The sequence below is a fragment of the Haloplanus sp. HW8-1 genome, assembly GCF_023703795.1.
Lineage (GTDB): Archaea > Halobacteriota > Halobacteria > Halobacteriales > Haloferacaceae > Haloplanus > Haloplanus pelagicus.
Window position 1 is genome coordinate 282,767 of record NZ_CP098518.1, and the last position, 443,321, is coordinate 726,087.

Below are 443,321 nucleotides of genomic sequence, written 5' to 3' on the forward strand. Positions count from 1 at the left end.
GCGTGTGAGGGGTTGATATCGGGTTCGCTGGAGGTCGACGACGAGATGGAATTGACCTACGACTCCACGAACAAGGTCGTGTCCTGTCCGTGGCACGGATGGGAGTTCGAGATCGAATCCGGGGAGCACCTCGCGCCCACCGACTACCGGTTACCGACCTACCGGGTCGTCGTTCAGGACGGAGCCGTCTACCTGGATAGCTACTGACCGTACGACCGCGTTGACACGGACGTACGCCGGGATCGGTCGCCGTTCCTCCTCCCCGAAATATAAATCGCTGGAAGGCCCGGGGAGTATCATGGGTCTCATCCACACGGCGATCCAGGTTTCGGATCTCGACGCGACACGAGCGTTCTACGAAGACGCACTGGATTTCGAACATCGGCTGGACTTCGAGTGGCCCGCCGACGACGAGGACGCCGTCTACAACTACTACGTCGGCCGTGGCGACGGTGCCGAAATCCAGTTCCGGTACGATCCGGGGCGGACGGATCCGGTCGAGCCGACGGGGATCGACCACCTCGCGCTGGACGTCGACGACGTCGACGCCGAGTTCGACCGACTCGTCGAGGCGACTGACTGTCCCGTGGTGAGCGAACCAACCACCGTAGACCCGGCGGGCACGCGCGTGGCGTTCGTCGAGGATCCCGATGGATACGTGGTGGAACTGGTCGAGCAACTCGAGTGAGAACCGGAGCGGCCACCGTGCCCGCGCTCGCAACCTCGTCGGAGGAGCTATCCGGTACTCGCCTCGGCCGACGCGGGTGACTCACGCTCCTCCACCGGGACCGCCGACGGAGTGTATGGGCCGGGACTGCATCCCATGCCGTCGACCCCCGTAATATGTCAATAAAAAAACTATTTCTGGATATCATAATGGACAAAACTTTTGTATCATCATTGTTATTCGGTGTCATATGCGGTCCGATAACATACGGACGGCTGACGGTATCGATCGGCGGAAAATGATGAAGGCCCTCGTCGCGGGGGGGTTCCTCACGATCGCCGGCTGTGGCGGTGGTGGCGGGGATGGCGGCGACGGCGGTGGCGGGGACGGCGGGGACGGCGGTGGCGGGGACGGCGGTGACGGCGGTGACGGCGGCGACGGCGGGGACGGCGGTGGCGGTGACGGCGGTGACGGCGGCCCCGAGGGTTACCTCGAGGAGGCCCAGTCGCTTCCCTGGACCGAAAACTGGCAGGAACGCCTCGGGTACGCGAACCCGATGGAGTCCTGGCCGCCGGAGGACCGTCAGGACGTCCCGCCGGGTGACCAGCCGACCGACTGGGCCGGCCGCGGAGCGGTCGAGACCGCGGTGTATTCGCTGCCGGAAGGCTGGGAAGACACCAGCGCTGCGGACGTCGACAACATCCAGATCGCCAACTTCGGATCCTTGGAGTTCGACCCGGCGACGGTCGCTCGTCACGAGGTGTTCACCCGGGAGACGGGAATCTCCCGTGACTACATCACGTCCGAGGTCAACACCGCGATTCCCCAGCAGCAGTCCTTCCTGAGTTCACAGCAGGGCTCGCCGGTGGCGTTCAACGTCGAGTTGCAGACGTTCACCTCCTTCGTCCAGAACGGCTGGATCGAGACCCAGCAGCCGCTCTGGGGCGACGGTGGGCCGTTCGAGGCGTTCCCCGACGTCGTCTCGGAAGTTCTCTCCTCGGATCGGGATCCCGACTCCGACGAGGAGCAGGTGTACTACGCACCGCAGATCATGAACATGCCGGTCTACCACGTCAACCGGGCGCTCCTTGAGGAGCAGGGCGTGGACCCCGAGATCGCCAACGGCGAGTGGACTTGGGACGACCTGGACACGGTCATCGACGCCTTCCAGGACGTCGAGGCGATGGGCTTCGCGTTCCACGGGGCCAACGACGTGTACACCCTGTTCGACTTCATGCTGACGGTGTACCAGCAGGGCGGGCAGTTCGTCGCCGACGACGGGACGGTCCAGTTCAACACGGACGCCCACTACCGGGCGATGAACCGGCTGGTCGACATGGTCGACCGTCTCCCGCAGTCCATCCTCAACTTCGGCCAGGGCGACCTGACCGACGTGTTCCTCTCCGAGAACGCGGCGATCACCTGGCGGTGGAGTTCGTTCGTTCCGGAGGCGCTGAGCAACTTCGGCGACGACTACTACATGGCGAAGCCGCCGGCGGCCACGGAAGGACCGGACCCCGCCCAGCGGTCGATGTTCAACCCGAACCTGCTGGCCATCAACCCGTTCGCGTCCGACGCGAAGAAACTGGCCGCGCTGACCCTCGCCGACGTGAACCGCTCCTACGCCGCCTCGTGGTGGGAGTACACGTACGAGGGGAACCTCTCGTACGCGACCCAGGTCTACGAGGACGCGCTGCAGATGCAGGAGATGCTGCCCGAGTGGCAACAGCTCTTCAGTGAGCAGATCGCCGAAACGCAGGAGCTGTCGAACGTCGAGGTGTGGCCGTCGATGAACGCGACCCAGCAGCGGACCGCGGAGGAGATCTCCCTCGCCCTCGCCGGCGAGAAGTCACCGGACCAGGCGGTCGAGGACCTCCAGTCGTACATCGACGAGGTCCTCCAGCAGTAACCCCTCTCGACCGGTATCTTCGTCACCTCCTCTTCCGTTCGACGGAATCGATCACGAACACGATATTCACACTACACTCAAACAATGGGTACCCAAACGAAGTCCGTCGGTGATAGACTCCCGATATCCGACGCGTTCCGCGAGAGAGCCTCGGATATCGTGAACGATCACATAAGAAAGATCCTCCTGGGGCCGGGACTGCTCACGCTGTTTCTGGTGTTCATATACCCGGTCGTGTATATGTTCTACCAGTCCTTTTTCACGAACATCACGAGCGGCTTCGACGGCGAGTTCGTCGGGCTCCAGAACTATGCGACGCTGTTCCAGTCGGGGCGGTTCATCGGGAACTTCATCACCACGCTCCAGTACTCGTTCGGCTCGGTGATCTTCGCCACCCTCGCCGGACTGGGCATCGCGCTCGCCATCCAGCAAGTCGAGAGCGACCGCCTTCAGGACATCTACGTCTCGCTCGTCATGGCCGCGTGGTCGATCCCGCTGGCGACGGCGGGGCTGATGTGGCGCTGGATCCTCCAGGGACAGACGGGCGTGCTGAACACGATCCTTCAGGAACTCGGACTGATCACCACGAACATCCCGTGGTTGGCGGACTCGACGCTGGCCCTGGTGGCTGTCACCTTCGTCGACGGGTGGGTCCGGATGCCGTTCGCGATGATCATCATCTACGCCGGACTGCAGTCGATTCCACAGCACATGTACGACGCCGTGAAGGTCGACGGCGCGACGACGCTCGAGGCGTTCCGACACGTGACGCTGCCGTACCTGCGCCCGTCGTTGTTCGTCGCGATCCTGATCAACTGGATGTTCGCGTGGCGGGCCTTCGACATCGTGTTCGGGATGACCAACGGGGGCCCGGGAACGGCGACCGAAGTGCTGTCCATCACCCTCTACCGGCAGGGGATGGAACTGTTCAAATTCGGGTACACGAACGCGATCGCGGTGGTACTCGTCTTGGTGACGATGGTCGTCGGTGCGTTCTACGTCAAAGTGATCCTACAACGGGTCGACGAAGTATGATCGGACACCACATCCCGTCTCCGGAGCACAGACGCGATACGGTCAGCAAACGGAGTGACTAACGATGGCAACAGAGACTCAACGAGATCAGTGGATCGGCTACGAGACGAAAAAGCAGTTCTGGGAGGCGGTGAAGAGCCGATACGTCGCCCACGCGTTCATGTTCCTGACGCTCTTTGTCGTCCTCGCACCGCTTACCTGGATGTTCCTCACGTCGCTGAAGCCCAACGACGCGGTGTTCGCACAGACCTATCTCCCCACGACGCCGTTCCAGGGCGCCGTCGAGGCGTACGGCTCGGCTCTCGTCACGAAGGGCCACTGGAAGGCCGCGATGAACTCGTTGATCATCGCCATCACTTCGACGACCATCGTGATGGCGCTCGGCACGCCGGCCGGCTACGTCTTCAGCCGGTACCGCTTCCGGTTCGACGACGCGATGTTCCTGTTGGTCATCGTCACGCGACTCTTCCCCCCGATCGGCCTGATCATCCCGTACTACCAGATCATGGCCTACCTCAACCTACTCAACACGCGGACCGGAATCATCATCGCGCAGATCTACCTCTGGCTACCGCTGGTCATCTACACGATGCGGAACTTCTACATCACCATCCCGACGTCCCTGGACGAGTCGGCCAAGGTCGACGGCTGTACCGACTTCCAGGCGTTCAGACACGTCATCCTTCCCTTGGTGATGCCAGGGGTCGCCGCGAGTGCGATCCTGACGTTCCTGTTCTCGTGGCGCGAGTTCCTCTTCGCGTTCATCGTGAGCACTGACCTGCAGTCAACGACGCTCCCCGTCGCCGTCTACCAGTACATCGGCGACATCCAGATCCAGTGGGCCTCCCTCTCCGCCGCCGGGACCATGTCTATCATCCCGGCCGTGCTCGTCGTCTTCGTCTTCCAGAAGTACATCGTGAGCGGTCTCACCGGCGGGGCGGTGAAGGAATAGTCCCGCTCCCCTCGTTCCGTTCGTCTTCACGGTATCCACGGGACTCGGTTCGAACGACCGACTGCAGACTGGCGTCTTCTCCGGAACCGGGTGCTTCGTCCCCGAGTACGTGCGCCGCTCGTTGAGTCCGCACCGCATGGCGTCGATCCGTCGGCTCGCGAGAACTTGGACCGGGGAAGTGGTGTCATCGGATCCGTCGACGGGGTATGCAACAGGTATAGTTGAATATGATCTGTTTCGCCACCGTATGTCGGACCAGACCATTGTCTACGTAACTCGGAGTATTCCGAACGTCGAAACCGAGGCGCTGGCTGAGGGATGTGACATCGAGGTGTGGGACGGAAAACTCCCACCGGAGAAAGATCACATCGTCGAGAAATTGTCCGAACTCGAGGCGGACGGGTTCCTGTGTCTCCCGACGACATCGACGCCGAGGTGATGGACGCATCACCGAACCTCGAGGTCGTCAGTACGTACTCGGTCGGATTCGATCACATCGACCTCGGCGCCGCTGAGGAGCGGCACATCGCTGTCGATCACCCCCCGGTGTCCTCACCGAGACGACCTTTCAGATCCGTCTCCGCGCACCTCGTCGGTGACTGTGACGGCGGGACGAAGCCACGACGCAAATACGGACAACGGACGATCGGAAGACCGTCGAGATCTCACCGACGATCGGCCCAGTTTGCACGACAGTTGCTACCGGCCCTTGCTGCCCCATCCGAAGGCGAGCCACCCACCGTCGGCCGTGATGACCTGCCCACTGATGTAATGACCGCCTGCCGCCAGGAACGTCGTACAGTTTGCCATCTCCTCGATCGTTCCAAACCGGCCCAGTGGAACCCTGTTGTGGATGTGGTCGTCGGTGTACCCGTAGTACGGCCAGGTCGTTTCGTCGTATACCGAGTCGTCGTCGCCCCGTGTCTGCTCGTCGAGAGGTGTCTTGATGAATCCGGGAGCCAACGCATTGACCCCGATTTCGTGTTCGCCCAACTCGACGGCGAAGCTTCGGGTGAGGTTGTTTACACCGGCTTTCGCCGCATTGTAGTTTCCTCGCCCCTGCACGCCGAAGTGGCCAAACAAACTCGAGATGTTGATGATCTGTCCCCCGTCGTCTCTGTCGACCATTCGCTGACCGGCCGCCTTACAGCCGAAGAACACGCCCGTAAGATCCACTTCGATAACCGTTCGCCATTCGTCCTCGCCCAATTCGAGTAACGGATGATTAGCTTGCACTCCAGCGTTGTTGACCATGATGTCGAGAGAACCGAACTTCCGAACCGCTGTATCCACGAGTTCTTCAACGTCCGCGTAGGTCGTCATGTCCGCTTCCACGCCGATGGCCTCACCACCGGCCTCGCGGATATCCCCCGCGACTCGGTCCGCGCGTTCTTGCTTTCGTGAATTCGTCACCACGTTCGCACCCTCTTCGGCGAATCGGACCGCGATGCCTTCCCCGATGCCACTACTGGATCCAGTTACGATTGCCGTCTTCCCCTCTAATCGCCCGGACATGACAGCGATTAAGATGTCTTGTACAATATAATCTATCCTCGCTTACGGGGACGTGTCATACTGAAGACGTATGGGGTAGGCGTCCCTTCGGTCACGCTGAACCGGAGCCAAGGAACGAACGAGACTCCGTCGTTTCGGCGCCCGTCCCGAACGCCCGGTGACGTCACCTGCGTCGTGGATCCAATGAAGACACCGAATCAACGACTCCGCCTCCGTCGCAAAACCGTGGACTTCCGGATTCTCCAAAGTGGTGGTGTGCCCTGCACGACTGTCATAGCCTCTGTACGTCAGTGCACATCCCACCGCCAGTGCGTTCGGTCACGTCCGTGAACAGTTACCACCGTAGTATCTTCCGGTCGGGAAATCGACGGGAGTGGTGAGCCGCGCGAAACTGCTACTCGATCGATACTGGAGTGCCGTTGGCTGCTGATCTCTGGACGGGCACGCCTCTTGGCCGTTTCTCCAGTCTCGTGGGCTCTACCCACCGTTACACACCATGAAAAACACTATATTCCACGGAAGTCATGGTGAACGATGGCGCACATGAAGAACGTGATATTCACCCCGGACGCACCGAGTCCCGAGAACGTCCCGTACTCCCAGGGCGTCGAGGCCAACGGCTTCATCTTCTCGGGACAGGGCCCACACGTTCCCGGGAAGGGGCGTGAGACCGTCGACGGTGGTATCGAAGCACAAACAAGAAGATGTATCGACAACCTTCAGGCCGTACTCGAGGAGAGGGATGCGACACTGGAGGATGTGGTCAAAGTGACGGTGTACCTCACTGACATCGACAACTACGAAGCGATGAACGAGGTGTACTCCGAGTACTTCCCCGAGGACTTCCCGGCCCGAGCAACGCTGGAAGTGAGCGACATTCCGTTCGGCGGAATCGCAGTCGACACGATCGCAGTCACCGAGTGACGGTACACTCCAGGCGAACGTAGATCGGGTATCCGAACCACCGCCTGCGAGCGACGACGTTCCGAACGATTGTGTCAGTCGTTTACCGTGCTGGTGGATCCCGATTCGAGGGATGACCGAAGCGGCGAACGGCGGGTGTTCACACTCCTCGATTTTGGGACTCGTTTCGACGTCCCGTTCGAACGCCGATGAGAGGGTGACGTGAAGACCGACCGAGTCCGTTACGGAGTCGCGTTTGTAACTGTACACTCACCTGATCGAATGCAGTCCGGCGATCCGGTGTGCAACGACCGACACAGGCTACGATGAGACGAAACGACGAGAGGGTGTTCTACCAGGACTTGATTCGAATGTCCTGAAGCGGGCGAGAGAGGGAAATCGAGGCGGCCGCCCGAGTGGTGGGTGACGTACAAGGCGATGATAATTTCGAGTGACTTGAGCGCTTCCCGACCGGACGATAGGTTCTCGGCGCTTCCCTCGACCAGTTCGACGACGTGTTCTGCGGCGTTCCCGAAGGCGTTGCGGTAGTCCTCGTCCCAGGTCCATGCGCCGTCGATTCCAGGGAGTGACTCTTCGATGTGCTCACCGTCTTCGAGTCGCCAGTACCGCCACTCCCCGTCGTCGTTGTTGAGGTAGAGCTTCCCCTTGGATCCCATGAATATGTAACACATCGACGACGACTCCCTCGGGACGGTACAATCGAGCGTCGCGAACGTATTCTCTTTCGTAACGAGGAACCCACCACCACCGGCGTCGTCGACCGGATCGTCGACGTCTAGAGTATCGACGGCCTCGTTTTCACCATTGACGTATCCCGTGATCATGTCCGCTCGCGAATTCAGGAGATATACGAGTGTGTCGAGCAGATGGGTCGAGTTCCGCATCAACTCCATCCGAAACTGTGCGTGGACGGAGTGGACGTCCCCCAGTAGATCCCGTTCGTTCATGAGGTCGTGAAGTGTCTGAAGCTTCTCTGTGAAACGATGAGAGTGATTGATCACCAGTTCCGTGTCCGTTTCATCACAGGTATCGATCATCTGCTTGGCTTCAGTGACGCTCGACGCGATCGGCTTTTCGCACCAGATCACGTCTGGATCCCCCTTGGTCGCGGCATCCACCACGTGTTCATGGTGGAGTATGGTCGGCGTACAGACGGACACGATATCGAACTCGTTGGTCTCCAGCATCTCGCAGTGGTCTCGATACCGGCTTGACGGCGGAACGTTCCACGCGTTCCCGAACCGTTCGAGTTTCTCCTCGTCGATGTCCGCGATAGCCGTGATTTCCACGTCGTCGACGGTTGCGTACCCGCCGGCATGACTCGCCGGGACCGATTTCTCGCCCAATTCGTCGTCATCGTGGACTCCGAAGAGACCCATACCCGCAACGCCACCAGTGCCAATGATGGCTGCTTGATAGACCAGTCGTACCGCGATTTCCATGTCGACGCATTACTCCTTCGATTCATGCGTTATACTGCCCTTCGTACAAGTTCGAGAGTTTCAGTAGGAATCTCCAGAACCGAGGGAGGGGAAACCATTTTTAAGTATCTCAGTCAAGAATTCGGGCATGTGTGAGGAGGTAACACATCACCCGCCGGCTGAACTTTCCACCCGAGCCACGAACGCGCAGCCGTCACAGATCAGAGCCATGTTCAACCGAGCCGAACGGCATGGGGGAGACCTCGTCCGCTTGGAAATCGGTGACCCCGACTTTTCGACACCGAAGCACATCATCGAGTCTGCCTTCGATGCGACGCTCGAGGGGGAGACCCACTACACGCCGAACGCCGGAACGCTGGAACTTCGGCGGGCAATTGCCGAGAAAATGGACGCGGAGAACAACGTCTCGTACGATCCGGAGAGCGAGATACTCGTCGGGAACGGCGCTATGGAAGCGCTGTATCTCGCGCTACTAACGGTCATCGATCCGGGCGACGAAGTCGTCGTTCCGATACCCGGATGGCCCAACTACCTATCGTAGATTTCCTTGGTCGGTGGTGAGTGCGTACCCGTTACACTCCCGAAGGAACAGGGATTTTCTTTCGACGCAACTCGCGTGATGGAGGCGATCTCGGAAGATACCGCCGCAGTAATCATCAACTCGCCCTGTAATCCGACCGGGGGGGTGTACGATTCGAGTGAGGTGTGCGCCATGATCGAGGAGGCCGCCGCACACGACGCGTACGTAATCGTCGACGAAATTTACGAGGGATTACTCTACGAGGGCGATCCGACATCTGTCGCGGCCCAGACGGAGTATTCTGACCACGTCCTCACGGTCAACGGGTGTTCCAAAAAGTACGCCATGACCGGCTGGCGTGTCGGGTGGTTGGCTGGCTCGGAAGGAGTCATCGGTCCGGCAACCAAACTCCACGAGAGTACGACGTCCTGTGCGTCAACGATGTCCCAAAACGCGGCGGTCGCCGCCCTAACCGGGGATCAATCGCCAATCCGGACGATAAAATCCGCCTTCAGGGAGCGGCGGGACTACGTCGTTGAGCGGATTGAGGACCTCCCTGTAGTCACGAGTCCGACGCCCGAGGGTGCGTTCTACGCGTTCCTCGACGTCAGCGGACTCGATGGATCGAGCATGGAGATTGTGAAGCGTCTCCTGTACGATTACGGCGTCGTGACAGCACTGGGGATCGGCTTTTCGGAGTACACTGACGACTTCGTCCGGATTTCGTTTGCCAACAACGTCGACCGACTGGAAGTAGGGTTCGACCGTATCGACGAGATGGTGCGTGATTCGGGAGGACACTGAACGGAGGGTTTCATCGAACTCTCCACACGCCGTGACGACGGTGTTTCCCGATTCGTCTCCGTGTACGTCGTCGGTGATTGGGACGAGGGGACGAAGACACGACGCAAGGGGAGTCCGGAGTCGGCCGGGCGACGTTTCGTCCGTATCGTGCTGTTCGGGTCCTGTGGCGACACCTACGGCCCCGTCTCCGTAGTAGTCGAAACGTCCGGTGGTGTCGCCCTGATCCACCACCGTACCGGTCTGGAGGCGGACAACGCGAGATCCACCGACGGAGCCGGGCGTGACGTCCCCCGGCGACGGAAGCCGGTGTCGAACGGTCGGCGCCGCTACACTCTGAACTCTTCGAGCGCGTCCTCGTCGAGTTCGACGCCGTGGCCCGGCGTATCCGGCAACTCGATCATCCCCTCGTCGTTCGGTCCGAGCGGATCCGCGACCACCTCGTCGAACACCTTCACGTCCATGTCGCGGTAGAAGTACTCGACGATCATCCCGTTCTCGACGGATCCAACCAGCGACGCGTGGAGGTTCCAGTTGTAGTGTGGGGCGATCGGTACGTCGTAGGCCGACGCGTACTTCGCGATCCGCAGCCACTCGGTGATCCCGCCACAGACCGTCGCGTCGGGCTGGAGGATGCCCGCCGCCCCCTGGTCGTACAGGTTGGCGAAGTCGTGTCGCGTCCCCTCCAGTTCGCCCGTGGCGACTGGGTAGTCGATGGCGTCGTTGACTTGTGCCATCGTTTCGACCCGATCGATCATGACCGGCTCTTCCATGAAGTAGGGGTCGTACGGTTCGAACGCCTTGCAGGCACGGATCCCCTCGGGTGCCGACGACCACACGCCGTTGGCGTCCAAAAACAGCGTCCGATCGGGGCCGATCTCCTCGCGGACGGCCTCGACACGCTCGACCTCCTCCGGGATGGACCGACGGCCGACCTTCATCTTCACGGCGTCGTGCCCCTCGTCCAGGTAGCGGTTGATCTCCTCGCGCAGCCCTTCGTGGCCCTTGTCGTCGCGGTAGTAGCCGCCGCTCGCGTAGGTCGGCACCGCGTCCGCGTGGGCGCCCAATAGTTTGTAGAGTGGCTGTTCGGCGGCCTTCGCCTTCAGATCCCACAGTGCGATGTCCACGGACGAGATGGCCCGCAGGAACAGTCCAGTCCGGCCGATCTGGATGTTCCCTTCGTACATCTCCTCCCACAGCCGCTCGGTATCGCGCGGGTCCTCCCCTTCGAGCGCCGGGGCGAGCCGGGATTCGACGGCGTCTGCCACCAGCTCCGCTGCCTCGTAGCCCAGCGAATAGCCGACTCCTTCGAGGCCGCTTGCGGTTCGAACGTGCGTGATCGCGTGGTCCCGGAAGTGGATCGTCCGGTTGGAAAACGATACGGGCGTCTTTAGGGGGATTTTGATCGGATACGACTCGATGGACTCGATCTCCATACCGAAAACGTCGGCAACCCGGATGATATAATTTTCCCATGGCGACCAGCCCAACGGCGGGGTTTCGTCGTCCTGACGGGAGGGCCCTGCCGTCTATCGGGTCACGGGTGCCTCGACCGAGCCGATCGATTCGACCGTCGCACGGACCTCGTCCCCGGGATCGATGGGCGCTGCACCGGGCGTTCCCGTGCTGAACAGGTCACCCGGTTCGAGGCTCATGACCTCCGAGTGGAACGAGACGATCTCTGCGGGCGGGAACAGCATGTTCCTGATCTCGTTTTCGGCCTCGACCTGCCCGTTCACCTCGGTCGCGACGCGGAGGTCCGCGAGGTCGAGCGGTTCGTCGGGGATCGCGAGAGCGTCGCCGGGGACGAGGAAACTGTCGAAGCTCTTGGCGCGCGTGAGAAAGCGCGGGTTCCGCTGGAGGATGTCCTCGGCGGTCATGTCGATGACCGGGAGGTAGCCGGCGACGACCTCCTCGACACGCTCCTCGGCGACGCCGTGACACGCCCGGCCCATGACGACCGCCAGTTCGGCCTCGGCGGTCACCCGCTCGCTTTGGGCTTTCGGGGGGAGCCGGATCGGTCCGCCCGGCCCGGTGAGCACCGTGTTCGGCTTCATGAAACTGGCCGGCTCGTCTGGGCGCTGTTCGTCGAGATCCCCCGCGTGTTCCTCGTAGTTGAGGCCGATGCCCCAGAGCTTCCCGAACCGTTCGAGCGGTGCGGCCAGTCGGAGGTCGTCCGCGGGGACCGGATCGGCCGGCGCGTCGGCCGGGGTGCCGAGCGTCCCTGCCGCCGCGCGCGGGAGCGCCTCGCGGACGCTCCCCAGATCCGGGTGGGCGGCACCCAGCGGGACGAACCCTTCCTCGTCCCCCAACAGCGGGCGCCCGTCGGTCGTGCGTGCCAGGTACTTCATCTCCGTTCACCCCGACCGCCGCAGGTGGTCATAGGTTCGCTCCCGTCGAACCGCCGTCGATGGTGATCGCCGTCCCGTTGATGTATCCCGACTTCGGCGACGAGAGGAAGGACACGGTGTTGCCCAGTTCCATCGGATCGCCGATCCGTTCGAGCGGGTTCGACGCCCAGTCGGCCAGTCCCTCCTCGTAGGAGTCGTAGTCGCCACGGTCGACCGCGGCCTCTACCAGATCCTGAATGCGGGCCGTCTCGTGAGGCCCGGGCAGCACCGCGTTGGCGCGCACTTCGGGGGCGAACTCCTTCGAGAGGGTCTTCTCTAGCCCGATCACGCCCATCCGCACCGAGTTCGACAGCACGAGGCTGTCGATCGCCTCCTTGACGCTCCGGGAGGTGATGGTGACGATGGTCCCGCCGTCGCCCGCCGCGAGGTGTGGCTGGGCCGCCCGCGCGAGGCGGACGACGCTCATCACGAGGAGGTCGTAGGCCTCGTACCAGTCCTCGTCGTCGATGTCGACGAACTGGCCGGACGGCGGCCCCCCGGCGCTGGTAACCAGGTGATCGAGTCGGCCGAACTCCTCGACCGCCGTCTCGACGAGTTGCTGGATGTCGTCCTCGTCAGTCAGATCGCCGGGCTGTGCCACGACGTCGACGCCGTCGGCGGCGACGGATTCGACGTCCTCCTGTGCCGCCGCGAGTCGCTCTTCGTCACGACCGTTGATCACGACGTCGACGCCTTCGCGTGCCAGTGCCTTCGCGGATGCCTTGCCGAGCCCGCTGGACGACGCCGTTACGAGTGCCGCGTTGCCGTCTATTTCCAGATCCATGTCGAATGCCTCCACACAGGGAGACCAAAAGGTTTCCCACGACGACACCTGATGCCGGTATCCGTCTCGGGCACCCCCCGTCCGACGGTCCCCCCCTCGACCGCCGGCGGGTCACACTCGCCGACAGCCACGTCGACGACTCTCCGATCGCGGGCACGAAGGCTCTAGGCGGCCGATGTGGTGCCCTCCGTCCCGGGCATCCGAAGCGAGAGGAGCGTGGCGACGGCACCGATGCCGGCAAGCAGGAAGAACGCCTCGTCGAAAAAGCCGGCGTCGGCGATCACCCCGACGACGGTCGGGAACCCGGCGCCGACGAGCATGTATCCGGACCGTATCGACCCGATTCCGATCCCCTGGATGTCGTCGTCGAGTGCTTCAGTGAGATACGTGAGCGTAACCGTCGCGTAGCCGAGAATGCTGCTCGCCATGACGGTGACGACGACCAGCGCGGGCAGTCCGTCGACGAAGGGGAGAAGCCCCATCGTCACGGTGATGACGGCGAACACGATCGGGAGGGCGCGCCCCGGTCCCAGCGTATCGTAGGCCGTCCCCGAGATCGGTCGCACCACGATACCGAGCGCGAAGAGCCCCCCGAACAGCACAGCCGCGGTGGTCGGCGTGATGCTCTTCATCTCGGCGAGATACGTCGGATAGAACGCGGTGAACGACTGCCAGATACAGTATCCGAGCGTCTGGACGGCTATCACGGTCGCGATCGCGGGGTCGCGCACCGCCTCGGTCACCCGCCGGAGCGTGGTCGCGAGCGTGGCCGTCTCCGCGGTGCCGCTCCCGTCGCCGGGCACGGCGACGTGAAGGCCGACGCCGGCGAGCAGGAACAGCGGCACCGCGAAGCCGAGCCCGACCTCCCAGGCGAACGTCGCGGCCAGGAGACTCCCCAGGGGCGGGAGCACGGAACTCCCGAAGTCGCCGGCGCTCTGGACCACCCCGACCGCCGTCCCGCCGCGATCCGGGTAGGTCGTCACGAGGAGCGTGAGGCGGGAGACGCCGTACAGTGCCGTCGCGAAGCCGAAGAGGGCGGTCCCGACGAACAGCGCGCCGACGGACCCCACCGTCACCACGAGCGCCAGCGTCACCGCGGAGACGGCGGTACTCGCGACGAGCAGGCGGCCGGAGCCGGCGCGGTCGTCGAGGAGTCCACCGGGGAGTTGGCCGAGCGCGTACGCCACCCACAGCGTCGTTATCAGGAGTCCGGCGGTCGTCAGATCGAGGCCAAAATCGGTCCGCAGGTACGGCAGGACGGCGGGGTAGACAAGCCGCACGCCGATCGAGAGAAACCACCCGCCACCGACGGCGACGAGCGTCGGTCCTCGACCCCCTCGCCACAGTTCCGCGGCGACGCGACGGATCTCTCCGGCCCGCCCACTGGCGCCCATTGGTGGCGCTGTTTCCGGCCGCATCATTATAGGCTTCGGTCACCCGACCCGGTGGACTCGTGGTCACGCCGCGGCCGGACGGCTGTCGGGAGCGCCGGCGTCCACGACGGCCGTGACCTCCGTCCGGAGCGATCCCCTCGGACACCGGCCGTCGGTAGACGCCGACGTGCCGAGCGTTCGCCCCGACCGGGGCGTCACAGGTCGAAGACCGAACGCGCCGTCCCCCCGTAGATGGCCGCCACCTCGTCGTCGTCGAACTCCGTCCCGAGCGACTGGTACAGCTGTTTCGTGGTGTCGAAATCCATGTGGGGCCAGTCGGACGCAAAGAGGAGGTTGTCGCTCCCGTTGAAGAGTCGGGCGACCCGTGCGATGTACTCGGGTTCGGCCGCGCCCTCGATGGGCTGGCTCGTGAAGTAGAACTGGTCGTCGATGTACTCCTGGGGGGATTTCTCGAGCATCGGCGCGTCCTCCCGCAACATCAGGTAGTGCTGTTCGTACCGTCGGATGAAGAACGGAATCCACCCCAGCCCCGCCTCCATGATGACGAACTCGAGGTCGGGATATTTGACCGGGATCCCCTTCGTGAGCATCGTCGAGAGGTGGAACATCTGTTCCGACGGGTGACAGCAGACCTTCGCGTCGAGGTAACGGTCGGTGCCACGCCAGTGTTGCGGGAAACTCCCGATGAGTCCGTTGATGCCGGGGTGCATCATCACCGGTAGTCCCGCGTCTTCGGCGGCCTCGTATATCGGATCGTACTTCTCCATTCCGAGCGGTGGCGACACGCCGGCACAGGGGAGCATGACGCTCGCGATCTTCGGCTCCGATGCGCGCCGGCGGATCTCGGCCGCGGCCAACTCGGGTTTCTGGGGGGCCACGACCGCCGCTCCGTGGAGCGTCGGGAGTTCGTCGAGGAACTGGTCGAGGATCCAGTCGTTGTAGGCGCTCGCGAGGGCCGCCGCGAGTTCGCCGTGGTGGACGAATCCCAGTTTCAGGTTACAGCCACCGGGCGTCAGGATCGCTCGATCCCGGTTCAACATCTCGTCGGCGGCGGCGATGTCCGCCACCGTGTTTGAAAACTCCAGTTGCGTCGTCGACCGTCCCGACTCGATGGCCGGGTTGAGAAACGCCGGCCCCGGGTAGTGGCCGCTGTACTTCCGGATGGTGTCCGCGTCGATACCCATCGACGCGAACGGGTCATCGATATACCCGACGAAGTCCTCTTCCTCTTCGAGCAGGTGGGCGTCACAGTCGACGACGGTCCCGTCTACCTCGTTGAGTTCGCTGAAGCGATCGGTGGAATGCATGGGCGTGTCTCGCTGTCTTCGTGATTTCGTTCGCTGGTTACACCGTGAGGACGACGTCGCCGTCCTCGGTCCGGACCGCGTACGATGGCAGGCGAGCCTCGTCGACGCGACACTCGCCCGACGTGACGTCGAACTCCCAGCCGTGCCAGGGACAGGTCAACACCGTCCCCTCTGCGACCCAGTCGCGGTCGACGGTGAGCGTCTCGGGGTCGAAGGTCGCTTCGAGCGTCCCGCTGAGTTCGCCCTCACAGATCGGCCCACCCTGGTGTGGACACCAGTTCGCGTACGCGTAGTACGCGCCGTCCCGGTTGAATACGGCGACTTCCCGGCCGTCGACCTCGACGAGGAGACGACTCCCCTCCGGAAAGTCCTCCTCGGCGGCGACGACGTGGTCGGTCATCGCGGAACCCCGAACACCTCCCGCGCGTTGCCGGCGAGGATCCGATCCTGTTCTGCCCGCGAGAACGGCGCGAGGTACCGATCGACCAGCGCCGATGGGCTGTCGAAGTCGTAGTGGGGATGGTCCGTCGAGAACATGAGCATCTCCGGGCCGACCATCTGCAGGAGTTGGTGCATGTGGCGCCGGTCGTTCGGTTCGCCGATCGGTTGGGTCCCGATGTAGAACGACTCCCGGAGGTACTCCTCGGGCGTTCGTTCGAGAAGTGGCGCCCAGTCACGCCGCTGCTTGTAGCCGCGGTTCAGACGGCCGATCATGTACGGTATCCAGCCGATCCCCGCCTCCAGAAACACGAAATTGAGGTCGGGGAACTTCTCCGGGACGCCCTGATAGATCATGCTCGTGAGATGCAACATCTGGGAGAACGGATGTGACAGCGTCCGAACGGCCAGCCAGTTCTCGAGGTCCCGAACCAGCGTCGGGAAGTCCCACTGCACGGCCGCGCCGGAGAACCCGTGGGTGACGATCGGTAGATCGTTGTCCTGGGCCGCCTGGTACAGGACGTCGTACCGCGGGTTGCCGAGCGGTTTGTCGGGGCCGCCGCTCTCGATGAACGCCCCGACGATCTGCCGTTCGGAGCCCATTCGGTCCAGTTCTTCGGCCGCTTTGTCGGGCTCCGTCGTCGCGACCGTACAGAGCCCGTAGAAGTGGTCGTACTCGTCCAGAAACCGGTCGAGGAGGACGTCGTTTGCCGCCTTCATCTCCGCTCGTGCCCGCTCCCTCGGGAGGTGGTCCACGAACGAAGGCGCCGTGTTGAGGATCGGGTAATCGACGCCCAGTTCCTCGCAGACCGGCTGCTGGACGTGTGCGTCCGGTTCCGTCACGGGCATCGTATGCGCACTGTCCTTGCCGGGTGTCTCGCCGACCCAGTGGTGGCCCGGGTAGGCGAACCTGAACCCCTGTGCCGTGTCCGGATCCAACCGCGTCCGATACGGTTCGGGCAGCCGCTGTGCGACCGCCCGTTGCATGTCCGGGTGAACGTAGTTGACGTGAACGTCCGTGTCGACGATGGTGAGTTCGCTCTCGTCGCCGTCGGGATCGGAACTGTGCATGTTATTCACTACCAGTACTCGTACTGGTCCCCCACGTGATATTAATATTATCCCGGCGAGCGTGCGACGGACTCGATCGGCGACACGGTTATGCCGGCGGGCACGAGCATAGGCGACATGGTCGACGACGCCTCTTGGGAGCGGGCGCTCCACGGACTGGCCGGCGAACTCGGGATGCCAGTCGACGGCGGGGTCGAATCGGGGGCACTCGCGTACGCCCGGGAACTGCACGCCGCAATCGACGACCTTCCGGACGAGGCAGGTGATGCCCCCGATCCGGCGGGGGCACGGTCCGACGACGAGTACAACGCGTTCCTTGCCGTGTACGACGAACCCCGCACGACGGAGTCGAGCGGCACCCTCGACGGGGTGTCGATCGCTATCAAGGACAACATCGCCGTCCGGGGGCTCACGATGACGTGTGGATCGACCGACCTCTCGTATGTCCCGTCGTTCGACGCGACGGTGGTCGAACGGCTGCTCGACGAGGGCGCACGCGTCGTGGGGAAGGCGAACATGGACGCGTTCGCCTTCGGCCCGGCCGGCGAGTGGAGCGAGTTCGGTCGCGTTCACAATCCGGTGGCGCCGGGGCGGGTTCCCGGCGGCACCTCGAGCGGGAGCGGTGTCGCCGCCGCCGCCGGCCTCGTCGACGCGGCGCTCGGGACGGATACGGGCGGGAGCGTCCGCGTCCCCGCGGCGTGCTGTGGCCTCGTCGGCGTAAAGCCCTCACACCACCTGGTCTCCCGGTACGGGGTCGTGGGGAACATGCCGTCGACGGACACGGTCGGGCCGCTGGCGCCCGACGTCGAGACGGCCACCCGGGTGCTGGACGCCATCGCCGGCCCCGACCCGCGCGATCCGGCCTCGGTGCGTCCCGACGCCGGCCCGATCGCCCACTCCCTCGGTGCCTTCGACTCGATACGGGTCGGCGTCGTCGAGTCCACGTTCGACCTCGTGGACGATCCGGTCGCGGACGCGATGGCCGGGGTCGCCGACGCACTCCGTGGCACCGAGGGGATCACCGTGACGCCCGTCCCGGTCGAAATCCCCGAGACGGTCGAATACGCCTACTCGCTCATGTACGGGGCCGAGTACGCGTGGCTCGTCGAGCAGTCCTTCGCCACGCGCGGTGACGGGCCAAGGGCCGATCCGGAATGGCTGCGGGCGTTCGCGTCGCCCCCGTTCAACACTCACGTCGCCGAGCGCGTTCTGCCCGGGGCGCTCGTGGATCGGCTGACGGACGGCCGCTCGTACGCCGCTGCCCGCCGCGAGGCCGCCGACTTCACCGACCACCTGACCGAGCAGTTCGAGCACGTCGACGTCCTCCTCACCTCCACGCTTCGGACGCTCCCTCCCGAGTACGGCGCGATCCAGTCCGCCGAAGACGGGCTGAAGTACTCGCTGTGCAAACCGTTCAGCCTCACCGGCCTCCCCGCCGTCTCGGTCCCTGCGGCGACGGTCGAGGGGCTGCCGGTCGGTGCGCAGGTGATCGCCCCGATGTTCGAGGACGGACGCGCGCTGCAGTGTGCGCGGGCGATCGAACGCGTCACTGAGGGTGGCGACGCGTAACCGACCGGCGGCGGCCGCGCATTACGGGGGCGAAAAGAACGTGAACTCGCCGTCCTCGAGGACGACCTCGTCGTCGAGTCGTAACGTCGGGTCCGACATCATCGCGTCGAAGTGTACGGGCGCTTGGGTCGTCCCCCCGAGCGTGCTGCTCGTCCCGATGCCCACGTGGACGCTGCCGAAGACGCCGTGCTCGTTCGAGAACCAGCCGTTGAACGACGTACACTCGGGGTTCATTCCCACGGCGAGTTGTGCGATGTTGTAGACGGCCGGATCGTCGTGTGCCGCCCAGACCTCGGCGATCCGCTCGGCCTCGTCGCCGCCCTCGACGGTCGTGACCGCCCCGTCTTCGACCTGCATGCTGACCGGCTCCGACAGGACGCCGATGTCGAGGTTCGGGATCGACCCGTCGAAGACCAGCCGTCCCTCGGCCTGTCCCTCGACGGGTGAGACGTTCGCCTCGATGTTCACCGCGGCGGTGAACTCGCCGGGCGAATCCGCGATCCCGGGGTGGGCGTTGCCCGGCCGACCGCTGAGGTCGAAGGTGGCGTCGGTTCCGGACGGGCTCGTGAGGTGGGCCTCGTCGGCCTCCCCGAGTTTGGCCGCCATCTCCTCGCAGTGGGGTTGCATCGCCTCGTAATCGGCGTAGAGTCCGCCCGTCACGAGCTGTTCCGGGGTGTGTTTGACCAGGCTGATGACCCGCACGCCGTTGGCCAGTGCCTCCTGTGTCGGTTCAGAATGGGTGATCGAGCGATGGACGGGGGTGATGACGACGTCGGGCTCCTGCATCGCCGCGGCGACGGTCTCGGGCGGTGCGTTTCCGTCGTACTCGCGGGGGTCCATGAGCGTCATCGATACCTCGGCGTCCAAGTTTCGCGCTGCGGCGGCGACACGTTCGGCCACGGTGGCGGTCCGCCAGTCGCCGACCACCAGGACGCGTTCTCCGGGCTCGATCGCGGCACACGTCTCCGCGACGACGTTCGCTCCGTTCATCTCCTCGATGGATCGCATGGGTGCAATTGCATCAAACTATATTTAACAGTTTCACCGCTGCTGGGCGGAGCGAACCAGTATCACGAGCGTCCCGACGGTGAGGACTCCGGCGACAAGACCGTACGCGACCCCCCACCCGGCCGCGTCGACGACCGTGCCGACGATCAACGGACTCAGCGAACCGAGCGTCATGAAGGTGGACCGAAACAGTCCGAACCCGACGCCTCGTTCCTCGGAGTCGAGTCGATCCAGCGCCCGGGAGTGGATAGACGGTCCACCGCTCATGGCCGCGCCGATGAGGACCGTCGCGGCGACGACGACGGGGAACGAGTCGGTGACGACGATGAGTCCGAAGTTGCTCACTCCGACGAGAAAGACGGCGGCGATCGCCGGATCGCGCCCGATCCGGTCGGATATCGCGCCAGTCACCGGCTGTGCCACGGCGACGGTCACGAAATAGGCCGAAAAGAGAATCCCCGCCGTACCGACGGTGAGACCGTGATAGGCGACGAGGAACGTCGGAAGGAACGACAGCGTGGCCTGGACGGAGAACTCGTGGGCGACGGCGACGGCAGTCGTCGTCAGCAACCCGGGTCGAGTCCCGAAGTCGGCGAACGTCCGCAGGTCCACCAGTTCTCGAAGCGAAGCGCCAGCGTTGACCGGTGGGGTGGAGCCGAGGAGGGTCGACACGAGCGCCGCCGCCGTCGCCACGAGCCCCGCGGCAAAGAGGAACGCACTCCGCCAGCCGGCGACGGAGAGGAGAACGGCGACGACCATCGGTGCGAGAAAGCCGCCGAGATTCGACCCCGCTTCGTGGAGGCCGATCGTTCGGCCGATGTCGTCGAACCGGCGCGATAGCAGGGCGGCCGAGACCGGGTAGTACACGCCCGCTCCGATACCCAAGAATCCGATACAGACGGCGACGACGATAAACGACGGCGAGACCGCGATCAAGAGACTCGCGAGTAGCGTGGCGCCGAGCGTGCCGACGATGACCCGGCGCTCGCCGAACCGATCGCCGAACACGCCGCCGGGGAGCTGAACGAGCGAATAGGTGAGCCACATGCCGCTTATCGCTGCGCCGACGAGGCTCGTGGAGACGGCGAATACGTCGATGAACTCGGGGACGAGTGGACTGACGGCGATCTGGGTAAACCGCACCGAAAAGAACGCGGCCATCAGGACGCCGAGCGTCGTATGTCGAGTCCGCCACCGATTTCGCATCCTACGCAGTCCGGACATCTATCGAATCGATGTAGCCGTGACCGAGCGATCGAAGTGGTCGAACATCGCTATCGTTACCCCTCTATTCCGTGGGACCGGGTCGGTTGCCGAACTTCGGCCCGACTGCCACTTAACGCTGCTGTCCGCCTCCACCGTCGGGTCCAGGGACGGCCCCCGAGGTATATAACTCCGCGCGCCCACCCCCACGTACCGATGCTCTCGTATACGGACGAGCAGCGAATGCTGTTCGACACGGCGCGCGGGATGGCCGAAGACGAGTTCGCCGCCGACGCGTTCACGTGGCAGGGGGAACGCCCCGTCGAGAACGTGGAACTGCTGATGGATCGGGGCTTTTTCGGGATCAACTTCGATCCGGAGTACGGCGGCGGCGGAATGACCGAGTTGGAGGCGCTCCTGTTGATCGAAGCGATCGGTCGCGTTTGTCCCGACACCGCCCGCACGATTCACACCCAGCATTTCGTGGCGCCCCACAGCATCCACCGACTCGGCACCCACGAAGCGAAAGAGAAGTACCTCCGGCCGCTTCTGGAGGACGGCGAGTTCGTCTGCTTTGCCGTCTCCGAACCGCAGGCTGGCTCCGATGTGAACGCGATGGACACCTCGGTCTCCGAGGAGGACGGTGGGCTCGTACTGAACGGCGAAAAGATGTGGGTGAGCGGCGGTGGCGAGGCCGAGGCGGCGGTCGTCTGGGCGCGGTTCCCGGAGGGGTTGGGGTCGGTCGTCGTCGACATGGACGCGCCGGGCGTCGACGTCTTCCGGGAGGACGTCAACATGAGCGACCACAGGCAGGCACAGATCCGGTTCGACGACGTCGAGATTCCGGAGATCGACGTCCTCTCCCGCGGCAAACGGGAGTTCGTCGAACAGGTCAAGGCGCTCAACTGGGAGCGGATCAGCGCCGGAGCGATGTCGAACGCCAAGGCCCTGTGCGCGCTCGATCGGTCGCTCGAGTACGCCCAGCACCGCGTCCAGTTCGACCAGCCCATCGCCGACTTCCAGGGGATCGAATGGAAGTTGGCCGACATGGCGACGAAGATCGAAACCTCGCGGGCGCTGACGCATGTCACCACCGCCCGAGGGCTCGAACGCGAGGACGGCGTTCCGGACAGACTCCACTCGTCGATGGTCAAACTGCAGGCCGCACGGATGGTCGACGACGTCGTCGACCAGGCATTACAGATCCACGGGGCCAACGGCTACGAACGGGGCCATCCGATCGAACAGCTCTACCGGATCGGACGGCGCTGGCGGATCGCCGGTGGGACCGACGAGATACAGAAAAACGGCATCGCCTCCGTCCTCAAGGACGACGGACTGGACGCGCTGTACTGAACGTCCGGTTCGCCGGCGGACGCTCCGGATGGTCGACCGGTTCGGGAAACGAGTCGACGCTGTCTGCGGTGTGGACGTCGAGACATACTCCTCTCACCGGCGTGACTGCCATCGACAGTCTCTTACCCGCGAGCGACGATGCAACGTGCAACGTTGACAACCGACATGAGCTCCGAAGAGATCGAGGAGACGGTCGAGCGTGTGCGGGAAGCGAGCAAACGAGGCGATTTGGACGGGAAGGTCGCGATCGTCACCGGGGCCGGCACCCGTGGCGGCGAGGGCGTCGGGAACGGTGCGGCGACGGCGATCCTCCTCGCCAGACAGGGGGCGACGGTGACGCTGGTCGACAAGGAACCCGAGTACATGGAGATCACCGAACGCGTCATCGAGGAGGAGGGTGGCGACTACCTCTCCCTGGAGGGTGACGTCACCGATCCGGACGACTGTCGACGGATCGTCGAGGAGACGGTGTCCCGGTTCGGTTCGCTCCACGTCCTCCACAACAACGTCGGCGGTGGCGCGCCCCGGGAGAGCGTCGAGAAGGCGAGTTCCGACACGTGGGAGGCGTCGCTCTCGATAAACCTGATGAGCGCCGTCTCGATGTCGAAATACGCCGTTCCTCACATCAGGGACAGTGGCGGTGGATCGATCATCAACGTCTCCTCGACGACTGCCTTGCGCCCGAAACGTGACGGCTCCTCGGCCCCGTACACGACGACGAAATCGGCCATGATGGGGCTCACCCGGGCGATGGCCCGGGACCACGGTGACGATCGGATCCGGGTGAACTGTCTCCTTCCGGGACTGATCTGGACGCCCGGCATCGCGCGCCACCTCGCCGACGAGCGGGAGAAACGCAAGGAGGCCACCCCCTACGCTCTCGAGGGTAGTCCGTGGGACGTCGGCTGGACGGCGGTCTTTCTCGCCAGCGATCGGTCGCGGTTCATCACGGGGGCGGCGATCCCCGTGGACGGGGGGCTCCTCCTCACGGCGGCCGACCACTGATCCGGGTGCGAGCGCCGCTCGTTTTCCGCCGGACCGTCTCGCCGCCCCCCGGAGTCCCTCCGTGGGGCCACCTCCACTTTTTTCAACGATCGCTCCGACCGGGGACCATGGTCAGACATTACCACTCGGAGCGAGTCCCTGCCGTCTACAACGAAGAGGACATCCCGAAACACGACCGCAGTGGTGGCGCGACGCAGTGGTATTTCAGGGGGTTCGAGACGCTGATGGGGATCACGAACATCCCCCCGGGATCGGCGGAGGAGATTCACTCCCACCCCTGGGAACAGATCGTGTTCATGCTCGACGGGTCGTGCCGGTTTCACGTCGACGGGGAGACGAAACACCTCGAAGCGGGAGACGTACTGGTGGTCCCTCCCGAGGTCGAACACGGCATCGAGGAACAAGACGAGTCCGGCAAACTGCTGTTCACCGGTCCGCTCCGAGAGGACATGGCACGGCTCACGGAGTATCAAGAGGAGTTCGTGAGCTACGACTGACCGCCCCCTGCCGGCGTGGGGACGACGGGGTCGTTCCCGGGGACACGCACTAAGGATTATTACGGGTCCATCCGTCTTCGGTCCCATGCAGGGCGAGACCGACAGACTGCCGTTTATCACGGAGCGGGATCAGCTACCCGCGGACCAGCACGAACACTACGACCGCATCGCGGACACGCGCGGGCACGTCATCGGGCCGTTCGGCGTGCTGTTGAACAGCCCGCCCGTCGCCGGACTGATCGGGGATGTGGGGACGTACGTTCGCTTCGAGAGCGTGCTGTCCGGTGACGAACGGGAACTCATCATCCTCACCGTCGCCCGCGAGTTCGGCTGTCGGTTCGAGTGGGTGGCCCACGAACCGCTGGCCCGCGAGGCGGGCGTCGACGACGCGGTCATCGAGGCGGTGCTCGACGACGACCCGGTCGACGGGCTGTCGGATCCGGCGGCGCTCATCGTCGAATACGTCCGGAGCCTCCTCCGTGACAACGCCGTCCCGACGCCGCTGTTCGAACGGGCCAAGGACCACTTCGGAACGAGAGGGATCACCGACGCGACCGCCACCATCGGGTACTACAGCATGCTCGCGTATATCCTCAACGCGTTCGAGGTGGTGCCGGAGGACGGGTCGTCCCCGTGGTGAGTGACTCGATATAAGGGGCGACGCGTCGCCGTCAGTCGGGGTAGAGCGCCGCATGAATGATGTCCGGATCGAACGCGTCGCCGGCCAACTGACGCTGGATGGCGGTGTCGGCTTCGGAGACAGGGAACGTGTGTGTGTTGATTCGCGCCACGTCTTCGGCGTGGGCTTCGACCAGTTCCATCGCGGGTTCGACGTCGAGTGCCTGTCCCCGCCCGCCGATGATGCTGATCTCGTCGCGCACGATCCGGTCCGTTTCGATCTCGGTGGCTTCGCCGACGATCCCGGGTAAGACGAGGCGCCCGAGCGGAGCGACGAGGTCGAGTCCGAGTTCGACGGCCCGCGAGTCCGGGGCCGCGACGACGACCACCTCCGGCCCCTCACCGTCGGTTGCCTCGTCGACGACGGCCTCCGGGTCCTGCTCGTCGATGGTGACCGTGTGGGTCGCGCCGAGGTCCTCGCCGAGCGCCAGTCGGTCGCCGTCGGACGCGAGTCCCAGCAGGACGACCGGATCCGCACCCGCTTCGGCCGCGACGAGCACCGTCGAGAGCCCCTGGGCTCCCGGACCGATGACGACGACGTCGTCGGTCGGGCCGACCTCCCCTTTGGTGTGGGCCCACCGGACGCCGTTCCCGATGACGGTCCCGAGACACGCCGCTTCCGGGGGAACCTCCTCGGCGACGGGGTGGAGCTTCGAGTTCCGATGGAGATACATGTACTCGCCGTACCCGCCCCAGAGGTGCGGTGGCTGGTCGGCGGTCATCGTCACGCCGTAACAGCGACCCTCGTCGCACATGTGGTAGTTACCACGCTGGCAGTTCCGGCACGCGTAACAGGGAATGTACGGCTCCGGAACGACCCGGTCACCGAGCGACACGCCGAAGCGATCGAGCGCGTCGTCGCTCGCCTCGACCACCCGCCCGACCACCTCGTGGCCGAAGACGACCGGATAGTACGTGCTGTACCCCTTTCCCTGATAGCGGCCGATGTCGGACCCACAGACGGACGTCATCTCCACTTCGAGCAGTCCGCCGCCCGTCTCGGACACGTCGGGCACGTCGAAGGACTGCATCTCGAGTGCTTCGGGCGCCGTCAGGACCATCGACTCCGTTCGGTTCGGTAGCTCCATGGCGTGAGGGTGGATTCTACACCCTGTTCAATTTTCCGTAACGAATCTGTCAGGTCGTGTGGTGTTGCGGTCGGGGTCTCGGGACACACCACGGTAGCCTTACGACAGCGTACAGACGAGGTGACGGGTAGCGAACGCACGGAACGGGTCTCGCTGTCGAACGCCTCTTCGCGGAACGCGAGTCGCCCCCGACGTCGTCCGCTCCCCCCGTCCGCCGGGTCACCGTCGGTCGGGGATCCCGATACCCAAGAGGAGATAGGAGAGCGACTTCCCGTGTGCGTCCTGACACAGCGTGGTCGTCACGTCGCCGGCCGCCCTGTCCGAGACGACGAAGTTGAACGCGCGCAACTGCGGCAGGTCGTACCGCGTCACGTCCCCCTTGATCAGCGGACCGAACGCGTCGGCGACTCGCTCCTCGGTGAGCACGGCCGCGAGGACGTCGAACGCCTCGTCGTCGTCGGCGACGACCGCGACGTTCACGTCCCGTCCCTTGTCGCCGGCGCGGGCCGCTGCGATGTCCCGAACGGTGCGCGTGCCGTCGTGGTCGGCGTCACTCATCGACGCTCACCGCCGGTTCGACCGCGCTCCGGGCCAGCAGCGTCGAGACGATCCCGACGTTCCGGCGGACGTCCATACTGGCGCCGCCGCCGCCCGCGGGGCCGTTCGTATAGAGGCGTTCGACCTCGCGTGCGACGGCGCGCGCGTCGCTCTCGGCGTCACACTTCCCGGCCACGCGAAGGCGGACCTCGTACGGATCGTCCGCCCGTTCGCGTCCGGTCGTGCCGTGAAGCGCGTCCACGCCGACGTAGTCGACCCGAAGCTCCCGGGGATCGACGCCGACCGTGTCGAGGCGGGTCCGGACGACGTCCGCCGCGAGTTCGGCCCGCTCGAGCGCGTTCTGGCCCGCGTACGACAGTTCACCGACGCCGATCCATCCGTCGTCGTAGCTCACGTTGACTTTCAGCGTCTCGGTGCGAGGGGCGGCGGTCGCCCCGGAGACGGCGATCCCGGCGACCGGTTCGCCGTCCACCGCCCGGTCGACCGGTTCGAGCGTCACGCCACCGAAATCCGCGACGGCGTCGGGCGTGACATACCGCGCCGGATCGGCCGTCTCGTACAGCAGTTGCTCCGTGCAAGTGGCCTCGGTGACGCGCCCGCCGGTCTCCGGCAAACTGTGCACGCTGGCGCTCCCCTCGCGGGCCACCGTCGCGTACGGGAATCCGAGACGACCCAAGTCGGGCACCTCCTTGCGGCCCGGGTCGGCGAAGTACCCGCCGGTGAGTTGTCCGGCACACTCCAGCAGGTGGCCGATGGCGATGCCCTGTCCGACGGCGACGGGAGACTCGAGCGCGGAGGGTGACCACCCGAACTCGTGAACCATCGCCGAAAGGAACAGCGAGGGGTCCGCGATCCGTCCGCCGATGACGATATCCGCCCCCCGCTCTAGGGCCTCGACGACGCCGTCGACACCGAGGTACGCGTGCGCGCCGACGGCTCTGTCGCGATAGTCGGCCACGGCCTCGTCGCCGAAGGTTTCGTCGTCGAAGGCGTCGAACCCGTCCGTGACGTCGGACCCCGTGACGCTCGCGACGGTCAGCGACGCGTCGCAGTCGTCGACGACTGCCCGCGCCGCGGCCGTCGCCCCCGCCGGATCGGCGGCCCCCATGTTGGTGATCACCGTGACGTCGTGTTCGATGCAGTGTGGGATCACTCGCTCGATCCGCTCTTCGAGGAGTTCGTTGTAGCCGACGCCACCCCCGCGCTGCCGGTACTCGGCGAGCGCGATGGTCCGTTCGGCGAGACACTCGAAGACGAGATAGTCGAGGTCGGCATCCCGGGCCAGTTCGACCGCGGGTTCGATCCGGTCACCCGCGTACGCCGCTCCCGCTCCGATTCGGACGCTCTCCATGGCTCGTCACGTCGCCATCCACTCCTATAGCTGTTCCCACGGACACCGGCACGGGGACCCCTACGGGCGCCGGCGGGACGGCGCCCGCCTCGCGCTCAGAAGAGCGCCGACGTCCCCTCGTCGGCGAGGACGTCGGCGATGTTGTTTCGCTGGATCTCGTCGGTTCCGCCGGCGAGACGCCAGCGCCGGGCCACCCGATAGAGATACTCGATCGGATTCCCGCGCTGGTAGCCCTGGGCGCCGTGAACCTGGAGCGCTTCGCTGGCGACAGTTTCGACCATGTTCGCGGAGAACAGCGCGAGCATGGCGGCGTGCATCCGCTCGGGTGAGCCGCCCCGTTCCACGGCGTTGCGCGTGACGGTGTACGTGAGCGCTCGCGAGGCCTCGAGTTGGGTCACGGCATCGGCGAACTTCCACTCGATCCCCTGGAACTCGCCGATCTTCTGCCCGAACTGCTCCCGTTCCTGTGCGTAGTCGAGGGCCAGGTCGATCGCACAGGCTGCCTGTGCGTTCGCGATCGCCGCACACCCGACGCGGTCCCAGTTGATCGCGTCGATCTGTTCGAGGAATCCATCTCTCCCCCGTGCGAGAACGTCTTCCTCCGGAACGAACGCGTCGTGGATCTCGAACCGAGTCTGCTCCTGACCGGCCATGTTCTCGTATCGGTTGACGATCTCGATGTCCGCGGTCTCGAAGTCGACGACGACCGAGCCGAGACCGTCGTCGAACTTCGTCCACACGACGGCCGCTGCCGCCTTGGATGCGTTGCCGACCCACGTCTTCTCGCCGTCGACGACGACCCCGCCGTCGACGTCCTCGGCGGTGGTCTCTATGGCGGATACGTCCGATCCCGCACCCGGTTCGGAGATGGCAAACGCAATGAACTCGTTGTCCTCCGTCACCAGTGGCAGATACTTCTCCTTGGCTGCGTCCGTCCCCAGATGGTTGATCGATCGCGGCGCAGTGAAGTGTTGATTGTGCGTGAGGTAGCCGGTGTCTGGACACACGCGGCCGACCGTCTCCACCAACAACATCGCCTCGAAGTCGGAGAGTCCCCGTCCGCCGTACTCCTCCGGGAGGTTCACGCCGTAGAGCCCGGCCTCCCGCAAGGTTTCGATGTTATTCCACGGGACATCACCCTCCCACGTGTACGCCTCGTCCGCGAACTCCCGTTCGGCCAGAGTCCGAACCTCGTCTACGAACTCCCGCTGGTCGGTGGTGAGCAGTTGCATTCGCCTCTCCGGTTCGGGCTCCTCGGTATAAAATCACGCGGCGCTCGGGGTGACGACGGCTCCCGCTCCCCTCGCGTGCGTTCCCGGACAACGGTGGCGACCAGCGACGTCGACACGGTTTCCACCGCCCGGCTCGCCGGCTCTCGTCGACCCGCTTGCTCGGCTCCTCGAAGGCCGAACTGTATCGAAAAATTATATGTAGAATATAATTTATATTTGAGACTGAGCGAGAGATAGACGAAGAGACGATTCAGACCGATATAACGTCGCATGTTTCATCTTTTTCCGGACACGAGTCGACAAAATATGAACGTAATTGGGAAGAGCTATTCGATGTATGTATCGAATTTCCTGTGCATAGCGTGATCGCCCGAATTCGTCGAGTGTATCGAAACAGCCGTTATCGGACGACTAAACCGCTGTAACTCGAGATCGTTACAGGGCGGTAGATCCTGGCGTCTCCGATGTCTTATTACAATATATATTATTTTTCTCGAAAATAATAATGATTCTGTCACACATGTATTCTCAGCTAGCGGTCGTGGTGGTCGCCGAACCTTGAGGCGGCACCCCCACAGGGAACGCGTACGACCGGAGCGGAACATGGGGGTGATTGCTCCCGTCGTGGGGCCGTCTTCGGCCGCGAACCCCCTTGGCCCGGCGGGACTTCTGTAACAAATGTAATGGTGTTATTTCGTGTCTGTCTCTGACACACGAACGGCCGTACTTTTTTATATGCCTGGACCCTGATCACCTGCATGACGAAGTCAAAAGGACTCGAGCAGACCGCCAAATTTCGAGTGGCGAAGGTCGGGGGTATCGACGAGACGACGGTCGACGTCGGCCCGGGTGTGACGGTGTTGACGGGTCGCAACGCGACGAACCGCACGTCGTTTCTCCGATCGATAATGGGCGTCATGGGGAGCGACGACGTCTCCTTGAAAGGCGACGCCACGGAAGGGCAGGTAGAACTCACACTCGACGGCGACCGATACACGCGGACCCTGTCACGGACGAACGGAACCGTGACGACCGGCGGCGATCCGTATCTCGACGACCCCGAACTCGCCGACCTCTTTGCGTTCCTTCTCGAATCGAACGAGGCACGCCGGGCGGTCGCGAGGGGCGCCGATCTGCGAGAACTCATCATGCGGCCGGTCGATACGGAGGCGATCCAAGCGGAGATCCGCGAATGTGAGCGGGAGAAAGAGCGGATCGACGAGGAACTCGCGGACCTGGAGGATCTGAAAGGGGAACTTCCCGAACTGGAGAAACGACGGAGCCAACTCGACGCGAAAATCGAGGACAAACGCGAGGAACTGGCGGCCAAGGAGGCCGACATCGAGTCGCTCGACGCCGACGTCGACGAGACGCGGGAGGAAAAGCGGGAACTGGAGACGCGACTCGACGACCTCCGGGACAAACGCGCCGAACTCGAACGCGTCCGGTCGGATATCGACCTACAGCAGGAGAGCATCGAGTCGCTGACGAGCGAGCGTCGCGAACTCGAGGACGAACTGGCGGACCTCCCCGAGACGCCGATGGGTGACCACGACGAACTCGAAGACGAGATCGCGCGCCTCCGGGATCGAAAGGACCGACTGGAGAGCGAGGTGAGCGACCTTCAGGACGTGATCCAGTTCAACGAGGACTTGCTCGACGGCGGCGATCGTTCGATCGCCGACGTGCTCGAAGACGGAAAGGGATCGGTGACGGACGACCTCGTCGACGACACGGTCGTCTGTTGGACCTGTGGCTCCGAGGTGTCGACGGAACGGGTTTCGGACACGCTCGACCAGTTACGCGAGGTCCGTCAGGAGAAACTGGACACGATCCGGACGCTGGAGTCGGAGTTAGAGGAGCTGAAAGAAAAACAGCGCCACCACCGGAAGCGGCAGCAACGCCGCGAGACGGCGGAGCGAAAGCTCGACGACCTCGAGAACGAACTGGATCGGCGCGAGGAGACGCTCGCCGACCTGCGCGAGGAGCGAACCCGCCTCAGCGACGACATCGACGATCTCGAATCCGAGGTCGAGGCGCTAGAGGCCGAAGAGTTCGGCGAGGTGCTCGACCTGCACAAGGAGGCGAACCAACTTGAGTTCGAACTGGGACGTCTCGAGTCCGACCTCGACGACGTGGCCGATCGGATCGGGACGATCGAGGACCGACTCGCCGAGGAGGACGCGTTACGGGTCGAACGCGAGGAACTCAGCGAGGAGTTGACGAACCTCCGGACGCGGATCGATCGGATCGAAGAGCAGTCCGTCGAGCAGTTCAACGAACACATGGACGCGGTGCTCGATCGTCTCGGGTACGCGAACCTCGAACGGATCTGGATCGAACGGGTCGAACGCGAGGTTCGGGAGGGGCGACGGAAGGTCGAACGGACGGCGTTCGAACTCCACGTGGTCCGCAGTACCGACTCCGGTGCGACCTACGAGGACACCGTCGACCACCTCAGCGAGAGCGAACGCGAAGTGACCGGCCTCGTGTTCGGCCTCGCGGGGTATCTCGTCCACGAGGTGTACGAGACCGTCCCGTTCATGCTGCTCGACTCGCTGGAGGCCATCGATCCGCCGCGACTCGCCGATCTGGTCGACTACATCGCCGACTATCCCCGGTTCCTCGTCGTGGCCCTTCTCCCCGAGGACGCACAAGCGCTCGACGACGACTACACACGGATCACCGATATCTGAGCCCCGCCGGTCGCCGCCACGCACGACGGCGTTTCTTACTTCGTCGGCCCCTCGCCGCAGTCACAGCCGCCCCGCTCCAATAGTTCGACGACGCCGTACTGTGCGCCACACTCCTCACAGAGGACGTCCACGTCGATGAACAGTCGAAACTCCCCCAGCGTCAACTGATCCGTCGATCGGAGTCGGTCGAGACTTCCATCGACGACGGAGCCGAGCCGTGACCGGAGGCGCTGAATCGTATCGAGTACGCTCTCGACGCGATTCCCGTCGCTCGGCCGCTCGTACTCGGCGTCTCGGTACGACGTGAGGTAGGACCTGATCGCCTGATAGGTGACGAAGTCGGATTCTAGCTCGTCGACGTCGATGCCGTTGCGTTCCAGGCGCGTCCGGGCTTCCATACGCATACCACTGCTCACGTCGTCGCCCGTCAGCAGACGATAGAGATTGGCGACCTCCCCGTCGACCGTAGACATCCCCGCATCGTCCAGCGCCGCCTCGAGGAGTTGCCGGTTGAACATGTCTGCCAGGTCCCTGAGGCTCTTGCGCCGCGATCCCTCGGCCGTCCAGAGCGCCTCCAACTCGTCGCCGAACGTCTCGTCGAAGCCGTAAGTGTCGATGAGCCTCGCGACCTTGCTCGACGGCCTCCCGTCTGCGTCGTTTACCATGGATTCCAACACCACTACGACGACCGGCCTCATATATTTGGTGACCCGTTCGGATCGGAGATAAAAGTATATCTAATAAGTAATATCCAAAGAAAGATACGAAATATTATGAATAAGAGATTTTTCTAACAAACGACGTCTTTATTATGATTTTTGAATTAAAATTTTATTTTGTGACGTTATTATTTAATTTTTTAATAAAAATGAGGATTTAGTGTATATAATGTAGTGAACTTTGTGTTCTATGATCAAGCGACGATACGAACGACGTTCGCGGAAAATTCGGTGTATTAGCGGTCGAGATCGATACTGACGAACCGAATGAACCCAAAACGACAAAATATTATCGAAAACAAATATATAACATATTTCTTATACTACTGCCGATCGAGTGCGCCACGGGGTCGGCTCCCGCGTCGGTAGGGTTTTGATTCGGGCGGACGATCGGTCGGCGATGGAACGGGCCGTCCGCGAAGTCGTCGCCAGTGGCGCGTTCGCGTTGCTATCGGGAACCGTGCTCTGGCCACCCGGAACAGTGTACTGGACGGCTATCGCAGCGGTCGTCGGGAAGAGCGTGACGCTCGGTGTCGTTCTCCTCGTTGCGGTCGGCTTCGGTGTGGGGTTCGGCCGACTGACGCGTGTCCGCGCCCGACGCTTCCTCGTGGGTGGTGTCGCCGCCTACGTCGTCGGGATGGTCGCCATCGAGGTCGTTTCGTCACCCACCAGTCCCGTCCACCTCGTCTGGTATGCAGCGGTGCTGGCCTGCCTCGTCGGTGGGACGGTCCTCGGCCGATGACCCGGGAGTGACGGGTCGCCGTCCCCCCGTCGGACGCGTGATCGGACGGCGCCCGCGGTGTCGTGCGTGGGTGTCCATGCCACGACTCACATCGTGCGCTCGACGTACCGGTTGACGGCGCGGACTCGTTCGGACCGAAACGTCCACACGGCGTCCCACTCGTTGTCGCCGACCTGTTCGGCGACCAGTGCCGCGTCACGGTTCTCCGGGTCCTCGCTGTGGTGGATGACGAACCACGAAGTGCGAAACTCGCCGGTATAGCCGGCGTGGACCACCCCCGAGAACTCCTTGGGCGGGAGCCAGTCCGGCACGCCGTAGACGTGAACGTCGACGTCAGTCGAGGCTATCTGCCGGTACGCGTCCCGTGTGCCGCGTTCGTCGTCGATCCTGGAGAGCCGCTGGAAGGACGACCGGAGCACTCCAGTGGCGTGGTTCCAGGCCAACTTCTCGATGTAGCGCGAGAGCATGATGAGCGGCAGTTTCTCCAAGTGAGAGGCCGGATACCCGCGGAGTCGGAACGGTGTCTCCGACAGCCCTTCGAGGACCGCCGGCAGCGTCACGTCTTCGAGGGATTTCGTTCCCGTTACGTAGAGATCGGAGTTGACCAGCAGGATCTCGTCTTCGAGCACCCGGAGCGGCGACGACGCGATCACGTCGCCGTCGTCGAGGACTACCACCACGTCCTCCTCGGTGTCCGGGATCTCGAGTTCCTCGACGTCGATGGACTGCTCGGCGAACAGTTCCTCCAGCATGTCCTGAACCGGCCGGGGACGCGTCCGGTTCACGATGGCCAGCGAGAGCTCAGCCACCTCCTCGCGCTCGATGAACGCCGCGAGCGAGTCCGGGGGGTCGATCATCCACTACCCGCTACGGTCAACGGATAAATAAAAAGCACCCTCGCGACGCGCCGTCGCGTCGCGGGTTGTGAATCGCCGCCGATCCGCCGGCGTAGTGGAGAACACCTGCTCCGGTGTACGCTGGCTGAACCATATCCTTCGTGACTCGCTACGACGTCGTGCAACGATGTCAGCGAACGACGTTCGACGCTCGATCGCCGTGACGGATCGCCCGACGACCCACTCCGACGCCGCCGGAGGTGACTGGTGATGGTGTTTTCCACCGGTCCGTCGGGAGCGGCGTTTCTGTTGGGACGGATGCTCTTCGCGCTCGTCGTGGGGTATCTCGCGTTCGGGAACCTGCTCGACCTCGAATCGTCGGTGGGATACGCCCGGAGCAAGGGGACGCCTTTCGCGTCGGTTACGGTGCCTCTGGGGAGCCTCGGGTTGATCGCGGGGGCGCTCGGCCCTCCTCGGTGTCTTCCCCACGCTCGGTGCGCTCGCCGTCGCCGGCTTTCTGGCGCCTATCACCGTCCTCATGCACGACTTCTGGACGATTGAGGGCCAGGACCGACGGAACGAGGGGATCCACTTCCTGAAGAACGCGGGACTGCTCGGCGTCGCGTTCGTCTTCCTGGCGCTCTCGGGGACGGTGTGGCCGCTACGCTGGGCGGGGGGCTCTGAGCCACGGTCGCCGGTCACCGGTGCAGCCGCCGGTCGCCGCCAGTGACCCCGCCGGCGCGGCCGCGCCGTGATGTCGCGGCCGCCCCCGTGTCTCGCCCGGACACACTGGCGCTTCTCAAACGAGTTTCACCTCGTCCCGGTGGCTCGCCGACCGCGGCCGCCAGCGACCCCTGAACACTGCCGTTTCACTCCGTCGCACACAGGTACCATCGTCGCTGGGTGAAGTTCGTTTCACAGAGCGGCTAAGAGGCTCGCTCGCGTCCATACGAGTGATTCGAGATGACCCGAAATACCCGACCCACTCAGGTCGTAGCGGTCTGTGGTAGCCTGGCGACCGACAGCGTGACTCGCGTCGCGTTGCAGGAGGCTCTGTCCGCCGCGGAGGCCGCAGACGCACGGACCAGCCTCGTCGACCTCCGGGAGTACCACCTCCCCACGTTCGACCCCGACGAACAGGACGCGGGCGACGCGCCCGAACTTCGCCGCCGACTGCGCGAGGCGGACGCCGTCCTGCTCGGGACGCCGATGTACCACGGCTCGTTCAGTTCGCCGTTGAAGACGGCGCTGGATTACAGCGGCTTCGACGAGTTCGAAGACACGACCGTCGGGCTGCTGGCCGTCTCCGGCGGTGGCTTCCCGCGCCCGGCCCTCGAACAGCTTCGATCGGTGTCGCGGGCGCTCGACGCGTGGACGCTCCCTCTCGACGTTGCTGTTCCGAACTCCTACGAACAGGTCGACGACGACGAACTCGCCGACGACGCGATCCGTGACCGCGTCCGTGACCTCGGCGCCGAACTCGTTCGGCACGCGGGCATCGCACGGTACCCGAACATCGCGGAGACGACGCCCCAACACGCCGATTGATCCATGTCAAGTCCGATGCCCTCCGCGGGACGGAGCTTCGATTCAACGAACTCAAGCGCGCCACGGCCGGTCGCTCGAAGACGCTCTCGGACGTGCTGGAGGTGCTTGGGGAGAAAGACCTCATCACCCGCCGCACCGAAGAAGCGGCGCCGATCGCCGCCTACTGCCGACTCTCCGAGAAAGGAGAGACGCTTCTCGACCACCTCGAGGAGGTGAGTGCGTGGGCCGTGGAGTGGATGGACGGAGTCGACGATCCGGACGACCGCTTCCCACGATTCGAGTAATCCGCCCGGACGACACCCTCCGAGGAGCGAACGTTATGGGCCCCAGCGTCGAAACGTCCCGGTATGACGGGGACGGCCGACGAGGTTCCGGCAGACATCGATCCGCAGGACGCCTTTCAGCTGTTTAGCCACGAGTTGCGACTCGAGATACTGTTTGCCCTCTGGGACGCGCCGGACTACTCCTTGCCGTTCTCGGAGATGCAGACGGCGGTCGGCGAACGCGACTCGGGGAAGTTCACCTACCACCTGGAGAAGCTCACCGGTCACTTCGTCGCGGAGATCGACGGCCAGTACGTCCTCCAGTATGCGGGCCACCGCGTCGTCGACGCCATCCAGAGTGGGGTCTTTCACACCTCCCCGACCGTCGAGGCGGTCGCGGCCCCCGGTGTCTGTCCCACGTGTGGAGCCTCCCCGACTTTCGACTACGACGATCACCTCGCGACGGTCACCTGCTCCTCGTGTGGGACGAAACTGATCGAGTATCCCTTCGATCCGGGCGGGTTCCAGGGCCGGTCTCTGGACGCGGCCATCGACGCCTTCGACGACCGGACGAAGTACAAGTGGCGCCTGGCCTCCGGCGGCGTCTGTTTCGTCTGTGCCGGTCGTGTCGCCGTATCGTACGCCGAGTCACCTCACGAACTGGCGCGACACGACCGATACAACTCGTTTTTCGCCGAGGACCATCCCGCAGTCCTCCACTTGACCTGTCGGAACTGCAGTTTCTTCAGTTACGTCCCGGTCGGCGTCAGGCTGCTCGACAGTCCGCGCGTCGTCGGCGAACTCGCCATGCGCGGCGTCGACACCACGGACCGATTCCTGTGGGAACTCCCGTTCGTCACGGATCCCGACCGCCTGACGGTTCGGAGCCGCGATCCGTGGGAGGTCCTCGTCGAGGCCACGACGCCAAGCGGGACGCTCGCCGTTACGCTCGACGACGACGCCGCAGTCCGAGCCATCACCACTCGCCCGTCGGAGGGGTAGAGAGGAGCGTCCGCTCCTGGGTCGGCGACGCGGTGGCGTGGGGCTTCCATCGACCATCGCCACCCGAGCGGTTAACTGGCCTCCCGGGACAGGGATACGACATGAGCGAGTACGACCGAGTCGACTCTCCCGACGCGACCACCGTGTTCTCGTATCACGACCTCACGCCGCCACGGACGGCCGACGTGTACCGGGCGCGGTCGGTCGTCGACCGACATCTCCTGCGAACGCCGCTGGTTCGAAGCGAACCCCTGTCCGCCGAGTTCGACGCCGACGTCTACCTGAAACGGGAGGACACGCTCCCGACGGGGGCGTTCAAGGTTCGCGGTGGCCTCACCCTGGTTTCACGGCTCGACGCCGAGTTTCACGACCCCGGGCTGATCGCCGCCAGCACCGGGAACCACGGCCAGTCGGTCGCCTACGCCGGCCGCACCTTCGACGTGCCGGTGACCGTCGTCGTCCCGGAGGACGCCAACCCCTCGAAGGTGGCGGCCATGGAGCGACTCGGCGCCACGGTCCGCTTTCACGGCGACACCTTCGACGAGGCTCGTGAACACGCCGAGACGCTGGCCGCAGAGGAGGGGTACCGGTACGTCCACTCGGCGAACGAACCGTCGCTCGTCGCCGGCGTCGGAACTGCCGGCCTCGAAGTCGTGGAGGACCTCCCCGACGTCGACTACCTGTTCTGTCCGGTCGGGGGCGGATCGAGCGCCGCCGGCTACTGTCTCACGGTCGGCGCCCTCACGGAGGCGACGGTGATCGGCGCCCAGTCGGAGGCCGCTCCGGCGATGCACCGGGCGTGGGCGGAGGGGATCCTCGAACCGCACGATCGGATGGAGACGTTCGCCGAGGGCGTGGCCACGCGGGTCCCGTTCGCGCTGACGACGAGGTTACTCCGCGAACGACTCGATGACTTTCGACTCGTGAGCGAGGCGAGCATCGAACGTGGCGTCCGGGACCTGTACGCGGACGAGCGGATCCCGATGGAAGGTGCCTGTGCGACGAGTCTGGCGGCGATGCGTCAACTGTCGGACGATCTCCGTGGATCGACGGTCGTGTTCCCCATCTCCGGCCGGAACGTCGACCCGGACACACTCGAATCGATCCTCGACGGTGCGGCGTAGGCACGCGGCTCGTATGGCCGTGTCAGGACCGCCGCGGATCGTCCCGTGGGGCGTCCTGACACTCCTCTAGGTGTTCGGGGAGGGACTCGACTCGGTTTCCACAGAAGGGGCACTCGGAGCGCATGTGTTGAGTCGGTGATCGTTCACGCCCTCCTGATTTGTACCTTCCGCCCGAATTATCTATTTTGGTAACAGTATCGCCGCTCCCACCGGGAACGTGCGACCCTCCCGGCCGTCGGCGCTCGGTCAACCGGCAAACGCACAGCCCTTCACGTCCCTCTTAACCCTCTATACAGTGCGGAACACTGTGTCCCGTCTTCGTCGAGCGTTCCTCGGGCCGGTCGAGACCCTTCGCGGTGACGGTCGCGGGTGGATCCTCCTGACCGTCGCCGTCGGCTGGTTGTTCACGCTCGGCCTGCGATTTCTCATTCCCACGCTGCTCCCACAGGTTAAGGCCACCTTCGACCTCGACAACGCGGCTGCCGGTCTGGCCGTGACGGTCATCTGGGGCGGTTACGGGCTGATGCAGTTCCCCGCGGGGCTACTCGCCGACCGTCTCGGTGAGCGGGCCGTTCTCGCGACGAGCCTCGCGCTCAGTGCGGGCAGCCTCGCTCTCCTCGCGGCCGCACCGCTGTTCGTCGTCTTCCTCGCGGGGACGGCGGCGTTCGGCGTCGGTTCCGGGCTCTACGGCCCGGCCCGGGGCACCTCGCTCTCGAAGGCGTTCCCCCGGAACGACGGCACCGTGTTCGGCATCACGCTCGCGGCCGGGAGTCTCGGCTCCGCGGTCATCCCCCTCGCCGCGGGCACGGCCGTCGCCGCCGTCGGGTGGCGATTCCTCGTCGGGGGCACGGCGCCCGCCTTCCTGGTCGTCGCCGCCCTCGCTTGGACGACCCTCCCCGAACCCATCGAGTCGGGGACTCGCCCCGACGGTGGCGAGTCGGTCGTGGACGCTCGCACCCTCCGGGACGTGGTTCGGGACCTCCTCCGGGCACTCCGGAACCGGAACGTCCTCCTCGCCGGCGTGGCCGTCACGTTCTACCTGTTCGCCTTCCAGGGACTGACCGCGTTCCTGCCCACCTACCTCGTGACACACGAAGGCATCGATCAGGGCGTGGCCGGCGTGATCTTCGCACTGCTGTTCGTCGGCGGGGCGGTCAGTCAACTCGGGGTCGGCTCGGCGGCCGACCGGTACGGCCCGCGGCCCACCCTCGTCGCCGTCACGGCCGCCGCCGTCGTCACGCTCCTCGCCGTCCCCTTCGTCGACGGCCGTCTCGCCTGGAGTGTGCTGGTCTTACTCCTCGGCACGCGCATGGCCCTCGCCCCGGTGACGAACTCCTACATCGTCGCGCGGCTTCCGGCCGACGTGCAAGGGGCCGCGTGGGGCTTCCTTCGCACCTGTCTGTTCATCGTCGGCTCCACCGGCTCCCTGTTCGTCGGCGCGATGGGCGACGCCGGCCGCTTCGACGCCGCCTTCCTCGCGCTCGGCGGCGTCACGGCAGTGGCAGTCGTCTGCTACGCCGGGCTCTCGCCACGGGCGTGACTGGGCGACGTCGTGCTGTGGCCACCCGAAGAATCGGTGCGGGTCGTGGACGGGGCGTCGGGCCGACGGCTGCTACTCGTCGCCGCCGTCGGTCAACAGGTCGACCTCGACATCGCCTTCCGCCTCGAACTCGTCCGGCGTCCAGTCGTCGTCCTCGGCCTCGATATCTTCGGCACGCTCGTCCCACCGGATCGTACGCTCGGAGTGATGGCACATGGAAACATCACCTATGGTGCCGTGAGGGCTCGACGCTCATAACCGTTCCGTGGGGGTCTCGCTTGCTGTCCAACCCCCGACCTTATTCGGCTCGCGCCCCCACCGTTGCCCATGAGCGACGATCTAACGGCCGCGTTCGACGCGACGATCGACGAACTGCCGGCGTCGGTCGACCGGGCCGCAGTCCGACGGATGCACCTCGTGGCCCGCGTCCTCGACGACAGCCTTCGGATCCCGGGCACGGAGTTCCGGATCGGACTCGACCCGGTCCTCGGCGTCGTCCCGGGTGCGGGCGACGCGGTGAGCGGCTGTCTCTCCCTGTATCTCGTTCTCGAATCGGCCCGTCTCGGCGTCTCCTACGGCACGCTGATCCGGATGCTCGCGAACATCGGGGTGGACGTCGCCGGCGGGTCGCTCCCCGTCGTCGGCGACCTCTTCGACGCCGTGTGGAAGGCCAACAGACGCAACTTCGATCTCGCCCTGGCCGATCTCGCGGCCGAGGGCCGTCGCGACCCCGCGAGCGATGCCGTCGAGATCGAGATCGAGTGACACTCGGTCGTTCGTCCGGCCGGGTCAAGTGGTCGCCCGCTCCTCCGTCGTCTCGAACGACGACCGGTCCAGCGGCGGTTCGTACACGCCCGTCTCGGTGACGAGGTAGTCGACGAGTTCCATCGGTGTCGGATCGAACGCCGGGTTGTACACCGGTGTCCCCGACGGCGCGTTGGGGGTGCCGTAGATCTCGCGCAGTTCCACCGGATCGCGCTCCTCGATCTCCACCTCGTCGGCGCTTCGCTCCGTGTCGACCGTCGAGTGAGGCGCCGCGACGACGAACGGGACGTCGTGACGGTCGGCGACGACCGCCTGCTTGTACGTTCCGATCTTGTTGAAGACGACCCCCTGATCGCCGAACTGCTCGCCGCCGTCGAGCACGACCCGATCCGCGCCGACGACGACGGCGTCGACCATCCCCTCCTGCATACACAGGCCGCTCGCGTTGTCGGGGATGAGCGTCACGTCGACGTCCCGCTCCCGGAGTTCGACGGTCGTGATGCGCGATCCCTGGTTGAGTGGGCGCGTCTCGTTGGCGATCACGGAGACCGTCTTTCCCGCCTCGTGTGCGGAGTAGACCACGCCGAGAGCGGTCCCCCAGTCGACGGTCGCGAGGGCGCCAGCGTTGCAGTGGGTCATCACTGTCTCGCCGTCCGAAAGCAGCGTCGCACCGTGTGCCCCGAGCCGTCTGTTCCGCTCGACGTCGGCGTCGGCGATCCCCTTCGCGGCCGTCAGGGCCCGCTCCCGTGCCTCGGTGACCGACGAACACGCCCGGAGTTCGGCGAGGACGGTCTCGACTTCGCGGGCCAGATTTACCGCCGTCGGCCGTGCGGTCGCGACGGCCTCGGCGTCCGCGGCGACGGCGTCGAGGTAGGCCGCGAATCCGTCCTCGTCGGCCCGCCGTGCGGCGAGTGCCACCCCGAAGGCCCCCGCCGCACCGAGTGCGGGCGCGCCCCGGACCCGCAACCGCTCGATGCTCTCGACCAACTGTGGAACCGTCTCCGCGTGGTACGCCGTGTACTCCTCGGGGAGTTTCGTCTGATCGACCATCACGATGCAGTCGCGGTCGTCGTCCCACGCGATCGTTCGCATGGGCGACGATAGCACGCCACCGGGCTTAACGTCTCCCTTCGTCCCCTGGCCCGCCGCTCGCGGCTCAGTCCGGCGGTCGCGTCGCCCCGTTCTCGACGTCGATGACCTCGATGCGTGTCCCACCGTCGGCGCCCTCGTCGACGGAGACCTCCCAGCCATGGGCGCCCGCGATGCGCTCGACGATTCGGAGGCCCAGCCCCGTCCCGTCCGATGCGGTCGAGTACCCCGTATCGAACACCGCCTCCCGGTCCGCCAGCGGGATTCCGGAGCCGTCGTCGGCCACGTAGAACCCCTCCGCCATGTCGCCGACGGTGATCGTCAGGCCGTCCGACGGTCGGCCCCCGGGGCTCCCGTGTTCCACGGCGTTCCGGAGCAGGTTCTCGATCACCTGTCGGAGCCGACTCCGGTCGGCCACGAGCGTCCGCTCGGTCCGCACGTCGAGGGTCGCTCCCCCCGTCTCGACGGTTCGCCAGCAGGTTCGAACCAGGGCCGCCAGATCGACCGACTCCACCTCCCCAAGGGTGTCGCCCTCGCGGGCGAGCGTCAGGAGGTCCTCGATCAGCGTCTCCATCCGCTCGAGCGACCGCTGGACGGTGGGAAGATGTTCGTTGTCGCACTCCGCCATCGTCAGTTCGAGCTGCCCCATGGCCACGTTCAACGGCCCACGGAGGTCGTGCGAGAGGATGTTCGCGAAAGACTCCAAGTGTTCGTTCCGCCGGGCTAGTTCCCGTTCCCGGGCACGGAGTCGCTGGGTCCGCGAGACCTGTTCGAGCGCCGTGGCGAGGTTGCCGGCCAGGATCTTTCCCAGGACGAGATCCTGCTCGTCGAAGGCCGACGGCCTCGTCGATCCCGCGATCAGGAGGCCGTCCTGTCCGAGGGGTAAGTAGAGTTCGCTCCGCATCGCCGAGTCCGGGTCGTAGACGTCGGGGTCGTCACGGACGTCGTCGACGGCGAACGCCTCGCCGCGCTCGAAGCTCCGCCACGCGATGCTCCCCTCGCCGGTGAACGTCGGTGGTTCGCCGATGAGGTCGGCGAGGTCCTCGGTGTACGCCACGGGGACGAGCCCCGAGTCATCCTCGTCGCGGAGGTGGACGGAGTTCATCTCGAGACCCAGGATCTCGCGTGCCGCTTCGACGCCGATCTCGGCGACCCGCTCGCACCGATCGGCGGCCATCAACTCTTGTGTCGTCTCGTGCAACGCTTCGAGACGGCGCTCGCGCCGCACCCGCTCGGTGACGTCCCGCGAGATGCCCACCGCCCGTCGGCCCGGCGCCCCGTCCACGTCGACCGTGGCGCTGATCCAGCGGTACTCGCCCGTCTCGGGGTCCGGCACGGTGCGGTACTCGATCTCCCCCCGATCCCGGTCGCCCTCGATCAGTTCCCGGTGGAACCGTCGGAACGCCGCCCTGTCGTCCGGATGGACCGCCTTCTCGCAGTGTTCCTGCCACGTCGGTATCTCCTCGGGTCGGTGGTCGAAGAACCGCCCGTAGGTGCCGTGACGGACGACCGCTCCGGTGTCGAAGTCGATCTCGAAGACGATCGACTGCGTCTGGTCGAGTGCGAGTTGCATCCGCTCGCGCGCCCGGTCGAGTTTCCGCTCCCGTTCGTTGCGCTCGGTGACGTCGATGGCGATGCCGAGCACCGCATTCCCGTCTCCCTCGGTGACGTCGTACGGCAACAGCCGGGGTTCGAAGACGCGCGTCTCGCCCGTCGCGCCGGTCAGTTCGATCTCGGAGATGCGCTTTGATTCCCCCGTTTCGCGGATCTCCTCGGCGTCCCGCCGGAACCGTTCCGCCGACGCCTCGTCGAGGACGTCCGTAACGGAGGCGCCTTCGAGGGCCTCGACGGTCGTGCCGTGAAACGCCGCCAGGGGCTCGTTCGCGAGCAGATACGTGCCGTCGTCGACGACGAACAGGAAGTGTGACAGTGAGTCGACGATCTTCCGCAGGCGACGCTCGCTGCGTTCGACCAGCCGTCGCGAGCGGTCGTGTTCGACCGCGTTGAGGATCCGGTTTGCCAGCACGGCGTACTGGTCGGTGCCGGCCTCCTTCTGGAGGTAGTCGGTCACGCCCGCCGAGATGGCGTCGCTGGCGACCTCTTCGCTCCCCTTCCCGGTGAAGAGGATGAAAGGAAGTGAGGGATCCGTCTCGCGGACCGCCTCCAGGAACTCGATCCCGCTCCTCCCGGGCATGTCGTAATCCGAGACGACACAGTCGTACGCGTCCGTCGCGAGTCGATCCAGGGCCTCGGTTGCGTCGGTCGCCGTGTCGACGGCCAGTCGGACGTCTTCGCGTTCGAGGAAGGTGGCGGCCAGTTCGGCGAAGTCCGGGTCGTCGTCGACGTGCAGGACGCGAACGGGTTCCGAGGGGTCCCTGCTCATCGGTTCGGCTACTGGTGACGGTGGAATAACGGTTCGCATGCGAGTATCAGCGCTGAAAACCAGGTGCCGGCCGACGGATGTTCTGCCGTCCCACCAATCTATTTCCCGGTGCCCCGCACACGACTCGATAGATGGCTCCCTACGAGGCCTTCGACGACGGCGTGGAAGTCCACGGCCGGACGATCCTCAGCGTCGTCGACGACGCGCTCGCCCGGTTTGCCGACTCCTATCGGGAGACGGCGTACGACACCCTCGCGGCCAACGGCATCGACGATCCGTCACCCGACGAGTGGTATCCCCAGCAGGCGTGGCTGGACACGTTCGCGGTCATCGCGGCGGAACTCGAACCCCACATTCTGGATCGTCTCGGCGAACAGATCCCCGACGTGGCCGACTGGCCGGACGAGCCCTCGTCCGTGGGCGACGGCCTGCGCGCCATCGACGAGGCCTACCGACGGAACCACCGCGGCGGCGACATCGGCCACTACCGCTACGAGTCGACCGGCGAGCGGACGGGCGAGGTGACCTGTAAGAACCCCTATCCCTGCGAGTTCGACCGGGGACTGATCCGCGCGACTGCGCGGGAGTACGCCCCCGTCGAGTCGTTCGTCTTCGTCGAGGAGCGGGGCGATCGGTGTCGGCGCGACGGCGACGACGCCTGTGTCTTCACCGTGTCGTGGTAGCGTCATACGGGTCACTGTAAGTCATCACCGGTGGTTCGCCGAGACAGTCCGGCGAACCATCGGTAAACAGTTACAGTAATCCGTCTCAGTCGGCGTCGTAGGCCTCGATCGCTTCGATCAGTTCCTCGACCGAGTGGTCCATCGCGAGTTCGAGGAGCGTCTCGAACTCCTCGTAGGTGGTCGCCAACGTCTCGATCCGGTCGCTGGCCCCCGACTCCGCGTCACCCTCGTCGAGTCGAGTCAGCGCCCGATCGAGCGTCCGCCGGGTCGTCCCCATCTCCCGGGCAACGTACTGTTGAAACACGTCCTGCAGGACGAACCAGAGATCCGTTTCGGGGTCGAACCGGACGCGGCGTCCGCCACCACCCGAGGATCGACGGCGGATCAGGCCGATTCTGGTGAGCTTCCGGGTTACGTTGCTGATCGTCGACTTCGCGTATCCCGTCTCCTCCACCAGTTCGGGGATCGAGAGCGGTTCCGTCGCGAAATAGAGGACCCCGTACACCCGCCCGGCACTCCGGCTCAGTCCGTACACCTCCGCGGAGCGTTCCATCGACTCGATTACCTCCTCCCGGACGACGTCCGGTTCGTCCCCGCTCATCGTCGTCTCCCCGCGTCGCCCGGGCAGTCGGTCCGCCGTTGGTTCACGTCCGGACGTGACGAATCGTAAGTATTAAACTGTTTGGTCTGGATGTTCGGAACGAGCCGAACGAACAAAACAAGCGGCTCATCCCCCACCGACGCCGGATAGCTCCCCCCGCCACGATTCGGACGACCCCCCGTCCGCTTCGGCCCTCACACGCTCCGGCGCGGAGGTTCCCCACCCATGCATTCCCGTCAGACCCCCCGTACCCGTCCCCGATGTGCCCGACTCGCCCAGTGTACGGCGAGCAGTCCCCTCCCGGTCGCCCTCTCGGCCGTGTTGCTGCTCGCACTCGTCCATCCCGCGGCCCCTGTTCTGGGGCTGTTCCTCCTCTGTGGGTGGCGACTCGGTCGTCGTCCCGCCGATCGACCCCCCCACCGCCGCGGCCGTGACGGCGATCCCTCGGCCGCGACCCGGCGGGCCTGATCGCCGCGCCGGGCAATCCCCTCCGTCTCCCTGCCGTCCCCGCGACCGACGGGGAACTATTTATTGACCGCGGGATACTTTGCTCAGGTAACATGTCTCTCGGTGACCGCGTGGACCGCCTCCGTCAGCCCGAATACACCGGAACAAACCGGTGTCTTCCGTGTACGGTCGTCAACCTCGCCCTCGCCGTCGTCGTCGCCGGCGCCGTCGCGGCCGTCTCACCGGTGGCGGCGGCGGCGGTTCTCGCGGTGTCGGTCGCCGCCGTCTATCTCCGTGGGTACTTGGTACCCGGGACGCCGACGTTGACCAAGCGCTACCTCCCAGACGCCGTGTTGCGACTGTTCGACAAGCACGGGGCGGCCCCGCTGACCGTCGACGACGACGCGGCTCTCGAATCCTTCTTGCTCTCGGTCGACGCCGTTGAGCAGTGCCGGGAGGGGACCGATCTCTGTCTGACTGGGGGGTTCCGGGCGGCGTGGAACGACCGCATCGCCCGGTTCCGCGACCGTGGCGTCGAGACGGGCGACGTCGCCGCCCTGTTCGACGGCCTCGACGTCGATCCCGCACGGGTTCGGACCGAGTCACGTGGGGATGCCTACGAGGCCTACGACGACGACGCTCGGGTGGGTCAGTGGGAGTCACGGGCGGCCTATCTGGCCGACCTCGCGGCCGAGGCGGAACTCCGCGAACGCCACTCGGGGTGGCACCGGCTGGACGTCGAGGCCCGGATGGAGGTTCTGGGATCCCTGCGTTTGTGGCTGGAGCGTTGTCCGTCCTGTGACGGACCGGTGACACTCGGCGAGGACACCGTCGAATCGTGCTGTCGCTCCATCGACGTGATCGCGGCCACCTGCGAGTCCTGTGGTGCCCGCCTGTTCGAGGCGGAGTTCTCGCCGGAGGCGATGGCGACCGGCTGACCCGAGTCTTTCGGTCACCGTCGCGTGGCCGCGACGGCCTCGGCTCGCTCGATCCGACTGACGCTGTCGTAACGCCTAATAGTCGAACACTCTTTTTTTCGACAATGAGAGATACACGAACGCAACGGAGGTGGAATCGTGGGGGTTGAAATCAAGGAGTCCGACGTCTCGGACGAGGAGTTCGAGGAGATGAAGCGGTTCGTCTCCGACTACCTCTCGGCGAGCGTCGAGAGCGAGAGCGACGGCGGACGCATGCGGTGGTACCCCTGGCACAGCGCCGAGTACCGCTTCAATCACACGCTGAACGTGGTGGAACTGGCGACCGAGATCGCCAGCCGCGAGGGCGCCGATCCCGACGTCGTCCGCGTGGCCGCGCTCTTTCACGACATCGCGAAACTCGAAGCGGAACAGGATCGCCACGCCGACGAGGGCGCCCGCGTCGCCCGCGAGTATCTCACCGCACACGGCGAGTATCCACAGTCTTTCGTCGATCAGGTGACACAGTCGGTCCGCGAACACTCCTATCAGGGTCCGCTGTCGGACGTCTCGCTCGAGACGCAGTGTCTCATCGAGGCCGATATCCTCGACAAGATCGGCGCCAACGGTGCGGTGTTGATGCTTCTCCGGATGGGGTACGAGTCGCGGACGCACATGGACGCCGGCGAGATGATCGACCGCGTCCTCGACCGCGGTCACGACGCGTCGAGACGCGTCGAGAGCGACGCCGCCGAGGGGATCGCCCACCAGCGACTCAAACGCGTGAAGTGGTTCCGTGAGTGGCTCGAAGGGGAAGTGCCGGGTCTCGAGTCGCGGGACGACGATCCGGTCTGACGGCGCCGTTCAGTCGTCGCCGGTCTGTACCGTTCCCGCGCCGATCTCGCCGCCGCCGGCCGCCGATGCCGGCTCCGGAAGTTCGTTGCGCACGTCCTCGCGGCTCTCCTCGGCGATGACCTCCGCGTAGGCGTCCGGCATCACTTTCGTGAAGTTTCGGGCCTCGCTTCCCCAGTCGTCGAGCAGCGCCGCCGCGCGGTCGCTGTCGGTGTACTCCGCATGGTTCTCGACCAACCGCCGGAGCATCGCCTCGTCGGCGTCCTCTAGGTCGTGGTGGAGCGTCACCATGCCCGTGTTGGCCCGCTCCTCGAAGTCACCCTCGGGATCGTAGACGTAAGCGACGCCCCCGGACATGCCGGCCGCGAAGTTCCGTCCCGTCTCGCCGAGGACGGCCACGACGCCTCCGGTCATGTACTCACAGCCGTGGTCGCCGACGCCCTCGACGACGGCTTTCACGCCGCTGTTGCGGACGGCGAACCGTTCACCGGCCAACCCGTCGACGTAGAGTTCGCCCTGCGTGGCGCCGTAGAGCGCGACGTTGCCGACGAGGATGTTGTCTTCGGGTTCGTAGGCCGCCGTCTCGGGCGTCCGGACGATCACTTTCCCGCCGGAGAGACCCTTGCCCACGTAGTCGTTGGCGGCGCCGACCAGTTCCATGGTCACGCCGTTCGCGAGGAAGGCGCCGAAGCTCTGGCCGGCGACGCCGTCGAACGTACAGGAGATGGTGTCCTCCGGGAGACCGCTCTCGCCGTAGCGCCGCGAGATGCGGTTCGAGAGCATCGCACCCACCGCCCGGTCGCCGTTCGAGATGTCCCGGCGGAGGTGTACCGGTTCGCCCTCCTCGATGGCGTCGGTGGCCGCCCCGATCAGATCGCGATCGAGGTGGTTCTCGACGTCCGCGTGCTTTTGCTCGCGAACCTTGTGGCGCTCGCCGGCCTCGGGTTCCGCGATGACCGCCGAGAGATCGAGATGTCGGGCCTTGGGGTGGTCGGTCTCCACCTGTTCGAGGAGTTCCGGTCGGCCGACCATCTCCTCGATCGTCCTGAAACCGAGGTCGGCCATGATCTCCCGCAGTTCCTGTGCGAGAAAGACCATGTAGTTGATGACGTGGTCCGGCTGTCCGGAGAAGCGTTCACGGAGGTCCTCGTCCTGCGTGGCGACGCCGGTCGGACAGTTGTTGGTGTGACAGATGCGTGCCATCACACAGCCGGAGGTGATGAGGCTGGCCGTCCCGAAGACGTACTCCTCGGCCCCGAGGAGCGCGGCGACGGCGACGTCCCGGCCAGTCATCATGCCGCCGTCGGTGGAGACGCGGATGCGGTCACGGAGCCCCGTCGCGCGGAGCATTTGATTGGCCTCGGCGACGCCGAGTTCCCACGGGAGACCGGCGTTCTTGATCGACGTCTTCGGGGACGCGCCGGTGCCGCCGGAGTGTCCCGAGATGTGCACCACGTCGGCGTTAGCCTTCGCGACGCCCGCGGCGATGGTGCCGATCCCCGCCTCGGCGACGAGTTTCACGTTGATGTCCGCCTCGGGGTTGGCGGTCTTCAGGTCGTGGATGAGTTGTTTGAGGTCCTCGATCGAGTAGATGTCGTGCAGCGGCGGCGGCGAGATGAGGCCGACACCCGGCGTCGAGTACCGGACGTGCGCGATCATCTCGTTGACCTTCTTGCCGGGGAGGTGGCCGCCCTCGCCGGGCTTGGAGCCTTGGGCCATCTTGATCTGCAGTTCGTCGGCCGAGGAGAGATAGTTGGAGGTGACACCGAAGCGGCCGGAGGCGACCTGCTTGATGTTGCACTCCTTTTCGGTACCGAACCGCTCGGGCGGTTCGCCGCCCTCGCCCGTGTTCGACTTCCCGCCGATGCGGTTCATGGCGATGGAGTTGGTCTCGTGGGCCTCCGGTGAGAGCGAGCCGAGCGACATGGCCGCCGTCGAGAAGCGCTCGACGATTTCGTGGACCGGCTGGACCTCCTCCAGCGGGATCGACTCGCGGTCGCTGTCGAACTCCAGGAGCCCCCGCAACGTCTGGAGGTTCTCCCGCTGATCGTTGATCAGGTCCGCGAACTCCTGGTACTTCTCGTAGCTCCCCGACCGGACCGCCTGCTGGAGCGTGCCCACGGTCTTCGGGTTCCACTGGTGGTGGATCCCGTTCGATCGGTGTTCGTACTCGCCCTGTCGTTCGAGGTCCGGATCGTCCTCGAAGGCGACCGCGTGGCGGGTCTCCAGGTCGTCTTCGAGCTGGTCGATGCCGATGCCCTCGGTGCGGATCTCCGTCCCCTCGAAGTACTCGCGGACGAAGTCCGACGAGAGGCCGACGGCCTCGAAGATCTGGGCGCCCTGGTAGCTCTCGACGGTCGAGATTCCCATCTTCGCCATCGTCTTCAGGAGGCCGTCCTCGAGGGCCTTCGTGTAGTGAGCGATGGCCTCCGACTCGTCGGCACCGTCGGGTCCTGCGACGATGTCGGTGATGCTCTGGTAGGCGAGGTAGGGGTTGACGGCGTCGGCCCCGTATCCCACGAGCGTGGCGAGGTGGTGGACCTCGCGTGGATCGCCGGATTCGATGGCGAGCCCGGCGTGATTGCGGAGGCCGTTGCGGACCAGCGCGTGGTGGACGCCACCGGTCGCGAGCAGGCTGGGGATGGGGACCCGATCCGGCCCGGTCGCCCGGTCGGAGAGGACGACGACGTCGGCGCCGTCCTCGATGGCCTCCCGCGCGTCGCGGCGCAGACGCTCCATCGCGCTCTGCAGGTTCCCGCCTTTCTCGTAGGTCATGTCCACGACGGTCGAACTGAACTCCCCGTCGAGATCCTTGATCGCCGCGGTCTGGGCGTCGGTCAGGACCGGCGAGTCGACGACGAGTTGGCGGGCGTGTTCCGGCGTCTCGTCGAGCAGGTTGCGCTGCGGACCGAGCCGCGACTCGAGACTCGTCACCAGCTCCTCGCGGATGTAGTCGATCGGTGGGTTCGACACCTGCGCGAACAGCTGCTTGAAGTAGGTGAACAGCGGGCGGTTGAAGTCCGACAGCACCGACAGCGGCGTGTCGTCGCCCATCGACCCGACGGGGTCCTTGCCGTCCTCGGCCATCGGTTCGACCAGGTGATCGAGCTGGTCGTGGGTGTAGCCGAAGGCCGATTGGTGGGTACGCAGCGACTCGACGCGGGCGCGGGGTTCGTAGTCCTCGGCCGCCCGCTCGTCGAGGTGGCGCTGTTCGCGGTCGACCCACTCGCCGTACTTCTCGTCGGTGAGGTCGTCGAACACCTCGTCGTCGGGCACGACGCGTCCTTCCTCGGGGTCCGCGACGAGCAACTGACCGGGCTGGAGGCGGTGTCGCTCCTCGATCTCCGAGGGGTCGATATCGAGCGCACCGGCCTCGCTCGCCATGATGAGGCGGCCGTCCTTGGTCACGTCGTACCGGCAGGGCCGGAGCCCGTTGCGGTCGAGCGCCGCGGCGATCCGGTCACCGTCGGTGCCGACGACCAGCGCCGGGCCGTCCCAGGGCTCGACGAGGCTCGCGTGGTAGTCGTAGAAGTCCTTGCGCTCTTGGCTCATCGCGTCGTCCTTGCGGAACGCTTCGGGGATGAGCATCCGGAGCGCATGGGGGAGGTCACGCCCGCCCTGAACGAGCAGTTCGAGGGCGTTGTCGACGGAGGCCGTGTCGCTCTGGTTGGGGTCGTTGATGATCGGCTTGAGCGTGTCGATGTCGTCGCCGAAGGCCGGATGTTCGAGGTCCGTCTCCCGGGCCCGCATCCAGTTGATGTTCCCACGGATCGTGTTGAACTCGCCGTTGTGGATGATGTTGCGGTACGGGTGAGCGAGATGCCACGCGCCGAGCGTGTTCGTCGAGAAGCGCGCGTGAACGAGCACGAGCGTCGACTTCACGCGTTCGTCGACGAGGTCCGGGTAGTACGTCGGCAACTGCGTGGCCTTGAGCAACCCCTTGTAGACGAGGGTGTCACGGTCGAGCGAACAGATGTAGAACCGTCCGGCCCCCGCCGAGTCGAGTTCCTCGATGGCGTTCTCGACGGCACGGCGAGCGACGTAGAGCGCGCGGTCGAACGCGTCGTCGTCCATCTCCTCGCTCGGTCGGACGAACGGCTGCTGAACGTACGGCTCGGAGTCGAGGGCCGTCTGCCCGAGTTCGTGGTTGTCCGTCGGGACGTCCCGCCAGTGGAACACTTCGAGGCCGTGTTCGGCGAGCGTCCGTTCGAAGATGGTCATGAGTCCCTGTCGAGCCGCCCCATCTCGAGGCATGAACACCGACCCGACCGCGTAGGTGCCGGACAGGTCTGCGTCGACGACTGCCTCGAAGAACTCGTCGGGACGCTGGATCATAATGCCAGCGCCGTCGCCGGTGGCTTCCTCGGCCCCCGTGGTACCTCGATGTTCGAGGTTGATGAGCAGGTCGATGCCGTCGGCGACCGTCTCGTGGGAGTCGCCGCCGTCCAGATCGAGGACGACGCCGACGCCACAGTTCGATCGCTCGTCCGTGGGGTCCGCCAGCCCCCGCTGATCGGCGTGGGCGTCTCTCCGCGGCTTGGTCATACGCCACATACCACGTTCCGACTTATTAGCCTGTTCCTGTTAGTGTAAGGCTTCATTAGTCACATACAAGGTAATATATATTATATTAATTCCACCGTATACCTTGGCGGATAAAAATAACGAACGATCGTGGTCGATGCTCCCTGGCCGAGACTCACCGTGGACGTCACACTCTCGGGCGGACGTCGATCAGAATGGTCGCCGCCCCGGCCTCGAAACGGTTACGACCAGCGGTATCAGTACGATCGGGCGAAGTAGGCGGTTTCGACGGCGTCGTCGTCACAGAGCGCACAGGTCTCGCCGTCGTGGATGGGCTCGGTGTCGCTCTCGCTGCCCTCGAAGGGCACGAGGACGATCTCGGCGGCCACCTGCTCTTTGATCTTCGCCTCGCAATCTTCGTCGCCACACCACGGCGCCTTGACGTAACCGCTGTGCTGGCCGATCGTGCCGAGGATCTCGGCCCGGTCGGACGCCTCGCGGACGTTCTCGGTCAGGTTCTCCTCGGCGGCGGCGTAGAGCTTGGCGTGGACGGTGTCGAGGTGGTCCCGAATGGTCGCCACGATGCCCTCCCGGTCGGCCTCCGCGGACTCGCCGTCCGGTCGGTGGACGAGCGTCGTGGTCCCCTCCTCGACCTCGTTGGGACCGACCTCGATCCGGACCGGGACTCCCTTCAGCTCCCACTCGTTGAACTTGAACCCGGGGTTGTGCTCGTCGCGGTCGTCGAGTTCGACGCGGACGCCCGCCGCCCGGAGGTCGTCGGCGATGCCCTCGGCGTACGCCAGCACGTCATCTTTCGTCTCCTCCTGCCAGATGGGGACGATCACGACCTGTTCCGGCGCCATCGCCGGCGGCAGGACGAGCCCTTGGTCGTCGCTGTGGGTCATGACGAGCGCCCCGAGCGCCCGCCAGGACAGCCCCCACGAGGTGGTGTGGGCCACGCGTTCGTCCTCGTTCTCGTCGGTGAACGTGATGTCGAACGCCTCCGCGAAGCTCTGGCCGAGGTAGTGGCTGGTCGCGCCCTGGACCGACTTGCCGTCGGGCATCAAGGCCTCGACGGTCGTCGTCGTGTCCGCGCCGGGGAACTTGTCGTGTTCGGGCTTTTTCCCGCGGAGGACCGGCATCGCGAGGACGTCCTCATACACCTCCTCGTACTGGTCGAGGCGGGTGATCGTCTCGGACCAGGCGCTCTCCTCGCTCGCGTGTGCGGTGTGGCCCTCCTGCCAGAGGAACTCCTTGGTCCGGAAGAAGGGCTTGGTTTCGGTGGCCTCCCACCGGATCACGCTACACCACTGGTTGACACGCATCGGGAGGTCGCGGTAGCTCCGGATCCACTGGCTCAGGTACGGTGCGATGATGCTCTCGCTGGTCGGACGGACTGCGAGGCGCTCTTCCAGTTCGTCGTAGCCGCCCTGCGTGACCCACGCCACCTCGGGGTCGAACCCCTCGACGACATCCTTCTCGCGTTCCAGATACGACTCGGGGATCAACATCGGGAAGTAGGCGTTCTGCACGCCGGTCGCCTTGAACCGCGCGTCGAGTTCGTTCCGAATCGTCTCCCAGAGCGCGTAGCCGCGAGGGCGCGTGACGATGAACCCACTCATGCCCTCGGGACCGTAGTTCGCCAGCCCGGCCTTGCGGACGACTTCGGCGTACCACTCGCCGGTGCTGTATTCTTTCGACTCGGTGATGCCGAGTTCCTGATCGTCGCTCATTAGCGGGAAGTGACGGAGATACGGCTTAAAACGTGCGGAGCGCCGCTGGCTACCCGAGCCCAGCCTTGCAATCGTCGGCGTACGCGTCGGCCAGTCGTGTTGGCTCCGGAAGCTTGTAGCCCCCGCCGAGTCGTTCGACGACCTCGACGGCCGTCTCGGCGCTCACCCGGTGGCCCGGACTCACGTACAGCGGGTTGATCACGGGGTTCGAGTCGTACTGGCGCGACTGGTAGGTGTAGCCGAGGACGGTCCCCTCGGGGGCGTCGACGCCGTCGTCCGCGAGCACTGGCGCGCGCCAGCCCGCCGGCCGGCCGTCGACGTCCGCCTCGATCCGACCACAGAGCAGACTCTTCGCCACCCCGACGCTCGGCACGTCGAGGACGACGCCGAGGTGGGTGGCGAGGCCGGCCTGCCGGAAGTGGATGCGCCCGCTCCCGTCGAAGACGACGAGGTCCGGGTCCGCGTCGAGCGCCTCGAACGCCGCGAGGATCGGCCCGCCCTCACGGAAGGAGAGCAGCCCCGGGACGTACGGCACCGCCAGATCCGTCACCGCGTGTGCGCGTTCGATCACCTCGCCACCCCGGAGACAGACGACGGCGCTCACCGCACGGCCGTCGAGGAAGGCCTGATCCACGCCGGCGACGAGGGGGCGGTCCCCCCCGAGAGTGGCGTCCTCGGCCAGCGAGATCGATGCCGGATCGACGCCGAGGTCGTCCGCGAACCGCGCCGCGTCCGCGACCCGTCGCTGGAGCGACTCCATCTCCGCGCGGGACTGCGAGGGATCGGGGACGAACTCGGGGCGGGCGGGCGTCACGCTCTCACCGCCGACCGGGGCCGCCCGGCCCACCGGGGCCGCCCGGTCCGCCCGGACCCCGCCCGCCGCCGAAGGTCAACTGGTCGGGGACGCGACTGGGACGTTTGATCCGCTTGCCGTACGCCAGGCCGATCACGAGGCCGATCAGGTGGGCGAGGTGGGCGACGTTGCCCTGGCCCACCGAGGAGGCGGACTGCGGGGAGAGGAAAAAGAGCACGGAGATGACCGCGAAGCCGGCGGTGAACAGCCACAGCGGGATGGGAATGATGAAATAGAGGTAGATCCGGAGGCCGGGGTTGAGGACGGTGAGGACGCCGAGGATGGCGAAGATGGCGCCGCTGGCGCCGACGACGCTCACGACCCCCGTCGGACCGAGCGAACCGAGGACGATGCTGACTCCGACGAATCCCAGGCCGGCCAGGGCACCCGTGGCGAGAAAGAGGGCGGCGAAGCGCTTCGACCCGGTGTAGCGCTCGACCAGCGGGCCGAAGAAGTACAGCACGATGCTGTTGCCGGCGATGTGGTAGAGACCGCCGTGGGCGAAGACGGAGGTGATCCAGGTCCAGACGTACAGAAGGTGGTCGGACCGGAGGACGAACAGCGTCGCCATCGCCTCCCGTCCCGCCAGGCCGCGGACGAGCAACTGCAGGGCGAACGTGATCCACATGAGCGCGAGAAAGAGGTACGCGACGTTGCCCCTGAAGTACGCGAGGACGCCGCCGGTGCCGGTCAGCGATCCGTCGAGGCTGGGCAGACGCCCGAGGAGGCCACCGTCGCTTCCCCCCTCGTCACGAACGCCGTCGTCGAAGCCGCTATCGAACACGCCGGACGGGTCGTCCCACTCGTTCAACCCCGGACAGTCGTGGTTCTCCGGAAGCCGGTGTTCCGCACAGAACGTCCCACCGCAGCGCCGACACTGGTACGGCAGGTTCTCGTGGCTGCCGCACTCGTCGCACTGAGCCATTGCCATTGCGTAGTGGCGGGGTCGATAAAAAGGGGGGCGGTCGATCATCCGTCTCCGTGTCGGCGCGCGTGGCCGCCGTAACTCGGTGACGCCCGACCGCCGGATCCCGTGCGATCAGGTGTGAGAACGGCTCCAACCGGGACCGGACCGATCAGCGGCCTCCGACTGGGCCGAGCCGTCGTCCCCGTCGTAGTTCGACGGCACGACGGTCACGTGGTCGAGGCCCGGGTGGGTGCTGGTGTCGTCCATACGGGTCGCTACGGGGCTCGCCGCCAAAAGATTACCCATGCGCATAATTCATGCACCGGGTAGGTCACATAACTGGGGGGAATGATACCCAGTCGTAGGGACCGGTGGAACCCCGAACGTATCGACGACGATCCGTATCAGGCGAACGTCTCGTCGTAGAGGTCGATGGCGTGTTCGATGGCCTCCTTCGCGGCGGCCTTGTCCTCCCAGCCAAGCGTCTCGACTTCCTTGCCCTCCTCGAGGTTCTTGTACGTCGCGAAGAACTCGTCGATCTCGTCGAGGGTCTGCTGGGGGATGTCGTCGAGGTCCCGGTAGTGGTCGAACCGCGGGTCCTCGGTCGGGACGGCGATGACCTTGTCGTCCTGTTCGCCGTCGTCGTCCATCTTCATCAGGGCGATCGGCCGGGCCTCGACGATACAGCCGGGGAACGTGGCATCCTCGACGAGGACGAGCACGTCGAAGGGGTCCTCGTCGTCGTAGTACGACTGGGGGATGAACCCGTAGTCGCTCGGGTAGTGGACGTTGCTGTGGAGTACCCGGTCTAGGACGACGCCGGGAACGTCCTTGTCGTACTCGTACTTGTTGCGCTCGCCTTTGAGACACTCGACGACGGCGGTGATCGTCTCGGGCGGGTTCGGGCCGGGTTCGAGGTCTTCCCAGAGGTTTACCATACCCATACGACGGCCGAACCGCCAAATAGGCCTTTCGGGACCGCTCACGGGAACACGAATGAAAAAGTACATGAATGCCCGTCCCCGAGTTGACCTGACACGAACTGGTGGCAGGTGGTACCGGGCCGCCGACCGCCTGTGTCTTTCCGGGCCAGAGCGCACGGCCGACGACGACCGGGCAGTCGTCGTCACGGACGGCGTGTACCAACCGGTCCAACCACCGATATGTCCACAATAGTTAACGACGGATTCCGCCGTGCCGTGCTCTAATTCTCACGCTTAAGAACGAGTTGAGAAAGGTTAAATATCCCCGTGACATGTTTTTCAGTATGTCAGAGGCACAAGCAGTAAGCAGCAGTCCCGGCATCGTTCGCGATCTGACCGCGTTCCAGCACAACATCCTCGTCATCCTCTCGGAGGAACCGATGTACGGGCTGGCGATCAAACGCCAGCTCGAGGAGTACTACGGAACCGAAGTGAACCACGGTCGCCTGTACCCCAACCTCGACAACCTCGTCGAGATGGACCTCGTCGAGAAGAGCGAACTCGACAAGCGGACGAACCAGTACGAACTGACCGAGGAAGGTCACGAGGCCGTCCTCAACCGACTCGACTGGGAGCTCTCGAAGTTCGTCACGGACGACGACCGCGCCGACTCGGTTCGGGACCTCATCGACGCGCAGAACTGAACTCGGGCATCTCCGTTTCCGTCGCCGCGTACACGTGTTCGAGCGACCGCTCGACTGCGTCGCGTTGCTCGTCGCTCGGCCACGCGTTCCGCGGGAAATACTCCGTCAGGAACTCCCGTAGCTCCGCCGCCGTCGCCGTCTCGACGCGGCGGGCGTAGTGGTTCCCCATGAAGTCCGCGAAGGCGCGTGCGTTGGCGGCGTGGGGCTCCCCCGCCCGCTCGCGCACGCGCTCGACGACGTCCGCGTTGTGCGCCTCGACCGCGTCCCACTCCTCCGCGTCGCCACCTCCGGAGAGCGGAATCTCGACCGCGCGATCGGTGTCCTCGATGCGCTCGATCCGTGCCGTGTCGCCCTCTAGCCACTCGGCCGGGTGGAGGACGAGCGTCTCGTCGGCCTCGCGGACGCGCGCGGTGTAGCCGTGCGCGGCGAGACGCTCGTCGCGGTCGCGCTCGTAGGCCGCCGCCTCCTCGTCGTCGACCGCCCGTCGGGCCAGTCGGGTCAGCCGTTCGGCCTCCTGCTGGAGGTCCCGTGGCAGATCAGTCATCGTCGAGTGCCTCGTTCGCCAGTCGGTCGGCCCGGTCGTTTATCTCCCGCGGAACGTGCTCCAGCGACCAGCGGTCGAACCCGGCGAGCAACTCTCGAACCGTCACCCGCCGTTCCCGCAACCCCGGGTCGTTCGCGTTCCACTCCCCGCGGACCTGCTTGACGATCAGCTCCGAGTCACCGCGGACGTCCACCTCGTCGAAGCCGTGATCCCGGGCGACCTCCAGTGCGCGGATCAGCGCCTCGTACTCCGCCCGGTTGTTCGTCGTCTCGCCGATGGTCCCGCTTCCCTCGTCGACGATCCCGTCGCCGGAGACGATGACCCACCCTACCGCGGCCGGTCCAGGATTGCCGCGACTCGCTCCGTCGAAGTAGACGTGCGCCCGCCCGCCAGCCTCCGAGAGGAGGGCGGTCAGATCCGTCGGCCGGGCGCCTTGGACGACCACGCTGTCGTCGTAGGCGACGGCTACCGCGTCGCCGCGTTCCGCCCGCCAGCGTTCGTGGTCCGTGTTCCCCGTCACCACCTCGACGTCGGCCGCCTCCAGCCGTCGCCGTGCGTCGTCGGGGTCACAGTCGATGGTCGGCATCGACCCCACTTCGGGCGACCCACTCAAAGGCGGTTCGTTCCGTCACGGTCACCCCCTTTCCCGGCTCGCCGTTTCGTCACCTACTTTCGAGTCCCGTGCCGACCACCAGCCATGGTTCCCGACGCCGACGGCGCCCTCCGAACCGTCTCGACGGCCGCCGACCGACGCGTCTCCTACGCCGAGTACGGCGACCCGGACGGCACTCCGGTCCTGTTCCTCCACGGGACGCCGGGATCACACGTCCTCGGTGGACTCTTCGACCCCGAGGCTACCCGTGCAGGGGTTCGTCTGCTCGCCCCCGACCGTCCGGGCTACGGCCGTTCGACACCGTGGCCGACACGGACTCTCGCCGACACCGCCGCGTTCGTCACCCCCGTCCTCGACGACGCCGGCGTCGACGTGGCGGGGGTCGTCGGCTTCTCCGGCGGCGGCCCCCACGCCCTCGCGCTCGCGGCGACGCGTCCGGCCCGGATCGAACGCGTCGACGTCGTCGCCGGTGCCCCGCCGCCGTCGCTCGACCACCGCCCCCCGACCGCCCAGCGGCTCCTCGCGACCCTCGCCACCGTCGCACCGCCGCTCCTCCGCGGGCTCTTCGGCGTGCAGGCGTGGGTCGCCGATCGGCTCCCGCCCCGGACCGTCGTCGCCCAGTACACCACGACGACGGACCCGGCCGACCTCCCCGACGACGTCGTCGAACGCGTCCGCCGGGACTTCGTCGCCGCGTTCGCCCACCACCGACACGGCGCGGTCACGGAGTTCGACCTCCTCGATCGGGCGTGGGACGTCTCGCCGTCGCGGATCGACGTCCCGGTTCACCTCTGGCACGGCGACCGGGACGCGAACGCACCCCTCGCCGGCGCACGGCATCTGCGCGAGCGGGTGCCGACCGCCGACCTCACCGTCCTCGACGGGGCGGATCACCTGTCGACGCTCCTGCGGAGTCGGACGCCCGTCCTCGACGGGCAGCGTGCCGCCCCGACGGGCGGCGAGTGATCGCCGTCGCCCCGGCGACCCGCCGAGACGCCGTGAATGCGCCCAGTGAGCGTCCCACGGATTCGCCCGTCTCCGGCCAAGGATTTAAGTAACCGCCAACTACGACTATAAAAACGCGATGACACGGCCCACCCGCCAGCGGGAAGACCGAACGCGATGGCAGGGCGAGGAGGAGGGGGAAACCGAGGACGCCGACGTCGACCTCGACGATCTCGATCCGGAGGACCTCGTCAGGACGGCCGACGGCGAACTGATCCACGAGGAGACCGGCCTCATCATCGAGGAGGAGCAGATCGACCCCGGTCCGGAGTGGCGGGCGTTCAACCACCAGGAACGACAGGAGAAATCGCGGGTGGGCGCACCGACCACCCAGACGATGCACGACAAGGGGTTGACGACGACGATCGACTGGAAGGACAAGGACGCCTACGGTCGCTCGATCTCCTCACGGAAGCGCTCGCAGATGCACCGGTTGCGGAAGTGGCAAGAGCGGATCCGAACGAAAGACGCGGGCGAGCGCAACCTCCAGTTCGCGCTGAGCGAGATCGACCGGATGGCCTCGGCGCTCGGCGTCCCTCGCTCTGTCAGGGAGGTGGCGTCGGTGATCTATCGGCGCGCTCTCAACGAGGACCTCATCCGCGGGCGCTCGATCGAGGGGGTCGCCACCGCCGCCCTCTACGCCGCCTGTCGTAAGGAGGGTATCCCCCGGTCGCTGGAGGAGATCTCCGAGGTCTCGCGGGTCGAACGCAAGGAGATCGGGCGCACCTACCGCTACATCTCGCAGGAACTCGGTCTGGAGATGAAACCCGTCGATCCCAAGAAGTACGTGCCGCGTTTCTGTTCGGAACTCGAACTCAGCGAGGAGGTACAGTCGAAGGCCAACGAGATCATCGAGACGACCGCCGAGAAGGGGCTGCTGTCCGGCAAGTCGCCGACCGGCTACGCCGCCGCGGCCATCTACGCCGCTTCGCTGCTCTGCAACGAGAAAAAGACCCAGCGCGAGGTTGCCGACGTGGCCCAGGTGACCGAGGTCACCATCCGCAACCGGTATCAGGAACAGATCGAGGCGATGGGCATCCACAGCTAGCGCGATAGGTTCAAACCCTCTCCACCGCTATCGCCGCTATGCGCCTCGACGACTTCGTCGACATCGAGGCCAACGAACGCGCCGAGCGACGGCGCCTCGCGAAGGAGAAGTCCTACGAGATCCTCGATCACGTCGAGTCGGTCGCCGACCGGGTGGAGCGGACCGTCTCGGGCGACGCGGTCGTGGGCAGCGTCTCGCCCTCCATCTTCGTCGGCCGGTCGAACTACCCGGAGGTGTCGACCGGCATCCTCTCGCCGGTCGGCAACGAGAGCGAGGCCGACAGCTACGTCACCAGCGGCGTGTGGTACGACGAGGGCGTCGACCTGACGGAGGTGTTTCGCCGACGGACCAGCCTGCTCAACTCCCGGCGGTCCGCGTCGGTCGACGTCTCGGAGACGTGGGACGGCTTCGTCGGCGTCGGCCGCGAGGTGGCCATCGCCGACCGTCCGGTCGACGTGGAGATCGGTCTCGACGGCGACCCCCGGATCGACTTCGACGCCGACGGCGCCGCGCCGCCGACCGGGCCGAGCGCCCCCGCCCGCTCCGCGACCCTCGGCGAGAACCCGCACGTTCCCAGAGCGGTCGAAAAGACTCTGGAGGACGACGACTGGCGCGCCGAAGGCGCCATCAACTACCTCTACCGCCGCGGGTTCGACGTCTACGAGGTGAACACCATCCTCTCGGCGGGGGCGCTGGGGCGGGGGGACCACCGGCGACTCGTCCCGACGCGGTGGTCGATCACTGCCGTCGACGACACCGTCGGACAGTTCCTCCGTGGCTCGCTCCGGGATGCACCGAGCGTGAACGGGGTGGAGATCCACCGCAACGAGTTCCTCGGCAACGCCTACTGGGTGGTGTTGGCCCCGGGCCAGTGGGAGTACGAACTCGTCGAACTGAAGGCGCCGGGGAGCGTCTGGAACCCCGATCCGGAGGCGGGGATGTGGCTGGCAGCGGACCGCGAGGGCTACGAGGGGCGGACGGGATACGTCGAGGAGACGGCCGGCGCATACCACGCCGCCCGACTGGCGGTCCTCGAACACCTCGACGACCGGGGGCGGCAAGCGAAATGTCTCGTCCTCCGGCACGTCTCCGACGATTACTGGGGGCCGGCGGGCGTCTGGCAGGTCCGCGAAGGCGTCCGACACGCCTTCGAGGGTGAACACGCGACCGCCGAGACGCTCGCCGACGCGGTACGGGGCGTCGTCGACTACCTACCTGCCTCGCTCGCAGCCCTCAGGCGCAAGTCGACGATGGTCGCCGGCCTCCAAACGACGCTCGATCGATTCTGAGCCGCCGACTCACCACCGATAGAACGACGGCGTGAAGATGACGAGCACCGAGAGCACTTCCAGGCGCCCGATCCACATCAGAAAGACCATGTAGAGCTTGGCGGCGTTCGAGAACGGCAGGAAGCTGTCCATCGGCCCGACGACGCCGAACCCCGGGCCGACGTTCCCGAGGGTTGCGATGGCGACGCTCATCGCGTCGAGCCCCGACAGCGACACTGTGGGCGTCCGGAAACTGTCGAGATAGAGTGCGACGGTCGAGAGGGCAAACAGCAACAGGAAGAGCAACACGAACACGAAAACGTCCCGGATCGCCCCCTCGTCGACGGGCTCTCCCTCTAGCCTGAGTGGCCTGACGGCTTCGGGGTGGACGGACGTAAACAGCGCCCGGCCGATCGACCGCTTGACGAGCACCCACCGAACGATCTTGATCGATCCAGCGGCCGATCCCGCCGACCCGCCGAGGAAGTACGCGAACAGCAGGATCGTCCGTGCGGACGCGTCCCAACTGTTGACGTCCATGCTCGCGTACCCGGTGGTCGTCACGATGGCGATCACCTGAAAGAGCCCCTGGCGGAGCGCCTTCTCGACGTTGCCGGGGATCACGCCGACGGCCGGCGTCGTTCCGGTGAGCCCGACACCGACATAGAGGAGCGCCGAGAGGACGGCCCCGAAGCCGGCCATGGCGAGCAGGTACGACCGGAACTCCGTGTTGTCGAACAGCCGCCGGGGTTTTCCGTCGAGGACGTACCAGAACAGGGCGAAGTTGGTCCCCGCGACGATCATGAACGGCATCATCATCCACTGGACGGCGGGGGCGAACGCCTCGGCGCTCCGAGCCTCGGGCGAGAAGCCGCCGGTCGGCAGCGTCGTCAGCGCGTGGGCGACCGCGTTGTAGAGGTGCATGTTCGGCGCGACGCCGAGCAGATGCAGGCCGTAGTAGGCCACCGCCGCGAGGACGGTGACTCCGGCGTAGATGCTCCACAGTGCGCGTGCAGTCTCCCGAATCCGCGGTGTCAGTTTCTCCAGTGCGAGCCCCGGCGCCTCCCGGTCGATGACCTGGGCCCCCCCGACCGACAGCTCGGGCAGGATGGCGATCATCAACACGAGGAGGCCCATCCCGCCGAGCCACTGGGTGAGCTGGCGCCACAGCAACATCGCGTGCCCGTGGCGCTCGACCGAGAGTGTACCGAGGACCGTCGCACCGGTCGTGGTGAACCCGCTCATACTCTCGAACATCGCGTTGACGGGGGTCGCGATCGTCCCCGTCCCGGCGACGAGGTAGGGGATGGTCCCCAGCAGGGGGACGACCAGCCACGCCAGGCTCACGAGCAGGAACGCCTCCCGGTTGCCCAACTCGCCGTCGCCCCGCAGCCGTTCGAGAAACACACCACAGCTGACCATGGCGGCGCTCGTCGCGACGAACGGGAGCGGGTCCTCGCCGTAGTATATCGCCAGGACGAACGGAGCCACCGGGGTGACACCGATGTACTTGAGCACCGTTCCGACGTAGGCCACCGTCACCCGGTAGTCGATGTACGCGCGGTGCCTGCGGGCCATTCGTCCCTACCTCTCACGAGAAACGGATGATCGTTTCGCCGTGTGCGGTTGGGCGTAGCACGCCTCGGCGACCGCAACTGATCACGGCTACAGCGCGGCGAAGGCCGCGTCGACCATCTCGCCCGTGTCCGCGACGATGGCCGCCATCTCATCGTCGTCGGGCGAGAGGCCGACAAGCCGGCCGATGCGCATGATACTGACGTGATAGACGGTCTGCACGCCCGGCGACTCCTCCCAGACGACCACGTTACACGGGAAGAGTGCGCCCATTCGGCCGTCGCTGACGTCGAGGACGCGGTCGGCCATCGTGGGGTTGCACGCCCCGAGTACGTAGTAGGGGTCGCGATCCGCGTCGACCTTCTCGTTGAGGAGGTCCGAAGGCGAGAACTCCACCGGGACGCCGAAGCCCGCCGCCTCGAACGTCTCCCGGACGTGTTCGATCGCCGCCTCGTGGTCCATCTCAAGGGTTGCGCGCTGTTCGCCGACGTCCGCCGGGTCCACGGCGGTCGGGTCGATCGGGAGCGTCATGTGTACCTTCGACAACGACGCCACGACACAAAAGTTGGTCGTCAGGGCTATCGTAGCGATTGAAACTGGTTGCTCAGCCGATCGGACGCAGTACTGCGATCGGCTGCGTAATGACTTTCAATCGCTACTATACATCGGCCGTCCCCTACAGCGGCACGGGGAGCCACGACAGCGCCCGCACGGCCGTCGTCGTCGGGACGAGCGGCGGATGAAGCACCAGCCAGTCGAGGAGCGCCAGCCCGAAGCCGTGGGCGACGACCGAGGGGACGATCGACTCGCTCCGGTAGTCGACGGCGCCGAAGAGCACGTCGGTCGGTGCCGACAGCGCGAGTTCGATCGGCGGCTTGTGGACGTGGTGAAAGGCGTAGACCACGGGACTGATGAAGATGCTCTTGGCGCCGAGTTCGCGCACCCCGACACAGAGCAACCCGCGGTAGTACGTCTCGGCGGCCGCGGCGACGACGAACTGGGCGGCGGCGTGTGGCAGGAACTGGACGAGTGCGGTGTCGGTCGCCCACATCGGGTAGTAGGTCCGGATCGTCGGCAGCGACGCTCCGACGACGTAGAAGGGCGTGACGAACAGGGCGAGGGCGACGGTGTTGCGGAGCGCGCGCCGGTCGAGGCGCCAGCCGAGGTCGCGCCCCCGAGCGAGCGCCAGCGCGCCCGGCAGGCAGACGAACAGCGTCACGTCGCGAACCACGCGCGCCGGGAGGCTGGTGGACGGCACGCTCCAGAGCGACCAGAGAACGGAGAGACCGAGACCGGCGAGCAGCGAGAGCCGCACCCAGGAGAACCGGGAGTCGGTCACCTCACTCCTCGGCCGTGGCGACCGGGCCGGTTCCGATCACCGTACGGACCGCCGATAGGAACGTCTGCCGCGTATCGAAGTAGGTCTCGTCGACATCGTCGAGGACTGCGTCGATCGTGCGTGGCCCGTCGGGGGTTCGGATCGTCGCGTCGCCCTCCTTTCGCCGCACGTTGCTCGCTTCCTGTGGCCAGGTGAGCCGCGAGGCGACCCGTGCGAGCGGTGCGCCATCGACCGGTTCGCCCTCGCCGAGTTCGACGTCGGGTTCCGCGTCCTCGTCCGCTTTGTCACTCATGGCCGGATTTACTGCAGCGCGTGAGTTAATGGCTTCGAACTGCGAGACGCCAGTCACGACTCGGTGTCGGCCGCCGGGTCCGCGGTGGATCCGGACTCCGCGACGGCCCGCACGACGCGGAAATCATGTCACACGCCCGTCTGACGTAGCGTTTTGTGGGTGGGCAGTAAAACCACGTGTATGACCAGTCTCGGGGAGGTCTACCACGGGGACGACCGGAACGGTCCGAGTCTCCGGCAGATCTACGCGGGGGCGAGCCTGTTCGTCGTCGGCATCGTCCTCGTGGTCGCGGGGATCGTCGTCGCCACGACCGACGTGTTACTGGGCGGTGGAACGACCCTCCTCGACGTGCGCGAGTACGGCGGCATCCTCGCCGGCCTCGGCGTGCCGGCCGTCTTCCTCGGTATCTCGGCGGTCCTGCCGGCCGAGCGCTCGACGCGTGCCGCCGCGGGGATCGGCGCCAGCGTCGCCGTCCTCGGCGTCGCCCTGTTTGCACACGCCTACCCCTGCCGGTGGTCCGGCGCCAACTGTGCGCCCGGCATGGTCGATCTGACGCTGCCGACGGCGAGCGTTTACTTCCTCGGTGCGCTCACCACGTTCTGGTGTCTGTTCGTCGGTATCGCCAACTTCAAAACACGAAACGATCCCGGCGGCACCGTCACCATGGAGGTGACCCGGCAGGGCGAAACGAAGGTAATCGAGGTGGATCGCTCGACTGCCGGCAGCGGCGTCGGCCTCGGCGGCAGCGCCGACGGTCCCACCTCCACCGTCGGGGCGGGTGTGAGCGACGGGGGCGACGACGACACCGACATCCGCGAGGTCGCCACCGTCGCCTCGGAGACGGGGGGCGGTGGCGCCACCACGTCGACGGCGGGTCCGCAGACGTCCCCCGCGCCGTCGGCCGGCGACGCCGCCGAGACCTGGAAATCGACGGCGGCGACCGACGCGACCACCGACGCCGCCGACCGCTACTGTGGCAACTGCGAGCACTTCGAGTACGTCCGAACCGAACGCGGCATCCAGCCCTACTGTGGCTTCCACGACGGCGTCATGGCCGACATGGACGCCTGTGAGGACTGGAGCGGCCGGTAACCTACGGCAACCGTTCTCTCACGTCGTCCCAGTGGCTCCCCTTCCAGAAGTGGCCACCACACCGCTCGCACCGCCAAACGTCCGTCGTCGCGGGATCTGGGGTGTCCTCGGGTGTCTCCGCGTCCGCCGAAACGGGGCCGAGCGGTCCGTTACACCGCCCGCAGCGCCGCGGCGTCGCAGGGAGTGTCAGCCTCACCCCAGCCGCCCGGAGTTCGCGCAACTGCCCGTCGACGTCCCGTGCCGCGAGTCGGATCGCCCCCTCGGTGCGGGCCGCGAGATCGGCGTCGCGGGTGACGAGCCGTCGCCCCTCGCGTTCGGCCAGGTCTTGGACGGCGTCGTCGGCCTCGACGCCTCGGTCGAGAGCGTACGCGGTGTCGTAGCCACACATCCGGAGGTACGTCGCCAGTTTCCCGAGCATCGCGTCACAGAGGAACCGATCCATCAGGAGAGAACCGCACGCAGGTCGTCTACCGGCCGGGCGTTGAGCACGTCCGCCCGCTCGGCCCACCCGCGCCGCGCCGTGTGGACGCCGTACCGCCGGAAGTCGAGTTCGCCGACTCCGTGGGCGTCGGTGTCGATCGCGACCGTCGCTCCCGCCTCGACGGCGACCCTGATCGCTTCGTCGTTCAGGTCGAGGCGGTGGGGATTGGCGTTCACTTCGAGGGCCACCTCTGCGTCGGCGGCCGCCGCGGCCACCCGGTCGAGGTCCGGATCGAGGCCGGGGCGGTCGTTGATGAGGCGGCCGGTCGGGTGTCCGAGCACGTCCGTCTCGGGGTGTTCGATCGCGGTTACGAGCCGGTCGGTCGCCGTCTCGCGACCCGCCCCGAGGCCGCTGTGGGGCGAGGCGATCACGAGATCCAGGTCCGCGAGGAGATCCTCCCCGACCGAGAGCCCGCCGTCGGCGTCGACGTTGGCCTCGACGCCGTGGAGCACCTCGACGTCCGCGTCGGTGGCCGCTGCCTCGACGGCGCTCATCTGTTCCCGGAGTTCGTCGTCGTCGAGGCCGACGCCGCCAACCATTCCCGGACCGGTGGCGTGATCCGTGACCGCGAGGTAGTCGTCGCCGCGTTCGGCCGCCGCCGCGACCATCGTCTCGACCGACGCCGTGCCGTCGGACCAGTCGGTGTGGGTGTGGAGGTCGCCACGGACGTCGTCGGTCGTCGGGAGGTCCGGGAGGGTCCCCTCCCGGGCGGCTTCGATTTCGCCCCGGTCCTCCCGGAGTTCCGGAGGGATCGGCGGCAGGTCGAGGGCCTCGTACATCTCCGCCTCCGTCTCGCCGCCGATCCGGCGGCCGGCGCGCTGATCGGCGGCCGCGTCCGTGATGTCGCTGACGTCGAACAGCCCGTACTCGTTCATCTTCAGATCCCGCTCGATGGCGAGGTTGCGCAGGTGGACGTTGTGATCCTTGCTCCCGGTGAAATACTGGAGCGCCGCCCCGAACTCGTCGGGGACGACGACCCGGCAGTCGATCCGAAGCCCGCGGGCGCGGACGCTCGCCTTCGTTTCCCCCGCCTCGATCACGTCGCCGACGGCGTCCCAGTCGAGGAACGCGTCGACGGCCGCCGTGCCGTCCTCGCTCGCCACCAGTACGTCGACGTCGCCGATGGTTTCCCGCCACCGACGGAGCGAGCCCGCGACCGTCGCGCGGTCGACGGGGGCGGCCCCCAGAAGGTGGTCGCGGATCGCCTCCGCGACGGGGCGGGCATCCCCCAGCAGTTCCCGGTTCTGGGCCTGCCGGGCGAAGGGAATGTTTTCCAGGATGTTCGCCTCCGTCTTGGCGCCGAACCCCGACACCTCTCGGATCTCTCCCGCCTCGGCGGCCGCCTCCAGTTCGTCGAGGGTGGTGATCCCGAGTGCTTCGTACAGCGTGCCGACCGTCTTCGGACCGACGCCCTCGACGCTCGTCAGCGCCGCCATGTCGACTGGAAGCTCCTCGCGGAGGGCTTCGAGTTCCGCGATCCCACCGGTTTCGACGTATTCGACGATCTTTCCGGCCAGTGCCTCGCCGACGCCGTCGATCCTCTCGACTGCGTTCCGTCCCTCCACGACGAGTTCCTCGATCGCTCCCGGATGCTCGCGGAGGTTCTCCGCGGCGCGGCGGTAGCTCCGTGGCTTGTACTCGACGCCCTCGGCTTCGAGCAGGTCGGCCATCTCCTCGAACCGATCCGCCACCTCGGCGTTTCGGCTCACGGACGCCCCCGGGTGTTGTGGCTGGTGTCCTCGTGGCCCAGCGCCTTCCGCAGGAACTTCATCCAACGCTTGCGGTCGGCGGCCTCCTGGGCTTCGGCCTCGCGTTCGAGGTCGGCCGAGCCGAGGGCTTCGAGGGCGTCGAGCGCCCGGTCGATGCCGATGATGTTCTCGACCAGTCGCTCGCCCTCGGCGTAGCTCACCTCGCCGTCCTCGATCCGCTGGAGCCGCTGGAGTCGCTCGCGACGGAGGTTCTTTTTCGCCCGCTCGACCCGCTCTCGCTCGCCTTTGGGTACCGTCTCCCGGCGCTTGATCTCGAAGACGAACGACTGGAGGTCCACCTCCTCGCCCTGCACGTCGATGGTCTCGGGGATGGTCGCACCAACCGTCGCTCCCTCGCGGTTGACGCGTTCGAGGAGCTGCTTGCGCTCGAACTCTTTCACGTTCCTCCGTTGGCGGGCATCTCACTTCGCTCCTTCGCCGCCCGCCGCGGTGCCGGTGTACGGCTCCTCGATGTCGGGATCGCCACCGAGGGCGGCCCCCGCCCGCCGCGTGACGATATCGAAGACGACGACGACCGGGAGCAGAACGCGCTCGACGATCCGGATCGGCCGGGCCATCCGGAGCGCCCACGTCTTCGCGTTGCCCAGTCCGTAGGACTTCGGCAGTATCTCACCGAACACGAGGACGACGCTGCTGGCGACGACCGTCGTCAGGACGACGGCGACGCCCTCCGGGAAGTGGCTCGCGAGCAACACCGCGAGGACGCTGGAGATGGCGACGTTGACGACGTTGTTGCCCACGAGCAGGGTCACCAGGAGTCGGTGGGGATCCTCGCGGAGGTCGGCCAGGATGGCCGCTCGGTCGTCGCCGGCGGTCACGCGGTCCGCGAGCCACTCTTCGGGGAGCGAGAAGACGGCGATTTCGGTACTCGAAAAGAAGGCGCTCGCGGCGAGTAGCCCCAACAGGACGACCGAACTCGACAGCATTCCGTTCGGGACGTTCATGCGATTCGTCGCGTCTCCGGGCGCAAAAAACCGTGGCCGCCGAGACAGAAAGTTCTTGACTACGGCCCGACCATCCCCGGCAAATGGATCGTTCCGGCGACCGCGCCGGCATCGAGGTCAGCGTCGTCCTCCCCGCCTACAACGAAGCACGGACCATCGAGGGGACCGTCGAGACGACGCTCTCGACGCTCGGTGACTTCCTCCCGCCGGGTACCTTCGAGGTCCTCGTCGCCGAGGACGGCTGTGACGACCGGACGCCGGAGATCGCCGGTCGACTCGCCGCCGAAGACCCCCGCGTGTGTCACGTCCACAGCGAGGAGCGATTGGGTCGGGGCGGTGCGCTCGAACGCGCGTTCTCGGCCGCCCGCGGCGACACTCTCGTCTACTTCGATACCGACCTCGCAACGGACATGCGACACTTGGAGGAACTGGTCGAGCGCGTTCGCTCCGGCGACGCCGACGTGGCGACCGGTTCGCGGTGGATGCCCGGCCGCGTCGCCGACCGTCCGGCGAAACGGGGGATCCCGTCCCGGGTTTACAACGGCCTCGTTCGGCTCGTCTTGCGGTCACCGCTTCGTGACCACCAGTGTGGGTTCAAGGCGCTGAGTCGCGACGCCTTCGAGCAGCTCCACCACCGGGTCGACGACGAGCACTGGTTCTGGGACACGGAGCTTCTCGTCCGTGCCCAGCGCGCCGGCCTGGAGGTGGCGGAGTTCCCCGTCGAGTGGGAACCCAAAGGCGACACGAAAGTCGATCTGGTGCGTGACGTGTTCGGAATGGGGAGTCAGATCCTCCGACTCTGGTGGCAGGTCTCGGTGAGTCCACGGATCACCCGTCGGGTGAGCGTCGGCGCCGGGGCGCTCCTGACGGTCCTCGCGCTCGCTCTGATGACGCTGTATCTCGACCCCCGGGCCGTGCTGGCGGAACTTGAGGGGGCGAACCGCCGACTGGTCGGTCTCGCGGCCGCCGTCTACCTCCTCTCGTGGCCGCTCCGTGGCGCCCGGTACCGGGACATCCTCGTCGAACTCGGCTACCGCGAACGACTCGGGTTCCTGACCGGCGCCGTCTTCGTCAGCCAGACCGGCAATCTCGTCTTCCCGGCTCGCGCGGGCGACGGGGTGCGCGCATACGTAATGAAAGCACGACGGGGGCTTCCGTATCCGACCGGGTTCGCCTCGCTGGCCGTCGAGCGGGTGTTCGACCTGCTGACCATCACGGTCCTCGGCGGAACGGTCCTCGTCGGGTACGTCCTCACGGGATCGGCGGACGCGATCATCGCGACCCTCTCCGGCAGCGTCCCCGGCGTCGACCCCCGGAGCGCACGCGTCGCGCTGACGGTGGCCGCCGCCGTCGCCGCCGCGGCCATCCTCGCCGTCGCGGCCATCGTCGTCTCCGCCCGGCGGGAGGCGAACCTGATCCGCCGACTCGTTACCCGCGTCAGCTCCGACTCCTACGCCGACTACGTGGCGGGCGTCCTCGAGTCGTTCGTCGGCGACGTCCAGACCGTCGCCGCCGATCCCGCTGCCTTCGCCCGGATCGGGGCGAGCAGCCTCGCCATCTGGGCGCTCGACGTGGTGACGGCGATCATCGTCCTTGCGGCCTTCGACGTCGGGCTAGCGACGCCGACGCTCGTCGCCGTCGGCTTCTTCGCGGTCAGCGTCGGCAACCTCGCGAAGGTACTCCCGCTCTCCCCGGGCGGCATCGGTCTCTACGAGGCGGCGTTTACCCTCCTCGTCGCGGGACTCACGCCCGTCACCGGTGCCACTGCCTTCGGCGCCGCCGTCCTCGATCACGCCGTGAAGAACCTCGTCACCGTCGCCGGGGGCGTCGTCTCGATGCTCGCGCTCAACGTCTCCCTGACGAGGGCGGTCGACGAGACGGGTGGCGCCGATGCCGACCCCGAGACGATCGAGTAGGTGGACTCAGCGATCCCCGTGGAACAGGTCGGCCAGCCGTTCGGCGCCGTCCAGCAGGTTCGGACTCGGCTGGTTCAACAGGGAATCGTCGACGACGTGGATCGCCGGATCGATCGCCCACCCTCGGTCGGTCACCGTCGCGGGGTCGACGTCGTCCCCGTGCCCGCAGAGGTGGAGGACGACGTGGTCCGGATCGGCCGCCTCGACGTCCTCGCGGGTGACCCGTCTGGAGCGGTCGCCGGGGTCGACGAAGGGGTAGTGACCGCCGGCGGCGGCGACCACCTCGGGGACCCAGTTGCCGGCGGCCATCGGCGGGTCGGCCCACTCCTCGCAGTAGACGGTCGGTCGCTCCGGGGGCCGTCGGTCACGGAGGCGGTCCAGCCGCTCGCGGCTGCGGGCGGCCAGTTCCCTGCCCGCAGCCGGACGGCCGACGGCCCGTCCCAGGGCGGCGAAGCCCTCGATGGCGTCGTCGAGCGTCGTGGCGTCGGTGTGATGGACGTCGAGGCCACGGTCACGGATGGCGTCCCGCACCTCGGCCTGGAGGGCGTCGCCGGTACAGACGAGGTCGGGATCGAGCGATTCCAGGCGGTCGAGGTCCGGCGTCAGCCACTCGCCGAGGACCACCGGGGTGGCCGACTCGTCCAGTTCCGCCCGGCAGTGGCTCGTGACGCCGACGAGTCGGTCGGTGGCGTCGAGTTCGCGGAGCGTGGCGGTGGCGGCCGGGGCCAGCGAGACGATGCGACGTGGGGGCACGGTCGTAGCCAAGCCGTCGGGGCGTATGAACGTCTCGCCCGGCAACCGACACCGATACCTGCGGCGGGCCGGGACGTGGTAGCGATGCGGACCACACACGCGCTTCACGTCGGCGACGCGGCCTCGATGGACGGCCTCGCCGACGGCTCGGTCCCCCTCGTCGTCACGTCGCCCCCGTATCCGATGATCGAACTCTGGGACGACCTCTTCGCGGCGCGGGACCCCGACGTGCGTGCGGCGCTTTCGGCGGGTGACGGCGACGCCGCGTTCGAACTGATGCACGCCCAGCTCGATGCGGTCTGGGACGAAATCGAGCGCGTGCTGGCACCCGGGGGGATCGCCTGTGTCAACGTCGGCGACGCCACCCGCTCCGTCGGCGACGAGTTCCAGCAGTTCCCCAACCACGCCCGGGTCGTCGACGCCTTCCGCGACCGCGGGCTGACCCCGCTTCCCGACGTGCTCTGGCGCAAACCCACGAACAGCCTCGCGAAGTTCATGGGCTCCGGGACGCTCCCGCCGAACGCTTACGTCACCCTCGAACACGAGTATATCCTCCTCTTCCGGAAGGGTGGGACGCGCTCGTTCCCGCCGGGCGACGACCGCCGGTACGAGAGTGCCTTCTTCTGGGAGGAACGCAACGAGTGGTTCTCGGACCTGTGGGAGGTACGGGGGGAGGGACAGGAACTGAGCGGCGGCGAGGAGCGTCGCGACCGCTCCGCGGCCTTTCCGGTCGAGATTCCGTTGCGCCTGATCCGGATGTTCTCGGTCCGCGGTGATCGGGTGCTCGATCCCTTCGCCGGGACGGGGACGACGATGCTCGCGGCCATGCTCGCCGCCCGCGACTCGGTCGGGTACGACCTCGACGGCGACCTCTTCACCGCGCTCGACGACCGAGTCGCGGACCTGCCGGCGGCGTCTCGCCGTCGCATCGCCGAGCGGCTGGCGAGCCACCGGTCCGCCATGGCCGACCGGGACGGCGGCTACGAGGCCGACCGGTACGACTTTCGCGTCGTGACGAAGGCCGAGCGCCGGATCCGGCTGTACGTCGTCGCCGACGTGAGGGAGCGGTCGACCGACGAGGGCCGGGGGTACGTCGTCGACCACGAGCCGGTGGACGGGAACGACTTTACCGCGGCCCCCGAAGGGTGAGCCATGGAGTTCGACTCGCTGATCCTCGCGGCGGCGACGGCCGACCTCTCGGACGAACCGGCGGCCCGTCCCCACGCCGACGCCGTGGAGTTTCGAATGGATCTCGCGGACGCGCCGCTGGCTGCCCTCGACGACTACGACGGCGACCTCCCGATTCTCGCGACGAACCGCGATCCGGCCGAGGGTGGGGAGGCCGACGGATCGGAGCGGGAGCGTCTCGACGTTCTGGAGACGGCGAGCGCACACGACGCGGTGGCGGCCGTCGACGTCGAACTGGCGAGTCTGCGGGAGTCGGCCGGGGCGGCGGTGGCGGCGACGGCGCGAGAACGCGGCGTCGGCGTCGTGGCCTCGGTCCACGACTTCGAGGGGACGCCCCCGGCCTCGCGGCTGAACGACCTGCTCGCGTCGGCGGCGGATCTCGGCGACGTCGGCAAGGCGGCGGTGACGGCACGCGATCCGGGCGACGCGCTGGCGGTGCTGTCGGCGACGCATACGGCGACGGTCCGCGGCGACCGGGTGGCGACGATGGCGATGGGCGAGGCCGGTCGGCACACGCGGGCGGTCGCACCCCTCTACGGGTCGAAGATCGGATACGCCCCGGTCGATCCAGCCGAGGCGACGGCGCCGGGACAGTACGACCTGGCGTCCCTCGCAATGTTGATCGAACGACTCGGCGGGCGATGAACGCACACGAACCGAGAGTATAAGCGCGTGGCTGCCTCAGTTCGGGAGACGATGGTCGACACGAACCGACGAGCGGTCGTCGCGGCGGCCGTCAGCGTCGCCGGCGCCGTGATCGGGATCGGAGGTGCGGGCCACGCCTACCTCCGGGAGTGGGGACGCGCGTTCGCGTGGTTCTCGCTCGTTCTCGGGGCGGGACTGGTTCTGATCGCCTCGTTCACCGACCCCGAGACGGCGACGCTGTCGACGCTCCCGCTCCGCGTGACCGGGCCACTCCTCGGGTTGCTCGCGCTGAACACGGTCGACGCGTACGTCGTCGCCCGGCGTGGGACCGGCGGCGGAACCGTTCGGTCGGCAGGCGAGTCCGACGGATCGACCGTTCCGTGTCCGTCCTGTGGCCGGGATCTCGATCCGGAGCTAGCGTTCTGTCCGTGGTGTGCCGGCCCGCGAGACGGGGAGGAGTAGTTACGTCCGGAGGGAGTAGACCTGTTTGCGGGCGTCCTTGAAACTGTAGCGGGAGTCGACGATCCCCGACTCCTCTAGGCGGTTCAGTGCGTATCGAACCGTCCGGTCGGGGAGGAGCGACTCCTCGGCGAGTTGCCCCTGCGAGAGCGGCGATTTCCCCTCTAGCACCTTGGCGACCAACTTCGCACTCGGTGGGAGTTCGCGAAGTCGTTCGCGGTATTCGGCTGTCGTCAGTCGATCGTCGTCGACGGCGTCGGCCGCTCTGGTGCTCATACCCGTCACTCCGGGCCGGTGGTGGTAAAGGTTGTCTCCATATGCGTGCATACACCGGGGATACCTTATATGTCCTTTATTACGAGAGGTGGACGAGTCGCAGCCACGGCCGGCATCCAGTACGGTTTTAATCTTCGGCCGAGAGACGCGAGACGTGAAAGGAGAGGAGTGGTATCAGACGGACGAAGTCGCCCAAGAGTACGACGCCAAGCGGTTTTCACGTGGCGGGCGACTGATCGACCGCCGCGAAAAACGGGCCGTCCTGGAGGCACTGAACCCCATCGAGGATCGGACGGTCCTCGAAATCGCCTGCGGGACGGGCCGTTTCACCGTCATGTTGGCCGAACGCGGGGCGGACATCGTCGGTCTGGACATCTCCTCTGCGATGATGTCACAGGGCCGGGAGAAAGCACGGGCCGCCGGCGTCGCCGACCGGATCGAGTTCCTCCGCGGTGACGCCGCGCGGCTCCCCTTTCCCGACGATCACTTCGACACCGTCTTCGCGATGCGGTTTTTCCACCTCGCGGACACCCCGGCGAAGTTCCTCGCGGAGATGTGCCGCGTCTCGAAAGAACAGGTGTTCTTCGATACGTTCAACGACCGCAGCACGCGGGTACTCTACAACTGGTTGCTACCCATGGGCTCGCGGCTTTACGGCCGCGAGGAGGTCGAACGACTCATCGAGGGCGCCGGCCTGCGCCTCGTCGACGCCAGTCACGATTTCGTCCTCCCGTACGGCTTCTACCGAAAGATCCCCAATCGACTCGCCGGCGCGTTCAGAAGCGTCGATACCGGCATCGGCGACACGTCCCTCGGCACTCGTCTCGCGTCAGTTTCGTACTGGAACGCACACGTCTGAGCGGGGAGTGGGAACCGTTATAACGACGGAGGCGGTGTGCTCGGATATGGAGCTCTCGGTAGTGATACCTACCCTCAACGGCCGGGACCACCTCGTGGCGGGCTTGGACACCCTCGCCACCCACGTTCCGGACGCCGAGGTCGTCGTCGTCAACGGCCCGTCGACGGACGGCACTACCGGGATGATTCGCGACCGGGACGATGTGGACGTGTTGGTCGAGGTATCGACCCGCACCGAGGCCATCGCCCGCAACGCGGGGCTGGCGGCCGCCAGCGGCAACGTGGTGGCGTACCTCCGCCATGACCTCGTGGTCGAACCGTCGTGGCTCGACGGGGTGATCGACGGACTGGCCGACGCGTCGGTCGTCACGGGACCGACCCACCGCACGCTCGGCGGCGGCATGACCACCGAGGAGTCGGAGCACGGCACGGTCGGCTCCCGTGAAGTGGCCTACTTCGACGGTGGCAACGTGGCGTTTCGGCGGGCGGTCCTCGACGACCTCGACGGCTTCGACGAATACCTCGAATCCGGCGGGGATCGCGACGCCGCCCACCGACTGGCCGCCCTCGGCTACGAAGTCGCCTGGCGGCCGGAGATGGGAGTCCGTCGGGAGTACTCCGCCGACGGCGGCGTCGCCACCGGGGATCCGGGCGCGGAGTATCGGGCGCTCGCCTACCGCCTCGTGAAAAACTACGGACTCCGCCCGGCCACGGCAGCCGACACGACCCGCCCCGCCCTCCGCGATGCCCTCGTTGCCGGGCGTGACGTCCTCCGGGGCGACCTCGATCCGACCGAGTGGTTCGCCACCGGCCGGGCGGTCGTCAGCGGGGTCGTCCGTGGCGCCGCCGACGGCCTGATCGCCCGCGTCAAGGATCGCTCGTCCGCACGCAATCCTCACGGCATCTCGGACCGATCGGATCGCGCCGTCGCCCGCTACGACTGGCGCTAATCACCCCGAACGGCCGTGGCGTTACACCGCCTCGTCGAGCGACGGGTGGAAGCCGCCGCCCCGTCAGGTCCAGGCGATCCGAACCGCGTCGCCGACCGAGAGTCCGAACCACACCGCTCCGCTGCCGCGGTTCACGTCACACTCGACGTAGCCGTGGCTCCCGACGGTGGCCAGCGGATCGCCTGCATCGACCGACGCGAACGTTTCGGCCACGGGCACCCGGTCGCCGTTCACCGTCACCGCCTCCCGACCGTCCAGGAACTTTCCGGCCACGTTCGTGACGACGTTCCCGAAATCGTCGATCGCGAGCACCTCGCCGGACGCGGCGTCGGCCTCGACGGTCGCCTCGGGGAGACGGAGTCCCGACGGGTCGGTCGGCGACAGGCGTCCCAAGTCGCCGAGCGCGTCGATCCCCCGGGATCGGACGGTTTCGTGAACCGTCGCCGCGAGGGGGGCGAACACGTCCCGTCCGTGGAACGTACTGGAGGCTGGATCGCCGGGATCGGCCGCGAACCAGTCGACGGCCTCGTCGCCGGCGATCCGCCGTGCCGCGGGGACGAGAAGGCCGTTGTCCGGGCCGACGAACGTATGACCCTTCGCGCGACCAACCAGGACGCCGCGGTCGGTGCCGACGCCCGGATCGACCACCGCGAGGTGGGTCGCCGGTGGGAACGTCGGGAGCGTCTCGCGGAGCCAGAACGCAGACTCGCGGATCGCGCCGCGCGGGAGGTCGTGGGTCACGTCGACCAAGCGGGCGTCGCTCTCTCGGAGGAGTACGCCCTTCATCGCGGCCGGATACGGGGTGCCGAAGTCGGAGGCGAGGGTGATCGTCACGTGTCTGTCTCGCTCACGCGCTGGATGCGTTCGATACCGCCGATCTCCCGGATCACGTCGACCACTGGGTCGGGGACGAGGTGGCGCCACTCGCCGCCCTCGACCATGCGCTCACGGAGCTCCGTCCCTTCGAGGACGTCCCGGTTGAACATGGGCGATTGCCGCACCTCGACGCCGGCCTCCTCGAACAGTTGGATGACGAGTGGGTTGTTGGAGTAAGCGACGTCGAAGGAGGGCGCCATGCTCTGGACGTGACTCACCCAGACGGAGTTTCGATCGAGGTCCTCGATGGGGACGACGTAGCTCGTGCGGTCGAACTCGGCGACTGACTTCGTGACCATCATCACACGTTCGCCGGCCGTGAAGGGATCGCGGCGCGTGTGGGAGTGTCCGGCGGAGCCGATCCCGAGGACGAGTTCGTCCACCTCCGAGACGATCTCCTCGACCATTCGATGGTGGCCGTCGTGATACGGCTGGAACCGGCCGATGTAGAACCCCCGCATGGTTGACGACCTATGTGCGCGTGTTTATAAATTCGGCGAGTTGCCGTACGGCGTCTATTCAGACGGTAGAGTGGCTCAAACGCGAGTTCTTCGCGCTTCGGAGCTGATCTTGGGGGGAGAAAGTATATCAGTTGCAAACCCTTCAGTTCGACCAACGACACCGTTCTATGAACGACGACACGAACACGGACGAGCGCCCCGCCGATGGCGAGGACGGACGGTCCTCGAACGGCCGGACCGAGTCCGGCGACGCCACGGAGCGGGTCGACGACCCGCCCCGCGACGACGGTGGGGCCGACGAATGGGAAGATGACGTCCCTGTCCCGTCCGGAAACGGGGAGGCCGTCGATGACTCGGACGACCGGTCCATCGACGATCTCGGGAGCGACGTCCGTATCGACGCCGAAATCGACGAGGACGCGGAGGACGGCCTCCTCGGCGGGCTCAAGATCGACTCGACCGCCGAGATCCGGGTCCCGGACCGACTCGTCGATCAGGTGATCGGACAGGAACACGCCCGCGACGTCGTGATGAAGGCGGCCAAACAGCGCCGGCACGTCATGATGATCGGCTCGCCCGGCACGGGCAAGTCGATGCTCGCGAAGGCGATGAGTGAACTCCTCCCCCAGGAGGAGCTACAGGACGTTCTCGTCTACCACAACCCCGACGACGGCAACGAGCCGAAGGTGCGAACCGTCCCGTCGGGAAAGGGCGACCAGATCGTCGAGGCCCACAAGGAGGAGGCCCGCAAGCGCAACCAGATGCGCTCGTTCCTGATGTGGATTATCATCGCCATCGTCCTCGGCTACTCGCTGATCATCGCCGGCAACATCCTGCTCGGTATCCTCGCGGCCGGGATCATCTACCTCGCGTTCCGCTACGGCTCCCGTGGCTCGGACGCGATGATCCCGAACCTGATCGTGAACACGGCCGATCAGCAGACCGCGCCGTTCGAGGACGCCACGGGTGCTCACGCCGGTGCGCTGCTGGGCGACGTCCGCCACGACCCCTTCCAGTCCGGTGGGATGGAGACGCCGTCTCACGACCGGGTCGAACCCGGCGCCATCCACAAGGCCAACAAGGGCGTGTTGTTCGTCGACGAGATCAACACGCTCGACGTCCGCTCCCAGCAGCATCTCATGACCGCGATCCAGGAGGGCGAGTTCGGGATCACGGGCCAGTCCGAGCGCTCCTCGGGTGCGATGGTCCAGACCGAACCCGTCCCCTGTGACTTCGTCATGATCGCCGCGGGGAACCTCGACGCGATGGAGAACATGCACCCCGCGCTCCGCTCGCGCATCAAGGGGTACGGCTACGAGGTGTACATGGACGACACCATCGAGGACACTCCGGAGATGCGCCGGAAGTACGCCCGGTTCATCGCCCAGGAGGTCGAAAAGGACGGCCGCCTTCCCCACTTCACCGACGACGCCATCGGTGAGGTTATCCTCGAGGCGCGCCGCCGCGCCGGCCGGAAGGGCCACCTGACGCTCAAGCTACGGAACCTCGGCGGCCTGGTCCGCGTCGCTGGCGACATCGCCCGAGCGGACGACGCCGACTACACCACCCGGGACCACATCCTGCAGGCGAAAGGGCGGTCCCGGAGCATCGAACAGCAGCTCGCGGACGACTACATCCAGCGGCGCAAGGATTACGAACTCCAGGTCAGCGAGGGGTTCGTCGTCGGCCGCGTCAACGGACTGGCCGTCATGGGCGAGGACTCCGGTATCGTCCTTCCGGTCATGGCGGAGGTGACGCCCTCGCAGGGGCCGGGTGAGGTCATCGCCACCGGCCAACTGAAGGAGATGGCCCAGGAGGCGGTCTCCAACGTCTCGGCCATCATCAAGAAGTTCTCCGACGAGGACATCACCCAGAAGGACATCCACATCCAGTTCGTCCAGGCGGGTGAGGGCGGCGTCGACGGCGACTCCGCTTCCATCACCGTCGCGACGGCGGTCATCAGCGCCCTCGAAGGCGTCGGCGTCGACCAGTCGCTGGCGATGACCGGGTCGCTCTCGGTTCGTGGTGACGTCCTACCGGTCGGGGGCGTCACGCACAAGATCGAGGCCGCCGCCAAGACCGGCATGGATCGGGTCATCATCCCCGAGGCTAACCTGCAGGACGTGATGATCGAAGACGAGTACGAGGAGATGGTCGAGATCATCCCCGTCAGCCACATCAGCGAGGTCCTCGACGTGGCGCTCGAAGGCGAACCCGAGAAGGACTCGCTGGTCGATCGACTCAAGGACATCACCGGATCGGCGCTCGACCAGCAGAGCGTCAGTCAGGGCCCGAGCAGCCCCAGTCCCCAGTAGTCGTGCCGCAGTGGGGGGCGTTCGCCGGCTTCGTCGGCGTCGTCCTCGGCGGTCTACTTCTCCTCGCGCGCGCATCGACCGGCGTCGTCGCTTCGTCGAACGACGACGACTTTCCGGCGACCCTCTCGGACCGCGTCGTCGACGCGCCCGCCGACGCCCAGACGCGGTCTCACACGACCCTCCCGACGCCGGCGCTGCTCGCGAACGTGGTCGTCTCCCAGAGTGTTTTCGCCTCTCTCCTGCTGGTCGGGGCGTGGCTGGCCGGGATCCCGGCGGTAGCGTTCGGACTCTCGGGAGCGGCGTTCGGGCTCCCGAATCTCGGCTCCGGCGTCGTCCTCGGTGTCACCCTCCACGGCGTCAACGCCGTCGGCTCGCGGCTCGGCGACCGCTTCGGACTCGGCGATTCGACGGCCCTCCGGCGAGCGATGGCCCCGGACTCGGCCGCCGGCTGGGCGGTGCTCCTCCTGATCGTCCTCCCGCTCGTCGCCGGCTTCGAGGAACTCCTCTTCCGGGGCGTCCTCGTCGGCGCGTTCGCGGCGGGCTTTGGCCTCTCACCGTGGCTCTTGGCCGCCTGCTCGTCGGTCGCTTTCGCCTTCGGCCACGGCGCGCAGGGACGTGCGGGCATCGTCGTCACCGGGGCTCTCGGATTCGTCCTCGCCGCCGCCTTCGTCGTCACGGGGAGCCTGGTCACCGTCGTGGTCGCTCACTATCTGGTGAACGCACTGGAGTTCGTCGTCAACGAGGGTTATAGTAGCGATTGAAACTGGTTGCCCAGCCGGTCGTATACGGTACTGCGATCAGCGGTGCAACGACCTTCAATCGCTACTATCGGCCTCTAGGTCGCGGAGTCGGTCGGCCACGTCGGCGGGCGTCGCTCCAGGGCCGGCGATCCGGTGGTCGGGGATGAACAACGGCACCGGGTTCTCCCGGAGGGCCGTCCGTACAGTGTCGAGGTCGTCCTCGTCGTCGTCGTCGAGACCGGCCAGACGCGCCAGGCGCGCCACGTCCACCGTCTCGCCGTACGGGACGTTCCGCGCCGCTTCGAGGACCGCCCGCTGTTCGGTCGGGACGGTGAGCGCCACCGCGACGTCGTCGAAGTGATCCGTGGCCCCATCGAGGTAGTCGAACACCCGATCGAGCAGGGGGTGCTCGGGGTCGGCGTCTGCGGGTACCGTCTCGGGAAAGGAGACGCCCATGACCCGGTCGCCAGCGATACCCACCTGGACCGCTCGCCCCAGCGTCGGGGCCTCGCGCGCGCAAAGTCCTTCCATGATCGCGTGGACGGCCGGGACACCCATATGGGTTGCCGTCGGTCGTCCACGCCATCTGGGACGCAAGGCTTATGTGCAAATCAGTCCGTTAGTGTACAATGATGGACGCTAATGGTGGAGAACTGGCGCCTGCGGTGCGCTCGATTCTGGACGCCGCCCGGGAGCGGTCGGGCGGCGGGGAGCGCGTGTCGGTCGACGCCCGTCCCTTCGGGGAAGCTCTTCGTACCGCGGAGGCCGACGGCCGGGTGCCGGTGATCGCGGAGGTGAAACCGACCAGTCCGACGACCGGGGTGCGGCGGGACGACGACCCCGTGGCCCTCGCCGAGGCGATGGTCGACGGCGGGGCGGCGGCGCTGTCGGTACTGACCGAACCCGAGCATTTCGGCGGGTCGCCAGCGTCGCTGGAACGCGTTCGGGCGGCGGTCGACGTGCCAGTGCTTCGCAAGGACTTTATCCTCACCGAGACCCAACTCGACCTCGTGGCGTCGGACCTGGTCCTGTTGATCGCTCGATTCGTGGACGACCTGTCCGGTCTCCTGACGGCCGCCGAGGACCGGGGGTTCCAGCCGCTGGTCGAGGTACACACGCGGGCGGAACTCGACAGGGCCGTCGCGGCGGGTGCGGGGCTGATCGGCGTCAACAACCGCGATTTGGGCCAACTTGAGGTCGATCTCGACACCTTCGAGTCGCTCGCGCCCGCGGTGCCCGACGACGTGACGCTGATCGCGGAGAGTGGGATCGGCTCGGTCGCGGACGTGCGGCGGATGCGCGCGGCGGGTGCCGACGCCCTGCTGATCGGGAGTGCGATCATGGACGGCGACGTGACGGCGAACGTGCGGCGATTCACCACAGCATGAGTTCTCACACAGGCAAGTTCGGCGAGTACGGCGGACAGTACGTTCCCGAGGCATTGATGCCCGCCATCGAGGAACTGGAAGACGCATACGAGCGGTACGTCCTCGACAACGAGGACGGGTTCATGGACGAGTTCAGGGAGCGACTGGCCGACTTCGGTGGTCGGCCGACGCCCCTTCAGCGTGCGGATCGACTCTCGGAACGGTACGACGTGGAGGTGTATCTCAAACGCGAGGACCTGCTCCACGGCGGCGCGCACAAACTCAACAACGCGCTCGGTCAGGTACTCTTGGCGAAGTACATGGGCAAAGAGCGGATCATCGCCGAGACGGGGGCCGGGCAACACGGCACGGCGACGGCGATGGCGTGTGCCCACCTCGGGATGCCCTGTGAGGTGTATATGGGCCGGCGGGACATCAACCGTCAGCGCCCCAACGTCTTCCGGATGCGTCTCAACGGGGCCGAGGTCACCCCCGTGACGGTCGGGCGCGGAACCCTGAAGGAGGCGATCAGCGAGACGATGCGGGACTGGGCGACGAACGTCGAGGACACCCACTACGTCATCGGCTCGGTCGTCGGCCCCCACCCGTTCCCGGCGATGGTGCGTGACTTCCAGCGGGTCATCTCCGAGGAGGCACGCGAGCAGATTCGCGAGAGGGCCGGCCGACTCCCCGATTCGGTGCTCACCTGTGCGGGCGGCGGGTCGAACACGATGGGTCTGTTCGCGGAGTTCGTCGACGACGAGGATGTGGACCTGTACGCCGTCGAGGCCGGCGGCAGTAGCCTCGACGTGGACGAGGAGGCGGGCGTCGCCCCCAACTCGGCGACGCTCTCGACGGGGACGGAGGGTATCCTCCACGGCTCGCGCACCCGGATCCTGCAGGATCGCGACGGACAGATCATGGAGTCCCACAGTGTCTCCGCCGGCCTCGACTACGCCGGCGTCGGTCCGGAACTCGCTGACCTGGTCGACCGGGGCCGGGTCCACGCGGTCAACGTCGCCGACGACCCCGCGCTCGAGGGCTTCCACCGCCTCTCGCAACTGGAGGGGATCATCCCCGCGCTCGAATCCGCCCACGCCGTCGGCTACGTCGAGGAGCACCACGACGAACTGGGCGAGGTGATCCTGCTCAACGTCTCCGGCCGAGGCGACAAGGACCTCGAAACCGTCCTCGAAGAGACCCACGGTCGCGACATCGAGGGGGCGCCCGACATCAACACGTTCGAGACGACGGGGGGGTTCCAGTGAGCCGCATCGCCGACGCGTTCGCGGACGGCCCGGGGTTCGTCCCCTACCTCGCGGCCGGTGATCCCGACTACGAGTCCTCGCTCGCCTACGTCGAAGCGCTGGAACGGGGTGGCGCCGACGTGATCGAACTCGGATTGCCCTTCTCCGAACCCATCGCCGAGGGACCGACCATCCAGAGCGCCATCGTCCGCGCGCTCGAGGCGGGAATGACGCCCACACGCTACTTCGAGTTCGTCGAGGACCTCGACGTGGACGTCCCGCTGGTCTGTATGACCTACTACAACCTGATCTACCAGTTCGGCGAGGGCGGCGGCCCCGCCGACTTCGTCCGCCGGGCCGCCGAGGCGGGAATCGAGGGGTTCGTCGTCCCCGACCTGCCCGCCGAGGAGGCCGGACCGCTCCGCGAGGCGTGTGACGCCCACGACTGCGAACTGATATTCATCGTCGCGCCGACGACCCGCGGCGAGCGCCTGGAGCGGATCATGTCGCAGGTGTCCGGCTACGTCTACGTCCAGGCACGTCTCGGGACGACCGGGGCGCGTACTGACGTCTCCGACCGGACCGCGGAGAGCCTCGAACGGATCGCGGACTGGGACGTTCCGAAAGCCGTCGGTTTCGGTATCTCGACGGGCGAGCACGCCCAGCGAGTGATCGAGGCGGGCGCCGACGGCGTCATCGTCGGCTCCGCGCTCGTCGACATCGTCGCCACGGGCGCCGAGCGCGGCGACCCGGCCGTGACGGTGGCGAGCAAACTGGAGGGCAAGGCCCGCGAACTGAAGGAGGGTGCGCTCCGGGGGGCGACGGGGAACGAACGTCCGCATCCGGAACGTACATAAGCACCACTGGTACAGGGTAACATACTGATGAACACGGGAACACGCGCGCGCCTCCGACGCATCTCGACGGACGACCGGTACCTGATCGTCCCGATGGATCACGGCCTCACGATGGGGCCGGTCAAGGGGCTGGCCGACATCGAGTCGACCATCGACGCCGTCACCGACGGGGGGGCCGACGCCGTCCTCACGCAGAAGGGCATCGCCCCCCGCGTCCACGACTCCAAGAACGGGGCGGGCTACGTCGTCCACCTCAACGGGTCGACGAACATCGGCCCAGACGAGGACGACAAGCGCCGGACGGGGACCGTCGAGGCGGCGCTCCGGGCCGGTGCCGACGCCGTCTCCTTCCACATCAACGTCGGCTCCCAGTACGAACCGGAGCAGTTGACGGATCTCGCACAGCTGACCCAACGCGCCGAGGAACTTGGGGTGCCGACGCTCGCGATGGCCTACGCCCGCGGGCCGGATATCGACGAGGACGACCCCGAGGCGCTCGCCCACGCCGTCCGCCTCGCCGAGGAACTCGGCGCGGACGTGGTGAAGACGGGGTACAGCGGCGACGGCGACAGTTTCGCCCCCGTCTGTGCGGGGACGCGCCTGCCGGTCGTCATCGCCGGCGGGAGTCGCGGCACGGACCGCCAGACCGTCGAGATGGTCCGCGGGGCGATGGACGGCGGCGCCGCCGGCGTCTCCATGGGCCGGTCCATCTTCCAGCACGACGACCCCGGCGCCATCACCCGCGCCATCTCCGCGGTCGTCCACGAGAACGCGGGCGTCGACGAGGCGATGCGACGCGGCGGGCTGCTCGAAGCGTAGCATCCGCCACGTTGAAGCCCGGGCCGGTTGTGGTGGGGGTAATGACACGGAGCGTGTGGCTGAAAGCCGACGGCGACGTCGGCGACTGGGAGGAACGAACGGAGCGCATCACCGCCGGCCTCGAAGCCGGCGTCGACTGGGTGCTCGTCGACGAGACGGACGTGGCCCGGGTGCGCGAACTCGGCGACGTGAACGTCGCGGCCTTCCGCTCCGACGCCGATCTCGTCGAGGACGCCGAGAGCGAGAGCGCCGTCGCCGACGCCTACATCGTCGGCAAGAACGGCGAGGGCGACGGCACGGTCGACCTCCCGCCCGACTTCTCCGGGTCGGCCGACCTCACGACGCTCCGGCGGGACGACGACCGGGCGCAGGGCGCCTACGTCCGCATCCTCGACGAGGAGTACGAGGCCTTCGCCGAGGCCGCAGCCGAGGACGCCGACTACACCATCGTCGTCGGCGAGGACTGGACGATCATCCCCCTGGAGAACCTGATCGCCCGCATCGGCTCGGAGACTGACCTCATCGCGGGCGTCACCACCGCCGAGGAGGCCCGGACGGCCTTCGAGACGCTGGAACTCGGCGCCGACGGCGTCCTGCTGGACTCGAGCGATCCCGACGAGATCCGCTCGACCTGCGAGGTGCGCGACGCCGCCGACCGCGAACACCTCGACCTGCAGTACGCCGAGGTGACGGCCGTCGAGCGAACCGGAATGGCCGACCGGGTCTGTGTCGATACGGGGTCGCTCATGGAGGGCTCGGAGGGGATGCTCGTGGGGTCGATGTCCCGTGGCCTCTTTTTCGTCCACGCGGAGACTGCCGACTCCCCCTACGTCGCCTCCCGACCCTTCCGGGTGAACGCGGGCGCCGTCCACGCCTACGTCCGCTCGCCCGGCGGCGGCACGCAGTACCTCTCGGAACTGGCGAGCGGCGACGAGGTGCAGGTCGTCGACACCGACGGCGACACCCGCAAGGCGGTCGTCGGGCGCGTCAAGATCGAGAAGCGTCCGATGTTCCGCGTCCAGGCCGAAGTCGAGGCGGGGGACGGCGTCGACCGCATCGAGACGCTCCTCCAGAACGCCGAGACGATCAAGGTCCACACCCGCGAGGGTCGGACGGCCGTCACGGATCTGGAGGCCGGCGACGAAATCCTCGTCTACTACGAAGACGTGGCCCGGCACTTCGGCGAGGCGGTCGAGGAGAGCATCATCGAGAAGTGACGGCGACGATCAGGCGCGTCCCGGTCCCGACCGAGACGACGGCCGGCGGCGAGACGAACGCCTACCTCGCGGGATCGGTACTCGTCGACCCCGCCGCCCGTACCCACGCCCTCGACGCCGCCGTCGCGGAGCGTCGCGTCGACCACGTCGCGATCACCCACGCCCACCCCGACCACGTCGGTGCCGTCGCGGGCTACGCCGCCGAGACGGGAGCGACGGTGTGGGCGCGCCGCGGCCGCGAGGCACGGTTCGAAGCCGCGACCGGCCGTCCCCCCGACCGGACGTTCGCCGAGGGGGACCGCGTGGGCGATCTGACCGTCCTCGATACGCCCGGACACGCGCCCGACCACGTCGCCTTCGAGACCGACGCCGGCGTCCTCTCGGGCGACCTCGCGGTCGCGACGGGCAGCGTCGCCGTCGCCGCCCCCGAGGGCGACGTCCGGGCGTATCTCGTCGCCCTCCGCCGACTCATCGCTCGCGATCCGCCTCGCCTGTATCCGGGACACGGCCCCGTGATCGACGAGCCACGGGCAGTCATCCACCGCCTCTATGCCCACCGGCTGGATCGCGAGCGACTGGTCGAACGGGCTGTCGACGACGGCGCGGCGTCGGTCGACGCCGTCGTCGACGCGGCCTACGACCGCGACCTGGGCGACCTCCGGGATCTGGCGGCCGCGACGGTTCGCGCCCACCTCAACAAACTCGCCGTCGAGGGGCGGGTGCGGTTCGACCCCGAGACGGGGCGGATCGGGCTGGCGTAGCCGACGACGTTTTTCCCCTCGATCACCCACCGGACGTATGGACCCGCTCGAAACCGAACTCGACGGGGCGCGGGCCCTCGACGTCGACGCACTGGCCGACGCCATCGAGTCGATCGGCTTCGAGTGTACGCGCTGTGGGGCCTGCTGTAAGGCGGAGGCGGACGACCCCCACACCGCCACCGTCTTTCCCGACGAGGTGCGGGACCTGCAGGCGGCCACCGACTACGACTGGCGGGACGTGGCGCGGCCGATGCCGTACGGGCTGACAGAGGGAGAGGACGGTTCCGAGGGCGAGACGTTCGAGTGGGCGCTGCAGACGGGCGCCTGCGGCGACTGCACGTTCTACGAGGAGAGCGAGGGCGAGGGACGGTGTACCGTCCACGAGGATCGCCCGCTGATCTGTGAGACGTATCCGTTCAGCGTCGCCCTCGGCGGGACGAGCCAGCCCATGGGCGAGGCCGTCGACGAGGCGGGGATGGTCCGCGCCCACGAGTGTGAGGGCCTCGGCCGCGACATTTCCCGTGCCGACGCCGAGGAACTGGCGGCGGCGCTCAAAGCGCGGGCGATCCGGGAACTGGAGGAGGCCATCGGCGTCCGTGAGGCGTACGCGCCGGTCGACGCCGGGCCGGGCGAGGTGGTCGTCCACGACTCGGAGGGGCCGAAAACGCCGGACGGACGGCCACGATGACGGCGATACACCTTTAACGATCCCGACACAGGTTGGCATGGAGGTTTACACTGTGGAGATCTCAGATGAACTGCTGTGTCTGTTCAGCGAGCGTGTTCGGGAGGAAGATGGAACGTACGTGATCGAGGTACCGCAACGCGAGATCGAAACGGGATCGGTCGACCCCGACGAGATCTACCGCGTCGCACTCATCTCTCGGGATCGGTCGGAGTCGACGGAGTCGACGGAGTCGGGGACGGACGCTCCGTCGTCGGAGCCCCAGCCACCCGTCGAGGCCGGCGAGATCCGGTACGTCGAGATCGAAGATATCGGCAAACAGGGCGACGGCATCGCGCGGGTCGAGCGCGGCTACGTCATCATCGTCCCCGGGGCGGAGATCGGCGAACGCGTCAAAATCGAGATCACCGAAGTCAAGTCCAACTTCGCGGTCGGTGAGATCATCGACGAAGACTTCTGACACCCACAAGAGTCATCGGAGCGGGCGTGTGACACCGGTTGCATGGACCGCCGTGCTCTCCTCTCTGCCTGTGCGACCGGACTGACTCTGACCACCGGCTGTCTCGGTTTCAGCGTCGGAAGCGACTGTCCTCGCGGTACTGATCTCCGTCTGGACCCCGTCACCGACGCGGACGCCGCCGATCGCTCCAGCGATCCGCTCGCGACGCTCTCGCCGCCGGAACGCGACGTGGTCGCCGCCGCCCGGAACGGAGAGGAGGCGACGCTGTGGGCGATCTCCAGCCCCTTCTCCGGCGTCGACTACGTCGCCGCCGACGGGGCTTACTTCGCCGTCACGACGGCCGTCGTCTCGTCGGTCGACCGCCCCGGCTACGCCCTCTCGCTCGACACCGAGGATGTCCCGACCGACCGCCGGGTCGCGTTCGAAGACCTGCCCGCTGTCGACCGGACGGCGCTGTACGCGGCGCTCGGCTTCCCGAGCGATAGGGAGATCGAGCGGTTCGACCGCGCCCGTTCGATCAGCATCGGCGGGACGCTCGTCTACCCGGACGATGACGCCGAGTCCCGATCCGAACTCGTCCCCGATCCGTCCTACGACGTCCTCCGGATCGGCGGGCGCGACTTCCGCCTCGACCTCGGCGAGTCCCGAACCAAGACGGTCGAGACCCACCGGATCGAGGTGGAATCCGTCGCCGAGTCGACCGCCGAGTTCGCGGCCGTCGTCCGCGAGCGATACGGGGTCGACCTCGACGACCGCGACCTCTCGGCCGAGCAACGCGACATCGTCGAGGCGGCCGTCGACGGCGGGTACGACGAGTGTGCGCCCTACTCCGACGCCTACGCCGACCTGCAGGCGACGCTCGGGAACGACAGCGATGGATCGGGCTCCGGCCGGACCGAACGGGTCGACTACGCGAGATACGACGGCGAGTGGTACGCCGTCTCGATGTCTGAGTACGTCGTCTAGTCGGCCGTACCGACGGAGCCGAGCGTCGCGAACTTCGAGAGGTCGGCGTCGAGATCGACCTCGCCGAGCGACCCGTACGGCCGGTCGACGACGATGTCGCCCGCGGTCGACCGCCCGACGCCCGGCAGCATGGTCAGTTCGTCCATCGACGCCGCGTTCAGGTCCAGTGGGTAGGGGACGCCCGTCACCGACCGGTAGCCGTGATCCACCACCGCCACGTCGATCGTCGTGCCCAGTTCCCGTTCGTCGGGGACGGCGACGAGGAGGGGATAGGTGCCCAACTGCCGGCCAAACGTCTTGTCGCCCTCGTGGTACTCCAGATGGACGTCCGGCAACACGGTCCCCGGCGGGACGACCCGGCGGAGCATCGGCCGGTCGATCTCCTCGCGCACCTCGCGTTTGTACTCCTTGAACAGTTCTTTGTGATCGCGGGCGATGTCGGCCCCGGTGTCGCTCATCTCGGTCCCCGCGAACGCCATCACCTGCCGGATGTTGATACGCCGGAGCATCAACCCCTCGTCGTAGACGTCCTGCAGGAAGCGTTTGTTGTGTTTGAACGTCTCCCGGCGCTCCCCCTGGAGGCCGTGGACGAGATTGATGCCGGGCAAGAGTTTCGGCAGGCGGTCAGCCGCCGACTCGCCGACCGTGGGCGCCGCGTCGCGGTCGTCGCCCGGTCGCCAGCCGGCTTCCTCGTTGACGACGCGGACGGCCTCCAGGCACTCGTCGGCCGTGACGAGCAGGTTGTTCTCCTCCTGTACGACCGGGTCGGCGGATTCGAGGCCGAACGCCGCCGTGTCGCCCGCGGTGTTGTGTTCGGCGATGATCCGGATGGCCTCCCTCGATCTCTCGGGGTAGTCGACGATCGTGACCGGGTTCATGTTGTCGAGGTGGAACGTCTCCAGTTCCGGCGCCACCTCGCGGATGCCCGCGTACAGTCGTCGGAGCGCGTCGGGGTTCGGCGCCTCGCCGTCGCCGCCGAAGGCGAGGATGTCGGCCTGTCGACCCAGTCGGAAGTGACGGACGCCGCGGTCGTACAGCGCCTCGACCTCGCGGACGACCGACTCGGCGGACCGAAAGCCCGGGTCGCCGTACAGCGGTTCGGTGCAAAACGAACACCGGTACGCACAGCCACGGGAGGTTTCCAGTTCCGCGATCAGGTAGTCGGGGTGGTTGGGGTGGTCCGCGACGACGAACGCGCCCTTCGCGGCCCAGCGGTCGAGTTCGTCGTTGTCGCGCATCCGGTTGCCGAACCCTTCCAACCCGCTCGCCACGAGGTCGTGGGCCGCCGCCTCCACGTCGCCTTTGGCGACGAAGTCGTAGTCGAGGTCCTTGCGCTCCATCTCCTGGGCACCGGCGTTCTCCTCGCCCACCCCGAAGCGGACTGGGCCCCCCATCAGCGTCGTCCCGTCGGCGGTCCAGGCGAGTTCCCGCACTTCGTCGGGTTCGGCGGGCGTCCCACCCACGTACTTTCCGGGAACGGTCATGCCGCCCAGATAGATCACGAGGTCGGCGTCGGCCACGTCGCCCCACTTCATGCGGTCATCGCGGAGTTCGTCGATGGTGTGATACGTGATGGCGTCGGCGGGTACGCCGGCGTCGACCAGCGCCCCCGCGGTGAAACGGGGGTACGTCGAGATGTAGGGTGGGACCCCGAAGTGTGCCGGTTCGTCGACGTAGCCGTCGACGATGGTCACCGAGAGGTCGGCGGGGTCGGTCATGGGGGTCGGTTGGCGGCCGACGCGTAAAACCGTGTTCGTGTCGGGCGCCGGATTTAAGCCGTCACTCGCGGGAGCTATCCGCAATGCGACTCGTGTCGGATCGGGTGCAGTTCGTCGTCGTGTCGCTCGTGGCGGTGGGTGCGTGGGTGGCGGTGACGTTCACGACACACACCCCGTCTTTGAATAGTGATCCCGACCTGTTGGCCGAACTTCGCGGGCCACTGCTGGCGATGATCGCCGCCTGTGTCTCCTATCCCTTGTCGTGGCTGATCTTCGACTGGAGTCGACCCCCGCGTCGCGGCGTCACGCTCTCCTGTGGCGTGCTCGGCCTCCTCGTGGCGTTGTCGCCGTTTCTGAACTCGTACTCGCGATACGGACTGCTGGTCGGTAGTGTCGTCGCCTTCCTCGCCGTGGCGACGACGGCGGCCTCCGTCCTCGTCGTCTCCGCCACCGCGTCCGGTGACCACGCCGCGACGCCCCGTCCATATCTGCAGCCGGCCGCCGTCTTCGGCTTCGGTCTCTTTCTGACCGCCGTGCTGGTGTTCCTGCACGACGCGCCCGACGAGTTCGCGCTGATCGTCATGTCACGGGCCTACGGCTCGGTGGGGTTCTTCCTCTTTCTCCTCGGTCCCCTCTCGGCGCTCGCGCTCTTTCCCCTCTCGTGGCGACACTTCCCGTGGACCGGAACCGGAACCCGGACCGTCGTCGGCATCTCGGTCGCGCTCGGCGCGCCCATTGCCGTCCTCTGGTCTCTCCTCGTGTCGAAACGGAGTCCCATCCTGCTCACCTGGATCCCGCTCGGCTTCCTCGCGTTTACGGGGGCGGCCGTCGCCGTCGGCTATCCGGAGTGGATTCGCCGCCCGGACGTCGTTACGGAACCGGCGGAGATGTCCGAGGGCAGTCCCGAACCGGCCCCGGACCCCGACGACACGACGGCCCGGTCGCCGGATCGGTCCGACGATCCGGCGCCGGCGACCGGCGGACCGTCCGGAGCCTCGGACGACCCGTTCGCCGCCGCGGCGTCGGCAGCCGACGGGAGCGCCGTGCGAGAGCCCTCACCCGACACAGCGGAGCGATCGACCGCCCCCGCCAATACTCGCTCGCTCGGTCCGCCCGACCGGGTCCCTCGAACGTCCGACCTCACGATCGACTACGACGCCCTGACCGACAAGGAACCGATCGGTCGCGGCGGCAACGCCGACGTGTACCGCGCGACGGTCCGCGTCGACGGAGCGGACCGCGCCGTCGGGCTCAAGGAACCCCGAATGTCGGGGACCTTGCATACGGACGCGGTGGAGCGACTGCTGGCGGAGGCGGAAACGTGGGACAAACTCGACGACCACGACCACGTGGTGGGCGTCGTCGACTACGATGCCCACCCGCTCCCCTGGATCGCCATGGAGTATATGGACGCCGGCGACCTCTCCGCACGGGCCGGCGACCTCGACCGCGACCAGGCGCTCTGGACGGCCGAAGCCATCACGGAGGGCGTGCGTCACGCCCACCGCCGCGGGGTCGCCCATCTCGATCTCAAGCCCGCGAACGTCCTCTTCCGGTCGGTCGAGGACGCCTGGGACGTGCCGAAGGTCGCCGACTGGGGGCTCTCGAAGCATCTGCTGGAGCACTCCCAGAGCGTCGAGGGGCTCTCCCCGCAGTACGCCGCCCCCGAGCAGTTCGACACTGATCGTGGCCCCGCGGACGACTTGACCGACGTCTACCAGTTGGGCGCCGTCCTCTACGAACTGTTCACCGGCCGGCCGCCCTTCGAGGGCGATCCGACGACGGTGATGCACCGGGTGCTGACCGAGGAGCCGACGCCGCCGAGCGCGGTGGCCGACGTGCCCGAGGCGTTGGACGACGTGCTCCTGACTGCGCTGGCAACGGCGAAGGCCGACCGCTACGACTCCGTTCTCTATCTGCGCGACGCGTTCCGGGATCTCGCGGAGCGGTGATCACCGACTCCGGCTTCCGTCGTGGCTACGGGCTCCACGCCACTTATGCCGGTCGCGGCACTACCGCCACTTATGCCCGCCACGAAGGAACTCAAATGTACCAGTCCCGACTGTGAACTCGACATGTTCGAGAACCACTACACCTACGACATCGCCGACGACCACACGGTTGGCGACCTCTCCTGTCCGCTGTGTGGCGGCACCGATTGCCTCGAAGAGATCGAACTATGACCGGGTTCAAGGAGTTCGGCAAGTCCGCGGCGTCGGCCGTCCTCGAACGCGTCGGGCGCGGCGTCGGGAAGGTTCAGGAACGCAAGCCCCTCTCGTACGACGTTCTGGAATCGGACGACGCCTACCTCGTCGTCTTCGACGCACCTGGGGTCACGCGAAGCGACGTACAGGTTCGGTACGTCGAAGGCGAGGTACAGGTTCGCCTCGACCGCTTCCGTGACTTCCACGAGGGCTTCGAGATGCGCTTCCCCGGGCGTGGCCTCTCGCTCGACGGCCGTGCGCGCCTGCCGCCGGACGCCGACGTGGACGCCGGTGAGGCCTCGGCCACGCTGAGCGACAACGGCACCCTTCGAGTCGAGGTGCCAAAGCGGGGGAACGGCACCGACGTGACGGTGCGCGAGGAGACCGAGGTCGACGAGACGCCCGACGACGACGCGGCCTGACGGCGACCGTCCAGCATCCCGATCAGACCGGAAAGTCGGCGTCGGGATCGACGACCCGATCGACCTCCGGCGGCATCTCCCAGTCGGTCGCGAGTTCGAGCAACTGGACGAGCATTCTCCCGGTCGCCCCCCAGACGGTGTAGCCGTCGACGCGGAAGAAGTGGAGTCGGATCTCGCCGTAGTGGGGGTGGTCGCGACGCTCGGACTCGTAGTTGTCGAGGTCGACGAGGTCCGCGACCGGCAGGACGGCGATCTCGGCGACCTCCCGTTCGTCGGGGACGTACGTCCGGTCGGGGATCCGCGAGACGAACGGGCGGACCGCGTACTCGCTGACCGTCGGGATGTCGTCGAGTCGTCCGACGACATCGATCTCGTCGGGTTCGAGGCCGATCTCCTCGTTGGCCTCGCGGCGCGCGGTCGCTTCGAGGTCGGCGTCGCTCGGTTCGCGCCCCCCACCCGGGAAGCTCATCTGTCCCGCGTGTTCGCCGAGGTGGTCGGCGCGCTTGGTAAAGAGGAGCCCGTCGCCGGCCGCCCGGGCGACGACCGGTGCGACGACGGACGCTTCGCGCTCTGCGTCCTCGATGGTCCGCGGGGCGTGGTCGGCGACGGCGGACAGGTCCATGCGCATGGTGTGTCGGGTAGTGTGGTGTCGGTTTCGGTCCCGCAGCGTCTTCCCCGGGTCTACGTCCCAGGGGGTGGTTTCAGTTGTGGTTTTCGGTCGCGTCGTCGAGGCGGCTCCGAACGTCGCTGACGTCGACGCCACCCCACGTTTCGAGATCGTAGCTCACGTCCAGCAACCGTTCGATCCGGTCGCCGTCGCCCTCGTCGACCGCGCGGGCGGCGTCGGCACGGAGGCGACGCTCGGCGGCCTCGACCAGCGCCGTCCGGTCGGGATCGCGGTCGGGAACGTCGAGGATGTGTGGCAGGTCCTCCGCCCCCGTCGGCAGCGACGGGAACGCCGCCGGTCCCGGCGCGAGCAGCGTCCGCTCCCCGCGGTCGACGGCGACGAGGTAGTAGTCCTCGACGGCCGCATCGACGGCAGCCGCCGCCGCGTCGGCCTCGACTTCCGCCCCGCGTTTGAACGCGAGTTCGCCGAGCGCCGATTCGAGTTCCTCGCGGGTCAGCCCCCCGAAGAGGTCGACCACGCCGGCGAGTTCGTCGCCGGTCGCGTCCGCGATCATCGCACTGCCTCCAGATCCGCTTCGACGGCTTCCGCGACCCGCGCCGGCGACAGCGGCGCGTCGGTCCACGCCGGCAGCCGTCGATCCGGTCCCGGCGGTTCGATGGCCGTCGCGTACGTCTCCACCTGTTCGAGTTCGTCCGTCCGGTCGTACTCCAGGCCGTTGAACTCCGCGTCGAGTTCGTACCCCCGGACGAGCGAGCCTGCGGCCTCGCGGTAGCGCCGCGGGAGCGCGTCGTAGTCCGGATCGACGCCGTGGTCGGTGACGGCCCGAAAGAGCGCCGCGGCGACGTGGCGACTCATATCCGAGAGCCCGGTCGGCCCGCTCACTGCCCGGTGGTCGTGTTCGTACGTCCCCAGGTCGACCTGTGTGCTTCCCTCGAAGCCAGCGTACTCGAAGGCGTCGCCCAGGGTGCCGACTTCGAGCCCCCACGACCGCTGCGTGCGCAGGCGTTCCGCGAGTCCCGTCGTCGCCGCGAACTCCCCCGCCAGCGCGTAGCGAAACGCCCCCAGGTACCGCAACACCGGCGCGTCGCGTTCCGATTCGAGCGCCCGGACCAGCGGGACGAAAAACAAGCGAAACAGCCGGCCGTAGAGGCGGTCGTTCTCGACACGTGCGTAATACCCCTTCGAGAAGTCGTACCCCTGAGAGAGCGGATAGAGGAGGCGCGCCACGTCCGCCCGGGAGTAGCTCTTGGTGTCCGCGTCGTGGACGACGACGTACTCCCGGTCGAGGGCCTGCCCGATTCCGAGCCACACGTCGCGTCCCTTCCCGAACTCGCCGTCGAGGCCGTGTTCGTCGAGCAACTCCTCCAGTCGCGGCCCGTTACACCAGACGACCGACAGCGGGAGGTCGTAGTCGGCGAGCCAGTCGTAGAAGGGACCGACCCGGTCGGTCGAGGCCCGGAGCGGCACGACCACCTGTCCCGGATCGACTCGTTCCAGCTCCGAGAGGACGCGATCCGGCGCCAGCCCGGCGTACTCGCGTTCGGTCATCGGGACGACTATCGACGCGCGGTCCGTCGGTGCCGACGGCACCGGATCGGTCAGATCGTGGAGCGTCGTCACGCGTTCCTGGACGTACTCCATCACCCGAGTCTGAGGACGGCGCGGACAAAAGCCCGCGGGTGTCCGTCGGCCGACCTCGTCACGCGCCGCCACTCATCTCGGACGAGCGGCCGGACTGTTTTTTAAACCGGGGCGCACAAGGTGAAGACATGAAATCGACGCGGAAAGGACTCCGTGACGGTGAACTCGTCAAGGACACCTACGAGCGACTCACGTGTGCGGAGTGCGAGAAGGTGTTGAAAAAGCAGGACGACCCGGACGAAGTGTTCGCCGTTCGGATCTGTCCCGAGTGCGGACGGGAGTGGAAGGACCTCCGATAGGGTCTGCCGTCGTCACTCGAAGACTGCGTCGAATGCCCGCGCTCCCAGCGGATCGAACGTTCCCGCGGCGACGTTCTCGGCGACGTGCTCCGAATCGCTCGTCCCTACGAGCGCACAGGTCACGCCCGGCGCGCTCCGTGCGAAGTTGATCGCCCGCTGGGCCGCCGTGTCGCCGGTCAGTTCGGCGTCGACGGCCGCCGGCAGTCCCGCCACGAGGTCCCCCCCAGCGAGACTCGTACTGGTGAAGACGTCGAGGTCGAGGGCGTGTGCCACCTCCAGCGTCGAGCGTCTCGATCCATCGAACTCGTGGGCCGGCGTCGTGAACGCGTCCGCCATGACGACGTTGAAGGGGAGCTGAACGGCGAAAAAGCCGGTCTCCTCGCGGCCCACCGTCTCGGCGGCACGCCGCGCGCGCTCGACCACCGTCGGAAGCGACAGATACTCCTCGTGATCGGGCGGGTGGCGGAACGCCTCCCAGGTCGCGACGCCGTATCCGCCGACGTCGCCGGCGATGATCCGTCGTTCTAGCCGTTCGAAGGTGGCTTCGAGCTGGTCGTAGACCGCCTCCCGGGAGCGGACGCGAAGTTGCGTCTCGGGGTTGTGGACGTAGTAGCAGTCGACGGTATCGACGCCCAGTCGATCGAGGGAGCGATCGACCATGGCGTCGATGAGAGCGGGGGCGATGCAGTGCTGGCCCGCCGCGAGGTCCGCGGGGTCGACCGGACCGTTCTCGACGAACCGGTCCCGGAGATATCCGGCGGGGTCGTCGGGTCGGTCGCCGTCGAACGGCAGGAACCCCCCCTTCGTGGCCACGACGACCGCCGACCGATCGACGTCGGCGCGATCGAGGGCCCGGCCCACCACACGCTCGCTCCGGCCACAGCGGTAGTTGGCCGCGGTGTCGACGACGTTGCATCCCCCCTCGAGACCGGCGATCAGCGCCCGCTCGTACCCCTCGTCGACGGCGTCCGTCGGCTCGCCGAGATACGTACCGAGGCCGACACTCGAGACGACGCCCGGACCGAACCGGCGAAAGTAGGTTCGTCCGAACCCGTCGCCGAAGCGGTCGCGATACTCCCAGGTGGCGCGTGCGGTCGCCATGCGCCCGCTACGTTCGACGGCGTGAAAAGGGCTACACGTCGCCTTCGAGCGCCCGACGGAGCCGATCGGTGAGGGCGGCGCGCCGACCCGGCCACACGAAGTCGCCCTCCTCGATGGGGATCTGTCCCCCACCCATGCGGGCGTGCCCGCCGCCGCTGCCGCCGGGCACCGCCTCCAGTGCGGCCTCGATCGCCCGACCCATGTGGACGCGGTCGTCCCGGGAGCGTCCGGAGAGATAGAGGGTCCCGTTGCGGGTCCCACAGACGACGGCTGCCGTGATGCCTTCGAGGCGGATGAGTTCGTCGGCGGCCTGCGGAATCGCGTCGACGTTCGAGATGTCGCCCACGTCGCTGATCGCGAAGGCCCCCTCGACGTCGCGTTCGCGGATCGCGGTCGCCTTGATCTCCAGTACCTCCGAACTCACCTGCGGGTTGGCGATGCGGTCGAGCAGACTCTCGTCGACGCCGGGCGAGAGGTAGCCGCTCGCGGCGAAGTCGGCGGGATCGATCCCACCGGTCAGCCGGTCGGTGTCGGTGAGGATGCCGAAAAAGAGGCCGGTCGCTACCCGGGATGGGACTACGTAGTTCGCGTCGACTTCGGTCTCGTGGTTCTCCGGTGGAACCGGCTCGGCGTCGAGATCCTGGAAATACTCCGCGATCACGCTCGAACACGCGCCGTACTCGGTGCGCACGTCGGTGAACGACTCGCCGCGTCCGTCGCCAGGGTGGTGATCGACGACCGCAAGCGGCCGGACGTCCTCCGACCCGGTGAATCCCCGCGGCCGGTTGTGATCGACGAGGATCACCGCCTCCGAGGCGAGGTCATCCGCCCGCTCGATGACATCGAGTTCTACCTCCAGGACGTTCCGGAACGCGCGGTTCTCCTGGTGGCGGATCTGCCCCGAAAACTGGATCGTTGACGCCGTATCCACCTGCTCGGCCAGCGAAGCGACGCCCATCGCCGCGGCCATCGCGTCCGGGTCCGGATTCGGGTGAGTGAGCACCGCCACGTCGTCGTACTCGGCCAGTAGCGACGCGAACCGTACGCCGGACGGTCGGGTGAACTGGTGGAGGATGTACCCGCCACCGATCAGCACGGCGACGCTAACGAGCAGTGCGGCCAGCAACTCCGGATGGGACTGGACGAACGCCACCGCTCGCTCGGCGTACTCCTCGGCGGCGACCGACATACCCACCCCGACAGAGTCGAACGCCAAGAGTATTCTCCTATTGCGTCGACCCGATCACGACGGAATCGATCCCGTCAGTTCGTGCGATACGTTTCGATCGCTGGCCGGAATCCGTCCCGAACGGTCGGATAGCGAAGCTCGTACCCGAGTTCGTGTAGCCGGTCGTTGGCACACCGCTTGTTCGCCCGGACGCGGCGACTCACCTCACCCTCGGCCGCCGCCTCTCGCTCCGCGACCGTCCACTTCTTCGGTGGTGAAACGCCGCACTGCTCGGCCAACCAGTCGGCGAATCTCCACTTCGAGACGGGTTCGTCGTCGACCGCCAGCACCACCTCGTCGCGAGCTACGTCCGTCGCCAGCAGGTGGGCGACGGCGCCGGCAGCGTCGTCGCGGTGGATCGAGTTGAGGTATCCCTCCGTCACCGGCCCCTCGAGATACCGATCCAGCCGGTACCGGTCCGGTCCGTAGAGCCCGCCGAACCTGACGACGGTGCCGTCGATCCCCCACGCCGCCGTCTCCTCCAGCGCGATCCGCTCGGCCTCCAGTAGGATGCGCTGTCGGTCCGTCGCGGGATCCGGCGACGTCTCCTCGTCGACCCAGTCGCCATCCTGGTCACCGTACACCCCGGTACTCGACGTGTACACGAGTCGATCCGGCGGCGAGGTCCGCTCACCGAGCGTCTCGGCGACCGTTCGCAGTCCGTCGACGTACGCGGTGCGCGCGGCGTCGACGCCCCGGCCGCCCGCGCTCGCCGCGTACACCACCCAGTCGGCGTCGGGGAGCGCCGCGAGCGACGACGCGTCGGTCAGATCGGCACGGGTTGGATCGAAGCCCGCGGCCTCGATGGCGGCCAGCCCCGCGTCGGATCGGCGGACACCAACGACGTCGTGGCCGGCGTCGATCAACTGGCGGCCGAGTTCGAGACCGACGTATCCACAGCCGAGAATGGCGACGTGCATGGGTCTCAGCGGGCGTTTCGGCCCGCAACGTAGCTCTGGATCGCGGCGAGTTCGTCGAGAGTCATGCGTGCCCGCCCCTCGATCGCCTGCTGGATCTCCTGTCCCGACAGGCCGATGTCGACGTTCGAGGCGATCGTATCCACGTCGAGGACTCCCGTCGTCATTCCCATCAGCAGGTAGTCTCGGACCTCCTGAACGATCCCATCGGCGTCCCGACCGTCGAAGTCGACTGCCAGGATGGCCGCCGCCTCCGAGAGCGTCACAGAGGGTGACTCGCCGCCGGCGAGGGCCGCGACGGTTTCGGTCGGAAGGTTGGCCGTCGTGGCAACCGTCTCGATCCCTCGGGCGTCGATCACGGCACGGAGTTCGGCCTCGTAGGCGTCGCGAAGCTGTTGGGGGGACAGCGCTTCCGGTTCGTCGACCGCTTCGTGGAGCATACGTCGGATGGGGGTCCCGTCGACAAAAGACTTCAGTCCGCGGCGGGACAGGCCCGGGCCGCCCAAGATGTACAGCCCGGTTCCGGCCACGTGCCCGCACGCTCGTCGGCGTCGCCGTCGACGTCGCCGACGCCGTTTCGATACGGCGGCACCGCCACGGCGACGACCGTCCGGGTCCGGAAGTCGATTCGCTCGTCTCGGCCGAGTCGCTCCGCCTCCCCGTCGCCGTCGACGTCGAATCGAACGATCGAGCCGTCGCGAACGTACCGGGTCGCACCTCCCGGCGTCGGTGCACCGCGTCCGGTCCGAACCGTGAACCTGGCGTAGGCGCCTTTCACCTCTACGTTCCAGACGTTCACTGTCGCGTACCAGTATCCCGGGACAGGTGCGACCGGCAACCCAGCGGGGACCGCACCGAGCGTGCGGTTCAGGCGGCTGCGCTGGAGTCGCTTCGTGACGGCCGCGTCCGCCCGCTCCAGTGCCCGCGCTCGCACCCGACTCATGGTTTCGTTCACGAGTGACTGGGAGACGACGGTCTCCGGCGTTCGTAGGGCGTCGGCGATGGCGACGTCGAGACGCACCTCCAGACGACTGACTCGTCGTGGGGTCGGATCGCCAGTTCGTCGCGCGGCCGCGAGAGCGATCGCCTCGGCGAGCGAGCCGTTGGCGGCGGCGAGCGCCCGCGGTCCGGGACCGTCCCACCGGGCGGTCCCCGCCGCGACGGCCGCCTCGGCCTCCAGACGCGAGAGCCGCGTCTCGTTCGACACCGCACGATGCGCCCGTTCCCCGACGTCGTCGATGGACCCAGCGACCGCGTCGCGGAGTTCGCGGCGGGGCTCCCGAACGGATCCGTTCGCAACCGGGCGGGACGCGAGCAGTACCCGGGCGGCGGTCCGGAGCCGAACCGCCGACGGCCGATCGACGTCGGGCGCCGCGGCCGTCACGGCGTCCGCGGCGTCGCCGTACGGAGCCGCGAACAGGTTGACGTTCGCGGTTGAGAGCGGGTGATACGGTCGTGACGGGGGGACGCCACGCGCTCGGTCGTGCCCCACCGAAGCCACCGTGAGGTACGCCGGCGAGCCGTCAGGAACGGGACGTACCGGCCCCCCGGGCGGCGTCCCAGCGAGTCGCTCGCGCCGGGTGGGGATCGGAGCTCTCCGCGCCGTCAGGATCCGGTGGAGCGATCGCGGTGAATCGACACCGGCGCGGCCGAGCGCCTCGTCGAACGCCTCGCGGGTTCGCTCGTGGGTGGCCGCCCGGCGATTCAGCCGACGGAGCGTCGCGTCGACGAGCGCCGCTCGCGCAGCGACGCGGGCCCGGTCCGCGGCACCCCGGTATCCCTCCGGCGGGTCGATCAGCGCGCCGCGTCGCTCGCGCAGACTGGCTGCCAGTCGCGCCGGTGGGTTGGCCGTGTACGTCGCGATCCGTCCCGCCCGAACGCCGACAGACCGATTCGACAGACTGGACCGGAGCTTCGACAGGTCGCGGTACGTCCACGATCGGAGATCCGCGGGTCGATCGCCGTAAACCGCCAGTTCACGGGTGCCGAGACTCCCGTTGGCGACGGCCACTGCCACCCCTTCACGGCCCCCTTGACGATCGAGGAGTTTCGACCTCGCCTTGCCGGGCACGTCGGCGAGGTTCGGACCGTCGATCGGGCCTCCCCGTTCGAACAGGGGGCTCGCCGGTCGGTCGGGCGCCGTTCCGTTCGGGGCGTACGTCCCGACCAGCGTCACGCCGACGCGATACCGATCGGTCCACTCGGCGGTCGTGGTTCGCGTGTCGTTCCCACGTTCCCAGGTCCACTTGACGCGGTGTTCGAGGACGACGTTCCTCGAGAAGGCCGCGAATCGGCGTTCGCTCGCCGCAGCCGTGGGCGGCGAAGCGACGCCCGCCGACGCCTCGCCGTCGGTCTCGACGCGGGTCTCGGCGAGGTCCCACTCCGGCCCCGGCGGGTCGGGATCGGGTCGCGGTTCGTGGTACGTCCGGCGGCTCCGCGTCCGGAGCTTCGATTCCACCCGATAGGCGGCCCGAAGCACGTCCGCGAGCGATCGGTTCGTCCGGGTCGCCCCCGTTCGAAGGCCGGTCAGGGACCGGCCGGCGAGCGGTCCTACGTCGACGTCGAGCCGACGGGTCGGCGAGGGACCGGATGTCCCCCGTCGAGTCGGCAACGGGTGTTTGTCGCCGGTAGATACCCGGGGGTTTGGCCGCGGAAGAACGCGATCAGCCCACGCCGAATCGACGGACGTCGCCGCCGTCAACTCTCGGACTCCGAGTTCGCGGGTCGCGCGTCGCATCGCCGTCCGCCCGGCCGGGTCGCTCCGTCCGAACACCGCTCGCTGCGTCTCGAGGAGGGCTCCGTTGGTCGCCGTCTCGACGTGGCGAGTCGCGACGACGTTGGTGACGGGGACACCGCCGTACTGTGCGTAACCACGCGCCCACGCGATGGGGTAGAGCCGGGCGGTCAACCGTCGACCCAGTCCCGACCCCTCCAGCGGTCCTCGGTTCAGCCGCGTCTCGAATGTCATCGCCCGGTCGTGGAGGGAGAGGACGGGTGTCGCCACGGTCACCGTCCGGATTCGGTGCTTGCGATCGACGACGCGCTCCCCGTTGCGGACGGTGATCGTGCGCTTTCGTACCGTCACTCGGAGTGCCGTCCCGTTCTCGACGCCAGCTACCCGAATCCGGTCCATCGCCCGTCGGAGTTCGGCCGGCGTCGTCGCCGCGGGGAGGGACGCGACGGCGCTCACGTCCCCGCGCCGGTGTCGTGTCGCCCGCAGTCGCTCGCGGAGCGTCCGGTAGATCCGAAGGCGAAGGGCGTCTCGAAACGGCTGCTCCTCGCTCAACAGTCGACCGTACGCCGTCCCGGCCGGCGCCGTCACCGGTTCGGCCGCGGCCGCGCGTGCCGCCTCGCCGACGGCGGACCGCAGGACGGCCGTCGTCTCGGCCGACGTCCGCTCCATCGCCACCTCGGCTCCCGTCTCGAGTCGACTCGGTCCTTGGGTGGTCACCGTCGCGGCGTACGTCGAGGCACCGACCAGCAGGAGGACGCCGATCAGGGCGAAGGGGACGCGTCCGCGCCGGTCGTCGGCGAGTCGGATTCGGGTCACGGCCACGTCCTCACGACGATCCGGACCCGCCCGAGTCGGACGCGTTCGACGACCCGCCGCGTCGAGGCGTTCGTGCCGTGCAGATCGGCGGCGACGCGATCCGAGAGCGCGGTCGCTAGACGGTCGTTGGCAGCGGCGACGCCACCGTGGGCTAGCGTCGCGCGACCGTCGACGCCGACCCGGCGCTCGGCGAGACGGCACCGGTGACGGACCAACGCCGCGTCCCGTTCCCCGGCAGCGATACGCGTCCGAGTCGGCGGAAACAGTCCGTCGACGATGCCGTCCGCGACGACGTCGGCGATCCCCTCGATCCCCTCACTCTCGGCGGCGTCCCGGACCGCCGCCCGCCTAGACGGGATTCCGCTCGGCGCCGCGATCCTCGCGGCGTGGACCGGCACGTCCGGAGGCGGTCGGCCGCCGACGACGATCCGCCCCTCGACCGACGCTCCAGGATACGGCCGCCAGACCGCGGTGATCCGGGTGTGGTTCGCCCGGATCGTCGCCCCGACGGCACGGATCACCGCCCGTGAGAGCCCGTCCCGTGTGTGTGACAGGCGCCGGCCGTCGATCTCGAGTCGCCCGACGGCCGCCCGAGCCAACAGTTCCGCCAGCGTACCGTGGGCGGTCCGATCGAACACGGCGGTCGACTCCGGATCACCGGCGGTCGCGGGTTCGGGAGCGGGCGTGAGCGTGTAGTTGACGGTCGCCGTCGTCGTCGCCAGCGTCGACGCCACGTCGGCGGCGCGGCCCTCGCCTGTCGGCTCCCGTGGCGTCGCCGTCGTCACCGTCACCACTGCGGCGCTGATCAACAGGAGGCAGATCACGCCATCGAGGACGGTGCTCGTCACGACCACACCTCCACCCGGACGCGACCGGGGCGGATCCTCCCGGGCCCGAGGCGGACGCTCATCGCCCGACTCGCCGCGTCGGTCGCCGTATCTCGAGGTGGGGTTACCCCGGCGTGCCACCGACGCCCCGCCGCGGCGACGGTGACGTTCAGGCGGTACCCCGAGGGCCCGACACGCCGGGCACGGTGCGTTCGAGACGGGTGGGCCACGCCGCCGGTGCCGAGCGTCTCGGCGACCCGTTCGAGAGTCGGCTCCGCTAGGGCACGCTCGTCCGCTCCGCCCGCACCACCGAGAGCGGCCGCGTACGCCGATATCGCGCCCGTCACTGCCAGGAGGACCACGATCGCGGCGGTCGGTTCGACCTGTCCCCTACGCGACGAGCGTGACATCGCACCCCTCCCAAACGACGTGTCGGACGAGCAGCGGGCCGTCGACCGACTGCCAGCGCGCGGAACGGTCGCGCGCCGCCCCCGCGGCGGCACAGAGTCCCACAGCGGAGTCGAACCGTGACGACGGCGGTGCACCACGGAGCACGGCGAGCAACGCTTGATTCCCGTCTGCCGGCGTCACCGGTCCGAACGCGAACGTCGCGTGCGTGGTGCCGGCGTCGTTCCGAAGACCGAGTCGGTTCGGTTCGACCCGTAGCTCCCGCGCGTCGAGTGGGTGTTCGGCGGTCAGCGACGACGTCGACGCGGCTGCCCGGTCGACCGTGTCGGCGACGTCGGCCGCGGCCGGCGGAGGGGTGGTCGGCAACGCCGTCCCGACGCCGAGAAGCACGACACTCGCGAGCGACAGACCGAGCCACGTATACCAGGCGTCGACAGGAACGTCGAACATGCGAAGCCGTGGCCCCGTCTCCGTATTTAAATTCACAGGAACAGACCGGCGCCGACGTACGCCGCGAAGTACGCGAGGGTCGCGAGACACAGTGCGGCGCCGACGCGATATCCGACGAGCGTTCGATCGAGCCCGCGTGTCAGTCCGCTCGAGAGAACGGTCAGCACGGCGGCCAGCCACAGGACGTACGCACCGACCGCGATACCGAGGGCGGCTGTCGGAAGGGCGCTGGCTCCGAACCCGGCACTCGTTCCCGCCCCGGCGTCCGAGACCCGGGCCGACAGCGCGACCGTCGCCCCGCCGACCAGGGGGCCGAAGACGGCCGCGGTGTTACTGAGCGTGTCGGTCACCCGCGCCAGTTCCCGTCGGGCGTCGCGCTCGACCCGCCGGAGTTCTTCGAGGTGTTCTGCGGTCGCCACGAGTGCGCTGCCCGCCGGCCGTCCCTCGGTCGCCGCGAGGCCGAAGAGAGTTGTCACCTCCTCGATCCGACGACTCGGCAACGAGGTCAGCGGTCCGCCCTCGCCGCGAAACGCTTCGGTCACCGTGTGCCCGAGGCGTCGCTGCCGTGCCACGGCCGCGTCGAGGACTTCTGCGGTCGCGCCGTCGAGTCGCCCCGCGGCGTCGGCGATGGCCACCTCGACGGCTTCACCGGACGCGACCCGGCGACCGACCAGGTATAGCGCGTCGTGCAGCCCCGACTCGACCGCGAGCACACGCTCGCGGACCTGCCGTGCCGCGTGGTGGTGGCACACGAGCGCCACCCCGATCCCGAGACCGACCGCGGCGATCGGACCCCCCCACGGGGCGACCCATCGTCCGACGAGGACGCCGCCAGCGGCCCCGGCAGCGGCACCTCCGACGAGCGCCCCCAGCCGATCGTCGGGCGTCTCGGGGTGATCCGAGTCGATCCGCGGCGGCGGGAACGCGATCGGTCGGCGAGCGAGAAGCCACGCCCCCACCACGACCACGACGATCGGAAGGACGACATCGTAGAGGACGACGACGGCCGCGAGCGGGATGCGGGCACCCGTCGCCCGTGCTGCCGGGAGGACGCCGATCAGCGCGAGCGGCAGGAGTATCCCGAAGGCGTACAGCGCGGTGACCGGCCCGCGGATCTCGCCCGTGAACGCCGCCAACTCCTCTCGGGCGCCGTCCAGCGCTGCCGAGAGAGCGCGGTCGAGCTGTCGACCCCGCTCGTCGGCCGGTGCCGACGCCGCGGCCTCAAGGCGGGACACTGCGCGGCCGAGCGCCGGGAAGTCGTCATCCCACTCGTCGGCGAAGGCTTCGAAGCCGCTCCGGGGCGTTCCACTCGCCCGGCGCACGTGCTCGTCGAGGCTCCGAGCGAGCGTGCCCGTCCCGGTCTGGGCGGCGAACGCGGCCGCGCGTTCGACGGTCGGATCGATACGCAGCCGCATGGCACCCCGTCCTACCAGCCCTGCGGCCCCGCCGAGCGCCCGCGTTCGGGACAGGCGCGCCAGCAGTCGAGGTAGCCGGTTCGCGGCGAGGGGAAGCGCGACGCCCAGAGCCATCCCCGAGGCCGTGACGACGAGCAGCCACCGGGGAGTGATCAGCGCGCCCGCCACCCCGCCGAGGCCAACCGCAGCGACGACGACGACCGTCGCGACGACTCGCACCGCGCGTTCGAGCGTCGGGGCGTCGATCGGTACGCCGAGATATGTAAGCGCCCGGTCGAGGGCCGGATCCGCAGCCGTGGGCCACGGCCAGCGGGGGGCGAGCCACCGGACGAGCACCGCCGGATCGCTCATTCGGCCACCCGCTCGCGCCGTGCCGTCTCGACCGCTTCCGGATCGGTACGGTCCGTCTCCGCCAGGTCCGCGAGGAGCGCCGACCGTCCGTCCAGTAGATCGAGTACGTCGGCGTAGGACTCGCCCGGCCGGGTGAGCGACGCGACGAGGCGACTGTTGCCCCGGTCGACGACGCCCGTCGGTTCGGCGCCGTCGTCTCCAGGTTCGAACAGCGACTCGAAGGTGACCGCTCCCTCGACGTCGCGAACCTCCTCGATGCTCGACACCCGACGTCGCTGGTCGGCCGAGAGGGTGACGAGAAAATCGGTCGCCGCGAACGACGACGCGGGCACGTCGAGGTCGGTCACCACGCGCTCGAACACCGCATCTGCACCGTCGCCGTGGATGGTCCCGAGGACGGCGCTTCCCGACGCGCCGACGTGCATGGCCTCGTAGAGCGTCGCTGCCTCCTCGCCCCGTACCTCGCCGACGACGAGCGCTCCCTCACCGAGACGGAGGGCGGTTCGGAGCGCCTCCGTCGCGGAGAGCGCTGGTCCGTCCCCGGTCTCGACGCGGAGCGACTGGACGTCTCGCCCGGCGTCGCGAAGCCTCGCCGCCGGAAGTTCGGGCGTATCCTCGACGACGACGGTTCGGGTCGTCGACGGAAGTTCCCACAGGAGCGCCGAGAGGAGCGTCGTCTTGCCGGCACCGCGTGGTCCGGCGATCAGTCCCGCGCCGGCACGTTCGACGGCGACCGAACAGAGCGCCGCCGCGTCCGCCGACAGGGTTCCGTTGGCGACGAGCGCCGGGAGCGTCCACGCGTCCCGATCGTCCGCACGGAAGACGAACCCGTAGCCGTCGCTGGCCGGGTCGGCGACCCCCGCCACCCTGATCCGGCCGTTTCGAACCGTCGTCGTCGCGTCGAGCGTCGGCGCGGCCCGTGAGAAGGCTCGGCCGCTCTCGCGTCGAAACCGAGAGGCCAGCGACGCAGCCCCCCGTCGGGTCAGGTGGACGTTCGTCGGCATCCGATCGCCATCGACCGACACGCGAACCGGATTCTCGCCGACCGGTGCCGTGATCAGCACCTCGGACACCAGCGGATCGGCGAAGAGGTCCTCGAGCATCCCGTGTCCTCGGGTGTGTCTCCGGAGGACGTGCTCTACCGCCGGCATCGATACGTCCTCGGCGTCCGGCTCCACGGCCCGGACGGCACGGGCGATCCGTCGGTCGTCGTCGGTGCCGGTTCCGATGCTGTCCACCAGGCGGTCGTGAGCGGCAGCGAGCGTCGCCAGTTCCGCCCCATCCAGTCGCGAGCTGACCGGTTCGAGCAGGTAGTACCCTCCCCCGTTCGTGCGGTACTGGCGGACCGTCGCGCGCGTTTCGAGGTCGCGCCGTCCTACCAGCGTCGCGTCCGGCGGTGGTCCCTCCGCAAGTCGTGCGTTGGCGACGACGGGTTTCACCGTCGATCCGAGGGCCTCTCGGTAGCCGCCGACCCGGTTCGCACCCGCGGCCAGTCCCGTGTTCGCGGCCAGCGTCGACACCGGTCCCGCTCGTCCCGTCGCGGAGCGGGCGGCCCCGAGTGGATCACGGCGCGCCCGCTCTGCGAGCCGTTCGTCGTGGACGGCAACGCGGGTCACGAACCGCCCCGCGGCGACCAGCAACCCGACTGCACCGTCGTCGTACACCCGTTCGACCCCCTCGCTCGTGACGCGAATCGCATCGACCGACAGATCGGCCAGTGCGTCGATCACCGTCGCCCGACAGCCGGAACTCGTCGCCAGGTCGCCGTCGCCGGGACAGTCGTCGGCGTCGACGACGAGTGTGACTCCGTCCTCGGGGTCGCTCCCCGGCGGGGATCGACCCGTCGGCTCACACCTGCAGACCTCCCCGTCTCCCTCCCGCTCGTCGTCGGTCGCGCCGTCCCGCAGCCGGTCCAGTAGGCGCATGCGACGCCCTGGCCGCCCGATCGCTCTTGAACCTCAGCCCCTCGTGACGACGACGCCGACACCTCGATCGCGCACGAGCGAGAGGACGAGTCGGTGACCGCCCGGACGCTCGACGACGACGGGGCCCTCGGGTGTCCGGAGATCGATCCCGCGGAGCGTCGTCCAGTGGGGGTGACGGCCGCCGACGCGGTAGCCGATCCGGTCCCGGCGGCCGTCGACTTGGAGGGTCGCGCTCGCGGCCGCGAGTGATCGGGCCGGGAGACGAAACCGCACGATTCGTCGCGCGCCCGCGACACCCGGCCGGGTCGGGTCCTCGTGGGTGAGCAGCGACCGCGCGGCACGCTCGACGCGGTGGGTGATGCCGTCGAGCCGTGTCGCGCTGTGTGTCCGTCTCCCCTCGTCGACGCCCGGACCGACCGCGGCGAACAGGGCGACGGCCAACAGCACCGCGAGCACGACGCGGATCACAGCAGTCGGCGGATCCGTTCGGCCAACGTCGTCGCCGAGTCGTCGGTACGGTCGGTCGGTTCCGGCTCCGCGTCCAGTTCGTTCCGGGCGGTGTCGGCCGCCGCCGCCGCGAGCGTCGTGGCGTCCGATCCCTCCACCGGGGACGGTCGCTCATGCGAGTCGGTCGCCCCGTCTCGGGTCCGCCGGGCACCCCGTCCGTCCGTCGGCGTGGGATCGTGCCCGGCCGCCGAGTGGATGTCGGTCCCCGCGTCCGCGGCGACGCCGCGGTCGCCGGCATTCGGTGCACCCGATTCGGGATCGACGTGTCGGTCGCCCGTCGGTTCCGATCCGGTCGTCCCGTAGGGCTCGCTCGGATTCGGCGTTCCGGGCCTCTCGGTCGTCACGGCCGTCCCAGTCGTTTCGGTCTCCCCGGCTCCCGGTCGGTCGTTCCCCCGCTTCCCGCTACCGTCCCGCAGTTCGGCTTCGAGGCGTTCGACGCGAGCGACGGCGGCGTTCGCCCGTCGTTCGACCGACTCGTCGACGGCGTCGACGCCGCCGACGAAGCCACGGAGGGCCTGGACTGTGGCCTCCAGTTCCGACAGCCGGTCGTCGACCTCCTCGGCGGTTCGGTCGAGTTCCGCCAGCCGGGTCTCCATCCGTGCCGCGTCGGGGAGGCCATCGTCCGCGTGACCGTCGGTGAGCGCGCGTTCGATCGCGTCGACACGTTCTTCGAGGGTGTCGTCCATGGCTCGCGGTGGCCGCGGCATCGCTCCTAAACCCTCGGCCCGGATGGCGGTCTCACGGTCGTACTCGCGTCGGAGAGTTGAAGGGGGCGCATGACACACGTCGGACGTATGAAGTCCGTCCTGATTGGTGTCGGACAGGCCGGCGGCAAGGTCGTCGACGCCCTGTCCGATTTCGACGCGCGGAACGGTTTCGGTGCAGTCATCGGCACGCTCGCGGTCAACAGCGCCCGCTCCGACCTGCAGTCCCTCCCCCTCGATACGGTCCTCATCGGCGGGTCACGGGTGAACGGCCACGGGGTCGGCGGCGACAACGAACTCGGCACGCAAGTGATGCGTGAGGACGCCCAAGAGGTCCTCGGCGCCATCGACGGCCGGGTGACTGCCCGTGCCGAGGCCATCTTCGTCGTCGCGGGTCTCGGCGGCGGCACCGGGAGCGGCGGCGCTCCATACCTCGTCAAGGAACTCACGCGCGTGTACGACGTTCCCGTCTACGGCCTCGGCATCCTCCCCGGCCGCGACGAGGGATCGCTGTATCAAGTGAACGCCGGCCGCTCGCTGAAGACGCTGACCAGGGAAGCGGACTCGACCCTGCTCGTCGACAACGACGCCTGGCGCTCGTCCGGCGAGAGCCTCGAATCCGGCTACGAGGCGATCAACGAGCGCATCGCCCGCCGGGTCGGCCTCCTGTTGGCCGCCGGTGAGGCGGTCGACGGCGTCGCCGAGTCCGTCGTCGACAGCTCCGAGGTCATCAACACGCTCCGTGACACCGGTGTCGCGACGCTCGGGTACGCCTCCGCGGAGGCGGCCGCCGACGCGAGCGCGAACGTGAACGTCGTCACCAGCACCACCCGGCAGGCGATTCGGTCCGGCCTGAGTCTCCCCGACACGTCGAGCGCAGAGCGCGGGCTACTGGTCGTCGCCGGGCGCCCCGACACCATCTCCCGGAAGGGTGTCGAACGCGCCCGCTCCTGGCTGGAGACGGAACTCGACACCATGGAGGTCCGCGGCGGCGACTTCCCGATCTCGGACGGTCGCCTGGCTGCGCTGGTCTTGCTCGGCGGCGTGGCGGACTCCGAGCGCCTCGACGGCTTCCTCGAACGCGCGCGGCAGGCCGCCCGCGAGGAGGAGGAGAAAGAGGAGAACACCGCCGCTTCGGCGTTCGAGGAAGAGCAGATCGACGGCCTGCTCTGATACGGATTATTGTAACTGTTTACCGGTGGGTCGCCGGACCGTCTCGGCGACCCACCAGTAATGACTTACAGTAAACCGTATGACTCCCGCTACTTCGAGGTGACCAGGCTGCCGCCGTCGAAGTCGGTGCGGCCGTAGTCGACGTCCATCAGGTCGAGGATCGTCGGCGCGATGTCGAACAGGTCCGCGTCCGAGATGGACGCCGACGGGTCGTCGACGAACAGCGTCGCGTTATCGAAGCTGTGCATCCCGTTGCGTGGCCCGACGTCGAACACGTCCTCGTGGCCCTTGAACCCGGACTTGAGGTCGAACCCGTGGTTCGGGATGGCGACGAGATCCGGCGCGATGTCGTCGTGTTCGCCGCGGAAGGCGTCCTCTTTCTCGACGACGCGCTCACACACGGGGTTCCCGTCGGGTCCTTCGAGCGCTTCCAGCGCCGCCTTCAGTTCGTCGCGGGTCGCTTCGTACTCTTCTTGGGCCACCGACCCACGCGGCTCCCGGCCTTCGAGGTTGATGTAGAACCGCCCGGGGATGAGCGAGTAGGCCCGGGACTCCTCCGCGATGTCGGCCAGGTCGTCGTGGTCGTCGTCCTCGAAGGAGAGCCAGCCTTCCTCTTGGAGCCACGCGTTGCAGTGGACCTCGTAGTCAAGCGACGTGAAGCCGTGGTCGCTCGCGACGACGAGCGTCACGTCGTCGTCCAGCATCGACCGAATCCGCCCGACGTAGTCGTCGACCTTCCGGTAGAACTCCATGAACGCCTCCTTGTTCGGGCCGTCGCGTTCGTAGTCCTTGAACAGGAAGTGGTTAACCCGATCGGTCGTCATGAAGACGCCGAAAAACAGGTCCCAGTCGTCGCGTTCGAGGTACTGTGAGAAGGCCTCGAACCGGGTGTCGAGGGTGTCGTGAGCGTCCTCGACGAACTCGCTTTTGTCCTCTTTGTGTCCGAGTTTGGCGTTCACGTCGATGGCGTAGTCGATAGACTGCAGGTAGTCCCGAAGGTCGTCGGGGTGGGCTGCCTTGTCGACGCCGGGCGAGAGAAAGCCCGACACCATGCGCTGGACGTTCCGCTGTGGTGGGAAGGTCACGGGGACGTTCATCACCGTCGCGGTGCGTTCGGCTTCCTCGAGTCGGTCCCACAGCCGCGGGGCCTGGACGTCCTGTCCCATCGGGACGTAGGTGTCGTACGATCCGGACTCGCGGTCCTGGAAGCCGTACACCCCCGTCTCCCCGGGATTGACGCCGGTCGTGAGCGCCGGCCAACAGGCGCTCGACTCCGGCGGAACGATGCTGTCGATGGCGCCCGCACTCCCCTCGTCGGCGAGCGCTGCGAAGTTCGGGAACTCCTCGGGATGGTCCTCGAGGAGGCTAAAGGGCACCCCGTCGATGCCGACGAACGCGACGCGCGGGTGATCCTCTCCGCGCAGTCTATCGAACAGACCCATACCATCGCATATCCGGGACGCCAATAAGTATCTTCGTTTCCGGCGGGTACGGGCGGTTGCTACGACGGCCGCCGGCTGTTAGGTAACCGTACCGCACTGCCCGCTCTCGGGACGTTCCGGTCGGTGTCTCGGCACACTAATCGACCGACAGAGGCGTGTTAACCACACGTACCAAACTCCCTATTACCGTGACGACCCTGCTTCCGGTATGAGCACGAGTGCCGCCGGCAACGACCTCACGGACAAACAGCGCCGCATCCTCGCGTACCTTCGCGAACACGCTGCCAGCCAGACGTACTTCAAATCGCGACTCATCGCGTCGGAACTCGGCATGACTGCCAAGGAGGTCGGGGCGAACATGACCGCCATCCGGAGCGGCGAGTTCGACGTGACGGTCGAGAAGTGGGGGTACTCCTCGGGAACGACCTGGAAGGTCGACGTTTAGGGATCGTACCGGAGCACCTCGTCCGCCTCGGCCGCGAACGCCGCCGTCTCCGCGTCGAAGGAGTCCGCGTACCGGACCAGTAGCGTGATGATCGTCTCCGGGCGCGCCACGGTGTAGCCGTCGTCCCGGACGAGCAGTCCCGCTTCCTCGAGTTCCGAGACGTACGTGCTCACCGTCGCCCGCGACACGCCGATGGCGTCCGCGACGGCGCTGCCCGTCGCGTCGGGATGCCGAAGCAACGTCAGCACCATCCCGCGTGGCGTCTCGCGGCGCAGGTAGCCGAGCGCCACCTGTTCGAACGTCGAGAAGCGACCGGCCAAAAAGAAGCGCCGGTAGTCGCCGTCGCGCCGAGAGACGATGGCGGGGTCGTCGGATCGCCGCTCCGACGAGGGCACGTCCGCGTCGCTCGCGCGGCCGTCGTCGAGCAGTCGGCGAAGGTGGTGTTGGGTCTCGCCCGTACCGAGTTTCAGGTCGTCGCGGAGCTTCGAGAAGTGAGCCCCGGGTGTCGTCCGGACGTAGCCGAGGATGGCGTCGCGGGCGTCGCTGCGTTCGGTCGTCGCCCGTGCCTCCGCCTCGCCCGTCCCGAGGCTGGCGAGCGGCGTCGCCGCTCCCAGCGCAGCGAATCGACGCAGGGTGGCCCGCTTGTCGGCGTCGACACCTCGGTCCTCATCGGACATCTACCGTAACACCGGAGCCTGCGGACTAAAGCGTGTCGCACGCCGTCTACTCGGGTTCGGACTCGGGCTCCTCTCGCGAGAAGTCGGCGCCTTGGTCGGCCTCCTCTACGACCTCGTCGGGGCTTTTGATGTCCGTCCCGGCACCCGACTTGATCGCCTCGGCTTCCTGTTCGAGCTCCTCGATATCCATCTCGGCGGCCTCGTCGATCTGTCCGAGGATCTCCTCGATGTCGTCGAGGCCGATCAGTTCCCGCGTCTCCTCGTCGAAGTCGAGCGAGTCGAGTGCCTGGCTGTCCTGAACGTCGCTCCCGGTCAACTGCTTGCCGTAGCGACCGACCAGCGACGTGAGTTCCTGCGGGAGGACGAACGTCGTCGACTCGCCCTGTCCGATGCGTTCGAGCGTCTCCATCCCCTTGTCGATGACCGCACGCTCGCCCATCGACTCCGCGGACTTCGCGCGCAGCACCGTCGAGATGGCGTCTCCCTGCGCTTCGAGGATCTGGCTCTGCTTTTCACCCTGGGCGCGGATGATGTTCGACTGCTTTTCACCCTGTGCCGTCTCGACGGCGCTCCGCCGTTCGCCCTGCGCTTCGAGGATCATCGCCCGCCGGCGCCGTTCCGCGGAGGTCTGTTGTTCCATCGCCTGCTGGACGTCCTTCGAGGGGTTCACTTCCCGCACCTCGACGCTCTCGACGCGGACCCCCCACTCGTCGGTCGGTTCGTCGAGTTCCTTCCGGATGCGGGCGTTGATCTCCTGGCGCTTGTTCAGCGTGTCGTCGAGTTCCATGTCGCCGAGAACGGCTCTGAGCGTCGTCTGGGCGAGGTTCGACACCGCCATCTTGTAGTCGTCGACCTCCAGAAACGCCTTCTTGGCGTCCATCACCTTGATGTAGACGACGGCGTCCGCCGTCACCGGCGAGTTGTCGCGCGTGATCGCCTCCTGGCGCGGCACGTCGAGCGTCTGCGTTCGCATGTCGAAGGCGTACGTCCGCGAGACGAACGGGGGGATGAACGTGATCCCCGGTTCGAGCAGGCGGCGGTACTCGCCGAACACCGTCAGCGCCTTCTTCTCGTAGGCGTCGACGATCTCGACCATCTGGTAGACCGTGACGATGGCGAGCAACAGGACGAGAACGCCCACGAGGAGCGGTCCGAGACCGGGGATCAACTGCAGTACGACGGGGCCCATGGCGGCATGTTAGAGTGTAGTTGGCAAAAGAGTTCGCACGATGACGCCGGCTCGGGAAAGATTCATATACGCCCGCCCATATCGACAGACATGGACATACAGACGAAAAAACACGGGATAAAACTAAGAATATCCATTAATTTTCCATTTCAATTGTTTATCATGGGTGTATCGCGTTTCAAAACAAAACGATGTCCGTGGGGTGGTAAACACCGTCCGGTGGGTCGCGAGGACGCTCGCTCGGGTCACGGGGGACGGTGCTAACCGTCCGTGTCGGTGCTCGCCGGTCTCCGGGCCGGTGCCCTGGATCAACTCGTGTACGTCCTGGTCTGTCTCGGCGCCGGGATCGCGGCCCAGCGCGCCGGGGTACTCACCGAGCGGTGGACCGACCGGCTGAACCACCTGGCGTTCTACGCCGCCCTTCCCGCGCTCGTGTTCGTCTCGGTGTACGGCCAGTCGCTCGGTGCGCTCGTCTCGCCGGCGCTGGTCGGTGGCCTGTGGGTGGCCCTGTTCGGGACGGCGTTCGTGGCGTGGTACGTCCACCGTGACTACGCGTCGGCCACGCGCCGGGGGGTCGCGACGATGCAGTCGTATCACACGAGCGTCGGCGTCCTCGGGCTTCCGCTCGTGGCGGCGCTGTTCGGCGCGCGCGTCACCGCCGTCGCGAGCGTCGTGTTGGGGATCGTCGCCTTCTCACAGCTACCGTTGACCGCGTTCCTACTCGCCCGGGTGGGGAACGCCGAGCGACGACTCCGCGACGAGGTCGTTCGCTTCTTCGGGAACCCGGTGCTCGCCGCCCTCCTCGCCGGCGCTTCCGCCTCCGCGCTCGGTCTCCCCGTTCCCGACCCAGCCATCGAATCCCTCGATGCCGTGTCCGAACTCGCACTTCCGGCCGCCCTTCTCTGTGTCGGCGCCTCGCTCCCGCTCGACGCGCGACCCTCGGACCTCGAGACGACCGGGGCGGTCGTCGGTCTGAAACTGGGCCTGATGCCGATTCTCGCGTGGGCGACGTTCTCACGGCTCTCCGTCGCGTCGGCGACGCTCGTCGCGGCGGTGGTCATGCTCGCGATGCCGACGGCGGTATCGACGTTCGTCTACGCTGGCGAGTTCGGTGGCGACGATGGGTTCGCCTCGACCAACGTCTTCGCGACCTTCGTCGGGTCGGTGGGAACGCTGTTCGTGTTGCTCCAATTTCTCCGGTAGTTCCGGTCGCCGGCGGGACTCGGAGCCGACTTACCGGTGGAAGTCCACCGTCCTCGTCTCTCCGTCGCGGTGGACCGTCGCACTCGCCGGATCGGTTCGGGCTACGGCCTCGCCCGACCGGAGGACGAGCGTCCGCGGCGCGCGGGTCCGGAGGGCGTTGAACGGGTCGGGACTGTCGTAGACGACGAGCGACCCCTCGGTGCCCTCCCGCAGGCCGTACCCCTCGGCCCCGAACACCTCGGCGTTCGCCTCGGTCAGCATCTCCCACAGGGTGGCCACGTCGCCACGGCCGGCCATGTGGGCGTAGTGCAGGAGGACGAACGCGGCGTCGAGGGGGTCGGCCTGCCCGTAGTGATACCACGGATCGAGGACGGAGTCGTGACCGACGCCGACGGTGACGTCGGCGGCCCGGAGTTCGTCGATGCGGGTGTGCCCGCGGCGTCGCGGGTAGTCGTCGTAACTCCCCTGCAGCACCGAGTTGTCGGGTGGGTTCGTCACGACGCTCACGCCGCTCTCGGCGAGCAGCGAGATCAGTTTGTCGGCGTAGGCATTGTTATAGGAGTGCATCGCCGTGGTGTGACTCGCCGTCGTCCGGCCGCCGATCCCGCGCTTGAGCGCCTCGCTCGCCAGCACCTCGGTGAACCGCGATCCCGGGTCGTCGGTCTCGTCGATATGCAAGTCGAGCGGCAGGTCGTGGCGTTCGGCGAGGTCACAGACCGTCTTCACGCTCCGGACGCCGTCCTCGCGGGTGTGTTCGTTGTGCGGGATCGCCCCGATCACGTCGACGCCCATCGCCACCGCCTCGCGGAGCAGATCCTCGTGAGACTCGTCGGTGAAGAGCCCGTCCTGTGGGAAGGCGACCACCTGCAGGTCGACGAGGTCCGACACCTGGGTCCGCAGTTCGAGAAGTGCCTCCACCGTCGTCAGCGACGGCTCGGTGGTGTCGGCGTGGGTCCGTATCCGCGTGACGCCGTTGGCCGCGTACCACTCGACGGTCCGAGTCGCCCGTTCGACGATGTCGTCGACGGAGATGTCCGTCTTGTACTCGGCCCAGACCTCGATGCCCTCCGCGAGCGTCCCGCTCTCGTTCCACGCGGGGTCGCCCGCGGTCCCCGTCGCGTCGAGGTGGACGTGTGGTTCGATCAGCGGCGGCGTCACCAGCCGTCCGTCGGCGTCGTGCCGTCGGTCAGCCGGGAACGCCTCGCGGTCCCCCTCGCCCGCGGGAACGATCCGGCGGATCGTCCCCTCGCGGATCTCCACGTCGACGGCGTCGCCGGCCAGCGTTCGCCCCCCGGTGACGATGTATTCCGACATATCGGATCGATGGCCAGCCGGTACATATTCCTTCGGACTCCCCGTTTCCACACAAACGTGGACGTGATGCCAAATTTTATCAACAATACTCGTTCCACAAGGGGTAATGGCAACCGAAGAGGAGTCCTCGGCGTGGCGGACGTTCGTATTCGGGGACGAGGATCTCCCCGATCCGGACTATCCGATCGATCACGTCCCTTCGAACGAACGCAAAGGGTTGGTGAGTATCTCCGCGGTGTTGCTCGGCTTCGTCTTTTTCGCCGGGACGCTGTGGTCGGGCGCGGAGGTGGGCGCGGCGATGGGGTTCGGCCCGATGCTGTCGGCGACCGCCGTCGGCTACGCCATCCTCGGCGTCTACGTCGCGGCGCTGTGTGGCATCGCGGCGAAGGCTGGACTGACGACCGTTCTCCTCGCCCGGTACAGTTTCGGTCGGTGGGGTGCGAAGTTCGCCGACCTCCTCCTCGGCGGGACGCAGGTCGGCTGGTTCGGCGTCACCATCCCGATGGTCGCCATCCCGACGGCGACCTTCTTCGGGGTCGAATCCCGGCCGTTCGTCCTCGCACTCGTCGTGATCTGGGGCGTGCTTCACCTCGCGACGGCCTACTTCGGCTACGAGGGCATGGAGAAACTCTCGTTGATCGCCGTCCCGATTCTGGTCGTCGTCGGCCTGCTCTCCGTGTTCATCGCCGTCGGCGACGCCGGCGGCGTCTCCGGCCTGTTCGCCGGGGGCGGAAGCGGGGAGATGGGCTTTGCCGCGGCGGTCACCATCGTCGTCGGCACGTTCATCAGCGGCGGGACGCAGGCGCCCAACTGGGCGCGGTTCGCGTCGTCCACCCGCGTCGGCTTCTGGGCGGGGCTCATCGCCTTCCTCCTCGGCAACGGCTTTCTCTTTCTCTCCGGCGCCGTCGGCGGCGCCGTCTACGACGTGACGCCCGCCGGTGATCTCTACGAGGTGCTCGCCGCACAGGGACTGGCCGCAATCGGGCTGATCGCCCTGATCCTCAACATCTGGACGACGAACGACAACGCCGCCTACGCCTTCGGCGTCGCCGGCAGCGAAGCGTTCGAGTTCGACCGCAAGCGCCCCTTCGTTCTGGCCGGCGGGACCGTCGGCATCCTCCTCGCACTGGCCGGGGCCGAGAGCCTGCTCATCCCGTGGCTGTCGACGCTCGGACAGTACGTGCCGCCCCTCGGTGGCGTCATCATCGCCGACTTCCTCCTGTGTTGGCGGCTGGACGTCCCGCGGATGGACGACGTCGACTTCACCGAGGTTCGCTGGATCGCCGTCATTGCCTACGTCGTCGGCATCGCCGTCGCCGTCTTCACCGCCGGACAGGTCGTGCCCGGGGTTGCCGCTCCCCAGGTGCTTCCGGGGCCGGGCGGCGCGGCGCTGAACGGCCTCGCCGCCGCCTTCGTCGTTCACACTGCGGCGTACTACCTGCTCGAAGGGACCGGATTCCTCGCCGGCCACGACGTCGATCCGTCGGCCAACCGGCTCTAATCGTCCACTTCCTCGACCCGCTTGCCGGTCGCTTGCGGAACCACCCGCCGATCGGCGTCCTCCCACTTTCGGTCGAGTTCCCGCCCCTCGAACAGGCGGTCGAGAAACACGGCCAGGGCCGCCACCTCCGAGTGGGGCTGGTTCGTCACGCCTACGTTCCAGTTGGCGCGGTCGTACACCTCGAAGTCCACCTTTCCGGCGCCGACGACGACGAGTAACGGGTCGGTTCGGTGGCGCTCCCGAACGGCGTCGGTCACCGTCTCGACCGGTTCGCCGTACATCGTGAGGTGGACGACCGGCCCCTCCCAGTCCCGGAGGATGGGGCGGTAGGCGTCGGTCACCGTCACGTCGAAGGGGCCGCCGAAGCGGTCGGTGATGTCGGCCACCGTCTCGGCGGCCTGGGAGGCGTCGCCGACGAGGACCGCCCGGTCGGCACCGAGCGCCCGCGCCGTCAGGGCCACGTGCGTCGTCATGCGGTCGTCGCGGCCGGGTCGGTGTCCCAGCCGCAACACGACCACCTCGGGGGTCTCCTGCATACTCGACGGGAGTGGACCGAGGGGGTAACGGCTTTCGGAACGCTCGGCCGGGAGAGACACGCCTTTACTCGCCGGCCCCGAAGGCTCCCTGTGCAGATCGTCGGCTACGACATGCCCGACGGCGGCCTCCTCGTGAGCGACGGCAGTGCGGCCGACGACGGGCCGGACGGCGACCGGCACCGGCCCGTGACGTCCGTCCCCCTCGACCCCGGTGTCGATCTGTCCTACCGCCTCGACGACCGTCACTGTGCGGGCACCGTCACCGACGACGGCCACCGCCCGTGTGACGCCGATGGGACGCCGTACTGCCCCGAACACACCTCGACCTGGGTCTGTGCCCGGTGTACGGGTACGTGTCTCAAAGACGAGATGGACTGTTTCGACGAGCACGCGGTCTACCTGGCGGCGTTCGCACCCGCCACGTTCAAAGTCGGCGTCACCCGGGAGTGGCGTCTGGAGACCCGTCTTCGCGAACAGGGGGCGGACCGCGGCGCCCACCTCCGGACCGTCGCCAACGGCCGGATCGCCCGTGAGATCGAGGCCGAACTCGCCGCGGAGATCCCTGACCGGGTGCGGGTCCCGGAGAAGCTGGCGGGCCTCGGCCGGTCGGTCGACGAGCGGGCGTGGGCGGACCTGCTCGAGGACTTCGACCCGCTGGCGACCGTCGAGTTCGACTACGGGCTCGACCTCTCGGAGCGCCCGGTCGCCGAGACGCTCGCCACTGGGCGGGTGCGCGGGACGAAGGGACGCCTGCTCGTGCTGGATCACGGCGGCAGCACGTACGCCGTCGATCTGCGGGACCTCGTCGGCTACCGGGTGACGTCCGGGGGGACCGACCGTCGCCTGCAGTCGAGTCTCGGTGCCTTCGAGTAGACGGCAACCCTTTTCGGCGTGGGTTTCGAATCCGGTCACATGGCAGACGACGACACCGGCGACGAGTCCGAGGCAGCGGGCGGCGAAACCGAAGACGCGGGCGAGAGCGAGGGAGAAGAGAAGTCCTTCCGCGAGCGCGTCGAGGAGATCCGCGAGCGACGCGCCGAGGAGCGCGAAGAGGGCGAGCGCCCCGACCCGGAGGAGATGATGAGCGGCGAGGGTGGCCCCGGCGGCAACCCCTTCGCGCAGATGATGAGCGGCATGATGGGCGGCGGCGGTCCCGGCGGCATGGGCGGCGGCGGCGGTCCCGGCGGCATGGGTGGCGGCCCGCCCGGCATGGGCGGCGGCTCAGGCCGCGGTGGCGAGGAAGAGTCCGTCGGCAACGAAGAACTCGTCCGCGAGGTCCGCCAGCTCCGTGACGAGGTCCGCGACGCCACCCGACAGCTCCAGCGGATCGCACAGGCGATCGAAGACGACTGATCGGCATCCCGTGACGGCCGTCTAGCTCACGCGCTCGTACACGTCCGCCAGTCGATCGACCGCCCGGTCGATGCCGTGTCGATCCCGCCTGGCGAGACAGCTCTCCTCGAGTCGCTCGCGGTCGGACAAGGTCCGTCGGATCGACTCGCGTAGTCCTTCTACGTCGCCGGTCTCGAAGTGATACCCCGTCTCGCCCTCGATCACGGTATCGGCGAGGGCACCGTCGTTCGCGCCCACGACCGGCGTACCACAGGCGTTTGCCTCCAGCGCCACCAGTCCCTGCGTCTCGATCGGACTCGGGAAGACGAAGGCGTCGAGCGCGCTGTAGAACGCGGGGAGTTCGTCGCGGTCCAGAAAGCCGAGAAAGCGGGCGTCGACGCCGCGGTCGGCTGCCCGGGCTTCGAGGTCCGCGCGGGCCGGGCCGTCCCCGCCGAAGACGACCGTCGCGTCGAGCGTCGCCGCCGCGTCCACGAGGTCCGTCAGCCGCTTCTCGTAGCCGTGACGGCCGGTGTATCCGAGCAGCGTCCCGGCGTCGTCGAGGCCATGGCGCGACAGGAAGGCCGCGGGATCGACCCGGCGGAATCGCTCCGTATCGATGCCGTTGGGGATGACGGTCACCGGCGTCGAGACGCCGACTTCGTCGGTGAGGTGGTCGGCGGTCGCCCCGCTCGGCGCGACCACGGCGTCGGCACGGTCGAGGAACCACCGTTCGTACCGCTCGCTCGCTCGCTCGACGAGGCGCTCGACCGCCTCGCTCGGGGCCAGGTAGTCGGCGTACTCCGCGCTCGGCGTGTGATACGAGGCGACGAAGGGCCGGTCGTGCCGTCGCGCGAGTCGGAGTCCAGCCAGCCCGACGGCGAAGGGCGTGTGGGCGTGAACGACGTCGACGTCCCGGACCCGACGGGGGATCCAGGGGACGCCGAGACGGAACCCGGGGTAGAACGGGAAGGGGAGGCTCCGGACCGGATACTCACCGGTGCGGGCGGCGTAGCCGTCGGTCCGGGGGTAGACCACGTCCATGCGGCCGCCGCGGTCGGCCCAGCAGTCGCGCCAGGCTTCGACGGTGTAGGTGACGCCGTTGACCGTCGGCAGGTAGGTGTCCGTGAAGGCGGCGACCGAACGCATTGCCGGCGGTTCGGCGAGGAGGGGTTAATCGCTTGTGACTTCGTCGTCGGGACCGATGGCGTCGGCGCGGCGGTGCCGGCTCAGACGCTCCCTCGACGAACGTCCCGGTAGGCCTCGACGAGTTTCTCGCCGACCCGCGACAGCGAGTGGTCGCTCGCCGTCGCCCGCGCGTTCTCGCCCAGTCGCTCCCGGAGGTCGGGGTCGGCGGCCAGACGGTCCAGCGCGTCACGGAACTCCGCCCGCGTCTCGCATTTCAGGCAGTCGTGACCGTGGGTGTAGAACTCCTCGAACACCGGAATATCCCGCAGGACGACCGGTTTGCCACACGCCATCGCCTCCAACACGGCGATGCCTTGGTTCTCCGCCTTGGTCGGGAACAGGTAGACGTCGCCTGCGGCGAAGGCGCCGCGCTTGTCGTCGACCCAGCCGGTGAACGTGGCGTTCTCGGGTGGGTTCCGGGTCCACCGACGAACCGCCTCGGAGGCCTGTGGCCCCGAGTCGTAGGGTCCGAACCACGCGAACTCGTAGTCGGTCTCTTCGGCGAGCCGACAGAACGTCGAGAGGCCCTTGCGCTCGAAGACGTTGCCGACGGAGAACGCGACCAGGCCCTCCAGGTCGAACCGGTCGCGGTACTCCTCACGGAGGGTCTCGAACCCCGACAGCGAGTCTACGTCGACGCCGTTGGTGATCGGACGGATCGGCGCCTCGACGGGGTAGGACTCGAGAACCCGTTTCGTGTAGGCGCTGGGACAGAGCACCAAGTCGGCCTGCGAGTAGAACCACCGGAGATACCGACCCAGCGGGCCGGCAAGGTGGGTCGACCCCCGGAAGCTCTCGGCGAAGTCCTCGCGCGTGACGTGGGCGTGGAGGACCAGCGGCGTTCCCGTCCGCTTTGCGTGCCGGGCCACCGCGACCGTCCCGGGGCCGATCATGTTGCAGTGAGCGACGTCGTACGCCCGGATGGCCCCTTCCCCACGGAGCGCCGATCCGACGGCCCGAAGCGGCGAATCACCTGCCCACGGCGAGGTGAGCACCGACACGTCGGTGGTCGACAGGGCCGCGCGTTGCTGGGCGGCGGCGGTTCCGATCCCGCTCCGATCCAGTCGCCCCGCCAGTTCGAGGTAGTTCAACACCCGCACGAGCGGCGATTGCGCGGTGACCGTTTTTACGCTACCGATCCCTGTCGGAAGGTCTTTGCCACCGCCCGGCCGGGGTCGTACATGGGCATCGCCGAGGAGCGGATCGAGCGGTTGGCGACACTCGCCCGCAGTGCCGTCTCGGACGGTGAGGAGGACCGCGCCCGAGAGTATGTCCGCCTCGCCCGCCGCATCGCCGAGCGCAACCGTCTCTCCCTCCCGCGTGCGTTCCGGCGGTTCACCTGTGACGCCTGCGATGTCTACCTCCGCCCCGGGCAAAACGCGCGCGTCCGGTTGCAGGACGGCCACGTCGTCGTCCGCTGTGACTGTGGGGCGACGGCCCGCTACCCCTACGACTGACCGGGAGCGCGATGCTGTCCGCCCCCGCTCGGATAATATAAACGTTCAAACCGTTTCGGATCCAGTATCGGGTATGGATACGCAAGCGTTGCGCAAGCGGGCCCACGACCTCGACGTGACGGTGTGGGTCGGCAAAGGGGGCGTCGATCCGGTCGTCGACGAATGTGCTGACCAACTGACAAACGAGGCGCTGGTGAAGGTGAAGTTCCTGCGGTCTGCTCAGGGGGGCACGGACGTGGAGTCGCTGGCGGCAACCCTCGCGGAGCGAACGGATGCGGCCGTCGTCGAGACGCGAGGTAACACTGCCGTGCTTCACCGATGACCGGGGTGGCGCTCCAGAGCGGGGCGCTCGCACGCTTCCTCTCGGAGAGTGGTGTCCCCTACGCCGACGCCATCGGGTCCGCCGTCGTCTTTCTCGTCGTCCTGGCGGCCATCTACGCCGTCGGGCGTGTGATCATCCTCTCGCTCGTCGACCGGATCCTCGACTCCCGGGGACTGGAGACACACGCGAGGCGGCCGCTGCGGAAACTCACGCTGTTGCTCGTCGTCTTCGCTGGCGTCGCCATCGCCTTCGGCCTCGCGGGATACGGCGACTTCCTCCAGTCGCTCGCGACGGTCGCGGCCGCCGCGACGCTCGCCATCGGCTTCGCCATGCAGGACGTCATCGCCAACTTCGTCGCCGGCGTCTTCATCTTCACCGACAAACCCTTCAAGATCGGCGACTGGATCGAGTGGGACGGCAACTCGGGCATCGTCGAGGACATCAGCTTCCGCGTCTCGCGCGTGCGAACCTTCGACAACGAACTGCTGACCGTCCCCAACTCCCACCTCACCGACGGCGTCATCAAGAACCCCGTCGCCAAGGGGAAACTCCGACTGCAGGTCCCCTTCGGCATCGGCTACGACGACGACATCGAGCGGGCAAACGAGATCATCCTAGAGGAAGCCCACGCCCATCCGGACATCATGGCCGACCCCGAGCCCTCGGTGCGACTGACCGAACTCGGCGACTCCTCGGTCGTGCTCAAGTCCCGCGTCTGGATCGACGATCCGAGTCGGTCGGACTTCGTCAAGACGCGCGGCGAGTACGTCACCGCGGTGAAAGAGCGGTTCGACGAGGAGGACATCAACATCCCCTATCCGAACCGGACCCTCGGGGGGACGCTCGAACTCGGCGGCGTCGACGAGACGGTCGTCTCGGACTAGAGTTCGATCCGTTCGACCAGCCCGCTCTCCTCTTTCGTGTTGATGGCGACGATCCGGACGTGGTCTTCGAGCGTCGAATCCCGGAGCTTCGCCTTCAGTAGGTTGTCGACCTGGTAGACACCTGCCGCGTTCACCATCTCGATTTCGACCAGGACCGCCGCGTCGTCGCCTTCCGACAGCGTGACGTTGCGGATCGCTCGACTCGACAGGGTGTTGATGCCCCGGCCGCCCTTCTCGTAGGGGATGCGCGACCGCCCCCGCTCCATGTCGAGGGCGTCGGCGACACGGATAACGCCCGCTTCGCGGGTCAGCGGGTCCTCCTCAGTGTGATGACAGAGGATTGCGTGCAGCGTTTCGGCTTTCGCCCGGACGGCCGCCTCCGTCTCGTAGAACTCCGACAGGAGTCGGTCGAGGAGGTCGGCGGCGAGCGGGATGGAGTAGTAGGCGTGCCGGTCGCGGTGGACGACGTGGCCCACGTCGTGAAGGGTGGCCGCTAGGGCGACGACCACCGGTTCGTCGGCCTCGTCGAGGCCCTGATCCGCCGCCCCGTTGAACGGGACGCCGGCACGCTTCAGTAGTTCGTACAGGCGAAGCGCCCGGTTCCGGACGATTTCGATGTGTTTCGGGCCGTGGTCGTTGTACCCCTTCCGTTTGACGGCGTTGACGTTCTGAGCGTCGAGATACGCGCGGACCTCGGGATCCTCCACGACGGCCGGGAGCACCCGGTTCAGTTTCTCGTCCGGGAAGGCGTGTGGTGCGTCCGGATCGTACTCGCGACCGTCGGCGTCGTCGGTGTCCATACGAGTCAGTCGTATCCCGACGAGAAAAAGCGCGCCGTCCGCCCCCGTCTCAGGCCGCGGCGTCGGCCGCCGCCTCGCGGACCGCCTCGTAGTCCGGCTCCTGTTTCGGGGTATCGCCGAGCCAGCGGTAGGTGATCCGTCCGTCGCCGTCCACGACGAACACCGCCCGCTGGGCGACGCGCATGTCGACCGGCGGGAACGCGTCCGCCACGCCGTAGTCGTCGATCAGTTCCCGCCGCTCGTCGCTCAGGAGCCCGAAGTTCAGATCGTTCTGTCGGCGGAACTCGTTGAGCGTGTAGGGGAGATCCACACTGATCCCGTACACCGTCGCGCCGACGTCCTCGAAGTTGGCCAGCCGATCGCGGAAGGTACACATCTCCGTCGTGCAGGTGTTGGTGAAGGCCGCTGGGAAAAAGGCGAGGACGATCGGTGCCTCGTCTAGGTTGTCCGAGAGTGTGAACGACGCTACGTCACCGTCCGCGAGCGGGACGGTGAAATCGGGTGCCTCGTCGCCGATGTCGACCATACACGACATTGATCGGTGGCCGACATTATACTGTCGACCGTGGCTGTGGCGGCGGGTCGGCCCGGTCGTCGGCTCAGACCGTTCGGTCCAAAAAGCCTATAATCGCGAATCGGCTAGCCGGATGTAGTGATGTACGACTCAATCATTCCACTGTTCCCCGGGCTGCCCGGCGGGCCGGAGCTGCTCATCGTGCTTTTCGTCCTCGTTTTGCTGTTCGGGGCGAACAAGATCCCGAAACTGGCTCGCTCGACCGGCCAGGCGATGGGCGAGTTCAAGCGCGGCCGCGAGGAGATCGAGGAGGAACTGCAGGAGGGTGTCGAGTCCTCGGACACCGACGCGACTGCGGCGACCGGCGAGACGACCGAGACGACCGAGACGGACGCCGAACGGAGCAACTGACCCGGCCGTCCCCCGCCCCGGGCGCCGCGTCCGGACCGCTCCCTTCACCGCTTTCCCCTCTGTCGCTTTTCTCCCGTCGATCCCAGCAGTAGTAATACATTGGGCGGTCGGCCGCGACTGGACGGGCATGGACGAACGCGACGATATCGCCCAATAGGTCAGACGGCTTCACGACGAGACGCCACACGCGGTCCGTGTCTCGGTGACGCTCTCGACGGAGACCCGCCGCGTGCTGAGTACGGTCCGTGAGGATCTGAGCGATCGTGCCGGCGAACCAATCGCGAACACGAACCACGTCGTTCCACTCGTGCTCGAAGGTGCCGCGCGATATCACGAACGGGCTTCGGATGGAGGGGGCGACCCCGACCTCCGCTGGCTCACTGCGTCGATTCACGACGCGGTCGAGTCGGAGTGAGCGGCCGCCACCCCAACGACGATCAGCCGAGCGGTTCGTCGGTGACGACGAGGTTGCCGCGGTCCTCGGCGTTGCCGAGGCTACCCGGTGAGAGGTCGACGACGTTAAAAGAAGACGAGATCCGGCGTGGGAAGCGCCATCACTGCGACGAATCCAGTACCATCCGAACGATCGCTGGTCCTCGAGGCCGCGGTAGGCGTTCACCGCGATCCAGAGGTAGTGAACCAACACAGCATCGTGCCGGCGGTGTCATACGGCGTTCCGTCGGAGGCGTCGCCGCCGAAACCCCACCAGAGGACCATCGAGAACGTGATGGGTCCGGTGGAGCGGTTGAAGATCGCGACGTCCCTGTTCGATCCGTAACCCAGCAGCCACGTTTCGCATCGATGCGACACCGGTATTGAAGCCGTCCCGCCCCGAAGGTCGGATCGACACCGACCCGATCATGACCCGGACGATGGCGGCACGACTCCGAACGCTCGAGGTCGTCTTCCTCGTGGCGATCGGCGGCTTCGCCGGCGCGAACATGCGACACGTCCTCTCGATCGTCGTCCCCGGACTCGGGGGGACCTTCGCGGCGAACGTCCTCGGCTGTCTCGCCCTCGGATTTCTGGTCTACGAGGCTGAACTGGTCGGCATCCTTGCCGAGAAGACGGGGTTCGTCGCCGCTACGGGCTTTCTTTCCTCGTTTACCACCTACAGTACGTTCGCCCTAGAGGCCGTCCAGTCGCCGACGCTCACGGCAGTCGGCTACGTCGGGGCGACGTACGTCTGTGGGTTCGCCGCGGTTCTCGTCGGCCGGCGGCTCGCACGGAGTCTGGAGGGGAGCGCCTAGTGGTCTCCCCGGCCTACCTGATCGGTGCCGGCGCCGCCGTGGGGGCGGTCCTACGCTATGCGACCAACCAGTACGTGGACGGTGTCGCCGCCCGGCGACGGTTCCCCTACGGCACCTTCACCGTCAACGTCGTCGGCTCTTTCGTTCTCGCCTTGGTCACCTTCCTCGGCGCCGGCACCGACGTCCTGTATCTGATCGGAACCGGTGCCTGTGGCTCGTACACGACGTTCTCGTCGTTTTCGGTCGACACCGTGCGCCTCTGGGAGACCGGGGACCGCCTCCTCGCCGGGTGGTACGCCGCAGCGAACTTTCTGGGCGCGCTGGGGGGTATCGGACTGGCGTTCGGCGTATCGACCCTCTGATCGTTCCGGGATCGGCCGCGCCACGCCCGACGCTCCCCGTCAGTGGTCGATGGGCCACATACCGGCATCGCTCCGGACCCGTCGTGCCCGTGTGCTCCCGGTCCTCGGAGCCAGCCGTCTCGATGCCCCCCTCGATCCGGTGGACGAGATCGGCGGTATCCGTCGCGTCGGCGACGGCGAGGACCTCTCGCCCGCGATCCCTCCCGCGTGCAGGTCGCGTGCGCGACCTCCGTCGCCGGGGACCCTCCGGCGCGTGTGCCGAACGTCTCCAGGAGGGCGATGGCATCGCTTCGGTTCCTGTGACTGACACTGTCTTCGACGGACGGCGCGGTGATGGATGTGGGCTCGCCGACGAACCGCGTTCCGTCGAACGGGGAGGGTAACACGTCGGGGAACTACTGAGCCTCGCACGGCAGCATCTCCTCGTCGTAGTCCTGTTCTCCGACGACGACGGCCGCACAGCCGCCGATGTGGCCGAAGTCGTACGAGCATTTGTACTCGTAGACGCCCGGTTCGGGGAAGTAGTGGCTGACCGGATCGCTGCTCAGGTCCTCGTCGAAGCTCCACTCCGAGGCGATGTCGGGGTTGAACGCCCGTCTGCTGCGCTCCGAACTCGACGGCGACATCGACGTGACGCTGTGTGAGCCGATTCCGTCGTAGGTCCACTCGACGACTGTCCCCGGCTCCACCTCTGCGACCATCGGGATGAACGTCTTATTCTCGACGGTGACGTTCAGGACGGGTGCGTCCTCGGGTGGCCCGCTCGGCGTGGGGGTGGCCGTCGTGGTCGCCGTAGCCGTTGCGGTCGGAGTGGCCGTCGCCGTCCCGTCGTCGCCGCCACCGCCATCCGAGCCACCCGAACAGCCCGCAAGCGATCCGACGAGTCCAGCGGCCGCTGCAACGACTTTCCTGCGACTGAATACCATAGACGAGCCCGCTTGGTGAGGGTGCGTCAAAAAACATTCGAGGTCGTTCGGGGGCGCTCACCCTCCGATTATCAGCCGTCTAGATCGGCCACCAGAGTTTATATTCGGGAACTCCCTGAACTGGTCAATGGCTATCGACGACGCCGAGGGTTCCGGGTCGGGGGGGCCCGACGGCGCGGCGACCGCCGGTCCGGACCGTGGGGACGGGGACCCCGCGACCCTTCCCGAACTGCTCGCCGCGGGCGATACCGCAGCGACGCGACTCGACGCCGCGGTCTCCCGCTCACGAGCCGACGGTACACCGGTCGTCAAGGACCTCTGGTCGTGGGAGGACTACAAGGAAGAGTTCTACTACGACGCCGACGGGACTCCGCCGACCGACGGGAACGGGGAGCCCATCCCGTTCGATCCGACGGACACGCTGGGGTTCGACCCCGAGCGGACGGAGAACGTGCTGTCCGGGGCGGCCGACCTCGCCGCCGAACTCGGCGCCGTCGTCGACGATCGGACGGTGTCGGTCGACGCGGCTCTCGACGAGGACGCCTTCTTCAGCACTGAGTTCGGGACGACGACGGTCGCCAACCGGTACGATCTGGAGAAGACGGTCCCGCTCGAAAAGAAGACCCACTTCGTGGAGGAGGATCGCTACTGGGTGAACAAACCGTACGCGTACGTCGTCATCTTCCGTTCGCTGAAGGAAAACGAGCAGAAGTACTACGTCGTCCAGCCCCACACCACGCCGATCGAGGAGGAACTGGTCGACTTTCTGACGGCCAAGCTCCAGAACGCGATCAAGTACGCGGACGTGGGCGTCGCCGGCGGTCTCGAGGAGCGCGAACGCGTGATCCGGGACGAGACCTACACCCTCCTCGAACGCTACGACCTCTATTCCCGCACGTCGGGGGCCGGATTGCTCGACACCATCGCCTCCCAGATCGGCGTCGAAGCGGCCGAAGGGACCGCCGGACGGCTCCTCTCTAGGCTCGGCTGGCAGCCCCAGTCCGAAGTCGACGAGGAGATCTCCGGGATCACAGCCCGACCCGAACCCGCCGTCCTCGAGGAGGATTCGGACGACCTCTCCGAGTACCAGGTGGAGAAACTGCTCTACTACCTCAAGCGCGACTTCATCGGCTACGAACGCATCGACGCGATCAAACACGACATCAACGTCGAGGACATCTCGTGTGACGGCTACCACTCGCCCGTCTTCGTCTACCACAGCGACTACGAGCAGATCATCTCCAACATTTACCACGGGGACGACGAACTCGACGACTTCGTCGTCAAACTCGCCCAGCGGTCGGGCAAGGGCATCAGCAAGCGCCGGCCGCAGGTGGACGCGACCTTGCCGGACGGTTCCCGCGCCCAGCTAACCCTGGGCAAGGAGGTGTCCGACCACGGCACCAACTACACCATCCGCCAGTTCAAGGACGTCCCGTTCACCCCCGTCGACCTCATCAACTGGAAGACGTTCTCGCTGGAGGAGATGGCGTACCTCTGGCTTGCCATCGAGAACAACAAGTCGCTGATCTTCGCCGGGGGGACCGCGTCGGGGAAGACGACCAGCCTGAACGCCGTCTCGCTCTTTATTCCCTCGAACTCGAAGATCGTCTCCATCGAGGACACCCGCGAGGTGGAACTCCCCCAGCGCAACTGGGTGGCCTCGGTCACCCGCCCCTCTTTCTCCGACGACGAACAGGGGGAAGTCGACGAGTTCGACCTGCTGGAGGCGGCGCTCCGGCAACGGCCGGAGTACATCGTCATGGGCGAGATCCGTGGTGAGGAGGGGCGCACCCTGTTCCAGGTCATGTCGACCGGACACACCACGCTGACGACGTTCCACGCCGACAGCGTGGGCGAGGTGTTGAAGCGGTTCACCACCGAGCCGATCAACGTCTCGAAGACGATGTTCACGGCCCTCGATCTGGTGTCGATCCAGACCCAGACCAGGGTCGGGGGACAGAAGGTCCGCCGGAACAAGAACCTCACCGAGATCAACTTCTACGACGCCGAAAACGACGAGATCAACGTTCAGGACGTCTATCAGTGGCAGGCCGAGACAGACGAGTTCCTCCGCATGAGCGACTCGAACACCTTAGAGGAGATCCGCTTCGACCGCGGGTGGACCCGATCCACCCTGGAGGAGGAACTGTTCAAGCGGCAGGTCGTCCTCGCGTATCTCATCGAGAACGGTCTCAACACGTACACGCAGGTAGCGGCCACCGTCCAGGCGTTCATCAACGACGAGGAGACAATCCTCGCGCTCATGGCGGAGGGGCGCCTCGAACGCAGCCTGGAGGACCTCCGCGAGATGGAGTCCGTGCTGATCGACATCGATCCGGAGAAGGAGGCGATGGTTCCCCGTCCCGATCCGAACGAGCGGGGACTCGAGCTCTGTGCCGACCTTCTCGACCGTGCCGAGTCGGAACTGTTCGACGACTACCGCGGCGAGGACGTCGCCGGCATCGACGACGCTCTGGGTGGGATAGAGGGTGCCGCCGACGTGACGGCCGAGGCGGGTGCCGAGTCACCACCGGTCGAGCCGGGTGACACGGCTGCCGTCGACGACGACGCCCCGGACGGGAGCGGGGAGGAAGACGCCGCCGATCCGGCCCCGTTCGCGGACGACCCCGACGACGAGTTCGACATCTCCTTCGACGCTCCGGACGCGGACGACGGATGGGGTGGGGCAGCGGACGACGTGAGCGACGCGGGCGTGGACGACGTCTCGCTCGACCCGACGGCGGACGAAAGCGAAGAATCGACCGCCGAGACGGACACCGACGCGGGAGACGCCGAGGCGGACACCGACACGGGAGACGCCGAGACGGACACCGACACGGGAGACGCCGAGGCGGACATCGACGGGTGGGGCTTCGGTGACGTGACCGACACCGACGACGGGGAGGACTGACGTGAGTCTCGACACCGGAACCGGTCTGGATCGGAGCGTCGATAGCCTCGGCGACCTGTTTTACCCACTCTTTCGGCGGCTGTTCGACGAGGACGGCGACTTCGTCGACGACGTGGAGACGAAACTGGCACAGGCGCGGATGGCGACGACCGTCGAACTCTACCTCTCGCGGGCGCTCGCTGTCGGCGTCCTCCTCGGACTCGTGCTGTGGGTTCTCGGTACGTTCGTCGGATACAGCCTCTTCGCGCTCGGTGTCCTCTCACCCGAGACGTTCTCGACGGGGGCGCATATCCCCAACGAAACCGTCGTGTCGTTCATCGAGCGGATCAAGGTCCCCGCGGCCGTCGGTATTCTCGGCCTCGTCACGGGATCGATCGGCTTCATCACGGGCTTTGGCACCCTCGTCGCCATCCCCTATTCGCGGGCTTCGGGCCGTGAACGGGAGATCAACATGCTGCTTTCGGACTCCATTTCGTTCATGTACGCCCTCTCGGTTGGGGGGCTCAACCAACTGGAGATCCTGGAGGCGATGGCCCGTGCCGAGGACACCTACGGCGAGGTGGCCCAGGAGTTCCAGAGCATCGTCCAGGAGACGAAGTATTTCGGGACCGACTATCGGAACGCCATCCGGGAGCAGGCGGCCGAGACTCCGAGTGACGACCTCTCACAGTTCCTGACCGATATGCTCTCTATCGTCAATTCCGGCGGGAATATGGAGGCCTTTCTCTCCGACAAGAAGGACAAGCACATGCGCACCGCCAAACAGCAACAGGAGGTCACGCTCGATACCCTCGAACTGTTCGGCGAGATGTACATGACCCTCTCGCTGTTTCCTCTCCTTCTGATCATCATCCTCGTCATCATGAGCATGCTCGGCGAGGCCCAGGAGTTCATGCTGTTCGGGACGGTGTACGCGCTCATACCGATCACCGGCGTGATGTTTCTGGTGCTGGTCTCGACGGTGAAACAGGACGAACCCGGCGACGGCTACCTCCAGCCCGCGGGCAGCGACGACCACGACCCCGTCGCCGACGCCGAACGCGGTGGCCTCCGACATCTCGGCATCGTCGAGGGGTTCGTCGGTACCTTCGGCATCTTCGACCGAATCAAATCCCGCGAGGGGACCTTCCGAACGAAACAGCTCCTGCGGAACCCGCATCACTTCTTCCGGGACCATCCGACATACACGCTCGCGCTGACCGCCCCCGCGGCGCTGGTGTTGCTGGCCTTCGCGGGTGTGAGCGGCGCGGCGCCGACGACGTGGGACGGCATGGTGGCGGCGCCCGTCTGGGGCACCTTCGTCTGGGTGTACGTCCCGCTGTACGTCCTGTTGATCCCGCTCGGCGTCTTCCACGAGTGGAGCGTCCGGACCCGTGCGGCGATCACCGGAAAACTCTCCGACAACCTCCGGAAACTGTCGAGTGCGAACGATACTGGACAGACGCTACTGGAGTCGATTCAGACCACCGCGGAGACGTCCTCGGGCAAACTCGCCGACGAACTCGACGTCATCTACGCCAAGGTGAACTACGGGATGAGCCTGCGGAACGCGCTGATCGAGTTCAACAACAAGTATCACGTCCCACGGCTGGCGCGGACGGTAAAGCTCATCAGCAAGGCCCAGGAGGCCTCCAGTCAGATCACCCAGGTGTTGACGACGGCCGCCCAGGCCAGCGAAAACCAGGACGACATCGAGCGCGAGCGCCGCTCCCGGACCCGGATGCAGGTGGCGATCATCCTGATGACCTACCTCACCCTGCTCGGCGTGATGGCCATCCTCAAGACGCAGTTCCTCGACGTCATGGCGGGGCTGACCGAGCAGGCTTCCGGGAGCGGCGGCGGCGGTGGCTCCTCGCAGTTCGGCGGTGGCATCGACACACAGCTCCTGTCGCTGCTCTTTTTCCACGCCGTCACCCTCCAGGCCGTCCTCTCGGGGATCATCAGCGGCTACATCCGGACGGCGAAGCTGATGGCCGGCATCAAGTTCGTGGTGATCCTGCAAACGATCGCGCTGGCCGTATGGCTGGTGGTTGGATGATCGACGACCGCGGACAGACGACGCTCGATTTCGCCATCGGCACCAGCGTGTTTCTCGTCACCGTCGCCTTCGTCGTGGCCTTCGTTCCCGGCATCTTCCAACCGTTCGCCGACGGCCCGCAGGAGGAACTCGCAAGTGTCGACCGGATCGCCGACACCATCGTCCACGACCTCCTCGACGGCGGCGACGACACCACCGCGCTGGACCGGGAGTGTACCATCTACCTGTTCAACGACACGGACACCGACCCCGACACCTGTCCGTTCGACGACGCGGATCCGCTCGCCGAACAGGTCGGCCTCACCGAGAGGCACCACGTGAACGTCACCGTCGTGGGCGGCGATCCGAACGGCGACTCGCCGAACCCGGTCTGTACCGACGGAGAAAACGTCTTCGTGAGCGAATCCGACGACTGCACGAGCGGCGTCGCCCTCGACGCGGGCGAACCCCTCCCCGACAGCGGTGCGTCGGTGATCGGTCGGCGGATCGTCCACGTCGACGGGACCATCGCGACGATAATCGTCAGGATGTGGTGACCGTGCGCGCACAGGCACACACGCTCGAAGCGATCACGGCGGGGATGATCCTGCTAGCGAGCGTCGTCTTCGCGCTGCAGGTGACCGCGGTTACCCCGCTGTCCGCGAGTACCTCGAGCCAGCACATCGAGAACCAGCAGCAGGCGTCGGCGGCTGGCGTGCTCGATACGGCTCGCGAGACGGGTGCGCTCGACGCAGCCGTCGTCCACTGGGACGACACGAACGGGTCGTTACACGGCGTCTCGGCCGGGGCCTACACGACCGACCCCGAGGTCAACCGAACGCGTCTCGGACACATGCTCCTCGATACGTTCCAGTCCCGCGGCATCGCGTTCAACGTCTACGTCGCCTACACCACCGACACGGGGACCGTCGACCGAACGCGGTTCATCTATCGGGGCGAACCCAGCGACAACGCCGCCACGGCCACGACGTCGCTGGCGCTCTACGACGACGACCCGCTGTACGACGCGAACGGTACGGCGACGAACACCACCGTCGCCGGATCGAGTAGCTACGCCAACTTCGTCCCGCCGGGGTCGGACACCGGCCTGTACAACGTTGTGGTGGTAGAGGTGGTCGTATGGCGGATGTGAGCCTCCCGGTGCCGACGGGCGACGGCTCGACCGACCGCGCCCAGTTGCTCCTGGTCGGCGCGCTCACCCTCGCGGTCGTGTTCCTCTCGCTCAGCCTGCTTCTCAACTCGGTGATCTACACCGAGAACTTGGCGACCCGGCAGACGAACACGGACGTCGAGAAGACGACGACGTTCCGCTTTGCGGCCGTCGACGTACTCGGTGACGCCATCGAACACGTCAACCGCGGGGACGCCCCCGACTTCGCGACGCGGCACGACGACTACCGGAACGTCACCGGGGCGACCGTATCGATGCTCGCGAACCACTCCGCGACCGACGGCCTGGCGACCGACGTCGAGCGACGGACTGTCCGTCGGGGGACCCGCATCGTCGACGACAACGCTACCTCGACGCTGACACCGGAGAACGACTCTACGGCCAACTGGACGGTCGTGACGGACGCACGGGTTCGCAACGCTCGACTGCACGTCGAAACCGGCGCCGTTGTTCGGATCGTCGTCGACAACGGCACGGCGCGGGACGTCGTCCTCGACGGTACCGCGGACGAACTCCGCGTCGAGGGCGAAAGCGAGGCGTGTTCGCTCACCGCCGGTCGCAACTGGGTCGACCTGACGGCCGCGCAGGTCGACGGCGAGCGGTGCCGTGCCCTGACGACGCTCCCGTTCGACGACGAGGTGAACGTCTCGATCGAGAACGGGGCCGACGCGACGGGGACGTACTCGCTCGTGGTCGATCGGTACGAGGTCGGAACCCGATCGGCGGTCGACACGCGGAACTACCCCGATCAGTGTACGCCCCCGTCGCCGTCGACGTACAACGACAGCGACGCGGGCGGGCCGTACACGTCACCGGCGGTGTACGCCTCGACTGCGAACGTCTCGGTTCGGAGTCAGGACATCGACTACCGGCGGACGATACGTGCGGCTCCCGGCGAGGTCGGCGGACCGCCGACCGATCCCACCTTCGAGCGGTACGACGTGACCAACACCACGACCTCGCTCCAGGTCGACTGGAACGTGACGGATCCGAACGGCGACTTCGACTACGTCGAGGTCAGCCTCTACAACCGCTCCGACGGCTCGACGAATGTCCGCTCGTCGAACGTCTCCGACAGTTCCGAGACGTTCACGGGACTGTCAAATAGCTCGGCGTACGCCATCAACGCGACGGCGGTCGACGGGGCGTCGAACCGTCGGTTCGTATCGGAGATCCACAGCCCCGACGGCGGCGGGGGGTGTCCGCCGTGACCCTCCGTGTGGACCGCCGGGGAAGTTCGACGACGCTCGGTTACGTCCTGTCGCTCGGTATCGCTGCGATCCTCATTTCGGGGCTGATCGTCGCCGGGGGTGGGCTGATGGAGAGTCAGCGCGACCAGTCGGCACGGACCGAACTCCAGGTGGTCGGACAGACGCTCGCCGAGGAGGTGGCGAGCGCGGGACGACTCGCGGACTGTCCGTCGTGTGAACTCCGACTTCGGGTCGACCTCCCCACCCGCATCGCCGGCGGAGCCTATCTGATCGAGGTGACCGACGCCGCCGGCACGGGGATCTATCGAGTCGTCCTGAACACGAGCGTGACTGACGTGACGGCCTCGGTTCGCTTCCGGTCGCGACTCCCCGTCGACGAGACCAGCGTCGCTGGCGGCCCGGTCGTGATCGTGTACGACTCGGGAACTCTGGAGGTGCGCGACGCCGAATGACCGACCGCGCCGTCAGCGACGTGGTGGGTTTCGTCCTCGTGTTCTCGCTCATTACGGCCTCCGTGGGGCTGGTGAGCGTGGCCGGCCTCGGGAGCCTGCAGGACACACGCGACGCCGAGCGGATCAACAACGGCGAACGCGCCTTCGAGGTGCTCGCGGACAACCACGGCGACATCGTCCACGGCGGCGCGCCCTCGCGGGCGACCGAGATCAAACTCGCCGAGACGACGCTGACGCTCGCGGGGGCGACGGACTCCGAAGCCACGCTGGAGAGCGGATCGGTGGTCGGGACGACCGAGACACGGCCGATCACGTTCGGTCGTTCGGGCGAAGGCCTCGACAGCGGCGTCGTGTACGAGATGGGCGCGGTGATCCGGGTGGATCGGGGCGGAGCCGTAATGCGTCGCGAACCCCCGTTCTACTTCGACGAGGATCGAACCGTGATCCAGTACGTCGCGCTCGAATCCCAGACCGGGGAGCCCCAGCGCCGCTCCGGATCGACGACCGTCCTCGTCCGCGGGGTCCGGGGCACCACCGCGATCTTGGCCCACGAACAGCCGACCGGGAACGTCACGCTCACTATCGACACCGAACCCCGACGGGCGGCAGCCTGGAAGCGGTATCTCGACGCGGAACTCGACGGGATGACGCCCGCGGCCTCGGCCTGTGATCCCCTCACCGGCAACGGGATGGTCAACTGTACGTTCCGGACCGACGACCTCCGCATCAGCCGGACTACGATCCGCGTGTCGATCGACTGATCAGCCGACCGTGGCCGTCACGTTGTGTTCCGTGATGTGGAGGTAGGTGACGACCTTGCCGCTGCCCCCGTAGTAGATGTAGCCCGAGGAGCCCGACTCGCCGATCCCCGCGTTGTTCCCGTCGGCGACGATGAGGTCGAAGCTGGGCCCCATCTCGGCGAAGTAGTGTCTGGTGACGAGCGTCAGGTTCTCCGTATTACCGGACGAGTAGGTGACGTTCGGATCGGGCGAGTGCGATTCGAACCGCGCGTCGCCGGCGAGCGACTTCGATCCGCTCTTGAAGTGGACGTTGTCGTTTTTCACCTTCTTGAAGGTCATGTCCGTCCCGTCTTCGGGCGTGAGGTCGACGTCGACCCAGATCTCGTCGCCGTCGGCGGGCTTGCCGTTCACCTCCCCACACTCCGTCTCCAGGTAGTCGTCGCTGTACCAGCCGTGGTGCGTGTCGCCGCCGTCGTCGCTGTAGTAGATCGACAGCGTCACGTCCTCGTTACAGTCGTTGACGCCGTTCCCGCCGACGTGGATCTCGAACTCCTCTTGGCCCTCCCTGGCGTAGAACGACCAGTCCAGATTCGAGAACGAGGACTCCTCGGTGTCCTGCGGACGGATGGTAAACGAGAAGTCATCGAGCGAGTGACCGCCGTCCATCCCGCGGACCGTGACTCCCTGAGTCTCCGGTGGCATCTGGAAGTCCCCAAGGGTGCCGATACTGAGCAGTTCGACCGTCACCTGATTGGACGCCGGATAGGTGACGTTGCCGTCGGTCCGGGTCTCGAAGTACGACCCCCACGCCTCGGCGTACTCGCTCCAGATGGTGACCACCACGGTCCCGTTCTCCACCGGATTCTGGTACTCGCTATCGTCGGGATACGTCTCGTTCGTGGGGTAGAGGGACTCGCTGGTCCCCGGGGCGCTGGCGCCGACGGTCGTCCGGCCTGCGGCGCTCCCGTTCCCCCGGATGCGGACGAGCGGGAAGGTGAGCGAGCCCTCGCGGTAGTGGAACTCCGGCGGCGAGACCATCCGCGTCGAGCCGTCGTCGTACCGCCGCCACACGCCGCCGCCCTGGTAGGCGATGGATTCGTCGCCGCTCCGGTAGACGATGGCCCCGAGCGACGTGTTCGACACCAGTTTGGTGTCGTTGCTCTCGTCGTAGTTCCGGTGGACGATCCGGATGGTCCCCGCGTCCTCGTCGACGGTGTACCCGCCGTTGGACGTTGGGAGGTCGACTGACTGACGCTCCGAATCGCCGAGCGCGACGGTCGACAGCCGGGAGTCGAGGAGGGTCATGCCGTTCTCGGCGCGGTCGAGTTCCGACCGCGACTGGACGCTCTCGATGGCCGAGAACCCGAAGGTGACGACCACCGTCGTCGAGACGAGGACGAGACCGATCACGAGAATCACCCCGAGCGGCTCGGCCTGTGACTGCCGGTCACGCACGAACCGGTACAGCCAGGGGGAGCGTGACCGCGACATTGGAGGGGGAAGGCAGCCGACACGTAAAAGCCGAGTGGCCGATTCTCCGCTCTGAGATCCGGCGGATCCCAGTCGTCACCGAGCAACAGGTCTATATCCGTGCTCCCGTTGGCTCGGAGTATGCGACACGATACCACGTTCCTCGACGACCTCGGTCTCGCAGCCCACCAGATGTCCGTCGGGGACGCCGACCGCGAACAACGGTCCCACGACTGGGGGACTGCACGGGAGGACGGCGTTCGGCCCGACGTCGTGGTCTGGCCCGAGTCCACGGCGGACGTGTCGTCGATCCTCGACGCTGCGACCGATCACGGCGTTCCCGTGACGCCCTACGCCGCCGGGACGAGTCTGGAGGGCAACGCCGTCCCCGTCGAGGGCGGTATCACGCTCGATATGACGCGAATGGACGCCGTCCTCGATATCCGGCCCGACGACCTGCAGGTCGACGTCCAGCCCGGCATCCTCGGCGACGACGTGAACGAGGCGGTGGCGAAACACGGGCTCTTCCTCCCGGCGCTCCCCTCCTCGGGGGCCATCTCCACCATCGGCGGCATGCTCGCCAACGACGCCAGCGGGATGAAGACGGTCAAGTACGGGGAGGTGAGCGATTGGGTACTGGGGATGGAAGTCGTCCTCCCGACCGGCGAGGTGATCACGACCGGCAGCACGGCTGCCAAGACCTCCAGCGGCTACGATCTCGGCGACCTGATCGTCGGTAGCGAGGGCACGCTCGGCGTCATCACGCGCGTGACGATCCAGCTCGCCGGTCGCCCCCGGCAGGTCCGTGGCGGCCGTGCGTACTTCGAGACTCTCAACGACGCCGCCGAGGCGGTGTTCGACGCCGTCCGCTCCGGCGTCGACGTGGCGAAGATCGAACTCATCGACCGCCTGAGCGCCGCCATGTCCAACGCCCATCTCGACACCGACCTCCCGGACGTCCCGATGGTGTTCGTCGAGTTCCACGCCGACCACGGGATCGAGGACGAAATCGAGTTCTGTCGCACCGTGTTCGAGGCCCACGGCGTGACCGAGTTCGAGGTGGCCGAGAACGACCGCGGCATGGCCGATCTGTGGGCGGCCCGGCGGGAACTGGCAGAGGCACTCGAACCCTACGAGGAGCAGCTCTCGCCGCTCACTCCCGGCGACGTGACCGTCCCCATCAGCGAGTATCCGGGGATGATCCGATACGCGAAGGAACTCGGCGAGCAGGAGGACTTCCTCATCCCCTGTTTCGGCCACGCGGGCGACGGCAACCTCCACTACGCGGTCATGGTCGACCCCGACGATCCCGAGGACGTGGCCCACGGGAAGGAGGTCTCCCGACGGATCGTCGAGCACGCCATCGAACTCGGCGGCACGTCGACGGGTGAACACGGCATCGGTCTCGGCAAACAGGACTACCTCGTGGCCGAACACGGCGACGCCGCCGTGGACGCGATGCGCTCGATCAAAGACGCCCTCGATCCCGCCGGCATCATGAACCCCGGCAAGGTGTTCGACGGCCCGACGGCCTGACACGCAGCCGATTCGGGTCAGGACTCGGCGCTGTACAGATACAGGGTGGCGACGGCGAACAGCCCCTCCGCCGCCTTGGCGACGACCGCCATCACGTTGAGTTCCCCGCGCATGTAGAACGCGGAGACGAAGCCCTCGAACCCGCCGAAAAAGAAGAACGCGAGGAAGGTGACGATGGCGTAGCCCGCCGCGACCAAGTACAGTTCACGGCGCCAGTAACGGGTCAGGAAGACGGCGATCCCACCCAGGAACCCGAGTCCGTTGAGCGCAAAGAGGATGGCGAGGGTCCGGCTGAACCCGATCACCCGGGGCGCGAGGAGCAGATGGATCACGGCCGTCACCGCCGCCAGTGCGATGGCGACGTAGCCGACGGGAGTCCCCGGAAGATCGACGACCGATCCGCCGCTCGCCCGCGTGTCGCTCACGCCCATCCGTATCCCTCCGGTTCACGCGTATCGACGGCTGGTTCGTCGTTCCTCGAAGACGCCGCGACGGTCGACTGTGGACCCGCTGCCTGCGTCGACGGGGACGCGGCTCCACCGAATTCGGATCGTGGCATACACCGGACTGTCAGGGGCGCGAAACAAAGATCGATTGGTACGATCGTCGAAACGACGGACCGGATCAAACGACGGCGTGCGACTCAGTTCGGACTCACAGGTCGACGCGGTCGAAGTCGTAGAACACTGCCTCGAAGTCACCTTCGTCCATGCCCGACGCCAGTTCGTCGACCCGTTCGGCCGTCCGTTCGAACTCGGCTTTGAGTCGCGTGTACTCCTCGCTTCCGTTCAGTTCCGCCTCGGTTTTGTGGGATTCGAGGGCAGCCAGCTTCGAGGCAGCGGCAAAGAGGGTCGAAAGCCGTCGGTCGTACTCGCCGCGTTTGCGTAGGCCACGGACTAGCCGGCGGATGTCCTCCCGGAAGAGCGGTTTGACCACGTAGTCGTCGAACCCCATCTCCAGAACGTCGAAGTCGGGTTCGACCGCGGTCACCATGGCGACACGGACCGAGAAGCCCCGGTCACGGATCCGCTCGAGTACCTCGTCGCCGGAGACACCGGGCATCAACCGATCGAGCAACACCACCTCCACGTCCTCGTCGAGTCGTTCGAGCGCCTCCTCTCCGCTCGTCGCGATGCGAACCTCGTAATCCCCGGAGAGCCACTCGGCGAACAGTTCGGCCAGTTCGACCTCGTCTTCGACGACGAGAACGCAGGGTGATCCGGTCATGGAGACGTCGGTTCCGCGATGACCGACTCTTTCGACGGCTCACTGAAAGGTATTTCTCCCACGTTCCCGGTCCGGACGTGGCCGTCCCTCCGGTCGTCAGGATTCGGCCGACGGAGGGCGCCGCTCAAGCGTGAGCGTCCCACACTCCGGACAGAGATAGTGGTCGTCGTCGAAGGTGGACTCACATCTGGAACAGACGTAGGCCGATCCCGACTCCGGTCCCAGATCGAGCATCCCATCGTAGCTGTACGGTGCAGTCACGATTTCCACACCCCGCCGCTGTCTTGGCTGGATATTCCCACGTGCATGTCGGTGTGGTTCGTATCGCTACCTACCACTCCATAGTACCAAAAACTACCGGTCGTCCTCCGCGCCGAGGCGTCGCGGCGGCGCGGACCACGTCGGTACCCAGGGCTTACCTGTCTCCACACCCTCGGTCGGCGTATGTCAAATCGCGTCGTCCAGGGCCGCATGGTGACCGCCGAACGCCTGGCGGAACTGATCGAGGGCGAACCGCCCATGGAGGCCGACGGCATCGAGGACGCCGACCGTGACTGTCCGGACTGTGCCGGGGACGTCCTCGCAGTCTCGTATATGCCTTCGGTTACCGAACTGATCACCGGGTACAAATGCCAGGAGTGCGACTGGTCCGATACCGACCGATAACCGAAATCCCTTTATCGCCCTTCGGGTAACGAGGTAGCGAGGGGTTGTGGCCAAGCCCGGCATGGCGACTGACTCCAGAGGCCACGCCCGGTGACGACACTCCAGACTGATATACCGAGCGCGCGACTGATCATCGCCGCGCGACGACGACCCTCTGGAGTACCGAGGCGCAACCGGAGATATCAGTCGATCGGGGGTTCAAATCCCTCCAACCCCACTCTGAAAAAGTATTTCGGAAGCTCTTGCCGCAGAATTTTGGAATACGCTCACCAAACGTAACCCCGACCGGCGCCGGTCGTCGAACGCTACGAGAGCGATACTGACCGACCGCCACTACCCGAAACCGGGGAACAACTGGCTGATGACGAACCAGAGCAGGACGCCCAGAACGGCCAGGAGTGTAATCACGCTTATCGCGTCTCCGATCAGTTTGACGGGGTCCATAGGCGGTCGAAATTCCGGACGATAAATAATCGTTTGGGGGAGACTGCTCCCCCGACTCCCTCACGGATCACGTCGCGGGCGCGTCCAAGGGGTCCGTCGGTCGCCGGTCCTCGTCGACGAACCGTGCCCAGAGGACGAGTACCGACGGGAGGACGACGATGGAGGTGAGGTAGGCGTACAGCACGCTGAGGGCGATCAGCACTCCGAACACGCCGACGGCAGGGTTGAGCGCGAGTCCCAGAACGCCGACGCCGAACACCGTCGTCAGCATGCTGCCGGTGAGCGCCCCGCCCGTACCGACGACCGTTCGTCGCAGCGCCGGGTAGAGGTCACGTTCCGCGTACTCGTCGGCGAACCGGTGGACGACGTGGACGGAGTAGTCGATGCCGAGGCCGACGGAGATAGCGAGAATCGTCCCGTTGATCGCGTTGAAGCTGATGCCGAACGCGCGCATCGACGCGACGAGGGCGACGACGGTGACGAGGATGGGAATGACGTTGGCGACGCCGAGCGACGGTCGGCCCTCCACGGCCCAGTAGACGAAGACGAGGAACAGCGCGGCCCCGAGCAGTGTCAGGACGAGGCTCTGGATTACGGTTTCGAGGACGAGCGACAGCGCCTCGTCGAAGATGACGGCGTTGCCCGTCGGCTGCGCACTGTAACGCAGATCACCCGCCACGCGGTACGCGTCGTCGGTGATGGCGTCGTTCGGTTCGTCGCCGTCGACGGTGTAGACGACGAGCGCGCTCCGTCGATCCGCGCTCAGGAACTGCGCCAGGTCGTCCTCGCCGGTCGACTCCTCCATCGCGGCGTACACCTGCGAGAGGTCGTCGTCCGGGATGTCGTTCTCGTTCCGGTCGTTGCGCTCGACGACCCGCCGCACGTCGGGGTCGGTCCGCGTCCGCGATCGGATCAGCGTCGCGATGCTCTGGGAGTCGGCGTACTGTCCGTCGCGCTCGAACGTCGGTGGCGGGTCGCGCCCCGCCCCGTAGAGGCGTTCGAGGGCCGTGTCCTCGCGCATCGGTCCCTCGACGTACATCAGGACGCGGTCCTCCTGTGCGAAGTTCTCCTGCCTGAAGTCGTCGATTTTCACGTACTCGAACTCGGCCGGCGGCCGGATGGGTTCGGGGAGGGACTGGAGGTACGCCGGCGTCTCTGCTGCCGGCTGGAAGTCGTCGGGGCTGAAGCCGGTGTCGACGCCGGCCGCGTAGACGCCACCCCCGGCCGTCGCGAGGAGGACGAGGATCACGAACAGCGCCGGCGCACGCTCCGCGATGCCGACGCCGCCGGCGAGGATGCGTCCGAGCGGCGACGACTCCGACCCGAACGGCGTCTGTGTGTTCGTTGGGATCGGATACCGCTCCCGGAGGCGGTCGACGGACACCTTCGTCGCCGGGACGAAGATTCCGAAGATGAGGCCGGTGAAGACGATGCCTGCCGCGGCGGTGATACCGAAATCACGCGTCGGCGGGAAGGCACTGACGACGTTCGAGAGAAAGCCGATGGCCGAGGTGCCCATGACGATGAAGAAGGCGACGCTCACCTGATCGGTCGTCAGCCGCATCGATTCGGCGACGTCCCGTCCCTTGACTCGCTCCTCGCGGTAGCGGTTGATGGCGTGGATTCCGAAGTCGATACCGACCGCGATCAGGATGGGCGGGACGGCGATCAGCAGGACGGCGAAAGGAATGCCGACGAGGCCGATGAACCCGAACGTCCAGACCAACGTCATGACGATGCCGGCGAGGCCGATCAGTAGATCGACCAGGTCGCGGTACGCGACGGCCAGCATGATCACGATCAGGACGAGGGCGATTGGCAACACCACTGTCAGCGTCGTCGTCGTCGTATCGGGCGGCGTTCCCTGGATGCGGATGGTCGAGGCGGTCGCTTCGCTCGCGACGAGTCGTTCCATCCGCTCTTCTTTGTTCGGCGGGAACTCCGACGCCCCGCCGGGCCCCCCCTCGCTCCCCGCCCCCGGGCCGGCACGGTGCGTGACCGTCGACTCCATGGCGGAGGCCGTCGCCGACCGTCGGTTGAAGTCCGTGCTCAGCCGCGACCGGAACGTCGCACGGTCGTCCTCGGCGGCACGGCGGACGGCGGTGTCGATCTCGCTCGGCGTTGCCCCTTCGATCGCTCGGATCTGCTCGTCGAGCGTCCGCGCGTCGGGATCGAGAGTCCGGGCCACCTGCCGGGCCGGACTGTCCGTCTCCTCGACCCGGAGCGGGCCGCTCTCGCGGATCCGCTCCTGGGTGCGGAGCATATCGAGCAGGGCGGATCGCGAGAGGACGTTCTGGTCGCTCTGGACCAGCGTCGTCGTCGTGTTTACCTGTGAGAAACTCGTGTCGAAATCCTCCTGGACCTGCTCCAGCGCCTGGAAGGAGGGGAGTTCTTCGACGAACTGCTGTTGGCCGCTCTCGGTTTCGATGCTGCCGAGGCCACCGACGAACACCGCCGTCGCCACCAGAAAGAGGAGGATGACCGTTCGTGAGTGCTCGACGATGTAGCCGTCGACGCGGTCGATCAGCCATTGGTAGTTCATGAGTCGTCGGGAGGGGACGTCGCCCCGCACGGGGGACGGGGCGACGCCGTCGGTGTCGAACACTCCGTCCCGAGACGTAAAACTGCGACGACGATTCGCCGCCGACCGTCGACGTCGCCGGCGATCCGATTCGGCGCCGACGGCATCCGCGCCCGCCTCTCCTCCGGGGCGACGGCTTCCTGTCGCCGTACCGGTGGGGTTTTGTGCCCACGACGGTTGTGATCGGATAGGCGGCACGGCCGGTCAGCCCCTTTCAGCCACCGTGGCTTCCACGTGTGGTCCCGCTGGCCGCCCTACCCCGTCTCTCTACTGACCGCGAGCGACTGCGCCGACAGTTCCGACCTGAACTCTCCCCGCGACGTGCGCAGCGAGACCGTTACTCCGTACGAACGCCGACTCCGGTCCGGGGCGCTCCTCGCGTGTTCGTGTGCCATCAGTTACCAAAGATTGACGTTCGATAGCTCCGTATCTCACATTATTGACCATGTACAAATCGACCGACGACGGGGACGGAGGCCCCGTGTTCGAAGTCGAGTTCGTCGTCCGGGATCCGTCGTATCCGTTCGTCGGCGCGTCCGCCGGCGAGGGCGACCCGTCGCCCTCGCGTGACGAGACGACCGTTCGGCCGTCGCCGTGGACGATCACGTTACACCCGTTGAACTCGAACCCGACGCTGACGACCGAAGCGGGAGTCGTCCGACGAGGTGTCGGTTCGACCAGCCGATCGAGTGCGTCCGGATCGATCGCGTCACACAGCGGTCGCAGGCGGTCCGGGTCCGTTCCGGTCACTTCAGCGACCGCCACGACCACGCTGTAGGAGGGACGGTGGTCGTCACCACGCACGTGGCTGATCGTGTCCGCCTCGGCCTCCGGACCGCCGTCCGAGTGGGAATCACGCTGGTGTAACATGACAGTACGTACCGTGACTGGAACGTGGCTTCGGAGGGGCTTAGTTCGGTTCCCTACAGTTCGAGGGTGACGGGTCGATTCACCCCGTTTCTCTCCGGGCGTCGACGCCGGAGAATGGACGGGCCCGAGGTGGCCGACGCGGACCGCCGTCAGATTCGTTCACCGACTCCCAGACGGGTCGTCTTTCGGCCGGTACCACCACGCCGTCGCGCTCCGTACGGCGTCAGCGTCGCTGTCTACGGGGTCGATGCCGCTCGACCGACCCGTCCGCTACTTTTTCCTCCGAACCGGAACTTCCCTCGTCGTGACCGCCCGCTGGTGCCGACTGCTCGCAATCGACGCTGATCCTCTCGGTGACGTGTGTCACGGCCACATATCACAATCGTCGAACCTGACTTCGACAATATATTGCCACGAACACGCAGGTTTTTATTCCGCTCGGCCGTCGGGTCGGACATGAGAAGTCCACCCGAGACGAGCGAACTCGACGTCCCTTCACGAATCCTGATGGGCCCCGGCCCGAGCATGATCCACCCCCGCGTTCTGCGTGCGATGTCGACGCAGGCGCTCGGATACATGGACCCTTCCTTCCTGGAGATCATGGACGAAATCCAGGAACTGCTGCGCTACACGTTCCAGACGGACAACGAGTGGACGCTCGCCACGAGCGGGACGGGGACTGCAGCGATGGAGACGGCCATCGGCAACCTCGTCGAGCCGGGGGAGACGATGCTGGTCCCTACCAACGGCTACTTCGGGGACCGCATGGGCAAGATCGCTCGCCGGGCGGGCGGTGATGTGGTCACCGTCGACGCGCCGTGGGGCGAGCCGCTCCAGCCCGCGGACGTCGCCGACGCCTTCGACGAACACCAGCCCGACGTCTTCGGGTTCGTCCACGCCGAGACGAGTACCGGCGTCCGGCAGCCGAACGTCCCGGAACTGACCGACATCGCCCACGACCACGATGCCATCGTTCTCGCGGACTGTGTCACCTCGCTTTCCGGCGTCGAACTCCGCGTCGACGAGTGGGGGATCGACGCGGCCTACGGCAGTCCTCAGAAGTGTCTCTCCTGTACCCCCGGTGCGACGCCGCTGACGATCGGAGAGCGCGCCCGCGAGAAGATCCGGAACCGCGATACCGACACCGGCTCCTGGTATCTCGACCTCGACCTCGTCATGGAGTACTGGGGCGACGAGCGCAACTATCACCACACCGCCCCCACGACGAACTTCTACGGCCTCCGCGAGGCGCTTCGCCTCGTCGCCGAGGAGGGACTGGAGAACCGCTGGGAGCGTCACCTCGAGGTCGCCGGCGAACTCCGCGAGGGACTCCAGAAGCTCGGCCTCGAACCCGCCGCTGAGAAGGAGTACTGGCTCCCCAGTCTGAACTCCATCGAGGTGCCCGACGGTGTCGACGACACCGCAGTCATCGAGTTCCTGATGAACGAGTACGACATCGATATCGCCAGCGGCCTCGGCGCCCTCGAAGGCGACATCTGGCGGATCGGCTGCATGGGCTACTCCGCCCGCCGACAGAACGTCGCCTGCCTCCTGACGGCGATGGAGGAGGCCCTCGAAGCCCAGAACTTCGACGTGGACGAGCCCACGGTCGAAGCGTAGCGGGCTACTCCCCTACGATTTCTGCCGCCGAGTCGTCCAGTTCGACCGCCGTTCCGCGGTGTCGACACTCCTCCAACGCGTGTTTCGCGGCCATTCCGGCCTCGTGGGCGGTCACCCCGCGGCCGACGCCGACCTTGAGGTCGACGCCGACGGTCTCCTCCACGTGGTCGATGGCGTCACGGTAGGCGTCCGTGCCCAGTCCGGGCGTGACGGCGATGATGTTGTCTCCACCGACGAAAAAGGAGAGCCCGCCGTATTCTTCACGGAGGTAACGCATCAGCGCCGCGTAGCCCTGCTCGATCTGGATGAAGGAGTCGAACTCGTTGAGGCGGTCGGTGTACTTCTCGGTCGCGTCGTTCACGTCGAAGTGAGCGATGGAGACGTCGTCGCTCCCGTCGGAGATGGGCGTCCCGACGAGTACCTCGCGTCGGTCGCCGTCCTGGGCGCTACCGGCCCGCTGGAGGCCCTCGGTCGCCTCCTCGAGGGCGACCGCCGGGTTCGTGTCGACGCCGATGCCGAGGCTGACGGTGACCGGATAGCGGTTGCCCATCGACTCCTGCAGGAGTCGGTGATCGTCCGCGTCCAGGCCGTTCGTCACCGCGACCATGTTGTCGAATCGGGTGAAGAAGGCGTACCCACCCCGGTAGCCGACGAACTGTGCGATGTCGGCGAAGAGACGCGACTGGAGGGTCTGGAGATCCATCTCACGGCGCGGTTCTGGCGTCACCGTCCACGGCCCGTAGTTGTCGATCTGAACGAGCGTCAACTGCGTGTTCGTCACGGTATCGGGTGGTAGGACGGCGTCCAAATGGCTCTTTGGTTTGGGAACGGGGATCGACGGCGAGCGCGGGGTTCAACTTCGTCGCCTCCATAGGACTCGTCGATGACCTATCGTGGAGTCGTCCTCGACGTGGACGGGACGGTGGTACGCGGTGACGATCCCATCCCGGGCGCGGCCGAGGGGCTCGACCGACTGGCGGCGGCAGGCTGTCGACGGCTGTTCGTCTCGAACAACCCGACGAAGCGCCCACCGGCGTACGCCGACAGGCTCGGACGGGCCGGCTTCGACGTCGACCCCACCGAGATCCTCACCGCCGGGACGGTCACCACCACCTATCTCGCCGACAGACACGCCGACGACGCGCTTTTCGTCGTCGGCGAACCGGCACTCGTCGACCAACTGACCGACGCCGGACTGACCGTCGTCACCGACGAAAGGCGCGCCGACACCGTCGTCCTCTCCATCGACCGCGCTTTCGACTACGACCGCCTCGCCGCGGCGCTCCGGGTGTGTGCGGACGGCGACGTCACGCTCGTCGGCACCGATCCAGACATGGTGATCCCCGCCGCCGAGGGCGACCTCCCCGGGTCGGGAGCGATCATCAACGCCGTCGCCGGAGTGGCCGGACGCGATCCCGACGTCGTTTTGGGGAAACCCTCCGATCCCGCGCTCCGGATGGTTCGTGACCGCCTCGACGTGCCGCCGGCCGAGTGTCTGGTCGTCGGCGATCGCCTCGATACCGACGTGGCGCTCGGCGAACGCGCCGGGATGACGACGGCGTTGGTCCGCACCGGCATCACCGACGAGACGGATCTGCGCCGGAGCGACGTCTCCCCCGACTACGTCCTCGACTCGCTGGCCGAGGTCGGACGGATCCTCGACGGTTAGCCACGGAGCAGATTCAACACTTCGTCGACCACGTCGGGTTCGACCGCGATGACGTAGCGCTTGCCCGGCGTGAGCGTCGTGTCCGGTCGCGCTACCCGCTCCCCATCGTCGTCCGAGATGACGAGCGTGCCCGCAGGGAAGCGCGTCTCCCGGAGTTTCTTGTTCGCGGCCGGGGCGCCCTCCTTGACCCGGACTTCGACGATGTCGAGAGATCCCGTCACGTCGGCGAGCGACCGGACGTCGCTCCCCTCGATCTCGTTGACGGCCACGCGGGCCCCTGCGTCCTCGGGGAACACCGTCTCGTCGACGAACCGGGTGTAGCCCGCCCGTTCGCGGTTGTCGATGCGCGCGACGGTCCGGATGCCGGGTGCCATCTCGGCGGCCTCCATACAGACCGCCAGGTTCAGCCCCGGCTCCCCCGTCAGGCCGGCGATCACGTCCGCCGACTCGACGCCTGCCTGCTGGAGGATATCGGGCCTCGAGGCGTCGCCACAGATGACCGTCGCGACGTACTCGTCGGCGATGGCGTCACACCGCTCCGGATTCTGTTCGACGACCGTGAGATCGTGTCCCCGGTCGTCGAGGGTGGTCGCTGTTTGGAAGCCGACGCGTCCACCGCCCGCGATGATGACGTTGAGGTGGCTTGGCATGTCAGTCGTTTCCTGGGATCGGTTGGTCGGTATCGGGCTCCTCCTCCTCGGACTCCTCCGACCGCAGCAGGACGTAGACGGCGTACGCGGCGGCCCCCAGCCCGATCCAGCCGATGCTGAGGAGGAGCGCGAGCGTATCCGTCCGGAGAAGATAGCGGACCAGCACGCCCGTCAACAGGAGATTGAGTAGAATCCCGAGGATCGGCGGGAGCGGATAGTACGGCATCTCGTACGGCCGGTTCATGTCCGGACGTTCCCGGCGAAGCTTGATCACGGAGCCGTTGACGACGATAAACGAGAGCAGAAAGAAGAGACTCGACATGTTGCCCGCGCTCTGGGTGGGCAACGCGACCGAGCCGAGCATCACCACCCCGCTGGCGAGGATGGCGACGAACGGTGTCCCGTACCGGTGGTGGAGCTGGCCGAACGAGGGAAGAAGTTGCTCTTCGCGCCCCATCGAGAACGCCACTCGGGAGGAGGCGATCACGACGGCGTTCAGCGCCGTCAGCGTCGAGAAGACGGCGCCGAAGACGATGATCGCCCCCCCGTTCTGGATCACCGGCAGCCCCGTCGGCATGAACGCCGTCGCCGCCTGGGCGATGCCCGCTTCGCCGGCGGCAGCCAGACCCTCCGCGCCGAGCGTCCCGATGGCGACGCCGACGACCGCGAGATACACCAGTACCGTCACGCCAAGGCTCACGAAGATGGCCTTGGGAATGTTCTCTCGGGGGTTCTCCACCTCTTCGGTCACCGTCGTGATGAGGTCGTACCCCTCGAAGGCGATGAACGTCAGTCCCATCGCGGGGAGGATGCTGAAGGCCCCGGCGTCGCCCGGAAACAGCGGCTGGAACTCGGCCGACGAGAACATCGGCGAGGTGAATCCGAAGGCGACGAAGACGACGAGGATGCTCACCTTGATGAGGGTGAAGATGGTCTCGACGCTCCCGCTGGCTGCCGTCGAGAGGGCGTTCAACCCCACGAGCAGAAACACCGCGGCCGACGCCAGCAACACTGCGATCGGCACGCCGGCGTCGACGACCGGGAGCGCGACGGCCCCCACCGCGTCCGGTGCCGGCGTCACGTCGTAGACGTGGAGGAGTTCGAGGAAGTTCGGAGCAAATCCCAGCGCGTACAGCCCGCCGGCGATCATGTAGGCGAACCAGAGCATCCACCCCATCAAGAACGAGGAGAAGTCGTCGAACACCTCCCTGACGAAGGCGTACCCACCCCCACTTTTCGGGATGGACGACGCGAGCTCCGCGTACGACAGCCCGGTGAACGCCGTCACGACGCCGTTGAGGACGAACACCAGGATGGCCGCAGGACCGGCAATCTCGGCCGCCAGTCCCGTCAGGACGAAGATCCCCGCACCGATCATCGCTCCCATTCCGATCATCGTCGCGTCCAGCAGCCCCAGATCCGCGTCCGGGGACCGCTCGCCGTGACTGCTCACGATTCCCACGCTCCGACGTGACGCTCCGGTAGTCGTCGAGTATCTCCATCCATCGCCTGGCTACCGACGATAAGGGCGACGAGTTACAAAAAAGTGGGATGCCGCTCCCAGTTGGGGAGAAACCTTCGGGAGGTGGCGGTCTCGGTTCGGCCTGCGGCACCCCTGGGTCTTCGGAGAAATCAGTGATCTCAGGTTCTCAGGCTGGCGTCTGACGTAACTTTATTTGCGTGCGGGGACGTACCATGGTGTATGGCATCGAACGACAGCCCGTACGTCTTCCGCGAGAACCCCTCGGACGACGACGGGGAGCGTGAGACGGGGTCGCCGACGAAAGGTCAGGAGGTCGTGATCGTCGACGGCCGGGCGATGAGTTACCGCTGGTACCGTCGCTGACGCCGTTTTTCGTGGCGATGACTGCTCAGAAGGCGTCGCCGTACACGTCGACGTCGGCCTCCAGTTCCTCGCGCAGCGCCGCGTGAACGTGACAGATGTCCTCGGCACGGGCGACGATCTCGTCGAACTCGTCGTCCGAGAGGTCGGCGGCGACGTGAACCGCGAAGCCGATCGATTCGAGATCGTCGTCGTCGTCCAGATCAGCATCCGCGTCGATCTGAATCTTCCCCAGGTCGTCGTGACCGCGCTGTTGGCCGCCGACGCGGAACGCGGGCAGGAAACAGGAGGCGTACGTCGCGACCAGCGCCGCGTTCGGGTTCGGCCCGGACTCGTCGGTGGCGTCGACGGTGAACTCGAACTCGCCGACCTGGTTGACACACGCGAATCCCTCTTCGCTGACGGTGATGGTTTCGATGTCGCTCATTCCACTCTTCGAGAGACGCCGCGGCGTCTAAATTCTGTTCATCCTCGCCGCGCCGCGGTCATCCGTCGGCGTACGGCCGATCGAAGACGTAGCTCTCGTCGCCGTCGAGGACGTGGACCTCGGCGTCGGCGCCGGTCGCCGCGACCTCCCGTTCGACCCGATCGACGTCGATCTCGATCGGCGGGAAGGTGTCGTAATGCATCGGGAAGACGTGATCGACGTCGAGCCAGTCGGCGGCGATGGCGGCCTGTGCCGGCCCCATCGTGAAGTGATCGCCGACGGGAAGCGCCGCGGCGTCCGGTTCGAGGAACGTCCCGATCACGTCGCGCATCTCGGACATCAGCCCGGTGTCGCCCGCGTGATAGAACGCGAAGGCGTCCTCGTCGTCCTCTCGGGTCGGTTGCGTGTCGCCGATCACGTAGCCGGCAGGCATTCCGGCACCGTACTCGTAGTCCGTGCCGATCCCGTTGGTGTGATCCGCACGGTGCATCGTCACGTACGCGTCGCCACACTCGACGGTCCCGCCGAGGTTCATCCCGATCGTGTCGTCGGCGCCGCGTTTGTCGGCGACCCAGCCGGTCAGTTCCGGCGTCCCGACGACCGTCGCGTCGGTAAACGCGCTCGCGTCCGCGATGTGGTCGGCGTGGCCGTGGGTCAACAGCACGTAATCCGGCGTCGGTACGTCGGACACGTCGAGCGACGTATGGGGATTGTCGAAGAACGGATCGATCAGCAGGCTGGTGCCGTCGACCGCGACGTACCACGTGGAGTGGCCGTGCCAGGTGAGTTCCATGGCGTCAGACCGTTGTCCGGACCCGACCGTCAATCTTGCTCCACGTTCGTCCCGACGCCGAAGTGTGTCAACGACTACTGTGAGATTGGGACATGGCACCTCCTCCCGTCCGCCTGGACAGATGACGCTCGAGCGCATCCGCGAGGTGATCCCCAACCGGGACGACGCCGCCGACGAAACGCCGACGGGGCCGGGAGCACCCACTCCGGAGTGACTCCGGACCTCGCGTCGGGTACCGTCACCGGTCGTCGGTTCGGGGAGCGGTCGCCACGGGTCGGGTCCGCCGTCGAGCGTGGTCGCTGTCTCCGCGGGCGCGTCTCCGAACGGCGGTGGCGGAGTCCGCTCGGGGACGCGATGCGGTCCTCACCCGACCGCTACAGGAGCGCTCGCGCTCCGGACGGGGGACTCCGCCCGGCCGAAGGTTCATAAATAAAAAAGATTTCTTCGAGGTAAGTGAACTGTACGTTCACGAATTAGACAATCTTAATACGCGAAAGAAACAAGTTCAGGTCGATGAACGGGTCCGATCAGGACTGGTGGCCGAACCAGTTGAACTTGGAGATTCTCGATCAGAACGCTCGCGAAGTCGATCCGAGGGGCGAGGACTTCGACTACGCCGAGGAGTTCGAAGCACTAGATTTCGACGCCGTGAAGGCCGACATCGAAGAGGTGATGACGACGTCACAGGACTGGTGGCCGGCCGACTACGGTCACTACGGTCCGCTTTTCATCCGGATGGCGTGGCACAGCGCCGGCACGTATCGCACCACCGACGGTCGGGGCGGCGCGTCGGGCGGTCGCCAACGTCTCCCCCCGCTCGATAGCTGGCCGGACAACGCGAACCTCGACAAGGCCCGTCGCCTGCTCTGGCCGGTCAAACGGAAGTACGGTCGCAAACTCTCGTGGGCCGACCTGATCGTCCTCGCCGGCAACGTCGCCCTCGAATCGATGGGCTTCGAGACGTTCGGCTTCGCCGGCGGTCGCGAGGACGACTTCACGCCCGACGAGGCCGTCGACTGGGGCCCCGAAGACGAGTTGGAGACGACCTCCCCCGACCGCTTCGACGAGGACGGTGAACTCAAGAAGCCGCTCGGTAACACGGTGATGGGCCTCATCTACGTGAATCCCGAAGGCCCGAACGGCGAACCGGACGTCGAGGGCTCCGCGAAGAACATTCGGGAGTCGTTCGGCCGAATGGCGATGAACGACGATGAGACGGTTGCGCTCATCGCCGGCGGCCACACCTTCGGGAAGGTCCACGGCGCCGACGACCCCGACGAGCACGTCGGTCCCGAACCCGCGGCGGCTCCCATGGAAGAGCAGGGTTTCGGCTGGAAGAGCGACTTCGGCGATGGGAAAGGCCCCGACACCATCACCAGCGGGATCGAAGGCCCGTGGAACACCACGCCGACCCAGTGGGACATGAGCTACGTCAACAACCTGCTCACCTACGAGTGGGAACCGGAGCGTGGTCCCGGCGGCGCGTGGCAGTGGACCACGAAGGGTGGCGAACTCGACGACGCCGCCCCGGGCGTTCAGGACCCCTCGGACAAGGAAGACGTGATGATGCTGACGACGGACGTCGCCCTGAAGAAGGATCCCGACTACCGGGAGGTCCTCGAACGCTTCCGGGAGGACCCCCGCGAGTTCCAGGAGGCGTTCGCGAAGGCGTGGTACAAACTCATCCACCGCGACATGGGCCCGCCCGAACGGTTCCTCGGGCCGGAGGTGCCCGACGAGACGATGCTCTGGCAGGACCCACTGCCCGACGTCGACTACGACCTCGTCGGCGACGAGGCGATCGCCGAACTCAAAACGGAGATCCTCGATTCGGACCTGTCGGTCTCTCAACTTGCCAAGACCGCCTGGGCGGCGGCGTCGACGTACCGCGACAGCGACAAGCGCGGCGGCGCAAACGGGGCCCGCATCCGCCTCGAACCGCAGCGGAGCTGGGAAGTGAACGAGCCCCACCAGTTGGAGACGGTGCTGGAGACCCTGGAGGGGATCCAGACGGCGTTCAACGACTCGCGATCCGACGGGACGCGGGTTTCGCTCGCCGACGTACTCGTTCTGGGCGGCAACGCGGCCGTCGAGCGGGCGGCGGCGGACGCCGGGTACGACGTGACGATACCCTTCGAACCGGGCCGGACGGACGCCTCTCAGGAGCAGACCGACGTCGAATCGTTCGAGGCGCTCAAGCCGGACGCCGACGGGTTCCGCAACTACCTGTCGGCCGACGCCGAGCAGCGAGCCGAGGAACTGTTGGTCGACAAGGCGGACCTGCTGAACCTGTCGGCCGCCGAGATGACGGTGCTGGTCGGCGGCATGCGAGCCTTGGGTGCGAACTACCAGGGGTCCGACCGCGGCGTCTTCACCGACCGGCCGGGAACGCTGACCAACGACTTCTTCGTGAACCTACTCGATATGGACTACGAGTGGGAACCGGTCTCGGACGACGAGCAGGTGTTCGAGGTTCGCGACCGCGAGACGGGCGACGTCGAGTGGGAGGCGACCCGCTTCGACCTCGTCTTCGGATCGAACTCGCGGCTCCGCACCATCTCCGAGGTCTACGGCGCGGACGACGCCGAGGAGACGTTCGTGGAGGACTTCGTCGACGCGTGGCACAAAGTGATGACGCTCGATCGCTTCGACCTCGAGTGATCGCGACCGCGGGCCTCCCGATCCGCGACCGTCGACGCCATCGCGGCGCGTAACGACGGCAGCAGCGCGTTCGGGCCGGGCCGCCATCCGAGAAACGAGCGGCGGTCAGGGCCAATTCGGCCGTCCTCCGGAGATTCACCGTCGTTCGACGGCGAATTCGGTGTCCGGCTCCATCCGTGCCGTCATCTCGCCGAGCAGCGGTGGATCGGCGTCCGGGTTGCCGGGCCAGACGAGGTCGTACTCGCGGCCGATCGTCGCGAGCGCCAGTTTCGCCTCGACGAGCGCGAACCGGCGGCCGATACAGCGCCGAGGACCGCCGCCGAAGGGAGCGTAGGCGAAATCGGGGAGGCGTTCGCGGAGGTCGGTCGCCCAGCGGGCCGGCCGGAAGGTCGCGGGGTCGTCGTAGAACCGGGGGTCGTGGTGGACCTGATCGACGGTGAGCCACGTGGCCGCCCCCTCGGGGATGCGGTAGCCGTCGATGGTCACGTCCGTCGCGGCCTCGCGAGGGATGGTGTAGACCGGCGGGTAGCGACGGAGCGTCTCGGTCACGACGCGATCGGTCACGGGCAGGGCGTCGAGGTCGTCGGCCGTCGGCGGGCCGTCGAGCGCGTCGACCTCCGCGTGGAAGCGCTCGCGGACCGCGGGGTTCGTCGCCAGCGCGTAGAACGCGAAGGCGATGGCCGTCGAGGTCGTGTCGTGGCCCGCGAAGATCATCGTCACCACCTGATCGCGGAGTCGGTCGTCGCTCAGCGCCCCGTCGGCTGCGGCGCCCGACTCGCGGAGCGCAACGAGCAGGGTGAGCAGGTCCTCGGCGGCCGACGGGTCGGCCGGTGGATCCTCGGCGGCCGCGTCGAGGAGGTCGTCCGCGACCGAGCGGAGGCGTCGCTTCCCGCGCCGGAACCGCCGGCGCGCCGGCGTCGGGACCCAGTGGGGGAGCGGGTAGGACGTCGGCGCGAACCAGTGTTGCAGGTGGTCGGCAGCCGTCCGGATCTCCCTGTCCCCGTCGAAGGCGAGTTCGCGCCCGAACAGCGTGGCGAAGAGCACGTCGAGGCTCAACTGACTCGTCTCCGCGGCGAGGTCGATCCGGGTGCCAGGCTCCCAGCGCCGGCAGCGGCGGCGGATCTGCTCGACCATCCCGTCGGTGTAGTCGAGGACGCGATCCCGGGCGAACAGCGGCTGGAGAGTCTCGCGCTGTCGCCGCCAGGCCTCCCCCTCGACGGCGACGAGGCCACCCTCGAAGGCGATCCGGAAGTCGTCGGACTTGCGGAACGCGTCGCGGCCGCTCAGGAGGACGCGCTCGAAGTAGTCGGGGTGGCCGAGGTGGTAGACGTCGCCCGGCCCGAGGAGTTTGATCCGGACGAAGTCCCGCTCGGCCATGGCCCGGTTCCGGAACCCGAACACGTCCCGCATCGCGCCGACGGTGTGGGTCAGTGGGTGGCCGAGCGTCGAGGGGTACGGCGCGAGCGGCGCGTCCCCGGTGCCGTCGCCAGTCGGCTGACCCGTCACTCCCCGCTCGCTCGACCCGTCGCCCCTCACGTCGCGGCGGTCGTCACCGGCCATGCCTCCGGCATACGGTCTTGCCCCCATAGCTTTTCGGGGCAACTCCGCCGACATCCCACTCGGGGGGTCGAGACGAGGGTTCGGTCCCGCTCCCGGTCGGGGAGCGTGGCGTCCAGTCTCGGGAACGCACGGGGTCGGCGTCGCGTCAGTCGCCCGGGTGGCTCAGATCCCTCGAACGGTGTCGACGACGCCGATGGTTTCGAGCGTCATCCAGACGAGAAAGAGACCGTACAGGCCCAACAGGACGTACGCCTCGGAGTTCGTGAGTTCGAGGTGGGTGCGGGTGACCACGATGAACACGAGCGTCACGAAGGCGAGAAAGGCCATCATCGGGACGGCGACGAGGAAGTCGATGGTGGCCGTGCCCACCAGTAGGACGCCCACCGGGATGGCGACCAGCAGGTTGAAGATGTTGCTTCCGAGGACGTTCGTGAGGCTGGTCACGTCCTCGTCGTCGCGGGCGGCGCGGACGCTGACGAACGTGTCGGGAAGGCTCGTCGCCGCGGCGATGACGGTCAGCCCCCAGAGGAAAGAGGGGGTGCCGAAGTACGCGCCGAAGGCGAGGGCGGCGCTGACGATACCCTCGACGCCGACGGCGATGAGAGCGAGGGAGACGGCGAGCCGTCCCCACTCCCGGCGGACGGCGACGTCGGGTGCCTGCGCGACGGCGTGCTCCCGGGTGTCCTGATACTGGAGGAAGACGTAGACGGCGTAGGTGGCGAGAGGGAGGATGGCGAGCGGGCGGGTGAGGATTGCCGCCTCGTTCGTCCCGCCGGGGACGTACGTCGCGCCGAGGGCGAACGTGATAAAGAGGACGAGGACGCTGATGATGTAGAACTGGGCGTCCTTGTGGACGATGTCGCGGGTCGCTTCGAGTTCCTCGCTGACCAGCGCCGACGCCGCGGGGATCACGAGCAGATTGAAGATTGCGCTCCCGACGATGGCGCCGACGCCCAGCGAAAACTCGCCGTGGACGAGCGTGCTGATGACGACGGAGCTGAGTTCCGGAAAGCTCGACCCGATGGCGACGACGACGGCGCCGTGGACGGCGACCGGCAACCCGTAGTGTCTGCTGAGACGACTGGCCGCCGATTCGAGGCGTTCGCTGCCCGTCCAGATGACGGCCGTCGCGACGAGTGCCAGACCGACCGCGAGGAGCGGACCGATCACTGCTCGCCGCATCATCCGGGAGGAACATAGGGTTGTCCCCGTCGCCAGCCCGGACGGATAAGTGCCGGCCGCGGGTACGGAGCGGACGGTTTATTCGACGGACGGCACTGAATGGGGTATGGACACCTGGCAGCGTCGGACGCTGTACTACGTCGTCGGCCTCGCGGCGGTGATGTTCGGTTACGCGGCGGCGTACGACGCCGGGATGAGCGCCTTCGAGGGGTCGCCGATCAGCTACCTCCACGCGCTCCAGGTCGTCGTCGAGACGTTCACGACCACCGGCTTCGGCTCCGACGCGCCGTGGTCGAGCGCCGAGATGAACGTACTCGTCATCGTCATGGATCTGACGGGCGTGGTGCTCATCTTCCTCGCGCTCCCGGTGCTCGTCTTCCCGCTGTTCGAGGAGGCCATCTCGACCACGGTGCCGACGACCGCCGACGAGGAACTCGTCGACCACGTCGTCATCTGTACGCTCACACCGCGGGGGGAGACGCTGGTGGACGAACTCGACTCCTGGGAGGTCGACCACCTGATCCTCGAACCCGACCGCGACCGGGCGAAGGACCTCTACGAGGAGGGATTCGACGTGATCCACGCCGACCCCCAGTCGGTCGACGGACTGGAGGCAGCCCGCCTCGGACACGCGCGGAGCATCGTCGCCGACGACTCGGACCCGGTGAACACGAGCATCGTCCTGACGGCGAAGGAGGTCGCCGAGGACGTCCGGGCGGTGAGCGTCGTCGACGACCCCGACCGGGAGCGGTACCACCACCTCTCCGGGGCCGACGACGTGCTCTCGCCCCGGGCGCTCCTCGGCCAGGGACTCGCCTCGAAGGTGACCACGGGCATCTCGACGGAGTTGGGCGAGGCCATCGAGGTCGGCGAGGACTTCGACGTGGCGGAACTCCCGATACAGCGAGGGAGCGACCTCGTGGGCAGCACCATCGCCGAGAGCGGCATCCGCGAGCGGGCCGGCGCGAACGTCATCGGAGCGTGGTTTCGCGGCGAGTTCGAGAGCCCGCCCGATCCCGACGCCACGCTCGACAACGGCACCGTGTTGCTGGTCAGCGGTCACGAGGCGCAGCTCGAACGCCTGAAGGACCTGACGATGTCGGACGTGCGCCGGTTCGGCCGGGGGCGGACGGTCGTCGTCGGTCACGGCGAGGTCGGTACAACCATCTCGGCGGCGCTCGCGACGGCGGGCATCCCGAGCGAGATCATGGACCGCCGGGACGGTCCCGAAGTCGACGTGGTAGGCGACGCGACCGACCCCGAGGCGCTCTCGCGTGCCGGCGTCGAAGACGCGCGCACCGTCATCCTCGCGCTCCCCGACGACACCCTCACGGAGTTCGCCATCCTCGTCGTCCGCGATCTGAACCCGTCGGTCGAGCTGATCGCCCGGGCGGAAGAGACCGAGAACGTCCAGAAGATGTACCGCGCCGGCGCCGATTACGTGCTGTCGCTCGCGACGGTCAGCGGCCGGATGCTCGCCTCCACCATTCTGGACGACGAGGAGGTGATCTCGCTCGACAAGCAAGTCGAGGTGGTGAGGACTCACGCACCCGGGCTCGTCGGTCGGACGCTCGGCGAGGCGGACGTCCGGGCCCGAACCGGCTGTACGGTCGTCGGCGTGGAGCGCGACGGCGAGGTGGTGACCGATCTCGGCCCAGAGTTCCGGATCCGGGACGGCGACGAACTCGTCATCGCCGGCACCGACGAGGGGACAAACCGGTTCACCGAGACGATGAGCTACGGCGGCGACTGAGGCGGGTGGTCGTCCCCGTTCACCGGCGAATCTCCGACGCGAGGTACGCCGAGCCGTCCGGGCGATCACCCGTCCATCGTCACGACGAGTTTGCCGAGCGTGTCGCGGTCCTGCATCCTCGCGAAGGCGTCGCCCGTCCGATCCAGGGGGTACGTGCGATCGATCCGGGGGGTCAGTTCGCCGGCGGCGACGAGGTCGACCAGGCGCGTTAGGTCCGCCTGCGTGCCCATGGTGCTCCCGATGACGCGCTTGTGACCGAGGAACAGATCCGGCACGTCGATCTCAGAGGTCGGGCCGGCGGTTCGCCCGCAGACGACCATCCGGCCGCCGCGGCGCATGACGTCGAGGCCGAGGCCGGTGTAGGGGCCACCGAGGTGGTTGATGACCGCGTCGGGTGCGCCGACGTCCGCGACCGCTGCCCGGAGGTCGTCGGGGTCCGTTCCCTGGACGGTGTGGTCGACGCCGAGGTCGGCCAGCCGGTCGAGTTTCGACGCCGAGGAGGACGTCCCGATGGTGCGGAGACCGAGGAGGTCCGCGAGCTGGATCGTGGCGACGCCGACGCCGCCGGTGGCACCGGGGACGAACACGAGGTCTCCGGGTTCGGTCTCGGCCCGGCGGAGCATGTGGTAGGCGGTCAGGTAGGCGGTCGGGAGCGCCGCCGCAGTCGTCGCGTCGACGCCGTCGGGCAAGGCCACGAGTCGGTCGGCGTCCACGCGGGCCGACTCCGCGAGGCCGCCGTGATACAGCGAGAAGGACTCACAGAGGTTCTCCGGGCCCTCGCGACAGAACCGGCAGGTTCCACACGTCTCGTTCGGACAGAGGAGTACGCGGTCGCCGGGTGCGACGTCCGTGACCCCCGCGCCGACGGCGTCGACGACGCCGGCGACGTCGAGGCCAGTGACAAAGGGGAGGTCGGTCGGGTCGACCATCGCCGAGTCCCCCTCCAGGATCCAGAGGTCGTGGCGGTTGATCGAGCAGGCTCCGACGTCGACGATGGCCTCGCCCCGCCCGGGCTCGGGCGTCGGTCGTTCGACGATGCTCACGCCGTCCGGTCCGGTCAGGTCGGTGAAGGCAGCGGAACGCATAGACGGCACGTTCGGTGTCGGGGACCTAAGCGTACGGGGTCGGGCGCGACCGCCTCGCGTGGGATACGTTAGCGGGCATCGCCGATGACTTAACCGTGCGCGCCGCGAAGGAAGTGTATGAGCGAAGAGACAGGCCGTCGGGACCTCCGAATGCCCGACGACGACGAGCTGTTCGCGGTCGTAACGGAACACAACGGTGGCAACCACGTCCGCGTCCGCTGTGAGGACGGCGAGAACCGCATGGGCCGCATCCCCGGCCGCATGAAATACCGCACCTGGATCAACGAGGGCGACGTGGTCCTCGTGGAACCGTGGTCCTGGCAGGACGAGAAGGCGAACATCGAGTGGCGGTACTCCGGGCAGGACGCCGACCAGCTACGCCGCGAAGGCCACATCGACTGATTCTCCCCGTCTTTCGCGTATCGCCCCCCGTCGAGTCACGACGCCGGATGCCCGACCCTCGCGGCCGGACACCGATCGGGCGACGAACTCCGTCGTCGATAGCGACACGGCGGCCCCCGTCCGGCATCGACTGTACGGTGTGATCGCACCCGAGCGTCGAGGGACACCGACGCCGTACCCAACGGTTTTGTGCCGTCCTTCGGTTCATCCGGCATGGAGCCGAATCCGAATCCGAATCCGGATCTCGACCGGTTCGATTCGCGACGGTCGACGGTGTACGCACGGGGTGGGATGGTGGCGACGAGCCAGCCACTCGCCGCACAGGCGGGCGTGGCGGCCCTCCGTGAGGGCGGGAACGCCTTCGACGCCGCGGTGACGACGGCGGCGGCGCTGAACGTGGTCGAGCCGATGAGCACGGGGATCGGCGGCGACGCGTTCGCACTCTACCGCACCGCCGACGGCGACGTGGGAGCGTTCCGGTCCTGTGGCGGTGCGCCCGCCGCCGCGACCGTCGATGCCGTCCGCGAGCGCGTGGCCGATCGATCGGGCGTCGATCCCGCCGAGGCGGCGATGCCCGACGACGGTCCGCTGGCGGTGACCGTGCCGGGAACCGCTCGCGGGTGGGAGACCTTACTCGCCGACCACGGGAACCGCTCACTGTCGGCCGCCCTCCAGCCGGCCATCGACTACGCGACCGAGGGCTTCCCTGTCAGCGAGGTCATCGCCGACATGTGGACGGCCGCCGAGACGTTGTTCACCGGGACGGACGCCCGCGATGAGTACCTGTGCGACGGTCGCGCGCCCGACCCCGGGGACGTGATGACGCTCCCGGACCTCGGATCGACGCTCTCGACGCTCGCGACGGATGGCGCCGACGCCTTCTACGAGGGAGCCCTCGCCGACCGTATCGGCGAGGCGGTACAGGAGCGGGGGGGTCTGCTCGCAGCCGCCGACTTGGCCGACTTCGAACCCGAGTACGTCGACCCCGTGTCGACGACGTACCGCGGCGCCGAGGTGTACGAACTCCCGCCGAACAACCAAGGCCTGATCGCGCTGGAGGCGCTCAATATCGCCGAGGAACTCGACGCCGGCACCCACGACTACGACTCCGCCGACCGCGTCCACTACTTCGTCGAGGCGCTCAAGCGGGCCTTTCACGACGGCCACCACTACATCACCGACCCCGAGTTCGAGGACGTACCGGCCCTCGGCTCGACGGCCTACGCCGCCGAGCGGGCGGCCACGGTCGGCGAACGGGCTGGGGACGTCTCGGTCGGCGGGCCGGCCGCGCCGGGCGACGGCGACACCGTCCTCCTGACCGTCGCCGACGAGGCGGGCAACGTCGTCTCCTTCATCAACTCCATTTTCGGCCACTTCGGAAGCGGCGTGGTGGTGCCGGGGACGGGCATCACGCTCCAGAACCGGGGAAGTTCGTTCTCGCTCGATCCGGACCACCCCAACCGGATCGAACCGGGCAAGCGGCCGTTCCACACGCTCATCCCCGGACTCGTCCGGTTCGACCGCGACGACTGGGCGGCCTTCGGCGTCATGGGCGGGTACATGCAGCCACAGGGCCACCTCCAGGTGCTCGCCAACGTGCTGGATTACGGCATGCCGCTCCAGTCGGCGATGGACGCCCCACGCTGGCGCTATCTGGCGGACGGTTCGCTCGCCGTCGAGGATCGGTTCCCGGAGGGGCTGCTCCCGAAACTCGTCCGCCGGGGCCACGACGTGGTAGTGAAGCCGGCCTCGGAGTTCGGCGGCGGCCAGATCACCCGACTCGCGGACGGCGTCATCGCCGGCGCGACCGAACCGCGGAAGGACGGCACCGCGGCGGGCTTCTAAGTGTCCGCGTCGTTGTCCCGCCAGCGGGCGAGCGCGTGGTAGCCGACCAGCCCGACGAGGAAGGCGACGCCGACGTTCGCGAGGAGGGCGACGACGCCGACGGCGCCGGCCAGCAGGGGGTCCTCGGTGTCGACGCCGGCGCGGCCGAGTTCCAGAGCGACGAGGACGAGGACGACGCCGAGGACGGCCATCGGGAACGACGCCACGACGTCGACGGCGACGACGGCGAGCAGCAGGTAGACCCCGCCGAGCACGAGGTTCGAGGTGGCGGTACGGGCGCCAAAGGCGTACTTGCCGGCGACGCCGCCGCTCCCGTGACACATCGGCATCGCGCCGAGGGGGACGGCCAGTAGGTTCATCACGCCCATGCTCGTCGAGAGGTCGTCGGGCGAGGCGTCGGCGTCGAAGTATTCTCCCACGAGCAGCGAGGTGGCGACGGCCGCGTTGCCGACGGTCATCGCCAACTGGCCGAGGGTGGCGCCGACGGCGTTCCGGGAGAGGGTGAGCGCCACCGGATCGAGCAGGGTGGGCGACGGGGGGTGAGGGGTGATCGTCCCCGCGTTCCCGACGGCGAGGGCGCCCCCGACGCCGAGGACGGCGAGGGCGGCGGCGTTCCGGTAGCCGAGCGCCACGGCACCGAGCGCGACCACCACGGAGAGCGCGGCGAGACCCGGGTCGCCGAGCCCCGTCGTCACGCCCGTCCGGAGGAGGATCAACGCGACGCCGATCTGGATGCCGCGGACGACCGGTTCGCCCACGTAGGGCGCCAACCGACCGAGCGTCCCCGTCCGGCCGACGACCAGCAGTGTCCCACCCGCCAGAAGGCCGGCCGCGACGTACTCGCCGGTGGTGAGGCCGCCGGCGATGACCAGCGCCGCGAGCGCCTTCATCGGCTCGACGGACATGGGGTGGCCGTAGTAGAGTCCCCAGACGACCTGAAAGAGGCCGAATCCGGCGAGGAGTCGGCCGAGGCCGAGATCCGTGAGGGCCGCGACGGCGACGACGATGGGCAGGACGGTGACGGTGTCGCCGACGGCCCCGGTTACCTCCCCCCAGGCCACGTCGAACCGCGACTCCCGCCAGTCGGCCAACGACATCTCTCACCCCGGCCTACCCGCTCGACCCCTAAACAGTTATCGAGAAACTGATATAACGAACCATCGTCGGGGAACGTAACCGGATCGAGTTACGTGCGTGCCCGACGGCGCGGTCGGTGGGGCGCCGTACCGTTCGAACCGGAGTAAGGGACTCCATCGGCTCGATAAAATCTCTCGAACCGCCTCGACCCGTCGTAAAACGACCCGAATCGGAGCGACCGACGCGTTAATCGAGCGAAACGGGGCGAAGACACCGCAACGATTTGCCCCTTATATTGGGGTGGCAGTGTATGGATGGAGTGGAGCCAGTCACCATGTCCCTGCCCGAATCCACCCCGCTCGACCCTACCCCCACCGAATCGCTGCCGGCCCTCCAGAACGCCCTCCGTGCCGCCGTCGCGTACGTGGCCCTCCCCGTCCGCTTCGTCGCCTTCTGGGTGGCGGCGTTGCTCCCGCTGACGTATCTCCCGATGCTGGCGACGGGGATGGTGACCGGTCACCGCGTCGCTTTCGCCGGGGTGCTCGCCCTGAACGCCGTCGCGTTCGTCGTCGGTCACTCCTACAACCGGCCGGAGTGAGTTCCCCGGACTGGTTGCTCCCCCCCATCGAATCGGAACCCCTTTTCGCTCGCCCGCGCAACGCGTCGCCATGGAGGTACGCGACATCGAAGGGCTGGGACCCGCCGAGCGGACGGCGCTGTTCGAGCGTGACGCGGGGGTCGAGGGCATCCGCGAGGACGTCCGCGAGATCGTCGACCGCGTCCGCGACGAGGGCGACGTGGCGGTCCGGGAGTTCTCTCGCGAATTCGACGACGTCGAGGTGGGCAATCTCGACGTGACCGACGCGGCCGAACGCGCCCACGAGGCCGTCGACGACGACCTGCTGGCGGCGATCAGGGACGCCGCCGCCAACGTCCGTGAGTTCCACGAGCGACAGGTGCCCGAGGACTGGCGGGACGACTTCGACGGGCGCGAACTCGGCCGTCGGTTCCGCCCGCTCAACCGGGTCGGCGTCTACGTCCCCGGCGGCGCGGCCGCCTACCCGTCCAGCGCGCTGATGGGCGTCGTCCCCGCGACGGTGGCGGGCGTCGAACACGTCGTCGTGACGACGCCGCCCGCCGAGGAACTGAACACCGCGACGCTCGCGGCGATCCACGAGGCGGGCGCGGACGCCGTCTACAGTGTCGGCGGCGCACAGGCCGTCGCGGCGATGGCCTACGGCACGGAGACGGTGACGCCGGTCCAGAAGGTGGTCGGCCCCGGCAACCGCTGGGTGACCGCCGCCAAGGCCGCGGTGCGGGGCGACGTCGACATCGACTTCCTCGCCGGCCCCTCCGAAATCCTGATCCTCGCCGACGGGACGGCCGACCCGTCGTTCGTCGCCGCCGATCTGCTCGCACAGGCCGAACACGACGCCCACGCTTCGGTCGTCGCGGTGACGGCCGACCCCGACCTCGCCGCGGCGGTGGTCGACGAACTCGACGACCGCGTTCCGGCCGTCGAACGGCGCGAGACGGTCGAGACGGCGCTGGGAAGCGACGCCAGTGGCGTCTTCCTCGCACGCTCCATGTCCGAAGCCGTCCTCTTCGCCGAGGAGTACGCCGCCGAACACCTCTCGATCCAGGCCGACGACGACGAGGCGTTGTTGGACCGTATCGACAGCGCCGGGAGCGTCTTCCTCGGGCCGTACACCCCGGTCGCGGCCGGCGACTACGCCTCCGGGACCAACCACGTCCTGCCGACGGGCGGTGGCGCGAAACGCTTCGGCGGCCTCGCGGTCGAGACGTTTCTGCGTTCGACGACGGTCCAGCGTCTCGACAGGGAGGCCCTGGACGACCTCGCGGGAACGATCACCACCCTCGCGGAGGCCGAGGGCCTGGAAAACCACGCCGAGAGCGTCCGCCGGCGCTTCGAGTAGTCCGCAAAGCTAACAACCCACCCGGTCGAACCGCGCGTTCGACCCGCGATGCGTCCCTCCACCCCCTTTCCGACTGCCCTGAATCGCACGAAATCGACGATCACGACGCTCGTCGCCGCCCTCGGGTGGCTCCTGTCCCGCCTCGTCGCCGCCGCCGGCCTCCTCGCGGCCGCGATCCGGCGCCTGCTGGGTACCGCCCGCGGCGTCGCTGCGTGGACCGAAATCACCGTCCGGCGCCTCGTCACGCGAGTCGACGCCGTCCTCCGGGGGCCGGTGGCCCGCCTCGCTCGCGGACCGCTGTGGACGCTAGTGATCGGCCGCCGCCCCGCCGTCTCCGTCGTACTGGTCTGTCTCGCACCCGTTCTGGCCGCCGTGGCCGCCTGGGTCGCGAGCGCGACGGTCGGTTACCCGCCGCTCCAGCGCTGGCTGGTCGGGACCTGGACCGGGAGCGACCCCCGCGCCGTCGTCTTCCTCGGCGTCGCCCTCCTCGTCGGCCTCGCGGCAGCGAGCGCGGCGACGAACGCCGGCCTGCTCCCGACGACCCTCCTCGCCGCGGCGCCGCTGTTCGGCATGGCCATGACCCGGTACGGCGCCGTCGTCACGACCGGCTACGGCCAGTACACCGTCTCGCTGCCCGACGCCGTCGCGTTCGCCCTCGCCGTCGCCGTCGTCGGCGGCATCTCGACGGCCCTCGTCGGCTACGGTCTCGGGGCGGGACTCCGGCGCGCCGCGGGCGTCGTCCGGGCCGATCCGGCGGCGCCGTTCGGCGCGCGTAACGACGAGTGATTACGTTCCCCCGTCAGGGTTAACAGGCTTCGCGATGTACGAATGACTATGAGTACCGAGACCGTCGACGGGGCGAGCGACGGCGTGGTGAAGATCACCCAGGAAGCCGCCTCGGAAGCCCTCGACTTGATGGACCGCGAGGGGATGGACTGCGACATCGGTGGCCTGCGACTGTTCGTCCAGCAGGGGGGGTGTGCGGGCCTCTCCTACGGAATGCGGTTCGACGACGAACCCGAAGACGACGACATGATCGTCGAGGACCACGACTTGCGGGTGTTCGTCGACCCCGCGAGCGCCGACTACATCGGGGGATCCGTCCTCGACTACGAGTCGGGGCTCCAGGCCGAGGGGTTCCATGTCGAGAACCCGAACGTCGTCTCGGAGTGTGGCTGTGGCGAGTCGTTCCGGACCTGACGTGTCGCTCACGACCCACACCGCTCCCGGCGACGTGACCGTCTACGTCGACCGCGAGGCCGCCGAACGCGGCGCCGACGGCCCCTTCTTCGTCGCCTATCGCTCACCCGACCGCGACCGCCGGTGGGGCTACCTCTGTGGCAACTGCGACAGTTTCGACAACGCCATGGACGCGATGGGCCGAATCGAGTGCAACGCCTGTGGCAACTACCGGAAACCGGACCGCTGGGACGCCGCCCACGAGTGATACGGCTTCTGTTCACCGGTGATTCGCCCGGACGATCCGGCGAATCACCGGTACTGACTTACAATAAACCGTACGAGTCCTCACCGTGGTAACACTTATCACTCGACCGGTCGTAGTGGAGCGCACATGGCCCCTGTTACCATGCCACCCGTCGAAGAGGCACGGACGATCTTCCGTCGCCTCGGGTACTCCGTCGACGGCGACGGGGTCGAACTCCGGGCTGAACGGAAGTGGCGTACCGTCCACGTAACCGCGCTCGACGCCGACGAGGCGTCTTCACCGCGACAGTTGCGCGCGGACGGGGGACGGACGGAGTATCGTCTCCGCTGTTTCGTCACGTGGATGGCAGCCGCAGGGGACCTCCGCGATCGGCTCTCGACGCTCGATCCGAACTACGAATGGGCGGTCATCGGCGTCGACGACGAAGGCGGAGACTACGAGGTCGTCGACCGCGCCGTGACGGCCGGATAGGGCGTCTCCCCTCCCGCCGCAGTTTTACGTCTCCGGGGATCGGTGGTAGCGTATGGACGGCGCAGCACTCCAGACCGGCCTCCTCCGCCAGGCGCTCGCCGAGTTCGTCGACCGCCTCGTCGGCACGTTGCCGACGGTCATCACCGGCGTGGTCTTCCTGGTGCTGGCCGCGATCCTCGTCACCGTCGTCCTCTTCCTCCTGAAGGCCGTCCTCGCGCGGACGATGCGCAGCCAGTCGCCCGTCTACCGTCAGTTTCTGACGACGATCGTCGCGGTCTTCCTCTGGTTCGGGGTCGGCCTCTCGGCACTCTCGGTCGTCGGCCTGGACGACATCGCGGCATCGCTCGGCACGGCCGCCGGCTTCCTCGCGCTCGGCGTCTCGTATGCCACCTCCGATATGATCGCCGACGCCGTCGCCGGGGTGTATCTTCTCCGCGATCCGGACTTCGAGACCGGCGACACCATCCGCGTCGGCGACATGGAGGGGGTCGTCCAGTCCATCGAACTCCGGAAGACGCGGTTCACCGTCGACGGGGACACCGTCGTCCGTGGAAACGCCGACATCGAGGCACGGTGGACGAAGGTCGGCGACGGGGCGACCTGACGACCGGAACCGTGTCACGCGCCCACACGGCTCCCGCGTACTTTATGCTCGTTCCCCGAGAACTTCGCCCATGTTCGTGGGACACGCCGCCGTCGCGTTCGCCATCGTTGCGGGCGTCGCGGTCGGCCGCGGCTGGACCGCCGAGCGAGCCCTCACCGTCGGGCTGCTGGCGGGAGCCTTCGCCGCGCTCCCCGACGTCGACATCGCGTACGCCCTCGTCGGCGTCGCGGCCGCCGCCGGCGGCGACGCTCTGAGCCTCGCGACCGCGTTCTGGTCGACGGGCAACCTCGTCCACCGGGCGGTGACTCACTCGCTGGTCCTATCCCCGGCGGTCGCCCTGCTCGCGGCGTTCGCGGGGATGGAGCGCCGTACACACCTCGTCGCGGTCGGTCTGGGGGGGGTCGTCGTCGCCGTCGCCTGGGTCGCGAGCGGTCCGCTCGGCGTCGTCGTCACGATTCCCTTCGTCGCCGGGGCGGCCCTGCTCGGCGTCGTCGCCGACCGCTACGCCGACTGCTCGCCGGTCCACGTGGTCGCCGCTGGCTTGGTCGGGCTCGCCTCCCATCCCTTCGGCGACCTGTTTACGGGTGAGCCGCCGGCGATGCTCTACCCCCTCGACGCGACGCTCGTGGGCGAGCGGGTCGTCCTCGCGGCCGATCCGACGCTCCACCTGCTCGCGGCCTTCGGGATCGAACTCGCGACGGTCTGGGCGGCCGTCGCCGTCGCCGGCGTCGCGACGGGACTCCGCCCGCGAACCGCCGTGGGCCGGCGGGCGAGCCTCGGTGCCGGCTACGCGGCGAGCGTCCTCCTCATTCCGGCGCCGACGCTCGATCTCTCCTACCCGTTCGTGTTCTCGGTCCTCGGGGTCGGCCTCGTGGGCGTCCTGCCGCGGGTGCGGCTGGTTCGTCCCGGCGGACCGTCCGTCGAACTCCCGGACTGGCTCGCCGCCTGCCTGACCGGCCTGTCGGCGATCACGGTCGCGTGGCTGGCCTACGCTGCCGCCTACCTGGTCGTCGGGTAGGACCGGGTCACGTGGATTCTACGGCCCGTTTCGCCCGGGCCCACAGCATCCGGAGTCCGTACGCCGGCCGGCGGCCGCCGTCCCGACGAGTCCGTAGTTGGAATCGGTACGCGTGCCGGAGCGTCGCGGCCGAGAGCGTGACGCCGCCGCTCAGCCCGCGGGCCAGCGGGTCGACGACGACCGGCCCCGCGAGCGTCGCGAGGACGGGCAGCGGTCCCCGGCGGACGCCGACGGCGACGCCCAGCGGGAGGACGAGGAGGGTCGCCGCGGCGAGACCGACTCTGACGGGAACCGACGCCGCCGCGGGCGCGACGAGACGGACGAGTCCGACGCCGGTTACCGCCCCGACTCGGAGTCGATCGAGCCACCGCTGGTGACGAGTGGAGGGCACGCGAGGCGATTTCCGGGGCGACGACAAGAACGTGGGGTTGCCGATCCGCTCTCAGTAGCCCCGCGAGATGAGGTACTCCGCGAGGTCGTCGAGGAGGGCCCGGGCGTCGTTGTCGGGGAGGACGCCGAGATCAGCTTTGCCCTGCTCGACGAGCGACCGGGCCTTCTCGCGGGCGTACTCGATACTGCCAGCCTCGTGGAGCCGTTCGACGGCCGACTCGACGGCCGCGTCGGTGAGCGACTCGGCGTCGGCGGCGTCGACCAGCGAGTCGACGTCCACGCCCTGCTGTCGGGCGTGGAGCGTGATGAGCGTCTCCTTGTTCTCGACGAGATCGGAGCCGCGCTGTTTCCCGAGCTGTTCGGAGGGAACCGTCAGGTCGAGCACGTCGTCCTGGATCTGGAACGCCGATCCGGAGTGGATGCCGTAGTCGTAGAGCGCGTCGACGACCGCGTCGTCGGCGTCGAGCAGGACCGCTGGCGTCGCCGCCGCGTCGCCGTACAGCACCGCCGTCTTCGACTCGACCATTTCGAGGTACTCTTCGGGGAGGACTTCCTTGCGGTGTTCGAACTCGATGTCGAGGGCCTGGCCCTCACAGATGCGCGTACAGGTGTTCGCCAGCATCCGCATCGCCTCCAGCCCGTTTTCGGGTGCCGCGCCGGTTTCGGCCATAATTTCGAACGCGGTGGAGTAGAGAGTGTCGCCCGCGAGGATGGCGGTGTCGACGTCGTAGGCTTCGTGGACGGACGGGACCCCGCGACGGAGGGCGTCGTCGTCCATGATGTCGTCGTGGATGAGGGTGAACGACTGGATGATCTCCAGACTCAGAGCCCCTGCCATGACGTCGACGTCGTCGCCGTCGAGGGCGGGGAACTGCCGGTAGTCGACGGAGAGCGGCGGCACGTCCGCGATGGCCTCGGCGGCGAGCAACGACACCGTGGGACGGAGGCGCTTGCCTCCTGCCTTCAGCAGGTATCGCGAGGCCTCCCAGAGCCGTTCTGGCTCTTCGAGCGGCAGGTCCTCGTCGAGGGCGGCGTTGACCCGCTCGCGGCGCTCGCGAACCGCCGCGAGCACCCGCTCTTCCGTCGGATCGGTCGTCATTCCACCAGTTGAATCATGTTGCCGTTTCGCGTGACGTGCAGGTCACGGCCCAGCGCGTAGCCCTGGCTCTCACACAGGTCGACGTAGGGCGCGAACCCTTCGAGGTCCTGGTGGGCCGGGATGACGTGCTGGGGTTGGAGTGCGTCCAGCATCTCGTAGTGGCCCTCCTGGCGCAGGTGGCCGGAGACGTGGATGTCGTCGTAGATGCGGGCGCCCTGCATCTTGAGTAGGCGCTCGGACTGGTAGCGCTGGCCCTCGTTGGTCGGTTCCGGGATCACGCGGGCCGAAAACAGCACCTTGTCGCCGTCTTCGAGTTCGTACGGCGTCTCGCCGCGGCCCATCCGCGTCAGCATCGCGCGCGGTTCGCCCTGGTGGCCCGTGACGATGGGGAGGTAGTTCTCCTTGCCCTCTTTCATGATCCGCTTGAACGTGCGGTCGACGGATTTCCGGTGGCCGTACATCCCGAGGTCGTCGGGGAAGTCGACGAAGTCAAGGCGTTCGGCCGTGCCGGAGTACTTCTCCATCGACCGGCCCAGGAGCACCGGCTGACGGCCGATGTCCTTCGCGAACTCCACGAGACTGGTGACGCGAGCGATGTGGGAACTGAACGTGGTCGCGACGATACCGCCGTCGTAGTCCTCGACGGAGTACATCACGTCGCGGAGGTGTTTCCGGGCGACGGACTCGCTGGGGGTGCGACCCTTGCGGCCCGCGTTCGTACAGTCCTCGATGTAACAGAGGACGCCCTCGCCCTCGCGACCGATCTCGCGGAAGCGGTCCATGTCGATGGGGTCGCCGATGACCGGCGTGTGGTCCATCCGCTTGTCGAGGCCGTAGACGACTGCGCCCTCCGGCGTGTGGAGGACGGGGTTGATCGCGTCGATGATCGAGTGGGTGACGTTGACGAACTCGAGGTCGACCTTGCCGGAGTCGCCGATGGACATGGTCGATCCGGGGTCCATCTTGACGAGGTCGTTGTCCACGTTGAACTTGTTCTCGCTTTGGACCTGCTGTTTCACCAGTTCGATGGTGAAAGGCGTCGCCACGACGGGCGCGTCGTAGCGGTGGGCGAGTTTCGAGATTGCGCCGATGTGGTCGAGGTGGCCGTGAGTGGGAACGATCGCTTGGACGTCCCCTTCGAGGTCGCTCATCACCCGGTCGTCGGGGATGGCGCCCATGTCGATCAGGTCGAGACTGTGCATCTGTTCGGTTTCGACGTTGTCGTGGATCAGCACCTGCGAGAGGTTCAGACCCATGTCGAAGACGACGACGTCGTCACCGGCGCGGACGGCAGTCATCTGCCGCCCGACTTCCTCGTAGCCGCCGATTGTTGCGATTTCGATTTCCATGGTTTATCCGAGCATTGAAACGCCACAACTGTGGCAGGGGTGCTCACTCAAATCCCGTCTGGGGGCCACCGGCCCCGGCGTCTTACAGCACGTCGGTCGCTGGTCCCCGCTATGCGGCCACTGCCGCAGTTACCCGCGGGTCGCTGGTGGCTCATCATACACACCCAGGTGATAAAAAGTACGTGGGTCGCGGGTTCCCGAGTGGTGACGTGACACGGACGGCCGTCGCAGGTGCGCCACGCCCGGTTCGGACGGATGTGGACACGGCGGCGCCCGCTCGCGGCGTTCGATCGTGTCCATCACCGATGCTCTGTTCGTCGAGTCCGGGCGACGGGAGTGCCGACTCAGCCGTCGTCCACCCACTCGAAGGCGACACCCGCTCGCTCGGCGGTCACGGCGTCGCGCTCGGAGTCGCCGACGAACAGCGCCGCCGACGGCTCGGCGCCGAGGCGGTCGATGGTCGCAAGCAGGGGTTCGGGGTCGGGCTTGTGCGTCGCCACCGAGTCCCGACCGACGACGGCGTCGACGTGATCCAGCAGGCCGTGACGATCGAGTGCCATCCGGCAGGCCGACTCGGCGTTGAGCGAGCAGACGCCGACGGGGACGGACCACTCCGGAACCCGGTCGGCGTGTGGCAGGCGCATCGCGTCCTCGGCCCCCCGGCGTTCGTGACTCGCGAGGATCGACTCCAGATCCTCGGCGAGGCCGTACTCCGGCGCCGTCTCGAACAGCGACCAGAGGTCGGCGCCGGTCACGTCGACGTCCGCCTCGTCGAACACGGCCGTGGCGTCGCTGGCGGCCGCGTCCCAGTCGACCGCGAGTCGAACGAGCGTCCCGTCGAGGTCGTACACGACGGCACCGTCGTCGTCGATGCGGGTGCTCACGCCGCCGGATACGCGGCCCCGAATATTGGGGTCTTCGGTCGATCCGCGCGGTCGACAGAACCCTTTTGTGGCCGTATCGTGTAACGATTTTCATGCCGACGACCGTCGGTCACTCCGGACACCGGATCGCCGCCGAGCACCCCCGTTCGCGCGAGCGGGGCTGTTCCTGTCCGGGTCGGTGTCCGTGCTCTCGACGACCGACGGCAGCGTCCGCCCGCTCCCCGGCCCACGCGGCAACGCGTCCGCGGGTCGCTCCGGGCGACCGCGGGCGGTCGCTCGCCCATGCGTAACCTGCTCGCCGCTGCCCGTCGTCGGGTCGGCGAGGATCTAGACGCGATCCGCGAGCGCGACCCCGCGGCCGGGAGTCTGCTCGTCCTGTTGACCTGCTATCCCGGCCTGCACGCGCTGTGGATCTACCGGATCGCCCACCGCTGTTGGGAGCGCGACCACACCGTGATCGCCCGCCTGCTCTCGCAGTTCGCCCGGCTGACGACCGGCGTCGAGATCCACCCCGCTGCCGAGATCGGCCGCCGGGTCGTCATCGATCACGGCATGGGCGTGGTCGTGGGTTCGACCGCCGAGGTCGGCGACGACGTACTCATCTATCACGGCGTCACCCTCGGCAACCGCCGACCGACCGACGGCAAACGCCACCCGACCGTCGACGACGACGTGATGCTCGGCGCCAACGCCACCGTCCTCGGCCCGATCGACGTCGGGGAGGGTGCGACTGTGGGTGGTGCCGCCGTCGTCGTCGATTCGGTCGAACCGGGCACGACCGTCGTCGGGAATCCCGCCCGTCCGGTCGAGACGATCCACCCGGCCGGTGACGGGCAGGACGTCCGGGACGGGGCTGCTGACGTCGACCGGGTCGTCTGTGACGGGGTCGGGTTCCCCGACGCCCCCGAGGACGACGATGGGGACTGATCCCGGCGCCGTTCAGGACAGATGGCCGACAGGATATTATCCGGTGACTCCGTAGGGACCTCCATGCCACGTCCTCCCACGGCACTGTGTATTGCGCTGATTCTCTCACTGGTGGTCCCCGCCGCCCCTGTCGTCGCCCAGTCCGACGGCGGAACCGTTACGGTGACCGTCGCCGTCCGCACCCCGGCCGGTGACGCGGTCACGAACGCGGAACTCGATGTGGAGTGGGCGGACGGGTCGACGACGGCGACGACCGCCGGCAACGGCAAGGCGTTCGTGGACGTCCCCGACGGGGCACGGGTCGAGGTCTCGGTGACCCACCCGCGATACGTCCGTGACTCGCCGTACGTCATCCAGTCGGCGTCCGAACGTGAGGTGGCGGTCACGGCGTACCGGAAGAGCACGCTCCGCCTCCAGGTCAACGACCAGAACGGCTCCGCGCTGGAGGCCTCGGTCCTCGTCGAACGCGGCGGCCTCGACGTGGCGACCGGGTCGACCGGGCCGGACGGCGTCTTCGAGACCGGCGTCCTGCAGGCCGGCGACTACGTCGTCACGGTGACCAAACCGGGGTACTACGTCCGTCGGAAGCCGCTCCGGATCGAGGGCGACATCACGAACACGGTTGCGCTCAGACCCGGATCGGTGACGATGACGGTCCGCGTCGACGATCCACATTTCGACCCGGCGAGCCCCGTCAACGACGCACGGATCGCCCTCGACGGCGTGGGCACCGTCCGGACCAACCAGGACGGGAACGTCACTCTGGACGTGCCGGTGAACACGCCGACGACCCTTCGGGTCACGAAGGACGGCTACCGGACCGTCTCCCGCGACCTGACGGTCGGCGAGGAGAACACCAGCATCGTCGTCGACCTCTCGCGGACGCCGGCGCTGACCGCGAACGTGACCAACGACCGCCTCGTGGCTGACACGCGGGCGGTGCTGGAAGTGACCAACGCCTACGGTGAACCAGCCTCGGGCGCGACCGTCACGCTCGACGGGGATCGCGTCGGTACCACCGACGCCGAGGGCGAACTCACGATCCGGATCGAGGACCCCGGCGAGCATACGCTCCAAGCGTCGCGGGGCGATGTCACCTCGAACGCGGTGACGGTCGAAGCGGTGGCGGTCGACGACGCCGACACGACCACCACGGCCACCGGAACGGCGCCGGCCACCGGAACGGCGACGCCGACAGAAACGGGGGCGGAGAGTCCGGGATTCACGCCTGTCGTGGCGCTTCTCGCGGTACTCGTCGTCGGCTTCCTGCTCCGGCGTCGCTGATCTACCCGCGCAGTGACTCGACGACTGCCTCGGGGTCGGCATCGAGGCCCCCGCCCTGTGCGAAGGTCGGGCCGCCCCCGCCACCGCCGCCGAACGCCGCGGTGACCTCCCCGACCACCTCGCCGGCGTCCACCTCGCCGGTCGTCGCGACTACGACGTACGGCGGCTCGGCGTCGCCGACCGCGGCGATCACGTCCGTCCCGTCGCCGACGCAGTCCTTGGCAGCCTCGCCGACCTCGTTCGGATCGAAGCCGGCGACGGTCCCCACCCGCCAGACGACGCCACCGCGGTCGACCGTCGGCAGCGACGACAGGCGCGCATCGAGCACGTCGGTCTTGTACTCGCGGACCTCGTCTTCGAGGGCGTCACGGTCGGCCACCAGCGCCCGGACCGCGTCGTCTAGCTCCGCGACGCTCGTTCCGAGTTCGCGTGCGGCGTCCATGGCGGTGCCCCGCACCCGGGCCCGGCGGTCGATGGCCGCCGGCCCAACCGCGAACTTGACGCGGGTCAGGCCCTCGCCGGGGTTCGACCGCTCCAGCACCTCGATCGCCCCGATTTCGCGGGTGTTCGTGACGTGGGTCCCGCCACAGGCCGCCACGTCCCACCCCTCGACGTCGACGAGGCGGACCGTGTCGGCGTCGGCCATCACACCCTCCTCGGTCTTCGTGTTGAACGCCACGTCGTCGCGGGCGTGTGCCTCGTTGACCGGGACCCGGTCCCAGGAGACGGGTCGTGAGTCCCAGACCGCGCGGTTGGTGAGGCGTTCGAGTTCCACCAGCACCGCGTCGTCGACGTCCGTCGAGGTGGCGAGGTCGACGCGGACCTTCTCGGCGTCGATGTCGAAGCCGCCGTAGCCGAGGTCGTCGAGGAGGCGTCGACCCGCGCCGTAGAGCAGGTGGCTCGCGGTGTGGGCGCGGGTGCAGTACGTGCGGAACTCGTCGTCGATCACGCCGACCACCGCCTCGCCCGGATCGAGGTCGGCGTCCTCGGCCAGCGTGTGGACCACGGCGTCGCCGTCGGTCTGTACGTCGGCCACGGGAATCCCGGCAAGCGTGCCGCGGTCGGCGGGTTGGCCGCCGCTCTCGGCGTAGAAGTACGTCCGATCGAGGGTCACGTCGCGGCCGTCGACGCCGCGAACCGTCGCCTCGAACTCCCGTACGTCGGGGTCCGTAGGGGCGCGCGTCTGCATGGACGGGCATCGGACCCGACCCATAAATCCGTTCGGCTCCTACTCCTCGACGAGGTCGACGTTGAGGCGTTCCTCGACGGCGCGGACGAGGGAACCGCCGACGCCGGCACGCGTCGCCCGCCCCTGTTCGACCGCGAGGAGGTCGTCCTCGTCTGCGTCGAGGTCGACCGCCAGTTCCGCGACGGTGAGGCCGGCCTCCTGCCGGGCCGTCTCGACACGCTCCCCATAGCCCGAGATGAGGTAGGGTAAGCGGTCGGACTCGTAGTCGGTACCCTCCTCCTCCCAGCGTTTGGTGTTGCCGCGGGAGGCGTCGTAGATGCGGGCGGTGTTCTGGGCGGCGCGCTTCCGGCGGTTGGGTTCGTCGGCGTCGGTGCGTGATCCGGAGTCCGACCCGGACCCCGAACCGGAGCGGCCGCCGCCGCTCGGTTCGCCGTGTGGCGCACAGTCCGAACAGACCAGGAGGTTCGCCCCGGCGACGTTCGCGCGTTCGAGCGACGACGTCTCGTGCCCGCAGAGTTCGCAGGCGTCGCCGTCGTCGCCGCCTCCGCCGGAGCCCGTGGAGTATTTGGCCATACCCCGATGTACCCGGTCGTCCTATTTCAACTCCCTGCCCGACTCGCGGCCGACCGGCGTCGACACACCGTCGCCAGCCATCGAAGCGATTAAATCCGGACTGGCCGAACCCCTGCCCATGCAACAGCTCATCGTCAGGGGCGACCCCGGCATCCGCAAGGACGCCGTCATCGACTACGACGGCGAGGAGCAGGTCTGTTTCTCGATCCAGCGCCAGGGCGACTACCACGGCCCCGACGAGGTGCAACTCTGGTGTACCATCGGCACACCCGACGAGCGGGAGGCCTTCGAGAAGCGCCAGTACGTCCCCCACTGGCTCGACGTGGATTCGATCGATGCCGACGCGCTCGACGTGGTGTCGTCGCTCGGCCGGCAGTAGTAGTGCGTCGTCGTCGGTCGACCACGGAACGGCCTACTGAGCGACTCGCGGATCGTCGACCCGGTAGATCGTCACCGCCTCGTTCTCGAAGACGGGCGTCAGTCCGGAGACGCCCGCGAAGTCGACCGATCCGTAGCGCGCCCGTTCGGCCGGCCCGACCCACACGTAGTCCACGCCGTAGCGTTCGATCACGGCGACGGTCCGTTCGGGCGACCCGGTGTAGGCGGCGTCGACGGCACGGACCCGCCGGAGGTAGGGCTCCCGGCCGCGGTAGCCGACCTCGTGGTGCCAGCCGGCGACGGTCGGCACGCCGGTGAGGCTGGCCGCCGGACTCGCATCCCAACTGTACATCCCCGGCGGCGCGGGGGGGTCGCGTTCCGGGCCGGGATACCGGCTCGTCGCCGGCGCGGAGAGCAGCGTCGGCTGGCCGGACAGCCCGTCGACGTAGGCGATGGCCGGGGCCTCGTCGGGATGGTCGCGCTCGACGAACCGGGTGGCGTCGAGGCTCGGATCGGTCGGCCCTTCGAAGTGTGCCGACAGCGCCAGCCCCGCGTAGGGCACCGTCGCGAGGACGACGGCGACCGCGAGGCCGGCACGCAACCAGCGGGTACGCGATCCGGGCACCGAGACGCCGCCGGGCCACCGGACGAACGCCGGGAGGGCGACGCCGGCGGCGACGCCCCAGAGCACCCACACCTGCGCGTAGGTCTTGAACACCGTGTTCATCCGCAACGGTCCGGCGAGTTCGCGAACGTAGACGAGTTCGACGATGGCGACCAGCCCTGCGCCGGCGACGATCAACGCCGTCTCGAAGCCGACCGGGCGGTCGGTGCGGCAGGCGGCCCAGCCGAAGATCAGGAGTGGCCCGACGACGAGGGCGACGGCGAGGTTGGCCGTCAGGGCCAGAACGCCGAGGGCGCCGAGGCCGACGAGCGGTGCGAGCACCCGGTCGACCGACAGCCGATCGAGCAGGTAGGCGAGAAAGACGGCGACGAACCCGCCGTGGACCAAGAGTAGCGCCGGGAGGCTCGACCGCTCGGCGGCCGACAGGATCGCAATTTCGCGGCCGCCGGCCGCCCCGAGCAGGAACGGCGACGCGAGGAGGGCCCCGAGGAGTCCGGCGACGGCGGTGACGGCCAGCGCGCCGGCGAGGTGTTCGAGTTCGGCCGTCAGCGCCCCCGGATCGCGGCCCCCCCGCCACCGGGCCACGCGCGTCGAGAGCACGGCCCACGGCTCCGCGGGGCCGAGCGCAAGCGCGAGAAAGCACAGGCCGAAAACCGAGGGGAAACTCCAGGTGTCGACGACGGCCTGAAAGCCCGCGAGGATCGGCACGGCGAGGAACGCGAGGCGGCGACGCCGGCCCACGTCGGCCGCCGGCGTCCGGTAGAGTGCGAAGGCGAGCGCCGCGCCCAGTAGGAGGAAGGGCGTGCCCATCATGTGGGCGTGGAGGTCGCCGTTCAGCCACGCGAAGAGGGGGAACTCGTTGATCGTCCCCGGGATGACGCGGCTCGCGGTCCAGTAGGAGAAGGTGTCGACCCCGGAGAGCACGCTGTCGGCCGAATACCGCGTCCGGGATGCGACGACGCCGGCGACGGTCCGCCGAAGTGAGGCGGGAAGCGTCGAGACGACGAGTCGGGAAACGGTGACGAGGTTGCTCGCGATGCCGACGAAGAAGGCGGCCGAGAGCCCCGCGAGACGCCACGACCCGGCGCGATCACGCGCGATGGCGCCGGCGAGACCGTAGGCGGCGGTCACGAGGGTGGCGTAGAACCCCGCGAGCGAGAGGTTGTAGGCGTAGCGCGGCGCGGTGCCCGTGAGATCCGCCAGCGCCGCAGTCAGGAGGTGGCCGCCGTAGTAGTAGGCGACGGGGTCGCCCGCGAACCACATGTCCTCGGGCGGGAGGCGGGTCGCCCGGTCGAGCGACTGTAACAGGCCGAAATCGAGGAACTTCTCGCCGCCGAGCGGGTACACCGCCGGATCGACGGCGCGGACGGCGATCAGGAAGGCGAAGGCGACGACGAAGACGACGGCCGCTTCGGCGGCGGGGCGGCCGGGACGGACGCCGTCGGCGAGTTCGAGTCGGCGGTCGGCGAGCGCATCCCGATCGAATGCGGTGAGGAGGGCGAGAGCGAGGAGGGCGACGGCCCCCGCGGCGACGGCGAGGGGGCCGAAAGTGAGGTGACCGACCCAGTAGACGGCGGTGCCGAAGACGACGAGTGCCGTGGGAAGGCCGATCCCGATGCCGCGGCCGGGGAGTGTCGCGAACAGACGCGCGGCGATCGGGCGGCCCAGCGCGCCGAGGACGCCGTAGAGGACCAGCCAGCGGAGGACGAGCCCGTACTCCATCTACCGGACGGTGGAGCGAGGGACGATAAACCGTTTGTGGTGTGTGTCGGGAACCGAAGTCGTTCGGTTTTTTACGACCGTCGTGAAAGGAACCCCCATGACCCGATCCGTCGGGGTGGTGATCCCCGCTTACCACCCGGACGTCGATCGCCTCGAAGCCTACGTCGACGCCCTCCACGAGGCGGTCGGTCCCGAGACGATCCGCGTCGAACTCGACGCCGCGGAGCCGGCGGTCCGCGAGCGACTCGACGCGCTTCCCGCTACGATCAACGAGGCGACGTCCCGCCGAGGCAAGGGCGCGGCGATCACCGCGGGGTTCGAGGCACTCTCGACGGACGTGTTGGCCTTCGCCGACGCCGACGGGAGTACTCCCGCCGCCTCCATCGCGGACGTGATCCGCCCGGTCGCGTCCGGAGAGGCCGACCTCGCGGCCGGGTCGCGCCGCCACCCCGACGCGACCGTCGAGTCCCACCAGACGGTCGCGCGCCGACATCTGGGCGATGGCTTCGCGTGGCTGGCCCGTCGGCTCCTCGATGTCCATCTCCACGACTACCAGTGTGGGGCGAAGGCGCTCACGAGCGACGCGTGGACGCGGGTCCGACCCCACCTCCACGAACCCGGCTTCGCGTGGGACATCGAACTGGTCGCCGTTGCCGACGCCGTCGGGTGTCGGATCGTCGAGGTGCCGGTCGTCTGGGAGGACCGCCCCGAGTCGACAGTCTCGCCCGTCGGGACGACGCTTCGCCTCGCTCGGGGGCTGGTCGTCGCGCGGCACCGCGCGCGCCTCCTCCGGAACGACCGCCTGCACGTACTGCTCGACCGGCCGCGGGATTCGGCGCCGGCGCTCGTCGAACGGGAACACCGATGACCGGCGGCCTGGGGAAGCTAGAGGAACTGTACTCGGGGATCCGATTCGGCCAGTTCGTCTCCGTCGGGGCGGTCGGCGCCACCGCCGAGACGATCGTCGTCGCGATCCTGACGGCGGGTTACGGCGTCCTCCCACAGATCGCCAAGGCCGTCGGCGCCGAGGTGTCGATCACCCTCATGTTTTTGATCAACGACCGGTGGACGTTCTCGGAGGCGGGCGCCGCCGGATGGATCCCCCGTGGCCGGCGCTACCTGAAGTCACATCTGGTCCGCGCGGGCGGCCTGCTCGTCGGATTCGCCGTCCTGACGGCGCTGACCGCCTGGACCGATCTGACCCTCGTGATCGCCGGTGCCGACCTCTGGCCGACGGTGGCAAACGCCATCGGCATCGGCTGTGGGATGCTCCTCAACTACCTCACCGAAGGGCTGTTGACCTGGCGTGTCGGCGCCGACTGAGTGCGGGCGAACTGCCATCGGGCACGCGAATCACAACCCTTAATGCCGCGACTGGACTCGAATTCGGTAGCGGGATGGGATAGCCAGGAGATTCCGCCGGGCTCATAACCCGGAGATCGGTAGTTCAAATCTACCTCCCGCTATTTTCGAGCCACTACGCGACCGAGGAGCGAAGCGACGAGGAAGCCGTCGGCTCGAAAATCCCCGTAGATTTGCACGAGGGAACGACGAGCGAAGCGAGTCGTTCACGTGGTTCAAATCTACCTCCCGCTATTTTCGGACCCCTCGTAGCGTCGAACCGGGGAGTGAAACGACCGTCCTTCAACTCAACCGCCCGCTATTCTCGGCTGCCGATCTACGCGTCTTCGTCGGTCGCGGTGGACGTGTCGCCGGCGCGACCGCCGGCGTTTCCGTCCGCGTCGCTGCCGTTTTGGGGCGTCTCGTCCGCATCGCCCCCGTCGGTTCGATCCTCGATTTCGGTGACTTCGACGTCCTCGCCGGCGACGCCGCTCTCCGAGATGACGGGCAGGAGGTTGTATCCACCCGCGTTCCCGCGCTTGACGACGTTGATATCGAAGACGAAATCGACCGACTCCCCGGCGACGACCTCGAAGGGCTTGGTGATCTGGAGCTTCCCACTCGGGATCGTGACGTCGACGGTTTCGCCGTCAACGACACCGTCCACCTCGGCGGCGTAGAGTTCGATCTTGGTGTAACGCCCCGTGGGGAGGTCGCCGTCGAACACGGTGATGGCCTTGTCGCCGACGACGCGGGTGAGATCGACCGCCGCCCCGTCGAGGTCGACGATGGAGAAGCCACGCTGGTCGCCATCCTCGCCTCCCGCCTGGCCGTCGCCGTCCGGGGTCGGCGTCTCCGTCGGCGTGGCCGTCGATGTCGCGGTGCCGTTCCCATCCGGCGTCGGCGTGGCCGTCGCGTTCCCCGTCGGCGTGGCCGTGCCGTCGTCACCCTCGGTACGGAAGACGCGGGCCCGGTCGAGGGTCACCACCAGCGAGTCGAACTCGTCGATGGCGACCGGTTGATCGCTGATCAGGAGTCGGAAGTTGCCGTACGCGGTCGTCGTGCCGCCGCTGGCGGTCGGGTCTCCGCCGGTCGCGTCGGTCGACGTGGCCGCGCCGTCGGACTCGCCGGGGTCGGTATCGGACGCACACCCCGCCAGCAGGGTCGCCCCGACGCTCGCCCCGGCCACTAGGAACCGTCGCCGCCAGTCGTCGATGGTCGTCTCCGACTCCGAACTACGCTCCGTCGCCGCCGATCGATCCGAGTTCATCACGCGGTCCTTGGCGGTGACGTGGGGAATACCCCGGTGGAAGTACATCCGATTTCAGCCGGGTTAAGTCGGATTTCGCGCCGAGACGCGCCGTTCCGTCCGCGCGCGACGCCTACGCCAACTCGGACACCGACGTGCCCGAAGCGATCACCACGCGGTCCCCGACCAGCGCCGGCCCTCCCGGTCCACCCGGGTCGCCGGTCTCCTCGCTGTGGGTCCACAGTCGGTCGCCCGTGTGACGGTCGTAGGCCCGCACCGCCCATCCGACCCGCTCGCCGTCGGCCCGGACCTCGCCGGCGACGACGAGGGTGTCGCCGGCGACGGCTGGCGCGATGGCTCGCCACTCGACCGCGTCGCGCCAGACGGTCTCGCCGGTTTCGAGGTCGAGGGCGACGACGAGGCCGGCCCCGCCGTCGTCGGTGCCGACCGCGGTGTAGCCCCGGTCGCCGACGACGGCGGGTGTCGAGACGGTCCGACCGAGCGGGCGGGGGTCCCAGAGCGAGTCGCCGGTCGACGCGTCGATGGCGGCGACCACGCCACCGCCCTCGGCGTACGTTCCCTGTACGATCCGGCCGTCCGCGACGGCGGGGGCGTTGACGAAGCCACTGATCGGGCCGGCGCTCCAGCGACGCGCCGGCCCCGGTTCGAGCCGACGGTCGAGTCCGGTTCGCTCCCCGTAGGCGACGGTGCCGTCGAGGGGGGCGCCGGCGGCGTACAACCGACCGTCGACGAGGGCGGGCATGGTGCCGTCGACCCGCCAATGTCGGCCGCCGTCGACGTCGACGCCGTAGAGGTCGCCGCTTTCGGTGCCGAGATACATCTCGCGCTCGCCGACGACCAGCCCACGGGGGTGGTCGGTGTCGATGGGGATGCGGGAGGTCTCGCGCAGGTCGTCGGCGCCGTACCCGACGACGGCCACGGGATCGGTTGCGTTGCCCGATTCGAGACTGACCGTGTGGAGACGGCCGTCCGGACCGAACCCGGCGCGCGGCGTCGCGGCCGCGACCGTCCGGACCGCCGCGCCGCCGTCGCGGGGGTAGGCCGTCAGCCCCGACCCGTAGACGACGACGTGATCGGGGCCGATGAGCGGCGGGCGCGACGGATATCTGGCCGCCGACTCGACCGAGACGAGTTCGCGGCGTGAGGGGCGTTCGCGTGGCGGCGACGCGTTGGGGTTGTGGGCGGTGTTCGCGGGGTCGTACCGGCGGAGCGGCCACGTCCCCGGCGCCGGCGTCCAGGTCGAGAGCGTCGCGTCCGCTGGACCTCGGGAGAGCCGGTAGGTGCCGTAGGCGCCGCCCCCGAGGACGACGGCGCCGCCGAGGAGGCGGCGGCGAGTGATGGAGGGCATCGGGTCGAACCACCGTCGCCGCCGCCAAAAACGTTGCAGTACCGTCGCGGGGCCCGATGGGTGGGACGACTCCGGCGTCAGAGCGTCACGTCGGGTTGTTCGGCCGTTCCTCGGTTCGCACGAAAACCGCGGAGGCCGGCGGCGACCGACAGGAGGACCGCGAGCGGGACGAACGAGAGGCCGCCGGCGGTGGCGGTGAGGACGGCGATCACACCGTTGGTCCCGGCGAGCGTCCAGACCAGCGGGCGCCGGCGGGTCCAGAGCGCGTACGCCGCGAGGACCGAACAGCCAAACAGGAGCGTCGCCCACGCGGTCGGCCGTGCCAGCGGGTCGAACGGCGAGAGCGACGGCCCGCCGAGGACGGCGAGTTCTCGGAGGCGGTCGAGGGCGGCCGGCAGCGGGCCGCGGTCGCCGAGGAGGACCAGCGATCCGGCCAGGCCGGCGAGGACCGCGAGGGCGTCGACCACCGGGACGATACGCGCAGCAGCGGGAACCGTGGAGGGGAGGGAGGACCGGGCGGACATGAACGTCACTCCACGCGGCACAGACAAAAGTCCTCGTCACCGCGACGGGGGAGTCGTCGCGGCGACCCGCCGGTCAGAACTCGACGGGCGACGACGAGGCGGGGCCGCCGTCGTCGAGCGACCCGGTGGCGACGAACTCGTAGTTGTCGTCGGTCAGGTAGACCGCCCCGTCCTCGACGGTCACGTCGACGGCTTCGAGGGTCGCGCCTTCACAGGGACCGAACGTACAGAAACCGCTGTCGGCCTCGAAGTAGGCGCCGTGGTTCGCACAGACGAGTTCGCCGTCGCGCATCGGCGCGCCGGAGCCCTTGTCCAGGCGCACGTCGAGCAGGTGTCGGCAGTAGTTCAGCCAGCCGTGGACGTCACGCTCGGCCGTGCGGACGAGCACCGCCTCCCGCAGTTCCTCCGTCTCGGTTCGGCGGACGGTACAGAGAAAGGTCGTATCCCGGGGGACCGAAGCCAGCGACGTGATCCGTCGGTCGGCGTCCATCGGCACCGGCTACTGGCCGGTCGAAGTTATAGCTCACGTCCTCGGCCACAGGTCGACGCGACCCGATCCGCGAAGCGGCGGGAGAGTAGGTCGGTGACTGGGCCGCCACCCACCGGGACGCCGTCGAGGCGGGCCAGCGGTCGGATCCCCACGGACGGTCCCACGACGAACGCCTCCTCGGCCCCGCGCACGTCGGCGGGCGTGTAGGCGCCGTCGGCGACCGGCAGTCCCTCGTCGCGCGCGAGTTCGCGGACGACCGAACGCGTGGCGGTCCGGGCCATCCGGTCGCCGAGCGCCGGCAGTCGAACGGCCTCGCCGTCGACGAACCCGAGGTCACAGACCGTCCCGCTCACGAGATGACCGTCGGCGTCGAGGAGCAACGCCTCGTCGGCCGGATCGCCGTCCGGTGGTGCCGCGCGCCGGAGCGCCGCCTGTGCACACACTGCGTCGAGGCGGCAGTGCGTGAGCGGTGCCGCCGGCACCGCGTCGGGCGGAATCGCGCGGACGTGGACCGTCTGTAGCGTCGGCGGCGCGTCCGACTCCGGGGCGGGGTCGGCGACGACGACGACCGACGGGTCGGGATCGTTCGGGGGGCGGAGCCGTGCGGCGTCGGGGAGCGCCGCGGCGGGGTCCACGTCGTCGCCACGCCCACGGGTGATCGAGACGCGGACCAGCGCGTCCGCGAGGTCGTTCGCCGCGAGGGTCGTCTCGATCCGCTCCCGGAGGGCGGCGGCGCCGACGCCCGGGTCGAATCCGAGGGCCGTACAGGCGTCGAACAGACGGCCGACGTGGGTCTCCCACGCGAAGGGCGTCCCCTCGTAGACGCGAACGGTGTCGGTCACGGCGTCGCCGAGGGTGACCGCGCGGTCGTCGAGGGGAAGCGCGGCGTCGTCGGCGTCGACGAGGTGACCGTCGACGTGGTACTGCATCCCCGGTCAGCGGTCGGTGGCGCGGTCGATCCAGCGGCCGACGCGCTTCTCCGAGAGATCGACCTCCGCGGCGAGTTCCTCGGCGTCCGCGGCCGCGAGGTCGGCCACCGACTCGACGCCGACCTTCGCGAGTCGCTCGGCGTACGCGGGACCGATTCCCTTGATCACTTCGACCGATTCGGCGGTCTCGACCGCCTCGTGCTCGCCGGTCGTCTCGCCGACCGACTCGGCCTCGACCGTCTCGAGTTCCGTCTCGCCGTCGTCGGCATCCGGCCCGGTCGCCTCGGCGGGTTCGGCCGCGGCGGCGGCGCCGTCCCCGTCGACGAGCGAGTCGGTCGAGGCGGCGGCATCCGTTCCGGCAGCCGCCGCCTCGTCGTCGGGGGCGGCCCCTTTGACGGCCGCCTCCGACTCGGTCTCGACGCGATCGCGCTCGACGCTGACGGTCGTCTCGCGTCGTCCGTCCTCGGACGACGAGCCGTCCAGTCCGATCAACGACAGCAGCGTATCCAGGATACCCATTGGGTGCCGTTACGACCGCCCGATACTTAAAAACCTTCGAGGCTACCGGAGCCCTGACCGGAGCGCGGCGTTCATCGCGTCGACCGGGGCGTCCCGGCCGGTCCAGTGTTCGAAGGCCACGACCCCCTGGAACAGGAGCATCCACGCGCCGTCGAGGGTGGTCGCGCCCGCGGCCGCGGCCTCCCTGAGCAGTCGCGTCTCGATCGGGGAGTAGACGGCGTCGAGGACGGCCAGATCCGCGTGGAGTAGCTCCGCGGCCACCGGCGTCTCGTCCTTGTCCATCCCGACGCTCGTGGCGTTGACCAGCAGGTCCGCCGCGGGAACCCGGTCGGCGAGCGTATCGAGGCCGCCGGCCGTCACCGTCGCCGACGGGAGTTCGCTCCGCACGTCGGCCGCGAGCGACCGCGCCCGCTCCTCGGTCCGATTGGCGACGTGGACCGTCCCGCACGTCTCCGCGAGCGTGAAGGCGACGGCGCGGCCGGCACCGCCGGCGCCGACGACGACCGCATCGGCGCCCGAGATCCGGACGTCGTGGTGGGCGAACGCGCGACGGACGCCGGCGGCGTCGGTGTTGTAGCCGCGAGGGGGCGAGGTGGAGAAGTCGATGGTGTTGACCGCGCCGATCCGCGCCGCGAGGTCGTCGGGTTCGACCAGGTCGAGGACGTCCCGCTTGAACGGGATGGTGACGTTGAGGCCGTCGAGGCCGAGGGCCGCCGCCCCGTCGACGGCGCGGGCGACGGCGTCCGTGTCGGGTTCGAAGGTGACGTATCTGGCGTCCATGTCGAGTTCGCGGTACGCCGCCTCGTGCATCGGCGGCGAGAGCGAGTGGCCGACCGGGTTGCCGATCAGTCCGTAGACGTGCATCGTCGGCGGCAGTTGGTGGTGGGGGGAGAAAAGCCCCCGCGTCCGGCACCTCCCGGCCGCCGGGGCTTTCAGTCGCCCGTGCGTACGTCCGGCCGACATGCCGAGAGAAGCCAGATTCGAACTGTATCGGGACCGGGCCGACGAGTGGCGCTGGCGGCTCGTGGTGGCCAACGGCAACATCATCGCCGACAGCGGCGAGGGCTACGCGTCGAAACAGGGCGCGAAACGGGGCATCGAGAGCGTGAAGGCGAGCGCACCCGACGCGGACGTGGTCGCGAAAGACGGGTCGTGAGCGGGCCGCGGCGACCGCTCTGCGGTCACCGTCGCCGTTCGAACGACCCCCGGTTTCAGCTCTCTGCCTCCGATTCGGCCGAAAACAGTGACGAGAAGCCACCTATCGGGCGATACTTCGACCCGGCGCTTCTCGTCGGGTTCGTGACGCAGACGCTCTCAGACGGTCCGTATCGGGCCGGACGCCGACAACTTGTGTTTTATTAGCCGGGCGCGTGGTACCGGTAGACACGACTGGTTCCATGATTCGGACACAGGCGATCGCCGTGGGATGCGGTGTGGCCGCTCCGGGTATCGAGGGCAGACCATGAGGCGACAGTCCCTCGGCGCGCTCGGCGGCGCGGGCGCGCTGACACTGCCGTGGGTCCTCGTCTACCTGTCGGGTGCGGCACACGGGCTCTCGACGCTCACGACGGTTGCCGTGAGCGGCCTGTCGGTGCTCGGCGCGTCGTTCCTGCTGGCGTGGGGTGCCGAGACGGCCGAGAAAGACGTCCCGCGGGCTTTCGCCATCGCCGTGCTCGCGGTACTCGCGGTCGCCCCGGAGTACGCGGTCGACGCCCTGTACGCGTGGAACGCTGGCGTGTACGCGGGGACGGAACGCGGGATCGAAGCGGGCAACCTCGCCGTCGCCAACATGACCGGCGCGAACCGCATCCTCATCGGCATCGGCTGGGCCGGGGTCGCCCTCTTTACCGTCTTCCGGCGCGGATCCGCGGAGGATCCGTCGGTGAACGATCGGAGCGGTCTCCTCGCCGACTCCGTCTCGCTCGACCGCGACATCGGGCTCGAAATCGTCTTCCTCTTTCTCGCCACGCTCTGGGCTTTCCTCGTCCCCTTCAACGGGGGAATCGACGTTCTCGATATGGCCATCCTCGTCGGGCTCTACGTGGCGTACATCGCCATCGTCCTGAAAGGTGACGTCGAGTCCGAGGAGGCCCACGTCGGCGTGCCTGCCTATCTCCAGACGTTCCCGAAGCCCTACCGCGCGGCGACGGTCCTCAGTCTGTTCGCGTACTCCGGGATCATGATCTTCACCGCCGTCGAGCCCTTCGCCCACGGGCTCGAACAGTTGGGCCAGAACGTCGGCGTTCCCTCCTTTTTCATGATCCAGTGGATCGCGCCGCTGGCCTCCGAGTCGCCGGAACTCATCGTCGTGATCTACCTCGTGAACAAGGCACGATCGACGGCGGGATTCAACGCGCTCATCTCCTCGAAGCTCAATCAGTGGACGCTCCTGATCGGGACGCTCGTCCTCGTCTACTCCCTCGCGCTGGGGCAGTACGGGGCGCTCCCCTTCGACCAGAAGCAGTCGGGAGAAATCTGGCTGACCGCCGCTCAGTCCTTTTTCGCCATCTCGCTGCTGATCAACTTCGAGATATCGGCCCGTGAGGCCGTGGTGCTGTTGGTCCTCTTTCTCACGCAGGTGCTCTCCGAGTTCATGCTCATCCGCGGTATCCTCGAGCTCCCGATCTCGGATTACCAGCTTCTGTTGGTGTTCACCGGCATCTACCTGGTCCTCGGCTTCGGCCTGTTCGTGGTCCGCCGGAAGGCGCTGGCCGGTATCCTCCGGGACTCCGCCGGAACGGTGAAGGAAGCGTTTCGAACCAGCGACGAGCAACCACGGGGGGCCGACTGAGATGTTCGACGAACTCCTGATCGCGACCGACGGCAGCGACTGTGCGCGCACGGCGACGAAGTACGGGCTGGAACTTGCGGCGACCTACGACGCCGACGTCGAGGTCGTCACGGTTGCTGGCGACGCCGACGCGGCGCGGGCAGTGCTCGACGACGCCGCCGGAATGGCCGCCGAGGCCGGTATCGCCGTCGAGACGGAACGGCTGTCCGGAAAGCCGGCCGAAGCCATCGCGGAGCGGGCCGGCGAACACGACGCGGACTTGGTCGTCGTAGGACGCCACGGGCGGTCCGGGGTCCGGGCACGACTCCTCGGCACCGTGACCGAGCGGGTCCTGCGTCGGAGTCCGGCACCCGTGCTGACGGTCCCCGAAGGCCCCGTCGAGCGCGACACCGGGCGGGCCTACGAGAACGTCCTCGTGACCACCGACGGGAGCGACCTCGCCGTACGGGCGGGTCCCTACGGCGCCGACCTGGCCCGCCGCTTCGACGCGACGCTCCACGTTCTCAACGTCGTCGACATCCAGGCCGAAGCGGGCGTCTTCGACGCGGGCGGCGTGGGTAGCGAGTACATCGAACGCCTGACGACCCGGGGGCACCAGGCGGTCGACGAACTAGTGGCGGCCGTCGACACCGCGGACCTCGACGTGCGCCGTGCCGTGGTCCGGGGGACCGCCCACGACACCGTCGGCGGGTACGCCGATGAGCACGGCGTCGACGTGGTCGTCATGTCCTCCGAGGGGCAGTCCAACCTCGCCGGCCAGCAACTGGGGACGGTGGCGGGGCGTGTCCTCCGGACCGTCGACGAACCGGTGCTGGTCGTGACCGAGGACTGAGAGGGGCCGTCGCGAGTCGTTCTCGGCCGCCGTAGTCCCCCGAGTCGGCGCCGGCCGGGAGACGGTTGCGATGGTCCGACCGAGCGACCGGTCGCTCGGGATCGATCGGATTTTGAGGATCGACGCCGAGTGTTCGGCGTGATCGCCATCGTCGTCAGTCGCGCCGACAGCGCCTCCGAACACGTCGGCGAAGCGTTGCTCGACCTCGCCGACTGGACCGACCACCGCGACGAGCGTCGTCCGGACGGCGAGGGCGGCGGCACCTACTACCGGACCGACGGCTTCGAACTCCGCACCGTCGACGACCTGCATATCCATCTGGATCGCCCGGACGCCGCCTTTGAGGATCCCGACTTGCTGGTCGTCGTCTCCCGCCACTCCGGGGAGACGGGACCGCTCCTCACGGCCCACTTCACGGGGAACTTCGGCGACGCGGAGTACGGGGGCGAGGCGGGGCAGTTCGCCCGCGCCTGTCCGAACGCCGCGGCGGAAGCGGTCGCGGCGCTCGATCGACACGCCCCCGAGGGCTACGAGGTCGGCACCGAGTGTACCCACCACGGCCCGACGAACGTGGGCGTCCCCTCGATGTTCGTGGAACTCGGGAGCGACGAGGCCCAGTGGACCGATCCTGCGGGCGCCCGGGCCGTCGCCCGGGCGGTCCTCGACCTGCGTGGCGTCGACGCGGATCGGGAGAAACAGATCGCCGGCTTCGGCGGCGGCCACTACGCACCGCGGTTCGGCCGGATCGTCCGCGAGACGGCGTGGGCGGTAGGGCACGTCGCCGCGGACTGGGGACTGGACGCGATGGGCAACCCCGCCGCGAACCGCGACGTCCTCCGACGAGCGGTCGAGGCGAGCGGCACCGACACCGTCCTCGTCGAGGGTGGGCGGTCGGGGCTGGCAGACGTCCTCGCGGACCTCGGCTACCGGGTCGTGACGGAGACGTGGCTCCGGGAGACGAGCGCCCATCCACTACCGCTCGTCGAGGCGGTCGAGGACCGACTGGACGCCGTGAGCGAGGGACTTCGGTTCGGCGCGGTGGTGCCACCCGCCGAGGACGACCCCGCGCAGGCCGTCGTCGTCGTCGACCTGCCGACCGCCCTCGTCGGCGCGGCCCACGGCGTCGACGCCGACGCGGCGCGGGCCGCCGTCGCCGACGCCGCCGTCGCCTTCGAGACGACGGAGGGCGGTACGCGACCGCAGGGTCGAGTTGCGCTGTCCGCCGCCGACCCGCCAGGTGCCGCCGACGCCATGACCGACGCCCTGTCGAGCGTCCTCGAGGACGCCTACGACGAGGTGGTCCGGGCGGACGGCGAGGTGGTCGCCCGGACGGCGGCGTTCGATCCGGCGGCCGCCAGGGACCTCGGGGTGCCGGAAGGCCCGGCGTTCGGCCGCCTCGCCGACGGACAGGCCGTCGAGATCGACGGCGAGCGGATCGATCCCGCGGCGGTCCGGACCGAACGGGTCGAACGGTTCCCTGTCGTCACGCCGACAAAAAAGTAAAACAGTTGATGAGTGTCTGACGCACGCAAGACGCCCGAGACACTGCGGTTTCGCGGAACGTCAGACGCGCGCGTGACAACGGGCGGAAAGATAATGTGGCTGCCTTCGAAACGCGTGGGCGTACCATGGACTCCATCGTGGAGGATGCAATCGAGGAAGCCGAGGAGCCGGGGGATGGGGCCGCGGCCGACGTCAGTGCCGACCGGGAGCCCGCGACCGACACGTCCGCCGACACCGACGCGGAGAACCGCACCGGGAAGATGACCGACGAGGAACTCGAGGACGTCCTGAAGGACCTCCAGACGGACATCACCGTCGTCGGCTGTGGGGGCGCCGGCGGCAACACGGTCAACCGGATGGCCAAGGAGGGAATCAAGGGTGCCAACCTCGTCGCCGCCAACACCGACGTCCAACATCTGGTCGACGTGGAAGCCGACACCAAGATCCTGATGGGCGAGGAGAAAACCGGCGGCCGCGGCGCCGGTTCCCTCCCGCAGGTCGGCGAGGAAGCCGCCATCGAGAGCCAGGAGGACATCTACGGCGCCATCGAGGGCTCCGACATGGTGTTCGTCACTGCGGGGCTGGGCGGCGGCACGGGCACCGGATCGGCGCCGGTCGTCGCCGAGGCGGCCCGCGAGTCCGGGGCGCTCACTATCGCCATCGTCACGACCCCCTTCACCGCGGAGGGGGAGGTCCGGCGCACGAACGCCGAAGCGGGGCTCGAACGCCTCCGTGACGTGGCCGACACCGTCATCGTCGTCCCCAACGACCGGCTGCTGGACTCGGTGGGGAAACTCCCCGTCCGGCAGGCGTTCAAGGTCTCCGACGAGGTGCTGATGCGGTCGGTGAAAGGCATCACCGAACTCATCACCAAACCCGGGCTCGTCAACTTGGACTTCGCCGACGTGAAGACTGTCATGGAGAAAGGCGGCGTCGCCATGATCGGCCTCGGCGAGAGCGACTCCGAGCAGAAAGCGCAGGACTCGGTGCGGTCGGCCCTGCGGTCGCCCCTGCTCGACGTGGACATCTCCGGCGCCAACTCGGCGCTCGTCAACGTCACCGGTGGCACCGACATGGCCATCGAGGAGGCCGAGGGCGTCGTCGAGGAGATCTACGACCGGATCGACCCCGACGCCCGCATCATCTGGGGTACCTCCATCGACGAGGAACTCGACGGCACGATGCGGACGATGATCGTCGTCACGGGCGTCGAGTCGCCGCAGATCTACGGCCGCGAGGGCGAGACGCCGGCGCCCGAACCCGCCGCCAGCGACATCGACTACGTCGAGTAGCCCGTTCGCGACCGGGTCCGACCCCGACGCCGGACGCCTCCGGCATCCCGCCGTTCGTGTGGACGTTGCGTCCACACCACTCCACGTTCGTATCGTCCGACCGGAACACCGCCACCAGCCCCGCGTCCGTGTCGAACGCGTGGCACGGGATACGGTCGTCGTCGGGGTGGGACTCCGGTCGTAGGTCGTCCATACGTCCACCACCGCCATGTGGCCGATAAACACCCTCGTCGATCCGCGCGGAGCGGTCGCCCGGATTCGCGCCGACGGGGCGGTGCCGCTCGCCGTGTTATCAATAGATAGAAAAAGCCGGCCGGTCTAGGGCGGCTATGGACGTCAAGTACGACCTCGCAAGCTACGTCCGCGTGCTCAAGATGGCGAGCACGCCGTCGTGGAACGAGTTCTCGCAGATCGCCAAGGTCGCGGGGGCGGGCATCTTTCTCATCGGCCTCCTGGGCTTCGTCATCTTCGCCATCATGACCTTCATCCCCGGAGGGGTATAGATGGGTATCTTCGCCGTCAAGACCACCGCGAGTCAAGAGCGAACCGTCGCCGACATGATCGCCAGCCGCGAGGAGGACGAAGTCCACGCCGTCCTCGCACCCGACTCCCTGACGAGTTACGTCATGGTCGAGGCGGACAACAGCGCCGTCCTCGAACGCGTGATGGACGAGATTCCCCACGCCCGCTCCATCGTCCCCGGGAAGTCCTCGCTCACCGAGGTGGAGCATTTCCTCTCGCCCACGCCGGACGTGGAGGGCATCGCCGAGAGCGACATCGTCGAACTCATCGCCGGGCCGTTCAAGGGCGAGAAGGCCCGGGTCCAGCGGATCGACGAGGGCAAGGATCAGGTGACGGTCGAACTGTACGAGGCGACGGTCCCGATTCCCGTGACGGTCCGTGGCGACCAGATCCGCGTCCTCGATTCGGACGAACGGTAGGTCCCCGCCGACGTCTCGGTTCGTCGACACGCGGCCACCCGAATAGCAACCACTAACTGCGCCGTCCGTTCAGTTGCTCCCGTGACCTCGGCAGGGTCGACCCGGATCGACATGCACGTGAAGGTCCTCGACGAGCGCGTCGTCCGACGGGCGAAGGCGTGCGGCCTGGACGCCCTCGTCTACGCCCCCCACTTCACGCGGCTCCCGGCCATCCGCGAGCGGGCCGCCCGCTTTTCCGACGACGAGTTGCTCGTCGTGCCCGCACGCGAGGTGTTCACCGGGCCGTGGCACGACCGGCGACACCTCCTCGCGATCGGTCTCGACTCGCCCGTCCCCGACTTCGTCACCTTCGAGGGCGCCCTGGCCGCGTTCGACCGGCAGAACGCCGCCGTCCTCGTCCCCCACCCCGAGATGCTGAACGTCAGTTGCACCCGTGACGACGTTGCCGCCCATCCCGAGGCGTTCGACGCCGTCGAGACGTACAACGCGAAGTGTCTCCCCCACCAGAACCGCCGCTGTCGAGCGGTCGCCCGCGAGACCGGACGGCCCGGATTCGGGTCGTCGTACGCTCACCTCCCGGGGACGGTCGGCGAGGCGTGGACGACGTTCGAACGGTCGGTCGACTCGACGGCCGACCTCGTCGACGCCCTGCGGACGGGAACGCCACGGCGCGTCGCTCACCGGGACGGCGTCGGCCACCGTCTGCGGGGGCTCGCGGAGTTCGCCCACCTCGGCTACGAGAACACGTGGGGGAAGGTCGATCGCATCTTCCTTTCGGGCACCGAACCCACCCATCCGAGCCACATCGCCTACGACGGACGGTTCGACGACGTGACGGTCTACTAGGCGGTCGCCGCGGCCCCTCACCCGAGGAAGACGTTCAGGACGCTGGCCGTGTTCCCCAGCGGAATCACGTAGAAGTGAACCCCAGCGAGAACGGCGAGTTCGAGGCCCGTGACGATCACCGTCACCAAGTCCGCGTACTTGCTGCTGGTGGTCACACCGGCGGGCAGTCCCCACTCCTGGCGCGTCAGCGGGTAGAAGAGGGCGATCCCCCGGCGACTGCCCACCACGTCGAGGAGGTAATGAGTCGCGATGCCGATCCAGACGAACTGGAGGTTGTCGAAGACGACGGGGAAGCCGACGAAGATCGCGAGCACGAACAGGTTGTGCAGCGTCTTGCGGTGTTTGCCGAAGGCGGTGTCGACGTCGGGAAAGAGTGCCCCGAGGACGACGGGAACGGAGAGTTTGGCGATCGATTCGGCGGTGGCGAGTGCGGTGTCGGCCGTGAGTTCGGTCGGTGCCGAGAGCACGACGCCCAGGCCGACGCTCAACAGTGCGGCGTTGAGCACGTGTCCTTTCTTGTTCACGTCGCGGCGTTCGCCCCCTCCCGACACAAGCGTGTCGGCACGGGACGGAGCGAAAGAGGGATTTGATGTCCGTCCGGAGAGCGACCATGGACTACGAGACGCCGCTTTTCTTTCACGTCATGCAGTACGCGTCCGCAGCCGACCGGGACGTGATCGATCTGGTGAGCGGGGGCCCCGACTGGGAGCCGCCGACGGCGCTTCGCGAGGGACTGCGGGCGTACGCCGACGTCGACCCCGCGGAGTTTCAGTATCCGCCGAGCGACGGCCTGCGCGCCCTCCGCGGGGAGATCGCCGCGCGCCGGGGTGTCGACGTCGACCGTGTGATCGTCACGAACGGCGCTGGCGAGGCGAACTACCTCGCGATGGCGGGCGCACTCGACCGCGACGCGGGATCGGAGATCCTGCTGACCGACCCTGTCTACCCGTACTACCCCGGCAAGGCGAAGATGCTCGGTGCCGACGTGACGCTCGTTCCCGTCGCCGACGACGGCGGCCTCGACGTGGCCGCCATGCGCGAGGCGGCGAGCGACCAGACGGCGGCCATCCTGATCAACTCGCCGAACAACCCGACCGGCGCGGTGTACGGGGCCGACACCGTCGCGGCGATGGCCGACCTCGCGGCCGACCACGACGCCGTCCTCATCTCCGACGAGGTGTACGACCACTACGACTTCTCCGGGCGCTTCGAGAGCGCACTGGGTGTCGACGGCGACCACGTGGTCGTCACCAACTCCTACTCGAAGTCGATGGCCGTGACCGGTCTCCGCGTGGGGTACGGGGTCTTTCCCCCCCACCTCGCCGATACCGCCCGCACGCGACACATGCTGGTGAACGTGACGGGCGCCCGCCCGTCACAGGCGGCGGTCCTCCGGGCCCTCCGGGAGACCGGCCCCGAGTATTACGAGGCGTCGCGCAACCTCCTGTCCGAGCGCATCGACGCCTTCACCGACGCCCTCGACGAGGCGGGCGCGGAGTATCTCGCCCCGGAGGGCGCCTTCTACGTCTTCGCCCGCTTCGAGGGGTTCCCCGGGACCCTGGAGAACGTCGAGCGTCTGGTCGACGAGGCCGGCGTCGCCTGCATGCCCGGGGACACGTTCGGCACGTACGACGATTGGGTCCGGTTCGCGCTCGTCACGCCGCGGGCCGAGGAGGCCGCCCGACGACTGGCTGACTACGACTTCTAACAGACCACGACGCTCGCGCGGTGGTACGTCCCCTCGGACGCCACGACGTCGATGTCGTACCACGCCCGCGTGAAGTCCTCGACGCTCCCGTTTCGGGCCCGGTCGAACGTCGCGCGCTGCTCGGCGGTGAGGGTGTCGTAGGCGACGGCCGATTCGCGATCCGCGGGTTCCTCGCCGAGTTCGTAGACGGTCAGGGTCGGCGGACAGTCCGTGCCCACGAACGCCGTGGGACCCGGCGTGGGCGTCGCCGTTGTGCCCCCGCCGAGACAGCCCGTGACGGCGACACAGGCCACACGGCGACGCCGAGCAGCGCCCGTCCGGTGGGGCGCCCGTGCATACCCGACCCATCCAGTCGCGTTCGGTACGTGTCTTCCCGGTATCGACGGGTACAGGTGTCCGGATCGTCTGCCTCCGGTATGAGCGAACTCGACGTGGAGCCGGTCGACGCGGTGGACGAGCCGGACGAGGGGAACGACGCCGACCCGACGCTGGTCGACGTCGAGGCGACGGAACTGCCCGAGACCGTCGACGCGCCGGAGTACGTCCTCTACGGCGGGAAGGGCGGCGTCGGCAAGACGACGATGGCGGCGGCGACGGCGCTCTCCTCGGCCGCCGCGGGCACGGCGACGCTCGTCGTCTCGACCGATCCCGCCCACTCCCTCTCGGACACCCTCGACGTCGAGATTCCGTCGACGCCGACGCGCATCCGGGAGGCGGATCCGCTGTGGGCCGCGGAGATCGACCCCGAGGCGGCGATGGAGGAGGGGCTGTTCGGCGAGGGCGGCGTCGGGGTGGAAGGCGAGGGGACTCCCGGTGGAGACGGCGACGCCGTCGGTGGCGGCGCACCTCTCGGCGGACTGGGCGACCTCGGCGAGGCGCTCGGGGACGACGCCATCGACCCGCTGATGGGGGGATCGATGCCGGGGGCCGACGAGGCCGCCGCGATGCGCCAACTGCTCGAATATCTCGACGACCCCCGGTTCGACCGCGTGGTGATCGACACGGCGCCGACGGGTCACACCCTGCGTCTGCTGGAACTGCCCGAGGTGCTCGACTCGATGGTCGGCCGCCTGCTCTCCATGCGCGAGAAGTTCTCGGGGATGATGGAGGGGTTCAAGGGGATGTTCGGCGTCGGCGGCGACGCCGCAGAGGGACCCGATCTGGACGACCTCCGGGATCGGATCGAGCGCCTCCGGGCGGTCCTGCAGGATCCCTCCCGCACCGACTTTCGGGTGGTGATGGTGCCCGAGGAGATGAGCGTCGTCGAATCCGAGCGGCTGATCCGCCGACTCGACGAGTTCTCCATCCCCGTGAACACGGTCGTCGTCAACCGCGTGATGGAGGATCTGGCGGACGTGGCCGACGTGGACACCGAGTGGGTGGTGTCGCCCAACCTGGCGGACTGCGAGTTCTGCCAGCGGCGCTGGGACGTTCAGCAGAACGCCCTCCGTCGGGCGAGCGACCTGTTCCGGGGCCACGAGGTGAAGCGCGTACCGCTGCTGGCCGACGAGGTGCGCGGGGAACGGGCCCTGCGGGTCGTCGCCGCCTGTCTCGCGTAGTCGGTGCGATCCCCGCGGCCGGAACGCATACCATCGTCACGGCCATACGCGCCACCATGACGGATCGCGAGCCGAAGCCGAAGCCGAAGACCCCGCTCTCGCCGTACTACCCGTCGGACGTCCCCGACGTTCCGGGGAACGGCCGGACGTGGGTGGCGATCCTGCTGGCGGCGACGCTGCTCCTCGGTGCCGTCTACGCCTTCCTCTCGGCGTTCGTCTGAGGCCGACGTCAGCGCAGCCGGTCCAGCAGCCCGAACGCCCGGTCGCGCAGTCGGTCGGGAACGAACCGGCCGAGGACGCTCACCCTGGCGAGGGTGCCGACCGGGATCCGGCTCGCGGGTTTGGTCGAACTCGCGGCGTTCAGGACGTCCTCGGCGACTCGATCGGGCGACACCGCGCCCGGGCCGCCGCCGCCGATGGCCTGCGTGTCCTCGAAGACGTCGTAGAAAGACTCGTAGGCGCCCGAGCGTTCGACGCCGTCGATCTCTTCCTCGGCGCGCTGGGTGAACGCGGTATCGACGGGGCCGGGTTCGATCAGGACGGCGTCGATGCCGTACTCGTCCACTTCGGCCCGGAGGGCGTCGGTCATGGCTTCGACGGCGAACTTCGAGCCGCTGTAGACGCCGCCCCCGGGAAAGGAGAGGCGGCCGGCGACGCTGGATACGTTGACGATCGTTCCCTCGCGGCGGCGGCGCATGTGCGGCAGGACCGCGCGCGTCAGCCGATGGACGCCGTAGACGTTCACGTCGAACTGCCGGTGGACCGCCTCGACGGGCACGTCCTCGATCGGGCCGAACTGGGCGTAGCCGGCGTTGTTGACCAGACAGTCGATCCGTCCCTGCTCGTCGAGCACCCGGTTGACGACCCGATCAACGTCGTCGTCCTCGGTCACGTCGAGTTTGGCGACCGTACACCCACGGTCGCCCAGCGTCTCCACGTCCGCAGGGTTGCGGGCGGTGGCGTACACCCCCCACTCCGCGTCGAGGAAGGCCTCGGCAGTCGCACGACCGATACCGGACGAACAGCCCGTGATGAGGACGGTCTTCGGTTGCACACGCCACTCGTCGATCCGGCGGCAGTTAACTCATGTACATCGCAGCGGCGGCGACGCGGCGGTCCTGGCCAAGATGTGGGACGGCACCCGGTCGCTCACTCCCGATCCACCGCGAAGGGGCTCTTTCGCTCGGTCCACTCCCACCCGGGTAGCCGGGTCTGGAACCCCGCGGCCAGCGCGGCGTCGAGGTCGTCGGCTCCCGCGCCGCCCTCGGTGTGGGTAAACACGTCTGCGAAGTGGAAGGTGGCCTGGGCGAGCAGGGAGAAAGGCCGACCGCCGGCGATGGTGGCGGCGAGTTCCCGCCCGAGTACCTCGTCGACGACGAACCCCGGATAGTCGTCGATCACGTCGAGATCACGGAGGAGAGCGACGTATGCGGCGACGTTGACCGCGCGAGCACCGTCCGCGAAAACGACCGTCACCTCCTCGCGGTAGGCGGCAGGCGTGACGTGACCGACCTCGACGCCGAAGCAGTCGGCGAGGCGATCGCGTGTCTCGTTGATCAGCGGGACGACCGTCTCGGTCCGGTCGTGGATCCACTCGCGTTCGCGTGCCACGGCCGGCGGGGTGAGTTCCATACCCCTCGTCGACCGCCGATCGCCTTCGACTTTGCGAAGGCTTTTATAATACCCGACTGATAGGGTGAGCTAAGCGGGTTTTCGCTGCCTCTTCCCGCAGTCGAGCACCTCCCGTACAGCACGTACCTATGCGACCTCACGGCCCGACCGTGGTTCGGAACAGCCATCGTTCGGCACCGACCGTCCACACGGACGCGTCACCGACGACCGAGGATCGGACGGGGACGGCCGTACGGAGGGCTCTCAACCGGCACATATGAGCTCCGTAGACAAGCAACTCGAGGAACTGAAAGCAGAGATCGAAGACGAACTACCCCCTGGTATCTCCGTATCCGACGTCAAATACGAGGGCCCGGAACTGGTCGTGTACACGCGTGACCCGAAGGAGTTCGCCAGCAATGGTGATCTGATTCGGAAGCTAGCGAGCAAGCTTCGCAAGCGCATCACGGTGCGCCCCGATCCCGACGTGTTGATCGACGCCCGCGAGGCACGCGAGCGGATCCGGAGCGTGATTCCCGAGGACGCGGGCGTGACCGATCTGGATTTCCACGTCGACACCGGCGAAGTCGTCATCGAGGCGGAAAAACCGGGAATGGTCATCGGCCGCCACGGCTCGACGCTCCGGGAGATCACCAAGGAAATCGGCTGGACGCCCGAGGTGGTCCGCACACCACCCATCGAATCCTCGACCGTCTCGAACGTCCGAAACTTCCTCAAACAGGAGCGCGAGGAGCGCCGCGACATCCTCGAACGCGTCGGTCGACAGATCCACCGCGAGGAGATGGCCGACGACCAGTGGGTGCGCATCACCACCCTCGGCTGCTGCCGGGAGGTCGGCCGTGCGAGTTTCATCCTCTCGACCGCCGAGACGCGCGTACTCGTCGACTGTGGCGACAAGCCCGGCGCCGAGGGCGAGGTGCCATATCTGCAGGTGCCCGAAGCGGCGCCACTCAACTCCATCGACGCCGTCATCCTCACCCACGCCCACCTCGACCACTCCGCGCTCATCCCGCTGCTGTTCAAATACGGGTACGACGGCCCGATCTACTGCACCGAACCTACCCGGGACCTGATGGGCCTACTCACGCTCGACTACCTCGACGTGGCGGTCAAGGAGGGGCGCACGCCGCCCTACGAGAGTGAGATGGTTCGCGAGGCGATCAAACACACAGTTCCCCTCGAATATGGCGACGTGACCGACATCGCGCCGGACGTAAAACTCACGTTCCACAACGCGGGGCACATTCTCGGCTCCGCAATCTCCCATTTCCACATCGGCGACGGCCTCTACAACGTCGCGTTCTCGGGTGACATCCACTACGAGGATACTCGGCTCTTCAACGGCGCCGTCAACGACTTCCCGCGGGTGGAGACGCTCGTCCTCGAATCCACCTACGGCGGTCGGAACGACTATCAGACCGATCAGGAGGACTCCGAGCGCAACCTACTGGAAATCATCAACGAGACCCACGAGAAGGGTGGCAAGGTCGTCATCCCGGCCTTCGCCGTCGGGCGCTCCCAGGAGATCATGCTCGTTCTTGAGGAGGCGATGCGAAGCGGGAAGATTCCGGAGATGCCCGTCCACCTCGACGGCATGATCTGGGAAGCCACGGCCATCCACACGACGTATCCCGAGTATCTCCGTGACGACCTCCGGGACCGAATCTTCCACGAGGACGAGAATCCCTTCCTCGCCGAGGAGTTCAACCACATCGACGCCGGCGAGGACGAACGCCAGGAAGTGACCGACGGCGACCCGGCGATCATCCTCTCGACCTCGGGGATGGTCACCGGCGGACCGATCATGTCGTGGCTCCGCCACCTCGGCCCCGACCCGGACTCGACGCTCGTGTTCGTCGGCTACCAGGCCCAGGGGACCCTCGGGCGCCGCATCCAGAACGGCTGGGACGAGATTCCGATGAACGACCGCGAACGCGGTGGCCGCGGCAACACCCTCTCCCTGAACATGAACGTGGAGACGGTCGACGGCTTCTCCGGCCACGCCGACCGGCAGGGACTGGAGAACTTCGTCAAGACGATGAACCCACGTCCGGAGAAGGTACTCTGTGTCCACGGCGACGAACGCTCCGTGCAAGACCTCTCCTCGGCGCTCTATCACGACTACAACATGCGGACGTTCGCGCCGAAGAACCTCGAAACGTTCCGGTTCAAGTGATCGCGGAGCGGCCATGAGACGCCAACTGACCGATCGTCTCTACGTCGGGGATCGGACCGCAGCGCGGAACATCGAGGACCTGACCGAGGCGGGGATCACCGCCGTGCTCAGGCTAACACACGGTACGCCCCCTCCGTACCCCGACTCGCTGACCGTCATCGAACGGCCGCTGGTCGACGGGCCACAGAACGACCTCTCGAACTTTCGGGTCGCGACCGATCGACTGACTGCGTTGCTCGACGCCGACGAGACGGTTCTCGTCCACTGTTCGGCGGGCAGTTCCCGGAGCGTCGCCGTGGCCGGTGCCGTACTCGCACGGCGGGAGGGTGTCGACGTCGAGACGGCGCTCACCCGCCTACAGTCGGTACACCCCGAGGCCGATCCACACCCCGCGCTGGTGGATCACGCCCGTCGCGTCGTCGAGTGAGTCTCAGTCGTCGACCTCGACTGGATCGACTACCTTTCCTGCCCCGGTATCGATGCCCACTCGATCGCACAGATCGACGAGCGGGCACGCCGCCGGCCCGTCGAGACACGCCGGGCTCCGCGCCGAACAGTACTCGCGGCCGAACTGGATCATGGCGGTGTGACCGAAGCCGCACTTCTCCGTCGGCACTGCCGCCTCCAGAGCCTCCCGAACCTCCTCGTGGTCGGCGTCGGCCGGCGCCACCCCCATCCGGCGGGCGATGCGGTGGACGTGGGTGTCGACGGGGAAGACGCCGCCCCGACCGCCGGAAAACAGGAGGACACAGTCGGCAGTCTTCGGGCCGACCCCACGCATATCGAGCAGCCGATCGCGCACTGCGTCGGGGTCGCCCTCGCGGACGAACCGGTCGAACGCGTCGGCGTCCCCGAAGTCGGTGACGACCTCCTCGGCGCTCTCGACGATCACCCGCGACTTCTGGTTGTGGAGGCCGGCGGGCTGGATGACGCCGGCGAGTTCCTCGCGGTCTGCGGTCGCGAGCGCCGCTGCGAGGTCGCCGTCACCGCCGTATCGGTCCATCAGGGCGTCGAAGGCCGGCTGACTCGCGGTGTCGCTGGTGTTCTGACTCAGGATCGTCCGGACGAGACAGGGAAAGGCGTCGCGTCCGCGGTAGGCCTTCCGCCAGTAGACATCGCCAAGCGCGTCGACGACGGCTTCGGCACGGGTCTCGGGGTCGCCGGTGGCGAAGCGGGCCTCGGCGCCGCCGCCGTCGGCGCCGCCGCTGATGTTCCTCGCGGGTTCGTCGGGCATAGCGGTCGAACGGGGCGGAGCGAAAAAAGCGCGGCGTCACTCGACGGCGAGCGTGAGGGTGCAGTCGGCGCCGCCGGCCAGCGCCGCGACCAACGACCGGTCGAGGTCGGCCGCAGCGGCGTCGGCACCGACGGCGACGGTGCGGTCGTCGACGTAGGTGCTCGTCCGGACGACGGCGCTTCGGTCGCTCTCGAAGGTGAGGTCGGGATGACCACGCGCGGCGACCTCGTGAGTGGCGTCGGCGGCGGCGAGGCGCAAGGTGATCGTCGCCGCGGGATCGCGACAGGCGTCGGCGAAGGCGTCGGCGAAGTCGGCGGGCGCCCGGTCGGCCTCGACGCCGACGATGCAGTCGCCAGCCGGCGTCAACCAGTCGTCGGTCGTCACCTCGAACGTACTCCCGTGGGTCGCGGCGACGTGTTCGTGGCCGCGTGCGCGAACGACCTCTCGCATGGTCGGTCGTCGCCGCCGGGCGGGTTTAGCGGTACCGAATCGCAGTCACTCCCTGACGACGGTGACCGTCACCGCACCACAGACACACTCGTAGGCGCGCCGCTCGCCCGCGTCGGTCCGCATCGCCACCATCAGGGCGTCGTCGTCGAGGGGTCGATCACAGCCGGCCGCCTCGCAGGTACTCGTGAGGTTCTCGAGCATACCCAATGGTCGTCGGGCAACCGACATGAACCCGTGCCATCCGCGCGGTGAAACTGAAACTGAAGCGGCGCCCCCGACGGTCGTTTATATAGTACCCCGCAGCCGTTGTGAACAGTTCACACGGCCGGTACAGCGGTCCTTGATACCGTTTCGCAGCCCTTCGCCCACCGAAGTATTTATGTACATGTCGGCTGTACATGTTGTTACCAACGCGCCTCCGGCGCGTGGCGGCATCGCACGCAGAATGATCGGGAATTCTTATTCACGGTTGGTTGCGCGACGAGGAGCCGCCAGTCCGCCCGGAGCGGTGGTATCGAGGTTTCAACAATGGTAACAACAGAAGAAGTACTCAGCGAATTCGACGTCGCGGCACTCGAAGACGAGAACAACGTCGAACTCACCGACGATCAGATCGAAAACGACTCGAAGGGACAGCTCATCAAACTCGCCGGCCAGCTTCGTGACCGACGCAACGAACTCAACCAGATGGCGTCGGAGCGGGCCTCCAAGCGCGACGACCTGAACGCCGAGACGCGCGAGAAGGTCGACGAGGCCCAGGAACACCGCGAGCAGCGCGACGAGCTGAACGAGAAGGTCCAAGAGCACAAGGAGAGCCGGAACGAGCTCAACGCGAAGGCCAACGAGCTCTTCGACGAGGTCGAGGAGATGAAACAGGACCTCGAACTCGGCGACGGCAAGGACCTCGAAGAGCTCGAAGAGGAGATCGAGCAACTCGAGTTCCGTCAGCAGACCGAGGTGCTGAGCGCCGAGGACGAGCGCGAACTCATCGAGAAGATCGAGGACAAACGCGAGGAGTACCAGCAGCGCAAGGAGAAACTCGACGACGCGAGCGAGCTCGAAGAGCTCGTCGACGAGGCCGAGGAGGTCCGCTCGGAGGCGTCCCAGCACCACCAGAAGGTGACCGAACTGGCCGACAAGGCCCAGGAACACCACAACCAGATGATCGAGGCCTATCGCGAGGCCGACGAGATCCGCGACAAGGCCGACGAGATGCACGAACTCTTCGTCGAGGCCCAGGAAGCGGCCGACCGCCACCACGAGGACTTCGTCCGCGTCCAGAAGCGCCTGCGTGAACTCGACAAGGAAGAGGAGCAGGAACAGCAGGACGAGCGCCAGGCCGAGCGCGAGGCCGCCAAGGAGGAGGCCGAGGAGATCTACCAGAAGTTCAAGGAAGGGGAGACCCTCGACACCGAGGACCTGATGAAGCTCCAGAAGACCGGCCTGCTGTAGTTCGGTTCTATCGACGTGCGTGTTTTTATGCCGATCCGTCCCCCAGCACCGCGCATGGTGAACGAGTGTGAGTGAAGACGACCTCGGTCGACTCGCGGTCGTGATCGCCGGCGGCTTCGCCGCGGCGATCCTCGGGTTCCTCCTCTTTGTGGTCCTCCCCGGATCGCTCGCGGATTTCCTCGGGATGGTGGTGACCGTCGGCGCCGTGATCCTCGGTGTACGGGCGGCGGGCAACCTGGCCGACTCGCTCTTTCCGGACTACAACGCCGCGGAGGTGGCCGTCGAGGGGCCGATCACCCGCGACGTCTCGGCGCCCGGACCGGTCCCTGGCGGTGCCCTCGGTACCACCGCCGACGACGTGGTCGAGGCAATCGAGCGCGCGGACGAGGACGAGGCCGCCGACGCCCTGCTGATGAAACTCGACACGCCGGGAGGAGAGGTGGTCCCGAGCGACGACATCCGGCAGGCAGCCGTCGAGTTCGACGGGCCGACCGTGGCCTACGCCACCGACGTCTGTGCCAGCGGCGGCTACTGGATCGCGAGCGGGTGTGACGAACTCTGGGCCCGTCGGGCGAGCATCGTCGGGAGCATCGGCGTCATCGGTTCCCGGGTGAACGTCTCGGACCTCGCCGACGAGTTGGGCGTCTCCTACGAGCGCTTCGCGGCGGGGGAGTACAAGGACGCCGGCATGCCCCTGAAGGAACTCTCGGCGGACGAACGCGAGTACCTTCAGGGATTGATCGACGGCTTCTACGACGACTTCGTCGAGCGCGTGGCCGAGGGACGGGACATGGATCCCGACGCGGTGCGTGACACCGAGGCGCGGGTGTATCTCGGAACTGACGCCCACGACCTCGGGTTGGTCGACGACATCGGCGACCGGGACGCCGTCGAGGATCACGTGGCCGACCTGCTCGACGAGGAGGTGTCGGTCCGCGAGTTCACGCCGGAACGGGGACTGGCTGCCCGTCTGCGTGGCGGCGCGACGGCGGTCGCGTACGCCTTCGGCGCCGGGATGGCCGGCGTCGTGGCCGACGACGAGCGCGGGTTCCGGCTCCGGTTCTAGCCTCCCCGGCGGGGGATATTTATTCCCGTGGAGAGTTCTCACGACCGTGACAACGTTGGTCCTGTGTGTCGACCGCGCCGACGACATCGGGCGGACGGTCGGCGTCTCGATGCCCGTCGACGGCTGGGACGCGGTGCGGTCGCTGGTGACGGAGGTCGGCCTGGCGGATCCGGAGGACTCGACCGTGAACTGCCTGCTGGAGGCGTTGCGGGTCACGCGGGACCTTCAGGGGGACGGCGAGGACGCCATCGTCGCCGTCGTCTCGGGGACGGGCGACTCCGCCGTCGGCGCCGATCGGTCGGTCGCCGCCCAGATCGACGACCTCCTCGACCGGTACGACCCCGACTCGGCGATCATCGTCACCGACAGCGCGGACGACGAGCGGCTGATCCCCATCGTCGAGAGTCGTCTTCCCGTCGACTCCGTCGACCGGGTGGTCGTCCGTCAGGCCCGCGACATCGAGTCGACGTACTACCTCCTCAAGCAGTTCCTCGCCGACGAGGAACTCCGGTCGACCGTGCTGGTGCCACTCGGGGTAGGGCTGCTCCTCCTGCCGGTGTTGCTGATCCGGTTCTCGCTCCCCGTTGCGCTCGCCGGTCTGGCCTCGCTGCTCGGGGCCGCCGTCCTGTATAAGGGACTCGCCATCGACACCTACCTCGCCAGGCTCCCGGACCGGATTCAGGACGCCCTCTACTCCGGACAGGTGTCGGTCGTCACCTACGCCGTGGCGGGTGGACTCGCCCTCGTCGGCGCCTTCCTCGGAGCGCTCGCCGTCGAGACGAGCGCGGAGGGCGTCGTCGTTCCGGTCATGCAGTTCGCGTACAGCGCCATTCCCTGGCTGGCGCTGGCGGCGCTCACGGCCAGCGCCGGCCGACTCCTCGACGAACTCATCGACTCGGATCGAATCCCCCGCCCGTACCTGAATCTACCCTTCGGCGTCGTCGCCCTCGGCCTCGTCGTCCGTGGGTTCGCGGGATACTTCCTCGAACGGGAGAACGTCCTCGCGAACCTGCGGCTCGCGGGGATCACGGTCCCACCCACCGAACGACTCGCGCTTTTTGTCGTCTCGGCCATCGTCGTCTCGCTGGTCGGGGTTCGGGTAGCCGCGAGCGTCGCCGACCATCCGGCGGAGGACGCCGACACGGACGCCGAACGGTCCTGAGGGACGGACCGTCGTCGGGCTACCAGGGCGCGAAGCCGGGGTCGATCATCCGCTCCTCGCGGTCGATGCCGTCGATCGTCGCCACGTCCACGTCGTCGAGGTCGAGCGTCCGCGACGACCAGTTGTCGCGGATATGTGCCTCGCCCGTCGCCTTCGGGATGGCCGTCACGCCCTTCTCGCGGAGCCACGCGAGCGACACCTGTGCCTCGCTGACGCCGTGTTTCTCGGCGACCGACTGGATCTCGGGCACCTCGAACACCTCGCCGCGGGCGAGCGGCGAGTACGCCACCACCTCGATCCCGTGGTCGGCACAGTGGGCACGGAGTTCCGCCTGGGGGTGGAGGGGGTGACACTCGATCTGGTTGGCGAAGATCGGCGCGTCGGTCGTCTCGACGGCCTCGGTCACCAGATCCGGTTCGAAGTTGCTGATGCCGACGCGGTCGATCAGGCCGTCGTCGTACAGGGCGTCGAAGGCGCCGAGCGTCTCGGCGGGGTCGTACGCTCCGGCCGGCCAGTGGACGTAGAGTAGGTCGACCGCGTCGACGCCGAGGCGCTCCAGACTCTCCTCGGTCGAGGCGCGGACGTCGTCGGGGGCGAGGTTGTCGATCCACACCTTCGTCGCTAGGAACACGTCCTCGCGGGGGACCGACGAACGCGCGATGCCCTCGCCGACGTGTTCCTCGTTGTCGTAGGCCTGTGCGGTGTCGACGTGGCGATAGCCCATGTCCAGAGCCGTCGCCACCGCGTCCGCACAGGCGTCGGGCGCCGCGTTCTGCCAGGTTCCGAGCCCGAGGACCGGCATGTCGTTCGAGCGTTGCACGTCGCTGGAGGAGTGAGACATGACCGGATCGAGGGTGGAGACACCGAAACCAGTTGTGGAAGCACCGATTCGTGCCGGTACTATCCGGCCAGGCGCTCCCTCGCGAACTTCCCGAGCAGGGGCACGTCACGGAGGTGGAGAAGCTTCAGCATCGCGCGGACGTTGCCCGCGTTGGCCTTCGCCAGCATGTCGCTGTCGGCGCTCCGGAGGTCCGCCATCAACGTGTCGTACCGGTCGTTGGGCGCGAGATAGAGGAGTTCGGTCATCAACAGGCGCTCGCGCATTCGGGGTGCGACCTCGCTGTGCCAGAGCTTGCTGTACACCGACATCGCCTCGGCGGACGTATCGGGGTCCGCCTCGGTGAAACACCGATCGGCGGTGATGGCGGCCATGCGTCCCGACTTCATCCCCTTGTGGATACCCTCGCCCCAGAGCGGATCGATGGTCGGCACCGCGTCGCCGATGGCCATGAAGCCGTCCGTACAGAGCTGTCCGGGCATCTGAATGTGGGCCGAGCCGCGGTGTTGCTGTTTCTCGGAGATACGTTCGGTGTCGGCGAAACGCGGGTCGGTGTCGAGCCAGTGGTGGAGGTAATCGTCGATGCTTGCCCCGTCGCGGCCGTACCGCTCGTGACTCTCGTTTTGAATGTAACAGAGGCCGACTTTCGCGGTGTCGCCGCCGGTGTGGAAGACCCAGGAGTACCCTCCGGGGGCGTACTCGTGGTCGAGGCGGAGCATCATCGCGTCGGTGAGGTCGGCGTACTCCGGGTGGTCGACGTCGACGCCGGCTAGCTCCCACTCGATCCCGATGGCTTGCTGTTCTCGGCGTAGGTCGCTCACGCCGAGTTCCTTGGCCAGCGGCGCGGCCGGTCCCGTCGCGTCGACGACGATGTCGGCGTATGCCTCCTCGTCGCCCGCGTACCGGACGCCCTCGATCACGCCGTCGGCCATGATCGGTCCGTTCACACGGGCGTCGAAGCGGTAGGTCGCACCCTCCTCGCACCCCTCGCTTACCAGCCACTGCTTGAACTCGGCGAACTCCAAGACTGCACCGGGCTGGTGCTGGACGTAGTGGTCGTTGGGCGACTCCAACACCACGTCGTCCGTGTAGTTCATCACCACCTCGTCAGGTACGCCGAAGGATGCCATCATCGAGGGGAAGGTGCCGGCAGTCGACTTGTTGCTCTGGCGGGGGAACCCGTCCTCGGCCTCCGCCTCGAGGACGAGCACGTCGTAATCCCGCTGAGCGAGGTCGCGGGCACACTGGGCTCCCGCGGGCCCGGCGCCGGCGACGATCACGTCGAAACGGTCGGACATACCCTTCCCTACCGGGAGAGCGTAATCAGTCTTGCTGAACCGAGACGGGAGCGATACGTCCGGGCGATTTCACCGACGATCCCCGCTTTCGGTGCCGGTCGATCGGACGTCGCCGTCGTATACTTTTTCCAACACGTCCCGAAGCGCGTCACGGAGGTAGAGCGTCGACTCGTAGCGATTCCCCCGCTCGGTCGCCAGCGCGGTCAGGAGGACGTCGTCAAGGGCTTCGGGGACGTCCGCGAAGTCGCTCGGCGGCGGTGGCGTTTCGGTCCGGCGCCGTTCGGCGATCCGTCCGGCGTCACCGCGGAACGGCGGTCGTCCGGTGAACAGTTCGTAACAGACCGCGCCCAGTTGGTACACGTCGGTGACGGTGTCGACCGACGTGTCGTCGTCGAACTGCTCGGGTGCGGCGTACGTCGGGGTGTACTCCGCCGTCGTCCGCGGTCGTTCGAGCAGTCGCCGGGAGAGCCCCCAGTCGGCCACCTTCGGCACGTCCCATCCGCCCTCGACCGACCGGAAGAGGACGTTCGCGGGTTTCAGATCGAGATGGGCGACGCCGTGCCGGTGGGCGTGGTGGACGCCCCGCGTCGTCGCGACGGCGGTCCAGAGCGCCTGTGTCGTCGGCAGTTCCCCCGCCCGATCGCTCAGGTCCCCGCAGTCCATGAACTCCATCGCGATCCACGGAACCGGGCGCTCGCCCCAGTCGACGACGCCGACGACGTGGTCGTGATCGTCGAGGCCCGCCCACGTCCGTGCCTCGTCGACGAACCGTTCGCCGATCTCCGCGTGGAGAGTCCCCGAGAACCGCGGTTCCTTGAGCGCGACCGTCAGGCCGTCCCCCTCGACCGTCGCTTCGTAGACGTCGGCGCGGCCACCTCGGCCGATCCGGTCGCCCCGCACGAGCGCCCCGTAATCGAGGCCCCGGTCGGGTGCCCGAGGGACCTCCTCGGGTGGCCCGCGCTCCGCCGCCGCCGACCCGTCGCTCACGACGACCGTCGCCGGCCGTTCGACCCGCCCGTCCCGCGTGTAGCCGACCCGACGGACCTCCAGGATCGTCCCGCGCGGACGCGTCGACTCCACCGTCGTGCCCGCACTGTGCCGGTCGGGGTCAAGCCGCGTCCCCGGGGCGGGGTCGACGAGCGTGACCTCGCTCCGTTCGAGCGCGCCGTCGATCCGTCGTCGTGTGGAGCGAACCCACCCGTGGAGCCGGTCGACGGTCCGCGGATCGCCGTCGACCGCCCGGTCGATGTCGTCGGCGACCGCGACCACAGCCTCGTCGATCATCCCGGTCACTTCCCCGGCAGTCAGACGGTCGAGCTTCCGACGCGTCGCGCGCAACCCCTCCTGAATCGGTCCGGGGTCGTCGGCGTCGGCGTCGAGCGCCCGCGTCAGGTCGTCGCGGACATCGAGAAGGCGTTCGATCTCGTCGGCCGTCGGCGATCGGTCGGCGCGGCGGAACTTCGTCTCCTCGCAGTCTCGTCTTTCGGCATCATCGTCCGTCCCCGTGTCGTCGGTATCGGCATCGCCGTCCGTCTCGTCCGCCGCCGCGAACGTCCGGAACTGGGCCGTCTCGGCGGTGCCGTCCGTCTCGGCCGTCGACGAGACAGTCAGGACGCCGTCCGCGTCGACCGCGAACTCGATTCCGACCTCGGGAATACCCGCCGGTGCCCGCGGAACGTCCGGCACGGTGAACTCGCCGATCGGCTCCGGGTCGTCATCGCCGCACAGGGCCCGAACCCGGACGGACGTCTGGTTGTCCTCGCCCGTAGTGAACGTCTTCGACTCCCGGCAGGGGAGCGGCGTCCCCGCCTCGACGAGCGTTTCGAACCCACCCGTCGCCGTCTCGACCCCGAGGGCGGCCGGCAGGAGCGGTGGCCGAGTTATCCCGGGCACGTCGCCGGTGTGGACTTGATTCGTCGGGAGCGGTTCGTGGGTGTACGCCGGCCTGTAGGCGGCGATCCCCGCCGGATCTTCCGGCGGGACGTCGGGGAGATCCGAGTCGCCCGGTGCCTGCCCGAACAGGACCCACCGACTCCAGGCGACCGCCGAGTCGGTGAGCCGCGGCTCATCCCCGACCAAGAGGTCGCCCAGCGTCTTCCCGTCCGCGCTCTCGGCGCCGATGTTGACGAACTCGTTCTCGTCGACGTCGACGCGAACGTCGATCCGGGGCTCTCCGGCCGGCGCGTCCGGAATCCCCCCCGCCACGAAATCACCGAGATCGACGCCGTCGTCCCCGTGGATCCCGCCCTCCCGTATCCGAATCCGGGCCTCGCGTTGTCCGTCGACCGTCGTCGTGAACGTTTTCGATCCGTCGGTGGGGATCGACGTGTCCCGCTCGACGATCGGTTCGAAGTCCTCGTCGTCGACCACGACGCCGATCGGACGTGGACACTGATCGATCAGGACGACGTCGTCGATCGTTCCGGTGAGGATACCACCCTGGATCGCCGCTCCGAACGCGCCGGCGACGGCCGGATCGACGCCGGTCGAGGGAACCCGATCGACGGCCGCTTCTATCGCCTCCCGAACCGCGGGCATTCGCGTCGTACCCCCGGCGAGGACGACGTCGTCGACGTCGGCGGGTACGACGCCGGCCGCGTCGAGGACGGCCTCGATCCGCTCGACGAGACGGTCGCGGAGGTCGACGGTCATTCCGTTGAGTTGCTCCCGTGTCAGGGCCTCCTCCAAGTCGAGCGGGCCGTCGTCGGTGACGGTGACGAACGGCAGGTTGACCTCGGACCGCTCGCGGGCGGAGAGCTGGGTGCGGGCGTCGGCCGCCGCCTCGATCAGCCGTCGCCGGGACCCTGCGTCGTCCCGGAGGTCGACGCCGTGGTCGGCGTCGAACCGTTCCGCGAGGTGGTCCACGACCGCCCGGTCCCAGTCGTCGCCCCCGACGTCGCCCCCGCCGGTCGTCTCGGTGATGTACGCACCGCGGTCCACCTCGAAAAGGCCCACGTCGAACGTTCCCCCGCCGAGGTCACAGACGAGTACGTTCCGTTCGTCCCCGTGACCCGGTGTCGTGGCCATCGCGGCCGCCGACGTCGCGAGGACGATCCGCTCGGTCCGGAGGCCGGAGAGCGAAACCGCGTCCCGGAGCCGCCGTCGGTACGTCCTCGTCGCGCGGTTCGGGACCGTGAGGACCACGCCGCGCGGTGTCGACTCGTCGCCGTCCGTCGCTGCGGGGACGCCCCTCGCGACGACCGCCGCCGCGAGCGTCTCCGGCGGGTAGGAGACGTCGTCGACGACGAACGGGTCGCCCGTCCGGAGGCGATCGACGAGGTCTGTCGCCGTCCGTTCGGGGTGGGTTACCGCCCGACTGGCGGCGCGTTTTCCGGCCAGTAGCGTCCCGTCGTCGGCGACCGAGACGACCGTCGGGGTCGTCTCGCGACCCTCGGCGTTCATGATCGGTCGGGGGCGGTCGCCGTCGTAGACGGCACAGCGTGTCGTCGTGGTTCCGAAATCGAGTCCAACGATACTATCCTGCAGGGACGGTGACACGGTGAGATGGGGGTCGGTCGGCCGTGTTAACTCTTGGGCGGGGCCGGCGGTCTCAGTAGAACTCGCGAACCAGATCCATCGCGTCCTCGGGCGCGCCGTCGGGGATGTCCGACATGTCCGCGTCGACACCGTGGCTCCGTTCGTAGGGCACGGAGTCCTCGTCCCGATAGAGGACGCCCTGGTACTCCTTGCCGGGGTCGAGGATGCGCGAGCGGGCGTCCTCGTAGCTCGTCGGGTCGTGGTCCGTCTCGTCCAGGTCGACGATGTGGTCCCGGAAGTAGTCGTAGGTGTCCACGTCGTTGAACGTCACGCAGGGGGAGAACACGTTGACGAAGCCGAAGCCGTCGTGTTCGACGGCCTGCTTGACGATTTCGGCGTGACGTTGGGCGTCCGTCGAGAACGACTGTGCGATGAACGTGCCGCTTGCGGCGAGCGCGAGCGCGAGCGGATTCACGGGTGGCTGCTGTGGCCCCTCGGGTGTCGTCGAGGTTTCGAAGTCCTCGCGACTGGTCGGCGAGGCCTGGCCCTTGGTCAGCCCGTAGATACGGTTGTCCATGACGACGTAGGTCATGTCGACGTTGCGGCGGACGGCGTGGATGAAGTGGCCAGCGCCGATGGAGTAGCCGTCGCCGTCGCCGCCCGCGACCATCACTTCGACGTCGGGGTTGGCGAGTTTGACGCCGGTGCCGACCGGGAGTGCGCGCCCGTGGACGCCGTGGATGGCGTAGGAGCGCATGTACGTCCCAATCTTGCCGGAACAGCCGATGCCGGCGACGACGAACGTCTCGTCGGGGCTGTTGCCCGTCTCGGCCAGGGCTTTCATCATTCCGTTCATCGTCCCGAAGTCGCCGCATCCGGGACACCAGGTCGGCTGTGCGTCGGATTTGAAGTCGGTGAATCGAACGTCTGAGCTCATGCGGTGGCTTCCTCCGTGTCTTCGTCGGTCGCGAGAACCGCTGCGATCCGCTCGGCGAGTTCGTCCGCTTTGAAACGGACGCCGTCGTACTTGTTGACGCGGGTCACCCGCGTCAGCGTGTCGTGCTCGATCAGGTCCGCGAACTGTCCCGTCGCGTTACACTCGACGACGATCACTTCCTCCGCGCGCTCGACGGCCTCGGTCAGGTCGGGACGGGGGAAGATGTACGGCACCGAGAGGAAGCGAGCGTCGATCCCTTCCTCGTCGAGGAAGGCCTTGGCTTCGATCAGTGCTCCCTCGTTCGACCCCCACGAGACGACGAGCGTCTCGGCGTCGGCGTCGCCGAACTCGCGCGGTTCGAACGGTTCGCGTTCGCGTGCCGTCTCGACTTTCCGGCTTCGCTTGTCGACCTGCTGGACGCGCATCTCCGTGTCCTCGGTCCGACGCCCGAGTTCGTCGTGTTCGAGGCCCGTCGACATGTGGACCCCACCTTCGGTTCCCGGGAACGTCCGGGGACTGATGCCGTCGTCGGTGAGGGCGTGTGGCTGGAAGCGACCCTGCTCGTCCTGCCACTCGCCGACGGTCTCCTCGTCGACGACCTTCCCGCGGTCGATTTCGACATCGTCCATATCGAACTCTTCGGGGGGGTAGGTCTGCTCGGTGACCGCAAGCGAGAGGTCGGCGGTCAGGTAGACGGGGATCTGATACTTCTCGGCGAGGTTGAACGCCTCGATCGTCTTGTGGAAACACTCGGCGATGGTCGTCGGCGCGACGACGAACCGCGGCACTTCGCCGTGCCCGCCGTAGAGCATCGCGTTCAGGTCGCCCTGCTCTTGTTTGGTGGGCATCCCCGTCGACGGTCCCGAGCGCATCACGTTACAGATGACCAGCGGCGTCTCGCTGGTGGCGACCAGGCCGAACGTCTCGGTCATGAGATCGATCCCGGGGCCGGAGGTGGCCGTCATCGAGCGCGCGCCCGAACGCGCCGCGCCGAGTGCCATATTGATCGCCGAGAGTTCGTCTTCGGCCTGGACGACGTGGCCGCCGTACTGCTCGATCCGGCCGGTCAGATACTCCATCACGTCGGTCGCAGGGGTGATAGGGTAGCCGGCGTAGAACCGACAGCCTGCGGCGATGGCACCCATACCGATGGCCTCGTCACCGTTCAGGAGGACGTAGTTCTCGTCGGTACACTCCAGATCGAAGCCGAACTCCTCGTCGTACTCCTCGAGGACGTACTCGCGGCCCTTCCGGGCTGCAGTCATGTTGTTCTCGACGATGGCGGATCCCTTGTCGCCGAACCGCTTCTCGAGGGCACTGTCGAGGTTCTCGATCGGGAACTTGCTCACCGCACAGGCGGCACCGAGGGCGACCACGTTGCGCATGATGGCCCCACCGGCGTCCTCGGCGAGGCTCTTCAGGGGCACGTCGAGGCCGATCATTCCGTCGGGAATCTCGACGTCCTGCATCGTCGTTCGCTCCCCGTCGTAGATGATGACGCTTCCCTCATGGAGTTCGTCGAGGTTCTCGTCGATGGTCCGCTGGGTGAGCGCGATGAGTACGTCCAGGCGGTCGACGACGCTCTGAACCTGGTCTACCGACGTGCGGACTTTGTACGCCGTGTACCCACCACGAATACGCGACGCGAAGTCCTTGGAGGTGAACACGTGCCGACCGGCCCTCGAGAGCGCCTGGGCGAAGATTTTCCCGGTGGAGTCGATACCGTCCCCTGCTTCGCCACCGATTGCCCAGTTGAAGTCCGCAGGCATGCTGTGTGGTGAGTATCGCCGGACTGCTCAAAAGCCTTCTGAATGGATCGGGGTCCAACGAACCCGGATACGGCGGCCGAGAGAGTGCCACGCCCACCGACTCGGCGGTCGAGCGTGGTCGGCGGCTACGAGGGGAATCGACGGTCGCGGAACGGGATGGCGTAAGTTTATCACGAATGATTGGAAAGTCCATCGTGACACATGTCCGACGACGACATAGAACTGGAGGCACGCCTCGAGGAGCAGGCATCGTTCGATCCCTCGGCTGCGTTTGTCGAACAGGCGAACGTGTCGGACGCCGGCATCTACGAGGAGTTCGAGGAGAACTGGCCGGAGTGTTGGGAAGGGGCCGCTGCCCTCCTCGACTGGGAGGAGCCATACGAGCAGGTACTCGACGACTCCAACCCGCCGTTCTACGAGTGGTTCACCGACGGCAAGCTAAACGCGTCGGCGAACTGTCTCGACCGCCACCTCGACGAGCGGGGCGACGAACCGGCCATCGAGTGGGTGGGCGAACCCGTCGACGAGGACGACCGGACGTTCACCTACGAGGAGCTCCACCGCGAGGTCAACGAGTTCGCCGCGGCGCTTCGCGACCTCGGCGTCGGCGAGGGCGACGTCGTGACGATGTACATGCCGATGATCCCCGAACTGCCCATCGCGATGCTGGCGTGTGCCCGCATCGGCGCCCCCCACAGCGTGGTGTTTGCGGGCTTCTCGGCGGATGCGCTGGCGACCCGGATGAACGCCGCCGACTCCGAGTATCTGGTCACCTGTGACGGTTACTATCGCCGCGGCGACCCGCTCGATCACCTCGCGAAGGCCAACGAAGGTCTGGCCGGCGTCGAGGGCGACGTCGAGGACGTGATCGTGGCCGAGCGCCTCCGCGACGGCGACGGCTTCGGCCACTCCCTGGCCGACGATCAGCACTCCTACGCCGACCTCGTCGCCGACCACGAGGGTGCGACGGTCGACCCGGTCCAGCGCGACGCCGAGGACATGCTGTTTTTGATGTACACCTCCGGGACGACGGGCCAGCCGAAAGGCGTCAAACACACCACCGGCGGCTACCTCGCGTGGACGGCGTGGACCAGTCAGGCGGTCCTCGACGTCAAGCCCGATGACACCTACTTCTGTTCGGCGGACATCGGGTGGATCACCGGCCACTCCTACATCGTCTACGGGCCGCTCGCGCTCGGCACCACGACGATGATGTACGAGGGGACGCCCGACCACCCCGATCGGGACCGCCTCTGGGAGATCATCGAAGAGTACGAGGCCACCCAACTGTACACCGCGCCGACCGCCATCCGGGCGTTCATGAAGTGGGGCACGGAGTACCCCGACCGCCACGACCTCTCCAGTCTCCGCCTGCTGGGGACGGTCGGCGAACCGATCAACCCCCGGGCGTGGAAGTGGTACTACAAACACATCGGGAACGAGGCGTGTCCGATCGTAGACACCTGGTGGCAGACCGAGACGGGCGGCATGATGGTCACGACCCTGCCCGGCGTCAAGACGATGAAGCCCGGCAGCGCGGGGCCGCCACTCCCGGGCGTCGACGCGCGGATCGTCGACACGAACGGCGAGGAAGTGGAGGCGGGCCGCGCGGGCTATCTCACGGTCCAGAAGCCCTGGCCGGGCATGCTCCGGACCCTCTACCGGAACGACGAGCGCTACATCGCGGAGTACTGGGCCGAGTACTCCGATACGGACAGTTCGGATCCGGAAGACTGGGTCTACTTCCCGGAGGACGGCGCCAAGATCGACGAGGACGGCTACATCACCGTCCTCGGTCGCGTCGACGACGTGCTCAACGTCTCGGGCCATCGCCTCGGGACGATGGAGATCGAGTCCGCGATCGTCGGCGTCGAGGGCGTCGCCGAGGCGGCGGTCGTCGGCGGTCAACACGAGGTGAAAGGCGAGGCGGTCTACGCCTACGTCATCACCGAGGAGGGCTACGAGGAGAACGACGAACTCCGCCAGCGCATCATCGAGGGTGTCGAGGACGCCATCGGCCCCATCGCCCGCCCTGAGCGCGTGATCTTCTCGCCGGACCTGCCCAAGACCCGGTCGGGCAAGATCATGCGCCGTCTGCTGGAGGACATCGCCAACGAGACCGAACTCGGCGACACCTCGACGCTCCGCAACCCGGAGATCGTCGAGGACATCCAGGGCAAGATCGGCGGCGACTGACGGCGGCACCGCCGCGACCGGTCACGCGCGGTTCTTTCGGTGCTCCCGCCAGACGGCCACCAGTTCGTACAGGAAGACGGCGGCGACCAGCGCGAGCGATCCCCAGACGAGGGCCGCGAAGCCGAGCGACGAGAGGGTCACGATCGCTCACCACCCGAGCCGTCGGTCGCGGGTTCGTCGTCGAGCCGACGGATCTCCCGGTCGAGGCCGTCGAGGTCGAACCGTTCGTCGCCGACGCGGGCCGCCCCGGCCGTCAGGACGGTCGAGACACCGGCCGCGCCGAGAAACGAGAGGAAGTAAGAGGCCGCGGGGAGCGCCGAGAGTGGGAGGACGCCGCGGGCGGGTGGGAAGAAGGCGAGGCCGACGAGGAGGCCGAGGGCGCTCGCCGTGAGGGCGCCCGCGGAGGTCGCTCGCGACGAGAACAGGCCGTGGAGGAGTGGGACGAAGGTCGCGGCGGCGAGCAGATCCGCGAGGAGAAAGAGCGTGAGTACCGAGTATCCCTGCGCGCCGACGACCGTCGCGGCCGCGGCGACGACGATGGTCACGCCGCGGGCCGTCGCAGTGAGTCGATCCCCGGACACGTCGAGGAGTCGCGGCAGGTCGGCGGTGACGACGCTGGCGATGGCGTTGAACAGCGTGTCGGCGCTGGAGACCACCAGCAGGACGGCGAGGACGGCGACGGCGACGACGGCGGCGTCGGGGAGGACCTCGGTCACCACGAGGAAAAAGGAGATGCTGGCGTCGGCGGGCGTCTCCACGAGGCCGAGGCCGACGGCGACGGGGCCGAAGACGCCGGCGAGAAAGACCATTGGCACGACGGCGACGGCGGCGACGAGAAAGGAGCGCCGGAGCGTCTGGTCCCCGTCCGCGGCGTAGACCCGTTGCCACCACGCCTGGTTCAGCATCTCGGCGCCGACGACGGCGACGACGACGTAGGCGCCGAACTCCAGTCCGGTCGCCGAGCCGACCGTCAGGAGTTCCGGCGAGGAGTCGACGATGGCGGCGTGGGCGGCGTCGGTCCCGCCGAGCGCCACGATCGTCACGACGACGCTCACCATCAGGAGCGGGAGGATGAGAACCGTCTGGACGGTGTCGGTGACGATGCTCGCACGGAGGCCGCCGTACCCGGTGTACGCGAGAACGGTGACGCCGACGACCGTCGCCGTCTGCCATCCGGGAACGCCCGCGATCAGGGAGAGCGCGCTCGCGATGCCGGTGAACTCCGCGGCGAGGAAGACGAACATGTAGGCCACGCTCACGACGAGTACGTACGCGTACATGGTCGACCCGTACCGGGCGTATGCGTACTCGGTGAGGCTGTGGCCCCGCGGAAGGAGTTCCCGGATGCGAGGGCCGACGACGGCGAAGGCGGCGAGGGCGAGCGCCGAGCCGGCGGCGTAGCCGGCGACGGCGGTGATCCCGCCGAAGGCGGCACCGGCCTCCGCGGGGCTGAACAGGATCCACGCGCCCATGCTCGACGCCACGAGGGTCGCCGTCAGCGTCCCACCGCCGGTGGAGTTCCGGGCGGTGATGTAATCCTCGATCGTCCCGATGCGGCCACGGGCGTACCACGCGCCAAAGGTCGCGAAGGCCAGTAGCACGACCGTCAACAGGCCGAGCAGCGCTTTCGCGCTCACCACGGTGACGTCCCTCCTGTCGGATCGGATCGCGTCATGTGCAACGCTGGGGGGAGCGACGGAATAAAACCTTGTGATATAACTGGGTAATCGCCGCTAGAGGTAGCTGGCGTCCCACCGGGTCGGCTTGCGGCGGTTCTCGCAGTCGTTACAGACCACGCGGCCCATGGTGTCCATGGAGACGGCGAAGCTATCGCAGTTGCCACAGAGGTAGCCGTACCGTTCCGAGCGGTCCCGATCGAGGTACACCGAGTAGAACGGCCCGTCCGAGCCGCGAACGCTCTCGTCGAGGGCGATGTACACCTGTCGGTCGTCGGGGAGCGTCGCGGCCTCGGTGAGCACCTGTCGGCCGCCGCTTTTCGGGAACTTGGAGTAGAGCTTCTCGACGAAGGGTTCGCCGCCGATCTCGACGGTTCGCTCGCCGATGGCCTCGAAGTCCACGTTCTCGTAGAAGTCGGTGCCCGCCTCGTTGGCCGCCAACACGCGCCCCTCGATGCGGGTGACGCCGTGATCGAGGAGGCGCTGTTCGATGGCCTCCAGTAGCCGGTCGCCGAGGCCGATCCCCCGATTGTCGGGTTCGACGTGGAGCCAGTCGATCTCCCCGACGGTCTCGCGCCGCTCGACGACGTAACTCTGGGCAAACCCGACGAGTCGGCCGTCGTCGACCGCGACGAGGAACTCCGTCCCCGTATCGTCGAGCTCGTCGACGAGCGTCTCCTCGTCGTACCACCGTTCGACGGCCTGTGCGATGATGTCGTCTTCCAGTGCGTGTCCGTACGACGCGGCGAGGGAGTGGTGAGCGACCGTTCTGATGCCCTCGATGTCCTCGGCCCGTGCCTCGCGAATGTCCATGCACGAGATGTGTGCGGGGCCACTCCTTAAAGTGTCGCGCCGGCGTCGCGGTCGCGGCTCCGGCCGTGCCGACGACCGGCCACCCGTCCTCCGGCAGGTGTCCCCGAAGCGTGGGGGCTTTTACCCCCGTGGATCGACGTGTTCCGCATGGAGCGGACGCGACGTCGCGTGGGGACGGGTTGGGGATCATCCGACGGGGGGCGACGGTGAACGTCGCCGTCCGGGGCGGTGACGACGCTATCGCCGCGGCCGTCGGCGTCTCGGGCGCCTCGCTCGTCGCCGAGGACGGGGAGCGGCCGGTGGACGTCGTCGTCGCTGTCGGTGACAACGCCATCAGATCGGTCGTCGCCGACCCGCCCGACGCTCCCGTCCTCCACGTGACCGCCGACGGCGGTCGGCACCACGTCGCGCGGGACGAACTGGACGGGGCGCTCGCCACCATCGCCACGGGCGACGGCACCCGAGAGACCCACCCCGTCGTCGGCGTTCGCCGCGAGGGAACCCTCCTCGCCCGTGCGGTCCGCGACGTGGCGCTCGTGACTGCCGCCCCCGCGAGCATCTCGGAGTACGCCATCGCGGCCGGCGGTACCGATCTGAGTTCGGTTCGGGCCGACGGCGTGGCCGTCGCGACGCCGTTCGGGAGCGACGGCTACGCCGCCGCGGCGGGCGGTGCCGTCCTCGAAGCCGGAACCGGCGTCGCCGTCGTACCGATCGCTCCCTTCTCGACCGCGCCCGCCCGACGCGTCGTCGATCCGAACGCTGGACTGGAACTCTCCGTGAAACGCGAGGGCGCGGTGGCGCTCTTGGTCGACGGTGTCCGCCGCGACACCGTCGACGCCGGAGCCAACCTCCGGGTCGACCGCGTCGGGTCGCTGGACGTGGTGACTCCCGGCATCGGATAGGAACGGAAAACTTCTAATGAGTCAGCGTTTCAGTTCGAAGCATGCAACCGCTACAGTTCGTCGTCCCGGTCGGCGCCCTCGACGCGCTCGAACCGTACATCGCGCACGTGGTGCTGGCGCTGGTGGTGGTGAACATGCTCACGCGGATTCGAGCACACTCCGTCCACGCCGAACAGGTCGAGGACGGCGCCGATGAACTGAGTCGGTATCTCCCGCACTCGCTGTCGACGGTCGCGCTCGTGGTGTTCTCGTTCGTGTTCCTGCTCATCGAACCTCACGGGGGGATGGTCATGTCGGTCATCGCCGTCGGTCTGTTCCTGACCGACTTCTTCGAGTTCGAATCCCGGCAGGTCGAGGCCCGGAACGACATGACGTTCGAACGCCCCAAAGGCGCCGTCGCGGCGTCGCTGCTCGCATTGCTGTACGCGGGCTACCAGAGCCTGTTCGTCTTCATCCAGCCCATCTGGAACGTCATCGTCTAGGCGTTAGTTCTTCTTTCTCCGTCGGGACCGACGCCACCCGCGTCGCCGTCCACAGTCCGTCTGCCGCGGGCACCACGAACGTCCGGTCGTCAGGCGTTCCGTCGATCCTCGACGGCGTCCCGTGCCCGTCTGGCGGCCGGGAGGAGGACCCAGAACGCCAGCGGGCCGAGGAGTGCGAACCAGAAGAGTACGTCCATCAGCCCGATCGCCAGCAGGTTGAACAGGTCCGTGCTCGCCGGATTCGGCGACACCGGACTCACGAGTTGTCGGGTGCTCTCGAAGCTCGGCGTGCGGTACCACCCCGCGAGTACGAGCCAGCCGAGGCCGGCCCCGGTGAAGATGCCGAGGCCTTTGATGAATTCGTCAGCCATTATCGGAGGATTCGTCGGCGTCCTCTTGAGGGTTTCCCATTCCGCGGGCACGAAAGCGCGTCCCGAGGACGTACACGCCGCCACCGAACGCGATCGCGGCGAGACCGGCGACCGCGAGGACTGCGCTCAACAGCGTGGACGGTGGGTCGATCCCGACGACGCCGAGCACGCCGATCACGAGCCGCCGCAGGAGGCTGAGCCTGATAGTCGCGGCGTCAAGCAACACGAATCCCACGACGACACCGACGATGGCGATCAGCGTCGAGAAGACGGTGACGGTCTTGTAGAGACGCATGGGGACGACGACGTCTCGGCGGCCGTCCGCGTCCGTGCCGCTGACGGTCTCGGTGCCGTTTTCGTTGTGCGGGCGCTCGGCGGAGCCGTGGGTCCCGTCGTCGTCCGAAGGAGCGGTCATCGACCGTCGGGTTACTTCGGCGGTCGAAGCCGGTAGTACCGACGGTTGAGGTCGTACATATACCCTTCACGCATCGTCTTCAGGACGGCGTAGGTGACCGTCGCCGCGACGACCGGAAGGAGGAACGTCAGGTCGAACAGCAGGTGGACGTCCATCGGCATCAGGTTCTTGACCGCGAGCAGGCTGATCGTCAGCGCGAAGACGACGCCGCCGACGCCGACGGCCGACCAGAACGGCTGCTCGACCGGACGCCGGGCCGACCCCTTGTTCAGGAAGGGGACGATGGCGATGACGCCCACGACGACGACGTTCGCCAGTACGCCGTACGTGCGGTCCGCGGTGATCTTCTGTCCGCCCAAGATGGCGAGATCGGGGTTCAGCGGACCGAGCTTCAGCAGGCCGAAAGACCAGTAGAGATACCAGTCCGGCAGGATGATCGCCGGCGTCGAACTCGGATTCGCGGGCGAACCGATGTGTGGTGGCATCGTCGCCGAGAGGAAGAATATCATCCCGGTGAAAAATGCCACGATGGAGAGGTTCCGCACCGTCTCGTGGGGCCACGTCGGGAAGGCGAGTACGTCGCGTTCGACGTAGTCGGATTCGGTGCGCAGGTCCTGGTCCTCGCGGCGGGCGCGCTCGAAGTACTCGTAGGTGAGCCGCGAGAGGCCCGTGGTTCGTTCCTTGCGCTCGCGCCAGGTCGGCGTCTCGTCGTCCGGGGCGACGATGCCCGGACCGCCGCCGTCGGTGCGAGCCGCCTCGCTTTCGTCCGTGTTGGTGTCGTTCTCGCTCATGGTTAGTGGGGTTCCGCGATGCCCTGCACCCAGACGATGCCGATGTGGATGGCGATCAGTGCCGTCACGACGAAGGGGAGGAAGAACACGTGGAGGATGTACATCCGCTGGAGTGTCGCCTGACTGAGGGTGAAGCCGCCGAACAGGAGTTGGGCGATCCACTCACCGGCCAACGGGATCGAGAGCGACATCTCGACGCCGATCTGTCCGGCCCAGAAGGCCAGCTGGTCCCAGGGGAGCAGGTAGCCCGTGTACCCGAACACCATCGTCAGGCTGATCAAGACGATGCCCAGCAGCCAGTTGAGTTCGCGTGGCTCCTTGTACGCGCCCGTGAAGTAGACACGGAGCATGTGGAGGAACACGGCCGCGACCATCACCTGTGCGGACCACCGGTGGATGGAGCGCAGCATGAACCCGAACTGGAGGTCGGTCATGATGAACGTGATCGAGTTGTACGCGGTACTGGGGTCACCGGTCTGTGCCGGGGCGTAGTAGAACCCGAGCAGGGCGCCGCTGACCGCCGCAACGACGTACGCCAACGTCGAGAACGACCCCAGCGCGTACAGCGGGTACCAGTACCAGAACTTGTTGTCCAGATCGTACTGTTCCGTGTGGCTTTTCGGCATCTGGAGGTTGACCTTGTAGTACAGGTCCTCCAGCAGCTCCAGGTAGTCGACGATTCGGAGCCGCTTGTCCATCCAGATGAGCGCCGTCAGGAAGGTGGCCTCTACGGGCGTCAGATCCTTCCGTTTCATCCACCCCTTGTGATCCATCTCGTCTTTCTTTTCCAGACTCATGCTTATCGCTTGTAGTACGGGTACACTGCGCGTTTGACGGTGTCCCACGCTCCGTCGCCGATCGTCTCTCCGTCGACGTCCTCTTCACGGATGTACAGGTCCTCCCACTTGCGACGCCGTTTCTTGACGATGACGACGTCGGGGAGGAACTCCTTGCGGTACAGCGCGAGGACGAACGCCAGATCGACGAAGATGACGGCCAGGATCGCCCCCAGGAACATGTTACCCGTCTCGGTCAGGCCCCACCCGCTCACGAGGCCGTAGGCGAACATGAACACGAACGCCACCTCGATGACCGTCAGGAGGACGATGGCGATGGCCGCTGCCGTGCTCTCGCGTGCCGGTTCGTATCGGTGAATATCGCCGTAGGTGCTGCCACTGGATGACATCTACTCTCCCCTCCCGGTGCCGGTGTTCGGTGACTCGCCGTACTTCAGGACGTAGAAGGTAAACACGAGCGAGACGATGATCCCGAGTATCGTCGCGCCGCCCACCCAGTGTGCCTGAATCGGCACGCCGAGCGTGTGGAGGTCGACTTCGCCGCCACCACCGCCGCCACCGCCACCGCCGCCGGAGTCCGGCAGGGACCCGACGACGACGACACCCTTCATGCCGAGCGCGCGGTGGGGCTGGCAGAAGTACTTGATCGTCCCCTCGGAGTCGAGGGTCTGTTCGAACGTGAAGCCGGCTTCGGCGGTGAGGTCGCTCTCGAACTCACCGCCCTCCTCGGCGACGACGTTGTGTTGCCCGCCCTCGCCGTTCCACTCCCAGACGACGGTCGTCCCCGGATCGATCTGGACGGCCGGGGGGCCGAAGGCGAAGTTCCCGCCGTTGCCCTGGGCGCCGACCGTGATCGTCACCTCGTCCTGTCCGGTCTTGTCGGCGACCTCACTATAGTTACCCACGTCGCTCATCCACCCGCCGAACGACGCCTGTGCCGTTGCTGGCGTCGCCGTGGCGGCGGCCGTTCCGACGGCGGCGGACCCACCGGCCACTCTCAGGAAGTCCCGCCTCTTCATACGGTCGAATCTCAGGATGGAATCCGCTTAAACCCACCGACTCCCCACCGGCCGAATCAGCCGGAGTCGGCGCCCGAGTCGTCCGCCTCCGGCGCCGCCGCCCCGGTCCGTGACCCCTCCTCCAGCGGCGGGAGGAAGTCCGGCCGGTCGCCGTCCTCGACGCCCACCGCCCGCAGGCGGTCGCGGAACTCCTCGGCCCGGAACCGGTCCGAGAGCCGGGCGTTCGCGACGATCGCGAAGAGGAAAACTCCGAGGCCGACGAACAGCAACCCCACCACTGGCGGGACGAGGTTGACGTAGCCACCCGGCGTCGGTACCATGTCCGTGAACAGCCAGACGCCGATCAGTCCCAGTCCCGCCAGCAACTGTGCGAACGCCATCACCTGCAGGAGGTTGTTCCCGAGCTGTCCCGTCCCCTCGGGGACTTCGCTCGGTGCGGGGAGGGAAACGTCCTCCGGCGCGTCGGGCACGTCGTAGGAGTCCATCGAACACAGCGCCACGGTCGGTTTCACGTCACGGACGACCGTCCCGCGCCCCTCGACGCTCCCGTCCGGACCGACGATGGCGTACCCCTCGTCGGAGTAGGCCACCAGTTTTTCCTCGCCCTCGTCCTCGAAGCGTTCGAGCACGGCGAACACCTCGCGGGTGGCGATCCGGCTCTTGAGATCGGCCTCAACCCGATCGAGCAGTTCCGTGCCGACGACCCACGTCTCGGGATCGAACGCCGCCTCCCACTCCTCGGCGCTCATCTCCGCCATGTCGCTCGGGCCGAAGTTATCGAAGTCGTACTTCTCGTCGACCTCGCGGCGGAGGGCCTCGACGTCGTCGGTGTCGTCGGCGCCGGTCCCCTCGTCCGGGGGCGTGGCCGGTGCCTCGTCGGTCCCGTCGGTCGACGACGGTGACGGATCAGCCATCGCTCGGGATTGGATCCAGAGCGACATACGCTTTCCGACCGCGGGACCGAGCCGGACCCGTTTTAACGACGCCATCCCAACGGTCGGCGATGGTACGCGACGCGACGGTGGCGACCCTCGCCGGCCTCGCGGTAACCGCGAGTCTCCCCTTTTACCTCTACGGGGCCTGGATCGTACTGGACAACGACACGGTGACGTGGAACGTGTTGACGAGACACTTGAAGTACATCCTCGTCGGCCTGACGTTGACGACGGTGCCCGTCGTGGGGTGGATGGTCCCTCGGCTCGCCGATCAGTTCGGTGGCCTCGCGGCTCTCCACGCGGTTCTCGGCCTCCAGGCCTACGCGATGCTCGTGTTCGCGCTGACGGGGATCGTCCGTATCTTCCAGGCCAAATACGAGGCAGACCTCTATCGCGACCCGGATCCCGACGTCGATCTGAACGACTTACACGAGAACATGAGTGCGTGGCGTGGCCGCCTGCGGATCGGCGTCTTCGGCTACGTGCTCTTCTGGCTCGGGGCCTATCTCGTCGGAGTCGTCCGGTACGTACAGCTTCACCTCGGCTAGCCCCACGTTTCGCCGCTCGCGAGGTCGACGTCCGAATCCAGTTTCGACGACGGACAGATCTCCTCGAGGACACACGCCTCGCAGTCCGGATTTCGGGCATCACAGACCCCCCGACCGTGGCTGATGAGCAGGTGTGTGAGCTGTTGCCAGTCATCCTCGGGCACGACGTCCATCAGGTCCGTCTCGATCCGTTCGGGCGACTCCTCGGTCGTGAGTCCGAGGCGTCGGGCGAGTCGCTGGACGTGCGTGTCGACGACGATCCCCTCCACGACGTCGTGGCCGTGCTGGAGGACGACGTTCGCCGTCTTGCGTCCCACTCCAGATAGGTCGGTGAGGGCGTCCATCGTGTCCGGCACCTCGCCGTCGTGTTCCGCGACGAGGCGCTCGCCCATCGACTGCAGGTAGCCGGCCTTGTTGTTGTGGAAGGTGATGCCGTAGATGTCGTCGGCGAGTTCGTCCACGTCGGCCGCGGCGTAGTCCGCGGCGGACGTGTACTTCTCGAACAGGTCCTCGGTGACCTCGTTGACCCGTTCGTCGGTACACTGCGCCGAGAGGACGACCGCGACGAGGAGTTCCAGCCGGTTCGAATAGGTCAGCGAGATGGTCGCGTCGGGATACTCGTCGTACAGCCGATCCAGTACCTCGGCGACCTGCGCCTCGCGGGACTCCAGTGGCGTGCCCATGGCTCGCGGTCGGCACCGGGTCCCGTTGAGTCTATCGGCTCGTCGGGGCCTTCTCACGTCCGATACCGTGGCCGCACATTATTTACAGGGGTGGTCCCTTGTCGCGCTCATGGACTGGACGCGTCGGGCACTGCTGGCTGGGACGGCCCTCGGATTCTCCGGCTGTCTGTCGGCCGGTCGCTCGAACGTGACCTACCCCGAGACGGCGACCGAGACGGCCGTCGACGAACCGCTCGTCGACGCCGAGACGGCCACCCCGGACGACGAGGAGCGAAAGCCACAGCGGACGGAGACGACGGTTCCGAACCCGCAGTTGGCGACCGAAGTCGAGCAGGTGTACGGGGAGATCGAGTGGTTCGCGACCGACTACGACGCGTCGATCGAGACCTACCGACGAACCCTCGGCCACGCGATGGCGACCGTCCAGCGCGTTCGAGACGCCGCCGAGTTCGACGCCAGCAGCCTCGAACTCGTCCGCCGAGCGACCGATCGAGCCATCGCGACGGCCCAAGTCGAACTCGGCGGTCACTTCGGGATTCCCGGACAGATGCGCGACGAGATCGACGCCCACGTCGAGACGATCCGCCGGTTCGGCTCCCGGGGTGACCTCGACCGAATCGACGTGGAACTCGAACGACTCTACGACTACCTCGAGGGCATCCGGAGCGACCTGTTCGTCCGGCGGGTCCTGTCGGACCGCCAGATCGACGCCCGGTTGTATCGCCACCTCCACGACGATACGCCCGACTCGACGGACGACGGGGACGACGAGGACGACGAGGCTCTCCCGGGTCTGTTCGAGATCTACCACTCGGCGGAGTACGCGGGCTACGCCTACGGCGGCCCGCGGTACATCGAGCGAGAGCCGTTCGGCGACGACGCCGGGAACGACGAGAACGAGGGACTGGAGTTGTTGGCTCGCCAGCGGACCCACTTCGACGCTGTGAGCGAACCCGCGGGACGGACCGGGTTCGCGTATCTGGTAAGTTACGCGATTCCGCCCGCCGAAAGTCAGCCGACCGACTTCGATCCGCTCGATTACGACCACACGTCGCTGTTCGTCCAGCGGTACGACGACGTGACGGCGGCGGGCGACGCGGTCGGGACCCTGTTCGACACCGGGGTCGGCAGGGAGGGGGTCTACTCATTCGGCCGTGATCGGTGGCACCGGGTGTACTACGACGCCGACGGCGACGTCACCTACGCCTTCCTGATTCAGGCCGGACCCTTCGTCCTCGTCGCCGCCCCCTCCGAGGTCGCCTGGGAGGAGCGTGTCGGCTGGACCGACCCGCTGGATCGGGTGTGGCTGTGGAGACCCTGACGTGACCCGGCAGTCGGCGCTCCCCTCGGCCAGCCGACAGATCTTCCTGATCGTCGGGACGTTCGCGGCCGTCGGCCTCGCGCTCGGCGTCGTCAGTTTCGTCGCCGCCGACTGGGCGCGGACCCTCTTTGTCACCGCCGCGACCGGTTCCCAGCCGACCACCTTCGGCCCGGTCTTCGTCGCGCTCTCGGTGTTCCAGACCACGATCACGCTCTTTTTTGCCGGCCCCGTCGTCGGGTCGACCCTGGGGTTGCTCTCCGGGTCGCGCTTCGCCGACGCCGGGACGGCCGGCCTCGTCGCCGCCACCGGCACCCTCGTGGGGTTTTTCGTGATGGCCGGTGCGGGGCTTGCCGGCCTCTCTCTCCTGTCGGGTCCGGGGGCCGACCAGATCTACCCGCTCGCGGGCGCCGTCGCCCCACTCCTGCTTGCGGGGGCCGCGACGGCGGTCTCGGGTGGGGTCGCGGGCACCCTCGGCTCGCTGTTCGTCCGCTAGACCGGCACACATAACTGTCCGGTCCGCGGGGAGTTCGGTATGTACGGCGAGGCCGTCGCACTCGGGGCGGGTACGGTCCTCAACGCTCTCGCGACGGGCGTGGGATCGGCCTTCGCCATCGACGCGGAGACGACCGCCCGGGTCGAACTCGACGACACCGGCACCGTCAGCGGCGACATCGCGGGCGTCCCGGACGGGGACACCCGTCTGATCCGTCGTGTCGTCGAACGCGTCGTCGAGCGGTTCGGTGACGGCCAGGGCGGTCACGTCCGCACCGAGAGCGAGGTGCCGATGGCCGCGGGACTGAAGAGTTCGAGCGCCGCCGCGAACGCGACGGTGCTCGCAGCCCTGTCGGCGCTCGACGTGCCCGTCGACGGCACGGGCGCCGCGAGCGGCGAATCGCCGACCGGCGCGGCCGCCCCCCTCGACCGCGAGGAGGCCTGTCGGATCGGTGTCCGGGCCGCCCGCGACGCTGGCGTCACGGTCACCGGCGCGTTCGACGACGCGAGCGCGAGCATGCTGGGCGGCCTCACGGTCACCGACAACGATTCCGACGACCTGCTCGCCCGCGAGGCCGTCGAATGGGACGTTCTCGTCTGGACGCCGCCGGCGCGGGCGTTCAGCGCCGACGCCGACGTGGCTCGGTGCGCGAAGGTAGCGCCGATGGCCCGTCTCGTCACCGACCTGGCGCTCGATGGCCGCTACGGCCCGGCGATGACGGTCAACGGACTGGCCTACTCGGCCGCACTCGGCTTTCCGACCGATCCGGCGGTCGAGGCGATGCCCCATGCCGCCGGCGTCTCGCTTTCGGGGACCGGCCCCAGCGTCGTCGCGGTCGGCGACCGGGACGAACTGGCACAGGCACGCGACCACTGGAGTCAACGCGAGGGAGACACATGGATGACGACGACACGAACGGACGGCGCACAGGTGATCGAATGAGCAGCCCCGCCGAGGAGATGTCGCTCTCCGAACTTCGCGAAGAGATCGAGGACATCGACCGCGAACTCGTCGAACTCATCGCTCGGCGAACCTACGTCGCGGGTACCGTCGCCGAGGTGAAAGCCCAGCAGGACCTCCCGACCACCGACGAGTCACAGGAGGCCCGCGTGATGGAGCGGGCGGGCGAGAACGCCGAGACCTTCGGCGTGGATGCGAACCTGGTCAAGGCCATCTTCCGCCTGTTGATCGAGTTGAACAAGGTGGAGCAACGAGAGTCCCGGTAGTAGTGATTCGGGTGCTGTAGCCTATCCTCCGTCGGTCGGTTCGAACGGGACGCTCGACGCGTCGGTTTCCGCGTCCGAGGACAGTACGTCGATCCCCCGTGTTACCACAGTCGACGTGTGGAACGCATCGAGCGGCGGCATCCAATCGTCGTCGTGGTCGGCGGCTTTCGGAACTCCCCGTCCCCGTTTTCGGTTCGCACAGGGACGAGTCCGCGCAGGTTACCAGTGGGACGGAGTCGGACGCGGCATCAGTACGCCCACAGTCGCCCGATCCGCTCCGCTATCTCGGCGTGGATCGCCCGCAACGCGTCGGTATCCCGGGTGCCGTCGACGTTGATCACGTGAATCTCGCCGCGCTGTCCGGGGTAGACGTCCTGGAAGTCGTAGACGACGCCGATGACTGTCACGTCGGGTGGAATCTCCCCGCTCTCGACGAGGAACTCGACCTGTCGGTCCACGTTGTACTCCACGAGGTGGTTGATCGCGGCCGCTCGGTCCACTCCCGCCGGGAGGGCATCGATACCTGCCTCCAACCGTGATTCCAGCAGGTCGAGACACCGCTCGATGCCAGGCGGCTCGTCGATGCCGTCGGTCAGATCGTCGTACGCTGCGGTCACGGCACCACAGCCCGTGTGTCCCATGACGACGACGATGTCCGTCCCGGTGTGTGCGATCGGATAGAGGACGTCTCCCGAGACGACCTCGCCGGCGTCGGTGCGTTCGAGGACACGGTTACCGATGTTGCCACAGGTGAACAGGTGGCCCGGGCGGTCGTTCCTCCAGATGTGGTCTTGGAGGACTCGGGAGTCGGAGCAACAGACGGTCACCACCGGGGGGTGCTGGGCGTCCTGCACGTCGTCGAATCGGTCCGCGAACGCCTCGGCGTGCTCGTGGTTCCGGTCTAGGAGAGCGACGAACGTTCGGTGCATTGGCCCTTGATAACATACCTCCAGCAATAGCCCTTAGTGGTTGTTGTCCGCGGTCACCGTACGGCTCGTTGGGGGTCGTCCACGGCGTGTGCCGACGACTGATCGCGGCGCGATTCAGTTCCGGTACGTCTCCGCGAGGGCGTCGAGCGCCTCGTGGTGCTCGGTGGTGTGGGGCGCCGTGAGCGGAGAGATACTGACCCGGCCCTCGACGATGGCCCGGCGGTCGGTTCCCTGCGGGTCGGGGAGGGTCCCTTCGCGCATCCGCGCCCACACGTTGTCGGTGAGACTGATCCGGCCGCCGTCGCGCTCGGCCCGCATGTCGTAGAGCGTCGAAGGTTCGGTGACTTCCAGAGGAGCGAGGTCGTCGCCTGGGTCGTGTATCGGGGCGTTGATGTTCAGATATTCGGCCTGCTCGAAGACGCCGGCGCCGAGGGCGTGTTCGACGAGGTACGTGGTCGCCTCGGCGGCGTTGCGGTAGTCCCGAATCTCGTCGGCAGCGTGTTGCCACTCGCCGTCGTCGCCGGGCACGTACAACGAGACGGCGATGGCCGGAACGTCGAAGAAGGCGGCTTCGACGGCGGCGCTGACGGTTCCGGAGCGACCGAGGACGTAGGCGCCCAGGTTGGCGCCGCGGTTGCAGCCCGCGACGACCATGTCGACGTCCGGGCAGAGTGCCTCCAGTCCGACGACGGTGCAGTCCGCGGGCGTGCCGTGGATGGCGTACCCGAGTTCGTGTTCCTCCACCTCTACCTCGCGGGACATCGCACGCCCGACGGCGCTCTTGTCGCCGTTCGGGGCGACCGCGGTCACCTCCGCGATGTCGGAGAGTGTGTCGTAGAGTGCCCGGAACCCGACGGAGCCGATACCGTCGTCGTTCGTCAGGAGGACATGTGGCTCGTCCATGCCACACCCTCGGGAGGCCGCCGAGTTAGGCGCTCCGGCTCGTGGCGGCTCGCGGGCGACCGGCCGTGACGCAGTTACGACACCCGTCAGGCCACGCGGTCGACGACTGCTTCGTCGTCGACGACGAGGTTGTACGCCCCCTCGTCGTCGTTCCAGAGCGCGAGGGCGTTCTCGACGGCGAGGACGGCCCCGTAGTCCGCGTCCCCGAGGGCGCGATTCAGCGCCGACTCCCGGGTCAGCACCGCGTACTGTTCCAGACGCTCGCTCCCGTCGCCGATCTTGAACAGGGGGTTGCCGCCGTCCGCAAGGTTCCGGCTGAGTTTCACCGCCAGCAGGTCGATCCGTTCGGTGACGTGTCGCTCCATGTCCGCCATCCGGGCGTGGCGGGCGGCGTCCGCACGGACGTCGACCCGGCGCGTTCCGTCCCGCCGGAGCAGGGTGTAGGAGAACTTCACCGTCTCGTTGCGGAAGGTCCCCGGCTCGGAGCCGGCGTCGTCGAGGCGGCGCTGGAGTCGCGGCGCCTCGATCTGCGGTCGCTCGTCGAACGACCAGCCCCGATCCGCCGGCTCCGCGTCCGGCCACAGGCGGAGCGTGGGCGCGTAGACGGTCACCTCCTCGCCGGCGACCGCCCGCTCGATCCGTCGGAGGCCCGTGCTGGTTTCGAGATCGGCCGGTGCGAGCGCGAGGAGCGTTCCGTCGTCCGCGAGGGCGTTGAGCGCCCGCTCGACGGCCGAGACGGGATCGTCGAGTTCGCTCAGGACGTTGGCCGCGAGGATCAGGTCGTAGGGGGCGTCCGCGAAGTCGAACTTCTCGATCGGTTCGCGGTGGATCGTCGTCCGGACGTTCCGTCGCGTCGTCGCGAGCAACGGTTCGAGGACGTCCGCCGCGGCACTTGGCTCGACGGCGTGGTAGTCGACGAGGGCGTCCTCGGGCAGGTAGTCGAACAGGCCCAGTGCGGGGCCGCCGACACCCGCCCCGACATCGAGAACGCGCAGGCGACGAGGCAGGAGCGATCGCTCGACGAGATCGTCGAGCGGGTAGCCGGCGGCGGCATAGTAGTCGGGGAGGTGGTAGATGGCGTAGCCGAGTGCGACCTCAGTGTCGTACTCGACCGGGTTCCCGCGGTAGTAATCCGCCTTCAGCCGCCGGATCACCTCGCGCAGTCGATCGCCCGCCTCGCCGCGGTGCCAGTCGGTGCCGTAGCGCGCTACGAGGCGGTCCTCGACCGTCTCGACGTAGCGGTCGGGGAATCGAGTCGGGTCCCAGTCGGTCGGGTGGACCGGCTCCTCGTTCGCGGGGACGAACGTCCCGTCGTCGCGTTCGAACAGGCCGAGGTCGTACGCCTCCTCCTGAAGCACTCGCCGGACGACGGCCGGATGGGGGCGACCGTCGACGTACTCGGCAATCTCGTCGGGATCGATCGGCCGCACCCGGCGGAGGTATTTGGCGTTCGAGCGAACGGACTCGCGGTCGATCATTCGCCCGCCTCGCGATAGAGGTCTTCGAAGGTCTCACCGTCGGCATCCGCGATCCGGCGGGCGGCCTCGGCGACGGCGTCCGCGCCGTCGAACGTCTCCTGTATCTCGCGGTACACGTGGGGCGTACCGCCGGTGACCGTCCCGACGAGGTCGTCCATCGCCGCCGAGACGGGCGTCGCGAACTCCTCGGGGACGTCCGCGGCGGCGAGGGCGTACGCGAGGACGGCGGTGTGTGCGCCGGCCTGGACCGTCTCCATCGCGGCGTCGTGTTCCTCGGCGGTCGTCTCGAAGGTGTGGTTGCCCGCGGCGGCGACGTCCTCGCGGATGGCGTCGGTGACCGGTCCCGGCGCGTCGGCGACGACGGCCACGTTCCCGGGCGCGTTCGACGCGGCGAAGAGGGGATGCATCGACAGCCGCTCGCGGTCGGGCAACGCCTCACGCATCGCCGCCACCGGTCCGCGCATCACGCCGCTCACGTCGCACATCGCCCGCTCGGCTCGGGGGGCATACCCCTCGACGGCCGCGGTGACGGCGGAGATGGGTACGGCCAGACAGACCGCGTCGAACGTCTCGGTCGTGTCCGCCGGCACCGCCCGCACCCCGTCGCCGAGGGTCGCGGCGGCCCGCTCCGCAACCGCGGCGTCGACGTCGGCGAGAGCGACGGGTCGGTCGACGGTCCGGGCGACCCAACGGCCCATCTCGCCGGCGCCGACCACCAGCAGATCCATGGGCGTGGCTTCCCCCTCACCGATCAAAAGGGGTTCGGTGCGGGCGGTGGCGCGCCGGCCATCTATAGGTCGAGGCCGAACGCGAGGTTGGCGAGGAGGAGGACGAGCGCCAGTCCCGTCACGGCCGCGAGCAGGCCGTAGGCAACGGCCCAGCCGGCCACGTCGGAGAGGACGCCGACGACGACACTCCCCGTCGCCCCGAGCACCATGTACGCGGTGCGGACAAGGCCGAAGGCGGCGCCGCGTTCGTCGGCTTCGAACTTGTCGAAAAAGCGCGACTGGACGGGCGCCCCCCAGGTCATCGCGATGCCGACGAAGGCGATGGCGAGCGGGAGCGACCCCCGAGGACCGACGACGAGGATCGTGTACCCCACGACGCCGGCCGCCATCGTCCCGACGGCGGCGCCGTCGCGCCCGACGCGGTCCGACACCCACCCGATCGTCGGCGTCCCGAGACCACTGACGACGAAGTACGCCGAGAACAGGATCCCGGCGCTCGTCTCGGGCAGGTCGCGGAAGGAGACGAGAAAGGCCGGGAGGAAGGAGGCCGTCGCCTGCCAGGCGAAGGCACCCAGAAAGGCGACGAGGGTGGTGAAGGCGATGGGCGGGCGGACGAGCAGGTCGATCAGCGGTCTGATCGCCATCCGGTCGCGCATCGACTCGCCGGGGCGCTCCGGCGGTGTCCGCTCGACCTGCCAGGCGAACGCCACGTAGACCGGGATCGCGACGGCGGCACCGACGCCGATGGCGGTCCGCCAGCCGAACCGAACGGCCAGAGCCGTGGCGACGACGGGCGCGACCAGCCCCGCCAGTGGTCCACCGCTGACGTGGAGACCGATCGCGCGCCCGATGTCGTCGAACTCCTTCGTGAGCAGGGAGGTGGCGACGCTGTAATGGAGTCCTGCCCCCGCACCGAGGACGACGGTCAGAATCCCGAACACCGCGAACGTGGGCGCGAGTGCGAGCGACAGGCTGGCGACGGCGGTGATTCCCACCGCCGCGAGGATCACCCGTCGCTCCCCGAAGCGGTCGCCGAGGATGCCCGACGGAAACTGCGTGAGAGCGTAGGCGGCCCACATGCCCGAGAGCGCGAGGCCCACCGCGCCCGTCGAGACGTCGTAGTGTCCCGTTACGTCGGGGACGACCGGGCTGATGACCAGCCGCGCCAGCATCGTGGCGGCGAACGCGAGCGTACAGAGTGCGAGGACCGTGTGGCGGTACCGCCAGTTCACACCCGCTCTGGGCCGACCGCGGCGAAGTGCCTTGCGATCCGTCGGCGTCTCAGACGACCAGTTCGACCGGATACTCCGTCAGGTTCTCGTAGCCGTCTTCGGTGACGACGATCAGATCCTCGATGCGAACGCCCCCCACTGCGGGATCGTACAGGCCGGGTTCGATCGTGATCACGTTCCCGGGTTCGAGTTCGTCGCCGTCGGGGCCGATCCGTGGCAGTTCGTGGACGTCGAGACCGACGCCGTGGCCGGTGCTGTGGATGAACCCTGTTTCCGCCGACGGATCGGCACGGAGCGTCGGGAGCCCGGCGTCCTCGTAGACGTCACAGGCGGCGGCGTGGACCGCCTCGCCCGTGACGCCGGGTTCGACGGCGTCGAGCGCGGCCCGCCGTGCCTCGTCGGTCAGGTCGAACCACTCCCGCAGCGTCGGATCGGGGGTCCCCCGCAGGAAGGTCCGCGTGATGTCGCCGTGATACTTCGTTTCCTTGTCGCGGGGAAAGATGTCGACGACGATGGGTTCGTCGGCACGGAGTGGCCCCGAGCCCCGCTCGTGCGGGTCGGCGGTGTCGGTGCCGCAGGCGACGATGGTCTCGTCGAGCGCACACCCGTCCTCCAGCAGCGTCCGTTCGATCGCCAGGCGGACGGCCTCGCTCGTCAGGGGGTCGCCGTCGCGGTGGAGGACGCCCTCGACGACCGTCGCCGACTCGATCAACGACTCGGCGGTCGCCATCGCCCGCTCGTTCGCCCGCTGGGTCCGTCGGACGTGCTCGACTTCCGCCGGCGTCTTGACCGCACGGATCCGCGTCACCGTGTCCTCGTCGTCGACGTCGACGGTCACGCCGGCGTCGCGCAGGCCGTCCGCGGTACCGAGCGGGAACCGCGCGGGGACGACCACCGATTCGACGCCCCGGTCGGCGAGGAAGTCCGCGACGACGGCCGCCCGCCCGTCCACGGGGCCGGCCTCGCTCGTCCGCTCGCGGTAGTCGTAGGCCGAGAGGCGAGAGACGGAGTCGGCCCGGGACTCCTTTTTCGCGCGGCCGTATTCCAGCCCGGAGACGAGCAGGTGGACGCCGTCTGGCGTGTGACAGGTGACGAACGGGTCGGGCGCGTCGAACCCCGAGAGATACCGCTGGGTCGAGTCGGTGCCGTCGGCGTCGACGAGATACCCATCCCGGTCGCCGAGTGTGGCGTCGAGCGCGGAGAGGTCCGGTTGCATGCCTCCCCGTCGGGGATGGGAGAGCAAATACGCTTGGTCGGACGCCTCACAACGCAACCGTTTTATCTGTCGATTCGATGAAAACTCGTATGAGCGAGTCGATTCGGGTACTCTACGTCGACGGAGTATCCGAACACGCGGAACGGACCGCTACGGCGCTCGAACGCGACGCCGAGGCGTTCGACGTCACGGTAGCGACGACTGCGGAGAAGGGGTTACATCGGCTCACGACCGAGGACGTCGACTGTGTCGTCTCGACCTACGAACTGCCGGATCGTGACGGCGTCGGACTGCTCGAAACGGTCCGCGATCGACACCCTGCCCTCCCGCTCATCCTCATTGCCGATGGGGCGTCGGAGTCGGTCGTCGCCGAGGCGCTCTCGGCCGGCGTGACCCACTGCATCTCGGAGGCCGACGCCGACAGACGGCGACGGCTCGCCGAGCGGATCCCCGCGGCGGTCGATCACCGCCGTCGTCTCTCTCCCGACCATCGGGAGGTGTTCGAGTCGATTCCCGACGGCGTCGTGGTCCACGACGCGGACGGGACGGTTGTGGACGTAAACGAGGCGTACGCGGCGATGTTCGGCTACGAGCGGCGGGAACTGCTGGATGCCGGCCTCGATGCCATCCTGCCGGACGAAACGCCGTATTCGGCGACTGCGGCCAGACGCCGGGTTCGGGAGGCCGCCGACCGGGGCCCACGGACGTTCGAGTGGCCCGGCGTGACGGCCGACGGCGAGCGATTCTGGACGGAGGTCCATCTCGCGTCGACGCGTCTCGACGGCCGTGATCGTCTCCTCGCGGTCGTCCGCGAAATCACCGACCGCAAGGAGCGCGAACGCGACCTCGAGCGGTACCGAACCGTCATCAACACGATCCCGGACATGGCCTACGTGATGGACGCTGATCTCCGGTTTGCGGTCGTCAACGACACGCTCGTGGCGGAGACGGGCTACGACCGCGAGGAGCTACTCGGCGCCCACATCTCGCTGCTTCTCGACGACGACGCGATCGAGCGCGTCGTGGATATCCGCGAGCGACTCAGGGCTGACGAGGGCGGGTTCGGACGGCTCGAAACCGACATCGAAACCGCACGCGGCGACCGCATCTCCTGTGAGATCAGGGGGAAGTTCCTCCGAGATCCGGACGGATCGAGGTCTCGGGACACTGCAGGGATCATCAGGGACGTCACCGAGCGCAAGGAGCGCGAACGGGAGTTGGAGGCCCAGGTAACCGCGATGCACGCGGCGACCGACGGCATCGCCATCCTCGATGCGGACGGAACGTACCGCTTCGTCAACGAGGCCCACGCCGACATCTACGGCTACGCCGACCCGGAGGCGCTCGTCGACGAGACGTGGCGGCTGTGTTACGACGACGACGAACTCGACCGCTTCGAAGGGAACGTCATGCCGACGCTGTTTGCCGACGGTGCCTGGCGGGGCGAGGCGGTCGGGATCCGCGCGGACGGCAGCACGTTCCCCCAGGAACTCACCTTGAGCCTGACCGACCGCGGGCGAATCGTCTGTGTCGTCCGTGACATCACCGAGCGCAAGGAGCGCGAACGCGAGCTGGAACGCCAGAACGAGCGACTGGAGGAGTTCACCAGCGTCGTCTCTCATGACCTCCGGAACCCGCTGAACATCGTCGGCGGTCGACTGGAACTGGCCCGGGAGACGTGTGACAGCGACCACCTCGACCGTGCCGCGGACGCCCTCGAACGGAGCGTCGCACTCATCGAGGACCTGCGGACGTTGGCCCGCGACGGCAACCACGTCGGCGAACTCGAACCGGTCGATCTCGGCGATCTTACGACCCGTTGCTGGCGAAACGTCCCGACGACCGACGCGACGCTGATCACCGCCACCGATCGGACCATCCGGTGTGATCCGGGCCGGCTTCAGGAACTCCTCGAGAACCTGATGCGGAACAGCGTGGAGCATGGCTCCACGAACAATCGGCCGGCGGCCGACGACGGGGTCGACCCCGGTGACGGCGGTGTCACCGTCACCGTCGGGGAGACGGACGGCGGCTTCTACGTCGCCGACGACGGGCCGGGGATTCCCGCCGACGAGCGCGAGCGAGTGTTCGAGAGCGGCTACTCGACCGCCGGGGGGACGGGATTCGGCCTCTCGATCGTCCGCGACGTCGCGAACGCGCACGGCTGGACGATCCAGGTGACCGAAAGCGACGCGGGCGGGGCACGGTTCGAGATCACCGGCGTCGAGGATCCGTGACGGGTCCGAGGATCACGTCAGCGTCCGGACGGCGTCGACGAGAAAGACGACGCCGAACCCGCCGAGTACGAGGGCGCTGGCGCCGGCGACGACGGGCGTGAACGCGGCCACCCGCCGCTGGGCCGCCCGGAGCGCCGCCGGGAACCCGGTGATCCACACGCCGATGCCGAGGAAGAATCCGGCGATGAGCGCCGGGCTCCCGGTCCGGACCACCAACAGGCCCGCGAGGTCGGCCCCGACGTAGGGCGTATAGGAGAGTACGTCGAGGCGTCCGGGTTCGAGCAGTCCAACGCCGATGGTCAGCCAGAACAGGATCTGGTAGGGATTGGTGAGCGCGAGCACGAACGCCTTCCGAAAGCCGGTCGCCGCCCGGGCCGCCGCCCCGTTGGTCGGGACCGCGTCCATCCTGCCGGTCACGTCCGATGCGGCGCCGTAGGCGAAATAGAGCATGAGGAGGCCGCCGACGCCGACCATCGCAGCCCGGACCGTCGGGAAGCGTTCGACGAAGGTGACGACGCCGAGCAGCGCACAGACGAAAAAGACGGCGTCGGCGGTCATCGCCCCGAGGCCGGTCCGGACGCCGGCCACCCACCCGTTGGTGACCGACTCCTCGGCGATGACGGCGTTCATCGGGCCGGGTGGGGCGGCGAGGGCGAGGCCGAAGACGACGCCGGCCAGGAGGGATGGCAGGGGACTTGGCACGGCCGATCCCTGGACGTCCGTGAGAAAAACGCTACCGCTTCGCCGGCGTCAGAACAGCGCCAGCACGGCCGTCGACACCGCCGTGACGACCGACTCCCAGACCGAGAAGCCGGTGACGATGCTCAACGCTGTGTCGCCCGCGAAGAAGGCAAAGAGCCCGGCGGAGAAGAAGTGGACCTTCCGGAGGTCCAACCGGTGGGAGAACCGATGGAAAAAGAAGGCGTTTGCGAGGCTCACCGGAACGATCGCGAGCATCTCCCCCGCCCAGATCGCGGGGTGGGCGCCGTACTGGGCAGCTAGCCCGATGGTGACGAGTTGGGTCTTGTCGCCGAACTCGCCGGTCGCCATCATCACGAAGATGGGGAGAAACCCTCCGAAGGTGTCCGGCACCTCACGCCCGAACACCGTCGGCTCGAAGTCGGTTGAGAGCGACGTCACGCCCCCGTCGGTCGCCGTGGGGTCGATCTGCTCCGGGTCGCCGCCCGACGGCGCGGATCGGTAGAGCAGGACCGCGAAGACGAGAAACAGGACGGCGGTGAACGTATCGAGGACGACGGGCGGGAGTGCGCGCTGAAGCGCCTCGCCGAACAGGATCTCCAGCGCCGTCCACCCGGCGAAGGCCGTTCCAGCGGCGCTCACGACCACCAGCGGGTTGTAGCGCGTCGAGAGCCCCGCGATGATGAACTGCACCTTCTCGCCGGGCAACACCACGAGTTGGGCGACGAACGCGACGGTGAGGATCTCGACCCACCCCGTCACGCGCCGCTCACCTCCTCCATTCCCTCTCGGTCGGTGCCGGGCGACCGAACGCGGATGGTCCGCGCGACCGACTCCGGGAGGCTCTGTTCGTCGTCGCCGATCCGGACGGTTACCATGCCGAACGGCGCCACGTCGACGACGTCGAGTTCCGTTCCCGGTCGGATCCCCGCGTCGTCGAGGTAGGCGAGTTCCTCCTCGTCGCGGTCACGAACCCGACCGACAACCACACAGTCGCCCGGTTGATGCTCGCTCAGCGGCGTCGTCTCGTCGCAGTCGAGCGGTCGCAGCTCCGCCCCGGGGATCGGATCGCCGTGTGGATCCACCTCGGGATCGCCGAGCGCGTCGGCCACCCGCCGTTCGAACTCTTCGGAGATATGATGTTCGAGGGCATCGGCCTCCTCGTGAACGTCGGTCCACGAGTAGTCGAGGTGCTCGGCGAGATACGCTTCCAGCAGCCGGTGGTGCCGGAGTACCTCCAGCGCGACCGTCTCTCCCTCGGGGGTCAGTTCGACTCCCTTGTACTTCTCGCGTTCCAGCAACTCCCGGTCCGCGAGTTTCTGGACCATGCTGGTCACCGTCGGTGCCGTCGTGCCAACCTCGTCGGCGATGGCCGAAGTGGCGACCGGCACGCCCTCCTCCGACTGGAGTCGGTAGATCGCCTTGAGATAGTCCTCCATCGCGTCGCTCAGCATCGATCTACCTGATTTAGATGGGTCTAATAAATAAAACTGTCGTGGACAAATGCGAAGTATGCCGATTCGAAATCCTCAGACGCCTTGGCTCATCAGGTGACTCCGGAGCAGATCGGCCGTCTTCACGCCGGCGTCGGCGTTGATAACGACGACCGTCTCGTCGTCGTCGAAGGTCCCGCGTTGCGACAGCGCCCAGGCACCGGCGGCCGCGGCGCCGCCCGTCGCGCCGACCTCCGTCCCGAGTCGCTGGGTCAGGGCCACCGCGCTCTCGAGCAGATCCTCGTCGGGCACGGCCACGGCCTCGCCCCCGGCGTCGGCGAGGGCGTCGAGGGCCATGGCGCCACCCGCGGGGTCGGGGATCTCGAGTTCGCCACAGATGGTGTCGGGATGCTCGGCCGGCTTGACGGCGTCGGCGCCGTCCTCGTGGGCCTCGACGATCGGCGCACAGCCTTCGGCCTGGACGGCGTGGACGCGCGGCACCCGATCGGTCAGTCCGAGTTCGACGAGATCGCGGAAGCCGCGTTCGATCCCCACGAGCGTCTCGCCGGTGCCGACGGCGACGACGACGGCGTCCGGTGCCGTCCAGTCACGAGCGCCGGCCACTTCGTAGGCTATCGTCCGGTAGCCGTCGTGGCGGTAGGGCGTCGTGAACTCCTGTAGCGAGTGCCAGTCGGTCACCAGATCCGACCGGAGCGCCTCCTCTGCGTCCGGATAGCGCCCACCGATCACGCGCATGTCCGCGCCGTGGACGTTCACCATCGCCTTGTTCGGGAAGGGGGCACGCGAGGGGAGATAGGCGTAACAGTCCGTCTCGATCCGGCCGGCGTAGGCGGCCGCCGACTGTCCGGCGTTGCCCGCCGCCGCCAGCGCCAGCAGGTCCGCGTCCCGCTTCTCGGCCATCGTCACCGCCGTCGAGAGCCCGCGGTCGAGGATCGTCCCCGTCGGGTTCCGGCCCTCGTCTTTGAGGAGCACGGTGTCGACGCCGAGGTCGGCCGCCAACCCGTCGGCGTCGAGCAACGGCGTCGCGCCCTCGCCGGCGGAGACGGCGTCGTCCGCGGCCACGGGGAGGAGCGCGTCGTACGCCCACATCGACCGGGGGTCGGCCGGCAGCGCCGACGGGTCGACGACGTCGAGGTCGTAGACGGGGGTGAGCGGGGCATCGGCGTCGCTCCGGCCGACGTGGCCCGGATCGTATCGCTCGCCGGTCGCCGTACAGTCGAGGCCGATGAGGGTCTCGGAGATGTCCATGCCGGCGGTTGCGACCGGAGGGGCAAATCCCTGTCCATGGCTTCTTTACCCTCGCCGGCCGACCGCCCGGTATGGACGACACACCGTCGGTCGCCGTCGCCGGCGCCGGATTGGCGGGGCTGGTCGCCGCGCGACATCTCGCCGACGCCGGCGCGGACGTCACCGTGTTCGAACGCCGCGACGAGGTCGGTGGCCGGGTCCGAACCCGCCGTCGCGACGGCTTCACCCTCGACCGTGGCTTCCAGGTGCTGTTCACCGCCTACCCCGCCGTCCGCCGGGAACTCGACCTCCGGGCGCTCGACCTGCAGTCGTTCTCGCCGGGCGCCGTCATCTGCCGCCCGGGCGAGCGGTCGGTGCTCTCGGATCCGCTCCGCGATCCCCTCTCGCTCACCGAGACGCTGTTCAACCGGGCGGTGACCACGACGGACAAACTCCGGACGCTCGCCCTCCGCCAACACGTCGGCGGTCGGGACGAGGCGACCATCTTCGAGAGTTCGGACGCTCCCATCGACGAATACCTCCGCGACTGGGGGTTCTCCGAGTCGTATCTCGACAACTTCGTCGCCCCCTTCTACGGCGGCATCACCCTCGATCGCTCCCTCTCGACCTCGAAGCGGGTGTTCGAGTACACGTTCAAGGCGATGAGCGAGGGCCTGATCGCCCTGCCCGCGGCGGGGATGGCCGCCGTGCCCGCGCAGTTGGCCGACCGTGCCCGAGAGGCGGGAGCGACGATCCGTCTCGCGGAACCGGTCGCGGCCGTCGCCGGCGGCGCCGACGGCGTGACGGTCGACACCGAGGCCGACGCCGTCGACGTCGACGCGGCCGTCGTCGCCACAGACCCGCGCACTGCCGGGCGACTGACCGGCGTGGCTGCCGTCCCCACGACCGCCCGCCCCTCCGTCACCGTCTACTGTACCCTACCCGCCGGCCCCTCGCTCGACGACGCACGGAAGATCCACCTCAACGCCGGGGACGACCGCCCCAACGCCGTCGTGCCCCTCTCGGCGGTCGCGTCGGAGTACGCCCCCGACGATCGGCGACTGCTCTGTGCCACGTTCCTCGGCGACGACGCACTCGATACGCCCGATGCCGACCTCGTCTCGGCGACCCGCGAGGCACTCGCGGCGTGGTATCCCGAGCGCCAGTTCGCCGACCTCGAGGGCGTCCACACCGACCGGATCGAGTTCGCGCAGTTCGCCCAGCCTCCGGGCGTCCACGACGACCTGCCCGACGTTCGCGACCCGAACGGCCCGGTCTACCTCGCCGGCGACTACACCGCGTGGTCGTCGATCCAGGGGGCGATGCGCAGCGGTCGGGAGGCCGCCGAGGCGGTCCTCGCGGACCTATAACTCGAACCGACGCTCCGTGCCGAGATACGCCGCGTCGACCGACTCCCCGAGGTCGGCGTAAAACAGCGCCAGCGTCGCCTCCAGGTCGGTCCGCAGGTAGTGGTCCACGACGTCGGCGAGTGTCGCCCGGAACCGGGCGCCCGTCTCCGTCCCCAGCGTCCGGAGATATGCCGCCCCGAGTTCCTCGCCGAACCGCTCGTTCGTGACCGACTCGCCCCGCCAGACGGTCGTCGCGGGCGTGTAGCCGTACGCTTCCAGACACGCTTCCAGTCCCGGCCACGGCTCGTCGGTCTCCTCGGCGCGTTCCCGTCGGTCGAGAAACAGGTCGACGTGCGTCTCGGAGTCGGTGATCGACGGGCGGTCGAGCGTTGCGTCGTGGGCCGCCAGTCGCCCCTCGACGAACGGCAGGTCGAACTCGGCGCCGTTGTAGGTGATCAGGGCGTCGGCGTCGCTGCCTTCGAGACGGTCCATGGCGGCTCGCACCAGCGACACCTCCCCCTCGCCGTCGCGGTGGAACGTCTCGTAGGTCGCCTGGGTGAGGGAGTCGGTTCGCGCGTGGACGCCGACGCCGACCGAGACGAGTTCGCCGTCCCGTGGGTTCGTGGCCGTGGTTTCGATGTCTACCGTCGCCACCCTCTCGACGTCCGGGGCCTCGCGGGGGAATCGCATCGCTCTCCCTGGCCCGTTGGTCCCACAAGAAGGTTCGTGTCTTCCGGCGACGAACGTTTACAAGCCGACCGCGAGAAGGCGACGTATGGTCTCCCATCCCGACTGGCTCTCGCTCGACGCCGACGAGACGGCCGTCTGGCGGGGGGCGCCGCGAATCCGGCGCGTCCTGCCGACCGCCGTCGCCACGAGCCTCTGGATCGCCCTCCTCGTCGCCGGCGCGGTCGTCGCCGTCCGAACCGGGCGGCTCCCGACGGTCGTCACCGTCGGGGCGGCCTTCCTGCTCGCCCTCCCGGCGGTCGGCGCGGCCGTGGCGGCGTACCTGCGGACGGTGAACGCCGAGTACGTCCTCACCGACCGGAACTGCTATCGCAAACGCGGCGTCCTGTCGACGCGGGTGACGCGTGTCGGCCTCGCGAACGTCCAGCGCACCGCCCTCCAGAAGGACGTCTGGGGCACCCTCTTCGATTACGGCACCGTCTCGATCAGCACCGCCGGCTCCGAGGGCGTCGACCTGCGCTTTCCCGACCTCGACGACCCCGAATCCGCCCGCGACGAACTCCGACGGCTGGTGGGCGCGGCCGAGGCCGACGCCGACGAGGGCCGCGTGCCGGCCGACCTGGACGCCGCGACGGCCGAGACGCTCCTGACCGAGTTCGGACGGCTCCGTGCGGCGGCCGAGCGCCTCGACCGGGCGGTGACCGACGGATGAGCGACGCGCGGACCGACCCGGGCGGCGCCGACGCCACGCCACCCGAGTGGCTCACCCTCGACCCCGACGAGGAGGTGGTCTGGATCGGCCGACCCGCCTTCGAGACGCTGTACGGCACCATCGCGACGGGACTGGTGTTGACGGTGGTGGTGATCGGCTTCCTGATCCTCCTCGGGGTGCCCTTCGCCTACTACCGGATCCAGAACACCGAGTACGTCGTGACGACGACGTCGCTGTACGTCAAGACGGGAATCCTCTCGACCAACATCGAGACGGTCGACCTCGACCGCATCCAGAACACGGAGTTCAACCGGAGCTTCTGGGGCAAGCAGTTCGACTACGGCTCCATCTCGATCAGCACCGCCGGCAGCAGCGGTGCGGAGATATCCTTCGACGGGATCCCGGACGCCCCGGCCGTCCGCGACCGCATCACCGAACTCCAGCGCCGACACGCCGACAGCGGGGGTGACGCGGACGATGAGACCCCCGCGAGCGCGGATCAGGTGGCCGACCTGATCGCGGAGGTCCGCGCGACCCGTGAGGCGTTCGAGCGGATCGAGCGCCACCTCGTCGAGGGGGACGCCCCTGCGGTCGACGCCGATCCCACGGCCGGCGCGGACGACGGTACCGACGACGACGGCGACGACGATCAGTCCCGCACGAACGCCTCGTCGCCGTAGCGGTCGAGGATATCGAGGAAGCCGGCGCGCTGCCGGCGGAGTTCCGGTGGCAGGTCCGCGTAGGCGTGGTCGAACATCGACGCCGGGTCGGCCTCGACCTCCGACGCGGCCTCGATCACCGCGGCGACGTGGTCCTCGACGCTCCGCCTGATCTCCGCGTCGCGGTCGTCGTCCAACCGCCCAGTCCGACGCAGGAAAGACTCGAACCGATCGAGTGGGTCGCGGTCCTTCCAGCGTTCGACCTCCGCCTCGTCGCGGTAGACGCTCGGGTCGTCGGCTGTGGTGTGGGCGCCATAGCGGTACGTGATCGCCTCGATCAGCGTCGGCCGCGTCTCGTCCTCGTCGGGGTCGCGGGCCCGATCGACGGCCTCCTTCGTCACCTGATAGCACGCGAGCGGATCCATCCCGTCGACTCGGATACCCTCCATGCCGTACGCCGTCGCCTTCTGTGCGATGGTGTCGCTCGCGGTCTGTCGGTCCACGGGGACCGAGATGGCCCAGCCGTTGTTGTTACAGAAAAAGACCGTCGGCGTGTCGAACACGCCCGCGAAGTTCATCGCCTCGTGAAAGTCCCCCTCGCTCGTGGCGCCGTCGCCGAAGTGGACGACCGTCGCGCGGTCGTCGCCTTTCAGTTTCGACGCCCACGACATCCCGACCGCGTGGGGCAGGTGGTCGGCGATGGTGATGTTGAGCGGGAAGATGTGGTCGTCGGCCAGGGTCGCGTTCCCCGACTCGTGACCCATCCAATACGACAGGTAGCCGGCGTCCAGGTCGCGGACGACCACCGCGCCGTGTTCGCGGTACTGATAGAGGATCCAGTCGTCGTCGGCCAGGGCGTACGTCGACCCCACCTGGGCGCCCTCCTGCCCGGCGCCGGAGGCGAACGTGCCGAGACGTCCCTGCCGCTGGACGTTGATCGCCCGCTCGTCGAAGTGGCGGGTCAGGCGCATGTCGCGGTACATCCCGAGGAGCGTCTCGTCGTCCAGGTCGGGCACCGCGTCCTCGTCGACGGGAACGCCGTCCTCGTCGAGTACCCGGACGAACTCCCCCGCCTCGTAATCCACGATCAGTCACCCCGTCCGCGTCGCCGTTCGTCGGTCCACCGACGCAATCGAGGGAGTCGGTGTCCGTAGCCCTGCCGTGATCCTGACCGTCCGTGCATACCTCGGCCGAGGACCTCCGTCGTGTAAATCCTATCGCCGAAGATGGGGCCGCAGGTCGCCGAGGGGCGGGAACCACAGCGATCCGGATGGTCCATCTCCACCGGCCGTCGTCCGGTCGCCCGCGGTCGACGGGGCCTCCTCGATCACCCCGGGACGGAGGGTGTCGAGATCAGTCACCAGCGGCGAGTCCACGCCCGCCCGACGCTCGATTCTGACACCGGCAGCGAGCGTCGAGAAGGCCGGAACCACCAGCACCGGACGGTCGCGATAGCCGGCGGCCGTCCGCAAGAAACAGTCGCGTTTCCGCCCCTCGACGGTCAGCGACGGATGGACGTGACCGCAGACGTACCGCTCGCCGTCGGTCTCGGGGCGCGCGTGGCCGTGACAGACAACCGTCCCGTCGCTCAGTCGGTAGGCGTCGTGGACCGTTCCCGGCCAGGCATCGTCGAGGCCGCCGTCGTGGTTGCCGGCTACGGCGACGGGTCGTGCCCCCGCCGCCCGAACCCGCCCCGCAAGCGCTCGTACCGTCCCGACCGTCCGCGGCCGCGGCGCGCCGAACCGATGGAGCACGTCGCCCGCGAACACGACAGTCTCGGGATTCGTCGCGGCCAGGATCGCTCCCAGGCGGTCCCGGAGGTCCGCACGCTCGTCGAGTAGGAGGCCGACGTTCGACGCCGCGGCCCGTCCGACGTGAAGGTCGGCGACGACGAGCGTCGACGTCGCCGGCAGGTAGACCGCTCGCCCGTGCGTCCGAAGCATCCACACGGCCGACCGGAGGGTCCGGACGGGCAAAGCGGTGACGGGACGGGTCAGTCGGCGTGCTCTCTCGCCGTCGCGTAGGCCTCGCGGAGGCGCCGGAAGGACTCGCTGTCCCCGCCCTGATCCGGGTGGACGTCCTTCACTCGGCGCCGGTAGGCCGCCCGCACCTCCTCGACGTCGGCGGTCGGCCGGAGCCCGAGTTGTGAGAACGCTTCGCCGATCGACTCGTCGCCCCCTGCCGCCCGATCCGTCCCCACTCCCGGAACCTCGAAGGGAAGTCGACGGCCGAGTGCGCGCCCGGGCATCTCGTATTCACAGAGTACGGCGGCCGTCCCCGCCCGATCGATGCGGAAGTACGCGCGGGGGTCGAACGTGACCGCCACCTCCCGTTCGGGGAGATAGAAGGCGACGGTGTCGTCGTGGACCGTCGCGTCCTCGACGTATCGCTCGTCGATGGCGTCGAGATACGTTCGGATCTCCGCGCGTCGGCGGTCGGTCCCGTCGATCCGCCGCCGACGGTCCGTCGAGGGCGCGGGAAACAGGCGATCGCCGGCGACGAAAATGCCGACGGCGAGGACGGCGACGCCGACGCCCATGGCGAGGCCCGCGAGCAACCACGGCGGTAACGGATCCAGCAACTCCGGGGACACGCGCCTCCGTTAGCGGTCCGCAGTAAAGAATTTCCCGCCGACGGCAGGGGGTCCCCCTCGATTCACCCGATGTATCGCAGGTCGTCGTCGGTGGGCACCTGGGCGTTCTGGTTTTGCATCTCCTGGATCTTGCCGACGACCTCCTCCATCTCCTCGGCGCGGTCCTCCAGGGACTCGTAGTCGAGTTCGAAGCCGAGAACCGACTCCAGCACTTCGAGGACCGCACGGGCGCTTTTCGGATCGACGAGGTAGCCGCTGGTCTCACCCATCAGGCAGGTGGCGTCGAGCCCTTGACGCCTGCCCAGCCCCAGCAACAGGCCGCTGACGCCGACGATACCGCCCGCGGGTTCGTCCTCTCGAAATTCGACGTCTTCGTCCTTGAGATCGGATTTCAGCGCCGCGTCGGTCACTGCCCCGAGGACGTGATACTCCTCGATGAGTTCGCCGGTCGGGACGCCGCCGAGGGCGAACAGCCGCTCGGTACCCAGATCCGTCGCGACGTCGAGAAACGACTCGGTGAGGTGGTAGTGGCCGGCGTTGCTCCCCGCCTGGTGGTCGCCGGTGAGAACGAGCAGGTCGCGACCGTCCGTCTCGACGGCGTAAAACTCCGCACAGACCAGTTCGGCGACGCCCTCGTCGTCGATACTCACCTGTGGGGGGAACTCGTCGGCGTACACCCGCCGGACGAGTTCGCTCTCGAACTCCTCGAGCAGATACTCCGCGGCGAGTTTCCCCACGTGGCCGACGCCGGGGAGTCCCTCGATCAGCGCCGGCTCCGACAGCTCCGGCTCCGCGACCGTCTCGATCTCGATGGCGTCCATACCGCCTACTCGCGTTCGCGGCGCTTAAGAGCGCGTCGGTACTCTCCGTACGGGTCAGCCGGATCGAACGGCGCCGGGGCGCTGTTGACCGCCTCGGCACCGCACTCCGGGCAGGTCTCCCCGAGGGTGTACACTGGACGGTCGTGGGCGGTTCGCCACGACCCGCACATCCGGATGTCGGCTTTCATACGAATCGTCGTAACTGTCCGTTAGCCCTCGCCGACGGGCGGTACGCCGGTACGACGGTCCGTCTCATTCGTCGTCGGTCTTGCGCTCGCGGTGGTAGCGCGCCGTCCCGCCCGCGGCCTCGATGGCCTCGCGGGCCCGGTCGGCGCTGGCTTCGAGTTCCGTCTCCGCCCGCTTGTAGTCGGGCGCCTGCACCTGGATGCGGTACTCCGGCGAGCCGACATAGGACACCGACAGGTCGATTTCGTCACTCACGTCGCCGTTGCCCTCCGCCGCCTGCAGCGCCTCCTTGATGTGGTCGACGCCGTCGCCGCTCGGACACTCCAGGTCGACGTAGCCCGTCACGTTGACGTAGGGGACCGAGACGTTCTCGCGAGCCGTCGAGACGATGGCCTCGACGTCGTCGTCGCCGAGGTCGACCTCGGCGAGCGCCTCCTCTCCGTGGATGGCGGCCGACTCGAACGCGTCGTAGAGGCTCTCGAACTCGACGAGCAGGGCGTCGGCGACCGACTGGTACTGCTCGTCGGCGACGTCCTCGCCGAACGCGAGCGACATCCACTTGTCGGCCTTCTGCTCGTTTTTCCACTCCTGGATCTTCTCTTTGTGCTGGTGTTCGTTGACGTCCTTGATCGAGAGGTCGATCTGCTGGGACCCTTCGTCGACGTCGAGCACCTTCGCGACGACCGTCTGCCCCTCGCGGACGTGGTCGCGGACGTTCTTGATCCAGCCGCTGGCGACCTCGCTGATGTGGGCGAGACCGCGTTTGTCCTCGTACTCCTCGAGGTCGACGAACACGCCGAAGTCGGTGATCTCGTCGACCTTGCCGACGACGAGTTCGCCCGGTTCGGGCCAGCCACTGTACTTCATGGTGGGGTCAGCGTGCCTCGACGGTGCCGGTGACCTCGCCCTCGAAGGCCGCGTGGCCGCCGGTCGGGCGGGCGAGCCGGCTCCCGCAGACCGCGCAGTTCACCGTCGTCGACACCTTGTCGAAGACGGTCTGTTCGTTGCCACAGTCCGCACACTCGACGGTGACGAAGTTCCCCGTCATTCCTGGAACTCCAGTCGGCCGGCGCGCCAACCCTCGCGCATGTGGGCCTTGCCACACTCGGCACAGCGGTACTTCAGGTTGGTCTTCTTCGTGGGCTTGTCGCCACCGGGCACTTTCGAGAACTTCCCGGCGTTGCCGATGGTGGACGTGTTGCGCTCGCGCTGGCGGTCGATCCACTTCATCCCCGTCTCGCGACCGCGACGCACTTTCTCGACCTCGTGCTCGAAGTGCCCGTTGCAGTGCGGGCAGTACGTGTTGAATCGGCGTGGCATCTGCATAGATAATCTACCTTACCGGGATTTCCACGTCGGGCGTTAAAACCCGTTCGGTGTCCGCTCGGGGCGCCACGCCGGCCCGTCCCTACTCCGGGAACAGCGGCGGGGTCGGACGCTCGCGTTCGAGGAGTTCGATCTCGTGGCCGTCCTGGTCTTTCGTGAACGCGTACCGATCGTCACAGGAGCCGGGGTCGCGGTAGTCCTCGGCCTCCCGCTCCATCAACTGCGCCCAGTCGTCGTGCAGGTCGTCGACGCGGACACAGAGGTGACCCCACGCGTCGCCCATCTCGTAGCTCCGTCCGTCGTAGTTGTACGTGAGTTCGACGGCCATCGCCTCCGGCGCTGCGCCCTTGGGTTTCGTGAAGTAGTTGGCGAACGTGTCCGACTCCCAGCGGCCAGTCGGGACGTGTTCGAACTTCCGGGTCCAGAAGCCAAGCGCCGCGTCGGCGTCCTCGACGCGGATCATGGTGTGATCGAGGCTCCACCGCGTGCCGTGGTCGCGCTCGACGAGTTCGACCTCGTGGCCGTCTGGGTCTTTCACGAACGCGTAGTCCCCGCCACAGGAGTCGGGGTCGCGGTAGTCTTCGACTCCCCCGTCCATCAACTCCTCGTAGGCCTCGTCGACGTCCTCGACGCGCACCGCGATGTGCCCCCACGCGTCGCCCATCTCGGCGGGTTCGCTGCCGTGGTTGTACGTGAGTTCCAGCATCGCCCCCTCGTCGTGCATGTCCTCGGGCCCGAGGTAGACGATGGTGAACTCGTCGGCCGCCCAGCGGTCCTTCTCCTCGTAGTCGAGGTGAGTGCCGTACCAGTCGAGGGAAGCGTCCAGGTCGGCGACACGCATCATGACGTGATCGAGCGTTCCAGCCATGCGTGGCCGGTCGGTCGGCGAGCCGAAAAGCGTACCGGGACCGGCAGCCCGCCGACCGCTCTCCGGTTCTCAGGCGTCGCGCCGGTCGGGCGCCGGAGACGACCGGGCGTAGATCCACCAGGCGACCGCCCAACACGCGACCGTTCCGAGGGGCCAGGCGGTGCGCCCGGGCTGGACGGAAAAGCCGCGGGCGAGCGTCAACTGTGCCACGCCGGCGGCGGCCAGGAGGCCGGCGGTCACACGCACGTCCTCGCGGCCGAGAGCGCGTCCACACGCCGCGCTCGCGAGCGCGAGGAGATAACACCCCGCCGAGATGGGCCAGGCGACGATGTACGGCGGGAGTCCCCGCGTGTACCGAACGAGGAAGTCCCAGAGGAAGGTAACCCCGAACGGATCGGCGTTGACCAGCCCCCACGCGAAGACGTACGTCGGCGGCCGACCCCCGGCGAAGGTCTGGACCGACCACGGCACCGCGAGGAGCGCGAGGACGGCGACTGGCCGGCGGCGGAGACGGGGACCCATTATCGCCGGGCGACGACGCGCAGTACGTCCTCGTCCCGTAACTCGTGATCACGGCCGACCTGCTGTTCGTCGTGTTTCGCGCTCGGCCCGGTGACGCGGGCGAAGCGGAACCGCTCGTCGAGCGTCCCGCCGAGTTTGGAGAGCGCGTCGTCGACAGTGTGTTCGCCACTCCGGAGCACGAGCGGTTCCTCGTAGTCCACGCCGCGGCCCGGCTTGTCCATGTACACGCGGATCAGACCGAGTGCCTCCCATATCTCCGCTTTGAGTGCGTCGAGGCCGCGATCCTCGGCGGCGCTGATGAAGATCACGTCGTCGGGATCGAGGTCGTGATCGCGGAGGTCATCTTTCACAGTCGGAAGGTAGTCCTTGTCGATCAGGTCGGCCTTGTTGACCGCCACGATGGAGGGGAGATACTCCCGGTTGTCCTGAATCCCGTCGATGAGTTCGTCGATCGAGCAGTCGCCCCGGATCGTCACGTCCGCGTTGACGTAGCCGTGTTCCCGCAAGACGCTCTTGATCGTCCCCTCGTCGAGGCTCACGTCGTCGGTCGTGGTCACTCGCAGGCCGCCTTTCCCCGTCTTGGCGATGGAGAGGTTCGGCGGCGACGTGTCCAGTCGGACCTTGTTGGCGTACAGTTCCTCGCTGAGGCGGTCGTACTGCTGGATCTCGAACACGGACAGGACGAACACTACGAGATCGGTCGTCCGGACGACCGATAGGACCGCCTGGCCGCCGCCGCGCCCGCCGGCGGCTCCCTCGATCAGCCCCGGCACGTCGAGAATCTGGATGTTGGCACCGTTGTACTTGAGCATCCCCGGGTTCACGTCGAGGGTGGTGAACTCGTACTCGCCGACCTCGCTCTCGGCGTTCGTGAGGGCGTTGAGCAGGGTGGACTTCCCGACGCTGGGAAAGCCGACGAGGCCGACGGTGGCGTCGCCGGTCTTCTCGACGGCGTAGCCCCCGCCACCACCCGAGGAGGCTTGCTTCTCGAGTTTCTCCTTTTTTTCCGCGAGCTTCGCCTTCAGCCGACCGATATGCTGTTCGGTGGACTTGTTGTACGGCGTGTTGGCGATCTCCTCGCGGAGGTCCTCGATCTCCTCCTCCAGACCCATTACCCGCCCCTCGGCCGGCGGCGTCGAAAAACCTGTTCCTTCGGCGCGCCCGGCACAAGTGATAGTACTTCGACACGGTTATACTGGGGTACGGAGACGTGTCGGGTAGCTACCGATGCCGGATCCCGAACGGTTACGCGACAGCACGCAGATCGTGCTGCCCTGTGAGGAGCTGTCCGGACTTCGAACGGACATCGAGTCCGATTTCGCCGTCACCGTGTTCGCGATCGACGAGACGACCTGCCGGATCGTAGGCAGCCCGGTCGAGATCAAAGCGGTCGGTCGCTTCCTGGCCCGTCACGGGATCAACCTCGCGTGACGGTCGGTCGAAGCGTTTTCTACGATCGACTCCGTACGGCCGCTATGGACGATCAACCGGGACTGAGCGACCGGTATCGGATGGCGAGCCCCTGGCCGCTTTTCGTCGCTCTCGGCATTCCCATCGCCGAAATCGGCATCCTGTTCGACGTGTTCGTCGTCGCCGTGGCGGGACTGCTCCTGTTCTGTGGCAGCCTGACCGGGATGATTCGGGAAGCCGGCTACGCCGAGACGGCGTGGCGGCCACTCGCGGTCTTTGCCGTCCTCCTGTTCGGCGTCGGCGGCGCCCTCGCGTTCACCGACGTGAACCTCGCGACGCGCGGGTACGCCATCATCACCGCCGGTATCATCCTCGCCGCCGCCGGCATCGGCGGCGAACTGTTCGTCCCGAAACGGGAGCCGATCTGATCGCGACGTGGACGACTCGCCGGGATCGCTCGCCTCCTTCTACGGTATGGAAACCTATTTGTCCGGCCTGTGTTATGGGTGGGGTATGGCGACGAAAGTGTTCGATCGGGAGACGATCCTCGATCTGACGGTGAACTTCATTCCGCTGTTCATCCTCCTCTTTTTCATCGTCGGGTACGCCCTCGTCAACCCGTTCCAGCTCGGGTCGGTCGGCCGCATTCTCCAGTACACGCTGCTCGTCGCGCCCTTCGTCCTGCTCGCGATCCTCACCTACCTCTCGGGCAAGGCCATCGCGTCGACGGAGAAGAACGCCCCGGTCTACATGCCCGGTGCGGCGACGGTCGACGGCGCCGAACCGATCGAGGACGACCACGAGGAGTGAGCGCTCGCGGCGGCGTCCTCCTCGGGACCCCCGTGTGTCGGTCGAATCGTTCGCGGATTGCACCCGAATATTTCTTAACCCTGCGTTCCTGAGCAACGCTCATGCAGATCACCGGACAGCTAACGTTGACGGTGCTCATGGGGCTCTTCCTCGTGATCATCGCCGCGTGGCTCGCGCGGATCGAGGACTGGCGGTCGTACACGCCACTCGGGAGTGGGGGGGCGACCGGCGAGTCGGGGTACGTCTCACGGGAGAAGCCGGCCGGCATCAGCCGCTGGCTGACGACGGTCGACCACAAGGACATCGGCATGCTCTACGGTGCCTACGGCGTCCTCGCGTTCGTCGTGGGCGGGCTGATGATCATGATCATGCGGGTCGAACTCATCGATCCCGGGATGACGCTCATCTCGAACTCGTTTTACAACTCGCTGCTGACCAGTCACGGCATCACCATGCTGTTCCTGTTCGGGACGCCCATCATCGCGGCGTTCGCGAACTACCTCGTGCCCCTCCTGATCGGGGCGGACGACATGGCCTTTCCCCGGATCAACGCCATCGCGTTCTGGTTGTTGCCGCCGGGTGCCCTGCTCATCTGGGCGGGCTTTTTCCCCCTCGGTGACGTGATCCCGGCACAGACCGCCTGGACGCTCTACACGCCGCTCTCGCTGGGCGCGGGCAGCGGCAGTCAGGGCAACGCTGGGGTCGATCTGATGATCCTCGGTCTCCACCTTACCGGTGTCTCGGCGACGATGGGGTCGATCAACTTCATCGCGACCATCCTCACCGAACGCGCCGAGGAGGTGACCTGGGCCAACCTCGACATCTTCTCGTGGACCATCCTCACCCAGTCGGGACTGATCCTCTTTGCTTTCCCCCTGCTCGGGAGTGCGCTGATCATGCTCCTGCTGGACCGCAACCTCGGCACGACCTTCTTCGCCATCGACGCCGGCGGCACGATGCTCTGGCAGCACCTGTTCTGGTTCTTCGGCCACCCCGAAGTGTATATCCTCGTGTTGCCGCCGATGGGCATCGTCAGCTACGTCCTCCCCCGGTTCGCGGGTCGCCGGCTGTTCGGGTTCAAGTTCGTCGTCTACTCTACCCTCGCAATCGGCGTCCTCTCCTTTGGCGTCTGGGCCCACCACATGTTCGCGACCGGCATGGACCCGCGCCTCCGCGCCTCGTTCATGGCCGTGTCGCTCGCCATCGCCATTCCCTCGGCAGTGAAGACGTTCAACTGGATCACGACTCTCTGGAACGGGAAGCTCCGCCTGACGACGCCGATGCTGTTCTGTATTGGCTTCGTCTCCAACTTCGTCCTTGGCGGGGTTACCGGCGTCTTCCTCGCTTCCATTCCCGTCGACTTGGTGCTTCACGACACCTACTACGTCGTCGGTCACTTCCACTACGTGGTCATGGGTGCCATCGCCTTCGCCGGTTTCGCCGGCCTCTACTACTGGTTCCCGATGTTCACCGGACGGATGTACCAGCGCCGCCTCGGCAAGATTCACTTCTGGACGTGGATGATCGGCTCGAACATCACGTTCCTCGCCATGATCGTGCTGGGTTACGGCGGGATGCCCCGGCGTTACGCCACCTACCTGCCGCAGTTCGCCACCTTCCACCAGATCGCGACGCTCGGGGCCGTGCTGATGTTCGTCGGCGGTCTCGTCTGGACGTACAACTTCGTCGTCTCCTGGCTGGAGGGGCCGAAGGTCCAGGACGGCGACCCGTGGAACCTCCGCGACGACGACGTCTACACCAACGAGTGGCAGTGGTTCGAAAACAAGCAGGAAACCGCCCTCGCGGACGGCGGCGACGACTCCGAGGAGTTGGCCGCGGACGGCGGCCAGCAGACCGACGACTGATCGCCGATCCGCTCAGGTCGCCAGCAGGATTCCGGTGACGAACATCAGGAGTGCGACGCTCCCCAGAATGATTCCCAGGATGTCCTTGTTGCTCATACCGTCACCCACGGGGAGCGGCGGCAAAGACCCACCGGTTCAAAAGGGAAAGCGATAATCCGTCGGGAAGCGTACGCGAAGCCGTGTCCACACCGCGTCGCGACGGACGGCGGTTCGTTCTGGCTCTCTACGTCGCTATCGTCGGGTTCGCCGGCTTCCTCGGGTTCGTGCTCGGCGAAGTCATCGACATGGGGTCGCCGCCACGGCTCTTTTTCCTGATCCCCCTCTCTCCGAACGGCTTCGGGTTCGCGGTGTACGGCGTGGTGACCATCGCGGTGGTTCTCGGCATCCCGTTGGGACTCGTCGTCTACCTCTCGGACCGACTCGACGTTGAGACGGCGTGAGGTGAAGAAACTTGTTGCTGGCTCGCGGAACCGGTGGTATGTACCACGCCGTTGTGGGCGTCGACGATAACGAGGAACGGGCCGTCGCGTGTGCGCGGGCCGTCGCCGACCTCCCGGGGGCCGAGACGGGCGCCCGCGTCACCATCATCCACAGTTTCACCGACGACCCGAGTGGGGCCTCTGCGGCGGAGATCGACTCCGTACGCGAGGCGACGGTGTACCTCGAAGAGCGGGGGATCGAGGTGGACGTGACCGGGTCGAGCGGCGATCCCGCCGAGCGGATCCTCGACGTCGCGTCCGCGGCGGACGCGGACCTGATCGTCGCCGCCGGGAGGAAGCGATCGCCGACGGGAAAGGCGCTGTTCGGGAGCGTCACGCAGTCGGTGATCCTGAACGCCGACCGGCCGGTGATGGTCGTCGGCGACACTGACGGCTAGTGGGTTCGGGAACGCCTCGGGTACCACCACGGCGACTCGTCACGAGGAACACAGGTCGTCGGCGACGGCCGGCAGCGTCCCGACTTCGACGTCGGGATGGGCGCCGATCGATTCGGGCGGATCGCGCCGTCGGTTCACCCACGTCGTCGCCATCCCCGCATTGCCGGCGCCGGCGACGTCCCACGCGTTCGACGAGACGAGCCGACAGTCATCGAGCGAGCGGTCGAGGGTCTCGGCGGCGTGGTCGTACACTGCCGGATCGGGTTTGAACGTCCGCACGGCGTGGGCGCTGACGATGCCGTCGAGGTGGGACCGCAGCCCCGCGTTCCCAGCCAGTCGTTCGAGCATCGCCGGGTTGCCGTTCGAGAGCACGACCACCTCGTGACCGGCCGCGGACAGGCGATCGAGCGCCTCGACGGCCCCAGGAAACGGCTCCAGGTGGTCGTACGCCTCGCGGATCCGCTCCCGGGTCGCCGCGTCAGGGTCGAGGTCGAACTGTGCCAGCGCGTAGTCGAGCGCGTGACCGGTAATCGCCCAGAACGGCTCGTAGTCGTCCATCTGTGCGCTCTGATAGGAGTACTGGAGTTGCTTGCGTCGCCACGTCTCGTCGACCGCCGCGACCAGCCGATCGGCGACCCCGAGTTCTTCGCCCAGATGGGCCCGGACGCTACTCGTATCGCACAGCGTACCGTACATGTCGAAACAGAGTCCGGCCATATAGGCGACCACGGCCGGCCGCCCCTTGAGTCGTTCCCCTACTATCGTGTGCGTCCCGTAGCGACGGCCGAAGAGGACTCGAACCCTCCGGACCCTCTGCCAGTCGACATCCGGCGGGACCCCGGGTCAGGTCGTCGGTTAGAACGGCCAGTCGCCGGTCGTTCGCATGCCTGCGGCGAGGTCTTGGCGTTCGAGGTCGGCGGCGATGGCGTCGGGCTCCCGGCGGTCGATCCGCTCGGCGGCCGCGAGAGCGGCGGCGACCTCCGTCACGATGATCGCTCCCTCGCGAAGCGTCCGGCGTTCGAGTTTGTCGAGCGTGTCCGCGCGAGTGTGACCCCAGCCGCGATCCCGGTCGCCGTCGTCGCTCGCCACCAACAGGCCGGGTACGCCGCGCGCGACGAACGGCCAGTGGTCGCTGTGGGGGTGCTGACCCGGACGGATCGAGATGGGGTGACCGAAGCGGTCGGCGACGTCCTCGACGGCCGATTCGAGCGCGTCGAAGCCGGCGGTGTACCACTGGAGGGTCCGGCCGCGACAGACCCCGTCGCAGTTGACGACGGCCTGGACGGCCTCGGGATCGACCCGTTCGGCCTCGCGTTTCGACCCGCGGAGGCCGACCTCCTCGGCGCCGAAGCAGACGATCCGGATCCGGCGGTCGAGGGGGGCGTCGCGGGCCTGGAGGGCACGGGCGACTTCGAGAACCGTCGCGGTGCCGGCGGCGTTGTCGACGGCGCCCTCGGCGATGTCGTGGGCGTCGACGTGGCTGGTCAGGTAGACGGCGCGGTCGGTGTCCGGGCCGACGTCGGCGCGGACGACGCCGCTCTCGGCCGGTGGCGTCTCGCAGTCGACGCGGACGGTGACCCGTTCGCCTTCGTGGCGGCGACACAGCCGCGAGCCGACCTCGCGGCTGACGCCGACGGCGGGGATGGGACCGAGCGGCGCGCCGTCGGTGCCGACGCTGCCGGTCGGCGCGAGACAGCCCGGGACGTGGTTGCGGAAGACGAAGGCGGCGGCGCCGGCCTCGACAGCCCGATAGTACTTCTCCCGCCGGTGGATGAACCGGTCGTAGTGGTCGGGGACCGTCGAGGAGACGACGGCTACCCCGCCGTCGAGGTCGGCCGCCTCGAAGTCGCCGGGAAGGCCGTCGCCACAGTCGACGAGACGGCCGGTCACGGCGCCGGCGGGACTCCGGGGAAGCGCGATGGAGTCGGCGTCGCCGTCCGCCGTTTCGACCGCACTCGATCCGCGGACCCACCCCTGGATGTCGAACGTCTCGACGGTCGCGTTTCGGGTGCCGACGTCGGCGAGGGCATCGCGCGTGGCTTCGAGCGCCTCTCGCTCGCCCGCACTCCCTGCCATCCGGTTCCCGATGTCGACCAGTCGTTCCAGATGCGACCAGCCGACGTCGCTCGTGAACGTCTCGCCGATCCAGCCGTTCATGGGCCACCCTGATCGTCCGGGCGGCTAACGGTTTCGGTCGGCGAGCCGGGGCACGTCGAACGTCGATGGAACGAGACACAGTCGTCGAACTCCAGACTGCCGATTCCGGGGGGTAGGAGCGCCGGATCCGGCAGGTCTTTACCCGCGCGTCCGCCTATGTGACAGCATGACGGGCGTTCGAGTCGCCGGCGTCGGATTGACGCAGTTCGGGCGATACCCTGAGCGCACCGGACGCGATCTGTTCGCGGAGGCGGCGCTCGCGGCCCGCGAGGAGTCCGGAATCCCCGGCGACGACATCGAGGAGATCAACTACGGCAACTTCATGGGCGCCCTCGCCGAGCGGCAGGGACATCAAGCGCCGCTCATGGCCGAGATGGTCGGCGTCGACTGTCCGGCCACCCGGTACGAGGAGGCGTGTGCGTCCGCCGGCGTCGCAGTGCGCGAGGCCGTCCGGAGCGTCCGCTCCGGCGAGAACGACGTGGTGCTCGCCGGCGGCTGTGAGCGCATGACGAACCTTTCGACGGCGGCCGTCACCGAAGGACTGGCGACCGCCGCCGACGAACTCTACGAGATTCGGGCGGGGATCACCTTTCCCGGCGCGTACGCCCTCATGGCGCGGGCGTACTTCGAACGGTTCGGTGGCGACAGGGAGGACCTCGCTCACGTCGCGGTGAAGAACCACGACAACGCGCTCCCCAACGAGTACGCCCAGTTCCACCGTGCGATCACGGTCGACGAAGTGCTCGACGCACCGATGGTGTCCGATCCCGTCGGCCTGCTCGACGCCTGTCCGGTGACCGATGGCGCGAGCGCACTACTTCTCGTCAGCGACGAGTACGCGAAAGCGCACGGGCTCGACGCCCCCGTATCGATCACGGGAACAGGTCAGGGTGGTGACAATCTCGCCCTCCAGGATCGCGAGGACCTCGCGGTCACGCCGGCGACCGAGCGGGCGGCGAGCGAGGCCTACGAAGACGCCGGCCGCGACCCCGGGGACGTGGACGTCGTCGAGGTCCACGATTGTTTCACCATCGCCGAGGTGTTGGCTCTGGAGGGTCTCGGCTTCTACGACGCGGGCGAGGCCGTCGGCGCCGCCCGCCGGGGGGAGACGACCGCCGAGGGCGAGCGGTCGGTGAACCTCTCGGGCGGCCTGAAGGCCAAGGGCCACCCCGTCGGTGCCACCGGCGGCAGTCAGATCGCCGAGATGACTCGTCTCCTCCGCGGCGATCATCCGAATAGCGACCACGTCGCGGACGCGACGGTGGGGCTGACCCACAACGCGGGGGGGACGGTGGCCTCCGCCGTCGTCCACGTACTGGAGGTGGACCGATGACTGACGCGGGTCACGACGAGTGGCTGGACGCCGTCGGCGACGGCGACGGCTACTACCTCCGCTGTCCGGCGGGTCACGGCTCGCTCCCGCCGCGGCGGGTGTGTCCCCACTGTGGATCGCCGGATCTCGACCGCCGGGAGCTACCGGCGACGGGGACCGTCAAGACGTTCACCGTGTGTTACGTCGGCGGTCCGGACTTCGAGGACGAGGAGCCGTACGCCACGGCCATCGCCGACTTCGGCGACGTGCGCCTCACGGGCGTCGTCCGCGGCGTCGATCCCGAGGACGTGAGCGTCGGGCAGGTCGTCGAACCGGCGGTCGGCACCAACTGTACGACGGGCGACCATCTGCTGGTGTTGCGGTCGCGGTAGGGCGCCGTCGGTCGGCGGTCGGGACGGCAGGAATCAGATCGCTTCGCGCGTCACGTCGACGAACTCGGCCGGGTACTCGACGTGTGGCAGGAGTTTGGCGTGGTCGAACACGACGAGTCGGGCGTCGGCCTCGTCGGCCAGGTCGCGACCCTTCGAGAGTGGCGGCAGCGTCGCATCCCGTCCCCACACCATCGTCACGGGGACCTCGGCGTCACGCAGGGCCGCCCCGAGGTCCAGCGCCGAGTTGCAGTGGCCGGAAACGAAGGAGGCGACGGCGAACCGGGCGTTGGGCTGGTGGGTGGATCGCCACTGGTAGTCGGTCCAGGCGGCCGACACCGATTCGGGATCGGCGTAGGCGTGATCCGCGTTGAAATAGCGGATCGACGGCTTCGAGACCAGCGCGTCGAACAGAGCGGTGCCGAAAAGCGGCGCACGCAGGAGTTCGCGGAGCCAGGTCTTCGGCGGGTCGGGGCCGGCGAGGGTCGTCGGACAGACGAGGACGAGGGCGTCGACGTCGGTGCCACGGCTCGCGGCGCGGGCGACGTAGGCGCCCGACAGCGAGGAACCGACGACCGCGGGCTCGTCGAACTCGCCGAGGAAGTCGGCGACGAAGTCCTCGTAGAGCGCCGCGGAGTAGCGAAGCGGCGGGCGATCCGACCGGCCGAATCCCGGGAGGTCGGGGGCGACGACGTGGTGTGTCTCCGCGAGCGTCCCGAACACCTCGCGAAACTCGCCGCTCGATCCGGCGGCGTTGATGCCGTGTAACAGGACGAGGTCCGGATCGTCGGGATCACCAGCCTCCGCGTACGCCAGGTCCATCCCGCGCCAGCGATGCGTCCGCTCGGTCGCGTCGAGGGCGGGTTCGAGTTCGCCCGCGGCGTCCCGGAGGAGCCGATCGGTGACGGCAGTCACGGCTCCAAGTCCCGCCAGGGTGGTCCCGAGGCGTCTGAGCTTCATACACGCCCCTCGGGACGCCGTGGACTTATACCGGCCGGCTGCGAGCGCGTCACCAGCTCCGCATGCCGGCTTCGAAGAGGAGGACCACCGTCTCCTCGGCGAGGAGCAGGGACAGGTACGCCACCGCGGGGACGAGCAGCGAGTGGGTCCGCTCGTAGCTCGTGGCGGCCAGGCCGAGGACGGCGACGTGCGTGGCGCCGAACAGTAGTTCGGCGACCGACTCGGTCGCCGCGATCAGCGACACCACCACGAGGCCGAGGACCGCCGTGACCGGGAGGTAGGCGAGATATCGGACCCCGTCGCGTTCGACCGCCTCGACGGCGTACAGAGCAAGTCCGAGCGAGAGTACGAAGGCGGCTGCGAGGGCGAGTTTCCCCCGAGCGGGGAACGCCGACAGCCCGCCGGTCGAACGCGACAGCACCACTGCCGTCAGCACCGTCGTCAGGAAGGCGGCACGACGCCCGTCGACGACCCGAGCGAACGTCCCCTGGACGAGTACCTGACAGACGACGGTCAGCGAGCAGGCGCCGACGAGCAGTCCGGGTACGAGCGACGCCAGGACGGCCGGCACGGGGGTGCCGACGCCGTACGCGGACATCGTCAGCCCGTTGTACGGGACACCGGTGAGGTCGCCGACCAGTTTGGTGAGGCCGACGAGCAGCGGGGGGACGGCGAGCGCCAGGCCGAGGGATCGGCGGTCACGCCCCGAGGGAACCGACAGTCCGACGTCGATGTCGCGGAGGAGTGCGTACACTCCGACGTACAGGACGAGGCCGGCGAGGAGCAACGCGCCGGCGAGCAGGCCCCGGGTGACGAGTCCGTCGACACGAACCGCTCGCGACAGGATCGGCAGGAGGGCAGTCGCGCCACGTCGCCAGAGATGTGCGCCGGCGAGGGCGAGGACGAGGACGGCGAGTTCGAGCGCGAGCGGGTGGTCGGCGCGGAGTCGGCGAGCCGCCGGACGGAGGAACATGGCGGATGCTCGACTCGCCCTCGGTTCAGTCTAACGGACGCTCCCGCCGTTCGCGGACGCAGTCGACGAGCGGGTCGAGGATCCGGTCCGCGACGGTGTACGGGTCCGACTCGCGGTCACTCACCTCGTCGACGAGCGCCTCGATCCCCCCGTGGCGTTCGAGTTCCTCCTCCAGCAGGTCGGCCACGTCGTTTCGGAGCAGTTGTCTGATCTCCTCGGCGTAGCGGCTCCGCTCCCGGCGATCGAGTTCGCCGGTCGAGCGGAGGTGGGCGTGGTGTTCGTCGAGGGCATCGATCAACTCCGTGACCCCCTCGCCTTCCGTGGCGACGGTTTCGACGATCCGGGGGTCCCACGCATTACCGTCGTCGCCGTCGTCGTCCGCCTCGCTCGTCCCCACGGCCGTCGTGCCCGCGCCGTGGTGGCCGGCGCCCGCCGCGGTCGCCCCCTCGCGCATGTGGAGCATCTCCCGGAGGTCCGAGACGGTGGTCGCCGCGCCGTCCATGTCGGCCTTGTTGACGACGAACACGTCGCCGATTTCGAGGATCCCGGCCTTGAGCATCTGTACGTCGTCGCCGCTGCCGGGTTGGACGAGGACGACCACCGTGTCGGCGGTGCGGACCACGTCCACCTCGTTCTGGCCGGCGCCGACCGTCTCGACGACGATCCGATCCTTCCCGAACGCGTCGAGGGCCTTGATCGCGTCGGCGGTCGCGGTCGACAGGCCGCCCAGTTGGCCGCGGGCGCTCATCGACCGGAAGAAGACGTCCATGTCGCCGACGTTCGAGGCCATCCGGATGCGGTCGCCGAGGACCGCGCCGCCGGTGTACGGCGAGGAGGGATCGACCGCGATCACCCCGACGGTGAGGCCGCGGTCGCGGTAGCGCTTGGCGAGCTTGTCGACCAGCGTGGACTTCCCGGCGCCGGGACTGCCCGTGACGCCGATCACCTCGGCGTCGCCGGTGTGGGCGTGGAGCGTCGAGACGAGGTCGCGGTAGCCCGTCGCGCGTTCTTCGATCTTCGTGATGGTGCGGGCGAGCGCCCGGTGGTCGCCGTCGAGGACGTCGGCGACCAACTGGTCGGCGTTCGTCTCGCTCATCGTCTGGGTGCGTTGTCGCGGACGAAGTCGATGGTCTCCTGCATGGGCGTCCCGGGACCGAACACCGCGGCGACCCCCGCCGCCATCAGGTCCTCGCGGTCCTCGTCGGGGATGATGCCGCCGACGATGACGAGGGTATCTTCGAACGCGCCGTACTCCTTCAGTCCCTCGATTACCTTCGGCACGAGCGTGTTGTGTGCCCCCGAGAGGATGGAGATGCCGAGGACGTCGACGTCTTCCTGGACGGCCGCCTGAACGATCTCCTCGGGCGCCCGGTGGAGCCCGGAGTAGATCACCTCGAACCCGGCATCGCGGAAGGCCCGCGCGATGACGTGCGCACCCCGGTCGTGGCCGTCGAGACCGACCTTGGCGACGAGACACCGGATGGTCCGCTGTTCCTGCCCTGCACTCATGCGCCAACGTTCACCACGTGACCGTTTGACTCTAACGGAGCCCCGTTCGAGCGCTCACATTTATGCCCGAGGGGATTGTTAACGAAAAACATGCATCGATCCGGAGCGACGGTGGGGAAACTCGCCGCAGCCGTCACGAGCATCGTGTTGACCATCGTCACCGTCGCGACTGGGCAAACGCCCGCGCTGGGACGTGACCGCGGGCACCCGCCGAGAGCGACGGCGTCGTTGCCCGTCGGCTGTCCCGTGCGGCCGACCGACACCGCGTGGGGAGGTGCATCAGCATGAGTCTGCTCGGGAAACTCCTCGCGATGTTCCGCGGGGACTCGACCGCCGAGGACCCCGAGATGGCGGATGAGCGGGCGGCGGAACCTGATGCGGACGCCGAACCGGACCCGGAATCCGAGGGCGCGGACGAGGAGGACGCCGACGGGGAGACAGCGGACGACGGCCCCGAGGACGTCCCGACCACGGACGTGGCCGAGATGGCCGACCCACGGCGGTCCGAGGACGGGGACAACACCGTCGCCGACCGCGCCGCCACCCCCGACGACCACGGCGACGCCGAGGCCGAAGGTGAATCCGAAAGCGAGGGTGACGACGAGGGGGACGACGACGTGCCGACCACGGACGTGGCCGAGATGGCCGACCCGCGCCGGTCCGAGGACGAGGACAACACCGTCGCCAACCGCGCTGCCAACCCCGACGACCAGCGGGTCACGTAGGCGGCCGCCCCCGGTCGGGGCGTTAGGCCGATTCGGTCTCCGACCCGAGGTGCGTGTCCAGAAACTCGACTATGGCCGAGTAGGCCTCGATCCGGTTCTCCAGTTTCGTGAACCCGTGGCCCTCGTCCTCGAAGACGAGTTCGCGGACGGGAACGCCCGCCTCGCGGGCGCCCTCGACGATGCGGTGGGCCTCGCTCACGGGCACTCGCGGGTCGTTCTCGCCGTGGAGGACGAACAGGGGCGCGGCGATATCATCGACGTGATTGGTCGGACTGATCGATTCCAGAAACTCGCGGTCCGCATCCAGCGAGCCGTATTCGGCCTCCCGGAGTTCGCGTCGCCAGTCGCTCGTGTTCTCAAGGAAGGTGACGAAGTTGGCGATGCCGACGATGTCGACCCCGGCCGCCCAGAGGTCGGGATAGGTCGTCAACGCGGCGAGGGTCATGAAGCCGCCGTATGAGGCACCCATGACGGCGATGCGGTCGGGGTCCACGGCGGGGTGGTCGTGTAGCCACTCGACGCCCGCCTTCAGGTCGGCGACGGCGTCCATCCGCCGTTCGACGTCGTCGAGGTGGGTGTAGGCCTTGCCGTAGCCCGTCGATCCGCGGACGTTGGGTTCGAACACCGCGTAGCCCCGCGAGAGGAGATACTGCTTCACCCGGCCGAAGGAGGGGCGCCGTTGCGATTCGGGGCCGCCGTGGACGTCGACGACGACCGGGGTCTCGCCGTGACCGGTGTCGGTGTCGGGAAGCGAGAAGAAAGCCGGTACCTCCAGACCGTCGAAAGACGGGTAGCGAACGAGTTCCGGCGTGACGAAGGAGTCGCGGGGGATGCCGGCGGTCGAGGCGCGGGTCCAGCGTTCGGTCGCCCCGCTCGTCACGTCGACGACGTAGACGTTGGCGGTGTCGTCGCTCCGCGTGACGGTCAGCGCGAAGCGGTCGCCGTCGGGGCCGAAACTCACGCCGCCGGCGACCGAGGAGGGAAGGTCGGGCGTCGGGAAGTGATCCAGTCGACCGGGCGCGACGAGTTCGCCGGCACGGAGTTCAGTGTAGCCGTCGACGTTGCGGGAGTATACCAGCCGTCGGGAGTCCTGATCGAGTGTGACTCCGTCGACGTTCCACTCGTCCTCGAGGGCATCGTCGTCGGCAGCCTCGACGGCAGTGAGGTCGCCGGTCGCGAGGTCGATCCGGGCGAGCGAGAGCGTATCCGCGTCGCTGTCGGTGACCAGGTAGACGTCCTCGCCGTCGGGTCCCCAGTCGGCGCTCAGATGGCGAACCTCGCCGTCGTGGGGCGTCAGATGTCGCCGGGACCCCGTCGCCACGTCGAGAACGTACACGTCCTGGTCGAAACTGGAGTGCGATTCGGTGAGGAGTAGCCGGTCGCCGTCCGGACTCCACCCCGCGACCGAGAGCCACCCCTCGCTCTCGTAGACACGCTCGGCGTCGACGCCGGTCGTCGTCCGGTCCTGAACGTACACGTCGAAGACCGCGTGGTCGCGCCGGTTCGAGGCGAAGGCGAACTGCTCGCCGTCGGGTCGCCAGCCCCCGAACCAGTGTTTCGCGTCGGGATGGCGGGTCAGGTCGGTTATCTCGCCGGTCGGGACGTCGAGGCGATAGAGTGTCTCACGTTCGTCGCCGCCGCGGTCACGGCCGACGAGCAGTTCGGGGCGTTCGGGCGACCACGAGGCGAAGGTGACCCGGTCGTCGAAGAACGTGCGTTGCTCGGGCCACGCGCCGGGGCCCGAGAGCGTCCACACCTGCGGGACGCCGGTAGTATCCATGAGAAAGGAGAGGCGGTCCCCGGCCGGACCGACGGAGACGCCGTGGGCGCTGCGTACGTTGAGGTATCGCTCGATGTCGAACATAGCGACCGTTGTACGGCCGCGACCAAACGTGTTCCCCCGGCCTTCGCCCGGAGTCCGACGCGGCTGCGGCGCCGAAATCGGTCTGGCGTGTGTCCGATGTGCTCGATACGTCCCCGTCACCAACGCGTGGGACCGAACAACGAACTGATATACCAGTAGACTAATCCATGGATGGTAGATGGTCCTCCGGTTTCGATGTCGACGGTGTGCCTTCACGGTCTGGTCCACGAGTGGCGACGTGATCACCGACGCCGTCGGAACCCACCTCCTCGAACACCACCGGGAGCGGGTGACCAAGCAGGGGTTTCAGATCCGATGGAGTTGTCCGTACTGCGAACGGGGCGGTCAGCATCACGACCGGGATGCCGGGATCGAACGCTTCGAGCGGCACCTGTTCGAACACGTCGAATCGCGCGTCGAGTCGGGCACCCACGTCGCGGACGACGTCGACGGAACCGGTGGCGTTCTCGTCCGTGCCCCCCGGAACAGCCCCGGCCTCGACAACGCCCGGGTCCACCTCCTCTCCCCGGGCGAGGTCATGCTGTTCGTGACGACCGCCCCGGCCGAACGCCTTCGGTTACTACACGATCGGCTCGGGGAGTGGCCGGCGCGGACGATCGTCCTCACGACGAAGCCGGACCCACTCGGCGACGTCTCCGGGATCGATCTCTCGGCGGCATCGCTGGAAGTCGTCCGTCTGGATAGTCGACTCGGTCTCTCCGAGGTCGGCGAGACGATCTCCAGGGTCGTCGACGAGTACGAAACCGCCGGCGGGAAGATCGCCGTCGAATTCGACATCCTCCCGGAACTCGTCGACAAGTTCGATCTACAGACCGTCTTCAAGTTCCTCCACGTCCTCGGCACCCGGTTCGAGCGGGCCGACGCACTCGCACAGTACCACGCCGACCCACGGACCCAGTCGCAGTCGACGATCAACGTCCTCGATCAGGCGTTCGACCTCTCGATCGTGGCCGACGATCGACGATTCGTCACCGAACCCCACTCCGAGATCGGCTGAGTCCGCCGGGGCGGGACGCTACGGCTCCGGATCGGTGGCGTCGTCGGCCCCGTGATCGGCCGTGTAATCCGACGGATCGCGGACGTACGTGTAGTCGACGGCGTTGGTCACGACCTCCCCAGAGAGACTCCCTCCGATGGCGTCGAGCACCGTCTCCGCACGCTCGGTGACTTCCTCCGGGACGCTCTCGTCGTGGACGAGGATCTGGAGCCGCCGTTCGAGGTGATCGCTCTCGAGGTCGACGAGGCTGGCCGCCGCGAGCCGGGCCGTCCGGTCGTCGGGATCCCCGAGCGCGTCGATCAGGCAGTCGTACACCGCGTCCCGCCGGTCGTCGTCCGGATCCTCGGAGTCGGCCACACAGCCGAGGAGCCATGCGGCGTTCCGTCGAACCGTCGCTCTCCGACCTTCGTCGAGCATGTCGATCATCTGGGGGACCACGGCCAGCGTGTCCGCGTTCGACAGTCGCGTCGCGACGGCGTCACGAACCGTCGGTTCCCGGTCGCTCGACGCGTCGGTGACGAGTTCGACAAGAGAGAGAACTGCCGCGCGCTGTACCGGGGCCGTGTCGTCGGCCAACGCCCGAATCAGGGCGTCGACGGGGTCGAGGCTCCCGAACTGGCCGAGCTCTTCGATCGCTGCCCGTCGAAGTGACTCCTCGTCGGCACGGGCGACCCGCGTGAGTGGTTCGAGTGCTGCCTCGCTGCCGATGGCACCCAGCGCCCTGACCGCCTTCTCACGGACCCGCACACTGGGGTCGTCGAGGCGTTTCCGCAGCGGTCCGATACACCCCTCGTGACCGATCATCCCACAGGATTGGACCGCCCGGGCTCGCACTCGCGGGGACGGGTCGGTGGTCGCCGCCACGAGTGCGGACAGCGACCCCGTCCCGCCGATCCGGCCCAGGGCGGTCGCCGCGACCATCCGGAACTCCGGATAGTCGGCGTCGAGCCACTCTTCGAGGAGTCGGGTCGTCGCCCGCTCCGGCGGGGTGTCGGTCCCCTCGTCGCCGCCGTCGTCGACGCCGGTCTCGAACTCGCCCATCTCGTGGACGAGCCGTTCGAGCGTTTCCGGTCCGTGTCGATACAGGGCGTCGATCGCCCTGGCTCGAACGCTGTCGTCGTCGTCCTCTCGGACCGCTTCGATGAGGGCGCGGACGACTTCCTCGACGTCTCGGTCGTCTTCGAACCCTCGCTCGGCGAAATCGCCCAGCATCTCCGCCGCGCGCCGCCTGACGACCGGACTCGACCCACGGCGCAGGTAGGCGACGAGGTCGCTCGTCCGCGAGTCGCGGGCCAGTTCGTAGAGAAACGCCGTATCCGCCTCCGGTCGTCCGTCGAACATCGTTTCGATCACCTCGGGTTGTCGTCCCGATTCGGGACGTGCGACGGTAGGCTCGGTGAGAGAATAAATCTGTTTCGTTCCGCTCCGGCGACAGGTCTCCCCGTGGCTCGACGCAGATCGCCGGCTTACAACAGTCCTTCGGATTTCAGCGCCGCAATCACGTCGTCGACGAGTTCGTCGACGGATTCGTAGGGGAACTCTTGGTGGCCGTCGAGGTTGGCGGCGAGTTCCATGGCGGAGACCGAGAAGTCGCCGGCCTCGAATCGGGTTCCCGGCCCGTCCGGAAGCGCCGGAACGAGGTCCATCTGGTCGGTTACGGGGTAGTCGGCGCCCTCGAACGCCGACCGGAACTGCTCGCGGAGTTCGGCTTCAAGATCGTCACCCATGGAGAATCGTGGACGTATCGGCGGCAAAAACGTTCCGAAACGTCAGAAGAGACCGTAGTTCGCCACGAGTCGTTCGTAACAGTCCACGTAGCGTGAGAGCACGGCCTCGTGATCGTAGGGGGCGTAGTCCTCGTTGACGGTCCAGCGTTCCGTCTCGGTCGCGGCGACGATCTCGTCGGCGAGTTCCTGTGGGCTGGTCACCAGCGAGCCACGAGGGTCGGCCTCGACGAGTTCGTGGGCGGCGGAGTCGGCTTGGTACTCGACGACGCCGACACAGCCACAGGCGAGCGCCCGCAGGAGGCCGGTCGCGAACGGTTCCCACGTGGCCGTCTGGGCGAAGACGTGTGCTCCCTTGAGGATCGGTACCTGTTCGGCCGGGGAGAGGTCGCCGAGGAACTCGACTCGGTCGGCGATCCGGAGGTCGTCGGCCATCCGTTCGGCCGCCGCCCGGGCGGGGCCGTCGCCGACGACCGCCGCGCGCCACGCCTTTCCCCGGAGTTCCGCCAGCGCGAGGAGGAATTCCTCGACGTTCGCGTGGGCGTCGAGCGGACGGGCGTAGACCAGATCGGCCCGCGGATCGACGGGGGCGTCGCGGATTCCCGCCATGTCGACGCTGTCGGGGATCACCTCGACGGCGTCGGGGTCGGCGCCACACTCCCGGACTGTCGTCTCGACGGTCTCCGAGGGGACGAGGACGGCCTCGGGCGAGCGGGCGGCCCAGTGACGGCGCCAGGTGCCGCCCGACTCGCGATCCGGATGGTCCCACCACTCCGCGACGACGGGCGTCCGACGGAGGCGTCCGGCGGCCTTCGCGGCCGGCACCGCGAGCGGCGGCTCCGAGGCGACGTGGATCACGTCGGGCTGGACGCTGTTGAGCACGAACGGCAGTTTCGCGACGAACGCCCCCGGCGAGTGGCTGGCCGTCACCCGGCGGTAGGTAACCCCGTCGAAGTCGAAGGCGGCGTGGTCGCCGCCCCACCACTGCTGACAGACGACGGTCACGTCGTGGCCGCGAGCGGCCAGGCGCTCGGCGACCGCCCGCGCCCGGCGGGCGTGCCACCGTTCCGCGTGGTGAGCCGTCGTCATCGTCACGAACGCGACGCGCACGTCTCCGGCCACGGGACCGGTCCTCAAAAATCCCTCCGTCGGCGGTCGGTCCGGATCGGGATCGATGGGGGTTCCCGCAAGCCGGGAACGAGGACGCGGGTTGAGGGGGCGGGCCGTCGAACCGACGGCTATGTACGACGATATTCTGATTCCGACCGACGGGAGCGACCCCGCGGCGGCGGCCTTCGATCACGCACTCGACCTGGCCGAGCGCTTCGACGCGACGGTCCACGTCCTCTACGTCGTCGAGACAGACTCACTCTCACACGAGGCGCCGGCGCTCGCTATCGAGGACCTCCGCGAGACGCTTCGGAGCGAGGGGGAGGCGATACTCGACGACCTGTGTGAGCGGGCGACCGCGCGTGGCGTCGCGGTGACCGAGGCGATCGTGGAGGGGGTTCCCGAGGACGCCATCCTGGAGTACGTCGCGGACGGCGGAGTCGACCTGCTGGTGATGGGAACCCACGGCCGACACGGACTGGAGCGGTATCTGGTCGGGAGCGTCACCGAACGGGTCGTCCGCCGGGCCGACGTGCCGGTGCTCGTCGTCGGCGAGGGGTGACTACCCCCCCACCGTCGGGAGGAAGACGATCGTCGCCTCGACGAACGTCCAGTCGTAGACGTGATTGAGGAGGAGGTAGGCGACGACCCCGAGCGAGAGCGAGAGGATCCACGCACCGGCGGCGACGCGGCCGACGCGAGCGTGGGCGGTCTGCCGGAGTTCGCTCGGCGTGTGTGTCAGCCCGAGGACGAGAGCGTAGAGGACGACGGGAACCGAGACGATCGAGAGGACGATGTGGATCGCGAGCATCGCGAGGTAGGCGTAGTAGGGAATCTGTGGCCCGAGGAACTCCTTGGTGCCGCCGCCGCCGATCTTCGTCAGATAGAGGACGAGAAAGAGGAGGATGAGGCCGAACGCGGTCGACATGGCGGCCGCATGCTTTTTGACCTCGTCCCGGCGGATCCACCGCCAGCCGGCGATAAGCGAGAGAGTCGCCGTGGTGTTGACGACGGCGATGGCGTCCGAGAGCAGGTTCACCTGCCCGAGCGAGAGCTCCGGGAAGAGCGAGGCGGGGACGATCCCGGCGAACGTTCCCACGACGAGGGTGTACCCCACGATCGAGAGGACCGCGGTGACGGCGGCGGGGTGTTCTTTCACTGGGCCGCTTGCACTGGCCGTTGCCATACCCGTGAGTTGGACCGAGCGGCTTTTTCTCTTCCGCTCTCGGCGCGATCGACGGCCGGTCCCGAGGCCTACTCGATCACGCCGGTCGTCGTGGCGGCCTCGCGGGCGGCCGCCTCGCTGATCCCGTTGCCGAGGATGGTGTACCGATCGCGGATACGGTGGGCGGTGGTCAGTGCCTCGATGATCGTTTCGTCTTCGAAGCCGAGGTCGGCACCGGTGGTCGGGGCGCCGATGACCGAGAGGGCGTCGCGGATGTCACGCCACATGCCAGTCTCGCCCTCGTGGAGGTAGGCGACGAGGATCGAGCCGACGCCGACCTGGTGGCCGTGGAGGGCGCGTCCGGGGGCGATGCGGTCCAGTCGGTGAGAGAAGAGATGTTCGGCGCCGCTCGCGGGACGCGACGATCCCGCGATGGACATGGCGACCCCCGAAGAGACGAGCGCCTTCATCACCACCCACGCGGACTCCTCTAACCCCTGCTTGACGGAGTCGGCGTTCTCGACGAGCATCTCGGCGGTCATTCGCGAGAGTGCGCCCGCGTACTCGGAGTACTCCACGTTCTGGAGCCGGTGGGCGAGTTGCCAGTCCTCGACGGCGGTGTAGTTGGAGACGATGTCGGCACAGCCGGCTGTCGTGAGTTCCCATGGGCCGGCCGCGACCACCTCGGTGTCCGCGACGACGGCGAGCGGCGGGTCGGCGGCCACGCTGTGGCGGGTGTCGCCCTCGGGGATCGACGACCGGCCGCTGACGATGCCGTCGTGACTGGCCGCTGTGGGAACGGAGACGAGCCCGTATCCGAGTCGGTCGGCGGCCATCTTCGCGGTGTCGATCGGCTTGCCGCCTCCCAGTCCGACGAAGTAGGTCGCCCCCGCCGATTCCGCCGCCTCGACGACGCGTTCGACGGCGTCGAACCCCGCGTGTTCGACGGTGACCGTCGCGGGGTCGTCGCCGAGCTGAGCGCGGACCCGGTCGCCGACGAGGCGGTTCGGCGTCGGACTCGTGACGACCAGCGGCCGACCCCCCACCGAGAGGTCGTCGATCACGGCGCCGAGGTCGTCGAGGACGCTGTGCCCCACGACGACGTTCCGTGGGAGCTTGATCCACGTCGACTTCTCGAACATAGGGTCCCTATTCCACCGACGCAGTTAATGGGTGAGGTTCGCGTCCGCGACCGGCGTCGGGTCGACCGGGACCGTCAGCCGGACTCGGCCGTCGGGAGCGTCAGCGTGACCACGCTGCCGCCCGGGTCGTCGGCTTGGATGGTGCGCGATCCCTCGGAGAGGCGAGCCACCCAGTACGCGAACAGGATGCCGAGGCCGGTGCTGTGGTTGAGCTGGTCGATCTCGTGATCGAGCAGGATCGCTCGGCGCTCGATCTCGGGGACCCCCGGTCCGTCGTCGCGGACGTCGATGGCGCCGAGTCCGTCGTCGAGCGCGTAGATGCCGACCCGGCCGGCGGGACGGATCCCAGTCCACGAGCGGCGTCGCGTTCGGTACGCTGATACCGCGGCCGCCGTAACTCCGGGGCATGGACGTGGAACTCACGCGGTCGCGGATCGGCGGCCGGGTGCGGGCACCGCCGTCGAAAAGTTACACACACCGAGCGATCCTCGCGGCGGGCTACAGCGACGGGGCGGTCGTCGCAGATCCGCTGGTGAGCGCGGACACGCAGGCAACGATGCGCGCCGTGGAGGCCTTCGGCGGGTGCGTCGACCGGACGGACGACGGTCGTCACCTCGACGTCGAGGGCTTCGCCGGCCGGCCGGGCGTGCCGGAGGACGTGATCGACTGCGCGAACAGCGGGACGACGATGCGGATCGTCACCGCCTGTGCGGCGCTCGCGGACGGCCTGACGGTGTTGACCGGTGATGCGTCGCTCCGATCCCGGCCACAGGGGCCGCTGCTGGACGCGGTCGAGCAACTCGACGGGCGGGCGGAGAGTACGCGCTCCAACGGGCAGGCGCCCCTCGTCGTCGGCGGCGGGGTCGAGGGCGGCGCGGTGTCCATCCCGGGGGACGTGTCCTCGCAGTACGTCACCGCCCTGCTGATGGCCGGTGCGGTGACCGACGACGGGGTCGCGATCGATCTGGAGACGGCGCTGAAGTCGGCGCCCTACGTCGACATCACGCTCGAAGTTCTGGCCGACTTCGGGATCGAGGCAACCGAGACGGACGCGGGCTACCTGGTGCCCGGCGGCCAGGCCTACGGACGGGACGACGCCTATCCGGTGCCGGGCGATTTCTCGTCGATGTCCTACCTGCTGGCCGCGGGCGCGGTGGCCGGGAGCGAGGAAGGGGTCGTCGTCGAGGGCGCACGACCCAGCGCGCAGGGTGACAGTGCCATCGTCGACGTGCTGTCACGGATGGGCGCGGACGTGTCCTGGGACCGCGAGGCCGGCGAGATCACCGTCTGGCGGAGCGATCTCTCCGGGATCGAGGTGGCCGTCGACGACACCCCGGACCTCCTGCCGACGATCGCCGTCCTCGGTGCCGTCGCGGACGGGGAGACGCGGATCGTCGACTGCGAACACGTCCGATACAAGGAGACCGACAGGGTGAGTGCGATGGCGACGGAGTTGGAGAAACTGGGCGCCTCGGTGACCGAAACGCCGGATACCCTGACGATCCACGGGGGCGACTCGCGACTCCGGGGGGCGACCGTCGCGGGCCACGACGATCACCGGATCGTGATGGCGCTGTCGGTCGCCAGCCTGGTCGCGGAGGGAACCACAACCGTCGAGGGGGCCGATCACGTCGACGTCTCCTTCCCGGGGTTCTTCGACGTGCTTTATGACCTCGGAGCCGAACCTATCGAACATGAACGGTAACCGATTCGGTCGTCTGTTCCAGGTGACGACCTACGGGGAGAGCCACGGGGACGCCATGGGCGTCGTCGTCTCGGGCTGTCCCGCGGGGCTCGAACTCGCAGAGGCCGACATCCAGCGTGACCTGGACCGGCGCAAACCCGGTCAGTCGATGATCACGACCAGCCGCGGCGAACCCGACGAGGTGCGGATCCACAGCGGGATCCAGGACGGGTATACCACGGGTACGCCGCTGGGCATGGTCATCCAGAACAAGGACGCCCGATCGGGGAAGTACGAACCGTTCGTGACGGCACCTCGTCCGTCCCACGGCGATTTCACCTACTCCGCGAAGTTCGGGACGCGCAACTGGGGCGGCGGCGGCCGCTCCTCGGCCCGGGAGACGGTGAACTGGGTCGCCGCCGGAGCGGTGGCGAAGAAGATCCTCGCGGAGCGAGGGATCGAACTGAAGGCACACGTCACCCAGATCGGCGACATCGAAGCCCCCGACGTGAGCTTCGAGGAGATGGTCGAACACAGCGAGGACAACGAGGTACGCTGTGGCCACCCCGAGACGGCCGAGCGGATGCGCGAGCGGATCGACGAGTACCAGCAGGCGGGTGACTCCATCGGCGGCGCCATCGAATTCGAGGTCCGCGGGGTTCCGCGGGGACTGGGCGCGCCGCGGTTCGACTCCATCTCGGCGCGTCTGGGTCAGGCGATGATGTCCGTCCCGGCCGCGACGGCCTTCGAGTTCGGCCTGGGTCGCGAGGCGCGACGATACACCGGGTCGGAGCGCAACGAGGACTGGGAGTTCGACGAGAGCGAGGCACGCAGTGCCTCGAACGACGCGAGCGGCGACGAGCCGCGAGCGCGAGGCGACCCCGTTCCCGTCGGCAACGACCACGGCGGCATCCAGGGCGGCATCACGACCGGCCAGCCCATCACCGGCGAGGTGACGCTACACGCCCCCACCTCCATCCCCAAGACCCAGACCACCGTCGACTGGGAGACTGGCGAGGAAAAGGAGATCCAGGTCGTCGGCCGCCACGATCCGGTCCTCCCGCCCCGTGGCGTGCCGGTCGTCGAGGCGATGCTCGCGGTGACCGTCGTCGACTTCATGCTGCTCGCGGGGCGGATCACTCCCGACCGGCTGGACGGCCAGCCCGGGGAGTACGACACGGAGTACCACCCCCGGAGCCCGGACAACGTCGACTCGTAGCGGGCCGCGCTGGCGGTGCGTCGCCCCGTTCCGCCCGCGGCGTTCACCGCCGATCCGTCGGCACAGACTATATAGCCTGTGACGTTGACCCATACGTACTCACCGATGGTAGCCGACGGCCAGCCAACTAGCCTTCGTGACATGTTCTCCGAGGTGTCGGGTGGCTCGCTCTCGCTGCTCACCGTCAACCGGACCCGGCCGGAACAGGTCCAGAACTTGCTGGCCGACGCGTTCGCGACGGGGTCGGTGGAGTTGTCCGAGCGGTCGCTCCCGTCGGACGACGACCTGCTTGTGCTTCGCGAGGACGGGGAGATCACCGCCGTCTCCTCGCTCGACCGGGTAATGCGGTCGTTTCTGCTCGTGAACGGGGACCAGTTCACGACGAGCACCCGAGGGTTCGACGAGGACGTACCCGCGGTGTTGACGGGCATGGACGGCACGCTGTTCGACCTCCGTGGCTATCCGGACTCGAACAAGGAGAAGCTCCTCCTGGTGGTGATCTCCCGGCATATCGAGCGCCGGGCGTACGAGGCCGGCGAGGGAACTCTCCGAGCGACGTTCCAGCGACTCTCCCGTCTCGAAGACGAGTCGGGGACGCGGCAGGTGTACGAACGGCTCGCCGGACGGCCGCTCGACGTCCACGTCTACGGCGTCCCCGACGAGTCGCCGACGTGGCTCGACGCGACGGTTCACGCAGGTACCACCCACGAGTATCGTCGCTCGTGGTGTGTGGTGTATCGACCGCCGACCCGGGGTGGTGTAGACGACCCGGGACCCGGACCCGCGGCGCTGGTCGCCCACCAGCGGGCACCGAACCGCTGGCGGGGGTTCTGGACGTACGACCGCGAGCGCGTCGAGCGGATCCACCGCTACCTGGTGCGGTCGTTCTGAGCGACCGACCCACTACCGGAGGCCCTGATCCCCGGAGAATTGTCAGGAGAGTTATATTCGCCTCACCGGGTCCGAGTCGACGGCTCGAAGCCCACCGGAGCAGCGTCCAACAGCGGGCATTCTCGGCGTGCGTTACGTGCCGATCGGAGCCCCCGAGATCGGGAGTCCTACATCATTTTTGCTTGGTAACGTATAGCAAAGGCTTTAGTCGAACCATGGTCAAATCCCTCGGTAGTGGCCCCCCTGCGGGCCGTGATTTGAATATGACTGACCATGAACTCATGTGGCGGATCGCTGGTGGGTCGGGCGACGGCATCGCGTCGACCAGCCAGAACTTCGCCAAGGCCCTGATGCGAGCGGGGCTCCACGTCTTTACGCATCGACATTATCCGTCGCGGATCCGCGGCGGACACACGTACACGGAGGTACGAGCCAAGACCGAACCGGTACGCTCCCGTGGTGACGGGTTCAACTGTCTGCTCGCGCTGGGGGACTCCTTCGCGCGCAACCCACAGGAAGACGCGTACTACGGCGACGAGGAGATCAAGCCGCTGTCCGAGAACCTCGACGAACTCAACGAAGGCGGGATCATCGTCTACGACACCGGCCTGCTCGACAGCGCCGACATCCCGAACTTCGAGGAGCGGGTCGAGGAGAACGACTGGCACGTCTACCCGCTCAACCTCCGTGAGATCGCTCGTGACCACGGCCGGGAGGTCATGCGGAACACCGCCGGCGTCGGCGCGACGGCCGCACTTCTCGGCATCGACCTCGAGTACTTCGAGGAACTGATGGCCGAATCGATGCCGGAGGACATCCTCGAACCCAACAAGGAGATCCTGCATTACACCCACGACAAGGTGATCGAGGAGTTCGAGTTCACCCACGACCTCCGCGTACCCGAGGGAAGCCACGACGAGGAACAGGTGCTTCTCTCCGGGAGCGACACCATCGCCTACGGCGCCATCGACGAGGGCTGCCGGTTCATCGCCGGCTACCCGATGACGCCGTGGACCGAAGTGTTCACCATCATGTCCCAGGCGCTGCCGGAACTCGGCGGTGTCTCCGAACAGGTCGAAGACGAAATCGCGGCGGCTGCGCTCGCACTCGGGGCCTCCCACGCCGGCGTCAAGGCGATGTCGGGGTCCTCGGGCGGCGGGTTCGCGCTCATGTCCGAACCACTCGGGCTGGCCGAAATGTCCGAGACGCCGGTGGTCCTCGTGGAGGCGATGCGGGCCGGGCCGTCGACGGGCCTGCCGACCAAGCCCGAACAGGCCGACCTCGAACACGTCCTCTATACGAGCCAGGGCGACTCGAACCGGGTCGTGCTGGCGCCGGGGACGGTCGCCGAGGCCTACGAACAGTCGCGGCTCGCCTTCCAGTTGGCGTACGGCTACAACATCCCCGTCGTCCTGCTGTACGACCAGAAGCTCGGCGGCGAGTTGATGAACGTGCCAGCGAGCCACTTCGACCGCGAGCCCAACCCGGACTTGGGTGCTGTCACCACGGAGGAAGAACTGGAAGAGGCCCCCCACGGCCCCGGCGGGAAGTTCCACCGCTACCGCTACGACGCCGAGGACGGCGTCAGCCCGCGGTCGATCCCCGGACAGAAAGGTGGGCACTTCCTCGTGACCGGCAACGAGCACAACCAGGCCGGTCACATCGAGGAAGATCCTACCAACCGCGTCACGCAGATGGAGCGTCGGATGTCGAAACTCGACGGAATCCGGGAGTTCCTGGACGAGCAGGACACCCAGACGTACATGGGTCCCGAGGAGGCCGACTACGGCCTGATCACCTTCGGGAGCCAGCAGGGGACCGTCGCGGAGGCGGTCGATCGACTCAACGGTGCGGGCCACTCGGTGAAAGGCATCGGCGTCAGCGACATGATGCCCTACCCCGAGGCGGAGATGACCGAATTCTTGGAGAGCGTCGACGAAGCGTTGGTCGTCGAGATGAACGCGTCCGGGCAGTTCCGGGGGCTCACCCAGAAGGAACTCGGTCGGTTCGGTGACAAACTCTCCAGCCTCCTGAAGTACAACGGCGAACCGTTCGAACCCGCGGAGATCGTAACCGGATTCGAAGCGAGCATCGAGGGGCAGGACGTCCCCGACCAGCAGACGACCTACGTCCCGGCGGCAGGTGACTGATCCATGAGTGCATTCTCAGCAATCGGCGAAGACCGCGAGATCGACCGCGAAGAGTTCACCCCCACGCTCGAACCCCAGGCGACGTGGTGTCCGGGTTGTGGTGACTTCGGCGTCCTGAAGGCGCTGAAACAGGCCATGCCCGAGGTGGGGCGCAACCCCGACGAGGTGTTGCTCGTCACCGGCATCGGCTGTTCGGGGAAGCTCAACAGCTACTTCGAGAGCTACGGCTACCACTCGATCCACGGGCGTTCGCTCCCCATCGCCCGGGCGGCGAAACTCGCCAATCCCGACCTCGAAGTGATCGCGGCCGGCGGCGACGGTGACGGCTACGGGATCGGTGGCAACCACTTCATGCACACCGCCCGCGAGAACCACGACATGACCTACATCGTCTTCAACAACGAGATCTTCGGCCTGACGAAGGGGCAGACTTCGCCCACGTCGCCGAAGGGCCACAAGTCGAAGACCCAGCCCCACGGCAGCGCCAAGGACCCCATCCGGCCGCTGTCGCTGGCGCTCACCTCCGGGGCGTCCTACGTCGCGCGGACGGCCGCGGTCAACCCGAACCAGGCCAAGGAGATCCTCGTCGAGGCGATGCAACACGACGGCTTCGCCCACATCGACTTCCTCACCCAGTGTCCGACCTGGAACAAGGACGCCCGGCAGTACGTCCCCTACACGGACATCAACGACTCCGAGGACTACGACTTCGACCCGACGAACCGAGAGGACGCCCAAGAGATGGCCAGCGAGGCCGAGCGATCCCTCTACGAGGGCGAAGTCCTCACGGGGCGGTTCTACGTCGACTCCGAACGGCCGTCCTACCAGGAGGAAAAACAGGCCATCGGCGAGATGCCCGAACAGCCCCTTGCGGAGCGGTATTTCGACGACGACTACGAGTGGGAGCGGAGTCACGACCTGTTGCTCGACCGGCACAAGTAGCCGGACGGGACGTCTCCGGAGACGTTCGACGAACGCGTTTTCGCCTTCGCAACATATTTTTTCCGTGGACCGAAAGGACTCCACATGGGAACGACCGCTACGGAACGTCGTATTCTTTCCGTCCTCGAAGAGGACGCACAGGCGTCCTACGGGGAGATCGCGGACCGCGCTGGCGTCTCGAAGCCGACGGTTCGTAAGTACATCCAGCAGATGGAGGAGGAGGGGGTTATCGTCGGGTACTCCGCAGAGGTCGACCCGAAGAAGCTCTCGGGGCAGTCCATCGCCATGGTCGGGATCGAGGTCGAGAGCGAGCGGTACGTCGAGGTGACACGCGCGTTGAAGGCCATGGACGCCGTCGAGGCGCTGTACACCTCCTCCGGGGACCACATGCTGATGGCGGAGGTGCGGGCGCCGGACGGCGACGCCCTCGGCGACGTGATCAACGACGACGTGCTCGATCTCGACGGCGTGACGGCCACACATCCCTCCTTCCTGCAAGAACGGCTCAAGTAAGCGCAATCTTGAGGGTGCTCGGCGACCGACGGTAGCTATGTCCGGCGGCGGGACGCTCCCCAGCGTGGTCGACGACGGCGACGATCGCATCGTCTGTCACGTCGACGTCGACTGTTTTTACGCCTCCTGCGAGCGGTTGCGCGACCCCGAGCTTCGGGGCCAGCCGGTCGTCGTGGGGATGGGGTACGAGTCCGGCGAGCCCCACGGCGCCGTCGCCACGGCGAGTTACGAAGCCCGGGCGTTCGGCGTCGAGAGCGCCCAGCCCATCTCGGCGGCGCTCGAACGGCTGCCCCGCATGGCCGACGCCCGCGACGATCCGTCCCTCGATCCGGCCGAGGCAGGGTACTACCGCCCGGTCGACCTGGAGTACTACCGTGAGGTGGCCGAGCGGATCAAAACGATTCTGCGGGAGTGTGCCGACCGAATCCGGGAGGTGAGCGTCGACGAGGCGTACCTCGACGTGACCGAGCGGACGGCGTGGACGGTCGTGGACGGTCGAACGCTCGCGGAGGGGTACGCCCGGTACGTCAAAGAGCGGATCGCCCGGCAGGTGGGCGTCCCCGCGAGCGTCGGCGTCGCGCCCAACATGAGCGCCGCGAAGGTGGCGAGCGATCACGACAAGCCCGACGGACTGGTCGTGGTCGAACCCGGCGAGGTACGGGCCTTCTTCGAGCCGTTGTCCGTCTCCGCGGTCCACGGCGTCGGACCGGTGACGGCTCGAGAACTGCGCGAACTGGGCGTCGAGACGGCGGGCGACCTCGCGGCGGCCGATCCCGGGATCCTTCGCGAGCGGTTCGGCGAGCGGGGCCGGACGCTCCACGAGCGAGCGCGCGGCCACGACGACCGGGAGGTGACGCCGAAGGGCCGACCCAAGAGCCTCTCGCGGGAGTCGGCGTTCACCGAGGCGACCGACGACGCCGCCCGCCAGCGCGAGACGGTCGCGGGGCTGGCGGCGGACGTCGCGGAGCGGGCCGCGGGGAAAGACGCCCTCTATCGCACCATCGGCATCAAGGCGGTGACGCCGCCGTACGACGTGAACACGCGCGAGCGATCGCTGCCGGGGCCGGTCGCCGACGCCGACCTCGTCCGGGAGGTGGCGCTGGACCTCCTCGCGGAGTTTGCAGGCGAGCCGATCCGAAAACTCGGGGTGCGAGTATCGAACCTCCAGTTCGCGGCGGCGGAGCAAGCACGACTCGACGGCTGGGACCGGGCGGACACCGCGGAGTGCGAGGGCGACGTACCGCTGTGCGACCAGTCGTCGCTCGGCGACTTCGACGCGTAGCGGCGGCGGTATCGGACGCCCGTCTGACGCGGAACTATGGGGGGCGAGACCCTCTCACACGTCGATGACGGAGACGGAAACCATCACGGTCGCGGACGTGAGCGAGGGTCCCGGCGGCGACGCCGAGGCCGACCCCGGGGCGCCGGTCTCGCTCCCGGTCGTGGAACTGCTCACCGGCCGGGGGTTCGTCACCGGGAAGTCCGGATCGGGGAAGTCCAACACCGCGTCGGTGCTGGTCGAGAACCTACTGGAGAACAACTTTCCGGTCCTCGTGGTCGACACGGACGGCGAGTACTACGGCCTGAAAGAGGAGTTCGAACTCCTGCACGCGGGCGCCGACGACGAGTGTGACATCCAGGTCAGCCCCGAACACGCCGAAAAGATCGCGTCGCTCGCCTTGGAGGGCAACGTGCCGATCATCCTCGACGTGTCGGGCTACCTCGACGAGGACGTGGCGAAGGAACTCCTGCTCTCGGTCGCGCGCCACCTCTTCGCCAAGGAGAAGAAACTGAAAAAGCCTTTCCTGATGCTGGTCGAGGAGGTCCACGAGTACATCCCCGAGGGCGGCGGCTTGGACGAGACGGGGAAGATGCTCATCAAGATCGGCAAGCGGGGCCGGAAACACGGCCTCGGCATCGTCGGGATCAGCCAGCGGCCGGCGGACGTCAAGAAGGACTTCATCACGCAGTGTGACTGGCTCGTGTGGCACAGACTCACGTGGAACAACGACACGAACGTGGTGAGTCGGATCATCGACGCCGAACACGCCAGCGCCGTCGAGGATCTGGGTGACGGCGAAGCGTTCCTGATGACCGACTGGAGCGAGTCGGTGCGGCGGGTGCAGTTCCACCGCAAGCGCACCTTCGACGCCGGGGCGACGCCCGGCCTCGACGACTTCGAGCGCCCGGAACTCAAATCCATCAGCGACGACCTCGTCGCCGACCTCCGCGAGATCAGCGACGAACAGGAGCGCCGGGAGAGCGAACTCGCGGACCTGCGACAGGAGGTGGAACGAAAAGCCCAGCGCATCCGCGAACTGGAAGCGGAACTGGAGGAGGCGCGGGACCTCTCGCGGATGGCCGACAAGTTCGCACAGGCGATGCTCCGGAAGGCCGAGGCGCCGTACCGCGGCGGCGACGGACGGAACGCCGCCCGGCCGCTGCCGTCGGATCAGGCGGAGTTGCGCGAGTACGAACCGGAGGAGGGGGACGCGGATGCGAATAGCGGCTCCGGGACGACGGAGCCGAACGACTCCCCGGGGGACTCGGACGCGGAGGCGAACGCGGACGCGACCGGCGAGTTCCCGACGATCGAACCGAACGAGTGGCCGACGCCCGGGCCGGTGTCCGCCGAGGAGGGGAACGAGGCCGACGGCGGGGCGGAGGCCTCGACCGAGGAACAGGCCGACGGGGACACCGACGGCGGGACGGACGCGTCGACCGAGGAACAGGCCGACGTGACGTTCGACGCCGGCGAGGCACCCGCTGTCGATGAGCGGGCGCCGGCGGAGGCGTCGACGGTCGACTCGACGGAATCGGGTGCGACACCGGGCACTCGCGAGGCGGTCGTCGCTCGGTTGCGCGACCGGATCGAGGCCCTGCCGGATCTCTCGCAGGCGATGCTGGCTCACTACCGCGAGGCGGGAACTGCCGACCCGGTCGACGCCCACGTCGCGGCGGGCGGGACGCCGAAGCAAACGCTCGCCTACGGCCGGAACCGTCCGCTCCGCCGGGCCGGATTCGTCGAACACGTCGAACGGGACACCTACCGGTACGCGCTCTCTGACCGGGTGGCCGAGCGGTTCGACGGCCACCTCGACGAAGTGGACCTCGCGTCCGTCCAGCGGGACGTCGAACGCGCCTTCGTCGACGAGGCGGCGCTGGTCGACGAGAGCGTGGACGACGACGAGGGTCGGAGCATCCCGGCCGAGGAACGGCCGGACGTGGAGATGGTGCCGGACGAGGAGAGCGTCGAACCGGACGACGGCTTCGTCACCGAAGACGTGGCGATCATCGACGACGACTCGGCGGATGGCGGGGACAACGACGACGGCGGCACGACGACCGACGCCGAAGGCGACGATGGGACCGCGACCGACGCCGAAGACGACGATGGGACCGCGACCGACGCCGAAGACGACGGCGGCACGGCGCCGGCCGAGAGGGACACCGGCGGCGTGGAAATCCTCTAGTCACCTGCCGCCGGACCTGTCAGCACCGCCCGCGGATCGTCGGCCACGGCCGCCCGATCCGCTCTCACCGACGCGACGACACGCCCGACACCAGATCCTCCAGCACCGCCCGCGGATCGTCGGCCTTGGCCACGCCGCTCGCGAGGAGGACGCCCTCGGCCCCGAGGTCGGCAGCGGCGGCGACGTCCTCGCCGGTCGAGACGCCGGCGCCGCAGTAGACGTCAACCTCGGGGTCGACCGCCTCCGCGGCGGCGACGGCGCCCTCGACGATTTCGGGATCGGCACTGGCCACCGACACGTCGCCACCGATGAGTCCGGGAGGTTCGACTGCCACGGCGTCGGGGCCGAGTGCGGCCGCCGCAGCCACCTGTTCGGGGTTGTTGGCACAGACGACCGTCTCCATGTCTGCACGCTTCGCGGCGTCTAAGGCGCCGTCGATGTCGGCGAGTTTCAGTCGGCGCTCGGAATGATTGAGCAGGGACCCCGTCGCGCCGGCGTCGGCGACGGCCTCGGCGAGGGTGTGTCCGGTGTGGCTCCCGTGATCGACGGGCGCGACGTGCTGTGCCCACGTCTCGACCCCCGTCGCGGCGACGCGGTCGAGGTGGGCCGCCTGCGTGGCGACGGCGATGCGGGCGCCGTGGGCTTTGGCCACCGACGTGGCCGCTTCGGCGACGGCGACCGGGTCACAGGGGTACGCTTTGAGGTTGACGAGGACGAACATACCCCGGATGGGGAGGCGTGCGAACAAAAAACGTGACCATCTCGGAACCGGGCTCACTCCTCCGCGAGCGACTCGGCGACGGCCTCGATGGCCTCGATCGGGACGTCGTGTTCCTCGGCGAGCGACTGGGCACGGGCGGCCGAAAGGGTTGATCCGGTCCCGTGGTGGTCGTGGACTGGATCGGGCCGGCCGTCGCGCACCTCCAGGTTCACCGCGTCCCAGCGGGCGTAATGCCCCATCGCGTCGAAGTAGGCCTTGGTCGCGCGGCGTTCGTCGCGGTCGAACTCGGCGGTCAGGAGCGTCTCCTCGCCGACCACCGGGCCGGCCTTCACGATGCCGGCGGGGTTGACGAGCATACTCCCTCCGTTGCCCACGCCGAACCCGATCTCACCCTCTTCGAACCCCTCGGGCACGTCGTCGCTCATGTAGGCCGAACAGGAGGCGACGAACGACTGCGTCTCGAAGGCGTACTCCCGGACCGCGGGGTATATGTCGCAGGTGTCGCGGGCGGCGGGCGAGTCCGCGCGCGTCTTGTCGCCGGGGTGGCCGTGCTGTTCCCAGAACCCGGGCCAGACGGCGGCGTGGATCTCCTCGCCGTCCGCACACAACGCCGCCTTCGAGAGGGTCATGTGGTTCTCGTAGCAGACTAACCCGCCGAGCCGTCCCACGTCGGTGTCGTGGGTGGTGAGGTGGGCGGGGTCGCCCCGGCCCCAGATGCTTCGCTCGTCGTGGGTCGGCATGAGTTTCCGGTGCCGGCGGACGAGTTCCCCCGATCGGTCGAAGAAAAACAGCGAGTTGTAGAGCGTCTCGCTCCCCCGGCGGTCGTCCACCTCGTTCGTCCCGAGGACGAGATGGAGGTCCGCGTCGGCGACGGCCTCGCCGACGGTCTCGACGGCGTCGTCGTCGACGTGGAGGCTGTGTTCCCTCAACTCGACCATCAGGTCGGTCCACCGGGCGATGGAGGTGCTCCGTCGCCAGTAGGGGTAGCCGGGGACGTACGTCTCGGGGAAGACCAGTACGTCGACGCCGCGGTCACCGGCGCGTTCGATCCACCGGCAGGTCTTCGCGAGGGTGCCCTCGGCGTCGTGGTACTCCGGTTCGATCTGTGCGGCGCCGAGCGTGAACGTCTCGGCCACGTCACGGGACATGGCCGGGCCGTCGTGCCCGACCGACATAACCCTCCGCCCTAGTCCTTGCGCTTGACCACGTCGCCGAGGGTGGTCGTCGTCGAGGAGCCACCGGACCACTCCGCGTCCCCGTCGCCGCCGCCCTCGGACAGCGAGATGTCGAGTTCGCGTTCGAGTTCGCCCTGCACGTCGTCGCTCGGAAGCACGTCGCCGCGTTCGAGTTTGCGGATGAGGCTCGCCTTCTCGTTGAGTTCGTTCGCCAGTTCCTCCTGGCTCAGACCGCGGTCCTCGCGGGCCGACCGAATGCGGTCGTCGTAGTCGGTGGCGACCTCCTCCATGTCGTCGAACATGTCGTTGCGGCGGGAGGAGCCGCCGGAGGAACTCGACCCGCCGCCGGAGGTGGACGAAGACGAGGACGAAGACGAGGACGAGGTGGAGTACTTCGTGGAGGACGAACTGCTCGACTCGGTACGGACCTCGGTCCCGAAGTCCGAACACTCGTCGCAGAGTTCCAGTTCGGCCCCTTCGACCTTCGTCGTAGTCAGCGACGAACTCTCGGCTCCACACATTTCACACTGGGGCATATGCCTCCGTAGCGGACGCCGGGGGATAAAAGGTGCGCCCCCGATCCAATCACTGGAGGTCGCGCCACGCACCCCAGAACCGCTGGAGTGCGGTGACGTGACCGATGACGGCAAACAGCGCGAGCAGGTAGCCGACGACGGTCAGCGGCCCCACCGGATCGGGGATGACGGCGGCGGCGACGCCCCCGACGCCGATCAGCGCGAGACGGTCGGCGCGACCGACGAGGCCGCCGTACTCCCGGCCGAGCCCGACCGCCTGGATCTGCGTGCCGAGATAGGAGGTCAACAGGACGCCCGTGACGGCGAGGAGGCCGAGGTCGTACCGACCGACGCCCGCGGCAAGCCCCACTACGAGGACGACGTCGGCGTAGCGATCCAGCACGTGATCCAGCAGGTCGCCCGCCCGGGAGTCCACGTTCTGTGTCCGTGCCAGCGCCCCGTCGAGGAGATCCAGCCAGCCGTTCGCGAGGACACAGCCCGCTCCGAGGAGGTAGCCGAGCGGCGTGGCGAGGTAGAATCCTGCGGCGGCCACGAGCGCGAAGCCGAAGGCGACGACGCTGACGCCGTCGGGCGTGAGGCCGAGTCGGTCGGCCGCGGCCACCATCGGGTCGAGGACGAGTTCGGCCACCGGGCGCAGACGATCCAGCGTCATAGGTACTCGAGGAAGTCGACGTCGCCGGCGCTGGGCTCCCGGTTGCCGGCGATCACCGCCTCGATGTCGGCGGCCACCGCCGCCGGCGTCCGGTCGGTCGTGTCGATTTCGAAGACGCGGTCGGCGCCGTGACGGTCGACCGCCTCCGAGAGGATCACGTCGAGCGCCTCGCTCTCGGCGTTCTCGGCTGCCTTCGCCTCGCTCGCGCCGCGGTCGCGCAGGCGCGCTTCGAGCACGTCGGGGCGACACCGGAGGACGACGACCCGGTCGGCGTCGAGGTGGTGGGCGAGGTGGGATTCGGCGACGCCCGACCAGTCGCCGACCGCCTCCCGGACGGCGTCGAGGTCGGCCACCAGCGAGTCGCGGTCCGCGTCGCGTTCGGTCCAGAGCCCCGCCTCCCGGATCAGGTCGTTGAGGTGGATCACCGGGTCGTCGAGCAGGGTCGTGGCCGTCGTCTTGCCGGTGCCCGGGGTGCCCGTGACGGCGACCCGCTCCGTGTCGGTCACGTCCGCACCTCCGCGAGGACGTCGTTGATCGTCTCGACCGCGCGGGGCGTTGACTCGCGGGTGCCACAGGAGACGCGGATACAGTCGGGGAGGCCGAAACTGGAGCAGTCGCGGACGATGACGCCCCGTCGCTGGGTGGCCTCGGCGACGGCGCTCGCGTCGCCCACCGCCGCGAGGACGAAGTTACCCCCGCTCTCCCACGTCGGCGCGTCGAGGTTCTCGCGAAGGTAGGTCCGTGCCCAGCGCGCCGTCTCGACGGTCCGTTCGAGGTGGTCGTCGTCGTCGAGGGCGGCCAGCGCGGCCCGACACCCCACCTCGCTGGCGGCGAAGGGCGTGTTGACACGGGCGTAGGCGTCGGCCCACGCTTCGGGGACGACCCCGTAGCCGACGCGGAGGCCGGCGAGACCGTAGGCCTTCGAGAACGTGCGCGTGACCGCGACGTTGTCGTGGTCGTCGAGGAGGTCGATCGCGGACGGCGACTCGGTGTACTCGCCGTAGGCCTCGTCGACGACGAGTAGGGTGCGGTCGGCCACGGCCTCGGCGAGGTCGACGATTGCCGCCCGCGCGAGTTCGGCACCCGTCGGATTGTGCGGCGTCGTGAGATAGACGATCCGCTCGCCGTCGTAGGCGTCGAGGACGGTGGCCGGCGTCTGGACGAAGTCGTCGGCCTTCGAGAGGTCGTAGGTCGCCACCTCACCGTGGTGATAGCGGGCGCTCATCCGGTAGTAAGAGAAGCCGGGATCGGGTGCGAGCACCCGGTCGCCGGGGTCGAGGAAGGCCCGCGAGAGGTAATCGAGGGCGCCGTCGGCACCCGGCGTCACCCAGATCTGCTCGGGGGTGACTCCCCAGTAGGCGGCCAGTTTCTCGCCGAGGTCCGTGTGCGAGGCCTTCGGATAGACGCCCACGGTGGGCGCCGTCTCGCGGATTGCCTCGACGGCCGCCGGCCCCGGTCCGTGCGGGTTCTCGTTCGAGGAGAGTTTCGTGAGGTCGCCGGGGTCCATCCCCAAGTCGCGGGCGACCTCCTCCGCCCCGCGGCCGGGGACGTACGGCGAGAGCTCCGAGAGATCCCGTGGTTGCATGATCGGAGGATGCGGACGCCGACGCTTAAGCGTGGCCAATGGCGCCGACCCATCAGGGATCGGCCTCGATGGCCTCGATCCCGTCGTGGGCCAGTTCCAGTGTCTCGGTGGCGGCGGCCGGTCGATCCGCGGCCAGTTCCGGTCCCTCCCATCCGACCGGCGTGGCGTTGAGACAGCGCCACCCCCGCGCCCGGGTGCCGGCCTCGTCGAGGAGGAACACCCGCACGTCCCGCCGCTCGGCCGTCCCGTCGACCCAGCCGCGGAGCCAGTCCCACAGCCGCCGGTCGTCGGTCACGCCACGTCGGAGTCGGAGGGTCGGCGAAGTGGTGCGTCGTCGCGAGGGGGAAGGGATCGCGCCGGCGAACCGGCCGGGGCGCACGCGCCAGCGCAGCCGATCCGGCGTCCCGGCCGGTTCGTCGCCCCCACCGTCGTCGGCCGGCCGCGCTTGGACACGCACCGACAGGCCGGTCACCGCCGTGAACCCGAGAGGCGGGCGGTCGTCGCCGAGATCGACGTCGAACCGATGGCGGCCGTAGGGGTCGGCGCCGCGGTCGCTCATTCCGTCTCGCGGGGCCGCACGTCCGGCTTCTCGGGTGGAGACGACTCGAAGGACGGCGTCCCGTCGAGCGGTTCGCGATCACCATTTGCCGGCGGTGACGCCCGCTCGCCGTCGCGGGTCCCGCCGTCGGTCTCCTCGTTCTCGCCGCCGCCGCGTCGGACTCCTTCGTGGACGATTTCGAGCGTCTCGATGGCGACGGCGGAGCGGTCGGCGTCCAGCGTCGGCCCCTCGTAGCTGGCCGGCCAGGCGTTCCGGAACTCCCAGCGCGCCGCGGTCGAGCCCTCCTCGTCCAGCAGGACGACCGCGACGGAGCGACGCGCGTCGTCCACCTTCCCAGTCTCGACGAGCCGTCGCCACTCGGAGAGCTCGATGGAGTCGGTCGTGACGCCGTTCCGGAGCTCCAGCGGGCCGTACTCGTTTAGCCCGGCGAGCTTTCGGGGCGTCGGCGGCTCGTTGCCCTCGCGGTACTCGACGACCGTCGTCGACGTCGACGGGAGCCGACAGCGGCTGAAGCCGGCCTTCGCGACGCCGTCGATTTCGAGGAGGAAGCGCGCCACCCGGAACGGCCCGTGGCGGTCAGGCATCGTACCGCTCCGTTCGGCGGTTCGAACCGCTCGGTTCCAGGCCCTGTCGTGCGGTATCTATGTACATACCGCCTAGCCGAACTCATTCAGAGATATTGAAACTTTCCGCGCTCACAGCCAGTCGGCGAGGCGGTCGGCGAGCCGGCAGGACAGCGCCGCGATGGTGAGGGTGGGATTCATCGCGCCGCCGGTCGGGAAGACGCTGCTGCCGGCGATCCACAGGTTCCGGAGGTCGTGGGCACGGCAGTCGGGGGCGACGACGCTCTCGCTCGGGTCGGTCCCCATCCGTGTCGTCCCCATGTGGTGGTAGGCGGGGCCGGTGGCGTCCGGGCCGACCACCCAGTCGACGGTGGCGTCGAGTTCCTCCAGAATCGCCACCTGCACCTCGTTGACCCGCTCGATGGCGGCGCGCGTGCGATCCCCGACCGACCACCGCACCTCGGGGACGGGGTTGCCGTGGTCGTCGGTCGTCGAGCGATCGAGCGTGATGCGGTTGTCGGCGTCGGGAAACTGCTCGACCAGGCCGCCGACCGCGAGGTGGGTGCCGTAGGAGTCCCGCAGCGAGTCCAGCAGGTCGTCCCCCCAGGTGTCCGCGTGGAGGGCCTCGATCACCGGCGACGGGCCGGCGTAGTTGAGGAACTCGAGTTTGACCCCCGGCAGCGGGTCGGTGTCGTCGTAGAGCGCGTGGCTCTCGGTGGTGTTGAATCCGACGTGGTTCTGCCGGGTCGGACGGTCGATCCGACCGCCGGCGCCCGCAAAGCAGTGGTCCATGAAGTACCGCCCGACGAGGCCGGAGGAGTTGGCGAGGCCGTCCGGGTAGGCGTCGGAGGCCGAGAGGAGGAGGAGGCGGACGTTCTCGACGCCGCCGCAGGCGAGGACGACGGCGCGGGCGGCCTGTCGGTGTTCCCGGCCGTCGGGGGTGGCGTAGACGGCGGCCTCGATCCGGTCGTCGGTGTGGGCGAGTCGCTGGACCGGTGCGCGGTCGATCACCCGGGCGCCGGCGGCCTCGGCGCGCGCGACGTGGCGCTCGGCGGTGTACTTGGCACCCGAGGGACAGACGGGCTTGCAGGTCCCGTAGCCGACGCAGGCGGTCGCGTCGTCGTACGGTTCGGAGTTGCGCGCGTTCGGCACCGAATGGGTCGGGAGCCCCAGCGACTCGCAGGCCTCGGCGAAGATGGCGTCGCTGTGGGAGGGCGGGAAGGCCGGGAGGGGATGGGGCTCCTCGCGGGGCGGCGCGAAGGGGTTGTCGGCGGCGCCGGCGACGCCCAGTTCCCGCTCCGCCTCGGCGTAGTACGGCCGGAGGTCGTCGTATCCGATGGGCCAGTCGCTCCCGACGCCGTGACGGGATCGCATCTCGAAGTCGCGCTCGTGGAGGCGCATCACCATCCCCTGCCAGTGGAGCGTCGATCCGCCGACGCCCTTCACCCGGGCGGCGTTCAGGGGGTAGTCGCGCGGCCCGCTCGTCGCGTAGGCGTCGCGCTCGCCGCCCATCCCCCAGAGTCCCTCGATACCGGGACGCAGGTGGGCGTCGAGTTGCTCCTCGCGGTCGGCGGGGTCGAACCGCGGTCCCGCGTCGAGGACGACGATGTCGTGACCCGACTCGGCGAGCCGAGCGGCGACGATGGCGCCGGCGGGGCCCGCGCCGACGACGCAGACGTCGACCGGCGACGAGGGGGTCCGGTCGGTCGTCGGTTCAGCCATCGTCCTCCATCGAAGCGCGCCGGTAGCTCTCGGTCCCCCCGGGGTAGCCGATCGGGTTCTCGATGCCCACGAGGCGACCACCGGTCGGCGAGGCGTAGAAGGCGTAGAGCAGTTCGTTGACGACGTACAACCGGACGCGGGTCGAGAGAGTGTCGTCGGGGTCCGGATCGGCCACGTCGACGCCGAGGTCGCGGAGCAACCGGTCGCGGGTGGCGGCATCGAGGTCGGTCAGGGGGGCGTCGAACCAGTCGCGGGCCGTGGCGTCGAGGGCCGCCGCGGCATCCACCACGCCCGCTCGGTGGTCGGGGTCGTCGGCCATCCGACCCGCCACGTACGTCCCGACGAACTCCTCGATGCCCGTCGCGGCGTCGGGATAGACGACGTCGGCGACGGCCACGAGCGTCGCGAGCGTGTCCTCGGGGACGTCGGCGTCTGCGGACCCTCCCGCGGACTCCCCGTCGCGGAGCGTGTGTCCGACGGCGACCGCGCCACCCGTCGCCGCCAGCGCCGCCAGCGCGTCCCGCCTCGTCAGATCCATCGGAGGTGGATTAGGCAGGCCTAAATTTATGGCTTGCCCTCCGGATCGACGCCGCGGTCAGAACGGTCGGATATCCGGGTGGCATCGTCACGAGAACGGCCCGCCGCACGCGGACGGCGTCATGATTACCAAAATTTATAACTTTACCGATATTAACCGTGGCGCATGGTACCATCACCCGACTGGCTCTCGCTCGATGCCGGAGAGGAAGTCGTCTGGACGGGGGCCCCGCGATTGCGACGAATCATCTCGAACGTCGCGACGTTCGCTATCTGGTCGCTGGCGGCGTTCGCGGCGGCGTTCGCCCTCACGACTGTGCTGAACGTCGAACTCCCCATCCCGAATCGGGCAGTGTGGGGTGTCGCCGTCCTGTGGACGCTCCTCCAGGCTGTCACCCCCGTCTGGGCGTACTTGCGAACGACAAACACCGACTACCTCCTTACCGACGAGAACGTCTACAAGAAGACCGGCGTCTGGTCGGAGAACGTCACCCGAATCGGCATCGACAAAATCCAGAACACGCAGTTGAAGAAGGATTTCTTCGGCAACGTTTTCGACTACGGAACGATCCTCCTCAGCACGGCCGGCGGGGGTGGAGTCGAGATGTCGATCGAAGATCTGGACGATCCCGACGAACTCCGTACCGAACTCCGGACGAGGATCGCACAGGCCAGCGACCGAACTCACGACGAATCCGGGACGGGTCACGGTAGCGTCGACCCCGAAACGATCGACGCTCTCGTCGACGAGGCGACGAAGCTGCGTGAAACTACGGAGACCGTCGAACGCCACCTGCAATAGACCATGCCGGAAGCAACTACCGACGCCGACGTTCCTGCATCGACGCCGCCCGACCACGCGGTTCCCGAGTGGCTCTCACTCGACGACGGAGAGGAGATCCAGTGGATGGGCAGCCCTGTTCCGGTCAGCATCGTCGGGACCGCCGTCTGGGGAGTGCTGCTCACCGTCGTCCTCATCGGCTTTCTCATCCTGCTCATGCTCCCGTTCTCGTGGATTTCGCTGCGGAACACCGACTACGTGGTCACCGACGAGTCGCTGTACGTCAAGAAAGGTGTCCTGGGAACGAACATCGAGAGCGTCGCGCTCGACAAGATTCAGAACACCGAGTATAGCCAGTCCTTCTGGGGAAAACAGTTCGGTTTCGGCAGTATCGACATCAGTACCGCCGGTAGTTCCGGTGCCGAGATCAGTTTCCAGAAGGTCAAAGACGCCCGCAGCGTTCGAGAGACGATCACCGGCCTGACCACCGAGACCCGACGTTCGACTTCGGCGAGCGACGGGACGACGGAGTCGACCGCCGCTTCGACGACCGACCGGATGGACGAACTGGTCGAGGAACTCCACGCCACCCGACGAGCAATGGAGCGGATAGAGCAGCACCTGAGCGACGAGCGGGGAGCGTCGCCCGGCGACTCGCCTTCCGCCGAGGACACACCGAACTGAAAGTGCGACTCGTTTTCGGCGCGTCGTACCTCCGATCGGGCGGGCCTCACACACCGGGCCCCGGTCGAGTCGTGCCTCCCCGAACGTGCGCCCCCGCTCTCGCCGACGAACATCCCGCAGGACACGTCGACGGACGTTCAGGCGCCGCCGGCCTCGCCCTGGTGGAATCGCGGCACGCCAGCAGACCTCTCGCTGAATTAAAACGTACGCCCGGAACACTACCGAGCGACCATCTACTAGTAGGCCCGATGGATGTAGAGTGAGTAAGCGTTCGGCGACCTCCCGGGTCCTGACGGACCGCTCGGTCGCCGATTCACTCGCGCGAACGGACGTGAGCGCGAGGCCGACGAGCGACTAAGCGCCGAAGGCGCGCTGGAGCGAGGAGTGCTTTTGTCCGAGCTTTTGCAAGCGAGCGCAGCGAGCGCTGCAAAAGGTCGTAGTGTGCGCCCGGAACACTAACGTCCGGCCTCATCCCTGGCGGCGTGCCGTGTCGGCCGGCTAACCCTCGTGCCGGGCGGCCGTCGACTGCGTGGGACGGCGCCACGTGTCTACTGTCGCGTGCCCGGGTTCGCCGCGCGGTCATCGCGCCCTGGTGGGCGTGCTCGGGCGGGGACTGAAGGCACGCACGAACGAGTACGTTCCCCAGTCGCTAACCTCTTGTGGACCGGCAGTCAGTAGACGTAGTCGTCGTCGGGAATATTGAGGTAGCCGCCTCCACGGAGGCGGCGCTTGCGCCACCGGTAGCCCACGAGGAGTTTGATGGCGTTCCATCCGGCCGCGAACTTCCGGTCGAACAGCCGATAGCCCGCCTCCTCGGCGAGCATCTTCCGAGCAGTACGGAACACCCGATCCCAATCGTCGGGGCCGTAGTCCGCGACCATGTCGGCCATCGTCACGTTCCGGAGGATCTCGTCCTCGATGGCGTCCTTCCAGGCGGCGTTGTACGGGGAGAGATCGCCCGTTCCTGCCAGTTCGCCAGCGATGGCGCCGGTGCGGACGGCGACGTGATCCCCACCCTCGTGGAACGCGGAGGTGGTGCCCATCGCCCCGCCGGCGACGGCGATTCCGGCCTCGACCGGCGAATCGATCGGGCGGGTCGAGGAGATGGGGTACGTCTCGGTGCCGCCCGATTTCCCCCGGTCCTCGACCAGCGGAAAGTCCCCGGGAACGTCGTACTCGTCGCCGTACTCGTGTTCGAGGAGCCGACGGAGGTACTCGCTCCCGCCGGGGACCGACTCGTCGTCCGGGCGGATCAGGGCGTAGGACGCCGGCTTGGCGATATCGCCCAGGTCGAGGCCGATTGGCATCGTGAGGCCGACCCGAGCCACGCCGTCGTCGTTGGGGAAGATCCACGGGTACGCCGTGTGACCGGGGATGTAGCCCCACCAGAACGTGATGGCGCCCCGGAGGTCCTCCGCGACCGCCGGCGGCAGTTTCCGGTGTTCCTGGTACGCGATATGGTTGGCGGTCGTCGTCCCGAGACGGTCGGTGACGGGGTACGGGAGGTAGCGATCCAGCACGCGGTTGGTGACTGTACGCTGGGGGCCATCCGCGAGGATCACGAAATCGGCCGTCACGGACTCGCCGTCGGCCAGTCGGACGGTGTGACGCGGGTCGTCGCCCAGGTCCGTCTCGACGTCCTTGACGGAGACGCCGACGCGGTAGTCGGCACCCGCATCCTCGGCGCGTTTCCGGAGCCAGTCGTCGAATCGGGCGCGGTGGAAGGTGTATCCGAAGCCGTCGTACGAGGAGTCGATGCCGGTACTGTGCAGGACACAGGACTCCGTGGGGCCGACGAACGAGGCTCGGTCGAGTTCCGACAGCAGGACGTCGTCCGGGAACTCGTCCGGGTGGATTCCCATGATGTCGACCCAGTAATCGAGGATGCCGGCGGCGTCCGTCGAGTCCGGCCCGAGCCCCGCTCGGTCGTCGCGGGGGACCCCCTTCTCGAAGACGCGCGCGGAGGCACCGGCCTCGGCCGCCGCGTGTGCCGCCGCGGAGCCTGCGGGACCGCCGCCGACGACTGCTACGTCGACGTGTTCCATACCGTCCCTCCGACGGGCGACTGTATTAATGACCCGGAACGCGGCGAAGGGTTCGCCGCCTCGATCCCCGGAGGGTCTATTACGGAGGCGGGTGCAACCCCTGCCATGACCGATCCCGACGTCGTCGTGTTGCGACAGAAGGTACACGGCATGGATCCGGAGTCGTACGGAACGAAACTGCGCGAGCGGCTCCCCGACCACGACGTGGCCGTCGCGACCACGCCCGACGAGGAGCGCGACCTGCTCCGGCGGGCGCGGGTGGCGACCGGCATCCACTTCGACACCGAGTTGCTCGACGGAGCCGAGTCCCTCGACCTCTTTGCCTGTGCCTTCGCCGGCACGGGTCACCTCGATGTCGACGCGTTCGCCGATGCGGGCGTGGCCGTCACCAACGCCGCCGGCGTCCACGGTCCCAACATCTCGGAGTACGTGATCGGCGCGCTGGTCGCCCACGAGCGGCGGTTCAGGCGCGCCCGGGATCAACAGCGTCGCGCCCACTGGGAGGCGTATCCCGTCGGGGAACTCCACGGAAGTACCGCCGCAGTCGTCGGACTGGGCGCCATCGGCTCCGCGCTCGTCGAGCGGCTCCACCCCTTCGGCGTCGAGACCGTCGGCGTCCGGTACACGCCCGAGAAAGGCGGGCCGACAGACGAGGTGATCGGGTTCGACGACGTTCACGACGCGCTGGCCGGCGCAGACTACGTGATCCTCGCCTGTCCGCTCACCGACACCACTCGCAGCCTGATCGACGCCGAGGCGCTGGCGTCGATGCCCGCGGACGCCCTGCTTGTGAACGTCGCTCGCGGCCCTATCGTCGACACGGACGCCCTAGTGACGGCGCTCCGCAACACGGACCTCCGCGGGGCGACCCTGGACGTGACCGATCCCGAACCGCTGCCCGCGGACCATCCCCTCTGGTCGTTCGAGAACGTCCAACTCACCCCGCACAACGCCGGCAACACCCCGCAGTACTACGACCGCCTCGCGGACATCCTCGCCGAGAACCTGCGACGGATGGACGAGGGGACCGACGACCTGGAAAATCAGGTGGTCTATAGTGGCGATTGAAAGTCATTACACAGCCGATCGCAGTACTGCGTCCGATCGGCTGAGCAACCAGTTTCAATCGCTACTATAGTTCTCGGGTGGTGCTACCTCGTTCCGGAGGGTCCCGACGCCCTCGTAGGTGATCTCGACGGTGTCGCCGGGTTCGATCGTGCCCGGATTGGCCGGACTGCCGAAGGCGATCACGTCTCCGGGGCGGAGGGTGAACCGCTCGGAGAGGAAGGCGACGACCTCGTAGGGGTCGAACAGCATGAGTTCGGTGTTGGCCTCCTGCCGTCGCTCACCGCTCACGTCGGTGTACATGTCGATCCCGCGTGGATCGAGGTCGGTTTCCAGCCACGGTCCGAGCGGCCCGGAGCCGTCGAACGCTTTTCTGGCCGTTCGTCCCGGCTGATCGAGGGCGTCCACGTCGTTCATGATCGTGTAGCCCCGAAGCACCTCGGGCACCTCCTCGGGGTCGAGGCGGTGACTCCGCTCGTCGATCACGGCGGCGAGTTCCCCGGCGTAGGTCACTTCCTCGGAGAAGGTGGGGTAGGGAATCGGCTCCTCGTGGGCGATGACCGATGCGGGCGGCTTGATGAAGAAGGCTGGCTGATCGGGCACGTCGTACTCCATCTGGTCGAGCGTCTCGGCGAAGTTCCGCCCGACGCAGTACAGCGCCGAGGGGTCACAGGGCGGCGCGAGGTGGCCGTCCTCGCCGACGACGTACGTCTCCGCGTCCGTCTCGACGACGCCGTCACGATACTGGCCGGCGTACACGTCGCCATCGACCGCGATGCGTGCGCGTCTCATACCGCCCCCGTCCCGGTCGACCGACAAACCGCTTGTGGAACGTCCTCGTGTGTCCTGTGGCGGCGAAACGGTCGTGTATATCAACTGAGAACCTGAGACGCACCCCTGCCCGCGGCCCCCGATCCACGTCAGTTTTTACCCGTCGGCCGGTACCGAGGGGTAATGGACTCCGAACTGCGCGACCGCGTCGAACGAGCGGCGCGGACGCACGCACTCCTCAACGCGGTGAAATACGACAGCGACGCGGACGTGGGCGCGGTCATGGGCCCGCTGATGGGCGAGAACCCCGACTTTCGCGAGTACGCCGACGAGATTCCGGGTGTCGTCGGCGGCGTCGTCGCCGAGGTGAACGACCTCTCGGCCGCGGAGAAGCGGGCCGAACTCGAGGACCTCGCACCCGAGGAGTTGGCCGAACTCGAAGCCGAGGACGAGGGCGAGGACCATCCGCTTCCCGACCTGCCGAACGTCGGCGACGAGGGCGTCGTGATGCGCGCGGCCCCGAACCCCAACGGGCCCTGGCATCTCGGGCACGCCCGGATGCCCGCCGTCATCGGGACGTACAAGGACCGCTACGACGGCCGCTTCCTCTGTCGGTTCGACGACACAGACCCCGAGACGAAGCGACCGGATCTCGACGCCTACGACGCCATCCTCGAGTCCATCGACTATCTCGGGTTCGAACCCGACGACGTGCTCCGCGCGAGCGACCGCCTCGAAACCTACTACGAACACGCCCGCAAGTTGATCGACCTGGGCGGTGCATACACCTGCTCCTGTCCGCAGGCCGACTTCTCCGACCTGAAGAACGCGGGCGAAGCCTGTCCGCACCGAGACAAGGACGCCGAGCGAACCCGCGAGGAGTTCGAGGCGATGGTCGACGGCGACTACTCGGCCGGCGAGATGGTCCTCCGGGTCCGGACGGACATCACGCACAAAAACCCCGCGCTCCGGGACTGGGTGGCCTTCCGCATGATCGACCGCCCCCACCCACGCCCGGAGGCAGCCGACTACCGCTGCTGGCCCATGCTCGATTTCCAGTCGGGCGTCGACGACCACCTGACCGGCGTCACGCACATCATCCGCGGTATCGACCTGCAGGACTCCGCGAAGCGCCAGCGGTTCGTCTACGACTACTTCGACTGGGAGTATCCCGAGGTGATCCACTGGGGCCACGTCCAGGTCGACGAGTACGACGTGACCCTCTCCACGTCGACGATCAAGGAACTGATCGACGAAGGCGTTCTCGACGGCTGGGACGACCCGCGGGCGCCGACCCTCGCCAGCCTCGAACGGCGCGGCATCCGCGGCGAGGCAATCGTCGACGCGATGATCCAACTCGGCACCTCGACCAGCAACGTCGAACTGTCGATGAGCGCCGTCTACGCGAACGACCGCGACCTGATCGACGACGACGCGAATCGGTACTTCTTCGTCCGCAACGGCGTCCGGAAGGCGCTCCACGGTGCGCCCGATGCCGGCCACCCGCCGGTCCACCCCGAACACGAGGAGCGGGGCCGACGGGACGTGCCCGCCGGCGACGCCGTCCTCGTCGAACCCGCGGACGTGCCCGGCGACGGCGAGCGCGTTTGGTTGAAGGGTCTCGGCTGTGTGCGACACGTCGACGGAGCCTTCGAATACGTCGGCGACGACATCGCCGCCGTCCGCGAGGAGGGCGTACCGGTCGTCCACTGGGTGTCCGCCGAGGGCGGCGTCGACCTGCGCCTGCGGACGATGGACGGTGACGTGATCGGCGTCGCGGAACCCGGCGTCGCGGGCGTCGACGCCGACGCAGTGGTGCAGTTCGAGCGGGTCGGATTCGCTCGGATCGACGGCGAGGCGAACGGCGAGACGGTCGCGTACTTCGCCCACGAGTAACGCCCGAACGTTTATTCCCGCCGTGGCCGACGAGAACGTATGCCACGACCGACCGTCGAGACCCGTTCAGACGCCATCCCCCACTGGTACGGTGGCGACGACGTGTTGACGCTCGTCGAAGGGGACGGCCTCACCGTCTACGACAACGAGGGAAACGCGTACCTCGATTTCGTCTCGCAGCTCTACTGTGTCAATGCCGGCCACGGCGAGGAGCGAATCGCCGACGCGATCACGGAGCAGGCGTCGGCGATTCCCTACGTCGCCTCCTCGAAAGGCAACGACGCGCGGTCGGCGCTCGCCGGCCGGATCGCCGAGGTCGCGCCCGGTGATCTCGGGGACGTGTTTTTCGCCGTCTCCGGCAGCGAGGCCAACGAGGCTGCCGTCCAGTTCGCTCGGGAGTACACGGACGCTCGGAAAGTCCTCACGCGCTATCGGTCGTACCACGGCGCCACGTACGGCGCGGCGTCGCTGACGGGCGACCCCGTGACGCGCAACGCGATGGGTCGGCGGGCGGAGACGGGCGGCGCGGCGAAGTTCCTCCCCCCACTGTCCAACCGTTCGCCGTTCGACGCCGACACACCCGCCGGTCTCGCGAAACAGGCCGCCGACCACCTGGAGTACGTGATCCGTCAGGAGGGCCCCGACTCGGTCGCGGCGGTTCTGATGGAGCCGATCGGCGGGTCGAGCGGTGCCTACCCCGCCCCGGCCGACTACTGGCAGCGCGTCCGTGGCATCTGTGACGAGTACGACGTCCTCCTGATCGCCGACGAGGTCATCACGGGCTTTGGTCGGTGTGGCGAGTGGTTCGGCATCGACACCGAGGGCGTGGTGCCGGACCTGCTCACGTTCGCCAAGGGCGTCACGAGCGCGTACGTTCCACTTGCGGGCGTGGTGGCGAGCCCTGCGGTCGCCGCTCACCTCCACGAGTTCGGCATCGAGGTGGGTCAGACGTTCGCCGGCCATCCACTTGCGTGTGCTGCGGGCATCGCAGCCATGGACGTCTACGCGGACGGCCTGATCGAGAACGCCAGGTCGCGGAGCGATCACCTCGAAGCCCGCCTGCGCGACCTCGAAGCCTACGACGCGGTCGGCGACGTGCGCGGTCGCGGCTTGCTGTGGGCCGTCGAGTTCACCGACCCCGAGACGGGGGAGCCGTACCACCACCCGTGGATCGAGTCGGGGGACAACCCCGTCGACGACGTGATCGACGACGCCGAGACGCGGGGCGTCCTCGTCGGTGGTGGCCGCCCGCGAACACAGGTCGTCGTCGCGCCACCCCTCCCCGTGACCGACGACGAGATCGACGAAGCCGTGGACGCACTGGACGCGGCGATCACGGCGGTCTTCGACTGATCCGTCGGCCGTCGGGAATCGGGGGTACCGTTTAATAAGCCGGAGTGCCCGACATCGGCCATGCTCACCACCGAGGGACCGCTCCTCACGATCGACGTGGGATCGCGACGGGCCGACACCGCAGACGTCGACGACGTCCTCGAGGCGTACATCGGCGGCCGCGGGGTCGCGACCCGCCTCGCTCACGACCGGATCCCGTTCGACGCCGATCCACTGGCCCCCGAGAACCGCCTCTATTTCACGACCGGGCCCATGCAGGCCTCGTCGATGAGCTTTACCGGCCGCACCTCGGCGACGGCCGTCTCGCCGCTGACCGACGGCCTGCTCTCGACCAATGCCGGCGGCTTCGTCTCGCGGAACCTGCTGGGGACGGGCAACGCCGTCGTCGAACTCGTCGGGGCGAGCGACGTTCCCCTGATCGTCCACGTCCGCGAGGGCGGCGTGACGTTCGAGGAGGTCCCCGACCTGTGGGGCGCGGAAGTGCCTGCGGTCACCGACTACGTCGAGGCGGAACACGACCTCGGGGCGGAACACGTGGCCTGCATCGGTCCGGCGGGCGAAAACGAGGTCCGGTTTGCCTGCATCATGACAAGCGAGACCCGGGCCTTCGGCCGCGGCGGCCTCGGCGCAGTGCTGGGATCGAAGGGAGTGAAAGCGATCACCTTCGACGGCGACGCCACCCCGAACGTGGAGATCGACGCCGAAGCGGATGAGATCCACCGCGAGGCGGCCACGAGCGACCACATCATGAAACGGCAGGGGACCAGCAGCGTCACCGACCTCGCCAACGAGATCGGATCCTTCCCCACCCGCTACTTCGAGGACGTGCGCTACGAGGAGTTCGAGAAGATCAACGGCGATCGAGTGGAGGAAAAAAAGTACAAGAAGGGGACCTGCTCGCAGTGTGCGTTTGCCTGCAAGTTGCCGACGAAGGACGAGGCGGCGGGCGTCGAGACGGAGGGCCCGGAGTTCGAGACGATCATGTCTTTCGGCGGCAACTGTGAGGTCGACGACATCGTCTCGATCATGCAGTCGAACGACCTCTGTGACCGACTGGGGATGGACACCATCTCCTGTGGCAACGCGGTGGCGGCCTATCTGAAGGCCGAGGATGCCTTCGGCGACGACGAGTTGATCCACGAGACCGTCGAGAAGATCGCCCACCGCGAGGGCGACGGCGACCGCCTGGCGGAGGGGATCCACAGGTTCCACGAGGACCTCGGCGTCGAGGACTGGACGGTCAAGGGCATGACCTTCTCGGCGCACGACGGGCGGACGCTCAACGGACAGGGACTCGCCTTCGCCACCGCCAACCGCGGCGCCGACCACATGTACGCGACGTTTTACGCCTACGAGTACCCCCTCGTCGACGCCTCGGAGGCGTTCGAACCGGCAGGACTCTCGACGGCCAAAGCCGAGAAACTCGTCGAACTTGAGAACAAGCGCGCACTGGAGGACTGTGGTGTCGTCTGCCGGTTCTCGCGTGGGATGATGACCTCGGAACGCTTCGAGCGACTCTTCGACGCCGACTTCGACGACCTGCTCGCGGTGGGGGCCCGTGTCGTCGAACTCGAACGCCACTTCAACAACCGGCGCGGGTTCGACCGGTCGGACGACGACCTGCCGTACGACCTGCCGGACTTCGAATCGGCGCTCGACGCCTACTACGACGCCCGCGGGTGGACCGCCGAGGGCGTCGTCCCCGACGACGACGTCGAAGCGGGCGCGAGCGTCGACTATAGTAGCCTTTGTGAGTCATCAAACACCTGATCGCGCGCAGTCCGGCGATCAGGTGTGCAAACAGTTCCGAACGCTACGATAGCGTTCGGTCGTAGGTTTATCCGTGCCGGGCGCTGAACCCCGGTATGGCCATCGACCCGAACTTCGAACGGAACCGCGAGCGGGTGGACGAGGAGGACGGCGTCGCCGTCTGGGGACCGGTCGAACCGCCGGAGACGCTCGGCATCCACGGCACGCACGTGGCCGTCGACTTCGACATCTGCCTCGCCGACGGTGCCTGTCTCGAGGACTGTCCGGTCGACGTCTTCGAGTGGGTGGACACGCCGGGTCATCCCGAGAGCGAAATCAAGGCACACCCGACCTACGAGGACCAGTGCATCGACTGTATGCTCTGTGTCGACGTCTGTCCGGTCGACGCCATCGACGTGGATCCGAGCCGCGAGAACCGCCGCTGAGCCGCGCTGCTCCCCGCCGTCCCGTATCCATCACGAACGATTAAGTGTGTTACTGTGTTACACGTGAGCATGGAGCTGACCGAGCAGCTGAATTTCGATCACGAGGACCGGCGGGATATTTACGACTACGTGGAGGCTCACGGGGACGTTCGGGCGGACCAGGTGCGTCGGGCGCTGAACCTCGACCCCGAGGCGTTCGGCCACCACGTCACCATTCTGCGTCGCGACGGGTACGTCCGGCGCGACGGCAACAGGCTCCGGGTGGCCTACCAGGAGGAGGACGTGGAGGAACACGCCGCCGCCGACGTCACGTTCACCATCCGGGCAGCCCAGCAACGCGACCTTTCCGGGTTGATCGGCGTCATCCGGGAGGTGGCCGAGGAGGGCACCTACATCGAGGCGGAGACGGTGGCGGACCTGCTGGATCACGAGGAGGTGATCCTCCGACACAACGAGGTGCGTTCGCGGATGGTGTTCGTCGCCTGCGTCGACGACGAGGTGGTCGGCTGGGTCCACCTCGACCTCCCCGAGATGGAGAAACTGGCCCACACCGCGGTGCTGACCGTCGGACTCCTGCCGACCTACCGGGACCACGGTATCGGGACCGCGCTCCTCGACCGGGGCGTCCGCTGGGCGTGCGAGCACGGTTTCGAGAAACTGTACAACAGCGTCCCCGCGACCAACGAGGCCGCCGTCGACTTCCTCGAAGCCCACGGCTGGGAAACCGAGGCGATCCGTGAGGACCACTACCACATCGACGGCGAGTACGTCGACGAGATGATGCTGGCGACGTTCCTCGACTGCTGATCACTTGTATCGGGCCCGTTCCTCGGCCGCCGCCTCGTTCCCGTACCGTTCGACTAGTGGCCGGTAGGCCCTCCCGAGTGTGCGCATACACTGGCGCGTGGAGACGTAATCGAGGTCGGCGGCTACCCGCTTCCACGGCCACGCCTGGAGGGATTTGCGGACCAGTAACCGCTCGGCGCGGGGCGATAGGTCGGCCATCGGGTCCGTCAGATGAGCGAGCGCCAGATCCCTGAACGCGCCGGGGGCGGCGTCGTAGAGTCCCGGCCCGAAGGCCGCGGCGGCGACCACGCGCCACTCGTGGTCGGTGAGGCTCGGTGTCGCCGGTAGATCGGTGGCCCGCAGCATCGCTCGCGCGACGTCGGGGTCGAGGTCGCGCAGGGCATCGGAGAGTCCGTCGCGCATCCGTCGACGGAACCGCCGTGCGTGTCGGTCGTGGAGCGCCTCCCCGGCCGGACTCGTCGGTCGGAGCATCACCGCCGAGTACTCGCCGCTGGCGTCGTTCCGGGTCGTCGAGCAGTGGACCGTCCGGTAGCCGTTCCGCGCCCAGAACCGGACGAGCCGCGGTGTCGCGCCGTAGCCGACGCCGAACCAGTCGACGGCGTCGTCGAACTCATCGTGACAGGCCGCCAGCAGCCGCGATCCGAACCCCTCCGAGCGGAGCGCGGGATGGGTGGCGATGCGCAGCACCCGGTAGCCGACTGGCGCGCCCGCCCCGAAGTCGCGCAACTGACTCGTCAGCACGTCCGGGAGCATGTTCCCCCGGACGCGCTTTCCCTCGTACATCTCCTCCCGGAGCGATTCGGGGAGCCCACCCTCGCGTGCGAGGAGGGCGACGGCGGCGACGTGGCCGTCGACACGGAGCGCCCGGGCCGTGAGGTTGGGCGCATCGAGCAGCCGGAGCAGGTCGTCCGGTTCCGTCCGGTAGTGAGCGAGAACGAGGAGGCCGAACGCCTCCCGGAGCAGGTGTTCGTCGGCCAGCAGAGTTCCGGGGTCGAGCGCCCGGTAGGTGGCGTCCGCGGGTGTCGCCCCCGCGAGGACCTGCTCCACGGCGGGGCGGGCGTCCAACAGGAGCGCGCGGAACGCCCACACTTCGACGGGATCGCCGGCCGCATAGCGGATGGGGTCGTGGAGGCGGACGTCGGTCACCTCGCGGTCGCTCTCGGCGAGGCGCTCGCGGAAGCGTACGTCGAAGCCGCGACCGGTCCCCTCGTAGCCGTGGACCGTGGTAACGAAGGCCGTCGCGGGCGCATCGAGGAAGGAATCGAGACGCCGGACGGGCAGGGCGGCCGCCTCGTCGACGATCACCGCGTCGGGAGATCCCGGCAGATCGGCCGCCGACGCGGGGTCGAAAAAGCGGACGCTCCCCCCGCCCGTCGCCGACAGGACGTGAGTCTCGTCGTCGTCGTCCGCGAGGGCGTCGAGGCCGGCGAGCAATGCCCGCGCCCGGTCGAACACCTCCGCAGCGTTGCGGTAAGAGGGGGCAGTGACGATCACGTCCCGGCCGTCGGCGGCGAGGCTCCCGGCGGCGAGGCCGGCGGCCGCCGACTTGCCCCGTCCCCGGTCGGCCTCGACGACGACGGCGACGTCCGTTCCGCGGAGGCGTTCGAGCGCGAACAGGGCGTCGGCCTGATCGGCCGTGAGACACGCCTCGTAGGCTTCGGTGGGGTAGGTGGCGACGTCCGGAACGGGCACGTCGCCGCGCGGCCGCGCCGCCCCCGCGCCGGTCAGGCCCTCGTTTTCGACCGTTCCGGCGTCCACGTCGACGACGGCGACCCCCGGGTGTTCGCGGAGCGTCCCGACGAGTCGTCGTCGGAAGTTCCCGGTTACGGCCGCGACGGTGAAGGGCGGCACGGCGAGTCGCTCGTCGGCGTCGGTTCGCTCGTCGGGCCAGTCGTCGAGCGGCGGCGTCACGAGGACGAGCAAGCCCCCGCCGTCGACGGCGCCGACGACGCGGCCGAGGGCGTTCGGCGAGAACTCCTCGTGGGTGTCGAGGACGACGACGTCCCGCGTGGTGCCCAGGAGTCGGCTCGCGTGTTGCGGGTCGATCCGCTCGGCCCAGCCGATTTCGCGGGTCGTGACGGCGGTCACGTCGGGGTCCTCGCCGACCGCATCGACGGCCCGGGAAGCCGCGTCGAGTCCCCGCGCTCGGTCGCCAGCGAGGGTCAGCAGGCGACGCTCGTTCGCGCGGTCGGCTTCGGCCCGGAGCGCGGCGGCGACGCCGGCGAGGTCCATATCCGCCCTATCCCGGCGGCGACCAAGGGCCTTGCCCTCCGGTCGCGGCGACGTCGGTAACGGGTGGTGACACTAGTGTTACGGGGTCGTTAACTTTCCCCGCGACGTAGTCGGGAGCATGCCGACCGACATACCTGGAATCCACCACGTCACCGCCGTCGGGGCCGATCCCGCGCGCAACGCGGCGTTCTACACGGAGACGCTCGGGCTTCGCCTCGTCAAGCGAAGCGTCAACCAGGACGACGTCTCGGTGTATCACCTGTTCTACGGCGACCGCACCGGATCACCGGGAACCAGTATGACCGTCTTCCCGTACCCGGACGCGGCCCCCGGGCAGGTCGGACAGGGACAGGCCAGCGCCGTCGCCTTCCTGATCCCCGACGGATCGGTCGACTTCTGGATCGATCGACTGGCGTCCGCGGACGTCGACGCCGAGACGACCGAGCGGTTCGGCGATACGGTCGTTCGATTCAGCGATCCGGACGGCCTGCCGCTGGAACTGGTCGCGCGGACCGACGCCCCCGCGGGTGATCCCCCCGAGAGACCGGTGCCCGCCGAACACGCCATCCGAGGCTTTTTCGGCGTCACCCTCTCGCTTTCCGACGCCGACCGGACGGCGACGCTCCTCGAGGCGATGGGATTCGAGACGACCGGAACCGAGGGGCGCCGTCGACGCTACGAGGCGGACGGCGACTTGGGATACGTCGTCGACCTCTCCGAGGATCCGGACGCGCCGCAGGGACGCCCCGGCGCGGGAACGGTCCACCACGTCGCCTTCCAGGTGACCCGGGAGACCCACGCCGAGTGGCGACAGGTCCTGATCGATCACGGCCTGCGACCGACGGACATCATCGACCGCAAGTGGTTCGAGTCGGTGTACGCCCGGACCAGCGGCGGCGTCCTCTTCGAGTACGCGACCGAGGAGCCGGGATACACCGTCGACGAGGAGTTGGCGCACCTCGGGGAACGGCTCGTGTTGCCCGAGTGGCTGGAGGGGCGGCGCGACGAGATCGAGGCGGACCTGCCGTCGCTGGAACTCCACGACACCGTTCGACAGGAATAGGGTGTCCGGATCGGCCGTGTGCCGTCCTCTCACTCCCTCTCGGCTTTGAAAGCGCTTTTATGGGGTCCCCTGCTAACCGACTGTACAGCCTGCCCGCGGTTGATGATGCGCCTCGCCATCAGGGACTCACTCTGGTGAGGTGTGCGAGCCGACGGGTGGGAGGTACAAATCATGTCAGTTTACGTCAATTTCGATGTCCCGGCGGACCTCGCCGAGAGCGCCATCGAGGCGCTCGAAGTATCGCGAGACACGGGTAGTGTCAAGAAAGGAACGAACGAGACGACGAAGGCGGTCGAGCGCGGCAACGCCGATCTCGTCGTCATCGCGGAGGACGTCCAGCCCGAAGAGATCGTCATGCACCTGCCGGAACTCGCCGACGAGAAGGGGATCCCCTACGTCTTCGTCGAGACACAGGACGACGTGGGCCACGCGGCGGGGCTCGAAGTCGGGAGTGCCGCGGCCGCCATCGTCGACGCCGGCGACGCCGAAGAACAGGTCGAAGACATCAGCACGAAGGTCGAGGACCTCCGGTAAGCGATCATGAGCGCCGAAGAGAGTGCCAGCGACTCGATGCCCGCCGAGGTAATCGAGATCGTCGGCAAAACCGGCATGCACGGTGAAGCCATGCAGGTCAAATGTCGAATTCAGGAGGGCTCGAATCAGGGTCGAATCATCACGCGCAACGTCCTGGGGCCCGTCCGCGAGGGCGACGTGCTCCAGTTGCGCGAGACACAGCGCGACGCCGACTCCATCGGAGGACAGTAATGGTCGACACACGAACCTGCGATTACACGGGTGAGGAGATCGAACCCGGTACGGGGACCATGTACGTCAGGACGGACGGTACCGTCCTGCACTTCGTGGACTCCAAAGCCGAGAAGAACTACTTCCTCGGTCGCGAGGCCCGGGATCTGGAGTGGACGGCCGACGGACAGGCCGCCGGCGGACAGGGTGAGGAATGAGCGACGCCGAGCGAACCTTCGTGATGGTCAAACCCGACGGCGTCCAGCGCGGCCTGATCGGCGAGATCGTCTCCCGCTTCGAGGACCGCGGGCTCACGCTCGTCGGCGCGAAGTTCATGCAGATCTCCGACGAACTCGCCCACGAACACTACGGCGAACACGAGGGTAAACCCTTCTTCGACGGCCTCGTCGACTTCATCACCTCGGGCCCCGTCATGGCGATGGTCTGGGAGGGCCAGGACGCCACGCGGCAGGTCCGGCGCATGATGGGCGAGACCGATCCTGCCGAATCGGCCCCGGGTACGATCCGCGGCGACTTCGGCCTTGACCTCGGTCGGAACGTCATCCACGGCTCCGACCACGAGGACGAGGGCGCAAACGAACGCGAGATCGCACTCTTTTTCGACGAGGACGAACTCGTCGACTACGATCGGGTCGACGAGACCTGGTTGTACGAGTAGGTCGCCCGTCGTCTCGACGGGACCGTTCCGGACTCATCCGGAGCTGGCACTCCCCGGCGCGGCTTCGGCGCCGATGTTGTTGGGGACGTCGTTCCGGTCGGCTCGGGCGTGGAGCGCGACCACGTTGTTTTTCGTTCCGCCCTGATCGGTCGTGTCGAAGTAGACGCCGACGCCGACGCTGTCTCCGACGCCGAGATACTGGGCCTCGACCTGCCGACCGGAGAGCGATTCGGCCGACTTCGGCAGGGTGAGCGGCGTCCGGTCCGCGGAATCGTACAGGTAGTATTCGGTCTTGAAGCCGCCGGCGGTGAGCCTGGCCCACAGCCAGACCGGCTGTGTCCCGGCGTTGGTCACCCGGAACACGTCGTCCATCCAGGTGTCGGCGTCGGTGTTGAGCTTGCCGATGTCGATCCCGAGTTCGCCACCCTGGGTCCGAGTGTACGCGCCGTTCGGCCCGGACGCGGGTTCGATTCCCAGCATCGCCCCGGCATCGTCGGCGACGGCGACGCTGATGTCGCGGTCGGCTCGCGCACTGGTGAAGGCGCCCGTCCCGACCACCGCCGCTCCCCCTGCGACCAGCGACGCGAGTCCCGAGAGCAGCCTACGTCGTTCCATACGGGGGACGAATGGCCCGAAACGGCTTTGTATTGAGTCTGTTGACCCGGTTCAAACGGCCTTAGAACGCCGGAAGCATCGCCCTACTCGCTGCCCGACCCGCCGAGATACCCCGTTACGAGCGTTCGCTCCGCCTGCCGGAGTCGATACGAGAGTGTCGATCGTGGGAGGTCGAGTTTCGACGCCAGTTCGTCGAGCGTGATGGCACGCGGCGTGCGGTAGTAGCCGTGGTCGACGGCGGCCTGCATCGCCGCTCGGTGCTCGGGGGAAAGCGAGACCGACTCGAACGGGTTCTGGTGCCACCCCTCGACGTCCCGAAGATGTTCCATCCGAAACGCGATCCCGGACCTGAGGGTCGCACCGAGCGCGTCGTAGAGTAGTCCCACCTTTTCGTCGGATCGGAGTAGGATGCGCCACTCGTGGCGGTCGTCCAACCGCCGGGTCCGAAAGAGCGATCCGGCCGGGAGATATCGACTCGCGAGCGTCTGTACCGACTCACCGCCACCCACGTCCGTCAGGAACGTGTAGACGACGAGTTCGTCGTCGTTCCGGCCCACCACGTCGTAATATCGACTCGCCTCGCAGGCCGTCTCGGTGATCGACTCCGTTCGGCTCCCCGCCTCGGCGTGGAGGCGTTCGACCGTTGTGAGCGCCGCCGACGGGCCGGAGAACCACTCGACGCGCCAAAACTGATCGTCGGACACACAGGCGGTCAGCGACTCTCCGACGAGCCCCGGCGTGTCGATACAGACGTCCATGAGGGGATCGACTCCGGGTTCGTACCGGAGCCGGAACGCGAACTCCCGCATCAGCGACCCTCTCCCGGCCCGCGGCCACGGAGAACTCGAGCCGATCCAACCCGTTGTCCCGTCGGATCGGCCCGGCAGTCACGTACCGAGCGGCTGTCGGAGACCACACCGTCACCGTCCGCCCCACCCTCAAAAGCGTTCGCGTGGGGGAATGGGGGGGCGGCGGTTCGTCGTCGGGGTTGGCGTGCGCCAACTCAACTATTATTTGTGATGGATGCGACATACGACACGAGTAGTATGAGCACCGACGAACCCAGCAAGACGAGCGAGCACCACGGCCACGAACACCATGAGGTGGAGGGCCCCGGCTACCCGACACCCGCGGCGATGCGAACCGAGTCCGAACGCGAGAAGACTGCCTTCGTAATGGGACTTCGAGTGGGGATGGACGTCGACGAACCGGATTTCGTCGGCGTCGTCGACGTCGACCCGGAATCCGAGACGTACGCCGAACTGATCGATACGATCGAGATGCCGAACAAGGGCGACGAACTCCACCACTTCGGCTGGAACTCCTGTTCGTCGTCGTGTCACGCAGAGGGGCTGATGCGCGATCACCTGATCGTGCCCGGCCAACGATCCTCGCGCATCCACGTCATCGACGCCTCCGATCCACGAGACGCGTCGATCGAGAAAGTCATCGAACCCGAGGAGGTGTTCGAACACGACCTCTCGGCACCACACACTGTCCACTGCGTACCCGGGGGAAAGATCGTCATCAGCATGCTCGGGAACGCCGACGGCGAACTCCCCGGTGGCTTCCTCCAGCTCGATCAGGACGACTTCTCCATCGACGGCCACTGGGAGGTCGACCGCGGCGACATGGAGATGAACTACGACTACTGGTACCAGCCCCGCCACGGCGTGATGCTCTCGACGGAGTGGGCGGCACCCGAGACGTACTACCCGGGCTTCGACCTCGACGACGTGGAGGCCGGCAAGTACGGCGACAGCATCCACGTCTGGGACTGGGAGACGAAGGAACACCAACAGACGCTCACCTTCGGCGAGGAGGGCCTCATTCCACTGGAGATCAGGATGCCCCACAACCCCGAGGAGACCGAGGGCTACGTCGGCGCCGCGCTCTCGTCGAACATCATCCGGTTCTGGGAGGGGGACGGGGGTCACTGGGAGTGGGAGACGGTCATCGACGTCGAGGACCGCGAGCACCCCGACTGGGACATGCCCGTCCCGGGACTGGTGACGGACACCCTCCTGTCGCTCGACGATCAGTACCTGTTCTTCTCGAACTGGCTCCACGGCGACGTGCGGATGTACGACGTCAGCGACACAGGGAACCCGCGGCTGGTTGATCAGTGCTGGGTCGGGGGCAACTTCGGCGACCGGCAGGAGGTCGCCGGCCACGAGGTTCGCGGCGCGCCCCAGATGCTCCAGCTCTCGCGTGACGGCCGTCGGCTCTACTGGACCACCTCCCTGTTCTCCTCGTGGGACAACCAGTTCTACCCGGACATCGGCGAGGAGGGGTCGCTGATGATGAAAGCCGACGTCTACCCCGAGGAGGGCCGGATGGAACTTGACGAGGACTTCGTCGTCGACTTCGGCGATGCTCCCGGCGGTCCGGCCCGCGCACACGAGATCCGCTGGCCCGGCGGCGACTGCACCAGCGACGTCTGGCAGTAGATGGGTCACGAGGTCACCCTGGTGTGGCGCGACGGCCGCGAGGCGACCATCGAGGTGGCAAACGGGGAATCGGTCATCGACGCCACCGAGCGCGAGGGACTCGGCGTCCCCTTCGGCTGTCTGTACGGAGCCTGTGGCACCTGCACCGGGCGCCTGATCGAGGGTGACCTCGTCCACGTCGAACGGCCACGCGGCCTGAAACCGTCCCACCGGAACGAGGGGTACGTCCTGCTCTGTGTGGCCGAACCGCGGTCCGACTGTCGCGTCGAAGTGGGAGCGACGGTCCAGGCGGACCTCGTACCGAACCCGTGGAAATGACCCCCGTTCGCCGCGGGTCGGCCGTCGCCGTCGGGGCTGCCGTCCTCTCGACGCCCGCCGCCGCACACGGCGCGGAGACCGCGGTGGCGGGCGTCGGCTTCCCGCACGTCGTCGCCGCCTCGGTCGGTGCCAGCCTCCTGGGTGGCGGTCTCGTCCTCGCCGTCGCGGGTCGCCACGGCCTCCCGCTACGCGGGATCGTCCCGGTCCTGTTTCTCGCGCTCGGCGGTCTCTCGGTCGCCATCGCTCTCGACGGCGCCCCGATCGGCGCGGGACTCGGCGTCGGCGGCGGCGTGGGTGTGGTCGCCCTCGCCCGCGGCCGCGCCCTCACGGACTGTGGCGCCTGTGCGGACGCCGCGCTGGGTGCCGTGACGATCCACCGAGGACTCGAAGGGGTCGTTCTCGCGACGGTGTACGCCGCCGACGCGACGCTCGGTCTGGCGGGCGCGGCCGTCCTCGCGGCCCACGCCGCCGCCGAGACGGCGGCCGTCGGCTCGCTGTACGCCGCCACCCGCCGGCACGCGCTTGGCGCCGTCTGTCTCCTTCAGGTCGGCTTCGTCGGCGGCGTCGCCGCGGGATTGGGCGTCGTCGACGCCGTCCCCGGGGCGGTCGAGGCGGGGCTGTTGGCGCTCGTCGGCGGGGTCCTCCTCGCGGTCGGCGCCCGCGAGGGGTTCCGGTACGCCGGATGGCGACCGCGTGCCGTGGCGTAGCCACCGGTTCCGACCCCGGGTGGGGCGACGGGACTATACGCCGGACGCCGATACACACGCTCCAGCCGATGCTCTTTCCCACCCACCTCGCCGCGGCGTACGTCCTCGGTGAGCGGTGGGACCTCTCGCTACCGCTGGTCGTCGCGGGAGCGGCACTCCCCGACCTGATCGACAAACCCGCCGCGATGCTGGGTCTCGTCGACCTCTACCAGTCGGCCGGTCACTCCCTGGTCGTCCTCGTCGCCGGTTTCGTCGTGGTGTTCGTCCGGCGCGCGTGGACGCCGCTCTGGCTTGGGATAGCGTCACACCTCCTCCTCGACGCCGTCCACATGCTCCTCAACGGTCGTCCAGCGGACCTCCTCTTTCTGGCGTGGCCGGCCCTTGAACACGTCCCCGCCGTCGACCTCCCGCCGATCGAGTTCTTCCTCTACTACCTCGGGACGCGGTCCTTCTACGCGGAGTTCGTCGTCTGGGGGGCCGTCGCGGTCATGCTGGCGACCCGTAACACGCCACGCGAGCGGTCCTAAAAGGAGCGATTCCGTCGGTCAGTCGGCGCTGACTTCGGGGCCGAGGTCGATCTCGCCGGCGTCGAGTTCCGCCTCGATCTCTCGGGTCGCGGTGACCATGTTCTCGATCTTCCGGCGGGCGACCTCTCGGGGCAGCAGTTTCACGCCGCAGTCGGGGCTGACCGTCAGGTTCTCCGGCGGGACGACCTTGAAGCCCTCACGGATGTTCGCCTTGATCTCCTCGACGGTCTCGACGTCGGTAGTGTGGACGTCGACGACGCCGAGTGCGAGGTCGGTCGTGAACTCGGGGTCGGTGAACACGCCGATCTGTTCGTAGTCCCCGTTGCAGAGTTCCACGTCGAACTCGTCGATGGGATACTCCAGCAGTTCGGGGTAGATGCGGGAGTAGTCGCCGTAACAGACGTGGAGACCGATGCGAACCTCGTCCGGCACGCCGGCGACGATGCGTTCGAGACACTCCCCCACGATGGCGTGGTCGTCGGGCGTCGTCGCGAGCGCGGGTTCGTCGATCTGGATGTAGCGTGCCCCGGCGTCGACAAGCGCCTCGATCTCCTCGTTGACGAGGTCGGCGAGGGCGTAGGCGAGGTCGGTGTCGGTCTCGTAGGCCTCGTTGAACGACCAGGCCGCGAGCGTGTAGGGGCCCGTGATCGGTACCTTGACCGGCTTGCTCGCGGCCGACCGCGTGAACTCGAACTCGTCGACCAGCCACGACTCCGCGTACTCGACGTCTTCGACCACCGACGGCTTGTCGAAGTAGTTGTGACCCCAGACCTTCACGGGTCCGTTGAACTCGTAGCCCTCGATGCGGTCGGCGAAGAATTCAACCATCTCGTTGCGGCGCATCTCGCCGTCGGAGACGGTGTCCAGCCCCGCCCGTTCGTGTTCGTCGACGATGACCCGACAGGCGTCGTCGTGGGCCTCGTGAAGGTGCTCCTCGGTGAACTTCGAGTCCGGATCGTCCGCGAGGTCCGAGACTCGGTTGAGCCACTTGGGCTTCGGGTAGGAGCCGACGATGGAAGTGAGCAGGAAGTGGTCGTTCGGGTGGTCGTCGGGGCGGAACTGCTCGCGGTTGTTCTCGCTCATGCGTCCACCTCCGCGAGCGCGGCGGCGTCGCCCAACGCTTCGAGTTTGTCCTCGAACTTGTTCACCGGCAGGTAGAACAGTTCGGTGTTCGACGTGAGGTAGGCCCGCTCGAAGTCGGTGTGGGTCCGCTCCTCGACCCACTCGACGCGGTCGCGGATCGTCTCGGCCGACTCCACCAGCGTGTTCTGGCCGTCGACCAGTCCCATCGCCACCTGATCTTTGGTGCCGTACTCGTTGATGTTGTAGAGAGAGGCGTCGGCGTCGGTCACGAAGTCGAAGCCGATGGCGTCGACGTCGGCGTCCATCAGGTGTGCGTACGTCTTCTCGGGCACCGCGCCCCAGTAGGTGTGGACGACCACGTCGGCCTCGCTCGCGGCGGCGACGCGGTCGATGGCCTCGCTCGCGTGTTCGTCGACGTCGTCACCCGGCGGTGCCTCGACCAGCGACGGTTCCAGCAGGAACAGGGTCTCGTGGGTCGGGAACCCCTCGACTTCCCCCGCGAGGAAGTCGGCCACGGCGTCGAGGAAGTCGGCCTCGTCGCCGTAGTGCTCGTCGGTCGCCAGATCGGCGAGCGAGTACGGCCCCGGGAGGACGGCCTGCAGGGCCTCGCCGTCGGCGTCGACGGCGTCGAGTTCGGCGGCCACGTCGCCAGATGCGGTGAGTTCGCCCCGCACCTGCGGGTCCCGATAGAAGTTGTTGTTGTCGTAGTAGCGGACGATGCCCCCCGTCTCGACGTTGTCGTGGACCGTCAGCGGGTGTGCGAGCATGTCGTCCCAGCGCAGCTGTCCCTCGACGATCCGATCGAGGCCCGCGTCGACCTGCGCGTCGACGACGTCACCCCGAGCGCGCCCGTAGGCCTCGACGACCTCCGCGCCCTCCTCGCCGTCGATGAGGTCGCCCTTCTGGTGGCCCTTCAGATCGGAGAGTTCGTCTTTCGCCCAATCGGGCAGTGGATACAGTCCCGGCGTGGTGGCGACCAGTTCTGTCATCACTCACGGCTACGTGATTCCGTTGCTTAATATTTGCTAAACCAAAATATTCCTATCGGTTATTCTCGATCGAGACGAAGGACAGTCAGCGTCTCGAACGGATACGACTCCTGACGGACTCTCGTCGGCTCGAACCCGTTTGCCTCCGCGCGGGCGACGACCGACTCGAACCCGGTGAGGCTGCTGACCAACAGCAACACGAACCCGTCGGGTCGGAGGACACGGCCGACAGTGTCGAGAAACGGGTCGATGACCGCGCGTCCCGACTCTCCGCCGGAGAGCGCCCGCTCCATCCAGTCGTCCCACTCGTTGTCGGGGTCGGTGGGGAGATACGGCGGGTTGAAGGCAACGGCGTCGAAGCTTCCCGTCCGGAAGGGACCGACCAGGTCCGCACGGACCGCCGGAATCCCCCGTTCACGGGCCTGCCGGCAGGCGTCGGGATTGGGGTCGCTGGCGACCACCTCGGCGTCTGTCTCGGCCGCGATGCGTTCGGCGACCCACCCAGATCCGGTCCCCACTTCGAGCGTTCGTCCGCGGACGTGGCCGACGGCTGCATCGGCGAGCAACCGTGAGTCCTCGGCTGGCTGGTACACCGCCCGTTCCGCCCCGCGACGGGCCGCGAGGTCGGCGAGAGTGTCGTCGTCCCCGCCCTCGGCGTCGTCCGCGGTCATCCGTTCGCCCCGTCCTCCGGCCCGCCGTCCGGCGCCGGTGCCGTCTCCCGTCTCTCGGCGAGGGCGAGGCCCCCCTCCTCGGCCCTGCCCATGAGTTCGCGCTGTGGGAACGGGATCTTGATCCCCTCCGCGGCGTAGGCGTCGGTGACGGACTCGATGACCGCCGTTCGTGCGCGCCACATCCGCCGTGCGCTGGGATTGTCGATCCACACCCGGACCCCGAGGACGATGGACGAATCGCCGAAGCGCTTGCCGACCACCTGCGGCGTCGGGACGTCGAGGATCCGGTCTAACTCTTTGACGGTCTCGCGCGCGACTTCGGCCGCGTACTCCGGGTCGTGATCGTAGTCGACGCCGACCTCCACCTCGATGCGGAGGCGACCCTTGCGCGTCCGGTTGATGATCGGCTGTCCGCTCACCTCGTCGTTCGGGAGCATCACGTACTCGCCGTCGAAGGTCTGGATGCGGGTGGTGAAGACGGTGATTTCGGTGACGATCCCCTCGCTGTCGCCGATCTCCACCCAGTCGCCGATCTCGAACGGTCGGGAGAACATGAGTACGAACCCTGCCAGCATCGCCCCGAGGGTCTGTCGTGCGGCCATCCCGACCACGATACCGAGAAACCCGGCACCGACGAGGAGGCTGCCGAGGTTTCGGGTGAACAGGCCGACGACGACGAGCGCCGCGAGCGTGTAAAGCGATACTTGGGTGAGCCGATAGATGATCTCGCGTTGGTGTTCGCTGATGCTTGACCGCGTGCCCGTGAACTCGCCGATGATCCGACCTACGAGGTCGGTCAGCGCGTAGGTCGTCGCCAGCACCACCACCGAGAGCAGTATCCGGCCGGCGAGATCCTGAAGACCGAGGTTACGGTATGACCGTGCCAACGGGCCGAACAGCTCCCACAGGTCGACGAGAATCACGATGCCGCCGGCGGTGACGAGCGCCAGCAACATCGACAAGACGAGTTCGACGCGCCGTCCGTGATCGAGATCCTCACGGCGCCGCCATCGGTTGATGCCGTACCGCATAGCGAGGACGGCCGCGACCACCAGTACCGTGACGAGCAGTTGAGAGAGTAGCTTCGATTCGCCCACGATCGCCGGCTCAACCATCGCCGTCACCCGCTCTCACGTCGGCGGCGAGGGCGGCGAGGGCAGCGAACTCGGTCGGGGTCACCTCGCCCGCCCGTTTCGACATGAGCGACTCCTCGGCCGCCGCGACGACCGCATCCGGATCGGCTAGCTTCGAGATGTGGGCGGTATTGCGGACGGCGTTTCGCAGCGTCTTCCGTCGCTGGGTGAACAGCGCCTTCACGAACCGCAAGAAGAAGGTCTCGTCGTCGACCTCGTACTCGGGGGTCCGCGGTGTCGTCCGCACGATCGCGCTCTCGACTGCCGGCGGGGGCGAGAACGCCGTCGGCGGGACCGGCTCGACGATCTCCACGTCGGCGTAGTGTCCTGCGCTCACCGACAGGCGGCCGTAGTCGCCGGTCCCCGGCTTTGCGGCCATCCGCTCGGCGAACTCCCGCTGGAAGGTGAGAACCGTCGGTATCCCGAGCGGCAAGAGGCGAAACGTGATCTCGCTGGAGACGCCGTACGGCAGGTTCGAGACGCTCGCGGTCGCCTCGGGGAGGTCGACCTCGAGGGCGTCGCCGTGGATCACGGTCAGTTGCCCTGCGTCGATCTCGTCGTCGAACTCCGTCTCGAGAAACGCCACGAGCTCCGGATCGCGCTCGATCACGGTCACCCGATCGCTCGTCGCCAGCAGGCGGTCGGTGAGCGCGCCGGTTCCACCGCCGATCTCGAGGACGTGACTTCGGTCGGCGTCCTCGGGGAGATACGTCGGCACCCGATCGAGGACGCGTTCGTCGACGAGGAAGTGCTGGTCGCGGTCGGGGTTGCCGCTCACCCCGGCCCGCTCGAGCAGTCGATCCGGCGAACGCGTCCCTGTCATCGTCCTCGATAACGCGTCGACCGGGGTAAATTTCCCGTTTCGTCGACCGGGGGCACCGCCGTCAGTCCGTTTGCTCCCCCCCCACGAACGTCCGATACTTGAGGTCCTCGTCGCGGAGTTCCTCGAGGATGCGGTCGACGAGCACACCCTTCGGATCGTGGAGCCCGGTGATTCGCTCCTCCAAGTCGTCGAAACGCTCGAACGGTGCGCGTTTGCGCTCGTCGAGGACGTCGTTACGGAGTTTCTTCCCGATTCCCGGCAGGAGGTTGAGCTGGTGTAATCGAAGTGTGATCGGCTGAGCATCGTTGTAGAAGTCGACGAACCGCCGTTCGTGGCGGTCGACGATCTCCTCGACGACGTACTCCAGTTCCGAGTGGGCCGCGTTCGACAGGTCGTCGAACTCCACCTCGCGGATCCGTTCGACCGCCGACCGCTCGTCGGCGGGTTCGATCACGATGCGGTCGCCGATGCTCACGTCGGCGTCCTCGCCGAGCGTGAGTTCGAGGAGCCGGAACCTCGACTCCTCGAGGGCGTACGCCAGCGGCGACTTCTTGTACTGGGGGCGATCGTCGCTCGGCCGGCCGTGGGGCAGGTGATCGAGGACCACCGCGTAGGTCCGCTCCGCCTCCTCCGCGGTTTCGCCGCCGTCGTCGTCGGCGCCGGCCTCTCCGCTCTCGGAGGTCGTCATGGTGACACCGTACGGCGACCGGATATTTAAACGGTCGGCCGACCGCGGCGATCACCCGAAGTCGTCGCCGAAATCGGTCGCTCGGAGTTCGCCCGCGACCTGCGCCTCGAAGCGACGTTCGACCCGCTCCCACGACGGCGACGCCCGCCCGGTCGCGTAGTGTAACACCCCGATCGGATACCGATACGGCGCGTAGTCGACGGCGATCCCCGCCGCGTAGTCGCCGGGCACCGACCGCTGGATCACCTGGTAGCTGCCGTTCTCGTCGGTCGCCCGCGACAGCGCCGCCGCGTCGACGTCGTCGAGGTGGTCGACGAGCGGGTCGTCCTCGACGGCGGCCACGAGCGACCCGAGCAGGTCCGCGTCGGCCGCGCTCACGACGATCCAGTGGCGCTCGCCGACCGCTGCCGTGTAGCCGCCGTACTCGAGGCGAACGTCGCCTGCGGTTCCCTCTTCCAGCCGCGTCCAGCCGTCGGCGACCATCCCCTCGACGGCCGCGTCCGCCACGTACGCCCCCCGACCGAACGTCACGTTCGAGCGGCCGCCCGGCTGGACGTGGACGAGTTCGAACGCGTCCGAGTCGGCGTACTTCGGCGGTCCCGAGCCGAGCCACCCCTGGCGGAGTCGCTGGCCGACCGTGTCGTCGTCCACGTCCGCGAGCAGTCCCGCCGCGTCCAGATAGCGCGCCCACAGGTAGGACTCGTCGGGCATCTCGGGGTGGGTCGGCGTCCGCGAGAGCATGGCCGCGAACCCCACCGTCTCGCGTGGCGCGGGCCGCGGGGTCGCCGTCGGCGTCGGCCGGGGACTGGGCGTGGCCGTGGCCGTTCCGGTCCGCGTCGGCGTCCCGTCGGTGTCCGCGTCGCTGGAACAGCCCGCGAGCGCGAGTACGCTCGCGACGCCCGCCGTTTCGAGGAGTCGCCGCCGGGAGAGCCGCGACATACCCCGCCTTCGGCCCGGCGGCTATTATACCTGCCCCGGACACCGGCGAGCCGCCCGTTCCGGGACGTTTATCCCGCCGTCCGACGCCCGTTCGAGCATGAAGGCGACCGCCACGGCCCACCCCATTCAGGGGCTCGTGAAGTACCACGGGATGCGCGACCCGGAACTGCGGCTCCCGTATCACGACAGCATCAGCGTCTGTACGGCGCCGAGTCGGACGACCACGACCGCCGAGTTCGGCGCGACCGACGAGGACGTGTACGTCGTCGACGGCGATCCCATCGAGGGACGCGGCGCCGAACGCATCGACGCCGTCGTCGACGAGGTCCGCAAACGTGCGGGTATCGACGCCCCCGTCCGTCTGGAGAGCGAGAACTCCTTCCAGTCGAACGTCGGCTTCGGCTCCTCCTCGTCGGGCTTTGCCGCCGCTGCGATGGCGCTCTGTGCCGCCGCCGATCTCGACCTCAGCCGTCCGGAGGTCTCGACCGTCGCCCGCCGGGGATCGTCCTCGGCGGCACGCGCCGTCACCGGCGCGTTCTCGCATCTCTACGCAGGTCTCAACGACGACGACTGCAGGTCCGAACGCATCGAGACCGACCTCGAAAACGACCTGCGGATCGTCGCCGCGCTGGTGCCGTCCTACAAGGAGACCGAACAGGCCCACGCGGAGGCCGCCGACAGCCACATGTTCCAGGCGCGGATGGCCCACATCCACGGCCAGATCGCGGAGATGCGCGACGCGCTCCGGTCGGCCGACTTCGAGCGAACGTTCGAACTCGCGGAACACGACTCCCTCTCGCTCGCGGCGACGACCATGACCGGTCCCGCGGGGTGGGTCTACTGGCAACCCCGAACCATCGCCGTCTTCAACGCCGTCCGCGCGCTCCGCACGGAGGGCGTCCCCGTCTACTTCTCGACGGATACGGGCGCGAGCGTCTACGTCAACACGACCGCCGATCACGTCGACCGCGTGGAGTCGGCCGTCGCAGACTGCGGCGTCGAGACGGCTGTCTGGGAGGTCGGCGGGCCCGCGGAGATCCGTCCCGCGTCCGAGGCGCTCTTTTAATTCTCGTCCCACTCGGCGCGGTGTTCGTACGTGCGCGGCACGTCGCCGCGCAACCACAGGATCGCGCTCGATCGGTTGGGTTTCGACTCGCCGGGCTGGCTCGGGTCCCGCGAGCGGTAGTTGAGTTCCACCGTGGCGTCCGCGGAGTATTCGCGGGCCACGTTGACCGTGTGATACGCCCGATCGAAGCGGTCGACCGTCGGGGTGACGCGGGCGAACCCTTCGGGCACGGCATCGGCGGTGAACGCCCGTCCCGCCGCCGCGGCCGCCTCCAGTCCGTCGAGCAGCGCCACGAAGTCCGCGATGGCCGCCCCGGGCCCCGACATCGGCACCCCGCCCTGCTCCGCGAAGTCGTTGGCCGCGACCAGCCCCGTCGCCGTCAACGTCGTTCCGTCGAGCAACCCCGCCTCCCGTGTCTCCCGCAACGCCTGCGTCCCGGCGGACAGCTGTGCGTTCAGGACGCGCCGCAACTCCGTTCGATCCTCGATCGATCGTGCCGTCCAGCAGACGAACCCTTCGACACCCATCCGTTCGGGCGTCGGGGCGCTCGCACTTATATCCGGAGGCCGGCGTCCGAACGACGGGGGACGGTGACCCGAGACCCTGCCGCCATCGTGGGGCGACCCTTCTTTGCCGTGCGGGCCAACCCTCGACCATGCGCGTCGTCGTCCTCGGTGCCGGGTACGCCGGCTTGACTCTCGCCCGCCGCCTCGAATCCCGCCTCCCCGACGGGGTCGACCTCGTCGTCGTCGACGAGTCGGACACTCATCTCGTCCAGCATGAACTCCACCGGGTGGTCCGTCGCCCCGCGGTAGCCGACGCGATCACCGTCCCACTCGCGGACGTCCTCTCTCGGGCGACGATCCACACGTCGCGGGTCGAACGTCTCGACCGCGAGTCCCGTCGGATCCACCTCGACGACGACACCCTCGAGTACGACTACGCGGCGATCTGTCTCGGCGCCGAGACGGCGTTCTACGACCTGTCCGGCGTCCGCGAGTACGGCCTCCCGCTCAAGCGTCTGGACCACGCCCGTCGACTCCGCGAGGACTTCCTCGATACCTGTGACGCCGGCGGGCGAGCGGTCGTCGGCGGCGCCGGCCTCTCGGGCGTACAAGTCGCGGGCGAACTCGCGGCACTCGCCGCGGACCGCGACGCCGACGTCGAGGTAACCGTCCTCGAACGGCTGGAGTCGGTCGCCCCGGCCTTCCCCGACGCCTTCCAGTCGGCCGTCCGCGACGCCCTCGACGACGCCGGCGTGACGGTCCACACCGGCGCGCAAGTGACCGGTGCCACGCCCGACGCGGTGGCGGTCGACGGTCGGACGATCCCCTACCACACGTTCGTCTGGACCGGCGGCATCCGCGGATCGACGGCGCTCGCGGGCGACCGGCCCGTGGTGCGTGGCGACCTCCGACTCGACGCCCACACCTTCGCCATCGGCGACGCCGCGAAGGTGGTCGACGCCGACGGCGAAGCCGTCCCCGCCAGCGCGGCAGCCGCCATCCGCGAGGCGCGAACCGTCGCGACCAACCTCGACCGCCTCGTCCGGGCCGACCGCGGCCACGACGGCGGCGACGCTGGCTTCGACCCGCGGCTGGAGTCGTTTCGCTTCGACGTGCCCGGTTGGATCGTCTCGGTCGGTGAGGACGCCGTCGCCAAGGTCGGGCCGAAGGTGCTCCGTGGGAGTCCAGCGCGGGCGATGAAGGCCACCGTCGGCGCCGGCCACCTCTCCTCGGTCGGCGCTATCACGCAGGCGGCCGAACTCGCGCGGGAGGAACTCGGCCACGGCGGCCGGTGACTCCCGTTCGCGGACTACTCCTCCGCCGCGTCGACGAGCGCTCTCACCCGTTCGGTCTCGACCGGCGCCGTCGTCTCGCCGCCGCGTTTCAGCGCCGTGCCGACGATCACCCCGTCGGCGACCTCGAGGAGGTCGGCGACGGTATCGGGCGTGACGCCACTGCCGACGAACAGCGGGACGTCGTGGTCGGCACACCGATCGGCCACGGACTCGAGGCGATCACGGGCCGCCGCTTCGCCGGTCCGGGGGCCGCTGACGATCACGCCGTCCGCACGTCCACGCTCGACGAGGTCGTCGACGTCGTCGCCCGACGGCCGGCGATCCGCAGTTCCTCGCTCCATGCCGTCCCCGAGCGACGCCGAGTGCTTGACGCCCGTGTCCGCCAGGATCGACACGTCGGCGTTGAGGCGGTCGCGCAGACGCAGCGTCTCGTGGGCACGCCCCTCGATCACCCCCTGGTCGGTGACGCGAGCACCCGTGTGGACGTTGACGCGGACGACGTCGGCGCCGGCCGCGGCCGCGACCGCCACCGCCGCCGTCGCGTCGTTCCGGAGGACGTTCACGCCGACCGGGCAGTCCACCGTCCGTCGAACGAGCGTCGTCAGACGCGTCATCGAGGCGACGACGTGGCGAGGGACGTCGTCGGGGTGGAAGGGAGCGTCGCCGAAGTTCTCGACGATCACGCCGTCGACGCCACCGTCGGCGAGACGGGTCGCGTCGGTGCGCACCCGCCGACGGATCGCCTCGCGGTCGCCGTCGAATCCCGGGGCGCCAGGCAGCGGCGGCAGGTGAACCATGCCGACGATCCGTGGGAGATCGGTCATCCCGTCGACGTGGGTGGCCCGGGCCTCAAAATCCTCCGCCCCGCCGGCCATGACGGGGGGTTTAATTGTCGTCGGGTCGGGACTAGGGGTAGACAGCCAGCATGACAACGACCGAGGGGAGCACGGTGCTCATCGTCGACGACGACAAGGATGTCGTCCGCACGTACCGCCGGTATCTCGAGGAAACGTACGACATCCGCGAGGCGTACGACGGCGAGGGGGCACTGGAGCAACTGGACGAGTCGGTCGACGTGGTACTCCTGGATCGCTTGATGCCCGGCGTCTCCGGCGGCGAGGTGCTCGACCGCATCCGCGACCGCGATCCGGGGGTTCGCGTCGCGATGGTGACGGCCGTCGACCCCGATTTCGACATCCTCGATATGGGGTTCGACGACTACCTCACCAAACCCACGAGCTACGACGAACTCCGCTCGACCGTCGACGACCTGGTCGGACTGAGTCGCCACGCCGAGAACGTCCGGGAGTATCACTCCCTCCTCGCGAAGCGGGAGGCGCTCCGCGACGGCAAGACGACGTACGAACTCGACCGAAACGAGGCGTTCGCCGACCTGGAGACCCGGATCGCGTCGCTCGAGAACACGCTCGAATCCGAGGCAGAGGGCTACACCGACGACGCGCGATTCGTCGCCACGCTCCGAGCCATCGACGAGTCGACGCCCGCCGAGGAGGACCCCGATGGCTGAAGGCGACGCCCGGTCCGACGACTACTCGCTGGCGGGAGTCCTCCCGGTCGGGGTCGACGCCCTCGATCCGGGACTCAACCTGTTGATCTCCGGCCCGGCGATGTCGGGGAAGCGACAGTTGGTGTTCGATATCCTCGCTCCGGACCCGGAGACGATCGATCCCATCGTCGCGATGACGACCGACGATCCCGCGCCGCGGATCCGGACACAGTTCGAGGACCGTGGCGTCCGCGTCGATCCCTCGACGTTCCGCGTCGTCGACGCCTCGGGGGCGCCGGGCGAGGACGATCCCATCGTCCACCGCGTCGGCTCCCCCGCCGACCTCACGGGCATGGGCGTCGCGTTCACCAACGCCGTCGACGAGATGGCGACCCCGGAGCGCCTCCGACTGGGCTTCGTCTCCATCTCGACGCTCCTCCAGTACGTCGACGCCGAACGCGCCTTCTCCTTTCTCCACGTCCTCTCGCGACGGACGAGTGCGGCCGGCTATCTGGGCGTCTACAGCATCGATCCGACGACCCACGAGGATCGCTTCGTCAACGTCGTCACCTCCATCTTCGACGCCGCGGTCGAACTCCGTGAGGAGGACGGCCAGCGCGAGGTCCGCGTTCGCGGCCTGTCGGACGTCGCACCCAAGTGGACGGAGTTTCCCTACTGATCCGCGTCGGGAGCGCCGTCGTTCGTGTCGGGGTCCACCCCGTACACCTCGCGGGCCCGCGCGACCGAGAGCTTCCCGAGACGCAGGTCGCGGGCCACGGCCTCGGGGTCGCGGTCCGCCGGGTCGCCGTAGCCGCCCCCACCCGGCGTCCGGACGCTCACCACGTCCCCGGCGTCGAGGTCCTGGGTCGACTTGCCGGGGATCGGCGCCCACCCGTCCCGATCCAAGTGGTCCTCCCCTACCGCCCCGGAGGCGCCGCCAGCGATGCCGTACGGACGGTGTCGGCGCCGATCCGCGAGTAGGCTGAACGCCACGCCGTCGGTCAACACCTCGATGTCACGTCGGAGGCCGAGCCCCCCGCGGAACGCGCCGGCGCCCCCGGAGTCAGGACGGAACTCGTAACGGCGCACACGAAGCGGATAGACCGTCTCCAGCACCTCCGCCGGCGTGTTGAGCGTGTTGCTCATGTGGGCGTGGACGCCGTCCATGCCGTCCGCCCCGGCCCGTCCGCCGTAGCCGCCGCCGATCGTCTCGTAGAAGGCGAAGGGTTCGCCCGTCCGATCCGTACCGCCGAAGGTGACGCTGTTCATCGTCCCCTGGGCGGCGGCGACGGAGCGCTCCGGGGCCTCGGAGCCGAACGCGCCGAGCAGGGCGTCGGTCACGCGCTGGGAGACCTCGAGGTTGCCGCCGACGACGGCTGCAGGAGGTCGCGCGTTGACGACCGTCCCCTCGGGGGCACGAATCTCGACGGGTCGGTAGGTGCCCGCGTTCGGCGGCACGTCGGGGTCGGTCACACACCGCACCGCGTAGTACGTCGCCGACGCCGTCACCGCGAGGGGGGCGTTGATCGCGCCCGGGACCTGCTCGCTCGTTCCCGCGAAATCGACGTCGAGTTCGTCGTCGTCGACCGTCACCGCGACGGCGATCCGGAGATCCTCGTGGCCCTGCCCGTCGTCGTCGAGGACGTCCTCGAACCGGACGGTCCCGTCCGGGAGCGACTCGATCTCCGCGCGCATCCGACGCTCAGCGTAGGCTTTGATCTCAGTCGTCGCCGCGCGGAGGGTGTCGAGGCCGTGGCGCTCGGCGAGGTCACGCACCCGCTCGACGGCCGTCCGGTTGGCCGCCCGCTGAGCGCGGAAGTCGCCGCGGCGCTCGTCGGGCGTCCGTACGTTCGTCAACAGGAGGTCGAAGACGTCCTCGACGGGGTCGCCCCCGTCGTACAGTTTCACCGGCGGGACGCGCAGCCCCTCCTGATAGATCTCGGTGGCGTCGGCCGCGACGCTCCCCGCGCGCCCGCCGCCGACGTCGGCGTGATGAGCGCGGTTGGCCGCGACGGCTACCAGTTCGTCGTCGACGAAGACGGGCGTCACGAGCGTCATGTCGGGCAGGTGAGCGCCGCCGTGGAACGGATCGTTCAGGAGGATGGCGTCGCCGTCCGCCAGTTCCGACGGCGGGAACGCCTCGATGGCCGCCGCCACGGAGTAGGGCATCGCGCCGAGGTGCACCGGGATGTTCTCGGCCTGACTTATCATCTCGGCGGTGGCGTCCGCTCCCTCCCCGACCAGGTCGAACAGCGCACACGAGCAGTCCCGGCGGTCCTTGATGTTCGGCGAGTAACTCGTGCGGACGAGCGTCGCGTTCATCTCCTCGGCGACGGCGACACAGGCGTTGCGGAGGACCTCCAGCGTGACCGGATCGACGCCGCTCACGGCTCGATCACCACGTTGCCCAAGTCGTCGACGGTCGCCTGCGCCCCCGGCGGGACGACGGCCGTGCTCTCGATTCCCTCGATCACCGCCGGACCGTCGACGTCGGCGCCCGGACCGAGCGTCGAGCGGTCGTAGACCGGCGACTCGTGACGGTCGCCGTCGAAGGACGTCGTCCGCGTCGTCCGTGGCGCCGGCTCGGTCGTCCCATCCCTCTCTATCGTCAGTTCGGGCGGGTCGACGACACCCCGTGATCGAAGGCGGATCGTGACGAGTTCGACCGGTTCGTCCGGCGAGGCGTGGCCGTATCGACGCTCGTGGCGCTCGTGGAAGCGGGCGGCGGCGGCCCGCAACGCGTCGTCGTCGAGCGGTCCGTCGGGCAGCGGGACTCTGAGGTCGAAGGACTGTCCGCGGTACCGCAGGTCGACCGCCCGCTCGAAGCGCCGGCGCTCGGGCGGATACCCCTCGTCGGCGAGTCGTTCCCGGCGATCCGCGGCCAGCGACTCGAAGCGCTCGGTCAGGTCGTCGGGTCCTACCTCGCTCCAGGGTCGGACCGCGGAGACGCCGTCCTCGTACACCTCGTCGCTGATGAGGAGACCGAGCGCGGAGAGGACGCCGGCCGACCGGGGGACCACGACCCGCGGCACGTCGAGTTCGGCGGCGAGTTCCGCGGCGTGGAGCGGCCCGGCGCCCCCGTAGGCGACCAGCGAGAAGTCGCGAGGGTCGTGGCCGCGCTCGACGGAGACCACCCGGAGGGCACGCTCCATGTTCGCGTTCGCAACGTCGAGGATACCTTGGGCGGCCTCGGTGACGGTCAGATCGAGCGGCTCGGCCAGTCGCTCCCGCACCGCCTCGCGGACGGTCGCCTCGTCGGCGCTCTTCTCGAAGAAGGCGTCGGGGTCGATCCGTCCGAGCAACAGGTGGGCGTCGGTGACCGTCGGCTCGGTTCCCCCGCGGCCGTAACAGACGGGGCCGGGGTCGGCGCCGGCCGACCGCGGGCCGACACGGAGGCTGCCGCCCTCGTCGACCCACGCGATGGACCCGCCGCCCGCGCCGATGGTGTGGACGTCGACCATCGGGACGGTGACGGGGTAGTCGCCCACCTGCCCCTCCGTCGAGACGACGGGGTCGCCGTCACGGACCAGCGACACGTCACAGGAGGTGCCGCCCATGTCCATCGTGAGGACGTCGTCGACGCCGGCCGCGGCGGCGACGTGGGCGGCGCCGCGGACGCCCGCCGCCGGCCCCGACAGGAGCGTGTTCACCGGTCGCTCCCGGGCGGCACTCGCCGACGCGACGCCACCGTTGGACTGCATCACTCGCATCGCGGCGGGGACGCCCGCCTCGGCGACCCCCGTCTCGAGCCGCCCGAGATATCGGTTCATGACGGGTTTGAGCGCGGCGTTGATCGTCGTCGCCAGCGTGCGCTCGTACTCCCGGATCTCGGGCAACACGTCGCTCGACAGCGACAGTTCGCAGTCGACGCCCACCTCCCGCAGCAGCTCCGCCATCCGGCGCTCGTGACGGTCGTCCTCGAAGGCAAAGAGGAAGGCGACGGCCACGCTCTCCACGTCCGCGTCGTCGACGGCCCGGGCCACCTCGCGGGCGGCGTCCTCGTCGAGCGGGTCGATCACGTCGCCCCGGCGGTCGAGGCGCTCCGGCACCTCGAAGCGCCGGTCGCGCTCGACGACCGGCGAGGGCTTCTCCGCGCGCAGGTCGTAGAGATCCGGCCGCGTCTGTCGACCGATCTCGACCGCGTCACGGAACCCCTCGGTCGTCACCAGCGCCGTCTCGGCCCACTCGCGTTCGAGGAGTGCGTTCGTGGCGACGGTCGTCCCGTGGGCGAAGAAGTCGACTGCGGTGGGGTCGAGGTCCGCGTCCTCGCCCGCGGCCTCCAACCCGTCGAGGACGCCACGATCCGGCGCGTCCGGCGTCGACGGCACCTTCAGCATCTTCAGCTCGTCGGCGTCGGCGACGACCACGTCGGTGAACGTGCCGCCGACGTCGACCCCGACGCGTACGTCGGTTCCCATACCGGGGTCACGGTGGTCGGGCTGATAAATCCCGGTTGCCGGGAGACGGCAAATTGAAGCGACCGGGACGGTAAGGGGAGGTATGAGCACGACGGTCTCTCAACTCGAAGCGCTCGGTCGGGAACTCGGCGAGGAGATCGCCGACACGCCGGCGTACGAGCGGTTCGAAGCGGCGAAGACGGCGGTCGAGAACGACGACGCGGCACAGGAGAAAATCGCCGAAGTGGAACGGCTTCGCGACGAGTTCGTCGCGGCCCGCGAGACGGGTGAGGCGACACAGGACCACGTCGCGAAGCTCCAACAGGCCCAGAACGAACTCCACTCGATGGATGTGATGGAGGAGTACCTGAACGCCCAGGAGGCACTCCAGAGCCAACTGGAGGCGATCAACCGCGCCATCTCCGACCCGCTGGCCGTCGACTTTGGCGGCGAGGCCGGCGGCTGCTGTCACGACTAGGTTCATATCCGGAGGCGAGCCACCCACCCTATGCTCGCCATCGCCGGAGGCAAGGGTGGAGTCGGAAAGACGACGACGGCGCTCGGACTGGCCGCTGCGCTCGATCCCCCGGTGGTCGCGGCCGATGCGGATCCGGACATGCCGAACCTACACGCCCTCGCGGGCGTCGACCGCGACCCGACGCTCGCCGCCGTCGACGACCGGGGGATCGGAAGCGTCGCACGGACGCCACCCGACGAGCCGGGGGTGGCCGTCCTCCCCGCGCCACACGTGGGCGACGCCGAACCGGGTGCGCTCGCCCGTACGCTGGACAGGCTGTCCGCTGCGCCCCGGCCGGCGCTGGTGGACTGTCCCGGCGGCGCCGGTCCGGACGCCGCCGCGCCGCTCCGGGCCGCCGACGCGACGCTCCTCGTCGCGACGCCCTGTGCACCGGCGCTCCGCGATGCGGCCAAGACGGCCGCGATGGCCCGCACCCTCGATGCGCCCGTCCGTGGCGTCGTGTTGACCCGCACCCGCTCGGCACCCGACGGCGTGACCGACCTGCTCGACTGTCCGGTCGTCGCGTCGGTTCCCCGTGCCGATCCACCGGTGCTCGACGACACGGGCGTTCGGACCGCCTACCGGCGTCTCGCCACGCGGCTGGGAGAAGACCTATTAGCGTCCCACACGTGAGTCGGACCGATGGCCCGGCGTCTGCCGACGGGAATCTCCGTCCTCGACAGGCAACTCGACGGGGGGATCCCCCCGGGGAGCATTCTCCTGTTGACCGCCGACCCGGCCAGCCAGTCGGAGTCCCTGTTGTACGAGATTGCGGCCGCCCGTGGGACGCTCTACGTGACCACCATCCGCTCGGAGCAAGCGGTCCGTGACGCCATCGAGCGGTACCGCGGGAGTATCGACCGCCTGTCCGTGCGGGACGCGGGTGACTACCCGCCCATCGACAACGCCACCCGACTGGTGAAGGACCTCCCCGAGAACGCGAACCTCCTCATCGACGTGGTCGACCCGTTGGAGGACGCCGACCCGACGCGCTACCGCCGATTCCTCAACGAACTCCAGACCCACATGGTCAACACGGGATCCATCGCGGTGTTGCACGCGATGCACGGCGACGACACCCCGAACCGGGCGCTCACCGAACACATGGCCGACGTGGTGTTCGACCTCCGCACCGACACCAGCGGATCACAGATCGTCAACCGACTCGCCATTCCGAAGTTCCGCGGCGGGAGCGCCCTCGAGGAGACGATAAAACTGAAGCTCACCGACGGCGTCACCATCGACACCAGCCGCGACATCGCCTAACGGACGAACAGCGCCGTCGCGACGGTGACGACGAGGATCAACGCGATCCAGGGTCGGGGCTGCCCGAACGTCTCTCCCCGTCCGAGGAAGACGTACCCGAAGTAGACCGCTACGGGTGAGAGCAACGGCACCGGACTCACGGTCGCGCCGAGTCCGAACCGGAGGACGATCGGCAAGAGCACGGTACAGGCCGCCGCCACCGCGGCGACACGGAGGTCGGTTGCGACTTCCTCGGGTGCGTCCATCGACTCGATACCTCGGTAGTAGTCCGATCGGTTACTCGTCGAGGTCGACGTCGTCTTCGAGTTCCTCGACGATCTCGTCGGCGTCGACGTCGACGTCCTCCAGTGCCTCCTCGACGTCGGCACCGCCGGCACCACCCATGCCGCCCATCATGCCACCCATACCGCCCATCATGCCGCCCGTGCCGTCGATGGTCTCCTGGACGATGACGCGGTCGAGGCCGAGTCGGTCCATGATCTGCTGAGCGATCTGTTGTTTCTGGAAGAGCCACTGCTGGTTCATCGTCATCTGGGGGGTAGCCTCGATGTACAGCGTCTCCTTCTCGACCGTCTGTACCTCGGTCTCGTATTCTGACTCCTCGTCGTCCTCGGTCTCGACTTCGACCTGTGTCTCCTCTTCGACCTCGTCGGTCTGGATCCAGACCTCGGGGGCGCGATCGAGGTACATGCCGAGCAGGCCCTGCGCCTGCTGCTCGGGGTCGTCGACGACGTCGAGGATCTCGTATTCGTACTCCAGATCCTCGCCGGCCAGCGGGTGGTTGAAGTCGACGCGGGCGCGGCCGCCGATGATCGTCTCGATGTGGCCTTGCTGGCCGTCGACGGTGACGTGAGCGCCGGGGTAGCGGTCGTCCTCGTCGATCTTCTCGGTGCTGACGGTGCGCACCTCGTCGGGATCGAACTCGCCGAACGCCTCGGCGGCGTCGACGTGGACGGTGTTCTCGTCGCCGACCTCCTTGCCGATCAGGTCGTCGTCGACGGCCTGGAAGACGTGGCCGCCGCCGATGACGATGGTTCGGGGTTCGAACTCGTGATCTTCCTCGTCGATGCCGGCTTCCTCGGCGACATCTTGGCTGGTCGTGTCGACGACCTGGTCGTCGTCGGTCGTCCGCACGGTGTAGTCGAGTCGCAGGAAGTCACCGTCCTGCAGGCCGGACGCCTCCTCGGGCTCGGGGTCGGTTGTTGTCTCCGCGTCGGGGTCATCGGCCGCGTCGGCGTCGACCGGCTCGTCGGTCGATTCGGCCTGTTCGTCACTCATACAACCCACAACTCCCGTGCGACCCTTAAGAATCACGTTTCCCGCTCGGCGGCGAACGTCCCGTCGACGTCCGCCGAGGCCGGGGTTTTTCGGGGGCGGCTGCGACGGGTGGGATATGTACGAAGTCGAGTTGAAAGTTCGGGCCTCCCACGAGGCGGTTCGCGAGCGGCTGAAGACGCTCGGCGCCGAACGCGTCGGGGCCGTCCGACAGGTCGACACCTACTACGACGCCCCCCACCGCGACTTCGCCGAGACGGACGAGGCGCTCCGCATCCGCCGCGAGGCGGCTGACGGGACTTCGGAGACGGTCGTCACCTACAAGGGCCCGCTGGTCGAGTCGGCCTCGAAGACCCGCCGCGAAGTCGAGACGGGGGTCGCCGACGCCGACCACATGGACTCGATTCTCGACGCCCTCGGCTTTTCGCCGGCCGCCGTGGTCGAGAAGGAGCGGGAGCGATACGCCCTCGACGGCTTCACCGTCACGCTGGACAGCGTCGACGACCTCGGCGAGTTCGTCGAAATCGAGCGCGAAGCGTCCGAAGACGACCGGGAGGCGACCCGCGAGGCGGCCGTCGCCCGCCTCCGTGACCTCGGTCTCGACCCCGACGACCAACTCCGCACGTCGTACCTCGGACTCCTGGTGGATTCTTCTGAGTAATACTATGGCGGCGAAAGGTTTCCGCAAGTTATAGCACCCGGTGGCGACAAGGTCCGCCGATGAGCGACCGGAACATTCGAATCGAGTCCGTCGACCGGCGCGCGGTCGAGGACCAGGAGGTGGAGATCGTCGAGCGGAAGGGGATCGGCCACCCCGACTCCCTCTGTGACGGGATCGCCGAGAGCGTCTCGCGGGCGCTCTCGAACCTCTATCTCGACCGCGTGGGTGAGGTGCTGCACTACAACACCGACGAGACGCAACTGGCGGCGGGCAACGCCGCCCCCGCCTTCGGCGGTGGCGAGGTCGTCGAGCCGATCTACGTTCTCCTCGTGGGACGGGCGACCCGACAGTACGAGACCGAGGACGGCACCGAGCACACCCTCCCCGTCGACTCGACGGCGCTCGCTGCCGCTCGTGACTACTTGAACGAGGTCGTCCCCGAACTGGAGTTCGGCACCGACGTGGTCGTCGACGTGCGCTTGGGCGAGGGCAGCGGCGACCTCCAGACGGTCTTCGGCGAGGACGGCGCGGCCGTCCCGATGGCCAACGACACGAGTTTCGGCGTCGGCCACGCTCCACTCACCGAGACCGAACGGATCGTCCTCGACGCCGAGGAGTATCTCAACGGCCCGTACGCGGCGGAGAACCCCGAACTCGGTCCCGACGTGAAGATCATGGGGAAACGCGAAGGCGATCACATCGATCTCACGGTCGCCGCGGCGATGATCGACCGCCACATCCCCGACATGGCGGCCTACCGCGACGCCGTGGCGAAGGTTCGCGAGGCCGTAACCGACCTCGCCGAATCCTACACCGACCGCTCCGTCGCCGTCGAGGTCAACACCGCCGACGACTACGACGAGGGAGCCATCTACCTGACGACGACGGGTACCAGCGCCGAACAGGGCGACGACGGCTCCGTCGGCCGCGGCAACCGCGCCAACGGACTCATCACGCCCAACCGCCCGATGAGCATGGAGGCCACGAGCGGCAAGAACCCCGTCAACCACATCGGCAAGATCTACAACCTCCTCAGCACGCGCATCGCCGAGACGGTCGTCGACGAGGTGGACGGCATCCGCGACCTCCGGGTGCGTCTGCTCAGTCAGATCGGCCGCCCCATCGACCGCCCCCACGTCGCCGACACCTTCGTGGCCACCGAAGACGGCGTCGCCCTCGCGGACATCGAGGCCGACATCGAGGCCATCGTCGACCGCGAACTCGCCAACGTGACCGACGTGACGCGGTCGGTCATCGAGGGCGACCTCCGGACCTTCTGACCCGCGACTCCCCCACTCCGGGGGGGGACCGAACCACCCTAGTACCCCGCCCGCTTACGTCGGCTGTGACCGCCGAGGAGCGCACCGACGACGATGCCGATCCGCCGCTCGCTACCGATGTCGTCCTCGTGAGCTTCGGCGAACTCGGAACGAAAAGCAGCGAGGTGCGGGGCAAGATGACGGATCGCCTCAGGGACAACGTTGCCGCACTCCTCGCCGACCGTGGCGTCGAGGCGACGGTCGAGCGGACCTGGGCGCGTCTGGTCGTCCACACGCCCGACCCCGAATGGGCCGCCCGGATCGCCGCCGACGCGATGGGTGTCGTCTGGGCCCGTCCCGCCGTCGGCGGCCCCGCCGACCACGACGCAATCGGCGACACGCTCGCCGGACTGGCACGGGACGCCCCGCCAGTCGACACCTACGCCGTCCGTGCCCGTCGCGTCGGTGACGACGACGCACACGACTTCTCCAGTCGCGACCTCGAACGCGAGGGGGGACGGATCGTCGGCGCCGTCACCGACGCGTCGGTCGACCTCGACGACCCTGACCGCACCTACCACGTCGAGGTTCGCGGCGATCGGGCACACGTCGCCGCCGAGAGCGTCGCGGGACCGGGCGGCCTCCCCGTGGGGACACAGGCACCGCTCGTCGCCCTCGTCAGCGGCGGCCACGACTCCCCCGTCGCGGCCTACGAGGCGATGCGCCGCGGGGCGCCGATCCGACCGGTGTACGTCGACCTCGGGGCGTACGGTGGCCCCGACCACGAGGCGCGGGCGGCCGCGACCGTCGACCGACTCGCGAGCTACGTCCCCAACGTCGACTGTCGCCTCCGGATCGTTCCGGGCGGCGACGTCGTCGACCGACTGGTGACCGAGGTCGGGGAGACGCGCATGCTCTCGTGGCGCCGGGCGCTCCTCCGGATCGGCGAGGTCGTCGCGGAGCGGACGGACGCGGCCGGCGTCGTCACCGGCGAGGCGATCGGTCAGAAGTCGAGTCAGACCGTCCGCAACCTCGCCGTCACCGACGCGGCGGTCGACTGTCCGGTCCACCGGCCGCTGCTCACCCGCGACAAGGCCGACATCGTCGAGCAGGCACGGGCCATCGGCACTGACGAGGACTCCTCGATCCCTGCCGGCTGCGAGCGCCTGGCTCCGTCGACACCCGCGACGGGGACGACGCTCGACGCCGTCGAGGCGGCGGAACCCGACGACCTGCTCGACCGGGCCGCGGCCGCCGTCGACGACCTGTGGATCGCGGACGGCTGACCGCCGGCGCAACCGCTTTAGTCCCGCCCGCCGATTACACGCCCGTGACGCAGGTCTGTCTCGTCGGGGACGCGGACGTCGATCTCCGGTACGAACTTCTCTCTCGCGAGACGTCGCGAGCGGCACTTGCCACGTACGACCTCCACGAGCCCTTCGCCAACTCGGTCGCCGTCGATACCGTCAGTCTCGGCGCCGCCGTCTCGCTTCTGAACGATCTGAACTGGTATCTGGTCCGGTTCGCCGACTGTGCGCTGGTTCGGGAGCCGAGCGTCTCGACCGACGAGTGGCTCTCCCGTGACCTTGCAGAAGCGGTCCGTGACGGCGGCGTCGACCCCGCCGACACCGCGACGTTCCTCCGGGTGTACGGCCTGATCGACGACGAACTCGTCGAACCCATGTACGCCACGCGCGTCGACGGGACGGTCCCGGAGTACGACCTGCGCCCCGCCGCCGACACCGTCGTCGTTCGGGTCACCGAATCCGAGTTCGGCGGCGGCTGACCCCCCATCGCCGACTCACTGAGTGTGGAACCGGGTCGACCGCCGTGTTAGTCGAACAGCCCGGTCGACATGTACCGCTCGCCGCTGTCCCAGAACACCGTGATCACGAGCGGATCGTCGACCTCGTCGACCAGCCGCTCGGCGACCCGCCTCGCGCCGACGCTCGACGCGCCGCTCGACTGGCCGACCAGAATCCCCTCCTCGCGGGCGAGGCGCCGACACTCCGCCTCAGCGGCCGACAGCGAGACGTCCTCCACGTCGTCGAGGAGGTCGACGTCGACGTTCTCGGCGACGAAGCCCGGTCCCATGCCCTGGAAGTCGTCCTCGCCCGGATCGCCGGTCAGAAACCGGTTGGTGTCCGGCTGGACGCCCACTACCGCCATCTCCGGGTACGCCTCCGTCAATCGCCGGCCAGTCCCCGAGATGGTGCCGCCGGTGCCGACGCCACAGACCAGCGCGTCGATCCGCCGATCCGTCTCTTCGAGTATCTCCGATCCCGTCGTCCGGTAGTGGGCCTCCGGGTTCGCGGGGTTCTCGAACTGCCGCATCTGGACCATCCCCGCGGCTTCCAGTTCGTCCGCCCGTTCCTTCGCGGCGTCCATCTCGCCGTCGACGAGTTCCACCTCGGCGCCGTAGGCCCGCATGATCGCCCGGCGCTCGGGCGACTTCGAGGACGGCATCACGACCCGCACGTCGTAGCCCTTGGCGGCACCGACGACGGCGAGGCCGATCCCAGTGTTCCCGCTGGTCGGCTCGACGATGGTGTCGCCGGGTCCGAGGTCGCCCGCCGCCTCCGCCGCCTCGACCATCGCCTTCGCCGGGCGATCCTTCGCGGACCCGCCCGGATTCTTCGAGTCGATCTTGGCCGCGACGGTCGTCCCCGGCGGGGAGTCGATCCGCACCAGGGGCGAGCCGATGGCATCGAGGATGCTGTCGTACATGGGACGTGAGTTCGCGACCGTCGCCTAAATCGGTGATGGAACCGGGAACTGTCCACGGCCCCCTCCGCCCGACTACCGCGGGACGGCCCGCGGCCGGGTGCCCTAGAGCCGCGAGAGGATCCGCTCCTCGAACGCCGCGAGCCCGAGCGTCTCGACGCCCTCCTCGTCGGCCCGTTCGCGCTTTCGCTGCCCGGGATTCTCGCCGACGACGAGGTAGTCCGTCGCCCCGCTGACCGACGACGTGACGTTCGCGCCGTGGGTCTCCAGCAGCTCCGTCAGCTCCGAGCGGGTGTAGCCGGGGACGCTCCCCGTGAAGACGACGGTCAGGCCGTCGAGTTCGTCGTCCCGGTCCCGGCGCTCCGGGTCGACACCCGCCTCGAGCAGCCGTTCGACCGTCTCGACGTTGGCCTCGGTGTCGAAGTAGGAGGCGACGGAGGCCGCGACTTCGGGCCCCACGTCCTCGACGTCGCGGAGCGCCTCGACGCTCGCGTCCAGCAACTCATCGAGCGAGAAGGCGGCCGCGAGCGCCCGCGCGCGCTCCGTGCCCACGTGACGAATGCCGAGCGCGTAGACGAACGTGCCGAGGTCGACGGCCTTGCTCGCCTCCAGTTCGGCCAGCAGGTTCTCGGCCGAGCGCTCGCCCCAGCCGTCGAGCGCCGCGAGGTCGGCGGCGTCGAGGGTGTAGAGGTCGGCGAGCGACTCGACCAGCCCCGCCTCGACCAACTGGTCGGCGGCTGCCGCACCCACGCCCTCGATGTCCATCGCGTCCCGCGAACAGAAATGTTGCAGGCTGCGCCGGAGCTGGGCCGGACACGACGCGTTCGTACAGTAGTGGTGTTCGCCCTCCCGGACGACGTCGCCGTCACAGACGGGACAGGTATCCGGCATGGCGAAGTCGCCGGCCGCGCGGTCCGCGTCGGCGTCCGCGACCACCTCGACCACTTCCGGGATCACGTCGCCCGCCCGCTCGATACGGACCGTCGCCCCCTCGTGGACCCCGAGGTCGTCGACCTGTGCGGCGTTGTGCAGCGTCGCACGGCTGATCGTGACCCCTTGCAGGTCCACGGGATCGAGCAGAGCGACCGGCGTGAGCTTTCCCGTCCGGCCAACCTGAACGACGATGCGCTCGACGGCCGTCTCCCCCGTCCGGGGCGGGAACTTGTAGGCGAAGGCCCACCGTGGATGACGAGCGGTCGACCCCAGCCGTTCCCGCTTCGCGAAGTCGACGACCTTGGCGACGACGCCGTCGATCTCGTACTCCAGGTCGTCGCGCTCGGCCATGAGGCGGTCGCGGTAGTCGATCACCGCCTCGACGTCGCCGACGTCGGTCGTCTCGTCGTTCACCCGAAACCCGAGTCCTCGGAGCAGGTCGAACGCCTCCCGCTGGGAGTCGAGATCGGCCGACGTCTCGATCACGTCGTAGAAGAACACGTCGAGGGGGCGGTCGGCGACGGTGCTGGGATCGAGCAGTCGGACCGTCCCTGCCGCCGCGTTCCGCGGGTTGGCGAAGGGCTCCTCGCCGCGTTCCATCCGCCGCTCGTTCAGGTCGACGAACCCCGATCGGGGCATGTACACTTCACCGCGGACGGCGAGTACGTCCGGCGCGCCGTCGAGGTGGAGGGGAACGCTCCCGATCGTGCGGACGTTCGCCGACACGTCCTCGCCTTCCTGCCCGTCGCCGCGGGTAACCGCCCGCTCGAAGGCACTGTCCTCGTACACCACCTCGACGGAGAAGCCGTCGAACTTCGGCTCCGCGGAGTAGGTCACCTCGCCGACGGTCTCGCGGATCCGGCGGTCGAACGCGCGGATCTCGTCGGCGTCGCCCGCGGACTGCAGGCTCAACAGGGGAGCGACGTGGGCGACCGTCTCCAGTTCGTCGAGCGGTTCGCCACCCACCCGCCGGGTCGGCGAGTTCTCGTCGTGGAGGTCGAACGCCTCCTCGAGTTCCGCCAGCCGATCGAACAGCGCGTCGTAGGTGCGGTCGGCGACGACGGGATCGTTGACCACGTAGTAGCGGTAGTCGTGGTACTCGATCGCCGCACGCAGGTCGCGAACCTGCTCGCGGGCCGTCTCCTCCTCTATCTCCTCGACCGGCGCGAACGACGTGTCCGGATCGCGAACGTACGGGTTGTCCTCGGGTGCCTCGACCATCTCGCTGTCCGCACAGGCGCACGCCGGGTACGAATAGCCAGCGACTCGACCGGCATCGCCGATACCGGTCGGTGTCCGCCACGATCCGAGCCTCCCGAAACGCTGCGATTAAGCCCGCGGGTGTGGTACCTCCTTCCATGTCTCTGGAGACGATGCAGCCGACCGCGGAGTGGGACGGGGACGTGGACGTTCGCGAGGCACTCGGTCGCGAGGGATTGACCTACCGGGTCTGGGGCGCGGACTGGTGTGGCGACTGCCGGGAGCAGTTGCCCGCCTTCGCCGCCGCCCTCGACGCTGCGGGCGTCCCCGCGGAGCGGATCGAACAGCATCCCGTCGACGAGGACAAGCAAGGCGACGGCGTCGACGAGTACGGGATCGAGTTCATCCCGACGGTCGTCGTCGAGCGGGCGGACGAGGAGGTCGCCCGGTTCGTCGAGGAGGAGTCGGAACCGATCGCCGAGTACCTCGCGGCACGGATCGCCGAGCGCGACGAGCGGGCCCAGGCGTAGGCCCCGGCACGCGGCTCTCCTTTCCGTTTACCGCCCGGACAGCCAGTCGAGCGCTGCGTCGAGGTCCGTCCGCGGCGGCGAACAGGCGAAGTCCCGGCAGGCGTAGGCGGTCGGCTCGCCGTCCTCGGCGTCGCGGTTCGCCCAGATCGGCGGCACCGCATCGAGGCCGAGGGCGTCCAGCCACCCGTCGAGGTCGTCGTCGCTCGCCGGTCGGGGTGCGATCACGCCCGTCGGCAGCGGCGTCTCGGCGAGCGTCTCCCGCCACGCGGTCGGCACCGTATCGGCCGCGAGTGTCAGTTCGACCGGGCCGCGGGTGTGGGCGTCGGCCGCGAGGACGAGCGACGCGTGTTCGAGCGGACTGCCCCGAATTCGGTCGGCGTGGGTCGACAGCAGACGCTCCGTGATCCCAGCGAAGTCCTCGTCGGACACGAAGTGGTCGAGTCGGTCGAACAGGGCGGCGGCGGCCCCCAGACTCGACGGCGTGGACTGGTCGTTCAGTTCCTGTGGCCGGGTTACCAGCCCCTCGCCGCTTTTGGGCGTGTAGTAGCACGTGCCCGCGTCCGCGTCCCAGAACTCCTCGCGGATCACGCGCGCGAGATCCAGAGCGAACGCGAGGTGGCGCACCTCGCCGGTGACCTGATAGCAGTCGAAGGCGCCCGTCGCGAGGAAGGCGTAGTCGTCGAGGTAGCCGTCGACGGCGACGTCCCCGCCCTTGTAGCGCCGTGAGAGACGTCGCTCGTCGGCGTCCCAGAGATGTTCGCGGACGAACGCCAGCGCGTCCGTGGCGGTTCCCGCGAGCGCCGGGTCGAGGACGCGCGCGCCGGCCGCCACCGCGGAGATGGCGAGACCGTTCCACCCCGCGAGCACCTTCTCGTCGCGGGCCGGCCGGGGCCGGTCGGCGCGCACCTCGAACGCCCGGCTCCGCGCACTCATCAGTGCCCGTTCGACCGTCGCCTCGTCGAGCCCCGTGTCCTCGGCCAAGTCGACGTAGCTCCGTGCGGCCGTGAGGACCGTCGTTCCGTGCTCGAAGTTGCCGCCGGATTCGACGCCGTATCGGTCACAGAACAGGGTCGCGACCGTCTCGGCGTCGACGCCCTCCACGTCGACGCCCGCCATCGCCTCGTGGACCTCATCGGGCGTCCACACGTAGAAGGCTCCCTCGGCGTCCTCGGGGTCGTCCGCGTCGGTTCGCGACGCGGGCGGGCGACTCTGGGCGTCGAGCGTGCTGAAGAATCCACCCTGTGGGTGTCGTAGTTCGCGTTCGAGGAATGCGATCGTCTCCTGGGCGACCCGGGCGTATCGGTCCGCGCCGGTGACCTGGGCTGCCAGCAGGTACACCCGCGGGAGTTCCGCGTTGTCGTAGAGCATCTTCTCGAAGTGGGGCACCGTCCACTCCCGGTCGGTGGCGTAGCGATGGAAGCCGCCACCGACGTGATCGTAGAGCCCGCCGGTCGCCATGGCGTCAAGCGCCTCCGTCGCCACCTCGCGGGACGCCTCGTCGCCGTCGAGCGTCGCCGTCCGGAGCAGGAGGTCGATCCGGCGGGGCTGGGGGAACTTCGGCCCGCCGGACCCGAATCCGCCGTGTTCGCGGTCGGCGCTCCGGATGGCCGCCGCCGTCGCCGAGTCCAGAAGCTCGGAGTCGGGCGGCTGCCCCGGCTGCTCGGGCGTCGACTCCAGTTCGTCCGTGATGGCCGCAGTCCACTGATCGGCACGGGATTCGATCTCCTCGCGATCCTCCTCCCACGACCGCGCGATGTCCTCGACGAGTTGGAGGAAGCCGGGGCGACCACGCTGTGGCTCCCGGGGGAAGTACGTCCCGACGTAGAAGGGCTTGCCCTCGGGGGTGAGAAAGACCGAGAGTGGCCACCCGCCGCCCCCCGAGACGAGCTGGCAGATGGTCATGTAGACACTGTCGACGTCAGGGCGTTCCTCCCGGTCGACCTTGATCGGGACGAACGCCTCGTTGAGCGCCTCGGCGACCGCCTCGTCCTGGAAGCTCTCCGTTTCCATCACGTGACACCAGTGGCAGGCGGCGTAGCCCACCGACAGGAAGATGGGAACGTCGTGTTCCCGGGCCACGTCGAGGGCTGTCTCGTCCCAGGGCTGCCAGTTGACCGGATTGTCGGCGTGCTGTTCGAGATACGGACTGGCCTCCTCGTCGAGGCGGTTCCGACGCGTCGGCGTCGTCATGGTCGTGGGTTCGGCGCCCAGACGGGTAAACCCAACAGAACTCTGAGCTGCGTCTGCGGCCTGCGGGGCCCCGCCGTCAGGTAACCGTTTTGTAGGTGGTTACTGATGCATGACTATGGACGTACCGGCGTGGGAACGGATGCTCGCGACCCACGCGCCGACGCTGGTCGTGGGCCTCGGGGTTGCCGTCGCCGGCGTCTCGGTCGCCAACTTCCTCGCCGACGTCGAAACCCTGGGGTTCGGACTCGTTCCCCTCCTCGCGCTCGGTCTCTGTCTCACGATGTCGGCGGGGCTGTTCGGTCTCGGACGCTGGCTGTCGACCTGTGGCCTCTCGACCGAGGAGACCTGGTCCGTGGTCCGGTGGTGTCTCGGCGGGATGGTCGGTTTCGTCGCCCTCTCCTCCCTGACGGTCGGCCTCCGCCTCCTGGAAGGTCGGGCCGTCGGCGAGGCTGCCCTGGGGGTCATCGTCGTGGGTGCGGGCGGGGGGATCGGGGGTGGCGTGGCCGGTATCTACTACGCCCGGGCGAACCGTGCGGTCCGGGAGGCCGACCACCGACGTGACGCCTTAGTCTTCCTGAACAGCCACCTCCGACACAACGTATTGAACGCGACCCAGGTCATTCAGGGATACACCACCCTTCTCGACGAACGGGACGACGTGGCCGACGAGTATCTCGTCCCGATCGAACGGCGGAGCGACGCCATCGCCTCGCTGATCGAGGACGTGAAACGCCTATCGGACGTGTTCTCGGGGGAGCACACGCCCTCGCCGACGGACGTCTCGACGGTCGTGTTGCGGGCCGTCGAGGACGTCCGCGAGGACCACCCCGAGGCGACCTTCGAGGTCGACGTCCAGCCCGAACTGTACGTGATGGCCACCGACGCCGCCTCTGCCGTCTTCGCCAACCTCCTGCAGAACGCCGTCCAGCACCACGATCGATCCGACCCGACCGTGCGCGTGTCCGCCGAACGCGCCGGTCGAACCGTCTCCGTGAGCATCGCCGACGACGGTCCCGGCATCCGTGACGACGTGAAGGACCATCTGTTCGAGTCCGCCATCGAATCCGGCGAGGGACGGGGGATCGCCCTCGTGAAGACGCTGATGAACCACTACGGCGGCGGCGTCGAGGTGCGCGACAACGACCCCCGCGGGACGGAAGTGGTCGTCGAGTTCCGGCGGCCGCCGCGCCGACTATAACCCGCCGGGGACCAATCCACCGCCATGCGACCTCTCGGCGAGACCTGTGACACGTTCGACATCGGCGGCGACCTCACCGTCCATCGCCTCGGCTTCGGCGCCATGCGAATCACCGGCTCCGGGGTCCTCGGACCGCCGGACGACTCCGCCGAGGCCCGCCGAGTCCTCGCCCGTGTGGCCGAACTGGGCGTCGACCTCGTGGATACCGCTGACTCGTACGGCCCGGGGACCAGCGAACGGCTGCTCGGCGAGTCCACCACGCCGGACGAGGCGGTCGTCGCCACGAAAGGCGGTCTCCTCCGGACACCCGACGGCGACTGGCTCCGCCACGGCGACCCCGACTACCTCCGGAACGCCGCGCTGTGTAGCCGAGACCGTCTCGGGGTCGACACCATCGACCTGTACCAGTACCACGCGCCCGACCCCGACGTCCCCATCGAGGAGTCGATGCACGCCCTCGCCGAACTCAAGGACCGTGGCGTCGTCCGCCACGTCGGCGTGAGCAACGTCTCCGTGGATCAGCTGGAACGCGCTCGGGACGTGGTCGACGTCGCGACGGTACAGAACGAGTACAGCGTCGCCGACCGCACCCACGACGACGTCCTTGCGGCCTGCGAGGACGCCGACATCGGCTTCCTGCCGTACTTCCCGCTCGGCGGCGGCGACCTAAAGTCGAGGGGCGACACACTGGCGACGGTGGCCGACGCCCACGACGCTACGATCCGACAGGTCGCGCTCGCGTGGCTCCTCGAACGCTCCCCGGTCGTCTTGCCAATCCCCGGCACGTCCAGTGTGGATCACCTCGAAGCGAACGTCGCCGCCGCCGAACTGACTCTCACCGACGAGGAGATGGCGCGACTGTCGACGTGAGTCGGTCGATAGCGCGGGCCACGGACCCCCCAGCCCCGTGGCGTGGGCGGCCGGGAGTCCCTCGAACGGCTCGATACCCTCGTGGAGGACGTCCTCGCACTCTCGAAGGAGGTGAAAGTCATCGGCGAGACGGAACCCCTCCGCGCGGAGCCCGGCGTCGGCGAGGCCTGGCGCAACGTCGAGACCGAATCCGCGTCCCTCCGCGTCGAGGGTGATCTCGGCACGGTCGAGACGGACGCGAGCAGGCTCCGAGAACTCCTCGCGAACCGCCTTCGGAACGCCGTCGAACACGCCGGTCCCGGCATCGCGATCCGCGTCGTGCGGCGCGCCGACACCGTCTACGTGGCCGACGACGGTCCGGGGGTTCCGGCGTCCCTCCGTGAGACGATCTTCGATCACGGCTACTCCACGACCCCGGGCGGAACGGGGTACGGTCTCGCCATCGTCGGACCGATCGCGGACGGACACGGCTGGACGCTCTCCGTGACCGACAGCGACGACGGCGGTGCGCAGTTCGAACTTCGCGGCCTTTCGGATCGGTAGTCCGCGCCCACGCTCGCCATCGGACGCCGACCGCCGAGAGTCGTCACCCGTCGCCATCCCCGTCCCCGGCCACGACGGGACCGGCCGACGTTCACCCGAGAAACGTCGCCAGAAAGAGCAGTGCGAACCCGAGCGAGAGACAGAACCCGCCGACTCGACCGATCCAGGTGTGTTCCCGAACCTCGGTTCGGCTCCCGTCGATCCGGTAGTCCTGGAACTCCTCGTTGTATTCGACGTAGCTCGGCATCTGGAAGAACTCGATGAACACCAGCGCCCCGCCGAGCGCACCGAGTGCCGACCCGAGCAGCCTGAGTGCGTTCGCCACCGCGACCATGCTCGGACGGCCGACGGACGGGGACAAAAATCCTCCGAAGATTCATGTCGGGAGGCGCGGCCAGGCCCGGCCGTGCCCGTCTCCCGTCACCGTCACGTCCGCGCGCTCGCCGTCGTCCTCGTCGTCGTCGTAGCCGGCCGAATCCAGTCGGTGGCCGTCGCCGCTCCGGCCGACGGGACGCCGGCCCTCGTCGCCGCCGTCCCCAACCCCGTCGCCGACGGCGACACCGGTGAGTTCGTCGTCGTCCGGATACCGGAGAGTTCCACGGCCAACTGGACGCTCGGCGACGGCGAGACGACGATCGAACTTCCGGCCGACCGTCCCGGCGGCCGCATCGCCGTCACGGCCGATCCGAACGCGACGCGCCGGCTGACCGACACACCGATCCTCGCCGTCCCGCGGCTCTCCCTGTCGAACGAGGGCGAGCGGCTCCGACTCCGCCGCGCCGGCGTCGTCGTCGACCGTCTCGCCTACCGCGACGCGCCGTCCGGCGAACGGCTCGTCGACGGATCCGATGGACGGCGGTGGCAGCCGGTCGGCTTCCAGCCACGCGACGTCCGGTCGCACGGTCGCGCACCGGTCACGGGATTTCTCCTCCCCGACTCGCCGGGCGTCCCCGTCGAGACGCTCCGCGACGCTCGACGTCGCATCCTTCTCGCGGGCTACACATTCACTAGCGATCGGATCGCCGACGCGCTCGTCGCCGCCGAGCGCCGCGGGGTCGCAGTTCGCGTCCTCGTGGACGGCGATCCGGTCGGCGGCCGCTCCGCACGGGGCGCCGCGACGCTCGACCGCCTGGCCGAGGCCGGCATCGAGGTGGCCGTCCTCGGCGGTCCCCGGGCGCGCTTCGAGTATCACCACCCGAAGTACGCCGTCGTCGACGATCGGGCGCTCGTCACGTCGGAGAACTGGAAGCCGTCGGGTGTGGGCGGCCGGAGCAGTCGGGGATGGGGAGTCGTCGTCGACTCCCGGGCGGTCGCCGACGACCTGGCCGGACTCTTTCGTGCCGACGCGGGGTGGCACGACGCGATCCCGTGGCGCCGCTACCGCCGGGGACGGTCCTTCGATCCCGGACGGCCGGCCAACGGCTCGTACCCCTCGCGGTTCGACCCAGCGACGGCGACCGGAACCGTCCGTGTTCTCACCGCGCCGGGCAACGCCGAGTCCGCGGTCGTGGAGGTGATCGACACGGCCGACGAGCGCGTGGACGTGATCCAGCCGAGCATCGGTCGACGTGACGGTCCCCTCCTCCGGGCGACGGTCCGGGCGGCAGCCCGCGGCGTCCGGGTGCGCGTGCTCCTCTCCGGTGCGTGGTACGTAGCGGAGGAGAACGCGGCGCTCGTCGAGTGGCTGAACGGCGTCGCCGAGCGCCGCGGCCTGCCGCTCTCGGCGCGGGTCGCCGAGCCGCGCGGTCGGTTCGAGAAAATCCACACCAAAGGTGTCGTCGCCGACGACGTGGTCGTCGTCGGGAGCCTCAACTGGAACGCCAACGCCGTCTCGGACAACCGCGAGGTGGCGGTGGCGGTGCGGAGCGACGAACTGGCGGCGTACTTTCGGGAGGCTTTCGCCGCCGACTGGGAGCGCGGCGTCGGTCGGGGGACCTGGGTCCTCGTCGCCGGCGCGGCCGCGGCGCTGGTGCTCGCGCTGTTGGTCGCGAAGAAGACGATCCGGTTCGACGATAGTAGCGATTGAAACTGGTTGCTCAGCCGATCGGACTCAGTACTGCGATCGGCTGTGTAATGACTTTCAATCGCTACTACAGGTGTCGAGAGTCGCCGCGCTCGACAGCTCTTCGTCGAGTTCCGCCTCCGACATCTTCTCGACGAGCGCGTCGATCACCTCGCTTCGCATCCCCTTCACGAACTTGATCGAGCCGACGACGAGGTGGCCGCCGCCGGAGACGCCGCCGCCGCCCACTTCCTCGTCGAGTTCGGCCACCATCTCCGGAATGTCGAGGCGGACGCCGTCCGAGCGGAGGACGGCGAAGTCGGGACCGTAGCCGATGGTGATGACGGGGTCGCCCGTCTCCTCGACCTTGCGGTCGTGGAGGTTGCCCGTCGTCTTGCCCGGCGCGGGGTAGGTAAAGCGGTACGCGAAGTCGTCGAGGTCGACTCGGTAGAGGTGGGCGTCGTTTTCCAGTCGTTCGTGTTCGACGTGGGGCTCGAGCGCCGACAGTTGGCGGTCCACGTCACGCTCGGCGCGATCCGCGAGGAAGTCGACGAGTTCCCGATGTCGGCGCTCGTCGTCGCAGTCTACGTTCAGCACGTCGCTGACGAGTGTCTTGCCCTCGCTGTAGCGCAGCCAGTGGGCAGCGTAGTCGAGCGCCTCGCCGATCCGGGAGAGGTCGTCCCGGCCGTACCCGGCCTCGCCAGCCAGATCGATGAAAGCCGCCATCGTCTCCGCCTTCGACCGGTCGGACAGTCCCGCCACCGCGGGCACGTGCCGGAGTTCGTCGGTCATCTCCGGATCGATCATCCGGGCCAGTTCGACACACATCATCCCGGTGGTGATGCGATAGTCCTCGCCGTGGAGGTAGGGATTGACGTGAGCGTCCAGCAGCCCGTTCACTGCGTCGGGATCGGGATGGTGGTGGTCGACGACGACGATGGGGACGTCGTAATGTGCGAGGTTCTCGTAGGCTGGGACGTCCTCCTCGGTGCTACCGTTGTCGAGCATGAGCAGGAGCGGAAGCTTCTGGCCGTGGCGTTCGCGGCCTTCGAGCGCGAAGTTGAGGTCGCGAGTCACGTCCTCCATCTCGTAGAAGGGTGCCTTGCTCGGGAGGCGCTTGATGAGGTGGCGTGGAGCGTCGTCGTCGTCGTGGACGGCGGTGATGAAGCGTTCGAGCGCCACCTGGACGGGCAGGGAGGCACACATCCCGTCGCCGTCGGCGTGGTGCCGAACCCTGATCGGCCGCCCCTCGAGGACGGTCCGACGGAGGCGGCGGGCGAGTTCGCGGAGGTTCGGACGGAGCTTCTCGAAGGCCTCCCACTCCACCAGCGGGTCGACGTCGTGTGGCTCGGCCCGGTCGTCGAGCCCTGCGTCGACACGTTCCCGGATCCGTTCCGCCGCCGACCCGCTCAGCCGAGCGAGCGACTCCACCTCGATCTGGGGGCTTCCTTCGTGTTCCTCGACGCTCCCCGAGATCCGGACGATGTCGTCGAGATCCACGTCGGGATGGGCGCGGACGCCCGCCTCCTCGAAGGCCGTGCAGGCGACGATCCCGGTGCCGTCACAGCAACGAAACACGGTCGGGCCGGCAGTCTGTTTGATCTGGATGACCGCCCCCTCGACGGTCACCGTCTCGCCGACCGATAGCTCCTCGATCGGCGTGATCGTCGGCTGGTGATCGACCGCGACCGTTCGGTAGTCGTCGAGAGTCGCCTCGGTGAAGGCGATATCGCCGTTCTCCCGGATCTCGTCGAGACGGACGAGCAGTCGATCGCCGACGTCGTAGTCGCCGTCGAGATTCGACTCGTGGACGAGGCCGGAGACCTCGTCGGAGACGTCGACGAAGACGCCGTATGCGACGACGCCGTTGACGACGGCGTGGTAGTACTCGCCGACGTCTACGTCCTCGGCCGTACAGTCGGGTGCGAGATCGTAGACGACGGAGCGGGAATCGTCCCGCGCGTTGGTGCCGGAATCCCCGGCATTCCCTGCGGTCATACTATCGTGTGATCGGTGACCGAAGTTAAGCCTTGCAGAATACGTCCGCCGTTACGCCGCCAGTCGCAGGGTATCCGGAACCCTTAGAAGGCGACGCACCCGAGCGGTATCCATGTGGCGCCTCCGGATGGGAACCGCCGACTGGACTGCCGAGCGGCTCTCCGTCGACGCGGGTCGACGACCGCGACGGGAGGGCGTCGACGTCGAGTCATGACCGACGTCGTCGCGCAGGGGACCTTCGACATCCTCCATCCCGGCCACGTTCATTATCTCTCCGACGCCGCCGCGATGGGTGACCGGCTTCACGTCATCGTGGCCCGGGATCGGAACGTCACCCACAAGCCGTCGCCGATCCTCTCGGACGGACAGCGCCGACGGATGGTCGACGCGCTGGATGTCGTCGACGAGGCCCGCCTCGGCCACCCCGAAGACATCTTCGTCCCCATCGAACGCATCGATCCGGACGTCATCGTCCTCGGCTACGACCAGCATCATGACGAGGCAGACCTTCGCTCGGCGCTCCGGTCGCGTGGCGTCGACTGTCGGGTCGAACGGGCGTCCGCTCGCGACCCGCCCGCCGACGAACTGACGTCGACGGGGCGGATCGTCGAGCGGATCGTCGAGCGTCGGTGTTAGAACGGGGTTGCCGGCCTCAGGCGAGAATCGGCTCTTGGGCGAGCGACTCGTCGTGCGCGCGGACGACCTCCTCGTCGGCTTCGAGGTCGCTCGACGATCCGCTCTTCTGCTCTTCGAGATACTGCTCGTACTCCGCCTGGGAGACGACTTTGATCTCGAAGTACATCTGCGAGTGGGCGACGCCACAGAACTCGGCACAGTAGCCCTGGTAGGTTCCCTCCTCCAGGGGGACGGTCTTGATCACGTTCGACTGACCGGGCATCGCGTCCTGTTTCAGCCCCATCTGTGGCACGTGGAACGCGTGTAACACGTCGCTCGACGTGATGTTGAAGTAGACGTCCTGTCCGACCGGGACCACCACCGTCGGCGACGTACTGGCGAGCGAGACGTCTTCCTGTGGGTAACTCGCCTCCCACCCCCACTGGAAGGCGTCCATGTGGACGAGGACGTCGTTGCTATCCGGAGCGACCGCCTCATCGCCCTGCTCGAAGGTGACGTTCTCGTTCGCGAGGACGCCGTAGGAGGCGACGCCGACGAACAGGAGGATGACCGCCGTCGCGACGGTCCAGGTGATCTCTAGGCGACGGTTCTCCTGGGTCGGCTTCGCCTCGTCGGCGCTCCTGAACCGGTAGACGGTGTAGATGAGAATCCCCTCGACGAGCAGCGTGATGGGGACGGCGATCAGCAGCAGTTTGTTGTTCAGATCGTTGATGAGTTCCGCGGACACTGAACTCTGGGCCGCGACTGGATCGGCGGCAAGTGAGAGAGCCACCGCCGACAGCAGCGACGCAAGCACGAGGCGCGACCGTTTCATACTCTATGGGGGGGTTAGAATCTCCTCCGTAAATAGCTACTGATAGGGCGGATCACCGGTCGGATCGTCGCCTCCGTCGAGTGGGAAAAAGCGGGGTGCCTAAATAGGCGGCTTTCCAACTTCCGGTAGTGATCGATACGTGCTTCGAGACGTGACCGACCGGTTCCCCGGGCTCCTCGCGGCGAGTGCGATGGGAGTGTATTTGCTCTTGCTCGTCGGAACCACGATCGCGGTCACCGACGCGGCCGAGACCTGTGCCGCGTGGCCGGCCTGCGGGGGTGGGTCGGCGCTCCCGACGACCGTCGCCGGTACGCTGGTGATCGGGCACCGCCTCGCCGCCGTGGTCGTCGGACTGCTCGTCCTCGCGGCCGGCATCGCCGCGTGGCGGAGCGGCCGGAGTCGACGGGTCCGTGCCGCACTCGGCATCTCGATGCTCTGTTATCCCGCCCAGGCCGCACTCGGGGCCGTCGTCGCGACCACCGGCGCGTCCGGCACCCTCTCGACGGCCCACCTGTTCGTGGGGATGGTCATCTTCGGCGGCCTGGTCGCCGCCCTCGCGTGGACGCTCGAAGTCGAGACCGGACACCCGTCGGACGCCCCCGTCACCGACCTCGACGCGCTCTCGTCCCCCGAGGCACCGCCGTCGTCCGACGCCGGTCGACCGACGCTGCCGGACGCTCCCGTCGCCCGCTTTCGGGCCGTTTCGGGGGCGTATCTCCGGCTCACGAAGCCGCGTCTGATGTGGCTGCTCTGTCTCGTCGCCTCGGCGGGGATGGCCCTCGCCGCGGGCCCAACGCTCGAACCCCGGACGGTGGCGCTGACGCTGCTCGGAGGCGTCCTCTCGATCGGCGCCAGTGGTACGTTCAACCACGTGTTGGAGCGTGACGTGGACCGGCGGATGAACCGTACCAGCGACCGGCCGCTCGCCACCGACGTGGTGTCGGTGCGCAACGCGGTGGCGTTCGGGTGCCTGCTGACCGTCGGGTCGCTGGTCGCTTTCGCCGCCGTCAACCCCCTCGTGGCCGTCCTCGGGTTCGTCGCCATCGTCTTCTACAGCGTGATCTACACGCTCGTCCTGAAGCCCAACACCGTCCAGAACACGGTGATCGGCGGTGCGGCCGGCGCGCTCCCGGCACTCATCGGCTGGGCCGCCGTGACGGGGTCTGTCGGCCTCGGTGGCCTCGTCCTCGCGACGGTGATCTTCCTGTGGACGCCCGCACACTTCTACAACCTCGCGCTGGCGTACAAGGACGACTACGCCCGCGGCGGCTTCCCGATGATGCCCGTGGTGCGGGGCGAGACGGAGACCCGAAAACACATCCTCTGGTGGCTCGGAGCGACGCTCGTCGGGGCCGGTGTGCTGGCGACCTGGGAGTCGCTCGGCTGGCTCTACGTTCTCACCACCGTCGTGCTGGGGGCGGCGTTCCTGTGGGCCGTCGTCCGTCTGCACGTCGACCGCACCGAGTCCGCCGCGTTCCGGGCGTTTCACGCCTCGAACGCCTATCTCGGGGCGCTGTTGCTCGCCGTCGTCGTCGACACGCTGGCACTCTAATCCCTCGACAAGGGTAAACGGTAAGCCGGTGGCTGCCGGGGACGGTGTATGGAGAACGTAGCGATCATCGGCGCCTCGATGACCCAGTTCGGGCAGCGCGAGGGGTGGGTCCTCGACCTGCTTTCCGAGGCGGGAACGGCGTGTCTCGACGATGCCGGCGTCCCGCCCGATGCGGTCGATCACCTCTATGTCTCGAACATGGCGAGCGGCGAGTTCGAGGGGCAGACGGGAATCATGAACGCCCTCGCTCACGACCTCGCGGCGATGCCAGCCTACACCGCCCGCATCGACCAGACCAGTTCGAGCGGCGGGGCCGGGGTCAAACACGCTTGGCAGTCGGTGGCAAGCGGCGCCAGCGACATGACCCTGCTCGTCGGCGCGGAGAAGATGACCCACCGGACGACCCCCGAGGCGACGGACGTCATCGCCTCGATCACCCATCCGGTGGAGTACAAACACGGCGTGACGCTCCCGAGTTTCGCGGGGCTGACCGCACGGCTGTATCTCGACACGTACGACGCGCCCCGCGAGAGTCTGGGGAAGGTCGCGGTGAAGAACCACCGGCAGGGCGTCCACAACCCCCACGCCCAGTTCCAGAAGGAGGTCGATTTGGAGACGGTCCTGAACTCTCCCATCGTCGCCGACCCGCTACGGCTCTATGACTTCTGTCCAATCACCGACGGGAGCGCCGCGCTCATGTTTTGTCCCGAGTCCGTCGCCCGGGAGTACGCGGACGACTACGTACTGGTGCCGGGCGTCGGCGGCGCGACCGACACACACGTGGTCCACGAGCGCACGGACCCGACGACGATGCGCGGGGTCGTCGAGTCGAGTCGGATCGCCTACGACATGGCGGACCTCGGGCCCGAGGACGTCGACGTGGCCGAACTCCACGATATGTTCACGATCCTGGAGTTTCTCCAGAGCGAGGATCTCGGCTTCTTCGAGAAGGGCGAGGGCTGGAAGGCCGTCGAGGAGGGGCGCACCGAGATGGGCGGCGACCTGCCGATCAACCCTTCCGGCGGCCTGAAATCGAAGGGCCATCCGCTCGGCGCGAGCGGCGTGGCACAGGCCTACGAGATCTACGAACAGTTGATGGGCGATGCGGGGAAGCGACAGGTCGACGACGCCGACACCGGATTGGCGTGTAACGTCGGCGGCTTCGGCAACTGCGTCATCACCACTCTCATGGAGGCAAACTGATGATGGAAGCGTACCGATATCCCGACGGCAGCATCACGTACCCGGGCCACCCGATCGGTCCCGGGGGAGAGAAACCGGTCGACACGGTCGATCTCAGCGAGTACACCGCCGAGATCGTGACCTGGACCACGAGCACCGCGGCGCCCCCGGGCGTCCGCGAACCGAACCCCCTCGCGATCGTCGAGTTCGACGTCGACGGCGAACCGGTCCGCGCCCTCGGCGGCCTCACGACCGACGACGTGGCGATCGGCGACGAGGTGCGACCGGTGTACGTCGAGGAACTCCGGGAGCCCGGCGCCGGTATCCGCGAACCCGACAGTCAGGCGTGGGACGGCTACCGGTTCGAACCGGTCTAACCGTCAGGCGTCTTCGCCCGGCAGGTCGTCGATCAGGACGATCGCTTCGCCGTCGATCACCGTCTCACCGTCCTCGTCCTCTACGACGGTCGTCAGCCGGTAGCGGCCGTCGCCGAGGTCCTCGACGACTTCGCAGATGGCGGTCACCGTTTCGCCGATGTCGACCGGGCCGAGGAACTGGAGATCCTGCGAGAGGTAGATCGTCAGCCCCGGCAGGCGGGCGAGCGCGGCGCTGATGAGACCGGAGACGAGCGTCCCGTGGGCGATCCGCCGGCCGAACCGGGTCCCCTCGGCGAACTCGTCGTCGAGGTGGAGTCGGTTCGTGTCGCCGCTGGCGTCGGCGAACACGCCGACCTCCGCCTCGGTGAGGGGCTTCGAGAACCTGATCCGGTCGCCGACGCTGACGGCGCCGTCGCCGTCGTCGGAGTGCTCGAACGACCACTCGGCCTTGGAGTAGGTTACCTCCGGCGAGTCCGCTGGCTGCCGACCGTCGTCGGAATCGCCGTCCGGCAGCATCGCCCGGTTGGCTGCCATCACGCTGTTGCAGAGGTGCTCGACGCTGTTCGAGAAGCGCTTCCCCGATTGGAGCCACGCGTCCGTGAACCCACCCATCGGCGGTGATGATCGTCCTTGCATGCTGTGTAGTCCTTTGTCGTGGGCAGTTAAAGGCTGGTCGCTTTCGACACCGGGTGCGCCCAGCCGAAACCATTCGTTGTCTCTGCATGGTATACAGAGGTAATGAAAGTAACGCTTATGCCGCTGGGACGTGTTGGTAGAGGTACGGATGACGCAAGACGACGACGATGGATCGCCGCTGTGGCCGCCCATGCCGTTCGCCCAGGGGTTCCAGGACGCCGGCGAGGACGCGGTCGAACGCCAGATGCAACTGTTCGAACAGTTCATGTCCGGCGGCGGCGGCGGATTCGACGGATTCTCGCAACTCGGCGCGATGAGTATGGGAACTGCGATGTTCAAGACCCGCGTGCAGAGCGGGGGTCGCATCAGCATTCCCGACGCCGAGCGCGAGACGCTGGACATCGAGGACGGCGACATCGTCCAGACCATCGTCATCCCCGTCAAACGAAACTCCGAGTGATTACAATGAGTGCTACCAACCCGTTCAGTTCGGCCTTCGAGATGCAGCGTACGATGATCGACCAGAGCCGCCGTGCCGCCGAGACCGGAATCGACGCCCAGCGCGCCGCCGTCGAGACGTGGTTCGACTCCTTCGAGTCGGCCAAGTCCCTCCAGGGGAGCGGCGTGACGCTCTCGAAGAGCACCGTCGACGCCTACCTCGACGGCCTCACGACGGTGCTCCCCGAGGAGTCCGTCGAGGAACTGCAAGCCGCAGTCGACGAGCAGTTCGAAGCCGTCGACGAGATCCACGAGGACGCCTGGGAGTCGTTCTTGGAGAGCCTCGACGAGGCCGAGGCGACCTACGACGAGCTGACCGAGACCCAGCTCGAACTCGTCGCCGAGGGCTTCGACGCCGCCGAAGAGGTCCAGGCCTCCGCGGAGGAGACGACCGAAGAGGTCGTCGAGTCCGCCGACGACCTCTCGCAGACGGCGTAACCGGAGCGTTTTCACCCCGACCACCCATATTTCAGTACACGATGACCGACAATACCAGCAGCACTTACGACGGACAGATGGACGCGTTTCTGGAGCGCATGACAGAGACGTACATGAGCGCGCTCGACCGCAACCTCGACGCGCAGTCGGCGTTTCTCGAATCCTGGATGGACTCCATGGAGGACAATCTCTCCGAGGAACGGATCCAGGAAGGGTACGAGGGGTCGATGCAGGCCTACGAGGCCTGGATGGACGCCGCGGAGACGTCGTTCGAGCGGATGGGAGACTCCTTCCAGGGCGAGGACGTCGAACCCGAGGAGTTCCGCGACATCTGGCTCTCCTCGGCCAACGAGGCGTTCAAGGAGATGATGACGACCACCGCCTTCGCGGCGGCCACCGGCCAGACCGTCGAGGAGGCGATGAACATGCGACAGAACATCGACGAGGCCTCCGAGGAGACGCTTCACGCCCTCAACTTCGCGACGGTCGGCGACGTCCGCGAGGTGGGTGAACGGCTCGTCGAACTCGAACGCCGACAGCACTCGATCGAGCAGAAGCTCGATCAGTTGCTCGAACAGCAATGAACCCGTTCACCTTCCCCCTGGACGCCCAGCGCGACCTCTGGGAGCGTGCGGCCGACGACGCGGCCTCGGTCGGCGCCATCCCCGACGGGCTGGAGACGATGGCCGAGGTGGAGGTCGGCGGCACGCCGAGCGAGGTCGTCTACCGTGAGAACAAGCTCGAACTGCACCGCTACGAGCCGCTGGTGCCCGAGGAGGAGCGCCACGACGTGCCCCTGCTGTTCGTCTACGCGCTGATCAACCGTCCGTACATCCTCGACCTTCAGCCCGACCGGAGCGTCATCCGGCGGATGCTGGAAGCAGGCTTCGACGTGTACATGATCGACTGGGGCGAGCCCTCCGAACTCGACACGTCGCTGTCGCTGCACGACTACGTCGATCGGTATATCGACAACTGTGTCGACGAGGTGCGCGAGCGCTCGGGACAGGAGTCGATCAACGTCATGGGCTACTGCATGGGCGGAACGATGAGCGTCATGTACGCCGCGCTCCACCCCGAGAAGGTCCGCAACCTGGGGCTGATGGCGGCCGGGCTCTGTTTCGACGGCACCGGCGGCATCCTCGAGATGTGGGGCGACGAGGAGTTTTTCAGTCCCGGCGCCATCGTCGACACCTTCGGCAACGTGCCCGCGGAGTTCCTCGACGTCGGGTTCGCGCTGATGGATCCGGTTCACAACTACGTCACGAAGTACGGCAACCTCTACGACAACATCGACGACGAGGACTTCGTGGAGAACTTCGCCCGGATGGAGAAGTGGCTCAACGACCCCATCGACGTCCCGGGGACCGCGTACCGTGAGTTCCTCGAAGACGTCTATCAGGGGAACAAACTCTACAGAAACGAGCTCGAACTGAACGGCCAGCGGGTCGACCTCGGCGACATCACCATGCCCGTGTTGCAGGTGATCGGCGAGTACGACCACCTCATTCCGCCGGAAGCGAGCAAGCCCTTCAACGAGAAGGTCGGCAGCGACGACACCGAGATCATGGAGTTCTCGACGGGCCACATCGGTCTGTCCGTGTCGAGTTCCACCCACGAGCACCTCTGGCCCGACGTGGCTGAGTGGTTCGCCGAGCGATCGGTCGAGGACACCGACGCCACGGATGCCGCCGTCGCCGAGGACGACACCCCGGAGGCCGACACGCCGGATGCCGCCGTCGCCGAGGACGTCGACACGACGGCGGCCGACGTGCCGGACACCGACCTGCAGGAACTCGACGGCATCGGCCCGGCGTACGCCGAGCGCCTGACGTCAGCGGGTGTCGCCTCCGTCGAAGCCCTCGCAGACGCCGAAGCCGCCGCGCTCTCGGCCGACGCCGACATCGACGAGGGACGTATCCGCCGGTGGATCGAGGCCGCGAGCGAGCGGACCTCGTAACCACGTCCCCTGCCAGCCCCGCCGAACGATGTCCCGTGCTACTGCCCCACACATTATCTATTGTGAAATATACAGAGACATATCATGACATATTAGGAGTTTTCAGAGTATGATGCATATATTGGAAGGGTTTATTACTTAGAAGCCGGACATTTAGAGTAGATCATGAGCACGAACATGAGCGCGAACCAGACGACGATCCCGGCCGCCACACGCTTCGACGTTCCCGACGACCTCACCGCCGCCGACTCGAAACTCGTCTACCTCTTCGTCACCGTCTCGGACGGTGTCACGGTCGACGAACTCCAGGCGACGCTCGACATCAAGAAGATCAGTCTCTTCCCCGTCCTCGATACCCTCTCGGAGCGGGGGCTCATCGACCGCGTCGACGACGAGTACGTCACCGCCGCGTCGTAGACGCCGCGTCGCTCCCGTCGCTTTCGGCCGCCCGCGAGGGCGGTCCTGCTCATCTCTCTTCGTTCTCGTCTTCGTCCCCTTCCAGTGACTCCTTGAGCGACGCCAGTTCCGCGTCCACGTCGACTCCCTCGTCTTCCTCCCGAACGTCGATGGCGACGCCTCGCCGGTCGTCCGGCAGACGTCGCCCCGTGTCGTCGCGCGTCTCCGCCGTCTCTGCCAGTCGCTCGTCGATCTCCGACGTCAACGAGCGGGCGTCGGCGATGATCGACCCGGCCGCCGATCCCTCGGGAAGGTCGACGCCGGTCAGGGCCTCGCGCAGATCGGCGAGTGCGTCACGAAGTCGTGCCACGTCGGGGGCGTCGGACGCCTCCAACCGGTCCCGGAGTCGGCCATCGCGGGGTCGCGGTCCCGCGAGTCGCAGTACTGCACGCAGTAGTTCCAGCGACTGCACCGTGGCTTCGAGCAGGGCGATGAGCGTCGGAATCGTATACTCCTCGGTGAAGCGCAGTATCTCCCCGGGCGTCGGCGGGCGGCGACGGCGCGGGACTGCCCCGGGTTCTTCCCGACGTACGTCCTCGTCGACCGCCGATCGGAGTTCCGTGAGCGTCCCTTCCAGATCCGCCAGGAGGGTCGCCAGATCCTCGTCCTCGTCGGCGTCCTCGTCACGGCTCATGGACTGACTTGCGTCCGGAGGCGCATATACTGCGGGGACGGCCTGGGTCAGCGGCGACGCCGGCACGTCGCGACGGCCGTCAGCAGGGCGACGAGGGCGACGAGGACGCCGAACCCGTCACCCGACGACTCGGTGGCGGTCGGCGTGGGCGTCGCGGTCGGTGTCGGAGTCGGCGCGGGAGTCGGTTCGGGCGTCGCGGTCAGTGTCGCGGTCGGCGCGGGAGTCGGTTCGGGCGTCGCGGTCGGTGTCGCAGTCGGCGCGGGAGTCGCGGTCGGCGTGGGTGTCGCGGTGGGCGCGGGGGTGGCCGTGGGTGCTGGCGTCGGCGTCGCAGTCCGGCCGCCCGCGACGGTCACCGTCGTCGTCGCCGATCCTGCTTCGACGTTGCTCCCCTCGACTGCGATCCGGTAGGTGCCGGGATCGGCGCCGCTCGTGTCGACGGTGACGCTGCCGCCGCTCTCCGTAATCCGCCGATTTCCGGCGAGATCCAACCCGTCCGGGTTCTCGACGGTCACGTCGAGTCGGTCGGCCTCGGCGAAGTTGTACTCCACGGTGATCGTCACCTCCTCGAAGTCGTCCGCCGGGAGGGTGTCGCCCGCGATATCCACGCCGCGCTCGTTGCGGACGTCGAACTCGGTGATCCGTGGTTCGACGACCGTCAGTTCGGCTTGCTCGTCGTTGTCGCGGTCCGCGTAGTACGACCCCGGTTCGACCCCGTCGAAGTCGGCGTTCTCGGGATCGACGCTGAAGACGCCCTGATCGCCGACCGGGACGAAGGTCGTGGTCTCGGTGCCGAGCGTTCCGCCGCCGGTGAGTTCGACGTTCGAAATGTCGAGCGACTCGCTGACGTACACTCGGACCGGCGGCGTCGTGTCCGCGGGCTGCTCGCGGGGCTCCTCGACGGCCCCGCTCAGCCCGGCGACCGCCGCGAGGACCACCAGAACGACGGCGAGGAGGGCACACACTGGACGGAGGGACGAGCGGTCGGCGAACGGCATGGATCGCCGTACACTCCCGGGCATAATGGATCTTGTCTGCGGGGCCGGGGCGGCCGATCGCTGCCCGGAATGGAAACGCTCTTTTGAGAGTCACACGGAGTGTATCCGTATGACCGACGGGGACGACGAGACCGACCTACCGGCCGAAACCCTCGACTCCCGCCTCGACGCGGCCGCCGAGGACCTCGACGCCGCCGAGACGGAAGCCGACCTCGACGCCGTCGAGGAGACGATCGACGGGATCGCCGAGGACCTCGACGCCGCCGACCTCCCCGATCCCGACGAGGATGGGGACGAGGAGGATCCCCGCGAGGAACTCGACGGTCGCCTCGACGACCTCCGCGGCGACCTGGCGGCCGCTCGCGGACCGTACGCGAGCGACGCCGTCGACGCCGTCGAGGCCGCAAAGGAGACGTTCACCGGCACCGAGTGGACGGAGGACGGCGAGGGCGAGGCCGCCGCGGCCGTCGCTACCTTCGTCGAGGAGGTGGCGGAGATCCTGGACACCGACCTCGACGGTGCCGACGCCGACGCCCTCGACGCGGCCGCCGCGGCCATCGCGGACGCTGGCCTCGACGCCGACGCCGACGCCGAGACCATCGACGCCCTCCTCGACGCGACCGACGACCTCTCGGCCGGCCTCGACGATGCCGAGGAGTGGGACGACCTCGAAACCCACGAACAGCTCCGCGCGCAGGGCTTCTACGACGTACTGGGTCACTACAAGGACTTCCCGCCGGAGTGGGCGGCGCTCAAGGAGTGGGAACAGCAGGGGAACGTCGAGATGGTGCTGCTGGCTCTCGACAGTTTCCAGTCCGACTTCATGGAGCGTCACTGCCTCGAAGCGATCACCCGGATGAACGACGACGACGCCTTCGACGCCATGCACCAGCGCGCGGGCAAGCGCGACAACCCCGGCGTCACGGCCCTCGGCAAGATGGCCGCCGAAGACGCCGTCGACACCCTGCTCGAATACGTCGACGCCGACTCCGACCCCGGCCTCCAGAAGGTGACGTTCAAGGCACTCGGCGAGATCGGCAGCGAGGCGGCCACGGGCCCCATCGCGGCCAAACTGGACGCCGAGAACGAACAGGTTCGGCCCCACGCCGCCCGTGCCCTCGGACTCATCGGCGACACGCGCGCCATCGACCCGCTGGCCGACACTCTCGCCGACGGCGACGACGACGAGACCCGTGCCGCCGCCGCGTGGGCGCTCCGCCAGATCGGCACCGAGCGCGCGCTCTCGGCCGCCGCCGACTACGTCGACGACCGCGCCTACCTCGTTCAGCACGAGGCCACCCAGGCCGCGGACGCGCTCTCGGTCGAAGTCGACGGAGCGGCCTGATCCCAAGGCTCTCCCGTCCGGCAGCCGTATCCCGTCTATGGCCACGGAGTCGAACGTCCTCGGGACCGACCTCGAACCGTGCAGTGCCGACCCCGAAACCGGGTTCCTCCGGGACGGCTGCTGTCGTCACCTCGACGAGGATCCCGGCCGCCACGAGATCTGTGCGGTGATGACCGAGGCGTTTCTGGAGTACTCCCGATCGCAGGGCAACGATCTGATCACGCCCCGTCCGGCGCTCGACTTTCCCGGCCTCGATCCCGGCGATCGATGGTGTGTCTGTCTCGGCCGCTGGATCGAGGCCGAGGCGGCCGATGTCGCCCCGCCGGTCGTCCTCGAGGCGACCGCGGAGGCCGTACTGGCGGAGATTCCCTTCTCGACGCTGCTGGAACACGAGTACGCGGCCGAAGACGCCACGTGACCGATCACCCAGTCGCTCGCGGGTACGACTGTCGTCCGCCCGCTGAGTGTCGCCCCACCAGCGTCGCCACCGCCTGTGTCCCGCCGTCCCCGTCGCGCGTCCGTTCCCGGTACTCGAGGATCGTCAGGTCGAGACACGCGCGCAGTAGGTCGTTCGCCCGGAATCGGTAGCGGTCGTTCGACGGACCGATGTCGATCGGGTCGCTCGACCGCAGGTGGTGTTCGTAGATCAGGACGCCCCCCGGCGCCAGCGCCTCCTTGATGTCGGGGAGGAGTTCCAGCGCCGCGAAGAACCCCACCGTGATCACGTCGTACGCCGACCGCTCGAACTCGAAGTCGGCGACGTCGGCTCGGATCCACGTCACGTCCCCGTCGACCCCCTCCGCTTCGGCGGCGCTGGCGGCCCGGGCGAGCGCCTCGTCGGCGACGTCCACGGCGTCGACGACGTAGCCGTTTCCCGCGAGAAAGCGGGCGTTCCGACCGGTCCCGGTCGCCACGTCGAGAGCGCGGCCGGTCGGAAGCGAGTCGATCCGCCGTTCCAGCGCCGGAATGGGATCGTCCGGGAGTTCGAACGCCTCGTCCGTGCTGTACTTCTCGTTCCAGCGCTCTCGGTCGTCGGTCACGTCCCCACACAGTCGCCACAGCGGTAAGTCCCCGTCGTCGGCCGGCGATCGACACACCCATTTTCGTCCACCGGAAAGGGTCGAACGTGCCCGTCGGTCACTACCGGAACGCCGGCCTGTTCGTCCTCCTCGGCGTCCTGTTCGGCAGTGCGTTCGTCGCGATCAAGGCCGGTCTGGCCGTGCTCCCGCCCATCCTCTTTGCCGCCATCCGGTTCGACGTCGCCGCGCCGATCCTCCTCGCGTACTCGGCGTGGCGCTACGCCGCGTGGCGCCCGCGGAGTCGCGCCGACCTGGCCGCCATCGCCGTCGGTGCGGTGGCCATCGTCGCCGCGAACAACGGCCTGCTTTTCATCGGCCAGCGGACCATCACGCCCGCCGCCGCGTCCGTGATGTACGGACTCAACCCCATCCTCTCGCCGGCGATCGCGTTCCTGTTGCTCGGCCAGCGACTCGATGCCCGCGGCATCCTCGGCATCCTCCTCGGTCTCGTCGGCGTCGTCGTCATCGTTCAGCCGTCTCCCGAGACGCTCACGTCTGGATCGACGATCGGACAACTGTACGTCCTCGCCGCCGCGGCGCTCATCGCCCTCGGGAGCGTCCTCATGCGCCGCATCGACGCCACGATGGCGAGCACCCCCCTGACCGCGTGGGCCATGGCGCTCGGTGCCGCGCTCCTCCACCTGTGGAGCCTGGCGATCGGCGAGTCGGCCGCCGGGACCGAACCCACGGCGACGCTCGTCCTCGCGGTGCTCGTGGTCGCCGTTCCGTCGACCGCGGCCGCCTACCCCATCTACTTCGCCCTCATCAGACGGATCGGCCCCGTCCGCACGAACCTCGTCGCCTACGTCGTCCCCATCTTCGCCGCGCTCACGGGGTGGCTCCTCCTCGGGGAGGCCGTCACGCTCGCGACGGCCGTCGGATTCTGCGTCGTCGTCGCCGGCGTCTGCCTCCTCGAACGCCACGTCGTCGCCGCCGAACTCGAACGTGCTGTGCGATGGGTCGGCCCCCTCACCGACCGGTAGCCGACTCGACCGGGACCGCGGAGTCACAACCGCCTTGTGGGTCGCCGCGTTGTACCGGCTATGCGCCGCCTCGTCATCGGTGTGGCTCTCTGTCTCGTCCTCCTGACGCTCGTCGTCGGATTCGGCGTGCGGTTCAACGGATCCGAGGCCTACCCCGACCCTGCGGCCATCGACGGGAACTACGCCACCCACGTCGGCGAGACGGTCCACCTCTGGACCGGCGTCGCGGGTGAACGGAACGGATCTCTGGTCGTCTCCGCGGGACCCCTCCGTCTCCAGGTGACCGAGCCGCCGCCGTCGGCCGTCGACTCCGGCGATCTGATTCAGGTGTACGGCGTGCTCCGCCCCGGCCACCGAATGGACACCACCGCCTATCACGTCCAGACCGCGGCGGACCAGCGGTACATGTACGCCGCGTCCGTCGCCGGCGTGGCCCTCGCCGCCCTCGCCTTCCTCCGTCGCTGGCGCGTCGACGTTCGCGGCCTGCGATTCGTTCCGCGGGAGGGGGAGTGATGCCCGACCTACTCACTCACGCCATCGTGGGCTACCTGCTCGGCGTGGCCGCCGTCCGAGCCGATCGCCTCCCCGACCGATACGTCCCCGTTCTGATGGTCGGAGCGGTGGTCCCGGACGGAATGAAGTCCTTCGTCGTGGCCGGTGTCGACGTCGGCGTCCTCTTCGGGGTGCCGTACTCGGCGTGGGGAATCCACACCCTCGGCGGCGTCGCCGTCCTCGCCGGTCTCGGGGCGCTGACGATCCACCGCCCGAACCGCCGCCTCGGATACGTCGCGCTCCTCGCCGGCAGCGTGAGCCACCTCCTCCTCGATACGTTCGTGATCCGGGTCGACGGCGTTGCCCCTCCCTATCTCTTCCCGCTCACCGGCTGGCTACCGCCGTCCGGCAACCTCTATGCCAGTTCCGACGTCTGGCCCGCCGTCGTCGTCCTCGCGTTCGCAGTGCCGGTCTGGCTGGTACGACGACGCGACGTCGGCTGACGCGAATCGGGGCCCCCCCGACTCGTGTCGGTGGTTCGCCCCGCTCCCATCGTTACGGGCCACGACGATGATGGGGGCGACGGTGACGTGACGCCGATGCGTGGCTGTCGCTGCCTACGTCGTCCGCAGCAGAAAGCCGGTGGAGGGATTTGAACCCTCGGCCTATTCCTTACGAAGGAATCGCTCTGCCAGCTGAGCTACACCGGCGCGCACTCCCTCGTACTGCCATGACTCAAATAAGGGTTCCGAAACGCCCCGCCCTCACTGGGATAGCCGCACGTCCAGACAGACGTTGAGTTCGTGCGGGGCGTAGGACCGAACCACGTGGCGAGTCAGCACCTCGACGTCGTAGCCGGCGGACTCGGCGACCGCCCGGATCGCTCGCTCCCCGGGGCCGAAGGGGTCGTCCTCGTGCTGAATGTCGTAGTAGTGGAGGATACAGTCGTCGCCGGCGAGGGTGACGGCCGCGTCGAGGAACTCGTCGGCGCTGTGGGGCAGGTTCATGACGATCCGGTCGGCCCAGTCCGCGTAGTCGGCGGCCACGTCGCGCACGTCGCCCTCGATGGCGGTCACCTGATCCGAGACGCCGTTTCGATGGGCGTTCTCCCGGAGGAATCCGACCGCTGCGGGATTGAGGTCGACGCCGACGACCGTCGCGCCGCGGGCGGCCATCGGAATCGCGAACGGACCGACCCCGGCGAACATATCGACGGCCCGCTCGCCCGCCTCGACCTCCTCGGTGACGCGGTGGCGCTCGGTGGCGAGTCGCGGCGAGAAGTACACCTCGGCGAGGTCGAGGCGGTACTCGAAGCCGTACTCGCGGTGGATCGTCTCGGTCGGCGGGCGGCCGTTCCGATCCCCGTCGGTCGCGAGCACCGTCCAGTCCCGAACCCGGAGGTCGCCTTTCACCTTCGATGCCCGGTCGATGACGGCCCGGACGGGCAGGTCGGAGTCGAGGATGGCCCGGGCGATCTCGGCGGCCCGGTCGGGGTCGTCCTCGTCGAGGATCACCACATCGCCGAGGCGTTCGTAGGAGGGGTCGAAGCCCAGCAACTCGGCGGGCGTCCGCTGGGGGTCGTGGGCCGGTACGTCCCGGTAGACCACGTCGTACTCGTCGCCGACGGCGTCGGGGTCGGTCACGGGGAGGTACAGCACCTCCTCGTCGACGACGATCTCGTGGTCCTCGTCCACGAGGTCCGCCGCGGCGAGGGCCTGTCGGGTCTGCTCGCCCGCCTCCCGCGGGACGCGAACGCACGGCCGTTCCATACCGACCGGTCGCCGTCCGCGGGAGTAAGCGTGACGTTTCCCGACCGATCAGGATCGTGATCCGCCGAGTCCCGCATCACCTCGAACGACGCCCTCGTCGTCGCCGACGGCGTCGCGAACCGCCCCGACGACGGCGCCCGCGGCGACGACGACGCCCCGGTCCCGGAGGCGGTCGTCGACCCGTCGACCCGCCGGACCGGCGTGGTTGCGCGCCGCGAACGGCCCGCCGTCGACGACGACGGGGTTCGAGGCGGTGGCCGCGGCCCGGAGGACCGGCAGGTTCCCCGCTGCGACGGCCACGGGCGGGACGACGACGGCGTCGGCGCGTCGGATCCGCTCCTCGACGGCCGCCTCCGCCTCGTCGTCGACGGGCGCGTACGGCGGGACGGTCACGAGGTCGGCGCCGAGCGACCGGGCGGTGTCGGCGTCGGGATCGGCGGCCCCGACGGCGCCGACCGAGAGGTCGAAGCCGGCGTCGTGGAGGCGATGGAGGAACGGCGTGGCCGCGTCGCCGCCGGCGACCACGTGGATGCGGCCGGATGCGTCGCCGACGCCGTCGCCCCCGTCCCCGAAGGCGGTTACCGTCGCCGTCCCGGTGACGGGGTGTGTGGTGACGGTCGCCCGCCCGCCGAAGGCCGTCTCGACGGCCTCTGCCGTGAGCACCGACTCCGGGGGGCCGGCCGCCCGAACCGCCCCGTCCGCGAGCAGTCGGAGTTCGTCGCAGTATCGCGCCGCGAGGTCCAGATCGTGGATGGCGGCGACGACGGTCCGCCCCTCGTCGACGAGCGCCGACACGAGTTCCAGCGTCCGCACCTGATGGGTCACGTCGAGGTCGGAGGTCGGTTCGTCGAGGAGGAGGACCGGCGTGTCCTGGGCGAGCGCTCGGGCGAGGAACACCCGCTGGCGCTCGCCGCCACTCACGTCAGTCACCGGACGGTCCGCCAGGTCCGTGATCGCGGTCCGCTCCATCGCCGCCTCGACCGCCCGACGATCCGCCGGCGTCCGGGACCCAAGGCGGGCGACGTGGGGGGTTCGACCCATCGCGACGATCCGCCGCACGTCGAAATCGAACGTCGAGGCGGTGGACTGCGGGACTGTCGCCACGTGCCGACTCGCAGCGCGCGAGGAGAGGTCGGCGAGGCGCTCCCCGGCCACGGTGACGGTTCCCGAATCGGGCACCAGCGCCCCGTTGATCGTTCGGAGGAGCGTCGTCTTGCCCGCGCCGTTGGGGCCGACGAGGCCGACGAACGTTCCCCGCTCGACGCTCGTCGACACCCCGTCGAGGACGGGAACGCCGCCGAAGTCGACGGAGACGCCGTCGACGTCGATGGCGGCGTCGGTCACGGCGTGTGTACCTCCCGACTGCGGAGCAAATACAGAAAGAAGGGTGCGCCGACCGCGGCGGTGACGATGCCGACGGGGATCTCGGCCGGTCCCGACCGGGCGACGGTGTCGGTGGCGACGAGGAAGGTGGCGCCGGCGAGCGCGCTCGTCGGGAGGAGGATGCGGTGGTCCGGCCCGACGAGCAGGCGCATCATATGTGGAACGACGAGGCCGACGAAGCCGATGACGCCCGCGACGGCGACGGCGGCGGCGGTCAGGAGACTCGAAACGACCAGCAGCAGGCGTTTCGTCCGCTCCACCTCGATACCGAGCGAGTGGGCGTCCTCCTCGCCGAGGAGGAGGACGTTCAGATCGCGTGCGTACGCGAGCAAGGCGAGAAAGCCGGGGACGACGACGGCCGCGGCGACGGTCGCCTCGGTCCACGTGCTGTGTTGCAGGTGTCCCATCAGCCAGTAGATCGCCTGTCGAAGGTCGCGCCCCGACTGGACGAGCATGAAAGAGACGACGGCACCGAGGAAGGTCTGGACGGCGATGCCGGCGAGCAGCAGCGTCTCCACGGGGGTCCGGCCGCCGTCGCTCGCGAGCAGGTAGACGCCGAACGCCGCGACGAGTGCGCCGACGAAGGCGGCCACAGGGAGCGCGAGCGGTACGGTGACCGGCGCGACGATGGCCGCGACGGCGCCGGTTGCCGCCCCGGCGGACACGCCGACGATGGAGGGATCGGCCATCGGGTTGCGAAAGAACCCCTGCATGACCGTGCCCGCGGACGCGAGCGCGAACCCGACGACGGCGCCGAGGACGATCCGCGGCATGCGGATCGAGAGGACGATGGTCCGGTGGCTTTCGGGCACGTCGGTCGCCACGCCGAGCAGCGCCCAGAGCGCAGTGTCGGCGACGCTGCCGACCCCGATCGGAACCGGGCCGATGGTGGCGCTGGCGAGTATCACGGCCACGAGCGCGCCGCACAACCCGCCGACCCACGCGCCCGTCCGGACGCCCACGTTCATACCTACGAAGGCCTGCTTGCAGTAGGTAAATACTTGTTGCATATCACCTCCATCCCGTTCGAACCAGTCGTCCCCGCTGGAGTCGACGGCGCCGTCCGGCGGCCCCATCCAAAACCGTATTAGGGTCGGCCCGCGGCGTGTGGGTATGGTGGAGAACGTCATCTGGCCGGCCTACCTGGACGCGACCAAGAGTCGCGCCGAGGGGCGGCGAGTCCCCCTCGACGAGGCCGTCGACGACCCGTCCGTCGACGAGATCGCCGAGGCCGTCCAGCAGGTCGGCTACGACGCGGTCATCGAACGCGAGACGACATACTCCCGTGAGTTCGATCCCCGCGGGCGGGTGCTCGTCAAGGGGGCCGACGACGCCTCGAAGAACGACCTCGTCAAGGCCATCGCGGCCTACGTGGCGATCCTGCGGGACTGACCGTGCGCCGTCTCGGCACCGTCACCCGGACCGCGCAGGGACTCGCCATCGTCCGCCCCGACGACGGCGACGCTCCCGACATCGGGACGATGGCCGTCGACGAGTCCCTCTCTGGGGTGGGACGCGTCGTCGACGTCTTCGGTCCCGTCGACCGACCCTACTTCTCCGTCTCGCCCGACGATCACGTCCGGTTGCCCGACCTCTTGGGCACGAAACTGTACACGCGTTCGGACTGAGTCACCCCGATCGGATCAGGCCGCTCCGGTCGCGGTCGTCGCCGTCCCGTTCGTCGTCGCGTTGCCCTGAACGACCCTGACGGACTCGTTCCCGTACACCTCCAGCGTCCCGACGACGGTGCCGTTCGGCGCGACGCGCTGGACGATCAGCGAGGGTTGGCGGCCTTCGGCCGACCCGCCACCCCCGCCGTCGTCGACGGTGTCGGCGTCGCCGTCGAGGAACGCGACGACCTCTCGGGTCGTCGCGACCTCCCGCACGTCGCTCGACCGAGCGTTGACGAACGCGATGTACGCGATTCCACTACTGTCGCTCGGAACGACTCGGACTTGCCAGTAGAGTTGACCGTCGACGACCACGGGAATCGGTTCCGACGGAGTAAACCGGTTCCAGTCGGTCGTCCGCGCGGCCTGTCGGACGTAGTCGGTCGCCTTTCTGGCTCCGAACAGCGACCTGTTAGGAGTGTATATCTCGTAGTCGCCGGTCCGGCTGTCGACAGTCCAGACCTCCTTGAGCCCCTGGGCCTCGCCGTACGGTTCGACCGCGACGATGTACTCCGGGCCGTCCTCGGTGAACACGAGGAAGGGTTGATCGTTGCCGACACCGGGAACGGGTGCCACCTCGATTTCGTCCTCGTGGCTGGTGAACGTGTTGACGATCCCGCGCCGGTATTTCGTCGTCGCGACCTTCTTGCGAGCGAGGGCGGACGGGTAGAGTTTCTGCTCTTCGAGCGCCGGGTGACGACGCGCCTCCTCGGGAGAAAGGTCCTCGACGTTACCACCGCTGTCGATCAGCGCGACACCGCCCCACTCAGGGGTCGTGTACGGGAGGGGTGTCCAGTGGAACGTCGGCGTCGTGTACGGGACCGCGATGTACTGCTCGCCGTCGCTGACGACCATGAAGGGATCGCCGTAGTCGACGAGATACTGGCCGCCCTTGAGCAGTTTGAACTGGTAGTTGTTGTAGAACGCCGGTCCGATGCCACGCTCTAGGTCGTCGGTGATCGTCCGGACCTCGGCGTTCTGCTTTGTCATGTCGATGAGGACCGTCCCGTGCTGTCGCTTGGTGAAGTGGTTGTACGTACCGTCCGGCGCGAGCGCGTACGACCAGTAGGGCGTCCCGTTGTCGACGGTCACGTCGCTACCGGTGATTCGGTACTGGGGGAAGTTGAGCGTGTTCGAGGCGTACCGCGCGGCGACGCTTTTCGGGACGACACGCGGCATCTGTGAGTCGGTCTCGGCGAGCGAGTCGGCCGTCGTGGCCGAGTCGAGGGTCGATTTCCCGAGCCGTTCGCCGGCCAGTAGCCCCGTGGCCCCGCTCCCGACGACGAGGACAAGCAGGAACACGGCGAGTGCGGCCTGGGGGCCGACGGCGCTCGTTTTCCGGCGGAGAGCGTACACTACCAGGCCGGCGACGAGTAGCGCGAGGGGGAGGATCGGCGTCGTGTAGACCGCGTAGACGATTCCGTGTAGCCAGGGGCGGAAATACCAGCCGACGGCAGCGAGAACCACCAAGACGACGAGCACACCGCCGCCGAGCGACCGCGGCGACCGGCCGCGCAGCCGCGCTATCCGACGTGTGACGAATCGGAGGGCTTCCGAGAGTGAGGACATCGGCGAGGGTAGGGACCGCACACGGTTGACCGTATCGACTGGGCGGATCGGCCGCTGGCCCCGACCCCATCGACACCGTCTCCGGACGGGGAGTCGCAACCCCCAAACCACCCCCCGACCAAGGGGCGGACATGAACGCACGCGAGGCCCGCGGAGTCGCCGTCGCCGCGACGCTGTTCTTGCTCGTTCAGGTCGGTGCGCTCGCGATGGTCGGCCCGTTCGAAACCGCCGGCTACCAGGCCGTCGAGGACCCCTCCGACCCGACAAACAGCCTCGTCTACTTCGTCGCCATCCTCGTCGCGACGGGGGCGATGCTCGCGGCCTTCAAGTACGCCTTCGAGCGAGCGGTTCGGGCCGTGGTCGTCCTCTCCAGCGCGCTCGTCTCGTGGTACGTCTTCGGCGTCGTCGCCCCACCCCTGCTCGTTGTGGGCGCCGTCAACGTCCTCGCCGTCGCCCTCTCGATCGGCGTCGCCGTTGCCCTCCTCGTCTATCCCGAGTGGTACGTCATCGACGGCGCCGGCGTGGTCATGGGCATCGGCGCTGGCGCTCTCTTCGGCATCAGCTTCGGCCTCCTGCCCGCCATCGTCCTCCTCTCGGTCCTGGCGGTGTACGACGCTATCAGCGTCTACGGCACCCGCCACATGCTCAGCCTCGCCGAGGGCGTGATGGACCTCCGCGTGCCCGTCATCCTCGTCGTCCCGCTCTCCCTCTCCTATTCCCTGCTTGCGGACGACTTCGAGGGCGCGAACGAGGTTCACGAGGACGCCGACGCGGCGGCCGACGGGGACGGCGAGGAGGGGACCGACACCGACGGGGACCGCGAGGGCGACGCGGAGACTGCCGTGGCCGACGCCGACCGCGACGCCTTCTTCATCGGCCTCGGCGACGCAGTGATGCCGACGGTGATGGTCGCCAGCGGCGCCTTCTTCTCCCCGGCACCCTCGCTCGGCGTCGCCGCGCTCCCCGCGCTCAACTTCCCGGCGCTTCTCGCGATGGTTGGGACCTTCCTCGGTCTCGGCGTCCTCCTGTGGGCCGTGATGAAGGGTCGCGCCCACGCCGGCCTCCCCCTGCTGAACGGGGGTGCCATCGGTGGCTACCTCCTCGGGTCGGTCCTCGCGGGCGTTCCGGTCGTCCGCGCCCTCGGTCTGGCGCCGTACCTCTAGTCGGCGCCCTCGCGAACCTTTACCGCCATACCCGTCTCGAAGTCGCGCATGGCCTCGGCGGCGAGTTCCGCCCGTCCGACCGCGAGCAGGTCCCCGTCCGCGCGGACCACGGCCACCTCGTCGCTCGGGCGTACGTCGTCGTCGACCGCCCGCACGAACTTCGCGAAGACGTTCTTCCCGTCCCGGACGAACGGCTCGCTCTCGGAGCCGACGACGACGCGGGCCCGTGGCGCCGACAGCGCCGCGATCAGCCGCCGTCCGCCTTCGAGCCCGAGCGTGAATCGGCCGTCGGTGCCGTAGGAGACGAGGCGGCCGACGTCGGTCCGGACCTGCCGCGGTCGACCGCTCGTCGACCGGGTGACGGTCAGGTCCCCGTCCTCGTCCGGTGGAAAGAGGGCACGCCCCGCGCCGGCGCCGAACTGGTAGTCGGCGACCGTCCGGAGGCGCGGGAGTTCGTCGCGGGTCATGGCAGCCGTCGGGCGGCCACGGGCAAAAGGCTTCCCGGCTTCGCTCGGTCAGGCGCTCCCGGACCGTCGGGCACGCCGCCCCAGGAAGCCACCGACCGCGACCATCAGGTAGAAGTACGCGACGGCGATGCCGACGATGGTCATCGCGAGTCCCGCCGTCACGAGGTAGGCGATCATGCTGACGGCGACGAACCCGAGTACCGTCCCGAGGTAGCCGAGCGTCGCGTACTGGCGCCAGTGGTCGAGCGAGGCGAGCGACGAGGGGCCGCCGGTGGCGTAGTCGGCGAGCAAGCCGGGGAGGACGTACCAGGAGAGGACCGTCAGCATGGCGAGTACGCCCTCCGCGGTGGTGGTCGTCGTGCCGCTCGGGTCGGAGGCGCCCGAGACGGCGGCGAACAGCAGGAACGGGCCGAAGATGAACGCGCCCCCGACCAGTCCCCGCCGGTAGTGACGCAGCCAGGCACCGTCGCGGAGACGGAACGTCGGGGCGCTGGTCTCGGCCGACCGCTGGACGGTCTCCAGAAAGTATCCGACCATGATCGGTGCCGGCACGATCAACACGGACGCGAACGCGACCAGCCACCAGTTGTACAGCGTCCGCCGCGTGATCGACCGGGGGTAGTGGAGCGCGAACCCGATGCTCCGAGCGACGTCCCGCCCGCGGTTCAGCGACTCGACCGGCCGGTGGAGGCGACCGGCCAGACTCTCCGACTCGTCCGCGTCCGTCGCGGCCGGACCCGTATCCGTCTCCGGAGTCGCACTCGCGTTCGCGTTCGTCGTCCGAACAGTCGTCGATTCCGCCCCCGCGTTCGCGTCCGTCGACGTCGAACGCCGATTCGTCGTCGACGCCCTCCCGTTGCCCGCCTCGGCGCTCGACTGAGTCGCCTCGTCCGCCGTGTCGGTCGACGCCCCGACGTCCCGGTCGGTCACTGCTCCCCGTGAGGCCGTTCCGGACGACGCCTCATCCATCGCCGCCTCGACGGCGTCTCGCAGGTACAGCACCGACTCGTACCGCTCCTCGCGTTCCTTCGCCAACCCCTGGAGGACGGCATCGTCGAGGGCGGCGGGCACGTCGGCGCGTGTCGATGGCGGCGGTGGCGTGTCGTTCAGGATCCGGTGGACGAGTTCCCCGGTGCCGCTGGCGTCGAACGGCGGCGCGCCGGTGAACAGTTCGTAGGCGACGGCGCTCAGTTGGTAGACGTCCGTGCGGTCGTCGACGGGCCCGTGTGCGTCCGGATCGAGCTGTTCCGGCGCGGAGTACGCCATCGTCAACCCCTCCGGCGAGCGGGAGTGTTCGAGCAACACCTTCGCCAGTCCCCAGTCGCCGACCTTCGGGACCAGGGTTCCCGAGGAGCGGGTGAACAGGACGTTCTCGGGTTTCAGGTCGCCGTGGGTGATCCCGTGACGGTGGGCGTGAAACACCGCGTCACAGACGTCTCGAAAGGCGGCGACGCGTTCCTCCTGATTCAATGCCGCGGCCCGGTCGCCCAGATGTCCGGCGTCCATGTACTCCATCGCGATCCAGGGATACGGCTCGGTCCCCCAGTCGAGGACGCTGACGGTGTTGTCGTGGTCGTCGATCCGGTCCCAGATGCTCGCCTCCTCGACGAACGAGTCGAAAAACGAGGCGTCGACGGTCCCGTGGTCGGCGACGCGGGGCATCTTGAGGGCGACCCGACGCTCCTGCCCATCGTTGAGACTGGCCCGGTAGACGTCGGCAGTCCCACCCGCGCCGATCCGATCCAATTGTTCGAAGTCCTCGAAGGCGTACCCCTCCACTCCGTCGTTCGCGGGCCCCGACGATCCCATCGTCCGACCGTCCCGGTGGCGACACATAATCGTTTCCCGGTCTCCGTGCTGGCGACCGCCACGGTCCGGCGACCACAACGCTTAGCCTCCGACCGATCCCACGGCCGCCATGGCACACGAACTCGGCGAGAGCGACTGGGGCGACTGGCTGCCGACCGCCGTGGCCGAGGCCGATCCGGACACCGTCGCGGTCTGGTATCTGGGCTGTAACGGCTTCGTGTTGAAAGGGCGCGAGGGAACGACGCTCTTCGTCGACCCGTACTGTGGACTGGGCGATCCACCACGGACCGTGCGGATGATCCCGGTTCCCTTCGACCCGACCGACGTGGACGAGGCCGACGCGGTGTTCGCCACGCACGAACACTCCGATCACGTCCACGGACCGACGCAGGCGCCCATCCTCGCGGCGACGGGCGCCGACTACTACGCGCCCGACGCGAGCATGGCCGTCGTCGATCGGGCGGGATGGACCGACGACTGGGGCGTCGTCGCCGAACAGTTCGACACCGTCGCCGAGGGCGACGAGTTCGACGTCGGCGAGTTCACGGTCCACGTCGTTCCGGTGAACGACCCCGACGCCGACCACCCCGTCGGCTACGTCTTCGACCACGACGCCGGCACCATCTTCCACGGCGGCGACACCCGCCCTGCCGAGTCGTTTCCGGATCTCGCCGACCGTTTCGACGTCGACCTCGGCGTCCTCGCGTTCGGGTCGGCGGGGCGCATCCTCGATACGGAGACCCGGGAGCCGACGCGCACGCAGTGGTACGCGAACGAGAACGACGTGATTCGGGCCGCGAACGCCCTCGAACTCGACCGGGTCGTCCCGAGTCACTGGGACGTCTGGAAGGGGCTGAACGCCGACCCGACGGTCCTCCACCATCACGCCCGGAGCTTCCCGTACCCGGAGCGACTGGAGGTCGTCGAGATCGGCGATCGACTCGATCTCTGAGCGTTACCGGGTCACGAGTACCGGCGCCGCACTCGCTCGGACCACGCGATCGGTCACGCTCCCGAGGAGGTACCGATCCAGCCCCGTCCGACCGTGCGTCCCCATCGCCACGAGGTCGATCCCCTCCTCATCGACGTAGTCACGGATCGCCCGGTGGGGGACGCCCTGCTCCACCCGCGTCACCGCGTCGATCCCGCGACTGGCACTCCGATCCGCGATCGCCTCGACGGCGGCCTCGTGGTCCGATTCCAGATCGTCGACCACGTCGGGGACGCTCATGCCGATGCTCGATGCGCCGGCCAGCGCCTCGGCGTCGATCACCGAGAGCGTGTGGACGGTCGCGTCGTACCGATCGGCGACGGCGAGGCCGTGCTCGATCGCCGACGACGCCGCCTCGCTCCCGTCGGTGGGAAGCAACACCGCGTCGTACCCGTCCCTTTCGGCCGACCCGTCCCTGGCCGTGAGTACGGGTGCAGGACTCGTCCGGACGACGCGCTCGGCGACGCTCCCGAGCAACAGGCGGTCGAGCCCCGTCCGGCCGTGGGTTCCCATCGAGATCAGATCGACGCCCTCCCGCTCGGCGAACGCGCGGATCGCCTCGTGGGGCCGTCCCCGCTCGATCGCCGTCTCGATCAGCCGATCGCTCCCCTCGGCGAGGCGCTCGACCGTCTCGATCGCCTCCCGTGCCGCCCGCTCCAGCGCCGCAATCTGCGGGTCGACGTCGGCGATCCCGCTGCTGACCGCCCCGTCGTCGACGACGCTCAGGACGACCACCGTCGACTCGAACGCCGACGCGAGGTCGAGTGCGTGTCGCGCGGCCGCCTCGGCCCCCGCGCTCCCGTCCGTCGGGACGAGGATGGTGTCGTACATGGGCGGTCACCGCCGGCCGTGGCGCCGTCGGGGACGCGTCGATCCTCCGTCTGTCGGTCCGTCCGCGGCCTCGGAGCGGTTCATGCGTACATGTTGGGTGGTTGATCACATAAACGGCGGTGGCCGGACCCGATCGTCGAGAACGACCTGCGGCCACGAACCGGCTGTGACACGCCGTCACCTGGGCGGGCCGCCGGTTGTTTTATGCTACTACTGGGAAAGGTATGGCGCATGGCGAACGACCCAGACCCCGAGACCCCGGTGTCCGTCTCGACGGGGGAGGTACGCGTCGGGAAATCCTTCGAGGCCGACCGGTTTCCGGTGCCGGCCATCGCCTTCGAGATCGAATCGCTCGACGACGACCCGATCCGCATCCGACTCGTCGACCGGATCCCCGAGTCGTTCGCGATGGAGGGTGTCGGCTTCCATCCGGACTACGACAGCGACAACTGGACTGCCTACCGGGATCACCGGGTGGCGTACGAGCGCACGCTCGACCCCGGCGAGTCCGTGCTCACGGTGTACGGCATCCGGATCGACGATCCCGAGGAGGCCGAACCCTTCCTCGACGAGCCGACGATCGAACTGATCGAACCGGACGATGTCGGCGGCGGCACCGAGGACGTCCTCGGCCGGGAGACGACACAGGCCGTCCGCGATGCCCTGTCGGGTGAGGAGTCGTCCGACCTCTCGGAACTGGCAGCGGAGACCGAGTCCGCGCCCGAACCCCTCCTCGACGACGGCGACGTCTCGGACGACCCCACGCCCCGTGACCGCGAGGCGGGACTCGACACGGCGATCCGCGACCGGGACGAGGGCGTGACACGCGTCGACGTGACCGAGGGAACCGACAGCCCGGAGGACGAGGACGACGGCACGGACGAAGCCGTCCCCTCGGCCGACGCAGCGGAGGCGCTCGATCCCCGGCCGACGGACGACACCGGAGCGACGGAGACGGCCGACGGGAGCGACGACGTCGCCGGGACGACGGCCGACGACGTGGACGCGGAACCGGAAACGCCCACCGCCGCTCCCGGGTCGGTCGCGGCCGCCCTGGCCGCCGAGATTCGCCAGGGAACGGTCGATGACGACGATCTGGCAGTGCTCCACGAGGCGTTCGAGGGGGAGGTCCCCACGAGCGTCGACGTGCGCGTCGGTCGGCTTCAGTCACAGGTCGAGGATGTGCTGGCCTATCGTGACGCTCTCGCCGATTTCCTCGACGAGAACGGGACCGCAGAGGACGTCCTCGGCGACGTGAGCGAGGAGGTAAGCGACCTGAACGACCGGATCGACGACCTCGACGGGACGCTGGCGACGGCGGCCGAGGACCGTGCGGCCCTCCGCGACGAGGTCGGCGAGGTGTCCGACGCGGTCGACGACGTCGCCGACCGGGTCGACGGCATCGAGGACGATCTCGATCGCGTCGAGTCGCGGCTGGGGCGACTCGACGAGCGGTTGGCCGACGCCGAATCGATGGCGGAGGATATCGAGGAGATCCACACGGAACTGGACGAACTGCGGTCGTTCCGGGACCGCCTCAGCAGCGCCTTCGGCACCGGCGAGGAGTGATACGGTTTATTGTAAGTCAGTACCGGTGGTTCGCCGGAGTCTCGACGAGCCACCGGTGAACGGTTACAATAATCCGTACGAGCGAAAAGCACAATCGGTAAAGCCCGCCACAGCGTCCGTCCCACAATGACCGAGACGGTTCGGGTCGCCGTTCCACGCAAGGGGCGCCCACTGGAGGCGGTTCTCGAACGCTTCGCCGCCGTCGCCGGCGTCGATGACCTGGCCGACGACGTTTCTTCCACGCTCCGCTACGAGAAGGCCGTTACCAAGGGACGGGCCACGGCCGATCGCGACGTGTACGAACGGCTGGCGGCGTACAGCGACATCTCCGATCCGACGGGTCCGGAGTACACCCTGTTGCGCGACGACCGGGAGGGCAAGCCCCGACGGATCGTCTTCGACAGCGTCACCGTCCCGACCGGAGACGTGACGGTAGAGTTGATCGGCCGCGAGGAGCCGTTCCGCGCGCTCCGCACCCACGAGTTCGGACTCGGCTTCGACAGCGCCGACCTCGTGTTGGAGGAGGTCGTCACGCTGGGGGCCACCGGCGTCGAGTCCATCGGCGACGTGAACGCCCGGATCGACCCCCACGACACCGACGTGCGGATCGTGACCGGAATGGGCGATACCGTCTACCACACGTTGCTCGCGACTCCGGAGACCCTCCCGCCGGGTGCCGACCTCGATCGCTCGTTCGTCGCGGACTACGCCGGTCCGCTGTGTATCTCGCCCCGATACGAGCGCCTCGTCAGGGCGATCCTCGGTACGGACGCCCTCGACGACGTGGCGTTCACGTACCCCGACCCGTCGGCCGAGGAGGAGGCCGCGATCGCCGAGGTCGGTCTCGGCGTCTACCTCACGATGACGGGATCGACCGCCCGGGACCACGGACTCGTCGTGGGGGAGAACCTGTTTCCGAGCGAGACCGTGTTGATGGAGAACGCCGCCGAGACGAACCGGGCGATCGAACGACTCGAAGCGAACCTCACGGCCGCGGATCTGGAGACGGCGATCCGACCCTAGGCGGCGCGGGCGGCGTCCGGATCGGTGCCGGCCTCCAGCAACTCGGTGTATCGGTTGCGGACGGTCACCTCGGAGACGTCGCTCACCGAACACACCTCCTTCTGGGTCACTTTGTCGCCTTCGAGGATGGACGCGGCGTAGATGGCGGCGGCCGCGAGGCCGACGGGGCTCTTGCCGCTGTGGACGCCGCTCTCCATGCCCTCCTCGAGGAGCGCCCGGGCGCGCGTCTTCGTCTCGCCACCGAGGTCGAGGTCGGAGGCGAAGCGTGGCAGATATTCGAGCGGGTTGGCGGGTTCGATGGCGAGTTCGAGTTCGCGGACGATGTAGCGGTAGGCACGCGAGAACTCCTTGCGTTCCACCCGGCTGACGGGCTCGAACTCGTCGAGGCTCCGCGGCACGGACGCCTGTCGGGCGGCGGCGTAGAGCGACGCCGTCGCCATCGCCTCGATCGAGCGGCCACGAAGCAGGTCGTCCTCCAGGGCGCGGCGGTAGACCACGCTCGCGGTCTCGCGGACGTTCTCGGGGAGACCGAGCGCCGAAGACATCCGATCTATCTCGCCGAGTGCCTGCTTCAGGTTGCGCTCTTGGGCGTTCTTCGAGCGGAACCGCTCGTCCCAGGTCCGGAGCCGCTGGAGTTTGCGACGCTTGCTCCCGTCGATGGTTCGCCCCTTGGCGTCCCGGTCCTGCCAGTCGATGACCGACGACAGGCCGTCGTCGTGGAGGAGTTTCGTCGTCGGGGCGCCGACACGGCTCTTCTCCGCGCGTTCGCTGGAGTCGAAGGCTCGCCACTCGGGCCCGTGGTCGATCTCGTCGGCCTCGACGACGAGACCGCACGACTCACACACGGTCTCGCCGTGCGCTTCGTCGGCGACGAGGGACGCGTTACACTCCGGACACGTCCGTTCCGCCGACTGCTCGTCTTCGGTGGTCTCGGTCGTCGCGTGCTGTTCCCCGCCGACCTCTCGGAGGGAGTGGGGCTGCTGAGTCATGATTGGTGGGAGGCTGCCGTCGTCATCCCTCACTTCGTGATTCGTTTGGTAGGATCTTAATAGTTTCTACTGTGTTTTGATTCCAATAGAAACAGAGTGTGCGTCAGATACACAAGGGGTCCGGGAACGGATCCGACTCTTTTTGGTGGTGTCATCCTAAGGCCGGGGCGATACGGGAGCGCTGGTCGTGACTCAATACACATCTTCGGACGCCGGCACCGACTCGCTCGTCGAGGAAGCAGTGAGTACGCTCCGGACGTTCGAACTCACCGAGTACGAGGCGAAATGTTTCGTGGCGCTCACGCGCTTGCGCGAAGGCACGGCGAAGGAGGTGAGCGACGTCGCCGACGTGCCACGTGCCCGCATCTACGACAGCATGGACACGCTACAGGATCGGGGTCTCGTCAGCGTTCAGGAATCGAAGCCCCGCCGGTTCCGGGCCGTTTCCCCCCGCGAATCCGTCGAACTGCTGGAACAGCAGTGCCGGAGTCGGCTCGATCGGCTCGGCACCATCCTCCCTCGCCTCGGCTCGCCCGACCGCTCTTCCAGCGCCGGCGAAGTCTGGACGATGGAGGGAGAGACGGCCGTTTCGGAGCGTCTCGCGACGCTCGTCGGTGACGCCACGGACGAGGTGTTGCTGGCCGTGGCCGTCGACGCGCTTCTCGGCGAGGACCTGATCGACGCGCTCGCCGACGCCGCCGACCGTGGCGTCGAGGTGACGGTCGGCTCGCCCGACGAATCGGTTCGGGCGGACCTCGACGCTGCTCTCGACGGTGCCGACGTGGTCGAGACGTGGACTTGGTGGGACTCGGTTCCGATCGAACCCGGCGCGGTCACGAGCGTGTGCATGGTCGACGGCGACGCGCTTCTGGTCAGCGCGGACGCCGCGACCGACCTCCCCGGCGTCCGCAAGCATCGCGCCGTGTGGACCGACAGCGCCGAGGCCCCCGTCGTCGGGCTGATGCGGCCACTGCTCGCGACGGCGATCCGCGGCGACTATCGTAGCGATTGAGAGCCATACCACAGCCGATCGCAGTACGGCCTCCGATCGACTGGGCACGCCGTTTCAATCGTTACTATCGGGGAACGCCCCGTCCTCGACCGCCTCGCGATAGGCCGTCACTGCGTCCTCGATTTCGCCACGAACGTCGCCGAACTCCTCGGCAAAGGGCGGCGCCGACGCCGAGAGCCCGATCACGTCTGTTACCACGAGTACCTGTCCGTCCGTCTCCGGACCGGCACCGATGCCGATCACCGGGATGTCGAGGTCGGCGGTCACGTCGGCAGCGAGGTCGTCCGGCACGTGTTCGAGCACCAGCGAGAACGCCCCCGCTTCCTCGTGGCGCCGCGCGAGGTCGCGGATCTCACGGGCGTCGGACTCGGTCGTCCCCTGCCGGGTGTAGCCGCCGACCTGGTTGAGTCGCTGCGGCGTCAACCCGAGGTGAGCCATCACCGGGATGCCGAGTTGGACGAGTCGTTCGGTCAGTTCGACCGTGTGTGGCCCCGACTCGATCTTGACCGCGTTCGCGCCCGCCTCCTTGAGGAGGCGTCCAGCGTTCTCGATCCCGTCGCCCTCGCTCGTCCCGTAGCTCAGAAAGGGCATGTCGGCGACGACGAGTGCCTCCTCCGTCGCTCGTGTCACTGCCGCCGTGTGACTCGCTACGTCCTCCATCGTCACGGGGAGCGTCGAGTCGTAGCCGAGAACGGCGTTTCCCATGCTGTCGCCGACCAAGATCACGTCGATCCCGGCCGCGTCGACGATCCCAGCCGTCGGCGCGTCGTACGCCGTCAGCATCGTCAGCGGTTCCCCGTCCGCCGACGCCTGCCGGATCTCCTGTACCGTTGGCATCGTCCCTCGAATCGACTTGGGGGGAATTAACGGTACCCCTTATCGGAGCCCTGTGCCGGCCTCCCAGCCCCGGATCAGCGTCGCGAGCGTCCGGTTGACCGGCACCGACTCCCCAGCCACCTCGGCCCGCTCCACGACGTAACCGTTGATTGCCTCCACTTCGGTCCGTCGGCCGGCGACCACGTCCTGATGCATCGACGAGCGGTTCCGTGCGGTCCCGCGGACGACCGCCTCGATGGCCTCGGTTACCGCCGCGTCGGACAGCGCCGTCCCTGTCGCCCGCGCGACGCGTGCCGTCTCGACGCCCGCCGTTGTCGCGAGGTCGGCGAGATCACCCGGTGGCGACAGCGCTCCGTTCTCGACGCGGGCCAGCGCCGTGACCGGGTTGATCGCCGCGTTGATCGCCAGTTTCTCCCAGAGTCGTGCCCGCACGTTGGTCGTCACGTCGGCGTCGAGATCGACCGCTCGAAGGGCCGCGACGACCCGCTCGGCGGTCTCGACGTCGTCGGCCGGCCGCCAGGGGCCGACCGTGAGGCGGCCGCGGCCGAGCCACTCGACGTGGCCGGGATCGGCGAGTCGGGCGCCGACGGTGGCCGTCCCGGCGACTATCGGGACGTCGAGGTGGTCGGCGAGCGTCGTCTCGTTGCCCATCCCGTTCTGGAGCGAGCAGACCGCCCCGACGTCGCCGGTCGCGAGGTCGCGGGCGGCCGCCTCGGTGTCGTAGGCCTTGACCGTCAGGAGGGCGAGATCCGCGCTCGCCCCCGTCCCGTCCGTCGTCGCCGACGGGGCGGTGTCGAGGTCCGCGACGCCCGTAATCCGGAGCCCCGCTTCCCGCACTGCGGCGACGTGTGGGTCCCGACCGACGAGCGTCACGTCGTGGGCCCGGGAGAGCAGGCCCCCGAGCAGGCTACCGAGGCTCCCCGCCCCGAAGATCAGTATCTCCATGGGTGCCGTCGCGGGCTGTGACTCCGGTCGGCGTCCACGCTCACCGCTCCTCGAACGGCTGGACGACGACGAACCCCTCCGCCCCCGAGAAGTCGAGTTGATAGGTCTCCTCCGAGGACTGGCCGACCAGGTCGCTCAGACTTCGGTTCACCCCGGCAGACGGCGAGAGCACCCCGCTCCAGGCCACCGTCGCGCTCGGGTCCGTGACGACCGGCGGCGACAGCACGACCGGGTCGCCGTGGGTCGTGATGGCCACGTCGCCCGGCCCCGTGAGGAAGACGTTGGTCAGCCCACCCGTCGACGACCCGGCGAGGCTGTCGATGGTGCTGATCTCGTAGTCCACGGACGACTCGAACGCGAGGACGTCCTCGCCGTTGACGGAGATGGACTCTCCATCATCGAGGGCGACGATACCCACTTCCTTCCCCTGATCGGCGAGGTAGAGACGCCCCGACCCCTCGGCGTCCATCACCGGCGTTCCCTCGCTCGTCGCCTTGCTCTTCAGGAACCCCGTCACGCCGCCCTCGGCGGAGGCCTTCCCGGAGAAGGTCACGTCACCGTTGTAGGCGACCATCGACCCCACCCTGGCCGTCACCGTCCCGTCGAGATCGACGGCGAGGAGTTTGTGGTTCTGTAGCTGGAAGGTGTCGCCACCCTCCGCCGGCGCGTTCGACGCGGCGAACTCGTCCAGTGTCATGGTGAAACTCGTCCCGACGTTCTGTGTCCCGGCAAATGAGTGTTGGTGCCGTGATGACTCCTCCCGACCGTTCAGATATCACACATGATAATTCTGCCAGTAGAATTATATGCGGCAGCGCGAAGATACGGGTATGTCAGCGACGAGCGAAGAGAGTGCACGGATGCGGTCGGACCCGAGTCTTCACCGGGCGCAGATCGACTGGGACCGCCGCGAACCGGTAAGTTTCACCGTGCAGGTTGCCCTCGGCGATGTCGAAGAGTGCGAGCCGATCGAACTCGACCCCCTCGCGGATTACGTCGATCCCGACGCCCTGGAGGCGTTTTTCACGGGACCCCCGGACGTACTGGCAAAGCGGAGTATCACGTTCGAGTACGGGGACCATCTGGTCCACGTCGACGGCCGCGGCGAGGTCATCGTCGACTGATCGCCCGCTGGGACCCCGTTTTCGATCCGCCGGTCGTCTCCTTCGGTTTTATTCACGCCCGGATTTCTGCAGGCCGTCGCGCTGCCGGTCGGTCGCCGGAGTGCCCCATTGGGTCCGCCACCGCGGCCGACCCCTCGTTCACAAGATATATGCCTCGCTCACCCCACCGTCCGGTAGATCCGGTCCCGCACGTCGCGTCGACGGCCCGTGGCTCCTTCCGGTCCCCGGTTCCACCCGTCCGTCGCCGACCGTCGAGGCTCCGGGACTGCGACGACTTGCCACACGAATCCATACGCCATCCATGCAAGCCACACACCGTAACGCCCTCTTCGCGGCTCTCGTCGTCGTCGCCACCGTTGCCGCCGCCGGCGCCGTCACCGGACAGTCCACCTCCGGCACCGTCATTGGTCGTCCGGACATCGAGGTGTACACCGCGACGACGGAGGTCGAACCCGGAACGCGGACCGAACTCGATCTGGTCCTCTCGAACGACGGCCGCCTGAGCAGGGGCGGGCCGCCACAGTACGAGAGCCGCGTCACCACTGCCCGCGGCGTGTCGGTCGAGGTCGAAGCCGGCGAGACACCCTTCGAAATCAACACCGGACGAGTCGCCGTCGGCGACGTCCCCCGTGGGACCACCGCTGCCAATCCGGTCTCGATCACCGTCCCCGAAGACGTCGATCCCGGTCGGTACCGGATTCCCGTCACCGTCTCCTACGCCTACACCGTGAGCGTCCAGTACGACTCCGTCGGCTCCCCGACGTACAACGACCTCACGCGCGAGGAGACACAGTACGTCACGCTCCGGGTGCGCGACCAGGCCCAGTTCGACGTGGTCGACAGCGAGACGACGGCACAGATCGGTGACACCGGAACCATCTCCGTGGAACTCCACAACGGTGGAACCCTGCCGGCACGCGACGCGAGCGTCGTCCTCTCCTCCCCGACCGACGAACTCACGTTCGGGAGCGGCTCGGAATCCTCGACCGGCTACGTCGGCACCTGGGAACCGGGAACGAACGAGACGGTCGACTACACCGTCTCCTTCGACGACGAGGCGACGCTCCGGAACTACAGTTTGACCGTAACCGTCGAGTACGAGGACACGGACGGCATCGCCCGCAGTTCGGACCCGATGGCGGTCGGGCTTCGCCCCGACCGCGAACAGACCTTCGCGCTCCGCGATGCGAACACGACGCTCCGGGTCGGCGAAGATGGGACGTTCTCCGGAACCGTCGTCAACCGCGGTCCCGATACGGCCCGACAGCCCGTGGTCGTGTTGCAGACGTCCAACCCGAACGTCAACCTCGAAACCGACGAGTACGCGCTCGAAGCGCTCGCCCCCGACGAGACCGGGACGTTCGCCTTCGACGTGTCGATCAGCGATGGGGCGAGCGCCAGCACCCAACAGTTCAACGCCACCGTCCGCTACCGGAACGAGCGCGGCGACGTCCGCCGGAGCGACGCGCTGGAACAGCGGGTGGTCATCGAACCTCAGCGGGATCGGTTCCGTATCGAGGCGGTCGACCGCACCGCCGTGGCCGGCGGGACGACGACGCTTGACGTCCGTGTGACCAATCTGGGCGACGAACCGTTACGCGACATCGAGGCCAAGGCGTTCGTCCAGACCCCACTGTCGAGCGACGACGACGAGGGCATCGTCTCTCGACTCGAACCCGGGGAGACGGCGACGATCACTATCGGTCTGAGTGCCAGCGATGGGGCCCTCGAGAAGCAGTATCCCGTCTCGCTCGACTTCCAGTACGAACTCCCGGACGGCGACACTGAAGTGTCCAAAACCTACCGGATCCCGGTCACGGTCGAACGGCAACGAAGCGGGGGGCTGCCCCTCGTGCCGATCACCGTCGGCATCGTCGTCGCCGTCGTCGGCCTGGGGCTGTTCGTCCGGTCGCGCCGAGGCGGTGAGGACGGGAGCGACTGACGAACTCCCCCGCGTAGGCCGAGTCCCGATCCGGTAACCCACCGAGGAGTATCAACGCTGAGAACCCGACGACCGAATTTATTATGGGGTGGCGTAAACGTCGGGTCAACGATCATATGACGCCAGACTCGACTACGGTCCGGACGGCGTGCCCGACGAGTCCGAGAAACACCCCGACCGCCGGAACGGAGAGACACACATGAGCGACGGCGAGACGGCAGACCACCCCGCCGAGTCGGAACTCGACGAGCAGATCGAGGCGGCGCTGAACGAGATAGACGTGGCCGATGCGGCTGGGTCGACCGACGAGGGCGACGTCGATCGATCGGTCCCCTCGTTCGGTGATGCACCGGCCGACGGTGCCGACGGTGCCGACGAGTCGTCGGGGACGGCCGACGAGGAGACCATCTCTGTCTTGGAGTTCGTCCTCGGCGACGAGCGGTACTGTCTGGACATCTCCTTCATCGAACAGATCGTCGAACGCGGCACGATCACCCGTATCCCGAACGCGCCGCCGTTCGTCGAGGGAGTGATCGATCTCCGGGGCGATATCACGACTGTCATCGACCCCAAGGAGACGCTGGCGGCCGAGGACGACGATGACGGCGATCTCATCGTCGTCTTCGATTCATCGCGGATGGACGACGAGTGGAGCGTCGGGTGGGCGGTCGATGGCGTCCGCCGGGTCTCGACGGTTTCTCTGGCGGAGATCAAAGACTCCCCCGTCGACGAACCGTGGATCAACGGCGTGGTCAAGCGGGACGAGGACGGCGAATTCGTCATCTGGACGGAACCGGGCGAGCTCATGCGGACCGACGCCTGAGCAGGCGGTCAGCGTCGCCGGAGGAACGCCGGGAGGCGGACCCGATCTAGCCCGTCCTCCGGGAGCGCCGTGGGGTTCGGTCGCGAGAACATCCCTGGCGGCCCGTCGGACGACCCGTTTCGATCCTCCCCCCGGGAGGTGTCGTCGATGTCGGTTGCGTCGACGACCAGTTCCTCCCACACGGCCTCCGACTCCGTGGCCGTCCTGTCGGACGCCTTGTGTCGCCCCTCCTCGTAGGAGAGTTCGATCAGGCTCCGCTCGTAGGTCGTCGCCGCCGACGCGAGCACTTGCTCGTACTCCTCGCGGTTCGGGTGACCCAGGCTCCGAGCCACGCCGAGGGCGAACGCACGTTCGAGTGCGTCCTCCTTGTCGAGGTCGTCCCACTCGGTGTCGAACTCGGATTCGTACATGTCAGGCCTTGAGCTTTTGCTCCGACCGGACGTGCAGTCCATCGTCGTCGAACTCGACGACGTGGATGTTGCTGTCGATGTTCGTTCCCCGCATCTTGACGATCTGGACGCCCCGGTGCATCCCGCTCCCCTCGAGGTAGTTGTGCATGAAGATCACGCCATGGGCGAGGTAGTGTTCGTCGGCGTAGGAGGAGGGATCGGTCATCTCGGAGATGAGCAGCGTCGTGGCGTCGACCCGCTTCAGCGAGGTGAGAAACTGGACGAACGCCTCGTGATTGTCGGGATAGAAGTACTGTAGGATCATCGTCGAGTCGATAACCAGTCGATCGATCTCCCGGGAGTTGATGAATCCTACGAGCCGGTTGGTCATGTTCTTCACTCCCGATGAGAAGTCGTTGCCGCCCGGTCCCTTCAGCAGCCGCTTGGCGTTGGAGTCGAAGACGTTTCGAAACTGGAGTTTCCCCGATCGAACCGCCTTCTCGAAGCCGAAGTCGTAGGCGCTCATGTCGTGGATCAGTTCCTCCTCGGTCTCGTGCATACTCAAAAAGAGACACTTCTCTCCCGCACGAGCCCCCTCGGTGACGAACTGGGAAGAGAACGTCGTCTTCCCGCTTCCCGGCGGCCCGCTGAGAATGTACAGCCGATCACGGAGGAGTCCCCCGTCGACGAGTTCGTCGAAACCGTCAACGCCCGTGGAAAGCCTCATCGCCGAGTGGTGGTCGGGGCGGATGATATAGATTGTGTCCGTGTTCTCATTCGTGAAAATTGCGGGAGCGAGTGTCGTCGGAGCGGGGACCCTCGCCGTCCGCCACGTTGCGAATTTATTTCCGTCAGTCTACGTAACTGTCTTGCAATGACGGACCAAACCCGAACGGGAATCGAAGGCTTGGACTCGATACTGGGCGGCGGTATCGTCGACAACGCGACGGTGCTGATCAGTGGGAATCCGGGGACCGGCAAGAGTATTCTCGGTCTACAGTACATATACAACGGGGTGACCCAGTTCGACGAGAAAGGGATCTACCTGTCTTTCGAGGAGAACGCCGAGGACATCGCACAGGCTGCCGAGTCGATCGGCTTCGAGAACTGGCAGGAACTCGTCGAGGACGATCAGATCCTGATCTACGACAAACAGGAGTTGCTGCGGCACAACGACTTCAACTCGACTCTGGATCAGTTGCTGGCGGCGTTCGAGGAGACGGAGTACGAACGGCTCGTCCTCGATTCACTGACCATGTTCGAACTGTTCTTCGAGGACGAACAGGAGAAGCGAACGTATCTGCTGAAGTTCTCCGACATCCTGAAGGCCAACGGGTTGACGTCGCTGCTCATCGCCGAGCAGTCCGCCGTGTTCCCTGAGCAGGACATCGGCTTGGAGAACTTCTTGACCGACGGCAACATCTACCTGATCCAGACCCCGACGGAATCCGGCGTCAACCGGTACATCTGGGTCGCCAAGATGCGAAAGCAGAACATCGAGACGGATATCTTCCCCATGGATATCGACGAGGGCGGCATCACCGTCCACGAGCGTGCCGCGGGGTTCTCGATGATGGGTGACCAGAGCGACCGCTTCCCAGGTGAGTGATCACTCCGAGAGGGTTCGCCAGGCCTCGTCGAGCCGATTCTTGACCTTCCGCCGTTCCTCCACCTCGACGGTCACGTCACCGTCGGAGAACTCCACGATGACCTCTTCGATGTTTCGGCGGTAGACGTTGACACGCCGCCGTTCGTCCGAGAGGACCCGGTCGTGATGTTCGAGGAGATCGGCGTCGGTGAGTTCCTCGATTCGGCGATAGCAGGTGGCGATCGGTACGTCGAGCTGGTCGCTGAGCTCTTGGGCCGAGCGTGGTTCGTGTGCGAAGCTCAGTATCTCGGGGTTGTACTCGTTACCCAGAACCCGGAGCATCTCGATTCCGTCCATTCGTTATCAGTTCAGATACGGTGCTGGACAATAAATCGTACTGTCATTCGGACGCAAGACATCGCCGATTCGCATCGGTATCAGTCGTGAGAATGTCACGGCCAGATTTATGTTTTGATACATCGACCTGGCGAATAAGACAATGTTAGTCGTCGAATACCTCTATTTCGCGGCCACTGGCGTGCTGGTTCTCTCCGGGATGACGATGGTCGGGATGGCGATCAAGGCGTACATCCAGACGACGCGCCGGGCGATGATTCACATCTCGCTGGGATTCAGTCTGATCGCTGCCGCCGCGATCGCGACGGCGATCAGTGCCTTCATCAATGATTTCACCGGCGTTCGCTCCCTCCTGTTGGTCAACAACGGCCTCGCGTCCCTGGGATTCATCTTCGTCGTGTACAGTCTCATCATCTACGACTGACGATCCCGACACACCCCCGAACCCCGAAGCCAGGCGGTTTGCCTTCGATTTTCACGAATGATATTTCAGAGCGCACCTTTATAGTCCTGCTTACGGACGGTGTACACAACCCGCGGATACGATCCGGGGCATACACGACAATGTTCGAAGAACGAGAACGAGGGCAGGTCGGGATCGGGACGCTCATCGTGTTCATCGCGATGGTGCTGGTGGCGGCGATCGCCGCGGGCGTCCTGATCAACACGGCCGGCTTCCTCCAGACCCAGTCCGAACAGACCGGTCAACAGAGCAGCGCACAGGTCACCGATCGCCTCGAACCCGTCTCCAAAACCGGTAACGTCTCGCTCTACGACTCCGGGAACACGACGGTTGTCGCCGACCGGACCGCGAACAACGACAGCAACAACATCGCCCTCTCGGTCGACAAGGTGACTATGGTGGTCCAGAAGTCGCCGGGGGCGAGCGACATCAACATCAGCGCGACGACGTTCGAGTTGGTCGGCCCCGACGGCACCGATCGCTTCCCGTTCACCAACAGCACCGCGATAAACGCTAGCGAGGGTGAAGTGGCGGTGTTACAGGACGACGACGACTCACTCGATACGTCCTCGTCGGGATTCATCCTGAACAGTCGGACTGACCGTCTGGTCGTCACGATCGATCTGAACGCGACGGTGAACAACGGTGCGTTCTCCAACGGGCCGCTGGAGCCGGGTGAGACGGCGACGCTCCGGATCAACACCGAGAGCGGTGCCACGAGCATCATCCGCATCCAAGTGCCCCAGTCGCTCTCCGGCGAGAAGTCCGTCGAACTGTAGCGGCGTTCTCCACTTTTTCCGGTGGCGGCTGGGAGTCAGACCCAGTCGACCCTCAGATGTCGTTCTCTGCAGGTTTGAGGCCCTGGTACTTTCGTTTTCACCAGTGATATTTTCTCGAATAGGTTTATTAGTGTGTTCGCGAACCTTATCCCAGAGCCCACGGATACGAACCGGGGCATCCACAACAATGTTCGAAGAACGAGAACGAGGGCAGGTCGGGATCGGGACGCTCATCGTGTTCATCGCGATGGTGCTGGTGGCGGCGATCGCCGCGGGCGTCCTGATCAACACGGCCGGCTTCCTCCAGACCCAGTCCGAACAGACCGGTCAACAGAGCAGCGCACAGGTTACCGACCGCCTCGAACCCGTCTCCAAAACCGGTAACGTCACCTACTACAACAGTTCGTCGCAGAGCGTTCTGAGCGAGAGCGAGGCCCAGCCGTCCTATTCCAACACCTCCCTCGTGGTCGACGAGATGTCGCTGGTGATCCAGAAATCACCGGGGGCGAGCGACATCAACATCAGCGCGACGACGTTCGAGTTGATCGGCCCCGACGGCACCGATCGCTTCCCGTTCACCAACAGTACGGCGGTCAGCGATAAACGCGCGTTGCAGGACGACGACACGTCGATCAACGTCAGCCAGGGCAGCGGCCTGATCCTGAACAGTCGGACCGACCGTCTGGTCGTCACCCTCAACATGACCGCACTGGCACAGAACAACGAGTTCGTCAGCGGACCGCTGGAGACGGGTGAGACGGCGACGCTCCGGATCAACACCGAGAGCGGTGCCACGAGCATCATCCGCATCCAGGTGCCCCAGTCGCTCTCCGGCGAGAAGTCCGTCGAACTGTAGATTCGACCGCTCGTTTTTTATTTTCGCCCGTCGATCCGGTCCTCCGCAGTTCGTTTTCAGATGTGATATTCGGATGTACAGGCTTAACAGTGGCCTCTCGTGAACTGAAAACAGAGTCCGGGACCATCCTCGTCTCGGCAACCAACCAATCATGTTCGACAACAACGACGAGAATAGGGGGCAGGTCGGGATCGGGACGCTCATCGTGTTCATCGCGATGGTGCTGGTGGCGGCGATCGCCGCGGGCGTCCTGATCAACACGGCCGGCTTCCTCCAGACCCAGTCCGAACAGACCGGTCAACAGAGCAGCGCACAGGTCACTGATCGCCTCGAACCCATCTCCAAAACCGGTAACGTCTCCAACTACTACACGACCAACGACACGGTGGTTCCCTCCTCGGAGGAGAACCTGTCGGACACCAACCAGTCGCTTCGGGTGAACGATATGTCACTGGTCGTCCAGAAATCACCGGGAGCGAGCGACATTAACGTGAGTGCGACGACGTTCGAGTTGATCGGCCCCGACGGCACCGATCGCTTCCCGTTCACCAACAGTACGGCGGTCAGCGATAAACGCGCGTTGCAGGACGACGACACGTCGATCAACGTCAGCCAGGGCAGCGGCCTGATCCTGAACAGTCGGACCGACCGTCTGGTCGTCACCCTCAACATGACCGCGCTGGCACAGAACGGCACGTTCGTGAACGGCGCGCTGGAGCCGGGTGAGACGGCGACGCTCCGGATCAACACCGAGAGCGGTGCCACGAGCATCATCCGCATCCAGGTGCCCCAGTCGCTCTCCGGCGAGGAATCGGTCGAACTGTAACGCCTCCCGACGCTGCGGCACCACCGAATCTTTATGTTTTCACGCCCCCGAAGTGGAAACACCCCCCAGGGTATGCCATCAGATTCAGACGATTCCATCTCGGAGCGCGGGAAAGTCATCACCGAGGAAGAACTCGACCTCACTAGACACGACAACGTCTCCGAACTCGACGACGGCCGCTTTCTCGTCTCGACCGGTGAGTCGATGAGCGACGACGCCGCACAGCGCCGAGCCGACGCCATCGACGCCCGGGAGGAGAGGGGTGGCTCCGAGGCCGACGACTCCGACGACGAGCCGGAGCTTTCCGAGATGGACGTCAACCGCTGGCTCGAAAACCACTTCCGAGGGATCGACGCCCAGTACGGCTTCCACGCGACGGCGAAGTTCGACTCCGGCGTCAGTCGTCATCAGGTCGTCTCCAACGACGTCGTCACCAGTTTCGAATCGCTGTTGATCTGGTACGCACAACACGTCGGCGGCGGGACACCGGTCGAGGACGTTCTCGGAATCCTGCTCGCGGAGTCGAACGTCTCCGTCCGCTACCCGGTCGGGACACTCACCGGCCTACTCAAGCGGTACGAACTCGACCGCTCCGACTCGATCGGCGACCTCATCGAGGCGGTCGCCGACGAGGAGGCCGTCGCGCTGTCCGAGGACTGAATCTCGTATCAGCGCTGAGAATCGCGGGCGAGTATTTATTTGGTGACTCCCGAATTCACGGGACGGATGCCACCTAAGGTACTCATCGTCGACGACTCGGATTTCATGCGCAACCTCCTGCGCGAAATCCTCGAGGAGAACTTCGAGATCGTCGACGAGGCGGAAAACGGGGTCGAGGCGGTCGAACTCTATCGCGAGCACGATCCGGATCTGGTGATGATGGACATCGTGATGCCGATCCGGGACGGTATCGAGGCGACAAGCGAGATCACGGGTAGCGATCCTGACGCGAACGTGATCATGTGTACCAGCGTCGGCCAGGAGGAGAAGATGAAAAACGCTGTCAAGGCCGGCGCGGACGGCTACATCACGAAACCGTTCCAGAAGCCGAACGTGCTCGAAGCCATCGACGACGTCGTGGCCTGACCATGCGGGTCGATATCCAGTCGCTCGGCACCTACAATCGCCTTGCACAGGAGGGGGCGGAACACGCCGCAGCGTCGCTGACCCAGATGACGGGCATCGAGACTTACGTCGACGTGACCAACGTCACGCTGATGTCGAAGCGTGACGTCGAGGACGTGTTCGGCGGAACGGAGTTCGTGGGCGTCCAAATCGGCCTCGGTGGCGGTCTGTCGGGCGAGACGGCACTTGCCTTCGACCGGGAGAGCGCCGCCAGTATCGTCGACGTGCTGGTCCCCGGAGCCTCCACCGACGAGGACGGCTCGTTCGACGAGATGGCTCGCAGCGGGATCAACGAGATCGGGAACATCATGATGGGTGGCTTCGTCGACGGCTGGGCCGACTACCTCGGGGCGAGCGTCGACATGACCCCGCCGAACTACGTCGAGCGTGTCGGTACCGACGTCCTTCCCGACGGCGCTCTCGACCACGCCGAGGAGGAACACGTCTTCGTCTTCGAGAGTCAAATGACGGCCGTCGATCAGGAGATCGACGCCTACATCTACATGCTGCCGGAGTACGGCGCGTTCGCGGACATGCTCGCTGCCAGCGACGACCACGACGACGCCATTCCGATGGACAAGCTGACGGTCTTCGACGAGATGACTCGACAGGGCGCCCAGCGGGCCGCCGAGAACGTCTCGTCGATGACTGGCATCGAGACCGACGTGGACGTGAGTCGACTCAGCTTCGTCCCCATCGAGGACGTTCCGAACACCGCCAGGGACGAGGTGTACGTCGGGACGGTGATGGAGTTCACGGGAACGCCCGGTGGCTACCTCGCTATCCTCTTCGACGAGCCGTCGGCCCGTACGATCGTCGACGCGACGGTCCCGATGGAACTCGACGACCCGCTTGGGGAGATGGGCGAGAGCGCCATCGAGGAACTCGGGAACATCATGACCAGCGGGTTCATCGACGGCTGGGCGAACGTGCTCCAGACGAGCATCGATCACACTCCGCCGGAGCTCGTCCACGATCTCGGGACTGCCATCCTCAGCCCGATCGCCGGCCGGCTCGGCCAGTCCCAGGAGTACGCCTTCCTCATGGACTCGACCGTCGTCACACCCGAAGGCGAGTTCAACTGCGAACTCTACGCCATCCCCGACGAACAAAAGCTCAAAGAGGCATTGGATTCGCTGTTGGTCGAACGACGCGACCAACTCGAAGCCGACCAAGAGTCGTTGTTCTGATATGAAGACGTACGGGCGGGAGGCGAACTCGGAGCGCTCCTGCCGCCGCGTCGGCATCGCCGACTTCGCGGTCACGACCGACGGTGCCGTGTTGACCACCAGTGGCCTGGGCTCTTGTCTCGGAGTCGGCCTCATCGACGAATCGGCCGGCGTCGCCGGCCTCGCTCACACCATGCTGCCGACCGCTCCCGAGGACCCCGACAACGTCGCGAAGTTCACCGACACCGGCATCACCGCCGTCGTCTCGGAGATGCGAGAGGAGGGTGCCACCCCCGACGGTATCACGGCGAAACTGGCCGGAGGCAGCGCGATGTTCGCGTTCGATAGTCAGGACGAACCGATCGGCAGCCGCAACGTCGCGGTCGGACGAGCGACCCTCGGACGACTCGACGCCCCCATCGTGGCCGAGGACGTTGGCGGTGATTCCGGCCGGTCGCTGCGCTTTCACGGCGATACTGGCGTGCTCGTCGTCAAGAGTGCTGGTGACGAACGGCGCCTCTGACTGACGTCCGTCATACACATATCAAAACTGATAACTGAAGGGCAATGGTTAAAATACGCGAGACCAATAGTTGGCACGATAGATGGGTTCGACGACCCGGGTAGCGGGGGGTGCGGGATGGAAATCCTAGAACGCCTCCTCGGACGCGACGACGACGGGTCCGCGAGCGACAGCGCCGCCGACGCCGACGACGACGACATGCTTTTCGACGACGACGCCGACGACCTCGACGGGTTCGGCGGCGGCGACGAGTTCGACGACGAACTCGGCTTCGACGAAGGGGGGGACGACGGCGGTGCCGCGACCGCCGAACTCGAAGGGCGGATCGACGAGATGGAAAACGAGGTCGCTAGCCTCTCCTCGACCGTGAGTACCATCCGTAGCGAGAACGAGGAGATCAGCAACACTGTCGAGGACGTCGAGGAGAACGTCCGCAAACTACTCGACATCTACGAGATGGTCACCCGCGGTGTCAACCCGTTCGTCGACGACGCACAAGCCGGCGGCGGGTTCGACGACGGCGGTGGCTCGCTCGGACTGTTCGACGACTCCGACGACTCGGAGGAGGAAGAACTGGACGACGACATCGCCGGCGCCGACGCCGAGGACTTCTTCGACGACGACTTCTTGGACGAGGGCGAGGCCGAGGGCTTCGACGACGGCTTCGACGACGAACCGACCACCGAGGATACCATGGCCGACGATTCCGACGATTCAGACGACTCCGGCAAATCGTTCGAGGAACTGAAAGACGAGTACGAGAACGGCGACGCCGACTGGGCCGACGGCGACGACGTGGCCACGAACGGCGACGCCGACGACGAGTTCGGGGACTTCGCCGAGGATGCTTCCAACGGCGACGCCGACGACGAGTTCGGGGACTTCGCCGAGGACGCTTCCAACGGCGACGCCGACGACGAGTTCGGGGACTTCGCCGAGGACGCTTCCGACGGCGACGCCCTGGACGACGACGTCGACGGCGATTTCGGCGAGGAGACGGGAGCCGACGCGTTCGACGACGAGTTCGACGAGGGGCCGGATCCGGAGTCGGACTCGGCTGACGATCCGGGCCCGGACCCCGATCAGGTCCCCGCCGACGGGCCATCGGACGACCCGATCGGCGGGACGGCCGACGACTCGGCGGGCACCGATGCGGGCGGTTCGAGCCTCCAGTCGACCCAGCGGACGGCCGAGGCGGCGGCCGACGCGGACGGCAGCGGCGACCTCCAGTTTGCGGCCAACACGCTGATGGACGGCTCGGAGGCGGCGGTCACGAAACCGTACCTGCCGCGGTTGCCCTCGGGGTACGTGAGCGATCTGCTCGTGATGGAGTGGCTCGAGTACCTAGTCGAGGAGGGCGACGTAGCCGACGCCGCTCGGGCCGTCGAGTACTACCGACGCATCCAGTGGCTCGGCGAGGACGCCGCCGACGAACTGCACGACTTCCTCGTCGGATTCGGGGAGGTCGACGACGACGTGACGGGTGCCCCGTCCGACCTCTCCATCGACCACCACGTCGCGAGCCTCCGATACATCAGCAGGCTCACCGGCTCGACGGCCGATTCGATCGTGTTCGAGTGCTGGAGTGGTGGCGGGGGTGTTCCGTTTGGGCTTTAGCGTCAGCGGGTCGGCGGCGATCATCTTCGTCGGCATCTTCCTCGCCTTCTCGACGGCCTATACGGCGTCAGCCAACGGTTTCGAACGCGTCAACGACGCCAGATCGGCGGTCGACGATGAGGCCCTGGAACGGCAGAACACGGCCATCACCATCATCAACGCCACCTACGACGCCGACGCCGGGACGCTCTCGGTGAACGTCACCAACGAAGGGGCGTCCGAACTCTCCGTCGGGGCGGTCGATCTCCTCGTGGACAACACGTACCGCGCCAACTTCACGGCACGGTCCGTCGCCGGCGATTCGACGACCGACCTTTGGCTCCCCGGCGAGCAGTTGCACCTCGAAGTGTCCGTGTCAAGTCAACCCACCCGTGTCAAGGTCGTCTCCGGCCCTGGCGTGGCCGACGTGGAGGTGCTCTGATGGCGAGCGTTTCGGCCTCCCATCTGATCCTGTTCATCGCGAGCTTGGTCATCGCCGCCGGCGTGGCCGGAACGTTCACTCAGGGTATCTCCCGACTGAGTCAGGGGATCGACGACCAGAGTCTCGAAGTCTCCGAGGAGGTGCGAACGGACATCGAGGTGATCAGCGACGCCGGGAGCCCCGTCTACAACAACTCGACGAACACGGTGACACTCCTGGTGAAAAACACCGGCACGTCGGACCTCGACAACGACTCCCGGTTCATCGAGATACTGATCGACGGGCAGTACCGAACGAACGTCACGGCGACCGTCGTCGACGGCACCGAGTGGCGACCGAACAACGTCGTCCGTCTGGAGATCGGTGGCGTCGACCTGTCGGCCGGTGACCACCGTGCGAAGATCATCGTCAACGGCGACGAGGAGGTGTTCGCGTTCCGCGTATGAGCCGAGCACAGACCAACCTGTTCTCGCTTGGACTGGAGGATCACGACCGCCTCAACAAGGAACTCGGCGGGGGGATCCCGCACGGGAGTATCGTCCTCGCCGAGGGCGACTACGGGGCCGGCAAGAGTGCGTTGTCCCAGCGGTTCACGTACGGCTTCTGCGAGGAGGGCCACTCCGTCACCGTCCTGTCGACGGAGCTGACCACCCGCGGGTTCATCGACCAGATGCACTCGCTGTCGTACGACATGGTCGATCACCTCCTCGACGAGAACGTCCTCTTTCTCCACGCCGACTTCGACACCGGTGGGCGGCTCTCGGACGAGGGCGAGGGCGAGCGAAAGGAACTGCTCAAGCGACTGATGAACGCCGACACGATGTGGCAATCGGACGTGATCGTGATCGATACGTTCGACGCCATCCTCCGCAATGATCCCAAGTTCGAGGCGCTGGTCCGGCAAAACGAGGAGCGACAGGCCGCCCTCGAGATCATCGGCTTCTTCCGGGACGTGATCTCACAGGGGAAGGTGATCGTCCTGACGGTCGACCCGTCGACGGTCGACGAGGAGGCGATCGGCCCCTTCCGGTCGATCGCCGACGTGTTCCTCGAACTGGAGATGGTCGAAGTCGGCAACGACGTACGCCGGCAGATCGCGGTCAAGCGATTCGCCGGGATGGGACAGCAGGTCGGAGACACCATCGGATACTCCGTCCGCTCCGGGACGGGGATCGTCATCGAGAGTCGGAGCGTCGCCTAACGCATGACGGAACTCGGAACCGCCACCCCCTCGGACGAACTCAAACAGATCGCGGCCCAGCGGCCCCACCTCCGGAACCACCTGAAGAAGTTCAAGCAGATCACCGGCGAGTTCCCACTCCTCATCGACGAACCCACGAGCGAGTACGAGACGTCCCGACCGAACGTCCTCTACCCCATCGGTGGGCCGATCTACTGCCACATCTACGGCGACCTGGGTCAGGACATGAAATACTACGCGATCGAGCCGTCGCTCTCGGACGACGAACGGGGCCTGTTCGCGAAGATCCGCGACGAACTGCTGGATCGCAGCGTCAGCAAGTCCGTCCCCGAGGAGGAGTCCGAGTACGACGACCGGATCGAGGAACTCCTCCAGGAGACGACGACCATCGAGCGCGACCGGAGCGGCCTTCGCTACTGGATCGACCGGCTCAAGCGGTTCCTGGGGCTCGGCGACTACCGCGTCAGCGAGCAGACCTACGAGAACATCCGGTATCGGCTCAACCGCGACATCGTTGGGCTCGGACCGCTGGAACCGGTGATGCGCGATCCGGCCAACGAGGACGTTCACGTCATCGGCCCACACCAGTGTTACGTCGATCACGGCACCTACGGTCTGATCGAGACGACCGTCGATTTCGGCACGCCAGAACAGTTCGACTCCTGGATCCGGAGTATGGGCGAGCGAATCGGGGACCCCGTCTCCGACTCGAACCCGATCGTCGACTCGACGCTGCCCGACGGCTCCCGCCTGAACGTCATCTACTCCGACGACGTGAGCGTCCAGGGGCCGAGCCTCACGATCCGACAGGGCGACGAGACGCCCCTCTCGATCAACCAGATCACCAAGTGGGGGACGCTCTCGCCGAAGCTCGTCGCCTACCTCTGGCTCTGTCTGGAGAACGAACAGACGGTGTTCGTCGTCGGCGAGACGGCCTCGGGGAAGACGACGACGCTCAACAGCATCATGTCGTTCATCCCACGGGATTCGAAGATCTACACCGCCGAGGACACCGCCGAGGTGCTTCCACCACACGACACCTGGCAGCAGCTCCTGACCCGGGAGGGCGGTGGCGAAGACGACTCGGACGTCGACATGTTCGACCTCGTCGCGGCGGCGCTGCGCTCCCGCCCCGACTACATCATCGTCGGCGAGGTCCGTGGCGAGGAGGGACGGATGGCGTTCCAGGCCGCTCAGACCGGCCACCCCGTCATGCTCACGTTCCACGCCAGCGACATCGTCTCGATGATCCAGCGATTCACCGGCGATCCGATCAACGTCCCCGAGCCGTTCATGGACAACGCCGACGTGGCCCTGTTCCAGAATCGCGTCAAGCAGGGTGACGACGTGTTGCGCCGGGTGACGAGCGTCCAGGAGATCGAGGGGTACTCCAAGGAGATGGACGGGGTCGTCACCCGGCAGGTGTTCAGCTGGGATCCCGTCGAGGACGAAATCGTCTTCCAAGGAATGAACAACTCCTACGTGCTGGAAGAGCAGATCGCGACCCTACTCGGCTACGCCGACACCCGTGAGATCTACGACGACCTCGACTTCCGGGCACAGCTCGTCGAGCGCATGATCGAGGAGAACATCCTCGGCTACCACGAGGTCAACGAGGCGATCAAGTCCTTCCAGCGCGACGGCGTAGAGGGACTTCCCTTCGACATCCACCGATAATGGCGTCCGAACCAGCAACGTCGAACGAGACGGACATCACCGCCTCCGAGACGCTCGCGTCCATCGTCGAGGCGTACGGCCGGATGGATATGGAGCTGTCGCGGTATCTCCTCCTCATCGTACTCCCGTCCGCGGTGTTTTTCTTCGGTACCGTCGTCGTCGCCGTCTTCGTCCAGTTGCCGATCTCCGTGCGGCTCCCCGTTCCCCTACTCGGCGCACTCGTCCTCGCGGCAGCGATCGCCTATCCGAAACTTCTCGTCAGCCAGGAGCGCGTCGAGATGGAGAACCAGTATCACCTCCTGATGACCCACATGACGGTGCTGTCGACGACGAACATCGACCGGATGGAGGTGTTCCGCAAGCTCGCCGAGGAAGAGGAGTACGGCGCGCTGGCGACGGAGGTCGGTCGTGTCGTCCAGCTCGTCGACACGTGGAACCAGAGCCTCGACGACGCCTGTCGGCGTCGCGCTCGTCGCATCCCCAGCGAACCGCTCTCGGACTTCTTCGACCGGCTTGCCTACACGGTCAACGCCGGTCAGGAACTCAGCGAATTCCTCCTCAGCGAACAGCAGGTGATGATCCAAAACTACGTGACGATGTACGAGAGCACCCTCGACAACCTCGAAGTGATGAAGGACCTCTATCTCTCGATGGTGCTCTCGATGACGTTCGCGCTCGTGTTCGCCATCGTGCTGCCGATCCTCACCGGGACGAATCCGAGCATGACCGTCGGCGCCGTCATCGTCCTCTATGCGTTCATCCAGATCGGCTTCTTTCTCGTCATCCGGACGATGTCGCCGTACGACCCGCTCTGGTACTACCCCGAGGAGATCCGTCCCGACGGCGAGTTGCGGCTGATCGCCAGCCTCGGCGTCGGTGGACTGCTCTCGCTCGTCCTCGTGGTCCTCGTCGTCGGCGACCTGTTCGGTGGCGTTCCCGGCGTGACCGACCTGCTTCCCGTCTCGTCGGTACCCCGCCCGCTCTACATGGCGATTCCGGTCACCCCGCTGGCGATCCCGGGCGTCGTCTTCCGGATCGAAGAACAGCGTATCAAAGCCCGGGACGCCGAGTTCCCGAGCTTCATCCGGGCGCTTGGCGCGAGCGAGACGGCCAAGCAGTCGACGACCACGGCCGTGCTCAAGACCCTCCGAAAGAAAGATTTCGGGCCGCTCACCGGCGACGTCGACGACCTGTTCAAGCGCCTGAACATGCGACTGGAGCCCGACCGGGCGTGGCAGTACTTCACTGGCAACACCCGTTCCTATCTCATCCAGAAGTTCAGCGATATGTACCTCGTCGGCAGACAGATGGGTGGCGAGCCCAAACAGTTGGGCGAACTCATCAGCGAAAACATGAACCACGTCAACCAGCTCAGACAGCAGCGCGAGCAGGCGACGGTCACCATGATCGGCCTGCTGTACGGCATCACCGCGGCCTCCTCGTTTGCCTTCTTCATCGGCTTCAAGATCGTCGACATCCTCGCCGGAATGTCGTTGGACCTCTCGACGAGTTCCCAGTTCAGCGCCAGCCAGCTCATCCACACCGGTGTGTACGACCTCCCGTTCATCCAGTTTCTCCTGCTGAGCGTCGTCATGATCAACGCCGTCCTGTCGTCGCTCATCATCCGCACCGTCGACGGCGGTCACAAGGGCAGCGCACTCCTGCATTTCGTGATGCTCACGTGGATCGGCTGCGTGGTCGCCGTCTTGACCATGTCCGTCGTGGGGGGACTGTTGAATGTGTGACCACGCGCCTCCAGCACGGAGGGGGGTTCCGTGAACGAACGCGTCATCGCCGATTTCGTCGGTCAGTTTTACGTCAACGACATGGACCGCGCCGAACCCGTGCGCGGGCGGATCGTGCTGAGTCCGAAACGGCTCGTACTGGCCGGCGAAGACTGCAAGGTGACGATCCCGATGGCGGCGATGTTCGACGTGGCCGTCGGTCACGTGCCACCCGAGATGCGGGAGTTTTTCAGCGACACGGTCACCCTCGCGTACAACACCGACGAGGGCCGCCGGATGGCCGTCATCGAGGGCGACGCCGACACCATGGAGAAGTTCTCGACTGTCCTGTTCAAGGCCAACCTCAACGGGCGTGAAGTGACGGTCCAGCACCCCGCACGGCGCGGCGGACGCGTCGTCGACTCGCCCGCCAAGCAGGCCCGTCTCTCCGTCGACGACGGCACGCTCGCATTCCGAAGCGGCGACAGTTCGTTCAGCATCGACCTCGCGACGGTCACCGACTTCGAGAAGGAGCGACGGACGCTCGACGGGACGTCGCGACCCGCCCTCTCGGTCCGGCACGTGCCGCGTACGACCGCGCTCGTCTCGGTGTTCGCGCTCACCTCCGAACGGCTGATGAACCTGCTCGGGCGCTATCTCCGTCTGGAGTACACCGACATCGTCGAGTCGCTGTCGGACATGTCGCTGTCCGACGAGGAAGTCCAGGTGTTGCTCGCCATCTACTCCGCGGGCGAGGACGTCGACCCGCTGGACGTGGTCGCCGCCGACGCGAGCCAGACGACGATGGTCCTGAAGGGGCTCCGGAAGAAGGGTCTCGTCGTCGACGACGACCGGGGAACGGCACTGACTCCGAAGGGACGGGTCGTCGTCAACAGCCGTCTGGAGGAGGTCAACTCGTGACCTCGGCGCCGTCGACGTTGTGAAACGGACGGCCCGAACGTCGTCGATCCCGTCGCTCGCATCCTCCGATACCACGAGGGGACGGTCGGCTCTCGGCCTCGTTCGAAATTCTCCCCGAAATCGCCGCGACGGTCGGCCACCGTACGGTGTTCTCGCTCCGTCTTTCCCTCACCTCGCGACCCGCGCAGTTCGACGCCCTCCTCACTACGACGTCGATCAGTGGCGGGAACGGGCCGCGAGCGCCGACGGTCCGAAGCAGGCGTTCGACCTGACGATCCGCGTCGGCGACCTCACTGCTCGTTCATCGCTTCGCTGGCGATGTTCCGTCCACGGGCGTTGAGTGCGACTTCCCGCCGGGTTCGGATCTCCTCGACCACGTCGAGTTCGATCAGGCGGTCGAACACCTCCTCGACATCGTCGACGTCCATCCCGAGGAAGTCGGGGATCTCGAAGGGAGATACCCCGGAGTAAAGCGCCATCAACACCTCGTTTTGCCGTTCGGTGAGATCGACACCGATCTCGCTTCGGCTCTCCCCCTTGCGAAGGAGGCTCTCGAGGATCGAACACCGGCGCGACGATCCGGAGATGTACGTCTGGACGCTCGTCCCTTCCTGACTGTGTTCGACCTCCAGTACTCGGCGTTTCTCGTCTTTGACCGACCGTTCGTTCGCCTCCATCGAGCCGATGTCATCGAGGTCGATCTCGACGAAGGATCCGTCGGCGATGGCGACGTCGATCGAGCCCTCTTCGATCTTCAGGCGGGCCTTCTTCCACTCGGCGTCCGTAACGACACCCCCTTCGACGGCCGGATGACGAGCCAGGACGACCGTCCGGTCGAGCAGCGCCCGGTAGAGCATCCGCTCGAAGGTTTCGGGATCCTCGGCGGAGACGAGCACCACGTCGCCGGTCGAGAGTTGGAGGCTGACGTATCCGGACACCTTCGCGACGAGTTGGTTCACGTCGGTGCGGCCTTCGAGACTTCGGATCTGCTTCAGGGGAATCGTCCGCTTTCCGTCCGACCGCACGAGGATCAGCCGTTTGTTCGACAGCAGGATGCGGCCGCCGGTCCACTCCGCGTCGTTCAGTTCCCGGCCCTCCTTGACTACCATCGTGAACTTCCCGCGGGTGTCGGTGAGTTTGCGTTCCCCCTCGCTCATCTAACGTCGCCCCCCGAGTTTGGACAGCGCAGAAAACGCCTGCTTTCGGACCTCCGCCTCGTCGGTTCGATCGAGCAACGCCTCCAGTTCGTCGCGGGCGCGATCGCCGCCGACCTTCCCGAGGACGAAGACGGCCTTCGACCGGGCCGCGTCGGTGCGCTCGTGATCTTCGAGCAGATCGAGAAGCGCGTCCTCGACGGCCGCCCCGCCGAGTTCGACGAGACTCGTCGCGGCGAACTGCGCCGTCGTGCCGTCGTCGACGCCGAGGCAATCGACCAGCGCGTCGATGGCGTCTTTGCGTCCGTTATCACCCGTCACGCGTCCGAGAAGCCACGCTGCGTTCCGTCGCTCACGTGGTTGATCGCTCTCCCTGAGCAGTTCGACGAGCGGGTCGACGACGCTCCGATCGGCCGACTCCAGTCGGTCCACGACCGTCTCACGGATGCGGTGGCTCTGTTCGGTCGGTGCCGCCGCGAGCAACTCGATGATCGAGAAGACGGCCGCCCGCCGAACCACGTCGCTCTCGTCGTCGAGCGCCGCGATCAGGGGATCGATGGCCTCCGGCCCCTGATACCCACCCAACGCCATGACTGCGGCGTATCGCACGTCGTCGTTCTGATCGGTGACGGCGTCGAGAAGCGGCTTGAGCGCTCGATCGGTGCCGATGGCCGCCAGCGCATCGGCGGCATCGCGTCGTACGCGGCTCGTCGGATCGTCCAGCCGCGCGGCCAGCGCGTCGGCGGCGCGCTCGTCGCCGACGGCTCCGCAGGCCCGTGCCGCCCGGGCACGCACCCGTAGATTCGGATCGTCGAGGGCGTCGATCAGCGCCGGGAGCGTACCGGGATCGGCCAGTCGACGGAGCGCGTTCGCGGCCGCCATCCGTAACTCCGGTCGGTCGGCCGACAGCGTCTCGACGAACGCCTCGGCACGCACCCAGTCGGCGCCGTCGTCGGTGTCGGCGCCCGCCATCTCGCCGATCAGCCGTTCGATGGCGTCGGCGCCGATGGCGTCGAGCGCGTCGATGGCCGCGCCCCGAACCGCCTCGTCGTCGTCCGTCCGTGCCGCGGTTACCAGCGCGTCGACGGCCTGGGGCTCGTCGTCGACGACGTCGCCCAGGATCTCGGCGGCCCGCGTTCGAATCGTCGGCGAGTCGCTGAGTTTCAAGTGATCGAGCAGGGAATCTACGTCTCCGTCCTTTTCGAGCTGGTAGAGCGACATGGGTCAGGTTCGTCGGTACACCCGTCGTCGTTTGTCAACCGTCTCCACCATCGGTCGACTCTTCCGTGGCAGCGTCTCCGTCATCCCGATGACGAGGTAGCCGCCGTCGCGAAGCGACGAGAGTACGGTGTCCACGACTGCCCGTTTGGATTCCGTGTTGATATAGATGAGGAGGTTCCGACAGAGCACGAGGTCCACGTTCCGTTTCGGCTCGTCGGCGATCAGGTCGTGCTGCTCGAAGGTGACGAGGTCCTTCACCTCGTCCCGGACGCTGAACTGGTCCCCGTCGCGGTCGACGTACGACGCGGCGTCGTCGAGCGGCTCCAGCTCCTCGGCCACGTCTCGCGTTTTGGTGGTGTGATAGACGCCCTCGCGGGCGCGCTCCAGCACGTCGGCGTTGATGTCGGTCGCGAGGATCTCGAGTCCACGGGTCCGCACCTCGTCGTCGTCGAGGGCGAGCATCGCGATCGAGTAGGGCTCGCGCCCGTCCGAACAGGGGGCGCTCCACACCGTCGTTCGTCCGTGGCCGCTCGTCACCTCGCGCAGGACCTCCCGGATCGGCTCCCAGGCCTCGGGGTTGCGATAGAAACTGGTCACGTTGATGCTCAGGGAGTCGAGCAGTGCCGTCGGCTCCTCGGGGTCCGACCGCACGAGGTCGAGATACGCGTCGTAGGACTCGACATCACGACGACGCATCCGTGCGGAGATGCGGCGGTCCAGATACGACTCGTTGTAGTACGACGACTCGAAATCGAGTTTTCGCTCCAGGTGAGCCAGGAGGCGCTCGAACGCTTCGTCCTCGTCGGCGTCGGTCGAGTTCGAACTCATCGGCTACAGCGTCACCACGTCGAGGATGGGGACGATGTTGCCATCACCGAGGACCGCGGTCCCGCTGAGCCCCGGGATGCCGCTCAGGACGCCCTCCAACGGTTTGACGACCACCTCCTCCTGTTTGTTCACGGCGTCACACTGGAGTGCAGCACGGCGTTCGGACTTCCGGATGCGGAGCAACATCCCGTCTCCCTCGTTCGTCGCCCCGGGGACCTCCAGTTCGTCGGCCAGGTTGACCACCGGGTAGATGTCCTCGTCGTGTTCGATCGTCGGCTCCTCGTTGATCGTCTTGACCTCCGGGATCCGGCTGACTTCGTCGATGTTCTTGATCGGGATGCCGTACTCCTCGTCGCCGACCTCGACGAACAGCACCTTGACGATGGCGACGGTCACCGGGAGCCGGAGGGTGACGGTCGTCCCCTCGCCCTGCTCGCTCTCGACGTTCACCGAACCGTCGAGCTGTTTGACCGTGCTGTGGACGACGTCCATACCGACGCCCCGCCCGCTCACGTCGGTGACCTCGTCGGCGGTCGAGAAGCCGGGATGGAAGACCAGATCGTACACCTCCGAGTCCTCCATGGAGTCGAGTTCGGCCTCCGAGCGGACGCCCGTCTCGAGGGCCTTCCGCCGGAGTTCGTCCACGTCGAGTCCGCGGCCGTCGTCCTCGACCGTGACGGTGACGTGGTCACGCTCTCGGCTGGCCCGGAGTTCGATGGTTCCCTCCCGATCCTTGCCAGCCCGTTCTCGCTCCGCCGGCGGCGCGATGCCGTGGTCGACCGCGTTCCGGAGGATGTGCATCAGCGGGTCGCTGATCTCCGTGAGGATCGTGCGGTCGAGTTCGATGTCCTGTCCCTCCATCCGGAAGTCGATCTCTTTGCCCTGCTCCCGGGCGAGATCACGAACCAGCCGGGGGAACTTGCTGATCACCTTCCGCATCGGGATCAGCCGCATGTCCATCACCGTGTTCTGGAGGTTGCCAGTGATCTTGTCGAGTTCGCCGAGCGTGTCGGTCGCACTCCCCACGTCGCCGTCGTCGACGGCCCGCCGGAGTTTGATCCGGCTGGTCACCAACTGCTCGACCAGCCCGTGCAGGTCGTCGAGTTGGTCGACGTCCACCCGGACCGAGCTGATCTCGCGGGAGGACCCGTTCGAGCCCCCGCCGCTCGCCGTCCCGTCGTCGGTCGGCGTCGAGTCGGCTGTGTCGTCGGTCGACGTCGAGTCGGTCGTGTCGTCGTCGCCATCGTCGGCGAACTCCTCGTGTTCTTCGGGCTCCGTCCCCGTGACGCCGGCCTGTGCGATGTCGGCGTGCTCGATGGCCGAGACACGGTCGAGCGTCGAATGTAGTTCGTCGGCCGTCGTCGAGGCGACGACGAGTTCGAACCCGTTCTCGTACTCGCCGTCCTCGAGGGCCTCGGGGTCGGGTGTCGCCGACACCAGGTCCGCCTCCTCGCGAGCGGCTTCGAGGACGAGCATCGCGTCGACGCCTTTCATCTCCGACTCGCCCACCTCGACGGCGACCTCGAAGGTGTCGACCTGATCTTCGACGCCGGAGGCGGTATCGTCGTCGGTGGTGTCGTCGTCGCCGTCGTCGACCGTTGCGCCGGCCGCACCGTCCTCGATGACCGCACGGATGTCGTCTTCCAGATCCGCCGTCTCCACGTCGACGGTGCCGTCCTCGTCGATGGATTCGACGGCGAGTTCGAGTCGGTCGACGCCCGCGAACACCAGATCCATCACTTCGGGGGTAACCGCCATCTCGCCCTCCCTGAGTTCGTCGAGGAGGTCCTCGATGGCGTGGGCGAGGTCGCTGGCGTCGTCGTAGCCCATGGCCCCGAAGTTCCCCTTCAGGGTGTGGGCCGTCCGGAAGATGTCGTCCATCGCCTCGCGGTCGTCCGGATCGGACTCCAGGGCCAGCAGGGAGTTGTTCAGGTCGGTCAACTGCTCTTCGCTCTCGTGGACGAACGCTTGGACGTACTCCTCTGTCATGCATTGACCTCCAGTTTGACGGCATCGAGGATGCCCCCGGGAAGGTCCCCGGCAGCCAACACGTCGTCGACACAGCCACGTTCGATGGCCCGCTTGGGCATCCCGAACACGGCCGACGACGACTCGTCCTGTGCGAGGACGTGTCCGTCGGCGTCGTGGACGGCCTCTGCCCCGGCGGCACCGTCCGCGCCCATACCCGTGAGCACGACACCGACCAGCGGCCCGTCGACCGTCTCGGCCGCCGAGCGCATCGTCACGTCGGCGGCCGGACGCACGCCGTGCTCCGGTGGGTCCTCGTTCAACTTGGTACGGAGTCGCCCTCCACCGGCTCCCGCGACGACCAGGTGTTTGCCCCCGGGCGCGACGAGCACCTCGCCGCCGCCGATGCGGTCCCCGCCGGTCGCCTCCGAGACGTCGTACTCGCTCGCGGCGTCGAGCCGGTCGGCAAAGCGGGAGGTGAACGCGTCCGGCATGTGCTGGACGACCAGTACCCGAAGGTCGGCGTCCCGGGGCAGGGACCCGACGAGACTCTCGACGACGGTCGGGCCGCCGGTCGAGGACGCGATCACGACCGTCGCGCCGTCGCGATACTCCCGAGTGTCGGTGGCGACGCTGCCGGCCGCCGACCCACCCGTCGAGTCGACGGCGACCGCTCCCCGGCCGCTCACGTCGGCCTCGGCGACGGCTTTCACCTTCCGGACGAGTTGGTCTTCCTTGCTCGACATCCGGGTGCTCACCTCGCCGCCCGGTTTGGTGAAGAAATCGACCGCGCCCTTCTCCAGAGCCTCGAAAGTCACGTCGGCGCCGTCGGCCGTGTGGGCGCTCAGCATGAGGATGGGCGTCGGCTTGTCGTCCATGATCCGCTCGACGGCCTCCAGGCCGTCGACCTCGGGCATCTGGAGGTCCATCGTCACCACGTCCGGCCGGTGTTCGCGTACGGCGGCGACGGCCTCGGCACCGTTGGCGGCGGTGTCGACGACGGTCACGTCGCCGTCTTCGAGCATGTCCGACAGCAGTGTCCGCATGAAGTGAGAGTCGTCGACGACGACCGCCCGCGTGGCTCTGTCGCTCATCGTCGTCCGACCCCTCCGCCGAGCCGTCGGTTTGCCGGCGGACGCGGGGGTGTCCCGGCGAGTACCGGGGGGACTTGTCTCATCATTCGTTGCGCCAACCTTCCCACAGCGGTGGAATAAATACACCGGCACCGTTATCATTCAGGATAATCCGACCAGTACGTTTAATGTGAAATTCCCCGACTGTGCGTGTATGGAGGAACGTGACGGAACCGATACCACCGGTCACGGCGGGCCGGGGGCGGACCCATGAGCGAGACGGCGACCCGCGGGCGAACCGTACAGCTTCTGGAGTTCGAACTGGGGACCGAGACATACTGTGTCGACATCGGACACGTCGCCGAAATCGTGGACGTGAACGATCTCACGGTGATCCCGAACGCCGCGAGTCACGTCGAGGGGGTGATGGATCTCCGGGGCAAGACGACGACGATCGTCGATCCAAAGGTGGTGTTCGGCATCGACGACGACGGGGACGGCAAGCGGATCGTCGTGTTCGATCCCGACCGGACGGCAGAGGGCAAGTCGATCGGCTGGATCGTCGACGAGGTCGAACAGGTCGTCGAGGTCGACGAGAGCGACGTGGAGTCTTCCCCCGTCGACGACGACGAGGCAGTCAGGGGCGTGATCAAGCGCGACGACGACTTCGTTATCTGGGTTCGCCCGACCGTGGTCGATGTGTCGTAGCGACGCCCCCGCCGGCCGACCGACTGCTATCATCACCGATAACTCGGCCAGTAGCTTCTTGTACGACGAAGCGAACCGATTCGATGAAGCCTCACCGACGAGGGACGTACCGGGATGTTCCCGGCTCGGCCCGTTCGGGTCAATCGGAGGGGACGACGGACACGGCGCGCGAACGGAAGGTTGGGCCCCGCTTCGCCCGCGCACGGCTCGCGATTCGTTCCCCGATCGACCGCGTGATCCCTGCCACCAAAGAGTACGAACATGACGACCGAACTTTCGGACGCGACGGTGCTCATCGTCGACGACGAGCAGTCACTGGCGGATCTGTACGCCTACTGGATCGACGAGTTCGCCGAGGCGCGGACGGCCTACGACGGTAACGAGGCACTGGAAAAACTGGACGACGATATCGACGTAATGTTGCTCGACCGACGGATGCCCGGTCTCTCGGGCGACGCGGTCGTCGATGCGGTTGCCGAGGAGGATTTCGACGTGCGGATCGTCATGGTGACGGCGGTCGATCCGGGGTTCGAAATCGTCGACATGGAGATCGACGACTACCTGGTGAAGCCCGTCGATCAGCCCGAACTCATGGACACCGTCGAGCGGATGGTGGTTCGGAACTCCTACGACGATCAGCTCCAACTCAAGTTCCAGCTCGTCGAGAAGAAGGTGACCCTCGAGGAGGCAAAGACGCCACACGAACTCGACGAGAGCGAGGAGTATCAGAAACTGCTCCGCCAACTCGACGCCGTCGAGAGCGAACTCGACTCCACCGTCGAGGAGTTCGACGACACCGATTTCACGGTCGCGTTCAGAGAACTCCCGAACGGCGGCCCGGTCGATTCCACCGAGGGGTAGTTACCGGACGACCGTCACCGGCACGGGCGACCGGCGGACGACCGACTCGGCGACGCTCCCCAGCAGTACGCGCGTGACGCCTTCTCTGCCGTGGCTCCCGATGACGATGCCGTCCACGTCGTTGTTCTCCGCCCACTCGACGATGGCTCGCGAAGGCATTCCGATCACCGTCTCCGCCGTCACGTCGACGCCGTGTTCGGCTGCCGTCTCCCGCGCTTCTTCCAAGACGTTCTCGACTCGTTCCTCCGCAGTCCGTTGCAGACGATCGAAGGTGCTCGGTGCGGCCTCGATCGATCCATAGCCCACGTCCGTGGGATCGATCACCGAGAGGATCGTGATGTCGGCGTCGGGATACTCATCCAGCGCGAACGAGAGCGCGGCGTCTGCGGGGTCCGATCCGTCGACGGGAACGAGCAGTCGTTTCGTCATGACGGAGGATCCGGGCGACGGCACCGTAAGCGTAGGGGTCCGTTCCGTCCGACCGGGAACGCCGGCGCGGTGCCGTCGTCCGACAGGATAGTCAGGTTTTCGTAGGATGGCCCGCTACCCCCGGTATGGGAAGCCAACGTTTCGCCTCGCGACGCGGATTTCTGACGGCCGTCGCGGGTGCCGCGGCGACGGCGACCGCCGCCGGCACCGCGGCGGCGCAGGCGTCGTTCGGTGGGTGGATGAGCGACGTGGGCAACTACAGCGAGGTCGAGGACGCGACCGAACAGGACGAGGTGACGATCACGGTCGGCGCCGAGGGTAACGGCGGTGCCTACGCCTTCGGTCCTCCGGCGGTCCAGGTCGACCCCGGAACCACCGTCGTCTGGGAGTGGACCGGCGAGGGGGGACAACACAACGTCGTCGCCGAGGAGGGCGGTGACTTCGAGAGTGATCTCACCGCCGAAGCCGGCTTCACGTTCGAACAGACTCTCGACTCCGAGGGGACGATCAAGTACTTCTGCCAGCCCCACCGCGCGCTCGGCATGAAGGGTGTCGTCGTCGTCGGCGCGATGCCCGACTCCGACGGTGGTGGTGGCGGTGGCGGCGGTGGTGGCGGCGGCAGTTCCGCGCCCGCCGTCCCCGACAGCGCGAAGGCGCTCGTAGTCGCACTGACGAGCGGTCTGGTTTCAGTCCTCGCTCTCGCTTACTTCTTCGTCCGATACGGCGGCGATTACGGCGAGACGTTCGAGAGCGCTTGATTCCCCGTTCCGATTCCTGCCACCCGACCCGCGAGTGGCGACACTGGCGACCACGGCCCGGGCACCACCGGCGGATCCGGACGCGGTGGGTCGCCCCTCCGGTCGGCATCGGCGGCGGACCCGTCGACGGGCGCCGGTTGGGTGAAGCGGTTCCAGTATACGTTACGCCCGTGCGGTGGCTCCCCGACCGTCGTCCCAAGGGGATACACTCAAGCCCGGCGCGTCCACAGACACCATCGTGTACGAACGGGTCCTCGTACCCACGGACGGGAGCGATGCGGCGACGGCCGCTGCCGAGCACGCTATCGACCTTGCGGCGACCTGCGATGCGACGGTTCACGCGCTCTACGTCGTCGACGTCAGAATGAGTCCTATCAGTACCGGGATGGATCGCGAGGCGGTTCTCGACCTGCTCGACCGGTCTGACCACCAACCGGTGGCGTCGGTGACGGCGCTGGCTGAGGCGGCCGGCGTCCCGGTCGTCGAGGCGATCCGCCTCGGCGTCCCCCACGAGACCATCCGGGCGCACGCTGCGGAGCACGACATCGACCTCGTGGTGATGGGCACCCACGGTCGCACCGGTCTGGAACGCACCCTCCTCGGGAGCGTCACCGAACGCGTCCTCCGGACGGTCGACGTCCCGGTCCTGACGGTCCGGGGACCGATCGACGACGACTGACCCGACGGCGAGGCCGACTACCCGAAGGCCGCGAGGGCCACCGTCGAACGCGAGGCGATGGGCAGCGTGGTGGCTCCGAGGGCCGCGGGACGTCACGCTCCCGGCGTCGTCCGGTAGAGTCCCGAGTCGCTCGTGACCCCCAGCTACACGGAGGTGGCCGCTGTTGTTCGACGCATGACATCCGCCGACCGTATCGTAGTCCTCGGTGGAACGTTCTCCCCGATCCACAACGGCCACCGCGCCCTGTTGCACCACGCCTTCCAGACGGCCAGCCACGACGGCGACGGTGACGGCCACGTCGTCGTCGGACTGACCGCCTCCGAACTCGCGGCCGAGATGCGAAGTGATCCATCGCACGCGGAATTGATCGGATCGTACGCCAAGCGCCGCGACGCGCTCGGCGCGGAACTCGACCGGATCGGCGACGCCTACTCGGCGTCCGCCGCGATCAGTCGCCTGGCGGACCCCGACGGTCCGGCCGCGACCCGCGAGGCTGTCGACGCCCTCGTCACGTCGCCGGAAGCCAAAGCCCAACGCCGAGCCTACGGGATCAACGAACGCCGCGTCGAGGCCGGACTGTCGCCGCTCGAAATCCACACCGCTCCCTTCGTCGTCGACGAGGAGGGGACCCGCATCAGCAGCACTCGCATCCGGGACGGCGAGATCGACGTCCACGGTCGGCATCCGGACTGAACTGGTCCCGCCAGTCGGGAATCGCGGTCGAGGGGGCGACCCGCCGCGAGCGGGACACGGAACGGCTCCCGCGAAATCTCCGATTCGCTATCGCGACATGCAATTTACGATCCGTCGACCCGCTCGACGAGGGTCCGCGCCCGGTCGACGGCATCGACGGCGCTCTCGCCGAGGACGTAGGTGATCGGTTCGATGCCGAAGGCGCCCTCGTGGTAGACGACGCCGGGGACGCCGTCCGCGAAGAGCGCCCGCAGTCGCTCGCGCCGGTCCTCGTAGGCGGCGTCGAACGCGACGGCGTCCAGCGACTCCGGCACCGCCGCGAGGAGGTCGTCGGACGTGGCCAGGTTGATCGCCCCACGAATCGACGGATCGGCGGTCGTGGCGGCGAGAAGCGTCGTCGCGACGTGCTGTGAGGCGCCGAACTCGGGGTTCGAGGGGACGTTGATCCCCCCGCGCATCGCGTGGATGCGCCCGGGAACCGCCGCCACGTCCGTCTCGTCGGCCGGATCCGGGAGTGCCATCGCCACGTTCGTCCCGACGTTCGGGACGTGGGCGGCCACGCCCGGCGCGTTGGCGAAGGCTCTGACCGCCCGGCGGACGTTCGAGAGCACCTCGCGCTCGGCCTGGACCGCCCGGTCGCGCCCGCGTACGCATAGATCACAACCCATCCCTTCGAGCGCGGGCATCTCCTCCTCGTGAATCGCACAGATCGGTCCTCGATCCTCGAAGTCTCTGACGAGTTCCAACAGCTCCGCCAGCGCCTCGTAGTCGTCCATGCGGCCCGTCGCGAACCCCTCGGCGATGCGCTCGACGGTCGCCTGCATCCGTGACTGTTCGACGAACCGCTCCTCACGCCCGCCGTCGCCCGCGAGATACTGACTCACGGCCGCCTGTGATACTCCGAGGCGGTCGGCGATCTCGCGCTGAGCGAACCCACGCTCCGAGAGTTCGGCAGCGAGCATCGACCGTACCGTGGGGAGGAAACGCTCGACGACGATCTGGCTCGGTAACTGCACCGTCACGGTTCCACCACCCGTGTCCCGTGATCCATATCCCCACCTCGGGGCGACGGGAGTTATAAGCTAGTCACCGCCGTCGCCCTCGCCACTCCCAAACGCTTTCGTTCGGTGCCGCCGACGAGCGTCTATGCAGCAGGTGCCAGTCGACGACGTGGCGGCGCACGGACCGGACGCAGGCTGGCGATACGCGTCCACGGACGGCAGTGATCGGTTCCCCTCGGAGTGGTTCGGAGCGTCCCCGGATCCCTCGATCATCGTTGCGCGCGAACGGAGTCGTCCGTTCGTACAGGGGCCACTCACGGTTCATACCGCCGCCGACCCGATGAGGTCCAGTGGTGTCTTCCCCCCGGCGGTCCGGGGCGCCCACCGCCCCGGGAGCGCCGTCCACGGGACAGTCGCCGGACTGAACGTCGTCGCTCCCGGGCGGCCCTCCGACATCCGGATGGACGGCGAGCGATGACGACCGATCGACTGCGCTGTTATCGCTGTGGGGCGTCGGGTGACCGGTCGTCGAGGAGTCGGTGTCCGTGTGGAGAACCGCGCTGGTTCGACACCGACGGGGGCTACGATCCGGCGGACCCGCCCGACGATCACGGCGTCTGGCGCTACCGCGACCTGCTTCCGGTCGACGAGCCCCAGGGGTTGGCGGTGGCCGCAGGCGGGACGCCGCTGGTCCGCACAGCCGGTCTCGACGCGTTCGCCGGCTGTCGAACTTGGGTGAAAGACGAGGCCGAACATCCGACTGGAAGTTTCAAGGACCGCGGGAGCGCCGTCGGGGTCGCAGACGCCCTCGAACGCGGGGTGTCGACTGTCGGCACCGTCTCTCACGGAAACATGGCGATGAGCGTGGCGGCCCACGCCGCGGCCGTCGACCTCGACTGTGTCGTCCTCGTGCCCGCCGACATCCCGTCCGAGCGGCTGGCGATAATCGACCGGTACGACCCGACGATCCTCCGGATCGACGGCGACTACGGCCGCCTCTACGCGGAGTCTCTCCGGATCGGCGACTCGCTGGATATCGCCTTCCTCAACTCCGACGTGCCGACACGCGTCGCCGGCCAGAAGACCACGATGCTGGAACTCCTCGACGCCTGGCGCCCGTCGGCGCCGGACGCCGTCGTGATGCCCGTCAGCAGCGGCGGCCACGCGAGCGGTGCGTGGAAGGCCATCCGTGACCTGCGCGATGGCGGCGCCCTTCCCGGAACGCCGAAGCTCTGTTTCGTCCAGGCGGCGGCCTGTGCCCCGGTCGCGACCGCGTTCGAGGCGGATGCGGAGACGGTCACGCCCGTGGAACCGGGCGAAACCATCGCCTACTCCATCGCCAACGCCGACCCACCCAGCGGGACGCGGGCGCTCGCGGCGGCACAGGCGACCGACGGGGCCGTGGTGAGCGTCGACGACGACGAAATCAGGGCGGCCCGGAGGCGATTCGCCCGAGACGCGGGCTTTGCCGTCGAAACGGCGTCGGCGACGACGCTCGCGGGAGCGCGTCGACTCGCCGCCGACGGCGTGGTCGGGCCGGACGACCGCATCGTCCTCGTTGCGACCGGTTCCGGACTCAAGGAATCCGCCGAGGCGTCCGCACCCGACCCGGCGGCGGTGGCGCTCGACGAACTGGCCGGGACGCTCGCCACGCGGTTCGAGTAGATTCCCTCCCGATCCGTCTTCGGCGTCGACGGTTCCCCGACCCCCGCGAGAACATTTGATATAGCGGAATATGGTTTATTGGTTGTGTACGCGACGCCGCTCAGGCGAGGGCGTAGATGTGCTCCTCGTACGTCCGTCGGACCCGATCGCCCCAGTCGTGGGTGTAGGTGTCGATCACGTCGCTGGCCACGTCGCCGCGGAGATACTTGACGATGCCTCGGTCGCCCGTGCGATCGCGGAGGTGCGTCGTGAAGAAGTGCCGGAAGTAGTGAGGCGTGACGTTCTCCTCTGCACCGCCGCCCTCGCGGTGCCACCCTCGGGCGCTCGCGTATATTTCGACGGTGTGGTGGACCGCGTGGGGCGTCACGCGTCGCCCCCAGTTGTCGCTCGTGCTCACGAAGAGGGGACGAGCACGGGAGATTGGATCGGGGCGGATGGCCAGCCACCGACGAAGCACCCGGCGAAGTTCCCCGTCGACCGGGATCACCGTCGCTCGCTTTCGCTTGTTCGCGGCCGTCCGACGCTCGCCCTCGGTCACGTCGCCGACGGCACGATCCGCGGCCACGAACAGGGCGTCGCCGCGGCCGTCGAGTTGCGGTCGGATCGACACGTCGAGAGCGTTCCGAGTCACCGGGATCGAGAGGTCCTGTACGTCGAGGTTGCAGAGTTCGCCGACCCGGATGCCCGTCTTGAGCATCGTCACCAGTAGCGCGCGATCGAGCGGGTGAGCGACGCTGGCGACGAACTCCCGCATCTCCGGAACCGATATCTCGCGGCGGGTCGGGTCGGTGTTGATCCGCTCGTCCATCTCCTCGACGACGAGCGTCATCGGGTTGCTCTCGAACGCACCGACTTGGGTCATGTAGGCATAAAACCGGTGGAGGTAGGCCGCGTAGGTGGCGACGGTACTCTCCGCGACGGTTCCTCGCAAGCGGTGGACCCACGCCATGCAGTCCCTGTGTTCGGCCGCTGCCGGTCCGTCGACGCCCTGATCGGCGTCGAGAAACGCCTCGAAGTCCCGCAGGACACGCTCGTAGGCAGTTCGCGTGCGGTCGGTCTTCCCGTGGAACGTCATATCCTGCAGGAAGTAGCCCACGGGGTCGTCGACGTCGTCGCTCACGCGTCCTCCACCAGTCGGTAGCCGCCCGCCCGAGGACTGTGCTGGACGACGTTTCGCCGTTGTAGCTCCGCGAGTGTCTCCTCCAGGCGGTCTTCCACGTCCTCAGTCACCGCGGCGACCAGGTCGTCCCACGAACGGCCGTCTTTCGGGTCGAGGGCGTCTCTCACCTGGGGTTCGAGCCCCGAACTCGGGGGTTCTCCGGCGTCCTCGTCCTCGGTCGGCCCGGGCACCTCGAAGTCCCGACGCCCCGCTTGGACCATCGTCCGGACGAACTCGCTTTGGCTCATCCCGAGACGCTCCGCGTGTTCGCGCCAGCGTTCCTTCTGGTAGGGCGGGACGTACGTCTTCACCGCGACGCTGTCGGCGTCGTCTCCCATACCCCCCCATCGAACCCTTACCTCTTCAAAGTAGGCCCACCTGTGAAGATAAATGCTCTTATTTGTGCCACTAGGTCCTCAGTTGCTCCCCGAAAATCAGTATATCTGTGTACGCGGGGCCAAAATTATCGCTATTGAAGGGATATATTCACAAATACAACTCAGTCGGCCATCGACACGGCTACGCCCGTTCGATCAACGCGGCCGAGTCGTTTCGCGGATCGTTCACTTGTGACGAGACCGGGTAGGCGATCAACTCGTCGTCCGGGTACGGATCCAGTAGCGCCCGCGCCTCCTCGATTGATCCGTGGAGCCACGTCGACTCCTCGTCCGGCTCGAGGACGACTGCCATCCGGTGGTGGAGATCGGCGACGAGGTCGTTGGGTTCCGTCGTCACGACGGCGAACGACTCCATCGGCTCCGGATCCTCGGAGACGTCGCCGTGCCCGAACTCGCCGAGACCGGTCTGTCTCGACGGTGGCTTCCACCGCGACCAGATGCCGGCCATGGCGAACGGCCGGTCGTCCTCGAAGGCGACTCGGTACGGCTGCTTCCCCGACGAGTGATTCACCCACTCGTAGAACCCGTCCGCGGGCACGAGACAGCGGCGCCGTTCGAACGCGTCGGCGAAGCTCGGCTTCTCGGGTAGCGTCTCCGCGCGGGCGTTGATCAGGTCGGTCGAGGCCTCGTCGGCCCACGACGGGACCAGCCCCCACTGCTGTCTTCGCATCCGGTCCGGGTCCGCTCCGGTCACGACGGGAAGGGTCTGGCCGGGGGCACAGTTGTATCGCGGCTCCAGATCCGGAGTCGCCGTCCCGAAGCGTGCCGCCAGTCGTTCGGCCGACGTGAACAGCGTGTATCGCCCGCACATGGACGGCCGTTGGGCCGAGACGTGCATAAACCGCCCGGGGCGTCGGGTGCCGAATAGATAAACTGCATATCGCTATAAACAATCGGCGTGTCCCGTTCGGCGGCCACGACCCGAACCTGTGTCGAACTCGCCGCGGTGGCGACGGTTCGGGACGGTTGTCGACCGACCACGGGACCACCCCCCGGCTCAGCGGGTCGGACGGGAGCGAACCGTCGACCGAATCTGCGTGACTTCGACGTCACACGACGCACATGTCCGTTTCTCCTCGGCGACGTACACGGTCTCACAGCACGCACACCGAAAGAGCCGGGCGGACACGTTCCGGGACGCCGTCCCCTCGCCGCTCGTCGACCGGCCGACCGAGTCGTTCCGAAGCCCCGTGAGCACGTCCGCGATTCGTTCGATCATCGATCACTCGTGTGACTCGGAGCCGGCATATATCCACGCAACCTTACGGCGCGGGACGTTTGTTGAATAACCGAGTGACAGGCCCCGATCCCTCGATCTGACATCTTCCGGTGGATGGGGACGTGTCTCGCCCGCCTCCGTCACGCCTCGGGAGCGAAGACCGTCACGTCCCCATCCCTCGTCAGTCCGAACTCGACTGCCGTCTCCAGTCGGTTCTTGACCGTGTGCTCTTCGAGTCGCCCGAAGAGGTGGGTGTAGAGTTCCGGCCGACAGTAGGCGAGTTTGATCCCCGTCTCGTCGCCTCGTTCGTACACCTGGTCGACCAGTTCGTCGAACGAGGTTCCTGCCTCGACGGCGAAACGGACTGGCGACCGGACGACCCGGAGTAGCTCCAGCGTTCCGTGGGCCTTCTCGACGTTCTCCTCGGCGGCGCGTTCGATAGCGCTCACATTCGAGTCGGTCGTTCCCAGCATTTCTGCCACCTCCTGTTGGGTGTGGCCCGCCTCGCGCAGTTCCAGGACCTCCACCTGCCGTTCGGTCAGCGTCGTCGACGTAGCCGAGATCATGCCGGTCAAACGAATCTGTTTGAGATAAGCCTTTGTTTCAACCTTCTCTTTGCCACGTGTATGGACGGGATCCCTGTCGACCGTCGCGGCGTTCTCTCCGCCCTCGCCGCGTCGGTCGGTGGTGTCGGCGGCTGTCTCGGCGTGGGTCATACCGCCGATCCGCCCCCGACCGTGTCGGTGCTTGCCGCCGGCAGTCTGAACGACGCCCTCGAAAACGGGCTCCGGTCGCGGGTCGACGCCCGTCTTCGGGTCGAAGCTCACGGCTCCGCGGAGGTCGCACGGCTCGTCGCCGCAGGGACCAAGGCTCCCGACATCGTCTCGCTGTCGGACGTGGCTCTCTTCGACGGCCCGCTCGATCCGTCGTGGTACGCCGAGTTCGCGACGAACGCGGTCGTCGTCGCGTACGACGCCGACAGCGAGGGAGGGCGACGACTGGCGGCGGCCGCCCCCGATCGCTGGTATCGCCCGCTGCTCGCGGAGGGGGTGTCGCTCGGCCGCACCGACCCGGATCTCGACCCTCTCGGCTATCGCACCCTGTTCGTCCTCGACCTGGCGACCGAGTACTACGGGCTGGAGACCGATCTCGGGGAGGCGATCCCCCGTCGCGAACAGATCTTCCCCGAAACCCGGCTCGTCAGCCAGTTCGAGACCGGGGCGATCGACGCCGCCATCACCTACCGCAGCATGGCCGAACAGCGTGGGTACGACTACGTCTCTCTCCCCCCCGAGATCGATCTGGGAACGCCTCGCTTCGCCGATCGGTACGCCGCCGTCTCGTACGAACTCCCGAGTGGCACGGTGGTGAGGGGCGCGCCCGTGAGCTACGGATCGACGATGCGCCACGACTCGGCTCCCGTGCGCGCCGTGTTCGAGCGTGCGATCACCGGCGCGTACCTCGGCGAGTTCGGATTCGTGGTGCCCGACGACTACCCGCGGTTCACCGGTGACTCCCCCGATGATCTCGCACGCTGACAGCCTGTCGCGGCGCCTCGACTGGCTCTCAGCTACCGGTCTCCTCGGTGCGACGTTGCTCTGTTATTATCTCGTCCCTCTCCTCTCGCTGGTACTGGCCCAGCCGCCGGGCGCGGTCCTCGCCCGCCTCACCGACCCCGACGTCGTCCGCGCCGCCAAGACGTCGTTGCTGGGGGCGGGCGCGAGCACCCTGCTCGCGACGCTCCTCGGCCTCCCGCTTGCCTACTGGCTCGCCCGCGCCGAGGGCCGCCTGCCGACGCTTCTCACCGCCTTGGTGGTGCTTCCGCTCGTTCTCCCCCCGGTCGTCAGCGGCATGGTGCTGCTGACCGTCGTCGGCCCCGATACCCTCGTCGGTGGGGCGGCCGCCACGGCCGGCGTGCCCCTGACGCGGTCGCTCGCGGGCGTCGTCCTCGCCCAGACGTTCGTCGCCTCGCCGTTCGTCGTCGTCACGTCGAAGGCGGCCATCGAGGGGGTCGACCGCCGTCTCGAATACGCCGCCCGTTCGCTCGGCAAGCGGCGGTTCACGGCCGTCCGACGGGTGACGCTTCCCCTCGCGTGGCCCGGTATCCTCGCCGGCGTCACGCTCGCGTTTGCCCGCGCCATGGGGGAGTTCGGTGCGACGATCATGCTCGCGTACTACCCGCGGACGATGCCGGTCCAGATCTGGATCTCGTTTACGACGCTCGGCCTCGACGAGGCCTTCCCCATTGCGGTCGTCCTCGTCGGCCTCGCGGTTGCGACGCTCGTCGTCCTCGAAACGCTCGGCACCAACCCCCTCGAATGACACTCGACGTGACCGGACTGGAACTGTCCTACGACGGGTTCGATTTCGGCCCGGTCGACCTCGTCGTCGACGACGAGATCCTCGCGATCCTCGGACCGTCGGGCAGCGGCAAGTCGACGCTTCTCGCGGCGGTCGCCGGTATGGTGACGCCCGACGCCGGCCGCGTCACTCTCGACGGGCGGTCGCTCGTGGGACGACCCATCGAGGAGCGCGGTGCCGGTGTCGTCTTCCAGGACGGCGCGCTGTTCCCGCACCTGACCGCGCGGGAGAACGTCGGTTTCGCCGTCGAGGGAACCGGACGCGTCGACGACCTCGCGGCGCTGTTGGAGATCGAGTCCGTTCTGGACCGCCGCCCGGCCGCCCTCTCCGGCGGGGAGCGCCAGCGGGTCGCCCTCGCCCGGACGCTCGCGGCCGATCCCGACTTTCTCCTCCTCGACGAACCGCTGTCGAGCCTCGACGCGCCGACGCGACGGCGGCTTCGAGACGAACTCGCCGACCTGTTCGACGGCCTCGATATCCCCGTCGTCTACGTCACCCACGACCGACGCGCCGCGACGGCGCTCGGGGATCGGGTGGCCGTTCTGCACGACGGGCGCGTCGAACAGGTCGGTCCGCCCGTGGCGGTTCTGAACCGGCCGCGAACGGCCTTCGTCGCCCGGTTTACCGGCGCCGAGAACGTCTTCGAGGCGAGGGTCGTCGACCGAACCGACGGGGCTGTCGTCCTCGCCGTGGGCGACGCCACACTCCAGGCCCGTGTCGACGGGGCCGTCTCCTCGCCCGTCACGGCCTGCGTCCGCCCCGCCCGCGTCGGGGTGACGCCCGCCGGATCGGCGGACTGTGGTGACGGCCTCCGTGGAACGATCCGGCGGGTACTGAACGAGGGCGACGACCGACGGGTGACCGTCGCCCTGGACGGCGCCGACCTCACGGTCGTCGCGACGGTCCGCGCGGGGACGACCGACGGCCTCGACCGGGGCGCCCCGGTGGCGGTGTCGGTACCGCCGGCGGACGTCCACGTGATTCCGGAATCCGGCTCGGACCGAGGGTAATCGTCGGCCAGTTACGGTCGAGCGGTCGGACGGGGGCGAGAAGCGAGGTGGTGAGTCGACGGATGGAGGGCCGAAGGCGGGTAGTGACGACTCGTAGCCGTAGACACTCGTTCCCGGGGCAGCGTCTCACGGCCTGAGAGACCGGCGCGAGCGACCGTCGGACGAACGTTTTACGGCGCTCGGATGACGTGTGTGAGCCATGTCTTCGCTCCGGTCCGGATCGGTACACGTCGCCGTCGTCGGGGCCGACGACACGGCGGCGTCGTTCCGTTCGGGTGTCGGTTCGGGTGAGCCGCCGGTCCGCGTCGAGTCCCGCCGACCGGCGGCCGTCCACGAGGGGGCCGAACTCGACGGGGTCGACTGCCTGCTCGTCGACGATGGGGCCTCGGGCGTCGACGCCGCCGCCGTCGTCGCCGACGCCGGCGAGGTCGACGACGCTCCGCCAGCCGTCGTGCTGGTCGCGGGCGGATACGATCGGACGACTGCGGCCCTGGCCGCCGGTGCTGCGGATACGCTCCCGCGCCGAATCGTCGAGGACGACCCGCATCTGCTGACAAGTCGGGTCACCGCCGTGGTGGACTGTGGGCACGACCGAACCGCTGCGGAGGAACACGAGAAGTACTCGACGCTGGTCGAGCAGAGTTCGGACGGCGTCGCCGTCGTCCAAGACGAGTCGTTCACGTTCGTCAACGATCGGTTCGTGGAGATCACCGGATACGACCGACCGACGCTTCTCGACGGCCCGTTCTACGACGTATTCACGCCGGAAAGTCGGGAAGTGGTCCGGGAGCGGTATCGTCGGCGCGTCGCCGGCGAGTCGCCGCCGGATCGATACGACGTCACGGTGGAGACTGCCGACGGCGACGTGCGAACGCTCGATCTGGTCGTCTCCCGGATCCGGCACGGCGGCGAACCGGCGACGATGGTCAACTTTCGTGACGTAACCGAGCGCCGGCGCCGCGAACGCGAGTACGAACAGATCTTCGACGGCGTCAACGACACCATCTCCGTTCACGACCCCGAGTCCGGCGAGATGATCGACGCCAACGGGAGCCTGTGTGACCTGCTTGGCTACGAGAAGTCGGCGCTTCTCGACCGTGGCGCGACGGCGATCAGCGTCGAACGCGAGGGGTTCACCGAGGAGCGTGGCAAGGAGATCATCGACTCCGTCGTCGAGTCCGGCGAGTCCGAGCAAGTGGAGTGGCAGGTCGAAACCGCAACCGGAGAGCGTCGATGGCTGGAGATCAACGCCACGACCGCCCGGATCGGCGGCGAGACGCGATACCTGGCGATCGGGCGCGACGTGACCGAGCGCAAGCGCCGGGAGCGCGAGTACGAACAGATCTTCAACGGCGTCACCGACATCATCAACGTCTACGATCCGGAGACGGGTGAGCTGGTCGCGGTCAACGACACCATGTGCGAGTTGACGGGTTACGACCGCGAGACGATACTCGATCGCGGGATCGGCGCGCTGAGTGCGGCCGAGGAGGGGTATACGCCCGATCACGTCCGAGAGACCCTCGACGAGGTGATGGCAAGCGACGAGCCACGGGACCTCGACTGGGCGCTCGAAACCGCGGACGGCGAGATCCGGTGGCTCGACGTTACCGCGACGACGGCGACGATCAACGGCGAGGACCGACTGTTGACCATCTCGCGGGACGTGACCGAGCGCCGACGCTCGGAGCAGCGACTCCGGGCCATCCTCGACCGCATCGACGAGGCCGTCTTCTTGGGGCCGGTCCACGAACTCGACCGCGCGTCGCCGAACCCCGACTTCCTGAGTTCCGGGTACGAGGAGATCTGGGGACAGCCGCTCTCGACGCTTCACGAGCGCTATCCGGACGGCTTCTTCGGGACGCTGCACGAGGACGACGAGGCCGGCTACCGCCACTTCATCGAGGAGATTCAGGCCGAGGTCCCGTCCGAGACGGCGGCGGACCGCTACGCCCACGAGTACCGGATCGAGCGGCCGGACGGCGAGATCCGGTGGGTTCACTCCGACTTCTACCCGACCACCTGGACGAACGGGCCGCCACGGATCGTGATCGTCAGTCGCGACGTGACCGAGCGCAAGCGCCGGGAGCGCCGGATGGCGTCGTTCAACGCCGCGACCGAGGACCTCACGACCGCGGATCGGCCGACCGAGGCAGCCCGGATGGCAGTCGAAGCGGCCACCGAGACGCTCGGTCTGTCCTCGGTCTGTGCGTTCCTCTACGACGACGACGAGGGCGTCCTCCGCACCGAGGTGTGTGCGGGGCGGGTCCCCGACGGGTTCCGCGATCGGGTCGTCGACGCCGACGGCGGTCCGCTCTGGCACGCCTTCGCGACCGGGAGCGTCGTCACGCCCGCCGACGGCGACGATCCCGCGGGCCTCGCCGACTGGCGGGCGCTCGCGCTGGGCAATCACGGCCTCCTGCTGGTGGGGGAGCCGGACCGGTCGCTCGACCCGGACACGATCCAAGCCGCACACGTCCTCGCGGCGACGCTGGAGGCCGCGCTGAACCACCTCCGCGGTCAGCGCCGACTCGCCGCCCAGGAGGAGCGGCTCCGGACCCAGACGGAACGGGCCGAACGACTGGACCGCATCGCAACCCTCACCCAGCAGGTCGAAGCCGCAATCACCGACGCCTCGGGTGTCACGGAGGTCGAGTGTGCGGTCTGTGATCGCCTCGCCGACGCCGGGCCGTACGAGTGTGCCTGGATCGGCGGCGTCGAGGTTGGCGCCGACCGACTCACGCCCCGGGTGACCGCAGGCACGGAGACGGAGACGGGGACGGGAACCGGCACGGGGACGGGACTGTCGACGACGACCGCCGGCCCCGATCCCCACCCCGCGGTCGCCGCTTGGCGGGCCGACGAGATGCAGGTCGCCGAGTCGCTGGTCGCCGACGGCCCGAGCGGCGACTGGCGGCGGGACGCACTCGCCGCCGGGGTCCAGTCGATCTGTGCGGTTCCGTTGACCTACGACGGCATCACCCACGGCGTCCTCGCGGTGGGTGCGTCCGCCCCCAACGCCTTCGCCGAGCGCGAACGGGAGGTCCTCGACCAACTCGGCACGTCGGTCGGCTACGCGCTCGCAGCCATCGAGCGCCGCCGCGCCCTCGAGTCCGACGAGACGGTCGAACTCGTCTTTCGCGACGCCGATCGGGCTGCCGTGACGTTGCCCTTCGTCCGGGCCGCGCGCGCGGCCGACTGTCGGGTGTTCCACGAGCGAACCGTCACCCGCGACGGGAGCGTGAGCGTCTTCTTCACCTTCGAGGCGGACCGCGACGACGTGGTCACTGTCGCGGACCGGACGCTTCCGGGCGAGGTGTCGGTCGTGACCGACGACGCCGATTCGACCCTCGTCGAGGTCCGGACCGACTCCTGGTTCGGCTCGCCGCTCGCGGAGTACGGGGCGGTCCTCCGGCGGGCGACGGCGACTCCCGACGGGACGACCATCGTCGTCGAGGTGTCGGCGCAGGCGGACGTCCGCTCCTTCGTCGACCGGCTTCGCGAACTCGCGCCGTCCGTCGAACTGGTCGCGAAGCGACAACATCAGCGTCAGGAGCGGACGCCGACGGAACTCCGGGACCGGGTAACCGAGCGCCTCACCGACCGCCAGCGCGAGGCGCTGACGACCGCACTTTCGGCGGGCTACTTCGAGTGGCCCCGCGAGAACGACGGCCGCGAAGTCGCCGAACGACTCGGGATCACGCAGCCAACCCTCAACAAACACCTGCGACTCGCCGAGCGGAAGACGTTCTCTCTCCTGTTCGACACGGCGACCCTCGATGCCGGTGGCGAGTGACCGATCAACGGCGGCGACACTATACACGTAGCCCTGTCGTCGTGGCGGGACGACGTTCGTAGACAGCAGGACTGGGAGGGTGGCGCGTGAGCGTGGAACCGAGACCGATGACGTCCTACAAACCCTCCCCCGGCCGGCCGACCGACGAACGGGAACCGATTCGAACGGACGAAGTACTGGCCCTGCTGGAAGACGACTACAGTCGGGCCATCCTCGAGGCCGTCCACGCGGAGCCACGGTCGGCCCGCGACCTGGTCGAGGAGTGTGAGGCCTCCCGGGCCACGATCTACCGTCGGCTGGACCGTCTCGACGACGCCGGCCTGGTGGAGTCGTGGCTGTCGTACGACGCCGACGGTCACCACCGAACCGTCTTCGAAGCGACCGTCGACGCCGTCACCGTCGGCCTCGACGCGGACGGCATCGGCGTGACGGTCGAGACCGACGACGGCGCCGCCGAGGGCTCCGTCCTCGGGGACTGACTCCGGTCTCCGACCGCTTGCCCGGGAATTTATACTGTCTTGTGCCGCTCGTACGGACGTCCCCATGTCACTGGACATCCCCGCTGCGATCGAAGACGGGCTTGCCCGCCTCCCGACGCGAGTCGCCGCCATCCTCTTCGTGGCGTATCTCGTCGTCGGCGCGCTGTCGACGGTTGCCGGCCAGACGCTCGGTCTGGCGGTTCAGGAAACACTCCGTCGGACGTTTCAGGGCTCGAACGCCGTGCCGCCGTCGGAGTCGATGGCGGCCGGCCCGATGGCCGACACCTCGCCGCTGGCCCTCGACGTCGGCCCCGTCGTCGCGGTCGCCCTCTTTCTGATCCAGATCGTCCTCGCACAGGCGGTCGGCGTCGTCACCGTCCGGACGTTCGTCGGGCAGGCACGCCGCTCCTTCCCGGACGACGTCGACCGTCGGTTCGGGTGGGTCCTGGTGAACGCCCTCGTCGCCGGGTTCGTGGTCAACGTGTTGATCTTCGTGGGAGCGATATTCCTGATCGTTCCCGGCATCTACGTCGCCGTCGCCCTCTATTTCGTCCAGTTCGAGGTGATCGTCGAGGACAAGAGCGTCGTCGACGCCCTCCGCGACGGCTGGGCGTTGACCGGCGGTCAGCGACTCCCACTCTTTTTCCTGCTGGTCGTCCTCTTCGCCATCGGGCTTGCCGGGGCCGCCCCGGGGTACGTCCTCGGGCTGGTCGGCGCGCCGCAACTGGCGGTCGTCGCCACCAGCGTGGCCGTCGGTTCCGTCACGGGCCTGCTCACCACTGCCATCGGCGCCCGCGCCTACGTACAGTTGAAGCCCGACGGCTGGGCGCCGGCCGGTGACGCCTCCCCGTTCAAATACTGACCGCGTGGCGCGAGGTTTTTCACGACCGACGCGACAGTACCACGCGTGCGCATCGAGAACAGTTTCATCCCGGTTCGAGGGGTGGGCGAGACGACCGAGCGCCGCCTCTGGGAGGCGGGCATCACCCACTGGGAGGAGTTCGACGGCTCCGTCGTCGGCCCGACGACCGCCGACCGCATCCACGACTTCGTCGACGTCGCGACCGACCACCTCGGCCGCGGCGACGCGCGCTTTTTCGACGAGTCCTTTCCCAGCGGGGAGCGCTGGCGTCTCTACGAGAACTTCCGCGACGACGCCCTCTTTTTCGACATCGAGACCACGGGACTGGACGCCGCCCGGAATGACGTGACGACGGTGAGTTTCTACCGCGGTGGCGACACCGAGACGTTGATCCGCGGTGACGACCTCACCGCGCGGACCCTCCGTGATCGCTTCGCGGACGCGCCGCTCATCGTTTCGTTCAACGGCGCCCGATTCGACGTGCCCTTCCTCGAAGGCTCTTTCGACCTCTCCATCGACGCCCCGCACCTCGATCTGATGTACCCCTGTCGCCGCCTCGATTTGACCGGCGGGCTGAAGCGCATCGAGACGGAGGTGGGGATCGACCGCGACCGGCCCGACCTCGCCGGAGAAGACGCCGTCCGCCTCTGGCGCGAGTACGAACGCGGCGACGAGGCGGCCCTCGACACCCTCGTCTCGTACAACCGCGAGGACACCGAAAACCTCGAACGCCTCGCCGACCGGGTGACTGCGGACCTCCACGACGCCTGCTGTCCCTCCGACGCGACGTTTTAGGTAAACCTAAAAGTTCAAGTGGGATCGACCACAGATACGGGTATGAGCGACTTCACCTTCGACGACGTGGCCGTCGTCATGGGGACCTACAACGAGGAAGCGGCCATCGGGAGCGTCCTCGCGGACATCGACCGCGTGACCGACGGACGGGCCGAGGTGGTCTGTGTCGACGGATCGAGCGATCGGACGCCCGACATCGCCCGGCAGATGGGCGCCCGCGTGATCGAGCAGGAACCGCAGGGGTACGGCGTCGCCGTCCGCGAGGCGGTCCTCGCGCCGGACCGGCCGGTCGTCGTCACCACCGACTGCGACGACACCTACCCGATGGAGCGTTTGCCGGACTTCCTCGATGCCGTCAACGAAGGGTTCGACGTGGTGAGCGGCGACCGTATTTCGCCCGGCGCCGAGACGATGCCGGCGCTGAACCGTCTGGGCAATCGCGTCTTTGCGGGACTCGCCAGCCTCATCCTCGGACGCCGTCTCCACGACGTGACCACCGGGATGCGCGCCTACCGCCGTGACCTCCTCCACCGGATCGAGTGGACCGAGAACACGGGACTCTCCGCGGAACTCCTGATGCGCCCCGTCGCCCGGGGTCACCGCGTGACCGAGGTTCCCATCGACTACGACGAGCGCGCGGGCGAGACGAAACTCGACCCGTTCCGTGGCGGCGCCGCCATCGCGAAGTCGATCCTGCGGGTGGGGTTCGCCGAGCGGTTCGACCGCCGCATCGAGCGGACCGCCGAGACGGTCGAACGCGCCGAGAGCTATCGGAGCGATTGAACCTCACTGCCCGGCCGATCGCAGACGGGCACGCGGTCGGCCGGGCGAACGGGGTCGATCGCGACGTCAGTCGACGATATCGCCGATCCGCCGCGGCTCACCCGAGAGTGCCGGCTCCTTTTCGACCATCTTCAGCACCTCGTGGTCGGTCACGTCGGGGTAGGTCTTGCCGACGGCGTCCTCGATCAGGCCTTTCTCCAGTCGGAACTCGGTTCCCTCGTAGACGACGTCGACGCCGCCGTCGTCGAAGGAGAGCGCAGTCATGAACGGCCGTAGTCGGCGAGCGCTCAAAACCCTGCCGTCCCACCGCCGTCCGACGGCCGTCTGACGGCGGTTTTAATACGAGCAGCCTGTACTCCCCCGCGTGTCACTCGGGACGGACCCGCTCGATGCGCTGGAGATTCCCGACGGGACGACCGTCGAGGAACACGACCTCGTCACCGACGGGGACGTTATCGTCGGCGGGCAAAGCACCGTCGAGTTCGGTGTGCGTGGGCGGAACGTGGTCGCGGGCGAGCGCGTCCGCTTCGGCGGCGACATCGAAGCCGAAGGCGACTGCCGACTCGATATGTGGAGTGACGTCGTCGGGAACGTCCTCGTCGGCGACGACGCCTACCTCGGCGAACGCGTCCACATCGGCGGCCAGCTCATGGTTTCGGGCGACCTCGACATCGGCGACGACGTCGAGATCGAGGAGGGGTTCGAGGCCAACGGCTGGATCGTCATCCGGAACCCCGTCCCGACGCTCGTGTTTTACTTCATCGTCCTCTCGCAGTTGCTCCGGGTTGGCGAACAGGGCGCGGCCGAGGAGATCGCCGACGCGCTGTCGGGCGACGCCCCGGAGGACCCACTCGTCGTCCCGCGTGGCGGCGAGATCTCCGACGATTCGTGGCAAGTCTCGACGCCCGCCCACGTCGGCGACGACTGCCGCCTCCACGGCAACCTGCGGGCGACGGAGATCGAGATGGGCGAAGACAACAACGTCTTCGGGAGCCTGCGCGCCCGCAGCGACATCGCCGTCGGCGAGGGGACCCGCATCCACGGCGACGTGACGACCCGCGGCGGCACCGTCCAGTTGGCGGGGGGCGTTCGCGTCCTCGGCGACGTGTCCTGCAACGACCTCGAACTCCACGAGAACGCCGTCGTGGACGGGTCGATCCGCTCACGCGGCGAGATGCGGATCGTCCGCGCCGAGGGCGGACGCGAAGCGGAGTAGCCGATATCGGACTTCCCAAGCCTGATACGGCTCGATCATCCACGTCGGCCCATGAGCGAACCGGGGGGCGAGGACGCAGTCTACGACGCCGACGCGCCGCGGGAGGCGTGTCGGTACGCGGACCTCCGTGCCGACTTCGACGAACTCGGTGCCGATCACGTCGCGCTGTTCTACGACACGCCCGACGCCCAGCGTCGGGTCGCCGCCGCCTTCGTCGAGAGCGCCCTCCACCGGAACCAGCAGTGTCTCTACCTGACCGACCGCAACGAGGCGGGGACGATCAGGGAGGCGTTCCGCCGGGCCGGCATCGAGGTGGAGGCCCGTGAGGCGGCCGGCGACCTCCGAATTCTCCCCGCGGCCGAGGTGTACCTGGACGACGGCTTCGACCCCGGCCGCCTCGTCGACACGCTGACGGCCGCCGCGGAGGCCAGCGTCACCGACGACTACGACGGGTTCGCCGCTATCGGCGAGAACTCCTGGTCGTTCCGGGCCGACGCGGACTTCGACGAGATCATCGAGTTCGAGGCCGCGTTCGACGCCCACCAGTCGGACTACCCCGTGGCGACCCTGTGTCAGTACGGCCTGGAGGACTTCGACGAGACGGCCATCGCGAAGGCGCTTCGCACGCACGAACACGTGGTCTACCGGGAGACCCTCTGTCGGAACCCCTACTACCTCCCGCCGGAACGCTACGCCGGGGCGACCGAGTCGAGGCTGAACGCGACCCTGATGCTCGAACAGACCTACGGTCTCGCCCGGAGTCGACGGGCGGTCGAGCGCCACGAACAGCGCCTCGCGGTCGTGAGCCGCATCCTCCGCCACGATATCCGGAACGACCTCAACCTCGTTCTCGGGACCCTCTCGATGCTCCGGGAGAGCGCCTCGCTCGACCCGCCGGATCGGGCGCGACTCGATCGGATCGACCGGACCGCGAGCCGGCTTGCCGACCGGGCCGAGAAGGCCCGCTACGTCCAGCGGACCCTCACCGACTCCACGGTTGAGCGGTTCGACCTGGGGACGGTGATCGACGACGCCGTCGAAACGGTCCGCGCCGAGTACCCCTCGGCGACGGTCGCCGCGTCCGCGGACCCCGGGGTGACCGTCCTCGCGGACGGTCACCTGGAGGCTGCTCTCGTCGAACTGCTCACCAACGCCGTGGTTCACGGCACCGCCGAGCCACCCGAAGCGACGCTGCGGACGGTCCACGACGGCGACACTGTGACCGTCGAGGTGGCCAACCCCGGGCCGCCGGTGCCGGAGTCCGGCCGGACGGCACTGAAACGCGGCCTCGAAACTCCGCTCGAACACGCCGACGGCCTCGGACTCTGGCTGGTGAAGTGGGTCGCCGACAACTCCCGGGGACGACTCCACTTCCCCGAGGCCGATCCCGGCGAGTGTCGCATCGCGGTCGACCTCCGGGTCGTCGACTGACCGAAAGTCAATTGCCGCCGACCCGCCACCCTTCGGTATGCTCTCTCTCGCCCTCGCGGGCAAGCCCAACGCGGGCAAGTCCACGTTCTATAAGGCGGCCACGCGGGCCGAGGTGGACGTGGGGAACTACCCCTTCACGACCATCGACGCCAACCGCGGCGTGACCCACGCACGCACCGACTGTCCGTGTCTCGACCGCGAAACCCGTTGTGGCAACGAGCGCTGTCGCGATGGCAAGCGCTACGTCCCCGTCGAACTGCTCGACGTGGCCGGCCTCGTACCGGGCGCCCACGAGGGGAAGGGACTCGGCAACCAGTTCCTCGACGAACTCACGGACGCCGACGCCATCCTGAACGTCGTCGACGCTTCCGGGGGCACGAACGCCGAGGGCGAACCCGTCGAGGTCGGGACCTACGACCCCGTCGAGGAGGTGGACTTCGTCGAACGCGAGATGGACCAGTGGCTCGCGGGCATCGTCGACCGCAACTGGGAGGGCGTCGAGCGCAAGTCCCGATCGCCCGACTTCGACATCGACGACGTCCTGACCGACGTGCTCACCGGCTTCGGGGCGACGACCGCCGACGTGGCCGCCAGCCTCCGTGCCCTGGAGTATCCCGAGGACCCAATCCAGTGGACCGACGACCACCGCGCCGACCTCGCCCGGGAGATCCGGGCCCGCACCAAACCCCTCGTCGTCGTCGCCAACAAGGCCGACGTGGCGCCGCCGGAGAACCTCGAACGCCTTCACGCGTCGGACAAGCCCGTGCTCCCGGCGACCGCGGACGGCGAACTCGCCTTGCGGACGGCGGCGGAGGCGGGTGCCGTCGACTACGATCCCGGCGACCCGGATTTCGAGATCGTAGGCGATGTGACCGACGCCCAGCGTGACGGGTTGGAGCGCATCCGCGAGGTGATGGACGCCCACGGCGGTACCGGCGTCCAGGCCACCCTCGACGCCGCGGTGTACGACCTCCTCGATCGCATCACCGTCTATCCCGTCGGCGACGAGACGAAGTGGACCGACGGCACCGGGAACGTGCTTCCCGACGCCGTCCTCCTGCCGCGAGGGTCGACGCCGCCGGACCTCGCCGCCGCCATCCACACCGACATCGCCGAGGGCTACCTCCACGCCGTCGACGCTCGCTCCGACCGCCGGATCGGCGAGGACCACGAACTGTCCGAGGGAGACGTAATCAAAATCGTCAGCACCGCGAGCTGAGGCCGTCGAGACGAGCGACCGCACACCCCGCCCGTCCCGTTCGACTGGATCGACCGGAGGACCACGCCGGGCCGCCAACGGGGCGGATAAACTCACGTCGCGTGGACAGTTTAATGTAGCGTCGAGGCCGCTCCGGCGAGTTTATTCGAGTTTATTTTCCGGACGGGTGGCTCAGTGCAGGTCCGCGACCACGTCCGCCATCACGTCTAGCGCCTCGTGGAGCACCTCGGCGTCGGTGGCGTAGGAGATGCGGGCGTGGCCGGCGCCGTTCGCGCCGAAGGCGTCGCCGGGGACGACGATCACCCCCCGCTCGACGCAGGCGTCCACGAACCCGTCGGGCACCCGGGGCATCGCGTAGAAGGCGCCCTGTGGGGTGGGTACCTCGACGCCCATCGCCTCGAAGCGGTCGAGCAGCAGGTCACGGCGCTCCTCGAACGTCTCGCGCATCTCCTCGACCTGATCCTGGGGGCCGGTGAGCGCTTCCTCGGCGGCGTACTGGGCCGGTGCAGAGGCGCAGGCCTGGATGTACTGGTGGACGCGGAGCATCCGCTCGATCCGAGGGGTCGACGCGGTCACCCAGCCCAGCCGCCACCCCGTCATCGAGTAGGTCTTCGAACAGCCGTTGACGACGACCACGCTGTCGGTGTCGGCGTAGGCGAGCGGCGAGTGGTGGTCGCCGTCGAAGACGAAGTGTTCGTACACCTCGTCGGAGAGACAGACCACGTCGTGTTCGTCCGCGATGCGGGCGAACTCCCGGACGTCGTCCTCGGAGGAGACGGCGCCGGTCGGATTGCCGGGGCTGTTGACGACGAACATCGCAGTGTCGTCGGTGATGGCCGCCTCGACGGCGGCGGGATCTAGTGTCAGGTCGTCCCGAAGGGGGACCGGTACGGGCTCGCCGCCCGCGAGTTTCGTCAGCGCGTCGTAGGAGACGAATCCCGGATCGGGGATGAGCACCTCCTGGCCGGCGTCGACGTGGGCCTCCAAGGCGAGGTGGAGCGCCTCGCTCCCGCCCGCAGTGGCGATGACGTCCCCGGGATCGACGGCGACGCCCTGGTCGCGCTCGTGTTTGGCGGCGATGGCCTCCCGGAGGGACCGGATCCCCTTGTTCCCGGTGTAGGCGTCCGCGTCGCCGGCCCGGATGGCCTCGACGGCCGCCTCGCGGGCGTGGACCGGCGCCGGGAAGTCGGGCTGACCGAGGCCGAGGTTGATGGCGTCCTCCCCGGCCGCCTCGAACACCTCGCGGATGCCGCTGATCGATATCGCTTCCACGCGCGGTGAGAACTCGGCCATCACTCTCCCTCGTAGGCGTCCCGCAGTGTCGCGACGTGATCGCCGAGTTGGGACAGCGCGCTATCGGCGTCGACGTAGCCGTCGTCGTACTCGTCGTAGACACGTTCGGCGGCATCGAGGAAGGTCGCCACCTCCGCGTCGAGGTCGTTTGGTGCCATACTGGACGGGGGGGACGGAGGGCATATATTTCCACCCCTCCTACCGCGTCGTCGTGACCCTCGTCGCTCGGTTCGAGGACGGCACGATCCGCCTGAACGGCGACCTCGCTCCCGCCGTCGCCGACACGCTCCCCGCCGACGTCGCGTTCGACGATCGGAGCGGCACCTACCGGGCGCCCGCCCACCGCTACGCCGCCCTCCGACGAGCCCTCGAGGACGCCGGCGTCGCCTACGAGGACCGCGTACTCGACCTCCCCGACCTCGGCCTGTCGACGACGTACGACCTCCGCGAGTACCAGCGGAAGGCCCTGGAGGCGTGGCTGGACAACGACCGTCGAGGGGTTCTCGAACTCCCGACGGGCAGTGGGAAGACCGTCGTCGCCGTCGCCGCCTTGGCCGCGCTGTCCACACCGACGTTGGTGGTCGTCCCCACCGTCGACCTACTGACCCAGTGGCGCCGCGAACTGGCGACGGAGTTCTCCGTCCCGGTCGGCCAGCTCGGCGGCGGCGAGCAGACCGTCGAGGACCTCACCGTCGCGACCTACGACTCCGCGTACCTCCGTGCCGACGAGGTTGGCGACCGCTTCGGCTTCGTCGTCTTCGACGAGGCCCACCACCTCGGCGGCGAGGGATACCGCGACGTCGCTCGACTGCTTCCCGCACCCGCCCGCCTGGGGCTGACCGCGACGTTCGAGCGTCCGGACGGCGCTCACGCGGTCGTCGCGGACCTCGTCGGCCCGGTCGTCTACGAGTTATCGGCCGACGACCTGGCCGGCGAGCATCTCGCCGACTACGAACTCCGGCGGATCGAGGTGGAACTCTCGCCTACGGAGCGCGAGGCCTACGAGGCCGCACAGGGGACGTTCGTCGATTACCTCCGGTCCTCGGGGCTCTCGCTGTCGAGCGGGAGCGACTATCGGGAACTCGTCAAGCGGTCGGGAAGCGACCCCCGCGCCCGGGAGGCGCTGCTCGCCAAGCAGGAGGCACGCGAGATCATGATGAACGCCGGCGCGAAGGTGTCGGCGCTCGAACGCCTCCTCGACCGTCACCGCGACGAACGGATCATCGTCTTCACCGCCCACACCGACCTCGTCTATCGACTCTCGGAACGGTTTCTCATCCCCGCGGTCACCGCCGAGACGGGCGCGAGCGAACGCCGTGCCGTCCTCGATCGGTTCCGCGAGGGGACGTACACGCGCGTCGTGGCCGCCAACGTCCTCGACGAGGGGGTGGACGTGCCGGACGCGAGCGTCGCCGTCGTGCTCTCGGGCAGCGGGAGCGAACGCGAGTTCACCCAGCGGTTGGGCCGGATCCTCCGTCCGAAAGAAGACGGTCGGACCGCCATCTGTTACGAGGTAGTGAGCGCCGAGACGGCCGAGGAACGGGTGGCCGAACGTCGGCGCTAGACGAGCGAGGACTGCACCGATCCGTTGCCCGAGAACTCCGCGTACGCGACGTCCTCGAAGTCGAACGCGACCGATCGCTGCTCGCCGCCGGGGACGGTCACCTCCCGGGAGCGTTCGGCCGCATCGTCGCCGACTGTCACCCGGATTCTGAGGGTTCGGGTCCGCTCGACGCCCGAGGGGTTGGTGACCGTCGCCAGCACGCGCAGGTGGCTCCCGGCGGCCTCCTCGATGCGTAGGTCGCTCACGGTCATCGACGCTCCGTCGGTCGGCGCGGCCGTCGGCTCGCCGGGGTCCGGGGGGCCCCGTGGGCCGGTGGCGGCCATCGAGGTACAGCCGGGCGCGAGGGCGAGGCCGAGCAGGCAGAGCACGCGACGCCGGTCCATACCTGACCCACCTCCGCGACCGACAAGAGCGTTGTGCGTCCGGGCGGCGGGGTTTTATCCACGGAGCGTCGAACGGCGTCCGTGCTCCGGAAGGATCTGCTCCGGGTGTCGCGGGCCGGCGGCGGCTACCAGCCGCAGTTCGCGGCGCGCGCGGATCGCCCGCTGGCGGCGCGCGTCCTCGGCGCGTTCGCCGACCACGTGGGAGAGTCCAGAGCCAGCCTCGACGACGCGCTCGCGGCTCTGGAGGCCGACGCCGACGACTTCAAACTCGTCCGCGGGTTCGCGACACTCTGTGAGCGCGACGCCACCTTCGAGACGCAGGCTGCGCTCCCGCCGGAACGGGCGCGCCGGATCGCCTTCGAGGCCGCGGAGGCGGTCGGCGTCGTGACCGAGGCGGACCGCGACCGGGCGCTCGCTCGCGCCGCCGACCGCCTCGGCGTCGAGGCCGGGGTCCTCGACGACGCGCTGTACGCCGACCGCGAGTCCCGACAGGTGCTCGCCGCGTTCGACCCGCGGTGGACGCCGGACGAACTCCTCGACCAGTACGGCCTCTCGCTCGCTCAGACCGCGCTGTTCGACGCCGTCGAGGTACGCGTCCGGAGTTCGGATCCGAAAGCGCTGGTCTCGGCGGTCAAGCGCCTCGGACTGATGTACGAGGTGTGCCGCACGGACGCGGGCCGGGAGGTGGTGGTGACCGGTCCCGATCACCTCTTTCGGCGGAGTCGCCGGTACGGCACCGCCTTCGCCCGCCTGCTCCGGTCGGTCGCGAAGACGGCCGACTGGCGGCTCGCGGCCACCGTCGACGACCGCGGCACCGAGCGCGAACTCGTCCTCACCGACGACGACGTGAGCGTCCCCGGTGTGGATCCACTCGCCGACCCGACCTACGACAGCGGCGTCGAGGCCGACTTCGCCGCGCGGTTCGCGGCGCTCGACCTCGACTGGGACCTCGTGCGCGAACCCGAACCGCTGGCGGTCGGCACGCGGGTGATGATCCCCGATTTCGCCTTCGACTATCGCTTCGGCGGCTTCCGTGTCTTCTTCGAGATCATGGGCTTCTGGACCCCCGAGTACGTCACGAAGAAACTCGGCCAGTTGGCCGACGTCGAGGACGTCGAGATGCTCGTCGCCGTCGACGAGAGCCTGGGCGTCAGCGAGGAGATCGAGGCCCGGGACCACCGCGCGATCACCTACACGGGGGCGGTCCGGGTGAAGGACGTGGTCGACGCCCTCCGGCGCTACGAGGCTGACCTGGTCGCCGAAACGCGGGCGGACCTGCCCGACGAACTCCGCCCCGAGGCCGACGTGATCTCACTCGCCGACCTCGCGGCGGAGCGGGGGGTGAGCGAGGACGCCCTCGATGGGGTTGCCTTCCCCGACCACGAACGGGTGGGTCGAACGTTGGTTCGGCCGGCGGTACTGGAGGCGATCGCGTCGGCGCTCGACCCCGGCATGACGCTCGACGAGGTCGAGGCGCGACTGGCCGAAGACGACCTCACCGAGACGAGCGCCGTCCTCTCCCGAGTCGGCTACGAGGTGGTCTGGGAGGGGTTGAGCGGCGGGACGATCCGCGGGACGGACTGAACGCCTCGACGTCGTCACCGGGGGCCGATCTCAGGATCCGTGAGGAGCGGTGTGTGTCGTATACGTACACCGTATGTCGCGATATCGAATTCGGCACCCGCAATAGTTGAGACTGGTCGTCTCAATGCATACGGTTCTCGAACTCCTTCGCGATGGACAGTGATTCACCTTCAGCAATTTCGTAGCTTTCATACCTAACACTCTTCACAGCGGATGGCGTACCTTCTTTCAACGATGTCCATCGACCGAGATACATTCGAGAACACGAGCGAGGACGAGCTCGCGGATCTTTCGGTCCCTGACCAAGTCCTCGGGTTTCTCGCCACCAACGAGGATCGAGCGTTCAAGGCTCGCGAGATCGCCTCCCAGATCGGCGTCGACGAGGGGGCGGTGAGCACTGCACTCTCACGACTGAAGGACCGCGGTCTGGTCGAACACAAGGCGACGTACTGGGCGATAACCGACAACGACGAGCGACTCGAGGGGTACAGCGGCTACGAACGGGCGACTGCTCTGTTCAACGAGCAACTCGGCACAGAAGACAAGGAATCTTGGCGCGAACACGCGCCCAGCGAGTCACACCCGAGCGTTGAGGATGAACAGTGACCAACGGAGAACCACCAATTTTCGACCGTGGCGACGTCGTCTACGGCGATGACCCGTTCAAAGGTGACGAGGACGCTCGGCCTTGGCTCATTCTTTCAAACCACGAAGGGCGTCCGTTCCACGGCGAGCAGTATATCGCGCTCACGCTGACGTCGAAATCATGGATGGATGGACTCATCGACATTCCCGAGGAGAGTTGGCTTCGTGGCGGTACGCCAGATGAGAGCCGGATCGTTCCCTGGGGTGTGCAATCGATAAGCTGCGAGGATATCGATTTCTGGCAGGGCAATCTGGCAGATGGTATCGTCGATAACGCGACTACTGCTCTCGTCAAAGAATTATGGTAGCTACTTTCGAGTACTCACGTCTCTACGCGTTACACCTTCTTCTGAACGAAGTCTCAACTTCCACGGCTCACAGTAGTTGAGACTGGCTCTCTCAATGCATACGGTTCTCGAACTCCTTCGCGATGGACAGTGATTCTCCTTCAGCAATTTCGTAGCTTTCACACCTAACACTCTTCACAGCGGATGGCGTACCTTCTTTCAACGATGTCCATCGACCGAGACACATTCGAGAACACGAGCGAGGACGAACTCGCGGATCTTTCGGTCCCTGACCAAGTCCTCGGATTTCTCGCCGCCAACGAGGATCGGGCGTTCAAGGCTCGCGAGATCGCCTCCAAGATCGGCGTCGACGAGGGGGCGGTGAGTACTGCACTCTCACGATTGAAGGGCCGCGGTCTGGTCGAACACAAGGCGACGTACTGGGCGATAACCGACGACGACGAGCGACTTGACGGGTACAGCGGCTACGAACGGGCGACTGCGCTGTTCAACGAGCAACTCGACACAGAAGACAAGGAGTCTTGGCGTGAACACGCGCCCAGCGAATCACACCCGAGCGTTGAGGATGAACAGTGACCAACGAAGAGATACCAATTTTCGACCGTGGCGACGTCGTCTACGGCGATGATCCGTTCAAAGGTGGCGAGGAGGCTCGGCCTTGGCTCATTCTCTCGAACCATGAAGCTCGTCCGTTCCACGGCGAGCAGTATATCGCGCTCACGCTGACGTCGAAATCATGGATGGATGGCCTCATCGACATTCCTGAGGAGAGTTGGCTTCGTGGCGGTACGCCAGACGAGAGCCGGATCGTTCCATGGGGCGTGCAATCGATCGGCCACGAGGACATCGATTTCTGGTAGAGTCGTCTGGCGGATGATATCGTCGATAACGCGACTACTGCTCTCGTCAAAGAATTACGGTAGCTCCTTTCGAGTACTCACGTCTCTGCGCGTTACACCTTCTTCTGAACGAAGTCTCAAATCCCCACAACTCGGAGGGTGGTATTGATGCGTGTATTCTGTTTTTTCATTCCAACAAAATACATCACAAGTTTCTGACTAACCCTGAAATTCGTTTCAGCAACACTCCGCAATTTCGAAGCAACCCACCGTCTCTTAGAGTGCCGCCACTATCGTGAGAAAGCAAGTCGCTAATCACTGTAATGCCGCAGCTGAAAATGATAATCCTTAATATTTTGTGCTGCCTACATTGTTATATGAGTGTGGTCAGCGTCTCGATGCCGGAGGAGTTGCTTAACCGAATCGACCAGTTCGCGGACGATCACGGCTATACTGGTCGCAGTGAAGTACTTCGTGAGGCGAGTCGGAACCTCCTCGGTGAGTTCGAGGATACGAAACTCGAAGATCGAGACTTGATGGGTGTCGTCACGGTGGTCTTCGATTACGAAACGACAAGTGTCGAGGAAAAGATGATGCACCTCCGCCACGAGCACGAGGACATCGTCGCTTCGAACTTCCATAGCCACGTCGGCGGCCATCATTGCATGGAACTGTTCGTACTCGAAGGGTCGCTCGAAGAGATTTCGACGTTCGTCGGGAAGATTCGAGCGACGAAGGACACGCTCACAATCGACTACTCAGTGCTACCCGTCGACGACTTCGGCCCGCTGGCCGATATGAACTGATACTGTTTTGCCCCTTCCGGCGAGCCTACTTCATTCCGCTCGTTCCACTCGCTCCAGTCAGTAGGCTCGCCGACATCCCACTCGCTCCCTGCGGTCGCTCGCGGGATTCTCGCTGAATTCACGCCGACTCTAGCAATATCTGCGAATTCTATCCTCTATCAGTATTAACTATCTTTGTTGGAATCACAGCTATTATTATGAATGCTTCTAGAGTTAGCAATACTGATGGTTCAAATCTCGCGCCGAAGACTACTCCAGAAGGCAGGCGCAACCGCGATTGCTGCGACAGGAATCGCCGGCTGTCTCGGTCAGGGAGGTGCATCACTCGATTCCGTCACGGTCGCGTACGTCCCGATTTACCCGAACATGCAACACTTCGTGATGCAGGAGGAGGGCTACTACGACGAGCTATCTGTCGATGTCACCGTTGAACGGTTCAGCAACGGTCCGAGCTTGGTGAAGGCGTTCGCCAGCGGCGATATCGATGTCGCTATTGGAGGAGTCACTCCTGCGATGGTTCTCGTCGATAGAGGAGCTAATGCAACCGTTCTCACGGCAAACGGGCGAAACGCGTTCAAAGTGATGGCGACTACCGATATCGCAGATCTATACGGGCAAGTGGGTTCGGATACATTCGAGCAATTCGAGGCAGAATCCGGGCGTAAGATGCGATTTGGGGCCCCCCCGGACGGGAGCGTCCCCGATGTGGTTCTTCGGTACTGGATCGAACGGGATCTCGGTGTGGGGGACTTCGACACAGTTGTAACGAAGTCGAAAATCAATCCGGCTCGCTCGGTACAGACTATCCAAGCAGGCGATATCGACGCGACGATGATTATGGAACCGTTTGCGACAATAATCGGACGCGACGAGAGATTCACCGAACTCGAATGGTCTGGAAGCATATTTCCGGGGCATCCGATGACCGGGTTGTTCGTGAACCAACGGGTACTCGAGGCGACAGAGGTTGCTCAATCGCTCGTTGACGCGCACATTCGAGCGACTCAGTTTGTGAACGCTAAGCCGAACACGGCTGCCGCTCACGCAGCGTCGGTCATCGGGTCGGGGGTGAGCGTCGAACTCGCTGAGGCCGCGATGCAGTCTCGCGCGGCAGATTTCATTTCTGACCCGCGACAGATCGTTGACCAGACCGAGACGATGTCGGAATACGTCGCGGAGGTGGGTAACATCGACGAAGCAGTTGAATCAGACGAATTGTTCGCATTCGAGCCATACGAGTCCGTTCGAGAATGACGGCACGCACGACTACCAGCATCGGCGACGTTGAGCGTACACGACTTGGGATCGATACGCGAAGGTATGCTCGCGGCGTCGGCGGTCTCTGTATATTCCTCACGGTGTGGTGGATCGGTGCAGCGACCACACAACCGTCGTATCTGTTACCGGGGCCGGTCGAGTCGGCACGAGCATTTCTCGACCTGTTTACTACGTCGACAGCGCTCCTCGTTCCGCTATTCGGTGCCGAAATAACACTTCCGACCGGGATTGCACACCTCACACAGACGCTGTTACATTACGTTCCCGGCCTCCTGTTCGGTGCCGTCAGTGGAGCTGGATCCGGCCTTGCGATGGGCTGGAACGGTGCGCTCGACGACTGGCTGCGACCACTCGTCCGGGTACTGCGACCGATCCCACCGCTGGCGTGGATCGTCTTCGCCATCGTCTGGTTCGGCATCCACCACACTGGCGCGGCGTTCATCGTCTTCGTCGGCGCGTTCTGGATCAACTTCTACGGCGCCTACGGCGGCGTGGAGGGCGTTTCGACCGAACTGACCGATGCGGCGTCGACGCTCGGCGTGGAGCGCGACCTCTCGATGCTGAAACTCGTTGCACTCCCAAGTGCCGCTCCCCAGGTGTTGACCGGATTTCGGACGAGCATTGGTCGCTGCTGGATGATCGTCGTCGGCGCCGAACTGTTCGGCGCACCAGGCGTCGGCTACGAGATCATCAACGCCTCGAACAACCTCGCGATGGCAACCAGCGTCGCCTACATGTTCCTGATCAGTCTGGCGTTCCTCTGTATGGACGTCGGGTTCCGACTACTCGAACGGAGGGTCCTCGCATGGCGCTGAGTTCGGACTCGTCTACCGGTCGAGACGCACGTGAGAAGATCACTATCCAGAAAGTCAGCCGGTCATACGAGTCGACGCAGGCGCTCGCAGACGTCTCGTTTTCGGTTGCGGAGGGGGAGTTCTGCTGTGTCGTCGGTCCCTCGGGGTGTGGGAAGACGACGCTGTTGCGAGCGATCGCCGGGCTCGACGATCCCGATGGTGGGTCGATACTGGTCGGTGGAGACCCGGTTACCGGTCCTGGGCTGGACAGGGGAATGGTCTTTCAGGAGTACGCGCTGTTCCCGTGGCGAACCGTCCGCGGGAATATCCGGTTTGGCCTCGACCGGCCCGCCTGTGACTGTCCCGACTGCGAGGGACGAGTCCGGGAGTTGATCGACTTGGTAGGGCTCGACGGCTTCGAGGACGCGTACCCGAAAGAGCTGTCCGGCGGCATGAAACAGCGCGTCGGTATCGCTCGCGCGCTCGCCCCCGATCCAGAGATCCTCTTAATGGACGAACCGTTCGGTAGTGTCGACGCTCGGACGCGCGACCGCTTGCACGCCGAATTGCTCGATATCTGGACGCAAACCGGACAGACCGTCGTGTTCGTCACCCACGACATCGACGAGGCAGTGACCCTCGCTGATCGCGTGGTCGTCATGGATGCCGACCCTGGAACCGTGCAGTCGACGTTCTCTATCGACCTAGAACGCCCACGTGAACGGACCTCTCGTGACTTCGTGAACCACGTCGCGCGAATTAGGAATGCGCTCGGAAGTCCTGTCGACACTAGCCAGTGATACGCTCTTACAGCAGAGTTGTTAATAGCAGTTTACTAGACCGCTATTACTATTATCTTTGAGACGATTTTTAATATATGCCCATCGTGAGCTCCTCGATGACGGAGCGACTCCGAGACGATCTCGATACGTTTGCGGAAGAACACGGTTACACCGGACGAAGTGAGGTCATCCGCGAAGCGTGCCAGTCACTACTCAAAGAGTACCAAGAGACAGACTACGAGGGTCGGCGGGTATTGGCGACAGTTACTGCTGTCTTCGGCTACGACGAACCGGAAATCGAACGCCGGATGATGGATATCCGCCACGAATTCGAAGCGTCGATCCGGTCGAACTCCCACAACTGCCTCGAAGGGAACGCCGGTTGTGTCGAGACGTTCGTCATCGAAGCCGCGCACGACGATGTCCTGCGTTTCATCGGAACCGTTAGAGGAGCAGACGAGTCAGTTTCAGTCGAATACACGGTCCTACCCGTCGATGCCATGAACGCACAGATCAGCGAGCAGTAGGTTCGAAATCATTCGCGCCGACAAAAGTCGACTCCGTTCTCTATCAATATACTGTCTCATTCTACGCTATGATTGTTAGCTTGCTTAATCCAGTACAGCAAGATTATTATAATCGAAACAAGAATTGGCAAACCGGAGATGGCACACATTCACCTCGGAGAAGGCTCGTTCCCGCTATGGGCACTGGTACTCTGGACGCTGCTTGGCGTCGGACTGATCAGTGCTGTCGTCTACCGGGTCCGGAAAGGTGGCATCAAAACGCACCAGATCGCACTCGCCGGGATCGGCGCGGCCGCGAGCTTCGCGGTCTTCCAGTTGAACATCCCCGTCTGGGGTGGCATCCACATGAACCTCACCGGCCTCGTTGGGATTCTCGCCGGGCCGCTGCTTGGTGCATTGATCGCGTTGGTCGTCAACATCTTCTCGGCGGCGCTCGGGCACGGTGCGGTCGGTCTGATCGGCGCGAATACGCTCGTCAACGCGAGCGAAGCTATCGTCGCCTACTACGCGTTCAAGACCCTGATGGGAATGGACTGGGACGTCTTCCCCGCCAGCGCCAGTGCCGCGACGCTCGGGCTCTCCGCAGGCGCGTTCCTGATGGGGGCGATCATCGTCATCAGCGGCGTGAACGGGAGCGCGCTGCCGCGCGGTGATCTGACGATTGCCGTCGCCGGTCTCGTTGGCCTCAACCTCGGCGTCGCCGTCATCGAGGGTATCCTGACGGGCTTCATCGTTCAGTTCCTCGCGTCCGTCCGCCCCGACCTCGTCGGCCTCGCCGACCGTGACACCCAGGAGGAGCCGACCGGGGTGACCTCCTGATGCAGCGCTGGAAGCAGTACGGTGGCCTTGCCGGCCTCTTCGCTGCCTTTCTCGCCGCTGGGTACTGGGGATTCACCGCAACCGGGGGCGCACTGCCGTGGGCCAAACGCTCCGCACAGGCACTTCAGCGTGGTGTCCAGGAGAGTGGCGGCGCGCTCGTCGACTTCGGCCGCGGCATCGTCGTCGCCGGCCCGATCCGAAAGGGCGGAATGATGCTCGAATTCGGTGGGCTCGTCCTTCTGCTGGTCGTCCTCGGTGTCGGCATGTACGTCTACGTCGACCGCTACGGTGGCTTCGAGGACGGAGATCGTCAGGCTCGGTAACCGTGACGACACTCTCGAACCACGTTCCCGACCCGCGACTCATCACTGCGTTCGCCGAACGGAGAGACGGACCGTTGCACCGCGTCAATCCCTGGACGAAGGTCGGCGTCGTCGGTGCACTCGTCCTCGCCGTCACGGTGTTCGACCGTCTCGCGCTCCTGGCCGGACTCTACGGTGCCGTACTGGTGGTCTACGGACTCGCAGGACTGCCATACCGACGGTTGGCCGGCTGGTACACGCTCCCGATGCTGTTCATCGTCTCAGTCGCCGGGCCGCTGGCGTTCCTCGAACCGGGAACGCCGATCGGTGGCGCGCTCTCGACACCGCTCGGTGAACTTTCTGTCACGTGGGCAGGGCTCGTGCTCTTCGGGGAGCTCAGCTGTCGGTCACTTACGGTCGTCACGTTTGCGCTGACGGCGTCGATGACGACGAAATACACGGACGTCGCGTACATGCTCGGACGACTACTCCCGCGGCCAATCGACCAGATCGCGTTGCTCACCTACCGGTTCACGTTCGTCATGATCGAGACGCTCGAGGACCTCGTGAAAGCCGCACTCTCCCGTGGAGCGAACTTCTCGGAGTTCTGGTCGAACAAACGGCTGTACGCGAGAATCCTCGGCATGACGATGTTGTCGGCGATCGAACAGTCAGAACGACTCGTCAAGTCGATGGAAGCCCGTGGCTACAACGGCGACATCACGCTGTACGGCGACGTCTCGCGGCCACCGATCCACGAACTGGCCGTCGTCGCCGGCTCGTACGTCGCCGTCGTCGGCTACGCAGCGGTCGTGGTCTACGGGGTGAGACTGTGAGCCAAGACGAGACTCCACTCGTCGACCTCCGGTGTGAGGCCCACACCTACCCCGACGGGACGGTCGGGATGCACGACGTCGACTTCTCGGTGTACCCCGACGAAGTCGTCGCACTCGTCGGCGGCAACGGTGCCGGGAAGTCGACGCTACTCGAACACCTGAACGCGACGCTCGTTCCCGACGACGGCGAACTCGTCGTCGACGGCACGTCGATCACCGAAGACAACAAGGCACGCGCACGGAGGGAAGTCGGCTTCGTCTTCCAGGACGCCGATACGCAACTCGTCGCACCCACGGTCCTCGATGACGTGATGTTCGGCCTCCAGAACTACGGCGTCCCCGGTGACGAAGCGAGAGAGCGCGCTCGTGAGGCGCTCGCGACTGTCGACGCGGGCCACCTCGAAGACCGGATTCCTCACTATCTAAGCGGCGGCGAGAAACGCCTCGTCGGCCTCGCCGGCGTGCTCGTCCTCGAACCGAGCGTGGTCGTGCTGGACGAACCGCTCGCAGGGCTCGACCCCGAGCGGTCCCAACTGGTCGCCGAGCGAATCGAACAGATTCACGAGGACGGTATCAGCGTCGTCTTGTCGACGCACGACCTCGAATTTGCCGCTGAAGTCGCAGACCGAGTCTGTGTGATGGCCGATGGTAACGTCGTTGGTAGCGGAACGCCCCGAGCGGTGTTCTACGACGACGCGCTGTTGGCGGAAGCGAACCTTCTCCCGCCGAGTACGGTTCGTGTGGCTCGCGATGCGGGGCTGGGGGCGACCGAACAGCCGGTGACTGACGCGGACCTGGTGGCGCTCCTCACAGAAGCCGACACCCTGGGACCCACACAGACACCCTCTCCAGATGGGCGCGGACACGACTGAGCGCCTCCCTCGGTATCTCGCGCCACTTCCTCGGCGGATCGAGACCGTTGCCCTGCAGTACGCGTGGGTGATCGTCGCGATCAACCTCGCGGGAACGGCATTCGGCTTCTGGTACTACATCCCCCAGTTCCAACTCGAGCCGGTCGCCGCGTGGCCGGTCGTCCCGGACAGTCCGACGGCTACGCTGTTCATCGCCTGCTCGCTGGCGCTGTACAAACTCGACCGGTCGAACGAGTACCTGAACGTGTTGGCGTTTTTCGGTTGTATCAAGCTCGGCCTCTGGACGCCGTACGTCCTGACGGTGTTCGCAGACGCATTTCTCGCGACGGTGACGCCACCACCGGAGGTCGTTCCACTGTTCGGACGAGAGCTCGCCTCGAACGTGATGTACGCCTTCCTGTTCGTCTCACACTTGGGGATGGTCGTCCAAGCGTTCCTCATCCATCGCTACAGTGACTTTCCGGGTCGAGCGATTCTCGTTGCCGTGATCTGGTACGGTTTCAACGATCTTGTCGACTACTTCGTCCCGATTGTCGGGACACCGCATCACACCCTGTTGCCGGTCGAACCGATTGTGAACGGCACCGTCCAGCACGTCTCCCCGGCACACGAGATTGCAGCTGCGGGCGCTGTTGCGCTGACGATACTGGCGACAGTGGTTGCAGTTCTGACTCGCAGAGAGAAACAGGGTATCCGGGTGGGAACCGATTCAGCGCCCGGCAGCCAGTAACCGTCCAAGCCCCAGCGCGAGGGTGAGTGTGAGCAGAGTGCCGAGGAATGCGCCACCCAGTGTTCCGGCGTGTGGTCCAAGTCCTGGTAGTGCGTATCCCGCAAAGAGACTTACACTGGTCGGCACAGCCTCAGAGGCTGCACCGGCGAGTACAGCGGCGTTCTCCATCGGCTCTGCGTACCCGGTTCGCGCAGATGCCCATGCGAATGCTGGTGTGAGTACCACGAGTCCGAGGAGCCCGGCAAGCGAGCGTCGTTGCCATGGTGTCCGGACAAACGATCGGGCGCTCATGCGCGGATACCCTCCGGCTGGAGCTGTTCGGATTCGACGCCGGCGCGGTCGAGAAGCCGCACTCCTGCGAGGGTGAGTACACCTTCACCGATACCGAGGATGAAGTGCCCACCGGTCATGATGGCGACGACCGCGATGAACTCACCGGTGAACCCAGGTGAGACGCCGAGTTGAAGCCCGGCAGATGCAGCAGCAGCGGTGATTCCGATCCACCCGCTGGCCACGATTGCCAGCAGTTCGTTGCGGTTCGCGAGTGTTGCGTAGACTGCGTACCCGACGTACGCCTGAACGATCGCCATGTTCCAGATGTTGGCTCCGAGTGCGAGCGCGCCGCCGTCACCGAAGACGAGCGCCTGAACGGCAACAACGAGAGCGACGGCGAGTGCCCCCAGGTGAGGGCCGAGTACGATCGCGGCGAACGCACCGCCGACGAAGTGCGCACTCGTCCCGCCAGGGATCGGCCAGTTGAGCATCTGTGCGGCGAACACGGCTGCAGCGACGACGGCGAACAGCTGAATCCGATACTCGGTTAGCGAGTCACGTGCTCGCATTGCGGCGACGGCCAATACCGCGCCGGCGATCAGGAGGAACGCGCCTGCCATCCACGGGTGTAAGAATCCATCTGGTGTGTGCATCGATTCCGAGTTCCGTAGATCGGGATATATGACTTCCGAAAATAATCATAACTTAGCCACCATAATTACTAGGGACTCATATGAATTGAGTTCTGATTAATACCCGATGCGCACGAGCTTCAACATCCCCGACGACCTCCTCTCCGAGTTCGATGAGACGTGGCAGGCGGAGGGGTTAGACTCACGTTCGCGTGGCGTCCGCGAAGCGATGCAGGCGTACATCGAGGGACACACCAGACTGGAGGATATCGAAGGCGACGTCGTCGGTATCATCGCTTTGGATTACGAACACGAAGCGATTAT

The 443,321-nt window shown here is 67.6% G+C and carries 472 protein-coding genes, 3 tRNA genes and 3 pseudogenes (2 of these 478 running past the window's edge); 254 read left to right on the plus strand and 224 right to left on the minus strand.

The genetic code is table 11. The features are described 5' to 3' along the window. From NBT82_RS01460 to NBT82_RS20240, 7 genes and pseudogenes are all read left to right on the plus strand, one after another. Positions 1-207, plus strand: the 3' portion of a protein-coding gene (locus tag NBT82_RS01460) for a Rieske (2Fe-2S) protein (protein ID WP_251329820.1). Its footprint begins 177 nt before the window's first position; 207 of the gene's 384 nt are visible here — the last part of the coding sequence; the start codon falls outside the window, past its left edge; its stop codon occupies positions 205-207. 91 nt (positions 208-298) lie between these two features. Further along, positions 299-688, plus strand: coding sequence for a VOC family protein (locus NBT82_RS01465; RefSeq protein WP_251329821.1), 390 nt, complete (start codon positions 299-301; stop codon positions 686-688). A 229-nt stretch (positions 689-917) separates the two neighbouring features. Next, a complete protein-coding gene (locus NBT82_RS01470; RefSeq protein WP_251329822.1) occupies positions 918-2,576 on the plus strand; it encodes an ABC transporter substrate-binding protein in 1,659 nt (552 codons plus the stop codon). 159 nt (positions 2,577-2,735) lie between these two features. Further along, complete coding sequence (locus NBT82_RS01475) at positions 2,736-3,611, plus strand: carbohydrate ABC transporter permease (RefSeq protein WP_251329823.1); 876 nt, start codon at positions 2,736-2,738, stop codon at positions 3,609-3,611. Between the two features lie 64 nt (positions 3,612-3,675). Further along, complete coding sequence (locus NBT82_RS01480) at positions 3,676-4,563, plus strand: carbohydrate ABC transporter permease (protein WP_251329824.1); 888 nt, start codon at positions 3,676-3,678, stop codon at positions 4,561-4,563. Positions 4,564-4,810: 247 nt separating this feature from the next. Continuing rightward, the gene (locus NBT82_RS01485) at positions 4,811-5,002 is read left to right on the plus strand and encodes a hypothetical protein (RefSeq protein WP_251329825.1); all 192 of its coding nucleotides are present in this window, start codon (positions 4,811-4,813) and stop codon (positions 5,000-5,002) included. Continuing rightward, positions 5,002-5,064 (plus strand): annotated as a pseudogene (locus tag NBT82_RS20240) (hypothetical protein); the annotation flags it as partial. The gene NBT82_RS01485 and the pseudogene NBT82_RS20240, both read left to right, overlap by 1 nt. A gap of 198 nt (positions 5,065-5,262) precedes the next feature. On the opposite strand, the gene NBT82_RS01490 reads toward NBT82_RS20240, so the two are convergent. Beyond that, positions 5,263-6,078 (minus strand): SDR family NAD(P)-dependent oxidoreductase, encoded by an 816-nt coding sequence (locus NBT82_RS01490; RefSeq protein ID WP_251329826.1) that lies wholly within the window; start codon positions 6,076-6,078, stop codon positions 5,263-5,265. Between the two features lie 543 nt (positions 6,079-6,621). Here NBT82_RS01490 and NBT82_RS01495 point away from each other — a divergent pair. Then, positions 6,622-7,002: a RidA family protein gene (locus NBT82_RS01495; RefSeq protein WP_251329827.1), complete on the plus strand. Its 381-nt coding sequence runs from the start codon at positions 6,622-6,624 to the stop codon at positions 7,000-7,002. 221 nt (positions 7,003-7,223) lie between these two features. Here the strand turns inward: NBT82_RS01495 and NBT82_RS01500 are convergent, their stop codons facing one another. Beyond that, on the minus strand, positions 7,224-8,381 hold the full coding sequence (locus NBT82_RS01500; protein WP_345780668.1) for a Gfo/Idh/MocA family protein: 1,158 nt from the start codon (positions 8,379-8,381) through the stop codon (positions 7,224-7,226). Between the two features lie 271 nt (positions 8,382-8,652). On the opposite strand from NBT82_RS01500, the pseudogene NBT82_RS01505 reads away from it, so the two are divergent. Then, a pseudogene (locus NBT82_RS01505) lies at positions 8,653-9,768 on the plus strand (pyridoxal phosphate-dependent aminotransferase). A 326-nt stretch (positions 9,769-10,094) separates the two neighbouring features. Here NBT82_RS01505 and NBT82_RS01510 read toward each other — a convergent pair. The 7 genes from NBT82_RS01510 to NBT82_RS01540 form a co-directional block, all read right to left on the minus strand. Beyond that, on the minus strand, positions 10,095-11,201 hold the full coding sequence (locus tag NBT82_RS01510) for a mandelate racemase/muconate lactonizing enzyme family protein (protein WP_251329828.1): 1,107 nt from the start codon (positions 11,199-11,201) through the stop codon (positions 10,095-10,097). Positions 11,202-11,294: 93 nt separating this feature from the next. Beyond that, entirely contained in the window at positions 11,295-12,116 is an 822-nt protein-coding gene (locus tag NBT82_RS01515) for a fumarylacetoacetate hydrolase family protein (RefSeq protein ID WP_251329829.1), read from the minus strand. Between the two features lie 28 nt (positions 12,117-12,144). Beyond that, entirely contained in the window at positions 12,145-12,939 is a 795-nt protein-coding gene (locus NBT82_RS01520) for an SDR family oxidoreductase (RefSeq protein WP_251329830.1), read from the minus strand. Positions 12,940-13,103: 164 nt separating this feature from the next. Continuing rightward, positions 13,104-14,333 carry an MFS transporter gene (locus NBT82_RS01525; protein WP_251329831.1) on the minus strand — a complete coding sequence of 410 codons (1,230 nt, stop codon included), beginning with the start codon at positions 14,331-14,333 and terminating at the stop codon, positions 13,104-13,106. Positions 14,334-14,527: 194 nt separating this feature from the next. Beyond that, entirely contained in the window at positions 14,528-15,640 is a 1,113-nt protein-coding gene (locus tag NBT82_RS01530) for an amidohydrolase family protein (protein WP_251329832.1), read from the minus strand. Positions 15,641-15,677: 37 nt separating this feature from the next. After that, entirely contained in the window at positions 15,678-16,040 is a 363-nt protein-coding gene (locus NBT82_RS01535) for a Rieske (2Fe-2S) protein (protein ID WP_251329833.1), read from the minus strand. Beyond that, a complete protein-coding gene (locus NBT82_RS01540) occupies positions 16,037-17,149 on the minus strand; it encodes an amidohydrolase family protein (protein ID WP_251331322.1) in 1,113 nt (370 codons plus the stop codon). Before NBT82_RS01540 ends, NBT82_RS01535 begins: the two co-directional genes overlap by 4 nt. Positions 17,150-17,266: 117 nt before the next feature. On the opposite strand from NBT82_RS01540, the gene NBT82_RS01545 reads away from it, so the two are divergent. Beyond that, positions 17,267-18,718 (plus strand): amidase, encoded by a 1,452-nt coding sequence (locus NBT82_RS01545; RefSeq protein ID WP_251329834.1) that lies wholly within the window; start codon positions 17,267-17,269, stop codon positions 18,716-18,718. 21 nt (positions 18,719-18,739) lie between these two features. Here the strand turns inward: NBT82_RS01545 and NBT82_RS01550 are convergent, their stop codons facing one another. Together NBT82_RS01550 and NBT82_RS01555 are read right to left on the minus strand one after the other, a co-directional pair. Continuing rightward, positions 18,740-19,726, minus strand: coding sequence for an aminopeptidase (locus NBT82_RS01550; RefSeq protein ID WP_251329835.1), 987 nt, complete (start codon positions 19,724-19,726; stop codon positions 18,740-18,742). 33 nt (positions 19,727-19,759) lie between these two features. Beyond that, a complete protein-coding gene (locus tag NBT82_RS01555; protein ID WP_251329836.1) occupies positions 19,760-20,932 on the minus strand; it encodes an MFS transporter in 1,173 nt (390 codons plus the stop codon). Positions 20,933-21,145: 213 nt separating this feature from the next. Here NBT82_RS01555 and NBT82_RS01560 point away from each other — a divergent pair, with 213 nt between their 5' ends. The 4 genes from NBT82_RS01560 (at position 21,146) to NBT82_RS01575 (ending at position 24,427) form a co-directional block, all read left to right on the plus strand. Further along, positions 21,146-22,285, plus strand: coding sequence for an acyl-CoA dehydrogenase family protein (locus NBT82_RS01560; protein WP_251329837.1), 1,140 nt, complete (start codon positions 21,146-21,148; stop codon positions 22,283-22,285). A 165-nt stretch (positions 22,286-22,450) separates the two neighbouring features. Further along, positions 22,451-23,290 carry an SDR family NAD(P)-dependent oxidoreductase gene (locus tag NBT82_RS01565; RefSeq protein WP_251329838.1) on the plus strand — a complete coding sequence of 280 codons (840 nt, stop codon included), beginning with the start codon at positions 22,451-22,453 and terminating at the stop codon, positions 23,288-23,290. Positions 23,291-23,397: 107 nt separating this feature from the next. Then, complete coding sequence (locus NBT82_RS01570) at positions 23,398-23,787, plus strand: cupin domain-containing protein (RefSeq protein ID WP_251329839.1); 390 nt, start codon at positions 23,398-23,400, stop codon at positions 23,785-23,787. Positions 23,788-23,872: 85 nt separating this feature from the next. Beyond that, positions 23,873-24,427, plus strand: coding sequence for a carboxymuconolactone decarboxylase family protein (locus NBT82_RS01575; RefSeq protein WP_251329840.1), 555 nt, complete (start codon positions 23,873-23,875; stop codon positions 24,425-24,427). A gap of 31 nt (positions 24,428-24,458) precedes the next feature. Here NBT82_RS01575 and NBT82_RS01580 read toward each other — a convergent pair whose 3' ends face one another. The 4 genes from NBT82_RS01580 to NBT82_RS01595 form a co-directional block, all read right to left on the minus strand. After that, complete coding sequence (locus tag NBT82_RS01580; RefSeq protein ID WP_251329841.1) at positions 24,459-25,553, minus strand: zinc-dependent alcohol dehydrogenase; 1,095 nt, start codon at positions 25,551-25,553, stop codon at positions 24,459-24,461. 219 nt (positions 25,554-25,772) lie between these two features. Beyond that, positions 25,773-26,111: an AtuA-related protein gene (locus tag NBT82_RS01585; protein WP_251329842.1), complete on the minus strand. Its 339-nt coding sequence runs from the start codon at positions 26,109-26,111 to the stop codon at positions 25,773-25,775. After that, positions 26,104-27,462, minus strand: a complete 1,359-nt coding sequence (locus tag NBT82_RS01590; protein WP_251329843.1) for an acyclic terpene utilization AtuA family protein — start codon at positions 27,460-27,462, stop codon at positions 26,104-26,106. Before NBT82_RS01590 ends, NBT82_RS01585 begins: the two co-directional genes overlap by 8 nt. A 95-nt stretch (positions 27,463-27,557) precedes the next feature. Continuing rightward, entirely contained in the window at positions 27,558-28,694 is a 1,137-nt protein-coding gene (locus NBT82_RS01595) for an acyl-CoA dehydrogenase family protein (RefSeq protein WP_251329844.1), read from the minus strand. A gap of 758 nt (positions 28,695-29,452) precedes the next feature. On the opposite strand from NBT82_RS01595, the gene NBT82_RS01600 reads away from it, so the two are divergent. Continuing rightward, complete coding sequence (locus NBT82_RS01600; RefSeq protein ID WP_251329845.1) at positions 29,453-31,390, plus strand: archaea-specific SMC-related protein; 1,938 nt, start codon at positions 29,453-29,455, stop codon at positions 31,388-31,390. Between the two features lie 35 nt (positions 31,391-31,425). On the opposite strand, the gene rdfA is transcribed toward NBT82_RS01600, so the two are convergent. Then, positions 31,426-32,055: a rod-determining factor RdfA gene (gene rdfA, locus NBT82_RS01605; protein WP_251329846.1), complete on the minus strand. Its 630-nt coding sequence runs from the start codon at positions 32,053-32,055 to the stop codon at positions 31,426-31,428. A gap of 454 nt (positions 32,056-32,509) precedes the next feature. Here rdfA and NBT82_RS01610 point away from each other — a divergent pair, with 454 nt between their 5' ends. After that, a complete protein-coding gene (locus NBT82_RS01610) occupies positions 32,510-32,851 on the plus strand; it encodes a hypothetical protein (protein WP_251329847.1) in 342 nt (113 codons plus the stop codon). Between the two features lie 86 nt (positions 32,852-32,937). Here NBT82_RS01610 and NBT82_RS01615 read toward each other — a convergent pair whose 3' ends face one another. Beyond that, positions 32,938-33,708 carry a DICT sensory domain-containing protein gene (locus NBT82_RS01615; RefSeq protein WP_251329848.1) on the minus strand — a complete coding sequence of 257 codons (771 nt, stop codon included), beginning with the start codon at positions 33,706-33,708 and terminating at the stop codon, positions 32,938-32,940. 517 nt (positions 33,709-34,225) lie between these two features. Here NBT82_RS01615 and NBT82_RS01620 point away from each other — a divergent pair. The 6 genes from NBT82_RS01620 (at position 34,226) to NBT82_RS01645 (ending at position 39,164) form a co-directional block, all read left to right on the plus strand. Next, a complete protein-coding gene (locus NBT82_RS01620; RefSeq protein ID WP_251329849.1) occupies positions 34,226-34,417 on the plus strand; it encodes a hypothetical protein in 192 nt (63 codons plus the stop codon). Positions 34,418-34,650: 233 nt separating this feature from the next. Then, entirely contained in the window at positions 34,651-35,235 is a 585-nt protein-coding gene (locus NBT82_RS01625; RefSeq protein WP_251329850.1) for an NADPH-dependent FMN reductase, read from the plus strand. Further along, positions 35,232-35,519 carry a winged helix-turn-helix transcriptional regulator gene (locus tag NBT82_RS01630; RefSeq protein ID WP_251329851.1) on the plus strand — a complete coding sequence of 96 codons (288 nt, stop codon included), beginning with the start codon at positions 35,232-35,234 and terminating at the stop codon, positions 35,517-35,519. The genes NBT82_RS01625 and NBT82_RS01630 overlap by 4 nt, the downstream gene beginning before the upstream one ends. A gap of 63 nt (positions 35,520-35,582) precedes the next feature. Beyond that, positions 35,583-36,500 (plus strand): DUF7351 domain-containing protein, encoded by a 918-nt coding sequence (locus NBT82_RS01635; RefSeq protein ID WP_251329852.1) that lies wholly within the window; start codon positions 35,583-35,585, stop codon positions 36,498-36,500. Positions 36,501-36,601: 101 nt separating this feature from the next. Next, entirely contained in the window at positions 36,602-37,624 is a 1,023-nt protein-coding gene (locus NBT82_RS01640; protein WP_251329853.1) for a threonine ammonia-lyase, read from the plus strand. Between the two features lie 307 nt (positions 37,625-37,931). After that, entirely contained in the window at positions 37,932-39,164 is a 1,233-nt protein-coding gene (locus tag NBT82_RS01645; protein WP_251329854.1) for an MFS transporter, read from the plus strand. Between the two features lie 72 nt (positions 39,165-39,236). Here the strand turns inward: NBT82_RS01645 and NBT82_RS01650 are convergent, their stop codons facing one another. Continuing rightward, positions 39,237-39,380, minus strand: coding sequence for a hypothetical protein (locus NBT82_RS01650; protein ID WP_251329855.1), 144 nt, complete (start codon positions 39,378-39,380; stop codon positions 39,237-39,239). Positions 39,381-39,491: 111 nt separating this feature from the next. Between NBT82_RS01650 and NBT82_RS01655 the strand changes: the two genes are divergently transcribed. Beyond that, complete coding sequence (locus NBT82_RS01655; protein WP_251329856.1) at positions 39,492-39,929, plus strand: DUF4112 domain-containing protein; 438 nt, start codon at positions 39,492-39,494, stop codon at positions 39,927-39,929. A gap of 24 nt (positions 39,930-39,953) precedes the next feature. Here the strand turns inward: NBT82_RS01655 and mtnA are convergent, their stop codons facing one another. Next, positions 39,954-41,021, minus strand: a complete 1,068-nt coding sequence (gene mtnA / locus NBT82_RS01660; RefSeq protein ID WP_251329857.1) for an S-methyl-5-thioribose-1-phosphate isomerase — start codon at positions 41,019-41,021, stop codon at positions 39,954-39,956. 64 nt (positions 41,022-41,085) lie between these two features. After that, on the minus strand, positions 41,086-43,401 hold the full coding sequence (locus NBT82_RS01665) for a hybrid sensor histidine kinase/response regulator (protein ID WP_251329858.1): 2,316 nt from the start codon (positions 43,399-43,401) through the stop codon (positions 41,086-41,088). A 131-nt stretch (positions 43,402-43,532) separates the two neighbouring features. Here NBT82_RS01665 and NBT82_RS01670 point away from each other — a divergent pair, with 131 nt between their 5' ends. Further along, positions 43,533-44,084 (plus strand): hypothetical protein, encoded by a 552-nt coding sequence (locus NBT82_RS01670; protein WP_251329859.1) that lies wholly within the window; start codon positions 43,533-43,535, stop codon positions 44,082-44,084. An 85-nt stretch (positions 44,085-44,169) separates the two neighbouring features. Here the strand turns inward: NBT82_RS01670 and NBT82_RS01675 are convergent, their stop codons facing one another. Beyond that, positions 44,170-44,685, minus strand: a complete 516-nt coding sequence (locus NBT82_RS01675; RefSeq protein WP_251329860.1) for a GbsR/MarR family transcriptional regulator — start codon at positions 44,683-44,685, stop codon at positions 44,170-44,172. A gap of 225 nt (positions 44,686-44,910) precedes the next feature. Here NBT82_RS01675 and NBT82_RS01680 point away from each other — a divergent pair, with 225 nt between their 5' ends. The 3 genes from NBT82_RS01680 to NBT82_RS01690 all read left to right on the plus strand — a co-directional run bounded on the left by NBT82_RS01680 (position 44,911) and on the right by NBT82_RS01690 (position 46,901). Further along, entirely contained in the window at positions 44,911-45,153 is a 243-nt protein-coding gene (locus NBT82_RS01680) for a hypothetical protein (protein WP_251329861.1), read from the plus strand. Between the two features lie 92 nt (positions 45,154-45,245). Then, the gene (locus NBT82_RS01685; RefSeq protein ID WP_251329862.1) at positions 45,246-46,070 is read left to right on the plus strand and encodes a DUF8054 domain-containing protein; all 825 of its coding nucleotides are present in this window, start codon (positions 45,246-45,248) and stop codon (positions 46,068-46,070) included. A 138-nt stretch (positions 46,071-46,208) separates the two neighbouring features. Further along, entirely contained in the window at positions 46,209-46,901 is a 693-nt protein-coding gene (locus NBT82_RS01690) for an HD domain-containing protein (RefSeq protein ID WP_251329863.1), read from the plus strand. Between the two features lie 9 nt (positions 46,902-46,910). Here the strand turns inward: NBT82_RS01690 and gltB are convergent, their stop codons facing one another. From gltB to NBT82_RS01715, 6 genes are all read right to left on the minus strand, one after another. Then, positions 46,911-51,443 (minus strand): glutamate synthase large subunit, encoded by a 4,533-nt coding sequence (gene gltB / locus NBT82_RS01695; protein ID WP_251329864.1) that lies wholly within the window; start codon positions 51,441-51,443, stop codon positions 46,911-46,913. 236 nt (positions 51,444-51,679) lie between these two features. Then, on the minus strand, positions 51,680-53,155 hold the full coding sequence (gene proS, locus NBT82_RS01700) for a proline--tRNA ligase (RefSeq protein WP_251329865.1): 1,476 nt from the start codon (positions 53,153-53,155) through the stop codon (positions 51,680-51,682). Between the two features lie 49 nt (positions 53,156-53,204). Beyond that, the gene (locus NBT82_RS01705; RefSeq protein WP_251329866.1) at positions 53,205-53,969 is read right to left on the minus strand and encodes an endonuclease V; all 765 of its coding nucleotides are present in this window, start codon (positions 53,967-53,969) and stop codon (positions 53,205-53,207) included. Positions 53,970-53,973: 4 nt separating this feature from the next. Beyond that, the gene (locus NBT82_RS01710) at positions 53,974-54,933 is read right to left on the minus strand and encodes a rhomboid family intramembrane serine protease (protein WP_251329867.1); all 960 of its coding nucleotides are present in this window, start codon (positions 54,931-54,933) and stop codon (positions 53,974-53,976) included. Between the two features lie 114 nt (positions 54,934-55,047). Next, positions 55,048-55,182 (minus strand): hypothetical protein, encoded by a 135-nt coding sequence (locus NBT82_RS19990; RefSeq protein WP_256476664.1) that lies wholly within the window; start codon positions 55,180-55,182, stop codon positions 55,048-55,050. Positions 55,183-55,319: 137 nt separating this feature from the next. Further along, positions 55,320-55,853, minus strand: a complete 534-nt coding sequence (locus NBT82_RS01715; RefSeq protein ID WP_251329868.1) for an inorganic diphosphatase — start codon at positions 55,851-55,853, stop codon at positions 55,320-55,322. Between the two features lie 329 nt (positions 55,854-56,182). On the opposite strand from NBT82_RS01715, the gene NBT82_RS01720 reads away from it, so the two are divergent. Then, positions 56,183-56,542, plus strand: a complete 360-nt coding sequence (locus NBT82_RS01720) for a PadR family transcriptional regulator (RefSeq protein ID WP_251329869.1) — start codon at positions 56,183-56,185, stop codon at positions 56,540-56,542. Here NBT82_RS01720 and NBT82_RS01725 read toward each other — a convergent pair. Together NBT82_RS01725 and rnhA are read right to left on the minus strand one after the other, a co-directional pair. Continuing rightward, on the minus strand, positions 56,523-57,086 hold the full coding sequence (locus tag NBT82_RS01725) for a DUF7108 family protein (protein ID WP_251329870.1): 564 nt from the start codon (positions 57,084-57,086) through the stop codon (positions 56,523-56,525). The genes NBT82_RS01720 and NBT82_RS01725 overlap by 20 nt on opposite strands. After that, positions 57,079-57,672, minus strand: coding sequence for a ribonuclease HI (rnhA, locus tag NBT82_RS01730; protein ID WP_251329871.1), 594 nt, complete (start codon positions 57,670-57,672; stop codon positions 57,079-57,081). The genes NBT82_RS01725 and rnhA overlap by 8 nt, the downstream gene beginning before the upstream one ends. A 111-nt stretch (positions 57,673-57,783) precedes the next feature. On the opposite strand from rnhA, the gene NBT82_RS01735 reads away from it, so the two are divergent. The 3 genes from NBT82_RS01735 (at position 57,784) to nreA (ending at position 61,041) form a co-directional block, all read left to right on the plus strand. Beyond that, a complete protein-coding gene (locus tag NBT82_RS01735) occupies positions 57,784-58,665 on the plus strand; it encodes an alpha/beta fold hydrolase (protein WP_251329872.1) in 882 nt (293 codons plus the stop codon). Between the two features lie 118 nt (positions 58,666-58,783). Beyond that, positions 58,784-59,752, plus strand: a complete 969-nt coding sequence (locus tag NBT82_RS01740) for a transcription initiation factor IIB (protein WP_251329873.1) — start codon at positions 58,784-58,786, stop codon at positions 59,750-59,752. A gap of 38 nt (positions 59,753-59,790) precedes the next feature. Then, complete coding sequence (gene nreA, locus NBT82_RS01745) at positions 59,791-61,041, plus strand: DNA repair protein NreA (RefSeq protein WP_251329874.1); 1,251 nt, start codon at positions 59,791-59,793, stop codon at positions 61,039-61,041. Between the two features lie 9 nt (positions 61,042-61,050). On the opposite strand, the gene NBT82_RS01750 is transcribed toward nreA, so the two are convergent. The 4 genes from NBT82_RS01750 to NBT82_RS01765 all read right to left on the minus strand — a co-directional run bounded on the left by NBT82_RS01750 (position 61,051) and on the right by NBT82_RS01765 (position 64,226). Next, positions 61,051-62,598, minus strand: coding sequence for a TrkH family potassium uptake protein (locus NBT82_RS01750; RefSeq protein WP_251329875.1), 1,548 nt, complete (start codon positions 62,596-62,598; stop codon positions 61,051-61,053). 87 nt (positions 62,599-62,685) lie between these two features. Continuing rightward, a complete protein-coding gene (locus NBT82_RS01755) occupies positions 62,686-63,126 on the minus strand; it encodes a DUF302 domain-containing protein (RefSeq protein ID WP_251329876.1) in 441 nt (146 codons plus the stop codon). A gap of 145 nt (positions 63,127-63,271) precedes the next feature. Next, the gene (locus tag NBT82_RS01760) at positions 63,272-63,910 is read right to left on the minus strand and encodes a CPBP family intramembrane glutamic endopeptidase (RefSeq protein WP_251331323.1); all 639 of its coding nucleotides are present in this window, start codon (positions 63,908-63,910) and stop codon (positions 63,272-63,274) included. A 25-nt stretch (positions 63,911-63,935) separates the two neighbouring features. Beyond that, the gene (locus NBT82_RS01765; RefSeq protein ID WP_251329877.1) at positions 63,936-64,226 is read right to left on the minus strand and encodes a DUF5789 family protein; all 291 of its coding nucleotides are present in this window, start codon (positions 64,224-64,226) and stop codon (positions 63,936-63,938) included. A 180-nt stretch (positions 64,227-64,406) separates the two neighbouring features. On the opposite strand from NBT82_RS01765, the gene NBT82_RS01770 reads away from it, so the two are divergent. Continuing rightward, positions 64,407-65,318: a cell division protein CdpA domain-containing protein gene (locus tag NBT82_RS01770; protein WP_251329878.1), complete on the plus strand. Its 912-nt coding sequence runs from the start codon at positions 64,407-64,409 to the stop codon at positions 65,316-65,318. A 1-nt stretch (position 65,319) separates the two neighbouring features. Here NBT82_RS01770 and NBT82_RS01775 read toward each other — a convergent pair whose 3' ends face one another. From NBT82_RS01775 to NBT82_RS01790, 4 genes are read right to left on the minus strand one after another with little or no spacing between them, the layout of a single operon-like run. Next, entirely contained in the window at positions 65,320-65,760 is a 441-nt protein-coding gene (locus NBT82_RS01775; RefSeq protein WP_251329879.1) for a Mut7-C RNAse domain-containing protein, read from the minus strand. Next, entirely contained in the window at positions 65,760-67,508 is a 1,749-nt protein-coding gene (polX, locus tag NBT82_RS01780) for a DNA polymerase/3'-5' exonuclease PolX (RefSeq protein WP_251329880.1), read from the minus strand. Before polX ends, NBT82_RS01775 begins: the two co-directional genes overlap by 1 nt. Beyond that, positions 67,505-67,948, minus strand: a complete 444-nt coding sequence (locus tag NBT82_RS01785; RefSeq protein WP_251329881.1) for a DUF5788 family protein — start codon at positions 67,946-67,948, stop codon at positions 67,505-67,507. The genes polX and NBT82_RS01785 overlap by 4 nt, the downstream gene beginning before the upstream one ends. 21 nt (positions 67,949-67,969) lie before the next feature. Beyond that, entirely contained in the window at positions 67,970-68,512 is a 543-nt protein-coding gene (locus NBT82_RS01790) for a CNNM domain-containing protein (protein WP_251329882.1), read from the minus strand. Positions 68,513-68,595: 83 nt separating this feature from the next. Here NBT82_RS01790 and NBT82_RS01795 point away from each other — a divergent pair, with 83 nt between their 5' ends. Then, positions 68,596-70,428 carry a flippase-like domain-containing protein gene (locus tag NBT82_RS01795; RefSeq protein WP_251329883.1) on the plus strand — a complete coding sequence of 611 codons (1,833 nt, stop codon included), beginning with the start codon at positions 68,596-68,598 and terminating at the stop codon, positions 70,426-70,428. A 6-nt stretch (positions 70,429-70,434) separates the two neighbouring features. Here the strand turns inward: NBT82_RS01795 and NBT82_RS01800 are convergent, their stop codons facing one another. Further along, entirely contained in the window at positions 70,435-71,181 is a 747-nt protein-coding gene (locus NBT82_RS01800; RefSeq protein ID WP_251329884.1) for a helical backbone metal receptor, read from the minus strand. A gap of 84 nt (positions 71,182-71,265) precedes the next feature. Here NBT82_RS01800 and NBT82_RS01805 point away from each other — a divergent pair, with 84 nt between their 5' ends. Genes NBT82_RS01805 through NBT82_RS01815 form a run of 3 tightly spaced genes read left to right on the plus strand, consistent with a single transcriptional unit; the run spans position 71,266 to position 73,476 of the window. Beyond that, positions 71,266-72,330, plus strand: a complete 1,065-nt coding sequence (locus NBT82_RS01805; RefSeq protein WP_251329885.1) for a DNA-methyltransferase — start codon at positions 71,266-71,268, stop codon at positions 72,328-72,330. A 3-nt stretch (positions 72,331-72,333) separates the two neighbouring features. Beyond that, positions 72,334-73,014: a type I 3-dehydroquinate dehydratase gene (locus tag NBT82_RS01810; RefSeq protein ID WP_251329886.1), complete on the plus strand. Its 681-nt coding sequence runs from the start codon at positions 72,334-72,336 to the stop codon at positions 73,012-73,014. A 51-nt stretch (positions 73,015-73,065) separates the two neighbouring features. Beyond that, positions 73,066-73,476: a zinc ribbon domain-containing protein gene (locus NBT82_RS01815; RefSeq protein ID WP_251329887.1), complete on the plus strand. Its 411-nt coding sequence runs from the start codon at positions 73,066-73,068 to the stop codon at positions 73,474-73,476. Here the strand turns inward: NBT82_RS01815 and NBT82_RS01820 are convergent, their stop codons facing one another. Continuing rightward, on the minus strand, positions 73,477-73,749 hold the full coding sequence (locus tag NBT82_RS01820) for a helix-turn-helix domain-containing protein (RefSeq protein ID WP_251329888.1): 273 nt from the start codon (positions 73,747-73,749) through the stop codon (positions 73,477-73,479). It abuts the gene before it with no gap. Positions 73,750-73,903: 154 nt separating this feature from the next. Between NBT82_RS01820 and NBT82_RS01825 the strand changes: the two genes are divergently transcribed. Then, complete coding sequence (locus NBT82_RS01825) at positions 73,904-74,608, plus strand: class I SAM-dependent methyltransferase (RefSeq protein WP_251329889.1); 705 nt, start codon at positions 73,904-73,906, stop codon at positions 74,606-74,608. 46 nt (positions 74,609-74,654) lie between these two features. Next, positions 74,655-75,557, plus strand: a complete 903-nt coding sequence (locus NBT82_RS01830) for a glycosyltransferase family 2 protein (protein ID WP_251329890.1) — start codon at positions 74,655-74,657, stop codon at positions 75,555-75,557. Positions 75,558-75,620: 63 nt separating this feature from the next. Here NBT82_RS01830 and NBT82_RS01835 read toward each other — a convergent pair whose 3' ends face one another. After that, complete coding sequence (locus NBT82_RS01835) at positions 75,621-76,391, minus strand: SAM hydrolase/SAM-dependent halogenase family protein (protein WP_256476665.1); 771 nt, start codon at positions 76,389-76,391, stop codon at positions 75,621-75,623. Next, on the minus strand, positions 76,388-76,894 hold the full coding sequence (locus NBT82_RS01840) for a nicotinamide-nucleotide adenylyltransferase (protein WP_251329891.1): 507 nt from the start codon (positions 76,892-76,894) through the stop codon (positions 76,388-76,390). Before NBT82_RS01840 ends, NBT82_RS01835 begins: the two co-directional genes overlap by 4 nt. 167 nt (positions 76,895-77,061) lie before the next feature. On the opposite strand from NBT82_RS01840, the gene lonB reads away from it, so the two are divergent. Then, on the plus strand, positions 77,062-79,209 hold the full coding sequence (lonB, locus tag NBT82_RS01845) for an ATP-dependent protease LonB (protein ID WP_251329892.1): 2,148 nt from the start codon (positions 77,062-77,064) through the stop codon (positions 79,207-79,209). A gap of 2 nt (positions 79,210-79,211) precedes the next feature. After that, a complete protein-coding gene (locus NBT82_RS01850) occupies positions 79,212-79,970 on the plus strand; it encodes a CPBP family intramembrane glutamic endopeptidase (protein ID WP_251329893.1) in 759 nt (252 codons plus the stop codon). 54 nt (positions 79,971-80,024) lie between these two features. Here the strand turns inward: NBT82_RS01850 and NBT82_RS01855 are convergent, their stop codons facing one another. Further along, on the minus strand, positions 80,025-80,480 hold the full coding sequence (locus tag NBT82_RS01855; protein WP_251329894.1) for an MGMT family protein: 456 nt from the start codon (positions 80,478-80,480) through the stop codon (positions 80,025-80,027). A 101-nt stretch (positions 80,481-80,581) separates the two neighbouring features. Between NBT82_RS01855 and trpC the strand changes: the two genes are divergently transcribed. Genes trpC through NBT82_RS01900 form a run of 9 tightly spaced genes read left to right on the plus strand, consistent with a single transcriptional unit; the run spans position 80,582 to position 88,328 of the window. Then, the gene (gene trpC, locus NBT82_RS01860) at positions 80,582-81,337 is read left to right on the plus strand and encodes an indole-3-glycerol phosphate synthase (RefSeq protein ID WP_251331325.1); all 756 of its coding nucleotides are present in this window, start codon (positions 80,582-80,584) and stop codon (positions 81,335-81,337) included. Next, positions 81,334-82,584, plus strand: coding sequence for a tryptophan synthase subunit beta (gene trpB / locus NBT82_RS01865; protein ID WP_251329895.1), 1,251 nt, complete (start codon positions 81,334-81,336; stop codon positions 82,582-82,584). Before trpC ends, trpB begins: the two co-directional genes overlap by 4 nt. After that, positions 82,581-83,420 (plus strand): tryptophan synthase subunit alpha, encoded by an 840-nt coding sequence (gene trpA, locus NBT82_RS01870; protein WP_251329896.1) that lies wholly within the window; start codon positions 82,581-82,583, stop codon positions 83,418-83,420. The genes trpB and trpA overlap by 4 nt, the downstream gene beginning before the upstream one ends. Before the next feature lie 27 nt (positions 83,421-83,447). Next, entirely contained in the window at positions 83,448-84,239 is a 792-nt protein-coding gene (locus NBT82_RS01875; protein ID WP_251329897.1) for a 2-amino-3,7-dideoxy-D-threo-hept-6-ulosonate synthase, read from the plus strand. A gap of 41 nt (positions 84,240-84,280) precedes the next feature. Further along, on the plus strand, positions 84,281-85,456 hold the full coding sequence (locus NBT82_RS01880) for a 3-dehydroquinate synthase II (RefSeq protein WP_251329898.1): 1,176 nt from the start codon (positions 84,281-84,283) through the stop codon (positions 85,454-85,456). Beyond that, the gene (locus NBT82_RS01885; protein ID WP_251329899.1) at positions 85,453-86,217 is read left to right on the plus strand and encodes an MBL fold metallo-hydrolase; all 765 of its coding nucleotides are present in this window, start codon (positions 85,453-85,455) and stop codon (positions 86,215-86,217) included. Before NBT82_RS01880 ends, NBT82_RS01885 begins: the two co-directional genes overlap by 4 nt. Before the next feature lie 37 nt (positions 86,218-86,254). Further along, positions 86,255-86,905, plus strand: coding sequence for a YkgJ family cysteine cluster protein (locus tag NBT82_RS01890; RefSeq protein ID WP_251329900.1), 651 nt, complete (start codon positions 86,255-86,257; stop codon positions 86,903-86,905). Positions 86,906-86,957: 52 nt separating this feature from the next. After that, positions 86,958-87,362 (plus strand): TRAM domain-containing protein, encoded by a 405-nt coding sequence (locus NBT82_RS01895; RefSeq protein WP_251329901.1) that lies wholly within the window; start codon positions 86,958-86,960, stop codon positions 87,360-87,362. Between the two features lie 42 nt (positions 87,363-87,404). Further along, complete coding sequence (locus NBT82_RS01900; RefSeq protein ID WP_251329902.1) at positions 87,405-88,328, plus strand: hypothetical protein; 924 nt, start codon at positions 87,405-87,407, stop codon at positions 88,326-88,328. Here NBT82_RS01900 and NBT82_RS01905 read toward each other — a convergent pair. Beyond that, positions 88,325-90,046, minus strand: a complete 1,722-nt coding sequence (locus tag NBT82_RS01905; RefSeq protein WP_251329903.1) for a radical SAM protein — start codon at positions 90,044-90,046, stop codon at positions 88,325-88,327. The genes NBT82_RS01900 and NBT82_RS01905 overlap by 4 nt on opposite strands. Before the next feature lie 83 nt (positions 90,047-90,129). Between NBT82_RS01905 and NBT82_RS01910 the strand changes: the two genes are divergently transcribed. From NBT82_RS01910 to NBT82_RS01920, 3 genes are all read left to right on the plus strand, one after another. Further along, positions 90,130-91,998: a protein kinase domain-containing protein gene (locus tag NBT82_RS01910; protein WP_251329904.1), complete on the plus strand. Its 1,869-nt coding sequence runs from the start codon at positions 90,130-90,132 to the stop codon at positions 91,996-91,998. 72 nt (positions 91,999-92,070) lie between these two features. Next, a complete protein-coding gene (locus NBT82_RS01915; RefSeq protein WP_251329905.1) occupies positions 92,071-92,229 on the plus strand; it encodes a DUF7559 family protein in 159 nt (52 codons plus the stop codon). Beyond that, the gene (locus NBT82_RS01920) at positions 92,226-92,672 is read left to right on the plus strand and encodes an Hsp20/alpha crystallin family protein (RefSeq protein ID WP_251329906.1); all 447 of its coding nucleotides are present in this window, start codon (positions 92,226-92,228) and stop codon (positions 92,670-92,672) included. Before NBT82_RS01915 ends, NBT82_RS01920 begins: the two co-directional genes overlap by 4 nt. A gap of 22 nt (positions 92,673-92,694) precedes the next feature. On the opposite strand, the gene NBT82_RS01925 is transcribed toward NBT82_RS01920, so the two are convergent. The 3 genes from NBT82_RS01925 to NBT82_RS01935 all read right to left on the minus strand — a co-directional run bounded on the left by NBT82_RS01925 (position 92,695) and on the right by NBT82_RS01935 (position 94,941). After that, positions 92,695-93,294 (minus strand): NUDIX hydrolase, encoded by a 600-nt coding sequence (locus NBT82_RS01925; protein WP_251329907.1) that lies wholly within the window; start codon positions 93,292-93,294, stop codon positions 92,695-92,697. Between the two features lie 79 nt (positions 93,295-93,373). Beyond that, the gene (locus NBT82_RS01930) at positions 93,374-93,850 is read right to left on the minus strand and encodes a DUF7109 family protein (protein WP_251331326.1); all 477 of its coding nucleotides are present in this window, start codon (positions 93,848-93,850) and stop codon (positions 93,374-93,376) included. Next, positions 93,850-94,941, minus strand: a complete 1,092-nt coding sequence (locus tag NBT82_RS01935) for a glycosyltransferase family protein (protein ID WP_251329908.1) — start codon at positions 94,939-94,941, stop codon at positions 93,850-93,852. The genes NBT82_RS01930 and NBT82_RS01935 overlap by 1 nt, the downstream gene beginning before the upstream one ends. Positions 94,942-95,069: 128 nt before the next feature. Between NBT82_RS01935 and NBT82_RS01940 the strand changes: the two genes are divergently transcribed. After that, entirely contained in the window at positions 95,070-95,240 is a 171-nt protein-coding gene (locus tag NBT82_RS01940) for an HVO_0758 family zinc finger protein (protein WP_251329909.1), read from the plus strand. A gap of 12 nt (positions 95,241-95,252) precedes the next feature. Here the strand turns inward: NBT82_RS01940 and NBT82_RS01945 are convergent, their stop codons facing one another. The 12 genes from NBT82_RS01945 to NBT82_RS02000 all read right to left on the minus strand — a co-directional run bounded on the left by NBT82_RS01945 (position 95,253) and on the right by NBT82_RS02000 (position 108,605). Further along, positions 95,253-96,341 (minus strand): aldo/keto reductase, encoded by a 1,089-nt coding sequence (locus NBT82_RS01945; protein WP_251329910.1) that lies wholly within the window; start codon positions 96,339-96,341, stop codon positions 95,253-95,255. 31 nt (positions 96,342-96,372) lie between these two features. Further along, positions 96,373-97,530, minus strand: coding sequence for a DHH family phosphoesterase (locus tag NBT82_RS01950; RefSeq protein WP_251329911.1), 1,158 nt, complete (start codon positions 97,528-97,530; stop codon positions 96,373-96,375). A 74-nt stretch (positions 97,531-97,604) separates the two neighbouring features. Next, a complete protein-coding gene (locus NBT82_RS01955) occupies positions 97,605-98,489 on the minus strand; it encodes an SDR family oxidoreductase (RefSeq protein WP_251329912.1) in 885 nt (294 codons plus the stop codon). 5 nt (positions 98,490-98,494) lie between these two features. Next, complete coding sequence (locus NBT82_RS01960) at positions 98,495-98,926, minus strand: DUF5791 family protein (protein WP_251329913.1); 432 nt, start codon at positions 98,924-98,926, stop codon at positions 98,495-98,497. Positions 98,927-98,958: 32 nt separating this feature from the next. Further along, entirely contained in the window at positions 98,959-102,036 is a 3,078-nt protein-coding gene (locus tag NBT82_RS01965) for a DUF7286 family protein (protein WP_251329914.1), read from the minus strand. Then, complete coding sequence (locus NBT82_RS01970) at positions 102,033-102,884, minus strand: DUF7284 family protein (protein ID WP_251329915.1); 852 nt, start codon at positions 102,882-102,884, stop codon at positions 102,033-102,035. The genes NBT82_RS01965 and NBT82_RS01970 overlap by 4 nt, the downstream gene beginning before the upstream one ends. Then, positions 102,881-103,273, minus strand: a complete 393-nt coding sequence (locus NBT82_RS01975) for a DUF7285 family protein (protein ID WP_251329916.1) — start codon at positions 103,271-103,273, stop codon at positions 102,881-102,883. Before NBT82_RS01975 ends, NBT82_RS01970 begins: the two co-directional genes overlap by 4 nt. Then, on the minus strand, positions 103,254-103,721 hold the full coding sequence (locus NBT82_RS01980) for a DUF7283 family protein (protein WP_251329917.1): 468 nt from the start codon (positions 103,719-103,721) through the stop codon (positions 103,254-103,256). The genes NBT82_RS01975 and NBT82_RS01980 overlap by 20 nt, the downstream gene beginning before the upstream one ends. Before the next feature lie 32 nt (positions 103,722-103,753). Then, entirely contained in the window at positions 103,754-105,487 is a 1,734-nt protein-coding gene (locus tag NBT82_RS01985) for a type II secretion system F family protein (RefSeq protein WP_251329918.1), read from the minus strand. Further along, a complete protein-coding gene (locus NBT82_RS01990) occupies positions 105,484-107,412 on the minus strand; it encodes an ATPase, T2SS/T4P/T4SS family (RefSeq protein WP_251329919.1) in 1,929 nt (642 codons plus the stop codon). Before NBT82_RS01990 ends, NBT82_RS01985 begins: the two co-directional genes overlap by 4 nt. A gap of 33 nt (positions 107,413-107,445) precedes the next feature. Then, positions 107,446-107,880, minus strand: a complete 435-nt coding sequence (locus NBT82_RS01995; protein WP_251329920.1) for a DUF7311 family protein — start codon at positions 107,878-107,880, stop codon at positions 107,446-107,448. Beyond that, on the minus strand, positions 107,877-108,605 hold the full coding sequence (locus NBT82_RS02000) for a DUF7310 family coiled-coil domain-containing protein (RefSeq protein WP_251329921.1): 729 nt from the start codon (positions 108,603-108,605) through the stop codon (positions 107,877-107,879). Before NBT82_RS02000 ends, NBT82_RS01995 begins: the two co-directional genes overlap by 4 nt. Positions 108,606-108,713: 108 nt before the next feature. Between NBT82_RS02000 and NBT82_RS02005 the strand changes: the two genes are divergently transcribed. After that, complete coding sequence (locus NBT82_RS02005; protein WP_251329922.1) at positions 108,714-109,796, plus strand: tubulin/FtsZ family protein; 1,083 nt, start codon at positions 108,714-108,716, stop codon at positions 109,794-109,796. Between the two features lie 89 nt (positions 109,797-109,885). Here NBT82_RS02005 and NBT82_RS02010 read toward each other — a convergent pair whose 3' ends face one another. Next, the gene (locus tag NBT82_RS02010; RefSeq protein WP_251329923.1) at positions 109,886-111,238 is read right to left on the minus strand and encodes an alkaline phosphatase family protein; all 1,353 of its coding nucleotides are present in this window, start codon (positions 111,236-111,238) and stop codon (positions 109,886-109,888) included. Between the two features lie 208 nt (positions 111,239-111,446). Between NBT82_RS02010 and NBT82_RS02015 the strand changes: the two genes are divergently transcribed. Continuing rightward, positions 111,447-111,683 (plus strand): DUF7123 family protein, encoded by a 237-nt coding sequence (locus NBT82_RS02015; RefSeq protein WP_251329924.1) that lies wholly within the window; start codon positions 111,447-111,449, stop codon positions 111,681-111,683. On the opposite strand, the gene NBT82_RS02020 is transcribed toward NBT82_RS02015, so the two are convergent. After that, the gene (locus NBT82_RS02020) at positions 111,680-112,360 is read right to left on the minus strand and encodes a winged helix-turn-helix transcriptional regulator (protein ID WP_251329925.1); all 681 of its coding nucleotides are present in this window, start codon (positions 112,358-112,360) and stop codon (positions 111,680-111,682) included. The genes NBT82_RS02015 and NBT82_RS02020 overlap by 4 nt on opposite strands. Before the next feature lie 46 nt (positions 112,361-112,406). Then, complete coding sequence (locus tag NBT82_RS02025) at positions 112,407-113,549, minus strand: SPFH domain-containing protein (protein ID WP_251329926.1); 1,143 nt, start codon at positions 113,547-113,549, stop codon at positions 112,407-112,409. A gap of 270 nt (positions 113,550-113,819) precedes the next feature. On the opposite strand from NBT82_RS02025, the gene NBT82_RS02030 reads away from it, so the two are divergent. Next, a complete protein-coding gene (locus NBT82_RS02030; RefSeq protein WP_251329927.1) occupies positions 113,820-114,752 on the plus strand; it encodes an AEC family transporter in 933 nt (310 codons plus the stop codon). A gap of 30 nt (positions 114,753-114,782) precedes the next feature. Here the strand turns inward: NBT82_RS02030 and NBT82_RS02035 are convergent, their stop codons facing one another. Then, on the minus strand, positions 114,783-116,066 hold the full coding sequence (locus NBT82_RS02035; RefSeq protein ID WP_251329928.1) for a cytosine deaminase: 1,284 nt from the start codon (positions 116,064-116,066) through the stop codon (positions 114,783-114,785). Positions 116,067-116,172: 106 nt separating this feature from the next. Here NBT82_RS02035 and codB point away from each other — a divergent pair, with 106 nt between their 5' ends. Beyond that, the gene (gene codB, locus NBT82_RS02040) at positions 116,173-117,567 is read left to right on the plus strand and encodes a cytosine permease (protein WP_251329929.1); all 1,395 of its coding nucleotides are present in this window, start codon (positions 116,173-116,175) and stop codon (positions 117,565-117,567) included. Here the strand turns inward: codB and NBT82_RS02045 are convergent. Next, the gene (locus tag NBT82_RS02045; protein WP_251329930.1) at positions 117,564-118,103 is read right to left on the minus strand and encodes a tRNA (cytidine(56)-2'-O)-methyltransferase; all 540 of its coding nucleotides are present in this window, start codon (positions 118,101-118,103) and stop codon (positions 117,564-117,566) included. The genes codB and NBT82_RS02045 overlap by 4 nt on opposite strands. A gap of 90 nt (positions 118,104-118,193) precedes the next feature. Here NBT82_RS02045 and NBT82_RS02050 point away from each other — a divergent pair, with 90 nt between their 5' ends. Together NBT82_RS02050 and NBT82_RS02055 are read left to right on the plus strand one after the other, a co-directional pair. Continuing rightward, complete coding sequence (locus tag NBT82_RS02050; RefSeq protein WP_251329931.1) at positions 118,194-118,976, plus strand: DUF2797 domain-containing protein; 783 nt, start codon at positions 118,194-118,196, stop codon at positions 118,974-118,976. Positions 118,977-119,015: 39 nt separating this feature from the next. Then, complete coding sequence (locus NBT82_RS02055; protein WP_251329932.1) at positions 119,016-119,456, plus strand: hypothetical protein; 441 nt, start codon at positions 119,016-119,018, stop codon at positions 119,454-119,456. 21 nt (positions 119,457-119,477) lie between these two features. Here the strand turns inward: NBT82_RS02055 and NBT82_RS02060 are convergent, their stop codons facing one another. Both NBT82_RS02060 and NBT82_RS02065 read right to left on the minus strand, forming a co-directional pair. After that, on the minus strand, positions 119,478-120,581 hold the full coding sequence (locus NBT82_RS02060; protein ID WP_251329933.1) for a glycosyltransferase family 4 protein: 1,104 nt from the start codon (positions 120,579-120,581) through the stop codon (positions 119,478-119,480). 80 nt (positions 120,582-120,661) lie between these two features. Beyond that, positions 120,662-121,720, minus strand: coding sequence for a glycosyltransferase family 4 protein (locus tag NBT82_RS02065; RefSeq protein ID WP_251329934.1), 1,059 nt, complete (start codon positions 121,718-121,720; stop codon positions 120,662-120,664). Positions 121,721-121,801: 81 nt separating this feature from the next. Between NBT82_RS02065 and NBT82_RS02070 the strand changes: the two genes are divergently transcribed. The 3 genes from NBT82_RS02070 to NBT82_RS02080 all read left to right on the plus strand — a co-directional run bounded on the left by NBT82_RS02070 (position 121,802) and on the right by NBT82_RS02080 (position 123,283). Beyond that, entirely contained in the window at positions 121,802-122,077 is a 276-nt protein-coding gene (locus NBT82_RS02070) for a ribonuclease P protein component 4 (RefSeq protein ID WP_251329935.1), read from the plus strand. Positions 122,078-122,150: 73 nt separating this feature from the next. Continuing rightward, the gene (locus NBT82_RS02075; RefSeq protein ID WP_251329936.1) at positions 122,151-122,399 is read left to right on the plus strand and encodes a YhbY family RNA-binding protein; all 249 of its coding nucleotides are present in this window, start codon (positions 122,151-122,153) and stop codon (positions 122,397-122,399) included. Next, the gene (locus NBT82_RS02080) at positions 122,396-123,283 is read left to right on the plus strand and encodes a mechanosensitive ion channel family protein (RefSeq protein WP_251329937.1); all 888 of its coding nucleotides are present in this window, start codon (positions 122,396-122,398) and stop codon (positions 123,281-123,283) included. The genes NBT82_RS02075 and NBT82_RS02080 overlap by 4 nt, the downstream gene beginning before the upstream one ends. On the opposite strand, the gene NBT82_RS02085 is transcribed toward NBT82_RS02080, so the two are convergent. Together NBT82_RS02085 and NBT82_RS02090 are read right to left on the minus strand one after the other, a co-directional pair. Further along, the gene (locus tag NBT82_RS02085) at positions 123,280-124,083 is read right to left on the minus strand and encodes an HD domain-containing protein (protein WP_251329938.1); all 804 of its coding nucleotides are present in this window, start codon (positions 124,081-124,083) and stop codon (positions 123,280-123,282) included. The genes NBT82_RS02080 and NBT82_RS02085 overlap by 4 nt on opposite strands. 49 nt (positions 124,084-124,132) lie before the next feature. Further along, the gene (locus NBT82_RS02090) at positions 124,133-124,609 is read right to left on the minus strand and encodes a redoxin domain-containing protein (RefSeq protein ID WP_251329939.1); all 477 of its coding nucleotides are present in this window, start codon (positions 124,607-124,609) and stop codon (positions 124,133-124,135) included. A 129-nt stretch (positions 124,610-124,738) separates the two neighbouring features. Between NBT82_RS02090 and tatA the strand changes: the two genes are divergently transcribed. The 4 genes from tatA to NBT82_RS02110 all read left to right on the plus strand — a co-directional run bounded on the left by tatA (position 124,739) and on the right by NBT82_RS02110 (position 126,620). Then, positions 124,739-125,008 (plus strand): twin-arginine translocase TatA/TatE family subunit, encoded by a 270-nt coding sequence (gene tatA / locus NBT82_RS02095; protein ID WP_251329940.1) that lies wholly within the window; start codon positions 124,739-124,741, stop codon positions 125,006-125,008. 202 nt (positions 125,009-125,210) lie between these two features. Then, positions 125,211-125,423: a hypothetical protein gene (locus NBT82_RS02100; RefSeq protein ID WP_251329941.1), complete on the plus strand. Its 213-nt coding sequence runs from the start codon at positions 125,211-125,213 to the stop codon at positions 125,421-125,423. A 445-nt stretch (positions 125,424-125,868) separates the two neighbouring features. Then, complete coding sequence (locus tag NBT82_RS02105; protein ID WP_345780707.1) at positions 125,869-126,258, plus strand: fluoride efflux transporter FluC; 390 nt, start codon at positions 125,869-125,871, stop codon at positions 126,256-126,258. After that, positions 126,258-126,620: a fluoride efflux transporter FluC gene (locus NBT82_RS02110; RefSeq protein ID WP_251329943.1), complete on the plus strand. Its 363-nt coding sequence runs from the start codon at positions 126,258-126,260 to the stop codon at positions 126,618-126,620. Before NBT82_RS02105 ends, NBT82_RS02110 begins: the two co-directional genes overlap by 1 nt. A 395-nt stretch (positions 126,621-127,015) precedes the next feature. Here the strand turns inward: NBT82_RS02110 and NBT82_RS02115 are convergent, their stop codons facing one another. Beyond that, positions 127,016-127,546 (minus strand): cupredoxin domain-containing protein, encoded by a 531-nt coding sequence (locus NBT82_RS02115; protein ID WP_251329944.1) that lies wholly within the window; start codon positions 127,544-127,546, stop codon positions 127,016-127,018. Positions 127,547-127,673: 127 nt separating this feature from the next. Here NBT82_RS02115 and NBT82_RS02120 point away from each other — a divergent pair, with 127 nt between their 5' ends. The 7 genes from NBT82_RS02120 to NBT82_RS02150 are packed head-to-tail and all read left to right on the plus strand — an operon-like array spanning position 127,674 to position 136,093. Beyond that, on the plus strand, positions 127,674-130,460 hold the full coding sequence (locus NBT82_RS02120; RefSeq protein ID WP_251329945.1) for an ATPase, T2SS/T4P/T4SS family: 2,787 nt from the start codon (positions 127,674-127,676) through the stop codon (positions 130,458-130,460). Position 130,461: 1 nt separating this feature from the next. After that, on the plus strand, positions 130,462-132,498 hold the full coding sequence (locus NBT82_RS02125; protein WP_251329946.1) for a type II secretion system F family protein: 2,037 nt from the start codon (positions 130,462-130,464) through the stop codon (positions 132,496-132,498). Then, positions 132,495-133,034 (plus strand): DUF7287 family protein, encoded by a 540-nt coding sequence (locus tag NBT82_RS02130; protein ID WP_251329947.1) that lies wholly within the window; start codon positions 132,495-132,497, stop codon positions 133,032-133,034. The genes NBT82_RS02125 and NBT82_RS02130 overlap by 4 nt, the downstream gene beginning before the upstream one ends. Further along, positions 133,028-133,630 carry a DUF7288 family protein gene (locus tag NBT82_RS02135; RefSeq protein ID WP_251329948.1) on the plus strand — a complete coding sequence of 201 codons (603 nt, stop codon included), beginning with the start codon at positions 133,028-133,030 and terminating at the stop codon, positions 133,628-133,630. Before NBT82_RS02130 ends, NBT82_RS02135 begins: the two co-directional genes overlap by 7 nt. Further along, a complete protein-coding gene (locus NBT82_RS02140; RefSeq protein ID WP_251329949.1) occupies positions 133,618-134,880 on the plus strand; it encodes a fibronectin type III domain-containing protein in 1,263 nt (420 codons plus the stop codon). The genes NBT82_RS02135 and NBT82_RS02140 overlap by 13 nt, the downstream gene beginning before the upstream one ends. Beyond that, the gene (locus NBT82_RS02145; protein ID WP_251329950.1) at positions 134,877-135,332 is read left to right on the plus strand and encodes a DUF7266 family protein; all 456 of its coding nucleotides are present in this window, start codon (positions 134,877-134,879) and stop codon (positions 135,330-135,332) included. The genes NBT82_RS02140 and NBT82_RS02145 overlap by 4 nt, the downstream gene beginning before the upstream one ends. Beyond that, positions 135,329-136,093: a DUF7289 family protein gene (locus NBT82_RS02150; protein ID WP_251329951.1), complete on the plus strand. Its 765-nt coding sequence runs from the start codon at positions 135,329-135,331 to the stop codon at positions 136,091-136,093. Before NBT82_RS02145 ends, NBT82_RS02150 begins: the two co-directional genes overlap by 4 nt. Here NBT82_RS02150 and NBT82_RS02155 read toward each other — a convergent pair whose 3' ends face one another. Then, complete coding sequence (locus NBT82_RS02155; RefSeq protein WP_251329952.1) at positions 136,094-137,563, minus strand: DUF7289 family protein; 1,470 nt, start codon at positions 137,561-137,563, stop codon at positions 136,094-136,096. Positions 137,564-137,683: 120 nt separating this feature from the next. Here NBT82_RS02155 and NBT82_RS02160 point away from each other — a divergent pair, with 120 nt between their 5' ends. Further along, a complete protein-coding gene (locus NBT82_RS02160) occupies positions 137,684-139,078 on the plus strand; it encodes an FAD-binding oxidoreductase (RefSeq protein ID WP_251329953.1) in 1,395 nt (464 codons plus the stop codon). Positions 139,079-139,095: 17 nt separating this feature from the next. On the opposite strand, the gene NBT82_RS02165 is transcribed toward NBT82_RS02160, so the two are convergent. The 3 genes from NBT82_RS02165 to NBT82_RS02175 form a co-directional block, all read right to left on the minus strand. Then, positions 139,096-139,509 carry a DUF7475 family protein gene (locus NBT82_RS02165; protein WP_251329954.1) on the minus strand — a complete coding sequence of 138 codons (414 nt, stop codon included), beginning with the start codon at positions 139,507-139,509 and terminating at the stop codon, positions 139,096-139,098. Positions 139,510-139,732: 223 nt separating this feature from the next. Then, positions 139,733-140,305, minus strand: a complete 573-nt coding sequence (locus NBT82_RS02170) for a HalX domain-containing protein (protein ID WP_251329955.1) — start codon at positions 140,303-140,305, stop codon at positions 139,733-139,735. Between the two features lie 96 nt (positions 140,306-140,401). Next, a complete protein-coding gene (locus NBT82_RS02175; protein ID WP_251329956.1) occupies positions 140,402-140,566 on the minus strand; it encodes a hypothetical protein in 165 nt (54 codons plus the stop codon). A gap of 183 nt (positions 140,567-140,749) precedes the next feature. Between NBT82_RS02175 and NBT82_RS02180 the strand changes: the two genes are divergently transcribed. Next, positions 140,750-140,971 (plus strand): DUF5795 family protein, encoded by a 222-nt coding sequence (locus NBT82_RS02180; protein ID WP_251329957.1) that lies wholly within the window; start codon positions 140,750-140,752, stop codon positions 140,969-140,971. A 40-nt stretch (positions 140,972-141,011) separates the two neighbouring features. Then, positions 141,012-141,188 (plus strand) — tRNA-Trp (locus NBT82_RS02185). Positions 141,189-141,482: 294 nt separating this feature from the next. Here NBT82_RS02185 and NBT82_RS02190 read toward each other — a convergent pair. Next, positions 141,483-144,020 (minus strand): efflux RND transporter permease subunit, encoded by a 2,538-nt coding sequence (locus NBT82_RS02190; protein ID WP_251329958.1) that lies wholly within the window; start codon positions 144,018-144,020, stop codon positions 141,483-141,485. A 243-nt stretch (positions 144,021-144,263) separates the two neighbouring features. Further along, complete coding sequence (locus NBT82_RS02195) at positions 144,264-144,866, minus strand: HalOD1 output domain-containing protein (protein ID WP_251329959.1); 603 nt, start codon at positions 144,864-144,866, stop codon at positions 144,264-144,266. Between the two features lie 456 nt (positions 144,867-145,322). Between NBT82_RS02195 and NBT82_RS02200 the strand changes: the two genes are divergently transcribed. Continuing rightward, positions 145,323-146,486: a pyridoxal-phosphate-dependent aminotransferase family protein gene (locus tag NBT82_RS02200; protein WP_251329960.1), complete on the plus strand. Its 1,164-nt coding sequence runs from the start codon at positions 145,323-145,325 to the stop codon at positions 146,484-146,486. Positions 146,487-146,490: 4 nt separating this feature from the next. On the opposite strand, the gene NBT82_RS02205 is transcribed toward NBT82_RS02200, so the two are convergent. After that, positions 146,491-147,267 carry a GTP cyclohydrolase IIa gene (locus NBT82_RS02205; protein WP_251329961.1) on the minus strand — a complete coding sequence of 259 codons (777 nt, stop codon included), beginning with the start codon at positions 147,265-147,267 and terminating at the stop codon, positions 146,491-146,493. Between the two features lie 102 nt (positions 147,268-147,369). On the opposite strand from NBT82_RS02205, the gene NBT82_RS02210 reads away from it, so the two are divergent. Then, complete coding sequence (locus NBT82_RS02210; protein ID WP_251329962.1) at positions 147,370-148,155, plus strand: HAD-IIA family hydrolase; 786 nt, start codon at positions 147,370-147,372, stop codon at positions 148,153-148,155. Here NBT82_RS02210 and NBT82_RS02215 read toward each other — a convergent pair. Together NBT82_RS02215 and NBT82_RS02220 are read right to left on the minus strand one after the other, a co-directional pair. Next, complete coding sequence (locus NBT82_RS02215; protein WP_251329963.1) at positions 148,152-148,805, minus strand: potassium channel family protein; 654 nt, start codon at positions 148,803-148,805, stop codon at positions 148,152-148,154. The genes NBT82_RS02210 and NBT82_RS02215 overlap by 4 nt on opposite strands. A 1-nt stretch (position 148,806) precedes the next feature. Continuing rightward, positions 148,807-150,258: an APC family permease gene (locus NBT82_RS02220; protein WP_256476667.1), complete on the minus strand. Its 1,452-nt coding sequence runs from the start codon at positions 150,256-150,258 to the stop codon at positions 148,807-148,809. 249 nt (positions 150,259-150,507) lie between these two features. Here NBT82_RS02220 and NBT82_RS02225 point away from each other — a divergent pair, with 249 nt between their 5' ends. Further along, a complete protein-coding gene (locus NBT82_RS02225; protein ID WP_251329964.1) occupies positions 150,508-150,651 on the plus strand; it encodes a hypothetical protein in 144 nt (47 codons plus the stop codon). 25 nt (positions 150,652-150,676) lie between these two features. On the opposite strand, the gene NBT82_RS02230 is transcribed toward NBT82_RS02225, so the two are convergent. Further along, positions 150,677-151,075 carry an OsmC family protein gene (locus NBT82_RS02230; protein WP_251329965.1) on the minus strand — a complete coding sequence of 133 codons (399 nt, stop codon included), beginning with the start codon at positions 151,073-151,075 and terminating at the stop codon, positions 150,677-150,679. A gap of 58 nt (positions 151,076-151,133) precedes the next feature. Further along, positions 151,134-151,868, minus strand: a complete 735-nt coding sequence (locus NBT82_RS02235) for a metal-dependent hydrolase (RefSeq protein WP_251329966.1) — start codon at positions 151,866-151,868, stop codon at positions 151,134-151,136. A gap of 513 nt (positions 151,869-152,381) precedes the next feature. Between NBT82_RS02235 and katG the strand changes: the two genes are divergently transcribed. Then, complete coding sequence (gene katG, locus NBT82_RS02240; RefSeq protein ID WP_251329967.1) at positions 152,382-154,529, plus strand: catalase/peroxidase HPI; 2,148 nt, start codon at positions 152,382-152,384, stop codon at positions 154,527-154,529. A gap of 135 nt (positions 154,530-154,664) precedes the next feature. Here katG and NBT82_RS02245 read toward each other — a convergent pair whose 3' ends face one another. Both NBT82_RS02245 and NBT82_RS02250 read right to left on the minus strand, forming a co-directional pair. Next, the gene (locus NBT82_RS02245) at positions 154,665-156,089 is read right to left on the minus strand and encodes a cytochrome P450 (RefSeq protein WP_251329968.1); all 1,425 of its coding nucleotides are present in this window, start codon (positions 156,087-156,089) and stop codon (positions 154,665-154,667) included. A gap of 162 nt (positions 156,090-156,251) precedes the next feature. Continuing rightward, on the minus strand, positions 156,252-157,259 hold the full coding sequence (locus NBT82_RS02250) for a sodium:calcium antiporter (protein WP_345780670.1): 1,008 nt from the start codon (positions 157,257-157,259) through the stop codon (positions 156,252-156,254). 118 nt (positions 157,260-157,377) lie between these two features. On the opposite strand from NBT82_RS02250, the gene NBT82_RS02255 reads away from it, so the two are divergent. Beyond that, positions 157,378-159,024 (plus strand): potassium channel family protein, encoded by a 1,647-nt coding sequence (locus tag NBT82_RS02255; protein WP_251329969.1) that lies wholly within the window; start codon positions 157,378-157,380, stop codon positions 159,022-159,024. 65 nt (positions 159,025-159,089) lie between these two features. On the opposite strand, the gene NBT82_RS02260 is transcribed toward NBT82_RS02255, so the two are convergent. Continuing rightward, positions 159,090-160,109, minus strand: coding sequence for an alcohol dehydrogenase catalytic domain-containing protein (locus NBT82_RS02260; protein WP_251329970.1), 1,020 nt, complete (start codon positions 160,107-160,109; stop codon positions 159,090-159,092). Positions 160,110-160,226: 117 nt separating this feature from the next. Between NBT82_RS02260 and NBT82_RS02265 the strand changes: the two genes are divergently transcribed. Together NBT82_RS02265 and ggt are read left to right on the plus strand one after the other, a co-directional pair. After that, positions 160,227-160,511 (plus strand): translation initiation factor eIF-1A, encoded by a 285-nt coding sequence (locus NBT82_RS02265; protein ID WP_256476668.1) that lies wholly within the window; start codon positions 160,227-160,229, stop codon positions 160,509-160,511. Between the two features lie 213 nt (positions 160,512-160,724). Beyond that, the gene (gene ggt / locus NBT82_RS02270; RefSeq protein WP_251329971.1) at positions 160,725-162,356 is read left to right on the plus strand and encodes a gamma-glutamyltransferase; all 1,632 of its coding nucleotides are present in this window, start codon (positions 160,725-160,727) and stop codon (positions 162,354-162,356) included. Here the strand turns inward: ggt and NBT82_RS02275 are convergent. Continuing rightward, positions 162,353-163,453, minus strand: a complete 1,101-nt coding sequence (locus tag NBT82_RS02275) for a putative sulfate/molybdate transporter (protein WP_251329972.1) — start codon at positions 163,451-163,453, stop codon at positions 162,353-162,355. The two genes, ggt and NBT82_RS02275, sit on opposite strands and share 4 nt — an antisense overlap. Before the next feature lie 290 nt (positions 163,454-163,743). Here NBT82_RS02275 and NBT82_RS02280 point away from each other — a divergent pair, with 290 nt between their 5' ends. The 8 genes from NBT82_RS02280 (at position 163,744) to NBT82_RS02315 (ending at position 168,910) form a co-directional block, all read left to right on the plus strand. Continuing rightward, positions 163,744-164,031 carry a DUF8028 family protein gene (locus NBT82_RS02280; protein WP_251329973.1) on the plus strand — a complete coding sequence of 96 codons (288 nt, stop codon included), beginning with the start codon at positions 163,744-163,746 and terminating at the stop codon, positions 164,029-164,031. Between the two features lie 70 nt (positions 164,032-164,101). Then, positions 164,102-165,370: a histidinol dehydrogenase gene (gene hisD / locus NBT82_RS02285; protein WP_251329974.1), complete on the plus strand. Its 1,269-nt coding sequence runs from the start codon at positions 164,102-164,104 to the stop codon at positions 165,368-165,370. A gap of 48 nt (positions 165,371-165,418) precedes the next feature. After that, a complete protein-coding gene (locus tag NBT82_RS02290; RefSeq protein ID WP_251329975.1) occupies positions 165,419-166,156 on the plus strand; it encodes a DUF8071 domain-containing protein in 738 nt (245 codons plus the stop codon). 48 nt (positions 166,157-166,204) lie between these two features. After that, on the plus strand, positions 166,205-166,570 hold the full coding sequence (locus NBT82_RS02295) for a HesB/IscA family protein (protein WP_251329976.1): 366 nt from the start codon (positions 166,205-166,207) through the stop codon (positions 166,568-166,570). Position 166,571: 1 nt separating this feature from the next. Then, on the plus strand, positions 166,572-166,817 hold the full coding sequence (locus tag NBT82_RS02300; protein ID WP_251329977.1) for a DUF5816 domain-containing protein: 246 nt from the start codon (positions 166,572-166,574) through the stop codon (positions 166,815-166,817). 126 nt (positions 166,818-166,943) lie between these two features. Then, entirely contained in the window at positions 166,944-167,288 is a 345-nt protein-coding gene (locus NBT82_RS02305; protein ID WP_251329978.1) for a DUF7116 family protein, read from the plus strand. Positions 167,289-167,340: 52 nt separating this feature from the next. Beyond that, the gene (locus NBT82_RS02310) at positions 167,341-167,892 is read left to right on the plus strand and encodes a mechanosensitive ion channel domain-containing protein (RefSeq protein ID WP_251329979.1); all 552 of its coding nucleotides are present in this window, start codon (positions 167,341-167,343) and stop codon (positions 167,890-167,892) included. Between the two features lie 70 nt (positions 167,893-167,962). After that, a complete protein-coding gene (locus NBT82_RS02315; protein WP_251329980.1) occupies positions 167,963-168,910 on the plus strand; it encodes a metal-dependent hydrolase in 948 nt (315 codons plus the stop codon). A gap of 7 nt (positions 168,911-168,917) precedes the next feature. On the opposite strand, the gene NBT82_RS02320 is transcribed toward NBT82_RS02315, so the two are convergent. The 4 genes from NBT82_RS02320 to NBT82_RS02335 form a co-directional block, all read right to left on the minus strand. After that, positions 168,918-169,301 carry a hypothetical protein gene (locus tag NBT82_RS02320; RefSeq protein WP_251329981.1) on the minus strand — a complete coding sequence of 128 codons (384 nt, stop codon included), beginning with the start codon at positions 169,299-169,301 and terminating at the stop codon, positions 168,918-168,920. A gap of 51 nt (positions 169,302-169,352) precedes the next feature. After that, entirely contained in the window at positions 169,353-170,399 is a 1,047-nt protein-coding gene (gene idsA3 / locus NBT82_RS02325; RefSeq protein ID WP_251329982.1) for a geranylfarnesyl diphosphate synthase, read from the minus strand. Continuing rightward, positions 170,396-171,748 carry a ribonuclease J gene (locus NBT82_RS02330; protein ID WP_251329983.1) on the minus strand — a complete coding sequence of 451 codons (1,353 nt, stop codon included), beginning with the start codon at positions 171,746-171,748 and terminating at the stop codon, positions 170,396-170,398. Before NBT82_RS02330 ends, idsA3 begins: the two co-directional genes overlap by 4 nt. Positions 171,749-172,092: 344 nt before the next feature. After that, positions 172,093-172,632, minus strand: a complete 540-nt coding sequence (locus NBT82_RS02335) for an HAD family hydrolase (RefSeq protein WP_251329984.1) — start codon at positions 172,630-172,632, stop codon at positions 172,093-172,095. A gap of 282 nt (positions 172,633-172,914) precedes the next feature. Here NBT82_RS02335 and cysE point away from each other — a divergent pair, with 282 nt between their 5' ends. Together cysE and NBT82_RS02345 are read left to right on the plus strand one after the other, a co-directional pair. Then, complete coding sequence (gene cysE / locus NBT82_RS02340; protein ID WP_251329985.1) at positions 172,915-173,559, plus strand: serine O-acetyltransferase; 645 nt, start codon at positions 172,915-172,917, stop codon at positions 173,557-173,559. Between the two features lie 63 nt (positions 173,560-173,622). After that, complete coding sequence (locus NBT82_RS02345) at positions 173,623-174,843, plus strand: PGF-CTERM sorting domain-containing protein (RefSeq protein WP_251329986.1); 1,221 nt, start codon at positions 173,623-173,625, stop codon at positions 174,841-174,843. Position 174,844: 1 nt separating this feature from the next. Here NBT82_RS02345 and NBT82_RS02350 read toward each other — a convergent pair whose 3' ends face one another. After that, entirely contained in the window at positions 174,845-176,032 is a 1,188-nt protein-coding gene (locus tag NBT82_RS02350; RefSeq protein ID WP_251329987.1) for an alanyl-tRNA editing protein, read from the minus strand. Positions 176,033-176,071: 39 nt separating this feature from the next. Next, a complete protein-coding gene (locus NBT82_RS02355; RefSeq protein ID WP_251329988.1) occupies positions 176,072-176,605 on the minus strand; it encodes a helix-turn-helix domain-containing protein in 534 nt (177 codons plus the stop codon). Positions 176,606-176,723: 118 nt separating this feature from the next. Between NBT82_RS02355 and NBT82_RS02360 the strand changes: the two genes are divergently transcribed. Then, positions 176,724-176,984 carry an HAH_0734 family protein gene (locus NBT82_RS02360; RefSeq protein ID WP_251329989.1) on the plus strand — a complete coding sequence of 87 codons (261 nt, stop codon included), beginning with the start codon at positions 176,724-176,726 and terminating at the stop codon, positions 176,982-176,984. 33 nt (positions 176,985-177,017) lie between these two features. Here the strand turns inward: NBT82_RS02360 and NBT82_RS02365 are convergent, their stop codons facing one another. Beyond that, the gene (locus NBT82_RS02365) at positions 177,018-179,330 is read right to left on the minus strand and encodes a DUF2298 domain-containing protein (protein WP_251329990.1); all 2,313 of its coding nucleotides are present in this window, start codon (positions 179,328-179,330) and stop codon (positions 177,018-177,020) included. Between the two features lie 97 nt (positions 179,331-179,427). Between NBT82_RS02365 and NBT82_RS02370 the strand changes: the two genes are divergently transcribed. The 3 genes from NBT82_RS02370 to NBT82_RS02380 all read left to right on the plus strand — a co-directional run bounded on the left by NBT82_RS02370 (position 179,428) and on the right by NBT82_RS02380 (position 180,796). Continuing rightward, positions 179,428-180,198, plus strand: coding sequence for a glycosyltransferase (locus NBT82_RS02370; protein WP_251329991.1), 771 nt, complete (start codon positions 179,428-179,430; stop codon positions 180,196-180,198). Beyond that, positions 180,195-180,653, plus strand: coding sequence for a GtrA family protein (locus tag NBT82_RS02375; protein ID WP_251329992.1), 459 nt, complete (start codon positions 180,195-180,197; stop codon positions 180,651-180,653). Before NBT82_RS02370 ends, NBT82_RS02375 begins: the two co-directional genes overlap by 4 nt. Before the next feature lie 68 nt (positions 180,654-180,721). Continuing rightward, a tRNA-Met gene (locus NBT82_RS02380) sits at positions 180,722-180,796 on the plus strand. Positions 180,797-181,008: 212 nt separating this feature from the next. Here NBT82_RS02380 and NBT82_RS02385 read toward each other — a convergent pair. The 7 genes from NBT82_RS02385 to NBT82_RS02415 form a co-directional block, all read right to left on the minus strand. Further along, positions 181,009-181,941 (minus strand): DUF4382 domain-containing protein, encoded by a 933-nt coding sequence (locus NBT82_RS02385; RefSeq protein WP_251329993.1) that lies wholly within the window; start codon positions 181,939-181,941, stop codon positions 181,009-181,011. A gap of 112 nt (positions 181,942-182,053) precedes the next feature. After that, complete coding sequence (locus NBT82_RS02390; protein ID WP_251329994.1) at positions 182,054-183,289, minus strand: outer membrane protein assembly factor BamB family protein; 1,236 nt, start codon at positions 183,287-183,289, stop codon at positions 182,054-182,056. Between the two features lie 77 nt (positions 183,290-183,366). Then, positions 183,367-183,813, minus strand: coding sequence for a hypothetical protein (locus tag NBT82_RS02395; RefSeq protein ID WP_251329995.1), 447 nt, complete (start codon positions 183,811-183,813; stop codon positions 183,367-183,369). A gap of 73 nt (positions 183,814-183,886) precedes the next feature. Continuing rightward, positions 183,887-184,303, minus strand: a complete 417-nt coding sequence (locus tag NBT82_RS02400) for a Rieske (2Fe-2S) protein (protein ID WP_251329996.1) — start codon at positions 184,301-184,303, stop codon at positions 183,887-183,889. A 26-nt stretch (positions 184,304-184,329) separates the two neighbouring features. Then, positions 184,330-185,232, minus strand: coding sequence for an aminotransferase class IV (locus tag NBT82_RS02405; protein WP_251329997.1), 903 nt, complete (start codon positions 185,230-185,232; stop codon positions 184,330-184,332). A 6-nt stretch (positions 185,233-185,238) separates the two neighbouring features. Then, positions 185,239-185,751, minus strand: a complete 513-nt coding sequence (locus NBT82_RS02410; RefSeq protein ID WP_251329998.1) for a helix-hairpin-helix domain-containing protein — start codon at positions 185,749-185,751, stop codon at positions 185,239-185,241. Positions 185,752-185,793: 42 nt separating this feature from the next. Next, on the minus strand, positions 185,794-186,615 hold the full coding sequence (locus tag NBT82_RS02415; protein WP_251329999.1) for a shikimate dehydrogenase: 822 nt from the start codon (positions 186,613-186,615) through the stop codon (positions 185,794-185,796). 97 nt (positions 186,616-186,712) lie between these two features. Here NBT82_RS02415 and NBT82_RS02420 point away from each other — a divergent pair, with 97 nt between their 5' ends. The 8 genes from NBT82_RS02420 to NBT82_RS02455 all read left to right on the plus strand — a co-directional run bounded on the left by NBT82_RS02420 (position 186,713) and on the right by NBT82_RS02455 (position 193,956). After that, entirely contained in the window at positions 186,713-186,907 is a 195-nt protein-coding gene (locus NBT82_RS02420) for an HVO_2922 family protein (RefSeq protein ID WP_251330000.1), read from the plus strand. Positions 186,908-187,213: 306 nt separating this feature from the next. Next, positions 187,214-188,542, plus strand: a complete 1,329-nt coding sequence (locus tag NBT82_RS02425; RefSeq protein ID WP_251330001.1) for a sodium:calcium antiporter — start codon at positions 187,214-187,216, stop codon at positions 188,540-188,542. A 1-nt stretch (position 188,543) separates the two neighbouring features. Then, a complete protein-coding gene (locus NBT82_RS02430; RefSeq protein ID WP_251330002.1) occupies positions 188,544-189,374 on the plus strand; it encodes a universal stress protein in 831 nt (276 codons plus the stop codon). A gap of 138 nt (positions 189,375-189,512) precedes the next feature. After that, entirely contained in the window at positions 189,513-190,877 is a 1,365-nt protein-coding gene (locus NBT82_RS02435; protein WP_251330003.1) for a D-aminoacyl-tRNA deacylase, read from the plus strand. A gap of 125 nt (positions 190,878-191,002) precedes the next feature. Continuing rightward, the gene (ftsZ, locus tag NBT82_RS02440) at positions 191,003-192,169 is read left to right on the plus strand and encodes a cell division protein FtsZ (protein ID WP_251330004.1); all 1,167 of its coding nucleotides are present in this window, start codon (positions 191,003-191,005) and stop codon (positions 192,167-192,169) included. Between the two features lie 329 nt (positions 192,170-192,498). Then, the gene (locus NBT82_RS02445; RefSeq protein ID WP_251330005.1) at positions 192,499-192,672 is read left to right on the plus strand and encodes a protein translocase SEC61 complex subunit gamma; all 174 of its coding nucleotides are present in this window, start codon (positions 192,499-192,501) and stop codon (positions 192,670-192,672) included. After that, the gene (locus NBT82_RS02450) at positions 192,673-193,110 is read left to right on the plus strand and encodes a transcription elongation factor Spt5 (protein ID WP_092631914.1); all 438 of its coding nucleotides are present in this window, start codon (positions 192,673-192,675) and stop codon (positions 193,108-193,110) included. Between the two features lie 111 nt (positions 193,111-193,221). Continuing rightward, positions 193,222-193,956 carry a PHP-associated domain-containing protein gene (locus tag NBT82_RS02455; RefSeq protein WP_251331330.1) on the plus strand — a complete coding sequence of 245 codons (735 nt, stop codon included), beginning with the start codon at positions 193,222-193,224 and terminating at the stop codon, positions 193,954-193,956. A 17-nt stretch (positions 193,957-193,973) separates the two neighbouring features. Here the strand turns inward: NBT82_RS02455 and NBT82_RS02460 are convergent, their stop codons facing one another. Beyond that, positions 193,974-194,480: a metal-dependent hydrolase gene (locus NBT82_RS02460; RefSeq protein ID WP_251330006.1), complete on the minus strand. Its 507-nt coding sequence runs from the start codon at positions 194,478-194,480 to the stop codon at positions 193,974-193,976. Positions 194,481-194,566: 86 nt separating this feature from the next. Between NBT82_RS02460 and NBT82_RS02465 the strand changes: the two genes are divergently transcribed. Then, positions 194,567-195,664, plus strand: a complete 1,098-nt coding sequence (locus NBT82_RS02465) for a pyridoxal phosphate-dependent aminotransferase (RefSeq protein ID WP_251331331.1) — start codon at positions 194,567-194,569, stop codon at positions 195,662-195,664. Here the strand turns inward: NBT82_RS02465 and NBT82_RS02470 are convergent. Further along, on the minus strand, positions 195,661-195,957 hold the full coding sequence (locus NBT82_RS02470) for a DUF7979 domain-containing protein (protein WP_251330007.1): 297 nt from the start codon (positions 195,955-195,957) through the stop codon (positions 195,661-195,663). The genes NBT82_RS02465 and NBT82_RS02470 overlap by 4 nt on opposite strands. 123 nt (positions 195,958-196,080) lie before the next feature. Between NBT82_RS02470 and NBT82_RS02475 the strand changes: the two genes are divergently transcribed. Then, positions 196,081-197,223, plus strand: coding sequence for an ArsA family ATPase (locus NBT82_RS02475; protein WP_251330008.1), 1,143 nt, complete (start codon positions 196,081-196,083; stop codon positions 197,221-197,223). Positions 197,224-197,279: 56 nt separating this feature from the next. After that, positions 197,280-197,444, plus strand: a complete 165-nt coding sequence (locus tag NBT82_RS02480) for a hypothetical protein (protein ID WP_251330009.1) — start codon at positions 197,280-197,282, stop codon at positions 197,442-197,444. Positions 197,445-197,452: 8 nt separating this feature from the next. Here NBT82_RS02480 and NBT82_RS02485 read toward each other — a convergent pair whose 3' ends face one another. Next, on the minus strand, positions 197,453-198,277 hold the full coding sequence (locus NBT82_RS02485) for an SDR family oxidoreductase (RefSeq protein ID WP_251330010.1): 825 nt from the start codon (positions 198,275-198,277) through the stop codon (positions 197,453-197,455). A 95-nt stretch (positions 198,278-198,372) separates the two neighbouring features. Continuing rightward, a complete protein-coding gene (locus NBT82_RS02490) occupies positions 198,373-198,855 on the minus strand; it encodes a DUF7984 family protein (protein ID WP_251330011.1) in 483 nt (160 codons plus the stop codon). A 256-nt stretch (positions 198,856-199,111) separates the two neighbouring features. Here NBT82_RS02490 and NBT82_RS02495 point away from each other — a divergent pair, with 256 nt between their 5' ends. Then, positions 199,112-201,031 (plus strand): beta-CASP ribonuclease aCPSF1, encoded by a 1,920-nt coding sequence (locus NBT82_RS02495; protein ID WP_251330012.1) that lies wholly within the window; start codon positions 199,112-199,114, stop codon positions 201,029-201,031. 13 nt (positions 201,032-201,044) lie between these two features. Further along, the gene (locus NBT82_RS02500) at positions 201,045-201,458 is read left to right on the plus strand and encodes a dual specificity protein phosphatase family protein (RefSeq protein ID WP_251330013.1); all 414 of its coding nucleotides are present in this window, start codon (positions 201,045-201,047) and stop codon (positions 201,456-201,458) included. Between the two features lie 3 nt (positions 201,459-201,461). Here the strand turns inward: NBT82_RS02500 and NBT82_RS02505 are convergent, their stop codons facing one another. Genes NBT82_RS02505 through NBT82_RS02515 form a run of 3 tightly spaced genes read right to left on the minus strand, consistent with a single transcriptional unit; the run spans position 201,462 to position 202,916 of the window. Next, positions 201,462-202,265, minus strand: a complete 804-nt coding sequence (locus NBT82_RS02505) for an endonuclease III domain-containing protein (RefSeq protein ID WP_251330014.1) — start codon at positions 202,263-202,265, stop codon at positions 201,462-201,464. Between the two features lie 36 nt (positions 202,266-202,301). Next, positions 202,302-202,715 (minus strand): DUF371 domain-containing protein, encoded by a 414-nt coding sequence (locus NBT82_RS02510; protein ID WP_251330015.1) that lies wholly within the window; start codon positions 202,713-202,715, stop codon positions 202,302-202,304. 45 nt (positions 202,716-202,760) lie between these two features. Beyond that, complete coding sequence (locus NBT82_RS02515; RefSeq protein ID WP_251330016.1) at positions 202,761-202,916, minus strand: hypothetical protein; 156 nt, start codon at positions 202,914-202,916, stop codon at positions 202,761-202,763. 327 nt (positions 202,917-203,243) lie between these two features. Here NBT82_RS02515 and NBT82_RS02520 point away from each other — a divergent pair, with 327 nt between their 5' ends. From NBT82_RS02520 to NBT82_RS02530, 3 genes are all read left to right on the plus strand, one after another. After that, positions 203,244-204,167: a coiled-coil protein gene (locus tag NBT82_RS02520; RefSeq protein WP_251330017.1), complete on the plus strand. Its 924-nt coding sequence runs from the start codon at positions 203,244-203,246 to the stop codon at positions 204,165-204,167. A gap of 67 nt (positions 204,168-204,234) precedes the next feature. Continuing rightward, entirely contained in the window at positions 204,235-205,233 is a 999-nt protein-coding gene (gene sppA / locus NBT82_RS02525) for a signal peptide peptidase SppA (protein ID WP_251330018.1), read from the plus strand. A gap of 46 nt (positions 205,234-205,279) precedes the next feature. After that, positions 205,280-206,395, plus strand: coding sequence for a DUF373 family protein (locus NBT82_RS02530; RefSeq protein WP_251330019.1), 1,116 nt, complete (start codon positions 205,280-205,282; stop codon positions 206,393-206,395). 19 nt (positions 206,396-206,414) lie between these two features. Here NBT82_RS02530 and NBT82_RS02535 read toward each other — a convergent pair whose 3' ends face one another. The 5 genes from NBT82_RS02535 to NBT82_RS02555 form a co-directional block, all read right to left on the minus strand. Next, complete coding sequence (locus tag NBT82_RS02535) at positions 206,415-207,236, minus strand: aldo/keto reductase (protein WP_345780671.1); 822 nt, start codon at positions 207,234-207,236, stop codon at positions 206,415-206,417. Positions 207,237-207,295: 59 nt separating this feature from the next. After that, a complete protein-coding gene (locus NBT82_RS02540; RefSeq protein WP_251330020.1) occupies positions 207,296-208,531 on the minus strand; it encodes a digeranylgeranylglycerophospholipid reductase in 1,236 nt (411 codons plus the stop codon). A 69-nt stretch (positions 208,532-208,600) separates the two neighbouring features. Beyond that, on the minus strand, positions 208,601-212,029 hold the full coding sequence (gene grpE, locus NBT82_RS02545) for a nucleotide exchange factor GrpE (protein ID WP_251330021.1): 3,429 nt from the start codon (positions 212,027-212,029) through the stop codon (positions 208,601-208,603). Between the two features lie 52 nt (positions 212,030-212,081). Continuing rightward, positions 212,082-212,945, minus strand: a complete 864-nt coding sequence (locus tag NBT82_RS02550) for a 2-oxoacid:ferredoxin oxidoreductase subunit beta (RefSeq protein ID WP_251330022.1) — start codon at positions 212,943-212,945, stop codon at positions 212,082-212,084. After that, positions 212,942-214,714: a 2-oxoacid:acceptor oxidoreductase subunit alpha gene (locus NBT82_RS02555; protein WP_251330023.1), complete on the minus strand. Its 1,773-nt coding sequence runs from the start codon at positions 214,712-214,714 to the stop codon at positions 212,942-212,944. Before NBT82_RS02555 ends, NBT82_RS02550 begins: the two co-directional genes overlap by 4 nt. A gap of 201 nt (positions 214,715-214,915) precedes the next feature. On the opposite strand from NBT82_RS02555, the gene acs reads away from it, so the two are divergent. Then, positions 214,916-216,910, plus strand: coding sequence for an acetate--CoA ligase (gene acs / locus NBT82_RS02560; RefSeq protein WP_251330024.1), 1,995 nt, complete (start codon positions 214,916-214,918; stop codon positions 216,908-216,910). 137 nt (positions 216,911-217,047) lie between these two features. Here acs and NBT82_RS02565 read toward each other — a convergent pair whose 3' ends face one another. Beyond that, positions 217,048-218,550, minus strand: a complete 1,503-nt coding sequence (locus NBT82_RS02565) for a sodium:solute symporter family transporter (protein WP_345780672.1) — start codon at positions 218,548-218,550, stop codon at positions 217,048-217,050. A 93-nt stretch (positions 218,551-218,643) separates the two neighbouring features. Continuing rightward, positions 218,644-219,399, minus strand: a complete 756-nt coding sequence (locus NBT82_RS02570; RefSeq protein ID WP_251330026.1) for a GNAT family N-acetyltransferase — start codon at positions 219,397-219,399, stop codon at positions 218,644-218,646. Positions 219,400-219,527: 128 nt separating this feature from the next. On the opposite strand from NBT82_RS02570, the gene NBT82_RS02575 reads away from it, so the two are divergent. Together NBT82_RS02575 and NBT82_RS02580 are read left to right on the plus strand one after the other, a co-directional pair. Beyond that, entirely contained in the window at positions 219,528-220,301 is a 774-nt protein-coding gene (locus NBT82_RS02575; RefSeq protein ID WP_251330027.1) for an NAD(+)/NADH kinase, read from the plus strand. 41 nt (positions 220,302-220,342) lie between these two features. Beyond that, positions 220,343-220,783 (plus strand): DUF7313 family protein, encoded by a 441-nt coding sequence (locus NBT82_RS02580; protein WP_251330028.1) that lies wholly within the window; start codon positions 220,343-220,345, stop codon positions 220,781-220,783. 89 nt (positions 220,784-220,872) lie between these two features. Here NBT82_RS02580 and NBT82_RS02585 read toward each other — a convergent pair whose 3' ends face one another. Genes NBT82_RS02585 through NBT82_RS02615 form a run of 7 tightly spaced genes read right to left on the minus strand, consistent with a single transcriptional unit; the run spans position 220,873 to position 225,090 of the window. Further along, entirely contained in the window at positions 220,873-221,154 is a 282-nt protein-coding gene (locus tag NBT82_RS02585; RefSeq protein WP_251330029.1) for a DUF7314 family protein, read from the minus strand. Further along, a complete protein-coding gene (locus tag NBT82_RS02590; protein ID WP_425601761.1) occupies positions 221,147-221,569 on the minus strand; it encodes a DUF7315 family membrane protein in 423 nt (140 codons plus the stop codon). Before NBT82_RS02590 ends, NBT82_RS02585 begins: the two co-directional genes overlap by 8 nt. Before the next feature lie 11 nt (positions 221,570-221,580). Continuing rightward, on the minus strand, positions 221,581-222,360 hold the full coding sequence (locus NBT82_RS02595; protein WP_251330030.1) for a cytochrome b family protein: 780 nt from the start codon (positions 222,358-222,360) through the stop codon (positions 221,581-221,583). A gap of 2 nt (positions 222,361-222,362) precedes the next feature. After that, positions 222,363-223,157: a cytochrome b gene (locus tag NBT82_RS02600; RefSeq protein ID WP_251330031.1), complete on the minus strand. Its 795-nt coding sequence runs from the start codon at positions 223,155-223,157 to the stop codon at positions 222,363-222,365. Positions 223,158-223,159: 2 nt separating this feature from the next. After that, the gene (locus NBT82_RS02605; protein ID WP_251330032.1) at positions 223,160-223,546 is read right to left on the minus strand and encodes a DUF7318 family protein; all 387 of its coding nucleotides are present in this window, start codon (positions 223,544-223,546) and stop codon (positions 223,160-223,162) included. Further along, positions 223,547-224,176 carry a halocyanin domain-containing protein gene (locus NBT82_RS02610; protein WP_251330033.1) on the minus strand — a complete coding sequence of 210 codons (630 nt, stop codon included), beginning with the start codon at positions 224,174-224,176 and terminating at the stop codon, positions 223,547-223,549. A gap of 56 nt (positions 224,177-224,232) precedes the next feature. Next, positions 224,233-225,090, minus strand: a complete 858-nt coding sequence (locus tag NBT82_RS02615; RefSeq protein ID WP_251330034.1) for a DUF7319 domain-containing protein — start codon at positions 225,088-225,090, stop codon at positions 224,233-224,235. A gap of 89 nt (positions 225,091-225,179) precedes the next feature. On the opposite strand from NBT82_RS02615, the gene NBT82_RS02620 reads away from it, so the two are divergent. Then, the gene (locus NBT82_RS02620) at positions 225,180-225,659 is read left to right on the plus strand and encodes a DUF7321 family protein (RefSeq protein WP_251330035.1); all 480 of its coding nucleotides are present in this window, start codon (positions 225,180-225,182) and stop codon (positions 225,657-225,659) included. Here the strand turns inward: NBT82_RS02620 and nth are convergent. Next, positions 225,656-226,342 carry an endonuclease III gene (gene nth, locus NBT82_RS02625; RefSeq protein ID WP_251330036.1) on the minus strand — a complete coding sequence of 229 codons (687 nt, stop codon included), beginning with the start codon at positions 226,340-226,342 and terminating at the stop codon, positions 225,656-225,658. The genes NBT82_RS02620 and nth overlap by 4 nt on opposite strands. 109 nt (positions 226,343-226,451) lie before the next feature. On the opposite strand from nth, the gene NBT82_RS02630 reads away from it, so the two are divergent. The 4 genes from NBT82_RS02630 to NBT82_RS02645 are packed head-to-tail and all read left to right on the plus strand — an operon-like array spanning position 226,452 to position 229,382. Next, positions 226,452-227,663, plus strand: coding sequence for a hypothetical protein (locus NBT82_RS02630; RefSeq protein ID WP_251330037.1), 1,212 nt, complete (start codon positions 226,452-226,454; stop codon positions 227,661-227,663). A gap of 1 nt (position 227,664) precedes the next feature. After that, complete coding sequence (locus tag NBT82_RS02635) at positions 227,665-228,156, plus strand: hypothetical protein (protein ID WP_251330038.1); 492 nt, start codon at positions 227,665-227,667, stop codon at positions 228,154-228,156. Between the two features lie 39 nt (positions 228,157-228,195). After that, positions 228,196-229,098: a shikimate kinase gene (locus NBT82_RS02640; protein ID WP_251330039.1), complete on the plus strand. Its 903-nt coding sequence runs from the start codon at positions 228,196-228,198 to the stop codon at positions 229,096-229,098. After that, positions 229,095-229,382: a chorismate mutase gene (locus tag NBT82_RS02645; protein WP_251330040.1), complete on the plus strand. Its 288-nt coding sequence runs from the start codon at positions 229,095-229,097 to the stop codon at positions 229,380-229,382. Before NBT82_RS02640 ends, NBT82_RS02645 begins: the two co-directional genes overlap by 4 nt. 248 nt (positions 229,383-229,630) lie before the next feature. Here NBT82_RS02645 and NBT82_RS02650 read toward each other — a convergent pair whose 3' ends face one another. The 6 genes from NBT82_RS02650 to NBT82_RS02675 form a co-directional block, all read right to left on the minus strand. Then, positions 229,631-230,311: a carbonic anhydrase gene (locus NBT82_RS02650; RefSeq protein ID WP_251330041.1), complete on the minus strand. Its 681-nt coding sequence runs from the start codon at positions 230,309-230,311 to the stop codon at positions 229,631-229,633. A 114-nt stretch (positions 230,312-230,425) separates the two neighbouring features. Next, positions 230,426-231,214, minus strand: coding sequence for a 5'/3'-nucleotidase SurE (gene surE / locus NBT82_RS02655; protein ID WP_251330042.1), 789 nt, complete (start codon positions 231,212-231,214; stop codon positions 230,426-230,428). Positions 231,215-231,300: 86 nt separating this feature from the next. After that, complete coding sequence (locus tag NBT82_RS02660; protein WP_251330043.1) at positions 231,301-232,692, minus strand: small ribosomal subunit Rsm22 family protein; 1,392 nt, start codon at positions 232,690-232,692, stop codon at positions 231,301-231,303. After that, positions 232,689-233,420 (minus strand): prephenate dehydrogenase/arogenate dehydrogenase family protein, encoded by a 732-nt coding sequence (locus tag NBT82_RS02665; RefSeq protein WP_251330044.1) that lies wholly within the window; start codon positions 233,418-233,420, stop codon positions 232,689-232,691. Before NBT82_RS02665 ends, NBT82_RS02660 begins: the two co-directional genes overlap by 4 nt. Before the next feature lie 62 nt (positions 233,421-233,482). Beyond that, entirely contained in the window at positions 233,483-234,652 is a 1,170-nt protein-coding gene (locus NBT82_RS02670) for an MFS transporter (RefSeq protein ID WP_251330045.1), read from the minus strand. A 49-nt stretch (positions 234,653-234,701) separates the two neighbouring features. Beyond that, positions 234,702-235,868, minus strand: a complete 1,167-nt coding sequence (locus NBT82_RS02675) for a M24 family metallopeptidase (protein WP_251330046.1) — start codon at positions 235,866-235,868, stop codon at positions 234,702-234,704. Between the two features lie 89 nt (positions 235,869-235,957). On the opposite strand from NBT82_RS02675, the gene NBT82_RS02680 reads away from it, so the two are divergent. Further along, on the plus strand, positions 235,958-238,105 hold the full coding sequence (locus NBT82_RS02680; protein WP_251330047.1) for a hybrid sensor histidine kinase/response regulator: 2,148 nt from the start codon (positions 235,958-235,960) through the stop codon (positions 238,103-238,105). Positions 238,106-238,117: 12 nt separating this feature from the next. Here NBT82_RS02680 and NBT82_RS02685 read toward each other — a convergent pair whose 3' ends face one another. The 4 genes from NBT82_RS02685 to NBT82_RS02700 form a co-directional block, all read right to left on the minus strand. Then, complete coding sequence (locus tag NBT82_RS02685) at positions 238,118-238,807, minus strand: LysE family translocator (protein ID WP_256476670.1); 690 nt, start codon at positions 238,805-238,807, stop codon at positions 238,118-238,120. Positions 238,808-238,855: 48 nt separating this feature from the next. Beyond that, the gene (locus NBT82_RS02690; RefSeq protein ID WP_251330048.1) at positions 238,856-239,566 is read right to left on the minus strand and encodes a TMEM165/GDT1 family protein; all 711 of its coding nucleotides are present in this window, start codon (positions 239,564-239,566) and stop codon (positions 238,856-238,858) included. Next, complete coding sequence (locus NBT82_RS02695; RefSeq protein ID WP_251330049.1) at positions 239,563-240,258, minus strand: metal-dependent transcriptional regulator; 696 nt, start codon at positions 240,256-240,258, stop codon at positions 239,563-239,565. The genes NBT82_RS02690 and NBT82_RS02695 overlap by 4 nt, the downstream gene beginning before the upstream one ends. A 75-nt stretch (positions 240,259-240,333) precedes the next feature. After that, entirely contained in the window at positions 240,334-241,506 is a 1,173-nt protein-coding gene (locus NBT82_RS02700; RefSeq protein ID WP_251330050.1) for a pyridoxal-phosphate dependent enzyme, read from the minus strand. A gap of 71 nt (positions 241,507-241,577) precedes the next feature. Here NBT82_RS02700 and NBT82_RS02705 point away from each other — a divergent pair, with 71 nt between their 5' ends. Continuing rightward, positions 241,578-242,855, plus strand: coding sequence for an NAD(P)/FAD-dependent oxidoreductase (locus NBT82_RS02705; RefSeq protein WP_251330051.1), 1,278 nt, complete (start codon positions 241,578-241,580; stop codon positions 242,853-242,855). Here the strand turns inward: NBT82_RS02705 and NBT82_RS02710 are convergent. Further along, positions 242,850-243,524 (minus strand): ribonuclease H-like domain-containing protein, encoded by a 675-nt coding sequence (locus tag NBT82_RS02710; protein ID WP_251330052.1) that lies wholly within the window; start codon positions 243,522-243,524, stop codon positions 242,850-242,852. The genes NBT82_RS02705 and NBT82_RS02710 overlap by 6 nt on opposite strands. Before the next feature lie 85 nt (positions 243,525-243,609). Here NBT82_RS02710 and NBT82_RS02715 point away from each other — a divergent pair, with 85 nt between their 5' ends. Together NBT82_RS02715 and NBT82_RS02720 are read left to right on the plus strand one after the other, a co-directional pair. After that, positions 243,610-244,233 carry a PH domain-containing protein gene (locus tag NBT82_RS02715; protein ID WP_251330053.1) on the plus strand — a complete coding sequence of 208 codons (624 nt, stop codon included), beginning with the start codon at positions 243,610-243,612 and terminating at the stop codon, positions 244,231-244,233. Next, complete coding sequence (locus NBT82_RS02720) at positions 244,230-244,913, plus strand: PH domain-containing protein (RefSeq protein WP_251330054.1); 684 nt, start codon at positions 244,230-244,232, stop codon at positions 244,911-244,913. The genes NBT82_RS02715 and NBT82_RS02720 overlap by 4 nt, the downstream gene beginning before the upstream one ends. Here NBT82_RS02720 and pdhA read toward each other — a convergent pair. The 11 genes from pdhA to NBT82_RS02775 all read right to left on the minus strand — a co-directional run bounded on the left by pdhA (position 244,883) and on the right by NBT82_RS02775 (position 252,320). Next, the gene (gene pdhA / locus NBT82_RS02725; protein WP_425601774.1) at positions 244,883-245,983 is read right to left on the minus strand and encodes a pyruvate dehydrogenase (acetyl-transferring) E1 component subunit alpha; all 1,101 of its coding nucleotides are present in this window, start codon (positions 245,981-245,983) and stop codon (positions 244,883-244,885) included. The genes NBT82_RS02720 and pdhA overlap by 31 nt on opposite strands. A gap of 123 nt (positions 245,984-246,106) precedes the next feature. Further along, positions 246,107-246,835, minus strand: coding sequence for a metallophosphoesterase (locus NBT82_RS02730; protein WP_251330056.1), 729 nt, complete (start codon positions 246,833-246,835; stop codon positions 246,107-246,109). Positions 246,836-246,885: 50 nt separating this feature from the next. After that, positions 246,886-247,431 carry a J domain-containing protein gene (locus NBT82_RS02735; protein ID WP_425601775.1) on the minus strand — a complete coding sequence of 182 codons (546 nt, stop codon included), beginning with the start codon at positions 247,429-247,431 and terminating at the stop codon, positions 246,886-246,888. A 116-nt stretch (positions 247,432-247,547) separates the two neighbouring features. Next, positions 247,548-248,306 carry a proteasome assembly chaperone family protein gene (locus NBT82_RS02740; protein WP_251330058.1) on the minus strand — a complete coding sequence of 253 codons (759 nt, stop codon included), beginning with the start codon at positions 248,304-248,306 and terminating at the stop codon, positions 247,548-247,550. A 5-nt stretch (positions 248,307-248,311) separates the two neighbouring features. Further along, complete coding sequence (locus tag NBT82_RS02745; protein WP_251330059.1) at positions 248,312-248,494, minus strand: RNA-protein complex protein Nop10; 183 nt, start codon at positions 248,492-248,494, stop codon at positions 248,312-248,314. A 64-nt stretch (positions 248,495-248,558) separates the two neighbouring features. Next, on the minus strand, positions 248,559-249,359 hold the full coding sequence (locus NBT82_RS02750; RefSeq protein WP_251330060.1) for a translation initiation factor IF-2 subunit alpha: 801 nt from the start codon (positions 249,357-249,359) through the stop codon (positions 248,559-248,561). A gap of 7 nt (positions 249,360-249,366) precedes the next feature. Further along, positions 249,367-249,540, minus strand: coding sequence for a 30S ribosomal protein S27e (locus tag NBT82_RS02755; protein ID WP_251330061.1), 174 nt, complete (start codon positions 249,538-249,540; stop codon positions 249,367-249,369). Beyond that, the gene (locus NBT82_RS02760) at positions 249,537-249,818 is read right to left on the minus strand and encodes a 50S ribosomal protein L44e (RefSeq protein WP_251330062.1); all 282 of its coding nucleotides are present in this window, start codon (positions 249,816-249,818) and stop codon (positions 249,537-249,539) included. Before NBT82_RS02760 ends, NBT82_RS02755 begins: the two co-directional genes overlap by 4 nt. A gap of 82 nt (positions 249,819-249,900) precedes the next feature. Beyond that, complete coding sequence (locus tag NBT82_RS02765; protein WP_251330063.1) at positions 249,901-250,686, minus strand: VOC family protein; 786 nt, start codon at positions 250,684-250,686, stop codon at positions 249,901-249,903. Positions 250,687-250,755: 69 nt separating this feature from the next. Beyond that, positions 250,756-251,208: a TIGR04206 family protein gene (locus NBT82_RS02770; protein ID WP_251330064.1), complete on the minus strand. Its 453-nt coding sequence runs from the start codon at positions 251,206-251,208 to the stop codon at positions 250,756-250,758. After that, positions 251,208-252,320 carry an OBG GTPase family GTP-binding protein gene (locus NBT82_RS02775; protein WP_251330065.1) on the minus strand — a complete coding sequence of 371 codons (1,113 nt, stop codon included), beginning with the start codon at positions 252,318-252,320 and terminating at the stop codon, positions 251,208-251,210. Before NBT82_RS02775 ends, NBT82_RS02770 begins: the two co-directional genes overlap by 1 nt. Positions 252,321-252,435: 115 nt before the next feature. Between NBT82_RS02775 and NBT82_RS02780 the strand changes: the two genes are divergently transcribed. From NBT82_RS02780 to NBT82_RS02805, 6 genes are all read left to right on the plus strand, one after another. Continuing rightward, a complete protein-coding gene (locus NBT82_RS02780; RefSeq protein ID WP_251330066.1) occupies positions 252,436-252,639 on the plus strand; it encodes a VNG_1110C family protein in 204 nt (67 codons plus the stop codon). Between the two features lie 44 nt (positions 252,640-252,683). Continuing rightward, positions 252,684-253,046, plus strand: a complete 363-nt coding sequence (locus tag NBT82_RS02785) for a DUF7541 family protein (protein ID WP_251330067.1) — start codon at positions 252,684-252,686, stop codon at positions 253,044-253,046. Positions 253,047-253,131: 85 nt separating this feature from the next. Beyond that, entirely contained in the window at positions 253,132-253,428 is a 297-nt protein-coding gene (locus tag NBT82_RS02790; protein ID WP_251330068.1) for a DUF6684 family protein, read from the plus strand. Positions 253,429-253,565: 137 nt separating this feature from the next. Next, positions 253,566-255,293, plus strand: coding sequence for a cbb3-type cytochrome c oxidase subunit I (locus tag NBT82_RS02795; protein ID WP_251331335.1), 1,728 nt, complete (start codon positions 253,566-253,568; stop codon positions 255,291-255,293). Positions 255,294-255,472: 179 nt separating this feature from the next. After that, a complete protein-coding gene (locus tag NBT82_RS02800) occupies positions 255,473-255,733 on the plus strand; it encodes a DUF7520 family protein (RefSeq protein WP_251330069.1) in 261 nt (86 codons plus the stop codon). A 38-nt stretch (positions 255,734-255,771) separates the two neighbouring features. Continuing rightward, positions 255,772-256,170, plus strand: coding sequence for a universal stress protein (locus NBT82_RS02805; protein ID WP_251330070.1), 399 nt, complete (start codon positions 255,772-255,774; stop codon positions 256,168-256,170). Positions 256,171-256,209: 39 nt separating this feature from the next. Here NBT82_RS02805 and NBT82_RS02810 read toward each other — a convergent pair whose 3' ends face one another. Both NBT82_RS02810 and NBT82_RS02815 read right to left on the minus strand, forming a co-directional pair. Beyond that, positions 256,210-256,887, minus strand: a complete 678-nt coding sequence (locus tag NBT82_RS02810; RefSeq protein ID WP_251330071.1) for a haloacid dehalogenase type II — start codon at positions 256,885-256,887, stop codon at positions 256,210-256,212. Between the two features lie 138 nt (positions 256,888-257,025). Then, positions 257,026-258,327 carry a M20/M25/M40 family metallo-hydrolase gene (locus NBT82_RS02815; RefSeq protein ID WP_251330072.1) on the minus strand — a complete coding sequence of 434 codons (1,302 nt, stop codon included), beginning with the start codon at positions 258,325-258,327 and terminating at the stop codon, positions 257,026-257,028. Between the two features lie 166 nt (positions 258,328-258,493). Here NBT82_RS02815 and NBT82_RS02820 point away from each other — a divergent pair, with 166 nt between their 5' ends. Beyond that, positions 258,494-259,660, plus strand: a complete 1,167-nt coding sequence (locus tag NBT82_RS02820) for a thiolase domain-containing protein (protein WP_251330073.1) — start codon at positions 258,494-258,496, stop codon at positions 259,658-259,660. Further along, positions 259,657-260,031, plus strand: a complete 375-nt coding sequence (locus tag NBT82_RS02825; RefSeq protein WP_251330074.1) for a Zn-ribbon domain-containing OB-fold protein — start codon at positions 259,657-259,659, stop codon at positions 260,029-260,031. The genes NBT82_RS02820 and NBT82_RS02825 overlap by 4 nt, the downstream gene beginning before the upstream one ends. A gap of 33 nt (positions 260,032-260,064) precedes the next feature. On the opposite strand, the gene NBT82_RS02830 is transcribed toward NBT82_RS02825, so the two are convergent. From NBT82_RS02830 to NBT82_RS02845, 4 genes are read right to left on the minus strand one after another with little or no spacing between them, the layout of a single operon-like run. After that, positions 260,065-260,988, minus strand: coding sequence for an alpha/beta fold hydrolase (locus NBT82_RS02830; protein WP_251330075.1), 924 nt, complete (start codon positions 260,986-260,988; stop codon positions 260,065-260,067). A gap of 49 nt (positions 260,989-261,037) precedes the next feature. Then, positions 261,038-261,961, minus strand: a complete 924-nt coding sequence (locus NBT82_RS02835; protein WP_251330076.1) for a hypothetical protein — start codon at positions 261,959-261,961, stop codon at positions 261,038-261,040. Between the two features lie 25 nt (positions 261,962-261,986). Then, on the minus strand, positions 261,987-263,057 hold the full coding sequence (gene meaB / locus NBT82_RS02840; RefSeq protein WP_251330077.1) for a methylmalonyl Co-A mutase-associated GTPase MeaB: 1,071 nt from the start codon (positions 263,055-263,057) through the stop codon (positions 261,987-261,989). Beyond that, on the minus strand, positions 263,054-263,470 hold the full coding sequence (locus tag NBT82_RS02845; protein WP_251330078.1) for a cobalamin B12-binding domain-containing protein: 417 nt from the start codon (positions 263,468-263,470) through the stop codon (positions 263,054-263,056). The genes meaB and NBT82_RS02845 overlap by 4 nt, the downstream gene beginning before the upstream one ends. A 90-nt stretch (positions 263,471-263,560) precedes the next feature. Here NBT82_RS02845 and NBT82_RS02850 point away from each other — a divergent pair, with 90 nt between their 5' ends. Continuing rightward, on the plus strand, positions 263,561-263,758 hold the full coding sequence (locus NBT82_RS02850) for a hypothetical protein (RefSeq protein WP_251330079.1): 198 nt from the start codon (positions 263,561-263,563) through the stop codon (positions 263,756-263,758). Then, a complete protein-coding gene (locus tag NBT82_RS02855; RefSeq protein WP_251330080.1) occupies positions 263,755-264,195 on the plus strand; it encodes a hypothetical protein in 441 nt (146 codons plus the stop codon). Before NBT82_RS02850 ends, NBT82_RS02855 begins: the two co-directional genes overlap by 4 nt. 22 nt (positions 264,196-264,217) lie before the next feature. Here NBT82_RS02855 and NBT82_RS02860 read toward each other — a convergent pair whose 3' ends face one another. Then, positions 264,218-266,059 carry a S9 family peptidase gene (locus NBT82_RS02860; RefSeq protein ID WP_251330081.1) on the minus strand — a complete coding sequence of 614 codons (1,842 nt, stop codon included), beginning with the start codon at positions 266,057-266,059 and terminating at the stop codon, positions 264,218-264,220. A gap of 178 nt (positions 266,060-266,237) precedes the next feature. Here NBT82_RS02860 and NBT82_RS02865 point away from each other — a divergent pair, with 178 nt between their 5' ends. Beyond that, positions 266,238-267,077, plus strand: a complete 840-nt coding sequence (locus NBT82_RS02865; RefSeq protein ID WP_251330082.1) for a DUF7504 family protein — start codon at positions 266,238-266,240, stop codon at positions 267,075-267,077. Between the two features lie 18 nt (positions 267,078-267,095). Here the strand turns inward: NBT82_RS02865 and NBT82_RS02870 are convergent, their stop codons facing one another. From NBT82_RS02870 to NBT82_RS02880, 3 genes are all read right to left on the minus strand, one after another. After that, positions 267,096-268,418, minus strand: a complete 1,323-nt coding sequence (locus tag NBT82_RS02870) for a HEAT repeat domain-containing protein (protein ID WP_251330083.1) — start codon at positions 268,416-268,418, stop codon at positions 267,096-267,098. 125 nt (positions 268,419-268,543) lie between these two features. Then, positions 268,544-268,804 carry an MTH865 family protein gene (locus tag NBT82_RS02875; RefSeq protein ID WP_251330084.1) on the minus strand — a complete coding sequence of 87 codons (261 nt, stop codon included), beginning with the start codon at positions 268,802-268,804 and terminating at the stop codon, positions 268,544-268,546. Between the two features lie 42 nt (positions 268,805-268,846). Then, positions 268,847-269,911 carry a glycosyltransferase gene (locus NBT82_RS02880; protein ID WP_251330085.1) on the minus strand — a complete coding sequence of 355 codons (1,065 nt, stop codon included), beginning with the start codon at positions 269,909-269,911 and terminating at the stop codon, positions 268,847-268,849. A gap of 130 nt (positions 269,912-270,041) precedes the next feature. Here NBT82_RS02880 and NBT82_RS02885 point away from each other — a divergent pair, with 130 nt between their 5' ends. Beyond that, positions 270,042-270,473, plus strand: coding sequence for a universal stress protein (locus NBT82_RS02885; protein WP_251330086.1), 432 nt, complete (start codon positions 270,042-270,044; stop codon positions 270,471-270,473). Here the strand turns inward: NBT82_RS02885 and NBT82_RS02890 are convergent, their stop codons facing one another. From NBT82_RS02890 to NBT82_RS20245, 3 genes are all read right to left on the minus strand, one after another. Then, positions 270,474-271,097 (minus strand): DUF420 domain-containing protein, encoded by a 624-nt coding sequence (locus tag NBT82_RS02890; protein ID WP_251330087.1) that lies wholly within the window; start codon positions 271,095-271,097, stop codon positions 270,474-270,476. It abuts the gene before it with no gap. A gap of 68 nt (positions 271,098-271,165) precedes the next feature. Next, positions 271,166-272,218, minus strand: a complete 1,053-nt coding sequence (locus tag NBT82_RS02895) for an NAD(P)-dependent glycerol-1-phosphate dehydrogenase (RefSeq protein WP_251330088.1) — start codon at positions 272,216-272,218, stop codon at positions 271,166-271,168. Between the two features lie 74 nt (positions 272,219-272,292). After that, complete coding sequence (locus NBT82_RS20245) at positions 272,293-272,508, minus strand: hypothetical protein (RefSeq protein ID WP_425601776.1); 216 nt, start codon at positions 272,506-272,508, stop codon at positions 272,293-272,295. Here NBT82_RS20245 and NBT82_RS02900 point away from each other — a divergent pair. The 9 genes from NBT82_RS02900 (at position 272,422) to NBT82_RS02940 (ending at position 283,090) form a co-directional block, all read left to right on the plus strand. Continuing rightward, entirely contained in the window at positions 272,422-272,598 is a 177-nt protein-coding gene (locus NBT82_RS02900) for a hypothetical protein (RefSeq protein ID WP_251330089.1), read from the plus strand. The genes NBT82_RS20245 and NBT82_RS02900 overlap by 87 nt on opposite strands. 26 nt (positions 272,599-272,624) lie before the next feature. After that, positions 272,625-273,923, plus strand: coding sequence for a 3-phosphoshikimate 1-carboxyvinyltransferase (aroA, locus tag NBT82_RS02905; protein WP_251330090.1), 1,299 nt, complete (start codon positions 272,625-272,627; stop codon positions 273,921-273,923). After that, positions 273,913-275,121 carry a chorismate synthase gene (aroC, locus tag NBT82_RS02910; protein WP_251330091.1) on the plus strand — a complete coding sequence of 403 codons (1,209 nt, stop codon included), beginning with the start codon at positions 273,913-273,915 and terminating at the stop codon, positions 275,119-275,121. The genes aroA and aroC overlap by 11 nt, the downstream gene beginning before the upstream one ends. A 105-nt stretch (positions 275,122-275,226) precedes the next feature. After that, positions 275,227-276,012, plus strand: coding sequence for a DICT sensory domain-containing protein (locus NBT82_RS02915; protein ID WP_251330092.1), 786 nt, complete (start codon positions 275,227-275,229; stop codon positions 276,010-276,012). 263 nt (positions 276,013-276,275) lie between these two features. Continuing rightward, complete coding sequence (locus tag NBT82_RS02920) at positions 276,276-278,162, plus strand: 2-oxoacid:acceptor oxidoreductase subunit alpha (RefSeq protein ID WP_251330093.1); 1,887 nt, start codon at positions 276,276-276,278, stop codon at positions 278,160-278,162. Between the two features lie 3 nt (positions 278,163-278,165). Continuing rightward, positions 278,166-279,104, plus strand: coding sequence for a thiamine pyrophosphate-dependent enzyme (locus NBT82_RS02925; protein ID WP_251330094.1), 939 nt, complete (start codon positions 278,166-278,168; stop codon positions 279,102-279,104). An 84-nt stretch (positions 279,105-279,188) separates the two neighbouring features. Continuing rightward, a complete protein-coding gene (gene lrpA1 / locus NBT82_RS02930; RefSeq protein ID WP_251330095.1) occupies positions 279,189-279,617 on the plus strand; it encodes an HTH-type transcriptional regulator LrpA1 in 429 nt (142 codons plus the stop codon). Positions 279,618-279,654: 37 nt separating this feature from the next. Further along, entirely contained in the window at positions 279,655-280,899 is a 1,245-nt protein-coding gene (gene dinB / locus NBT82_RS02935) for a DNA polymerase IV (protein ID WP_251330096.1), read from the plus strand. Between the two features lie 64 nt (positions 280,900-280,963). Beyond that, the gene (locus NBT82_RS02940) at positions 280,964-283,090 is read left to right on the plus strand and encodes an ATP-binding protein (protein WP_251330097.1); all 2,127 of its coding nucleotides are present in this window, start codon (positions 280,964-280,966) and stop codon (positions 283,088-283,090) included. Positions 283,091-283,154: 64 nt separating this feature from the next. On the opposite strand, the gene tpiA is transcribed toward NBT82_RS02940, so the two are convergent. The 10 genes from tpiA to NBT82_RS02990 all read right to left on the minus strand — a co-directional run bounded on the left by tpiA (position 283,155) and on the right by NBT82_RS02990 (position 291,141). Further along, positions 283,155-283,811 carry a triose-phosphate isomerase gene (tpiA, locus tag NBT82_RS02945; RefSeq protein ID WP_251330098.1) on the minus strand — a complete coding sequence of 219 codons (657 nt, stop codon included), beginning with the start codon at positions 283,809-283,811 and terminating at the stop codon, positions 283,155-283,157. Positions 283,812-283,864: 53 nt separating this feature from the next. Continuing rightward, positions 283,865-284,959: a carbon-nitrogen hydrolase family protein gene (locus tag NBT82_RS02950; protein WP_251330099.1), complete on the minus strand. Its 1,095-nt coding sequence runs from the start codon at positions 284,957-284,959 to the stop codon at positions 283,865-283,867. Positions 284,960-284,997: 38 nt separating this feature from the next. After that, positions 284,998-285,522: a multiprotein bridging factor aMBF1 gene (locus NBT82_RS02955; protein ID WP_251330100.1), complete on the minus strand. Its 525-nt coding sequence runs from the start codon at positions 285,520-285,522 to the stop codon at positions 284,998-285,000. 49 nt (positions 285,523-285,571) lie between these two features. Beyond that, positions 285,572-286,174, minus strand: coding sequence for a CDP-alcohol phosphatidyltransferase family protein (locus NBT82_RS02960; RefSeq protein WP_251330101.1), 603 nt, complete (start codon positions 286,172-286,174; stop codon positions 285,572-285,574). Further along, a complete protein-coding gene (locus NBT82_RS02965) occupies positions 286,171-286,680 on the minus strand; it encodes an adenylate kinase family protein (RefSeq protein WP_251330102.1) in 510 nt (169 codons plus the stop codon). The genes NBT82_RS02960 and NBT82_RS02965 overlap by 4 nt, the downstream gene beginning before the upstream one ends. Then, positions 286,677-287,759, minus strand: a complete 1,083-nt coding sequence (gene hisC, locus NBT82_RS02970; protein ID WP_251330103.1) for a histidinol-phosphate transaminase — start codon at positions 287,757-287,759, stop codon at positions 286,677-286,679. The genes NBT82_RS02965 and hisC overlap by 4 nt, the downstream gene beginning before the upstream one ends. A 52-nt stretch (positions 287,760-287,811) precedes the next feature. Beyond that, on the minus strand, positions 287,812-288,318 hold the full coding sequence (locus NBT82_RS02975) for a phage tail protein (RefSeq protein ID WP_251330104.1): 507 nt from the start codon (positions 288,316-288,318) through the stop codon (positions 287,812-287,814). Further along, a complete protein-coding gene (locus NBT82_RS02980; protein ID WP_251330105.1) occupies positions 288,315-288,902 on the minus strand; it encodes a phage tail protein in 588 nt (195 codons plus the stop codon). The genes NBT82_RS02975 and NBT82_RS02980 overlap by 4 nt, the downstream gene beginning before the upstream one ends. A gap of 111 nt (positions 288,903-289,013) precedes the next feature. Further along, the gene (locus NBT82_RS02985) at positions 289,014-290,603 is read right to left on the minus strand and encodes a GMC family oxidoreductase (RefSeq protein WP_251330106.1); all 1,590 of its coding nucleotides are present in this window, start codon (positions 290,601-290,603) and stop codon (positions 289,014-289,016) included. Continuing rightward, the gene (locus tag NBT82_RS02990) at positions 290,596-291,141 is read right to left on the minus strand and encodes a gluconate 2-dehydrogenase subunit 3 family protein (protein WP_251330107.1); all 546 of its coding nucleotides are present in this window, start codon (positions 291,139-291,141) and stop codon (positions 290,596-290,598) included. The genes NBT82_RS02985 and NBT82_RS02990 overlap by 8 nt, the downstream gene beginning before the upstream one ends. 165 nt (positions 291,142-291,306) lie before the next feature. On the opposite strand from NBT82_RS02990, the gene NBT82_RS02995 reads away from it, so the two are divergent. Further along, complete coding sequence (locus NBT82_RS02995; RefSeq protein WP_251330108.1) at positions 291,307-291,942, plus strand: PH domain-containing protein; 636 nt, start codon at positions 291,307-291,309, stop codon at positions 291,940-291,942. 3 nt (positions 291,943-291,945) lie between these two features. Further along, positions 291,946-292,605 carry a PH domain-containing protein gene (locus NBT82_RS03000; RefSeq protein WP_251330109.1) on the plus strand — a complete coding sequence of 220 codons (660 nt, stop codon included), beginning with the start codon at positions 291,946-291,948 and terminating at the stop codon, positions 292,603-292,605. Positions 292,606-293,276: 671 nt separating this feature from the next. Here the strand turns inward: NBT82_RS03000 and NBT82_RS03005 are convergent. Then, positions 293,277-294,650: an NAD(P)/FAD-dependent oxidoreductase gene (locus tag NBT82_RS03005; RefSeq protein WP_251330110.1), complete on the minus strand. Its 1,374-nt coding sequence runs from the start codon at positions 294,648-294,650 to the stop codon at positions 293,277-293,279. Positions 294,651-294,755: 105 nt separating this feature from the next. On the opposite strand from NBT82_RS03005, the gene NBT82_RS03010 reads away from it, so the two are divergent. Continuing rightward, positions 294,756-295,718, plus strand: a complete 963-nt coding sequence (locus tag NBT82_RS03010) for a D-2-hydroxyacid dehydrogenase (RefSeq protein WP_251330111.1) — start codon at positions 294,756-294,758, stop codon at positions 295,716-295,718. A 54-nt stretch (positions 295,719-295,772) separates the two neighbouring features. Here the strand turns inward: NBT82_RS03010 and NBT82_RS03015 are convergent, their stop codons facing one another. Continuing rightward, a complete protein-coding gene (locus NBT82_RS03015; RefSeq protein ID WP_251330112.1) occupies positions 295,773-296,507 on the minus strand; it encodes a fumarylacetoacetate hydrolase family protein in 735 nt (244 codons plus the stop codon). Between the two features lie 162 nt (positions 296,508-296,669). Between NBT82_RS03015 and NBT82_RS03020 the strand changes: the two genes are divergently transcribed. The 5 genes from NBT82_RS03020 to NBT82_RS03040 all read left to right on the plus strand — a co-directional run bounded on the left by NBT82_RS03020 (position 296,670) and on the right by NBT82_RS03040 (position 302,737). Continuing rightward, positions 296,670-298,382 carry a glutamate--tRNA ligase gene (locus tag NBT82_RS03020; RefSeq protein WP_251330113.1) on the plus strand — a complete coding sequence of 571 codons (1,713 nt, stop codon included), beginning with the start codon at positions 296,670-296,672 and terminating at the stop codon, positions 298,380-298,382. Between the two features lie 39 nt (positions 298,383-298,421). Next, positions 298,422-299,735, plus strand: a complete 1,314-nt coding sequence (locus tag NBT82_RS03025) for an aminotransferase family protein (RefSeq protein ID WP_251330114.1) — start codon at positions 298,422-298,424, stop codon at positions 299,733-299,735. Positions 299,736-299,795: 60 nt separating this feature from the next. Continuing rightward, positions 299,796-301,505: an aldehyde ferredoxin oxidoreductase family protein gene (locus NBT82_RS03030; RefSeq protein ID WP_251330115.1), complete on the plus strand. Its 1,710-nt coding sequence runs from the start codon at positions 299,796-299,798 to the stop codon at positions 301,503-301,505. Positions 301,506-301,600: 95 nt separating this feature from the next. Continuing rightward, positions 301,601-301,930: a 4Fe-4S dicluster domain-containing protein gene (locus NBT82_RS03035; protein WP_251330116.1), complete on the plus strand. Its 330-nt coding sequence runs from the start codon at positions 301,601-301,603 to the stop codon at positions 301,928-301,930. Positions 301,931-301,999: 69 nt separating this feature from the next. Then, positions 302,000-302,737: a GNAT family N-acetyltransferase gene (locus tag NBT82_RS03040; protein WP_251330117.1), complete on the plus strand. Its 738-nt coding sequence runs from the start codon at positions 302,000-302,002 to the stop codon at positions 302,735-302,737. Here NBT82_RS03040 and tmcA read toward each other — a convergent pair whose 3' ends face one another. Next, positions 302,738-304,969 (minus strand): tRNA(Met) cytidine acetyltransferase TmcA, encoded by a 2,232-nt coding sequence (gene tmcA, locus NBT82_RS03045; protein WP_251330118.1) that lies wholly within the window; start codon positions 304,967-304,969, stop codon positions 302,738-302,740. Positions 304,970-305,087: 118 nt separating this feature from the next. Between tmcA and NBT82_RS03050 the strand changes: the two genes are divergently transcribed. The 5 genes from NBT82_RS03050 to ndk all read left to right on the plus strand — a co-directional run bounded on the left by NBT82_RS03050 (position 305,088) and on the right by ndk (position 307,455). Next, complete coding sequence (locus NBT82_RS03050; protein WP_251330119.1) at positions 305,088-306,032, plus strand: ring-cleaving dioxygenase; 945 nt, start codon at positions 305,088-305,090, stop codon at positions 306,030-306,032. A 171-nt stretch (positions 306,033-306,203) separates the two neighbouring features. Then, positions 306,204-306,566: a 50S ribosomal protein L7Ae gene (rpl7ae, locus tag NBT82_RS03055; protein ID WP_251330120.1), complete on the plus strand. Its 363-nt coding sequence runs from the start codon at positions 306,204-306,206 to the stop codon at positions 306,564-306,566. A gap of 6 nt (positions 306,567-306,572) precedes the next feature. Then, on the plus strand, positions 306,573-306,797 hold the full coding sequence (locus NBT82_RS03060; RefSeq protein ID WP_049936843.1) for a 30S ribosomal protein S28e: 225 nt from the start codon (positions 306,573-306,575) through the stop codon (positions 306,795-306,797). After that, on the plus strand, positions 306,797-306,994 hold the full coding sequence (locus NBT82_RS03065) for a 50S ribosomal protein L24e (protein ID WP_251330121.1): 198 nt from the start codon (positions 306,797-306,799) through the stop codon (positions 306,992-306,994). The genes NBT82_RS03060 and NBT82_RS03065 overlap by 1 nt, the downstream gene beginning before the upstream one ends. Further along, positions 306,991-307,455 (plus strand): nucleoside-diphosphate kinase, encoded by a 465-nt coding sequence (gene ndk, locus NBT82_RS03070; RefSeq protein WP_251330122.1) that lies wholly within the window; start codon positions 306,991-306,993, stop codon positions 307,453-307,455. Before NBT82_RS03065 ends, ndk begins: the two co-directional genes overlap by 4 nt. Positions 307,456-307,488: 33 nt before the next feature. Here the strand turns inward: ndk and NBT82_RS03075 are convergent, their stop codons facing one another. Both NBT82_RS03075 and NBT82_RS03080 read right to left on the minus strand, forming a co-directional pair. Further along, positions 307,489-308,070 (minus strand): hypothetical protein, encoded by a 582-nt coding sequence (locus NBT82_RS03075; RefSeq protein ID WP_251330123.1) that lies wholly within the window; start codon positions 308,068-308,070, stop codon positions 307,489-307,491. 83 nt (positions 308,071-308,153) lie between these two features. Further along, positions 308,154-308,879 carry a helix-turn-helix domain-containing protein gene (locus NBT82_RS03080; protein WP_251330124.1) on the minus strand — a complete coding sequence of 242 codons (726 nt, stop codon included), beginning with the start codon at positions 308,877-308,879 and terminating at the stop codon, positions 308,154-308,156. Positions 308,880-309,116: 237 nt separating this feature from the next. Between NBT82_RS03080 and NBT82_RS03085 the strand changes: the two genes are divergently transcribed. The 4 genes from NBT82_RS03085 to NBT82_RS03100 are packed head-to-tail and all read left to right on the plus strand — an operon-like array spanning position 309,117 to position 312,072. Next, positions 309,117-310,520: a selenium-binding protein SBP56-related protein gene (locus NBT82_RS03085; protein WP_251330125.1), complete on the plus strand. Its 1,404-nt coding sequence runs from the start codon at positions 309,117-309,119 to the stop codon at positions 310,518-310,520. Continuing rightward, positions 310,521-310,838: a 2Fe-2S iron-sulfur cluster-binding protein gene (locus NBT82_RS03090; protein WP_251330126.1), complete on the plus strand. Its 318-nt coding sequence runs from the start codon at positions 310,521-310,523 to the stop codon at positions 310,836-310,838. Next, the gene (locus NBT82_RS03095; RefSeq protein WP_251330127.1) at positions 310,835-311,545 is read left to right on the plus strand and encodes a hypothetical protein; all 711 of its coding nucleotides are present in this window, start codon (positions 310,835-310,837) and stop codon (positions 311,543-311,545) included. The genes NBT82_RS03090 and NBT82_RS03095 overlap by 4 nt, the downstream gene beginning before the upstream one ends. Continuing rightward, positions 311,521-312,072: a metal-dependent hydrolase gene (locus NBT82_RS03100; protein ID WP_251330128.1), complete on the plus strand. Its 552-nt coding sequence runs from the start codon at positions 311,521-311,523 to the stop codon at positions 312,070-312,072. Before NBT82_RS03095 ends, NBT82_RS03100 begins: the two co-directional genes overlap by 25 nt. Positions 312,073-312,090: 18 nt before the next feature. Here NBT82_RS03100 and NBT82_RS03105 read toward each other — a convergent pair whose 3' ends face one another. The 7 genes from NBT82_RS03105 to NBT82_RS03135 all read right to left on the minus strand — a co-directional run bounded on the left by NBT82_RS03105 (position 312,091) and on the right by NBT82_RS03135 (position 318,398). Then, positions 312,091-313,155, minus strand: a complete 1,065-nt coding sequence (locus NBT82_RS03105; protein ID WP_251330129.1) for a methionine synthase — start codon at positions 313,153-313,155, stop codon at positions 312,091-312,093. Next, entirely contained in the window at positions 313,152-314,144 is a 993-nt protein-coding gene (locus NBT82_RS03110) for a methionine synthase (protein ID WP_251330130.1), read from the minus strand. Before NBT82_RS03110 ends, NBT82_RS03105 begins: the two co-directional genes overlap by 4 nt. A 59-nt stretch (positions 314,145-314,203) precedes the next feature. Further along, positions 314,204-314,815 (minus strand): HemK2/MTQ2 family protein methyltransferase, encoded by a 612-nt coding sequence (locus tag NBT82_RS03115; RefSeq protein ID WP_251330131.1) that lies wholly within the window; start codon positions 314,813-314,815, stop codon positions 314,204-314,206. Then, positions 314,812-315,930: a mechanosensitive ion channel family protein gene (locus NBT82_RS03120; RefSeq protein WP_251330132.1), complete on the minus strand. Its 1,119-nt coding sequence runs from the start codon at positions 315,928-315,930 to the stop codon at positions 314,812-314,814. The genes NBT82_RS03115 and NBT82_RS03120 overlap by 4 nt, the downstream gene beginning before the upstream one ends. Beyond that, entirely contained in the window at positions 315,923-316,771 is an 849-nt protein-coding gene (locus NBT82_RS03125; protein ID WP_251330133.1) for a 16S ribosomal RNA methyltransferase A, read from the minus strand. Before NBT82_RS03125 ends, NBT82_RS03120 begins: the two co-directional genes overlap by 8 nt. 61 nt (positions 316,772-316,832) lie before the next feature. Beyond that, entirely contained in the window at positions 316,833-317,459 is a 627-nt protein-coding gene (locus NBT82_RS03130; protein ID WP_251330134.1) for a DUF655 domain-containing protein, read from the minus strand. A 51-nt stretch (positions 317,460-317,510) separates the two neighbouring features. After that, positions 317,511-318,398: a hypothetical protein gene (locus NBT82_RS03135; RefSeq protein WP_251330135.1), complete on the minus strand. Its 888-nt coding sequence runs from the start codon at positions 318,396-318,398 to the stop codon at positions 317,511-317,513. A gap of 97 nt (positions 318,399-318,495) precedes the next feature. On the opposite strand from NBT82_RS03135, the gene mvaD reads away from it, so the two are divergent. After that, complete coding sequence (mvaD, locus tag NBT82_RS03140; RefSeq protein WP_251330136.1) at positions 318,496-319,464, plus strand: phosphomevalonate decarboxylase MvaD; 969 nt, start codon at positions 318,496-318,498, stop codon at positions 319,462-319,464. Here mvaD and NBT82_RS03145 read toward each other — a convergent pair. Next, on the minus strand, positions 319,461-319,991 hold the full coding sequence (locus NBT82_RS03145; RefSeq protein WP_251330137.1) for a hypothetical protein: 531 nt from the start codon (positions 319,989-319,991) through the stop codon (positions 319,461-319,463). The two genes, mvaD and NBT82_RS03145, sit on opposite strands and share 4 nt — an antisense overlap. 128 nt (positions 319,992-320,119) lie before the next feature. Here NBT82_RS03145 and NBT82_RS03150 point away from each other — a divergent pair, with 128 nt between their 5' ends. Next, entirely contained in the window at positions 320,120-321,265 is a 1,146-nt protein-coding gene (locus NBT82_RS03150; RefSeq protein WP_251330138.1) for an NAD(P)/FAD-dependent oxidoreductase, read from the plus strand. A 14-nt stretch (positions 321,266-321,279) separates the two neighbouring features. Here the strand turns inward: NBT82_RS03150 and NBT82_RS03155 are convergent, their stop codons facing one another. Continuing rightward, positions 321,280-322,089, minus strand: coding sequence for a BtpA/SgcQ family protein (locus NBT82_RS03155; protein WP_251331336.1), 810 nt, complete (start codon positions 322,087-322,089; stop codon positions 321,280-321,282). 101 nt (positions 322,090-322,190) lie between these two features. On the opposite strand from NBT82_RS03155, the gene NBT82_RS03160 reads away from it, so the two are divergent. Beyond that, the gene (locus NBT82_RS03160; protein ID WP_251330139.1) at positions 322,191-322,793 is read left to right on the plus strand and encodes a response regulator transcription factor; all 603 of its coding nucleotides are present in this window, start codon (positions 322,191-322,193) and stop codon (positions 322,791-322,793) included. Continuing rightward, entirely contained in the window at positions 322,786-323,451 is a 666-nt protein-coding gene (locus NBT82_RS03165; protein ID WP_251330140.1) for an RAD55 family ATPase, read from the plus strand. The genes NBT82_RS03160 and NBT82_RS03165 overlap by 8 nt, the downstream gene beginning before the upstream one ends. On the opposite strand, the gene NBT82_RS03170 is transcribed toward NBT82_RS03165, so the two are convergent. After that, the gene (locus NBT82_RS03170) at positions 323,445-325,094 is read right to left on the minus strand and encodes a hydantoinase B/oxoprolinase family protein (RefSeq protein ID WP_251331337.1); all 1,650 of its coding nucleotides are present in this window, start codon (positions 325,092-325,094) and stop codon (positions 323,445-323,447) included. The two genes, NBT82_RS03165 and NBT82_RS03170, sit on opposite strands and share 7 nt — an antisense overlap. Before the next feature lie 62 nt (positions 325,095-325,156). Further along, positions 325,157-327,190 carry a hydantoinase/oxoprolinase family protein gene (locus tag NBT82_RS03175; RefSeq protein ID WP_251330141.1) on the minus strand — a complete coding sequence of 678 codons (2,034 nt, stop codon included), beginning with the start codon at positions 327,188-327,190 and terminating at the stop codon, positions 325,157-325,159. A gap of 82 nt (positions 327,191-327,272) precedes the next feature. Between NBT82_RS03175 and NBT82_RS03180 the strand changes: the two genes are divergently transcribed. From NBT82_RS03180 to NBT82_RS03190, 3 genes are read left to right on the plus strand one after another with little or no spacing between them, the layout of a single operon-like run. Beyond that, a complete protein-coding gene (locus NBT82_RS03180; RefSeq protein ID WP_251330142.1) occupies positions 327,273-327,647 on the plus strand; it encodes a YlbF/YmcA family competence regulator in 375 nt (124 codons plus the stop codon). A 30-nt stretch (positions 327,648-327,677) separates the two neighbouring features. After that, positions 327,678-328,319: a MinD/ParA family ATP-binding protein gene (locus NBT82_RS03185; protein ID WP_251330143.1), complete on the plus strand. Its 642-nt coding sequence runs from the start codon at positions 327,678-327,680 to the stop codon at positions 328,317-328,319. A 9-nt stretch (positions 328,320-328,328) separates the two neighbouring features. Then, a complete protein-coding gene (locus tag NBT82_RS03190) occupies positions 328,329-328,952 on the plus strand; it encodes an RAD55 family ATPase (protein WP_251330144.1) in 624 nt (207 codons plus the stop codon). Here the strand turns inward: NBT82_RS03190 and NBT82_RS03195 are convergent. Together NBT82_RS03195 and NBT82_RS03200 are read right to left on the minus strand one after the other, a co-directional pair. Next, positions 328,949-329,197, minus strand: a complete 249-nt coding sequence (locus NBT82_RS03195; protein WP_251330145.1) for a DUF8049 family protein — start codon at positions 329,195-329,197, stop codon at positions 328,949-328,951. The two genes, NBT82_RS03190 and NBT82_RS03195, sit on opposite strands and share 4 nt — an antisense overlap. A 31-nt stretch (positions 329,198-329,228) precedes the next feature. Then, positions 329,229-330,230 (minus strand): FKBP-type peptidyl-prolyl cis-trans isomerase, encoded by a 1,002-nt coding sequence (locus NBT82_RS03200; protein WP_251330146.1) that lies wholly within the window; start codon positions 330,228-330,230, stop codon positions 329,229-329,231. 115 nt (positions 330,231-330,345) lie between these two features. Between NBT82_RS03200 and cyaB the strand changes: the two genes are divergently transcribed. The 4 genes from cyaB to NBT82_RS03220 all read left to right on the plus strand — a co-directional run bounded on the left by cyaB (position 330,346) and on the right by NBT82_RS03220 (position 333,933). Beyond that, positions 330,346-330,888 (plus strand): class IV adenylate cyclase, encoded by a 543-nt coding sequence (gene cyaB / locus NBT82_RS03205; protein WP_251330147.1) that lies wholly within the window; start codon positions 330,346-330,348, stop codon positions 330,886-330,888. A 59-nt stretch (positions 330,889-330,947) separates the two neighbouring features. Next, positions 330,948-332,168, plus strand: coding sequence for a methionine adenosyltransferase (locus tag NBT82_RS03210; protein WP_251330148.1), 1,221 nt, complete (start codon positions 330,948-330,950; stop codon positions 332,166-332,168). A gap of 65 nt (positions 332,169-332,233) precedes the next feature. Further along, positions 332,234-333,433 (plus strand): tRNA sulfurtransferase, encoded by a 1,200-nt coding sequence (locus NBT82_RS03215; RefSeq protein WP_251330149.1) that lies wholly within the window; start codon positions 332,234-332,236, stop codon positions 333,431-333,433. A gap of 44 nt (positions 333,434-333,477) precedes the next feature. Beyond that, on the plus strand, positions 333,478-333,933 hold the full coding sequence (locus NBT82_RS03220) for a DUF5804 family protein (RefSeq protein WP_251330150.1): 456 nt from the start codon (positions 333,478-333,480) through the stop codon (positions 333,931-333,933). Between the two features lie 47 nt (positions 333,934-333,980). Here NBT82_RS03220 and NBT82_RS03225 read toward each other — a convergent pair whose 3' ends face one another. Next, positions 333,981-334,874 (minus strand): PLP-dependent cysteine synthase family protein, encoded by an 894-nt coding sequence (locus NBT82_RS03225; RefSeq protein WP_251330151.1) that lies wholly within the window; start codon positions 334,872-334,874, stop codon positions 333,981-333,983. Between the two features lie 102 nt (positions 334,875-334,976). Further along, positions 334,977-337,025 carry an NAD-dependent DNA ligase LigA gene (ligA, locus tag NBT82_RS03230; RefSeq protein ID WP_251330152.1) on the minus strand — a complete coding sequence of 683 codons (2,049 nt, stop codon included), beginning with the start codon at positions 337,023-337,025 and terminating at the stop codon, positions 334,977-334,979. Between the two features lie 137 nt (positions 337,026-337,162). On the opposite strand from ligA, the gene NBT82_RS03235 reads away from it, so the two are divergent. Next, positions 337,163-337,534 (plus strand): TlpA family protein disulfide reductase, encoded by a 372-nt coding sequence (locus tag NBT82_RS03235; protein ID WP_251330153.1) that lies wholly within the window; start codon positions 337,163-337,165, stop codon positions 337,532-337,534. Between the two features lie 27 nt (positions 337,535-337,561). On the opposite strand, the gene NBT82_RS03240 is transcribed toward NBT82_RS03235, so the two are convergent. Then, positions 337,562-339,724, minus strand: coding sequence for a thioredoxin domain-containing protein (locus tag NBT82_RS03240; protein ID WP_251330154.1), 2,163 nt, complete (start codon positions 339,722-339,724; stop codon positions 337,562-337,564). Positions 339,725-339,839: 115 nt separating this feature from the next. On the opposite strand from NBT82_RS03240, the gene NBT82_RS03245 reads away from it, so the two are divergent. Genes NBT82_RS03245 through NBT82_RS03255 form a run of 3 tightly spaced genes read left to right on the plus strand, consistent with a single transcriptional unit; the run spans position 339,840 to position 342,335 of the window. Continuing rightward, on the plus strand, positions 339,840-340,922 hold the full coding sequence (locus NBT82_RS03245; protein ID WP_251330155.1) for an ATP-binding protein: 1,083 nt from the start codon (positions 339,840-339,842) through the stop codon (positions 340,920-340,922). A 24-nt stretch (positions 340,923-340,946) separates the two neighbouring features. Then, positions 340,947-341,792 carry an aldo/keto reductase gene (locus NBT82_RS03250; protein ID WP_251330156.1) on the plus strand — a complete coding sequence of 282 codons (846 nt, stop codon included), beginning with the start codon at positions 340,947-340,949 and terminating at the stop codon, positions 341,790-341,792. A 42-nt stretch (positions 341,793-341,834) separates the two neighbouring features. After that, positions 341,835-342,335, plus strand: coding sequence for a sensor histidine kinase (locus tag NBT82_RS03255; protein ID WP_251330157.1), 501 nt, complete (start codon positions 341,835-341,837; stop codon positions 342,333-342,335). 91 nt (positions 342,336-342,426) lie between these two features. Here the strand turns inward: NBT82_RS03255 and NBT82_RS03260 are convergent, their stop codons facing one another. Then, a complete protein-coding gene (locus tag NBT82_RS03260; RefSeq protein ID WP_251330158.1) occupies positions 342,427-342,669 on the minus strand; it encodes a hypothetical protein in 243 nt (80 codons plus the stop codon). 72 nt (positions 342,670-342,741) lie between these two features. On the opposite strand from NBT82_RS03260, the gene NBT82_RS03265 reads away from it, so the two are divergent. After that, the gene (locus tag NBT82_RS03265) at positions 342,742-344,361 is read left to right on the plus strand and encodes a phospholipase D-like domain-containing protein (protein ID WP_251330159.1); all 1,620 of its coding nucleotides are present in this window, start codon (positions 342,742-342,744) and stop codon (positions 344,359-344,361) included. Positions 344,362-344,415: 54 nt separating this feature from the next. Here the strand turns inward: NBT82_RS03265 and han are convergent, their stop codons facing one another. After that, a complete protein-coding gene (gene han / locus NBT82_RS03270; protein WP_251330160.1) occupies positions 344,416-346,335 on the minus strand; it encodes a Hef-associated nuclease in 1,920 nt (639 codons plus the stop codon). A gap of 210 nt (positions 346,336-346,545) precedes the next feature. Here han and NBT82_RS03275 point away from each other — a divergent pair, with 210 nt between their 5' ends. Further along, on the plus strand, positions 346,546-346,971 hold the full coding sequence (locus NBT82_RS03275) for an FAD synthase family protein (RefSeq protein ID WP_251330161.1): 426 nt from the start codon (positions 346,546-346,548) through the stop codon (positions 346,969-346,971). 16 nt (positions 346,972-346,987) lie between these two features. On the opposite strand, the gene coxB is transcribed toward NBT82_RS03275, so the two are convergent. Continuing rightward, positions 346,988-347,785 carry a cytochrome c oxidase subunit II gene (coxB, locus tag NBT82_RS03280; RefSeq protein WP_251330162.1) on the minus strand — a complete coding sequence of 266 codons (798 nt, stop codon included), beginning with the start codon at positions 347,783-347,785 and terminating at the stop codon, positions 346,988-346,990. 190 nt (positions 347,786-347,975) lie between these two features. On the opposite strand from coxB, the gene cyoE reads away from it, so the two are divergent. The 3 genes from cyoE to NBT82_RS03295 are packed head-to-tail and all read left to right on the plus strand — an operon-like array spanning position 347,976 to position 350,896. Continuing rightward, positions 347,976-349,337: a heme o synthase gene (cyoE, locus tag NBT82_RS03285; protein ID WP_251331338.1), complete on the plus strand. Its 1,362-nt coding sequence runs from the start codon at positions 347,976-347,978 to the stop codon at positions 349,335-349,337. Between the two features lie 48 nt (positions 349,338-349,385). Further along, positions 349,386-350,540, plus strand: a complete 1,155-nt coding sequence (locus tag NBT82_RS03290) for a thiolase family protein (protein WP_251330163.1) — start codon at positions 349,386-349,388, stop codon at positions 350,538-350,540. Further along, positions 350,537-350,896, plus strand: a complete 360-nt coding sequence (locus NBT82_RS03295) for an OB-fold domain-containing protein (protein ID WP_345780708.1) — start codon at positions 350,537-350,539, stop codon at positions 350,894-350,896. The genes NBT82_RS03290 and NBT82_RS03295 overlap by 4 nt, the downstream gene beginning before the upstream one ends. Before the next feature lie 3 nt (positions 350,897-350,899). Here NBT82_RS03295 and NBT82_RS03300 read toward each other — a convergent pair whose 3' ends face one another. Then, positions 350,900-351,532, minus strand: coding sequence for a MaoC family dehydratase (locus NBT82_RS03300; protein WP_251330164.1), 633 nt, complete (start codon positions 351,530-351,532; stop codon positions 350,900-350,902). Between the two features lie 148 nt (positions 351,533-351,680). Here NBT82_RS03300 and NBT82_RS03305 point away from each other — a divergent pair, with 148 nt between their 5' ends. The 5 genes from NBT82_RS03305 to NBT82_RS03325 all read left to right on the plus strand — a co-directional run bounded on the left by NBT82_RS03305 (position 351,681) and on the right by NBT82_RS03325 (position 354,845). Then, positions 351,681-351,992, plus strand: a complete 312-nt coding sequence (locus tag NBT82_RS03305) for an AbrB/MazE/SpoVT family DNA-binding domain-containing protein (protein WP_251330165.1) — start codon at positions 351,681-351,683, stop codon at positions 351,990-351,992. 5 nt (positions 351,993-351,997) lie between these two features. Continuing rightward, entirely contained in the window at positions 351,998-352,468 is a 471-nt protein-coding gene (locus NBT82_RS03310) for a hypothetical protein (protein WP_251330166.1), read from the plus strand. A 41-nt stretch (positions 352,469-352,509) separates the two neighbouring features. Then, positions 352,510-353,052: a poly(R)-hydroxyalkanoic acid synthase subunit PhaE gene (locus NBT82_RS03315; protein WP_251330167.1), complete on the plus strand. Its 543-nt coding sequence runs from the start codon at positions 352,510-352,512 to the stop codon at positions 353,050-353,052. Continuing rightward, positions 353,049-354,428: a class III poly(R)-hydroxyalkanoic acid synthase subunit PhaC gene (phaC, locus tag NBT82_RS03320; protein WP_251330168.1), complete on the plus strand. Its 1,380-nt coding sequence runs from the start codon at positions 353,049-353,051 to the stop codon at positions 354,426-354,428. Before NBT82_RS03315 ends, phaC begins: the two co-directional genes overlap by 4 nt. Before the next feature lie 165 nt (positions 354,429-354,593). Beyond that, positions 354,594-354,845 carry a helix-turn-helix domain-containing protein gene (locus NBT82_RS03325; RefSeq protein ID WP_251330169.1) on the plus strand — a complete coding sequence of 84 codons (252 nt, stop codon included), beginning with the start codon at positions 354,594-354,596 and terminating at the stop codon, positions 354,843-354,845. A gap of 49 nt (positions 354,846-354,894) precedes the next feature. Here NBT82_RS03325 and NBT82_RS03330 read toward each other — a convergent pair whose 3' ends face one another. Next, entirely contained in the window at positions 354,895-355,518 is a 624-nt protein-coding gene (locus NBT82_RS03330; RefSeq protein ID WP_251330170.1) for a DUF7547 family protein, read from the minus strand. Between the two features lie 47 nt (positions 355,519-355,565). Further along, complete coding sequence (locus NBT82_RS03335; RefSeq protein WP_251330171.1) at positions 355,566-356,513, minus strand: PGF-CTERM sorting domain-containing protein; 948 nt, start codon at positions 356,511-356,513, stop codon at positions 355,566-355,568. A gap of 109 nt (positions 356,514-356,622) precedes the next feature. Here NBT82_RS03335 and NBT82_RS03340 point away from each other — a divergent pair, with 109 nt between their 5' ends. Both NBT82_RS03340 and NBT82_RS03345 read left to right on the plus strand, forming a co-directional pair. Continuing rightward, positions 356,623-357,858: a HEAT repeat domain-containing protein gene (locus tag NBT82_RS03340; protein ID WP_251330172.1), complete on the plus strand. Its 1,236-nt coding sequence runs from the start codon at positions 356,623-356,625 to the stop codon at positions 357,856-357,858. Positions 357,859-357,895: 37 nt separating this feature from the next. Further along, positions 357,896-358,276, plus strand: coding sequence for a DUF2237 family protein (locus tag NBT82_RS03345; RefSeq protein ID WP_251330173.1), 381 nt, complete (start codon positions 357,896-357,898; stop codon positions 358,274-358,276). Positions 358,277-358,280: 4 nt separating this feature from the next. Here NBT82_RS03345 and NBT82_RS03350 read toward each other — a convergent pair whose 3' ends face one another. Continuing rightward, positions 358,281-358,898, minus strand: a complete 618-nt coding sequence (locus tag NBT82_RS03350; RefSeq protein WP_345780709.1) for a class I SAM-dependent methyltransferase — start codon at positions 358,896-358,898, stop codon at positions 358,281-358,283. Between the two features lie 86 nt (positions 358,899-358,984). Here NBT82_RS03350 and NBT82_RS03355 point away from each other — a divergent pair, with 86 nt between their 5' ends. The 3 genes from NBT82_RS03355 to NBT82_RS03365 are packed head-to-tail and all read left to right on the plus strand — an operon-like array spanning position 358,985 to position 360,915. After that, positions 358,985-359,920 (plus strand): DMT family transporter, encoded by a 936-nt coding sequence (locus NBT82_RS03355; protein WP_251330175.1) that lies wholly within the window; start codon positions 358,985-358,987, stop codon positions 359,918-359,920. A gap of 60 nt (positions 359,921-359,980) precedes the next feature. Next, positions 359,981-360,433 (plus strand): OB-like fold-containing membrane protein, encoded by a 453-nt coding sequence (locus tag NBT82_RS03360; RefSeq protein ID WP_251330176.1) that lies wholly within the window; start codon positions 359,981-359,983, stop codon positions 360,431-360,433. After that, positions 360,433-360,915, plus strand: coding sequence for a metal-dependent hydrolase (locus tag NBT82_RS03365; protein ID WP_251330177.1), 483 nt, complete (start codon positions 360,433-360,435; stop codon positions 360,913-360,915). The genes NBT82_RS03360 and NBT82_RS03365 overlap by 1 nt, the downstream gene beginning before the upstream one ends. Positions 360,916-361,049: 134 nt before the next feature. Here NBT82_RS03365 and NBT82_RS03370 read toward each other — a convergent pair. The 4 genes from NBT82_RS03370 to btuC all read right to left on the minus strand — a co-directional run bounded on the left by NBT82_RS03370 (position 361,050) and on the right by btuC (position 364,532). Beyond that, a tRNA-Thr gene (locus NBT82_RS03370) sits at positions 361,050-361,122 on the minus strand. A 54-nt stretch (positions 361,123-361,176) separates the two neighbouring features. After that, on the minus strand, positions 361,177-362,181 hold the full coding sequence (locus NBT82_RS03375; protein WP_251330178.1) for a class I SAM-dependent methyltransferase: 1,005 nt from the start codon (positions 362,179-362,181) through the stop codon (positions 361,177-361,179). 48 nt (positions 362,182-362,229) lie between these two features. Then, complete coding sequence (locus tag NBT82_RS03380; protein WP_251330179.1) at positions 362,230-363,525, minus strand: ATP-binding cassette domain-containing protein; 1,296 nt, start codon at positions 363,523-363,525, stop codon at positions 362,230-362,232. Then, positions 363,522-364,532, minus strand: coding sequence for a vitamin B12 ABC transporter permease BtuC (gene btuC, locus NBT82_RS03385; protein WP_251331340.1), 1,011 nt, complete (start codon positions 364,530-364,532; stop codon positions 363,522-363,524). Before btuC ends, NBT82_RS03380 begins: the two co-directional genes overlap by 4 nt. A gap of 145 nt (positions 364,533-364,677) precedes the next feature. Here btuC and srp19 point away from each other — a divergent pair, with 145 nt between their 5' ends. Together srp19 and NBT82_RS03395 are read left to right on the plus strand one after the other, a co-directional pair. Continuing rightward, positions 364,678-364,956 carry a signal recognition particle subunit SRP19 gene (gene srp19, locus NBT82_RS03390; RefSeq protein ID WP_251330180.1) on the plus strand — a complete coding sequence of 93 codons (279 nt, stop codon included), beginning with the start codon at positions 364,678-364,680 and terminating at the stop codon, positions 364,954-364,956. Positions 364,957-364,958: 2 nt separating this feature from the next. After that, positions 364,959-365,192 (plus strand): H/ACA ribonucleoprotein complex subunit GAR1, encoded by a 234-nt coding sequence (locus NBT82_RS03395; protein ID WP_251330181.1) that lies wholly within the window; start codon positions 364,959-364,961, stop codon positions 365,190-365,192. A gap of 15 nt (positions 365,193-365,207) precedes the next feature. Here the strand turns inward: NBT82_RS03395 and NBT82_RS03400 are convergent, their stop codons facing one another. Beyond that, entirely contained in the window at positions 365,208-366,803 is a 1,596-nt protein-coding gene (locus tag NBT82_RS03400; protein WP_251330182.1) for a hypothetical protein, read from the minus strand. A 131-nt stretch (positions 366,804-366,934) separates the two neighbouring features. Here NBT82_RS03400 and NBT82_RS03405 point away from each other — a divergent pair, with 131 nt between their 5' ends. After that, on the plus strand, positions 366,935-367,966 hold the full coding sequence (locus tag NBT82_RS03405; RefSeq protein ID WP_251330183.1) for a presenilin family intramembrane aspartyl protease PSH: 1,032 nt from the start codon (positions 366,935-366,937) through the stop codon (positions 367,964-367,966). Here the strand turns inward: NBT82_RS03405 and NBT82_RS03410 are convergent. After that, positions 367,963-368,433, minus strand: coding sequence for a PUA domain-containing protein (locus tag NBT82_RS03410; RefSeq protein ID WP_251330184.1), 471 nt, complete (start codon positions 368,431-368,433; stop codon positions 367,963-367,965). The two genes, NBT82_RS03405 and NBT82_RS03410, sit on opposite strands and share 4 nt — an antisense overlap. 48 nt (positions 368,434-368,481) lie before the next feature. Beyond that, positions 368,482-370,242 carry a serine/threonine-protein kinase gene (locus tag NBT82_RS03415; RefSeq protein WP_251330185.1) on the minus strand — a complete coding sequence of 587 codons (1,761 nt, stop codon included), beginning with the start codon at positions 370,240-370,242 and terminating at the stop codon, positions 368,482-368,484. Between the two features lie 109 nt (positions 370,243-370,351). On the opposite strand from NBT82_RS03415, the gene NBT82_RS03420 reads away from it, so the two are divergent. Continuing rightward, positions 370,352-371,194: an MBL fold metallo-hydrolase gene (locus tag NBT82_RS03420; protein ID WP_251330186.1), complete on the plus strand. Its 843-nt coding sequence runs from the start codon at positions 370,352-370,354 to the stop codon at positions 371,192-371,194. Positions 371,195-371,197: 3 nt separating this feature from the next. Here NBT82_RS03420 and NBT82_RS03425 read toward each other — a convergent pair whose 3' ends face one another. Next, positions 371,198-372,064, minus strand: coding sequence for a universal stress protein (locus NBT82_RS03425; RefSeq protein WP_251330187.1), 867 nt, complete (start codon positions 372,062-372,064; stop codon positions 371,198-371,200). A gap of 231 nt (positions 372,065-372,295) precedes the next feature. Between NBT82_RS03425 and NBT82_RS03430 the strand changes: the two genes are divergently transcribed. Both NBT82_RS03430 and NBT82_RS03435 read left to right on the plus strand, forming a co-directional pair. Next, entirely contained in the window at positions 372,296-373,633 is a 1,338-nt protein-coding gene (locus NBT82_RS03430; RefSeq protein WP_251330188.1) for a hypothetical protein, read from the plus strand. A gap of 126 nt (positions 373,634-373,759) precedes the next feature. Then, positions 373,760-374,656 (plus strand): phosphoribosyltransferase HisG-related protein, encoded by an 897-nt coding sequence (locus tag NBT82_RS03435; RefSeq protein ID WP_251330189.1) that lies wholly within the window; start codon positions 373,760-373,762, stop codon positions 374,654-374,656. Here NBT82_RS03435 and NBT82_RS03440 read toward each other — a convergent pair. Then, entirely contained in the window at positions 374,653-375,645 is a 993-nt protein-coding gene (locus NBT82_RS03440; RefSeq protein ID WP_251331341.1) for a transcription initiation factor IIB, read from the minus strand. The genes NBT82_RS03435 and NBT82_RS03440 overlap by 4 nt on opposite strands. A 187-nt stretch (positions 375,646-375,832) precedes the next feature. Here NBT82_RS03440 and NBT82_RS03445 point away from each other — a divergent pair, with 187 nt between their 5' ends. Further along, entirely contained in the window at positions 375,833-376,657 is an 825-nt protein-coding gene (locus NBT82_RS03445) for a TrmB family transcriptional regulator (RefSeq protein ID WP_251330190.1), read from the plus strand. 54 nt (positions 376,658-376,711) lie between these two features. Here NBT82_RS03445 and panB read toward each other — a convergent pair whose 3' ends face one another. From panB to NBT82_RS03460, 3 genes are read right to left on the minus strand one after another with little or no spacing between them, the layout of a single operon-like run. After that, entirely contained in the window at positions 376,712-377,494 is a 783-nt protein-coding gene (gene panB, locus NBT82_RS03450) for a 3-methyl-2-oxobutanoate hydroxymethyltransferase (protein WP_251330191.1), read from the minus strand. Positions 377,495-377,533: 39 nt separating this feature from the next. After that, positions 377,534-378,439, minus strand: coding sequence for a ketopantoate reductase family protein (locus tag NBT82_RS03455; protein WP_251330192.1), 906 nt, complete (start codon positions 378,437-378,439; stop codon positions 377,534-377,536). 40 nt (positions 378,440-378,479) lie between these two features. Next, complete coding sequence (locus NBT82_RS03460; RefSeq protein WP_251330193.1) at positions 378,480-379,136, minus strand: AIM24 family protein; 657 nt, start codon at positions 379,134-379,136, stop codon at positions 378,480-378,482. Between the two features lie 133 nt (positions 379,137-379,269). On the opposite strand from NBT82_RS03460, the gene NBT82_RS03465 reads away from it, so the two are divergent. From NBT82_RS03465 to NBT82_RS03475, 3 genes are all read left to right on the plus strand, one after another. Beyond that, the gene (locus NBT82_RS03465; RefSeq protein ID WP_251330194.1) at positions 379,270-379,563 is read left to right on the plus strand and encodes a HalOD1 output domain-containing protein; all 294 of its coding nucleotides are present in this window, start codon (positions 379,270-379,272) and stop codon (positions 379,561-379,563) included. A gap of 301 nt (positions 379,564-379,864) precedes the next feature. Beyond that, positions 379,865-381,505 carry a COG1361 S-layer family protein gene (locus tag NBT82_RS03470; protein ID WP_251330195.1) on the plus strand — a complete coding sequence of 547 codons (1,641 nt, stop codon included), beginning with the start codon at positions 379,865-379,867 and terminating at the stop codon, positions 381,503-381,505. A gap of 148 nt (positions 381,506-381,653) precedes the next feature. Then, positions 381,654-382,328 (plus strand): chemotaxis protein CheW, encoded by a 675-nt coding sequence (locus NBT82_RS03475; RefSeq protein ID WP_251330196.1) that lies wholly within the window; start codon positions 381,654-381,656, stop codon positions 382,326-382,328. Positions 382,329-382,336: 8 nt separating this feature from the next. Here NBT82_RS03475 and NBT82_RS03480 read toward each other — a convergent pair whose 3' ends face one another. Both NBT82_RS03480 and NBT82_RS03485 read right to left on the minus strand, forming a co-directional pair. Then, positions 382,337-382,738 (minus strand): DUF8057 family protein, encoded by a 402-nt coding sequence (locus NBT82_RS03480; RefSeq protein WP_251330197.1) that lies wholly within the window; start codon positions 382,736-382,738, stop codon positions 382,337-382,339. A gap of 1 nt (position 382,739) precedes the next feature. After that, the gene (locus tag NBT82_RS03485; RefSeq protein WP_251330198.1) at positions 382,740-383,444 is read right to left on the minus strand and encodes an RAD55 family ATPase; all 705 of its coding nucleotides are present in this window, start codon (positions 383,442-383,444) and stop codon (positions 382,740-382,742) included. A 147-nt stretch (positions 383,445-383,591) separates the two neighbouring features. On the opposite strand from NBT82_RS03485, the gene NBT82_RS03490 reads away from it, so the two are divergent. Further along, positions 383,592-384,326 carry an RAD55 family ATPase gene (locus tag NBT82_RS03490; RefSeq protein ID WP_251330199.1) on the plus strand — a complete coding sequence of 245 codons (735 nt, stop codon included), beginning with the start codon at positions 383,592-383,594 and terminating at the stop codon, positions 384,324-384,326. On the opposite strand, the gene NBT82_RS03495 is transcribed toward NBT82_RS03490, so the two are convergent. Then, positions 384,327-384,662: a winged helix-turn-helix domain-containing protein gene (locus NBT82_RS03495; protein ID WP_251330200.1), complete on the minus strand. Its 336-nt coding sequence runs from the start codon at positions 384,660-384,662 to the stop codon at positions 384,327-384,329. 142 nt (positions 384,663-384,804) lie between these two features. Here NBT82_RS03495 and NBT82_RS03500 point away from each other — a divergent pair, with 142 nt between their 5' ends. The 15 genes from NBT82_RS03500 to NBT82_RS03570 all read left to right on the plus strand — a co-directional run bounded on the left by NBT82_RS03500 (position 384,805) and on the right by NBT82_RS03570 (position 397,964). After that, positions 384,805-385,086, plus strand: coding sequence for a DUF7521 family protein (locus tag NBT82_RS03500; RefSeq protein WP_251330201.1), 282 nt, complete (start codon positions 384,805-384,807; stop codon positions 385,084-385,086). Between the two features lie 140 nt (positions 385,087-385,226). Then, positions 385,227-385,904 (plus strand): archaellin/type IV pilin N-terminal domain-containing protein, encoded by a 678-nt coding sequence (locus NBT82_RS03505; protein WP_251330202.1) that lies wholly within the window; start codon positions 385,227-385,229, stop codon positions 385,902-385,904. A gap of 187 nt (positions 385,905-386,091) precedes the next feature. Next, positions 386,092-386,760 carry an archaellin/type IV pilin N-terminal domain-containing protein gene (locus NBT82_RS03510; protein ID WP_251330203.1) on the plus strand — a complete coding sequence of 223 codons (669 nt, stop codon included), beginning with the start codon at positions 386,092-386,094 and terminating at the stop codon, positions 386,758-386,760. Between the two features lie 151 nt (positions 386,761-386,911). Further along, positions 386,912-387,586 (plus strand): archaellin/type IV pilin N-terminal domain-containing protein, encoded by a 675-nt coding sequence (locus NBT82_RS03515; RefSeq protein WP_251330204.1) that lies wholly within the window; start codon positions 386,912-386,914, stop codon positions 387,584-387,586. Between the two features lie 72 nt (positions 387,587-387,658). Next, positions 387,659-388,246 carry a DUF7500 family protein gene (locus NBT82_RS03520; protein ID WP_251330205.1) on the plus strand — a complete coding sequence of 196 codons (588 nt, stop codon included), beginning with the start codon at positions 387,659-387,661 and terminating at the stop codon, positions 388,244-388,246. Between the two features lie 66 nt (positions 388,247-388,312). Continuing rightward, positions 388,313-388,672: a chemotaxis protein CheY gene (cheY, locus tag NBT82_RS03525; RefSeq protein ID WP_157688752.1), complete on the plus strand. Its 360-nt coding sequence runs from the start codon at positions 388,313-388,315 to the stop codon at positions 388,670-388,672. Positions 388,673-388,674: 2 nt separating this feature from the next. Beyond that, the gene (locus NBT82_RS03530; protein WP_251330206.1) at positions 388,675-389,901 is read left to right on the plus strand and encodes a chemotaxis protein CheC; all 1,227 of its coding nucleotides are present in this window, start codon (positions 388,675-388,677) and stop codon (positions 389,899-389,901) included. Between the two features lies 1 nt (position 389,902). Continuing rightward, positions 389,903-390,403 carry a chemotaxis protein CheD gene (locus tag NBT82_RS03535; RefSeq protein ID WP_251330207.1) on the plus strand — a complete coding sequence of 167 codons (501 nt, stop codon included), beginning with the start codon at positions 389,903-389,905 and terminating at the stop codon, positions 390,401-390,403. Between the two features lie 117 nt (positions 390,404-390,520). Then, positions 390,521-392,020 carry a FlaD/FlaE family flagellar protein gene (locus NBT82_RS03540; RefSeq protein ID WP_251330208.1) on the plus strand — a complete coding sequence of 500 codons (1,500 nt, stop codon included), beginning with the start codon at positions 390,521-390,523 and terminating at the stop codon, positions 392,018-392,020. Beyond that, positions 392,001-392,441: an archaellum stator protein ArlF gene (gene arlF, locus NBT82_RS03545; protein WP_345780673.1), complete on the plus strand. Its 441-nt coding sequence runs from the start codon at positions 392,001-392,003 to the stop codon at positions 392,439-392,441. The genes NBT82_RS03540 and arlF overlap by 20 nt, the downstream gene beginning before the upstream one ends. Further along, a complete protein-coding gene (gene arlG / locus NBT82_RS03550; RefSeq protein ID WP_251330210.1) occupies positions 392,441-392,887 on the plus strand; it encodes an archaellum stator protein ArlG in 447 nt (148 codons plus the stop codon). Before arlF ends, arlG begins: the two co-directional genes overlap by 1 nt. Next, positions 392,884-393,642 (plus strand): archaellum protein ArlH, encoded by a 759-nt coding sequence (arlH, locus tag NBT82_RS03555; RefSeq protein WP_251330211.1) that lies wholly within the window; start codon positions 392,884-392,886, stop codon positions 393,640-393,642. The genes arlG and arlH overlap by 4 nt, the downstream gene beginning before the upstream one ends. Before the next feature lie 3 nt (positions 393,643-393,645). Continuing rightward, positions 393,646-395,319, plus strand: a complete 1,674-nt coding sequence (locus tag NBT82_RS03560) for a type II/IV secretion system ATPase subunit (RefSeq protein WP_251330212.1) — start codon at positions 393,646-393,648, stop codon at positions 395,317-395,319. Continuing rightward, a complete protein-coding gene (gene flaJ / locus NBT82_RS03565; RefSeq protein WP_251330213.1) occupies positions 395,319-397,064 on the plus strand; it encodes an archaellar assembly protein FlaJ in 1,746 nt (581 codons plus the stop codon). The genes NBT82_RS03560 and flaJ overlap by 1 nt, the downstream gene beginning before the upstream one ends. A 30-nt stretch (positions 397,065-397,094) precedes the next feature. After that, positions 397,095-397,964, plus strand: a complete 870-nt coding sequence (locus NBT82_RS03570; RefSeq protein WP_251330214.1) for a CheF family chemotaxis protein — start codon at positions 397,095-397,097, stop codon at positions 397,962-397,964. A 290-nt stretch (positions 397,965-398,254) separates the two neighbouring features. Here NBT82_RS03570 and NBT82_RS03575 read toward each other — a convergent pair whose 3' ends face one another. The 5 genes from NBT82_RS03575 to cheB are packed head-to-tail and all read right to left on the minus strand — an operon-like array spanning position 398,255 to position 404,229. Further along, entirely contained in the window at positions 398,255-399,121 is an 867-nt protein-coding gene (locus NBT82_RS03575; protein ID WP_251330215.1) for a CheF family chemotaxis protein, read from the minus strand. Next, complete coding sequence (locus NBT82_RS03580; protein WP_251330216.1) at positions 399,122-400,339, minus strand: HEAT repeat domain-containing protein; 1,218 nt, start codon at positions 400,337-400,339, stop codon at positions 399,122-399,124. Between the two features lie 3 nt (positions 400,340-400,342). After that, a complete protein-coding gene (locus NBT82_RS03585; RefSeq protein WP_251330217.1) occupies positions 400,343-401,167 on the minus strand; it encodes a CheR family methyltransferase in 825 nt (274 codons plus the stop codon). Between the two features lie 3 nt (positions 401,168-401,170). Beyond that, a complete protein-coding gene (cheA, locus tag NBT82_RS03590) occupies positions 401,171-403,156 on the minus strand; it encodes a chemotaxis protein CheA (RefSeq protein WP_251330218.1) in 1,986 nt (661 codons plus the stop codon). Beyond that, positions 403,153-404,229 (minus strand): chemotaxis-specific protein-glutamate methyltransferase CheB, encoded by a 1,077-nt coding sequence (cheB, locus tag NBT82_RS03595; protein WP_251330219.1) that lies wholly within the window; start codon positions 404,227-404,229, stop codon positions 403,153-403,155. The genes cheA and cheB overlap by 4 nt, the downstream gene beginning before the upstream one ends. A 249-nt stretch (positions 404,230-404,478) precedes the next feature. Between cheB and NBT82_RS03600 the strand changes: the two genes are divergently transcribed. After that, positions 404,479-404,916, plus strand: coding sequence for a chemotaxis protein CheW (locus NBT82_RS03600; protein WP_251330220.1), 438 nt, complete (start codon positions 404,479-404,481; stop codon positions 404,914-404,916). 261 nt (positions 404,917-405,177) lie between these two features. Further along, a complete protein-coding gene (locus NBT82_RS03605) occupies positions 405,178-405,777 on the plus strand; it encodes a response regulator transcription factor (RefSeq protein ID WP_251330221.1) in 600 nt (199 codons plus the stop codon). Here NBT82_RS03605 and NBT82_RS03610 read toward each other — a convergent pair whose 3' ends face one another. Then, positions 405,778-406,206, minus strand: a complete 429-nt coding sequence (locus NBT82_RS03610; protein ID WP_251330222.1) for a universal stress protein — start codon at positions 406,204-406,206, stop codon at positions 405,778-405,780. It lies immediately after the preceding gene. 125 nt (positions 406,207-406,331) lie between these two features. On the opposite strand from NBT82_RS03610, the gene NBT82_RS03615 reads away from it, so the two are divergent. From NBT82_RS03615 to NBT82_RS03625, 3 genes are all read left to right on the plus strand, one after another. Next, positions 406,332-406,964, plus strand: a complete 633-nt coding sequence (locus NBT82_RS03615) for a halocyanin domain-containing protein (RefSeq protein WP_251330223.1) — start codon at positions 406,332-406,334, stop codon at positions 406,962-406,964. A 238-nt stretch (positions 406,965-407,202) separates the two neighbouring features. After that, the gene (locus NBT82_RS03620; RefSeq protein ID WP_251330224.1) at positions 407,203-407,643 is read left to right on the plus strand and encodes a universal stress protein; all 441 of its coding nucleotides are present in this window, start codon (positions 407,203-407,205) and stop codon (positions 407,641-407,643) included. A 174-nt stretch (positions 407,644-407,817) separates the two neighbouring features. Then, entirely contained in the window at positions 407,818-408,336 is a 519-nt protein-coding gene (locus tag NBT82_RS03625; protein WP_251330225.1) for a phosphopantetheine adenylyltransferase, read from the plus strand. A gap of 104 nt (positions 408,337-408,440) precedes the next feature. Here the strand turns inward: NBT82_RS03625 and NBT82_RS03630 are convergent, their stop codons facing one another. After that, positions 408,441-409,358 carry a thiamine-phosphate synthase family protein gene (locus tag NBT82_RS03630; RefSeq protein WP_251330226.1) on the minus strand — a complete coding sequence of 306 codons (918 nt, stop codon included), beginning with the start codon at positions 409,356-409,358 and terminating at the stop codon, positions 408,441-408,443. A 124-nt stretch (positions 409,359-409,482) separates the two neighbouring features. Between NBT82_RS03630 and NBT82_RS03635 the strand changes: the two genes are divergently transcribed. Together NBT82_RS03635 and thrC are read left to right on the plus strand one after the other, a co-directional pair. Beyond that, positions 409,483-409,815, plus strand: a complete 333-nt coding sequence (locus NBT82_RS03635) for a hypothetical protein (protein WP_251330227.1) — start codon at positions 409,483-409,485, stop codon at positions 409,813-409,815. Further along, positions 409,812-411,002, plus strand: coding sequence for a threonine synthase (gene thrC, locus NBT82_RS03640; protein ID WP_251330228.1), 1,191 nt, complete (start codon positions 409,812-409,814; stop codon positions 411,000-411,002). Before NBT82_RS03635 ends, thrC begins: the two co-directional genes overlap by 4 nt. 100 nt (positions 411,003-411,102) lie before the next feature. Here the strand turns inward: thrC and NBT82_RS03645 are convergent, their stop codons facing one another. From NBT82_RS03645 to NBT82_RS03665, 5 genes are all read right to left on the minus strand, one after another. Next, on the minus strand, positions 411,103-412,077 hold the full coding sequence (locus NBT82_RS03645) for a tyrosine-type recombinase/integrase (protein ID WP_251331342.1): 975 nt from the start codon (positions 412,075-412,077) through the stop codon (positions 411,103-411,105). A gap of 41 nt (positions 412,078-412,118) precedes the next feature. Further along, the gene (locus tag NBT82_RS03650; protein WP_251330229.1) at positions 412,119-412,499 is read right to left on the minus strand and encodes a DUF5805 domain-containing protein; all 381 of its coding nucleotides are present in this window, start codon (positions 412,497-412,499) and stop codon (positions 412,119-412,121) included. A gap of 181 nt (positions 412,500-412,680) precedes the next feature. Further along, the gene (locus NBT82_RS03655; protein WP_251330230.1) at positions 412,681-413,370 is read right to left on the minus strand and encodes an SOS response-associated peptidase; all 690 of its coding nucleotides are present in this window, start codon (positions 413,368-413,370) and stop codon (positions 412,681-412,683) included. A 186-nt stretch (positions 413,371-413,556) separates the two neighbouring features. Continuing rightward, positions 413,557-413,778, minus strand: a complete 222-nt coding sequence (locus tag NBT82_RS03660; RefSeq protein ID WP_251330231.1) for a hypothetical protein — start codon at positions 413,776-413,778, stop codon at positions 413,557-413,559. A 140-nt stretch (positions 413,779-413,918) separates the two neighbouring features. Beyond that, on the minus strand, positions 413,919-414,344 hold the full coding sequence (locus NBT82_RS03665; protein WP_251330232.1) for a Tfx family DNA-binding protein: 426 nt from the start codon (positions 414,342-414,344) through the stop codon (positions 413,919-413,921). Between the two features lie 60 nt (positions 414,345-414,404). Here NBT82_RS03665 and NBT82_RS03670 point away from each other — a divergent pair, with 60 nt between their 5' ends. The 8 genes from NBT82_RS03670 to NBT82_RS03705 all read left to right on the plus strand — a co-directional run bounded on the left by NBT82_RS03670 (position 414,405) and on the right by NBT82_RS03705 (position 423,864). Then, entirely contained in the window at positions 414,405-415,316 is a 912-nt protein-coding gene (locus tag NBT82_RS03670) for an extracellular solute-binding protein (RefSeq protein WP_251330233.1), read from the plus strand. Further along, positions 415,300-416,100, plus strand: a complete 801-nt coding sequence (locus NBT82_RS03675) for an ABC transporter permease (RefSeq protein WP_251330234.1) — start codon at positions 415,300-415,302, stop codon at positions 416,098-416,100. The genes NBT82_RS03670 and NBT82_RS03675 overlap by 17 nt, the downstream gene beginning before the upstream one ends. After that, positions 416,097-417,149 carry an ABC transporter ATP-binding protein gene (locus NBT82_RS03680; protein ID WP_251330235.1) on the plus strand — a complete coding sequence of 351 codons (1,053 nt, stop codon included), beginning with the start codon at positions 416,097-416,099 and terminating at the stop codon, positions 417,147-417,149. Before NBT82_RS03675 ends, NBT82_RS03680 begins: the two co-directional genes overlap by 4 nt. A 199-nt stretch (positions 417,150-417,348) precedes the next feature. Then, on the plus strand, positions 417,349-420,945 hold the full coding sequence (locus tag NBT82_RS03685) for a PAS domain S-box protein (RefSeq protein WP_251330236.1): 3,597 nt from the start codon (positions 417,349-417,351) through the stop codon (positions 420,943-420,945). A gap of 107 nt (positions 420,946-421,052) precedes the next feature. Next, a complete protein-coding gene (locus tag NBT82_RS03690; RefSeq protein ID WP_251330237.1) occupies positions 421,053-421,424 on the plus strand; it encodes an ArsR/SmtB family transcription factor in 372 nt (123 codons plus the stop codon). A gap of 64 nt (positions 421,425-421,488) precedes the next feature. Beyond that, entirely contained in the window at positions 421,489-422,286 is a 798-nt protein-coding gene (locus tag NBT82_RS03695) for a DUF7847 domain-containing protein (RefSeq protein WP_251330238.1), read from the plus strand. A 45-nt stretch (positions 422,287-422,331) separates the two neighbouring features. Beyond that, a complete protein-coding gene (locus tag NBT82_RS03700) occupies positions 422,332-423,081 on the plus strand; it encodes a ribonuclease H-like domain-containing protein (protein WP_251330239.1) in 750 nt (249 codons plus the stop codon). Between the two features lie 42 nt (positions 423,082-423,123). Beyond that, the gene (locus NBT82_RS03705) at positions 423,124-423,864 is read left to right on the plus strand and encodes a dolichyl-phosphate hexose transferase (protein ID WP_251330240.1); all 741 of its coding nucleotides are present in this window, start codon (positions 423,124-423,126) and stop codon (positions 423,862-423,864) included. Positions 423,865-423,930: 66 nt separating this feature from the next. On the opposite strand, the gene NBT82_RS03710 is transcribed toward NBT82_RS03705, so the two are convergent. After that, positions 423,931-424,128, minus strand: coding sequence for a DUF5800 family protein (locus NBT82_RS03710; protein WP_251330241.1), 198 nt, complete (start codon positions 424,126-424,128; stop codon positions 423,931-423,933). Between the two features lie 100 nt (positions 424,129-424,228). Between NBT82_RS03710 and NBT82_RS03715 the strand changes: the two genes are divergently transcribed. The 3 genes from NBT82_RS03715 to NBT82_RS03725 are packed head-to-tail and all read left to right on the plus strand — an operon-like array spanning position 424,229 to position 427,730. Further along, on the plus strand, positions 424,229-425,080 hold the full coding sequence (locus tag NBT82_RS03715; protein ID WP_251330242.1) for a polymer-forming cytoskeletal protein: 852 nt from the start codon (positions 424,229-424,231) through the stop codon (positions 425,078-425,080). A gap of 51 nt (positions 425,081-425,131) precedes the next feature. After that, entirely contained in the window at positions 425,132-426,511 is a 1,380-nt protein-coding gene (locus NBT82_RS03720) for an MEDS domain-containing protein (RefSeq protein ID WP_251330243.1), read from the plus strand. A 37-nt stretch (positions 426,512-426,548) separates the two neighbouring features. Next, complete coding sequence (locus NBT82_RS03725; RefSeq protein ID WP_251330244.1) at positions 426,549-427,730, plus strand: redox-regulated ATPase YchF; 1,182 nt, start codon at positions 426,549-426,551, stop codon at positions 427,728-427,730. A 171-nt stretch (positions 427,731-427,901) separates the two neighbouring features. Here NBT82_RS03725 and NBT82_RS03730 read toward each other — a convergent pair whose 3' ends face one another. Further along, positions 427,902-429,023, minus strand: a complete 1,122-nt coding sequence (locus tag NBT82_RS03730; RefSeq protein WP_251330245.1) for a pyridoxal phosphate-dependent aminotransferase — start codon at positions 429,021-429,023, stop codon at positions 427,902-427,904. Then, on the minus strand, positions 429,023-429,181 hold the full coding sequence (locus tag NBT82_RS03735; protein WP_251330246.1) for a hypothetical protein: 159 nt from the start codon (positions 429,179-429,181) through the stop codon (positions 429,023-429,025). The genes NBT82_RS03730 and NBT82_RS03735 overlap by 1 nt, the downstream gene beginning before the upstream one ends. A gap of 53 nt (positions 429,182-429,234) precedes the next feature. Between NBT82_RS03735 and NBT82_RS03740 the strand changes: the two genes are divergently transcribed. Next, the gene (locus NBT82_RS03740; protein ID WP_251331343.1) at positions 429,235-430,587 is read left to right on the plus strand and encodes a DEAD/DEAH box helicase family protein; all 1,353 of its coding nucleotides are present in this window, start codon (positions 429,235-429,237) and stop codon (positions 430,585-430,587) included. On the opposite strand, the gene NBT82_RS03745 is transcribed toward NBT82_RS03740, so the two are convergent. Next, positions 430,584-430,970: a hypothetical protein gene (locus NBT82_RS03745; protein ID WP_251330247.1), complete on the minus strand. Its 387-nt coding sequence runs from the start codon at positions 430,968-430,970 to the stop codon at positions 430,584-430,586. The two genes, NBT82_RS03740 and NBT82_RS03745, sit on opposite strands and share 4 nt — an antisense overlap. An 81-nt stretch (positions 430,971-431,051) precedes the next feature. Between NBT82_RS03745 and NBT82_RS03750 the strand changes: the two genes are divergently transcribed. From NBT82_RS03750 to NBT82_RS03820, 15 genes and pseudogenes are all read left to right on the plus strand, one after another. Then, positions 431,052-432,554 (plus strand): DUF790 family protein, encoded by a 1,503-nt coding sequence (locus NBT82_RS03750; protein WP_251330248.1) that lies wholly within the window; start codon positions 431,052-431,054, stop codon positions 432,552-432,554. Positions 432,555-432,788: 234 nt separating this feature from the next. Further along, the gene (locus NBT82_RS03755) at positions 432,789-433,160 is read left to right on the plus strand and encodes a MarR family transcriptional regulator (RefSeq protein ID WP_121570926.1); all 372 of its coding nucleotides are present in this window, start codon (positions 432,789-432,791) and stop codon (positions 433,158-433,160) included. Further along, complete coding sequence (locus NBT82_RS03760; RefSeq protein WP_251330249.1) at positions 433,157-433,507, plus strand: type II toxin-antitoxin system PemK/MazF family toxin; 351 nt, start codon at positions 433,157-433,159, stop codon at positions 433,505-433,507. Before NBT82_RS03755 ends, NBT82_RS03760 begins: the two co-directional genes overlap by 4 nt. A gap of 204 nt (positions 433,508-433,711) precedes the next feature. After that, a complete protein-coding gene (locus tag NBT82_RS03765; RefSeq protein ID WP_251330250.1) occupies positions 433,712-434,083 on the plus strand; it encodes a MarR family transcriptional regulator in 372 nt (123 codons plus the stop codon). Next, positions 434,080-434,430 (plus strand): annotated as a pseudogene (locus NBT82_RS03770) (type II toxin-antitoxin system PemK/MazF family toxin). The gene NBT82_RS03765 and the pseudogene NBT82_RS03770 overlap by 4 nt, the downstream one beginning before the upstream one ends. 293 nt (positions 434,431-434,723) lie before the next feature. Continuing rightward, positions 434,724-435,152: a CopG family ribbon-helix-helix protein gene (locus NBT82_RS03775; protein ID WP_251330251.1), complete on the plus strand. Its 429-nt coding sequence runs from the start codon at positions 434,724-434,726 to the stop codon at positions 435,150-435,152. Positions 435,153-435,377: 225 nt separating this feature from the next. Beyond that, positions 435,378-436,406: an ABC transporter substrate-binding protein gene (locus NBT82_RS03780; RefSeq protein WP_251330252.1), complete on the plus strand. Its 1,029-nt coding sequence runs from the start codon at positions 435,378-435,380 to the stop codon at positions 436,404-436,406. Further along, positions 436,403-437,245 (plus strand): ABC transporter permease, encoded by an 843-nt coding sequence (locus tag NBT82_RS19995; protein ID WP_256476673.1) that lies wholly within the window; start codon positions 436,403-436,405, stop codon positions 437,243-437,245. Before NBT82_RS03780 ends, NBT82_RS19995 begins: the two co-directional genes overlap by 4 nt. Continuing rightward, a complete protein-coding gene (locus NBT82_RS03790; RefSeq protein ID WP_251330254.1) occupies positions 437,236-438,024 on the plus strand; it encodes an ABC transporter ATP-binding protein in 789 nt (262 codons plus the stop codon). Before NBT82_RS19995 ends, NBT82_RS03790 begins: the two co-directional genes overlap by 10 nt. Before the next feature lie 98 nt (positions 438,025-438,122). Continuing rightward, the gene (locus NBT82_RS03795) at positions 438,123-438,533 is read left to right on the plus strand and encodes a CopG family ribbon-helix-helix protein (RefSeq protein WP_251330255.1); all 411 of its coding nucleotides are present in this window, start codon (positions 438,123-438,125) and stop codon (positions 438,531-438,533) included. A gap of 138 nt (positions 438,534-438,671) precedes the next feature. After that, the gene (locus NBT82_RS03800; RefSeq protein WP_251330256.1) at positions 438,672-439,352 is read left to right on the plus strand and encodes an energy-coupling factor ABC transporter permease; all 681 of its coding nucleotides are present in this window, start codon (positions 438,672-438,674) and stop codon (positions 439,350-439,352) included. Further along, positions 439,352-439,675 (plus strand): cobalamin transport operon protein, encoded by a 324-nt coding sequence (locus tag NBT82_RS03805; RefSeq protein ID WP_251330257.1) that lies wholly within the window; start codon positions 439,352-439,354, stop codon positions 439,673-439,675. Before NBT82_RS03800 ends, NBT82_RS03805 begins: the two co-directional genes overlap by 1 nt. A gap of 2 nt (positions 439,676-439,677) precedes the next feature. Then, on the plus strand, positions 439,678-440,490 hold the full coding sequence (locus tag NBT82_RS03810) for an energy-coupling factor transporter transmembrane component T family protein (RefSeq protein ID WP_251330258.1): 813 nt from the start codon (positions 439,678-439,680) through the stop codon (positions 440,488-440,490). A 68-nt stretch (positions 440,491-440,558) separates the two neighbouring features. Next, positions 440,559-441,362, plus strand: coding sequence for an energy-coupling factor ABC transporter ATP-binding protein (locus NBT82_RS03815; protein WP_345780710.1), 804 nt, complete (start codon positions 440,559-440,561; stop codon positions 441,360-441,362). Beyond that, the gene (locus NBT82_RS03820; RefSeq protein ID WP_251330260.1) at positions 441,343-442,092 is read left to right on the plus strand and encodes a DUF1405 domain-containing protein; all 750 of its coding nucleotides are present in this window, start codon (positions 441,343-441,345) and stop codon (positions 442,090-442,092) included. The genes NBT82_RS03815 and NBT82_RS03820 overlap by 20 nt, the downstream gene beginning before the upstream one ends. A 287-nt stretch (positions 442,093-442,379) precedes the next feature. Here the strand turns inward: NBT82_RS03820 and NBT82_RS03825 are convergent, their stop codons facing one another. Next, on the minus strand, positions 442,380-443,018 hold the full coding sequence (locus NBT82_RS03825; RefSeq protein WP_251330261.1) for an energy-coupling factor ABC transporter permease: 639 nt from the start codon (positions 443,016-443,018) through the stop codon (positions 442,380-442,382). Between the two features lie 106 nt (positions 443,019-443,124). Here NBT82_RS03825 and NBT82_RS03830 point away from each other — a divergent pair, with 106 nt between their 5' ends. Next, on the plus strand, positions 443,125-443,321 hold the 5' portion of the coding sequence (locus tag NBT82_RS03830) for a CopG family ribbon-helix-helix protein (protein ID WP_251330262.1). The gene runs 193 nt beyond the window's last position; 197 of the gene's 390 nt are visible here — the first part of the coding sequence; it begins with the start codon at positions 443,125-443,127; the stop codon falls past the right edge of the window.

Coding starts and splice junctions, on each gene's coding strand:
- NBT82_RS02215 (WP_251329963.1), bottom strand. CDS start 148,805: ATGCCAAGCCACCTCAACGTCATCATCGCGGGCGGTGGACGCGTCGGC.
- NBT82_RS03010 (WP_251330111.1), top strand. CDS start 294,756: ATGACCGATCCCGACGTCGTCGTGTTGCGACAGAAGGTACACGGCATG.
- NBT82_RS03410 (WP_251330184.1), bottom strand. CDS start 368,433: ATGACCCGCGACGAACTCCCGCGCCTCCGGACGGTCGCCGACTACCAG.
- NBT82_RS01520 (WP_251329830.1), bottom strand. CDS start 12,939: ATGGATCTGGAAATAGACGGCAACGCGGCACTCGTAACGGCGTCGTCC.
- NBT82_RS02925 (WP_251330094.1), top strand. CDS start 278,166: ATGAGTGCATTCTCAGCAATCGGCGAAGACCGCGAGATCGACCGCGAA.
- NBT82_RS01595 (WP_251329844.1), bottom strand. CDS start 28,694: ATGCAACTGCTCACCACCGACCAGCGGGAGTTCGTAGACGAGGTTCGG.
- NBT82_RS02305 (WP_251329978.1), top strand. CDS start 166,944: ATGGCCCCTGTTACCATGCCACCCGTCGAAGAGGCACGGACGATCTTC.
- NBT82_RS02085 (WP_251329938.1), bottom strand. CDS start 124,083: ATGGACACCGACGACGCCGACGGTCGCGAGTACGATCCGGACGCACCA.
- NBT82_RS01640 (WP_251329853.1), top strand. CDS start 36,602: ATGAGCGAGTACGACCGAGTCGACTCTCCCGACGCGACCACCGTGTTC.
- NBT82_RS01665 (WP_251329858.1), bottom strand. CDS start 43,401: ATGAGCAGGGACCCCTCGGAACCCGTTCGCGTCCTGCACGTCGACGAC.
- NBT82_RS01900 (WP_251329902.1), top strand. CDS start 87,405: ATGGACCGCCGTGCTCTCCTCTCTGCCTGTGCGACCGGACTGACTCTG.
- NBT82_RS02610 (WP_251330033.1), bottom strand. CDS start 224,176: ATGAAGAGGCGGGACTTCCTGAGAGTGGCCGGTGGGTCCGCCGCCGTC.
- NBT82_RS02055 (WP_251329932.1), top strand. CDS start 119,016: ATGGCAGACGACGACACCGGCGACGAGTCCGAGGCAGCGGGCGGCGAA.
- NBT82_RS02280 (WP_251329973.1), top strand. CDS start 163,744: ATGGATGGAGTGGAGCCAGTCACCATGTCCCTGCCCGAATCCACCCCG.
- NBT82_RS01740 (WP_251329873.1), top strand. CDS start 58,784: ATGACACGGCCCACCCGCCAGCGGGAAGACCGAACGCGATGGCAGGGC.
- NBT82_RS03430 (WP_251330188.1), top strand. CDS start 372,296: ATGGCGAACGACCCAGACCCCGAGACCCCGGTGTCCGTCTCGACGGGG.
- NBT82_RS01855 (WP_251329894.1), bottom strand. CDS start 80,480: ATGGAAGGACTTTGCGCGCGCGAGGCCCCGACGCTGGGGCGAGCGGTC.
- NBT82_RS02695 (WP_251330049.1), bottom strand. CDS start 240,258: ATGCTGAGCGACGCGATGGAGGACTATCTCAAGGCGATCTACCGACTC.
- NBT82_RS03090 (WP_251330126.1), top strand. CDS start 310,521: ATGGGTCACGAGGTCACCCTGGTGTGGCGCGACGGCCGCGAGGCGACC.
- NBT82_RS02780 (WP_251330066.1), top strand. CDS start 252,436: ATGCCGGATCCCGAACGGTTACGCGACAGCACGCAGATCGTGCTGCCC.
- NBT82_RS03150 (WP_251330138.1), top strand. CDS start 320,120: ATGCGCGTCGTCGTCCTCGGTGCCGGGTACGCCGGCTTGACTCTCGCC.
- NBT82_RS01490 (WP_251329826.1), bottom strand. CDS start 6,078: ATGTCCGGGCGATTAGAGGGGAAGACGGCAATCGTAACTGGATCCAGT.
- NBT82_RS01575 (WP_251329840.1), top strand. CDS start 23,873: ATGCAGGGCGAGACCGACAGACTGCCGTTTATCACGGAGCGGGATCAG.
- NBT82_RS02915 (WP_251330092.1), top strand. CDS start 275,227: ATGGTAGCCGACGGCCAGCCAACTAGCCTTCGTGACATGTTCTCCGAG.
- NBT82_RS02680 (WP_251330047.1), top strand. CDS start 235,958: ATGAGCGAGTCGATTCGGGTACTCTACGTCGACGGAGTATCCGAACAC.
- NBT82_RS03025 (WP_251330114.1), top strand. CDS start 298,422: ATGCCACGACCGACCGTCGAGACCCGTTCAGACGCCATCCCCCACTGG.
- NBT82_RS02255 (WP_251329969.1), top strand. CDS start 157,378: ATGGACACCTGGCAGCGTCGGACGCTGTACTACGTCGTCGGCCTCGCG.
- NBT82_RS02230 (WP_251329965.1), bottom strand. CDS start 151,075: ATGAGCGACATCGAAACCATCACCGTCAGCGAAGAGGGATTCGCGTGT.
- NBT82_RS02920 (WP_251330093.1), top strand. CDS start 276,276: ATGACTGACCATGAACTCATGTGGCGGATCGCTGGTGGGTCGGGCGAC.
- NBT82_RS03765 (WP_251330250.1), top strand. CDS start 433,712: ATGTCCATCGACCGAGACACATTCGAGAACACGAGCGAGGACGAACTC.
- NBT82_RS02820 (WP_251330073.1), top strand. CDS start 258,494: ATGACGGGCGTTCGAGTCGCCGGCGTCGGATTGACGCAGTTCGGGCGA.
- NBT82_RS03330 (WP_251330170.1), bottom strand. CDS start 355,518: ATGAGCCGTGACGAGGACGCCGACGAGGACGAGGATCTGGCGACCCTC.
- NBT82_RS02755 (WP_251330061.1), bottom strand. CDS start 249,540: ATGACGGGGAACTTCGTCACCGTCGAGTGTGCGGACTGTGGCAACGAA.
- NBT82_RS03480 (WP_251330197.1), bottom strand. CDS start 382,738: ATGTACGAATCCGAGTTCGACACCGAGTGGGACGACCTCGACAAGGAG.
- lrpA1 (WP_251330095.1), top strand. CDS start 279,189: ATGGGAACGACCGCTACGGAACGTCGTATTCTTTCCGTCCTCGAAGAG.
- NBT82_RS02490 (WP_251330011.1), bottom strand. CDS start 198,855: ATGGAACTCACCCCGCCGGCCGTGGCACGCGAACGCGAGTGGATCCAC.
- NBT82_RS02665 (WP_251330044.1), bottom strand. CDS start 233,420: ATGGATCTGCTGGTGGTCGGCGCCGGCGAGATGGGCCGTTGGGTCGCC.
- NBT82_RS02090 (WP_251329939.1), bottom strand. CDS start 124,609: ATGGTCGACATCGGCGACGAGGCACCCGATTTCACCGTCCCGCTCGCG.
- NBT82_RS19995 (WP_256476673.1), top strand. CDS start 436,403: ATGACGGCACGCACGACTACCAGCATCGGCGACGTTGAGCGTACACGA.
- NBT82_RS02950 (WP_251330099.1), bottom strand. CDS start 284,959: ATGTCCCGTGACGTGGCCGAGACGTTCACGCTCGGCGCCGCACAGATC.
- NBT82_RS03795 (WP_251330255.1), top strand. CDS start 438,123: ATGACGGAGCGACTCCGAGACGATCTCGATACGTTTGCGGAAGAACAC.
- cheA (WP_251330218.1), bottom strand. CDS start 403,156: ATGACAGAGGAGTACGTCCAAGCGTTCGTCCACGAGAGCGAAGAGCAG.
- NBT82_RS02720 (WP_251330054.1), top strand. CDS start 244,230: ATGAGCGACGCGCGGACCGACCCGGGCGGCGCCGACGCCACGCCACCC.
- NBT82_RS02770 (WP_251330064.1), bottom strand. CDS start 251,208: ATGGGTCCCCGTCTCCGCCGCCGGCCAGTCGCCGTCCTCGCGCTCCTC.
- NBT82_RS02995 (WP_251330108.1), top strand. CDS start 291,307: ATGGTACCATCACCCGACTGGCTCTCGCTCGATGCCGGAGAGGAAGTC.
- NBT82_RS02550 (WP_251330022.1), bottom strand. CDS start 212,945: ATGAGCTCAGACGTTCGATTCACCGACTTCAAATCCGACGCACAGCCG.
- NBT82_RS03790 (WP_251330254.1), top strand. CDS start 437,236: ATGGCGCTGAGTTCGGACTCGTCTACCGGTCGAGACGCACGTGAGAAG.
- NBT82_RS02445 (WP_251330005.1), top strand. CDS start 192,499: ATGGACGTCAAGTACGACCTCGCAAGCTACGTCCGCGTGCTCAAGATG.
- NBT82_RS02260 (WP_251329970.1), bottom strand. CDS start 160,109: ATGCGTTCCGCTGCCTTCACCGACCTGACCGGACCGGACGGCGTGAGC.
- NBT82_RS03170 (WP_251331337.1), bottom strand. CDS start 325,094: ATGAACGCGACGCTCGTCCGCACGAGTTACTCGCCGAACATCAAGGAC.
- NBT82_RS03755 (WP_121570926.1), top strand. CDS start 432,789: ATGTCCATCGACCGAGATACATTCGAGAACACGAGCGAGGACGAGCTC.
- NBT82_RS02495 (WP_251330012.1), top strand. CDS start 199,112: ATGAGCTCCGTAGACAAGCAACTCGAGGAACTGAAAGCAGAGATCGAA.
- NBT82_RS02290 (WP_251329975.1), top strand. CDS start 165,419: ATGCGTCCCTCCACCCCCTTTCCGACTGCCCTGAATCGCACGAAATCG.
- NBT82_RS02895 (WP_251330088.1), bottom strand. CDS start 272,218: ATGTTCGAGAAGTCGACGTGGATCAAGCTCCCACGGAACGTCGTCGTG.
- NBT82_RS01920 (WP_251329906.1), top strand. CDS start 92,226: ATGACCGGGTTCAAGGAGTTCGGCAAGTCCGCGGCGTCGGCCGTCCTC.
- NBT82_RS01535 (WP_251329833.1), bottom strand. CDS start 16,040: ATGACCGACCACGTCGTCGCCGCCGAGGAGGACTTTCCGGAGGGGAGT.
- NBT82_RS02195 (WP_251329959.1), bottom strand. CDS start 144,866: ATGTTACACCAGCGTGATTCCCACTCGGACGGCGGTCCGGAGGCCGAG.
- tmcA (WP_251330118.1), bottom strand. CDS start 304,969: ATGGACCTCGCCGGCGTCGCCGCCGCGCTCCGGGCCGAAGCCGACCGC.
- NBT82_RS02355 (WP_251329988.1), bottom strand. CDS start 176,605: ATGGCCAAATACTCCACGGGCTCCGGCGGAGGCGGCGACGACGGCGAC.
- NBT82_RS02015 (WP_251329924.1), top strand. CDS start 111,447: ATGAGCACGAGTGCCGCCGGCAACGACCTCACGGACAAACAGCGCCGC.
- NBT82_RS02865 (WP_251330082.1), top strand. CDS start 266,238: ATGGTCCTCCGGTTTCGATGTCGACGGTGTGCCTTCACGGTCTGGTCC.
- NBT82_RS02390 (WP_251329994.1), bottom strand. CDS start 183,289: ATGCCCTCCATCACTCGCCGCCGCCTCCTCGGCGGCGCCGTCGTCCTC.
- NBT82_RS01620 (WP_251329849.1), top strand. CDS start 34,226: ATGCACGACTTCTGGACGATTGAGGGCCAGGACCGACGGAACGAGGGG.
- NBT82_RS03800 (WP_251330256.1), top strand. CDS start 438,672: ATGGCACACATTCACCTCGGAGAAGGCTCGTTCCCGCTATGGGCACTG.
- NBT82_RS01925 (WP_251329907.1), bottom strand. CDS start 93,294: ATGGACCTGTCCGCCGTCGCCGACCACGCCCCGCGGACCATCGAGGAC.
- hisC (WP_251330103.1), bottom strand. CDS start 287,759: ATGCAACCACGGGATCTCTCGGAGCTCTCGCCGTACGTCCCCGGCCGC.
- NBT82_RS02155 (WP_251329952.1), bottom strand. CDS start 137,563: ATGTCGCGGTCACGCTCCCCCTGGCTGTACCGGTTCGTGCGTGACCGG.
- NBT82_RS03030 (WP_251330115.1), top strand. CDS start 299,796: ATGCTCACCACCGAGGGACCGCTCCTCACGATCGACGTGGGATCGCGA.
- NBT82_RS02020 (WP_251329925.1), bottom strand. CDS start 112,360: ATGTCCGATGAGGACCGAGGTGTCGACGCCGACAAGCGGGCCACCCTG.
- NBT82_RS02310 (WP_251329979.1), top strand. CDS start 167,341: ATGGACGGCGCAGCACTCCAGACCGGCCTCCTCCGCCAGGCGCTCGCC.
- NBT82_RS01735 (WP_251329872.1), top strand. CDS start 57,784: ATGGTTCCCGACGCCGACGGCGCCCTCCGAACCGTCTCGACGGCCGCC.
- NBT82_RS02400 (WP_251329996.1), bottom strand. CDS start 184,303: ATGGACGCCGACCGACGGATCACGTCGCTGGCTTCGGTCCCCCGGGAT.
- NBT82_RS03705 (WP_251330240.1), top strand. CDS start 423,124: ATGAGCGACTTCACCTTCGACGACGTGGCCGTCGTCATGGGGACCTAC.
- NBT82_RS03185 (WP_251330143.1), top strand. CDS start 327,678: ATGCTCGCCATCGCCGGAGGCAAGGGTGGAGTCGGAAAGACGACGACG.
- NBT82_RS03415 (WP_251330185.1), bottom strand. CDS start 370,242: ATGGGATCGTCGGGGCCCGCGAACGACGGAGTGGAGGGGTACGCCTTC.
- NBT82_RS02830 (WP_251330075.1), bottom strand. CDS start 260,988: ATGAAGCTCAGACGCCTCGGGACCACCCTGGCGGGACTTGGAGCCGTG.
- NBT82_RS02465 (WP_251331331.1), top strand. CDS start 194,567: ATGGACTACGAGACGCCGCTTTTCTTTCACGTCATGCAGTACGCGTCC.
- NBT82_RS03690 (WP_251330237.1), top strand. CDS start 421,053: ATGACGTCCTACAAACCCTCCCCCGGCCGGCCGACCGACGAACGGGAA.
- NBT82_RS01755 (WP_251329876.1), bottom strand. CDS start 63,126: ATGACGCTCCCGATCGACCCGACCGCCGTGGACCCGGCGGACGTCGGC.
- phaC (WP_251330168.1), top strand. CDS start 353,049: ATGAACCCGTTCACCTTCCCCCTGGACGCCCAGCGCGACCTCTGGGAG.
- NBT82_RS01650 (WP_251329855.1), bottom strand. CDS start 39,380: ATGTGCCATCACTCCGAGCGTACGATCCGGTGGGACGAGCGTGCCGAA.
- NBT82_RS02500 (WP_251330013.1), top strand. CDS start 201,045: ATGAGACGCCAACTGACCGATCGTCTCTACGTCGGGGATCGGACCGCA.
- NBT82_RS01880 (WP_251329898.1), top strand. CDS start 84,281: ATGACACGGAGCGTGTGGCTGAAAGCCGACGGCGACGTCGGCGACTGG.
- NBT82_RS01795 (WP_251329883.1), top strand. CDS start 68,596: ATGGATCGTTCCGGCGACCGCGCCGGCATCGAGGTCAGCGTCGTCCTC.
- NBT82_RS03460 (WP_251330193.1), bottom strand. CDS start 379,136: ATGACACTGGACGAGTTCGCCGCGTCGAACGCGCCGGCGGAGGGTGGC.
- NBT82_RS03050 (WP_251330119.1), top strand. CDS start 305,088: ATGCCGACCGACATACCTGGAATCCACCACGTCACCGCCGTCGGGGCC.
- NBT82_RS02415 (WP_251329999.1), bottom strand. CDS start 186,615: ATGCACGTCTACGGACTGATCGGCAACCCGGTCGGCCACTCGCTCTCG.
- NBT82_RS02630 (WP_251330037.1), top strand. CDS start 226,452: ATGGACTGGACGCGTCGGGCACTGCTGGCTGGGACGGCCCTCGGATTC.
- NBT82_RS02245 (WP_251329968.1), bottom strand. CDS start 156,089: ATGGCCGGTGACGACCGCCGCGACGTGAGGGGCGACGGGTCGAGCGAG.
- NBT82_RS03780 (WP_251330252.1), top strand. CDS start 435,378: ATGGTTCAAATCTCGCGCCGAAGACTACTCCAGAAGGCAGGCGCAACC.
- NBT82_RS02555 (WP_251330023.1), bottom strand. CDS start 214,714: ATGCCTGCGGACTTCAACTGGGCAATCGGTGGCGAAGCAGGGGACGGT.
- ligA (WP_251330152.1), bottom strand. CDS start 337,025: ATGGTCGAGGCACCCGAGGACAACCCGTACGTTCGCGATCCGGACACG.
- acs (WP_251330024.1), top strand. CDS start 214,916: ATGTCCGACGACGACATAGAACTGGAGGCACGCCTCGAGGAGCAGGCA.
- NBT82_RS03575 (WP_251330215.1), bottom strand. CDS start 399,121: ATGAGCGAGGGGGAACGCAAACTCACCGACACCCGCGGGAAGTTCACG.
- NBT82_RS02375 (WP_251329992.1), top strand. CDS start 180,195: ATGACCGGCGGCCTGGGGAAGCTAGAGGAACTGTACTCGGGGATCCGA.
- NBT82_RS03135 (WP_251330135.1), bottom strand. CDS start 318,398: ATGTCGCGGCTCTCCCGGCGGCGACTCCTCGAAACGGCGGGCGTCGCG.
- NBT82_RS02760 (WP_251330062.1), bottom strand. CDS start 249,818: ATGCAGATGCCACGCCGATTCAACACGTACTGCCCGCACTGCAACGGG.
- NBT82_RS02875 (WP_251330084.1), bottom strand. CDS start 268,804: ATGGGTGACGATCTTGAAGCCGAACTCCGCGAGCAGTTCCGGTCGGCG.
- NBT82_RS02080 (WP_251329937.1), top strand. CDS start 122,396: ATGACCGGGGTGGCGCTCCAGAGCGGGGCGCTCGCACGCTTCCTCTCG.
- NBT82_RS02650 (WP_251330041.1), bottom strand. CDS start 230,311: ATGCACCGAACGTTCGTCGCTCTCCTAGACCGGAACCACGAGCACGCC.
- NBT82_RS03200 (WP_251330146.1), bottom strand. CDS start 330,230: ATGAGTGACGAACAGGCCGAATCGACCGACGAGCCGGTCGACGCCGAC.
- trpC (WP_251331325.1), top strand. CDS start 80,582: ATGGACGCTAATGGTGGAGAACTGGCGCCTGCGGTGCGCTCGATTCTG.
- NBT82_RS03235 (WP_251330153.1), top strand. CDS start 337,163: ATGTCTCTGGAGACGATGCAGCCGACCGCGGAGTGGGACGGGGACGTG.
- NBT82_RS02420 (WP_251330000.1), top strand. CDS start 186,713: ATGCCGAGAGAAGCCAGATTCGAACTGTATCGGGACCGGGCCGACGAG.
- flaJ (WP_251330213.1), top strand. CDS start 395,319: ATGGCGTCCGAACCAGCAACGTCGAACGAGACGGACATCACCGCCTCC.
- NBT82_RS02005 (WP_251329922.1), top strand. CDS start 108,714: ATGAAGTCCGTCCTGATTGGTGTCGGACAGGCCGGCGGCAAGGTCGTC.
- NBT82_RS02855 (WP_251330080.1), top strand. CDS start 263,755: ATGAGTCTGCTCGGGAAACTCCTCGCGATGTTCCGCGGGGACTCGACC.
- idsA3 (WP_251329982.1), bottom strand. CDS start 170,399: ATGACGACCGATCCGACGGAAGAGCGGGTGCTCGCGGCGGTTCGCGAG.
- NBT82_RS02605 (WP_251330032.1), bottom strand. CDS start 223,546: ATGTCATCCAGTGGCAGCACCTACGGCGATATTCACCGATACGAACCG.
- NBT82_RS01945 (WP_251329910.1), bottom strand. CDS start 96,341: ATGGCGACCGCACGCGCCACCTGGGAGTATCGCGACCGCTTCGGCGAC.
- NBT82_RS01890 (WP_251329900.1), top strand. CDS start 86,255: ATGGACCCGCTCGAAACCGAACTCGACGGGGCGCGGGCCCTCGACGTC.
- NBT82_RS01635 (WP_251329852.1), top strand. CDS start 35,583: ATGACGGGGACGGCCGACGAGGTTCCGGCAGACATCGATCCGCAGGAC.
- NBT82_RS03345 (WP_251330173.1), top strand. CDS start 357,896: ATGGCCACGGAGTCGAACGTCCTCGGGACCGACCTCGAACCGTGCAGT.
- thrC (WP_251330228.1), top strand. CDS start 409,812: ATGACGACCGATCGACTGCGCTGTTATCGCTGTGGGGCGTCGGGTGAC.
- NBT82_RS02475 (WP_251330008.1), top strand. CDS start 196,081: ATGAGCGAACTCGACGTGGAGCCGGTCGACGCGGTGGACGAGCCGGAC.
- NBT82_RS03720 (WP_251330243.1), top strand. CDS start 425,132: ATGAGCGAACCGGGGGGCGAGGACGCAGTCTACGACGCCGACGCGCCG.
- srp19 (WP_251330180.1), top strand. CDS start 364,678: ATGGTGGAGAACGTCATCTGGCCGGCCTACCTGGACGCGACCAAGAGT.
- NBT82_RS01940 (WP_251329909.1), top strand. CDS start 95,070: ATGAAATCGACGCGGAAAGGACTCCGTGACGGTGAACTCGTCAAGGAC.
- NBT82_RS03300 (WP_251330164.1), bottom strand. CDS start 351,532: ATGCAAGGACGATCATCACCGCCGATGGGTGGGTTCACGGACGCGTGG.
- NBT82_RS01540 (WP_251331322.1), bottom strand. CDS start 17,149: ATGCACAGTTCCGATCCCGACGGCGACGAGAGCGAACTCACCATCGTC.
- NBT82_RS03435 (WP_251330189.1), top strand. CDS start 373,760: ATGACCGAGACGGTTCGGGTCGCCGTTCCACGCAAGGGGCGCCCACTG.
- NBT82_RS02590 (WP_425601761.1), bottom strand. CDS start 221,569: ATGACCGCTCCTTCGGACGACGACGGGACCCACGGCTCCGCCGAGCGC.
- NBT82_RS01715 (WP_251329868.1), bottom strand. CDS start 55,853: ATGGTAAACCTCTGGGAAGACCTCGAACCCGGCCCGAACCCGCCCGAG.
- NBT82_RS02060 (WP_251329933.1), bottom strand. CDS start 120,581: ATGCGTTCGGTCGCCGCCTTCACGGACACCTACCTGCCGACGGTCAAC.
- NBT82_RS02740 (WP_251330058.1), bottom strand. CDS start 248,306: ATGGACGCCATCGAGATCGAGACGGTCGCGGAGCCGGAGCTGTCGGAG.
- NBT82_RS02520 (WP_251330017.1), top strand. CDS start 203,244: ATGGTAACAACAGAAGAAGTACTCAGCGAATTCGACGTCGCGGCACTC.
- NBT82_RS02750 (WP_251330060.1), bottom strand. CDS start 249,359: ATGAAGTACAGTGGCTGGCCCGAACCGGGCGAACTCGTCGTCGGCAAG.
- NBT82_RS01720 (WP_251329869.1), top strand. CDS start 56,183: ATGTCAGAGGCACAAGCAGTAAGCAGCAGTCCCGGCATCGTTCGCGAT.
- NBT82_RS02890 (WP_251330087.1), bottom strand. CDS start 271,097: ATGGCAACGGCCAGTGCAAGCGGCCCAGTGAAAGAACACCCCGCCGCC.
- NBT82_RS02600 (WP_251330031.1), bottom strand. CDS start 223,157: ATGAGTCTGGAAAAGAAAGACGAGATGGATCACAAGGGGTGGATGAAA.
- NBT82_RS02075 (WP_251329936.1), top strand. CDS start 122,151: ATGGATACGCAAGCGTTGCGCAAGCGGGCCCACGACCTCGACGTGACG.
- arlH (WP_251330211.1), top strand. CDS start 392,884: ATGAGCCGAGCACAGACCAACCTGTTCTCGCTTGGACTGGAGGATCAC.
- rdfA (WP_251329846.1), bottom strand. CDS start 32,055: ATGGTAAACGACGCAGACGGGAGGCCGTCGAGCAAGGTCGCGAGGCTC.
- NBT82_RS01765 (WP_251329877.1), bottom strand. CDS start 64,226: ATGAGTGACAAAGCGGACGAGGACGCGGAACCCGACGTCGAACTCGGC.
- NBT82_RS03290 (WP_251330163.1), top strand. CDS start 349,386: ATGGAGAACGTAGCGATCATCGGCGCCTCGATGACCCAGTTCGGGCAG.
- NBT82_RS01980 (WP_251329917.1), bottom strand. CDS start 103,721: ATGTTCGACGTTCCTGTCGACGCCTGGTATACGTGGCTCGGTCTGTCG.
- NBT82_RS02180 (WP_251329957.1), top strand. CDS start 140,750: ATGTCAAATCGCGTCGTCCAGGGCCGCATGGTGACCGCCGAACGCCTG.
- NBT82_RS03075 (WP_251330123.1), bottom strand. CDS start 308,070: ATGGAACGACGTAGGCTGCTCTCGGGACTCGCGTCGCTGGTCGCAGGG.
- NBT82_RS03095 (WP_251330127.1), top strand. CDS start 310,835: ATGACCCCCGTTCGCCGCGGGTCGGCCGTCGCCGTCGGGGCTGCCGTC.
- NBT82_RS02265 (WP_256476668.1), top strand. CDS start 160,227: ATGAGCGAAGAGACAGGCCGTCGGGACCTCCGAATGCCCGACGACGAC.
- NBT82_RS01955 (WP_251329912.1), bottom strand. CDS start 98,489: ATGCACGTCGCCATTCTCGGCTGTGGATACGTCGGTCTCGAACTCGGC.
- NBT82_RS02735 (WP_425601775.1), bottom strand. CDS start 247,431: ATGGGCGTCGGCGTCGCCGTCCTCGCCGTCGGCATTTTCGTCGCCGGC.
- NBT82_RS01680 (WP_251329861.1), top strand. CDS start 44,911: ATGCATTCCCGTCAGACCCCCCGTACCCGTCCCCGATGTGCCCGACTC.
- NBT82_RS02275 (WP_251329972.1), bottom strand. CDS start 163,453: ATGTCGTTGGCCGACTGGCGGGAGTCGCGGTTCGACGTGGCCTGGGGG.
- NBT82_RS03275 (WP_251330161.1), top strand. CDS start 346,546: ATGACCGACGTCGTCGCGCAGGGGACCTTCGACATCCTCCATCCCGGC.
- NBT82_RS03240 (WP_251330154.1), bottom strand. CDS start 339,724: ATGACGACGCCGACGCGTCGGAACCGCCTCGACGAGGAGGCCAGTCCG.
- NBT82_RS19990 (WP_256476664.1), bottom strand. CDS start 55,182: ATGGACGACACCAGCACCCACCCGGGCCTCGACCACGTGACCGTCGTG.
- NBT82_RS01525 (WP_251329831.1), bottom strand. CDS start 14,333: ATGGGCGCCAGTGGGCGGGCCGGAGAGATCCGTCGCGTCGCCGCGGAA.
- NBT82_RS01685 (WP_251329862.1), top strand. CDS start 45,246: ATGTCTCTCGGTGACCGCGTGGACCGCCTCCGTCAGCCCGAATACACC.
- NBT82_RS02385 (WP_251329993.1), bottom strand. CDS start 181,941: ATGAACTCGGATCGATCGGCGGCGACGGAGCGTAGTTCGGAGTCGGAG.
- NBT82_RS02450 (WP_092631914.1), top strand. CDS start 192,673: ATGGGTATCTTCGCCGTCAAGACCACCGCGAGTCAAGAGCGAACCGTC.
- NBT82_RS01875 (WP_251329897.1), top strand. CDS start 83,448: ATGAACACGGGAACACGCGCGCGCCTCCGACGCATCTCGACGGACGAC.
- NBT82_RS02105 (WP_345780707.1), top strand. CDS start 125,869: ATGACCCGGACGATGGCGGCACGACTCCGAACGCTCGAGGTCGTCTTC.
- NBT82_RS03505 (WP_251330202.1), top strand. CDS start 385,227: ATGTTCGAAGAACGAGAACGAGGGCAGGTCGGGATCGGGACGCTCATC.
- NBT82_RS02585 (WP_251330029.1), bottom strand. CDS start 221,154: ATGGCTGACGAATTCATCAAAGGCCTCGGCATCTTCACCGGGGCCGGC.
- NBT82_RS02330 (WP_251329983.1), bottom strand. CDS start 171,748: ATGGAAATCGAAATCGCAACAATCGGCGGCTACGAGGAAGTCGGGCGG.
- NBT82_RS03580 (WP_251330216.1), bottom strand. CDS start 400,339: ATGTCGCTCTACCAGCTCGAAAAGGACGGAGACGTAGATTCCCTGCTC.
- NBT82_RS01960 (WP_251329913.1), bottom strand. CDS start 98,926: ATGCTCCACGAAGCGGTCGACGAACCGGAAGCGCTGTCCCCCCAACAG.
- NBT82_RS03000 (WP_251330109.1), top strand. CDS start 291,946: ATGCCGGAAGCAACTACCGACGCCGACGTTCCTGCATCGACGCCGCCC.
- NBT82_RS02010 (WP_251329923.1), bottom strand. CDS start 111,238: ATGGGTCTGTTCGATAGACTGCGCGGAGAGGATCACCCGCGCGTCGCG.
- NBT82_RS02150 (WP_251329951.1), top strand. CDS start 135,329: ATGACCGACCGCGCCGTCAGCGACGTGGTGGGTTTCGTCCTCGTGTTC.
- NBT82_RS02715 (WP_251330053.1), top strand. CDS start 243,610: ATGGTCTCCCATCCCGACTGGCTCTCGCTCGACGCCGACGAGACGGCC.
- NBT82_RS01565 (WP_251329838.1), top strand. CDS start 22,451: ATGAGCTCCGAAGAGATCGAGGAGACGGTCGAGCGTGTGCGGGAAGCG.
- NBT82_RS02570 (WP_251330026.1), bottom strand. CDS start 219,399: ATGGACATTCGCGAGGCACGGGCCGAGGACATCGAGGGCATCAGAACG.
- NBT82_RS01815 (WP_251329887.1), top strand. CDS start 73,066: ATGGTCGACACGAACCGACGAGCGGTCGTCGCGGCGGCCGTCAGCGTC.
- NBT82_RS03820 (WP_251330260.1), top strand. CDS start 441,343: ATGGGCGCGGACACGACTGAGCGCCTCCCTCGGTATCTCGCGCCACTT.
- NBT82_RS02885 (WP_251330086.1), top strand. CDS start 270,042: ATGTACGACGATATTCTGATTCCGACCGACGGGAGCGACCCCGCGGCG.
- NBT82_RS02515 (WP_251330016.1), bottom strand. CDS start 202,916: ATGCTCGAGAACCTCACGAGTACCTGCGAGGCGGCCGGCTGTGATCGA.
- NBT82_RS01710 (WP_251329867.1), bottom strand. CDS start 54,933: ATGGCTCAGTGCGACGAGTGCGGCAGCCACGAGAACCTGCCGTACCAG.
- NBT82_RS03020 (WP_251330113.1), top strand. CDS start 296,670: ATGGACTCCGAACTGCGCGACCGCGTCGAACGAGCGGCGCGGACGCAC.
- NBT82_RS03745 (WP_251330247.1), bottom strand. CDS start 430,970: ATGGACCGGCGTCGCGTGCTCTGCCTGCTCGGCCTCGCCCTCGCGCCC.
- NBT82_RS03685 (WP_251330236.1), top strand. CDS start 417,349: ATGTCTTCGCTCCGGTCCGGATCGGTACACGTCGCCGTCGTCGGGGCC.
- NBT82_RS03400 (WP_251330182.1), bottom strand. CDS start 366,803: ATGTCCTCACTCTCGGAAGCCCTCCGATTCGTCACACGTCGGATAGCG.
- NBT82_RS03110 (WP_251330130.1), bottom strand. CDS start 314,144: ATGACAGAACTGGTCGCCACCACGCCGGGACTGTATCCACTGCCCGAT.
- NBT82_RS03420 (WP_251330186.1), top strand. CDS start 370,352: ATGGCACACGAACTCGGCGAGAGCGACTGGGGCGACTGGCTGCCGACC.
- NBT82_RS03495 (WP_251330200.1), bottom strand. CDS start 384,662: ATGGACGGAATCGAGATGCTCCGGGTTCTGGGTAACGAGTACAACCCC.
- NBT82_RS03005 (WP_251330110.1), bottom strand. CDS start 294,650: ATGGAACACGTCGACGTAGCAGTCGTCGGCGGCGGTCCCGCAGGCTCC.
- NBT82_RS03195 (WP_251330145.1), bottom strand. CDS start 329,197: ATGGACGCACCCGAGGAAGTCGCAACCGACCTCCGTGTCGCCGCGGTG.
- NBT82_RS01975 (WP_251329916.1), bottom strand. CDS start 103,273: ATGTCACGCTCGTCGCGTAGGGGACAGGTCGAACCGACCGCCGCGATC.
- NBT82_RS03145 (WP_251330137.1), bottom strand. CDS start 319,991: ATGGGTGTCGAAGGGTTCGTCTGCTGGACGGCACGATCGATCGAGGAT.
- NBT82_RS02810 (WP_251330071.1), bottom strand. CDS start 256,887: ATGGCCGGACTCTGTTTCGACATGTACGGTACGCTGTGCGATACGAGT.
- NBT82_RS01670 (WP_251329859.1), top strand. CDS start 43,533: ATGGCTCCCTACGAGGCCTTCGACGACGGCGTGGAAGTCCACGGCCGG.
- NBT82_RS02860 (WP_251330081.1), bottom strand. CDS start 266,059: ATGTTCGACATCGAGCGATACCTCAACGTACGCAGCGCCCACGGCGTC.
- NBT82_RS03040 (WP_251330117.1), top strand. CDS start 302,000: ATGGAGCTGACCGAGCAGCTGAATTTCGATCACGAGGACCGGCGGGAT.
- codB (WP_251329929.1), top strand. CDS start 116,173: ATGGCAACCGAAGAGGAGTCCTCGGCGTGGCGGACGTTCGTATTCGGG.
- tpiA (WP_251330098.1), bottom strand. CDS start 283,811: ATGTTCGTCCTCGTCAACCTCAAAGCGTACCCCTGTGACCCGGTCGCC.
- NBT82_RS02395 (WP_251329995.1), bottom strand. CDS start 183,813: ATGTCCGCCCGGTCCTCCCTCCCCTCCACGGTTCCCGCTGCTGCGCGT.
- NBT82_RS01790 (WP_251329882.1), bottom strand. CDS start 68,512: ATGAACGTCCCGAACGGAATGCTGTCGAGTTCGGTCGTCCTGTTGGGG.
- NBT82_RS02070 (WP_251329935.1), top strand. CDS start 121,802: ATGGGCATCGCCGAGGAGCGGATCGAGCGGTTGGCGACACTCGCCCGC.
- NBT82_RS03825 (WP_251330261.1), bottom strand. CDS start 443,018: ATGCACACACCAGATGGATTCTTACACCCGTGGATGGCAGGCGCGTTC.
- NBT82_RS03060 (WP_049936843.1), top strand. CDS start 306,573: ATGAGCGCCGAAGAGAGTGCCAGCGACTCGATGCCCGCCGAGGTAATC.
- NBT82_RS02745 (WP_251330059.1), bottom strand. CDS start 248,494: ATGAAAGCCGACATCCGGATGTGCGGGTCGTGGCGAACCGCCCACGAC.
- NBT82_RS02790 (WP_251330068.1), top strand. CDS start 253,132: ATGGCGACGAAAGTGTTCGATCGGGAGACGATCCTCGATCTGACGGTG.
- ggt (WP_251329971.1), top strand. CDS start 160,725: ATGGAGCCGAATCCGAATCCGAATCCGGATCTCGACCGGTTCGATTCG.
- NBT82_RS02210 (WP_251329962.1), top strand. CDS start 147,370: ATGACCTATCGTGGAGTCGTCCTCGACGTGGACGGGACGGTGGTACGC.
- nreA (WP_251329874.1), top strand. CDS start 59,791: ATGCGCCTCGACGACTTCGTCGACATCGAGGCCAACGAACGCGCCGAG.
- NBT82_RS03520 (WP_251330205.1), top strand. CDS start 387,659: ATGCCATCAGATTCAGACGATTCCATCTCGGAGCGCGGGAAAGTCATC.
- NBT82_RS03315 (WP_251330167.1), top strand. CDS start 352,510: ATGACCGACAATACCAGCAGCACTTACGACGGACAGATGGACGCGTTT.
- NBT82_RS01905 (WP_251329903.1), bottom strand. CDS start 90,046: ATGACCGACCCCGCCGACCTCTCGGTGACCATCGTCGACGGCTACGTC.
- NBT82_RS02795 (WP_251331335.1), top strand. CDS start 253,566: ATGGGGCTCTTCCTCGTGATCATCGCCGCGTGGCTCGCGCGGATCGAG.
- NBT82_RS02360 (WP_251329989.1), top strand. CDS start 176,724: ATGCAACAGCTCATCGTCAGGGGCGACCCCGGCATCCGCAAGGACGCC.
- NBT82_RS02640 (WP_251330039.1), top strand. CDS start 228,196: ATGTACGGCGAGGCCGTCGCACTCGGGGCGGGTACGGTCCTCAACGCT.
- NBT82_RS03645 (WP_251331342.1), bottom strand. CDS start 412,077: ATGACGTTCCACGGGAAGACCGACCGCACGCGAACTGCCTACGAGCGT.
- NBT82_RS02870 (WP_251330083.1), bottom strand. CDS start 268,418: ATGTTCGACGGACGACCGGAGGCGGATACGGCGTTTCTCTACGAACTG.
- NBT82_RS01725 (WP_251329870.1), bottom strand. CDS start 57,086: ATGACTGATCTGCCACGGGACCTCCAGCAGGAGGCCGAACGGCTGACC.
- NBT82_RS03105 (WP_251330129.1), bottom strand. CDS start 313,155: ATGAGCGAGAACAACCGCGAGCAGTTCCGCCCCGACGACCACCCGAAC.
- NBT82_RS01585 (WP_251329842.1), bottom strand. CDS start 26,111: ATGAGTGACGCCGACCACGACGGCACGCGCACCGTTCGGGACATCGCA.
- NBT82_RS03360 (WP_251330176.1), top strand. CDS start 359,981: ATGCGCCGCCTCGTCATCGGTGTGGCTCTCTGTCTCGTCCTCCTGACG.
- NBT82_RS03610 (WP_251330222.1), bottom strand. CDS start 406,206: ATGACGAAACGACTGCTCGTTCCCGTCGACGGATCGGACCCCGCAGAC.
- NBT82_RS03735 (WP_251330246.1), bottom strand. CDS start 429,181: ATGGCACCAAACGACCTCGACGCGGAGGTGGCGACCTTCCTCGATGCC.
- NBT82_RS01610 (WP_251329847.1), top strand. CDS start 32,510: ATGGAACGGGCCGTCCGCGAAGTCGTCGCCAGTGGCGCGTTCGCGTTG.
- NBT82_RS01990 (WP_251329919.1), bottom strand. CDS start 107,412: ATGCGCCTACTGGACCGGCTGCGGGACGGCGCGACCGACGACGAGCGG.
- NBT82_RS02775 (WP_251330065.1), bottom strand. CDS start 252,320: ATGGGTCTGGAGGAGGAGATCGAGGACCTCCGCGAGGAGATCGCCAAC.
- NBT82_RS02700 (WP_251330050.1), bottom strand. CDS start 241,506: ATGGACATCTCCGAGACCCTCATCGGCCTCGACTGTACGGCGACCGGC.
- NBT82_RS03670 (WP_251330233.1), top strand. CDS start 414,405: ATGGACGGGATCCCTGTCGACCGTCGCGGCGTTCTCTCCGCCCTCGCC.
- NBT82_RS02410 (WP_251329998.1), bottom strand. CDS start 185,751: ATGGGTATCCTGGATACGCTGCTGTCGTTGATCGGACTGGACGGCTCG.
- NBT82_RS02120 (WP_251329945.1), top strand. CDS start 127,674: ATGGCTATCGACGACGCCGAGGGTTCCGGGTCGGGGGGGCCCGACGGC.
- arlG (WP_251330210.1), top strand. CDS start 392,441: ATGGCGAGCGTTTCGGCCTCCCATCTGATCCTGTTCATCGCGAGCTTG.
- NBT82_RS02980 (WP_251330105.1), bottom strand. CDS start 288,902: ATGCCTGACCGCCACGGGCCGTTCCGGGTGGCGCGCTTCCTCCTCGAA.
- NBT82_RS03175 (WP_251330141.1), bottom strand. CDS start 327,190: ATGGGAACCGACGTACGCGTCGGGGTCGACGTCGGCGGCACGTTCACC.
- NBT82_RS01550 (WP_251329835.1), bottom strand. CDS start 19,726: ATGCGATCCATCGAGGAGATGAACGGAGCGAACGTCGTCGCGGAGACG.
- NBT82_RS03425 (WP_251330187.1), bottom strand. CDS start 372,064: ATGTACGACACCATCCTCGTCCCGACGGACGGGAGCGCGGGGGCCGAG.
- NBT82_RS02985 (WP_251330106.1), bottom strand. CDS start 290,603: ATGGCTGAACCGACGACCGACCGGACCCCCTCGTCGCCGGTCGACGTC.
- aroA (WP_251330090.1), top strand. CDS start 272,625: ATGGACGTGGAACTCACGCGGTCGCGGATCGGCGGCCGGGTGCGGGCA.
- NBT82_RS01910 (WP_251329904.1), top strand. CDS start 90,130: ATGCGACTCGTGTCGGATCGGGTGCAGTTCGTCGTCGTGTCGCTCGTG.
- NBT82_RS03500 (WP_251330201.1), top strand. CDS start 384,805: ATGTTAGTCGTCGAATACCTCTATTTCGCGGCCACTGGCGTGCTGGTT.
- NBT82_RS01985 (WP_251329918.1), bottom strand. CDS start 105,487: ATGAGCGATCCGGCGGTGCTCGTCCGGTGGCTCGCCCCCCGCTGGCCG.
- NBT82_RS03130 (WP_251330134.1), bottom strand. CDS start 317,459: ATGACGACCTCCGAGAGCGGAGAGGCCGGCGCCGACGACGACGGCGGC.
- NBT82_RS03440 (WP_251331341.1), bottom strand. CDS start 375,645: ATGACTCAGCAGCCCCACTCCCTCCGAGAGGTCGGCGGGGAACAGCAC.
- NBT82_RS03815 (WP_345780710.1), top strand. CDS start 440,559: ATGCACGACGTCGACTTCTCGGTGTACCCCGACGAAGTCGTCGCACTC.
- NBT82_RS03655 (WP_251330230.1), bottom strand. CDS start 413,370: ATGTGCGGGCGATACACGCTGTTCACGTCGGCCGAACGACTGGCGGCA.
- NBT82_RS02940 (WP_251330097.1), top strand. CDS start 280,964: ATGACGGAGACGGAAACCATCACGGTCGCGGACGTGAGCGAGGGTCCC.
- NBT82_RS03375 (WP_251330178.1), bottom strand. CDS start 362,181: ATGGAACGGCCGTGCGTTCGCGTCCCGCGGGAGGCGGGCGAGCAGACC.
- mvaD (WP_251330136.1), top strand. CDS start 318,496: ATGAAGGCGACCGCCACGGCCCACCCCATTCAGGGGCTCGTGAAGTAC.
- NBT82_RS02540 (WP_251330020.1), bottom strand. CDS start 208,531: ATGTCCGACCGTTTCGACGTGATCGTCGCCGGCGCCGGGCCCGCGGGA.
- NBT82_RS02170 (WP_251329955.1), bottom strand. CDS start 140,305: ATGACCGGATCACCCTGCGTTCTCGTCGTCGAAGACGAGGTCGAACTG.
- NBT82_RS03160 (WP_251330139.1), top strand. CDS start 322,191: ATGACAACGACCGAGGGGAGCACGGTGCTCATCGTCGACGACGACAAG.
- NBT82_RS02455 (WP_251331330.1), top strand. CDS start 193,222: ATGCACGTGAAGGTCCTCGACGAGCGCGTCGTCCGACGGGCGAAGGCG.
- NBT82_RS02225 (WP_251329964.1), top strand. CDS start 150,508: ATGGCATCGAACGACAGCCCGTACGTCTTCCGCGAGAACCCCTCGGAC.
- coxB (WP_251330162.1), bottom strand. CDS start 347,785: ATGAAACGGTCGCGCCTCGTGCTTGCGTCGCTGCTGTCGGCGGTGGCT.
- NBT82_RS02035 (WP_251329928.1), bottom strand. CDS start 116,066: ATGTCGGAATACATCGTCACCGGGGGGCGAACGCTGGCCGGCGACGCC.
- NBT82_RS03165 (WP_251330140.1), top strand. CDS start 322,786: ATGGCTGAAGGCGACGCCCGGTCCGACGACTACTCGCTGGCGGGAGTC.
- NBT82_RS03125 (WP_251330133.1), bottom strand. CDS start 316,771: ATGACAGGGACGCGTTCGCCGGATCGACTGCTCGAGCGGGCCGGGGTG.
- rpl7ae (WP_251330120.1), top strand. CDS start 306,204: ATGTCAGTTTACGTCAATTTCGATGTCCCGGCGGACCTCGCCGAGAGC.
- NBT82_RS02990 (WP_251330107.1), bottom strand. CDS start 291,141: ATGGATCTGACGAGGCGGGACGCGCTGGCGGCGCTGGCGGCGACGGGT.
- NBT82_RS01580 (WP_251329841.1), bottom strand. CDS start 25,553: ATGGAGCTACCGAACCGAACGGAGTCGATGGTCCTGACGGCGCCCGAA.
- NBT82_RS02365 (WP_251329990.1), bottom strand. CDS start 179,330: ATGGAGTACGGGCTCGTCCTCCGCTGGCTGGTCCTCTACGGCGTCCTC.
- NBT82_RS01530 (WP_251329832.1), bottom strand. CDS start 15,640: ATGCATTCCACCGATCGCTTCAGCGAACTCAACGAGGTAGACGGGACC.
- NBT82_RS01675 (WP_251329860.1), bottom strand. CDS start 44,685: ATGAGCGGGGACGAACCGGACGTCGTCCGGGAGGAGGTAATCGAGTCG.
- NBT82_RS03155 (WP_251331336.1), bottom strand. CDS start 322,089: ATGACCGATCTCCCACGGATCGTCGGCATGGTTCACCTGCCGCCGCTG.
- NBT82_RS01600 (WP_251329845.1), top strand. CDS start 29,453: ATGACGAAGTCAAAAGGACTCGAGCAGACCGCCAAATTTCGAGTGGCG.
- NBT82_RS03245 (WP_251330155.1), top strand. CDS start 339,840: ATGGACGTACCGGCGTGGGAACGGATGCTCGCGACCCACGCGCCGACG.
- NBT82_RS01465 (WP_251329821.1), top strand. CDS start 299: ATGGGTCTCATCCACACGGCGATCCAGGTTTCGGATCTCGACGCGACA.
- NBT82_RS03510 (WP_251330203.1), top strand. CDS start 386,092: ATGTTCGAAGAACGAGAACGAGGGCAGGTCGGGATCGGGACGCTCATC.
- ndk (WP_251330122.1), top strand. CDS start 306,991: ATGAGCGACGCCGAGCGAACCTTCGTGATGGTCAAACCCGACGGCGTC.
- NBT82_RS01555 (WP_251329836.1), bottom strand. CDS start 20,932: ATGCGAAATCGGTGGCGGACTCGACATACGACGCTCGGCGTCCTGATG.
- NBT82_RS03680 (WP_251330235.1), top strand. CDS start 416,097: ATGACACTCGACGTGACCGGACTGGAACTGTCCTACGACGGGTTCGAT.
- NBT82_RS02165 (WP_251329954.1), bottom strand. CDS start 139,509: ATGGGCGTGAGCGACACGCGGGCGAGCGGCGGATCGGTCGTCGATCTT.
- NBT82_RS02425 (WP_251330001.1), top strand. CDS start 187,214: ATGAGGCGACAGTCCCTCGGCGCGCTCGGCGGCGCGGGCGCGCTGACA.
- NBT82_RS02705 (WP_251330051.1), top strand. CDS start 241,578: ATGGACGACACACCGTCGGTCGCCGTCGCCGGCGCCGGATTGGCGGGG.
- NBT82_RS02160 (WP_251329953.1), top strand. CDS start 137,684: ATGCGACACGATACCACGTTCCTCGACGACCTCGGTCTCGCAGCCCAC.
- NBT82_RS02115 (WP_251329944.1), bottom strand. CDS start 127,546: ATGGTATTCAGTCGCAGGAAAGTCGTTGCAGCGGCCGCTGGACTCGTC.
- NBT82_RS03605 (WP_251330221.1), top strand. CDS start 405,178: ATGACGACCGAACTTTCGGACGCGACGGTGCTCATCGTCGACGACGAG.
- NBT82_RS01820 (WP_251329888.1), bottom strand. CDS start 73,749: ATGAGCACCAGAGCGGCCGACGCCGTCGACGACGATCGACTGACGACA.
- NBT82_RS02815 (WP_251330072.1), bottom strand. CDS start 258,327: ATGAACGGCTGGATCGGCGAGACGTTCACGAGCGACGTCGGCTGGTCG.
- NBT82_RS03535 (WP_251330207.1), top strand. CDS start 389,903: ATGAAGACGTACGGGCGGGAGGCGAACTCGGAGCGCTCCTGCCGCCGC.
- NBT82_RS02955 (WP_251330100.1), bottom strand. CDS start 285,522: ATGCCCCAGTGTGAAATGTGTGGAGCCGAGAGTTCGTCGCTGACTACG.
- panB (WP_251330191.1), bottom strand. CDS start 377,494: ATGCCAACGGTACAGGAGATCCGGCAGGCGTCGGCGGACGGGGAACCG.
- NBT82_RS01485 (WP_251329825.1), top strand. CDS start 4,811: ATGTCGGACCAGACCATTGTCTACGTAACTCGGAGTATTCCGAACGTC.
- NBT82_RS03120 (WP_251330132.1), bottom strand. CDS start 315,930: ATGGTTGAGCCGGCGATCGTGGGCGAATCGAAGCTACTCTCTCAACTG.
- NBT82_RS03100 (WP_251330128.1), top strand. CDS start 311,521: ATGGCGACCGCGTGCCGTGGCGTAGCCACCGGTTCCGACCCCGGGTGG.
- NBT82_RS03115 (WP_251330131.1), bottom strand. CDS start 314,815: ATGACCGCGGACGACGCCGAGGGCGGGGACGACGACACTCTCGCCGAC.
- NBT82_RS03335 (WP_251330171.1), bottom strand. CDS start 356,513: ATGCCGTTCGCCGACCGCTCGTCCCTCCGTCCAGTGTGTGCCCTCCTC.
- NBT82_RS02620 (WP_251330035.1), top strand. CDS start 225,180: ATGGTACGCGACGCGACGGTGGCGACCCTCGCCGGCCTCGCGGTAACC.
- NBT82_RS03305 (WP_251330165.1), top strand. CDS start 351,681: ATGACGCAAGACGACGACGATGGATCGCCGCTGTGGCCGCCCATGCCG.
- NBT82_RS02140 (WP_251329949.1), top strand. CDS start 133,618: ATGGCGGATGTGAGCCTCCCGGTGCCGACGGGCGACGGCTCGACCGAC.
- NBT82_RS02675 (WP_251330046.1), bottom strand. CDS start 235,868: ATGCAACCGGACCTCTCCGCGCTCGACGCCACACTCGGCGACCGGGAT.
- NBT82_RS03730 (WP_251330245.1), bottom strand. CDS start 429,023: ATGGCCGAGTTCTCACCGCGCGTGGAAGCGATATCGATCAGCGGCATC.
- NBT82_RS02785 (WP_251330067.1), top strand. CDS start 252,684: ATGGACGATCAACCGGGACTGAGCGACCGGTATCGGATGGCGAGCCCC.
- NBT82_RS03455 (WP_251330192.1), bottom strand. CDS start 378,439: ATGGAGATACTGATCTTCGGGGCGGGGAGCCTCGGTAGCCTGCTCGGG.
- proS (WP_251329865.1), bottom strand. CDS start 53,155: ATGAGCGACGATCAGGAACTCGGCATCACCGAGTCGAAAGAATACAGC.
- NBT82_RS03470 (WP_251330195.1), top strand. CDS start 379,865: ATGCAAGCCACACACCGTAACGCCCTCTTCGCGGCTCTCGTCGTCGTC.
- NBT82_RS01655 (WP_251329856.1), top strand. CDS start 39,492: ATGAGCGACGATCTAACGGCCGCGTTCGACGCGACGATCGACGAACTG.
- NBT82_RS02315 (WP_251329980.1), top strand. CDS start 167,963: ATGTTCGTGGGACACGCCGCCGTCGCGTTCGCCATCGTTGCGGGCGTC.
- NBT82_RS02405 (WP_251329997.1), bottom strand. CDS start 185,232: ATGCAGTACCACGTCGACGGTCACCTCGTCGACGCCGACGACGCCGCG.
- hisD (WP_251329974.1), top strand. CDS start 164,102: ATGGAGGTACGCGACATCGAAGGGCTGGGACCCGCCGAGCGGACGGCG.
- NBT82_RS02825 (WP_251330074.1), top strand. CDS start 259,657: ATGACTGACGCGGGTCACGACGAGTGGCTGGACGCCGTCGGCGACGGC.
- NBT82_RS02235 (WP_251329966.1), bottom strand. CDS start 151,868: ATGGAACTCACCTGGCACGGCCACTCCACGTGGTACGTCGCGGTCGAC.
- NBT82_RS01515 (WP_251329829.1), bottom strand. CDS start 12,116: ATGAAGTACCTGGCACGCACGACCGACGGGCGCCCGCTGTTGGGGGAC.
- meaB (WP_251330077.1), bottom strand. CDS start 263,057: ATGAGCGAGACGAACGCCGACCAGTTGGTCGCCGACGTCCTCGACGGC.
- NBT82_RS02595 (WP_251330030.1), bottom strand. CDS start 222,360: ATGAGCGAGAACGACACCAACACGGACGAAAGCGAGGCGGCTCGCACC.
- NBT82_RS02505 (WP_251330014.1), bottom strand. CDS start 202,265: ATGCCCGACGAACCCGCGAGGAACATCAGCGGCGGCGCCGACGGCGGC.
- NBT82_RS01625 (WP_251329850.1), top strand. CDS start 34,651: ATGACCCGAAATACCCGACCCACTCAGGTCGTAGCGGTCTGTGGTAGC.
- rnhA (WP_251329871.1), bottom strand. CDS start 57,672: ATGCCGACCATCGACTGTGACCCCGACGACGCACGGCGACGGCTGGAG.
- NBT82_RS02805 (WP_251330070.1), top strand. CDS start 255,772: ATGTACCACGCCGTTGTGGGCGTCGACGATAACGAGGAACGGGCCGTC.
- aroC (WP_251330091.1), top strand. CDS start 273,913: ATGAACGGTAACCGATTCGGTCGTCTGTTCCAGGTGACGACCTACGGG.
- NBT82_RS03775 (WP_251330251.1), top strand. CDS start 434,724: ATGAGTGTGGTCAGCGTCTCGATGCCGGAGGAGTTGCTTAACCGAATC.
- NBT82_RS03615 (WP_251330223.1), top strand. CDS start 406,332: ATGGGAAGCCAACGTTTCGCCTCGCGACGCGGATTTCTGACGGCCGTC.
- NBT82_RS01810 (WP_251329886.1), top strand. CDS start 72,334: ATGGAGTTCGACTCGCTGATCCTCGCGGCGGCGACGGCCGACCTCTCG.
- NBT82_RS02130 (WP_251329947.1), top strand. CDS start 132,495: ATGATCGACGACCGCGGACAGACGACGCTCGATTTCGCCATCGGCACC.
- NBT82_RS02850 (WP_251330079.1), top strand. CDS start 263,561: ATGCATCGATCCGGAGCGACGGTGGGGAAACTCGCCGCAGCCGTCACG.
- NBT82_RS01500 (WP_345780668.1), bottom strand. CDS start 8,381: ATGGGTCTCTTCGGAGTCCACGATGACGACGAATTGGGCGAGAAATCG.
- ftsZ (WP_251330004.1), top strand. CDS start 191,003: ATGGACTCCATCGTGGAGGATGCAATCGAGGAAGCCGAGGAGCCGGGG.
- NBT82_RS03210 (WP_251330148.1), top strand. CDS start 330,948: ATGAGCGACCGGAACATTCGAATCGAGTCCGTCGACCGGCGCGCGGTC.
- NBT82_RS03340 (WP_251330172.1), top strand. CDS start 356,623: ATGACCGACGGGGACGACGAGACCGACCTACCGGCCGAAACCCTCGAC.
- NBT82_RS01915 (WP_251329905.1), top strand. CDS start 92,071: ATGCCCGCCACGAAGGAACTCAAATGTACCAGTCCCGACTGTGAACTC.
- NBT82_RS01480 (WP_251329824.1), top strand. CDS start 3,676: ATGGCAACAGAGACTCAACGAGATCAGTGGATCGGCTACGAGACGAAA.
- NBT82_RS02430 (WP_251330002.1), top strand. CDS start 188,544: ATGTTCGACGAACTCCTGATCGCGACCGACGGCAGCGACTGTGCGCGC.
- tatA (WP_251329940.1), top strand. CDS start 124,739: ATGTACGACTCAATCATTCCACTGTTCCCCGGGCTGCCCGGCGGGCCG.
- NBT82_RS02000 (WP_251329921.1), bottom strand. CDS start 108,605: ATGGACGACACCCTCGAAGAACGTGTCGACGCGATCGAACGCGCGCTC.
- NBT82_RS02645 (WP_251330040.1), top strand. CDS start 229,095: ATGAGCAGCCCCGCCGAGGAGATGTCGCTCTCCGAACTTCGCGAAGAG.
- NBT82_RS01545 (WP_251329834.1), top strand. CDS start 17,267: ATGGTCGACGACGCCTCTTGGGAGCGGGCGCTCCACGGACTGGCCGGC.
- NBT82_RS01495 (WP_251329827.1), top strand. CDS start 6,622: ATGAAGAACGTGATATTCACCCCGGACGCACCGAGTCCCGAGAACGTC.
- NBT82_RS03485 (WP_251330198.1), bottom strand. CDS start 383,444: ATGAGGCTTTCCACGGGCGTTGACGGTTTCGACGAACTCGTCGACGGG.
- NBT82_RS03190 (WP_251330144.1), top strand. CDS start 328,329: ATGGCCCGGCGTCTGCCGACGGGAATCTCCGTCCTCGACAGGCAACTC.
- trpB (WP_251329895.1), top strand. CDS start 81,334: ATGAGTTCTCACACAGGCAAGTTCGGCGAGTACGGCGGACAGTACGTT.
- NBT82_RS01775 (WP_251329879.1), bottom strand. CDS start 65,760: ATGGATCGGTTCCTCTGTGACGCGATGCTCGGGAAACTGGCGACGTAC.
- NBT82_RS02765 (WP_251330063.1), bottom strand. CDS start 250,686: ATGGCTGGAACGCTCGATCACGTCATGATGCGTGTCGCCGACCTGGAC.
- NBT82_RS03540 (WP_251330208.1), top strand. CDS start 390,521: ATGGAAATCCTAGAACGCCTCCTCGGACGCGACGACGACGGGTCCGCG.
- NBT82_RS02660 (WP_251330043.1), bottom strand. CDS start 232,692: ATGATCGACCGCGAGTCCGTTCGCTCGAACGCCAAATACCTCCGCCGG.
- cheB (WP_251330219.1), bottom strand. CDS start 404,229: ATGAGCGACAGAGCCACGCGGGCGGTCGTCGTCGACGACTCTCACTTC.
- NBT82_RS01470 (WP_251329822.1), top strand. CDS start 918: ATGCGGTCCGATAACATACGGACGGCTGACGGTATCGATCGGCGGAAA.
- NBT82_RS01570 (WP_251329839.1), top strand. CDS start 23,398: ATGGTCAGACATTACCACTCGGAGCGAGTCCCTGCCGTCTACAACGAA.
- NBT82_RS02350 (WP_251329987.1), bottom strand. CDS start 176,032: ATGCAGACGCGCGCCCCTACGGACCCCGACGTACGGGAGTTCGAGGCG.
- NBT82_RS03325 (WP_251330169.1), top strand. CDS start 354,594: ATGAGCACGAACATGAGCGCGAACCAGACGACGATCCCGGCCGCCACA.
- NBT82_RS03635 (WP_251330227.1), top strand. CDS start 409,483: ATGCAGCAGGTGCCAGTCGACGACGTGGCGGCGCACGGACCGGACGCA.
- NBT82_RS03180 (WP_251330142.1), top strand. CDS start 327,273: ATGAGCACGACGGTCTCTCAACTCGAAGCGCTCGGTCGGGAACTCGGC.
- NBT82_RS03065 (WP_251330121.1), top strand. CDS start 306,797: ATGGTCGACACACGAACCTGCGATTACACGGGTGAGGAGATCGAACCC.
- NBT82_RS03585 (WP_251330217.1), bottom strand. CDS start 401,167: ATGAGTTCGAACTCGACCGACGCCGACGAGGACGAAGCGTTCGAGCGC.
- NBT82_RS01950 (WP_251329911.1), bottom strand. CDS start 97,530: ATGTCGGTCGCCGCCGAGGAGTACGCCGAGCGAGCGGTGGCGTTCGTC.
- dinB (WP_251330096.1), top strand. CDS start 279,655: ATGTCCGGCGGCGGGACGCTCCCCAGCGTGGTCGACGACGGCGACGAT.
- NBT82_RS03515 (WP_251330204.1), top strand. CDS start 386,912: ATGTTCGACAACAACGACGAGAATAGGGGGCAGGTCGGGATCGGGACG.
- NBT82_RS03665 (WP_251330232.1), bottom strand. CDS start 414,344: ATGATCTCGGCTACGTCGACGACGCTGACCGAACGGCAGGTGGAGGTC.
- NBT82_RS03250 (WP_251330156.1), top strand. CDS start 340,947: ATGCGACCTCTCGGCGAGACCTGTGACACGTTCGACATCGGCGGCGAC.
- NBT82_RS03260 (WP_251330158.1), bottom strand. CDS start 342,669: ATGGTCGCGGTGGCGAACGCACTCAGGCTGCTCGGGTCGGCACTCGGT.
- NBT82_RS03675 (WP_251330234.1), top strand. CDS start 415,300: ATGATCTCGCACGCTGACAGCCTGTCGCGGCGCCTCGACTGGCTCTCA.
- NBT82_RS03695 (WP_251330238.1), top strand. CDS start 421,489: ATGTCACTGGACATCCCCGCTGCGATCGAAGACGGGCTTGCCCGCCTC.
- lonB (WP_251329892.1), top strand. CDS start 77,062: ATGAACGACGACACGAACACGGACGAGCGCCCCGCCGATGGCGAGGAC.
- NBT82_RS01615 (WP_251329848.1), bottom strand. CDS start 33,708: ATGATCGACCCCCCGGACTCGCTCGCGGCGTTCATCGAGCGCGAGGAG.
- NBT82_RS02615 (WP_251330034.1), bottom strand. CDS start 225,090: ATGGCTGATCCGTCACCGTCGTCGACCGACGGGACCGACGAGGCACCG.
- NBT82_RS03710 (WP_251330241.1), bottom strand. CDS start 424,128: ATGACTGCGCTCTCCTTCGACGACGGCGGCGTCGACGTCGTCTACGAG.
- NBT82_RS01840 (WP_251329891.1), bottom strand. CDS start 76,894: ATGCGGGGGTTCTACATCGGCCGGTTCCAGCCGTATCACGACGGCCAC.
- NBT82_RS02835 (WP_251330076.1), bottom strand. CDS start 261,961: ATGTTCCTCCGTCCGGCGGCTCGCCGACTCCGCGCCGACCACCCGCTC.
- NBT82_RS02295 (WP_251329976.1), top strand. CDS start 166,205: ATGAGTACCGAGACCGTCGACGGGGCGAGCGACGGCGTGGTGAAGATC.
- cheY (WP_157688752.1), top strand. CDS start 388,313: ATGCCACCTAAGGTACTCATCGTCGACGACTCGGATTTCATGCGCAAC.
- NBT82_RS03490 (WP_251330199.1), top strand. CDS start 383,592: ATGACGGACCAAACCCGAACGGGAATCGAAGGCTTGGACTCGATACTG.
- NBT82_RS02370 (WP_251329991.1), top strand. CDS start 179,428: ATGACCCGATCCGTCGGGGTGGTGATCCCCGCTTACCACCCGGACGTC.
- gltB (WP_251329864.1), bottom strand. CDS start 51,443: ATGACCAAGCCGCGGAGAGACGCCCACGCCGATCAGCGGGGGCTGGCG.
- nth (WP_251330036.1), bottom strand. CDS start 226,342: ATGGGCACGCCACTGGAGTCCCGCGAGGCGCAGGTCGCCGAGGTACTG.
- NBT82_RS03365 (WP_251330177.1), top strand. CDS start 360,433: ATGCCCGACCTACTCACTCACGCCATCGTGGGCTACCTGCTCGGCGTG.
- NBT82_RS01560 (WP_251329837.1), top strand. CDS start 21,146: ATGCTCTCGTATACGGACGAGCAGCGAATGCTGTTCGACACGGCGCGC.
- NBT82_RS02535 (WP_345780671.1), bottom strand. CDS start 207,236: ATGTCTCACTCCTCCAGCGACGTGCAACGCTCGAACGACATGCCGGTC.
- NBT82_RS01750 (WP_251329875.1), bottom strand. CDS start 62,598: ATGGCCCGCAGGCACCGCGCGTACATCGACTACCGGGTGACGGTGGCC.
- NBT82_RS02710 (WP_251330052.1), bottom strand. CDS start 243,524: ATGCGATTCCCCCGCGAGGCCCCGGACGTCGAGAGGGTGGCGACGGTA.
- NBT82_RS03600 (WP_251330220.1), top strand. CDS start 404,479: ATGAGCGAGACGGCGACCCGCGGGCGAACCGTACAGCTTCTGGAGTTC.
- katG (WP_251329967.1), top strand. CDS start 152,382: ATGAACGGGTCCGATCAGGACTGGTGGCCGAACCAGTTGAACTTGGAG.
- NBT82_RS03080 (WP_251330124.1), bottom strand. CDS start 308,879: ATGCGGGAGTTCGCGTTCCGGCTCCGGTACGAACCCGGAGTCGATCCC.
- cyoE (WP_251331338.1), top strand. CDS start 347,976: ATGGGAGTGTATTTGCTCTTGCTCGTCGGAACCACGATCGCGGTCACC.
- NBT82_RS03530 (WP_251330206.1), top strand. CDS start 388,675: ATGCGGGTCGATATCCAGTCGCTCGGCACCTACAATCGCCTTGCACAG.
- NBT82_RS02730 (WP_251330056.1), bottom strand. CDS start 246,835: ATGCTTCGGACGCACGGGCGAGCGGTCTACCTGCCGGCGACGTCGACG.
- cyaB (WP_251330147.1), top strand. CDS start 330,346: ATGTACGAAGTCGAGTTGAAAGTTCGGGCCTCCCACGAGGCGGTTCGC.
- NBT82_RS03405 (WP_251330183.1), top strand. CDS start 366,935: ATGAACGCACGCGAGGCCCGCGGAGTCGCCGTCGCCGCGACGCTGTTC.
- cysE (WP_251329985.1), top strand. CDS start 172,915: ATGCGTAACCTGCTCGCCGCTGCCCGTCGTCGGGTCGGCGAGGATCTA.
- NBT82_RS01830 (WP_251329890.1), top strand. CDS start 74,655: ATGGAGCTCTCGGTAGTGATACCTACCCTCAACGGCCGGGACCACCTC.
- NBT82_RS03310 (WP_251330166.1), top strand. CDS start 351,998: ATGAGTGCTACCAACCCGTTCAGTTCGGCCTTCGAGATGCAGCGTACG.
- NBT82_RS03015 (WP_251330112.1), bottom strand. CDS start 296,507: ATGAGACGCGCACGCATCGCGGTCGATGGCGACGTGTACGCCGGCCAG.
- NBT82_RS03660 (WP_251330231.1), bottom strand. CDS start 413,778: ATGATCGAACGAATCGCGGACGTGCTCACGGGGCTTCGGAACGACTCG.
- NBT82_RS03465 (WP_251330194.1), top strand. CDS start 379,270: ATGTCAGCGACGAGCGAAGAGAGTGCACGGATGCGGTCGGACCCGAGT.
- NBT82_RS02510 (WP_251330015.1), bottom strand. CDS start 202,715: ATGCGAGAGGTCGTTCGCGCACGCGGCCACGAACACGTCGCCGCGACC.
- NBT82_RS03725 (WP_251330244.1), top strand. CDS start 426,549: ATGCTCTCTCTCGCCCTCGCGGGCAAGCCCAACGCGGGCAAGTCCACG.
- NBT82_RS02045 (WP_251329930.1), bottom strand. CDS start 118,103: ATGCAGGAGACCCCCGAGGTGGTCGTGTTGCGGCTGGGACACCGACCC.
- NBT82_RS03225 (WP_251330151.1), bottom strand. CDS start 334,874: ATGTACGACAGCATCCTCGATGCCATCGGCTCGCCCCTGGTGCGGATC.
- NBT82_RS03805 (WP_251330257.1), top strand. CDS start 439,352: ATGCAGCGCTGGAAGCAGTACGGTGGCCTTGCCGGCCTCTTCGCTGCC.
- NBT82_RS02845 (WP_251330078.1), bottom strand. CDS start 263,470: ATGAGTGCAGGGCAGGAACAGCGGACCATCCGGTGTCTCGTCGCCAAG.
- NBT82_RS01805 (WP_251329885.1), top strand. CDS start 71,266: ATGCGGACCACACACGCGCTTCACGTCGGCGACGCGGCCTCGATGGAC.
- NBT82_RS02200 (WP_251329960.1), top strand. CDS start 145,323: ATGAGAAGTCCACCCGAGACGAGCGAACTCGACGTCCCTTCACGAATC.
- btuC (WP_251331340.1), bottom strand. CDS start 364,532: ATGAACGTGGGCGTCCGGACGGGCGCGTGGGTCGGCGGGTTGTGCGGC.
- NBT82_RS03035 (WP_251330116.1), top strand. CDS start 301,601: ATGGCCATCGACCCGAACTTCGAACGGAACCGCGAGCGGGTGGACGAG.
- NBT82_RS03625 (WP_251330225.1), top strand. CDS start 407,818: ATGACATCCGCCGACCGTATCGTAGTCCTCGGTGGAACGTTCTCCCCG.
- NBT82_RS02960 (WP_251330101.1), bottom strand. CDS start 286,174: ATGACGCTGGATCGTCTGCGCCCGGTGGCCGAACTCGTCCTCGACCCG.
- NBT82_RS03085 (WP_251330125.1), top strand. CDS start 309,117: ATGAGCACCGACGAACCCAGCAAGACGAGCGAGCACCACGGCCACGAA.
- NBT82_RS03560 (WP_251330212.1), top strand. CDS start 393,646: ATGACGGAACTCGGAACCGCCACCCCCTCGGACGAACTCAAACAGATC.
- NBT82_RS01770 (WP_251329878.1), top strand. CDS start 64,407: ATGACCAGTCTCGGGGAGGTCTACCACGGGGACGACCGGAACGGTCCG.
- NBT82_RS02025 (WP_251329926.1), bottom strand. CDS start 113,549: ATGGGCCCCGTCGTACTGCAGTTGATCCCCGGTCTCGGACCGCTCCTC.
- NBT82_RS01935 (WP_251329908.1), bottom strand. CDS start 94,941: ATGGAGTACGTCCAGGAACGCGTGACGACGCTCCACGATCTGACCGAT.
- surE (WP_251330042.1), bottom strand. CDS start 231,214: ATGGACGAGCCACATGTCCTCCTGACGAACGACGACGGTATCGGCTCC.
- NBT82_RS01510 (WP_251329828.1), bottom strand. CDS start 11,201: ATGGAGATCGAGTCCATCGAGTCGTATCCGATCAAAATCCCCCTAAAG.
- NBT82_RS01590 (WP_251329843.1), bottom strand. CDS start 27,462: ATGGAGAGCGTCCGAATCGGAGCGGGAGCGGCGTACGCGGGTGACCGG.
- NBT82_RS02580 (WP_251330028.1), top strand. CDS start 220,343: ATGCAACCGCTACAGTTCGTCGTCCCGGTCGGCGCCCTCGACGCGCTC.
- NBT82_RS02345 (WP_251329986.1), top strand. CDS start 173,623: ATGCCACGTCCTCCCACGGCACTGTGTATTGCGCTGATTCTCTCACTG.
- mtnA (WP_251329857.1), bottom strand. CDS start 41,021: ATGCGAACGATCGCGTGGGACGACGACCGCGACTGCATCGTGATGGTC.
- NBT82_RS02975 (WP_251330104.1), bottom strand. CDS start 288,318: ATGAGCGACCGCGGCGCCGACCCCTACGGCCGCCATCGGTTCGACGTC.
- NBT82_RS03650 (WP_251330229.1), bottom strand. CDS start 412,499: ATGGGAGACGACGCCGACAGCGTCGCGGTGAAGACGTACGTCCCGCCC.
- han (WP_251330160.1), bottom strand. CDS start 346,335: ATGACCGCAGGGAATGCCGGGGATTCCGGCACCAACGCGCGGGACGAT.
- NBT82_RS02480 (WP_251330009.1), top strand. CDS start 197,280: ATGACGGATCGCGAGCCGAAGCCGAAGCCGAAGACCCCGCTCTCGCCG.